At 71.8% G+C, this 461,373-nt stretch carries 350 protein-coding genes, 6 tRNA genes, 3 rRNA genes, 13 pseudogenes and 2 riboswitches (2 of these 374 running past the window's edge); of the genes and pseudogenes, 252 read left to right on the plus strand and 120 right to left on the minus strand.

Features of this window, described 5'->3' with window-relative positions:
* The 5 genes from AC0VYN_RS07085 to AC0VYN_RS07105 all read left to right on the plus strand — a co-directional run.
* On the plus strand, positions 1–117 hold the final stretch of the coding sequence (locus tag AC0VYN_RS07085; protein ID WP_475535241.1) for an urease subunit alpha. It extends 1,599 nt beyond the left edge of the window; only the last 117 of its 1,716 coding nucleotides appear in the window; its start codon lies beyond the left edge, outside the window; the stop codon is at positions 115–117.
* A gap of 50 nt (positions 118–167) precedes the next feature.
* Positions 168–1,175 carry an agmatine deiminase family protein gene (locus AC0VYN_RS07090; RefSeq protein ID WP_385471640.1) on the plus strand — a complete coding sequence of 336 codons (1,008 nt, stop codon included), beginning with the start codon at positions 168–170 and terminating at the stop codon, positions 1,173–1,175.
* A gap of 9 nt (positions 1,176–1,184) precedes the next feature.
* Entirely contained in the window at positions 1,185–1,793 is a 609-nt protein-coding gene (locus tag AC0VYN_RS07095) for a TetR/AcrR family transcriptional regulator (RefSeq protein WP_475535242.1), read from the plus strand.
* A gap of 309 nt (positions 1,794–2,102) precedes the next feature.
* Positions 2,103–3,707, plus strand: coding sequence for a citramalate synthase (cimA, locus tag AC0VYN_RS07100; protein ID WP_475535243.1), 1,605 nt, complete (start codon positions 2,103–2,105; stop codon positions 3,705–3,707).
* A gap of 60 nt (positions 3,708–3,767) precedes the next feature.
* A complete protein-coding gene (locus tag AC0VYN_RS07105) occupies positions 3,768–5,129 on the plus strand; it encodes a hypothetical protein (protein ID WP_475535244.1) in 1,362 nt (453 codons plus the stop codon).
* 40 nt (positions 5,130–5,169) lie between these two features.
* Here AC0VYN_RS07105 and AC0VYN_RS07110 read toward each other — a convergent pair whose 3' ends face one another.
* Together AC0VYN_RS07110 and AC0VYN_RS07115 are read right to left on the minus strand one after the other, a co-directional pair.
* Complete coding sequence (locus AC0VYN_RS07110) at positions 5,170–5,295, minus strand: hypothetical protein (protein WP_475535245.1); 126 nt, start codon at positions 5,293–5,295, stop codon at positions 5,170–5,172.
* A gap of 112 nt (positions 5,296–5,407) precedes the next feature.
* Positions 5,408–6,016, minus strand: coding sequence for a YceI family protein (locus tag AC0VYN_RS07115; protein WP_475536826.1), 609 nt, complete (start codon positions 6,014–6,016; stop codon positions 5,408–5,410).
* Positions 6,017–6,185: 169 nt separating this feature from the next.
* Between AC0VYN_RS07115 and AC0VYN_RS07120 the strand changes: the two genes are divergently transcribed.
* From AC0VYN_RS07120 to AC0VYN_RS07130, 3 genes are all read left to right on the plus strand, one after another.
* Entirely contained in the window at positions 6,186–8,537 is a 2,352-nt protein-coding gene (locus tag AC0VYN_RS07120; RefSeq protein ID WP_475536827.1) for a polysaccharide lyase 8 family protein, read from the plus strand.
* A gap of 154 nt (positions 8,538–8,691) precedes the next feature.
* Positions 8,692–10,275: an acyl-CoA carboxylase subunit beta gene (locus tag AC0VYN_RS07125; RefSeq protein WP_475535246.1), complete on the plus strand. Its 1,584-nt coding sequence runs from the start codon at positions 8,692–8,694 to the stop codon at positions 10,273–10,275.
* Between the two features lie 17 nt (positions 10,276–10,292).
* The gene (locus tag AC0VYN_RS07130) at positions 10,293–10,490 is read left to right on the plus strand and encodes an acyl-CoA carboxylase epsilon subunit (protein ID WP_386923067.1); all 198 of its coding nucleotides are present in this window, start codon (positions 10,293–10,295) and stop codon (positions 10,488–10,490) included.
* A 151-nt stretch (positions 10,491–10,641) separates the two neighbouring features.
* Here the strand turns inward: AC0VYN_RS07130 and AC0VYN_RS07135 are convergent, their stop codons facing one another.
* From AC0VYN_RS07135 to AC0VYN_RS07170, 8 genes are all read right to left on the minus strand, one after another.
* Positions 10,642–11,223, minus strand: coding sequence for a GTP-binding protein (locus tag AC0VYN_RS07135; RefSeq protein ID WP_043432136.1), 582 nt, complete (start codon positions 11,221–11,223; stop codon positions 10,642–10,644).
* Positions 11,204–11,776, minus strand: a complete 573-nt coding sequence (locus AC0VYN_RS07140) for a DUF742 domain-containing protein (RefSeq protein ID WP_475535247.1) — start codon at positions 11,774–11,776, stop codon at positions 11,204–11,206. Before AC0VYN_RS07140 ends, AC0VYN_RS07135 begins: the two co-directional genes overlap by 20 nt.
* 95 nt (positions 11,777–11,871) lie before the next feature.
* Positions 11,872–12,285 carry a roadblock/LC7 domain-containing protein gene (locus tag AC0VYN_RS07145; RefSeq protein WP_004983065.1) on the minus strand — a complete coding sequence of 138 codons (414 nt, stop codon included), beginning with the start codon at positions 12,283–12,285 and terminating at the stop codon, positions 11,872–11,874.
* Between the two features lie 10 nt (positions 12,286–12,295).
* On the minus strand, positions 12,296–15,577 hold the full coding sequence (locus AC0VYN_RS07150; RefSeq protein ID WP_475535248.1) for a sensor histidine kinase: 3,282 nt from the start codon (positions 15,575–15,577) through the stop codon (positions 12,296–12,298).
* 404 nt (positions 15,578–15,981) lie between these two features.
* Positions 15,982–16,557 carry a GTP-binding protein gene (locus AC0VYN_RS07155; RefSeq protein WP_161164401.1) on the minus strand — a complete coding sequence of 192 codons (576 nt, stop codon included), beginning with the start codon at positions 16,555–16,557 and terminating at the stop codon, positions 15,982–15,984.
* Positions 16,538–16,936, minus strand: a complete 399-nt coding sequence (locus tag AC0VYN_RS07160; protein WP_003997626.1) for a DUF742 domain-containing protein — start codon at positions 16,934–16,936, stop codon at positions 16,538–16,540. The genes AC0VYN_RS07155 and AC0VYN_RS07160 overlap by 20 nt, the downstream gene beginning before the upstream one ends.
* Before the next feature lie 111 nt (positions 16,937–17,047).
* Positions 17,048–17,461, minus strand: a complete 414-nt coding sequence (locus tag AC0VYN_RS07165) for a roadblock/LC7 domain-containing protein (RefSeq protein ID WP_003993189.1) — start codon at positions 17,459–17,461, stop codon at positions 17,048–17,050.
* A gap of 9 nt (positions 17,462–17,470) precedes the next feature.
* Positions 17,471–21,286 carry a nitrate- and nitrite sensing domain-containing protein gene (locus tag AC0VYN_RS07170; protein WP_475535249.1) on the minus strand — a complete coding sequence of 1,272 codons (3,816 nt, stop codon included), beginning with the start codon at positions 21,284–21,286 and terminating at the stop codon, positions 17,471–17,473.
* Between the two features lie 602 nt (positions 21,287–21,888).
* Here AC0VYN_RS07170 and AC0VYN_RS07175 point away from each other — a divergent pair.
* The 10 genes from AC0VYN_RS07175 to AC0VYN_RS07220 all read left to right on the plus strand — a co-directional run bounded on the left by AC0VYN_RS07175 (position 21,889) and on the right by AC0VYN_RS07220 (position 26,742).
* Complete coding sequence (locus tag AC0VYN_RS07175; protein ID WP_385458424.1) at positions 21,889–22,077, plus strand: hypothetical protein; 189 nt, start codon at positions 21,889–21,891, stop codon at positions 22,075–22,077.
* 174 nt (positions 22,078–22,251) lie between these two features.
* Complete coding sequence (locus AC0VYN_RS07180) at positions 22,252–23,028, plus strand: fumarylacetoacetate hydrolase family protein (RefSeq protein ID WP_475535250.1); 777 nt, start codon at positions 22,252–22,254, stop codon at positions 23,026–23,028.
* Complete coding sequence (gene gltX, locus AC0VYN_RS07185) at positions 23,021–24,505, plus strand: glutamate--tRNA ligase (protein ID WP_475535251.1); 1,485 nt, start codon at positions 23,021–23,023, stop codon at positions 24,503–24,505. Before AC0VYN_RS07180 ends, gltX begins: the two co-directional genes overlap by 8 nt.
* Positions 24,506–24,629: 124 nt before the next feature.
* Positions 24,630–25,304: a DUF4241 domain-containing protein gene (locus AC0VYN_RS07190; RefSeq protein ID WP_475535252.1), complete on the plus strand. Its 675-nt coding sequence runs from the start codon at positions 24,630–24,632 to the stop codon at positions 25,302–25,304.
* A 57-nt stretch (positions 25,305–25,361) separates the two neighbouring features.
* Positions 25,362–26,096, plus strand: coding sequence for an HAD family hydrolase (locus AC0VYN_RS07195; protein ID WP_475535253.1), 735 nt, complete (start codon positions 25,362–25,364; stop codon positions 26,094–26,096).
* Positions 26,097–26,188: 92 nt separating this feature from the next.
* Positions 26,189–26,260, plus strand: a tRNA-Gln gene (locus AC0VYN_RS07200).
* A gap of 39 nt (positions 26,261–26,299) precedes the next feature.
* Positions 26,300–26,372: transfer RNA gene (locus AC0VYN_RS07205), tRNA-Glu, on the plus strand.
* An 87-nt stretch (positions 26,373–26,459) separates the two neighbouring features.
* Positions 26,460–26,532, plus strand: a tRNA-Glu gene (locus AC0VYN_RS07210).
* Between the two features lie 21 nt (positions 26,533–26,553).
* Positions 26,554–26,625: transfer RNA gene (locus tag AC0VYN_RS07215), tRNA-Gln, on the plus strand.
* A gap of 44 nt (positions 26,626–26,669) precedes the next feature.
* Positions 26,670–26,742 (plus strand) — tRNA-Glu (locus AC0VYN_RS07220).
* A 46-nt stretch (positions 26,743–26,788) separates the two neighbouring features.
* Here the strand turns inward: AC0VYN_RS07220 and AC0VYN_RS07225 are convergent.
* Positions 26,789–27,433: a MerR family transcriptional regulator gene (locus AC0VYN_RS07225; protein WP_475535254.1), complete on the minus strand. Its 645-nt coding sequence runs from the start codon at positions 27,431–27,433 to the stop codon at positions 26,789–26,791.
* A gap of 81 nt (positions 27,434–27,514) precedes the next feature.
* Between AC0VYN_RS07225 and AC0VYN_RS07230 the strand changes: the two are divergent.
* A pseudogene (locus AC0VYN_RS07230) lies at positions 27,515–28,055 on the plus strand (DUF4188 domain-containing protein).
* Between the two features lie 82 nt (positions 28,056–28,137).
* On the opposite strand, the gene ndgR reads toward AC0VYN_RS07230, so the two are convergent.
* Positions 28,138–28,854: an IclR family transcriptional regulator NdgR gene (gene ndgR, locus AC0VYN_RS07235; RefSeq protein WP_010984119.1), complete on the minus strand. Its 717-nt coding sequence runs from the start codon at positions 28,852–28,854 to the stop codon at positions 28,138–28,140.
* Between the two features lie 196 nt (positions 28,855–29,050).
* Here ndgR and leuC point away from each other — a divergent pair, with 196 nt between their 5' ends.
* From leuC to AC0VYN_RS07255, 4 genes are all read left to right on the plus strand, one after another.
* The gene (gene leuC, locus AC0VYN_RS07240; protein WP_475535255.1) at positions 29,051–30,481 is read left to right on the plus strand and encodes a 3-isopropylmalate dehydratase large subunit; all 1,431 of its coding nucleotides are present in this window, start codon (positions 29,051–29,053) and stop codon (positions 30,479–30,481) included.
* 5 nt (positions 30,482–30,486) lie between these two features.
* Positions 30,487–31,080 (plus strand): 3-isopropylmalate dehydratase small subunit, encoded by a 594-nt coding sequence (leuD, locus tag AC0VYN_RS07245; protein ID WP_475535256.1) that lies wholly within the window; start codon positions 30,487–30,489, stop codon positions 31,078–31,080.
* Positions 31,081–31,354: 274 nt separating this feature from the next.
* Complete coding sequence (locus AC0VYN_RS07250; protein WP_475535257.1) at positions 31,355–31,585, plus strand: SCO5555 family protein; 231 nt, start codon at positions 31,355–31,357, stop codon at positions 31,583–31,585.
* A gap of 136 nt (positions 31,586–31,721) precedes the next feature.
* Positions 31,722–32,381 carry an HU family DNA-binding protein gene (locus AC0VYN_RS07255; protein ID WP_385464677.1) on the plus strand — a complete coding sequence of 220 codons (660 nt, stop codon included), beginning with the start codon at positions 31,722–31,724 and terminating at the stop codon, positions 32,379–32,381.
* A gap of 91 nt (positions 32,382–32,472) precedes the next feature.
* On the opposite strand, the gene AC0VYN_RS07260 is transcribed toward AC0VYN_RS07255, so the two are convergent.
* Both AC0VYN_RS07260 and cofC read right to left on the minus strand, forming a co-directional pair.
* Positions 32,473–32,676, minus strand: coding sequence for a hypothetical protein (locus AC0VYN_RS07260; protein ID WP_225638673.1), 204 nt, complete (start codon positions 32,674–32,676; stop codon positions 32,473–32,475).
* A gap of 9 nt (positions 32,677–32,685) precedes the next feature.
* Positions 32,686–33,324 (minus strand): 2-phospho-L-lactate guanylyltransferase, encoded by a 639-nt coding sequence (gene cofC / locus AC0VYN_RS07265; RefSeq protein ID WP_475535258.1) that lies wholly within the window; start codon positions 33,322–33,324, stop codon positions 32,686–32,688.
* 143 nt (positions 33,325–33,467) lie between these two features.
* On the opposite strand from cofC, the gene AC0VYN_RS07270 reads away from it, so the two are divergent.
* The 3 genes from AC0VYN_RS07270 to AC0VYN_RS07280 all read left to right on the plus strand — a co-directional run bounded on the left by AC0VYN_RS07270 (position 33,468) and on the right by AC0VYN_RS07280 (position 36,525).
* A complete protein-coding gene (locus AC0VYN_RS07270; protein WP_475535259.1) occupies positions 33,468–34,268 on the plus strand; it encodes a lysophospholipid acyltransferase family protein in 801 nt (266 codons plus the stop codon).
* Positions 34,265–35,275, plus strand: coding sequence for an NAD(P)H-dependent glycerol-3-phosphate dehydrogenase (locus tag AC0VYN_RS07275; RefSeq protein ID WP_451690404.1), 1,011 nt, complete (start codon positions 34,265–34,267; stop codon positions 35,273–35,275). The genes AC0VYN_RS07270 and AC0VYN_RS07275 overlap by 4 nt, the downstream gene beginning before the upstream one ends.
* A gap of 92 nt (positions 35,276–35,367) precedes the next feature.
* Positions 35,368–36,525 (plus strand): D-alanine--D-alanine ligase family protein, encoded by a 1,158-nt coding sequence (locus AC0VYN_RS07280; RefSeq protein ID WP_475535260.1) that lies wholly within the window; start codon positions 35,368–35,370, stop codon positions 36,523–36,525.
* 22 nt (positions 36,526–36,547) lie between these two features.
* On the opposite strand, the gene AC0VYN_RS07285 is transcribed toward AC0VYN_RS07280, so the two are convergent.
* Positions 36,548–37,030, minus strand: coding sequence for a DUF3515 domain-containing protein (locus AC0VYN_RS07285; protein ID WP_385464661.1), 483 nt, complete (start codon positions 37,028–37,030; stop codon positions 36,548–36,550).
* A gap of 20 nt (positions 37,031–37,050) precedes the next feature.
* Positions 37,051–37,284 carry an Lrp/AsnC family transcriptional regulator gene (locus tag AC0VYN_RS07290; RefSeq protein WP_003973433.1) on the minus strand — a complete coding sequence of 78 codons (234 nt, stop codon included), beginning with the start codon at positions 37,282–37,284 and terminating at the stop codon, positions 37,051–37,053.
* Between the two features lie 225 nt (positions 37,285–37,509).
* On the opposite strand from AC0VYN_RS07290, the gene AC0VYN_RS07295 reads away from it, so the two are divergent.
* Entirely contained in the window at positions 37,510–38,478 is a 969-nt protein-coding gene (locus AC0VYN_RS07295) for a thiamine-phosphate kinase (RefSeq protein ID WP_385464658.1), read from the plus strand.
* Positions 38,475–39,278 carry a bifunctional hydroxymethylpyrimidine kinase/phosphomethylpyrimidine kinase gene (thiD, locus tag AC0VYN_RS07300; RefSeq protein WP_475535261.1) on the plus strand — a complete coding sequence of 268 codons (804 nt, stop codon included), beginning with the start codon at positions 38,475–38,477 and terminating at the stop codon, positions 39,276–39,278. The genes AC0VYN_RS07295 and thiD overlap by 4 nt, the downstream gene beginning before the upstream one ends.
* A gap of 162 nt (positions 39,279–39,440) precedes the next feature.
* Here thiD and rpmB read toward each other — a convergent pair whose 3' ends face one another.
* Entirely contained in the window at positions 39,441–39,626 is a 186-nt protein-coding gene (gene rpmB / locus AC0VYN_RS07305) for a 50S ribosomal protein L28 (RefSeq protein WP_003993230.1), read from the minus strand.
* Between the two features lie 263 nt (positions 39,627–39,889).
* On the opposite strand from rpmB, the gene AC0VYN_RS07310 reads away from it, so the two are divergent.
* From AC0VYN_RS07310 to mutM, 9 genes and pseudogenes are all read left to right on the plus strand, one after another.
* Positions 39,890–41,626 carry a DAK2 domain-containing protein gene (locus AC0VYN_RS07310; protein WP_475535262.1) on the plus strand — a complete coding sequence of 579 codons (1,737 nt, stop codon included), beginning with the start codon at positions 39,890–39,892 and terminating at the stop codon, positions 41,624–41,626.
* Positions 41,627–41,676: 50 nt separating this feature from the next.
* Positions 41,677–44,898: a helicase-related protein gene (locus AC0VYN_RS07315; RefSeq protein WP_475535263.1), complete on the plus strand. Its 3,222-nt coding sequence runs from the start codon at positions 41,677–41,679 to the stop codon at positions 44,896–44,898.
* 102 nt (positions 44,899–45,000) lie between these two features.
* Complete coding sequence (gene rsmD, locus AC0VYN_RS07320) at positions 45,001–45,588, plus strand: 16S rRNA (guanine(966)-N(2))-methyltransferase RsmD (RefSeq protein WP_451690414.1); 588 nt, start codon at positions 45,001–45,003, stop codon at positions 45,586–45,588.
* A gap of 26 nt (positions 45,589–45,614) precedes the next feature.
* On the plus strand, positions 45,615–46,094 hold the full coding sequence (gene coaD, locus AC0VYN_RS07325) for a pantetheine-phosphate adenylyltransferase (protein ID WP_077798916.1): 480 nt from the start codon (positions 45,615–45,617) through the stop codon (positions 46,092–46,094).
* 142 nt (positions 46,095–46,236) lie between these two features.
* A complete protein-coding gene (locus AC0VYN_RS07330) occupies positions 46,237–47,382 on the plus strand; it encodes a cell division initiation protein (RefSeq protein WP_475535264.1) in 1,146 nt (381 codons plus the stop codon).
* 142 nt (positions 47,383–47,524) lie between these two features.
* Entirely contained in the window at positions 47,525–48,169 is a 645-nt protein-coding gene (locus AC0VYN_RS07335) for a YceD family protein (RefSeq protein WP_475535265.1), read from the plus strand.
* 2 nt (positions 48,170–48,171) lie between these two features.
* On the plus strand, positions 48,172–48,345 hold the full coding sequence (gene rpmF / locus AC0VYN_RS07340) for a 50S ribosomal protein L32 (RefSeq protein ID WP_003951102.1): 174 nt from the start codon (positions 48,172–48,174) through the stop codon (positions 48,343–48,345).
* 7 nt (positions 48,346–48,352) lie between these two features.
* The gene (gene rnc, locus AC0VYN_RS07345; protein ID WP_385464637.1) at positions 48,353–49,183 is read left to right on the plus strand and encodes a ribonuclease III; all 831 of its coding nucleotides are present in this window, start codon (positions 48,353–48,355) and stop codon (positions 49,181–49,183) included.
* A gap of 93 nt (positions 49,184–49,276) precedes the next feature.
* A pseudogene (gene mutM, locus AC0VYN_RS07350) lies at positions 49,277–50,138 on the plus strand (bifunctional DNA-formamidopyrimidine glycosylase/DNA-(apurinic or apyrimidinic site) lyase).
* Positions 50,139–50,141: 3 nt separating this feature from the next.
* On the opposite strand, the gene AC0VYN_RS07355 reads toward mutM, so the two are convergent.
* Positions 50,142–50,534, minus strand: coding sequence for a winged helix-turn-helix transcriptional regulator (locus AC0VYN_RS07355; RefSeq protein ID WP_475535266.1), 393 nt, complete (start codon positions 50,532–50,534; stop codon positions 50,142–50,144).
* A gap of 241 nt (positions 50,535–50,775) precedes the next feature.
* On the opposite strand from AC0VYN_RS07355, the gene AC0VYN_RS07360 reads away from it, so the two are divergent.
* Positions 50,776–51,141, plus strand: a complete 366-nt coding sequence (locus AC0VYN_RS07360; protein ID WP_475535267.1) for a hypothetical protein — start codon at positions 50,776–50,778, stop codon at positions 51,139–51,141.
* 96 nt (positions 51,142–51,237) lie between these two features.
* Here AC0VYN_RS07360 and AC0VYN_RS07365 read toward each other — a convergent pair whose 3' ends face one another.
* The gene (locus AC0VYN_RS07365) at positions 51,238–52,389 is read right to left on the minus strand and encodes a CAP domain-containing protein (RefSeq protein WP_475535268.1); all 1,152 of its coding nucleotides are present in this window, start codon (positions 52,387–52,389) and stop codon (positions 51,238–51,240) included.
* A gap of 144 nt (positions 52,390–52,533) precedes the next feature.
* On the opposite strand from AC0VYN_RS07365, the gene AC0VYN_RS07370 reads away from it, so the two are divergent.
* From AC0VYN_RS07370 to AC0VYN_RS07385, 4 genes are all read left to right on the plus strand, one after another.
* Positions 52,534–52,815 carry an acylphosphatase gene (locus AC0VYN_RS07370; protein ID WP_475535269.1) on the plus strand — a complete coding sequence of 94 codons (282 nt, stop codon included), beginning with the start codon at positions 52,534–52,536 and terminating at the stop codon, positions 52,813–52,815.
* A 387-nt stretch (positions 52,816–53,202) separates the two neighbouring features.
* Positions 53,203–53,406 carry a hypothetical protein gene (locus AC0VYN_RS07375; protein WP_228898360.1) on the plus strand — a complete coding sequence of 68 codons (204 nt, stop codon included), beginning with the start codon at positions 53,203–53,205 and terminating at the stop codon, positions 53,404–53,406.
* A 270-nt stretch (positions 53,407–53,676) separates the two neighbouring features.
* Positions 53,677–57,240, plus strand: a complete 3,564-nt coding sequence (gene smc, locus AC0VYN_RS07380) for a chromosome segregation protein SMC (RefSeq protein WP_475535270.1) — start codon at positions 53,677–53,679, stop codon at positions 57,238–57,240.
* A gap of 203 nt (positions 57,241–57,443) precedes the next feature.
* Positions 57,444–58,862, plus strand: a complete 1,419-nt coding sequence (locus tag AC0VYN_RS07385; RefSeq protein WP_475535271.1) for a sugar porter family MFS transporter — start codon at positions 57,444–57,446, stop codon at positions 58,860–58,862.
* A 731-nt stretch (positions 58,863–59,593) separates the two neighbouring features.
* Here the strand turns inward: AC0VYN_RS07385 and AC0VYN_RS07390 are convergent.
* Positions 59,594–61,063, minus strand: coding sequence for a cytosine permease (locus AC0VYN_RS07390; protein WP_475535272.1), 1,470 nt, complete (start codon positions 61,061–61,063; stop codon positions 59,594–59,596).
* A gap of 184 nt (positions 61,064–61,247) precedes the next feature.
* Here AC0VYN_RS07390 and ftsY point away from each other — a divergent pair, with 184 nt between their 5' ends.
* Complete coding sequence (gene ftsY / locus AC0VYN_RS07395; RefSeq protein WP_385464612.1) at positions 61,248–62,462, plus strand: signal recognition particle-docking protein FtsY; 1,215 nt, start codon at positions 61,248–61,250, stop codon at positions 62,460–62,462.
* 115 nt (positions 62,463–62,577) lie between these two features.
* Here ftsY and AC0VYN_RS07400 read toward each other — a convergent pair whose 3' ends face one another.
* Positions 62,578–63,249 carry a bifunctional DNA primase/polymerase gene (locus AC0VYN_RS07400; protein ID WP_475535273.1) on the minus strand — a complete coding sequence of 224 codons (672 nt, stop codon included), beginning with the start codon at positions 63,247–63,249 and terminating at the stop codon, positions 62,578–62,580.
* Positions 63,250–63,695: 446 nt separating this feature from the next.
* Between AC0VYN_RS07400 and nsdA the strand changes: the two are divergent.
* The 6 genes and pseudogenes from nsdA (at position 63,696) to ftsH (ending at position 73,459) form a co-directional block, all read left to right on the plus strand.
* A pseudogene (gene nsdA, locus AC0VYN_RS07405) lies at positions 63,696–65,190 on the plus strand (transcriptional repressor NsdA).
* Positions 65,191–65,577: 387 nt separating this feature from the next.
* Positions 65,578–66,921 (plus strand): ammonium transporter, encoded by a 1,344-nt coding sequence (locus AC0VYN_RS07410; RefSeq protein ID WP_475535274.1) that lies wholly within the window; start codon positions 65,578–65,580, stop codon positions 66,919–66,921.
* On the plus strand, positions 66,918–67,256 hold the full coding sequence (locus tag AC0VYN_RS07415; protein WP_376363186.1) for a P-II family nitrogen regulator: 339 nt from the start codon (positions 66,918–66,920) through the stop codon (positions 67,254–67,256). The genes AC0VYN_RS07410 and AC0VYN_RS07415 overlap by 4 nt, the downstream gene beginning before the upstream one ends.
* Positions 67,257–67,284: 28 nt before the next feature.
* Entirely contained in the window at positions 67,285–69,723 is a 2,439-nt protein-coding gene (locus AC0VYN_RS07420; RefSeq protein WP_475535275.1) for a [protein-PII] uridylyltransferase, read from the plus strand.
* Between the two features lie 120 nt (positions 69,724–69,843).
* Complete coding sequence (gene ffh / locus AC0VYN_RS07425) at positions 69,844–71,394, plus strand: signal recognition particle protein (protein WP_475535276.1); 1,551 nt, start codon at positions 69,844–69,846, stop codon at positions 71,392–71,394.
* Between the two features lie 121 nt (positions 71,395–71,515).
* Positions 71,516–73,459 carry an ATP-dependent zinc metalloprotease FtsH gene (gene ftsH / locus AC0VYN_RS07430; protein WP_475535277.1) on the plus strand — a complete coding sequence of 648 codons (1,944 nt, stop codon included), beginning with the start codon at positions 71,516–71,518 and terminating at the stop codon, positions 73,457–73,459.
* A gap of 61 nt (positions 73,460–73,520) precedes the next feature.
* Here ftsH and AC0VYN_RS07435 read toward each other — a convergent pair whose 3' ends face one another.
* Positions 73,521–74,387 carry a class I SAM-dependent methyltransferase gene (locus AC0VYN_RS07435; protein ID WP_475535278.1) on the minus strand — a complete coding sequence of 289 codons (867 nt, stop codon included), beginning with the start codon at positions 74,385–74,387 and terminating at the stop codon, positions 73,521–73,523.
* A 669-nt stretch (positions 74,388–75,056) separates the two neighbouring features.
* Here AC0VYN_RS07435 and AC0VYN_RS07440 point away from each other — a divergent pair.
* The 17 genes and pseudogenes from AC0VYN_RS07440 (at position 75,057) to AC0VYN_RS07520 (ending at position 88,128) form a co-directional block, all read left to right on the plus strand.
* On the plus strand, positions 75,057–75,653 hold the full coding sequence (locus AC0VYN_RS07440; protein WP_385458638.1) for a hypothetical protein: 597 nt from the start codon (positions 75,057–75,059) through the stop codon (positions 75,651–75,653).
* Between the two features lie 210 nt (positions 75,654–75,863).
* On the plus strand, positions 75,864–76,283 hold the full coding sequence (gene rpsP, locus AC0VYN_RS07445) for a 30S ribosomal protein S16 (protein WP_356200776.1): 420 nt from the start codon (positions 75,864–75,866) through the stop codon (positions 76,281–76,283).
* 2 nt (positions 76,284–76,285) lie between these two features.
* Positions 76,286–76,525 carry an RNA-binding protein gene (locus tag AC0VYN_RS07450; RefSeq protein WP_005479813.1) on the plus strand — a complete coding sequence of 80 codons (240 nt, stop codon included), beginning with the start codon at positions 76,286–76,288 and terminating at the stop codon, positions 76,523–76,525.
* 86 nt (positions 76,526–76,611) lie between these two features.
* Positions 76,612–77,163 carry a ribosome maturation factor RimM gene (rimM, locus tag AC0VYN_RS07455; RefSeq protein WP_385458636.1) on the plus strand — a complete coding sequence of 184 codons (552 nt, stop codon included), beginning with the start codon at positions 76,612–76,614 and terminating at the stop codon, positions 77,161–77,163.
* Positions 77,160–77,993: a tRNA (guanosine(37)-N1)-methyltransferase TrmD gene (gene trmD, locus AC0VYN_RS07460; protein ID WP_475535279.1), complete on the plus strand. Its 834-nt coding sequence runs from the start codon at positions 77,160–77,162 to the stop codon at positions 77,991–77,993. Before rimM ends, trmD begins: the two co-directional genes overlap by 4 nt.
* 136 nt (positions 77,994–78,129) lie before the next feature.
* On the plus strand, positions 78,130–78,480 hold the full coding sequence (rplS, locus tag AC0VYN_RS07465) for a 50S ribosomal protein L19 (RefSeq protein ID WP_475535280.1): 351 nt from the start codon (positions 78,130–78,132) through the stop codon (positions 78,478–78,480).
* A gap of 45 nt (positions 78,481–78,525) precedes the next feature.
* Positions 78,526–79,248, plus strand: coding sequence for a signal peptidase I (lepB, locus tag AC0VYN_RS07470; RefSeq protein WP_475535281.1), 723 nt, complete (start codon positions 78,526–78,528; stop codon positions 79,246–79,248).
* Positions 79,241–80,323: pseudogene (gene lepB / locus AC0VYN_RS07475) on the plus strand (signal peptidase I); the annotation flags it as partial. The gene lepB (AC0VYN_RS07470) and the pseudogene lepB (AC0VYN_RS07475), both read left to right, overlap by 8 nt.
* On the plus strand, positions 80,214–81,206 hold the full coding sequence (gene lepB / locus AC0VYN_RS07480; RefSeq protein WP_475535282.1) for a signal peptidase I: 993 nt from the start codon (positions 80,214–80,216) through the stop codon (positions 81,204–81,206). The pseudogene lepB (AC0VYN_RS07475) and the gene lepB (AC0VYN_RS07480), both read left to right, overlap by 110 nt.
* A 90-nt stretch (positions 81,207–81,296) precedes the next feature.
* Positions 81,297–82,073 (plus strand): signal peptidase I, encoded by a 777-nt coding sequence (lepB, locus tag AC0VYN_RS07485; protein ID WP_475535283.1) that lies wholly within the window; start codon positions 81,297–81,299, stop codon positions 82,071–82,073.
* Positions 82,063–82,584: an NUDIX hydrolase gene (locus tag AC0VYN_RS07490; RefSeq protein WP_475535284.1), complete on the plus strand. Its 522-nt coding sequence runs from the start codon at positions 82,063–82,065 to the stop codon at positions 82,582–82,584. Before lepB (AC0VYN_RS07485) ends, AC0VYN_RS07490 begins: the two co-directional genes overlap by 11 nt.
* A 56-nt stretch (positions 82,585–82,640) precedes the next feature.
* Positions 82,641–82,949, plus strand: a complete 309-nt coding sequence (locus AC0VYN_RS07495) for a DUF2469 domain-containing protein (RefSeq protein ID WP_003965949.1) — start codon at positions 82,641–82,643, stop codon at positions 82,947–82,949.
* A gap of 88 nt (positions 82,950–83,037) precedes the next feature.
* A complete protein-coding gene (locus tag AC0VYN_RS07500; protein WP_189233072.1) occupies positions 83,038–83,400 on the plus strand; it encodes a YraN family protein in 363 nt (120 codons plus the stop codon).
* Positions 83,400–85,025: a YifB family Mg chelatase-like AAA ATPase gene (locus AC0VYN_RS07505; protein ID WP_475535285.1), complete on the plus strand. Its 1,626-nt coding sequence runs from the start codon at positions 83,400–83,402 to the stop codon at positions 85,023–85,025. The genes AC0VYN_RS07500 and AC0VYN_RS07505 overlap by 1 nt, the downstream gene beginning before the upstream one ends.
* Positions 85,022–86,317 carry a DNA-processing protein DprA gene (gene dprA / locus AC0VYN_RS07510; protein WP_475535286.1) on the plus strand — a complete coding sequence of 432 codons (1,296 nt, stop codon included), beginning with the start codon at positions 85,022–85,024 and terminating at the stop codon, positions 86,315–86,317. The genes AC0VYN_RS07505 and dprA overlap by 4 nt, the downstream gene beginning before the upstream one ends.
* 281 nt (positions 86,318–86,598) lie before the next feature.
* Positions 86,599–87,441 carry an RNA polymerase sigma factor WhiG gene (whiG, locus tag AC0VYN_RS07515; RefSeq protein ID WP_351016594.1) on the plus strand — a complete coding sequence of 281 codons (843 nt, stop codon included), beginning with the start codon at positions 86,599–86,601 and terminating at the stop codon, positions 87,439–87,441.
* A 129-nt stretch (positions 87,442–87,570) separates the two neighbouring features.
* Positions 87,571–88,128 carry a TetR/AcrR family transcriptional regulator gene (locus tag AC0VYN_RS07520; protein WP_475536828.1) on the plus strand — a complete coding sequence of 186 codons (558 nt, stop codon included), beginning with the start codon at positions 87,571–87,573 and terminating at the stop codon, positions 88,126–88,128.
* 136 nt (positions 88,129–88,264) lie between these two features.
* On the opposite strand, the gene AC0VYN_RS07525 is transcribed toward AC0VYN_RS07520, so the two are convergent.
* Positions 88,265–88,912, minus strand: coding sequence for a peptidoglycan DD-metalloendopeptidase family protein (locus tag AC0VYN_RS07525; RefSeq protein WP_475535287.1), 648 nt, complete (start codon positions 88,910–88,912; stop codon positions 88,265–88,267).
* 273 nt (positions 88,913–89,185) lie between these two features.
* On the opposite strand from AC0VYN_RS07525, the gene rpsB reads away from it, so the two are divergent.
* The 11 genes from rpsB (at position 89,186) to AC0VYN_RS07580 (ending at position 100,136) form a co-directional block, all read left to right on the plus strand.
* Entirely contained in the window at positions 89,186–90,103 is a 918-nt protein-coding gene (gene rpsB / locus AC0VYN_RS07530; RefSeq protein WP_475535288.1) for a 30S ribosomal protein S2, read from the plus strand.
* A gap of 95 nt (positions 90,104–90,198) precedes the next feature.
* Positions 90,199–91,035 (plus strand): translation elongation factor Ts, encoded by an 837-nt coding sequence (tsf, locus tag AC0VYN_RS07535; protein WP_475535289.1) that lies wholly within the window; start codon positions 90,199–90,201, stop codon positions 91,033–91,035.
* 206 nt (positions 91,036–91,241) lie between these two features.
* Entirely contained in the window at positions 91,242–92,000 is a 759-nt protein-coding gene (pyrH, locus tag AC0VYN_RS07540; protein ID WP_352146735.1) for a UMP kinase, read from the plus strand.
* A gap of 181 nt (positions 92,001–92,181) precedes the next feature.
* On the plus strand, positions 92,182–92,739 hold the full coding sequence (gene frr, locus AC0VYN_RS07545; RefSeq protein ID WP_014675285.1) for a ribosome recycling factor: 558 nt from the start codon (positions 92,182–92,184) through the stop codon (positions 92,737–92,739).
* Complete coding sequence (locus AC0VYN_RS07550; protein ID WP_475535290.1) at positions 92,739–93,899, plus strand: phosphatidate cytidylyltransferase; 1,161 nt, start codon at positions 92,739–92,741, stop codon at positions 93,897–93,899. The genes frr and AC0VYN_RS07550 overlap by 1 nt, the downstream gene beginning before the upstream one ends.
* An 88-nt stretch (positions 93,900–93,987) precedes the next feature.
* On the plus strand, positions 93,988–94,164 hold the full coding sequence (locus AC0VYN_RS07555; RefSeq protein WP_475535291.1) for a hypothetical protein: 177 nt from the start codon (positions 93,988–93,990) through the stop codon (positions 94,162–94,164).
* 44 nt (positions 94,165–94,208) lie between these two features.
* Positions 94,209–95,315, plus strand: a complete 1,107-nt coding sequence (gene rlmN, locus AC0VYN_RS07560) for a dual-specificity RNA methyltransferase RlmN (RefSeq protein ID WP_475535292.1) — start codon at positions 94,209–94,211, stop codon at positions 95,313–95,315.
* Positions 95,316–95,351: 36 nt separating this feature from the next.
* A riboswitch (TPP riboswitch) is annotated at positions 95,352–95,457 on the plus strand.
* A 79-nt stretch (positions 95,458–95,536) separates the two neighbouring features.
* Complete coding sequence (locus AC0VYN_RS07565; RefSeq protein ID WP_475535293.1) at positions 95,537–96,625, plus strand: thiamine ABC transporter substrate-binding protein; 1,089 nt, start codon at positions 95,537–95,539, stop codon at positions 96,623–96,625.
* A 68-nt stretch (positions 96,626–96,693) separates the two neighbouring features.
* Positions 96,694–98,292 carry an ABC transporter permease gene (locus tag AC0VYN_RS07570; protein WP_475536829.1) on the plus strand — a complete coding sequence of 533 codons (1,599 nt, stop codon included), beginning with the start codon at positions 96,694–96,696 and terminating at the stop codon, positions 98,290–98,292.
* Positions 98,293–98,294: 2 nt separating this feature from the next.
* Positions 98,295–99,314, plus strand: a complete 1,020-nt coding sequence (locus AC0VYN_RS07575) for an ABC transporter ATP-binding protein (RefSeq protein ID WP_475535294.1) — start codon at positions 98,295–98,297, stop codon at positions 99,312–99,314.
* Between the two features lie 24 nt (positions 99,315–99,338).
* Positions 99,339–100,136: a maleylpyruvate isomerase family mycothiol-dependent enzyme gene (locus tag AC0VYN_RS07580; protein ID WP_475535295.1), complete on the plus strand. Its 798-nt coding sequence runs from the start codon at positions 99,339–99,341 to the stop codon at positions 100,134–100,136.
* A 62-nt stretch (positions 100,137–100,198) separates the two neighbouring features.
* On the opposite strand, the gene AC0VYN_RS07585 is transcribed toward AC0VYN_RS07580, so the two are convergent.
* The 6 genes from AC0VYN_RS07585 to AC0VYN_RS07610 all read right to left on the minus strand — a co-directional run bounded on the left by AC0VYN_RS07585 (position 100,199) and on the right by AC0VYN_RS07610 (position 105,912).
* A complete protein-coding gene (locus AC0VYN_RS07585) occupies positions 100,199–100,909 on the minus strand; it encodes an LAETG motif-containing sortase-dependent surface protein (protein ID WP_475535296.1) in 711 nt (236 codons plus the stop codon).
* A 205-nt stretch (positions 100,910–101,114) separates the two neighbouring features.
* On the minus strand, positions 101,115–101,522 hold the full coding sequence (locus AC0VYN_RS07590; RefSeq protein WP_475535297.1) for a VOC family protein: 408 nt from the start codon (positions 101,520–101,522) through the stop codon (positions 101,115–101,117).
* A 109-nt stretch (positions 101,523–101,631) separates the two neighbouring features.
* Positions 101,632–103,062 (minus strand): hypothetical protein, encoded by a 1,431-nt coding sequence (locus AC0VYN_RS07595; protein WP_475535298.1) that lies wholly within the window; start codon positions 103,060–103,062, stop codon positions 101,632–101,634.
* Positions 103,044–103,811 (minus strand): ABC transporter ATP-binding protein, encoded by a 768-nt coding sequence (locus AC0VYN_RS07600; protein WP_385458594.1) that lies wholly within the window; start codon positions 103,809–103,811, stop codon positions 103,044–103,046. Before AC0VYN_RS07600 ends, AC0VYN_RS07595 begins: the two co-directional genes overlap by 19 nt.
* Positions 103,812–104,020: 209 nt before the next feature.
* Positions 104,021–105,394 (minus strand): aspartate aminotransferase family protein, encoded by a 1,374-nt coding sequence (locus AC0VYN_RS07605; RefSeq protein ID WP_451690467.1) that lies wholly within the window; start codon positions 105,392–105,394, stop codon positions 104,021–104,023.
* A 2-nt stretch (positions 105,395–105,396) separates the two neighbouring features.
* Positions 105,397–105,912 carry an Lrp/AsnC family transcriptional regulator gene (locus AC0VYN_RS07610; protein ID WP_386922984.1) on the minus strand — a complete coding sequence of 172 codons (516 nt, stop codon included), beginning with the start codon at positions 105,910–105,912 and terminating at the stop codon, positions 105,397–105,399.
* Positions 105,913–106,096: 184 nt separating this feature from the next.
* On the opposite strand from AC0VYN_RS07610, the gene AC0VYN_RS07615 reads away from it, so the two are divergent.
* Both AC0VYN_RS07615 and AC0VYN_RS07620 read left to right on the plus strand, forming a co-directional pair.
* Positions 106,097–107,536, plus strand: coding sequence for a gamma-aminobutyraldehyde dehydrogenase (locus tag AC0VYN_RS07615; protein ID WP_475535299.1), 1,440 nt, complete (start codon positions 106,097–106,099; stop codon positions 107,534–107,536).
* 107 nt (positions 107,537–107,643) lie between these two features.
* Positions 107,644–108,165 carry a hypothetical protein gene (locus AC0VYN_RS07620; protein WP_475535300.1) on the plus strand — a complete coding sequence of 174 codons (522 nt, stop codon included), beginning with the start codon at positions 107,644–107,646 and terminating at the stop codon, positions 108,163–108,165.
* Here the strand turns inward: AC0VYN_RS07620 and AC0VYN_RS07625 are convergent.
* The 3 genes from AC0VYN_RS07625 to AC0VYN_RS07635 form a co-directional block, all read right to left on the minus strand.
* Positions 108,158–109,312 (minus strand): serine hydrolase domain-containing protein, encoded by a 1,155-nt coding sequence (locus tag AC0VYN_RS07625; protein ID WP_475535301.1) that lies wholly within the window; start codon positions 109,310–109,312, stop codon positions 108,158–108,160. The two genes, AC0VYN_RS07620 and AC0VYN_RS07625, sit on opposite strands and share 8 nt — an antisense overlap.
* A 147-nt stretch (positions 109,313–109,459) precedes the next feature.
* Positions 109,460–110,170 (minus strand): glycerophosphodiester phosphodiesterase, encoded by a 711-nt coding sequence (locus AC0VYN_RS07630; RefSeq protein ID WP_475536830.1) that lies wholly within the window; start codon positions 110,168–110,170, stop codon positions 109,460–109,462.
* A 23-nt stretch (positions 110,171–110,193) separates the two neighbouring features.
* The gene (locus AC0VYN_RS07635; protein ID WP_385458582.1) at positions 110,194–111,255 is read right to left on the minus strand and encodes an adenosine deaminase; all 1,062 of its coding nucleotides are present in this window, start codon (positions 111,253–111,255) and stop codon (positions 110,194–110,196) included.
* A gap of 166 nt (positions 111,256–111,421) precedes the next feature.
* On the opposite strand from AC0VYN_RS07635, the gene AC0VYN_RS07640 reads away from it, so the two are divergent.
* The gene (locus tag AC0VYN_RS07640; RefSeq protein WP_475535302.1) at positions 111,422–112,477 is read left to right on the plus strand and encodes a DUF4190 domain-containing protein; all 1,056 of its coding nucleotides are present in this window, start codon (positions 111,422–111,424) and stop codon (positions 112,475–112,477) included.
* A gap of 120 nt (positions 112,478–112,597) precedes the next feature.
* Here AC0VYN_RS07640 and AC0VYN_RS07645 read toward each other — a convergent pair whose 3' ends face one another.
* Positions 112,598–113,203, minus strand: coding sequence for an NADAR family protein (locus tag AC0VYN_RS07645; protein ID WP_475535303.1), 606 nt, complete (start codon positions 113,201–113,203; stop codon positions 112,598–112,600).
* Between the two features lie 220 nt (positions 113,204–113,423).
* Here AC0VYN_RS07645 and AC0VYN_RS07650 point away from each other — a divergent pair, with 220 nt between their 5' ends.
* The 7 genes and pseudogenes from AC0VYN_RS07650 to AC0VYN_RS07680 all read left to right on the plus strand — a co-directional run.
* Positions 113,424–114,959, plus strand: a complete 1,536-nt coding sequence (locus AC0VYN_RS07650; protein WP_475535304.1) for a gamma-aminobutyraldehyde dehydrogenase — start codon at positions 113,424–113,426, stop codon at positions 114,957–114,959.
* A gap of 55 nt (positions 114,960–115,014) precedes the next feature.
* Positions 115,015–116,262, plus strand: coding sequence for a polyamine ABC transporter substrate-binding protein (locus tag AC0VYN_RS07655; RefSeq protein WP_385458574.1), 1,248 nt, complete (start codon positions 115,015–115,017; stop codon positions 116,260–116,262).
* 5 nt (positions 116,263–116,267) lie between these two features.
* The gene (locus tag AC0VYN_RS07660) at positions 116,268–117,446 is read left to right on the plus strand and encodes an ABC transporter ATP-binding protein (RefSeq protein ID WP_451690477.1); all 1,179 of its coding nucleotides are present in this window, start codon (positions 116,268–116,270) and stop codon (positions 117,444–117,446) included.
* A complete protein-coding gene (locus tag AC0VYN_RS07665; protein WP_475535305.1) occupies positions 117,446–118,375 on the plus strand; it encodes an ABC transporter permease in 930 nt (309 codons plus the stop codon). The genes AC0VYN_RS07660 and AC0VYN_RS07665 overlap by 1 nt, the downstream gene beginning before the upstream one ends.
* Entirely contained in the window at positions 118,376–119,176 is an 801-nt protein-coding gene (locus AC0VYN_RS07670; RefSeq protein ID WP_475535306.1) for an ABC transporter permease, read from the plus strand.
* 35 nt (positions 119,177–119,211) lie between these two features.
* Complete coding sequence (locus AC0VYN_RS07675; RefSeq protein WP_475535307.1) at positions 119,212–120,639, plus strand: NAD(P)/FAD-dependent oxidoreductase; 1,428 nt, start codon at positions 119,212–119,214, stop codon at positions 120,637–120,639.
* Between the two features lie 113 nt (positions 120,640–120,752).
* A pseudogene (locus AC0VYN_RS07680) lies at positions 120,753–121,416 on the plus strand (chitinase); the annotation flags it as partial.
* On the opposite strand, the gene AC0VYN_RS07685 reads toward AC0VYN_RS07680, so the two are convergent.
* Together AC0VYN_RS07685 and gabT are read right to left on the minus strand one after the other, a co-directional pair.
* Entirely contained in the window at positions 121,355–122,029 is a 675-nt protein-coding gene (locus AC0VYN_RS07685) for a phosphatase PAP2 family protein (RefSeq protein WP_475535308.1), read from the minus strand. The pseudogene AC0VYN_RS07680 and the gene AC0VYN_RS07685 overlap by 62 nt on opposite strands.
* A 558-nt stretch (positions 122,030–122,587) precedes the next feature.
* Positions 122,588–123,922 (minus strand): 4-aminobutyrate--2-oxoglutarate transaminase, encoded by a 1,335-nt coding sequence (gabT, locus tag AC0VYN_RS07690; RefSeq protein ID WP_385458558.1) that lies wholly within the window; start codon positions 123,920–123,922, stop codon positions 122,588–122,590.
* Positions 123,923–124,172: 250 nt separating this feature from the next.
* Between gabT and AC0VYN_RS07695 the strand changes: the two genes are divergently transcribed.
* The 3 genes from AC0VYN_RS07695 to AC0VYN_RS07705 all read left to right on the plus strand — a co-directional run bounded on the left by AC0VYN_RS07695 (position 124,173) and on the right by AC0VYN_RS07705 (position 129,804).
* Positions 124,173–126,314 carry an ATP-binding protein gene (locus AC0VYN_RS07695; RefSeq protein WP_475535309.1) on the plus strand — a complete coding sequence of 714 codons (2,142 nt, stop codon included), beginning with the start codon at positions 124,173–124,175 and terminating at the stop codon, positions 126,312–126,314.
* Positions 126,315–126,445: 131 nt separating this feature from the next.
* Positions 126,446–128,125 carry a PucR family transcriptional regulator gene (locus AC0VYN_RS07700; protein WP_475535310.1) on the plus strand — a complete coding sequence of 560 codons (1,680 nt, stop codon included), beginning with the start codon at positions 126,446–126,448 and terminating at the stop codon, positions 128,123–128,125.
* A 233-nt stretch (positions 128,126–128,358) separates the two neighbouring features.
* Positions 128,359–129,804 carry an aldehyde dehydrogenase family protein gene (locus AC0VYN_RS07705; protein WP_451690491.1) on the plus strand — a complete coding sequence of 482 codons (1,446 nt, stop codon included), beginning with the start codon at positions 128,359–128,361 and terminating at the stop codon, positions 129,802–129,804.
* A gap of 526 nt (positions 129,805–130,330) precedes the next feature.
* Here the strand turns inward: AC0VYN_RS07705 and AC0VYN_RS07710 are convergent.
* Positions 130,331–130,924, minus strand: coding sequence for a TetR/AcrR family transcriptional regulator (locus tag AC0VYN_RS07710; protein WP_475535311.1), 594 nt, complete (start codon positions 130,922–130,924; stop codon positions 130,331–130,333).
* Between the two features lie 241 nt (positions 130,925–131,165).
* On the opposite strand from AC0VYN_RS07710, the gene AC0VYN_RS07715 reads away from it, so the two are divergent.
* Entirely contained in the window at positions 131,166–132,311 is a 1,146-nt protein-coding gene (locus AC0VYN_RS07715; protein WP_475535312.1) for an FAD-dependent oxidoreductase, read from the plus strand.
* Here the strand turns inward: AC0VYN_RS07715 and AC0VYN_RS07720 are convergent.
* Together AC0VYN_RS07720 and AC0VYN_RS07725 are read right to left on the minus strand one after the other, a co-directional pair.
* Positions 132,308–133,104, minus strand: a pseudogene (locus AC0VYN_RS07720) (IS5 family transposase). The gene AC0VYN_RS07715 and the pseudogene AC0VYN_RS07720 sit on opposite strands and share 4 nt — an antisense overlap.
* A 297-nt stretch (positions 133,105–133,401) precedes the next feature.
* A complete protein-coding gene (locus AC0VYN_RS07725) occupies positions 133,402–136,245 on the minus strand; it encodes a glycoside hydrolase family 3 C-terminal domain-containing protein (RefSeq protein ID WP_475535313.1) in 2,844 nt (947 codons plus the stop codon).
* A gap of 391 nt (positions 136,246–136,636) precedes the next feature.
* Between AC0VYN_RS07725 and AC0VYN_RS07730 the strand changes: the two genes are divergently transcribed.
* The 7 genes from AC0VYN_RS07730 (at position 136,637) to AC0VYN_RS07760 (ending at position 145,752) form a co-directional block, all read left to right on the plus strand.
* A complete protein-coding gene (locus tag AC0VYN_RS07730; RefSeq protein ID WP_475535314.1) occupies positions 136,637–138,322 on the plus strand; it encodes an extracellular solute-binding protein in 1,686 nt (561 codons plus the stop codon).
* 26 nt (positions 138,323–138,348) lie between these two features.
* Entirely contained in the window at positions 138,349–139,386 is a 1,038-nt protein-coding gene (locus AC0VYN_RS07735) for an ABC transporter permease (RefSeq protein ID WP_475535315.1), read from the plus strand.
* A gap of 23 nt (positions 139,387–139,409) precedes the next feature.
* Positions 139,410–140,336 (plus strand): carbohydrate ABC transporter permease, encoded by a 927-nt coding sequence (locus AC0VYN_RS07740; RefSeq protein ID WP_475535316.1) that lies wholly within the window; start codon positions 139,410–139,412, stop codon positions 140,334–140,336.
* Between the two features lie 124 nt (positions 140,337–140,460).
* Positions 140,461–140,757, plus strand: coding sequence for a hypothetical protein (locus AC0VYN_RS07745; RefSeq protein WP_475535317.1), 297 nt, complete (start codon positions 140,461–140,463; stop codon positions 140,755–140,757).
* Positions 140,754–142,733 carry a beta-galactosidase gene (locus tag AC0VYN_RS07750; RefSeq protein ID WP_475535318.1) on the plus strand — a complete coding sequence of 660 codons (1,980 nt, stop codon included), beginning with the start codon at positions 140,754–140,756 and terminating at the stop codon, positions 142,731–142,733. Before AC0VYN_RS07745 ends, AC0VYN_RS07750 begins: the two co-directional genes overlap by 4 nt.
* Complete coding sequence (locus AC0VYN_RS07755; RefSeq protein ID WP_475535319.1) at positions 142,730–145,069, plus strand: glycosyl hydrolase family 95 catalytic domain-containing protein; 2,340 nt, start codon at positions 142,730–142,732, stop codon at positions 145,067–145,069. The genes AC0VYN_RS07750 and AC0VYN_RS07755 overlap by 4 nt, the downstream gene beginning before the upstream one ends.
* The gene (locus AC0VYN_RS07760) at positions 145,045–145,752 is read left to right on the plus strand and encodes a glycoside hydrolase family 12 protein (protein WP_475535320.1); all 708 of its coding nucleotides are present in this window, start codon (positions 145,045–145,047) and stop codon (positions 145,750–145,752) included. Before AC0VYN_RS07755 ends, AC0VYN_RS07760 begins: the two co-directional genes overlap by 25 nt.
* A 94-nt stretch (positions 145,753–145,846) precedes the next feature.
* Here the strand turns inward: AC0VYN_RS07760 and AC0VYN_RS07765 are convergent, their stop codons facing one another.
* On the minus strand, positions 145,847–146,860 hold the full coding sequence (locus AC0VYN_RS07765) for a LacI family DNA-binding transcriptional regulator (protein WP_475535321.1): 1,014 nt from the start codon (positions 146,858–146,860) through the stop codon (positions 145,847–145,849).
* 334 nt (positions 146,861–147,194) lie between these two features.
* On the opposite strand from AC0VYN_RS07765, the gene AC0VYN_RS07770 reads away from it, so the two are divergent.
* From AC0VYN_RS07770 to AC0VYN_RS07800, 7 genes are all read left to right on the plus strand, one after another.
* Positions 147,195–149,141, plus strand: coding sequence for an acyl-CoA dehydrogenase family protein (locus tag AC0VYN_RS07770; protein ID WP_451690508.1), 1,947 nt, complete (start codon positions 147,195–147,197; stop codon positions 149,139–149,141).
* A gap of 130 nt (positions 149,142–149,271) precedes the next feature.
* The gene (gene dxr / locus AC0VYN_RS07775) at positions 149,272–150,528 is read left to right on the plus strand and encodes a 1-deoxy-D-xylulose-5-phosphate reductoisomerase (protein ID WP_475535322.1); all 1,257 of its coding nucleotides are present in this window, start codon (positions 149,272–149,274) and stop codon (positions 150,526–150,528) included.
* 8 nt (positions 150,529–150,536) lie between these two features.
* Positions 150,537–151,829, plus strand: a complete 1,293-nt coding sequence (locus tag AC0VYN_RS07780; RefSeq protein ID WP_475536831.1) for a M50 family metallopeptidase — start codon at positions 150,537–150,539, stop codon at positions 151,827–151,829.
* Between the two features lie 204 nt (positions 151,830–152,033).
* The gene (gene ispG / locus AC0VYN_RS07785) at positions 152,034–153,191 is read left to right on the plus strand and encodes a flavodoxin-dependent (E)-4-hydroxy-3-methylbut-2-enyl-diphosphate synthase (protein WP_475535323.1); all 1,158 of its coding nucleotides are present in this window, start codon (positions 152,034–152,036) and stop codon (positions 153,189–153,191) included.
* Between the two features lie 87 nt (positions 153,192–153,278).
* A complete protein-coding gene (locus AC0VYN_RS07790; protein WP_475535324.1) occupies positions 153,279–154,127 on the plus strand; it encodes a GNAT family N-acetyltransferase in 849 nt (282 codons plus the stop codon).
* A 54-nt stretch (positions 154,128–154,181) separates the two neighbouring features.
* The gene (locus tag AC0VYN_RS07795; RefSeq protein WP_386927332.1) at positions 154,182–154,715 is read left to right on the plus strand and encodes a GNAT family N-acetyltransferase; all 534 of its coding nucleotides are present in this window, start codon (positions 154,182–154,184) and stop codon (positions 154,713–154,715) included.
* 74 nt (positions 154,716–154,789) lie between these two features.
* The gene (locus AC0VYN_RS07800) at positions 154,790–156,493 is read left to right on the plus strand and encodes a proline--tRNA ligase (protein WP_475535325.1); all 1,704 of its coding nucleotides are present in this window, start codon (positions 154,790–154,792) and stop codon (positions 156,491–156,493) included.
* Between the two features lie 54 nt (positions 156,494–156,547).
* Here AC0VYN_RS07800 and AC0VYN_RS07805 read toward each other — a convergent pair whose 3' ends face one another.
* Genes AC0VYN_RS07805 through AC0VYN_RS07815 form a run of 3 tightly spaced genes read right to left on the minus strand, consistent with a single transcriptional unit; the run spans position 156,548 to position 158,480 of the window.
* The gene (locus tag AC0VYN_RS07805; protein ID WP_475535326.1) at positions 156,548–157,447 is read right to left on the minus strand and encodes an aminoglycoside phosphotransferase family protein; all 900 of its coding nucleotides are present in this window, start codon (positions 157,445–157,447) and stop codon (positions 156,548–156,550) included.
* Positions 157,448–157,487: 40 nt separating this feature from the next.
* Positions 157,488–157,952, minus strand: coding sequence for a DUF4439 domain-containing protein (locus AC0VYN_RS07810; protein WP_451692784.1), 465 nt, complete (start codon positions 157,950–157,952; stop codon positions 157,488–157,490).
* Positions 157,953–157,955: 3 nt separating this feature from the next.
* Positions 157,956–158,480: a hypothetical protein gene (locus AC0VYN_RS07815; RefSeq protein WP_475535327.1), complete on the minus strand. Its 525-nt coding sequence runs from the start codon at positions 158,478–158,480 to the stop codon at positions 157,956–157,958.
* A 236-nt stretch (positions 158,481–158,716) separates the two neighbouring features.
* Between AC0VYN_RS07815 and rimP the strand changes: the two genes are divergently transcribed.
* The 9 genes from rimP (at position 158,717) to AC0VYN_RS07860 (ending at position 171,073) form a co-directional block, all read left to right on the plus strand.
* Positions 158,717–159,244 carry a ribosome maturation factor RimP gene (gene rimP, locus AC0VYN_RS07820; RefSeq protein ID WP_451692788.1) on the plus strand — a complete coding sequence of 176 codons (528 nt, stop codon included), beginning with the start codon at positions 158,717–158,719 and terminating at the stop codon, positions 159,242–159,244.
* Between the two features lie 2 nt (positions 159,245–159,246).
* A complete protein-coding gene (gene nusA, locus AC0VYN_RS07825; protein ID WP_475535328.1) occupies positions 159,247–160,245 on the plus strand; it encodes a transcription termination factor NusA in 999 nt (332 codons plus the stop codon).
* Between the two features lie 129 nt (positions 160,246–160,374).
* Positions 160,375–160,656 carry a YlxR family protein gene (locus AC0VYN_RS07830; RefSeq protein ID WP_475535329.1) on the plus strand — a complete coding sequence of 94 codons (282 nt, stop codon included), beginning with the start codon at positions 160,375–160,377 and terminating at the stop codon, positions 160,654–160,656.
* Positions 160,657–160,830: 174 nt separating this feature from the next.
* Entirely contained in the window at positions 160,831–163,860 is a 3,030-nt protein-coding gene (gene infB, locus AC0VYN_RS07835; protein ID WP_475535330.1) for a translation initiation factor IF-2, read from the plus strand.
* 202 nt (positions 163,861–164,062) lie between these two features.
* Positions 164,063–164,356: a DUF503 domain-containing protein gene (locus tag AC0VYN_RS07840; protein WP_385465609.1), complete on the plus strand. Its 294-nt coding sequence runs from the start codon at positions 164,063–164,065 to the stop codon at positions 164,354–164,356.
* 47 nt (positions 164,357–164,403) lie between these two features.
* The gene (rbfA, locus tag AC0VYN_RS07845) at positions 164,404–164,859 is read left to right on the plus strand and encodes a 30S ribosome-binding factor RbfA (RefSeq protein WP_475535331.1); all 456 of its coding nucleotides are present in this window, start codon (positions 164,404–164,406) and stop codon (positions 164,857–164,859) included.
* Complete coding sequence (gene truB, locus AC0VYN_RS07850; protein WP_475535332.1) at positions 164,856–165,761, plus strand: tRNA pseudouridine(55) synthase TruB; 906 nt, start codon at positions 164,856–164,858, stop codon at positions 165,759–165,761. Before rbfA ends, truB begins: the two co-directional genes overlap by 4 nt.
* A 260-nt stretch (positions 165,762–166,021) precedes the next feature.
* Positions 166,022–169,984, plus strand: coding sequence for a hypothetical protein (locus AC0VYN_RS07855; RefSeq protein ID WP_475535333.1), 3,963 nt, complete (start codon positions 166,022–166,024; stop codon positions 169,982–169,984).
* A 132-nt stretch (positions 169,985–170,116) separates the two neighbouring features.
* Positions 170,117–171,073 (plus strand): bifunctional riboflavin kinase/FAD synthetase, encoded by a 957-nt coding sequence (locus AC0VYN_RS07860; RefSeq protein ID WP_475535334.1) that lies wholly within the window; start codon positions 170,117–170,119, stop codon positions 171,071–171,073.
* A gap of 34 nt (positions 171,074–171,107) precedes the next feature.
* Here AC0VYN_RS07860 and AC0VYN_RS07865 read toward each other — a convergent pair whose 3' ends face one another.
* The 8 genes from AC0VYN_RS07865 to eccE form a co-directional block, all read right to left on the minus strand.
* A complete protein-coding gene (locus AC0VYN_RS07865) occupies positions 171,108–172,154 on the minus strand; it encodes an ABC transporter ATP-binding protein (protein ID WP_475535335.1) in 1,047 nt (348 codons plus the stop codon).
* Positions 172,151–173,149: an ABC transporter ATP-binding protein gene (locus tag AC0VYN_RS07870; RefSeq protein WP_475535336.1), complete on the minus strand. Its 999-nt coding sequence runs from the start codon at positions 173,147–173,149 to the stop codon at positions 172,151–172,153. The genes AC0VYN_RS07865 and AC0VYN_RS07870 overlap by 4 nt, the downstream gene beginning before the upstream one ends.
* Positions 173,146–174,060: an ABC transporter permease gene (locus tag AC0VYN_RS07875; protein WP_475535337.1), complete on the minus strand. Its 915-nt coding sequence runs from the start codon at positions 174,058–174,060 to the stop codon at positions 173,146–173,148. The genes AC0VYN_RS07870 and AC0VYN_RS07875 overlap by 4 nt, the downstream gene beginning before the upstream one ends.
* The gene (locus AC0VYN_RS07880; RefSeq protein ID WP_475535338.1) at positions 174,057–175,136 is read right to left on the minus strand and encodes an ABC transporter permease; all 1,080 of its coding nucleotides are present in this window, start codon (positions 175,134–175,136) and stop codon (positions 174,057–174,059) included. Before AC0VYN_RS07880 ends, AC0VYN_RS07875 begins: the two co-directional genes overlap by 4 nt.
* Before the next feature lie 78 nt (positions 175,137–175,214).
* On the minus strand, positions 175,215–177,098 hold the full coding sequence (locus AC0VYN_RS07885) for an ABC transporter substrate-binding protein (protein ID WP_475535339.1): 1,884 nt from the start codon (positions 177,096–177,098) through the stop codon (positions 175,215–175,217).
* 358 nt (positions 177,099–177,456) lie between these two features.
* Positions 177,457–180,582, minus strand: coding sequence for an SCO5717 family growth-regulating ATPase (locus AC0VYN_RS07890; protein ID WP_475535340.1), 3,126 nt, complete (start codon positions 180,580–180,582; stop codon positions 177,457–177,459).
* 277 nt (positions 180,583–180,859) lie between these two features.
* Entirely contained in the window at positions 180,860–181,630 is a 771-nt protein-coding gene (locus tag AC0VYN_RS07895; protein WP_475536832.1) for a hypothetical protein, read from the minus strand.
* A 5-nt stretch (positions 181,631–181,635) separates the two neighbouring features.
* Positions 181,636–182,979 (minus strand): type VII secretion protein EccE, encoded by a 1,344-nt coding sequence (gene eccE, locus AC0VYN_RS07900; RefSeq protein ID WP_475535341.1) that lies wholly within the window; start codon positions 182,977–182,979, stop codon positions 181,636–181,638.
* Positions 182,980–183,200: 221 nt separating this feature from the next.
* On the opposite strand from eccE, the gene eccB reads away from it, so the two are divergent.
* Together eccB and mycP are read left to right on the plus strand one after the other, a co-directional pair.
* Entirely contained in the window at positions 183,201–184,727 is a 1,527-nt protein-coding gene (eccB, locus tag AC0VYN_RS07905) for a type VII secretion protein EccB (protein ID WP_475535342.1), read from the plus strand.
* 29 nt (positions 184,728–184,756) lie between these two features.
* Positions 184,757–186,013: a type VII secretion-associated serine protease mycosin gene (gene mycP / locus AC0VYN_RS07910; protein ID WP_475536833.1), complete on the plus strand. Its 1,257-nt coding sequence runs from the start codon at positions 184,757–184,759 to the stop codon at positions 186,011–186,013.
* Between the two features lie 48 nt (positions 186,014–186,061).
* Here mycP and AC0VYN_RS07915 read toward each other — a convergent pair whose 3' ends face one another.
* Positions 186,062–186,382, minus strand: coding sequence for a hypothetical protein (locus AC0VYN_RS07915; RefSeq protein ID WP_475535343.1), 321 nt, complete (start codon positions 186,380–186,382; stop codon positions 186,062–186,064).
* A 732-nt stretch (positions 186,383–187,114) separates the two neighbouring features.
* Here AC0VYN_RS07915 and AC0VYN_RS07920 point away from each other — a divergent pair.
* From AC0VYN_RS07920 to AC0VYN_RS07955, 8 genes are all read left to right on the plus strand, one after another.
* Positions 187,115–187,534 (plus strand): hypothetical protein, encoded by a 420-nt coding sequence (locus tag AC0VYN_RS07920; protein ID WP_475535344.1) that lies wholly within the window; start codon positions 187,115–187,117, stop codon positions 187,532–187,534.
* Positions 187,534–189,372 carry a WXG100 family type VII secretion target gene (locus AC0VYN_RS07925; RefSeq protein ID WP_475535345.1) on the plus strand — a complete coding sequence of 613 codons (1,839 nt, stop codon included), beginning with the start codon at positions 187,534–187,536 and terminating at the stop codon, positions 189,370–189,372. Before AC0VYN_RS07920 ends, AC0VYN_RS07925 begins: the two co-directional genes overlap by 1 nt.
* Before the next feature lie 92 nt (positions 189,373–189,464).
* Positions 189,465–190,727, plus strand: coding sequence for a S8 family serine peptidase (locus AC0VYN_RS07930; protein WP_475536834.1), 1,263 nt, complete (start codon positions 189,465–189,467; stop codon positions 190,725–190,727).
* Positions 190,728–190,843: 116 nt separating this feature from the next.
* Complete coding sequence (locus AC0VYN_RS07935) at positions 190,844–191,188, plus strand: WXG100 family type VII secretion target (protein ID WP_385465562.1); 345 nt, start codon at positions 190,844–190,846, stop codon at positions 191,186–191,188.
* Positions 191,189–191,243: 55 nt separating this feature from the next.
* Positions 191,244–191,543, plus strand: a complete 300-nt coding sequence (locus tag AC0VYN_RS07940) for a WXG100 family type VII secretion target (RefSeq protein WP_475535346.1) — start codon at positions 191,244–191,246, stop codon at positions 191,541–191,543.
* Between the two features lie 111 nt (positions 191,544–191,654).
* Positions 191,655–192,563 (plus strand): protein kinase family protein, encoded by a 909-nt coding sequence (locus AC0VYN_RS07945; protein WP_475535347.1) that lies wholly within the window; start codon positions 191,655–191,657, stop codon positions 192,561–192,563.
* Between the two features lie 57 nt (positions 192,564–192,620).
* The gene (locus AC0VYN_RS07950; RefSeq protein ID WP_475535348.1) at positions 192,621–194,804 is read left to right on the plus strand and encodes a protein kinase domain-containing protein; all 2,184 of its coding nucleotides are present in this window, start codon (positions 192,621–192,623) and stop codon (positions 194,802–194,804) included.
* Positions 194,805–194,852: 48 nt separating this feature from the next.
* The gene (locus tag AC0VYN_RS07955) at positions 194,853–196,979 is read left to right on the plus strand and encodes a serine/threonine-protein kinase (protein ID WP_475535349.1); all 2,127 of its coding nucleotides are present in this window, start codon (positions 194,853–194,855) and stop codon (positions 196,977–196,979) included.
* A gap of 10 nt (positions 196,980–196,989) precedes the next feature.
* On the opposite strand, the gene AC0VYN_RS07960 is transcribed toward AC0VYN_RS07955, so the two are convergent.
* Entirely contained in the window at positions 196,990–198,021 is a 1,032-nt protein-coding gene (locus AC0VYN_RS07960; protein ID WP_475535350.1) for a hypothetical protein, read from the minus strand.
* The gene (gene eccCa, locus AC0VYN_RS07965; RefSeq protein WP_475535351.1) at positions 198,018–201,992 is read right to left on the minus strand and encodes a type VII secretion protein EccCa; all 3,975 of its coding nucleotides are present in this window, start codon (positions 201,990–201,992) and stop codon (positions 198,018–198,020) included. Before eccCa ends, AC0VYN_RS07960 begins: the two co-directional genes overlap by 4 nt.
* A gap of 257 nt (positions 201,993–202,249) precedes the next feature.
* Between eccCa and eccD the strand changes: the two genes are divergently transcribed.
* Positions 202,250–203,761, plus strand: coding sequence for a type VII secretion integral membrane protein EccD (eccD, locus tag AC0VYN_RS07970; RefSeq protein ID WP_475536835.1), 1,512 nt, complete (start codon positions 202,250–202,252; stop codon positions 203,759–203,761).
* An 80-nt stretch (positions 203,762–203,841) separates the two neighbouring features.
* Here the strand turns inward: eccD and AC0VYN_RS07975 are convergent, their stop codons facing one another.
* Positions 203,842–204,147: a DUF397 domain-containing protein gene (locus tag AC0VYN_RS07975; RefSeq protein ID WP_475535352.1), complete on the minus strand. Its 306-nt coding sequence runs from the start codon at positions 204,145–204,147 to the stop codon at positions 203,842–203,844.
* 304 nt (positions 204,148–204,451) lie between these two features.
* Between AC0VYN_RS07975 and rpsO the strand changes: the two genes are divergently transcribed.
* From rpsO to AC0VYN_RS08000, 5 genes and pseudogenes are all read left to right on the plus strand, one after another.
* Positions 204,452–204,739, plus strand: a complete 288-nt coding sequence (gene rpsO, locus AC0VYN_RS07980) for a 30S ribosomal protein S15 (protein WP_006130415.1) — start codon at positions 204,452–204,454, stop codon at positions 204,737–204,739.
* Between the two features lie 330 nt (positions 204,740–205,069).
* Positions 205,070–207,290, plus strand: a pseudogene (locus AC0VYN_RS07985) (polyribonucleotide nucleotidyltransferase).
* Positions 207,287–208,666 carry a M16 family metallopeptidase gene (locus AC0VYN_RS07990; protein WP_475535353.1) on the plus strand — a complete coding sequence of 460 codons (1,380 nt, stop codon included), beginning with the start codon at positions 207,287–207,289 and terminating at the stop codon, positions 208,664–208,666. The pseudogene AC0VYN_RS07985 and the gene AC0VYN_RS07990 overlap by 4 nt, the downstream one beginning before the upstream one ends.
* 120 nt (positions 208,667–208,786) lie before the next feature.
* A complete protein-coding gene (dapB, locus tag AC0VYN_RS07995; RefSeq protein WP_385473570.1) occupies positions 208,787–209,539 on the plus strand; it encodes a 4-hydroxy-tetrahydrodipicolinate reductase in 753 nt (250 codons plus the stop codon).
* A gap of 3 nt (positions 209,540–209,542) precedes the next feature.
* Positions 209,543–209,998, plus strand: coding sequence for a hypothetical protein (locus tag AC0VYN_RS08000; protein ID WP_475535354.1), 456 nt, complete (start codon positions 209,543–209,545; stop codon positions 209,996–209,998).
* Positions 209,999–210,065: 67 nt separating this feature from the next.
* Here AC0VYN_RS08000 and AC0VYN_RS08005 read toward each other — a convergent pair whose 3' ends face one another.
* On the minus strand, positions 210,066–210,620 hold the full coding sequence (locus tag AC0VYN_RS08005; RefSeq protein ID WP_475535355.1) for a hypothetical protein: 555 nt from the start codon (positions 210,618–210,620) through the stop codon (positions 210,066–210,068).
* 112 nt (positions 210,621–210,732) lie between these two features.
* The gene (locus AC0VYN_RS08010; protein ID WP_385473339.1) at positions 210,733–210,972 is read right to left on the minus strand and encodes a hypothetical protein; all 240 of its coding nucleotides are present in this window, start codon (positions 210,970–210,972) and stop codon (positions 210,733–210,735) included.
* A gap of 174 nt (positions 210,973–211,146) precedes the next feature.
* Between AC0VYN_RS08010 and thyX the strand changes: the two genes are divergently transcribed.
* The 8 genes from thyX to AC0VYN_RS08050 all read left to right on the plus strand — a co-directional run bounded on the left by thyX (position 211,147) and on the right by AC0VYN_RS08050 (position 221,437).
* Complete coding sequence (thyX, locus tag AC0VYN_RS08015; protein ID WP_475535356.1) at positions 211,147–211,887, plus strand: FAD-dependent thymidylate synthase; 741 nt, start codon at positions 211,147–211,149, stop codon at positions 211,885–211,887.
* Positions 211,888–212,098: 211 nt separating this feature from the next.
* Complete coding sequence (gene dapA / locus AC0VYN_RS08020) at positions 212,099–212,998, plus strand: 4-hydroxy-tetrahydrodipicolinate synthase (protein ID WP_451629411.1); 900 nt, start codon at positions 212,099–212,101, stop codon at positions 212,996–212,998.
* Between the two features lie 162 nt (positions 212,999–213,160).
* Positions 213,161–214,846 (plus strand): ribonuclease J, encoded by a 1,686-nt coding sequence (locus AC0VYN_RS08025; protein WP_385473347.1) that lies wholly within the window; start codon positions 213,161–213,163, stop codon positions 214,844–214,846.
* A gap of 513 nt (positions 214,847–215,359) precedes the next feature.
* Positions 215,360–216,885: ribosomal RNA gene (locus AC0VYN_RS08030) — 16S ribosomal RNA — on the plus strand.
* Positions 216,886–217,180: 295 nt separating this feature from the next.
* Positions 217,181–220,302, plus strand: a 23S ribosomal RNA gene (locus AC0VYN_RS08035).
* An 87-nt stretch (positions 220,303–220,389) separates the two neighbouring features.
* Positions 220,390–220,506 (plus strand): 5S ribosomal RNA (gene rrf / locus AC0VYN_RS08040).
* Together the 16S, 23S and 5S rRNA genes form the textbook arrangement of a ribosomal RNA operon.
* Positions 220,507–220,621: 115 nt before the next feature.
* Positions 220,622–221,284 carry a DegT/DnrJ/EryC1/StrS family aminotransferase gene (locus AC0VYN_RS08045; protein WP_475536836.1) on the plus strand — a complete coding sequence of 221 codons (663 nt, stop codon included), beginning with the start codon at positions 220,622–220,624 and terminating at the stop codon, positions 221,282–221,284.
* Positions 221,285–221,361: 77 nt separating this feature from the next.
* Positions 221,362–221,437 (plus strand) — tRNA-Thr (locus AC0VYN_RS08050).
* Positions 221,438–221,492: 55 nt separating this feature from the next.
* Here the strand turns inward: AC0VYN_RS08050 and AC0VYN_RS08055 are convergent.
* A complete protein-coding gene (locus tag AC0VYN_RS08055; RefSeq protein WP_475535357.1) occupies positions 221,493–224,258 on the minus strand; it encodes a SpoIIE family protein phosphatase in 2,766 nt (921 codons plus the stop codon).
* 391 nt (positions 224,259–224,649) lie between these two features.
* On the opposite strand from AC0VYN_RS08055, the gene AC0VYN_RS08060 reads away from it, so the two are divergent.
* The 10 genes from AC0VYN_RS08060 (at position 224,650) to AC0VYN_RS08105 (ending at position 239,429) form a co-directional block, all read left to right on the plus strand.
* Positions 224,650–230,124, plus strand: coding sequence for a HAMP domain-containing protein (locus tag AC0VYN_RS08060; RefSeq protein ID WP_475535358.1), 5,475 nt, complete (start codon positions 224,650–224,652; stop codon positions 230,122–230,124).
* Positions 230,125–230,447: 323 nt separating this feature from the next.
* On the plus strand, positions 230,448–231,122 hold the full coding sequence (locus AC0VYN_RS08065) for a response regulator (RefSeq protein ID WP_385461876.1): 675 nt from the start codon (positions 230,448–230,450) through the stop codon (positions 231,120–231,122).
* Between the two features lie 141 nt (positions 231,123–231,263).
* On the plus strand, positions 231,264–234,008 hold the full coding sequence (locus AC0VYN_RS08070; protein ID WP_475535359.1) for a DNA translocase FtsK: 2,745 nt from the start codon (positions 231,264–231,266) through the stop codon (positions 234,006–234,008).
* 263 nt (positions 234,009–234,271) lie between these two features.
* A complete protein-coding gene (locus AC0VYN_RS08075) occupies positions 234,272–235,123 on the plus strand; it encodes a helix-turn-helix domain-containing protein (RefSeq protein ID WP_475535360.1) in 852 nt (283 codons plus the stop codon).
* Between the two features lie 91 nt (positions 235,124–235,214).
* Entirely contained in the window at positions 235,215–236,684 is a 1,470-nt protein-coding gene (gene rimO / locus AC0VYN_RS08080; protein ID WP_475535361.1) for a 30S ribosomal protein S12 methylthiotransferase RimO, read from the plus strand.
* Positions 236,681–237,454, plus strand: a complete 774-nt coding sequence (pgsA, locus tag AC0VYN_RS08085) for a CDP-diacylglycerol--glycerol-3-phosphate 3-phosphatidyltransferase (RefSeq protein ID WP_475535362.1) — start codon at positions 236,681–236,683, stop codon at positions 237,452–237,454. Before rimO ends, pgsA begins: the two co-directional genes overlap by 4 nt.
* Positions 237,451–237,996, plus strand: coding sequence for a CinA family protein (locus AC0VYN_RS08090; protein WP_475535363.1), 546 nt, complete (start codon positions 237,451–237,453; stop codon positions 237,994–237,996). Before pgsA ends, AC0VYN_RS08090 begins: the two co-directional genes overlap by 4 nt.
* Before the next feature lie 109 nt (positions 237,997–238,105).
* Positions 238,106–238,486, plus strand: a complete 381-nt coding sequence (locus AC0VYN_RS08095; protein ID WP_161164858.1) for a helix-turn-helix domain-containing protein — start codon at positions 238,106–238,108, stop codon at positions 238,484–238,486.
* Between the two features lie 182 nt (positions 238,487–238,668).
* Positions 238,669–239,139 (plus strand): Dps family protein, encoded by a 471-nt coding sequence (locus AC0VYN_RS08100; protein WP_475535364.1) that lies wholly within the window; start codon positions 238,669–238,671, stop codon positions 239,137–239,139.
* Complete coding sequence (locus AC0VYN_RS08105) at positions 239,136–239,429, plus strand: hypothetical protein (protein ID WP_475535365.1); 294 nt, start codon at positions 239,136–239,138, stop codon at positions 239,427–239,429. Before AC0VYN_RS08100 ends, AC0VYN_RS08105 begins: the two co-directional genes overlap by 4 nt.
* 96 nt (positions 239,430–239,525) lie before the next feature.
* On the opposite strand, the gene AC0VYN_RS08110 is transcribed toward AC0VYN_RS08105, so the two are convergent.
* Together AC0VYN_RS08110 and AC0VYN_RS08115 are read right to left on the minus strand one after the other, a co-directional pair.
* On the minus strand, positions 239,526–240,365 hold the full coding sequence (locus AC0VYN_RS08110; protein WP_475535366.1) for an Fpg/Nei family DNA glycosylase: 840 nt from the start codon (positions 240,363–240,365) through the stop codon (positions 239,526–239,528).
* An 18-nt stretch (positions 240,366–240,383) separates the two neighbouring features.
* A complete protein-coding gene (locus AC0VYN_RS08115) occupies positions 240,384–245,342 on the minus strand; it encodes an ATP-dependent helicase (protein WP_475535367.1) in 4,959 nt (1,652 codons plus the stop codon).
* A 123-nt stretch (positions 245,343–245,465) separates the two neighbouring features.
* On the opposite strand from AC0VYN_RS08115, the gene AC0VYN_RS08120 reads away from it, so the two are divergent.
* From AC0VYN_RS08120 to AC0VYN_RS08130, 3 genes are read left to right on the plus strand one after another with little or no spacing between them, the layout of a single operon-like run.
* Positions 245,466–246,332, plus strand: a complete 867-nt coding sequence (locus AC0VYN_RS08120; RefSeq protein WP_475535368.1) for an AraC family transcriptional regulator — start codon at positions 245,466–245,468, stop codon at positions 246,330–246,332.
* On the plus strand, positions 246,329–247,123 hold the full coding sequence (locus AC0VYN_RS08125; protein WP_475535369.1) for an AzlC family ABC transporter permease: 795 nt from the start codon (positions 246,329–246,331) through the stop codon (positions 247,121–247,123). The genes AC0VYN_RS08120 and AC0VYN_RS08125 overlap by 4 nt, the downstream gene beginning before the upstream one ends.
* Positions 247,120–247,428 carry an AzlD domain-containing protein gene (locus AC0VYN_RS08130; protein WP_385461837.1) on the plus strand — a complete coding sequence of 103 codons (309 nt, stop codon included), beginning with the start codon at positions 247,120–247,122 and terminating at the stop codon, positions 247,426–247,428. Before AC0VYN_RS08125 ends, AC0VYN_RS08130 begins: the two co-directional genes overlap by 4 nt.
* A gap of 16 nt (positions 247,429–247,444) precedes the next feature.
* Here the strand turns inward: AC0VYN_RS08130 and AC0VYN_RS08135 are convergent, their stop codons facing one another.
* On the minus strand, positions 247,445–248,389 hold the full coding sequence (locus tag AC0VYN_RS08135) for a hypothetical protein (RefSeq protein ID WP_451693123.1): 945 nt from the start codon (positions 248,387–248,389) through the stop codon (positions 247,445–247,447).
* Positions 248,390–248,470: 81 nt separating this feature from the next.
* Between AC0VYN_RS08135 and AC0VYN_RS08140 the strand changes: the two genes are divergently transcribed.
* Together AC0VYN_RS08140 and AC0VYN_RS08145 are read left to right on the plus strand one after the other, a co-directional pair.
* Positions 248,471–248,665 (plus strand): DUF3046 domain-containing protein, encoded by a 195-nt coding sequence (locus AC0VYN_RS08140; RefSeq protein ID WP_385461831.1) that lies wholly within the window; start codon positions 248,471–248,473, stop codon positions 248,663–248,665.
* A 60-nt stretch (positions 248,666–248,725) separates the two neighbouring features.
* Entirely contained in the window at positions 248,726–250,021 is a 1,296-nt protein-coding gene (locus AC0VYN_RS08145; protein ID WP_475535370.1) for an AI-2E family transporter, read from the plus strand.
* 33 nt (positions 250,022–250,054) lie between these two features.
* On the opposite strand, the gene AC0VYN_RS08150 is transcribed toward AC0VYN_RS08145, so the two are convergent.
* Together AC0VYN_RS08150 and AC0VYN_RS08155 are read right to left on the minus strand one after the other, a co-directional pair.
* Positions 250,055–250,876, minus strand: coding sequence for a hypothetical protein (locus AC0VYN_RS08150; protein WP_475535371.1), 822 nt, complete (start codon positions 250,874–250,876; stop codon positions 250,055–250,057).
* Between the two features lie 97 nt (positions 250,877–250,973).
* Entirely contained in the window at positions 250,974–251,174 is a 201-nt protein-coding gene (locus tag AC0VYN_RS08155) for a DUF2191 domain-containing protein (protein WP_475535372.1), read from the minus strand.
* Positions 251,175–251,452: 278 nt separating this feature from the next.
* Here AC0VYN_RS08155 and recA point away from each other — a divergent pair, with 278 nt between their 5' ends.
* Complete coding sequence (gene recA, locus AC0VYN_RS08160; RefSeq protein ID WP_475535373.1) at positions 251,453–252,580, plus strand: recombinase RecA; 1,128 nt, start codon at positions 251,453–251,455, stop codon at positions 252,578–252,580.
* A gap of 3 nt (positions 252,581–252,583) precedes the next feature.
* Complete coding sequence (gene recX / locus AC0VYN_RS08165; RefSeq protein WP_475535374.1) at positions 252,584–253,336, plus strand: recombination regulator RecX; 753 nt, start codon at positions 252,584–252,586, stop codon at positions 253,334–253,336.
* A 46-nt stretch (positions 253,337–253,382) separates the two neighbouring features.
* On the opposite strand, the gene AC0VYN_RS08170 is transcribed toward recX, so the two are convergent.
* The 8 genes and pseudogenes from AC0VYN_RS08170 to AC0VYN_RS08205 form a co-directional block, all read right to left on the minus strand.
* Complete coding sequence (locus AC0VYN_RS08170) at positions 253,383–253,775, minus strand: rhodanese-like domain-containing protein (protein ID WP_451693113.1); 393 nt, start codon at positions 253,773–253,775, stop codon at positions 253,383–253,385.
* Complete coding sequence (locus tag AC0VYN_RS08175; protein WP_475535375.1) at positions 253,772–254,311, minus strand: cupin domain-containing protein; 540 nt, start codon at positions 254,309–254,311, stop codon at positions 253,772–253,774. Before AC0VYN_RS08175 ends, AC0VYN_RS08170 begins: the two co-directional genes overlap by 4 nt.
* Positions 254,312–254,387: 76 nt before the next feature.
* Positions 254,388–254,642, minus strand: coding sequence for a putative leader peptide (locus AC0VYN_RS08180; RefSeq protein WP_475535376.1), 255 nt, complete (start codon positions 254,640–254,642; stop codon positions 254,388–254,390).
* 15 nt (positions 254,643–254,657) lie between these two features.
* Positions 254,658–256,254 (minus strand): annotated as a pseudogene (locus tag AC0VYN_RS08185) (FAD-dependent monooxygenase).
* Between the two features lie 176 nt (positions 256,255–256,430).
* Positions 256,431–257,330: an amino acid ABC transporter permease gene (locus AC0VYN_RS08190; RefSeq protein WP_475535377.1), complete on the minus strand. Its 900-nt coding sequence runs from the start codon at positions 257,328–257,330 to the stop codon at positions 256,431–256,433.
* A complete protein-coding gene (locus AC0VYN_RS08195) occupies positions 257,327–257,992 on the minus strand; it encodes an amino acid ABC transporter permease (protein WP_475535378.1) in 666 nt (221 codons plus the stop codon). Before AC0VYN_RS08195 ends, AC0VYN_RS08190 begins: the two co-directional genes overlap by 4 nt.
* A gap of 84 nt (positions 257,993–258,076) precedes the next feature.
* Positions 258,077–258,910, minus strand: a complete 834-nt coding sequence (locus AC0VYN_RS08200) for a glutamate ABC transporter substrate-binding protein (protein ID WP_385461800.1) — start codon at positions 258,908–258,910, stop codon at positions 258,077–258,079.
* 129 nt (positions 258,911–259,039) lie between these two features.
* Positions 259,040–259,816: an amino acid ABC transporter ATP-binding protein gene (locus tag AC0VYN_RS08205; RefSeq protein WP_385461797.1), complete on the minus strand. Its 777-nt coding sequence runs from the start codon at positions 259,814–259,816 to the stop codon at positions 259,040–259,042.
* 326 nt (positions 259,817–260,142) lie between these two features.
* On the opposite strand from AC0VYN_RS08205, the gene AC0VYN_RS08210 reads away from it, so the two are divergent.
* The 3 genes from AC0VYN_RS08210 to AC0VYN_RS08220 all read left to right on the plus strand — a co-directional run bounded on the left by AC0VYN_RS08210 (position 260,143) and on the right by AC0VYN_RS08220 (position 263,964).
* Entirely contained in the window at positions 260,143–260,829 is a 687-nt protein-coding gene (locus AC0VYN_RS08210; RefSeq protein ID WP_475535379.1) for a response regulator transcription factor, read from the plus strand.
* A 9-nt stretch (positions 260,830–260,838) separates the two neighbouring features.
* On the plus strand, positions 260,839–262,263 hold the full coding sequence (locus AC0VYN_RS08215; protein ID WP_475535380.1) for a HAMP domain-containing sensor histidine kinase: 1,425 nt from the start codon (positions 260,839–260,841) through the stop codon (positions 262,261–262,263).
* A gap of 120 nt (positions 262,264–262,383) precedes the next feature.
* Positions 262,384–263,964 (plus strand): IS1182 family transposase, encoded by a 1,581-nt coding sequence (locus tag AC0VYN_RS08220; protein ID WP_475536814.1) that lies wholly within the window; start codon positions 262,384–262,386, stop codon positions 263,962–263,964.
* A gap of 59 nt (positions 263,965–264,023) precedes the next feature.
* Here AC0VYN_RS08220 and AC0VYN_RS08225 read toward each other — a convergent pair whose 3' ends face one another.
* Positions 264,024–265,019 (minus strand): TAXI family TRAP transporter solute-binding subunit, encoded by a 996-nt coding sequence (locus AC0VYN_RS08225; RefSeq protein WP_475535381.1) that lies wholly within the window; start codon positions 265,017–265,019, stop codon positions 264,024–264,026.
* A gap of 106 nt (positions 265,020–265,125) precedes the next feature.
* Between AC0VYN_RS08225 and AC0VYN_RS08230 the strand changes: the two genes are divergently transcribed.
* Entirely contained in the window at positions 265,126–265,551 is a 426-nt protein-coding gene (locus AC0VYN_RS08230) for a pyrophosphohydrolase domain-containing protein (RefSeq protein ID WP_475535382.1), read from the plus strand.
* A gap of 11 nt (positions 265,552–265,562) precedes the next feature.
* Here the strand turns inward: AC0VYN_RS08230 and AC0VYN_RS08235 are convergent, their stop codons facing one another.
* Complete coding sequence (locus AC0VYN_RS08235; protein ID WP_475535383.1) at positions 265,563–266,795, minus strand: cation:proton antiporter; 1,233 nt, start codon at positions 266,793–266,795, stop codon at positions 265,563–265,565.
* 4 nt (positions 266,796–266,799) lie between these two features.
* Entirely contained in the window at positions 266,800–267,285 is a 486-nt protein-coding gene (locus AC0VYN_RS08240; protein ID WP_475535384.1) for a cation:proton antiporter regulatory subunit, read from the minus strand.
* A 103-nt stretch (positions 267,286–267,388) separates the two neighbouring features.
* On the opposite strand from AC0VYN_RS08240, the gene AC0VYN_RS08245 reads away from it, so the two are divergent.
* The 4 genes from AC0VYN_RS08245 (at position 267,389) to AC0VYN_RS08260 (ending at position 271,593) form a co-directional block, all read left to right on the plus strand.
* A complete protein-coding gene (locus tag AC0VYN_RS08245) occupies positions 267,389–268,564 on the plus strand; it encodes a HAMP domain-containing sensor histidine kinase (protein ID WP_475535385.1) in 1,176 nt (391 codons plus the stop codon).
* Positions 268,564–269,223 (plus strand): response regulator, encoded by a 660-nt coding sequence (locus AC0VYN_RS08250; RefSeq protein WP_239763629.1) that lies wholly within the window; start codon positions 268,564–268,566, stop codon positions 269,221–269,223. Before AC0VYN_RS08245 ends, AC0VYN_RS08250 begins: the two co-directional genes overlap by 1 nt.
* Before the next feature lie 77 nt (positions 269,224–269,300).
* Positions 269,301–270,818 carry a tRNA (N6-isopentenyl adenosine(37)-C2)-methylthiotransferase MiaB gene (gene miaB, locus AC0VYN_RS08255; protein WP_475535386.1) on the plus strand — a complete coding sequence of 506 codons (1,518 nt, stop codon included), beginning with the start codon at positions 269,301–269,303 and terminating at the stop codon, positions 270,816–270,818.
* A gap of 49 nt (positions 270,819–270,867) precedes the next feature.
* Positions 270,868–271,593 (plus strand): class III extradiol dioxygenase subunit B-like domain-containing protein, encoded by a 726-nt coding sequence (locus tag AC0VYN_RS08260; protein WP_475535387.1) that lies wholly within the window; start codon positions 270,868–270,870, stop codon positions 271,591–271,593.
* A 116-nt stretch (positions 271,594–271,709) separates the two neighbouring features.
* Here AC0VYN_RS08260 and AC0VYN_RS08265 read toward each other — a convergent pair whose 3' ends face one another.
* Both AC0VYN_RS08265 and AC0VYN_RS08270 read right to left on the minus strand, forming a co-directional pair.
* Complete coding sequence (locus AC0VYN_RS08265; protein ID WP_451692867.1) at positions 271,710–272,003, minus strand: antitoxin; 294 nt, start codon at positions 272,001–272,003, stop codon at positions 271,710–271,712.
* A 24-nt stretch (positions 272,004–272,027) separates the two neighbouring features.
* Positions 272,028–272,288, minus strand: coding sequence for a hypothetical protein (locus AC0VYN_RS08270; RefSeq protein WP_475535388.1), 261 nt, complete (start codon positions 272,286–272,288; stop codon positions 272,028–272,030).
* Between the two features lie 183 nt (positions 272,289–272,471).
* On the opposite strand from AC0VYN_RS08270, the gene miaA reads away from it, so the two are divergent.
* From miaA to hflX, 6 genes are all read left to right on the plus strand, one after another.
* Complete coding sequence (gene miaA / locus AC0VYN_RS08275; RefSeq protein ID WP_475535389.1) at positions 272,472–273,410, plus strand: tRNA (adenosine(37)-N6)-dimethylallyltransferase MiaA; 939 nt, start codon at positions 272,472–272,474, stop codon at positions 273,408–273,410.
* A gap of 107 nt (positions 273,411–273,517) precedes the next feature.
* Positions 273,518–274,018, plus strand: a complete 501-nt coding sequence (locus tag AC0VYN_RS08280; protein WP_475536837.1) for a hypothetical protein — start codon at positions 273,518–273,520, stop codon at positions 274,016–274,018.
* Between the two features lie 137 nt (positions 274,019–274,155).
* Complete coding sequence (gene dapF, locus AC0VYN_RS08285) at positions 274,156–275,025, plus strand: diaminopimelate epimerase (protein ID WP_475535390.1); 870 nt, start codon at positions 274,156–274,158, stop codon at positions 275,023–275,025.
* Positions 275,026–275,241: 216 nt separating this feature from the next.
* The gene (locus AC0VYN_RS08290; RefSeq protein ID WP_475535391.1) at positions 275,242–277,419 is read left to right on the plus strand and encodes a RelA/SpoT family protein; all 2,178 of its coding nucleotides are present in this window, start codon (positions 275,242–275,244) and stop codon (positions 277,417–277,419) included.
* A 103-nt stretch (positions 277,420–277,522) separates the two neighbouring features.
* Positions 277,523–279,061 (plus strand): M1 family metallopeptidase, encoded by a 1,539-nt coding sequence (locus AC0VYN_RS08295; protein WP_475535392.1) that lies wholly within the window; start codon positions 277,523–277,525, stop codon positions 279,059–279,061.
* A gap of 138 nt (positions 279,062–279,199) precedes the next feature.
* Positions 279,200–280,693, plus strand: coding sequence for a GTPase HflX (gene hflX / locus AC0VYN_RS08300; RefSeq protein WP_385471333.1), 1,494 nt, complete (start codon positions 279,200–279,202; stop codon positions 280,691–280,693).
* A 79-nt stretch (positions 280,694–280,772) separates the two neighbouring features.
* On the opposite strand, the gene AC0VYN_RS08305 is transcribed toward hflX, so the two are convergent.
* Positions 280,773–281,984 (minus strand): trypsin-like serine peptidase, encoded by a 1,212-nt coding sequence (locus AC0VYN_RS08305; protein ID WP_475535393.1) that lies wholly within the window; start codon positions 281,982–281,984, stop codon positions 280,773–280,775.
* A gap of 103 nt (positions 281,985–282,087) precedes the next feature.
* Complete coding sequence (locus AC0VYN_RS08310; protein WP_475535394.1) at positions 282,088–283,308, minus strand: trypsin-like serine peptidase; 1,221 nt, start codon at positions 283,306–283,308, stop codon at positions 282,088–282,090.
* A 309-nt stretch (positions 283,309–283,617) separates the two neighbouring features.
* Between AC0VYN_RS08310 and AC0VYN_RS08315 the strand changes: the two genes are divergently transcribed.
* From AC0VYN_RS08315 to AC0VYN_RS08330, 4 genes are all read left to right on the plus strand, one after another.
* Positions 283,618–285,069, plus strand: a complete 1,452-nt coding sequence (locus AC0VYN_RS08315) for an aminotransferase class III-fold pyridoxal phosphate-dependent enzyme (protein ID WP_475535395.1) — start codon at positions 283,618–283,620, stop codon at positions 285,067–285,069.
* A 53-nt stretch (positions 285,070–285,122) separates the two neighbouring features.
* Positions 285,123–286,943 (plus strand): IucA/IucC family protein, encoded by a 1,821-nt coding sequence (locus AC0VYN_RS08320; protein ID WP_475535396.1) that lies wholly within the window; start codon positions 285,123–285,125, stop codon positions 286,941–286,943.
* A 43-nt stretch (positions 286,944–286,986) separates the two neighbouring features.
* Positions 286,987–287,772, plus strand: a complete 786-nt coding sequence (locus tag AC0VYN_RS08325) for a GNAT family N-acetyltransferase (RefSeq protein WP_475535397.1) — start codon at positions 286,987–286,989, stop codon at positions 287,770–287,772.
* Between the two features lie 99 nt (positions 287,773–287,871).
* Entirely contained in the window at positions 287,872–289,872 is a 2,001-nt protein-coding gene (locus AC0VYN_RS08330) for an ATP-dependent DNA helicase (protein WP_475535398.1), read from the plus strand.
* A gap of 100 nt (positions 289,873–289,972) precedes the next feature.
* Here the strand turns inward: AC0VYN_RS08330 and lexA are convergent, their stop codons facing one another.
* A complete protein-coding gene (gene lexA / locus AC0VYN_RS08335) occupies positions 289,973–290,752 on the minus strand; it encodes a transcriptional repressor LexA (RefSeq protein WP_385469390.1) in 780 nt (259 codons plus the stop codon).
* A gap of 563 nt (positions 290,753–291,315) precedes the next feature.
* On the opposite strand from lexA, the gene nrdR reads away from it, so the two are divergent.
* Both nrdR and AC0VYN_RS08345 read left to right on the plus strand, forming a co-directional pair.
* Positions 291,316–291,867, plus strand: a complete 552-nt coding sequence (gene nrdR / locus AC0VYN_RS08340) for a transcriptional regulator NrdR (protein ID WP_475535399.1) — start codon at positions 291,316–291,318, stop codon at positions 291,865–291,867.
* A gap of 169 nt (positions 291,868–292,036) precedes the next feature.
* Complete coding sequence (locus tag AC0VYN_RS08345; protein WP_475535400.1) at positions 292,037–294,940, plus strand: vitamin B12-dependent ribonucleotide reductase; 2,904 nt, start codon at positions 292,037–292,039, stop codon at positions 294,938–294,940.
* 65 nt (positions 294,941–295,005) lie between these two features.
* Here the strand turns inward: AC0VYN_RS08345 and AC0VYN_RS08350 are convergent, their stop codons facing one another.
* Positions 295,006–295,539, minus strand: coding sequence for a TerD family protein (locus AC0VYN_RS08350; protein ID WP_475535401.1), 534 nt, complete (start codon positions 295,537–295,539; stop codon positions 295,006–295,008).
* A 155-nt stretch (positions 295,540–295,694) separates the two neighbouring features.
* On the opposite strand from AC0VYN_RS08350, the gene AC0VYN_RS08355 reads away from it, so the two are divergent.
* The 3 genes from AC0VYN_RS08355 to AC0VYN_RS08365 all read left to right on the plus strand — a co-directional run bounded on the left by AC0VYN_RS08355 (position 295,695) and on the right by AC0VYN_RS08365 (position 297,954).
* Positions 295,695–296,300, plus strand: a complete 606-nt coding sequence (locus AC0VYN_RS08355) for a DUF4937 domain-containing protein (RefSeq protein WP_161163182.1) — start codon at positions 295,695–295,697, stop codon at positions 296,298–296,300.
* A gap of 62 nt (positions 296,301–296,362) precedes the next feature.
* Positions 296,363–297,022 (plus strand): histidine phosphatase family protein, encoded by a 660-nt coding sequence (locus AC0VYN_RS08360; RefSeq protein WP_475535402.1) that lies wholly within the window; start codon positions 296,363–296,365, stop codon positions 297,020–297,022.
* A gap of 11 nt (positions 297,023–297,033) precedes the next feature.
* The gene (locus AC0VYN_RS08365) at positions 297,034–297,954 is read left to right on the plus strand and encodes an ADP-ribosylglycohydrolase family protein (RefSeq protein WP_475535403.1); all 921 of its coding nucleotides are present in this window, start codon (positions 297,034–297,036) and stop codon (positions 297,952–297,954) included.
* A 70-nt stretch (positions 297,955–298,024) separates the two neighbouring features.
* Here the strand turns inward: AC0VYN_RS08365 and AC0VYN_RS08370 are convergent, their stop codons facing one another.
* Positions 298,025–299,572, minus strand: a complete 1,548-nt coding sequence (locus AC0VYN_RS08370) for an MFS transporter (RefSeq protein ID WP_475535404.1) — start codon at positions 299,570–299,572, stop codon at positions 298,025–298,027.
* Between the two features lie 187 nt (positions 299,573–299,759).
* Here AC0VYN_RS08370 and AC0VYN_RS08375 point away from each other — a divergent pair, with 187 nt between their 5' ends.
* The 3 genes from AC0VYN_RS08375 (at position 299,760) to AC0VYN_RS08385 (ending at position 301,861) form a co-directional block, all read left to right on the plus strand.
* Positions 299,760–300,377, plus strand: coding sequence for a TetR/AcrR family transcriptional regulator (locus tag AC0VYN_RS08375; RefSeq protein ID WP_475535405.1), 618 nt, complete (start codon positions 299,760–299,762; stop codon positions 300,375–300,377).
* 81 nt (positions 300,378–300,458) lie between these two features.
* The gene (locus AC0VYN_RS08380; RefSeq protein ID WP_475535406.1) at positions 300,459–301,160 is read left to right on the plus strand and encodes a ribonuclease HII; all 702 of its coding nucleotides are present in this window, start codon (positions 300,459–300,461) and stop codon (positions 301,158–301,160) included.
* A 68-nt stretch (positions 301,161–301,228) separates the two neighbouring features.
* Positions 301,229–301,861: a hypothetical protein gene (locus AC0VYN_RS08385; protein WP_475535407.1), complete on the plus strand. Its 633-nt coding sequence runs from the start codon at positions 301,229–301,231 to the stop codon at positions 301,859–301,861.
* A gap of 320 nt (positions 301,862–302,181) precedes the next feature.
* Here AC0VYN_RS08385 and AC0VYN_RS08390 read toward each other — a convergent pair whose 3' ends face one another.
* Together AC0VYN_RS08390 and AC0VYN_RS08395 are read right to left on the minus strand one after the other, a co-directional pair.
* Entirely contained in the window at positions 302,182–302,796 is a 615-nt protein-coding gene (locus AC0VYN_RS08390; protein ID WP_475535408.1) for a hypothetical protein, read from the minus strand.
* Positions 302,797–303,079: 283 nt separating this feature from the next.
* Entirely contained in the window at positions 303,080–305,245 is a 2,166-nt protein-coding gene (locus AC0VYN_RS08395; protein WP_475535409.1) for a RecQ family ATP-dependent DNA helicase, read from the minus strand.
* Between the two features lie 143 nt (positions 305,246–305,388).
* On the opposite strand from AC0VYN_RS08395, the gene AC0VYN_RS08400 reads away from it, so the two are divergent.
* From AC0VYN_RS08400 to AC0VYN_RS08425, 6 genes are all read left to right on the plus strand, one after another.
* Positions 305,389–306,897, plus strand: a complete 1,509-nt coding sequence (locus tag AC0VYN_RS08400) for a DUF4192 domain-containing protein (RefSeq protein ID WP_475535410.1) — start codon at positions 305,389–305,391, stop codon at positions 306,895–306,897.
* 158 nt (positions 306,898–307,055) lie between these two features.
* Positions 307,056–307,814, plus strand: a complete 759-nt coding sequence (locus AC0VYN_RS08405; RefSeq protein ID WP_475535411.1) for an NUDIX hydrolase — start codon at positions 307,056–307,058, stop codon at positions 307,812–307,814.
* Between the two features lie 120 nt (positions 307,815–307,934).
* The gene (locus AC0VYN_RS08410) at positions 307,935–310,190 is read left to right on the plus strand and encodes an ABC transporter ATP-binding protein (RefSeq protein WP_475535412.1); all 2,256 of its coding nucleotides are present in this window, start codon (positions 307,935–307,937) and stop codon (positions 310,188–310,190) included.
* 162 nt (positions 310,191–310,352) lie between these two features.
* Positions 310,353–311,240 (plus strand): FadR/GntR family transcriptional regulator, encoded by an 888-nt coding sequence (locus AC0VYN_RS08415; RefSeq protein WP_475535413.1) that lies wholly within the window; start codon positions 310,353–310,355, stop codon positions 311,238–311,240.
* Between the two features lie 491 nt (positions 311,241–311,731).
* Positions 311,732–313,264, plus strand: coding sequence for an RNA polymerase sigma factor (locus AC0VYN_RS08420; RefSeq protein ID WP_385473270.1), 1,533 nt, complete (start codon positions 311,732–311,734; stop codon positions 313,262–313,264).
* 152 nt (positions 313,265–313,416) lie between these two features.
* Complete coding sequence (locus AC0VYN_RS08425; RefSeq protein WP_475535414.1) at positions 313,417–314,304, plus strand: S1 family peptidase; 888 nt, start codon at positions 313,417–313,419, stop codon at positions 314,302–314,304.
* 101 nt (positions 314,305–314,405) lie between these two features.
* Here AC0VYN_RS08425 and AC0VYN_RS08430 read toward each other — a convergent pair whose 3' ends face one another.
* Positions 314,406–314,636 carry a DUF7455 domain-containing protein gene (locus tag AC0VYN_RS08430; protein ID WP_475535415.1) on the minus strand — a complete coding sequence of 77 codons (231 nt, stop codon included), beginning with the start codon at positions 314,634–314,636 and terminating at the stop codon, positions 314,406–314,408.
* 444 nt (positions 314,637–315,080) lie between these two features.
* Between AC0VYN_RS08430 and AC0VYN_RS08435 the strand changes: the two genes are divergently transcribed.
* The 3 genes from AC0VYN_RS08435 (at position 315,081) to AC0VYN_RS08445 (ending at position 319,583) form a co-directional block, all read left to right on the plus strand.
* Complete coding sequence (locus tag AC0VYN_RS08435) at positions 315,081–317,204, plus strand: DNA gyrase/topoisomerase IV subunit B (protein ID WP_475535416.1); 2,124 nt, start codon at positions 315,081–315,083, stop codon at positions 317,202–317,204.
* 226 nt (positions 317,205–317,430) lie between these two features.
* Entirely contained in the window at positions 317,431–317,994 is a 564-nt protein-coding gene (locus AC0VYN_RS08440; protein WP_475535417.1) for a DUF485 domain-containing protein, read from the plus strand.
* On the plus strand, positions 317,991–319,583 hold the full coding sequence (locus AC0VYN_RS08445; RefSeq protein ID WP_475535418.1) for a solute symporter family protein: 1,593 nt from the start codon (positions 317,991–317,993) through the stop codon (positions 319,581–319,583). The genes AC0VYN_RS08440 and AC0VYN_RS08445 overlap by 4 nt, the downstream gene beginning before the upstream one ends.
* 40 nt (positions 319,584–319,623) lie before the next feature.
* Here the strand turns inward: AC0VYN_RS08445 and AC0VYN_RS08450 are convergent, their stop codons facing one another.
* The 4 genes from AC0VYN_RS08450 to AC0VYN_RS08465 all read right to left on the minus strand — a co-directional run bounded on the left by AC0VYN_RS08450 (position 319,624) and on the right by AC0VYN_RS08465 (position 324,370).
* The gene (locus AC0VYN_RS08450; protein ID WP_475535419.1) at positions 319,624–320,304 is read right to left on the minus strand and encodes a response regulator; all 681 of its coding nucleotides are present in this window, start codon (positions 320,302–320,304) and stop codon (positions 319,624–319,626) included.
* Complete coding sequence (locus AC0VYN_RS08455; protein WP_475535420.1) at positions 320,301–322,001, minus strand: ATP-binding protein; 1,701 nt, start codon at positions 321,999–322,001, stop codon at positions 320,301–320,303. The genes AC0VYN_RS08450 and AC0VYN_RS08455 overlap by 4 nt, the downstream gene beginning before the upstream one ends.
* A 113-nt stretch (positions 322,002–322,114) precedes the next feature.
* A complete protein-coding gene (locus AC0VYN_RS08460) occupies positions 322,115–323,056 on the minus strand; it encodes a sucrase ferredoxin (RefSeq protein ID WP_475535421.1) in 942 nt (313 codons plus the stop codon).
* Between the two features lie 54 nt (positions 323,057–323,110).
* Positions 323,111–324,370 carry a citrate synthase gene (locus AC0VYN_RS08465; protein ID WP_475535422.1) on the minus strand — a complete coding sequence of 420 codons (1,260 nt, stop codon included), beginning with the start codon at positions 324,368–324,370 and terminating at the stop codon, positions 323,111–323,113.
* Positions 324,371–324,482: 112 nt separating this feature from the next.
* Here AC0VYN_RS08465 and AC0VYN_RS08470 point away from each other — a divergent pair, with 112 nt between their 5' ends.
* Positions 324,483–325,625, plus strand: coding sequence for a citrate synthase/methylcitrate synthase (locus tag AC0VYN_RS08470; protein ID WP_475535423.1), 1,143 nt, complete (start codon positions 324,483–324,485; stop codon positions 325,623–325,625).
* A 128-nt stretch (positions 325,626–325,753) separates the two neighbouring features.
* Entirely contained in the window at positions 325,754–326,842 is a 1,089-nt protein-coding gene (locus AC0VYN_RS08475; protein ID WP_475535424.1) for a CobW family GTP-binding protein, read from the plus strand.
* Positions 326,843–326,864: 22 nt separating this feature from the next.
* Here AC0VYN_RS08475 and AC0VYN_RS08480 read toward each other — a convergent pair whose 3' ends face one another.
* On the minus strand, positions 326,865–329,321 hold the full coding sequence (locus tag AC0VYN_RS08480; RefSeq protein ID WP_475535425.1) for a DNA gyrase/topoisomerase IV subunit A: 2,457 nt from the start codon (positions 329,319–329,321) through the stop codon (positions 326,865–326,867).
* Between the two features lie 295 nt (positions 329,322–329,616).
* Between AC0VYN_RS08480 and AC0VYN_RS08485 the strand changes: the two genes are divergently transcribed.
* From AC0VYN_RS08485 to AC0VYN_RS08500, 4 genes are all read left to right on the plus strand, one after another.
* Positions 329,617–331,005, plus strand: coding sequence for a M16 family metallopeptidase (locus tag AC0VYN_RS08485; protein WP_475535426.1), 1,389 nt, complete (start codon positions 329,617–329,619; stop codon positions 331,003–331,005).
* On the plus strand, positions 331,002–332,390 hold the full coding sequence (locus AC0VYN_RS08490; RefSeq protein ID WP_475535427.1) for a M16 family metallopeptidase: 1,389 nt from the start codon (positions 331,002–331,004) through the stop codon (positions 332,388–332,390). Before AC0VYN_RS08485 ends, AC0VYN_RS08490 begins: the two co-directional genes overlap by 4 nt.
* 191 nt (positions 332,391–332,581) lie before the next feature.
* A riboswitch (cyclic di-AMP (ydaO/yuaA leader) is annotated at positions 332,582–332,745 on the plus strand.
* A 12-nt stretch (positions 332,746–332,757) separates the two neighbouring features.
* The gene (locus AC0VYN_RS08495; protein WP_386923171.1) at positions 332,758–333,522 is read left to right on the plus strand and encodes a M23 family metallopeptidase; all 765 of its coding nucleotides are present in this window, start codon (positions 332,758–332,760) and stop codon (positions 333,520–333,522) included.
* A 225-nt stretch (positions 333,523–333,747) separates the two neighbouring features.
* Positions 333,748–334,440, plus strand: a complete 693-nt coding sequence (locus AC0VYN_RS08500) for a GntR family transcriptional regulator (RefSeq protein ID WP_385469834.1) — start codon at positions 333,748–333,750, stop codon at positions 334,438–334,440.
* A gap of 116 nt (positions 334,441–334,556) precedes the next feature.
* Here AC0VYN_RS08500 and AC0VYN_RS08505 read toward each other — a convergent pair whose 3' ends face one another.
* Positions 334,557–334,838, minus strand: a complete 282-nt coding sequence (locus AC0VYN_RS08505) for an HPr family phosphocarrier protein (RefSeq protein ID WP_019755624.1) — start codon at positions 334,836–334,838, stop codon at positions 334,557–334,559.
* A 173-nt stretch (positions 334,839–335,011) separates the two neighbouring features.
* Here AC0VYN_RS08505 and AC0VYN_RS08510 point away from each other — a divergent pair, with 173 nt between their 5' ends.
* The 4 genes from AC0VYN_RS08510 (at position 335,012) to AC0VYN_RS08525 (ending at position 340,508) form a co-directional block, all read left to right on the plus strand.
* Positions 335,012–337,933: a bifunctional acetate--CoA ligase family protein/GNAT family N-acetyltransferase gene (locus AC0VYN_RS08510; protein ID WP_475535428.1), complete on the plus strand. Its 2,922-nt coding sequence runs from the start codon at positions 335,012–335,014 to the stop codon at positions 337,931–337,933.
* Between the two features lie 87 nt (positions 337,934–338,020).
* Positions 338,021–338,608 carry a DUF5998 family protein gene (locus AC0VYN_RS08515; protein ID WP_189231843.1) on the plus strand — a complete coding sequence of 196 codons (588 nt, stop codon included), beginning with the start codon at positions 338,021–338,023 and terminating at the stop codon, positions 338,606–338,608.
* Positions 338,608–339,801 carry an alkaline phosphatase family protein gene (locus AC0VYN_RS08520; RefSeq protein WP_475535429.1) on the plus strand — a complete coding sequence of 398 codons (1,194 nt, stop codon included), beginning with the start codon at positions 338,608–338,610 and terminating at the stop codon, positions 339,799–339,801. The genes AC0VYN_RS08515 and AC0VYN_RS08520 overlap by 1 nt, the downstream gene beginning before the upstream one ends.
* A 56-nt stretch (positions 339,802–339,857) precedes the next feature.
* On the plus strand, positions 339,858–340,508 hold the full coding sequence (locus AC0VYN_RS08525) for a thymidine kinase (protein ID WP_451691276.1): 651 nt from the start codon (positions 339,858–339,860) through the stop codon (positions 340,506–340,508).
* Between the two features lie 181 nt (positions 340,509–340,689).
* Here AC0VYN_RS08525 and AC0VYN_RS08530 read toward each other — a convergent pair whose 3' ends face one another.
* On the minus strand, positions 340,690–341,199 hold the full coding sequence (locus tag AC0VYN_RS08530) for a carboxymuconolactone decarboxylase family protein (RefSeq protein WP_475535430.1): 510 nt from the start codon (positions 341,197–341,199) through the stop codon (positions 340,690–340,692).
* 47 nt (positions 341,200–341,246) lie between these two features.
* Here AC0VYN_RS08530 and pdxR point away from each other — a divergent pair, with 47 nt between their 5' ends.
* The gene (pdxR, locus tag AC0VYN_RS08535) at positions 341,247–342,689 is read left to right on the plus strand and encodes a MocR-like pyridoxine biosynthesis transcription factor PdxR (protein WP_475535431.1); all 1,443 of its coding nucleotides are present in this window, start codon (positions 341,247–341,249) and stop codon (positions 342,687–342,689) included.
* An 85-nt stretch (positions 342,690–342,774) separates the two neighbouring features.
* A complete protein-coding gene (locus tag AC0VYN_RS08540; RefSeq protein ID WP_475535432.1) occupies positions 342,775–343,683 on the plus strand; it encodes an endonuclease/exonuclease/phosphatase family protein in 909 nt (302 codons plus the stop codon).
* Between the two features lie 363 nt (positions 343,684–344,046).
* Here the strand turns inward: AC0VYN_RS08540 and AC0VYN_RS08545 are convergent, their stop codons facing one another.
* Both AC0VYN_RS08545 and AC0VYN_RS08550 read right to left on the minus strand, forming a co-directional pair.
* Positions 344,047–344,538 carry an LGFP repeat-containing protein gene (locus AC0VYN_RS08545; RefSeq protein ID WP_475535433.1) on the minus strand — a complete coding sequence of 164 codons (492 nt, stop codon included), beginning with the start codon at positions 344,536–344,538 and terminating at the stop codon, positions 344,047–344,049.
* A gap of 240 nt (positions 344,539–344,778) precedes the next feature.
* Positions 344,779–345,102: a hypothetical protein gene (locus tag AC0VYN_RS08550; protein ID WP_475535434.1), complete on the minus strand. Its 324-nt coding sequence runs from the start codon at positions 345,100–345,102 to the stop codon at positions 344,779–344,781.
* 6 nt (positions 345,103–345,108) lie between these two features.
* On the opposite strand from AC0VYN_RS08550, the gene AC0VYN_RS08555 reads away from it, so the two are divergent.
* Positions 345,109–345,342, plus strand: coding sequence for a hypothetical protein (locus AC0VYN_RS08555; RefSeq protein ID WP_475535435.1), 234 nt, complete (start codon positions 345,109–345,111; stop codon positions 345,340–345,342).
* A 43-nt stretch (positions 345,343–345,385) separates the two neighbouring features.
* On the opposite strand, the gene AC0VYN_RS08560 is transcribed toward AC0VYN_RS08555, so the two are convergent.
* Positions 345,386–346,411 (minus strand): EcsC family protein, encoded by a 1,026-nt coding sequence (locus AC0VYN_RS08560; protein WP_475535436.1) that lies wholly within the window; start codon positions 346,409–346,411, stop codon positions 345,386–345,388.
* A 149-nt stretch (positions 346,412–346,560) separates the two neighbouring features.
* Entirely contained in the window at positions 346,561–347,127 is a 567-nt protein-coding gene (locus AC0VYN_RS08565) for a hypothetical protein (protein WP_475535437.1), read from the minus strand.
* Positions 347,128–347,250: 123 nt separating this feature from the next.
* On the opposite strand from AC0VYN_RS08565, the gene AC0VYN_RS08570 reads away from it, so the two are divergent.
* Complete coding sequence (locus AC0VYN_RS08570; RefSeq protein ID WP_475536838.1) at positions 347,251–348,069, plus strand: hypothetical protein; 819 nt, start codon at positions 347,251–347,253, stop codon at positions 348,067–348,069.
* Positions 348,070–348,130: 61 nt separating this feature from the next.
* Here AC0VYN_RS08570 and AC0VYN_RS08575 read toward each other — a convergent pair whose 3' ends face one another.
* Positions 348,131–348,346 carry a DUF397 domain-containing protein gene (locus AC0VYN_RS08575; protein ID WP_475535438.1) on the minus strand — a complete coding sequence of 72 codons (216 nt, stop codon included), beginning with the start codon at positions 348,344–348,346 and terminating at the stop codon, positions 348,131–348,133.
* Entirely contained in the window at positions 348,343–349,284 is a 942-nt protein-coding gene (locus AC0VYN_RS08580; protein ID WP_475536839.1) for a helix-turn-helix domain-containing protein, read from the minus strand. Before AC0VYN_RS08580 ends, AC0VYN_RS08575 begins: the two co-directional genes overlap by 4 nt.
* Positions 349,285–349,464: 180 nt before the next feature.
* On the opposite strand from AC0VYN_RS08580, the pseudogene AC0VYN_RS08585 reads away from it, so the two are divergent.
* Positions 349,465–349,893 (plus strand): annotated as a pseudogene (locus AC0VYN_RS08585) (ATP-binding protein); the annotation flags it as partial.
* Positions 349,894–350,112: 219 nt separating this feature from the next.
* Positions 350,113–350,448, plus strand: a pseudogene (locus AC0VYN_RS08590) (AAA family ATPase); the annotation flags it as partial.
* 1,712 nt (positions 350,449–352,160) lie between these two features.
* Here the strand turns inward: AC0VYN_RS08590 and AC0VYN_RS08595 are convergent.
* Positions 352,161–352,970, minus strand: a complete 810-nt coding sequence (locus tag AC0VYN_RS08595; protein WP_475535439.1) for a VOC family protein — start codon at positions 352,968–352,970, stop codon at positions 352,161–352,163.
* A 240-nt stretch (positions 352,971–353,210) separates the two neighbouring features.
* Here AC0VYN_RS08595 and AC0VYN_RS08600 point away from each other — a divergent pair, with 240 nt between their 5' ends.
* Positions 353,211–354,062, plus strand: a complete 852-nt coding sequence (locus AC0VYN_RS08600) for a sulfurtransferase (protein WP_475535440.1) — start codon at positions 353,211–353,213, stop codon at positions 354,060–354,062.
* 69 nt (positions 354,063–354,131) lie between these two features.
* On the opposite strand, the gene sepH is transcribed toward AC0VYN_RS08600, so the two are convergent.
* Positions 354,132–355,190 carry a septation protein SepH gene (gene sepH / locus AC0VYN_RS08605; protein ID WP_475535441.1) on the minus strand — a complete coding sequence of 353 codons (1,059 nt, stop codon included), beginning with the start codon at positions 355,188–355,190 and terminating at the stop codon, positions 354,132–354,134.
* Between the two features lie 472 nt (positions 355,191–355,662).
* Here sepH and AC0VYN_RS08610 point away from each other — a divergent pair, with 472 nt between their 5' ends.
* Entirely contained in the window at positions 355,663–356,502 is an 840-nt protein-coding gene (locus AC0VYN_RS08610) for a hypothetical protein (RefSeq protein ID WP_475535442.1), read from the plus strand.
* On the opposite strand, the gene AC0VYN_RS08615 is transcribed toward AC0VYN_RS08610, so the two are convergent.
* Together AC0VYN_RS08615 and AC0VYN_RS08620 are read right to left on the minus strand one after the other, a co-directional pair.
* Entirely contained in the window at positions 356,426–357,766 is a 1,341-nt protein-coding gene (locus AC0VYN_RS08615) for a D-arabinono-1,4-lactone oxidase (RefSeq protein WP_475535443.1), read from the minus strand. The genes AC0VYN_RS08610 and AC0VYN_RS08615 overlap by 77 nt on opposite strands.
* Positions 357,705–358,967 (minus strand): MFS transporter, encoded by a 1,263-nt coding sequence (locus AC0VYN_RS08620; protein ID WP_475535444.1) that lies wholly within the window; start codon positions 358,965–358,967, stop codon positions 357,705–357,707. Before AC0VYN_RS08620 ends, AC0VYN_RS08615 begins: the two co-directional genes overlap by 62 nt.
* Before the next feature lie 141 nt (positions 358,968–359,108).
* On the opposite strand from AC0VYN_RS08620, the gene AC0VYN_RS08625 reads away from it, so the two are divergent.
* Positions 359,109–360,236: a ferrochelatase gene (locus AC0VYN_RS08625; protein WP_475535445.1), complete on the plus strand. Its 1,128-nt coding sequence runs from the start codon at positions 359,109–359,111 to the stop codon at positions 360,234–360,236.
* 8 nt (positions 360,237–360,244) lie between these two features.
* Positions 360,245–361,063, plus strand: coding sequence for an inositol monophosphatase family protein (locus AC0VYN_RS08630; protein WP_475535446.1), 819 nt, complete (start codon positions 360,245–360,247; stop codon positions 361,061–361,063).
* 94 nt (positions 361,064–361,157) lie between these two features.
* Here AC0VYN_RS08630 and AC0VYN_RS08635 read toward each other — a convergent pair whose 3' ends face one another.
* Positions 361,158–361,331, minus strand: a complete 174-nt coding sequence (locus AC0VYN_RS08635; protein WP_362490793.1) for a hypothetical protein — start codon at positions 361,329–361,331, stop codon at positions 361,158–361,160.
* Between the two features lie 467 nt (positions 361,332–361,798).
* Between AC0VYN_RS08635 and AC0VYN_RS08640 the strand changes: the two genes are divergently transcribed.
* The 4 genes from AC0VYN_RS08640 (at position 361,799) to AC0VYN_RS08655 (ending at position 365,361) form a co-directional block, all read left to right on the plus strand.
* Positions 361,799–362,452: a response regulator transcription factor gene (locus AC0VYN_RS08640; RefSeq protein WP_007387794.1), complete on the plus strand. Its 654-nt coding sequence runs from the start codon at positions 361,799–361,801 to the stop codon at positions 362,450–362,452.
* A 6-nt stretch (positions 362,453–362,458) separates the two neighbouring features.
* A complete protein-coding gene (locus AC0VYN_RS08645) occupies positions 362,459–363,706 on the plus strand; it encodes a sensor histidine kinase (protein WP_475535447.1) in 1,248 nt (415 codons plus the stop codon).
* 406 nt (positions 363,707–364,112) lie between these two features.
* Positions 364,113–364,409 (plus strand): DUF4193 domain-containing protein, encoded by a 297-nt coding sequence (locus tag AC0VYN_RS08650; protein WP_003993510.1) that lies wholly within the window; start codon positions 364,113–364,115, stop codon positions 364,407–364,409.
* Positions 364,410–364,422: 13 nt separating this feature from the next.
* Complete coding sequence (locus AC0VYN_RS08655; protein WP_475535448.1) at positions 364,423–365,361, plus strand: hypothetical protein; 939 nt, start codon at positions 364,423–364,425, stop codon at positions 365,359–365,361.
* A gap of 13 nt (positions 365,362–365,374) precedes the next feature.
* On the opposite strand, the gene AC0VYN_RS08660 is transcribed toward AC0VYN_RS08655, so the two are convergent.
* Positions 365,375–365,836 carry a DUF3093 domain-containing protein gene (locus AC0VYN_RS08660; RefSeq protein ID WP_475535449.1) on the minus strand — a complete coding sequence of 154 codons (462 nt, stop codon included), beginning with the start codon at positions 365,834–365,836 and terminating at the stop codon, positions 365,375–365,377.
* Between the two features lie 57 nt (positions 365,837–365,893).
* Between AC0VYN_RS08660 and AC0VYN_RS08665 the strand changes: the two genes are divergently transcribed.
* From AC0VYN_RS08665 to AC0VYN_RS08700, 8 genes are all read left to right on the plus strand, one after another.
* Positions 365,894–366,478: a PaaI family thioesterase gene (locus AC0VYN_RS08665; RefSeq protein WP_385466974.1), complete on the plus strand. Its 585-nt coding sequence runs from the start codon at positions 365,894–365,896 to the stop codon at positions 366,476–366,478.
* The gene (gene dut, locus AC0VYN_RS08670; protein ID WP_386926138.1) at positions 366,475–367,026 is read left to right on the plus strand and encodes a dUTP diphosphatase; all 552 of its coding nucleotides are present in this window, start codon (positions 366,475–366,477) and stop codon (positions 367,024–367,026) included. Before AC0VYN_RS08665 ends, dut begins: the two co-directional genes overlap by 4 nt.
* A 1-nt stretch (position 367,027) precedes the next feature.
* Entirely contained in the window at positions 367,028–367,780 is a 753-nt protein-coding gene (locus AC0VYN_RS08675) for a DUF3710 domain-containing protein (protein WP_385466968.1), read from the plus strand.
* A 213-nt stretch (positions 367,781–367,993) separates the two neighbouring features.
* Positions 367,994–368,686 carry an ABC transporter ATP-binding protein gene (locus AC0VYN_RS08680; protein WP_475535450.1) on the plus strand — a complete coding sequence of 231 codons (693 nt, stop codon included), beginning with the start codon at positions 367,994–367,996 and terminating at the stop codon, positions 368,684–368,686.
* 123 nt (positions 368,687–368,809) lie between these two features.
* Entirely contained in the window at positions 368,810–371,359 is a 2,550-nt protein-coding gene (locus AC0VYN_RS08685) for an ATP-binding protein (protein ID WP_475535451.1), read from the plus strand.
* Positions 371,353–372,060, plus strand: coding sequence for a response regulator (locus tag AC0VYN_RS08690; RefSeq protein WP_386926136.1), 708 nt, complete (start codon positions 371,353–371,355; stop codon positions 372,058–372,060). Before AC0VYN_RS08685 ends, AC0VYN_RS08690 begins: the two co-directional genes overlap by 7 nt.
* Positions 372,061–372,132: 72 nt before the next feature.
* Positions 372,133–372,531, plus strand: coding sequence for an OB-fold nucleic acid binding domain-containing protein (locus tag AC0VYN_RS08695; RefSeq protein WP_475535452.1), 399 nt, complete (start codon positions 372,133–372,135; stop codon positions 372,529–372,531).
* Between the two features lie 3 nt (positions 372,532–372,534).
* A complete protein-coding gene (locus AC0VYN_RS08700) occupies positions 372,535–373,362 on the plus strand; it encodes a DUF3159 domain-containing protein (protein ID WP_451691321.1) in 828 nt (275 codons plus the stop codon).
* A 66-nt stretch (positions 373,363–373,428) separates the two neighbouring features.
* Here the strand turns inward: AC0VYN_RS08700 and AC0VYN_RS08705 are convergent, their stop codons facing one another.
* Positions 373,429–374,106 carry a potassium channel family protein gene (locus tag AC0VYN_RS08705; RefSeq protein ID WP_475535453.1) on the minus strand — a complete coding sequence of 226 codons (678 nt, stop codon included), beginning with the start codon at positions 374,104–374,106 and terminating at the stop codon, positions 373,429–373,431.
* On the minus strand, positions 374,106–374,777 hold the full coding sequence (locus tag AC0VYN_RS08710) for a potassium channel family protein (protein WP_475535454.1): 672 nt from the start codon (positions 374,775–374,777) through the stop codon (positions 374,106–374,108). The genes AC0VYN_RS08705 and AC0VYN_RS08710 overlap by 1 nt, the downstream gene beginning before the upstream one ends.
* A gap of 508 nt (positions 374,778–375,285) precedes the next feature.
* Between AC0VYN_RS08710 and AC0VYN_RS08715 the strand changes: the two genes are divergently transcribed.
* From AC0VYN_RS08715 to AC0VYN_RS08770, 12 genes and pseudogenes are all read left to right on the plus strand, one after another.
* A complete protein-coding gene (locus AC0VYN_RS08715) occupies positions 375,286–377,346 on the plus strand; it encodes an APC family permease (RefSeq protein ID WP_475535455.1) in 2,061 nt (686 codons plus the stop codon).
* Between the two features lie 67 nt (positions 377,347–377,413).
* Positions 377,414–378,766 (plus strand): class I SAM-dependent RNA methyltransferase, encoded by a 1,353-nt coding sequence (locus AC0VYN_RS08720; protein ID WP_475535456.1) that lies wholly within the window; start codon positions 377,414–377,416, stop codon positions 378,764–378,766.
* Positions 378,767–379,017: 251 nt separating this feature from the next.
* Positions 379,018–379,155 carry a hypothetical protein gene (locus tag AC0VYN_RS08725; protein ID WP_475535457.1) on the plus strand — a complete coding sequence of 46 codons (138 nt, stop codon included), beginning with the start codon at positions 379,018–379,020 and terminating at the stop codon, positions 379,153–379,155.
* A 1,333-nt stretch (positions 379,156–380,488) separates the two neighbouring features.
* Positions 380,489–386,803, plus strand: coding sequence for an amino acid adenylation domain-containing protein (locus AC0VYN_RS08730; RefSeq protein WP_475535458.1), 6,315 nt, complete (start codon positions 380,489–380,491; stop codon positions 386,801–386,803).
* Positions 386,800–402,942 carry an amino acid adenylation domain-containing protein gene (locus AC0VYN_RS08735; RefSeq protein ID WP_475535459.1) on the plus strand — a complete coding sequence of 5,381 codons (16,143 nt, stop codon included), beginning with the start codon at positions 386,800–386,802 and terminating at the stop codon, positions 402,940–402,942. The genes AC0VYN_RS08730 and AC0VYN_RS08735 overlap by 4 nt, the downstream gene beginning before the upstream one ends.
* On the plus strand, positions 402,935–403,810 hold the full coding sequence (locus tag AC0VYN_RS08740) for a proline iminopeptidase-family hydrolase (protein WP_475535460.1): 876 nt from the start codon (positions 402,935–402,937) through the stop codon (positions 403,808–403,810). The genes AC0VYN_RS08735 and AC0VYN_RS08740 overlap by 8 nt, the downstream gene beginning before the upstream one ends.
* Positions 403,811–404,152: 342 nt before the next feature.
* Entirely contained in the window at positions 404,153–405,361 is a 1,209-nt protein-coding gene (locus tag AC0VYN_RS08745) for an MFS transporter (protein WP_475535461.1), read from the plus strand.
* 122 nt (positions 405,362–405,483) lie between these two features.
* On the plus strand, positions 405,484–406,458 hold the full coding sequence (locus AC0VYN_RS08750; protein ID WP_475535462.1) for a diiron oxygenase: 975 nt from the start codon (positions 405,484–405,486) through the stop codon (positions 406,456–406,458).
* A 31-nt stretch (positions 406,459–406,489) separates the two neighbouring features.
* Positions 406,490–407,407: an SAM-dependent methyltransferase gene (locus tag AC0VYN_RS08755; protein ID WP_475535463.1), complete on the plus strand. Its 918-nt coding sequence runs from the start codon at positions 406,490–406,492 to the stop codon at positions 407,405–407,407.
* A 97-nt stretch (positions 407,408–407,504) separates the two neighbouring features.
* On the plus strand, positions 407,505–409,100 hold the full coding sequence (locus AC0VYN_RS08760) for an ABC-F family ATP-binding cassette domain-containing protein (protein ID WP_475535464.1): 1,596 nt from the start codon (positions 407,505–407,507) through the stop codon (positions 409,098–409,100).
* Positions 409,101–409,440: 340 nt separating this feature from the next.
* Positions 409,441–409,789 (plus strand): annotated as a pseudogene (locus tag AC0VYN_RS08765) (hypothetical protein); the annotation flags it as partial.
* Between the two features lie 965 nt (positions 409,790–410,754).
* Complete coding sequence (locus AC0VYN_RS08770; RefSeq protein ID WP_475535465.1) at positions 410,755–412,371, plus strand: MFS transporter; 1,617 nt, start codon at positions 410,755–410,757, stop codon at positions 412,369–412,371.
* Positions 412,372–412,684: 313 nt separating this feature from the next.
* Here the strand turns inward: AC0VYN_RS08770 and AC0VYN_RS08775 are convergent, their stop codons facing one another.
* Positions 412,685–412,990 carry a helix-turn-helix domain-containing protein gene (locus AC0VYN_RS08775; protein ID WP_475535466.1) on the minus strand — a complete coding sequence of 102 codons (306 nt, stop codon included), beginning with the start codon at positions 412,988–412,990 and terminating at the stop codon, positions 412,685–412,687.
* 64 nt (positions 412,991–413,054) lie between these two features.
* On the opposite strand from AC0VYN_RS08775, the gene map reads away from it, so the two are divergent.
* Entirely contained in the window at positions 413,055–413,837 is a 783-nt protein-coding gene (gene map, locus AC0VYN_RS08780) for a type I methionyl aminopeptidase (RefSeq protein ID WP_475535467.1), read from the plus strand.
* Positions 413,838–413,885: 48 nt separating this feature from the next.
* On the opposite strand, the gene AC0VYN_RS08785 is transcribed toward map, so the two are convergent.
* Positions 413,886–414,785 (minus strand): MBL fold metallo-hydrolase, encoded by a 900-nt coding sequence (locus tag AC0VYN_RS08785; RefSeq protein ID WP_475535468.1) that lies wholly within the window; start codon positions 414,783–414,785, stop codon positions 413,886–413,888.
* Positions 414,786–414,807: 22 nt separating this feature from the next.
* Positions 414,808–416,079 carry an MFS transporter gene (locus AC0VYN_RS08790; protein ID WP_475535469.1) on the minus strand — a complete coding sequence of 424 codons (1,272 nt, stop codon included), beginning with the start codon at positions 416,077–416,079 and terminating at the stop codon, positions 414,808–414,810.
* Between the two features lie 128 nt (positions 416,080–416,207).
* Between AC0VYN_RS08790 and AC0VYN_RS08795 the strand changes: the two genes are divergently transcribed.
* The 3 genes from AC0VYN_RS08795 to AC0VYN_RS08805 all read left to right on the plus strand — a co-directional run bounded on the left by AC0VYN_RS08795 (position 416,208) and on the right by AC0VYN_RS08805 (position 418,655).
* Positions 416,208–416,417 (plus strand): hypothetical protein, encoded by a 210-nt coding sequence (locus AC0VYN_RS08795; protein ID WP_475535470.1) that lies wholly within the window; start codon positions 416,208–416,210, stop codon positions 416,415–416,417.
* Positions 416,404–417,795, plus strand: a complete 1,392-nt coding sequence (locus AC0VYN_RS08800; protein ID WP_475535471.1) for an amidase — start codon at positions 416,404–416,406, stop codon at positions 417,793–417,795. Before AC0VYN_RS08795 ends, AC0VYN_RS08800 begins: the two co-directional genes overlap by 14 nt.
* Positions 417,796–418,076: 281 nt before the next feature.
* Positions 418,077–418,655 carry a TetR/AcrR family transcriptional regulator gene (locus AC0VYN_RS08805; RefSeq protein ID WP_475535472.1) on the plus strand — a complete coding sequence of 193 codons (579 nt, stop codon included), beginning with the start codon at positions 418,077–418,079 and terminating at the stop codon, positions 418,653–418,655.
* A 144-nt stretch (positions 418,656–418,799) separates the two neighbouring features.
* On the opposite strand, the pseudogene AC0VYN_RS08810 reads toward AC0VYN_RS08805, so the two are convergent.
* Positions 418,800–419,168, minus strand: a pseudogene (locus AC0VYN_RS08810) (nucleotidyl transferase AbiEii/AbiGii toxin family protein); the annotation flags it as partial.
* 390 nt (positions 419,169–419,558) lie between these two features.
* Between AC0VYN_RS08810 and AC0VYN_RS08815 the strand changes: the two are divergent.
* From AC0VYN_RS08815 to AC0VYN_RS08825, 3 genes and pseudogenes are all read left to right on the plus strand, one after another.
* Positions 419,559–419,753, plus strand: a complete 195-nt coding sequence (locus tag AC0VYN_RS08815) for a ribbon-helix-helix protein, CopG family (RefSeq protein ID WP_475535473.1) — start codon at positions 419,559–419,561, stop codon at positions 419,751–419,753.
* Positions 419,750–420,142: a type II toxin-antitoxin system death-on-curing family toxin gene (locus AC0VYN_RS08820; protein WP_475535474.1), complete on the plus strand. Its 393-nt coding sequence runs from the start codon at positions 419,750–419,752 to the stop codon at positions 420,140–420,142. The genes AC0VYN_RS08815 and AC0VYN_RS08820 overlap by 4 nt, the downstream gene beginning before the upstream one ends.
* A gap of 243 nt (positions 420,143–420,385) precedes the next feature.
* A pseudogene (locus AC0VYN_RS08825) lies at positions 420,386–420,767 on the plus strand (ATP-binding protein); the annotation flags it as partial.
* A 95-nt stretch (positions 420,768–420,862) separates the two neighbouring features.
* On the opposite strand, the gene AC0VYN_RS08830 reads toward AC0VYN_RS08825, so the two are convergent.
* Positions 420,863–421,099: a hypothetical protein gene (locus AC0VYN_RS08830; protein WP_475535475.1), complete on the minus strand. Its 237-nt coding sequence runs from the start codon at positions 421,097–421,099 to the stop codon at positions 420,863–420,865.
* Between the two features lie 418 nt (positions 421,100–421,517).
* Here AC0VYN_RS08830 and AC0VYN_RS08835 point away from each other — a divergent pair, with 418 nt between their 5' ends.
* Positions 421,518–427,007, plus strand: a complete 5,490-nt coding sequence (locus AC0VYN_RS08835) for an amino acid adenylation domain-containing protein (RefSeq protein ID WP_475535476.1) — start codon at positions 421,518–421,520, stop codon at positions 427,005–427,007.
* Positions 427,004–428,143 carry a saccharopine dehydrogenase NADP-binding domain-containing protein gene (locus AC0VYN_RS08840; protein WP_475535477.1) on the plus strand — a complete coding sequence of 380 codons (1,140 nt, stop codon included), beginning with the start codon at positions 427,004–427,006 and terminating at the stop codon, positions 428,141–428,143. The genes AC0VYN_RS08835 and AC0VYN_RS08840 overlap by 4 nt, the downstream gene beginning before the upstream one ends.
* Before the next feature lie 70 nt (positions 428,144–428,213).
* Here the strand turns inward: AC0VYN_RS08840 and AC0VYN_RS08845 are convergent, their stop codons facing one another.
* Positions 428,214–429,716: a B12-binding domain-containing radical SAM protein gene (locus AC0VYN_RS08845; protein ID WP_475535478.1), complete on the minus strand. Its 1,503-nt coding sequence runs from the start codon at positions 429,714–429,716 to the stop codon at positions 428,214–428,216.
* Positions 429,717–430,109: 393 nt separating this feature from the next.
* On the opposite strand from AC0VYN_RS08845, the gene AC0VYN_RS08850 reads away from it, so the two are divergent.
* From AC0VYN_RS08850 to AC0VYN_RS08870, 5 genes are read left to right on the plus strand one after another with little or no spacing between them, the layout of a single operon-like run.
* Positions 430,110–431,951, plus strand: a complete 1,842-nt coding sequence (locus AC0VYN_RS08850) for an ABC transporter ATP-binding protein (RefSeq protein WP_475535479.1) — start codon at positions 430,110–430,112, stop codon at positions 431,949–431,951.
* Positions 431,948–433,657, plus strand: coding sequence for an ABC transporter ATP-binding protein (locus tag AC0VYN_RS08855; RefSeq protein ID WP_475535480.1), 1,710 nt, complete (start codon positions 431,948–431,950; stop codon positions 433,655–433,657). Before AC0VYN_RS08850 ends, AC0VYN_RS08855 begins: the two co-directional genes overlap by 4 nt.
* 55 nt (positions 433,658–433,712) lie before the next feature.
* Entirely contained in the window at positions 433,713–438,239 is a 4,527-nt protein-coding gene (locus AC0VYN_RS08860) for an amino acid adenylation domain-containing protein (RefSeq protein ID WP_475535481.1), read from the plus strand.
* Positions 438,236–439,036: a thioesterase II family protein gene (locus tag AC0VYN_RS08865; RefSeq protein WP_475535482.1), complete on the plus strand. Its 801-nt coding sequence runs from the start codon at positions 438,236–438,238 to the stop codon at positions 439,034–439,036. Before AC0VYN_RS08860 ends, AC0VYN_RS08865 begins: the two co-directional genes overlap by 4 nt.
* Positions 439,037–439,095: 59 nt before the next feature.
* Positions 439,096–440,694, plus strand: a complete 1,599-nt coding sequence (locus tag AC0VYN_RS08870; protein WP_475535483.1) for a (2,3-dihydroxybenzoyl)adenylate synthase — start codon at positions 439,096–439,098, stop codon at positions 440,692–440,694.
* A 62-nt stretch (positions 440,695–440,756) separates the two neighbouring features.
* Here the strand turns inward: AC0VYN_RS08870 and AC0VYN_RS08875 are convergent, their stop codons facing one another.
* From AC0VYN_RS08875 to AC0VYN_RS08885, 3 genes are all read right to left on the minus strand, one after another.
* Positions 440,757–441,443, minus strand: coding sequence for a TetR/AcrR family transcriptional regulator (locus tag AC0VYN_RS08875; protein WP_475535484.1), 687 nt, complete (start codon positions 441,441–441,443; stop codon positions 440,757–440,759).
* A gap of 111 nt (positions 441,444–441,554) precedes the next feature.
* A complete protein-coding gene (locus AC0VYN_RS08880) occupies positions 441,555–442,727 on the minus strand; it encodes a saccharopine dehydrogenase NADP-binding domain-containing protein (RefSeq protein WP_475535485.1) in 1,173 nt (390 codons plus the stop codon).
* The gene (locus tag AC0VYN_RS08885; RefSeq protein WP_475535486.1) at positions 442,724–443,413 is read right to left on the minus strand and encodes a TetR/AcrR family transcriptional regulator; all 690 of its coding nucleotides are present in this window, start codon (positions 443,411–443,413) and stop codon (positions 442,724–442,726) included. The genes AC0VYN_RS08880 and AC0VYN_RS08885 overlap by 4 nt, the downstream gene beginning before the upstream one ends.
* Before the next feature lie 775 nt (positions 443,414–444,188).
* Here AC0VYN_RS08885 and AC0VYN_RS08890 point away from each other — a divergent pair.
* The 4 genes from AC0VYN_RS08890 to AC0VYN_RS08905 all read left to right on the plus strand — a co-directional run bounded on the left by AC0VYN_RS08890 (position 444,189) and on the right by AC0VYN_RS08905 (position 450,412).
* Positions 444,189–445,556 (plus strand): salicylate synthase, encoded by a 1,368-nt coding sequence (locus AC0VYN_RS08890; RefSeq protein ID WP_475535487.1) that lies wholly within the window; start codon positions 444,189–444,191, stop codon positions 445,554–445,556.
* 84 nt (positions 445,557–445,640) lie between these two features.
* Positions 445,641–447,560: an AfsR/SARP family transcriptional regulator gene (locus tag AC0VYN_RS08895; RefSeq protein ID WP_475535488.1), complete on the plus strand. Its 1,920-nt coding sequence runs from the start codon at positions 445,641–445,643 to the stop codon at positions 447,558–447,560.
* Positions 447,561–447,776: 216 nt separating this feature from the next.
* On the plus strand, positions 447,777–449,039 hold the full coding sequence (locus AC0VYN_RS08900; protein ID WP_475535489.1) for a cation:proton antiporter: 1,263 nt from the start codon (positions 447,777–447,779) through the stop codon (positions 449,037–449,039).
* A 35-nt stretch (positions 449,040–449,074) separates the two neighbouring features.
* A complete protein-coding gene (locus tag AC0VYN_RS08905) occupies positions 449,075–450,412 on the plus strand; it encodes an AMP-binding protein (protein ID WP_475535490.1) in 1,338 nt (445 codons plus the stop codon).
* Here the strand turns inward: AC0VYN_RS08905 and AC0VYN_RS08910 are convergent.
* The 7 genes from AC0VYN_RS08910 to AC0VYN_RS08940 form a co-directional block, all read right to left on the minus strand.
* Entirely contained in the window at positions 450,384–451,838 is a 1,455-nt protein-coding gene (locus tag AC0VYN_RS08910) for an aldehyde dehydrogenase family protein (RefSeq protein WP_475535491.1), read from the minus strand. The genes AC0VYN_RS08905 and AC0VYN_RS08910 overlap by 29 nt on opposite strands.
* Positions 451,839–451,895: 57 nt before the next feature.
* The gene (locus AC0VYN_RS08915) at positions 451,896–453,632 is read right to left on the minus strand and encodes a thiamine pyrophosphate-binding protein (protein ID WP_475535492.1); all 1,737 of its coding nucleotides are present in this window, start codon (positions 453,630–453,632) and stop codon (positions 451,896–451,898) included.
* Positions 453,629–454,996, minus strand: a complete 1,368-nt coding sequence (gene dpgC, locus AC0VYN_RS08920; RefSeq protein WP_475535493.1) for a (3,5-dihydroxyphenyl)acetyl-CoA 1,2-dioxygenase DpgC — start codon at positions 454,994–454,996, stop codon at positions 453,629–453,631. The genes AC0VYN_RS08915 and dpgC overlap by 4 nt, the downstream gene beginning before the upstream one ends.
* Positions 454,997–455,022: 26 nt before the next feature.
* Positions 455,023–455,721, minus strand: a complete 699-nt coding sequence (gene dpgB, locus AC0VYN_RS08925) for an enoyl-CoA-hydratase DpgB (RefSeq protein ID WP_475535494.1) — start codon at positions 455,719–455,721, stop codon at positions 455,023–455,025.
* A 96-nt stretch (positions 455,722–455,817) separates the two neighbouring features.
* A complete protein-coding gene (gene dpgA / locus AC0VYN_RS08930; RefSeq protein ID WP_475535495.1) occupies positions 455,818–456,903 on the minus strand; it encodes a 3,5-dihydroxyphenylacetyl-CoA synthase DpgA in 1,086 nt (361 codons plus the stop codon).
* A gap of 128 nt (positions 456,904–457,031) precedes the next feature.
* Positions 457,032–459,818 (minus strand): helix-turn-helix transcriptional regulator, encoded by a 2,787-nt coding sequence (locus tag AC0VYN_RS08935; protein WP_475535496.1) that lies wholly within the window; start codon positions 459,816–459,818, stop codon positions 457,032–457,034.
* A 191-nt stretch (positions 459,819–460,009) separates the two neighbouring features.
* Positions 460,010–461,373, minus strand: the 3' portion of a protein-coding gene (locus AC0VYN_RS08940) for an MFS transporter (protein ID WP_475535497.1). Its footprint extends 148 nt past the window's final position; only the last 1,364 of its 1,512 coding nucleotides appear in the window; its start codon lies off the right edge, out of view — the gene reads right to left on this strand; its stop codon occupies positions 460,010–460,012.

Raw genomic sequence — 461,373 nt, forward strand, 5'->3', positions numbered from 1 at the left:
TCCCGTACCGGACAGGTCGACGTGGACCGGCGCACCGGCCTGGTCACCCTGGACGGCGAACCGCTGCGCTCCGAACCGGCCGAGTCCGTCTCCCTCAACCGTCTCTACTTCCTGTGAAGGCTCCCGTGAAGGCACCCGCCACGACCCCCGCCGCCGACGGTTTCCGCATGCCCCCCGAGTGGGCCCCGCACGAGCGCACCTGGATGGCCTGGCCCGGCCCCAACCCCACCTTCGACACCCCGGACGACCTGGCCGCCGCCCGCACCGCCTGGGCGTCCGTCGCCCGCGCCGTGCGCCGCTTCGAACCGGTCACGGTGGTGTGCGGCCCGGGCCAGTCCGCCGAGGCGCGGACGCTGCTGGGCGACGGCGTCGAGACGGTGGAACGCGAGCTGGACGACGCCTGGATGCGCGACATCGGCCCCACCTTCCTCACCGACGGGAGCCGGCTGGCCGCCGTCGACTGGACCTTCAACGGCTGGGGCGCCCAGGACTGGGCCCGCTGGGAGCACGATGCGAAGATCGGGGCGTACGTCGCGGACCTCGCGGGCGCCCGGACGTACGGCTCGCCGCTCGTCAACGAGGGCGGCGGCATCCACGTCGACGGCGAGGGCACGGTGCTGCTCACCGAGACCGTCCAGCTCGGCCCCGAGCGCAACCCCCACCGGAGCCGCGAGGAGGTCGAGGCGGAGATCCACGCCCACCTCGGCACCAGCAGGGCGATCTGGCTGCCGCGCGGCCTGACCTCCGACTATCCGCCGTACGGCTACGGCACCCTCGGCCACGTCGACATCGTCGCCGCCTTCGCCGCCCCGGGCGTCGTCGTCGCCCACCATCAGCCCGACCCGGCCCACCCCGACCACGAGGTCACCAAGGAGGCCATCGGCGTCCTGCGCGCGGCCACCGACGCCCGCGGCCGCGCCCTGGAGGTCGTCGAGATCCCCGCCCCGACCGTCCTGGAGGCCGACGGCCACTGGGCCGACTACTCCTACATCAACCACTACCTCTGCAACGGCGGCGTCGTCCTGTGCGCCTTCGACGACCCGCGCGACGAGATCGCGGCCGGCATCCTCCGCCGCCTCCACCCGGGCCGCACGGTGACCCTCGTGGACGCGCGTACGATCTTCGCGGGCGGCGGAGGCATCCACTGCATCACGCAGCAGCAGCCGAGGATCTAGGAGCGCGACATGACCGGTGGTGGGCGCAGACAGGCCCCGCCGCGGGAGGACGTGCTCGCCGCCGCCATGGAGATGATCGCCGAGCGCGGTCTGGAGAAGCTCACCATGGCGGCGCTCGGCCGCGAGGTCGGCATGAGCAGCGGCCACCTCCTGTACTACTTCCACTCCAAGGACGAGCTGCTGCTGCGCACCCTGGAGTGGAGCGAGGGCCGCCTCGGCGCGGAGCGCGCCCGCCTGCTCACCCGGACCGGCCCGGCCCGCGAACGCCTCGCCGCCTACGTCGACCTGTACGTGCCCGACGGCCACCGCGACCCGCACTGGACACTGTGGCTGGAGGTGTGGAACCGCTCGCAGAGCGCTGCCGTCGAATCCGACGCCCGCGACCGGCAGGCCGCCATCGAGGGCGCCTGGCACCGCGACCTGGTCGCCCTGCTCGCCGAGGGCGTCTCGCGCGGCGAGTTCCGCCCCGTCGACCCGGACCGGTTCGCGGCCCGTCTGCGCGCCCTCCTCGACGGTTTCGCCATCCACGTGGCCATCGGTCTGCGCGGCACGGACCGGGCCCAGGTCCTCGCGCACGTGGGGGAGTTCGTCGCCGAGGGCCTCTACGCGGAGCCGTGACGCGGACGGGCCCCGCTCGCATCCTGAGACGGACGGTGAGAAGGCGGACGGACTGTGCCAGACTGCCGCCGTGCTCTCGTTCGCCATGATTATTGGCAGCAGGCGCGCCGGTCCGCAGTGACCACCACGTACGACCAGGTACGGGTGGACACCGTCGTCCTCGACCCGCGCGCAGACCTCTCGCACCCGCGAGGGGTTTTTCGTTTTCCTGGCCCACCCGAAGCCGGGAGGAGAGCGCGAGGGATCATAGACGGACGGTGGAGCCGGTCATTCCGGTAGACCGAGATCCCCAACAGGAGCCTTCAGATCATGACCGCAACCAGCGAACTCGACGATTCGTTCCACGTCTTCGACACCACCCTGCGCGACGGCGCGCAGCGGGAGGGCATCAACCTCACGGTCGCGGACAAGCTGGCCATCGCCCGGCACCTGGACGACTTCGGCGTGGGCTTCATCGAGGGCGGCTGGCCGGGCGCGAACCCGCGCGACACCGAGTTCTTCGCCCGCGCCCAGCAGGAGATCGACTTCCGGCACGCCCAGCTGGTCGCCTTCGGTTCCACCCGCCGCGCCGGAACGACCGCGGCAGAGGACCCGCAGGTCAGGGCGCTGCTCGAGTCCGGCGCCCAGGTGATCACGCTGGTCGCCAAGTCCCACGACCGGCACGTCGAACTGGCGCTGCGCACCACGCTCGACGAGAACCTGGCCATGGTCGCGGACACGGTCTCCCACCTGAAGGCCCAGGGCCGCCGGGTCTTCGTCGACTGCGAGCACTTCTTCGACGGCTACCGCGCCAACGCCGAGTACGCGAAGGCCGTCGTCCGCGCCGCCTCCGGAGCGGGCGCCGACGTCGTCGTCCTGTGCGACACCAACGGCGGCATGCTCCCCGCCCAGATTCAGGCCGTGGTCGCCACGGTGCTGGCCGACACCGGCGCCCGGCTCGGCATCCACGCCCAGGACGACACCGGGTGCGCGGTCGCCAACACCCTCGCGGCGGTCGACGCGGGCGCGACCCACGTCCAGTGCACGGCGAACGGCTACGGCGAGCGCGTCGGCAACGCCAACCTGTTCCCCGTCGTGGCCGCCCTCGAGCTGAAGTACGGCAAGCGGGTACTGCCCGAGGGACGGCTGCGCGAGATGACGCGGATCTCCCACGCCATCGCCGAGGTCGTCAACCTCACCCCCTCCACCCACCAGCCCTACGTCGGCGTCTCCGCCTTCGCGCACAAGGCCGGCCTGCACGCCTCGGCGATCAAGGTCGACCCGGACCTGTACCAGCACATCGACCCCGAGCTGGTCGGCAACACCATGCGCATGCTGGTCTCCGACATGGCCGGCCGCGCCTCCATCGAGCTCAAGGGCAAGGAACTCGGCATCGACCTCGGCGGCGACCGGGAACTGGTCGGCCGGGTCGTCGAGCGGGTGAAGGAGCGCGAGCTCAAGGGCTACACGTACGAGGCCGCGGACGCGAGCTTCGAACTGCTGCTGCGCGCGGAGGCCGAGGGCAGGCGGCTGGAGTACTTCGAGGTCGAGTCCTGGCGCGCGATCGTCGAGGACCGCCCCGACGGCACGCACGCCAACGAGGCCACCGTGAAGCTGTGGGCCAAGGGCGAGCGCATCGTCGCCACGGCCGAGGGCAACGGCCCGGTCAACGCCCTGGACCGCGCCCTGCGCGTCGCCCTGGAGAGGATCTACCCGGAGCTCGCCAAGCTCGGCCTCGTCGACTACAAGGTGCGCATCCTGGAGGGCGTGCAGGGGACCCAGTCCACGACCCGGGTCCTCATCTCCACGTCCGACGGGACGGGCGAGTGGTCCACGGTCGGCGTCGCGGAAAACGTCATCGCCGCCTCCTGGCAGGCACTGGAGGACGCGTACACGTACGGCCTGCTGCGGGCCGGCGTCGCACCGGCCCGGTGAGCGAGGCTTTCCTCCCCTCACCGGTGTCTCATTGATGAGGATTCGGGTACTTTCGAACGTATGAAGGGCGCCCGTACGCAAGTCCTCATACGCCTGCTGGTCGTGCCGGTCATCGCCGCCCTCGCGGTGCTGATGGCCGGCGCGCCCGGCGCCCACGCGGCCACGGACGTGTCCGAGATCGGCGCGGCCCTGCGCGAAAGTCCCGTGTACGTGGACCCGGCCGCCTCCGACCTGCTGTCCAAGGCGGACGCCGAGTCGCTCGCCGACAAGATCAAGAGCGCGGACGAGCCGGTCTTCGTGGCGGTCCTGCCCGCCGACTACCCGACGCAGAACCTCTTCCAGAACCTCCGCACGGAGACCGGCATCACCGGCCTGTACGGCATCCGTCTCGGCGACCGCTTCGACGCGCGCGCCGACAGCAGCGTGCTCAGCCGCCAGGGCGTGAACAACCTGGTGACGGCCGTACAGGGCGCCGGCGATCCCAAGGCCCAGCTCAACGACTTCGTCGACGACGCGCTGCGCAGCGTGCGCGGCTCCGCCCCGGCGTCCTGGGACTCGGGCGGCTCCACCGTCCCGACCGGCGCCCTGATCGGCGCCGGCGCGGTCGTGGTGGTCGGCGGCGCGGGCGCCTACGCGGTGGTGCGGCGCAACCGGCACCGCCGCGAGCAGGAGCAGCGGGCCGCGCTGGAGCGGCTGCGGGTGGTGGTCGACGAGGACATCACGGCGTTCGGCGAGGAACTCGACCGCCTGGACTTCCACCCCGCCGAGCCCGGTGCGGACGACGCGATGCGCGCCGACTACGAACGCTCCCTGGACGCCTACGACCAGGCGAAGACGTCCATGGCGGACGCCCGCCGGCCGGAGGACGTACGGGCCGTCACCGAAGCTCTGGAGGACGGCCGCTTCTCCCTCGCGCAGCTCTCCGCCCGCCGTGCCGGCAGGCCACTGCCGGAGCGCCGCCCGCCCTGCTTCTTCGACCCGCGCCACGGTCCGTCCGTGGCCGACGCGACCTGGACGCCGCCGGGCGGCGTCACCCGTGAGGTGCCGGTCTGCGCGGCCGACCGGACCCGCCTGACCGACGGCCGGGACCCCATGGTCCGCGAGGTGGACACCGACCACGGCCGCCGCCCGTACTGGGACGCGGGCCCGGCCTACGGCCCCTGGGCGGGCGGCTACTTCGGCGGCGGCATCCTGCCCGGCCTGCTGGTCGGCACGATGCTGGGCAGCATGATGGCCACCCCCACCTACGCGGCCGACTACGGGGCCGGGTACGGCGACTTCGGTGGGTACGGCGGAGGTGACGTGTCCGGCGGCGACTTCGACCCCGGCGACTTCGGCGGCGGCTTCGGGGGCGGTTTCGGCGGCGGTGACTTCGGCGGCGGTGACTTCGGCGGCGGAGGGGACTTCGGCGGGGGCTTCTGAGACAGCCGCCCCCGCCGCAGGCCGGCCGGCGGTGCTCCGGTCAGGCCCGCGTCGTGCGCCACGCCCGGGCCGCGCCCAGCAGACGCGGGCTGCGCAGGGCCCCCAGCTCGCCCCGCAGCGGGGGAGCGGCGGCCCCGGCCGGCACCGACCGGGCGACGGCGGCCACGGCGGGCACCGACAGCGGGGCCACCGCCCAGAAAGCCGGCCGGCCCGGCCGCCGTATCGGGTCCGGGCCGCCGCCGGCGTGCACTTCGCCGCCCCCGAGGGGGCGGGGAGGCTCACGCCTGCTTGATCGCCGAGATGTCGAAGTTCAGCTTGATCTTGTCGGACACCAGGACGCCACCCGTCTCCAGGGCCGCGTTCCAGGTCAGGCCCCACTCGGAGCGCAGGATCTCCGCCTTGCCCTCGAAGCCGACGCGCTCGTTGCCGAAGGGGTCCTTGGCGGCGCCGTTGAACTCCAGGTCGATGGTGATCGGCTTGGTGGTGCCCAGGATCGTCAGGTCGCCGGTGATGCGGTAGTCGTCCCCGCCGAGGGCCTCCGCCTTGGTGGAACGGAAGGTCATCGTGGGGAACTCGTCCGTCTTGAAGAAGTCCGCGCTCTTCAGGTGGCCGTCGCGGTCGGCGGACCCGGTGTCGATGCTGTCCATCGTGATGTCGAGGGTCGCCGTGGAGTCGGCCGGGGCGGAGCCGTCCAGGTGCAGCGTGCCGGTGAAGTCGAGGAACTTGCCCTTGACGTTCGTGACCATGGCGTGCCGGGCGACGAAACCGATCGTGGTGTGCGACGGGTCGATCGCGTAGTCGCCGGTGAGGGCGGCCAGGTCCGCGTTGACCGCGGCGGCGGGGGTGGCAGCGGCGGGGGCGGCGGACTTGTTGCCGAAGAGGCCCATGACGTTCTCCTTGGTGTTCGTCGTGTTCGTTGAATGTTCAAGCAGTTCCAACGAGAACGACCGTAGACCTATTCCGTTCAATGTTCAACATCATTTGGGAAGTTTCTCGGAGGGATCATCTGGACGGTGTGCTTCCGCCTCCGTCGCGGACGTGGTAGATGCCATGGACATGACTTCTCCGTGGCGTCATGCCCACCGGAACACCGCCGCTCCCACCCGCCGCACCGTCCTGCTCGCCGCGGCCCTCGCCGCCGGCCTCGCCCCGGCGCTCACCGCCCCCGCCGCAGCCGCCGACGACCCCTACGCCACCCTCCGACGGCGCTGGCTCGACATCGCCCTCGGCACCGGCTACGACCCGGCCGCCGAACCCTACGCCGCACGCCTCGCCGAGACCGGCGAACGCGCCCGCGCCTTCCGCGCCACCCTGGCCCCCACCCCCACGTCACTGTGGTCCGGCCACCCCTTCGACCCGCCCGCCGGCATCACCTTCAGCTACGGCCGGCTGTGGACCATGACGCAGGCGTACGTCCAGCAGGGCACCGGTTCCACCGGCGACGCGACGCTCCTCGCCGACATCCTGCGCGGCCTCGACCACCTCTCGACCACCGTCTACAGCCCCGCCACCACCCGCTACGGCAACTGGTGGGAGTGGCAGATCGGCAGCCCGCGCCTGCTCATGGACATCACGGCCGCCCTGTACGACCACCTCGGCACCGATCGCGTCGCCGCCGCCTGCGCCGCCGTCGACCACTTCGTCCCCGACGCGATGCTCGGCGACTACACCGGCACCTCCACCGGCGCCAACCGCGTCGACCTGTGCCGCTCCGTCGCCCTGCGCGGCATCCTGGGCCGCGCCCCCGCCAAGATCGCCCTCGCCCGCGACGCCCTCTCGCCCGTCTTCCCGTACGTCACCGAGGGCGACGGCCTCTACGCCGACGGGTCGTTCGTCCAGCACACCTGGGTCGCCTACTCGGGCACGTACGGCCAGGTCATGCTGGACGGACTCGGGCGGCTGTTCACCCTGCTCGCCGGGTCGGAGTGGGAGGTCACCGACCCGGGCCGGCAGACCGTACTCGACAGCGTCGAGCGCGCCTACGCACCGCTCGTCCACGACGGCCTGGTCATGGACGTGGTCAACGGGCGTGCCATCAGCCGCGGGCTCCTCGCGAGCGACGACCTGCACGTCATGCGCAGCGACCACTTCCACGGGCAGCAGCTCATCGCGGCCATGGCGGTCCTCGCGGGCGGGGCGAGCGAGGCCGAGCGCGACCGCTGGCACGCGCGGATCAAGGGCTGGATCGCACGCGACACCGTCACGCCCGTCCTCACCGCGCCTCAGTTCGGCGTGGCCGACCTGGCCCGGCTGCGGGCCGTCGCCGACTCGCCCGTCCCGGCGGCACCCGAGCCCACCGGCCACCACCTCTTCGCCGCCATGGACCGTGCCGTGCACCGCCGGCCCGCCTTCACCGCGGGCCTCGCCATGGCCGGCGACCGCATCGCCCACTACGAGTGCGGCAACGGCGAGAACCCCCGCGGCTGGCACACGGGCTCCGGGATGCTCACCTGGTGGGCCGACGGAAGCCGGTCCGACCAGTACACCGACTGGTTCTGGCCGACCGTCGACTGGTACCGCCTGCCCGGCACCACCGTTTCCACTCGACGGCTGCCCGACCGGGCGGGCGGCGAGTGGGGCGAGCCCAAGCCGGACGTGCGCTGGGTCGGCGGGGCGACGGACGGCGAGTACGCCGCCGTCGGCCAGCACCTCAAAGGGCTCGGCTCCACCCTGGAGGCCCGCAAGTCGTGGTACTTCCTGGCCGACGCCGTGGTCTGCCTGGGAGCCGGCATCACCTGCGCGGACGGCGTCCCCGTCGAGACGGTCGTCGACAACCGCAATCTGGGCGAGGGCGGCACCCAGGCCCTCACCCGCGGCCGGGACTGGGCCCACCTGGAGGGTCACGGCGGCTGGGTCGTGCCCGACGGCCCGCTGCACACCCTGTGCGAGGACCGCACCGGCGCCTGGTCCGACATCAACACCACCAGCACCACCGAGCGCCGCACCCGACGCTGGCAGACGCTCTGGCTGGACCACGGCACGGACCCGGACGACGCCGGGTACGTCTACGTCCTCATGCCGGGAGCCTCCCGCCGGGCGGTCGCCCGGCGCGCCGCCGACCGCGTGTGGATGACGGTCCTCGCCAACGACGACCGGTGCCAGGCCCTCGCCGTGCCCTCGCTCGGCGTGACGGCGGCGAACTTCTGGCGGTCCGGCACGGCCGGCCCCCTCACCGCGACGGCGGGGGCGAGCGTGCTGGTCCGCCGCCGGGGCCGTACCGCTACGCTCTGCGTGAGCGAACCGCCGCGCACCGGCGCGCCCCTGGAGATCGTCTGGGATCATCCGGTGCGGGGTGTCGAGAGGGCCGACGAGTCGGTCGAGATCCTCGCCACGGGCCACCGGCTGCGCCTCCGTGTCACTCCAGGGGTGGTATGTACCACCCACGAATGTGAGGTGACTCTCAGCTGACGGCTTTGTGTGACCCCTACAAGGCTCAGGGCCTCTGAACAGTCGAAACGGCTGCATGCCGTCAGGGTTCTGTTCAGGGGTACTAGGAAAACACGCCGGAGACTGTACGGAGTCGACGGCTCGCTTTCGCCGGTCGGCTTCGTAGAGTCGCTACATGACCGTTTTGGATGAGGCGCCGGGTGAGCCGACGGACGCGCGCGGGCGAGTAGCCGAACTGCACGAGATCCGTGCCCAGGCGCTGGCCGGGCCGAGCGAGAAGGCGACGGCGGCGCAGCACGCCAAGGGCAAGCTGACCGCGCGCGAGCGGATCGGGCTGCTGGTCGACCCCGGTTCCTTCCAGGAGGTCGAGCAGCTGCGCCGGCACCGGGCGACCGGCTTCGGCCTGGAGGCCAAGAAGCCCTACACCGACGGTGTGATCACCGGCTGGGGCACGGTGGAGGGCCGCACGGTCTTCGTCTACGCCCACGACTTCCGCATCTTCGGCGGCGCGCTCGGCGAGGCCCACGCCACGAAGATCCACAAGATCATGGACATGGCCATCGCGGCGGGTGCTCCACTGGTCTCCCTCAACGACGGTGCCGGCGCCCGCATCCAGGAGGGCGTCAGCGCCCTGGCGGGCTACGGCGGCATCTTCCAGCGCAACACCAGGGCCTCCGGGGTCATCCCGCAGATCTCGGTGATGCTCGGCCCGTGCGCGGGCGGCGCCGCCTACAGCCCGGCGCTGACGGACTTCGTGTTCATGGTCCGCGACACCTCGCAGATGTTCATCACCGGCCCCGACGTCGTCAAGGCCGTCACCGGTGAGGAGATCACCCAGAACGGCCTGGGCGGCGCCGACGTCCACGCCGAGACCTCCGGCGTGTGCCACTTCGCCTACGACGACGAGGAGACGTGCATCGCCGAAGTGCGCTACCTCCTGTCGCTGCTGCCCCAGAACAACCGCGAGAACCCGCCGCGCAGCGAGTCGTCGGACCCGGCGGACCGCCGCGGGGACACCCTCCTCGACCTCGTCCCGGCGGACGGCAACCGCCCGTACGACATGACGAAGGTGATCGAGGAGATCGTCGACGACGGCGAGTACCTCGAGGTCCACGAGCGCTGGGCCCGCAACATCATCTGCGCGCTCGCCCGCCTGGACGGGCAGGTCGTCGGCATCGTCGCCAACCAGCCGCAGGCCCTGGCCGGCGTCCTGGACATCGAGGCCTCCGAGAAGGCCGCCCGGTTCGTGCAGATGTGCGACGCCTTCAACATCCCGATCGTCACCCTCCTGGACGTCCCCGGCTTCCTGCCGGGCGTCGACCAGGAGCACGGGGGCATCATCCGCCACGGCGCCAAGCTCCTGTACGCCTACTGCAACGCCACCGTGCCGCGGATCTCGCTGATCCTGCGCAAGGCCTACGGCGGCGCCTACATCGTCATGGACTCCCAGTCCATCGGCGCCGACCTGACGTTCGCCTGGCCGACCAACGAGATCGCCGTGATGGGCGCCGAGGGCGCCGCCAACGTCATCTTCCGCCGTCAGATCGCCGACGCCGAGGACCCCGAGGCCATGCGCGCCCGCATGGTCAAGGAGTACAAGGCCGAGCTGATGCACCCCTACTACGCGGCCGAACGCGGCCTCGTCGACGACGTCATCGACCCCGCCGAGACCCGTGAGGTCCTCATCCGCTCCCTGGCGATGCTCCACACCAAGCACGCCGACCTGCCCTCCCGCAAGCACGGCAACCCGCCGCAGTGACCCGAGGAGCCACTCCCATGTCCATTTCCGACATCCGCGTCGAGAAGGGCCACGCCGAGCCCGAGGAAGTCGCCGCCATCACGGCCCTCCTGCTGGCCCGTGCCGCCGCCCGCCCCGCCGAGATCGCCCCGACCCACGGCGGCGGCCGCGTCCGCGCGGGCTGGCGCCGCCTGGAGCGCGAGCCCGGCTTCCGCGCCCCCCACAGCTGGCGCTGACCGCACCGAAGAGGCCCCCTCCACCAGGAGGGGGCCTCTTCGCGTTCCGGAGCAGGACCGGCAACCGCCCCCCGGGCACACAACAGCCCCCGGCAGCCAGTGGCCGCAGGGGGCGGTGCGCGACCCGGCGTGACGGGTGCGGGGTGCTCGTCTAGCGCAGGCGCGCCATCAGCGCGTGCTCCACGAGAGTGATGAGCGCCGACTTCGCGTCGGCCCGGTGCCGTGCGTCCGTCGTGATGATCGGGGTGTCGGGGCCGATCTGCAGCGCCTCCCGGACCTCGTCCGGGTTGTACGGCTGCTGCCCGTCGAACCCGTTCAGGGCGATGACGAACGGCAGGCCGCTGTTCTCGAAGTAGTCGACCGCCGGGAAGCAGTCGGCCAGACGCCTCGTGTCGACCAGCACGACCGCGCCGATGGCGCCGCGCACCAGGTCGTCCCACATGAACCAGAAGCGGTCCTGGCCGGGCGTGCCGAACAGGTAGAGGATCAGGTCCTGGTCGAGCGTGATACGGCCGAAGTCCATGGCGACCGTGGTGGTCGTCTTGTCCCCCGTGTGGGTGAGGTCGTCGATACCCGCGGACGCGGATGTCATCACGGCCTCTGTGCGCAGCGGGTTGATCTCCGAGACGGCGCCGACGAACGTGGTCTTGCCCACGCCGAAACCGCCCGCCACCACGATCTTCGCGGACGTGGTGGAGCGGGAAGGCCCTCCGCTAGAGCTTGCGAAGTCCACTGAGCACCCTTTCGAGCAGTGTCACGTCTGGCTGGCCGCCGGCGTTCTCGTCGCCGCCGGGCTGATGGATGGCGACCAGGCCCGCCTCCGCCAAGTCGGCGACGAGGATCCTGGCCACGCCGAGAGGGATCGTCAGCAGGGCCGAGATCTCGGCCACCGACTTGATCTCCCGGCAGAGGTTGCAGATCCGCTGATGCTCGGGCAGCTGGCCCTGCATCTGGTGCGGCTGCGCGGTGGTGTGCACCAGCGCCTCGATGGCGAGCTGGTAACGCGGCCTGGTGCGGCCGCCCGTCATGGCGTACGGACGCACCAGGGGGTTGTTCGACGCCCCCGCGGGCGACGGCTCGGGGGCGCGGCGCTGCGGCTGCACGGGCTGGATGCGCGGAGCGTGCGGCTGGTCGTACGGCGAAGGGCCGGGGCCCTGCGGCGCGTACGGCTGCCGGTGGCTCGGGGCGGAGGGGAAGCCGTACCCGTTCGCCGAGCCGTCGTTCTGGCCCTGCGCGGGGCCGTACGACCAGTTGCCCGAAGACGGACCGTCTGGGGGTGTTGCCACTTTTCTCCTCCTCCGACTGTGCCTGGCATCCAGCGCTGTGGAGCCGCGTCCCGAAACTTTACGGGCACGGGACGCCAAAACGCACCGTCTGTCCTTTAGTTGAGAAGGCTCCCCTGGAGCTCGGCTCGCAGATCCGGCGTCAGGACAGTGCCCGCACGGTCCACCAGAAGGGCCATCTCGTACCCAATGAGGCCGATGTCCGCCTCCGGGTGTGCGAGAACCGCGAGCGAGGAACCATCGGAAATGGACATGATGAAGAGGAATCCCCGCTCCATCTCCACAACCGTCTGGTTCACGCTGCCGCCCTCGAAGATGCGCGAGGCACCGGCGGTCAGCGAGGTCAGACCGGAGGCGACGGCCGCGAGCTGATCGGCGCGGTCGCGGGGGAACCCTTCGGACATCGCCAGAAGGAGTCCGTCGGCGGAGACCACCACCGTGTGGGACACCCCCGGGGTGTTGTCCACGAAGTTGGTGATCAACCAGTTCAGGTTCTGTGCCGCCTGGCTCATCGGGCTCACACTAACGCTCCTGGTTGTAGGTGCTGTCAGGACCACGGTGTTCATTCCTTGTGTCCTGGCCGTTCGTTTCACTGCCTGCGGTGCGGCCTCGTTGGACACCGCGTCGCAGGTTGCTCAGCCTGCCCCGGACGTCCTCCGGGGCGCGGGAGACCTGTGGGCCCCCCTGGGGAGTGGTTTCGGCGGCGCCCTCGACCAGGTTGGCCTTGGGAACCCGCCGCGGCAGGCCGGAGGAGGTCACCCCGCCCGCCTTCGGCTTGCGCAGCTGGGAGGCCTGCTGCCAGCGCTCGTCGTTGGCCGAGCGCCAGTCGTCGGGGCCGTCCGCCGCCGGAGCAGGTGCCGGTGCCTCGTGGTCCACGAGCCCCGCGTCGCCCTGACCGCCCGCGGGGGAACCGCGGCGCGGAAGGCCGGCGTCGGTGAGCTGCTGGGCGGCGGAGGGGGCCGGTCCCGGACGGTCGAAGCCTACGCGGTCCGCGTCGGCCACGTCAGCGGCCTGCGCGGAATCCGTCTCGGGCGTATCCGCAGGGTACTGGGCCTGGTAGCCGTTGTGGTAACCGTCCTGCTGGGGCCAGTCGTCCTGGTGGCGCCGCTGCTCGAAGGCCGAGTAGGGGTCCTGGGCGCCGGATTCGGCCGGCTGGTGCCCGCCCCGGCCCGGTTCGGCGTACGACGGGTCGGCGTAACCGCCGTTCGGCGCGTAGCCGTCACCCTGGGGCAGGCCGCCGTTCGGCGCGTAGTACTGCTCCTCGTACGACGTCTGCTGCGGATCCGCGTACGCCTGCTGCTGGTCGGCATAGGACGAGGGCCGGCCGTAGGAGCCGCTCTGCTGTTCCTGGTAGCCGTCCTGGCCCTGGCCGTAGACCGGCTGCTGCCCGGTGAACGGGTCTTGGTACCCGGCGGCCTCGCCGTTGCCGTGGCCGCCGGGGTCCGCCGGACCCGGCAGCTCGGGCTGCGACTGGGCCTCCAGGGCGGCGCGGCGCTCCTCGCGCATCAGCGAGCGGCCGACGGGGTCGAGCTCGCGGATGTCGTCGGGGACCTCGGTGTAGCGGCTGTCGTCGAAGCCCAGTTCCGCGGCGGTCCGCATGGGCTGGCCGACCTGGCCGAAACCGTCGCCCCGGAAGTCCTGCTCCGGGATGATCTGCGAGACGGTGAACTCGTCGCGCTGCATCTGCTGCTCTCCGCCGCCACCGCCGTGTGTGATGGCGTCCGGGAGCATGACCAGCGAGGTGGTGCCCGCCTGCTCGCCCGAGGGACGGAGCTGGACGCGGATGCCGTGCCGGTCGGACAGCCGGCCGACCACGAACAGGCCCATGCGCTGCGAGATCGCGGCGTCCACGGTCGGCGGGTTGGCCAGCTTGTGGTTGATGTCGGCGAAGTCCTCGGCGGTCAGGCCGATGCCCTTGTCGTGGATCTCGACCATCACACGGCCGTCGGGCAGCCGGGTCGCGGTGACGCGGACCTTGGTCTGCGGGGAGGAGAAGGTGGTCGCGTTCTCCAGGAGCTCGGCCAGCAGGTGCACGAGGTCGGTCACGGCCCGGCCGTGGATCTCGGCCTCCGGCACGCCGGACAGCTCGATGCGCTCGTACTGCTCCACCTCGGAGGAGGCCGCGCGCAGCACGTCGACCAGCGGGACCGGCTGGTCCCAGCGGCGGCCGGGCTCCTCGCCGGCGAGGACCAGCAGGTTCTCGCCGTTGCGGCGCATACGGGTGGCGAGGTGGTCCAGCCGGAAGAGGTTCTCCAGCTGGTCGGGGTCGGCCTCGTTGTTCTCCAGGTCGGTGATCAGGCTCAACTGGCCCTCGATCAGCGACTGGTTGCGGCGCGACAGGTTGGTGAAGATCGCGTTGATGTTGCCCCGCAGCAGGGCCTGCTCGGAGGCGAGCCGGACCGCCTCGCGGTGCACCTGGTCGAAGGCGCGGGCGACTTCGCCGATCTCGTCGGTGGAGCTGATCGGGATCGGGGCCACCCGGGTGTCGACCCGGCCGGGGTCCGTGCGGGAGAGCTGGTCGACCAGCGACGGCAGCCGCTGCTCGGCGATGCCGAAGGCGGCGTTGCGCAGCTGGCGCATGGAGCGGCTCATCTGGCGGGCCACCATGCCGGCCAGCACGAAGGCGGCGAGCAGGGCGAGGACGACCGCGGCACCCGTGATGTAGGCGTCCTGCTCGGCGTCGTCGGCGATGGCGGAGGCCTCCGCCACCGCCTTGTCGGCCATGTCCGACTCGATCTTGCCGTAGGCGTCGAACTTGAGGGTGTTGACCGCCCACCAGTTCTCCGGCGTGATGCCCTGCGCGGCCAGCGCGGCGCGGGCATCGGCGTCCGTGGAGTCCAGGCCGGCCAGCTCGGAGATCATGGTGGTCGGGTTGGCCGGCGGCGGTACGTAGTCCGGGTCCTTGGCCTTGGCCTCCTTGGCCATGGCCGCGCCGTCCTCCTTGAGCTTCGTCTCGGCGTCCTCGAGCTTCTGCGCGTCCGCCTCGGTGCCGCCGCCGATGTACTCCTCGACGGCGATGCGCTCGAGGTAGGCGTAGGACGAGAGGGCGACGCGCTGGCTGGCGAGGTGGCTCGGCTCCGGACCCGGCTTGACCAGCATGTGCATGCCGATGGAGCGCTCCAGCGAGAGCGCCGCCTTGGTCAGGGAGATCGCGTAGACGGTACGGCCGTAGGAGGTGATGTTGCCGGTGCCCAGACCGAGCTCGTTGGCGAACTCCATCAGCGGGTGGGCGATCCCGGTGTAGCCCTCTTCCGTCTCCACACCCTTGAGCTTGGAGGTGTAGGCGGTCGCGCGCAGGGTCTGGAGCTTGGGCTCCTGCTCGCGGAACACCTTGAGCCGGCGTTCCAGACCGGCCTTGGCCGGCATGTTCTGGGCGGCCTCGTCGAAGGTGTCGGCGGCGTCGTCCGTGGCCCCGCGGGCCTTGGCGACGGTCGCGTCCTTCTCGTCCTTGCCCTGCAGCAGCGGTGCGGCGGTGAGGTCGCGCTCGTTGTAGAGGGCACTGGCGTAACCGAGGGAGGCGCGCACCAGGCGTGCCGTGTTCTCGGCGTCCTTGGCGTCCTGCCAGGTGTCGATCGAGCTCTTCACCTGGAAGCCGCCCATGACGAGGCCGACCAGCACGGGTATGAGCAGGATCGCGTTCAGCCGGGTGGTCACCCGCCAGTTGCGCGGGGTGAAACGGCCGCCGCTCGGGGCGAGCGCGGCCGTAGGCTCCGAAGCGGGCACGGGGGCGGGTGCCGCTGCACGCGGCGGCGGGGTGAAGTTGCCCCGGGCCGATGGCTCGGGACTGCTCTTGCTTCGCCTCACTCGACCAACAACCTCTCGGCGGTCGGCACCTACGTCGTGCCGCTGTGTATCAGCGCCCAGTACGCCATCGAGTACGTGCTACTGCTGAGTACGTCTTTGACCATTGGGCAGTTCTCGCATTCCAGCACGACGACCTGCGCTCTTCCAAACAGTGGAACGAGCGGGTTACACGTGATGTAAGCCCCAGATAAAACGGTCAAAAAGAGCGAGGCCCGCCAAAAGACGGGGCCTTCGTGCGCACAGCGACACCGGTCGACCGCGAGCTGTGTCGGTACCACCCGATTCCTCTGCCGAAACGTTATGAACGCCGGAGCCGGCCGTGTCGAAGGACACAGCCGACTCCGGTACGTCTACGACAACTGCCGTAGTCCCTTGCCGAATTGGATCTTTCCGGCCGCGGGGGCCTACCGGAGACGCGCCATCAGCGCGTGTTCCACCAGCGTGATCAGCGCACTCTTGGCGTCGGCCCGGTGTCGCGCGTCGGTGGTGATGATCGGGGTGTCGGGGCCGATCTGCAGCGCCTCGCGCACCTCGTCCGGGGTGTACGGCTGCTGCCCGTCGAACCCGTTGAGCGCGACGACGAACGGCAGACCGCTGTTCTCGAAGTAGTCCACCGCCGGGAAGCAGTCGGCCAGCCGGCGGGTGTCGCACAGGACGACCGCGCCGATGGCGCCGCGCACCAGGTCGTCCCACATGAACCAGAAGCGGTCCTGGCCGGGCGTGCCGAACAGGTACAGGATCAGGTCCTGGTCGAGCGTGATGCGGCCGAAGTCCATGGCGACCGTGGTGGTCGTCTTGCCCCCGGCATGCGTGAGGTCGTCGATCCCCGCGCTGGCAGAGGTCATCACGGCCTCCGTACGCAGCGGGTTGATCTCGGAGACGGCGCCCACGAAGGTGGTCTTGCCGACACCGAAGCCACCGGCCACCACGATCTTCGCGGAGGTGGTCGCCCGGCCTCCGTCAGAGCTTGCGAAGTCCACTGAGCACCCTTTCGAGCAGTGTCACGTCCGGCGCACCGCCGTTGTTCTCGTCGCCGCCCGGCTGGTGGATCGCGACGAGCCCGGCCTCGGCGAGGTCCGCGACCAGGATCCTGGCCACACCCAGCGGCATGGACAGCAGCGCCGACACCTCCGCCACCGACTTCACCTCGCGGCAGAGGTGGCAGATGCGCTGGTGCTCGGGAAGCAGCCCCATGAGCGCTGCCGGGTCGGCCGTCGTGCTGATCAGCGCCTCGATGGCGAGCTGGTAGCGCGGCCTCGTCCGGCCGCCGGTCATCGCGTATGGACGTACCAGCGGCTGGTCGCCCTCGTCCTCGTACGGCTCCGCGTACGGATCATGAGAGGCGGTGGGCGGGGTCATGAATCCTCCGGGCGGGACAGCAGGTCGGTCAGTCGTGCCGTCTGACGAGGCCGGTGGGGGGATTGTGGCGGCCGGACGGTGATTTGGTGAGACGGGTGGTGCCGGGGCCGATCAGTGGAGCAGACTGCCTTGCAGTTCGGCGCGCAGATCCGGGGTGAGGACCGCGCCCGCGCGGTCGACCAGCAGCGCCATCTCGTAGCCGACGAGGCCGATGTCGCACTCCGGGTGCGCGAGAACGGCGAGGGACGAGCCGTCCGAGACGGACATGAGGAAGAGGAACCCGCGTTCCATCTCCACGACCGTCTGGGCGACGCTGCCGCCCTCGAAGATCCGGGACGCCCCGGCCGTCAGCGAGGTCAGCCCCGAGGCGACCGCCGCGAGCTGATCGGCGCGGTCGCGCGGGAAGCCTTCCGACATCGCCAGAAGGAGTCCGTCGGCGGACACGACGACGGTGTGGGACACCCCTGGGGTGTTGTCCACGAAATTCGTGATCAACCAGTTGAGGTTCTGTGCCGCCTGGCTCATCGGGCTCAACTAACGCTCCTGCTGGTGAGTGGGCCGCGGGTAGCTGCCGGTCTGGTTGGTACCGGCCTGACGGCCCTGTGCGATTCCCCGACGGAGATTGGTCAGCCGGCCGCGCACCTCGTCGGGCGCGCGCGAAACCTGCGGACCGTTCTGGTGCGACTGCTGCTGAGCCGTGCCCGGGACCAGGTTGGCCCGGGGTACGCGGCGCGGCAGACCGGAGGTGGTGACACCGCCGGCCGCGGGCTGCCGGACGCGTTCGGCCTGCCGGACGAGGTCGTCGTTCGGCGAGCTGCGCCAGGCGGAGTCGGCGGGCCGCTGGGGGGCCGCCGGGGTCTGGGGCTGGGCCTGCGGTTCCGCGGCGGGCGCGGGTGCGGGGGCGTTGTTCTCCGCCCGCTCCCTGCGGTCGCCGTGGAACCAGTTGGTCTCCAGCGTGTCGTACAGCGGGGTGCGTCCGTCGCCGGGACCGGCGGCCGGCGGCAGGGCCCAGCCGTCGGCCGGCCGCTGCTGGGCCGGGGCACCGTGGCCGGGCTCCTGCTGGGCGGGACGCTGCTGCGGGGCCGACGGGCGCGGGGCGCCGAAGTCGTTGCCCGCGGAGGCGCCGTTCACCTGAGGACGCTCGAACTGGCCGGTGACGGCGGGGTCCTGACGGCCCGGCAGGCGGTGCTGCCCGGTCGAGCCGTCGCCGTACGCCGGGGCGCCCGGGAACTGGCCGGTCAGGGAGGGGTCGCCGGGACCCTGCTGGGCCGGCTGCCCCCCGAAGACGTCCGAGCGGACGAACGGCCCGCCGTCGTGCTGCGGGGCGGCCGGCTCGGGCCGCGAGAACTGGTCGTTGTGCGGGGCGTTCGCGCCGCCGTGGCCGTACGGGTCCGCGGCCGGCTGGGCGAACTGGCCCGTGGTCAGCGGGTCGTCCCGGCGCGGCATCGGGGCGTCGAAGTCCGGACGGGCGAACTCCGCCGTGGCGCCGGGGCCCTGGCTCTCGTCGAACCCGGGGAACGCCGGCATCTCGGACGTCGCGCCCGGACCCTGCTGGTCGCCGAAGCGCGGCGCCCGGTCCGTCCGGGAGGAGTCCGGCTCCTCGTGGCCGCGCGGGGCGTCCAGCGAGGCACGCGGCACGGGCGGCTGCGCGTTCTCGTCGCTCCAGCTCGGCACGCGGGGCTGCTGGTCGCCGCCGGGCAGCTCGGCCCGCGGACCACCGCGCGGCGGGAGCTGCGGACGACGGCCCTGCTCGGCGTCGCCGTTGCCCTTGTTCTTGCGCTTGCCGCGCTGCGGCGGCACCGGGGCACGGCCGCCGAAGGCGTCCTGGCCCTGCGGGGCGTTCATGCCCGCGGCCTGCAGACCCTGCGGAGCACCGGGCGTCTGACCCGCGCCGGCCGGAGCCTGCCGGCCCTGCTGGCCCTGCTGGTTCGGTGCCGCGGGGGACTGGGGTCCGCGCGCGCCACCCGGCGCACCCGGACGGCCGCCGGCGTCCCGCCCGGGCAGCGCGGCCCGCGGGCCCTGACCGGCACCGAGCCGGCCACCGCCCTGGGGACCGGCGCCGAAGGCGCCGCCACCGCCGAGCGCGCCGCCGTTCTGGCCACCGCGCCGGGCCGCCGCGACACCCGCCGCTGCCTGGGCCGCGGCCGGACCGCCGCCGCCCGCGGGCTGCCCCGGCTTGGGCTGCGGCTTGCGGCCGCCCTGGGCGACGTCGACGGGCAGCATGACCAGCGCGGTCGTGCCGCCGGAGTCGGACGGACGGAGCTGGATGCGGATGCCGTGGCGCTGCGACAGGCGGCCGACCACGAACAGACCCATGCGCCGGGAGACCGAGACGTCCACGGTCGGCGGCGAGGCGAGCCGCTCGTTGATCGCGGCGAGGTCCTCGGGGGAGAGGCCGATGCCGGTGTCGTGGATCTCGATCAGCACGCGGCCGTCGGGCAGCGCGTGACCGGTGACCTTGACCTTGGTCTGCGGCGAGGAGAAGGACGTCGCGTTCTCGAGCAGCTCGGCGAGAAGGTGCACGAGGTCGTTGACCACGCGGCCGGCGACCTCGGTGCTCGGCACGGAGGCCAGCTCGATCCGCTCGTACTGCTCCACCTCGGAGGCGGCGGCGCGGAGCACGTCGACCAGCGGGACCGGACGGGTCCACCGGCGGCCGGGCTCCTCACCGGCGAGGACGAGGAGGTTCTCACCGTTACGGCGCATGCGGGTGGCGAGGTGGTCGAGCTTGAACAGCGAGGAGAGCTGGTCCGGGTCGGCCTCGCGCGACTCCAGTTCGGAGATCAGCGAGAGCTGACGCTGGATGAGGCCCTGGGAGCGGCGCGAGAGGTTGGTGAACATCGCGTTGACGTTGCCCCGCAGCAGGGCCTGCTCGGCGGCCAGGCGGACCGCCTCGCGGTGCACGTCGTCGAAGGCCGCGGCCACCCGGCCGATCTCGTCCCGGGAGTGCACACCGACGGACTCCACCGAGGTGTCGACGTCCTGCGGGTCGGTCTCGGAGAGCTGCTTGACCAGCTCGGGCAGACGGTCCTGGGCGACCCTGGTCGCGGTGTCCTCCAGGCGGCGCAGCGAGCGGATCATGGACCGGGCCACGACGAACGCGCCGACCAGCGAGACGCCGAGCACGAGCAGGATCAGCACACCGGAGACGATCGCCTCCTGCTCGGACTCGCTGCGCAGCTCGCGGGCCTTCTGCTCCATGTCCTCCAGCAGGCGGAGCTCGATGTTCTTCATCTGCTGGATCTTGGTGGAGCTGTCGTCCAGCCAGTCCTGGTACGAGCGTTCGTCGAGGTCGGCCAGGCCGTTGACCCGGCCGAGGGCACGGCCGGCGTACTGGTCGGAGGACTCGATGACCGGGTTGCCCTGGGAGATCGGCTTGAGGAGGTCCTCGGCGCCGTCGCCGTAGATGCTGGTGAAGCTGCGGATCTCGGACGTCTGGCTCTGCAGCGCGGACTGGGCGTAGAGCCGGTCGTTCTCGGAGAGCTCGCCCTTGGTGGTGTTGCTCGCCGGGAGCGCCGCCGCGAGGACCGCGCGCTGGATGGACGCGTACTCCTTGGCCGAGGAGAAGGCCGCCAGGGCACGCGTGCGCTGGATCATCTCGGGGTTGCTGGTGGCCTCCGCCATGTCCTGCGAGAGGTCGAGCAGGTTGGTGATCAGGCGGTGGTAGGCCTCGACGGTCTGGGTCGAGTTCTTCTTGGCCGTGTAGGCGGTGCTGCGGATCTTGTTCAGGTCGTTCAGATCGCTCGCGAGGCCGACGAGGCTGTCGCGGACACCGACGAGATTGCCGTCCTTGCTGGCGGCGTCGATCTCCTCGGACTGGTCGAGGAAGTTCTTCAGCGCCCGGTCGGTCTTCTCCCGGTCGCCCTTGACGGCGATCGCGCTGGACGTCGAGCCGTGCGCCAGGGGGCCGGCGGACTGGTCGCGCTCCTCCTGGAGCGCGGCGGCCAGCTCGGTGGCCTGCTTGGTCATCTCCGTCAGCAGCTTCATGTTGTCGAGCTGCTGGATGTTGTCCATCGACTCGTTGATGCGCAGCGCGCCCAGCGAGGTGGCCGCGACCACCGGGAGGGCGAGCAGCGACACGAGACGGGTGGAGATCCGCCAGTTGCGCAGGGCTATGCGCGGGCCCGGGCCGGTCGAGCCCGTGGCCGGCTTCGCGGGCTTCTTCTGGCCGGGAGCCGACGAGTCCGCTCCCTGACCGGGGCGCCCGGAACGGTCGCCGCTGTCGCCGGACTGGGCCTGACCCGGGTTCTGGGCGTGCTGGGGCGAGGAGCTGACGGCCCTGGGGCCATTCCCGCCGTGCGGCTCCGGCTCCGCCGAAGCGCTGCCATCCCTCTTGAAACGTCCCTGCACTAGCGTCGCAACCTCTGGACCAGGCACCCGGCCGCGTGAACGGCTGGGCACGGTGTCGGCGTCATGGGGGCGCCCTGAATACGTCCCCCTGGCGGTCGTGAGTGACCGGCGCTGGTTCCCCCTTACGTGCCGCCGCTCGGCGCTGTGGTGCGCCCCCTGCGCGCCGGCTCGATCCTGCGGCGGTCCGTGGAATTCCAGCACAGTGCCGGATCTCCAACAAGGCCCGCGGGGCAGGCCGCGACATACGTGACAGCACGTGAGGGGCGGCTCACGGGCGGTAGAAAACGATCACCCGCAAAACGGGCGTATGCGGGCGAACCGTCGACGGACGGGCGGTGTCCCAGTCGCCATGATCAGGAGCGGAATAGTGCCTTCAGGGGGACAATGTCGGTTTCGTCGCAGTGCGGCGTCAGTCGGAATTGACCGGTTTGACCCTTGATAAGTGAGCAAACTCACACGCTGTTCCCCGCCTCTCCCCGGATCGACGGGGAATCGCATGTTTAGCCTGACGCTTTACAGAGAAGGCAAAACCGACAACCCGCGCCCCCGCAGGGGTCACTTGCCCCCTCCAGGCGCCCGCACACGACAGGGTCTCGACAACCGTGAAGACGACGATGATGTTCCACAAGATCGCCAACCCGCGACGCACGACGCTGGCACACCTCGGTGGCGCCGACGAACTGCGGACGCCGGAACAGCCGGAGCACGCCGTCGAGCTCCCCACCCAGACCGCCAACCCCCGGCGCACGGTCCTCATGGACCTCCCCGTCGCGGCCGCCGCCGCAGAGTAGTACGCCCCCCGGCCGCGCGACGTTCAGCCGCCCGGCCCCCCACGGGCCCACGGGCGCCCGCGCACGCCGCTCCACGAGGAGCCACGGCGGGCCATGCGCAGGGCGCCCGCCCCTGTGCCGCGTTAGCCTGGAGCGTCAGACTCCCGCCAGCTCAGTCAAGGGGCCACACAACCCGTGCGCATCGCCAGGTTCTCCATCGACGGGAACGTCGCCTTCGGCGCGGTCGAGGGCGACCAGCCGGACGAGCTCGTCCTCGACATCATCAAGGGCATCCCCTTCGCGGACTTCGAGCTCTCCGGCACCAAGGTGCCGCTGAGCAAGGTGCGGCTGCTGCCGCCGGTGCTCCCCAACAAGGTCGTGGCCTTCGGCCGCAACTACGCGGAGCACGCCCGCGAACTCGGCAACGAGGTGCCCGACGCCCCGTTCGCCTTCTTCAAGCCGTCCACCTCGGTCATCGGCCCCGGCGACGCGATCCAGTACCCCCCCTTCTCCGAGGAACTGCACCACGAGGCCGAGCTCGCCGTCGTCATCGGGCGCATGTGCCGCGAGGTCCCGCGCGACCGCGTCAAGGACGTCGTCCTCGGCTACACCTGCGCCAACGACATCACCGCCCGCGACGTGCAGCGCCGCGAGAAGCAGTGGGCCCGCGCCAAGGGCTTCGACTCCTCCTGCCCGCTCGGCCCCTGGGTGGAGACGGACCTGGACCCGGACGACCTGACGATCCAGCTCACGGTCAACGGAGCCCAGCGCCAGCTCGGCCGCACCAGCGAGATGATCCACTCCGTCGCGGACCTGATCGTCAACATCTCCGAGGCCATGACGCTGCTCCCCGGCGACGTGATCCTCACGGGCACCCCGGCCGGAGTCGGCCCCCTCAACGTCGGCGACGAAGTCGCCGTCACCATCGAAGGCATCGGCACTCTCACCAACAAGGTTGTCAAGCGTGGCTAGCGCACCCGGCTCCCCCGTACGCGTCCGATTCTGTCCCTCCCCCACTGGCAACCCCCACGTGGGCCTGGTCCGCACCGCCCTGTTCAACTGGGCGTTCGCCAAGCACCACCAGGGCACGCTGGTCTTCCGCATCGAGGACACCGACGCGGCCCGCGACTCCGAGGAGTCGTACAACCAGCTGCTCGACTCGCTGCGCTGGCTGGGCTTCGACTGGGACGAGGGCCCCGAGGTCGGCGGCCCGCACGCGCCGTACCGCCAGTCCCAGCGCATGGACATCTACAAGGACGTCGCCCAGCAGCTCCTGCACGCCGGCCACGCCTACCACTGCTACTGCTCCCAGGAGGAGCTGGACACCCGCCGCGAGGCCGCCCGCGCCGCCGGCAAGCCCTCCGGCTACGACGGCCACTGCCGCGAGCTGAGCGCCGCGCAGGTCGAGGAGTACCGGGCCCAGGGCCGCGAGCCGATCGTCCGCTTCCGGATGCCCGACGAGACCATCACCTTCACCGACCTGGTCCGCGGCGAGATCACGTACCTCCCGGAGAACGTCCCGGACTACGGCATCGTCCGGGCCAACGGGGCGCCCCTCTACACGCTGGTCAACCCGGTCGACGACGCTCTGATGGAGATCACCCACGTCCTGCGCGGCGAGGACCTGCTCTCCTCGACACCCCGCCAGGTCGCCCTGTACAAGGCGCTGATCGAGATCGGCGTCGCCAAGGAGATCCCGGCCTTCGGCCACCTGCCGTACGTGATGGGCGAGGGCAACAAGAAGCTCTCCAAGCGCGACCCGCAGTCGAGCCTCAACCTCTACCGCGAGCGCGGCTTCCTCCCCGAGGGCCTGCTCAACTACCTCTCCCTGCTCGGCTGGTCGCTCTCCGCCGACCAGGACATCTTCTCGATCGACGAGATGATCGCCGCCTTCGACGTCTCCGACGTGCAGCCGAACCCGGCCCGCTTCGACCTGAAGAAGTGCGAGGCGATCAACGCCGACCACATCCGCATGCTCGAGGTGAAGGACTTCACCGAGCGCTGCCGCCCCTGGCTGAAGGCCCCCGTCGCCCCCTGGGCGGCCGAGGACTTCGACGAGGCCAAGTGGCAGGCGATCGCGCCCCACGCGCAGACCCGCCTGAAGGTCCTCTCCGAGATCACGGACAACGTCGACTTCCTGTTCCTGCCGGAGCCGGTCTTCGACGAGGCGTCCTGGACCAAGGCGATGAAGGAGGGCTCGGACGCCCTGCTCGGCACGGCGCGCGAGAAGCTGGACGCGGCCGACTGGTCGTCCCCGGAGTCCCTCAAGGAGGCCGTCCTGGCCGCCGGCGAGGCCCACGGCCTCAAGCTCGGCAAGGCCCAGGCCCCCGTCCGCGTCGCCGTCACCGGCCGCACGGTCGGCCTGCCCCTCTTCGAGTCCCTGGAGGTCCTCGGCAAGGAGAAGGCGCTGGCCCGCATCGACGCGGCGCTGGCGAGGCTCGCGGCGTAACACCCGTACCCGTGCGAAGGGGCGGCACCCGGCCGGGTGCCGCCCCTTCGCCGTCGGCGCCGGTGTCGGTGGGTCCGGCTACGGTTCGATCCACCGAGTTCCTTGATCAGGAAGGCGCGCCGTCATGCCGATGTCCCCTCGCGACTACACCTGGCTGTTCACGCCGGGCAGCACGTTCGGCCACCCCTCCGGGACCACCGGCGTGATCCACGTGGCCGACGGCGGCGAGCTGGAGCTGCCCACCGGCAGGGTCATCGCCTGCGACCCCTTCGTGTACCTCGGCACCGGGGACATCGAGCCCTTCACGGTCACGGTCGCCCCCGGCCGCTACCGCGTCGAGGCCGCCGTCGCCACCCTGTCCCGCCCCGGCGAGGCCCCGCCCGCCCGCCCCCACCGCCGGGTGGCGGCGGCACGCCTGGTCATCCGCGACGAACCCACCGTGTCCTGGGAGTTGGCCCTGTGCCCCGGCCAGGACCCGGCCGAACTCGGCGACGACGAGTTCTACGGCTACGGCGTCGACGCCGGCACCGGCTGCTTCTACGACGCCTCGGCCGACGGGGGCTTCCCCGAGGCGCAGGAGGACGAGGGGCCGCTGTGGGACGCCTTCGAGGACAGCGAGTGGTCGGAGGGGCCCCATCTCGTCACGTCCCCCGGCACCGGGCACACCCTGGCCGCCTTCACCTCGGGCTGGGGCGACGGGGCCTATCCCACCTGGACGGGCCGCCGCGCCGACGGCGAGGTCACCTGCTTCGTCACCGACTTCTTCGTGGCCCCGGACCCCTCCGACGCCGTGGTCTGACCGGCCCGCGCGGCGCGATCGCCCGACACGCCCGGTCCCGCGCGTTACCGTCGGACCATGAGCATTCGCGCCGTGGTCTGGGACGTCGACGACACCCTCTTCGACTACACCACCGCCGACCGCGAGGGCATGCGTGCCCACCTGGTGGCCGAGGGCCTGCTCGCCGGGTACGGGTCGCCGGAGGAAGCCCTCGTGCGCTGGCGGGAGATCACCGAACGGCAGTGGGCCCGCTTCGCCGCCGGCGAGGTGGACTTCGCCACACAGCGACGCGACCGCACCCGGGTCTTCCTGGGCCGCCCGGACCTGACGGACGCCGAGGCCGACGACTGGTTCCAGCGCTACGTCACGCACTACGAGGCAGCCTGGTCCCTCTTCCCCGACGTCGTGCCCGTCCTCGACGCCCTCGCGGCCAGCCACCGGCACGCCGTGCTGTCCAACTCCAGCCTCACCGTCCAGGACCGCAAGCTGCGGATCCTCGGCGTGCACGACCGCTTCGAGGCCATCCTGTGCGCCGCGGAGCTGGGCGTCTCCAAACCCGAGCCCGGTGCCTTCCTGGCGGCCTGCGAGGCCCTCTCGCTCGCCCCGCACGAGGTCGCGTACGTCGGCGACCATCCCGAGATCGACGGGCGGGGCGCCCACGAGGCCGGGCTGCTGGCGGTCTGGATCGACCGCGGCGGCGCCCGGGCGACCGTCGACCCGCCCGTCGGACCGTGCCGTATCGCGTCCCTCTCCGAACTCCCCGCGCAACTCGGCGCCGATACTCGTTTTGGAGCCCCGTCCACCTTCGGGTAATGTTCTTCCTGCGCCGCCGGGGAGCGGGCCGAAAGGCCGGGACCCGGAAGCGCAAAGCTAGAACAAGATCCCCGCAGGGGCTTGCGTTCCAGTGGCCTATGGTGTAATTGGCAGCACGACTGATTCTGGTTCAGTTAGTCTTGGTTCGAGTCCAGGTAGGCCAGCTCGCAGAGCTCATCTGCGCCGCGGAGACCATCCGCAAAGCCCCCGTTGTGTAGCGGCCTAGCACGCTGCCCTCTCAAGGCAGTAGCGCCGGTTCGAATCCGGTCGGGGGTACAGATCCTTCTCGCGAGGACGGTCAGGGTAGCTCCCGCCGACCTCACGGTGACAACATTCGGCTAGCGCCGGGTGAGGATCGCTAGGGCCCCCGTTGTGTAGCGGCCTAGCACGCCGCCCTCTCAAGGCGGTAGCGCCGGTTCGAATCCGGTCGGGGGTACTGACTGGTCTAAACCATCATTGGTCTATGGTGTAATTGGCAGCACGACTGATTCTGGTTCAGTTAGTCTTGGTTCGAGTCCAGGTAGACCAGCTCGGACCTGCGGCGGTGTAGTATTCAACGCTTGCAGCGTCCACGCCCCCGTTGTGTAGCGGCCTAGCACGCCGCCCTCTCAAGGCGGTAGCGCCGGTTCGAATCCGGTCGGGGGTACGAGTCCCAAGGGGGCTCCCGTTCAGGCGGGAGCCCCCTTCGGCGTTCATTCGATGCCGTACCGCCGCGCCGACTCCTCCTCCTGCGCCAGCCGGTGCAGCGCCCGCAGCACGGGCTGGAAGAGCACCGCCGCGGCGACCGCCAGCTCGACCCTCTCCTCCTCCGAGCCCCGGCTCTCCATGAAGTCCAGGTCCCGCCGGGCCACCTCGTGCATCAACTCCCCGTACGGCGCCATCAGTTCCGCGTCCCACGGATAGTCCAGCCGCCGCAGCGCGGCCACCGCCACCACCAGCGAGCGGTGCACGGGGGAGAGGGGGGCCAGTTCCCGGGCGGTCTCCCAGCCCAGCATCTCCAGCAGGCGGTCCACCTCGGCCCGCGCCGCCACCACGGCCGGTTCCTCCTCGTCCGGCTCCGCGTCCTGCGGCAGCGCCCACAGGGCCGCCCCCAGCCGGATCGTGCGGCCCAGGGAGTCGTCGTCGACGTGCCCGAGCACCTCCCGCGCGGTCGCCACCGGCACCTTGCCCACCTGGATCAGCGCCCGCACCAGACGCAGCCGGCGCAGATGCCGCTCGTCGTACTCGGCCGTGGTCGCGTTGACCTGCCGGCCCGGCGGCAACAGGCCCTCACGCAGGTAGTACTTGATCGTCGCGGTGGAGACCCCGCTGCGCTTGCTCAGATCGGCCAGTCGCATCCCTTGCGCCCTTTCCTGGATACCGGCACTATCCAAGCACGCGGCACTGGACAGTGCCGCTCACCAACACGGGGAGGCGCCATGCCCGGCCAGTCCGTCATCGCGGGTCGCACCACCGCCGGAGCCGAGGGAGAGGTCACCGTCCTGCTCATCGGCATGAGGATCAACCGGTTCTGGGCGGTCCACCACTGGCTGCCGGTCCTCCTCGCCATGCTCCGCATGCTCCGGGAAGCTCGCGAAGGCCCCGGACCGGGGACTGCTGGGGCACGTCCTGCTCACGGCCTCGCCGCGGACGTACTACGTCGTCCAGTACTGGGAGTCCAAGGAGAAGCTCTACCGGTACGCGCACTCGCCCGACATGTTCCACCACCGGGTCTGGGCGATCATCAACCGCAAGGAGCGGGCGGGCAGGGTGCGGCAGCACGTCGGTCTGTGGCACGAGGCGTACGTCGTGCCCGAGGGGTCGTACGAGTCGATCTACGCCGACATGCCGGCCTTCGGGCTCGCGGCGGCCCACGGACAGGTGCCGCTCGAGGAGCGGGGCAGGCGCGCGCGGGACCGGTACGCGTACCGGTCGCGGGAGAAGGCGGCCCCCGGGAAGGCCCCCTCGCGGGAGGCGTGAGGCCGGGGGCGTGAGACCGGGGGAGGGCCTGCCGCGGCGTTGAGGCGGGCCCGTTCCCGGTCGGGTGTCGGTGGGGGTGTGGTCAGCCGGTGCGGCGCAGGGCCTCGGAGAGGCGGCCGGCGGCGTCGATGACGGCCTGGGCGTGCATCCGGCCCGGGTGGCGGGTCAGGCGCTCGATGGGGCCGGAGACCGAGACGGCGGCCACCACGCGGTTGGAGGGGCCGCGCACCGGGGCGGAGACGGACGCGACGCCGGGCTCCCGCTCGCCGATGGACTGGGCCCAGCCCCGGCGGCGGACGCCGGACAGGGCGGTCGCCGTGAACCGGGCGCCCTGCAGACCGCGGTGCAGCCGCTCGGGCTCCTCCCAGGCCATGAGGATCTGCGCCGAGGAGCCGGCCTTCATGGTGAGCGTGGAGCCGACCGGGACGGTGTCCCGCAGGCCCGACAGACGCTCGGCCGCGGCCACGCAGATGCGCATGTCGCCCTGGCGGCGGTAGAGCTGGGCGCTCTCGCCCGTGACGTCGCGCAGGTGGGTGAGCACCGGGCCCGCCGTCGCCAGGAGGCGGTCCTCGCCGGCCGCCGCGGCCAGCTCGGCCAGGCGCGGGCCCAGGATGAAACGGCCCTGCATGTCGCGCGCCACCATACGGTGGTGTTCCAGCGCCACGGCCAGGCGGTGGGCCGTGGGTCGTGCCAGCCCGGTCGCCGCGACCAACCCCGCGAGGGTGGCCGGACCGGACTCCAGAGCGCTCAGGACGAGGGCCGCCTTGTCCAGAACGCCGACGCCGCTACTGTTGTCCATGCAACGATACTCCCGTCTCACTCTGTGAAACGCAAGTTCATTTTCCCGTGGAACCCGCCACTCTGGATGGCACGAAGTCACAAACGGCCCGTGACGAAAGGGCCTGGCGGCGGTTGCCCGGAATCAGGGGTGAGGGCGCTGCCTCCTCAAGATCTCTAGTTGGGTCGGCGCGTTGTCGCCGGCCGGAGGGAAAGCGATGGGTAGGACACTCGCGGAGAAGGTCTGGGACGACCACGTCGTCCGGCGCGCCGAGGGCGAGCCCGACCTCCTCTTCATCGATCTGCACCTGCTGCACGAGGTGACCAGCCCGCAGGCCTTCGACGGCCTCCGCAAGAGCGGCCGCCCGGTGCGCCGGCTCGACCTGACCATCGCCACCGAGGACCACAACACCCCGACGCTCGACATCGACAAGCCCATCGCGGACCCGGTCTCCCGGGCCCAACTGGAGACGCTGCGCAAGAACTGCGCCGAGTTCGGCGTCCGGCTGCACCCGCTGGGCGACGTGGAGCAGGGCGTCGTGCACGTCGTCGGCCCCCAGCTCGGTCTGACCCAGCCCGGCACCACCGTGGTCTGCGGCGACTCGCACACGTCCACGCACGGTGCCTTCGGCGCCCTCGCGTTCGGTATCGGCACCTCCCAGGTCGAGCACGTGCTGGCCACCCAGACGCTGCCGATGGCCCGTCCGAAGACCATGGCGATCACCGTCAACGGTGAGCTGCCCGACGGAGTCACGGCCAAGGACCTGATCCTCGCGATCATCGCGAGGATCGGCACCGGCGGCGGCCAGGGCTACATCCTGGAGTACCGCGGCGAGGCCATCGAGAAGCTCTCGATGGAGGCCCGCATGACCATCTGCAACATGTCGATCGAGGCAGGCGCCCGCGCGGGCATGATCGCCCCCGACGAGACCACCTTCGCCTACCTCCAGGGCCGTCCGCACGCCCCCGAGGGTGCGGACTGGGACGCGGCGGTCGAGTACTGGCGGACGCTGCGCACGGACGACGACGCCGAGTTCGACGCCGAGGTGGTCGTCGAGGCCGCCGAGCTGTCGCCGTTCGTCACCTGGGGCACCAACCCGGGCCAGGGCGCTCCGCTTTCCGCCGCCGTCCCCGACCCGGCTTCGTACGAGGACGCCTCGGAGCGCCTCGCCGCCGAAAAGGCCCTGGAGTACATGGCGTTGGAGGCCGGGCAGCCGCTGCGCTCCATCGAGGTGGACACCGTCTTCGTAGGTTCGTGCACCAACGGCCGCATCGAGGACCTGCGCGCCGCCGCCGAGATCGTCCGGGACCGCAAAGTCGCCGACGGCGTACGGATGCTGGTCGTCCCCGGCTCCGCTCGCGTGGGTCTGCAGGCCGTTTCCGAGGGCCTGGACGTCGTCTTCAAGGAGGCCGGCGCCGAGTGGCGGCACGCGGGCTGCTCGATGTGCCTCGGCATGAACCCGGACCAGCTGGCCCCGGGCGAGCGCTCCGCGTCCACGTCCAACCGCAACTTCGAGGGACGGCAGGGCAAGGGCGGCCGCACCCACCTGGTGTCGCCGCAGGTCGCCGCCGCGACGGCCGTACTGGGCCACCTGGCCTCCCCGGCCGACCTGTCCGCCGCCGACGCCCCCACGCCCGCTGGAGTCTGAGAGTCATGGAAGCATTCACCACGCACACCGGCCGGGCCGTCCCGCTGCGCCGCGGCAACGTCGACACCGACCAGATCATCCCCGCCCACTGGCTCAAGAAGGTGACGCGGGACGGGTTCGAGGACGGACTCTTCGAGGCCTGGCGCAAGGACCCGTCGTTCGTCCTCAACCAGCCCGAGCGGCAGGGTGCGACCGTCCTGGTCGCCGGCCCCGACTTCGGCACCGGCTCCTCGCGCGAGCACGCGGTGTGGGCGCTGCAGAACTACGGCTTCAAGACCGTGATCTCCTCCCGCTTCGCCGACATCTTCAGGGGCAACTCGCTGAAGAACGGCCTGCTCACGGTGGTCATCGACCAGAAGATCGTGGACGCGCTGTGGGCGCTCACGGAGAAGGACCCCGAGACGGAGATCACCGTCGACCTCGAGGCCCGCGAGGTGCGCGCCGAGGGCATCACCGCCTCCTTCGAGCTGGACGAGAACTCGCGCTGGCGGCTGCTGAACGGGCTGGACGACATCTCGATCACCCTCCGGAACGAGGCGGACATCGCCGCCTACGAGGCCAAGCGCCCGTCGTTCAAGCCGCAGACCCTCCAGGTCTGATCCGCGGCCGGTCCGGCCGCCCGCAAGGTCGAGTTTCGGCCACTCAACGCTCCCCTCCGTACCCCCGATCGGTTCGATCGGGGGTACGGCCGTGTCCGGGCCCGGTCAGGGCTCCGAGCCGTCGGCCGGACGCTCAACTTCCCACGTTACGGCTGTGATTGGTGGGGTACATGATGAGTGGAACCGCGTACTCCGCCGGTACTCGTAAGGCTGTTTGGGGCGGCAGTTGCCCCCTGCGCAGGCGACAACTCGCCCCAGATGGCACAATCTGTGCATGGAACACGACGGCCAACTCGAGCTCTATGCGGCGGTCGCGGTCCGGCTGAAAGAAGCGCACACAAGAGTGCGCGCACTGCAAGTCCCGGAGGGCGTACGGATGGCGCTGACCCGGAAGCTGCTGGTCATTACGGCCGCGGCCAAACACGATCTCGCCGGTGCGGCAAGGCGTCTGGACGGGTTCATCGCGGACCTCGACGAGGGTCGGATCCCCGAAGAGGAACGCTGAACAGGTCGGGGCTGCCGAGTCCGTTGCGGCACAAGGGTGATTAGCCCGTTTCGTGTTTGATTTGCGGTATATATCTGCCTAACGTGCGAAAAGGCTTGAACGGATTCGTTCTGGCGATGTCTCCGAAGGGGAAGACGTGAACAAGGCGCAGCTCGTAGAAGCGATTGCCGACAAGCTGGGCGGCAGGCAGCAGGCCGCCGACGCTGTCGACGCGGTCCTGGACGCCCTCGTCCGTGCGGTGGTCGCGGGGGACCGGGTCTCGGTCACCGGCTTCGGTTCCTTCGAGAAGGTCGACCGTCCGGCCCGCTACGCCCGTAACCCCCAGACGGGCGAGAGGGTTCGGGTCAAGAAGACCTCCGTGCCCCGCTTCCGCGCGGGCCAGGGCTTCAAGGACCTGGTGAGCGGCTCGAAGAAGCTCCCGAAGAACGACATCGCGGTCAAGAAGGCCCCCAAGGGCAGCCTGTCCGGCCCGCCGCCCACCATCTCCAAGGCCGCGGGCAAGAAGGCCGCCGCCAAGAAGGCGACCGGTGCGGCGAAGAAGGCCACGGGCGCGGCGAAGAAGACCACCGCGGCGGCGAAGAAGACCACCGCCAAGAAGACCACGGGCGCGGCGAAGACGACGGCGGCGAAGAAGGCCCCGGCCAAGAAGTCCGCCGCCAAGACCACCACGGCCGCGGCGAAGAAGACGACCGCCAAGAAGGCGCCCGCGAAGAAGGCGACGGCCACGAAGGCCCCCGCCAAGAAGTCGACCGCCCGCAAGACCACCGCCAAGAAGACCACCGCCCGCAAGAAGTAGCGGGCGACGGGGCACAGGGGCACACGCGCCGGGCCGGACTCCCTCGGGAGTCCGGCCCGCGGCCTGTCCGGGACCGCTCGGTCCCCGGGGATCAGAAGGTGTGGAGCGTCACCAGCGTGATCCGGCGGTCCGCGCCCGTCCCCTCGGTCTCGACGCGCACCCGCTGCCCGGGCCGCAGCAGCCTCAGGCCCCCCGCGTCGAACGCCGCGGCGTCGAAGGGCACCGGGGTGCCGTCGTCGAGCAGTACCTGCCCGCTGCGGCTGTCGGGGTCGTACGTGTACGCGGTCGCCTGCATGACCGCAGCCTACTGCCCGGCGATCAGCAACCGCGCCGCCACCGCGGCCGTACGCGGTCCCACGCCCAGGGACAGCGCGGCCCGCAGGTCGCCGCCCGTGTCGACGTCCTGCCGTACGGAATCCACCGCGTCGAGAGACAGTTCCACCGCCCCGGACGCGTGATGGCGAGCCCGGGAATCCGGGCCGAAAGCGGGGGCCAATTCGCGGCCCGGCGCGGCGGTCAGCAGGGTCGTGCCGATTCCCGCCGCATCCGGCAGAAAGGCCCGCCGGAATTGCGCGGCCGCACCCAGTACCCGCGCCAATTCCTCCGTTCGCAAAGCGGGAAGATCGGCATTCAGCGCGGCCACCGGACTTTCGGGACGTGCCGCCCGTACGACCGCCGCTCCGTGCGCCAGAGCGGCGTTCAGGCCGCCGCCCGGCTCGTCCGGAACGACCCGTGCGCCCAGCCCCGCGAGCTCGCGGCCCGCCCGGACGTCGTCCGTGACGACTGCCACATCCGCGACCGCCGGGCAGGCCAGCGCGGCCGCCACGGTGTCCTGCGCGAACGCCAGGGCGAGATCCGGCCGCACTCCGTCGTCCGCGGTGTCGGCCAGTCTGCTCTTGGCCCGGGCGAGGGTCTTCACGGGCACGACCAAGGTCCACTGCACGGGCGTTCCGTCCTTCTCTCGTCGCCGCCATTGTCACCCGGGGGATCTGGCGGTTCACTCGCCGGGGCGTACGGTGTTCTCGACAGACGGGCGGCCCGGAGCGACACTTGTGCGGCCCCAGGCCCTGGAGGAAAGGTGTCAGCGTGCCCCGCCGCAGAATCGGCTTCTGGTACCGCTTCGCCGCGGTGATCTGCAAACCGCCGCTGGTGGTTCTGATCAAGCGGGACTGGCGGGGAATGGAGAACATGCCGGCCGACGGTGGATTTATCACCGCCGTGAATCACAATTCGCACGTCGACCCCTTCGCGTACGCGCACTACCAGTACAACACCGGTCGGGTGCCGCGATTCCTCGCCAAGAGCGGCCTCTTCAGGAAGGGGTTCGTCGGCGCCGCGATGCGCGGCACCGGGCAGATCCCCGTCTACCGCGAGAGCACGGACGCGCTCAGCGCCTTCCGGGCCGCGATCGACGCCGTGGAGCGCGGCGAGTGCGTCGCCTTCTACCCCGAGGGCACCCTCACCCGCGACCCCGACGGCTGGCCGATGACCGCCAAGACCGGTGCCGCGCGCGTCGCCCTGCAGACCAAGTGCCCGGTGATCCCCGTCGCGCAGTGGGGCTGCAACGAACTCCTGCCTCCGTACGCGAAGAAGCCCCACCTGCTGCCGCGCAAGACCCACCGCGTGCTGGCGGGCCCCCCGGTCGACCTGTCGCGCTTCTACGACAAGGAGATGACCGCGGAGCTGCTGAAGGAGGCCACGGAGGTCATCATGGCCGCCGTCACCCGCCAGCTCGAGGAGATCCGCGGCGAGAAGGCGCCCGAGACGCCCTACGACCCGCACCGCGAGCGGATCGAGCAGCGGCGCCGGACGCAGGCACAGACGCAGGCGCCGCAGGAACCGACGCGGACGCCGCAGGGGAAGCAGGCAGAAGGGCAGGGAACGTGAGCAAGCCCGTCAAGGCGGCCGTCTTCGGCACCGGATCGTGGGGCACCGCCTTCGGCACGGTCCTCGCCGACGCCGGATGCGACGTGACCCTGTGGGGGCGCCGCGCCGCACTCGCCGACGCCGTCAACTCCACCCGGACCAACCCGGACTACCTGCCCGGTGTCGAGCTCCCCGAGAACCTGCGGGCCACCACCGACGCCGCCGAGGCCGCGCGCGACGCCGACTTCACCGTCCTCGCGGTCCCGTCCCAGACCCTGCGCGCCAACCTCGCCGACTGGTCGCCCCTGCTGGCGCCCGGCACCGTCCTGGTGTCGCTGATGAAGGGCGTCGAACTCGGCTCCGCGATGCGGATGAGCGAGGTCATCGAGGACGTCGCCAAGGTCGGCGCCGAGCGCATCGCCGTGGTCACCGGCCCCAACCTGGCCCGGGAGATCGCCGCCCGCATGCCGGCCGCCGCCGTGGTCGCCTGCCCGGACGAAGCCGTCGCCCAGCGGCTCCAGACCGCCTGCCACACCCCGTACTTCCGCCCGTACACCAACACCGACGTCGTCGGCTGCGAGCTCGGCGGCGCCGTGAAGAACGTGATCGGGCTGGCCGTCGGCATCGCGGACGGCATGGGCCTCGGCGACAACGCCAAGGGGTCGCTCATCACGCGCGGCCTCGCCGAGACCACGCGGCTCGGGGTCGCCCTCGGCGCCGACCCGCTGACCTTCTCCGGACTCGCCGGGCTCGGCGACCTGGTGGCGACCTGCTCCTCGCCGCTGTCCCGCAACCACACCTTCGGCACCAACCTCGGCAGGGGCATGACCCTGGAGGAGACGGTCGCCGTCACCAAGCAGACCGCCGAGGGCGTCAAGTCCTGCGAGTCGGTGCTGGATCTGGCCCGCCGGCACGGCGTCGACATGCCGATCACCGAGACGGTCGTCGCCATCGTGCACGAGGGCAAGTCCCCCGTGGTCGCGGTCAAGGAGCTGATGTCGCGCAGCGCGAAGCCCGAACGACGCTGAGCGACGCCGGACCGGCACCCGGGTGCACACCGCGCCACGCGGCCCCGCCGACGCTGACTCGCGGCCCCGGGGGCGGGTACTCTCAACGCGATATGAGCACCGAGAACCTCCCCCAGAGCCCCGAGCAGCCGTCTCGCAAACCGCGGGTGGCCGTCGTGTTCGGCGGGCGCAGCTCCGAACACGGGATCTCCGTGGTCACCGCCGGCGCCGTCCTCGCGGCCATCGACCGGACCAAGTACGACGTCCTGCCGATCGGCATCACCCAGGACGGTCGCTGGGCGCTCACCGCCGACGAGCCGGAGCGCATGGCGATCACCGAACGGCGCACCCCGAGCGTCGACCAGCTCGCCGAGTCGACCGAGGGCGCCGTGGTGCTCCCCGTCGACCCCGCCAACCGCGAAGTCGTCTACAGCGAACCCGGCTCCGTGCCCAAGGCGCTGGGCGAGGTCGACGTCGTCTTCCCGGTGCTGCACGGCCCCTACGGCGAGGACGGCACCCTGCAGGGCCTGCTGGAGCTGTCCGGCGTGCCGTACGTCGGCTCGGGCGTGCTCGCCTCGGCCGTCGGCCAGGACAAGGAGTACATGAAGGCGGTGTTCACCTCCTACGGGCTGAAGGTCGGCCCGTACGTGGTGATCCGGCCGCGCGAGTGGGAGCAGGACCGTTCCGGCGCCCGCCGGAAGATCGTGGACTTCGCCGACGAGCACGGCTGGCCGCTGTTCGTGAAGCCCGCCCGCGCCGGTTCCTCCATCGGCATCACCAAGGTCGACGACCTCGCCGGACTCGACGAGGCGATCGAGGAGGCCCGCCGCCACGACCCGAAGATCCTGGTCGAGGCGACCCTGCGCGGCCGCGAGATCGAGTGCGGGGTGCTGGAGTTCGAGGACGGCCCCCGGGCGTCCGTCCCCGCCGAGATCCCGCCGCCCTCGGCGCACGCGTACTACGACTTCGAGGCCAAGTACATCGACTCCACGCCCGGCGTCGTGCCCGCCCCGCTGACGCCCGAGGAGACCGCCGAGGTCCGGCGGCTGGCCGTCGAGGCGTTCGACGCGGCCTCCTGCGAGGGGCTGGTGCGCGCGGACTTCTTCCTCACCGAGGACGGCGAGTTCGTGATCAACGAGATCAACACGATGCCCGGCTTCACGCCGATCTCGATGTACCCGAAGATGTGGGAGGCCACCGGCGTCGGCTACGCGGAGCTGGTGGACCGGCTGGTCCAGGCGGCGCTGCGGCGGTCCACGGGCCTGCGCTGACCCGCGGCGGACCCGGATGTCCTCAGAAGGCGATCCCCTCCGGGATCGCCTTCTTCACTGCCGGGGCGAGATCGACCAGCGGCGCCATCCCGCTTCCCGCCCGGTCCTCGGGAATGGTCACCTCGACGTACGCCTCACGCAGCGTCGTGGTGAACCGGAAGCCTCCGTCGTCCCGCTTGGTCAACTGCCAGCCCACGCCGTCGACCTCGACGCCGTCGGCCTCCGGATCGCTCATCTCCGCGGGCCGTTCCACCCCGCAGCGCAGTATGATCAGCGGGTTTCCCCAGCCCGCCGTCAACGCGGAGGCGGGCTCGGGATCCTCACGGTTCAGGCCGTCCACCGTCGACGGCAGCGCCCTGTCCAGGTTCTGGCACAGCTCGGTGACCTTCGCGCCCGGGCTGGGAACCGCCGCCGGCACGCTGTCGTCTGCCGAGGAGCAGCCTGCGGCGGCGATCAGCAAGGCGAGAGCGGGCAGGCGGAGGCGCCGGTGACGGTAGAAGTTCACCGGCCCAGCGTAGACGGGGGCTAGAGATGGACGACCGGGCAGGTCAGGGTGCGGGTGATGCCGTCCACTTGCTGGACCTTGGCCACCACCATGCGGCCCAGTTCGTCGACGGTGTCGGACTGGGCGCGGACAATGACGTCGTAAGGTCCCGTCACGTCCTCGGCCTGGATGACTCCAGGGAGCTTACTGATCGTCTCGGCGACGGTCGACGCCTTGCCGACCTCCGTCTGGATCAGGATGTACGCCTGTACCACGAAACCTCCAGAGCGGCCACGAGGATCATGTGGGGAAAAGGAACGCCACGGTACCGCGTCGCCGCTCTCCGCGGGGAGACCCGCGGGACGCGAGCCCACGCGCCGGGGTGGTGTGATGACACACGTTGACGGCCACGCCGACCGTGACGACGGCCGTTCCGACCGTAACCAGGACCGGGACGGCGCGCGACCGGGCACGGACAGGGACAGAAGGGGACCAAGGCAATGAAGGGCACTGTTGGTGAGCTCGGCGAGTTCGGGCTCATCAGGGAGCTCACCTCCCGCCTCACCTCCACCCCGGCGGTGCGGGTCGGCCCGGGCGACGACGCCGCGGTGGTGGCCGCGCCCGACCGCCGGGTGGTGGCCAGCACCGACATCCTCGTCGAGGGGCGGCACTTCCGGCGCGACTGGTCCACCGCGTACGACGTGGGCCGCAAGGCGGCGGCGCAGAACCTCGCCGACATCGCCGCCATGGGCGCCGTGCCCACCGCGCTGCTGCTCGGCCTGGTCGTGCCGGCCGAACTCCCGGTGACCTGGCCGACCGAGCTGATGGACGGACTGCGCGACGAGTGCCAGGTCGCGGGCGCCTCCGTGGTCGGCGGCGACGTGGTGCGCGGCGACACCATCACCGTGTCCATCACCGCCCTCGGCGACCTGCGCAACCAGGAGCCCGTCACCCGGGGCGGCGCCCAGCCCGGAGACCTCGTCGCGGTGACCGGCTGGCTCGGCTGGTCCGCGGCCGGGTTCGCCGTGCTCTCCCGCGGCTTCCGCTCGCCGCGCGCCTTCGTCGAGGCCCACCGGCGCCCCGAGCCGCCGTACCACGCGGGCCCGGCCGCCGCGGGGCTCGGCGCCACCGCGATGTGCGACGTGAGCGACGGCCTGATCGCGGACCTGGGGCACATTGCGGAGGCCAGCAAGGTCAGGATCGACGTCCGCTCCGGGCAGATCGACATCCCGTCCCAGATGAACGACATCGGGCAGGCCGTCGGCGTCGACCCGATGCAGTGGGTGCTCACCGGGGGAGAGGACCACGCGATCGTGGCCACCTTCCCGCCCGACGTGAAGCTGCCCGCCCGCTGGAAGGTGATCGGCGAGGTCCTCAACCCCTCGGCGCTGCCCCAGGTGACCGTCGACGGGGCACCCTGGACCAGCCAGGGCGGCTGGGACCACTTCGGCGGGGAGACCGAGGCATGAGGCTCCCCCTGGTCCTCACCGTGGCCGGGTCCGACTCCGGCGGCGGTGCCGGCATCCAGGCCGACCTGAAGACGATGCTCGCCCTCGGCACGCACGGCATGAGCGTGCTCACCGCCGTCACCGCACAGAACTCCCTCGGCGTGCAGGGCGCCTGGGAACTGCCCGTGGAGGCGGTCCGGGCCCAGTACCGCAGCGTCGTGGACGACATCGGCGTGCAGGCGGTCAAGACCGGGATGCTCTCCTCCGCCGAACTCGTCGAGACCGTCGCCGAGTTGATCTCCGGCACCGACGCCCCGGCCGTCGTCGACCCGGTCGGCGTCTCCAAGCACGGCGACGCGCTGCTCGCCGCCTCCGCTCTGGAGTCCGTGCGCACCAGACTGCTGCCGGCGGCCACCGTCGCCACGCCCAATCTCGACGAGGTCGCGCAACTCACCGGGGTGCGCGTCGACTCCGACGCCGACCTGCGCCGGGCCGCCGCGGCCGTGCTGGAGTACGGCCCGCGATGGGTGCTGATCAAGGGCGGCCACCTGTCCGGCGACGCCGTGGACCTGCTCACGGACGGCTCCGAGGAGCACTGGCTGCGCGCCCCGCGCCTCGACAACCGGCACACGCACGGCACGGGCTGCACCCTCGCGTCGGCCGTCGCCTGCGGCCTGGCCAAGGGGCAGTCGGTGCCGGAGGCCGTGACGGCCGCGAAGTCCTACGTCACCGGCGCGATCGCGGCCGGATTCGCGCTCGGCGGCGGCATCGGCCCCGTGGACCACGGCTGGGAGCTCGGGCGGCCCACCGCCCCGGCGTGACGCCGGAGGCGGCCCGCCGGGCAGGCCGGCCTCCGGGAGGCGGGCCGTGCCAGCGGCCGGGCTTCCCGCACCGGAAACCCGGGCACGGCAAAAAGCCGGCCCACCGAAGTGGACCGGCTCAGTGCAGCGGACCGGACAGTGGCCGCGCGCTCAGCTGTAGCGTCAGCGCGAGACCTTGCCGGCCTTGATGCACGAGGTGCAAGCGTTCACGCGCTTCGGCGTCCCGCCGACCACGGTACGCACACGCTGGATGTTCGGGTTCCAGCGACGGGACGTACGGCGGTGCGAGTGCGAGATGTTGTTGCCGAAGCCCGGCCCCTTGCCGCAGACGTCGCAGTTGGCAGCCACGGGTCACTCCAAAGACTTCAGATGCACTTACGGTTGATCCCGGCATGCCGGGACAGGATCTCGAGCGCGAACGGTCCGTGATCTGAGTGGCGGTGCCAGGGGGAGAGCCCGATCGGATCGGGCAACCGGAGCAGCATACAACGGCTGCTCCAGCACAACGAAACTACCACGGCGGTGCAGCGGCCCGCCCCCGGCCCTCTTCCGGTGGGCACCCTCGCGGGGTCTACGCTGCCTGCCACGTCCAGCAGCTCAAGGAGGCGCAGGTGGCGCAGGTGCCGCAGAGGTTCTTCGACGCTCTGGCGGTGCGCACCTGGTGCGGCCTGTCGCTGCGCGCGCTGGGACGGGCGCGCGAGGAGATCGACGCGATCAACGTCTACCCGGTCGCGGACGGGGACACCGGAACGAACCTCTATCTGACCGTCGAGTCCGCCGTCGCCGCCGTGGAGGCCGTGTTCGCGGCGCACGAGGTCGGCCGGGTGCCGGCCGGACGGAACCCGGACCGGCCCGCGGACCCGGCGGGGACGGCCGGCGGACCCACGCTGGCGGACGCCGTCGGCGCCATGGCGCACGGGGCGCTGATCGGGGCCCGGGGCAACTCCGGGACCATCCTGGCCCAGCTGCTGCGCGGCCTGGCCCAGGTGCTCTGCGCGCACGGTGAGAACGCTCACACCGACGGCACGGGCCTGCGGCTGGCCCTGCGGCACGCGGCCGACTCCGCGCGGCAGGCCGTGGCCCACCCGGTCGAGGGCACCGTCCTCACGGTCGCCTCCGCCGCCGCCGACGCGGCCGGGAACGCCGAGGGCGACTGCGCGGCCGTGGCGCACGCCGCCTACGAGGGCGCCCGCACGGCCCTCGCCGCGACCCCCGGACAGCTTCCGGTCCTGGAGCGCGCCGGAGTGGTCGACGCCGGGGGCCACGGCCTGGTGACCGTCCTCGCGGCCCTGGTCGAGACGTTCACCGGGCGGACACCGGTGCCGGGAGCCGCGGCGGGAGCGGTGGCCGTGCCGCACGCGCGCGTGGAGCACACCGGCGGGGAGACCGCCGGGGAGTGCGCGGCGCCGGACGGCCCCGGGGACGGACCCGCCTTCGAGGTGATCTACCTCCTGGAGGCCGAGGACACCGCCGTGGCACGGCTGCGGCAGCGGCTCGACGCCCTCGGCGACTCGCTCGTCGTGGTCGGCGGCGACGGGCTGTGGAACGTTCACGTGCACGTCGACGACGCCGGCGCCGCCGTGGAGGCGGGCGTCGAGGCCGGACGGCCGTACCGGATCCGGATCACCCACTTCGGGGCCGGCGACGTGCACACCACCGGCACCGAGCGCCCGCCGCGGGAACGGGCCGAGCGCGCCGTGGTCGCCGTCGTGCCCGGCGAGGGCCTGGCCGGGCTGTACGCCGAGGCCGGCGCCACCACGGTGCTCGCGCGCCCCGGGGAGCCGCCCGCGAGCGGGGAGCTCGTCCAGGCCGTACGGCGGGCGCACGCGCGCGAGGTCGTGCTGCTGCCCAACGACGCCGAGCTGCGCCACACCGCGGCCGCGGCGGCCGAGCAGGCCCGCGCCGACGGCATCCGCGTCGCCCTGATCCCGACCCGCTCCGCGGTGCAGGGCATCGCCGCGCTCGCCGTGCACGAACCCGAGCGGCGCTTCGACGAGGACGTCGTGGCGATGACCTCGGCGGCCGGGGCCACCCGCTACGCCGAGGTCACCGTCGCCGAGCACCGGTCCTGGACGACGGCCGGCATCTGCCAGGCGGGCGACGTCCTCGGCCTCGTCGACGGGGACGTCGCCGTGATCGGTGCGGACGTCACGGCCGTCGCGAGTACCGTGCTGGACCGCATGCTCGCGGCCGGCGGCGAACTGGTCACCCTGGTCGTCGGCGACGACGCCCCCGAGCCCCTCGCCGGACTCCTGGAGGCCCGTGTCCGCGAGGCCTACCTCGCCGTCGACACGGTCGTCTACCGGGGCGGCCGGCAGGGCGCGCCGCTCCTGATCGGCGTGGAGTAGCGCACCTCGCTCCGGCGGGGTGGCCGGCGATGTCAGTGGAGTGGTGTGCAATGGATCTCGTGCCCGCACTGCAAGAACCCCTGAAGAAGGTGCTCGGCCCCGCCACCGCGAAGGTGATGGCCGAGCACCTCGGCCTGCACACCGTCGGCGACCTCCTCCACCACTACCCCCGCAGATACGAGGAGCGCGGCCAGCTCACCCACCTCGCCGACCTCCCCATGGACGAGCACGTCACGGTGGTCGCCCAGGTCGCGGACGCCCGCCTGCACACCTTCGCCTCCGCCAAGGCGCCGCGCGGCAAGGGACAGCGCCTCGAGGTGACCATCACGGACGGCAGCGGCCGCCTCCAGCTGGTCTTCTTCGGCAACGGCGTCCACAAGCCCCACAAGGAGCTCCTGCCGGGCACCCGGGCGATGTTCTCGGGCAAGGTCTCCGTGTTCAACCGCCGCCTTCAACTGGCCCACCCGGCATACGAGTTGCTGCGCGGCGACACCGACGGCGAGGAGACCGTCGAGTCCTGGGCGGGCGCGCTCATCCCGCTGTACCCGGCCACGGCCAAGCTGGAGTCCTGGAAGCTCGCCAAGGCCATCCAGACGGTCCTGCCCGGCGCGCAGGAGGCCGTCGACCCCCTGCCGGACTCCCTGCGCGAGGGACGCGGCCTGGTCTCCCTGCCCGAGGCCCTCCTGAAGATCCACCGCCCGCACACCAAGGCGGACATCGAGGACGCCCGCGCCCGCCTGAAGTGGGACGAGGCCTTCGTCCTCCAGGTCGCCCTGGCCCGCCGGCGGCACGCCGAGACCCAACTGCCCGCGGTCCCGCGGAGGCCGAAGCCGGACGGCCTGCTCAGCGCCTTCGACGACCGCCTCCCGTTCACCCTCACCGACGGCCAGCAGAAGGTCTCCCGGGAGATCTTCGACGACCTCGCCACCGACCACCCGATGCACCGGCTGCTCCAGGGCGAGGTGGGCTCGGGCAAGGCCCAGCCTCTCGATTCCCTGGTGCTGACCCCTGCAGGCTTCCGGCCCATGGGTGAGCTGCGAATCGGGGACGAGGTGGTGGTCCCGACCGGGGAGATCGCTCGGATCGACGGCGTCTTCCCTCAAGGGGAACGCGAGGTCTGGCGTCTCGTGCTGTCCGACGGCAGCTCTGTCGAATGCGACGACGAGCACCTGTGGATTGTCGGCACGAGTTGTGGCTGGCACCGAGGGCAGGCTCCTAAGGTCCTCACGACCGGGGAGATCCGACGGGACACGTACCAAGCCAACGGATCCTCCAAGTGGTATCTCCCGCCCGCGACGCCGGTGGATCTCGGCGGAGACCACGCCCTGCCCCTCGACCCGTACCTGTTCGGTCTTCTCCTGGGAGACGGTTCGTTCCGGCACAACCTCCGGCTCTCCACCGTTGACGACGAGATCCGGGACGCAGCAGCGGCGAACGTCGCACCCGAGTGCAAGCTGGTCCCGGTGCCAGGCTCCCGCTGCGACTACACGATCCAGCTCGCACAGCGTGCCGGGGGGGTGCGCAACCCTGTGATCCAGTCCCTTCGGGACATGGGCTTGTGGGGCGTGGCCTCGCACGGGAAGTTCATTCCCGGCATGTTCAAGAACACGACGATCAAGAATCGCCTGGCCCTGCTGCAAGGGCTTCTGGACACCGACGGGACCGTTCACGCGGACGGCATGAGCGTGTCGCTGTGCTCGGCGTCCCGACGACTTGCAGACGATGCCGCTTGGCTCGTGCGTTCTCTCGGCGGCCGGGCACGGGTCCTGCCCAAGAACGCGGCTTTCAACGTGTCGATCGCGTTGCCCAGCGAGTACCCGCCCTTCAGATTGTCCCGCAAGGCTGAGCGAATGGGTGCCCGGCCGAAGTACAACACCTTCCGGCGGGGGATCCGCGCGGTCGAGTACGTGGGGCGTAAGTCCGTCCAGTGCATCAGCGTCGCCCACCCGAGTCACGCCTACGTCACCGACCACTTCACGGTCACACACAACACCATGGTGGCCCTGCGCGCCATGCTCGCCGTCGTCGACGCGGGCGGTCAGGCCGTGATGCTGGCGCCCACCGAGGTGCTCGCCCAGCAGCACCACCGGTCGGTCGTCGAGATGATGGGCGAGCTGGCCGAGGGCGGCATGCTGGGCGGCGCCGAGCACGCCACCAAGGTCGTGCTGCTCACCGGCTCGATGGGCGCCGCCGCCCGCCGCCACGCCCTGCTCGACCTGGCCACCGGCGAGGCCGGCATCGTCATCGGCACCCACGCCCTGATCGAGGACAAGGTGCAGTTCCACGACCTCGGCCTGGTCGTCGTCGACGAACAGCACCGCTTCGGCGTCGAGCAGCGCGACGCCCTGCGCGGCAAGGGCAAGCAGCCTCCGCACCTGCTCGTCATGACGGCCACGCCCATCCCGCGCACCGTCGCCATGACCGTCTTCGGCGACCTCGAGACCTCCGTCCTGGACCAGCTCCCGGCCGGCCGCTCCCCGATCGCCAGCCACGTCGTCCCGGCCGCCGACAAGCCGCACTTCCTGGCCCGCGCCTGGGAGCGGGTCCGCGAGGAGGTGTCGAACGGCCACCAGGCGTACGTCGTCTGCCCGCGCATCGGCGACGAGGAGGACGGCGCCGGGAAGAAGCAGGGGCCGCCGGAGGGCGACGCCGACAGGCGCCCGCCGCTCGCCGTCCTCGACATCGCCGAGCAGCTCGCGAAGGGACCGCTGCAGGGACTCAGGGTCGAGGTGCTGCACGGCCGCATGCAGCCCGACGACAAGGACGCCGTCATGCGCCGCTTCGCCGCCGGCGAGACCGACGTCCTGGTCGCCACGACCGTCATCGAGGTCGGCGTCAACGTCCCGAACGCCACCGCGATGGTGATCATGGACGCCGACCGCTTCGGTGTCTCCCAGCTCCATCAGCTGCGCGGCCGCGTCGGCCGCGGCTCCGCCCCCGGCCTGTGCCTGCTGGTCACCGAGATGCCCGAGGCGAGCACGGCCCGCCAGCGGCTGGGCGCCGTCGCCGGCACCCTCGACGGCTTCGAGCTCTCCCGCATCGACCTCGAACAGCGCCGCGAGGGCGACGTCCTCGGCCAGGCCCAGTCCGGCGCCCGCACCTCCCTGCGCGTCCTCGCCGTCATCGAGGACGAGGAGATCATCGCCGAGGCGAGGCAGGAGGCGGCGGCGGTGGTGGCCGCCGATCCGGAGCTCACCGGCCTGCCCGGCCTCCGAACGGCCCTCGACGCCCTCCTCGACGAGGAGCGGGAGCGGTACCTGGAAAAGGGATGAACATCACCGGCCCGGGGCGCGGGGCCGTGCCGGCACACGGCTCCGCTGCCCGGCGCGACCAGCCACACTGAACACAACGCCGTCTACGACCAAGGACCCCAGATGACCCGCGTGATCGCCGGCAAGGCCGGCGGACGTCGCCTAGCCGTCCCGCCGGGAACGGGCACCCGTCCCACCTCCGACCGCGCGCGCGAAGGCCTCTTCTCCACCTGGCAGTCCCTGCTCGGCGGCCCCCTGGACGGCGAACGGGTCCTCGACCTGTACGCCGGATCGGGCGCCGTCGGCCTGGAGGCGCTGTCCCGTGGCGCGGGCCACGTCCTGCTCGTCGAGGCCGACGCCCGCGCGGCCCGCACCGTCCGGGACAACGCCAAGTCCCTCGGTCTGCCCGGCGCCGAGGTCAGGGCGGGCAGAGCGGAACAGATCATCCGCACCCCGGCCCCGGCCGAGCCGTACGACATCGTCTTCCTGGACCCGCCGTACGCCGTATCGGACGACGATCTTCGGGAGATCCTGCTCACACTCCGCACGGAGGGGTGGCTCACCGCGGAAGCGCTCGTCACCGTGGAGCGCAGCACCAGAGGCGGCCCCTTCGGGTGGCCCGACGGCTTCGAGGCGATCCGGGCCCGTCGCTACGGCGAGGGAACGTTTTGGTACGGTCGCGCCGCCTCTACGTGCGAAGACGCACGATGACCGGACCGGAGAGCGAGGGAACTCTAGTGCGCCGCGCCGTCTGTCCCGGGTCGTTCGACCCCATCACCAACGGACATCTCGACATCATCGCCCGGGCCTCCAGCCTCTACGACGAGGTCTACGTCGCGGTGATGATCAACCAGGCCAAGAAGGGCCTGTTCGAGATCGAGGAGCGGATCGACCTCATCGGCCAGGTCACCGCCGAGTACGGGAACGTCCGTGTGGAGGCCTTCCACGGCCTCCTCGTCGACTTCTGCAAGCAGCGCGAGATCCCCGCCATCGTGAAGGGCCTGCGCGCGGTCAGCGACTTCGACTACGAGCTGCAGATGGCCCAGATGAACAACGGCCTCTCGGGCGTGGAGACCCTCTTCATCCCCACCAACCCCACCTACAGCTTCCTGTCGTCCTCCCTGGTCAAGGAGGTCGCGACCTGGGGCGGCGACGTCTCCCACCTGGTGCCGCCGCTGGTCCTCGAGGCCCTCTCGGAGCGCCTGAGGAAGGACTGAGCGCGCCCCCGCACGCCTCCCGCACGCCCCCGCGCAGCTCCCGGAGACCGACATCCCGTCACCCGGTGTCCCCGCGACACCCCAGGGTCGTACAGTCGTCCCGTCCGTCTCCAACACAGCTGTAGAGAGTGGCGAGCACACGGTGGACGTGCAGAAGAAGCTCGACGAGATCACCGCGATGGTCTCCGGCGCCCGCGCCATGCCCATGTCGGCCTCGTGCGTGATCAACCGCGCCGAGCTGCTCTCGATGCTGGAGGAGCTGCGCGCCGAGCTCCCCGGTTCGCTCGCCCAGGCCCAGGAGCTGATCGGCGACCGCGAGCAGATGGTCGCGCAGGCCCGCGAGGAGGCGGACCGGATCATCGAGAGCGCGCACGCGGAGCGCGGCTCCCTGATCTCCGGCACGGAGGTGGCCCGCCGCTCCCAGGCGGAGGCCGACCGGATCCTCGCCGAGGCCCGCCAGGAGGCCGAGGAGGTCCGCGCCGAGGCCGACGACTACGTCGACTCCAAGCTCGCCAACTTCGAGGTCGTCCTCACCAAGACCCTCGGCTCCGTCGGCCGTGGGCGGGAGAAGCTCCTCGGCACCGGCCCGGGCCTCGACGAGAACGGCTACGAGGACGAGGACGCCCCCGAGCGCAGCCACGACCCCGAGACCCTGCGCCGCGACGCCGACACCTACGTCGACACCAAGCTCGGCGCCTTCGAGGCGGTCCTGGCCAAGACCCTGGAGGCCGTCGGCCGCGGCCGCCAGAAACTGCACGGCCGGATCGCCACCGACGACCTCGGCGCCCTCGCCGACGACCTCACCACCGTCCAGCACTCCAGCGACGCCGACTACCTCGCCGACCTCGCGGCGCTCTCGGACGCCCCCGCCGCGCCGCCCCGGCAGCAGGAGTACGGCGAGCAGCAGCCGGCGGCGGCGCAGGCGCCGGCCGTACCGGAGATGCCGCCGCAGCAGCCGGCGTACGGCTACGCGCAGCAGCAGCCCGATCCGTACGCCGGTTACCAGCAGCCCTACGGCGGCCAGCAGGACGCCTACGGCTACCAGCAGCGGAACCCCGACCCGTACGCGTACCAGGGCTACGACGCCCAGCAGCCGGGCTACGACGCCCAGCAGCCGGGCTACGACGCCCAGCAGCAGACCTACGACGCCCAGGGCTACGCCCAGCCCCAGCAGCCCCCGCAGCTGCCGCCGGCCCAGCCGGGGACCCTCGAAGAGACCAGCCTCTTCGACACCGGCATGATCAGCGCCGAACAGCTCCGGGCCTACGAACAGGGCCGCGGGCTGTAGCCCGGCGCCGGCCCGGGGGCCGGATTGGGCCGAGAGCGAAAGGTCCAGTATCCTGGCTCTTCGGTCGCGCGTACGTCCGTGATCAACGCTGCCCGGGACACCGCAGGGCGGCGTCCCCCCACTCAGAAGATCGAAAGCAGGAATGGCCCTGAACGCCCGCCTCGACCACCGAAACCCTCTCGTGTTCGACACGCACGAGCTGGGACGGCGTCCTGGTGCGCTGCAGCGCCTGAACCGCACGGTCGACGCTCCCCGGGAACTCGGTGTCACGGGAGTCATCGGAGTGCCGGAAGGCGCCCCGTTGGAGCTCGAGGTCCGGCTCGAGTCGGTCATGGAAGGGGTGCTCGTCACAGGCACCGCCCGTGCCAAGGCCGAGGGGGAGTGCGTAAGGTGTCTGGAGCCGCTGGAGCAGCAGCTCGAAGCGGACTTCCAGGAGATGTTCTCGTACCCTGACGCCGACGACCGGGGCCGCGTGAAGGCGGAACCGGCCGACGACGCCGAGGAAGACGAGGACAGGCTCTTCGTCGAGGACGGTCTGATCGACCTCGAACCCGTGCTGCGTGATGCGGTGGTGCTCGCACTGCCGATGCAGCCGGTGTGCCAGGAAGACTGCCAGGGTCTGTGCTCCGAGTGCGGAGTACGCCTGTCGGACGACCCGGACCACCACCACGACGCCGTCGACATCCGTTGGGCGGCTTTGCAGGGACTCGCCGGTTCACTCGAAGACGGCGAGAAGGACGAGATGAGCGGCGCCGAACCGGGCGTCGACGAGAAGCAGGAGAAGTAGCCGTGGCTGTTCCGAAGCGGAAGATGTCGCGCAGCAACACGCGCCACCGCCGGTCGCAGTGGAAGGCTGCGGTCCCCACCCTGGTTGCGTGCGAGCGCTGCCACGAGCCCAAGCAGCAGCACATCGCGTGCCCGTCTTGCGGCACTTACAACAAGCGCCAGGTCCTCGAGGTCTGAGCGGCTGGTGAGAGGCACTGTGTCAGTCCCCAAAAAGGCGGAAGACGCCAAGAAGAAGGCGGACACCCAGGCCTCGTCCCACACGCTTCTGGAAGGGCGGCTCGGCTATCAGCTCGAGTCCGCCCTTCTGGTGCGTGCGCTGACCCACCGTTCCTACGCGTACGAGAACGGCGGCCTGCCGACGAACGAGCGGCTGGAGTTCCTCGGTGACTCCGTCCTCGGCCTCGTCGTCACGGACACGCTGTACCGCACCCACCCCGACCTGCCCGAAGGCCAGCTGGCCAAGTTGCGGGCCGCGGTGGTCAACTCGCGTGCGCTGGCGGAGGTGGGCCGCGGGCTCGACCTCGGCTCCTTCATCCGGCTCGGCCGTGGTGAAGAGGGAACGGGCGGCCGGGACAAGGCGTCCATCCTCGCCGACACCCTCGAAGCGGTGATCGGCGCGGTCTATCTCGACCAGGGCCTCGACGCGGCCTCCGAACTGGTGCACCGCCTGTTCGACCCGCTGATCGAGAAGTCCTCCAACCTCGGTGCCGGCCTGGACTGGAAGACCAGCCTCCAGGAACTCACCGCGACCGAAGGACTCGGCGTCCCCGAGTACCTGGTCACGGAGACCGGCCCGGACCACGAGAAGACCTTCACTGCTGCCGCCCGCGTCGGAGGCGTCTCGTACGGCACCGGCACCGGCCGCAGCAAGAAGGAGGCGGAGCAGCAGGCGGCGGAATCCGCGTGGCGGTCCATCCGTGCCGCGGCGGACGAGCGCGCCAGGACCGGGGCGGCCCCGTCGGCCGCCGGCGTCGTCGCCGAACCGGACGCCGACGCACCGTCGGCCTCCGCCTGACCACAGCACAGCACAGCACAGCACGGCCCGAGCGCCCGCCCCAGCCCCGGGGCGGGCGCTCGGGCCGTCCAACGGACCGTCCGAGGGGAAGCCATGCCCGAGTTGCCCGAGGTCGAGGTCGTACGGCGCGGCCTGGAACGCTGGGTCGCCCACCGGACCGTCGCCGACGCCGAGGTGCTCCACCCGCGCGCGGTACGCCGGCACATCGCCGGCGGCGACGACTTCGCCCAGCGTCTGAAGGACCACCGCATCGGCACACCCAGCCGCCGCGGCAAGTACCTGTGGCTGCCCCTGGAGGACACCGGTCAGGCGGTCCTCGCGCATCTCGGCATGAGCGGCCAGCTGCTGGTCCAGCCGCACGAGGCGCCGGCCGAGAAGCACCTGCGCATCCGCGTCCGCTTCGCCGACGCCCTGGGCACGGAGCTTCCGCTTCGTCGACCAGCGCACCTTCGGCGGCCTGTCACTGCACGACACCACCCCCGACGGACTGCCGGACGTCATCGGGCACATCGCCCGCGACCCCCTCGACCCGCTGTTCGACGACGAGGCGTTCCACCAGGCCCTGCGCCGCAAGCGCACCACCGTCAAACGGGCCCTGCTCGACCAGTCGCTGATCAGCGGCGTCGGCAACATCTACGCGGACGAGGCCCTGTGGCGCTCCCGCCTGCACTACGAACGTCCGACCGCCACCCTCACCCGGCCCCGCACCGCCGAACTCCTCGGCCACGTCCGGGACGTGATGAACGCGGCCCTCGCCGTGGGCGGCACCAGCTTCGACAGTCTGTACGTCAACGTCAACGGGGAGTCGGGCTACTTCGACCGCTCGCTCGACGCGTACGGCCGCGAGGGACTGCCCTGCCGCCGCTGCGCGACGCCGATGCGCCGCAGGCCGTGGATGAACCGGTCCAGCTACTACTGCCCGAAGTGCCAGCGACCGCCGCGCGCGGTGTCCTGAGGCCTAGCCCCGGGCGTCGTAGCGTTCACGCGAGGCGAGCACCTCGTCCATGTGCCCCTCCAGGCACTGGATGAGCGTGATCAGCCGCCCGGCCACCTCGCGTCCGAGCGGGGTGAGTTCGTAGTCCACCCGGGGCGGGTTGGTGGGCTGCGCCTCGCGGTGCACCAGACCGTCGCGCTCCAGCGCGTGCAGGGTCTGGGACAACATCTTCTCGCTCACGCCGTCGACCCGGCGGCGCAGCTCGTTGAAGCGGAGGGAACCCTCGGACAGCGCGCCCAGCGTGAGCGCGCCCCAGCGTCCCGTGACGTGCTCCAGGGTGCCGCGCGAGGGGCAGGCCCGGGAGAACACGTCGTACGGCAGGTCCTGCTCCTCCGTGTGCTCCTGCGTGGTCGACATGTCTCCAGCGTACGTGAGCACAGCGCTGCCCCGCGGAGAGCGCCGAGCGCACGACAGCGGTCCCGGCGGCTCGCTCAGTAGCCGAAAAGTGCCGGGCCGGGTCCCTGACCTGCGGCCACGTAATCGATCAACGCTGCGAGCTGCGACTTAGCTGTCAGTGGTTGTCAGCGTTGGTTGTCGTTGAGCACCCCCGCACGGCCCAGAGACGGCCCGGCCAGGCGGCAGCTGCAATGATCTCTGAATGAGGTATCCCGCCACAGGCGAGCTGTCGCCCGCAGAGCGCGCATTCATGATCAATGCGGCCGAGATCGACATCCTTCCCGGTGTCCGAGGCGATCTGGACGAGCCGCTCGCGTCCGGGGACCCCTCAGACCTTGCTGAGATCCTCCTGCCGCTTGTCGACGAAGGTTGGGTCGAGGTGTGTCGCCTCGCTCCCTGGGTCGCCCCTGATGGGGCCCGCGGTCTTCAACCCGGTCCTTCCATCCTGCGACAGGACCTTCCTGCCCTGCTGGCAGACGCCGAGAACTGGGAGTACCCAAACGACGGTGAATGGCTCGGTCGCCTGACACTCGTCCTCACCGAAGCGGGACGACGGATTCCCCGGTGACCTGCAGTCGAACACGCGGTCGGTGGAGCGGCTTTGGGCTGGAGCTGCTTTGGGGCGAGTGATCATGGCCCCGTAAGCTTCCGGCGCGTCGGGCCGTCAGTAGCCGAAGTCCTGCGTCCACCAGGGGCCGCCGGCGCCGAAGTGGACGCCGACGCCGAGGGTCCGGAAGTCGCAGTTCAGGATGTTGGCCCGGTGCCCGGAGCTGTTCATCCAGGCGTCCATCACGGCCTGGGCGTCCGCCTGCCCGCGGGCTATGTTCTCGCCCCCGAGGTCGCTTATCCCGGCCGCCTCGGCCCGGTCCCACGGGGTGGCGCCGCCGGGGTCGGTGTGGTCGAAGAAGCCCTGCGCCGCCATGGCCTCGCTGAAGTCCTCGGCCAGTTCGCGCAGCGCGCTGTTCGCGGCGACCGGGCTGCAGCCCGCCTTGGCCCGCTCGTCGTTGACCAGCTTCAGCACCTGGGCCTCGGCGGCGGACTGCTCGGAGACGGCACCCGCGGGAGCGCCGGTCTTCCGCTCCGGCGCAGCCGTGGCAGCGCGCGACGCGCTGGGCGGGCGCTCCCGGCCGGGCGTGGACGCCTCGGGCTCCTTCGTCACGGACGGCGTCCCGGCCGGTGCGGCCGACGTCGTCGACGCCGAGGGCGAAGGGGAGGCGGACGCCGAGGACGAGGAGGGGGACGCGGGGGAGGAGGGCGGAGCGGAGCGGCCCGTGCCGCGGCCGGCGGACGACGCGCCGCCGTCCGGGCCGGCCTCCGCACTGCCGGAGGTGCCGCCCAGCTCTGCCGGGTTGTTCGTCGGGACGTCCGCGGACTCGACCCGGTCACCGCCGCCGGCGCCGCCGACGCGGTAGTTGTCCAGGCCGGGCACCGCACCCGTGGCCACCGCGATCGTGCCGAGGGCGACGGCGGCGGAGACGCCGAGCAGTCCGGTGCGGACCGGCGTGACGGCCTTCTTCCGGCGGCGCCGCGGTGCCGTGCGCCGCGGGCCGTCGTCGGGAGTGAAGCCCTCGCTGGGGAAGGGCACCGTACGGCCGGCCCCCGGGTCCTCGCCGGTCCGGTCGTCCGGCCCGAACAGGTAGGCGTCGCTCCGCGCGCGGGCCTCGGCGTACGTCTCGGGGTTCAGATAGGGCGCGATGCCCTTCGTGGGGCGGTCACCCGCGCCCGGGGCCTGCGGGTGCCGGCCCTGTCCCGCCGATCCGTCCGGGCGGTGGCCCCCCGCGGCGCGGCCGGCGGCGGAGCGTCGGTGGCGTCCCATGTCCTGGCCTTCCTCGTCCTCGCGTTCACCACAGAACTCACACGATCGGGTGAGTTTGAGGCGCGATTCATTGGGTGGGGACGGTACCGCATGGTGCCAGGGGGCGAAGTGTCCGGAGAGACATTGACTGGTTAGGTTGCACTCATGAGCGAGGATGTACGGCTGGTCGCGTGGGTTCGCGGGCAGGTCCAGGGTGTGGGTTTCCGCTGGTTCACGCGGGCCAGGGCACTGGAACTCGGCGAACTGAGTGGTTTTGCTCTCAATCTGGCCGATGGGCGCGTCCAGGTGGTGGCGGAGGGCCCGCGGGAGCGGTGCGAGGGACTCCTCGACTGGCTGCGGGGCGACGACACGCCCGGACGTGTGGACGGAGTCACCGAGATCTGGGACACACCCCGCGGCGGCTACGACGGCTTCGCCATCCGCTGACGGAACACCGCGCGGAGCCCGCCCGGCACCCGGGGCGGGGGAGCGCCGAGGGTCTGCCGGACCGAAAACGAGCAGGTGGTTGCCAAGAAGGCCGGTCCCGTGGCAGGCTCCCCACCCAGAATGATCGCCACGCCCCTCGGGGCCCGCAGGATTCGCAGCGCCGCCGTTTCCCGGCCGCGCGCCCCGGGCACCCGTCAATACGGGGCGTGATCGTGTTGACCGTCAAACTTTTTGGTGAGACGCTGAAAGCCCCGCGCACCTTAGCTGTTTGGCATGGTTGAACGGCAGTGAAAACTCAAGAATGCCAAGCACCGCGGGTGCGAATCCCTCACGACCCAACGACCCGCACCGCTCAGGTCGGTCACTCATTGTGGAGGACCATCCATCATGGCAAAGGCGCTTCTCGGTTACGTCGGCGGCTCCGACCCTCGACTCCTCGCCGAGATGCGACGGCTCCAGCAGCGCGTCCAGGACCTGGAATCCGAACTCGGACGAATCCAGGCGGAGAACGACGCGCTGGCGGCTGCCGCTTCTCACGACAGGATCATGGAGAGCGTTGACGCACACCAGGCGGAGCCTGCGCTCACCTGATCACTGCATCGCTCCACCGACGGCACAGCAGTGGTTGGGCCCGCCCGTACAGCCGCTCAGTTGTCAGAGTTGCAAGGGACGCTTCGGCGTCCCTTCTTTCTTTCCCCGCCCCATCCGTCTCGTGCGCTGCTCCGGCGCGCCGTCCGAACCTTCCCCCGTGCATCCTTTCACCCTCTTCAACGTCTGATGTGCCCTGCATGTTCACCGGCGAAACCGCGCCGGTTCACCGGTTCATGAAGTGAGACACCCCGAAAGGTAGAGTCCGGCGGCGTGCACCTGAAGGCCCTCACCCTCCGCGGATTCAAGTCGTTCGCCTCGGCGACCACGCTCCGGTTCGAACCCGGCATCACCTGCGTCGTCGGTCCGAACGGGTCGGGCAAGTCCAACGTCGTGGACGCGCTCAGCTGGGTCATGGGCGAACAGGGCGCCAAATCGCTGCGCGGCGGCAAGATGGAGGACGTCATCTTCGCCGGCACCACCGGCCGCCCGCCGCTGGGCCGGGCCGAGGTGTCCCTCACCATCGACAACTCCGACGGGGCCCTGCCCATCGAGTACGCCGAGGTCACCATCACGCGGATCATGTTCCGCAACGGCGGCAGCGAGTACCAGATCAACGGCGACACCTGCCGGCTGCTCGACATCCAGGAACTGCTCTCCGACTCCGGCATCGGCCGCGAGATGCACGTCATCGTCGGCCAGGGCCAGCTCGACTCCGTCCTGCACGCCGACCCCACGGGCCGCCGCGCCTTCATCGAGGAGGCCGCCGGCGTCCTCAAGCACCGCAAGCGCAAGGAGAAGGCGCTCAGGAAACTGGACGCTATGCAGGCCAACCTCGCGCGCGTGCAGGACCTCACCGACGAACTGCGGCGCCAGCTCAAGCCACTCGGCCGGCAGGCGGCGGTGGCGAGAAGGGCCGCCGTCATCCAGGCCGACCTGCGGGACGCCCGGCTCAGGCTCCTCGCCGACGATCTCGTACGGATGCGCGAGGCGCTCCAGGCCGAGATCGCCGACGAGGCCGCCCTGAAAGAGCGCAGGGAGAGCGCCGAACGCGAGCTGGGCAAGGCGCTGCGGCGCGAGGCGGACCTGGAGGACGAGGTGCGCCGCCTCACCCCGCGCCTGCAACGCGCGCAGCAGACCTGGTACGAGCTGTCCCAGCTCGCCGAGCGGGTGCGCGGCACGGTCTCCCTGGCCGACGCCCGCGTGAAGAGCGCCACCTCCTCGCCCCCCGAGGAGCGGCGCGGCCGGGACCCGGAGGACCTGGAGCGCGAGGCCGCCCGGGTGCGCGAGCAGGAGGCCGAACTGGAAGCGGCCCTGGAGGCGGCCGAGCGCGCCCTGGAGGACACGGTCGCCCACCGCGCCGACCTCGAACGCGAACTGGCCCTGGAGGAGCGCCGCCTCAAGGACGTGGCCCGCGTCATCGCCGACCGCCGCGAGGGGCTCGCCCGGCTCAGCGGGCAGGTCGGGGCCGCCCGTTCCCGCGCGGCCTCCGCGCAGGCGGAGATCGAGCGGCTGGCCGCCGCCCGGGACGAGTCCCGGGAGCGGGCCGCCGCCGCCCAGGAGGAGTACGAGGCGCTCCGGGCCGAGGTCGACGGACTCGACGCCGGCGACCAGGAACTCGCCGAGCGGCACGAGGATGCCAGGCGCCGGCTGGCCGAGGCGGAGGCCGCCCAGAGTGTCGCCCGGGAGGCGGCCACCGCGGCGGAGCGCGAGCGCGCGGCGACGCAGGCCCGCCACGACGCCCTCGCCCTGGGCCTGCGCCGCAAGGACGGCACCGGGGCGCTGCTCGCCGCGCGGGACGGGCTCGGCGGACTGCTCGGCCCCGCCGCCGGCCTGCTCACCGTGACACCGGGCCACGAGGTTGCTCTGGCCGCCGCCTTCGCGGCCGCCGCCGGCGCCCTCGCCGTCTCGTCCCCGGCGGCCGCCGCCGACGCCATCCGGCACCTGCGCAAACAGGACGCCGGCCGCGCCGCGCTGCTGCTCGCCGGCGCCCCCGACGACGTACCGCACGAGCCGCGGAGCGACGGGCCGCCGTACGCCGCCGACCTCGTCCGGGGGCCAGCCGACCTGATGCCCGCGGTGCGGCGGCTGCTGCGCGGCATCGTCGTCGTCGGCACCCTGGAGGACGCCGAGGACCTCGTCTACGCCCACCCGGGGCTGACCGCGGTCACCGCCGAGGGCGACCTGCTGGGCGCCCACTTCGCGCACGGCGGGTCCGCCGGGGCGCCCAGCCTGCTGGAGGTGCAGGCGTCCGTGGACGAGGCCGCAACGGAGCTGACGGAGCTGGGCGTGCGGTGCGCGGAGCTGGCCGAGGCGCAGGAGGCGGCCGTCGAGCGGCGCCGCGAGTGTGCCGCGCTCGTGGAGGAGCTGGGGGAGCGGCGCCGGGCCGCCGACCGGGAGAAGTCGTCCGTCGCCCAGCAGCTCGGGCGGCTCGCCGGGCAGGCACGGGGCGCGGCCGGGGAGGCCGAGCGGTCCGCCGCGGCGGCCGAGCGGGCGCAGGAGGCGCTGGACAAGGCGCTCATGGACGTCGAGGAGCTGGCCGAGCGGCTCGCGGTCGCCGAGGAGATGCCGGTCGAGGAGGAACCCGACACCTCCGTGCGCGACCGCCTCGCCGCCGACGGCGCCAACGCACGGCAGACCGAGATGGAGGCCCGTCTCCAGGCGCGTACGCACGAGGAGCGGGTCAAGGGACTGGCCGGACGGGCCGATTCCCTCGACCGGGCCGCCCGCGCGGAACGCGAGGCACGCGCGCGTGCCGAACAGCGCCGGGCCCGGCTGCGGCACGAGGCGGCCGTGGCCGAAGCCGTCGCCGCGGGCGCCCGGCAACTGCTGGCGCACGTCGAGGTCTCCCTGACCCGCGCCGACGAGGAGCGCACCGCCGCCGAGGCCGCCAAGGCCCGGCGCGAGCAGGAACTGGCCGCCGCGCGCACCGCCGGGCGCGACCTCAAGGCGGAGCTCGACAAGTTGACGGATTCAGTCCACCGGGGCGAGGTACTCGGCGCCGAGAAGCGGCTGCGCATCGAGCAGCTGGAGACCAAGGCGCTGGAGGAACTCGGTGTGGAACCGGCGGGGCTCGAGGCCGAGTACGGGCCGCATCAACTGGTGCCGCCCTCGCCCCCCGCCGAGGGCGAGGAGCTCCCGGAGGATCCGGAGCACCCTCGCAACCGCCCCCGGCCCTTCGTACGGGCCGAGCAGGAGAAGCGGCTGAAGGCGGCCGAACGGGCGTACCAGCAGCTCGGCAAGGTCAATCCGCTGGCCCTCGAGGAGTTCGCGGCGCTGGAGGAGCGGCACCAGTTCCTCAGCGAGCAGCTCGAGGACCTGAAGAAGACCCGCGCCGACCTGCTCCAGGTCGTCAAGGAGGTCGACGAGCGCGTCGAACAGGTCTTCACGGAGGCCTACCGGGACACGGCCCGGGAGTTCGAGGGCGTGTTCGGCCGGCTCTTCCCCGGCGGCGAGGGACGCCTGGTGCTGACCGACCCCGACAACATGCTCACCACGGGCGTGGACGTCGAGGCGCGGCCGCCGGGCAAGAAGGTCAAGAGGCTCTCGCTGCTCTCGGGCGGGGAGCGTTCGCTGACCGCCGTGGCGCTGCTCGTGTCGATCTTCAAGGCGCGGCCCAGCCCGTTCTACGTGATGGACGAGGTCGAGGCGGCGCTCGACGACACCAACCTGCAGCGGCTGATCCGGATCATGCAGGAGCTCCAGGAGGCCTCGCAGCTGATCGTCATCACGCACCAGAAGCGGACGATGGAGGTCGCCGACGCGCTGTACGGCGTCTCCATGCAGGGCGACGGCGTGTCGAAGGTCATCAGCCAGCGTCTGCGGCAGCCGGTGTAGGACGTCGAAAGCCGGGCATGTGAGCTTCAACTCTTGAACGCATCGACGTCAGGTGCATCGCCTAACTCACAGTTCCTGCACTATTGACTTCGAAACTTGAAGGCATAGTCTCTGCAACGTTGCTTTTACCTTCAGGTACCTACTAGTGGCACCTCGAAGGGCGAACCACCCCGGCAGCGTTGCCGGAAGCCCGAGGAGTACACGTGGCCAGCACAGCGCAGGCACCCAATCCAGGAGCCGGAACGGCTCACCCCGATCATCTCGGGCACGTCATCTTCATCGCGGCGGCGGCCGCGATGGGCGGTTTCCTGTTCGGCTACGACAGCTCCGTGATCAATGGCGCCGTCGAGGCCATCCGGGACCGCTACGACGTCGGCTCCGCGGTGCTGGCCCAGGTCATCGCCGTCGCGCTGATCGGCTGTGCCATCGGTGCCGCGACCGCCGGCCGCATCGCCGACCGCATCGGCCGCATCCGCTGCATGCAGATCGCGTCGGTCCTGTTCACCGTGAGCGCCATCGGATCGGCCCTGCCGTTCGCGCTGTGGGACCTCGCCATGTGGCGCGTCATCGGCGGTTTCGCCATCGGCATGGCCTCGGTGATCGGCCCGGCCTACATCGCCGAGGTCTCCCCGCCCGCCTACCGCGGCCGGCTCGGCTCCTTCCAGCAGGCCGCGATCGTCATCGGCATCGCCGTGTCGCAGCTGGTCAACTGGGGCCTGCTGAACGCGGCGGGCGGCGACCAGCGCGGTGAGCTGATGGGCCTGGAGGCCTGGCAGGTCATGCTCGGCGTCATGGTCATCCCGGCCGTCCTCTACGGCCTGCTGTCCTTCGCCATCCCGGAGTCCCCGCGCTTCCTGATCTCCGTCGGCAAGCGCGAGCGCGCCAAGCAGATCCTCAAGGAGGTCGAGGGCAAGGACGTCGACTTCGACGCCCGCGTCACCGAGATCGAGCACGCGATGCACCGCGAGGAGAAGTCGTCCTTCAAGGACCTGCTCGGCGGCAGCTTCTTCTTCAAGCCGATCGTCTGGATCGGTATCGGCCTCTCGGTCTTCCAGCAGTTCGTCGGCATCAACGTCGCGTTCTACTACTCCTCGACGCTGTGGCAGTCGGTCGGCGTCGACCCGACGGACTCGTTCTTCTACTCGTTCACGACGTCGATCATCAACATCGTCGGCACCGTGATCGCGATGATCTTCGTGGACCGGGTCGGCCGCAAGCCGCTCGCCCTCATCGGCTCGGTCGGCATGGTGATCGGTCTGGCGCTCGAGGCCTGGGCGTTCTCCTTCGACCTGGTCGACGGCAAGCTCCCGGCCACCCAGGGCTGGGTCGCCCTGATCGCCGCCCACGTGTTCGTCCTGTTCTTCGCCCTGTCCTGGGGTGTGGTCGTCTGGGTGTTCCTCGGCGAGATGTTCCCGAACCGGATCCGTGCCGCCGCGCTGGGTGTGGCCGCGTCCGCCCAGTGGATCGCCAACTGGGCGATCACCGCGAGCTTCCCGTCGCTGGCCGACTGGAACCTCTCCGGCACGTACGTGATCTACACGATCTTCGCCGCGCTCTCCATCCCGTTCGTGCTGAAGTACGTCAAGGAGACGAAGGGCAAGGCCCTGGAGGAGATGGGCTGACCGCCCTCCCCGAGCTCGGGGAGAAGGGCCTCATCCCCGCTGCCCCTCTCCCCGTACCGTGCCGCCGCCCCCGGTCCACTGCCTGGACCGGGGGCGGCGGTGTTGTGCGCGGTCGGGGGGACGGTTCCGCGGGGGACCGAGGGCCCGCGCCGGGCTCGGCACGGGGTGCGCGGCGGGACCTACCGGGTCCGCGGCGGCGGGGGAGTGCGCGCGGAAGCGCCCGGCCGTCCGTGGGCGGGGGTGCGGGCGCAGGCGCGGTCGCAGTCCGTCGGTGGAGGCCATGGGCATGGGCCCCACCCGGCGGGTAGGGGCGGGACGGTGGTGTCGCACGGTCGCGCCGGTCGGTGGTGCCGATGGTGGGACCCGCCGGGCCCGTGCCGTGGCGCGGCGGTGCCGACCTGCCGGGCAGACCGATGGGGACGGCGCTGCCGACTTGCCGGGCAGACCGGTGGGGACGGCGCTGCGACCCGCCTCTGTGAGGGAGGCTATGACCCGCCAGGTCGCTCTACGGGGGCTGCGATGCCGACCCGTCGGGCACGCGGGACGACGACGGCGCGACGAGCCCGGATGCCCGACCGTGACGGGGGCGGGGGCGGGGGCGCCGCTCGCCGGGTCCGGGCGGCCCTGCGGTACCCGGCCCCGCGGACCGGCGCGGGCCCCTGCGGTGGCCCGCGACGCGAACGTCCCCCTCCGCCGGGCCGGGCGAAGAGGGACGCGGGTGGTGCGCGGTGTCAGACGCTCAGCGTCTGCGGCTGCTCGGGCTGCTCGGGCTGCTCGGGCTGCTCGGCGGACGCCGCGGGGACGACCACCGGAGGCTTCGGCAGCACCGCGTACAGCAGGCCGGAGATCACCACCGTGGCGACCCAGCCGAGCCCGTACTCGCCGATGACGTTGTTCGCGGCGAGCGGCCCCGTGAACCAGTCGGACGTCGTGAACATCAGCCCCGCGGCCAGACCCACCGCCCAGGCGGCGACGGCGGCGGGGGAGAAACCGCCCCGGTACCAGTACGCGCTGGTGCGTCCGGTGTCGGCCAGGGCCTCGCCGTCGTACTCCTTGCGGCGCAGCATGTCCGCGCCGAAGACGCCGACCCAGGCGGAGAAGGCGACCGCGAGCAGCGACAGGAAGGCGATGAAGGAACCCATGAAGCTGGTCGCCACCAGCATCAGCACGCCGCCGAAGACCAGCGAGATCACGGCGTTCACCGAGACCGCCCAGTGCCGCGGGATCCTGAAGCCGAGGGTCTGCGCGGTGAAGCCGGCCGAGTACATCGACATGGAGTTGATCAGCAGCATGCCGATCAGCGCGATCAGCAGGTACGGCACCGCGATCCAGGTCGGCAGGATCTCGCCGAGGAAGGAGACCGGGTCGCTGGCGGAGGCCAGGTCCGGCGTGGAGACCGCCATGACCATCCCCATCAGCACCATGGGCAGCACGACGATGCCGGCGCCGCCGATCGTCACGCCCACGATGCCCTTGGAGGAGGCGGTGCGCGGCAGGTACCGGGTGAAGTCCGGCGCGGACGGGATCCAGCTCACGCCGCCCGCCGCGATCAGCCCCACGCCGGTGATCATCGCGGCCACCGAGCCGGCGGACCGGTCGAAGACCGCGGACCAGTCGGTGTCGACGATCAGGTAGCCCAGCACCAGCACCGAGAAGACGCCGAAGAGGTACGCCGCGTACTTGTTGCACTTCTGCACGGCGTTGATGCCCAGCCCGGAGATCGCGAACGTCGCGACGACGAAGACGAGCAGCGTCACGATGTCCAGCACGCTGTTGGCCCGGATGCCGAACACGATGTGCAGCACGGTCAGCACGGCATAGGCGCCGGTCACCGCGTTGATCGTCTCCCAGCCCCAGCGGGCTATCCAGATCAGCGCCCCGGGCAGCAGATTGCCCCGCTGGCCGAAGACCGCCCGGGACAGCGCCATGCCGGGGGCGCCGCCGCGCTTGCCGGCGATGCCGATCAGGCCCACCAGGCCGTACGACACCAGGGGCGCGGCGGCCGCGACGACCAGCGCCTGCCAGAAGTTGAGGTGGTAGGCGACGACCAGGCTCGCGCCCATCGTGAGCAGCAGCACGCTGATGTTGGCGCCGACCCAGGTCGGGAAGAGCTCGCGGGTCCGGGCGGTGCGCTCGTGGTCGGGCACCTGCTCGATGCCCCGGGTCTCCAGGGCGCCTTCTGTCTCGGCGGTCTTGCTCATGTGGGGGGTCCGTGCCTCGATCGTGGGGAAATCGCGGGAAGGGGATGCGCTCGGGACTCTACGCGCGTTGACGCGTCCTCTTCCATCGTACTTTGATCCGACTCCTTCCTTCCAGGGCCCTTTGTCCCTTGGAGGAAGACACAAGCGGGTGTCCCGGGAGCCCATGGCCGATACTGGACGGGTTATGGAAATCCTCATCCTTGCTGTAGTCATCGCCGTGGTCGTGATCGGCGCACTCGGCGGGCTGGTCGTGGGCAGTCGCCGCAAGAAGCAGCTGCCTCCGCCGCCTCCGTCGACGCCCGACATCACCGCCCCTCCGGCCGAGCCGCACGTCGGCGACGAGGCCGAGACGCCGCGCGACGAAACGCGCCGGACGATAGAGGAGGTCGATCTCCCCGACGGCGGCACCGCTCCCGTCGGTGTCGAGGAGCCGCCCGTCGTCGAAGAGCTCGAGATCCCGCAGATCGAGGTTCCCGAGCCCACCGCCGGCCGTCTGGTCCGGCTCCGTACCCGACTCTCCCGCTCGCAGAACGCCCTCGGAAAGGGCCTGCTCACCCTGCTCTCCCGCGAACACCTCGACGAGGACACCTGGGAGGAGATCGAGGACACGCTGCTCACCGCCGACGTCGGCGTGCAGCCCACGCAGGAACTCGTCGAGCGGCTGCGCGAGCGTGTGAAGGTGCTCGGCACCCGCACGCCCGAGGAGCTGCGCGGACTGCTGCGCGAGGAGCTGATCACGCTGGTCGGCCCCGACATGGACCGCGAGGTCAAGACCGAGCCCGCCACCGGCAAGCCCGGCATCGTCATGGTCGTCGGCGTCAACGGCACCGGCAAGACCACCACCACCGGCAAGCTCGCCCGGGTCCTGGTCGCCGACGGCCGCAGCGTCGTCCTCGGTGCCGCCGACACCTTCCGTGCCGCCGCCGCCGACCAGCTGCAGACCTGGGGCGAGCGGGTCGGCGCCCACACCGTGCGCGGCCCGGAGGCCGGCGACCCCGCCTCCGTCGCCTTCGACGCGGTCAAGGAGGGCAAGGACGTCGGCGCCGACGTGGTGCTCATCGACACCGCCGGGCGTCTCCACACCAAGACCGGTCTCATGGACGAGCTCGGCAAGGTGAAGCGCGTGGTGGAGAAGCAGGCCCCGCTGGACGAGGTGCTGCTGGTGCTCGACGCCACCACCGGCCAGAACGGCCTGATCCAGGCCCGCGTCTTCGCCGAGGTGGTCAACATCACCGGCATCGTCCTCACCAAGCTGGACGGCACGGCCAAGGGCGGCATCGTCGTCGCCGTGCAGCGCGAGCTGGGCGTGCCGGTCAAGCTGATCGGGCTCGGCGAGGGCGCCGACGACCTGGCGCCGTTCGAGCCGGCGGCGTTCGTGGACGCGCTCATCGGCGAGTGACCTCCCACCGGCCAGGCGCCGGTACGCGCACGAAGAAGCGCCCGCCCCCGAGGTGCAGTCGGGGACGGGCGCTTCACCGTGCCGGGCGGGTGCCGGGGCCGGGTGGCCCGCCGGTCTACGCCCGGGAGCGGTGGGCCACGTACGCCAGCGTCCCCAGCACCAGCCGTGCCGCGGGCGGCTTCGTCGCCGAGTCGAGGGCCGGCGGCCGCAGCCAGCGCACCGGACCCAGGCCACCGCGGTCCGAGGGCGGGGCCGTGACGTGCGTACCGGGGCCGAGGCCGCGCAGGTCGAGGGCGGTCGGGTCGTCCCAGCCCATCCGGTAGAGGAGCCGGGGCAGCTCGGCGGCGGCACCGGGGGCGACGAAGAAGTGGGCGCGGCCCTCGGGGGTCGCGGCGACCGGGCCGAGCGGCAGGCCCATGCGCTCCAGCCGCGCCAGTGCCCGGCGCCCGGCGGCCTCGGCCGCCTCGATCACGTCGAACGTCCGCCCCACCGGCAGCATCACCGCGGCGCCCGGGAACTCGGCCCAGGCCGTGCTCGCCTCGTCCAGCGTCGCTCCGGCCGGTACCTCCGGCGCGAAGTCCAGCGGATGCGCGCCCGGCGCCGGGCAGCCGCGCCGCCCGCAGGAGCAGTCGCCCCCGGCGGCCCGCGCGCCCGGAACCACGTCCCAGCCCCACAGTCCCGTGAACTCGGCCACCGCGGTGGCCTCGGACGCGCGGCCGCGGCGGCGCGTGCCGGGCCGGAGGTCGCGCGTGCCCCGACTGGTCCCGATGCCGATCGTGAAGCCCATGCCCCCTCCAACGGGTCCGACGCAGCGGCGGTTACGCAGCGGACGTGATGCGTGACTCTCTGTTTCCAACTCCCCGTTCCGGCGCGGTTCAGACAGCGCCCGGAAGCACTCCGGGTGGTGCGCACGGAGGGGCGCGCTCCGGCGGGCACCGGTTGCACCGTCCTCCGATCGGCCCCTGTCAAGTGAATCGTGCTCAGGCCATCGGGAGTTCATTCGAAGGGGTGGCGAATGGTGGCGATTCCCGAATCACCGTGGCAGGCCCAGTGACCGTGGGATTACTTTGTGTGCATGGCGCCTTGTGGCACATGCACACGTGGGTATGCCGGAGGCAACTCGGCTTTCCGTTCGAAGGGTGGCGTACGCCGGACGGAGGGCCCGGGTCACCGGCATGCTGATAACGCTTGGCGCACTCGGCGACAGGTGGTCTCAGGGATGGGGGCGTTCCAGTGAGCGGCAACGGCGGAGGCGGCACGAGCGCGGACAGCGCGACGCACGCCGACAAGCGCCCCAACGAGCTGCTCACCTCGTGGTTCGCGCGCAGCGGCTGGTCCAAGGGCGAGCTCGCCCGGCAGGTCAACCGCCGCGCCCGCCAGCTCGGCGCCGGCCACATCTCCACGGACACCTCGCGCGTACGCCGCTGGCTCGACGGCGAGAACCCGCGCGAACCGATCCCGCGGATCCTGTCCGAGCTGTTCTCCGAACGCTTCGGCGTCGTCGTCTCCGTCGAGGACCTGGGTCTGCGCTCCACCCGCCCGTCGCCCTCCGCGACCGGCGTCGACCTGCCCTGGACGGGCCCGCAGACCGTGGCCCTGCTCAGCGAGTTCTCGCGCAGCGACCTGATGCTGGCGCGGCGCGGCTTCCTCGGGAAGCTCGCTGGCCCTCTCCGCGGGCCCGTCCCTCATCGAACCGATGCAGCGCTGGCTCGTCCCCTCGCCCCCGGCGGCGCCCACCGGACACGAGACCGCGCCCGCCACGCGTGCGCGCGGCCGGCTGTCCCGGCCGGAGCTGGAGCTGCTGGAGTCCACCGCCGTGATGTTCCGCCGCTGGGACGCCCAGTGCGGCGGCGGCCTGCGCCGCAAGGCGGTCGTCGGCCAGCTGCACGAGGTGACCGACCTCCTCCAGGAGCCCCAGACGGAGACCACCCGCGCCAAGCTGTTCAAGGTCGCCGCCGAGCTCGCCGAGCTGGCGGGCTGGATGTCGTACGACGTCGGACTCCAGCCGACCGCACAGAAGTACTTCGTCCTCGCCCTGCACGCCGCCAAGGAGGCCGGCGACCGGCCGCTCGGCTCGTACATCCTCTCCAGCATGAGCCGCCAGATGATCCACCTCGGCCGGCCCGACGACGCCCTCGAGCTCATCCACCTCGCCCAGTACGGCAGCCGGGACTGCGCCGGCCCGCGCACCCAGTCGATGCTGTACGCGATGGAGGCCCGCGCCTACGCCAACATGGGACAGCCGGGCCGCACCAAGCGCGCGGTGCGCATGGCCGAGGACACCTTCACCGAGGCCGACGAGTGGGACGAGCCGGACCCCGACTGGATCCGCTTCTTCTCCGAGGCCGAACTGCACGGCGAGAACAGCCACTCCTTCCGCGACCTCGCCTACGTCGCCGGCCGCAGCCCCGCCTACGCCTCCCTGGCCGAGCCGCTGATGGCACGGGCCGTGGAGCTCTTCGCCAAGGACGAGGAACACCACCGCTCCTACGCGCTGAACCTGATCGGCATGGCCACCGTCCACCTGCTCCGGCGCGAGCCCGAGGAGAGCGCCGCCCTCGCCACCGAGGCCATGGCCGTCGCCAAGAAGGTCCGCTCCGAACGCGTCAACACGCGCATCCGCAAGACCGTCGACACGGCCGTACGCGATTTCGGCGACCTGGCCGAGGTCACCGACCTCACCGCACGGCTCGCCGCCGAGCTTCCCGAGACCGCGGAAGCGGTCTGACCGCCACAGACCCCGGCCGCGGCCGGCCCTCCCGAACTGCCCGACTCGGCTCCCCCGTGCCAGGTCACTCGGAAGGCCGCCGCGGCCGGGCCCTTTTTGCGCCTGAACCGGCGCCGCTCTCGCGGACCTGGTTGCTCGCCGTGGGGGTCGCTCAATTGATGGTTGCGGCGATCGTCGGGGAGGCCGCGTCACGATATCGGCGATCCGGTCCGCGAACACGCTGTTCACTCACGCGTAACACGCACGGCGCCTTCGTCACGGCGGCGAAACAGCGAGGGGCACCCACCGAAACGGCGCTGCGCCAATCTCATGGCGCATAACCGGCCCACCCCTCACTGCCGCTCAGGCTTCGCCCGCACGGGGCCGCACAACGACGAGGAGACGCCGATGGCTCCAGCCATCACGCTCGCCGCGGAGACACAGCTCTCCGCCGCCAACACGGGCTTCATGCTCATCTGCTCCGCCCTGGTGATGCTCATGACCCCGGCCCTGGCCTTCTTCTACGGAGGCATGGTCCGCGTCAAGAGCACCCTGAACATGCTGATGATGAGCTTCATCAGCCTCGGCATCGTCACCGTGCTGTGGGTGCTCTACGGCTTCTCCATGGCCTTCGGTACGGACTCCGGCAGCCTCATCGGCTGGAACTCCGACTGGGTCGGCCTCAGTGACATCGGCCTGACCGAGCTGTGGGACGGATACACCATCCCGGTCTTCGTCTTCCTGGTCTTCCAGATGATGTTCGCCGTCCTCACCCCCGCGCTCATCAGCGGCGCCCTCGCCGACCGCGTGAAGTTCACGGCCTGGGCGCTGTTCGTCGCCCTGTGGGCCACCGTGGTCTACTTCCCGGTCGCCCACTGGGTCTGGGGCGCGGGCGGCTGGGCCTACGAACTCGGCGTGATCGACTTCGCCGGCGGCACGGCCGTGCACATCAACGCCGGTGCCGCGGCGCTCGGCGTGATCCTGGTCATCGGCAAGCGGGTCGGCTTCAAGAAGGACCCGATGCGCCCGCACAGCCTGCCGCTGGTCATGCTCGGCGCGGGCCTGCTGTGGTTCGGCTGGTTCGGGTTCAACGCCGGCTCCTGGCTCGGCAACGACGACGGCGTCGGCGCGCTGATGTTCGTCAACACCCAGGTCGCCACCGGCGCGGCCATGCTGGCCTGGCTCGCCTACGAGAAGATCCGCCACGGCGCCTTCACCACGCTGGGTGCCGCCTCCGGCGCCGTCGCGGGCCTGGTCGCCATCACCCCGGCCGGCGGCGCCGTCTCCCCGCTCGGCGCGATCGCCGTCGGCGCCATCGCCGGTGTGCTGTGCGCCATGGCCGTCGGCCTGAAGTACCGGTTCGGCTACGACGACTCCCTCGACGTCGTCGGCGTCCACCTCGTCGGCGGCATCGCCGGCTCCCTGCTCGTCGGCCTCTTCGCCAGCGGCAAGGGCCAGTCCGACGTCCAGGGCCTGTTCTACGGGGGCGGACTGGACCAGTTCTGGAAGCAGTGCGCCGGTGTCTTCGCCGTCCTCGCCTACTCTCTGGTCGTCTCCGCCGTCCTGGCCTTCGCCCTGGACAGGACGATCGGCATGCGGGTCCCCGAGGACGACGAGGTGAGCGGCATCGACCGGGCCGAGCACGCCGAGACCGCATACGACTTCAGCGGCGCCGGCGGCGGCTCCGCCCGGACCGCCGCACCGGCCGGCACCGCGGCCGCGCAGGCCCAGAGCAAGAAGGTGGACGCATGAAGCTCATCACCGCCGTCGTCAAGCCGCACCGGCTCGACGAGATCAAGGAGGCCCTCCAGGCCTTCGGAGTCCACGGCCTCACCGTCACCGAGGCCAGCGGCTACGGCCGCCAGCGCGGTCACACCGAGGTCTACCGCGGCGCCGAGTACACCGTCGACCTGGTGCCCAAGATCCGCATCGAGGTGCTGGTCGAGGACGACGACGCCGACCAGCTGATCGAGGTCGTCGTGAAGGCGGCCCGGACCGGCAAGATCGGCGACGGGAAGGTCTGGTCGGTCCCGGTCGACACGGCCGTACGGGTCCGCACCGGCGAGCGCGGCCCCGACGCGCTCTGAGCCGGGACGAGGGAACAGGAGCCGCCGGGTGACGCACACGGAGCTGACGAACGAAGCAGAGGACTCGGGACCCGGCGGTTACGCGGCGGCCCGGCTGCGCCTCCTCACCGAGGGGGCGCGGTCCGGGCCGCCGCGCCGTGCGGCCCTCGCCGGGCTGACCGACACGTGGCTGGCGGGCCTCTTCGGCGCCGGCACCGGGGGACTCGCGAAGGTGTCGCTCGTCGCGGTCGGCGGCTACGGACGCGGGGAGCTGTCCCCGCGCAGCGACCTGGACCTGCTCCTGCTGCACGACGGCGGCGACGACAAGGCGGTCGCCGCCCTCGCCGACCGCCTCTGGTACCCCGTCTGGGACCTGGGCCTCGCCCTCGACCACTCCGTGCGCACGCCCCAGGAGGCCCGGAGGACGGCGGGCGAGGACCTGAAGGTCCACCTCGGCCTCCTGGACGCCCGTCACCTCGCGGGCGATCCGGCGCTGACCGCGGCCCTGCGCACCACCGTCCTCGCCGACTGGCGCAACCAGGCCCCCAGGCGCCTCCCCGAACTCCGGGACCTGTGCGCCGAGCGCGCCGACCGCCACGGCGAGCTGCAGTACCTGCTGGAACCCGACCTCAAGGAGGCCCGCGGCGGGCTGCGCGACGCCACCGCCCTGCGCGCCGTCGCCGCCTCCTGGCTCGCCGACGCCCCGCGCGAGGGTCTCGCCGAGGCCCGGCGCCGCCTGCTCGACGTACGTGACGCACTCCACCTGGCGACGGGCCGGGCGACCGACCGGCTGGCCCTCCAGGAGCAGGACCAGGTGGCGGCCGGACTCGGCCTGCTGGACGCCGACGCGCTGCTGCGGCAGGTCTACGAGGCGGCGCGCGTCGTCTCGTACGCGGGCGACGTCACCTGGCGGGAGGTGGGGCGCGTGCTGCGGGCGCGCTCCGTACGGCCCCGCCTGCGCGCCATCCTGGGCGGTGGCAGGCAGGCGGCCGCGGAGCGTTCCCCGCTCGCCGAGGGCGTCGTCGAGCAGGACGGCGAGGCGGTGCTCGCCCGCACCGCCCGCCCCGAACGCGACCCCGTCCTGCCGCTGCGGGCCGCGGCCGCCGCCGCCCAGGCCGGACTCCCGCTCTCCCTGCACGCCGTACGGCGCCTGGCCGCCACCGCACGCCCGCTGCCCGCGCCCTGGCCCGCGGAGGCGCGCGAACAGCTGGTGACCCTGCTGGGCTCGGGCCGGCCCACCGTGGAGGTCTGGGAGGCCCTGGAGGCCGAGGGGCTGGTCACCCGGCTGCTGCCCGACTGGGAGCGGGTCCGCTGCCGCCCGCAGCGCAACGCCGTGCACCTGTGGACCGTCGACCGGCACCTCATCGAGACCGCCGTCCGCGCCTCCGCGCTCACCCGCCGCGTGCACCGGCCCGACCTGCTCCTGGTCGCCGCGCTGCTGCACGACATCGGCAAGGGCTGGCCCGGCGACCACTCGGTGGCCGGCGAGACCATCGCCCGGGACGTGGCCGCCCGCATCGGCTTCGACCACGCGGACGCCGCCGTCCTCGCCCGCCTCGTCCGCCACCACCTGCTGCTCGTCGAGACGGCCACCCGGCGCGACCTGGACGACCCGGCCACCGTCCGCGTGGTCGCCGAGGCGGTCGGCACCGAGGGCACCCTGGAACTGCTGCACGCCCTGACCGAGGCGGACGCCCTGGCCACCGGACCGGCCGCCTGGTCGGCCTGGCGCGCGTCGCTCGTCGCCGACCTGGTCAAACGCGTCTCGGCGGTGCTCGCCGGGGACCCGCTGGAGGAACCCGACGCCCCCGCGCCCACCGCCCAGCAGGAACGGCTCGCCGTCGAGGCCGTCCGCACGGGCGGGCCGGTGCTGTCCCTGCGGGCACAGGCCGAGCCGCCGGCCGAGGAGCAGGAGCCCCTCGGCGTGGAGCTGCTCGTCGCCGTGCCCGACCAGGCGGGCGTGCTCCCCGCCGTCGCCGGTGTCCTGGCCGTGCACCGCCTGACCGTCCGCACGGCCGAGCTGCGCTCCCTCGCGCTGCCGGACGGCGTCGAGGGCGGCTCCGTGCTGCTGCTGGCCTGGCGGGTCGCCGCCGAGTACGGCTCCCTGCCCCAGGCCGCCCGTCTCCGCGCCGATCTGGTCCGCGCCCTCGACGGCACCCTGGACGTCGCGGGCCGCCTCGCCGAGCGGGACGCCGCCTACCCGCGCCGCCGGGGCGTGGTCCCGCCCCCGCCCCGGGTGACCGTCGAGCCGGCCGCGTCCCGCCACGCCACGGTGATCGAGGTCCGCGCCCAGGACGCGCCCGGCCTGCTGTTCCGCATCGGGCGGGCGCTGGAGGGCGCGGGCGTGCGGGTGCGCAGCGCACACGCGTCGACGCTGGGCTCCAACGCCGTGGACGCCTTCTACGTCACCGGCCCCGACGGGGAGCGGCTGCCCCTGGAGGAGGCGGCGGACGTGGCGCGCGCGCTGGAGGACGCGCTGAGGGGGTGACACGGCCCCCGCCGCACGCCTCGCGCACACCGAATGCGGCGGGCGGGGACGAATGCCTTGCGTGGCCGGATACCCTGGAAGACGCTCAGACTGCCCCCGACTCCGAGGACCGACGCCGCCGTGTTCGACACTCTTTCCGATCGCCTCTCAGCGACCTTCAAGAACCTGCGCGGCAAGGGACGCCTGAGCGAGGCGGACATCGACGCCACGGCACGCGAAATCCGCATCGCGCTCCTCGAGGCGGATGTGGCCCTGCCGGTCGTGCGTGCCTTCATCAAGCAGGTCAAGGAGCGCTCGCTCGGCTCCGAGGTCTCCAAGGCGCTCAACCCCGCCCAGCAGGTCCTCAAGATCGTCAACGAGGAACTGGTCACCATCCTGGGTGGCGAGACCCGCCGCCTGCGCTTCGCCAAGCAGCCGCCGACCGTGATCATGCTCGCGGGTCTGCAGGGTGCCGGTAAGACCACCCTCGCGGGCAAGCTCGGCAAGTGGCTCAAGGACCAGGGGCACTCCCCGCTCCTCGTCGCCTGTGACCTTCAGCGCCCCAACGCCGTCAACCAGCTCAGCGTCGTCGCCGAGCGCGCCGGCGTCGCGGTGTACGCGCCCGAGCCGGGCAACGGCGTCGGCGACCCGGTCAAGGTCGCGCAGGACTCCGTCGAGTTCGCCAAGGCCAAGGTCCACGACATCGTGATCGTGGACACCGCCGGCCGCCTCGGCATCGACCAGGAGCTGATGCGGCAGGCCGCGGACATCCGCGACGCCGTCTCGCCCGACGAGATCCTGTTCGTCGTCGACGCGATGATCGGCCAGGACGCCGTCAACACCGCCGAGGCCTTCCGCGACGGCGTCGGCTTCGACGGCGTGGTGCTGTCCAAGCTCGACGGCGACGCCCGCGGTGGCGCGGCCCTGTCGATCGCCTCGGTGACCGGCAAGCCGATCATGTTCGCCTCGAACGGCGAGAAGCTCGAGGACTTCGACGCCTTCCACCCGGACCGGATGGCCTCCCGCATCCTCGACATGGGTGACCTGCTCACCCTGATCGAGCAGGCGGAGAAGACGTTCAGCCAGGAAGAGGCCGAGAAGATGGCCTCCAAGCTGGCGTCCAAGAAGGGCCAGGACTTCACCCTGGACGACTTCCTGGCCCAGATGGAGCAGGTCCGGAAGATGGGCAGCATCTCCAAGCTGCTCGGCATGCTGCCCGGCATGGGCCAGATCAAGGACCAGATCAACAACCTCGACGAGCGGGACGTCGACCGCACGGCCGCCATCATCAAGTCGATGACCCCGGCCGAGCGCCAGGAGCCGACGATCATCAACGGCTCGCGCCGCGCCCGTATCGCCAAGGGCTCCGGCGTCGACGTCAGCGCGGTGAAGGGCCTGGTCGAGCGGTTCTTCGAGGCCCGCAAGATGATGTCCCGCATGGCCCAGGGCGGCGGCATGCCCGGTATGCCGGGGATGCCCGGCATGGGCGGCGGCCCGGGCCGGCAGAAGAAGCAGCAGAAGAAGGCCAAGGGCAAGCAGCGCTCCGGCAACCCGATGAAGCGCAAGCAGCAGGAGCAGGAGGAGGCCGCCCGCCGCGCCGCCGCGGCCGAGGGCGGCAACGCGTTCGGGCTGCCGCAGCAGGGCGGCAAGGACTTCGAGCTCCCGGACGAGTTCAAGAAGTTCATGGGCTGACGCCGGCTCCGCCCGGCACACCCGCTCCGTCGTACGTCACCGGGGGCACCCTGCCGCAGGGGGTGCCCCCGGTGACGTTCACGCACATGCCCGCGTGGCCTTCCTGTCGTAACGTCCCGGTATGACCAACCCGTCCCCGCCGCGCAAGGCCCCCGAGCCGCCCTGGCGCACCGAGGGCACGCCCGACGAGCCGCCGAAGCCGCCGTCCGGCGGACGCAGGCTGCGCGGCGGCTGGTGGAACCTGGTCCTCGCCGCCCTGGTCGTCTACCTCATCGCCAACCTGGTGCTGTCGTTCTTCAACGAGGGCGACGAGCCGACGATCTCGTACACCGAGTTCAGCAAGCAGGTCGACGAGGGCAACGTCAGCAAGATCTACGCCAAGGGCGACGCGATCCAGGGCCAGCTCAAGAAGGCCCGGGGCAACCCCCAGGGCGACGGGACGTACACCAAGTTCACGACCGAGCGGCCGACGTTCGCGGACGACCGGCTCTGGGCCGCCCTGACCGAGCACGACGTCACCGTCACCGCCGAACCGGTCGTCCAGCACCGCAGCCTCCTGGCCAACCTGCTGATCGCGCTCGCCCCGATGCTGATCCTCGTCGTCCTGTGGGTCGTCATCGCGCGGCGGATGCGCGGGGCGATGGGCGGTCCCGGCGGCATGCTCGGCCGCAAACCGCCGCCCAAGCCGGTCGAGCTGGAGGCGGGCAGGCCGCGCACCACCTTCGCGGACGTGGCCGGCATCGACGAGGTGGCGGGCGAGCTCAGCGACGTCGTCGACTTCCTGAAGAACCCCGGCGCCTACCGCCGGATGGGCGCCAAGATGCCCCGGGGCGTCCTGCTGACCGGCCCGCCGGGCACCGGGAAGACGCTGCTCGCGCGGGCGGTGGCCGGTGAGGCGGGGGTGCCGTTCTTCTCCGCGTCCGCGTCCGAGTTCATCGAGATGATCGTGGGCGTGGGCGCCTCCCGGGTGCGTGAGCTGTTCGCCGAGGCCCGGAAGGTGGCGCCGTCGATCATCTTCATCGACGAGATCGACACCATCGGCCGGGCCCGGGGCGGAGGCTCCGGCATGGGCGGCCACGACGAGCGCGAGCAGACCCTGAACCAGATCCTCACGGAGATGGACGGCTTCTCGGGCGCGGAGGGCGTCGTCGTCATCGCCGCAACCAACCGCGCCGACATCCTCGACCCGGCCCTGACCCGCCCCGGCCGCTTCGACCGGGTGGTGAGCGTCTCGCCCCCCGACCGGGGCGGCAGGAAGGCCATCCTGGAGATCCACACCCGCGAGATCCCGCTCGCCCCCGACGTCGACCTCGCCCAGGTCGCCCGTACGACGCCGGGGATGACGGGTGCCGAACTGGCCAACCTCGCCAACGAGGCGGCCCTGCTCGCGGTCAAGCGGAAGCAGGACCGGGTGACGCAGGCGAACCTGTCCGAGGCCCTGGAAAAGGTCCAGCTCGGCGCCGAACGCCCGCTGGTGATGCCCGAGGAGGAACGCCGGCGCACCGCCTACCACGAGAGCGGACACGCCCTGCTGGGCATGCTGCAGCCCGGCGCCGACCCCGTTCGCAAGATCACCATCGTGCCGCGCGGGCGGGCGCTCGGCGTGACGCTGTCCACGCCGGACTCCGACAAGTACGCGTACACGGAGGAGTACCTCCGCGGCCGGATCATCGGGGCGCTCGGCGGGATGGCCGCCGAGCACGTCGTGTACGACGTGATCACGACCGGCTCGGAGAGCGACCTCGAACAGGTCACCCGGATCGCGCGCGGCATGGTCGGCCGCTGGGGCATGAGCGAACAGGTCGGCCGCCTCTCCGCCCTGCCCGGCGACGCCCAGCAGGCCTACGGGCTGGCCGCCGCCCCGGGCACCCTGGACGCCATCGACGACGAGATGCGGCGCGTCGTCGACGAGTGCTACGACGAGGCCGTCCGCAAACTGCGCGACCACCGCCGGCAACTCGACGCCCTGGCCGAGGCGCTGCTGGCCCGCGAGACACTGGACGAGGCGGAGGCCTACCGGATCGCCGGGATCACCCGGCTGACGAAGGACGACCCGGAGGCCTGAGGGCCGACGTCCCCGCCCCCGCCCGCGGACGCCCGGGGCGGGGACGGACGCCGGTGTGCCGTCAGCGCGTGCGGGCGACGAGGTACCGGAACACGTTCGGCATCCACACCGTTCCGTCCGGCCGCCGGTGGGGGTGCAGCGCCTCGGCCAGTTCCTTCTCCACCTGTTCCCGGCCGGCGGCGGTGATCGCCGCGTCGAACAGCCCCGTCGACAGCAGCCCGCGCACCGCGCTGCCTTCGTCGGCGTATCCGAAGGGGCACGCCACGCGGCCGGACCCGTCCGGTGCGAGTCCGGCCCGGTGGGCGACCTCCTCCAGGTCGTCGCGCAGGGCCGGGCGCCGGCTTCCCGCGCTGCGCAGCGGATCCGCCAGCTTGGTCGCCACGCGCAGCACCGATGTCGTGGCGCACCGCTCCGGTGGCCCCCAGCCGGCCAGCACCACGGCCGTGCCCCGGGCGGCGAGCGGCGTCGCCTCCGCGAGCAGCGCGGCCAGGCCGTCCGAGTCGCCCGCGAGGCATCCGACGGGCTCGAAGGCGGTCACGAGGGTGAACGCGGGCGCCGACGGGTCCCGCGCGTCGCGGGGGAGACCCTCGACGATCCGGGCGTCCGCACGCGCGGGTGCGTCCGGTGCCGCGGGCGCCCCGGACAGCAGCCGCTGCCGTGCGAGGGCCAGCCGCTCCGGGGAGCCGGAGTCGACGCCGGTGACGGCGGCTCCCCGTGCGGCGGCCATGAGCAGGGCCAGCCCGGAACCGCAGCCCAGCCCCAGCATCCGGGTGCCACCGCCGACGTCCAGCCGCTCGTAGACGGCCTCGTGGAGCGGCACGAGCATCCGCTCCTGTATCTCGGACCAGTCACGCGCACGTGCATCCAGGTCCACGCCGGGCGTCGCCCTCGCGTGGGGTGAGTGCTGCCGCACGAGCGTAGGTGTCATAGGAAAGTGCCCCAATCGCCGACCGTTGCCGATGTGCCCGATTCCATGGCCCCCGTGCAGTGCGCTCGCACTCCCCCCGTATGTCAGGTAACTCCGGGCTCGCCGTGGCGTCCAGTGGTAGCGAGGGCCGGGTTGCCCGATCCCCGCCCGAGTGGCGAGATTTCACTTCCCGGCAACGTGCGCCTGGCCGTGCGGTGGGCTCGGCGGCCCTCCCCGGGCTCTCCGGCGGATGGCCTGATCGTGCCGGTCGGCGATGACAGTGGGTGGCGGCGGCGCCGGACGGGCCGTTTCGGCCATGCCCGGCGGGCCGCCCGGGCACTCCACGGTGCCCGAAGGGCCCCGGGGGCGGGGCGGCGCCGCACGCCGGCGGCCGACCGGGTAACGTCACGCACGTCGCTACGCCCGCCGAGGCGGCGCCCCCTCGCCCGGACGGCGGCCGAAACGTCCCTTGCGCGTCCGCGAGCCCCCGCACCCCGGCGCGTGGACGGGGCCTACGCGCCGGCGCGTACGCCGTACTACGCACCAGCTTGGTACGAGCTGTGAGGCTTCTCCGCAGATCAGCGCACCCGCCCTCGTCACGACGCATCAGCGGCAACTGACGGGTACGTGCAAATTATTTGGGATGCCCCGGAATAGGAACACAGCGGCACCCCGGCTCGTTGTCATTACGTGAGCACGACACCACCTGTTCTCGCCGCAGAGCTGGCGCAGGCGTGGGCCGACATTCAGCGGCACCACCCCGAGCTGCCCGATCTTGCCGCGCCCGAGTCCCTGATCGGAGAGTCGTCGTCCGCCTGCGGGCACGAACTCTCCTTCGAACGACTGCTTCACGAGGCAGTCCACGGCATCGCCGCCGCGCGTGGAGTGCGCGACACCTCGCGCGCCGGCCGCTACCACAACCGACGATTCCTCGCGATCGCCGAGGAGCTGGGCCTGGACCACCCCGAGGAGCCGCATCCCAGCAGCGGCTTCTCCCTGGTCACGCTCACTCCCGAGGCGAAGCGCCGCTACCGGCCGACGGTCGAGCGCCTCCAGCGCGCGCTGAAGGCCCACACCGCCGCGACCGCGACCGACTCGGCCCGCAGCTTCCGCGGTCCGGCCGCCCGCCACGGTTCCTCCGGCGGCGGGGTGCGCGTGAAGGCGGTGTGCGACTGCGGCCGCAATGTGCGCGTCGTCCCGTCGGTCCTGGCGCAGGCCCCCATCGTGTGCGGCGGCTGCGGCAAGCCGTTCCGCATCCCGGAGGTGGTCGGTGCGGCGGCGGGCTGACGGTCCGGCTGCTCGTGGCGGCCGGACCGTGAGCCAGTGCCCCCGGTCGGGAGGGGTCGGGAGCGTGTGGCAGAATGGACAGCTGTACTCGACAGCCGCACAGGACCCCTCTCTCCTCCGGCTGACGCGTCCGTCGGGCACTCGGGTACCGCAACCCCACGCGGCTCTCCCGCCGTGCCCAACCACGTCAATCCAGGAGAATCCACTCCCGTGGCAGTCAAGATCAAGCTGAAGCGTCTGGGCAAGATCCGTTCGCCTCACTACCGCATCGTCGTCGCCGACTCCCGTACCCGCCGTGACGGCCGGGCCATCGAGGAGATCGGCAAGTACCACCCGACGTACAACCCGTCGGTGATGGAGGTCGACGCCGAGCGCGTGGCCTACTGGCTCGGTGTCGGCGCCCAGCCGACCGAGCCCGTGCTCGCCATCCTGAAGAAGACCGGCGACTGGCAGAAGTTCAAGGGCGAGCCCGCCCCGGCGCCGCTGCTGCAGCCGGCCGAGAAGTCGGCCCGTCCGTCCTTCGAGGCGCTCGGCGGCGACGACGAGGGCAAGGGTGAGGCCATCACCCAGAAGAAGAAGGCCGAGAAGAAGGACGAGGCCGCCGCCGAGTCCGAGTCGACCGAGGCCTGAGCATGCTCGAGGAGGCTCTCGAGCACCTCGTGAAGGGCATCGTCGACAACCCTGACGATGTGCAGGTGGCCTCGCGCGACCTGCGCCGCGGGCGTGTGCTCGAGGTCCGGGTCCACCCGGACGACCTCGGCAAGGTGATCGGCCGCAACGGCCGCACCGCGCGCGCTCTGCGCACCGTCGTGGGCGCCATCGGCGGCCGCGGTGTCCGCGTCGACCTCGTCGACGTGGACCACGTCCGCTGACGCTTCGCAACGCAGCACCGGCTCGGGCCGGGGAAGGCCACAGGGCCGTCCCCGGCCCGCAGTCGTATGACAGGAGATCAAGCACAGTGCAGCTGGTAGTCGCGCGCATCGGCCGCGCCCACGGGATCAAGGGCGAGGTCACCGTCGAGGTCCGCACCGACGAGCCGGAACTGCGGCTCGGACCCGGTGCCGTACTGACCACCGACCCCGCCTCCGTCGGTCCGCTCACCATCGAGACCGGCCGGGTCCACAGCGGCCGCCTCCTGCTGCGGTTCGCCGGCGTGAGCGACCGCACCGCCGCCGAGGCGCTGCGCAACACCCTCCTCATCGCCGACGTCGACCCCGACGAACGGCCCGAGGAGGAGGACGAGTACTACGACCACCAGCTGATCGACCTCGACGTGGTGACCGTGGACGGCACCGAGGTCGGCCGCATCACCGAGATCTCCCACCTGCCCACCCAGGACCTGTTCGTCGTGGAGCGCCCCGACGGCACCGAGGTCTACGTGCCGTTCGTGTCCGAGATCGTCACGGAGGTCGACCTGGAGGAGCAGCGCGCCGTCATCGACCCGCCGCCGGGGCTGATCGACGACCGCGTGGAGATCGCCTCCTCCCGGGACGAGGACGCCGGCGCATGAGGCTCGACGTCGTCACGATCTTCCCCGAGTACCTGGAACCGCTGAACGTCTCCCTCGTCGGCAAGGCCCGCGCGCGCGGACAGCTCGACGTCCGGGTGCACGACCTGCGCGACTGGACCTACGACCGGCACAACACCGTCGACGACACCCCGTACGGGGGTGGCCCCGGCATGGTGATGAAGACCGGGCCGTGGGGCGACGCGCTGGACTCCGTGCTGGCCGACGGCTACGAGGCGGGCCACGGCGAGCCCGCCCTCATCGTGCCGACGCCCAGCGGCCGGCCCTTCACCCAGGAACTCGCCGTCCACTTCTCCGAGCGCCCCTGGCTGATCTTCACGCCCGCCCGCTACGAGGGCATCGACCGCCGCGTCATCGACGAGTACGCGACCCGGATGCCCGTGTACGAGGTGTCCATCGGCGACTACGTCCTCGCCGGCGGCGAGGCGGCCGTGCTCGTCGTCACCGAGGCCGTGGCACGGCTGCTGCCGGGCGTCCTGGGCAACGCCGAGTCCCACCGGGACGACTCCTTCGCCCCCGGCGCCATGGCCGGCCTCCTGGAGGGCCCCGTCCACACCAAGCCGCCCCTGTGGCGCGGGCGCGGCATCCCGGACGTGCTGCTCAGCGGCCACCACGGCAGGATCGCCCGCTGGCGCCGCGACGAGGCCCTGCGGCGCACCACGGCCAACCGGCCCGACCTGATCGAGCGGTGCGAGCCCGCGGCCTTCGACAAGAAGGACCGCGAGATGCTCTCCATCCTGGGCTGGGAACCCGACCCGGACGGGGAGCCGTACGGCCGATTTTGGCGCAGGACGCCGGGCGTGGAAGAATAGGCCGCTGTTGTGCGTCCGTCCGGAGCGCGCCCCTGCCACAGGGGGACACGACGCCCGTCCCGACCCGCACGGCCCAGAATCCGAAACACCTAGTTTCCGTTGATGACCTGTGGCATCAGCGAGGAAAGCAGACGAAATGTCTCACCTGCTCGACACCGTCGACGCCGCGTCGCTGCGCAGCGACGTCCCGGCCTTCCGCCCCGGCGACACCGTCAACGTCCACGTGCGCGTCATCGAGGGCAACCGCTCCCGTGTGCAGCAGTTCAAGGGCGTAGTCGTCCGCCGCCAGGGTGCCGGCGTGCGCGAGACCTTCACGGTCCGCAAGGTCTCCTTCTCCGTCGGCGTCGAGCGCACCTTCCCGGTGCACACCCCGATCGTGGAGAAGATCGAGCTCGTCACCCGCGGTGACGTCCGCCGCGCCAAGCTGTACTACCTGCGCGAGCTGCGCGGCAAGGCCGCGAAGATCAAGGAGAAGCGCGAGAGCTGAGCGCACTCCGAGGTCCACGGCGGAGCCGGATAACATCTGGCTCCGATGGACACCGAAGCACAGCCCACGGAGCGCGACCGCTCCTCCCGCCCTTCCGGCACCGAGCAGACCTCGGACCCGGAAGGCCCGGAGGGACGGTCGCGTTCCGCGTTCTCGGCGTGGCTCGCCGACTGGGTGCCGGGCGGGCGGATCACCCTGGCCCTGCTCGTCCTCCTGACCCTCCTGCTGCTGGTCAGCACCTTCGTGCTGCGGCCGTTCCAGATCCCGAGCGGATCCATGGAGCGCGGATTGAGGATCGGCGACCGGGTTCTCGTAAACAAGTTGGCGTACCGTTTCGACGGCCGGCCGCAGCGGGGCGACATCGTCGTGTTCGACGGCACCGGGTTCTTCGGGCACGGCGACTACATCAAACGCGTTGTCGGTGTGGGCGGGGACCACGTGGTGTGCTGCAGCAAGGAGGGGAGGGTCCAGGTGAACGACCGTGCGGTCGACGAGTCGGGATTCCTGTACCCGGGCGACAGTCCCTCCGTCGTGCCCTTCGACGTCGTCGTGCCCGACGGCACCCTGTTCGTCCTCGGTGACCACCGCGACGACTCCAGCGACTCCCGCGACCACCTCGGGTCGCCGGGCGGCGGAATGGTCCCGGTGGACAAGGTGATCGGCCGCGCCGACTGGATCGTCTGGCCCTTCGGCCACGCCACCCACCTCGACCGCCCGGACGCCTACGCGCGCGTGCCGGCGCCGGCCGCCAAGGGCGCCGATGGGTAGCCGGGGCAAGCCGCGCGGGGCGCCCAGCAGTCCCGCCGAGGACCTGCTGCCCACCGGGTCACGGCGCGCCGCCGCCCCGTCCGGCGGCCGGTCCCGTGCCGAACGGCGCAAGCTCCAGCGCAAGGTCAAGCGCCGCCGCAGGCGCGGTGCCGTCAAGGAGGTGCCGCTGCTCATCGGCGTCGCCGTCCTCATCGCGCTGGTCCTGAAGACCTTCCTCGTCCAGGCCTTCGTCATCCCGTCGGGCTCCATGGAGCAGACCATCCGGATCGGCGACCGGGTCCTGGTCGACAAGCTCACGCCCTGGTTCGGCTCCCGGCCGCAGCGCGGGGACGTCGTCGTCTTCCGCGATCCCGGCGGCTGGCTCCAGGGCGAGCAGACCACCAAGAAGGACGACCCCGTCGTCGTCAAGCAGGTCAAGGAGGGCCTCGCCTTCATCGGCCTGCTGCCGTCCGACGACGAGAAGGACCTCATCAAGCGGGTCGTCGGCGTCGGCGGGGACCACGTCAAGTGCTGCGACGTCCAGGGGCGGATCACCGTCAACGGCGTTCCCCTGAACGAGGACTACCTGTACCCCGGCGACACGCCCTCCACGACGCCGTTCGACGTCACCGTCCCCGACGGGCGGCTGTGGGTGATGGGCGACCACCGGTCCAACTCCGCCGACTCCCGGGCCCACCAGGACACCGACCACGGAACGGTCTCCGAGGACGAGGTGGTCGGGCGGGCCATGGTGATCGCCTGGCCGTTCGGTCACTGGACCACTCTGGACGAACCGAGAACGTACGCGTCCGTGTCCGACTCGGCCTCCGGTTCGGCCGCTGTCTCCGCGCCGTCGCATAGGGTTGCCCCCGACGAACCGAACGCAAAGATTCAACTCCCGATCCCTGCGGAACTCCCGCTCGTTATGGGAGTGGTGGGCCTGCGCCGTGCACGGGGCAGGCGGTGGCAGAGAGTAAGGAGTTGGCGTGGGGGATGTGGCGGTAGGCGCACGGTCCGGTCACGACGGCGAGGAGCACCCGGGACGCCCCACGGAAGCGGACGGCCCCTCCACGGGCGGCGCCCAGGCCTTCGCGAGCGACTCCGGGACGGCCGAGGACGGCAGGGTGACGGACGAACAGAACGGGACCGAGGACGAGGGAGTGGGCGGGACTCCGCCCCCCAAGCGTGCCCCGGGCAAGAAGCAGCGTTCCTTCTGGAAGGAACTGCCGATCCTCATCGGCATCGCGCTGGTGCTGGCGCTGCTGATCAAGACCTTCCTGGTGCAGGCGTTCTCGATCCCGTCCGCATCGATGCAGAACACCCTCACGGAGGGTGACCGCGTCCTGGTCGACAAGCTCACCCCGTGGTTCGGCTCGGAGCCGGAGCGCGGCGAGGTCGTCGTCTTCCACGACCCCGACCAGTGGCTGGCCGGCGAGCCGACCCCCGAGCCGAACGCGCTGCAGACGGTCCTGAGCTGGATCGGCCTAATGCCGTCCGCGGACGAGAAGGACCTGATCAAGCGCGTCATCGGCGTCGGCGGCGACACGGTCGAGTGCAACGGCACGGGCCCGCTCAAGGTCAACGGCATGGCGCTGAACGAGCCGTACGTCTACCCCGGCAACACGCCGTGCAGCGACGACGACCAGGGCGGCCGGTTCAAGGTGACCGTTCCCGAGGGCTCCATCTGGGTCATGGGCGACCACCGGCAGAACTCCGCGGACTCCCGCTACAACCAGTCGGACAAGCACGGTGGCATGGTCCCCGTGAAGGAGGTCGTCGGCCGCGCCATCGTGGTCGCCTGGCCGATCAACCACTGGGACACCCTGCCGGTCCCCGACACCTTCGACCAGGCCGGCCTGAAGAACCCGCCGTCGGCCGCCGCGGCGCTCACGGTCGCACCCCAGGGCCTCGCGCTCGCCGGTGTCGTCCCGGTCGTCTGGTGGCGCCGCAGGAGGACCGCCCCCGTCGAGACCCGCTGACGCACCGCGGAGCCCGTCCGTCCGGTCCGGCCGATCCCCGAGCCGGAAGGGGCTGCCCCCTGCGGGTACTGCCCGGTAGGGTGCGGATCCATGGGTGGCGAGAGCACGACACGTACGGCCCCGCACGGCGGCGGCACGAGCAAGGCCCCGACGGGCGGCAGGACCGGTCAGCGGCTGTCGAACGTCGCCGTGGCGCTGGGCCTGGTGCTGTTCCTCGGCGGGTTCGCCTGGGGAGCGGTGGTCTACCGGCCCTACACCGTGCCGACCAGCTCCATGACGCCGACGATCCACGCCGGTGACCGGGTGCTCGCGCAGCGGATCGACGGCACGGACGTCCGCCGCGGCGACGTCGTCGTCTTCGAGGACGCGACCTGGGCCAACGCCCCCATGGTCAAGCGCGTCGTGGCGATCGGCGGGGACACCGTCGCCTGCTGCCAGAAGGGCAAGCTCACGGTCAACGGCAAGGTGATCGACGAGCCCTATCTGCCCTCCGGTACGCCGGCCGAGATCACCGACTTCCCGACCGTGACCGTCCCCGAGGGGCGCCTGTTCCTGCTCGGCGACGAGCGCGACAACTCCGTGGACTCCACCGCCCACCTCACCGACGCGGCGGGCGGCACCGTGTCGCGCGGCGCCGTGAACGCCCGCGTGGACGCCGTGGCCTGGCCCATGAACGGCATGCTCCCGCGGCCGTCGGGTTTCGAGACGCTGGGCGGCCTCTCCTCGCCGGGTCCGCTGCGCACGGTCGTCGCGATGGTGATCGCCGGAGCCGTGCTGATCCTCGGCGGCGCCGCGTACGGCCCGATCGCCAAGCGGGCCGCCGCCTCCCGTGCCCGGGCCGGGACGGAGCCCGCCGGTGGCCGCTGAGCCGACGGGGGGCCAGGACACCTACGAGGGCGGGCTGCGCAAGGTCGCCCGTGTGGTGCTGCTCGACCCCGAGGACCGCATCCTGCTGCTGCACGGCCACGAGCCGGACGACCCGGCCGACGACTGGTGGTTCACCCCCGGTGGCGGCGTGGAGGGCGACGAGACCCGCGAGGAGGCCGCCCGGCGGGAGCTCGAGGAGGAGACCGGCATCACCGACGTCGAACTCGGCCCCGTGCTGTGGCGGCGCCGGTGCTCCTTCCCGTTCGCGGGCCGCCGCTGGGACCAGGACGAGTGGTACTACCTGGCCCGCACCACCCAGACCGCCACCCAGGCCGTGGGCCTGACCGAACTGGAGCGGCGCAGTGTCGCCGGAGCACGCTGGTGGACGTGCCGGGAACTGAGCCGCGCCCATGAGACGGTGTATCCGACCAGACTCGCCGAGCTGCTGCGCACGCTGCTCGACGAGGGTCCCCCGGCCGGTCCGGTGACCCTGGACACCGAAATCGTCTGAGGGCACGCGGGACTGGCGCACAATGGGGGGATCGCACGGCTGAAGGGGAACATGCCATGAGCGCCGAGGACCTCGAGAAGTACGAGACCGAGATGGAGCTCAAGCTCTACCGGGAGTACCGCGACGTCGTCGGTCTGTTCAAATACGTGATCGAGACCGAGCGGCGGTTCTACCTCACCAACGACTACGAGATGCAGGTGCACTCGGTCCAGGGCGAGGTGTTCTTCGAGGTCTCCATGGCCGACGCCTGGGTGTGGGACATGTACCGGCCGGCCCGATTCGTGAAGCAGGTGAGGGTACTGACGTTCAAGGACGTGAACATCGAGGAGCTCAACAAGAGCGACCTGGAGCTCCCCGGCGGGTGACGGAGTTATCCACAACCGGTGAGTAGTTCACCGTGAGCGACGGGATCGGTCCCGCTGCGTGATCGTTGGCGCCGGAGGTGGTGCCGACATGAACGCACGAGGTGCGCTGGGCAAGTACGGCGAGACGCTCGCCGCCCGCCGGCTGGGCGAGGCCGGACTGACGGTCCTGGAGCGGAACTGGCGCTGCGGCCGGGCCGGCGAGATCGACATCGTCGCCCGGGACGGGGACGTCCTGGTCGTCTGCGAGGTCAAGACCCGCAGGGGCGGCGCGTTCGAGCACCCGATGGCCGCCGTGACCCCCGACAAGGCGGAACGGCTGCGTCGTCTCGCCGAGCGCTGGATCCAGACCCACGGGGGAGCCCCGCCCGGAGGCGTCCGCATCGACCTGGTGGGCGTGCTCCTGCCGCGACGCGGCGCACCCGTCGTCGAGCACGCCCGGGGGGTGGCGTGATGGGGTTCGCGCGTACGTGCTCCGTGGCGCTGGTCGGCGTCGAAGGCGTGGTGGTCGAGGTCCAGGCCGACCTCGAACCGGGTGTGGCGGCGTTCACGCTGGTGGGGCTGCCGGACAAGAGCCTGACCGAGAGCCGGGACCGGGTCCGGGCGGCGGTGGTGAACTCGGGCGCGGAGTGGCCGCAGAAGAAGCTGACGGTGGGGCTCAGCCCGGCGTCGGTGCCCAAGAGCGGCAGCGGATTCGACCTCGCTGTCGCCGCGGCCGTGCTCGGCGCCGCCGAGCGGATCGACCCGCGGGTGCTGGCCGACATCCTCATGATCGGGGAACTGGGCCTCGACGGACGGGTGCGGCCGGTCCGCGGCATCCTGCCCGCGGTGCTGGCCGCGGCCGAGGCCGGGTACGAGCAGGTCGTCGTGCCCGAGTGCGCCGCCGCCGAGGCGTCCCTGGTGCCCGGCGTGTCCGTCCTCGGCGTGCGCAGCCTGCGCCAGCTGATCGCCGTCCTCGCCGACGAACCCGTACCGGAGGAGGAGCAGGACCGGCAGGGCGGGCCCGACCCGCTCATGGCCGGCCTGCGCATGCCCGGCACGGGCGCGGCCACGGGGATGCACAGCATGGGCGCGGCCCAGTACGGCCACGACAACGACCTCGCCGACGTCGTCGGCCAGACCTCGGCGCGTACGGCGGTGGAGGTCGCCGCCGCGGGCGGGCACCACCTGTTCCTCGAGGGCCCGCCCGGCGCCGGCAAGACCATGCTCGCCGAGCGGCTGCCGGCCGTCCTGCCCCGCCTCGGCCGGACGGAGTCGCTGGAGGTCACCGCGGTGCACTCGGTGGCGGGGCTCCTGCCGCCGGGCAAACCCCTCATCGACGTCGCCCCCTACTGCGCGCCGCACCACTCCGCCACGATGCAGGCCCTCGTCGGCGGCGGGCCCGGCGTGGCACGGCCCGGAGCCGTGTCCCTCGCACACCGGGGTGTGCTCTTCCTGGACGAGACCCCCGAATTCAGCAGCCACGCCCTCGACGCGCTGCGCCAGCCGCTGGAGGCCGGGCACGTCGTCATCGCCCGCAGCGCGGGCGTGGTGCGGTTCCCGGCACGCTTCCTGATGGTGCTGGCCGCCAACCCCTGTCCGTGCGGGCGGTTTTCGCGGAGGGACGACCTGTGCGAGTGCTCGCCCGCGTCGATCCGCCGCTACCAGGCCAGGCTGTCCGGACCGCTGCTCGACCGGGTCGACCTCCGCGTCGAGGTGGACCGGGTCACACGCAGGGAGCTCGCGGGGGACGGCGTCCGGGGCGACTCCACCGCCACCGTCGCCGACCGGGTGCGGGGCGCGCGTGAACGGGCCGCCACCCGCCTCGCCGGCACCCCGTGGCACTCGAACAGCGAAGTGCCCGGACGCGAGCTGCGCAGCCGCTGGCCCGCGGCGCCCGGCGCCCTGGACGACGCGGAGCGCTGCCTGGAGCGGGGCGTGCTCACGGCACGGGGCCTGGACCGGGTCCTGCGCGTCGCCTGGACCGTCGCGGACCTCGTCGGACACGACCGGCCCGACGCGGGGGACGTCGCCCTGGCACTCCAGCTCCGCACGGGGGTGCCGCGCGGCGTTCCCATGGCACTGAGGGCGCTGACATGAACGGGGACGAGGAGACGCCCGGGGGCGACCGGGCCGGCCAGGAGGGTGAGGGCGCGGGCGGCAGCGGGGGCGACGGTGCCGCTCAGGGGGCCTGCCGGGCCCGGTACGACGGCGGGGGCCCGCGTTGCGACGGGGCGGACGACGGGCCGGCGGAGGGCGAGCTGTTGGGCCGGGTCTTCCTCACCCGGGTCGTCGAGCCCGGCGACGAGACCGGCGGACGGTGGGTGCGGGAGCTCGGGGCCCCGGAGGTGGTCCGGCGACTCCGGGAGGGCGGACGTGCCCTGCCGGGGGTGTCCGGGAAGCGGTGGGCCGGGCTCTGCTCCAGGGCCGCCCTGGCCGACCCGCACGGGGACCTCGCCGTGGCACGGGCGGCCGGGGTGCGGTTCGTGGTGCCCGGCGACGCCGAGTGGCCCCGTCAGCTCGACGACCTGGGAGACGCCCGGCCCCTCGGACTGTGGGTGCGCGGCCGGCCCAGCCTGCGGATGTGGGCCCTGCGGTCGGTGGCGGTGGTGGGCGCCCGCGCCTGCACCGAGTACGGCGCGCACATGGCGACCACCCTCGCGGCCGGTCTGGCCGAACTCGGCTGGGTCGTGGTGTCCGGCGGAGCCTACGGCGTCGACGGCGCCGCCCACCGCGGTGCCCTCGGCGCCGGCGGAGCCACCGCGGCAGTCCTGGCCTGCGGCGTCGACCGCCCCTACCCGCCCGGCCACACCGGGCTGATCACCAGGATCGCGGACCAGGGACTGGTCGTCGGGGAACTGCCGCCGGGCGACCACCCGACACCCAGCAGGTTCGTCCTGCGCAACCGCGTGATCGCCGCGCTCACCCGGGGCACCGTCGTCGTCGAGGCCGCCCTGCGCAGCGGCTCCCTGGTCACCGCGCGGGCGGCGCAGCGTCTGGGCCGGCACACCATGGGGGTGCCCGGACCGGCCACCAGCGGGCTGTCCGCGGGAGTGCACGAGCTGCTGCGCGGCGAGGCCGTGCTCGTCACCGACGCCGCGGAGGTCGTCGAACTCGTCGGCGACATGGGGGAACTGGCCCCGGACCGGCGGGGCCCGGTGCTGCCCACCGACCTGCTGGAACCCCGGACCCGGCAGGTGCTGGCCGGGCTCCCCGCGCGCGGAACGGCGGCGGCGTCCGACGTCGCGCGCCGCGCACAGACCACGCAGGACGACGCGGTCGCGAGGCTGTACGAGCTTCGAGCACTCGGTTACGTCGAACGACACGGCGACGGCTGGAAGTTGACACGCCAGGCGATGATCCCGGTCCGTGGCGGCCGGAGCCCCTGTTGACCGAGCGTGTTCGGCCGTCCGGGGGAAGCCCGATGCCCTTGGGGATTCCCGCAGTTGGGGGATCGCGGTGATCACGCTGAGCGATCCCCGTTCCCCCTGCGGGGCGTTCCGCGGAGCGTATCCGTGCGCGACCCCCAGTCGTTCTTCGCACACCGCGACAGGCCAGTCACGCTACGCTCACGAGGGCCCCGCGCAGACCGGCGACAACAGGCGACAACCAGACAACGGACCGACGGCCTCCCAGGCCCACCACATGACGGCAGAACGGCACAAGGCGACGAATGCCCCAGCACACCTCCGGGTCCGACCGGGCGGCGCTCCCCCCAGCCGCCCGCGACGGTGGCAGCGTGCGACCGCCCGCCCCCTCGACGCTCGACGAGCTGTGGCGGTCGTACAAGGCGACGGGGGACGAGCGGCTGCGGGAACAGCTGATCCTGCACTACTCGCCCCTGGTGAAGTACGTGGCGGGCCGGGTGAGCGTGGGGCTCCCGCCCAACGTCGAGCAGGCGGACTTCGTCTCCTCCGGGGTGTTCGGGCTGATCGACGCGATCGAGAAGTTCGACGTGGACCGGGAGATCAAGTTCGAGACCTACGCGATCACCCGGATCCGGGGCGCGATGATCGACGAACTGCGGGCACTGGACTGGATCCCGCGGTCCGTGCGGCAGAAGGCGCGGAGCGTGGAGCGGGCCTACGCGACCCTGGAGGCCCGGCTGCGGCGGACCCCGTCGGAGGGTGAGGTGGCCGGCGAGATGGGGATCGCGGTGGAGGACCTGCACGCGGTCTTCAGCCAGCTGTCGCTGGCCAATGTCGTGGCCCTGGAGGAGCTGCTGCACGCCGGGGGCGAGGGCGGGGGCCGGCTCAGCCTCATGGACACCCTGGAGGACACCGCCGCCGACAACCCGGTGGAGGTCGCCGAGGACCGCGAACTGCGGAGGTTCCTGGCGCGGGCGATCAACACCCTGCCGGAACGGGAGAAGACCGTCGTCACCCTGTACTACTACGAGGGACTCACCCTCGCCGAGATCGGCAACGTGCTGGGCGTGACCGAGAGCCGGGTCAGCCAGATCCACACCAAGTCCGTACTGCAGCTGCGGGCGAAACTGGCCGCATTCGGTCGCTGACCCGGCCCTACGTCCCCCGGCCGGACGTGTCGGCGGCCGGGGCGGGCGACTCCGGGACCGGGCGGTCGACTCCCGAACGGGGGAACGCCTCCGTAAAGTGGTGACGTGCCAAGGATTCGAGCGGCCTCCGTGGCCGAGCACCGGTCGATGCAGCGTGCCGCCCTGCTGGACGCGGCACGCTCCCTGCTGTCCGACGGCGGGACGGAGGCGCTGACCTTCCCCGCCCTCGCAGAGCGGACGGGTCTCGCCCGTTCGTCCGTCTACGAGTACTTCCGGTCGCGGGCGGCGGTGGTCGAGGAGCTGTGCGCCGTCGACTTCCCCGTCTGGGCCGCGGAGGTCGAGGCGGCGATGGAGCGCGAGGCGACACCCGAGGGGAAGGTCGAGGCGTATGTGCGCAGGCAGCTCGACCTGGTCGGCGACCGGCGGCACCGGGCCGTGGTGGCCATCTCCGCGAGCGAACTGGACGCCGGCGCCCGCGAGAAGATCCGGGCGGCGCACGGTGGCCTGATCGCGATGATCATCGAGGCGCTGGGCCGGATGGGGCACGAGCAGCCGCGGCTGGCGGCGATGCTGCTCCAGGGTGTCGTGGACGCGGCCGTGCGGCGGATCGAGCTCGGGGCGGCCGAGGAGCCGGCGGTGATCACCGAGGCGGCGGTCGCCATGGCGCTGCGGGGCGTCCGGGGCTGACCGCCCGTTCGCCCGTCGAGGCCCCGGTGCAGCGGATGTCCGGCGTCCCGTCCCCGGAACGGGTGCACGGCCGGATGTCGGTTCAACGGCCGGACGCCGATTCATCGGAGCGTGCCGGCCGTGCCTCCCGGGCCGGTCAGGCACCGGGCGGCGACGGGGCTCGCGGCCCGGCGGGCAGGGGGACTCCCAGCACCGGCAGGAGTCTCGACGGGCCCGCGCCGAGCAGCCACGGCGGCAGCAGCGCCAGCGGGTTCAGATAGACCTCCCCCCTCAGCACCCCCCAGTGCAGGCACGCCGAACAGTGGGAGCCCGCCGGCTCCGCCCTGCCCAGCAGGCCGCCCGCGGCGACCTCGTCGCCCTCGCGCACCGACGCCCGTACCGGCTCGTACGTCGTCCGCAGCGGCGGGTCGCCCGTCCCCGTCAGCTCCAGCGACACGACGCCCCTCCCGGCGACCCGCCCCGCGAAGGACACCCGTCCGGCGGCCACCGCCCGCACGGCGGTCCCGGCCGGCGCCGCGAGGTCCACGCCGCGGTGCCCCGGCCCGTACGGCGTCGCCGGAGGCTCCCAGCCCCGCAGGACCGCGGGCCGGGTGCCGACCGGCCAGAACCGGGCCACGGCCGGCACCACCGGGCCCGGCTCCCGCCCGGGCCCCGCGACGGCGGCCGTCACCGGCGTCGCCGCCGCCCCCTTCGGTCGTGGCGGTCCCGGGGTCATGACGGCCGCCACCGCCACCCACAGCACCGTCACCCACGTGCACACACCCGCACACCGCCTCGCTCGCATGCGAGAACCGTCCCGCACCGGGGCCGGCCGCCGTCCGGCCCTGTGGAGAACCCGCCGGTTGTGGACAGCCGCGTCACCCGGCGCCCCTCCGGTCCCGTACACTTCTGGTGGCGATCCGGGTGACCGGGTCGACTTCGCACGCCCCGACACGAGGCCGTCAAAAATCTCGTGTCAGCGCCCCTCGGTCCCTTGTGGCACGGCGCATCGCGGGCGTCAGGCGCGGGAGCCGTCCGGCTTCCGCGGCACAACCGAGAAACTCAAGGAGATACGGCCATGGCCGTCGTCACGATGCGGGAGCTGCTGGAGAGCGGCGTCCACTTCGGTCACCAGACCCGTCGCTGGAACCCGAAGATGAAGCGCTTCATCTTCACCGAGCGCAACGGCATCTACATCATCGACCTGCTCCAGTCGCTGTCGTACATCGACCGCGCCTACGAGTTCGTCAAGGAGACCGTCGCCCACGGCGGCACGGTCATGTTCGTCGGCACGAAGAAGCAGGCGCAGGAGGCCATCGCCGAGCAGGCCACCCGCGTCGGCATGCCCTACGTCAACCAGCGCTGGCTGGGCGGCATGCTCACCAACTTCTCGACCGTCTACAAGCGCCTGCAGCGCCTGAAGGAGCTCGAGCAGATCGACTTCGAGGACGTGGCCGCCTCCGGCCTCACCAAGAAGGAGCTGCTGGTCCTCTCCCGCGAGAAGGCCAAGCTGGAGAAGACCCTCGGCGGTATCCGCGAGATGTCCAAGGTGCCCAGCGCCGTCTGGATCGTGGACACCAAGAAGGAGCACATCGCGGTCGGCGAGGCCCGGAAGCTCAACATCCCGGTCGTCGCCATCCTCGACACCAACTGCGACCCCGACGAGGTCGACTACAAGATCCCGGGCAACGACGACGCGATCCGCTCCGTCACCCTGCTCACCCGTGTGATCGCCGACGCCGTCGCCGAGGGCCTCATCGCCCGCTCCGGTGTCGCCACCGAGGGCAAGGGCGACAAGGCCGCCGGCGAGCCGCTGGCCGCGTGGGAGCGCGACCTGCTCGAGGGCGAGAAGAAGGCCGACGAGGCGGAGAAGCCGGCCGAGGCCGCTGCCGAGGCTCCGGCTGAGGCCCCCGCCGAGGCTGCTGCCGAGGCCCCCGCCGAGGCCGCTGCCGAGACCCCGGCCGAGGCCCCTGCCGCGGACGCCGAGCAGGCCTGACCCCTCACCACCTTCGGGTGCTGGACGGCGGGGACCACACCAGTCCCCGCCGTCCGGCCCGTAGATCTTCAGACTTCGAGAGAGATTCCGGAATCATGGCGAACTACACCGCCGCCGACGTCAAGAAGCTTCGTGAGCTCACGGGCGCCGGCATGATGGACTGCAAGAAGGCGCTGGACGAGGCCGAGGGCAACGTGGAGAAGGCCGTCGAGGCGCTCCGCATCAAGGGCCAGAAGGGCGTCGCCAAGCGCGAGGGCCGCTCCGCCGAGAACGGCGCCGTCGTCTCGATCCTCGCCGACGACAACACCTCGGGTGTCCTCGTCGAGCTGAAGTGCGAGACGGACTTCGTCGCCAAGGGCGAGAAGTTCCAGGCCGTCGCCACGGCCATCGCCGAGCACGTCGCGAAGGCCGCCCCGGCCGACCTCGAGGCCCTGCTCGCCTCCGAGATCGAGCCCGGCAAGACCGTCCAGGCGTTCGTGGACGAGGCCAACGCCAACCTGGGCGAGAAGATCGTCCTGGACCGCTTCGCGCAGTTCTCCGGCGGCTTCGTGACCGCGTACATGCACCGCACGATGCCCGACCTGCCCCCGCAGATCGGTGTCCTCGTCGAGCTGGACAAGTCGAACGCCGAGATCGCCAAGGGCGTCGCCCAGCACATCGCCGCCTTCGCGCCGAAGTACCTCTCCAAGGAGGACGTCCCGGCCGAGGTCGTCGAGTCCGAGCGTCGCGTCGCCGAGGAGACCACCCGCGCCGAGGGCAAGCCCGAGGCCGCCCTGCCGAAGATCGTCGAGGGTCGCCTCAACGGCTTCTTCAAGGACGCCACGCTGCTGGGCCAGCCCTACGCGCTCGACAACAAGAAGTCCGTCCAGAAGGTGCTGGACGAGGCCGGTGTCACCCTGAAGCGCTTCACGCGCATCAAGGTCGGCATCTGAGTCCGTACCGCGACGGACGCCCGACCCCGGTAGGGTCGACAGCAGTCGTCCGCGCCGTTGCCGTCTGCCGCTGCGCACATGCGCGTGGCGGCGGACGACAGCAGATCTGACGAGGAGGCCATTGCCGCGTATGGGATGCGAAACACGCCCCCACCGGCAATGGCCTTCTTCGTGTGTGTGACCCACGTAAAAGAGGCGAGATCTCCATGACCACCAAGGCCGAGAAGAGCGACGACGGCAAAGTACGCGGCCGCTTCATGCTGAAGCTGTCCGGAGAGGCCTTCTCCGGCGGTGGGGGCCTGGGCGTCGACCCCGACGTGGTGCACGCCATCGCCCGCGAGATCGCGGCCGTCGTCCGCGACGGTGCGCAGATCGCCATCGTCATCGGCGGCGGCAACTTCTTCCGCGGCGCCGAACTGCAGGTGCGCGGCATGGACCGCGCCCGCTCCGACTACATGGGCATGCTCGGCACCGTCATGAACTGCCTGGCCCTCCAGGACTTCCTGGAGAAGGAAGGCGTCGACTGCCGCGTGCAGACCGCCATCACCATGGGCCAGGTCGCCGAGCCCTACATCCCGCTGCGCGCCGTGCGCCACCTGGAGAAGGGCCGCGTGGTCATCTTCGGTGCCGGTATGGGCATGCCGTACTTCTCCACCGACACCACCGCCGCGCAGCGCGCCCTCGAGATCGACGCCGAGGCCCTGCTCATGGGCAAGAACGGCGTGGACGGGGTCTACGACTCCGACCCGAAGACCAACCCGGACGCCGTGAAGTTCGACGCCCTCGGCTACGGCGAGGTCATCACCCGCGACCTGAAGGTCGCCGACGCCACGGCCGTCACGCTCTGCCGCGACAACAGCCTCCCGATCGTGGTCTTCGAGCTCCTGAAAGAGGGCAATATCGCCCGCGCCGTCAAGGGTGAGAAGATCGGCACGCTTGTGGGTGACCAAGACAGCCGGGACTGACCGGAGCACCACCCCCTGTCCGCGGACGCCACCTGTCCGGGGGACGGACGGGACGGGGCCGGGCCGGGGGATGGACAATGTCCCACCGGTCGGGAACCGTGCAGGAAGAAGACGCGACGCAGCCGGCCGCGGCCCCGACGGGACCGCAGCCGGGCCTACTCAAGACACGCAGGAGCAAGTGGTGATCGAAGAGACCCTCCTCGAGGCCGAGGAGAAGATGGAGAAGGCCGTCGTGGTCGCCAAGGAGGACTTCGCCGCGATCCGCACCGGTCGTGCGCACCCGGCGATGTTCAACAAGATCGTGGCCGACTACTACGGCGCGCCGACGCCGATCAACCAGCTGGCCTCGTTCTCCGTGCCCGAGCCGCGCATGGCCGTGGTGACGCCGTTCGACAAGAGCGCCCTGCGCAACATCGAGCAGGCGATCCGCGACTCCGACCTGGGCGTCAACCCGAGCAACGACGGCAACATCATCCGGGTGGTGTTCCCCGAGCTCACCGAGGAGCGCCGCCGCGAGTACATCAAGGTGGCCAAGGGCAAGGGCGAGGACGCCAAGGTGTCCATCCGTTCCGTGCGCCGCAAGGCCAAGGACGCCATCGACAAGCTGATCAAGGACGGCGAGGTCGGCGAGGACGAGGGCCGCCGTGCGGAGAAGGAGCTCGACGACACCACCGCCAAGTACGTCGCCCAGGTGGACGAGCTCCTGAAGCACAAGGAAGCCGAACTGCTCGAGGTCTGATGAACGACTCTTCCTGGGGAGCGCCGCCACAAGCCGGGTACTGGGGGCCGTCCGACCAGGGGGTTGCCCCGGCGGGCCCCCCGTACGCGCACAGCGCGCAGCAGACTCGCCCCATGCCGATCGTGCCCGGCGTACCCGAACACGGCGGAGACCAGGACGACGACCAGGGGGCCGCTCGGCTGAGCGGCCCCCTGGTCCGAGACGAGCCGTTCCGAGACGAGCCGTTCCGCGACGACATGTACCGCGGTGAGACCCCGTCGGCGCAACCCAGTGCGGTGGTGCCGCAGAATCCGGAGCCCATGCCCGACGCCCAGCAGCCGCCGCAGCAGCCGCAGCCGCAGAAGAAGAACGCGGGGCGTGACCTGGGCGCCGCGATAGGGGTCGGTGTCGGACTCGGCGTGGTGATCATCGCGTCGTTGTTCGTCGTCAAGGCCGTCTTCGTCGCTGTCGTCGCGGCAGCCGTCGTGGTGGGCCTGTGGGAACTGACCACGCGGCTCCAGGAGCGCAAGGGCATCAAGGCGCCCCTCGTGCCGCTCGCGGTCGGCGGCGCGGCGATGGTGGTCGCCGGGTACGTGCGCGGCGCCGAGGGCGCGTGGGTCGCCATGGCGCTCACGGCGCTCGCGGTCCTCGTCTGGCGGATGACCGAACCGCCGGAGGGATACCTCAAGGACGTCACGGCGGGCCTGTTCGCCGCCTTCTACGTGCCTTTCCTGGCGACGTTCGTCACCATGATGCTGGCCGCGGACGACGGCCCGTGGCGGGTCCTCACCTTCCTGCTGCTGACGGTCGTCAGCGACACCGGCGCGTACGCGGTCGGCTGGCGCTTCGGCAGGACCAAGCTCGCCCCGCGCATCAGCCCCGGCAAGACCCGCGAGGGACTGTTCGGCGCGATCGCCTTCGCGATGGTGGCGGGCGCGCTGTGCATGCAGTTCCTGATCGACGACGGCTCCTGGTGGCAGGGCCTGCTGCTCGGCCTCGCGGTCGCGGCCAGCGCCACGCTGGGCGACCTCGGCGAGTCCATGATCAAGCGGGACCTCGGCATCAAGGACATGGGCACGCTGCTGCCGGGCCACGGCGGCATCATGGACCGCCTGGACTCGCTCCTGCCCACGGCACCGGTGGTGTGGCTGCTGCTGGTGATCTTCGTCGGCTCGGGGTGACCGGCCTCGCCTCGGTGAACGGCCCCCGCCCGAACAGGGCGGGGGCCTTCTCCTGTGCGGCTGTCCGATGATCAACTAGGGTTCCGCCATGGCGCAGGCGAGGCGGGGAGAGGACGGCAGGTACCACGGCGACCTGCCGTGCGTGTGGTGCAAGGCTCTTCTCGACCAGAAGGGCCGGGGCGGAGTGCGCCGCTACTGCGGCCCGTGGCACCGCACGAAGCAGTACGCCACCACGGTCGTCGCCGTGGCCGCGGGCCTGTTCTGAGCCCGACAGGGCCACCCCGGTGGATCTGCGACACTGGTTGAGTCATGCCTAAGCCCGGAGAACTCACATTCGTCGCCCCGCGCGGAGCCAAGAAGCCGCCGCGGCATCTCGCCGATCTCACGCCTGCCGAGCGCAAGGAGGCCGTCGCCGCGATCGGTGAGAAGCCGTTCCGTGCGAAGCAGCTCTCGCAGCACTACTTCGCGCGGTACGCGCACGCCCCCGAGCAGTGGACGGACATCCCGGCCGGGTCCCGCGCGCCGCTCCAGGAGGCGCTGTTGCCCGAGCTGATGTCGGTCGTCCGGCACCTGTCGACCGACCAGGGCACCACCCGCAAGACGCTGTGGAAGCTGTTCGACGGGACCCTCGTCGAGTCCGTCCTCATGCGCTACCCGGACCGGGTGACCATGTGCATCAGCTCCCAGGCGGGCTGCGGCATGAACTGCCCCTTCTGCGCCACCGGACAGGCCGGACTCGACAGGAACCTGTCCACCGCCGAGATCGTGCACCAGATCGTGGACGGCATGCGGGCGCTCAGGGACGGAGAGGTTCCCGGCGGCCCGGCGCGGCTGAGCAACATCGTGTTCATGGGCATGGGCGAACCCCTCGCCAACTACAAGCGGGTCGTCGGGGCCATCCGCCGTCTCACCGACCCCGAGCCCGACGGGCTGGGACTCTCCCAGCGCGGCATCACCGTCTCCACGGTCGGCCTGGTCCCGGCGATCCACCGGTTCGCCGACGAGGGCTTCAAGTGCCGCCTCGCCATCTCCCTGCACGCCCCCGACGACGAACTGCGCGACACCCTCGTCCCCGTCAACACGCGGTGGAAGGTGCGCGAGGTCCTCGACGCCGGTTTCGAGTACGCGGCCAAGTCCGGGCGCCGGCTGTCCATCGAGTACGCGCTGATCCGGGACATCAACGATCAGGCGTGGCGCGGCGACCGGCTCGGACGCGTGCTCAAGGGCAAGCCGGTGCACGTCAACCTCATCCCGCTCAACCCCACGCCGGGCTCGAAGTGGACCGCCTCGCGGCCCGAGGACGAGAAGGCGTTCGTCGCGGCGATCGAGGCGCATGGTGTGCCGGTGACCGTCCGGGACACCCGTGGGCAGGAGATCGACGGGGCGTGTGGTCAGCTCGCCGCGAGCGAGCGGTAATCTGACCGGCGTACAACTTCATATTCAGACATCTTCATATTCCGACAGGGGAGCGCCACAGCGCTGAGAGTGCGGCACCGGCCGCAGACCCTCCGAACCTGGCCCAGGTCATTCTGGGTAGGGAGATCGGTCATCACTCGAGCTGTTGCGCCCTGTCCGGGTCCCTCGCCAGGGGTCCCGGGCGGGGCCGCGTCTTCTCCTGGTAACCCAGGAGGAATTTCGTGAGCATCACCAAGAAGGCCGGAGTCCTGGCCGTCGGGCTCGGCCTGGTCGGCGGCCTGGCCGCCTGTGGATCGTCGTCCGGCGGCGACGACCAGGCGTCCGGCGGTTCCAAAACCGTGACCCTCGTCAGCCACGACTCGTGGGCCGCGTCCAAGGACGTCATCGCCGACTTCGAGAAGAGGTCCGGCTACAAGGTCCGGGTCCTCGAGGACGGCGACGCCGGACAGGCCGTCAACAAGGCCATCCTCACCAAGGACAACCCGCAGGGCGACGTCTTCTTCGGCGTCGACAACACGCTGCTGTCCCGCGCGCTCGACAACGGCCTGTTCCAGTCGTACGAGCCCAAGGGCTCCGACATGATCCTTCCCGAGTACCGGGTCGACCAGGACAAGCACCGCGTCACGCCCATCGACACCGGTGACATCTGCGTCAACTACGACAAGGCGTACTTCGGCAAGCACAAGCTGACCCCGCCCGACTCCCTCGACGACCTCGTCAAGCCCGCGTACAAGAACCTCCTCGTCACCGAGGACGCCGGCAGCTCCTCGCCCGGTCTCGGCTTCCTGCTGGGCACCGCGGCCAAGTACGGCGACGACGGCTGGCAGGACTACTGGAAGAAGCTGAAGTCCAACGGCGTCAAGGTCGTGGACAGCTGGGAGCAGGCCTACAACGAGGAGTTCTCCGGGTCGTCCGGCGGCAGGAAGGCGAAGGGCGACCGCCCGCTCGTCGTCTCCTACGCCTCCTCGCCGCCCGCCGAGGTGATCTACGCCGACCCGAAGCCGGACACCGCGCCGACGGGCGTCGCCACCGGCACCTGCTTCCGCCAGGTCGAGTACGCCGGCCTGCTGAGCAACGCGAGGAACACCGAGGGTGGCAAGGCGCTGCTCGACTTCCTGGTCGGAAAGGAGTTCCAGGACGACATGCCGCTGAACATGTTCGTCTACCCGGTGCGGAAGGCCGCGCAGGTGCCGCCGGAGTTCGTGAAGTACGGCCCCCAGGCCAAGAACCCGCTGACCCTGGACCCGAAGAAGATCGCCGACAACCGTGACCAGTGGGTCAAGTCGTGGACCTCGCTCCTCCTGAAGTGACCGAAGGGACCGAGGCCGCCCGGTCCGCCGGTACCCGGCGGCGCGGGAACGCGGCGCGGCTGGCCCTGATGGCCGGCCCCGTCGCGTTCTTCGCGGTCTTCTTCGCCTACCCCGTCGCCGCGATCGTCGCGCGCGGACTGCGGGTCGACGGGGTCTGGCGGTTCGGGCGGATCGGGGACGTCCTGGCCCAGCCCGACATCCGGCACGTGCTGTGGTTCACCACCTGGCAGGCGCTCGCCTCGACCGCGCTCACGCTGCTGGTCGCCCTGCCCGGCGCGTACGTCTTCGCCCGCCTCGACTTCCCCGGCAAGCAGCTGCTGAGGGCGGTGGTGACCGTGCCGTTCGTGCTGCCCACGGTCGTGGTGGGCACCGCCTTCCTGGCGCTCGTCGGGCGGGGCGGGCTGCTCGACGAGCTGTGGGGCGTACGGCTGGACACCACGGTGTGGGCCATCCTGCTCGCGCACGTCTTCTTCAACTACGCCGTCGTCGTACGCACCGTCGGCGGTCTGTGGGCACAGCTCGACCCGCGTCAGGAGGAGGCGGCGCGGATGCTCGGCGCGTCGCCCCTGCGGGCCTGGCGGCGGGTCACCCTGCCGGCGCTCGGGCCCGCCGTGGCCGCCGCCGCGCTGATGGTGTTCCTGTTCACCTTCACCTCCTTCGGCGTCGTCCAGATCCTCGGCGGCCCCGCCTTCTCCACCCTGGAGGTGGAGATCTACCGCCAGACCTCGCACGTCTTCGACCTGTCCACGGCCGCCGTGCTGACGCTGATCCAGTTCGCGGCGGTCGGCGCCGTCCTCGCCGTGCACGCCTGGACGGCGCGGCGGCGCGAGACGGCCCTGCGGCTGGTGGACGCCTCCCGCACCGCCCGCCGGCCGCGCGGAGCCGGGCAATGGAGCCTGCTGGCCGGGGTGCTCGGCACCGTCGCCGGCCTAGTGGTGCTGCCGCTCGCCGTGCTGGTCCAGCGGTCCCTCGGCAGCGGCCTCGGGTACTACCGGGCGCTGACCCACGAGGACGGCGGCACCTTCCTCGTCCCGCCCATCGAGGCGGTCGGCAACTCCCTTGAGTACGCCGTCGCCGCCACCGCCGTCGCCGTGGCCGTCGGCGGTCTGGCGGCGGCCGCGCTCGCCCGGAGGGACGCGGGCCGTCTGGTGCGCGGCTTCGACGCGCTGCTGATGCTGCCGCTCGGGGTGTCCGCCGTGACGGTCGGCTTCGGGTTCCTGATCGCGCTGGACGAGCCCCCGCTGGACCTCAGGTCCTCCTGGATCCTGGTGCCGCTCGCCCAGGCGCTGGTCGGCGTCCCCTTCGTCGTACGGACCATGCTGCCGGTGCTGCGGGCGGTGGACGTGCGGCTGCGGGAGGCGGCGGCGGTGCTCGGGGCGTCGCCGTGGCGGGTGTGGCGGGAGGTCGACCTGCCGATGGTGCGGCGGGCGCTGCTGATCGCGGCCGGGTTCGCCTTCGCGGTGTCGCTGGGCGAGTTCGGGGCGACCGTGTTCATCGCGCGGCCCGACAACCCGACGCTGCCGGTCGCCGTGGCGCGGCTGCTCGGGCGGCCCGGGGACATGAACTACGGGCAGGCGATGGCCCTGTCGACGATTCTGATGGTGGTGTGCGCCGTGGCCCTCGTGGTGCTGGAGCGGCTGCGGACCGACCGGAGCGGGGAGTTCTAGCGATGCTGCTGAGTCTGCGGGACGCGACCGTCCGCTTCGGCGGGCGGGCCGTGCTCGACGCCGTCGGCCTGGATGTCGCCGAGCACGAGGTCGTGTGCGTGCTGGGACCCAGCGGCAGCGGCAAGTCGACGCTGCTGCGCGCGGTCGCCGGGCTGCAGCGGCTGGACGCCGGGCGGGTGGTGCTGGACGGGCGCGACCAGTCGGGAGTGCCCGCGCACAAGCGCGAGGTCGGGCTCATGTTCCAGGACCACCAGTTGTTCCCGCAGCGGGACGTGGCCGGCAACATCGCCTTCGGGCCGCGGATGCGCGGGGCGTCGCGGTCCCGGCAGGAGCAGGACGTACGGGAGTTGCTGGAGCTGGTCGGGCTGCCGGGGGCCGGCCGCCGGTCCGTCGCCGCGCTCTCCGGCGGTGAGCAGCAGCGGGTCGCGCTGGCCCGCGCGCTCGCGCCCCGGCCCCGGCTGCTGATGCTGGACGAGCCGCTCGGCCAGCTCGACCGCTCGCTGCGGGAGCGGCTGGTGGTGGAACTGCGGGAGCTGTTCGGCCTGTTGGGCACCACCGTGCTCGCCGTCACCCACGACCAGTCGGAGGCCTTCGCGCTCGCCGACCGGGTGGTGGTGATGAGGGACGGGCGGATCGCCCAGGAGGGGACGCCGCTGGAGGTGTGGCAGCGTCCGGCGGACGCCTTCGTGGCCCGGTTCCTCGGCTTCGACAACGTGGTGGAGGCGACCGTCGCCGGGCAGGTCGCGGCCACGGCCTGGGGCAAGGTGCCGGTCCCCGAGGACGCTCCCCAGGGGACGCGCACCGTGCTGGTGCGGCCCGCCGGGGTCAGGATCGTGTCCGCCGACGCCGGCCTGCGCTGCGCGGTCGCCGCCCGCACCTTCCGCGGCACCCACGTCGCCGTCCACCTGCAGCCCGAGGACGCGCCGCGCCTGGAGGCGGCGTGCGCGCTGCGGGCGGCTCCGGAGGTCGGGGACGTGGTGGGCGTGGAGTTCGACGGGGCGGAAATCGTGGTGCTCGGGTGATCGTCCGCTCCTAGGATGCGGACCATGACGCCACTGGCACACGAGCGCTACTGCGACGAGATAGCCCACCAGGTAGCTCAGTTGAGGGACCTGGTGACCTCCGGCACCGATCTCTCCGCCACCGTACCGACCTGCCCGGACTGGTCCCTCGAGGAGCTGGTCCGGCACACCGGCGGCGCCCTGCGCTGGGCCGGGTTGCTGGTGCGCACCCGGGCCCGGGAGAACGTGCCCGACGAGCAGGTGCCCGGCGGCGCCGGTCCCGAGGCCCGGGGCGACGCCGCCGCGCTGGACGCCTGGCTGGCGGAGTCGGGCGAGGCGGCGGTCGGCGCGCTGCGCGAGGCCGGGCCGGACGCCAAGGTGTGGTCGTGGGGCGAGCGGCACGACGCGGGCTTCTGGGCACGCCGGATGACGCACGAGATCATCGTCCACCGCGCGGACGCCGTACTCACCGCCGGCCTGCCCTACCGGGTCGCGCCGGACGTGGCCGCCGACGCGATCGACGAGTGGCTGGAGATCCTGGAGTTCGTGCAGCGGACCGGCACGGACCCCGAGGCGAACGAACTGCGCGGCGCCGGCCGGAGCATCCACCTGCACGCCACCGACACAGCCTCCGGACTGGACGCCGAATGGCTGATCGGGCTGGGCGAGGACGGTCTCACCTGGCGTCGCGGCCACGAAAAGGCGACCGTCGCCCTGCGGGGGCCGCTCACGGACGTCCTGCTCGCGTTCTACCGGAGGCTGCCGCTGGACGCTCCCGGTCTCGAGGTGCTCGGTGAGCGGGAGTTGCTGGAGTTCTGGCTGGAACGGGCGTCGTTCGGCTGACACGGCGGAGGCCCGCCCCCGGCCGGGGACGGGCCACCGTCTGCACGGGTACCTGCGAGGCGTCAGCGGGTGCCGTTCGCCCCGCGACGGCGCAGGCCGAAGAAGACCGCGCCGCCACCGACGACGACGAGGGCCGCGGCGATGCCGACGATCATGCCGGTGTTGGAGTTGGCGCCGGTCTCGGCGAGGTTGGACTCACCGGCCGCCGGGGACGGGGCGTTGCTCGGCACGGCCGCCGGGGCGCTGCTGCCGCTCTGCGAGGGGGCGGGGGCCGACGTCGACGGGACCGGGGCCGGCGTCTCCGTCTCCTCGGCCGGGGTGGACGAGCTCTGCGACGGGGTCGGGGACGGCGTGTCCTCGGTCTTGCAGGCGGTCGCCGGGGTGACGAGGTTGGGCTTGATGTCCTCGTCGACGTAGCCGCCGGCCTTGACGTGGATGCGGTACTCGGCGTTGGGCTTCCAGTCCGCGGCGAAGGTGATGGTGCTGCCCTCGCGGGTGCCCTTGACCACCTGCTCGTCGATCTTCTGCGCGTCCGCGCCGTTGTTCTGCAGGTACACGGTGACGGTGGCGGGGATGCCGGCGGGGTCCACGTCGGTGACGGTGATGATCCCCTTGTCGCCGTCGCACTTGGCGGCGGCGGAGAACTCGCCGATGTTGCAGGCGAAGGCGTTGCCGGCGGCGCCGAGCGCGAGGGCCGCCGTGGCCGAGGCGACGCCGAGGGCACGGACGCTACGGCGGGACGCCGTGCGGCTGAGTATGGACAGGACTGCCACGTTGTTCCTTTACGGGAAGCGCGGATGCGGGGGGTGAAGAGGGTGCTGACGACGTCAGCACACCCAGGAGCCTCACTGGTCTATAAGCGGTGCGTAAGAAGTGTCAACGCATATGCCTGTCAAGGGCGTTGCCTTTGCCCTCTTATTAACCGCCGAGACGTTTCAGCGCTTCCGATCCCCCGCGCGCACCCGGTCCGCGTCCGGGTCAGCCCTCGATCACCGCCGGGTCCATCCACGCGACTTCCCAGGTGTGACCGTCGAGGTCGTCGAAGGCCCGGCCGTACATGAAGCCGTGGTCCTGGGTCTCGCCGGTGGCCGAACCGCCCGCGGCGATCGCCCGGTCCACCAGCTCGTCCACCTTCTCGCGGCTCTCCGCGCTCAGCGCGATCAGCACCTCGCTGGACTTGGTGGAGTCCACGATCTCCTTCTTCGTGAAGCCGGCGTACTTCTCCTTGGTCATCAGCATCGCGATGATCGTGTCGCTGATCACGACCGAGGCGCAGGTCTCGTCGCTGAACTGTGCGTTGATCGTGTAGCCGAGCTCCGTGAAGAACTTCTTCGAGGCGTCGAGGTCGTTCGTCGCCAGGTTCACGAAGATCATCTGCTGGTACATGGGGCCTCTTCCGTCGGTGCTGTGCTGTTGCCGTGCCGTTCGCAGGGGTAGACGGGACGGTGGTGCGGAACTCATCGGCGGTCCGGGAAGAATTTCCGGGGGATGTCGTTCAGCGGGTCAGGGGCGCTGCGGCCAGGGCCGCGACGAGGAGGGTCAGGGGGCCGAAGAGGACCAGCAGCGCGGCGGCGCGCACGGTGGCGGCGGCCCGCAGCGTCGACTTGGGGGCGCCCAGCCGCAGCAGGGCGGTGATGGTGTCGGCGCGGATCTGCCTGGCCTCGACGGCCGCGGTGAGCAGCGTGGCCACCGTGCAGCCCGCCACGACCAGGGCGCCGAGGGTCCCCAGGGGGTGGGCCGCCGGACCGTCCGCGCCGTACAGCGTGAACGCCGCGTAGACCGCGGAGGCCACGGCGCAGACGATGCCCAGGGGGCGGCCGACGCGGCTCGACTCCTCCATGAGGACGCGGCCGGCGAGCAGGCGCAGGGCGCCGGGGCGGACGGCCTGGACGAGACGGCCGCAGAGCTGGGTGAGGCCGGGGCCGGCCAGGGAGAGGCCCAGCGCGGTCAGGGTCCAGCCGATGAGGACGCCGGCGGACAGAGGGCCGCCGGCGTCCGCCGCGTCGCCGGCGTAGGTCTCGACGGTGAGGCCCGCGGTAAGGACGGCGATGCCCCAGGGGAGGGCGTTGGGGTTCTGGTGGCGGGGGGAGTCCGCGGTGCGGAGCCGGCCGGCCGTCGGGGCCGCGTGCCGGGGATCGCTCGCCGGAGCGCCCGGGGCGGAGTCGGCGTCGCGGTCGGCGGGCTCCGCGGTGAGGACGCCGGCGTGGGCACCGGCGGGGGCGGCACCGGCATCGGCGGGGCCGGCAGTGGCCGCGGCGGCGGGAGAGGACCCGGCGGTGGCGTCGGCCGTGGCCGGCCGGGCGGCCCAGCGGGCGCCGAAGCGGCCGTAGGTGCCGAAGGTCTCGCGGGCCGCGCCCCAGCCGTAGGCGCCGAAACGGCCGTAGCCACGTGTGCCGGCGGCGCGGGCGGGCCGCGCTTCGCGGGGGCGCAGGGACAGGGCCGCCGCGGCGGACGCGGTCGCCGGGAGCAGCGTCAGGAGGGTGACGGTCGCCGGATAGGGGAGGGGCAGGCCGACGGCGAGGGAGTCGGCCGCGGCGCCGTCGAAGGGCGCGGCCGCCAGATCGCCGCGCAGGAGGAGGAAGAGGAGCAGGGCCACCAGCGAGCCGAGCGCTCCGGACAGGGCCGTGGTCGCCGCGGAGACGGCCGTCAGCCGGGCGGGGCCGAGGCCGATCGCCGCCAGGCCGAAGCGGGGGCGGGTGCCCGGGTCGGTACGGGCCACGGCGACGGCGAAGTACACGGTGGCGGCGAGGGGGGCCGCGCACCAGGCGAGGCGGAGCGCGGAGGCTCCGGGCGTGCCCGGGTGGCCGATCGCGTGGCCGAGGGCGCACAGCAGCAGGAAGCCCGTGCCCGCCGAGAACACCGCGACCAGCAGGCGGCGCAGCTGGACGGCGAACCGGGCGCGGCCGGTCAGACGGAGAGCGAGCACGCTGCCCGGCCTTCCGTCGCGGGGCCCCCGGGGGCCGCCGTGGGTTCGGCCACCGGCGGCAGGTGCACGGTCCTGACCCGCCGGCCGTCCAGCAGCGAGACCGTGCGGTCCGCGAGTGCCGCGGTCTGCGCGTCGTGCGTGGCGAGGACGACGGTGATGCCGTGCGAGCGGGCCGCCGTGGTCAGGGTCCGCAGCACATGGGCGCGGTCGGCACGGTGCAGGGGGGCCGTCGGTTCGTCGGCGAACAGCACCGAGGGGGTGACGGCGAGCGCGCGGGCGATGCAGACACGCTGCCGTTCGGCCTGCTGGAGTTCGTGCGGGCGCCGGCGGGACGCGCCGCCGACGTCGAGACGTTCCAGCCACTCCAGGGCGGCCGTCTTCGCCCGGCCCCGGCCGGTGCCGCGCAGCATCAGGGGGAGGGCGGTGTTCTCCCAGACCGTGAGCTCCGGGACGAGCACGGGGGAGGGGTCGATCCAGGCGAAGCGTTCACGGCGCAGCCGCTCCCGGCCGATCGGGCCCATGGTGTGCATCGGCACGCTGTTGAACCAGACCTCGCCGTCCTGCACCCGCGACAGCCCGGACAGACACCGCAGCAGGGTCGTCTTGCCGCTCCCGCGCGGGCCGCCGACGGCGAGGATCTCGCCCTCCCGGACGCCGAGCGAGACGCCCTGCAGCGCGGGCGAGCCGTCATGGTGCTGGAAGTGCAGGGCGCGGGCCCAGAGCACGTCGTTGTCCGGCGGAGCCTCCATCGGCGTACACCTCGGTTCTGATCCGTTGTTCCCCGGTCGCGTCCCCCGTCCGGGGGAACGAAGGCGGGGCCGATCGGTCACGAGGCACCGTAGGCAGTCGCCGGGGCGCGGCCGGACAGCACGCGGCCCCGGACCGCCGTTTCTCACTCGAACGGGCGGCACCGGGGCCGGTGATGATCATCCGGAAGGATGACCGGGGCGCGCGGGGATCAGAGCTTCGTCCACGCCTCCGTCAGCGTGGCGCGCAGGATCTGCTCGATCTCGTCGAAGGTCTCCTGGTTGGAGATCAGCGGCGGGGCGAGCTGGATGACCGGGTCGCCGCGGTCGTCGGCACGGCAGTACAGGCCGTTGTCGAAGAGCGCCTTCGACAGGAAGCCGTACAGGATCCGCTCGGTCTCCTCCTCGTCGAACGACTCCTTGGTGTTCTTGTCCTTGACCAGCTCGATGCCGTAGAAGAAGCCGTTGCCGCGGACGTCGCCGACGATCGGCAGGTCGAGCAGCTTCTCCAGGGTGGCGCGGAAGTTGCCCTCGTTGTCGAGGACGTGCTGGTTGAGGCCCTCGCGCTCGAACAGGTCGAGGTTGGCGATGCCGACCGCGGCGGAGACCGGGTGGCCGCCGAAGGTGTAGCCGTGCAGGAAGGTGTTGTCGCCCTTGTAGAACGGCTCGGCCAGGCGGTCGGAGACGATGCAGGCGCCGATCGGGGAGTAGCCCGAGGTCATGCCCTTGGCGCAGGTGATCATGTCCGGGACGTAGCCGAACTTGTCGCAGGCGAAGGTGGTGCCGAGGCGGCCGAAGGCGCAGATGACCTCGTCCGAGACGAGCAGCACGTCGTACTGGTCGCAGATCTCGCGCACGCGCTGGAAGTAGCCGGGCGGGGGCGGGAAGCAGCCGCCGGCGTTCTGCACCGGCTCGAGGAAGACGGCCGCGACCGTCTCCGGGCCCTCGAAGAGGATCTGCTGCTCGATCTGGTCGGCGGCCCAGCGGCCGAAGGCCTCGGGGTCGTCGCCGAAGAGCGGGGCGCGGTAGATGTTGGTGTTCGGCACCTTGTGCGCGCCGGGCACGAGCGGCTCGAAGGGGGCCTTCAGGGCGGGCAGACCGGTGATCGACAGGGCGCCCTGCGGAGTGCCGTGGTAGGCGACCGCGCGGGATATGACCTTGTACTTGGTCGGCTTGCCGGTGAGCTTGAAGTACTGCTTGGCGAGCTTCCAGGCGGTCTCGACCGCCTCGCCGCCACCGGTGGTGAAGAAGACCTTGTTGAGGTCGCCGGGGGCCTCGTTCGCCAGGCGCTCGGCCAGCTCGACGGCCTTGGGGTGGGCGTAGGACCACACGGGGAAGAAGGCGAGCTCCTGCGCCTGCTTCATGGCGGTCTCGGCCAGCTCCTGGCGGCCGTGCCCGGCCTGGACGACGAACAGCCCGGCGAGGCCGTCGAGGTAGCGCCTGCCCTTGTCGTCGTAGATGTGGGTGCCCTCACCGCGGACGATGGTGGGGACGGGGGCGTTCTCGTACGACGACATGCGGGTGAAGTGCATCCACAGGTGGTCGTAGGCGGTCCTGCTGAGGTCCTTGGGGCTGTCGGTGCTCACGATTATCGGGTTCCCCACATATAGGTCTGCTTCTTGAGCTTGAGGTAGACGAAGCTCTCGGTGGAGCGCACTCCGGGGACGGCCCGGATGCGGCGGTTGATGACCTCCAGGAGGTGGTCGTCGTCCTCGCAGACGACCTCCACCATCAGGTCGAAGGAGCCCGCGGTCATCACCACGTACTCGCACTCGGGCATGGCCGCCAGCGCGTCGGCGACGGACTCCACGTCGCCCTCGACGTTGACTCCGACCATCGCCTGCCGGCGGAAGCCCACGGTGAGCGGGTCCGTGACGGCGACGATCTGCATCACGCCCTGGTCGAGCAGCTTCTGGACGCGCTGGCGCACTGCCGCCTCGGACAGGCCGACGGCCTTGCCGATCGCGGCGTACGGCCTGCGGCCGTCCTCCTGGAGCTGCTCGATGATGGCGAGGGAGACGGCGTCCAACTGGGGTCCGCCGTTCCGGGACTCGCGGGAGTCCTTCGGGTCTGCGCTTCGACTGGCCACGGCCTCACTGTGCACGACGTATCGACAGTTTCGCAAGGATGGATCGATGAAATTCGTTGTTTGGGTGGTTCAAGCCTGCGGATTTCGCACTCGAAAGGGGAGTGGGGGTGTTGAGAACGTCGGGTCTGCGTCTAGGGTGGGTGTCTCAGTCTCTGGACAGCTGAGAGAACCGAAGTCACCCGAACTTGGAGGGCCGGCAGTGAGCACCGAGCTGCGTCGTCTGCGCAACTACATCGACGGTGAGTTCCGGGACGCCGCCGACGGACGGACCACCGAGGTGGTCAACCCCGCGACCGGCGAGGCCTACGCGACCGCCCCCCTCTCCGGGCAGGCGGACGTGGACGCCGCCATGGCGGCCGCCGCCGCGGCCTTCCCGGCCTGGCGCGACACCACCCCGGCCGAGCGGCAGAAGGCCCTCCTCAAGATCGCGGACGCGTTCGAGGAGCGGGCCGAGGAACTGATCGCGGCGGAGGTGGAGAACACGGGCAAGCCCATCGGGCTGACCCGCTCCGAGGAGATCCCGCCGATGGTCGACCAGATCCGCTTCTTCGCGGGAGCGGCCCGGATGCTGGAGGGCCGCAGCGCCGGCGAGTACATGGAGGGCCTGACCTCCATGGTCCGCCGCGAGCCGATCGGCGTCTGCGCGCAGGTCGCCCCGTGGAACTACCCGATGATGATGGCCGTCTGGAAGTTCGCCCCGGCGCTCGCCGCGGGCAACACGGTCGTCCTGAAGCCCTCGGACACCACCCCCGCCTCCACGGCGCTGATGGCCGACATCATCGGCTCGATCGTGCCCAAGGGCGTCTTCAACGTCGTCTGCGGCGACCGCGACACCGGCCGCCTGATGGTCGAGCACGAGACCCCGGCGATGGCCTCCATCACCGGTTCCGTGCGGGCCGGCATGTCGGTCGCCGAGTCCGCCTCCAAGGACCTCAAGCGCGTCCACCTGGAGCTCGGCGGCAAGGCGCCGGTCGTGGTCTTCGAGGACACCGACATCCCCAAGGCCGTCGAGGACATCTCGGTCGCGGGCTTCTTCAACGCCGGCCAGGACTGCACGGCGGCCACGCGCGTGCTCGTCCACGAGTCGATCCACGACGAGTTCGTGAGCGCCCTCGCGAAGGCGGCGGCCGAGACGAAGACCGGGCAGCCCGACGACGAGGACGTCCTCTACGGCCCGCTCAACAACCCCAACCAGCTCAAGCAGGTCTCCGGGTTCATCGAGCGCCTGCCCGCCCACGCCAAGGTCGAGGCCGGCGGTCACCAGGTCGGCGACAAGGGCTACTTCTACGCCCCGACCGTCGTCTCGGGCCTCAAGCAGGACGACGAGATCGTTCAGAACGAGGTCTTCGGCCCGGTCATCACCGTCCAGGCCTTCCGCGACGAGGACCAGGCCGTGGAGTGGGCCAACGGCGTCGACTACGCGCTGGCCTCCTCCGTGTGGACCAAGGACCACGGCCGCGCCATGCGGATGTCCAAGAAGCTCGACTTCGGCTGCGTGTGGATCAACACCCACATCCCGCTGGTGGCCGAGATGCCGCACGGCGGCTTCAAGAAGTCCGGCTACGGCAAGGACCTGTCGTCGTACGGCTTCGACGACTACACGCGCGTCAAGCACGTGATGACGTCCCTCGACGGATAGGTGCCGAAGCCTCGGCCCCGGACGGTGGACCACCGTCCGGGGCCGACGTGTCTCCAAAGGCGAACCCTGTTTTTGAACATGTTCAACTATCGGCGTACGGTGCTGCCATGAGCGACAGAGCCGCCCTGCTCAAGGGCATTCGCGCCTGGCTGGTCTTCTTCGTCGTCTGCCTGGTGCTCAGCGGCGCCACGGCCTTTCCGCTGGTGCACGAACTGCGCTGGACCGAGGACCTGCTCCGGTCCCTGTCGGCGCCGGAGCACCATCCCGCCCTCATGGACTGGATCGAGCGCGTACGCCAGGGGCTCGACACCGCCGACGCCGAGTACCCCTTCCTCCTCTACGGCACCGACTGGCTCGCCTTCGCGCACCTCGTGATCGCGGTCGCCTTCTACGGCCCCTACCGCGACCCCGTCCGCAACGTCTGGGTCATCGAGTTCGGCATGATCGCCTGCGCAGGCATCGTCCCGCTCGCGCTGATCTGCGGCCCGGTCCGCGGCATCCCCTTCTGGTGGAGCGTCATCGACATGGCGTTCGGCGTGTTCGGCGTGATCCCGCTGTACGCCGTACGCCGGAAGATCAAGCGGCTGGAGGCGCTCACGCCGAACACGGCGCCGGCGCTCTCTACTTGAGGGCGGCCTCCCGGATCCGGTCGGCGACCGGGTTCGGTGTCGTGTCCTTCGCGTCGGTGTCGGCGAGCGAGTACACGAGGGTGAAACTCAGGTCCTCGGTCGCGGCGACCGCCGTGTTGTAGCCGGGGCGGCCGCCGGTCTTGAGCCAGTAGACCGTCCCCTGGTGCTCCCAGCGGGTCAGGCCCGCGCTGTAGGAGGCGCCCTTGATGCCCGCCGGGACCGTGAACATCTCCCGCAATTGCGGTTCGGGCACGATCCGGCCGCTGAAGAGGGCCGTGATGAGCCGTTCCAGGTCGGCGGTGGTCGAGATCATGTCCCCGGCCGCCCAGCCGTCGGCCACGTTCCACTCGGTGACGTCGACGAGCCTGGTCGTCCCGTCCGGCTGGGACACCGCCTGATAGCCGCGGTTGAGCGGCCCCCGGATCCGCGGGTCGGTGCCGGGGAAGTACGTGTGCCGCATCCCGGCGGGCCGCAGTACGAGCCGGGCGGCCTCGGAGGCGTACGACCGGCCGGTCACCTTCTCGATCAGCATGCCGAGGATCGTGTAGTTGATGTTCAGGTACTGCTGCCGCTCACCGGCGGTGAACGCCGGCCCCTTCGCGACCGCCGACGTCACGACCCGGCGCGGGGTGAGCGTGTCGAAGCGTTGCGCGTACTGCTCCTCCCAGGTGTCCCCCCGGCTGTCGCCCGGCTGGATGCCGCTGGTGTGGTTCAGCAGGTTCCGTACGGTGACGGGCGTGGTGAACTCGGGGCCGAGCAGCCCGGGGAGATAACGCTCGACCGGCGCGTCGAGATCGACCTTGCCCTGGGCCGCGAGCCGGAGGACGGCGGCGGCCGTCACCACCTTGGTCGTCGAACCGGCCCTGAACCGCGCGTCCGGGTCGGCCGCCCGGCCGCTCACCAGGTCCCGCACCCCCGAACTGCCCTGCCAGAAACCCCCGGTGCCGCCCAGCCGGACGAGCGCGGCGGTCGCGTCTTTGTCGGGCAGCCCTTCGATCGCCTCGCACAACGCCTGGTGAGACGGGGTGGTACTGCACACGGGCGCCGCCGGAGCGGGCGAGGCGAACGCGGGCGCGGCGAGCGGGCCCGCGCCCAGGGCGAGGACGAGGGAGGCGGCGAGAAGAGTGGTACGGCGGCGGGCGTGCATCGGTTGCTCCTCGGGGGAGTTCGGCGGAAGGACGTGATCATCCTCCGGCCGTGCGGGCCGCCTCCGGATCGTCGTCAGGGAGGTCCCCTGCCCTGACGCATCCCCGACCGACTTCCTGGGTTGCAGGGGAGTTGCCAGGGATCGCCCCTAGGGTGCCTGCCGCCCCGACCGGCCCCCGGCCGCGCGCAGCGCGCACAGCACGTCGATGCGGTTGGTGGTGATCGAGTCGACGCCCAGGGCCAGCAGGCGGCGCATGGAGCGGCGGGTGTCGGGGGTCCAGACGGACAGCAGGAAGCCGTAGTCGTGGACGCGGTCGGCCAGGGCCCGGTCCACCAGTCCGAAGCGGTAGTTGAGCCACCGCGGCCGCACCGCCGCCAGCAGCGCGGGGCGGGGCGGCGCGGCCGTCGTCCAGGTCAGGGCGATCTCGGCGGCGGGGTCGACGGCGCGTACGGCGAGCATGGCGGCGGCGCCCGCCGTGTAGTACACGCGGTCCGCCGCCCCGCACGCGCGGACCACGTCCACGATGCGCCCCACCGCCCGCTCGTCCGGCGCGCCCGGCAGGTCGAGCATCAGCCTGCTGCCCTCCGTCGCGGCCAGCGCGTCCGCCAGCGTGGGCACCCCGCTCGCCGTCAGCCCTCGTACCTCCTCGGCCGACAGCGAGCGCAGCGGCCGGTCGTGCTCCCACAGCCGTTTCAGGGTCTCGTCGTGCAGAAGTACCGGCACGCCGTCCCGGGTGAGGCGGACGTCGGCCTCCACCGCGTCCGCGCCGCGGGCCAGGGCGGAGCGCAGGGAGGCGATCGTGTTCTCGCGGAAGCGGTAGGGGTCGCCGCGGTGGGCCACGGCGGTCGTGTCGCGCAGGGGATTCACGGTGAGCGGCCGTCTCAGGAGGCGAGCCAGGCGGCGGTGTACGTCTCGATCTCGTCCCGCAGCCGGGCCTTGCCGGGCCCGTCCAGGAAGGAGGCCTCGACGCCGTTCTTCGCCAGGCCGGCGAGCCCGCGTTCGTCGAGGCCGAGGAGCCGGGCCGCGACGGCGTACTCGTTGTTGAGGTCGGTGCCGAACATCGGCGGGTCGTCGGAGTTGATCGTCACCAGGACGCCGGCGCTCACGAACTCCTTGATCGGGTGCTCGTCCAGGGTGCGCACCGCACGCGTGGCGATGTTCGAGGTCGGGCACACCTCGAGCGGGATCCGGTGCTCGGCGAGGTGGGCGAGCAGCTTCGGGTCCTGCGCTGAGCTGGTGCCGTGCCCGATGCGTTCGGCGCGCAGGTCGGTGAGCGCGTCCCACACCGTCTGCGGGCCGGTCGTCTCGCCCGCGTGCGGCACCGAGCGCAGCCCGGCGGCGATGGCCCGGTCGAAGTACGGCTTGAACTGCGGCCGCCCCACGCCGATCTCGGGACCGCCGAGCCCGAAGGAGATCAGCCCCTCGGGGCGCAGCCGGTCGTCGGTGGCGAGCCGCGTCGTCTCCTCGGCCGACTCCAGACCGGCCTCGCCGGGGATGTCGAAGCACCAGCGGAGCACGGTCCCGAACTCCGCCTCGGCGGCCTTGCGGGCGTCCTCGATCGCGTCCATGAACGCGCCCTCGTCGATACCGCGCCGGGTGGAGGAGAACGGGGTGACGGTCAACTCGGCGTAGCGCACCTGCTGACGGGCCATGTCCCGGGCCACCTCGTACGTCAGCAGCCGCACGTCCTCCGGGGTGCGGATCAGGTCGACGACGGACAGGTACACCTCGATGAAGTGCGCGAAGTCCGTGAACGTGAAGTAGTCGGCCAGCGCCTCGGGGTCGGTGGGGACCTTGGAGTCGGGGTGGCGGGCGGCGAGTTCCGACACGATGCGCGGGGAGGCGGAGCCGACGTGGTGGACGTGCAGTTCGGCCTTGGGCAGTCCGGCGATGAAGGCGTGCAGGTCGCGCGGGACGTCGGGCTCGACGAGGTGCTCGGTCAAGGGTTCCTCCCCGGAACGGCGTCCCGGTGCCGCCCGGGGGCGGGCGGGTCCTGCGGGACGCGGGTGATCGGCTGATCGGTGACTCGGGATCATCGTAGGCCGGGGCCGTGCCGGGCGGGGCGGGGCCGTAGCATGACGGGACGTTCGAACAGAGGGGATCCCGCGCATGTCCGACGACGCGCAGCCGCCGCGAGCCGACGCGCAGGCGCCGGACGCCGCGGGCGACGGTTCCACGCCCCGGCCGAATCCGCCGGGTGCCGGGCGATCCGGCGGTACGTGGGCCGCGCCGGCCGGCCGGGGCGACGGCGGCCCCGCGGACGCGGTGCCCGGAGTCGGCCTCGGCAAGGCGGACGGTCAGGCGGGGAGCCCAGCGTGGCCGAGGGCGGCGGGGCAGGACGCCGGCGCGGACACTTCGGCCGACCCGTGGGCGCCGCCGGCGGACGACGTCGCGCCCGGCGGCCCCGGCGGCACCCTGGCGTCCGACGGATCGGCGCCGTGGTCGGCCCCGTCCGTCCACGACCGGCAGACGGTCACCTCCCTGCCGGCCACGGGCATGCAGCCCCCGCCGTGGGCGACCCCCGGAGCCGCGGCACCGGCGGACGGCACGCCGAGCCCCTACGCACCGCCCGGCGCGGTGGCCCCGCCGAGTGGCGGCGATCCCTTCGCACCGCCCGGCGCGGCGGCCCCCTCGAGCGGCGGCGATCCCTTCGCGCCTCCCGGTGCGGCGGCTCCTCGGCACGCCGACCCCTTCGCGCCCCCGGGCGCGGCGGCCCCTCCGAGCGGCGCCAACCCCTTCGCGTCGCCGGTCCCGGCACCGCCGTACGCCGGCCAGGACTCGGCCGTCCCCCCGCCGCCCATCGCCCCCGACGGTCCCGGGCAGGTCCCCTACGGCTATCCCGGTGGTCCCGGACTCCCCGGCCAGGGCGGTTACGCCGTCCCCCAGTCGCAGGGCTACCACGGCTGGCCCGGCATGGCGCCGATGCCGAGCAACGGGATGGGCACGGCCGGTCTCGTCCTCGGCATCGTCGCCGCCGTCGTCTTCTGCCTGTGGCCGCTCGCGATCGTCCTGGGCATCCTGGGCATCGTCTTCGGCGCGCTCGGCCGCGGCAAGGCCGGCCGGGGCGAGGCCACCAACCCGGGGCAGGCCCTGGCCGGCGTCATCTGCGGAGTCGCCGGCATCGTGCTCGGCGTCGGCTTCGGCGCGCTGGTGATCTTCACCTAGCGGCCGGGCCGGCCCTGCCGGTCGTCACGGTGACCGGCCGGACGGTCGCGGGCCGGCCTCCTCGGCCCGGGGCCCGCCCGGAGGAGGTGACCCCCGTTCAGCGCCCTTCGGCGCGCCCCCTCACCGCATCCCGCGCAGTCGTCCCCGCGCGGCCATCAGCGCGAACCCCAGCAGATTCGCGCCCCGCCACCGCTCCGGGTCCGTCGCCGCATCGTCGTCCGCCGCGAGCCCGATGCCCCACACCCGGTCCACCGGGCTCGCCTCCACCAGCACCCGCTCGCCGGTGCCCAGCAGGAAGGCGCGCAGAGCGGGGTCCGAGGCGAACTTGTGGACGCTGCCCTCGACGACGATCCGGAACCGCTCCCGCTCCCACACCGCCTCGTCGAAGCCGCGCACCAGCCGCCCCGCCTTCTTGGCCTCCGCCGGGTGGCCCGCGGCCAGTACCCGCCGCTCCGCCACCGGGTCCTCGAAGAGCCGCGCCTTGCCCGCCATCATCCAGTGCTCGGCGGTCGCGTACTCCACGCCGTCCACGGTGAAGGGCGACGGCCACCACTGGCTCAGGCAGCTCGGCCCGACGCGGCCGTCCGGAAGCGGCCGGTGCCCCCAGAAGCAGAGGTACTTGACCCTGGCCCCCGCCCGGACCTCTCCGAGCAGCGCTTCCCTGCTGTCGATCATGTCCCCCGCCCCCGTGGTCCTCTCCATGCACGCGAGTCTGGCACGCGCCACGGACACTCCGTCCGTCCTTTTCCGTGGCGACTCGACACCTGGTCGACAGATTCCGTCGCGTAATCAAATGGCAACAACGGAATCACTTGTTGGGGGTCAGGTGCTCTGCCAGGATCGGCACTCACATCGAGTCTGAGCCACGCCGGCCCCGCCAGGGGGACTCCCGTCGCGGGCCCTCCGGTCCCGGAGACCCGCCGCGGGGACATCGAGGAGAGCCGTCATGCACAACCCGGGCCATGCCACCCCGGACCGATTCCCGGCCCAGCAGCGCTTCGCGGACGGCGCGCAGTACATCGCCGGCCGCCTGACCAAGGGCACCTCCGGCCGCACCCACACGGTCGTCGACCCGGCCACCGGGGAGGACGTCCTCACCTACGAGCTCGCCGGTGCGGACGACGTCGACGCGGCCGTCGCCGCCGCGCGGGCCGCGTTCCCCGGCTGGGCCGGCGCCACCCCGGGCGAGCGCTCCGACGCCCTGCACCGGTTCGCCGCCGTCCTCGCCGAGCGCGCCGAGGACTTCGCGCGCGCCGAGTCCCTGCAGTGCGGCAAGCCGCTGAAGCTGACCCGAGAGTTCGACGTGCCGGGCACGGTCGACAACGCGGCCTTCTTCGCCGGCGCCGCCCGTCACCTCCAGGGGCAGTCGGCCGGCGAGTACTCCGGCGACCACACCTCGTACGTCCGCCGCGAGCCGATCGGCGTCGTCGGCTCCATCGCGCCCTGGAACTACCCCCTCCAGATGGCCGCCTGGAAGATCCTCCCGGCGATCGCCGCGGGCAACACCGTCGTGCTGAAGCCCGCCGAGATCACCCCGCTCACCTCGCTGATGTTCGCCCAGGTGGCCACCGAGGCCGGCCTCCCCGACGGCGTGATCAACATCGTCACCGGCACCGGGCGGGAGGCCGGTGAGCACCTGGTCGGCCACCCCGACGTCGCCATGACCTCCTTCACCGGCTCCACCGCCGTCGGCAAGCGCGTCGCCGAGGTCGCCACGGTCACCGTCAAGCGCATCCACCTGGAGCTGGGCGGCAAGGCGCCCTTCCTCGTCTTCGACGATGCCGACCTCGACGCCGCCGTCCACGGCGCGGTCGCGGGCTCGCTCATCAACACCGGCCAGGACTGCACGGCCGCCACGCGCGCGTATGTGCAGCGGCCCCTGTACGACGCCTTCGTGGAGCGGACCGCGGCCCTGATGGACACCGTCCGCGTCGGCGACCCCTTCGCCCCGGACACCGACCTCGGCCCGCTGGTCAGCCACGTCCAGCGGGACCGCGTCGCCGGTTTCGTCGACCGGGCGCGCTCCTACGCGCGCGTGGTGACCGGCGGCGAGGCCCCGCGGGGCGAGCTGAAGGACGGCGCCTACTACCGGCCGACCCTGATCGCCGACGCGGCCCAGGACAGCGAGGCCGTCCAGGCCGAGATCTTCGGACCGGTCCTCGTCGTCCTCCCCTTCGACGGCGACGACGAGGGCATCCGGCTGGCCAACGACACCCCCTACGGGCTCGCCGCCTCCGCCTGGAGCCGGGACGTGTACCGCGCGAACCGCGCCACCCGCGAGATCAAGGCGGGCTGCGTGTGGGTCAACGACCACATCCCGATCATCAGCGAGATGCCCCACGGCGGATACAAGGCGTCCGGCTTCGGCAAAGACATGTCCGCCTACTCCTTCGAGGAGTACACGCAGGTCAAGCACGTCATGTTCGACAACACCGCGGTGGTCCGCAAGGACTGGCACCGCACCGTCTTCGGGGACCGATAGCCATCACGCCAGGCCGCCGACCACGGCCGACCCACCCGAAAGGGCAACCACGCGCATGGAGCAGTACGAGCCCGACCGCCTTTCCCCGGCCCAAGTGGCCGCCATGCGGCGCAGTCTCACCAACGGCAGGGCCGCCCTCACCCGCCGGTCGCTGCTGCGCGCCTCCACCGGCGGCGCGCTCGCGGTCGGCGGCCTCGGGACGCTGAGCGCCTGCGGAATCCCCGCGGCCGGCAAGACCGAGGGCGGCGTCTCCTCGGAGGACCGCTCGGCCGAGGAGAGGAAAGTCGTCTTCTCCAACTGGACCGAGTACATGGACGTCGACGAGAGCGGGCGGCGGCACCCGACGCTCCAGGCGTTCACGAAGCGGACCGGCATCCAGGTCACGTACACGGAGGACATCAACGACAACAGCGAGTTCTTCGGCAAGATCCAGCCGCAGCTCGCCGCGGGCCAGGAGAGCGGCCGCGACATCATCGTGCTCACCGACTGGCTGGCCGCGCGGCTGATCCGGCTCGGCTGGGTCCAGAAGCTGGACCCGTCCCACCTGCCGCACGCCTACGCCAACCTGTCGCCCCAGTTCCGCAGTCCGGACTGGGACCCCGGCCGCGCCTACTCCTATCCCTGGCAGGGCATCTCGACCGTCATCGCCTACAACAAGAAGGCGCTGGACGGCATCGAGGTCGGATCGGTCTCCGACCTGCTCGACAACCCCGGGCTCAAAGGCCGCGTCGGCTTCCTCACCGAGATGCGCGACACCATCGGCATGGTGCTGCTCGACATGGGCAAGGACCCGGCCCGCTTCTCCGACGACGACTACGACGCGGCGATCGCCCGCCTCCAGAAGGGCGTCGACAGCGGCCAGATACGCCGCTTCACCGGCAACGACTACACCTCCGACCTCACCAAGGGCGACTTCGCGGCCTGTCTGGCCTGGGCCGGCGACGTGGTCCAGCTGAAGGCGGACAACCCCGACGTCGAGTTCGTCATCCCGGACAGCGGCTACATCACGTCGAGCGACAACATGCTGGTCCCCAACAAGGCCCGCCACAAGACGAACGCCGAACGGCTCATCGACTACTACTACGAGCCCGGCCCGGCCGCGGAGCTCGCCGCGTACATCAACTTCGTCTGCCCCGTCGACGGCGTGAAGGACGAGCTGGCGAAGATCGACGAGGACGCGGCGAACAACCCGCTGATCATTCCCGACAAGGCCATGCAGGCCCGGTCCCGTTCCTTCCGCTCCCTGAGCGCGAAGGAAGAGACGGCCTACGAAGAGAAGTTCGCGAAGCTCACTGGGGCGTGACGACGATGAAGACGACGACAGACGCGACGGATCGCGGCGGGGACGTCCGCCTCTCCGGCATCAGCAAGACCTACGGCTCCTTCACCGCCGTGCACCCGCTCGACCTGACCGTGCCACAGGGCTCCTTCTTCGCCCTGCTCGGCGCGTCCGGCTGCGGCAAGACCACGACCCTGCGCATGATCGCCGGACTGGAGGAGCCCAGCACCGGCACCGTCCACCTCGGCGACCAGGACGTGACCGCGCTCCCGCCCTACAAACGGCCGGTCAACACGGTCTTCCAGTCCTACGCCCTCTTCCCGCACCTCGACATCTTCGAGAACGTCGCCTTCGGCCTGCGCCGGCGCGGCATCAAGAGCGTGAAGAAGCAGGTCCAGGAGATGCTCGACCTCGTCCAGCTCGGCGAACAGGCCCGCAAGAAGCCGCACCAGCTCTCCGGCGGCCAGCAGCAGCGCGTCGCGGTCGCCCGCGCCCTGATCAACCACCCCAGGGTGCTGCTCCTCGACGAGCCGCTCGGCGCCCTCGACCTCAAGCTGCGCCGCCAGATGCAGCTGGAGCTCAAGCGCATCCAGACCGAGGTCGGGATCACCTTCGTGCACGTCACGCACGACCAGGAGGAGGCCATGACGATGGCCGACCAGGTCGCCGTGATGAACGCGGGCCGCGTCGAGCAACTGGGCGCGCCCGCCGACCTGTACGAGAACCCGCGGACCACCTTCGTGGCCAACTTCCTCGGCACCTCCAACCTCATCGAGGCGGAGGTGGACACCCGCAGCGGCGACGACGTCGTGGTGCGGGCGGCCGGCGACAAGCTGGTCCTGCCCGGCGCCCGCTGTTCCGCGCCGGCGCGGGCCGGCGGCAAGGTGCTGGTCGGCGTGCGCCCGGAGAAGATCAGCCTCACCCACGCGGACGAGGCCGGATCCATACCCGAGGGCCGCAACCGCATCACCGGGAGGATCAGCGGCACCAGCTTCATCGGCGTCTCCACGCAGTACGTCGTGGACTGCGTGGCCTGCCCCGAGTTCGAGGTCTACGCCCAGAACATCGACCGCGACCCCCGCCTGGTGGCCGGCGCCGACGTCGTCCTGCACTGGAACCCGGAGCACACCTTCGGCCTGGACGCGGCGCAGTCCCTGCATGCCGGGACGACGGGCGACGCGGGCCCGGCCGAGGAGGAGGCGGCCTGATGCCGACGCTCACCGAGGCGCCCCCGCCGCTCGCCCCGGCCGCACCGGAGAAGAAGCACCCGCGCAGGCGGGGCCGCCTCACCCCGTACTGGCTGCTGCTGCCCGGCATCCTGTGGCTGATCGTGTTCTTCGCCGCGCCGATGATCTACCAGGCCTCCACGTCCGTGCAGACGGGCTCGCTGGAGGAGGGCTACAAGGTCACCTGGCACTTCGCCACTTACTGGGACGCCCTGTCCGAGTACTGGCCGCAGTTCCTGCGCTCGGTCGCCTACGCCGCCTCCGCGACCGTGCTGTGCCTGCTGCTCGGCTATCCGCTCGCCTACCTGATCGCGTTCCGGGCCGGCCGCTGGCGGAACCTGATCATGATCCTGGTGATCGCGCCGTTCTTCACCAGCTTCCTGATCCGCACCCTGGCCTGGAAGACGATCCTCGCGGACGGCGGGCCCGTCGTCGGCGCCCTGAACACCCTGCACGTCCTGGACGTCACCAGCTGGCTCGGCTGGACCTCCGGCGACCGTGTGCTCGCCACCCCGCTCGCGGTGGTGTGCGGTCTGACGTACAACTTCCTGCCGTTCATGATCCTTCCGCTGTACACGTCGCTCGAGCGGATCGACGGGCGGCTGCACGAGGCGGCGGGCGATCTGTACGCGAAGCCGTCCACGGTGTTCCGCAAGGTCACCTTCCCGCTGTCGATGCCGGGCGTGGTCTCCGGCACCCTGCTGACCTTCATCCCGGCCACCGGCGACTACGTCAACGCCTCCCTGCTGGGCTCGGCCGACACCGGAATGATCGGCAACGTGATCCAGTCCCAGTTCCTGCGGGTGCTGGACTATCCGACGGCCGCGGCGCTGTCCTTCATCCTCATGGCCGCGATCCTCGCCATGGTCACCGTCTACATCCGCAAGTCCGGCACGGAGGATCTGGTTTAAATGACCTTCGTCAACTGGCTGAAGCGCCACCTGGTCGTCATCGCGGGCCTGTTCACGCTCGCCTATCTCCTGCTGCCCAACGTCGTCGTCACGGTGTTCTCGTTCAACAAGCCGAACGGGCGCTTCAACTACGCGTGGCAGCAGTTCTCCACGGACGCCTGGAAGGACCCGTGCGGGGTCGCCGGGCTCTGCGGCTCCCTGTCGCTCAGTCTCCAGATCGCCTTCTGGGCGACGCTGGGCGCCACCGCCCTCGGTACGGCGATCGCCTTCGCCCTGGTCCGCTACCGCTTCCGGGCGCGCGGCGCGATCAACTCGCTGATCTTCCTGCCGATGGCGATGCCCGAGGTCGTGATGGCCGCCTCGCTGCTCACCCTGTTCCTCAACATGGGGGCGCGGCTGGGCTTCTGGACGGTCCTCATCGCCCACGTCATGTTCTGCCTCAGCTTCGTGGTGACGGCCGTCAAGGCGCGCGTCATGTCGATGGACCCGCGGCTGGAGCAGGCCGCGCAGGACCTGTACGCCGGGCCCTTCCAGACCTTCGTCCGGGTCACGCTGCCCATCGCGGCCCCCGGGATCGCCGCCGGCGCGCTGCTCGCCTTCGCGCTCTCCTTCGACGATTTCATCATCACCAACTTCAACGCGGGATCCACCGTCACCTTCCCCATGTTCGTGTGGGGATCGGCCCAGCGCGGGACGCCCGTCCAGATCAACGTCGTCGGCACGGCCATGTTCGTCGTCGCCGTGCTGTTCGTCCTGGCCTCCATGGTCATCGGCAACCGCCGCAATCGCCGCAAGGCGTGACGCACCGCCTCACGCATTCGTAGGGAGTTGAAATCATGGCCCCGAGCGCCATGAGCCGCAGCAACGACTGGACGAGATCCCTCTCCGACGCCCAGCCGGTCCCGTACTGGCTGGACGACCCCGGCCGCCCCCGCCCCGAGCCCGCCCTCACCGGTCCCACCACCTGCGACCTGCTGGTCGTCGGCGGCGGCTACAGCGGACTGTGGACCGCGCTGATCGCCAAGGAGCGCGACCCGGGCCGGGACGTGGTGCTGCTGGAGGGCCGCGAGGTGGGCTGGGCCGCCTCCGGCCGCAACGGCGGTTTCTGCGCGGCCTCCCTCACGCACGGGCTGTCCAACGGCCTCACCCGGTGGCCCGGCGAGATCCACCGGCTTCAGGAGCTGGGCGCCCGCAACCTCGACGCGATCGAGGCCGCGGTGGCCCGGTACTCCCTCGACTGCGAGTTCGAACGCACCGGCGAGATCGACGTCGCGACCGAGCCGTACCAGGCCCGGGAACTGGCGGACTGGTACGAGGAGATCCGGACGAAGGGCCTCGCCGACGGCATCGAGTACCTGGACGCCGACGCCGTCCGGGAACAGGTCGACTCACCCACCTTCCGGGCCGGCCTGTACGACCGCCGGGGCGTGGCCATGGTCAACCCCGCCAAGCTCGTCTGGGGCCTCAAGCGGGCCTGCCTCGACCTCGGCGTGCGCATCCACGAGCACACCCCGGCGCTCACCCTGCGGCCGTACGGCGCCGGCATGTCCGTGCGCACCCCGTACGGCGGTGTCCGCGCCCGCACCGTCGCGCTCGGCACCAACGTCTTCCCGAACCTGGTCAGGCGGGTGCGCTCCTACACCGTCCCGGTCTACGACTACGCCCTGATGACCGAGCCGCTCACCGAGGGGCAACTCGCCTCGATCGGCTGGAAGAACCGGCAGGGCCTCGGCGACAGCGCCAACCAGTTCCACTACTTCCGGCTGTCCGCCGACAACCGGATCCTGTGGGGCGGTTACGACGCGGTCTATCCGTACGGCGGACGGGTGCGCGCCGAGTACGACGAGCGTCCGGAGACGTACGCCAGGCTGGCCGGGCACTTCTTCACCTGCTTCCCGCAGCTGGAGGGCGTCCGCTTCACGCACGCCTGGGGCGGCGCCATCGACACCTGCTCGCGCTTCTCGGCGTTCTTCGGCACCGCGCACGGGGGCCGGGTCGCCTACGCGGCCGGGTACACCGGCCTCGGCGTGGGCGCGACCCGGTTCGGCGCCGAGGTGATGCTCGACCTGCTGGCGGGGGAGCGCACCGAGCGCACCGCCCTGGAGATGGTGCGCAGGAAGCCGCTGCCGTTCCCGCCCGAGCCCTTCGCCTGGACCGGCATCGCGCTCACCAAGTGGTCCCTGGCCCGGGCGGACGCGCGGGACGGCCGGCGCAACCTGTGGCTGCGGACGATGGACAGGCTGGGCCTCGGCTTCGACAGCTGACCGGCCCGGACCCGGGGTGTGACGCGGTTCACCCCAATGAGTCGCACCGACCCGCGTAATGCCCGCCCGGACGGCCGGACCCGGCAGCTGGATCGTCGTGCCGTACCCGGGGCGGCCTCGACATCGACTTCGAGGGCCACTCCCTCTCCCTGAACGCCGACGACACGGACTTCCGGAACCCGAGGACCCCGGTGATCGTCAACCTGATCTCGGCCGTCAGGACCCTGAAGGCCCGGTACGGCGACGACTTCGTGCTGACCATGGCCCCGGAGACCTTCTTCGTGCAGAACGGCTACCAGTTCTACGGCACCGGCAAGTGGGGCGGCCAGGACCCGCGGCTGCGGCGCCTATCTCCCGGTCATCCACGCCCTGCGCGACGACCTGACCCTGCTGCACGTCCAGGACTACGACTCCGGCCCGGTCATGGGGCTCGACAACCAGTACCACTCCATGGGCGGCGCCGACTTCCACATCGCCATGACGGACATGCTGCTCACCGGCTTCCCGGTCGCGGGCGACGCGAACAACGTCTTCCCGCCGCTGCGCCCCGACCAGGTCGCGATCGGCATGCCCGCCTTCACCAACGCGGGCAACGGCCACGTCTCACCGGCCGAGGTCACCAAGGCCCTCGACTGCCTGACCAGGAAGACCGACTGCGGCTCGTACACCACCCACGGCACCTGGCCGGGCCTGCGCGGCCTGATGACCTGGTCGATCAACTGGGACCGGTACGCGAACTGGGAGTTCCAGCGGAACTTCGACGCCTACTTCGGCTGAGCGGCAGCGACACACCCGTCAGCAGGACCGCCCCCAGGCACCAGCTGGCCACCACGTCCAGCGGCCAGTGGTAGCCCCGGCGGACCAGCCCGTAGGAGACGCCGAGGACGAGGACGGCGCAGAGCACGACGAGCAGGCGGCGCACGGCCGGCGCACGCAGCAGCGGAAGGAGCAGCAGCGTCGCCGCGCCGTACGCGACGACCGCCGTGGCGGTGTGGCCGGACGGGTAGTAGCCGACGGCCGGGGGCACCGCCGGGGTGCCGGGGCGGTCGGTCCACTCCTTCAGCGGGGCGACCAGCGCCGGCACCAGGACCATGGCCGCGACCCCGGCGAGGGGCGGCAGCCACCAGCGGTCCACACCTCTGGCACGTCCGAGCCACGCGACACCGGCCAGTGCGAGGGCGAGGACGGGCACCGCCACCTGCACGTCGCCCAGGTCGGCCAGCAGCTCGGAGAAGCGGTCCGGGTGGACGAACGCCCGGCTCACCCGCTCGTCCATCCCCACCAGCGGCCCGTCGGCGACGACCTGCCAGGTGATCAGGACGAAGAGCAGCACGGGCACGGCGAGCAGCCCGAGCGGGCCGCGGAGCGGGCGGGGTGAGGAGACCGGCATGGCACCAGCCTGCCAGGCTCCGGCTCTCGCGTGCGCTCACCGCCCGTGCGGAGCGTACGAGTGCCGCGGAAACGTGGGCGGGCCGGGTGATAGCCCCGAGCGAACACCGAGGGGCCGGCACAAGGGGGGGAGTGTGCCGGCCCCTCGGTGAACCACCGTCCCGGGTGCCGAGGCGGCGTCCTGACCGGAACGTCGCGCGCCCCGGGGGGTTTGGGGCGAGCGACCGTCCGATCGGTGAGGAGACCCGGAACCCTCGGGTCCCGGTTGTGTGCGCGAGGCACGACCAGGTCGAAGCTGGGGAGGCTCCGGCCTGAGCTTCCGCCCACGGTCCCCCGTGGGCGGGGTGCATCTCTCATCTGCGTAGAACCTACGGCAGGGGGTGGGCTCAGGACAGGGCCATCGGCGACCTGACATCCACCCCCCACACCTTCTTCACACGCTCTGCGGTTCGCCGTGCCAGGCGTGCGAACCACGGCTCAGATGCGCGTTCGGCCGGTCGCGCACACGCGCGAGCCCGCACCTGCGGGTGCGGGCTCGCGGCGGGCTCGGGAGCGCGGTTCAGACGCGGGCGAAGCCCTGCTCGATGATGTCGAGGCCCTCGTTCAGCAGGTCCTCGCCGATGACCAGCGGCGGCAGGAAACGCAGCACGTTGCCGTAGGTGCCACAGGTCAGGACCAGCAGGCCCTCGGCGTGGCAGGCCTTGGCGAGCGCGGCGGTCGCCTCCGGGTTCGGCTCCTTGGTGGCGCGGTCCTTGACCAGCTCCACGGCGATCATCGCGCCGCGGCCCCGGACGTCGCCGATGATGTCGAACTTCTCGGCCATGGCGGTGAGGCGGGCCTTCATGACCTCCTCGATCCGCTTCGCCCTCGCGTTGAGGTCGAGCTCCTTCATCGTCTCGATCGCGCCGAGCGCACCCGCGCAGGCGACCGGGTTGCCGCCGTAGGTGCCGCCGAGGCCGCCGGCGTGCGCGGAGTCCATGATCTCGGCGCGGCCGGTGACGGCGGCCAGCGGCAGACCGCCGGCGATGCCCTTGGCGGTGGTGATCAGGTCCGGCACGATGCCCTCGTCCTCGCACGCGAACCACTGGCCGGTGCGGCAGAAGCCGGACTGGATCTCGTCCGCGACGAAGACGATGCCGTGGTCGGCGGCGAACTGGCGGATCGCCGGCAGGAAGCCCTTGGCCGGCTCGATGAAGCCGCCCTCGCCGAGCACCGGCTCGATGATGATCGCGGCCACGTTCTCGGCGCCGACCTGCTTGGCGATCTGGTCGATCGCCTGGGCGGCGGCCTCCGGGCCGGCGTTCTCCGGGCCGGTCGGCCAGCGGTAGCCGTAGGCGACCGGCACGCGGTACACCTCGGGCGCGAACGGACCGAAGCCCTGCTTGTACGGCATGTTCTTCGCCGTCAGCGCCATGGTGAGGTTGGTCCGGCCGTGGTAGCCGTGGTCGAAGACGACGACCGCCTGGCGCTTGGTGTACGCACGGGCGATCTTGACGGCGTTCTCGACGGCCTCGGCGCCGCTGTTGAACAGCGCCGACTTCTTGGCGTGGTCGCCCGGGGTCAGCTCGGCCAGCGCCTCCGCGACGGCGACGTAGCCCTCGTACGGCGTGACCATGAAGCAGGTGTGGGTGAAGTCGGCGAGCTGGGCGGACGCCTTGCGGACGACGGCCTCGGCGGAGGCGCCGACGGAGGTCACGGCGATGCCGGAGCCGAAGTCGATCAGGCTGTTGCCGTCGACGTCCTCGATGACACCGCCGCCGGCGCGCGTGACGAAGACGGGCAGCGTGGAGCCCACGCCCTGCGCGACCGCGGCGGTCCGGCGGGCCTGCAGCTCCTGCGACTTCGGGCCGGGAATGGCGGTGACGACGCGGCGCTCCTGCGGAAGTGCGGTCATGGGGGCTCCTGTGGCTCTTTTCGGACGCTTGCCTTCTTTTCTCGCAGGCTAGGACCGGGAGCGGGGGGTGGGCATGCTCCATGTGGGCGTTGTCCGCGCCGCCGGTTGTCCGCGGTGGACAGGTGGCGGACGGGGAGACATGTGGACACGTCGGCGCGGGCCCGGCCGCGTAAGCGGTGAACTCGCCCTGGGAGGGCGTTAGATTGGCTCGCGGACGGTGGACGGAGCGGCTGGTCAGGGGGCAACGGCGATGGACAGCGACGGCATGCGGGACACGCGGGGTACGCACGCGAATCCTGTGCCGCGTCCGGCGGGGCCCCCCGAGGTGCCCGCGGCGCCGCCGCGGCCGACCCGGCAGCCCGGGACGCCCCCGGCACCGGCGGTGCCCCCGCTGCCGGACGGCTCGGCGTTCCTGGCCTGGCTGCGCACCCCGCGCCCCGAGGCGCTGCCCGGTGTGTGGCGCTTCGGGCACCGGCCGCGACCGGAGGAGGAGCCCGAGCTGATCCCGGCGCGGCAACTGCTGAGCGGGGCGCTGATCGCCTTCCTGGTCGGCTGGCTGATCTGGTCGCTGCTGTGGAACGGCTACCTCGGCGGCTGGTGGCTGCTGCCCCTCTACGCCATGATCCCGGACTCCTGGGCCGAGCCCCACAGCTTCGGCGCGGTCGTGGCCGTCTACGCCTACTACGTCCTGATCGCCGCGATCATCATGGTCGGCGTCGGCCGGCTCGGCCGCTGGAGTGAGATCTGGCGCCGCTACGGCCCGCCCGCCTGGCGCCGATCCACCCCGGGCGGCGGCCCGCCGCCCGCCCCCGAGGAGGACCCCGCCGCCTGGCCCGCCCTGCGCGCCGCCGGTGCCGCCGACGCCGCCGAACGGCTCGCCGCAGACGCGCGCTCCGGGCTGATGCGGGACGTCGACCACGCCCGCATCGCCCGCGCCTGGCAGGGCGTGGTGCGCGGCCGGCACAGCCTCGCCACGTTCACCGGTGCCGTGCTCAGCCACGGCGCCGGCGCCTGCCCGCACCCCTCAGGCGCCCGCGACCTGCCCTCCCGGCAGGCCCGGCACGACCTGGTCACCGGGCAGGTACGGCTCGGCACGGCCGCCGACGACACCCGCAACCCCTACGCCTACCGCGGCGCGGGCCTCGCCCTCGGACCGGACCTGCTCGGCACCTCCCTGCTCGCCGTCGGACCGGCGGGGTCGGGCAAGACCGGCGCCGTCGTCCGGCCGGTCGCCGAGTCGCTGTGCCTGCACGCCCTGGCCGGCCGGGCCGCGGTCGTCGTGGTCGGCGCGGCCGGCGCCGGACTCGGCGCGGCCGACGCCTACGACGTCGTCGTGCGGATCGGGAACCCGGACTCCGTGTACGACCTCGACCTGTACGGCGGCACGACCGACCCCGACGAGGCCGCCGCCGTCCTCGCCGAGGCCCTGGTCGGCGACCTCGCCGACCCCCACCCCGGCAGCGACACCCGCCGCTCCACCACCGTCCTCGCCCAGCTCCTCGGCCCGTTCCGGGCGGTGCACGGACGCTTCCCCGGTGTACCGGAGCTGCGGCAGCTCCTCGACGGGACGCCCGGGCCGCTGGCCGAGCTGCGCCAGGGCCTGCAGGAGACCGGGCAGGAGTCGCTGCTGCGCGAACTGGACGCCCGTGAGCGGCAGATGGGGCACCCCGGCGACGTGGGCGGCATCCTGGCCGACCGGGTGGCGCTCCTCGACCGGCCCGCCTTCGCCTCCTTCTTCGACACCTCGGGACAGACCCGGCCGTTCTCGCTCAAGGCCCTCGACCATCCGGTGCGGGTCCGCATCGACCTGCCCGAGCGCGGCCACGCGGACGCCTCGCGCATCCTGGCCCGGCTGGTGCTCGCCCAGTTCACGGCGAGCGTGTCGGTGCGGGAGGACCGGTCGCTGTTCGCCTGCCTGGTGCTGGACGACGCGAGCGGTGTCGTCACGCCGGAGGCCGTCCGGGGCGTCCAGCGGCTGCGCTCCGCCGGCGCCGGGGTCCTCCTGACCCTGCGCACCCTGGACGACGTACCGCGTCCGCTGCGGGGGCCGCTGCTCGGGTCCATCGGGTGCCGGATGGCACTGTCCGGGCTCACGCCCTGGGACGGACAGGACTTCGCCGAGGTGTGGGGCAAGGAGTGGACCGAGGCCCGGGACGTCACCGACCGGCAGATCATCGCCGAGACCCCGGCCGGCAAGGCCGTGCACATGCTGCGCCGCGTGATCACCGGCAAGGCGCCCACCGCGCGGGCGGTCACGGTACGGCAGGTCGAGCGCGAGCGGTGGTCGGCGTCCGAGCTGGCGCACGCGGTGCCGGCGGGGCACGCGGTGCTGTCGCTGACGACCGTGGGCGGTGTGCACGCGCCGCCGCTGCTGGTGGATCTGCGCGGCTGAGGTCTCCGGCCGGGAATCCGCCGGGACCGTACGGTGAGGCAGAATCGACACAGGCCGTTCATACGCGGCGGCCAAAAGATCACAGAGATTCCACACCGCCCTCGCACACCTGTCGCAGACCTGAAGGCCCCATGCCCCCGACGCTCGCCTCGCTCGTCCACCACTCCGCGCTCAAGCTGACCGTGCGCGCGGGCGAGGACCGCCTCGACGTGCCGGTCCGCTGGGCGCACTCCAGCGAGCTCGCCGACCCCGTGCCCTACATGGAGGGCGGGGAGCTCCTGCTGATCACCGCGCTCACGCTGGACGCGCAGGACCCGGCGGCGATGCGCCGGTACGTGCGGCGGCTGGCCGGGGCCGGAGTGGTGGGGCTCGGGTTCGCCGTCGGGGTCCACTACGAGGACATACCGGAGGCGCTGGTCGAGGCCGCGCGGGAAGAGGGCCTGCCGCTGCTGGAGGTCCCGCGCCGCACGCCCTTCCTCGCCATCAGCAAGGCCGTGTCCGCGGCCATCGCCGCCGACCAGTACCGGGCGGTCACGGCGGGCTTCGCGGCTCAGCGGGAGCTGACCAGACAGGCACTGACCGACGGTCCGGAGGGGCTGCTGGGCTCGCTGGCCGCGCAGGTCGACGGCTGGGCGGCGCTCTACGACACCGCGGGCGCCGTCGTCGCCGCGGCGCCCGAGTGGGCGGGCCGCAGGGCCGCGCGGCTCACGGCGGACGTGCAGCGGCTGCGTGAGCGGCCCGCACCGGCCTCCTCGGTGGTCGGCGGAACCGGTGACTCGGACCACCCCGGGAACGCGGACCGCGTCGAGTTGCACTCCCTCGGCACCTCCCGCAAGGCCCGCGCGGCACTCGCGGTCGGTACGGCCGCGCCCCTCGGCACGGCCGAGCGGTACGCCGTCCACGCGGCCATCGCCCTGCTGACGCTCACCACGGAACGCTCCCGCTCCCTGCACGCGGCGGAGCAGCGCCTCGGCGCGGCCGTGCTGCGCATGCTCCTCGCCGGCGAGCCGGACCACGCCCGCGCGGTCGCCGGGGACCTGTACGGCGACCTGCTCGACGCGCCCTTCCGGATGATCGTCGCCGAGCCGGCGTCGGCCTCGGCCGCCCGAGCGCACGCCGGGCCGCAGCCGGGCGTGCCCGCCGGCAAGCCCTCCGCGGCCGCCCTGGCGGCGGCGGACACCGGCGGCGACCCGCTCGGCGCCCTCGCCGAGGTCGTCGAATCGGCGGCGGCACGGGCCGGCGAGGCGGTGCTCGTGGTGCCCGAGGGGGAGCGGCTGGTCGTCCTGGCCACCGACGAGGGCGCGGCCGTCGCCGCCTGCGCCGAGTACGCCGCGGCCCTGGAGGCCTCCCGGCCGACGCCGGAGCCGATCACGGGCGGCGACGGGGGAGGGCTGGTCGTCGGCCTGTCGGCGCCGTCCGGACCCATCGCCGCGTCCGCCGCCTACAAGCAGGCCGAGCAGGCGCTGTCGGTGGCCCGGCGCCGCGGCCGTGTCTGCGTGGAGCACGAACACCTGGCGGCCGGCTCGGTGCTGCCGCTGCTCGCCGACGACGCTGTGCGCGCCTTCGCCGACGGACTGCTGCGGGCGCTGCGCGACCACGACGCCACCGGCCGGGGCGACCTGGTGGCCTCCCTGCGCGCCTGGCTGTCCCGGCACGGCCAGTGGGACGCGGCGGCGGCCGACCTCGGCGTCCACCGCCACACCCTGCGCTACCGGATGCGCCGCGTGGAGGAGATCCTCGGCCGCTCCCTGGACGACCCGGACGTACGGATGGAGCTGTGGCTGGCGCTGAAGGCGACGGCGCCCGAATGACCGGTGCGGACCACCGGCCCGTCGCCAGCCCCGGTGGACGGGACGGGAAGGGGCGGCGGGGGCGACGAAGAATCCTGAACCCGGGCCCCGCCCCACCCAAGTCCGCCAATCCGTCGAACCCCCGCCCCCCACCACTCCGACTCGGACAAACACGACTCGCCGCGCCCCGCCCTACCGTGGACCCCGCACACCCCGTACACACACCCCCAACGCGGAAGGGCCGGGACTCCCCTATGACTTCCACCCACGCCTTCTGGCTCGCCGGCCGCCAGGCCACCGGTGAGGACACCTTCGACGTCACGTCCCCCTGGGACGGCCGCACCGTCGCCACGGTGAGCCTGCCGACCGACGCCCAGGTCGAGGAGGCCGTGGCCGCCGCGTACGCCGTACGGGACGAGTTCGCCGCCACCCCCGCCCACGTCCGCGCCGCCGCCCTGGACCACGTCAGCCGCCGCCTGGCCGAGCGCACCGAGGAGCTCGCCCGGCTGATCTCCGCCGAGAACGGCAAGCCGGTCAAGTGGGCCCGCGGCGAGGTCGGCCGCGCCGTGTCAGTCTTCCGCTTCGCGGCCGAGGAGGCCCGCCGCTTCAACGGCGGCGAGGCGCAGCGCCTGGACACCGACGCCGGCGGCCAGGGCCGGCTCGCGCTCACCCGCCGCTTCCCCAAGGGTGTCGTCCTCGGCATCGCGCCGTTCAACTTCCCGCTGAACCTGTGCGCCCACAAGGTCGCCCCGGCGATCGCGGCCGGTGCGCCGATCATCCTCAAGCCGGCCCCCGCCACCCCCCTGTCCGGCCTGATCCTCGGCGACCTGCTCGCCGAGACCGAGCTGCCCGCCGGCTCCTGGAGCATCCTGCCGGTCTCCAACGACCGCATGCCCGCCCTGGTCCAGGACGAGCGGCTGCCCGTCATCTCCTTCACCGGCTCCGAGGCCGTCGGTTACGCGATCATGGACTCGGTGCCGCGCAAGCACTGCACCCTGGAACTGGGCGGCAACGGCGCGGCCGTTGTCCTCGGGGACTGGGCGAGCGACCAGGACCTGGACTGGGCCGCGGCCCGCATCGCGACCTTCTCCAACTACCAGGGCGGCCAGTCCTGCATCTCGGTGCAGCGCGTGATCGCCGACGCCGCCGTGTACGACCGCCTGCTGCCGCGCATCGTCGCCGCCGTCGAGGCGCAGGTCACCGGTGACCCGAACGACGACGCCACCGACGTCGGCCCGCTGGTCAGCGAAGCCGCCGCCGAGCGCGTGGAGTCCTGGGTCGACGAGGCCGTCGCCGCGGGCGCGAAGCTCCTCACCGGCGGCAAGCGGGACGGCGCCTCCTACGCGCCGACCGTCCTGACCGACCTGCCGGCCGATGTCACCCTCGCGAGCGAGGAGGTCTTCGGTCCGGTGCTGAGCGTGCGGAAGGTGAACGGCGAGGACGAGGCGTTCGCCGCCGTCAACGACTCCAAGTACGGCCTCCAGGCAGGCGTGTTCACGCACGACCTGCAGGCCGCCTTCCGCGCCCACCGCGCCCTGGAGGTCGGTGGCGTGGTCATCGGCGACGTGCCCTCCTACCGCGCCGACCAGATGCCGTACGGCGGCGCCAAGCAGTCCGGCGTGGGCCGCGAGGGCGTCAGGTTCGCGATGGACGACTACACCTACGAGCGGGTCCTGGTCCTGACGGGCCTCGCCCTCTGACCCACCCCTGAAGGACCGACGGCCCGAACCCGCTGTGCGGGGGTTCGGGCCGTCGGTCGTTCCCCCCGTTCTCACCTGCGAGAACGGGGGGATTTCGACTTGTTCTCGCGAACTCGACCGGCATACTGGGCGTCATCCAACGGCTGGAACGGTTTGGTGCGTCGTCGACTGACGCCCAGTGGGCGCGCATCGAGCCGTCGCCGCCGGACGGGACTCCGAAGCGGGTGGGCGGTGCCGCGCGATCCGGTCGCACCTGCGCAAGCAGTGGCGCGGCCTGGCCACCCGCTACGACAAGATCGCCACCATCTACCTCACCGGACTCAGGTGCAAGTCCCGGCCGGCGCTCCAGAAGGCCATCGCCTCCGCGGCGGGGGCCTTAGGACTGGGATCAGAATGAGGTGCTTGCCGTTTTGGAATGACGGGGTGTCAGGTCTGGTTTGGCAGGCAGGGGGTGAGTGTGACCGATAGGCGTAGGGGGGGGCAAGCCGAGGCTGGTCGAGGACGGGCCCGGGAAACGGTTCAGGTGCTACGGCGCGGGCGGCTTGCTTGGCGGCTCCCAGCCGTGGGTGAGGATGTCGAAGATTGCCTCGATGGCGGCCCGGCGGTCCTGCCGGCCGCGAGCGAGAACCGGGACCTCGAGTACGAATCGGGCAAGAGCCACACATGCGAGGTTGTCGTGCCCCACGCCGAACTCGTCGGCGATGACTGCGCTGAGGCTGTCGGTGTACCGGGTCCACATGTGTTCGGCGTAGGCGCGCAGCACCGGCGTCGAGTTCACCAGGTTGGTGAACTCGGCCGCCTGAGGATGTGCCTCGATCGACGGCCAGGTGTCCAGGACGTGCTGTCGAAGGGCGTCGAGGATGCTCTGATCGGAGCGGCGCTGCCGCACCGCGGCGATCAGCTGTGACTCCCGGTCTTCGTCCTGGTCGAATACCAGTGCTTCCTTGCCGCTGAAGTGCTTGAACACCGTAGCGGTCGACACGTCGGCGGCGTCGGCGATGTCACGGATGCTCACCTGGTCGTAGCCGCGCTCCAGGAAGAGTCGCAGTGCGGCGTCGGCGATCGCCTGCCGGGTGGCCGCCTTCTTGCGGTCGCGGCGGCTGACAGAGGGCACGGTCATGACTACAGCATACTCGATAGTCGAATCAGTCGCTAAGTAGAGTCGTTGCACTTTTCGACTTGCTCTGATTCTATGGATGTGCGCGGGCACCTGAGCGGCACATCCTCGTCGGCCTGGTCATCGTCTGCACCGCGCCGACCTGTTCACCTGAGAGGCCCTCCGCGGGGCACATCCGGCGTTGGTGCCGAGGTCGACAATGCCCGGCCCGCTCGCCTCTCTTCGCCGACTGAAAGGGACAACCATGAACTCCCCAGAACCCGCCCGGGCACGCATCAGCGTCATCGGTGCCGGCCCCGGCGGACTGACCTGCGCCCGCATCCTCCAGCAGCACGGCATAGCGGTCACCGTCTACGACCGCGACCGGGGCCCCGACGCCCGCAACCAGGGTGGCACCCTCGACCTGCACGCCGACAACGGCCAGGTCGCCCTGCGCGAAGCCGGTCTGCTCGACGAGTTCTTCAAGCTCGCCCGCCCCGAAGGGCAGGAAATGCGCCAGATGGACCCGACCGGCACGATCACGTCCCATGAAGTCCCGGCGCCCGACGAACTCTTCAAGCCGGAAATCGACCGTGGCCAGCTGCGCAACCTGCTGCTCGACTCCCTGCAACCGGGAACCGTGTGCTGGGGCCGCGCCATCGACACGATCAGTGGACCCGACGACGGTCCGCGGCAATTGCACTTCACCGACGGCACGACCATCCAGACCGATCTGGTCATCGGCGCCGACGGCGCCTCCTCCCGCGTCCGCCCGGCCGTGTCCCCCGCCGTCCCCGAATACACCGGGGTGAGCTTCCTGGAAGCATGGTTCTCAGACGTCGAGAACCGGCACCCGGACCTGGCCGAGCTGGTCGGCCAGGGCAGCGCCCACGCAGCCGACGGCGAGCGCGGCCTGTTCGCCCAGCGCAACAGCGGAAACCACATCCGCGTCTACATCATCCAACGCGTCCCGGTCGACTGGATCAGCACGAGCGGCCTGACAGTCGAGGACACCGACGGCATCCGCGCCCTGCTCCTGGGCGAGTACGCCCACTGGTCGCCCCGCATACGCCGGATGATCACCGAGAACGACGGCCCCTACGTCGACCGTCCGATCTTTGCCCTCCCGGTCCCGCACACGTGGGAACACAACCCGACGGTGACCCTGCTCGGAGATGCCGCCCACCTCATGCCCCCGCTCGGCGTCGGCGTCAACCTCGCCATGCTCGACGCCAGCGAAATCGCCCTCGCTCTCGCGAACGCCACCACCGTCGCCGACGCGATCCGCACCTACGAGAAGACCATGCTCCCCCGCTCCACCGAGACGGCCAAGGCCCTCGAAGGCGGCGCCGAACACCTGCTGTCCACCGACGCACCCGACTTCGGCAGCAACAACGACGCCCAGCACTAGGGACTGACCGAGGTCTTCAGCCGTCGCCAGCAGATGATGGCGCAGCCGAGGGTGATGAAGGCTTGGTGGATGTCGTCGCGGATCTCCCAGCGGATGCGCAGGCGCCGCGAACCAGTGCAGCAGCGCGATGGCGCCCTAACGACCCAGCGGTGGACTCCGATACAGGAGCCGTGTTCGGCCGCGTCGGGCGATGACCGGGGTGATCTCGAGCCGGCGGACCTTGTCGCGGTAGACATCGTGGTCATAGCCGCGGTCGGCGTGGACCCGGCGGGGCGGCGCAGGGGTCGGCCGCTCCTGCCGCGGATCGGCGGAACGGGCTGGATCAGCGGGATCAGCTGGGTGACGTCGTTGCGGTTTCCACCGGCCAAGGTCACCGCCGGAGGGATGCCGTGCGCCTCGACAATCACGTGGTGCTTGCTGCCGGACTTGCCCCGGTCCACCGGGGAGCGCCCGGTGGCTGGTCCGCCCTTCATCGCGCGCACGTGCGAAGAGTCGACGGCGGCCTTGGAGAAGTCCAGCATCCCGGCCGCCCGCAGCTCGCCGGCAGCAGCTCGTGCAGGCGCTGCCACACCCCGGCCTCGTTCCAGTCCCGCAGCCGCCGCCAGCAGGTCATCCCCGATCCGAAGCCGAGCTCCTGCGGCAGGTGCCGCCACGGGATGCCGGTGTACAGCACGAGCAGGATCCCGCGCAGCACCCGACGGTCGTCGATCCGCCGAGGTCCCGGATACCGGAAACGCCGCTCGACCACCGGCAGCAGCGGCTCGATCCGCTCCCACAGACCGTCCTCGACCAGCCACGGCTTGCTCCCACCACGTGTCTCGGCCGGACACCCCCCTGTCTGGCAGGTGCCGACATGCACTGACGGCCCGTCATTCCCGAGCGAAGAAGCCCTCACTCTGATCCCAGTCCTCAGTCGGGCCTGGTCCGGGTGGGACGTGACGACCAAGCCGGTGACGCGCGCGTCCCCTGGTGACCCGGGAGAGCGGTGCTCCTGCCGTTCGGCGCACCGGGCGCACGCACCGGACGGGTCGGGGCCCGGCGCCGGTCGTACCGGTGCCGGGCCCCTTCTCGTGCCGGCTTCTCCGGACCCTCAGCCGGAGAAGCCGACGTGCGCGAGCCGCAGTGAGCCGCGCAGCCTGATGCGGAGGTCGTGCACGCCCTCGGCGGTCAGGGCGGCGCCGAGCTCCACGTAGTCGTACGGACCCGGCGTCGGCGTCTGCGGCGACAGCACCGCCGACGCGGGTTGCCCGTCGAGGGCGATCTCCACGGTGCCCCCGCCCGCCACCGCGACGGTCACCCGCGTGACGCCCGGTCCGAAGTCGCAGGCGCGGTAGAGCAGTTCGCCGGAGCCCTCCGCGACCGGCGTCACCGCGTCGCCCGACACCTTCGTGCGGTCCACGATCTCCGTGCCGCTCTGCTCGTCGAAGTCGGCCGCCTCCAGGCCGCGTTCGCGCACCGGGCGCGGTGCGGCGGGCTCGCCGTCGAGCGCGACCGTCGTCTCCAGGCGCACGTCCTCGCTGGAGGCGCCGGCCAGCAGGGCGTACGGGCCCGGCTCCAGCCGCCACCGGCCGTGGGCGACGTCCCAGAACGCGAAGGCGGACAGCGGCACGTCGAAGGACACCTCCGCCCGCTCGCCCGGGGCCAGGGCGAGCCGCCGGTGCGCCACCAGTTCCCGGCGCGGACGCGGCACCGAGGGCGCCTCGGCCCGGGTGTAGAGCTGGGCCACCTCGTCGGCGCGGACGTCGCCCGTGTTGGTGACCGTGAAGGACACCGACACCGCGTCGTCCGTCACCCGGGCCGAGAGGTCCGCGTACGCGAAGGACGCGTACGACAGGCCGTGCCCGAAGGGGAACAACGGGGTCCCCTCGAAGTACAGGTAGGTCTGCCGGCCGCCGATCACGTCGTAGTCGAGCAGAGCGGGCAGGTCGGCGTCGTCGGCGTACCAGGTCTGCGGGAGCCGCCCGGCGGGGGAGACGTCACCGGCCAGGACCCGGGCCAGCGCGGTGCCGGCCGCCTGACCGCCGTGCGCGGTCCACAGCACCGCCGGGAGGGCCTCGGCGTCGACCGCGTACGGGTAGGCGGAGACCAGCGCCAGCACCGTGCGCGGGTTGGCGGCCCGGGCCGCGCGCAGCAGCCGCTCCTGGTGGTCCGGCAGCCGCAGGGTCGTACGGTCCTCCGTCTCCCGGCCGTTGATGTGCGGGTCGTTGCCCGCCACCACCACGACCACGTCGGCCGCGGCCGCGGCCCGCGCCACCGCCTCCTCGCCGCGCTCGGCGACGACCAGCTCGAAGACCTCGCCCTCCACGCCGTCCGCGGCAACCCGCACGCCGTCGGCGGCGACACAGACGGGACGACCCGTTCCCGAGTGCCGGAGGAGGTGCCCGTTGCCGTGGGGTTCCAGGCGGAACGTCTCCTGTACGACCCAGCCGCCGGGCTGGTCGGCGGAGGCGCGGACGTACCCGTCCTCGGCGACCGACAGGTACCGGCCGTCGTGGGCGCGCAGGGTGAGCACGCCCTCGCCCCAGTCGACGAGCGCGAGTTCGCTGCCGGTGGCGTCGGTGGTGAGCGGCGGCAGGTCGGTGCGGCCGGCGACCAGGGCGGGGTCGAGGGCGCCCTCGGCGCCGGGCGCCCCGCCGGGGGTGTCCTCCGCGGGGAGCACGTGCAGGAACGTGCCGGCGGCCGTCCGCAGCCGGACCCGGTCCACGCCCTCCGCGAAGCCGACGGCCTGCGCGCCGAACCGCTCGTACAGGCCCTCCAGCGGGGTGGAGCGGTGGATGAGCGTGCCGCTGTACCAGTCGAGCTTGCACTCGTCGGCGAGCAGTCCGACCACGGCGACGCGGGTGTCCGGGGCCAGCGGCAGCACGCCGTCGTTCCGGAGCAGGACCACCGCCTGCTCGGCGGCCTCCAGGGCCAGCGCGCGGTGCTCCGGGGTGTCGAAGTCGGCGGTGACGGCGTACGGGTCCCGCGCCGGGTCGAACTCGCCGAGGCGGAAGCGGACCGAGAGCTGGCGGCGCACGGCCGCGTCGACGTCGGCCTCGGTGAGGAGCCCCCGCCCGAGGGCGCCGCGGACGCGCGCGACGATCTTCGAGGAGTCCGTGCCGTGGTCGGTGAAGCTGTCCACCCCGGCGCGCAGCGCGGCCGCGGTCGCCTCCTCGTGGGTGTCGAAGTAGTGCTCGGAGTCGACGAGGTTGGACGGGGCGCCGGCGTCCGAACAGACCAGCAGCTCCTCCTCCGTCCAGGTGCGCAGCTGCTCCCGCAGGTACGGGGAGAGGTGGTTCGGGCGGCCGTTGACCAGGTTGTACGCCGGCATCACGCCGGCCACCGCGCCCGCCTCGACCGTCTCGCGGAAGGCGCGCAGGTCGTACTCGTGCAGGACGCGCGGGCGGACGGAGGACGAGGCGGTGTCCCGGTCGGTCTCGTTGTTGTGGGCGAGCCAGTGCTTGAGCACCGGCGCCGTGCGCCAGTACGCCGGATGACCGCCGCGCAGTCCGCGCGTGTAGGCGGTGGCGATGGCCGAGGTGAGCCGCGGGTCCTCGGAGTAGCCCTCCTCGTTGCGGCCCCACAGGGGGTGGCGCAGCAGGTTGACGGTCGGGGACCACACGTTGAGGCCGACGCGTTCGTCGCGGGCGCGCATCGCCCGGGCCTCCTTGGACACCGCCTCGCCGACGCGGTGCACCAGTTCCTCGTTCCAGGTGGCGCCGAGGCCCACGGCCTGCGGGAACACGGTCGCCGGACCCATCCAGGCCACCCCGTGCAGCGCCTCCTGGCCGGTGCGGAACGCGGCGATGCCGAGCCGCTCGACGGCCGGGGCGAACTGGTGCAGGAAGGCGGTCTTCTCGTCGAGCGTCAGCCGCGACACCAGGTCGTCGACGCGCTTCCCGAGCGGCAGCTGCGGATCACGGAAAGGCGGCGTGGGCGGCGTGGGTGCGGTCACGTGGAGATCCCCTTGCGATGGAGCGGCGAGACGCTTTCGAAGCGCTTCGATGCTCATTCGGCACCGGGGCGGGTGTCAAGGCGTATCCGCACACTGACTCCGACTTCTCGTCACTGTCCAAGCGCTGCATGAATACGGTGAGTCGCCCAGGACCACGTACACATCGGAGGAATCTTGGGAGCGACCCTTGTGCGCCCTCAGACGTTCACTTAACCTCGCTGCAACATCGAAGCGCTTCGACTCGGGAAGCGGTGAACCGGGGCGTGCCGCAGGTGCGTCCGGAAAACCGCACATTCCTCCGACGACCGCTTCAGCTCAGCCAGTTCCACTGAAGACACCGCAGCCGACGGCCACCGCCGGGTGTCCTGGTGCGCCATGAAGGGTTGACGCAATGACGCCGAACGCCGCCTCCGGCCCCAGCCGGAGAAAGTTCCTCGCCTCCACGGTGGTCGCCACCGCAGCGGTGGCGGGAGGAATGCCGCTGCTGTCCGCCTGCGGCGGATCCGACGGCGGCTCGCGCGACGGCACCACGTCGGGCAAGGACGCGAAGAAGCTGCTGCCGGCGTACGTGGCCGGCAACGTCGTCACCCCCGACATCCCCAGCAAGAACGGCTCCGCGGTCGGCTTCACCGGCAAGCTCGACCTCGCGGACCTGAAGGTCTCGGTGCCGAAGAGGCTCGGCAAGGGCGGCCGGGTCACCGTCATGTCGCCCTTCTGGGGCTCCCCGCCGAAGGAGGACAACGCCTACTACAAGGCGATGAACGACCTCATCGGCGTCGACGTGGTCTGGCAGAACCAGGACGGCAACACCTACGACCAGAAGCTCGGCGCGGTCCTCGCCTCCAGCGAGGTGCCGGACGTCGTGGTCGTCCCCGGCTGGAACATGACCGGCAGGATCCCCAGCGCCATCATCGGCAAGTTCGCCGACCTCGGCCCGTACCTCTCCGGCGACGCCGTCAAGCAGTACCCCAACCTCGCGGCGATCCCGACCGACGCCTGGCAGCGCTCGATCTTCGGCGGCAAGCTGCGCGGCCTGCCGATGCCGTCCTCGTACGTGTCCGGCATCCTGCCGCTGTACCGTCAGGACGTCTTCGAGAAGGAGGGCTACGAGGTCCCCCGGTCCTGCGACGAGTTCATGGCGCTGGCCAAGGACGCCACCAACGCGAAGGCCAAGCGCTGGGCCTGCCTGGACATGAAGTGGACCGCCTTCAACGCCTTCGGCGTGCTCTCCGGCAACGAGAAGTCCCTCGGCTGGAACCAGGCCGACGGCAAGCTGGTCTACCGCGCCGAGACCGACGAGTACCTCGAGGCCCTGGAGTGGACGCGCAAGCTCTTCGCCGCCGGCGTCGTGCACCCCGACGCCATGCTCGGCAAGAGCAACGCCACCGACCCCGGTCCCAAGTTCGCCGCCGGCGAGTTCATCGTCTACAACCAGGACATCTCCCAGTGGTGGAGCCGAACCGCCGAACAGGCCACCCAGAACCCGGAGTTCAAGGTCTGGGGCATGGACTTCTTCGGGCACGACGGCGGTGAACCCACACTGTGGGCGCAGAACCCGGCGAGCATCTTCGCCTTCGTCAACAAGAAGGCGTCCAAGTCCGTGATCCGCGACGTGCTGGCCGTCGCCAACGTCACCGCCGCGCCGTACGGCACCAAGGAGTACATGGCCACCAACTACGGTGTGGAGGGAACCCACTACACGGTCAAGGACGGCGTGCCCACCAAGACGGACCAGGGCAACATCGACGTGATGAACGCCTACGTGATGGTGGCGAGCCCCGCCGCGACCATCGCCCACCCCGACTTCCCCGAGGTCGCCAAGGGACAGGTCGAGTGGCAGCAGCGGATGGGCGCCTTCACCAGGAAGCCGACCTTCTACGGCATGCAGATCACCGAACCCGCCCGTTACACCAACCTCGCCAACGACTTCGAGCAGCTCGAGGACGACATCGTCCGCGGCCGCAAGAAGATCAGCGACATGCAGCAGGCCGTCTCCGACTGGCGGAGCAAGGGCGGCGACGAACTGCGCGACTGGTACAAGAAGCTGCTCGACGACAACGGCACGGCGGCGGGCTGACCGGTACCGAGGCAAGGAGAACGGCCGTGTCCCACAGCACGGTGCCCCGGACCAGGGCCGAGGCCGATGCGACGAAGAAGACCCCGGTGGCGTCCGGCGACGCCACCGGCTCCCGGAAGGGGAAGCCGAGCACGGGGAGGCTCAGCCTGCGGCTGAGGTTCCGCCGCGACCGCGTACTGCTGCTGATGACACTGCCGGCCGTCCTGCTGGTGCTGCTCTTCAACTACGTACCGATCCTCGGCAACGTCGTCGCCTTCCAGGAGTACGACCCCTACATCAGCGACAACGGGATCGTCTCCATCCTGCACAGCCCCTGGGTGGGCCTGGAGAACTTCCAGCGGATCTTCGAGGACTCCGCCTTCTGGAACTCCGTACGGAACACGCTGGTGCTGTTCCTCCTCCAGCTCGTGCTGTACTTCCCGATCCCCATCCTGCTCGCCCTGCTCATCAACAGCGTGGTCCGGCCCCGGGTGCGGGCGATCTCGCAGGCCATCCTCTACCTGCCGCACTTCTTCTCCTGGGTGCTGGTCATCGCCGTCTTCCAGCAGCTCTTCGGCGGTGCGGGACTCCTCTCCCAGTTGCTGCGCGACCACGGGTACGACGGACTCAGCCTCATGACCGACCCGGACACCTTCAAGTTCCTGGTCACCGCGCAGAGCGTCTGGAAGGACGCCGGCTGGGGCATCATCGTCTTCCTCGCCGCGCTCGCCTCGGTCAGCCCCGACCTGTACGAGGCCGCCGCGATGGACGGCGCGAACCGCTGGCGCCGCATGTGGCACGTCACCCTGCCCGCGCTGCGCCCGGTGATCGCCCTGCTGCTGGTGCTGCGCGTCGGCGACGCCCTGACGGTCGGCTTCGAGCAGATCCTGCTGCAACGCGACGCCGTCGGACCGGGAGCCGCGGAGGTCCTCGACACCTTCGTGTGGTGGAACGGCGTGCGCAACCAGGACTTCGGATACGCGGCCGCCGCCGGGCTCGTCAAGGGCGTCATCAGCCTCGGCCTGGTCCTGATCGCGAACAAGGTGGCCCACCTCATGGGCGAACAGGGGGTGTACAAGAAGTGACCGCCGTCCACGAAGCGACCGCCGTGACCGACAAGCCCGTACGCGGGCCCGGCCGCTGGGCGGCCCCGCCCAGGCCGGTGTGGGAGGAGAAGCCCAGCCCGGCCGGACTCGCCGGCAAGGGACTGGTGCTGCTCCTGGCCTGCCTGGGAATCCTGTTCCCGCTGTGGATCGTCGTCGTCACCAGCCTCTCCTCGCGCAAGGCCATCGACGAGGCCGGCGGGCTGGTGATGATCCCCAAGGACATCACCTTCGTCGCCTACCAGGAACTGCTCAGCGGCGGCCAGGTCACCCGCGCCGCGCTCGTCAGCATCGGCATCACCCTGGTCGGCACCCTGTTCTCGATGGCGGTGTCGGTGCTGTGCGCCTACGGACTCTCCCGCAGCGGCTCGCTGGGCCACCGCTGGATCCTCATGGTGCTGCTGGCCACGATGTTCTTCAGCGCCGGCCTGATCCCCACCTACCTGCTGGTGCAGTCCCTCGGCCTGACGGACACCTACCTCGCGCTGATCCTGCCCAGCGCGATCAGCGTCTTCAACATCCTGGTGCTGCGCGGCTTCTTCATGGGCATCTCGCAGGAGCTGGTCGACAGCGCCCGCATCGACGGCGCCGGCGACCTGCGCATCCTGTGGCAGATCGTCCTGCCGCTGTCCCGCGCGGTCGTCGCGGTGATCACCCTGTTCTACGCCGTCGGCTACTGGAGCGCCTGGTTCAACGCCTCCCTCTACCTCAACGACCAGGACATGCTGCCGCTGCAGAACGTCATGATCCAGCTCGTGCAGAAGCAGGAGGCGCCGGTCGGCCTCGGCCAGGCGATCAAGACCGGTGAGCTCTCCGGTCTGGCCGTGCAGATGGCGGTCATGGTCATGGCCCTGCTGCCCGTCGCCGTCCTGTCGCCCTTCGTCCAGCGTCACTTCAGGAAGGGGATGCTGACCGGCGCCGTGAAGGGCTGACGCCCCGAGCGGCGGAGCGGCCCGCGCGACGTCCGGGCCGCGGCGCCGTCGCGGCCGGCCGCGCGGTTCCCCGCGCCCCCCCCGAAGCATCCCCAGTCCCCGCCCCCGCACCACGAGGAGTGCCATGCGCGCGTTCCCCCTGAGCCGGCGTGCCGTTCCCGCCGGGAGCACGGCCGCCGTCGCGGCCACCTCCGTCCCGTCGCTCGCCGGGCGCGCGACGGCCGCGGAGCACACGTCCGAGCCGGTCACGGCGCCCGGCCGGTCCGCTGACCTCTGGCCGAGCGCCAAGGAGAGCGGCCCGTACCGCTCGGCCGGCGGCGGCGTCGCCTTCACCGGGGCCGGCAACTGCCGGGCCTCCCGCGCCCTCGGCTTCGGCAGGGCCGCCGACGGACGCGGCATCCGGTACGGGGAGCCCCGATGACGCCCGGCCTCGCGGACACCACCCGCGGCCGCATCCTCTTCGGAGGCGACTACAACCCCGAGCAGTGGCCCGAGGAGACCTGGCCCGAGGACGTCCGCCTGATGAAGGTCGCCGGCGTCAACTCCGTCACCCTCGGCGTCTTCTCCTGGTCGAGGCTCGAACCCCGGCCCGGCGTACACGACTTCGCCTGGCTGGACCGCCTGATGGACCTCATGCACGCGCACGGCATCGGCGTCGTCCTCGCCACCCCCACGTCCTCGCCCCCGCCCTGGCTCGGCCGCCTCCACCCGGACACCCTGCCCCGTGACGAGTACGGCCGCACCGAGTGGTGGGGCGGCCGCCAGCACTTCTCGCACTCCAGCGGCACCTACCGCCGGCACGCCGCGGCCATCACCGAGGCCCTGGCCGCCCGCTACGCCGGCCACCCCGCCCTCACGATGTGGCACATCAACAACGAGTACTGCACCTTCGACCACGGCGACGAGGCCGCCGTCCGCTTCCGCCGCTGGCTCCGCGACCGGTACGGCACCCTCGACGGCTTGAACACCGCCTGGGGCACCGCCTTCTGGAGCCAGGGCTACGCCGACTGGGAGGAGATCCTCCCCGCCCGCCGGACCCACTACCTGAAGAACCCGACCCAGGTCCTCGACTTCCGCCGCTTCACCTCCGACATGCTCCTGGAGTGCTTCACCGCCGAACGCGACATCGTCCGCCGCCACACCCCGCACATCCCGGTCACCACCAACTTCATGCCGCTGTGGTCCGGTCAGGACGCCTGGCGCTGGGCCGAGGAGGAGGACGTCGTCTCCGTCGACCTCTACCCCGACCCGCGCGACCCCCTCGGCGCGCAGCACGGCGCCCTGGTCCAGGACATGACCCGCTCGCAGGCGCGCGGCCCGTGGATGCTCATGGAGCAGGCGGCCGGACCGGTGAACTGGCGCGGCGCGAACCGGCCCAAGCCGCGCGGCATGAACCGCCTGTGGACTCTCCAGGCCGTGGCCCGCGGCGCGGACGCCGTCTGCTACTTCCAATGGCGCCAGTCGCGGCAGGGCGCGGAGAAGTTCCACTCCGGCATGGTCGGCCACGCGGGGGAGCAGGGCCGTGCGTACCAGGAGATCAGGCAGCTCGGCGCCGACCTCGCCAGGCTCGGCCCGCACGTGGCGGGCACCCGGATCACGGCCGACGTCGCCGTGCTGCACGACTGGCACTCCTGGTGGGCCGGCGCCCAGGACGGCCGCCCCTCGACCCGCTTCGACTACCCGGACGTCCTGCACGCCTGGCACCGGGCCCTGTGGGAGGCCGGCCTCACCACCGACTTCGCCCACCCCGAGCACGACCTGACCCCGTACCGGATGGTCGTCGTGCCGCAGCTCTACGCGCTCACGGACGCCGCGATCGACAACCTCCTCGCCCACGTCCGCCGCGGCGGCACCCTCGTCTGCGGCTTCCTCACCGGCGTCGCCGACCAGGACGACCGGGTCAGGGACGGAGGCATGGACGCCCGGCTGCGCGACCTGTTCGGCATCCGCACCCTGCACGAGTGGTGGCCCCTGGAGACGGACGAGAGGGCCGCCTGCGCGGGCTTCCGGGGCATGCTGTGGTCGGAGGAGATCGAGCCCGACGGCACCGCCACCGAGACGCTCCCGTACCGGGGCGGCGAGCTGGCGGGGCTCCCGGCCGTCCTGCGCAAGGACCGCGCCTGGTACGTGTCGACCCTGCCGGAGCCGGACGCGCTGCGCGCCCTGCTCGCCCGCGCCGCCGCCGACGCGGGCGCCCGCCCGGTGCTCGACGGCCTGCCGGCCGGAGTCGAGGCGGTCCGCCGCGGCGACCTGCTGTTCCTCCTCAACCACGGCCGCGAACAGGTCACCGTGGACGTCCCGGGCACCCACCGCGACCTGCTGACCGAGGCGGCCGTCACCGGCCGCGTCACCCTCGGCCGCCACGGCGTGGCGGTGCTGACGGAGCCGGCCCCGTGACCGGCGGACCCGTGCACGGCACCTGGGAGCCCGAACCCGCCCGCCGCTGGGAGGACGGCTTCCTCAGCGGCAACGGCCACCACGGCGCCCTGGTGTTCGGCGACCCCGGGGCCGATCGCGTCGTCGTCACCCACCACACCCTGGTCCGCCCGGACGGCGACGACGCGCACCGCCGGCCGCCCCGGCTGGCCGCCGCGCTCCCCGCGCTCCAGGACCGTCTGCTGGCCGGGGAGACGGCCGCCGCCGAGGAGTTCACCGACGGCCGCCCGCTGCGATGGGTGCGGCCCTTCCACCCGGCGTTCCAGATCCGGCTGACCGGCCCCTCCGGCGACACCGGCCACCGCTACCGGCGCTCCGTCGACTTCACCACCGGCGAGACGACCGCGGCCCGCTCCACCTGGAGCAGCCGGGTCTTCGTCTCCCGCGCCGACGACGTGATCGTCCAGCGCGTCGCCGCCCCGCACCTCACCCTCGACATCTCCCTGGACCCCCGTCTCCCGGGAGCGCCCGCCGGTCTGGGCGTCGGCCACCGCGCCGTCCTCACGCCCGGGGGCGCCCTGCTCAGCCTGCGCGCCCGCTACCCCGGCAGCGACCTGGCGTACACCGGTGTCACCCTGGTCACCGTCACCGGCGGCGCCACCAGGCTGGTCCCGCCGGGTGTGCTCGTCGAGGGCGCCACGGAGGTCCTGCTCCTCACCCGGGTGCGCCGGCACACCGGCGAACTGGACGTGGCCGCCGAGGGACGCGCCCTGCGCGGCCTGGCGGACGGAAACAGCCACGACGGACGACCGGAGGGGTCACCGGACGACGGGCCGGCCGGGGGCGCGGACGACGGGCCGGACGGCACGCCGTACGACGCCCTCCTGCGCCGCCACCTCGCCCTGCACCGCACCGCCTACGACCGCGTCACCCTCGACCTCGCCGCCGACCCCGCCGAACGCGCCCTGCCGGGCTCGGCCCTGCTGGCACGGCCCCGCAGCGCGGCCCTGCTGGAGCGCCTGTTCGCCGCCGGCCGCTACCACCTCCTGTCGGCCGGAGGCCTGCTCCCGCCCCGTCTGACCGGCCTGTGGACCGCCGACTGGAACACCGCCTGGTCCGGCGCGTTCACCACCAACGCCAACCTCAACCTCCAGACCTCCTCCGCCGCGGCGGCCGCCCTGCCCGAGGTCACCGAGGCCCACGCGGCCCTGGTCCACCGCCAGCTGCCGGACTGGCGCGACAACGCCCGCGCGATCTTCGGCACCCGCGGTGTCGTCGCCCCCTCGCACACCGACGGCGAGTCGGGCCACACCTACCACTTCAGCCGCGAGTACCCCCTCCACTTGTGGACGGCCGGCGCCGACTGGCTGCTCAAGCCCCTCGTCGACCACGACGAGACCTACGGCACGCACGATCCCCGCACCACCGCCGCACTCGCCGAAGTCGCCCTGTTCTACGAGGACTTCCTCACCCGGACCGACGGCGACGGCCAGGTCGCGGTCGTCCCGTCGTACTCGCCCGAGAACCGGCCCGCGAACGCGAGCTGGGGAACGGTCGACGCGGCCATGGACCTCTCCGCCGCCCGGCACGCCCTGCTGACCGCCGCCGACCGCCACCCCGAGCACGCCGGCCGCTGGCGCGCCCTCGCCGGCCGGATCCCGCCGCACCGGATCAACGCCGACGGCGCCCTCGCCGAGTGGGCCCGGCCCGGCCTGACGGACACCTACGACCACCGCCACCTCAGCCACCTCTACGGTGTCTGGCCGCTCGACGAGATCACCCCCTACGACACCCCCGGCCTCGCCGAGGCCGCCCACCGTGCCCTCGAACTGCGGGGCGCCGAGAACGACTCTGCCCACGGCCACCTCCACCACGCCCTGGTCGCCGCCCGCCTCCGGGACGGCGACCGGGTCGCCCACGCACTCGGCCGGGTGCTCGACGGCGACTACTTCCACGCGTCCCTGATGAGCGCGCACTACCCCCACCGCGACGTCTACAACGCCGACGCCGCGCACACCCTCCCGGCCGTGCTCCTCGAGATGCTCGTCCAGTCCACGCCCGGCCGACTGGTGCTGCTCCCCGCCCTCCCGGCGAGCTGCCCCGCAGGTGAGCTCAAGGGCGTACGCACCCGGTTCGGGGCCGGACTCGACCTCACCTGGACGTCCGACGGCGATGCGACGGCCGTCCTGCGCCCGGGCCGCACCCACCGCATCGATCTCAGGACCCCCTCCGGCGCCGAACCGCTCGACCTCGTCGCCGGCGAGGACCGCGTCATCAGCTTCAAGGCGCGGCAGCGACAGCGCACCTCCCCCCACCCATGGAAGGAAACGCCATGGCACCACGCAAGCGCACCCTGACCGCCCTCCTGGCCCCGGCCCTCGCGCTCGGCGCCACCGTCGGACTGGCCTCCGCCCCCGCCCAGGCCGCCGTCTGGAACTCCTGCGACCAGTGGGGCAACACGAGCCTCAACGGCTACACCCTCTACAACAACATCTGGGGCTCCGGCGCCGGCAGCCAGTGCGTCTGGGCCAACTCCGGCACCAACTGGGGCGTCTGGGCCGACCACCCGAACACCGGCGGCATCAAGTCGTACCCGAACGCCAAGAAGGTGATCAACAAGCCGATCACCTCACTGGGCTCGCTCAGCAGCAGCTACAACGTCACGGTCCCGGCGTCCGGCGCGTACAACACGTCGTACGACATCTGGGACACGGACTACGACTACGAGATCATGCTCTGGGTCAACCACAACGGCGCCGTCGGCCCCCTCGGCACCTCACAGGGCTCGGTCACCCTCGGCGGCCACTCCTGGAGCGTCTACAAGGGGAACAACGGCGCCAACGAGGTCTTCTCGTTCCTGCGCACCTCGGACTCCAGCTCCGGCACGGTCGACATCCTGCCGATCCTGAAGTGGATCAAGGACACCAAGCGCTGGATGGGCAACGAGACCATCGGCGACGTGCAGTTCGGCTACGAGATCACCTCGTCGTCCGGCGGCCTGGACTTCCGGACCAACAGTCTGACGGTCAGCGGCGGCTGACCGGAGCGCACCACGGCCGAGGGGCCGGTCCCACCGGGACCGGCCCCTCGGCCGAGTGGCGAGGCGGGCCGGCGGCCCGCGCGGGGCCTGCCGACTACGGCCGGACCGGCGCGGCCCCCGAGCTCGCCCGCACCGTCAGCTCCGGCGCGAGCAGCACGACCTCCTCGCTGCCGCGCCCCTCGAGCTTGGCGACGAGCTGTTCCACGGCACGCCGGCCCATCTCCTGCGCGGGCAGGGCGACCGAGGTCAGCCGCACCGAGGCCTGCGTGGCGACCTGCTCGGGGCAGACCGCGACCACCGACACGTCCTCGGGCACGGCCCGGCCCTGCTGGCGCAGCAGCGCGAGCAGCGGTTCGATCGCGGCTTCGTTCTGGACGACGAACCCGGTGGTGTCCGGACGTTCGTCGAAGACGCGGGCCAGCGTCGCGGACATCGCGTCGTAGCCGCCCTCGCAGGGGCGGTGCAGCAGCCGCAGCCCCAGCTCCCGCGCGCGGGTGCGCAGGCCGTCGAGGGTGCGCTCGGCGAAGCCCGTGTGCCGTTCGTAGACGGCGGGCGCCTCACCGATGACAGCGATGTCGCGGTGTCCCAGCGACGCCAGATGCTCCACACACAGCGCACCGGTCGCCCGGAAGTCGAGGTCGACGCAGGTCAGGCCGGTGGTGTCGGCGGGCAGGCCGACCAGTACGGAGGGCTGGTCGGTGCCGCGCAGCAGCGGCAGCCGGGCGTCGTCGAGCTCGACGTCCATCAGGATCATCGCGTCGGCGAGGCCGCTGCCGGTGACGCGGCGCACCGCGTCGGGCCCCTCCTCGCCCGTGAGCAGCAGCACGTCGTAGCCGTGGGCGCGTGCGGAGGTGGCGACCGCGATGGCGATCTCCATCATCACCGGCACGTACATGTCGGTGCGCAGCGGGATCATCAGCGCGACGATGTTCGACCTGCTGCTGGCCAGGGCGCGGGCGCCGGCGTTCGGGTGGTAGCCGAGCTTCCGGATGCTCTCCTCGACCCGTTGGCGGGTGGTGGTGGAGATGGACCGCTTGCCGCTGAGGACATAGCTCACCGTGCTGGCCGAGACTCCGGCGTGCTGGGCGACCTCGGCGAGGGTGACCATCCAGCTCTCCAAGCTTTGTGAAGCGCTTCGACAGCGCGCGGGGCGTGCAAGGGCGGGTGAGGGTGGTTCGACAGTAGCTTCAGCGACAGTGGGTGTCCATAGGTTGTCGAAGCGCTTCGACAGCTTTCTTTCCCGGCATCTCCCCGCCCACTCGTCCATCCTCTCGTGCCGGCGGCCATCGGCCGAACGGCCGCACGAAGGGTGGTGGGCCGGCCCCGGAGCGGGTACACACGATCGAGTAGCACCGACTAGTAACGTACGCCCGCGAGTTCGCGCATGAGGGACTTCGTGGCCGTACCTCCCTTCGATGCCGATCCGCGGCGAGGTGAGCCTCATGTCCGCTCCATCCACCCCTTCCTCCCGACCCACCGTCACCGAACGTGAGGCCCGTCAGGTGGCGGAGGCTGCCCGGGAACAGGACTGGCGCAAGCCCAGCTTCGCCAAGGAGCTGTTCCTCGGCCGCTTCCGCCTCGACCTCATCCACCCCCATCCGGTCCCCGCCGACGAGGCCGTCCAGCGCGGCGAGGAGTTCCTCGCCAAGCTCCGCGACTTCTGCGAGACGAAGATCGACGGCGCCGTCGTCGAACGCGACGCCCGGATCCCCGACGAGGTGATCACGGGGCTGAAGGAGCTGGGCGCCTTCGGCATGAAGATCGACACCAAGTACGGCGGGCTCGGCCTCACCCAGGTCTACTACAACAAGGCCCTCTCCCTGGTCGGATCCGCGAATCCGGCGATCGGCGCGCTGCTCTCCGCCCACCAGTCGATCGGTGTGCCGCAGCCGCTGAAGATGTTCGGCACCCAGGAACAGAAGGACACGTTCCTGCCCCGCTGCGCCCGCACCGACATCTCGGCGTTCCTGCTCACCGAACCGGACGTCGGGTCCGACCCCGCCCGCCTCGCCACGACCGCCGTGCGGGACGGGGACGACTACGTGCTCGACGGCGTGAAGCTCTGGACGACCAACGGCGTCGTCGCCGACCTGCTCGTCGTCATGGCCCGCGTACCGAAGAGCGAGGAGGGCAGGGGCGGCATCACGGCCTTCGTCGTGGAGGCCGCCTCCGAGGGCATCACCGTCGAGAACCGCAACGCCTTCATGGGCCTGCGCGGCCTGGAGAACGGCGTCACCCGCTTCCACCGGGTCCGCGTACCCGCCGCCAACCGCATCGGTCCCGAGGGCGCCGGCCTCAAGATCGCCCTGACCACCCTGAACACCGGCCGCCTCTCGCTCCCCGCCATGTGCGTCGGGGCCGGCAAGTGGTGCCTGAAGATCGCCCGGGAGTGGTCGGCGGCGCGCGAGCAGTGGGGCCGGCCGGTCGCGCTGCACGAGGCGGTCGGTTCGAAGATCTCGTTCATCGCGGCGACCACCTTCGCCCTCGAGGCGGTGGTGGACCTCGCCTCCCAGATGGCCGACGAGGACCGCAACGACATCCGCATCGAGGCCGCCCTCGCCAAGCTCTACGGCTCAGAGATGGCCTGCCTCATGGCCGACGAGCTGGTCCAGATCCGCGGCGGCCGGGGCTTCGAGACGGCCGCCTCCCTCGAAGCCCGCGGCGAGCGCGCGGTCCCCGCCGAGCAGCTCCTGCGCGACCTGCGGATCAACCGCATCTTCGAGGGCTCCACGGAGATCATGCACCTGCTGATCGCCCGCGAGGCCGTCGACGCCCACCTCTCGGTCGCCGGGGACCTGATCGACCCGGACAAGTCCCTGTCCGACAAGGCGAGGGCGGGCGCGCAGGCGGGCGTCTTCTACGCCAAGTGGCTGCCGAAGCTGGTCGCCGGCCCGGGCCAGCTCCCGCGCTCCTACGCCGACTTCCACCCCTCGGGCCACGTGGACCTCTCGGGGCACCTGCGGTACGTCGAACGCACCGCCCGCAAGCTCGCCCGCTCCACCTTCTACGCCATGTCCCGCTGGCAGGGCCGGATGGAGACCAAGCAGGGCTTCCTGGGCCGCGTCGTCGACATCGGCGCCGAGCTGTTCGCCATCAGCGCCGCCTGCGTCCGCGCCGAGCACCTGCGCGGGCGGGGCGACCACGGCCGCGAGGCCTACCAGCTGGCCGACGCCTTCTGCCGCCAGTCCCGCATCCGCGTCGAGGAGCTCTTCGGCCGGCTGTGGACCAACACGGACGAACTCGACCGCAAGGTCGTCAAGGGCGTGCTCGGCGGCGCCTACGAGTGGCTGGAGCAGGGCGTCGTCGACCCGTCGGGCCAGGGACCCTGGATCGCGGACGCGACGCCCGGGCCGAGCACCAGGCAGAACGTCCACCGCCCCATCCCGTGACACCCGGCCCCCGTCGTCGCCCGCCCGGCGGCGACGGGGCCCGGCCGCGACCGGGCAGCGCCGGGCCGCGCGACACCCGCCCGGGGGACGCGCTGTCCTCCCGGAGGGCGGTTGCGGCCACAATGGGGGAATGAGCGACAGTCCAGCACCCCTCGCCGACCCGCACCTCGTCTACGACCCGGTGGCGGGCGACGGCCCGAAGGACGTGGTGATCCTCGGGTCCACCGGGTCGATCGGGACCCAGGCCATCGACCTCGTGCTGCGCAACCCGGACCGCTTCCGGGTCACCGGCCTGTCCGCCAACGGCGGCCGGGTCGCCCTCCTCGCCGAGCAGGCGTACCGGCTGAAGGCACGGACCGTCGCCGTGGCCCGCGAGGACGTCGTACCGGCCCTGCGGGAGGCGCTCGGTGCCCAGTACGGCACCGGTGAGCCCCTTCCCGAGATCCTCGCGGGACCGGAGGCGGCGACGCGGCTCGCCGCCTCCGACTGCCACACCGTCCTCAACGGCATCACCGGCTCCATCGGACTCGCGCCGACCCTGGCCGCCCTGGAGGCGGGGCGCACCCTCGCGCTCGCCAACAAGGAGTCGCTCATCGTCGGCGGGCCGCTGGTCAAGGCCCTCGCCAAGCCCGGGCAGATCATCCCGGTCGACTCCGAGCACGCCGCCCTCTTCCAGGCACTCACCGCCGGCACCCGCGCCGACGTGCGCAAACTGGTCGTCACCGCGTCCGGCGGGCCCTTCCGCGGCCGGACGAAGGAGCAGCTCGCGAGCGTCACCGTCGAGGACGCCCTCGCTCACCCCACCTGGGCCATGGGCCCGGTGATCACCATCAACTCCGCGACCCTCGTCAACAAGGGCCTCGAGGTCATCGAGGCGCACCTGCTCTACGACATCCCCTTCGACCGCATCGAGGTCGTCGTCCACCCGCAGTCCTACGTCCACTCGATGGTCGAGTTCACCGACGGGTCGACCCTGGCCCAGGCGACGCCCCCCGACATGCGCGGGCCCATCGCCATCGGCCTCGGCTGGCCCGAACGCGTCCCCGACGCCGCCCCCGCCTTCGACTGGAGCAAGGCCTCGTCCTGGGAGTTCTTCCCGCTCGACAACGAGGCCTTCCCCTCGGTGAACCTGGCCCGGCACGTCGGGGAACTCGCGGGCACGGCCCCCGCGGTGTTCAATGCCGCCAACGAGGAGTGCGTCGAGGCGTTCCGCTCCGGCGCGCTGCCGTATCTCGGGATCATGGAGACCGTCACACGGGTGGTCGAGGAGCACGGCACCCCCCGTACGGGAACCTCGCTCACCGTGTCGGACGTCCTCGAAGCGGAGGCCTGGGCGCGCGCCCGGGCCCGGGAACTGGCGGCACAGACGGCGGAGGCCCGTGCATGACGACCCTGATGTTCATCCTCGGCATAGTCCTCTTCGCGGTCGGCCTGCTGTTCTCCATCGCCTGGCACGAGCTGGGCCACCTGTCCACGGCCAAGATGTTCGGCATCCGCGTGCCGCAGTACATGGTGGGCTTCGGACCGACGCTCTTCTCGAAGAAGAGGGGCGACACCGAGTACGGGGTCAAGGCCATCCCGTTCGGCGGCTACATCCGCATGATCGGCATGTTCCCGCCCGGCCCCGACGGCCGCCTGGAGGCCCGCTCCACCTCGCCCTGGCGCGGCATGATCGAGGACGCCCGGTCGGCGGCCTTCGAGGAGCTCCAGCCCGGTGACGACAAGCGCCTGTTCTACACGCGCAAGCCGTGGAAACGGGTCATCGTCATGTTCGCCGGCCCGTTCATGAACCTCGTCCTCGCGGTCGTGCTGTTCCTCACGGTCCTGATGGGCTTCGGCATCTCGCAGCAGACCACCACCGTCGGCTCCGTCTCCCAGTGCGTCATCTCGCAGAGCGAGAACCGCGACAAGTGCGCCGGCACCGACAAGCCGTCCCCGGCCGCGGCGGCCGGCCTGAAGCCGGGCGACAAGATCGTCTCCTTCGACGGTGTCCGCACCGACGACTGGGACCGGCTGTCCAACCTGATCCGCGCCACGCCCGGCGAGACCGTGCCGATCGTCGTCGAGCGGGACGGCCGGGAGGTCACGCTCCACGCCGCGATCGCCACCAACCAGGTCGCCAAGAAGGACTCCCACGGCCAGATCGTCCAGGGCGAGTACGTCACCGCGGGCTTCCTCGGCTTCAGCGCGGCCACCGGCGTGGTGAAACAGGACTTCGGCCAGTCCGTGACCTGGATGGGCGACCGCATCGGCGACGCCGTCGACTCCCTCGCCGCCCTGCCCGGCAAGATCCCCGCCCTGTGGGACGCCGCCTTCGGCGACGGGCCCCGCGAGGCCGACAGCCCGATGGGCGTCGTCGGCGCCGCCCGGGTGGGCGGCGAGATCGCCACGCTGGACATACCGCCCACTCAGCAGCTCGCCATGTTCGTCATGCTCGTCGCCGGCTTCAACCTCTCCCTGTTCCTCTTCAACATGCTCCCGCTGCTGCCGCTCGACGGCGGCCACATCGCGGGCGCGCTGTGGGAGTCGCTGCGCCGGAGCTTCGCCAAGGTGCTGCGCCGGCCCGACCCGGGCCCCTTCGACGTGGCGAAGCTGATGCCGGTGGCGTACGTGGTGGCGGGCGTGTTCGTCTGCTTCACCCTGCTCGTCCTGGTCGCGGACGTCGTCAATCCGGTACGGATCAGCTGAAGCCGCCCCGGCCGCCGGGGAGCCCGGCCCCGGGAACACGCCCCCGGGCCGGGCTCCCCGCGCGTCACGCGCGGATGGATGCCATCGGGTGGTTTCGCCGTACGCTGTGTGCCGGGGGTTCAGGTCCGTGACGTAATCTCGAGGGCCGGAGCCCGCCGCTGACCGGGGCCGGATCTTGATCCAAGACTTGGGGTTGCACAGCAGATGACTGCGATTTCTCTCGGCATGCCGTCCGTTCCGACCACGCTCGCCGTGCGCCGGAAGAGCCGGCAGATCCAGGTCGGCCCCGTGGCGGTCGGCGGTGACGCCCCCGTGTCGGTGCAGTCCATGACGACGACCCGTACGTCCGACATCGGTGCGACGCTGCAGCAGATCGCCGAGCTGACGGCGGCCGGCTGCCAGATCGTGCGTGTGGCGTGTCCCACGCAGGACGACGCCGACGCCCTGCCGGTGATCGCGAAGAAGTCGCAGATCCCGGTGATCGCCGACATCCACTTCCAGCCGAAGTACGTCTTCGCCGCCATCGAGGCGGGCTGTGCCGCGGTCCGTGTGAACCCGGGCAACATCAAGCAGTTCGACGACAAGGTCAAGGAGATCGCCCGGGCGGCGAAGGACCACGGCACCCCGATCCGCATCGGCGTGAACGCGGGCTCCCTGGACCGGCGCCTGCTGCAGAAGTACGGCAGGGCGACCCCCGAGGCGCTCGCCGAGTCCGCCCTGTGGGAGGCGTCCCTCTTCGAGGAGCACGACTTCCGCGACATCAAGATCTCGGTCAAGCACAACGACCCGGTCGTCATGGTCGAGGCCTACCGGCAGCTCGCCGCCCAGTGCGACTACCCGCTGCACCTCGGCGTCACCGAGGCAGGCCCCGCCTTCCAGGGCACCATCAAGTCCGCCGTCGCCTTCGGCGCCCTGCTCTCCCAGGGCATCGGCGACACCATCCGCGTCTCCCTGTCCGCGCCGCCGGTCGAGGAGATCAAGGTCGGCATCCAGATCCTGGAGTCGCTGAACCTGCGACAGCGCGGCCTGGAGATCGTCTCCTGCCCCTCCTGCGGCCGCGCCCAGGTCGACGTCTACAAGCTCGCCGAGGAGGTCACCGCCGGCCTGACCGGCATGGACGTCCCGCTGCGCGTCGCCGTCATGGGCTGCGTGGTCAACGGGCCCGGCGAGGCCCGCGAGGCCGACCTCGGCGTCGCCTCCGGCAACGGCAAGGGCCAGATCTTCGTCAAGGGCGAGGTCATCAAGACCGTCCCCGAGTCCAGGATCGTGGAGACCCTCATCGAAGAGGCCATGAAGCTCGCCGAGCAGATGGAGAAGGACGGCGTCACCTCCGGCGAGCCCTCCGTCTCCGTCGCGGGCTGACGCCGGCGGCCGGCAGGCGGGGCGACGCCGCTCGGCTTGCGCGGGTACAGTGCGCAGATCAGCAGATCTTAGGGTGAGGCCCCGCACGTGTTGACGCAGACCACCTCCCGCGTGCTCGAACCGAGCGACCTGGACGCCGCGCTCGCCGTCCTCGACCGCGAGCCGGTCGCCAACGCCTTCGTGGCCGCCCGCGTGCAGATCGCCGGACTCGACCCGTGGCGGCTCGGCGGCGAGATGTGGGGCTGGTACGAGGACGGCATGCTCACCTCCCTGTGCTACGCGGGCGCCAACCTCGTCCCCATATGCGCCACCCCGCGGGCCGTGCGCGCCTTCGCCGACCGGGCCCGGCGGGCCGGCCGCCGCTGCTCCTCCATCGTCGGCCCCGCCGAGTCCACCGCCCGGCTCTGGCAGCTCCTCGAACCCGGCTGGGGCCCGGCCCGCGAGGTCCGCGGCCGGCAGCCCCTCATGGTCACCGACCGCACGAGCGCGGACGTCGCCCCCGATCCGCACGTCCGCCGGGTCCGCAAGGACGAGATGGCGCGGATCATGCCGGCCTGCGTGGCGATGTTCACCGAGGAGGTCGGCGTCTCCCCGCTGGCCGGCGACGGCGGCCTGCTCTACCAGGCCCGGGTCGCCGAACTCGTCGGCTCCGGCCGCTCCTTCGCCCGCTTCGACAGCGACGGCCGGGTCGTCTTCAAGGCCGAGATCGGCGCCGCCACCGACCGCGCCTGCCAGATCCAGGGCGTGTGGGTCGCCCCCGAGTACCGGGGACGGGGACTCGCCGCCCCGGGGATGGCGGCCGTACTGCGCCACGCCCTGGCCGACGTGGCCCCGGTCGTGAGCCTGTACGTGAACGACTTCAACACGGCGGCCCGGCGGACGTACCGGCGCGTGGGCTTCCAGGAGGTCGGTTCCTTCATGAGCGTGCTGTTCTGACCCCGGCCGATCGCGCCCGGCACACAGCCGCGCCACCCCTGTAGGCTCCCCGCCATGGACCTCGTCATCGGCCCCTTGGACCTGTCAGCCCACGTCGACGAGGCCCTCGCCGTCCAGGCCGCCGCCTTCGGGCTCAGCCCCGACGAGGTCGCGGTCCGCCGCCAGATCGTCCTGCGCCACATGACCCACCCCGGCGCCCGCGCCCTCGGCGCCACCACCCCCGCGGGAGACCTCGCCGGCTTCGTCTACGGCATGCCCAACGACCGCACCCACTGGTGGTCCACCGTCGTCGAGCCCTACCTTCGCGCCCAGCACAACGAGGCCTGGCTAGACGACTCCTTCGTCATCACCGAACTCCACGTCCACCCGGCCCACCAGAACCGCGGCGCGGGCCGCTCACTGATCACCACGATCACCGACACCGCCGCCGAGCCCCGCTCGATCCTCTCCGCGATCGACACCGAGAGCCCCGCCCGCGGCCTCTACCGCTCCCTCGGCTACGTCGACCTCGCCCGGCAGGTCCTGTTCCCCAGCGCGCCCCGGCCGTACGCCGTGATGGGCGCACACCTTCCGCTGCGCAGGACGTAAACGGATTTCCGCCGGGCTGGGACCCCCGGCTAACCTCCTAGCACCACCCTTACGCAGCAGGAGATACGAGAACCATGGCCAACGCACCGGTCCAGCGCATGTCGAAGTTGATGGCGAAGACGCTGCGCGACGACCCGGCGGACGCCGAGGTCCTCAGCCACAAGCTGCTGGTCCGCGCCGGTTACGTACGCCGCACCGCCGCCGGCCTGTGGAGCTGGCTGCCGCTCGGCAAGAAGGTCCTCGGGAACATCGAGCGCATCGTGCGCGAGGAGATGGACGCCATCGGCGCCCAGGAGGTGCAGCTCCCCGCCCTGCTGCCGCGCGAGCCGTACGAGGCGACCGGCCGCTGGCAGGAGTACGGCCCCGAGCTGTTCCGCCTCCAGGACCGCAAGGGCGGCGACTACCTCCTCGGCCCCACCCACGAGGAGATCTTCACGCTGCTGGTGAAGGACCAGGCGTCCTCCTACAAGGACCTGCCGGTCATCCTCTACCAGATCCAGAACAAGTACCGCGACGAGGCCCGCCCCCGGGCCGGCATCCTGCGCGGCCGCGAGTTCCTGATGAAGGACTCCTACTCCTTCGACGTCGCCGACGAGGGCCTCGACGAGTCCTACGCCCTGCACCGCGCCGCCTACCAGCGCATCTTCGAGCGCCTCGGCCTCGACTACCGCATCTGCGCGGCCACCGCCGGCGCCATGGGCGGCTCGAAGTCCGAGGAGTTCCTCGCGCCCGCCGAGGCCGGCGAGGACACCTTCGCGGACTGCCCGAACTGCGACTTCGCCGCCAACACCGAGGCGATCACCTACGCGCTCCAGCCGGTCGACGCGGCCGGCGTGCCCGCCGCCGAGGAGATCCCGACCCCCGACACCCCGACCATCGAGACCCTCGCCGCCTCCCTCGGCGTCCCGGCCTCCGCCACCCTGAAGAACCTGCTGGTCAAGGTGGACGGCCAGATCGTCGCCGTGGGCGTCCCCGGCGACCGCGAGGTCGACATGGACAAGGTCGAGGCGCACTTCGCCCCGGCCGCCGTCGAGCTGGTCACCGCCGAGGACTTCGTCGGCCGCCCCGACCTGGTCCGCGGCTACGTGGGCCCGCAGGGCCTGGGCGAGAAGGTGACGTACATCGCCGACCCGCGCGTGGCGCCGGGCACGGCGTGGATCACGGGCGCCAACAAGGAGCACACGCACGCCAGGAACGTCGTGGCGGGCCGTGACTTCGAGGTCGACGCGTACGTCGACGCCGTCGTGGTCCGGGAGGGTGACCCCTGCCCGAAGTGCGGCACTGGCCTGAAGCTGGACCGCGCCATCGAGATCGGCCACATCTTCCAGCTCGGCCGCAAGTACGCCGACGCCCTGAAGCTCGACGTCCTCGGCCAGAACGGCAAGCCGGCCCGCGTGACCATGGGCTCCTACGGCATCGGCGTCTCCCGCGCCGTCGCCGCCCTCGCCGAGCAGCACGCCGACGACAAGGGCCTCGTCTGGTCCAAGGAGGTCGCCCCGGCCGACGTGCACGTCGTCGCCGCCGGCAAGGCCGTCCAGACCGAGCTGGCCCTCGAAATCTCCGACAAGCTGGCCGCCGCCGGCGTCCGCGTCCTGGTGGACGACCGGGCCGGCGTCTCCCCGGGCGTCAAGTTCACGGACGCCGAGCTGATCGGCGTCCCGCAGATCCTGGTCGCCGGCCGCCGCTCCGCCGAGGGCGTCGTCGAACTGAAGGACCGCCGTACCGGCGAGCGCGAGGAACTGACGGTCGACGAGGCCGTGGCCCGCCTGACGGCCTGAACTTGGCACTCCAGGGGCGCCCGTCACCGACGGGCGCCCCCGCGGTGTTCCGCCCTACAGCCAGGTCGCGAACTCCAGCAGCAGTTCCGCGTCCCGCTCACGGCCGACCCGGTGGGCCCGTACGCCCGACTCGACCGCGCGGAACAGCGTCCAGCCGCGCAGCCGCTCCTGGTCGACCTCCAGCGACTCGGCGAGCCGCTTCACCCGCCGCCGGGTCGTCGAGGCGCCCGACGGCTGGGCGATCAGGTCCTCCACCCGGTCCCGCACCAGCCGCGCCAGATCGAAGGCGTTCTCGCCGACCACCGGGTCGGGCCCCACGGCCAGCCACGGCATCCGGTCCCCGGCGAGCACCTTGCTCTGCCGGAACGTGCCGTGCAGCAACCGCGGTCCGGGCGGCGCGGCCAGCAGTTCCTCGCGGGCCGTGAGCGCCGCGTCCACCAGTGCGGCCACCTCCGGGTCGGCCACGGCGCCCGCCCGCATGGCCTCCGCCTGCCGCCCGGTCCGCTCGGCCACCGTCTCGAAGGAGTGACCGGCGGGCGGCTCCACCCACAGCCGCCGCAGGGTGCCCGCGGCCTCCAGCAGCGCCTTCGACTCGGGCAGGGACCGCACCGACACGTCCGGATGCAGCCGCTCCAGCAGCAGCACGCCCTCCGGCGCGTCCCCGTCGAGCAGCTGCACGGCACCGAACCCGCCCCAGTGGGCGAGGGCCGCCCGCTCGCTCTCCGGCCGGGCCCGGCGGGGAGCCAGCTTGAGCACGGCCGGCGTCCCGTCGGCCCGCCGCACCAGGATCACCAGGCTGCTGCGTCCGCCGGGCACCTGCACCCGCTCCACGGTCGTCCCGGACGCCGCCACGGCCTCCCGCGCCGTCTCCGGCAGCTTCTCCAGCCAGTCGTCACCGGCCGGTGCCGTCTCACCGAGCGCCCTCACCAGACGCCGCGGCGGTTCGAAAGCCATGCGCGAGCCGTTCCCTTCCCGTACGGGACCGCCGTACGTGTTACGCAGTCGGTGTCGCGGAAGCCGACGGTGTGCCGGCCCGCTCGGCGAGCCCAGGGAAGGCTACGCTCCCGCCCCGCCAGCGCACGGCCCGGACCGCCGCCTCCCGAAGCGCCCCGGCGGCCGTGGCCCGCAGGCCGCCCTCGGCCGCCCGCACCAGGTCGGAGTAGACCCCGGCCGTCCGGCTCTCCAGCTCGGCCGCCAGCCGCACCGCGGCCGCGGCGTCCGGCACCGCGAAGGGCAGCGCGTACCCGGCCGCCGCGGCCACCGGCCGGCCGCCCAGGTCGCCCACCTCGCGCGCCAGCGCGTCCCGCCGCGCCCGGTGCGCGTCGTACGCCGTACGTGCCTCGGCGCGCCGGTCCTCGCCGACCCGCCCGCCGACGACTCCGTAGCCGTACACCGCGGCATGCTCGGCCGCCAGCGCCGCCTGGAGGGCGTCCAGCACCCGGTCCTTCGCCTCGCTCACCCGTCAGCCCTCCGTCAGCAGGAACACGTGCGCCGCCCCGGCCGCCGCCACCGAGGCCAGCAGCCGCGCCGACTCGCCGGACAGCCCGAGCAGCGTCTCGGACCGCCGGTCGGCCAGCGCACGCTCGGCGGCGGCCAGCCCGGCCAGCGCGTCCTTCTCGGTCACCGGCACGCCCGAGCCGTCCCCCGGCCCGGCGGCCCGGGCCGAGCCCGACGGCGACGCCTTCGGGGAGGCGGTCCGCGCGCCGCCGAACGCGTCGGCGTGCCGTACGACCTCGTCCCGCAGCGGCCGCAGCCGCGCGGCCAGCGCCGGATGCGCGGCGATCACCGCGTCGTACCGCGCGGCCAGCGCCCCGCTGTCCCGCGCCGCACGCGCGCGTGCCCGCTCGTCGGCGGACGGCGCGTCGCCCCCGGTGTCCGGGCCGGCGCCACCGGAACAGCCGGCGAGCAGGGCGGCCCCGGCGGCCGAGGCGAGCAGACTCCTGCGGCGCGGCCCCGACGGCACGCGCGGAGATGGGGGGAACGACACGGCAGACGTCCTCGGCAGACTCGTACGGAACCGACGGGTGAGCGAGGGCGCGCGGCGGGAAGAGCGGGGACCAGCGGCGCGGCACGCCCGTGATCACGGTACCCGGGCCTCGCCCGGGCACCACTCAGCGGCACCGCCGGTCCGGGGTGGACGGCAACACCCCCCGCGACCGGATACCCTTTGACCGGACACGCGCCCCATCCCACAACAGCAAACGCGGCCGAGGAGTCACCCGGATGAGCACCACCCAGAGCGAGAGGCTGCGAGAGCTGCTCGAGCCGCTCGTCACCTCCCAGGGGCTGGATCTCGAAGAGATCGCCGTCGACTCGGTGGGGCGCAAGCGTGTGCTGCGGGTGGTCGTCGACTCCGACACCGGCGCGGACCTCGACCGGATCGCCGATGTGAGCCGCGCGCTCTCGGCGAAGCTGGACGAGACGGACGCGATGGGCGAGGCGGAGTACACCCTCGAGGTCGGCACCCCGGGAGCCGAGCGCTCCCTCACCGAACACCGCCACTACACGCGGGCCGTGGACCGCCTGGTGCGGTTCCAGCTCCACGAGGGCGGCGAGCTGGTCGCCCGGATCCTCGGCGTGGACGACGACGGACTCGACCTCGAAGTGCCCGGCGTGAAGGGCCGCAAGGCCACCACCCGCAGACTCGCCTTCGGTGACATCGACAAGGCACGCGTCCAGGTCGAGTTCAACCGCAAGGACAAGCAGGACCAGAAGGATCGGACGGACATGACGGAAGAGGAGGAGGCGTAGCCGTGGACATCGACATGAGCGCCCTGCGGGGCTTGGTACGGGAGAAGGAGATCTCCTTCGACCTGCTGGTCGGAGCGATCGAGTCGGCCCTCCTCATCGCGTACCACCGCACCGAGGGAAGCCGCCGGCACGCGCGCGTGGAGCTCGACCGGGAGACCGGGCACGTGACCGTGTGGGCGAAGGAGGACCTCGACGACCTCGAAGGGGGCCAGCAGGCCCGGGAGTTCGACGACACCCCGTCCGACTTCGGGCGCATCGCGGCCACCACCGCCAAGCAGGTCATCCTGCAGCGGCTGCGCGACGCCGAGGACGACGCGACGCTCGGCGAGTACGCCGGCCGCGAGGGCGACATCGTCACCGGAGTGGTCCAGCAGGGCCGCGACCCGAAGAACGTGCTCGTGGACATCGGCAAGCTGGAGGCCATCCTGCCGGTGCAGGAGCAGGTCCCCGGCGAGACCTACCCGCACGGCACCCGGCTGCGCAGCTACGTCGTCCGGGTGGCGAAGGGCGTGCGCGGCCCGTCCGTGACCCTGTCCCGCACGCACCCCAATCTGGTGAAGAAGCTCTTCGCCCTGGAGGTACCGGAGATCGCCGACGGCTCCGTCGAGATCGCCGCGATCGCCCGCGAGGCCGGCCACCGCACGAAGATCGCCGTCCACTCCACGCGCTCGGGCCTGAACGCCAAGGGTGCCTGCATCGGCCCCATGGGCGGCCGGGTCCGCAACGTGATGGGCGAGCTGAACGGCGAGAAGATCGACATCGTCGACTGGTCGGACGACCCGGCCGAGATGGTGGCGAACGCCCTCTCCCCGGCACGCGTCTCCAAGGTCGAGGTCGTGGACCTGGCGGCCCGCTCCGCGCGGGTGATCGTGCCGGACTACCAGCTGTCGCTGGCGATCGGCAAGGAGGGCCAGAACGCCCGGCTCGCGGCCCGGCTGACCGGCTGGCGGATCGACATCCGGCCGGACACCGAGCAGCCGTCCGAGCGGCCCGCGGAGTAGGACGGCCCGGCGGCCGGCCGGGAATAGATCCAGGCCGCCCGCCGCTGAGATCACGACAGGTTGGCGCACGGCACGTGCTCGATTCTTGCCCCAAAGGGGTGAGGTCGGTCCGGGGAGGTAGACTTAGCGGTGTCTGGCCGGACAGCTGGCCGCGTATGCCCTGAGCGCACCTGCGTGGGGTGCCGGGAGCGAGCGGTCAAGAGCGAGCTGCTGCGGACCGTGGTGATCGAGGACGAGTGCGTCCCCGATGCACGCGGTACGCTGCCCGGCCGGGGTGCGTACGTGCACCCGGCCACGGTCTGTGTCGACCAGGCAGTGCGCCGCAAGGCGTTCCCGCGGGCGCTCCGCGTCCCGGGTCCGCTCGACGTAAAGGCGTTGCGCCGCTACGTCGAGCAGGCACAAGGTTGCTGAAAGCACCATGTGAGCAACCTGGTAAGGAAGACGAGCCGCACGGAACCCCGTGCGGCCTGGTACCTCGCGAGTCGAAAGCAGGTCGAGATTGCGATGAGCACTCGATGAGTACGCGATGAGTACGCCCATGAACTAGCGACGGTCCGGACGCAACCCGGACCTCAGAGGAGCGAAGTGGCTAAGGTCCGGGTCTACGAACTCGCCAAGGAGTTCGGTGTCGAGAGCAAGGTCGTCATGGCCAAGCTCCAGGAACTCGGTGAATTCGTCCGTTCGGCGTCTTCGACCATCGAAGCGCCCGTTGTACGCAAGCTGACAGACGCCTTGCAGCAGGGCGGTGGCAACGGCAAGTCCGCCAAGCCCGCCCCCCGCAAGGCAGCCCCCAGGCCCGCCGCGCCCTCTCCGGCGCAGGCGGCACGTCCGGCCGCGCCGCGGCCGGCCGCACCCAAGCCCCCGGCCGCGGAGCAGCCCGAGACTCCGTCGGCGCCCGCGCCGGCAGCCTCGGGTCCGCGTCCGACGCCGGGCCCCAAGCCGGCCCCGCGTCCGGCTCCGGCCGCACCGGAGTTCACCGCGCCTCCGGCGGCTCCCGCCGCCCCGGCGCCGTCCGGCCCCCGGCCCGGCGCGCGTCCCGGCGCCCCGAAGCCCGGCGGTCGTCCCGCCGGTCCCGGTCAGGACCGCGGTCAGCAGGGCGGCCAGGGCCGTCCCGGTGGCCAGCGTCCCGGTGCCCCGGCACAGCGTCCCGGCGGCCGCCCCGGCGGTCCGCGTCCGGGCAACAATCCCTTCACCTCCGGCGGCAACGCCGGCATGGCACGCCCGCAGGCGCCCCGTCCCCAGGGCGGCGCGCGTCCCGGCGGCCCCGGTGCCCCCGGCGCCGGTCCCCGTCCGCAGGCTCCCGGCCAGGGCGGCGGTCCGCGTCCCCAGGCTCCGGGCGGCAACCGCCCGAGCCCGGGCTCGATGCCGCGTCCGCAGGGCGGCGCGGCCGGTCCCCGTCCCGGCGGCGGTCCGCGTCCGAACCCCGGCATGATGCCGCAGCGTCCCGCTGCGGGACCGCGTCCCGGCGGTGGCCCCGGCGGCCGCGGCCCGGCCGGTGCCGGTCGTCCCGGTGGCGGCGGTCGTCCGGGCGGCGGCGGCTTCGCCGGTCGTCCCGGTGGCGGCGGCGGTGCCGGTCGTCCCGGTGGTGGCGGCGGCTTCGCCGGTCGTCCCGGTGGCGGCGGCTTCGGTGGCGGCGGTGGCCGTCCCGGCTTCGGCGGCCGTCCCGGCGGTCCCGGTGGCCGTGGTGGCACGCAGGGCGCCTTCGGCCGTCCCGGCGGTCCCGCGCGTCGCGGTCGCAAGTCGAAGCGGCAGAGGCGCCAGGAGTACGAGGCCATGCAGGCCCCGTCGGTCGGCGGCGTGATGCTGCCTCGCGGCAACGGCGAGACCATTCGCCTGTCGCGCGGTGCGTCGCTCACCGACTTCGCGGAGAAGATCAACGCCAACCCGGCGTCGCTCGTCGCGGTCATGATGAACCTCGGCGAGATGGTCACCGCGACCCAGTCCGTCTCCGACGAGACGCTCCACCTCCTCGCGGGCGAGATGAACTACAACGTTCAGATCGTCAGCCCGGAGGAGGAGGACCGCGAGCTGCTCGAGTCCTTCGACCTGGAGTTCGGCGAGGACGAGGGCTCCGAGGAGGACCTGGTCGTCCGTCCGCCGGTCGTGACCGTCATGGGTCACGTCGACCACGGCAAGACCCGACTGCTCGACGCCATCCGCAAGACGAACGTCATCGCGGGCGAGGCCGGCGGCATCACCCAGCACATCGGTGCCTACCAGGTCGCGACCGAGGTCAACGAAGAAGAGCGCAAGATCACCTTCATCGACACCCCGGGTCACGAGGCGTTCACCGCCATGCGTGCCCGTGGTGCTCGCTCGACCGACATCGCGATCCTGGTCGTCGCGGCCAACGACGGCGTCATGCCGCAGACGGTCGAGGCGCTCAACCACGCGAAGGCGGCCGACGTGCCGATCGTCGTCGCGGTCAACAAGATCGACGTCGAGGGTGCCGACCCGACCAAGGTGCGCGGTCAGCTGACCGAGTACGGCCTGGTGGCCGAGGAGTACGGCGGCGACACCATGTTCGTCGACATCTCCGCCAAGCAGGGTCTGCACATCGACTCGCTGCTGGAGGCCGTGGTCCTCACGGCCGACGCCTCGCTCGACCTGCGGGCCAACCCGAACCAGGACGCGCAGGGCATCTCGATCGAGTCCCGTCTCGACCGCGGCCGCGGTGCCGTGGCGACGGTCCTCGTCCAGCGAGGCACGCTGCGGGTCGGCGACACGATGGTGGTGGGCGACGCCTACGGCCGCGTGCGCGCCATGCTCGACGACAACGGCAACAACGTCGCCGAGGCGGGTCCGTCGACGCCGGTCCAGGTCCTGGGCCTGACCAACGTCCCGGGTGCCGGTGACAACTTCATCGTGGTCGAGGAGGACCGTACGGCCCGCCAGATCGCGGAGAAGCGCGCCGCCCGCGAGCGGAACGCCGCGTTCGCCAAGCGCACGCGCCGCGTGTCGCTGGAGGACCTGGACAAGGTGCTCAAGGCCGGCGAGGTCCAGCAGCTGAACCTGATCATCAAGGGTGACGCTTCCGGTTCGGTCGAGGCCCTCGAGTCCTCGCTGCTCCAGCTGGACGTCGGCGAAGAGGTCGACATCCGCGTCCTGCACCGTGGTGTCGGTGCGGTCACGGAGTCCGACATCGACCTGGCGATGGGTTCCGACGCCATCGTGATCGGCTTCAACGTGCGCGCCGCCGGGCGTGCCGCGCAGATGGCCGAGCGCGAGGGTGTGGACGTCCGGTACTACTCGGTCATCTACCAGGCGATCGAGGAGATCGAGGCGGCCCTCAAGGGCATGCTCAAGCCGGAGTACGAAGAGGTCGAGCTCGGTACGGCGGAGATCCGCGAGGTCTTCCGCTCGTCCAAGCTGGGCAACATCGCGGGTGTTCTCATCCGCTCCGGCGAGGTCAAGCGCAACACCAAGGCGCGCCTGCTGCGCGATGGCAAGGTCATCGCGGAGAACCTCAACATCGAGGGTCTGCGTCGCTTCAAGGACGACGTCACCGAGATCCGCGAAGGCTTCGAGGGCGGTATCAACCTCGGAAACTTCAACGACATCAAGGTCGACGACGTCATCGCGACGTACGAGATGCGCGAGAAGCCGCGGGTGTGACACCCGGCTGCTCCGGCCGGCCGACGGGACCTGTCCCGTCGGCCGGCCGGCCGCTGTCTGCGGCACCCCGCCGCGGCGCCGGGCGGCCGGCGGGGAAACCCCGTCGAGCCTCCGGCCGGATCGGGGTACCGTTCTTGATGTCCCCGCCCACACCAGTGGCGGGGCCATCGATCCCGTGCCGGCGGGTCATCCGGATACACACATGTACGTGGGGACGCTGTCCTTCGACCTCCTCCTCGGCGACGTACGGTCGCTGAAGGAGAAGCGGTCCGTCGTCCGCCCGATCGTCGCCGAGCTCCAGCGGAAGTACGCCGTGAGCGCGGCCGAGGTGGAGAACATGGACCTGCACCGGCGAGCCGGTATCGGTCTCGCCATGGTCTCCGCGGACGCGGGGCACCTGACCGACGTGCTCGACCGGTGCGAACGGCTGGTCGCCGCCCGTCCCGAGGTGGAACTGCTGTCGGTCAGACGGCGCTTCCACGGCGAGGACGACTGACTTACCCAGCCCAGGAACAGAGACAGGAAAGAACGGGAGACGGACCAGTGGCCGACAACGCGCGGGCGAAAAGGCTGGCGGACCTCATCCGAGAGGTGGTGGCCCAGAAGCTGCAGCGCGGGATCAAGGACCCGCGGCTCGGCTCGCACGTCACCATCACGGACACCCGGGTCACGGGTGACCTGCGGGAGGCGACCGTCTTCTACACGGTGTACGGGGACGACGAGGAGCGCAAGGCCGCTTCCGCCGGGCTGGAGAGCGCCAAGGGCATCCTGCGCTCCGAGGTCGGCAAGGCGGCCGGTGTGAAGTTCACGCCCACCCTGACCTTCGTCATGGACGCCCTCCCGGACACCGCCCGGAACATCGAGGACCTCCTCGACAAGGCGCGCCAGTCCGACGCGAAGGTGCGCGAGGTGTCCTCGGGCGCCGCGTACGCCGGCGAGGCGGACCCGTACAAGAAGCCGGGCGCCGAGGACGACGAGACGGACGACACCGCGGAATGACCGACAAGCACACCACGCCCGACGGCCTTGTCATCGTCGACAAGCCGTCGGGCTTCACGTCGCACGACGTCGTCGCGAAGATGCGGGGCATCGCCCGGACGCGGCGCGTCGGGCACGCCGGCACGCTCGACCCGATGGCGACGGGCGTCCTGGTCCTCGGCGTGGAGCGGGCCACCAAGCTCCTCGGGCACCTCGCCCTCACCGAGAAGGAGTACCTGGGCACCATCAGGCTCGGGCAGACGACGCTGACGGACGACGCCGAGGGCGAGATCACGAGGTCGCAGGACGCCTCGAAGGTCACCCGGGAGGCCGTCGACGCCGCCGTCGCCAAGCTGACCGGCGACATCATGCAGGTGCCGTCCAAGGTCAGCGCCATCAAGATCAACGGCGTGCGCTCCTACAAGCGGGCGCGCGAGGGCGAGGAGTTCGAGATCCCCGCCCGTCCCGTCACCGTCTCCTCCTTCACGGTGCACGACGTCCGGGACGCCGTGGCCGAGAACGGCACCCCGGCACTGGACCTGGTGGTCTCGGTGGTCTGCTCCTCCGGCACCTACATCCGCGCCCTGGCCCGCGACCTCGGCACCGACCTCGGTGTGGGCGGCCACCTCACGGCGCTGCGCCGCACCCGCGTCGGCCCGTACAAGCTGGACGGCGCGAGGACGCTGGACCAGCTTCAGCAGGACCTCACGGTCATGCCGGTCGCCGAGGCGGCGGCCGCGGCCTTCCCGCGCTGGGACGTGGACGCCAAGCGAACCCGGCTGCTCCTCAACGGGGTCCGGCTGGAGATGCCCGACACCTACGCGGGCGCCGGTGCCGTGGCCGTCTTCGACCCCGAGGGCCGCTTCGTCGCGCTCGTGGAGGAGCACCGGGGCAAGGCGAAGAGCCTGGCCGTCTTCGGCTGAGCCGACATCCTGTCAACTCCCGTCCGTGGAGCGGCGGTCACGAGGACTGCCACGTCCGCCGCTCCACGGTCCCCCTCGGTTCCCCCACCCCTAGGTGTATCCAGCCGCTCCCTTCTGTTCACCCGTCCGGGCAGGCGCTCGGAGTGAACCGGGGGAGCGGAAGGGGGCGCGTTCGCGAGGCGATCTGTCCCGCCGATCTTCACGTGCCTACCGTCGAAACGGAGCACGGGTGTACGGCGGTACGGCGGGGAGGTGCGGCGATGGCGTCGCGGAACCGGTTCCGGGAGGCGGGCGGCAGCGCACGGCGGCTGTCGCGGGACGACCTTCCGGGCGCGCAGGACGGTGCCCGGCCGTCGCCCGACGGAGCGGACGGCCCCCTGGTCCGCATCCACGACCTGGCCGGCCGCCCCCGGGGCACGGGATTCGCCGCCGACCACCACGGCACGGTGATCACCAGCCACGAAGCGGTCGACGGACTGACCCGGCTCGTCCTGCGCACCGCCGGCGACCGCCGCCTGGTCGTGGCCGCCGCGGACGTCACCCCCCTGCCCGGCCTCGGCCTGGCCCTCGTGCGCGCCGAGGGACTCGGCACCGAACCGCTGCCGGTCACCGTGCGGGACCGGGTGGAGGCGGGGACCTACGTCCGGATCGCCGCAGGCTGCTGGCGCGAGGCCCGGGTCCTCGGCACCACCGGCGTCACCTACACGGCCACCGACCGCTTCCACCACGTCGGCGGCGCCCTGGAGCTGGCGGTCGGCACGGCCGGGCGGGACGCGCTGCGGCTGGGCGGCGGCGCGGCCGGCGGTCCCGTGCTCGACGTCGGGACCGGTGCCGTCCTCGGGGTCCTCGGCACCGCCCTCACCTCCGGGCACCGCGACGTCGGCTTCGCCGTGCCGCTGCGCGCCGCCTCCGGCCCCCTCGCCGACCTGCTCGCCGAGAACGCGCGGACGGTTCCGGCGTACGGCGCCGACCTCAATCCGGCCGGCACGCTCGAGCTCACGACGACGTCGGTGCGGTGGGACGGTCCGGAGGGAGCGCGACCGGTACGGCCACCGGATCCGGCGGACCGGTCGGACGCACAGGGGCTCGCCGAGCCGGTCGGACGGGCCGTGCCCGCCCGAGAGTTCGCCGCGTTCACCGCCCCCGGCGGGGGGCCGGCCCAGGTCCTCGGTCTCGTCGGCGCGCCCGGGAGCGGCCGGACGACCGAGCTGGCGGCCCTCGCCGCCCGCCGTTCCCGGGGCCCGGCGGCCGCGCCCACGCTGTGGCTGCGGGGCGCCGGACTGTGCGACGACGACACGTCGGTGGCCGACGCCGCGCGCAGGACACTGGCCCGCGCCGCGCGCGTCGTGGCCGGCGCCGGGGACATCTCCCCGGAACGCCTCGCCCGCGTCGCCGGCGCCGCCGGCCGTCCCCTGCTGATCCTCCTCGACGGCCCCGAGGAGATGCCGCCGGTCCTGGCCCACCGCCTCGCCGAGTGGACCGAGGGCACGACGGCATGGCTCCGGGAGACGGGAGCACGGCTGGTCGTGGCGTGCCGGGCCGAGTACTGGGAGCGGGCGGGGGCGGAGTTCCCACGGGAGGTGCTGCACGGGACGGTCGGGGCGACGGCGGGGGAGCTGCCCGGCACGGAGCGGACTGGGGATGCCCGGTTGCGGGGGAGGGGGCGGGACGCCCTGGGCGCGCGACGGGGGAGGGACGGCGCGGTCGCGGTGACGCACGCGCCGGGCGACGGAGGCCGGCCCGGTACGGGGCCGGCGGCAGGGGGCGACACCGTGAGGTTGGGTGCGGGTGCGGGTGCGGGTGCGGCGAGGCACGGGGCGGAGGCCGGCGGCGGGCTCGGGGCTGACTCGGCGGGTGGTGCCGGGCGGATCGAGGCGGGTCGCGGGCCGGAGGCCGGTTCCGGGGGACCGGGTGCCGGGGCTGTTCCGGTGGGTGCCCGTGTCGAAGACGGTGCCGACGGGACCGGGAGGGGCCCGGCGGTCCGCGGCAGGGCGTCCGGGCGGCCCGGGGCCGTCCTCGGGGCGCCCCGGCCGGCCGCGGACGCCGAGCGCCCCGCACCACCCGCCGGCGTCGGAACCGTCGGACTGCCGCCCTGTGTGCACCTCGGTGACCTGCGGGACGACGAGGCGCGGGAAGCGCGGGCGCGGTACCGGATCGCGGAGGGCGCCCTGTCGGACGGCGACGGCCGCCACCCCCTCACCCTGCGCCTGCTCTCCGAGGTCCAGGCGGCCCTCCCGGACCCTCCGCCGACCGTCCGCACCGACCGCGACGCGGTCTTCGGGGCCTACCTGGACCTGATGTGCCTGCGCGTCGCGACCCGGCTGGCCGCGGCGAACGGCCTGCGCGGCACCGCCGTGCGCCGGCTCGCGGCCCGGGTCTCCGGCCAGGTCCACGAGGCCGCCCGGCGCAGTCTCGGCCCCGGGCAGGGCGAGCTGGACCCGGAATCCTTCGGGGCGGTGTTCCCCTGGGGCCCGGCACCGGCCCGGCTCGGCGGCGGCACCGGCTGGGCGTACGCCGTACTCGCCGAGGGCCTCCTCGTGTCCGCGGGCAGCGGCTACCGCTTCGCGCACGAGGAGCTCGCCGACTGGATCCAGGGCACCCACCTCGACCTGGACGAGGCCCTGCGCGTCCTCGTCCACGACCGCCACGGCCCGCACGACCCCCACACCCTCCCCGTCCCGCACCACCGCATCGGCCCCGTCGTCGAGGCCCTGCTGCACCTCGGCCGCCAGCACGGCGTTCCCCAGCTCGCCCTGACCCTGGAGGAGCTCGCGCACGCCCTGGACGCCGACCCGCACTCCTGGTGGGCCGGCCGGCTCCTCGCCGGGACACTGACCCGCGTACCGGACGCGGCGCCGTACACGGAGGTGCTGTGCCTCCTCGCCGACGGCATCGCGGAGCGGCGGGGCGAAGGGCACCCCGTGCCCGCGGAGTTCGGGCCCGCCTTCTGGACGGGGCTGCGGCTGCCGGACACCACGCGTCTCGACCTGCTGCGCCGCCTCGTCCTCGCCGACGGCGCCCCGCACGAACCCGGCCCCCGCCACCTCGACACCGCCGCCCGGATGCTCGCCGCCGAGCCCGCGACCGTGCAGCCGCTCCTCGTCCGCTGGTTCGACGACGAGAGGCCGCTGCCCGCCACCCCGCACGCCACCGTGGCGACCGCCGCCCAGGCGCTGCTCCACACCCACCGCCACCGGGGCCTGGACGGCCTCACCGAGGTGCTCGCCGACAGCATCCACCGGCGGGCCGACGAACTGCTCGCCGTACTGGCCGAGGAGGAGCCGTCCGCCGTCTGCCGGGCCGTCGACCGGTGGGCCCGCGACGACCGGCCGGCCCGGCACACGACCGCCGTGGTCCAAGGGTTGCGCGTCGCGCCCCACGTACGCACCGCCGCCGACCGCACCCTGCTGCGCCACGCCGCCCTCGTCCTGCTCACCCGCCCCGCCGACGGACTGCTGCACGGCGGTGCCCTCGCCCTGCTCGTCCAGGACCCGGGCAGCCGCGACCGGCACCTGCCGCGCACCCTGGAGCAGTTCGCCGCGGGCGACCCGTATCTGCCGCCGAGCGCGGTGGCCGCCGCCCTGCCGACCCACCCCGACCCGGTGCTCCGCGCCTTCCGGGCCCGGCTGCGCGGGCCGGACGCCGGGGAGGCGCTGCGCAGACTCGTCGACGCCACCACCCCCCGGCTGGCCCGCCGGGTCGCCGCACTGATCGCCCAGGCCGTGACGGACCGGCCGGAGACCGCCGGACACGTGGCCGCCTACACCGACCGGCGCCTCGACCGGGGCCCCGCCGCCCGGGGCGTACTCCTCCCGCTGGTCACCGGACTGCTGGACGGCGGACCGGAGCCGGTGCGGTCCGCGCTGGCCGGCGTCCTCGCCACCGACGGCGGGCCCGCCTCCGGTTCCCTCCGCGGGGAGCTGCGGGAACACCTCCTGGCCCACGAGGACGACCCCGCCGTCCTGGACGCGCTCCTGCGCGCCGCGTCCCGGTGCGGCGACCGGCGGGCCCTCGTCCACCGCACCGCCCTGCTCCTCGTCCGCACCCCCGACGGCACCACCCGCCTCGACCGCGCCCTGGTCGACCTGGCCCGCCACCTCCCCGGGTTCGCCGAACGCCTGACCGGCTGGCTGGCGGACGCCCCCCAGGAGTGGGTGGCCCTGGTCGGCCCGAGCGCACGCCGCACGATCGAGGGCCTCGCGGGCACCCGGATCCCCGCCTGACCGCCCCCGCGGCGCGGCGTGCGGCCGGTCACAGCACCCATGCCGATGCGGGCGGGAGGCCCCCGGCATGGCACCCTTAGACCTGCATCGAAGGCTTCGACTCCGACGAGTGTGCGACAAGGAGCAGACACAGTGCAGCGCTGGCGTGGCTTGGAGGACATCCCCGAGGACTGGGGGCGCAGCGTCGTCACCATCGGCTCCTACGACGGAGTCCACCGCGGACACCAGCTGATCATCAAGCACGCCGTGGACCGTGCCCGTGAGCTGGGCGTCCCCGCCGTCCTCGTCACCTTCGACCCGCACCCCAGCGAGGTCGTCCGCCCCGGCAGCCACCCGCCGCTGCTCGCCCCGCACCACCGCCGCGCCGAACTCTGCGCCGAGCTGGGCGTGGACGCGGTGCTGATCCTCCCGTTCACGAAGGAGTTCTCGAAGCTGTCCGCGGCCGACTTCGTGGTCAAGGTCCTCGTCGACAAGCTGCACGCCAGGGCCGTCGTCGAGGGCCCCAACTTCCGCTTCGGCCACAAGGCCGCCGGCACCGTGGACTTCCTCGCCGAGCAGGGCCGGATCTACGACTACGAGGTCGAGGTCGTCGATCTGTACGTGTCCGGCGAGGCGGGCGGCGGCGAACCGTTCTCCTCCACCCTGACCCGCCGCCTGGTCGCCGAGGGCGACGTCCGGGGCGCCGCCGAGATCCTGGGCCGCCCGCACCGGGTGGAGGGCGTGGTCGTGCGCGGCGCCCAGCGCGGCCGTGAGCTGGGCTTCCCCACGGCCAACGTCGAGACCCTGCCGCACACCGCGATCCCCGCCGACGGCGTCTACGCCGGCCGGCTGCACGCCCAGGGCGAGGCGATGCCCGCCGCGATCTCCGTCGGCACCAACCCGCAGTTCGAGGGCACCGAACGCACGGTGGAGGCCTACGCCATCGATCGCGTCGGCCTCGACCTGTACGGGCTGCACGTCGCCGTGGACTTCCTCGCCTTCGTCCGGGGCCAGGCCAAGTTCGAGACGCTGGACGCGCTCCTCGAGCGGATGGCCGAGGACGTCCAGGAGTGCCGCGAGCTCATCGCGGCGGACGACAAGCGGGCCTGACCCCGCTCCGCACCGCCCGGCGCCCCCCGCCCGGTCAGTCCACCACGGGGGCGACGGCGTCCCCGGACGGCGCGGTCCCGGCCTCCGCCGTACCGGCCTCCTCCCGCGCCCGCGCCCAGTGGCAGGCCACCTGCGCCGCACCGCCGCCCCGGAGGATCCCCGGGTCCCGGGTCCGGCACGCGTCGGCGACGCCCGCGCGGGACGCCTCGCCGCTCGCCAGGACCTGGCAGCGGGCGTGGAAGCGGCAGCCGGCGGGCACCCGGGACGGGTCCGGCGGCTCGCCCGTGAGGACCACCGGAGCCCCCGGGGCTTCGGGCAGGACGGACAGCAGGGCCCGGGTGTACGGGTGGCGCGGCGCCGTCAGCACCCGCTCGACCTCGCCCGTCTCCACGATCCGGCCGAGGTACATCACCGCGACCCGGTCGGCGATGTTCCAGGCCAGCCCGAGGTCATGCGTCACCACCAGCGCGGACAGCCCGAGCTCGGTGCGCAGCCGCAGCAGCAGCGCGAGGATCTCGCCGCGCACCGAGGCGTCCAGGGAGGCCACCGGCTCGTCGGCGACGAGCAGTTCGGGCTCCAGGACCAGCGCGCCCGCGATGACGACCCGCTGGCGCTGGCCGCCCGACAGCTCGTGCGGATAGCGCAGGAAGAAGCGCTCGGGCGGCCGCAGCCCGGCCCGGGCCAGCGCGTCGGCGACCGCCGCCCGTTCGTCACCGCCGTACCCGTGGATGCGCAGTCCCTCGGCGACGGCGTCGTAGACCGTGTGCCGCGGGTTGAGGGAGCCGCTCGGATCCTGGAGGATCAGTTGGGCGCGCTTGCGGTAGGCCTTCAGGGCGCGCGAGGAGTAGTCGAGCGGCGCCCCGTCGAAGGTGACGCGGCCCGAGGTCGGCGGGACCAGGCCCAGCAGGGAACGGGCCAGCGTCGTCTTGCCGCAGCCGGACTCGCCGACCAGCGCCACGATCTCGCCCGGCCGGATGTCGAGGTCCACCCCGTCCACGGCCCGGGCGGGCGGTGCGCCGTGCCGGCCGGGGAAGGTCACGTGCAGGCCCTCGACGCTCAGCAGCGATGGCGTGGTCGTCATGCGGTACCGCTCCTCACTTCCGGCTCGTCCGTGGCCGCCGGTGTTCCCCCGGCCACGTGCACGCACGCCGCCCGCCGGTCCGCCCCCGCCCCGCGCAGCACCTGGTCGTCGGTGGCACAGACGTCCAGGGCGACGGAGCAGCGGGGGTGGAAGGCGCAGCCGGACGGCACGGCGGCGGGATCGGGCGGGTCGCCGGGCAGCCCGCGCGGCGCGAACCGCGAACGCGGGTCGCCGATCCTCGGGAACGCCTCCGACAGCGCCCTGCCGTAGGGATGGCGGGCATCGTCGTAGACCAGTCGCGCCGGGCCCTCCTCGACCACCCGGCCCGCGTACATCACCGCGAGCCGGTCGCAGGTGTCGGCGAGGACGGCCAGGTCGTGACTGATCATGACCAGTCCCACGTCCTGCTCGCTCACCAGCTCCTCGATCAGCCGGAGTATCTGGGCCTGGACCATCACGTCGAGCGCCGTGGTGGGCTCGTCGGCGACGATCAGACGCGGGTCGCAGGCCAGCGCCATCGCGATCATCACGCGCTGCCGCTGCCCTCCGGACAGCTCGTGCGGGTAGGCGGACGCCCGCGCCGCCGGCAGACCCACCTGCTCCAGCAGCTCACCGGCCCTTCTCCGGGCCTTCGCCGGGGCCGCCCCGCGGTGCAGCAGGATCGGTTCGGCGATCTGGTCGCCGACGCGGTGCACGGCGTTCAGGGAGTGCATCGCGCCCTGGAAGACGATCGACGCCCCGGCCCAGCGCACCGCCCGCACCCGGCCCCACTTCATGGTCAGCACGTCCTCCCCGTCGAGGAGGATCTCGCCGCCGACCCGGGTGCCGGCGGGCAGCAGCCGCAGCAGCGCCAGCGCGAGCGTCGACTTGCCGCAGCCGGACTCGCCCGCGATGCCGAGCTTCTCGCCCGCGGCGAGGCTCAGGTCGGCCCCGCGTACGGCGGCCGCGCCGCCCGGGTACGTCACTTCCAGGTTCCGGACGTCGAGCAGAGTCAACGGGACACCCCCAGCCTGGGGTTGAGAACGGACTCGACCGCACGCCCGCACAGCGTGAACGCCAGCGCGACGACCGCGATCGCGATGCCCGGCGGCACCAGGTACCACCAGTCGCCGGAACTGACCGCGCCCGCCTCCCGCGCGTCCTGCAGCAGCCCGCCCCACGACACGACCGAGGGATCGCCGAGCCCCAGGAACGCCAGGGTGGCCTCGGCGAGGATCGCCGAGGAGATGATCAGGGTGGTCTGGGCGAGGATGAGCGGCATGACGTTCGGCAGCACGTGCCGGGACATGATGTGCCCGTGCCCGCCGCCGAGCGCCTTCGCGCGCTCGATGTAGGGCCGGGACTCCACCGCCAGCGTCTGGGCCCGCACCAGCCGTGCGGTCGTCGGCCAGGTGGTGACGCCGATCGCCAGGACGATCGTGCCCAGCGAACGGGACATGACGGTCGCGAGCACGATGGCGAGCACCAGCGTCGGCATCACCAGGAACCAGTCCGTGACCCGCATGATCACCGTGGCGTACCAGCCGCGGAAGTGCCCGGCGGTGATGCCGATCAGCGCCCCGATGGCCACCGACAGCACGGCCGCGAGCAGTCCCACCAGCAGTGAGACGCGCGAGCCCCAGATCAGCAGCCCCAGCAGGCTCCGCCCGAACTGGTCGGTGCCCAGCGGGAACCGGCCGCTGGGCCCCTCCAGCGGCTGCCCGGGGGCGTCGGTCACGCTCTGCACGTCCGCCCCGACGGTCAGCGGCGCGGTCAGCGCGATCAGTCCGAACAGCACCAGCGCGGCGAGCCCGAACAGGCCCGCGCGGTGCCGCCGGTACTCCTTCCAGAAGCGTGCGGCGGAGGCCCGGCGGCGCTGCCACGCGAGCGTGCGCGGGCCGAGCGGCGGAGCGGTCTCGGCGGTCATCGGCCCACCCTCGGGTCGAGCAGCGGATACAGGAGGTCGGCCAGGGTGTTCATCAGGATCACCGCCGAGGCGAAGACGAAGAACAGCCCCTGCACCAGCGGCAGGTCGGGCACGCTCAGCGCCTGGTAGAACAGCCCGCCGAGCCCCGGCCAGGAGAACACCGTCTCGACGAGGATGACACCCGCGACGGTCCGGCCGAGGTTGACGAAGATCAGGGTCACGGTGGGCAGCAGCGCGTTCGGCACGGCGTGCCGGCGCCGTACGAGGTCGTCCCGGAGGCCCTTGGCGCGAGCCGTGGTCAGGTAGTCGCCGCCCATCTCGTCGAGCAGCGCCGACCGGGTGACCAGCAGCGTCTGCCCGTACTCCACCGCGACCAGCGTCACCACCGGCAGGACGAGGTGGTGGGCGACGTCGACGACGTACGCGAAGCCCTCCTCGCCGCCGGACTCCATGCCTCCGGTGGGGAACATCCCCGGGATCGGGCCCACGCCGACCGACAGCACGATGATGAGCAGCAGCCCCAGCCAGAAGGACGGGATGGAGTAGAGGGTCAGCGCCAGCCCGGTGTTGACCCGGTCGCCGAGCCGGCCGTGCCGCCACGCGGAGCGGGTGCCGAGGAAGATGCCCAGGGCCGTGTAGAGCAGGAAGGCCGTGCCGGTGAGCAGCAGCGTGTTCGGCAGCGCCTCGGTGATCCTGTCGACGACGGGACCGTGGAACTGGTAGGAGGTCCCCAGGTCTCCCGTCAGCGCCTTGCCGCAGTACTGCGTGAACTGCCGCCACATCGGCAGGTCGAGTCCGAACTCCCGCCGGTAGGCGGCGATCTGCTCCGCGGACACCGGGCGGCCGCCGGTCATGAACTTGACCGGGTCGCCCGGGATCAGCCGGAACAGGAAGAAGCTGGTGACGAGGACGGCGAACAGCGAGACGGCCGCACCGGCCAGCTTGGCGGCCACGTACCGCAGATACGCGGTCCCGCCGCCGGCTCGCGAGGCGCGCCCCGCCCCGGCCGGCCCGGACTTCACCGGACCGGCCGCGGCCGCACCCCCGAGCGGGGAGGATGTCGCTTCCGTGGTCATGGGCACCCGAGCCTGGTCGTGGACGTTCGGCCGGTCGTGGACGTTCGGCCGGTCGTGGACGCGCCCCGCACGGCCCGCCTACTCACGCTCTTCCGCCGTGGCGCGGCGACGCACCGCGACCAGCGCCCCGAGGCCGACGAGAACGACGACGCCCGCGACGATCCCGATCACCACGCCGGTCGACGAGGAGCCGCCGGAGGAGTCCCCGGAGTCCGCGGGGACGGCGGACCACCAGCTCCAGTAGCCGTCCTGGCCGTAGATGTTGCCCGCCCCGGACGGCATCGTGGTGATCGACGCGATCTGGTCCGTGCGGTAGGCCTCGACGGCGTTCGGGTAGGCCATGACGTTCATGTAGCCGAGGTCGTACAGCCGCGACTGCATCTGCCGGACGAGGTCGGCCCGCTTGGCCGGGTCGTACTCGGCGAGCTGCTTGGCGTACAGGCCGTCGTACGTCGGGTCGCAGATGAAGTTGTCCGTGGCGCCCGTGTCCTTGGGCGTCTGCGGACGGGCGGCGCAGGTGTGGATGGACAGCACGAAGTCGGGGTCCGGGTTGACGGACCAGCCGTCGAAGGCGAGGTCGTACGTGCCGGCGAGCCACGGGTCGGTCACGTTGTCGAGGCAGTTGAGGGTGGTGCCGATGCCGAGCTCGCCCCACCACTCCTGGAGGTACTTGCCGACCGCCTTGTCGTTCGGGTCGGTGGCGTGGCACAGCACCCGGTAGTTGAGCGGCTTGCCGTCCTTGCCGACGCGCTTGCCGTCGGCGTTCTTCCGGTAACCCGCCTCGTCGAGCAGCTTGCCCGCCGCGTCCGGATCGTGGGCGAGCTCCTGGTCCGCCGCGGGCTTCCAGAAGTACGAGGAGAAGCGCGGGGGTATGTAGCCCTCGCCCTGGACCGCGTGGCCCCGGAAGACCCTGTCGACGATCGTCTTGCGGTCCACCGCCATGAACAGCGCGTGCCGCACCCGCTGGTCGAGCAGCGACGGGTGGCCGTCACCGATCTTCGTGCCGTCCTTGGCCTGCGCGCCGGGATTGGTGGCGAGGGCGTAGAAGCGGCGGCCGGGCGCGTCGTTGACGTGGATGTTCTTGTCGCCCTTGAGCGAGTCGGCCTGGGCGGGCGTCAGTGACGGGGACCCGGCCACGAAGGACACCTCGCCCTTGCGCAGCGCGGCGACGGCGGCGTCCTGGTCCTTGTAGTACCGGAAGACGAGCTCGTCGAACTTCGGCGCGCCCCGCCAGAAGTCCTTGTTGGCCTTCAGCCGCACATAGCTGTCCGGCTTGTAGTCGGTGAGGACGAACGGCCCGTCGCCCACCAGGGGGAAGGCCTTGTCGTTGTTGAACTCGGAGAAGTCCCCGACCTTCTCCCACACGTGCTTGGGCACGATCGGCACGTCGAGCGCGGTCATCGTGGCCTGCGGCTTCTTCAGCCGGATCACCAGCTGGGTGGGGCTGGGCGCGGTGACCTTTTCGAAGTTGGTGACGAAGCTGCCGTTGGCGGTGGCGGCGCCGTCGTCGGTCATCATCTTGTTGAACGTCCACGCCGCGTCCTCGGCGGTGACCTTCCGGCCGTCCGACCACTTCGAGTCGGAGCGGATCGTGTAGGTCCAGGTCAGCTTGTCCGGGGAGGACTGCCACTGCGTGGCCAGGCCCGGGGTGACGTGGTTGTCCTTGGGGTCGTAGCCGGTCAGGTACTCGTACGTCAGCCGGAGAATGCTCGTGCTGACCAGCCGCACCGCGAGGAAGGGGCTGAGCGAGTCGACGCTCTGCGCGACCGCGACGGTGAGGACCTTGTCGCCCTGCTCGCCCTCCTTGGCCTGCACCGGGCCGCTCCGCGGTCCGGCCGAGGCGGACGGGGCGGCGACGCCGGACGCGAGGACGAGGGCCGCGGCACCCGCGGCGGCCAGCAGCCGCGTCCTCCTCAGGCGGGAGCCGATACGTCCTCTGCCGTGCTGATCCTGTGTGTTCATGGTTCGGAGACCTCGCGTCATCACTCGCGCGGGACGCTCGCTCGGCGTACCGCACGGGGCGGGCTTGAACAGATGCGAACAGACTTGAACGGGTTTGAGCAGCCTTGCATGAAGCTTGATCGGTTGGCGCCGACGCAATGAAGTGTGTGTCTATCAGCGGCAGTCTGCGCCCGTCAACGGTGTGTCAAACCCCATGTGGCCTGCGGAAACGGTGAGTTCACCGCGGCTTCGCCCACATTGGTGGAGACCACTGACGCCTTGCAGGTGAGAGTGTGGCGGCGCGTTCCCGCCGGTTCGGACCGCGAACGCGCGAAGGCCCGCGCCGTCGGGTGACGACGCGGGCCCGGGGACCGCCGGCTCACTGCTGCGGTGGAGGCGGGGGCGGGGTCTGGCCCTGCGGGGGCTGCGGCTGGTGGGGGTGGCCGGGCTGCTGCGGGTACGGCTGCCCGGGCTGCTGCGGGTACGGCTGCGGCTGCCCCGGCTGGTGCGCGGGCTGCCCGTACTGGGGATGTCCCTGCTGGGGCATACCGGGCTGAGGCGCGTACTGCCCCGCGCCCGGCTGCCCGTAGGGCTGTCCCGGGTACGGCTGCTGCTGCCCGGGCACGCCCTGCCCCGGTGCGGGGTGGCCGGGCATCGGCTGACCGGGCATCGGCTGGCCGGGGGACTCGTGGCCCGGCATGGGCGGCGCGGCGACCGGCGGCGGGTTGCCGTCGGACGTCCACAGGCCGTGGGACTGCTGGTGGCGGACGAAGTCCTCGGCGACCATGGCCGCGAGGTTGAAGTACGCCTCCCGCACCTTCGGCCGCATCATGTCGAGGTCGACCTCGGCGCCGGCCGCCAGGTGCTCGTCGAACGGCACCACCACGACGCCCCGGCACCGCGTCCGGAAGTGGCCGACGATGTCCTCCACCTTGATCATCTTGCCGGTCTCGCGGACCCCGGAGATGACGGTGATGGAACGGGACACCAGGTCGGCGTACCCGTGCGCGGACAGCCAGTCCAGCGTCGTGCTGGCGCTGCTGGCACCGTCCACGGACGGCGTCGAGATGATGATGAGCTGGTCGGCGAGGTCGAGCACCCCGCGCATGGCGCTGTACAGCAGACCGGTGCCCGAGTCGGTCAGGATGACCGGGTACTGCCTGCCCAGGACGTCGATCGCGCGCCGGTAGTCCTCGTCGTTGAAGGTCGTGGACACGGCCGGGTCGACGTCGTTGGCGATGATCTCCAGCCCGGACGGTGCCTGGGAGGTGAACCGCCGGATGTCCATGTACGAGTTGAGGTACGGGATCGCCTGGACGAGGTCACGGATGGTGGCCCCGGTCTCGCGGCGCACCCGGCGGCCGAGCGTGCCGGCGTCCGGGTTGGCGTCGATCGCGAGGATCTTGTCCTGCCGCTCGGTGGCGAGCGTGGAACCCAGCGCGGTGGTCGTGGTGGTCTTGCCGACACCGCCCTTGAGGCTGATGACGGCGATGCGGTAGCAGGACAGCACCGGTGTGCGGATCAGCTCGAGCTTCCGCTGCCGCTCGGCCTCCTCCTTCTTGCCGCCCAGCTTGAACCGTGAGCCGCCGGCCGCCGGACGGCTGCTCTTCGCCTTCTGCCGCTTGTTGTTGAGCAGCCGGTCCGACGACAGCTCCACGGCCGCCGTGTAACCGAGCGGCGCGGCGCCCGGGTTGGTGGGCTGCCGCTGGTCGTGCTGTATGGGCTGCGGCCACGCGGTACCGAGCCGGGGATCGGCCGGCTGCTGTGGGTGGGGCTGGGCCTGCTGCGGCTGGTGCTGCTGCTCGGGCTGTGCCGGCTGCGGCGGCTGCGGGACCTGGCCGGGTTGAGCCTGGGGCGGCAACTGCTGCGCCTGGTGGGGCTGGTGCGCATGGTGTGCCTGGTGCGGCACGCCGGGCTGCGGCTGCTGTGCGTGCGGTGCGGTCGGCTGCGGGAAGCCGTAACCGGCGGCGGGTGGGGTGCCCGGGGCACCCTGCTGCGGGAAGCCGTAGCCGCCGGGCTGCGGCTGCTGTCCGTGCGGGGCACCCTGCTGCGGGAAGCCGTAGCCGCCGGGCTGCGGCTGCTGTCCGTGCGGGGCGGGCTGCTGGGGGAAGCCGTAGCCGGCCGCGGCGGGCATGGCGCCCGGGTGGCCCGGCTGCGGTGCGGCGCCGCCAGGCTGCGGTGCCGGGGGCTGGGCCGTCGCCGGGGGAGTGGCGCCCTGCGGCGGGAAGCCGTAACCCGCCGGCGCCGCGGGCTGCCCGGGTCCCTGACCGGGAGGCATCGGCGCACCGGTCTGCGGGTGCCACGCGGCGGGCGCCGGCTGGGGGGCCTGGGGCTGGAAGGAGGGCTGCTGCGCCGGGGCGTCCGGCTGCCCGGGCGCGGCGGGCGCCGGCTGCGGCTGCGCGGGCCAGTGATTCGCCGCGGCGGGCGCGGCCGGAGGGTACGACGGAGGCAGCGGCGGCACACCGTGCGGCGCCGCGGGGGGTCCGCCGACGGGAGCGATGTCCTGCGGTGCCGTGTCCTGCGGAGCGCTGCTGTCCTGCGGCGCGCTGTCCTGCGGCGCGCTGTCCTGCGACGCCGGGTCGGCCGAAGCCGCCGGGTCGGCCGGAACCGCCGGGCCGGGCTCGGCGACCGGGGCCGGACCGGGCTCCGCGTCGGGTTCGACGCCACCGGCCGCGTCCGCGGCGTCGGAGGTATCGGCGGAGGGGGCGTCGTCGCCGACCTCACCGTCCCCGTCCGGCAGTTCGTCCGCACCGTCGGCGGTGTGCTCGGGCTCCACCGCGTCGTCGTCCACGGCGGCGGGCTCCGGCGTCGCGTCGTCCGCGGCGGCGCCGTAGGCCTCGTCGGTCGCTTCGGTGTCGGACGCGTCGGAGGCGACCGGCTCTGCGCCGGTCGCTTCCCCGGCCGCGGTCTCGCCGGCGGCGGTCTCCCGCTCCGCCTGCTGCCGCGCCTGCTCCTGCCGCGCCTCGTCGGCGGCGGCGAGTTCCGCGAACTCCCGCTTCAGGGCGGAGGCGGAGAACCGCATGGTGGCGCCGCTCTCGAGGTCACCGTTGCCGGGCTCGGGCTCGACCCGCGGCTCCGGCCGCACCGGTTGCCGGACCTCCGGCTCCGGATCCGGCTCGGGGCCGGACGCGGCCTGGGCCGGCTGCTGCTGAGGCTCGAAACCACTCCCGACCGGAAGACCCGGCACCCCGGCCGACCCGGCGACGGGAGGAGCGGTCGGGGCGGGCGGTGCGTACGGCGTGCTCGTCGCCGGCGGAGGCGGCGGCGTGAAGGCCCCCTGGGACGGGGGCTGGGGAGCAGGCGGAGGGGGAGGGGAGGCGGCGCCGCCCGGCGAACCGGCCCCCTGGCCCTGCCCGGTGTCACCGGACGCGTTCTGCGTGTACCAGGCAGGCGGCGCGTAGTCGATGGTGAACTCGCCCGTCGTCTCGATCGCGGACTCCGCGTCGGGCTGGTCGTCGCCGGGTGTCGCCCAGCCCCCGCGGTTCCCGTCCCGGTCGCTGCTCACAGTTCCTCCTGGTGTGGTCGAGCACCCTCACGCCGTGCTGGGGCGACCCTTGCTTGTCATTCGCAGTTGTCCGAGGCCGTTCGAGGTCGTCCGATCCACCGGCTCTCCCCCTGGGACGCCGACGCCCCGTCCACGGGTTCTGGCGCAGCGCCGGGACCCAGCCTAATCACCACGGGCACGACCCCGGCAGCCCCGCCCGCCAATCTCGCCGCACCCCCCGGCGAGGACGGGCACGCACAGGTGACGTGAGGCCTCAAAACGGTCGAAAGACGGTCGGTCAGTCCATCCGGCGAGGGGTGCCCAGCAGGCCGACCTCGGCATCCGTCGGCTGCGTCATCACGTACTGCCGGTCGCGTTCCGTGCACCACAGGGTGACGCCGTCGGCGAGCGTGGGCAGGGCCTCGTACTCGGCACGAGGCAGCCGCGCCCCGCGCCCGATCTCCACGGCCTCGTCCGGCGAGACCCGCTGGACGCCCACCAGACGCGCCTGACGCATCAGACGCGGCGCCACCGGGCTCAGATACGGCAGCAGCGTGAGCACCGACTGCCAGGGTGCCGACGCCACCCGCCCCCGCGGCGGCCGCATGCCGCAGTCCCGGATCACCAGGACCGGCCCCATCGCCGACGCGCCCTGCGGCGGCACCCGGCCCACGTCGTGCACCGTCATCCCCGACTGGCCGCCGCCGACCGCCTGGACGACCTGTGCCCAGTGTCCGGGTCTGCCGGTCTCCACCGTGACCCGCGCGCCGGTCGCCGCCGCACGCAGCGCCAGCACCTGAGCCGTCCACAGACCGCCGATGAACAGGATGTCGAACGGCGTCGGGCGGTTCACCCCGAGAACGGCGGGCTGCCCCTCGGCGTCCACACCGACGACGACGCCGTCGTCCCCGACGGGCAGGGCCAGTGCGTCGATCTGGGAGAGGGACAGCGTGTGCCGCGGATGCCGGGGCCCCAGCAGTCCGAACCCGGTGCGCAGCCGCTCCCGCAGACCACCCTCCGGTCCGCCGGCGGCGGCGGGGCGGGCGGGTGTCGTCGATGTGGTGGTCATGGCCATCAGCGGGCACCTCCGAGCGGCAACGTGGCGAGCACACCGGGCAGTTGCTCACGGTCGAGACGGACGATCCCGGTCCGTTCCTGGCGTGCCGCACGCTCCAGGGCCCGCCGCGCGTCGGACAGTTCGGTGCTGCTGCGGCCGGTGACCCGCACGTGCCCGGTGACCGCGACGTCCTGCCGCCCGCTGCGGGCCAGCGTCAGACTGAACGTCGTCGCCAGCGCGGGAACCGCCGTCAACCGGGCCACCAGCTGCGGCAGCGCGACACCGGAGCCGCCGAGCTGCGGCCAGCGCCGCACCCAGTAGGTGGTGTGCCGCCGGTTGTCGCAGCGCCAGCTGCGGCTGGACTCCTCGGTCCGGCGCCGGGGCGCGTCCCCCCGGTCGGCCTGGGAGGTCACCATCGGGTTGGCGCACGCCGAGGTGGCGATCGCGGCCGACAGCTCCTCCTCCGTCAGCACGTTCGCCCGGAACCCGGCGCCGGTCAGCCGGCTCGCCAGGTGCCCGGCCGCACGCACCAGGCACTTCTGCGCCCCGAGGAGCCCGCCGCCGCGTGCGGCCACCGCCTCCGGGCACAGCTCGGGGTCGAGCTTCAGCGCGATCCACATGATCCGCACCGCGGGGGAGGCCGTCTCCGCCTGGAGCTGCGCGTAGTTCGTCACCACGACCGACTGCTGCGGCAGATGAGGAGCGGGCGCGGGCTGGGTGTGCACCACGACCTGGGCCGACTCCAGACGTATGCCGTCCACGTCGAGCACGTCCCGCACCAGGGCGAGAGGGAGCGGCGTGCGTCCCCGCTCGGCGCGCAGGGCGCCGGCGTCGGCCTCCACCTGGAGCACGGCGGTGAGGAAGCCCCCGTCGCCCACCATGCCCACCGGGCGCCGGTCGTGGTCGTCCCGGTGGCTGTACTGGTAGGTCCGCAGGTTCGGCTCGCACTCCACGGCGGGAGCCAGGCTGGAGTCCACCCCGGCGGGCAGCGCGGTGCCCGCCGCTTTGCGCAGCCGGGCACGCAGGGCCAGCTGACTGCCCAGCCACTCCGGCAGGGAGCGCCCCCGCCGGCGTACGACGGCGAGCAGCGCGAGGATGCCGGCGACCACCCCCGCCGGCACCAGCGCGGCGGGGCCGACGAGCCAGCCGCACACCACCAGCGCGGCGGCCAGCTCCAGCATCACCAGCCGTTGCAGCGCGAAGGAGCCACCACGCCCCGAACGCGCCTGAAGGTGCGGCGTGACGGATCCGCGAGCGGACGAGGAGCCGCGTGCGGGCGCGGCACCACCGGTGGTCGGCGCCGCGTCGGCCCGCCGCGCCGCGGATTGCGATCGCGACCGGGTTCGCGGTGCGGAAGCCATCACTGCAAAACCCCCGAACTATCCCGAAAATCACCGCACTCGGCAGGCGGCGAGGCTTCAGCACCCTACCCGTGCCGCGCGCACCACCGTGCAACAGGCATAGTAGGGGCCGGGTCAGACAGCCGAGGTTCCAGAGGCGACCGGGACGGGGCGGACGTCAGTGGTCCGCACTGCCGCTCCTTCGGTCTCCATGGCTTCGTACGGGGAGAGAACGAACACAGATGGCATCACGGCGCGATGAACTGAACGCCTACACCTTCGCGAAGCGCCGCACTCTCGCGTCCTTCCTCCAACCCTCTCCCACGGGTTCGGAGGAGGGAGCGCCCAAGCCGCTCAGAGCGGTCGTGCCGAGCCTCATCGTCGGGGTGGTCGTCCTCGCCGTCTTCGGCGCGATCGGCATGTTCAGCCCGACGGCCCCGAAGGGCTGGGACGAGCCGGGGGCGCACGTGATCGTGGCCAGCAAGTCCACGACCCGGTACGTCGTTCTGAAGACGGGCGGGGAGACGCAGCTGCACCCGGTCCTCAACATGGCGTCCGCCAAGCTCCTGCTGGACCCCGACAAGGACAGCGTCATCACCGTCGCCGAGGACGTACTGGACAGCGGCGACCCGCCGCACGGGGCCACCATCGGCATCCCCTACGCGCCCGACCGCCTGCCCTCGCCCGAAGAGGCCGAGAAGGCCATGCGGTGGGCGGTCTGCGAACGCCCCGGACCGGGCGGCCGGGCCATCCAGAAGGCGGCGTTCGTCCTCGCCGGGAAGGAGTGGTCCCGGACCGAGGGCGCGGACCGGGTCACCGGTGGCGAGCTGATGTACGTCGTCGGCCCGGACGGCAAGAAGCAGTACGTGGTCGACTCGCGCGGGTACGCCTACCCGCTGGCGAACCCGGCCGACAAGGAGGTCCTCAAGGCCCTCGACACCCAGGGCCGCGCCCCGCAGCGCGTGTCCCAGGACTGGCTCGACACCCTCCACAAGGGTGATCCGATCGCCATCCCCGACATCGAGGGCACGCCGGGCGCGGCCGCGGGAGCCTCCGACATGCTCCGGCAGTACGACAAGGTCGGCATGGTCATCAAGGCCTACGACGGCCGGCGCATGCAGTACTACGTGGTCCTGCGGGGCGCCGTGGCACGCATCTCGGAGTTCACCGCCACCCTGCTCCTCAACAGCGGCGACCTCGTCGGCGTGGGACAGGCCGGTGAGGCGCAGCAGGTCAGCCCCGGCGCGGTCGTCGACAGCACCGACTTCGAGGGACAGCGCAACTGGCCGCTCTACCGGCCCCAGACGGTCAACGACGGCTCCTCCGCCACCGCCGGCCGCAACACCGTCTGCAACGTCCTGCGCTCGGTGGACGCGGGGAACGGCACGACGACCCTGTCCACCTGGGCGGGCAAGGACTTCCCCGCCCAGCTGCCCACCGGTTCCTCCAGCGCCTACGTCACGCCGGGCTCCGGGCAGCTCTACCGGCAGTTCCAGGGCACCGAGACCAAAGCGGGCGGGGTCTTCCTCGTCACCGACACGGGACTGCGCTACGCCCTGCAGTCCAACAACGACAGCGCCACCGACGACAAGGGCATCGGAACCTCCGAGAAGCAGCGCGAGCAGCAGCTCAACGAGGCCCGCATCGCCCAGACCCGCCTCGGCTACGAGAAGGTGGAGCCGTCCCCCGTTCCGGTGAACTGGTCGACGTTCCTGCCCACCGGCCCCCGCCTGTCGGAAGCGGCGGCCCGGCAGCCGCAGGGCTCGTAGCGGTGGCACCCCAGGAGAACGGCGAGGACATGCTGCGCGACAGCCGCTTCCACAGGATCCCCCGTACGGCGAGGACCGTCCTCGCGGCGACGGTCCTCGCCGGTACGGCGGTGTGCGCCCTCCCGGCGCCCGAGGCCAGGGCCGACGACGGCGGACAGTGCACGTTCCCGTCGAAGAAGTACGAGGGCCGGCCGTGGTCCCTGCAACGCGTCAACCTCGACGAGCTGTGGGAGCAGTCGAAGGGCGCCGGCGTACAGGTCGCGGTGATCGACACGGGCGTCGACGTCAAGAACCCGCAGCTCACCGCCGCCGTCGACGCGTCCAGGGGCAAGAACTACCTCCCCGCCAAGAATTCCAAGGGCGAGGAGATCGACCGGGGCAACGCGCAGGGCACCACGGACGCCGTCGGCCACGGCACCCGCGTGGCCGGCATCATCGCCGCCCGCCCGGCCAAGGGCACCGGCTTCGTCGGCCTGGCCCCCGAGGCCACGATCATCCCCGTCAAGCAGAACGACGCGGAGGGCAACGGCACCGCGAAGACCCTCGCCCAGTCGATCCGGTACGCCGTCGACGCGGGCGCCGACGTCATCAACATCTCCCAGGACACGGCCAACGCCGTCGAGCCCGGCGAGTCTCTGAAGACGGCGGTGGACTACGCCCTGGCCAAACAGGTCGTGGTCGTCGCCTCGGCCGGCAACGACGGCCTCGGCGGCAACGTCAAGGTCACCTACCCGGCCTCCTACGAGGGCGTCCTGGCCGTGGCGTCCTCCGACCGCAACAACGAACGCGCGTCCTTCTCCCAGTCGAACGAGTTCATCGGCGTGGCGGCCCCCGGCGTCGACATGATCTCCACGGTCCCCGGCGGCGGCCACTGCTCGGACAACGGCACGAGCTTCTCCGCCCCGTACGTGGCCGGTGTGGCAGCCCTCCTGAAGGCCAAGTACCCCAAGTGGACGGCCGCCCGGATCGTCGCCCAGATCGAGCAGACGGCCGAACGCTCCATCCCCGGCCACGACCGCCTCGTCGGCTGGGGCGTCATCGACCCGGTCAAGGCCCTCACGGACGTCGACCCGGCCCACCCCGTGGAGTCCCCGGCCCCCGACCGGGGCGTACTCCCGGCCGAAGCCCCCTCGGTACCCCCGCTGCACTTCGGCGAGACGGCCGAGGAACGCAACACCCGCGTGGGTACCTACGTGGTCGTGGGCGGCCTGGTCCTGGTAGCAGGCCTGGGCGGCACAGCAGTCGCCCTCAGAGACGCCCGCCGCCGACGGCGGGGGGAGCGGTGAGGGCACGAGTCACGCGGTCTTCGTACGTTCGCGATTGACGTAGCGAACTCAGGGATCAGCCACACCACGGCATGCCGTCGAGTTCTCAACTGAGGGCGTGTACACGGTAGTCATTCGCTCTATCGCGGCCGCGTCGTCAATCCCGTCCGCGTACACCTGAACTGTGACGAACAGGTTGTGTTCAGGATGTTCGGCGCTGGAGCAATGCGCTCTTTTCGCGGCACCCGTGCCCGTCTGCAGGTAGCTGTCGTCGTTCGTCAACTTTGCTGACTTCAGCTGAGGGACGGCCCGAGCCACGTCGGTGATGCCCGCATCTTCACCCCACCACTCCTGGCTTGCCGTCAACGCCGCCTTCTGGTCGACGTTCACTTGGCAACGCACCCGGCTGGCGGAAGCAGCTGAGAGAGTGCGCCCTGATCACCCCCAAGGCCGCATAGCGAACCGGGGACGCTGTACTCCCGTGTCTGGTTCGCCTCACTGCAACTGGCGAGGCAGCCCGCGACCACGAGACACTCGTCATCTCACGCGGGTCTGCGCCGCTCGCCGGGTGTACGCCATATTGGCGTCCTGGCCGTTCTCCCAGTTCTCGCACATCGTGGGGTGATTGCGGAGGTGAAGTTTCGGGGAGATTCGCCGGCCGATGAAGGGCAGAGCAGTGGACGGCCTGAAGCACGACGCCTCGGGCCTCCTGCCCGCAGTGCGTACCGAAGGAGGGCACCAGGCAACTCCGTCCCGGTGCACTCCTTCGAGTGATGCGACGGTCCGCGCCCGCGTGGGCGTCTAACGGGACAGCACATCGTTGACGCTTTAACCACATGGCTACGACCGTGGCGCGCCAGTCCGCTGCCGGACGGCTGGGTCACCGAGCGTCGCCCCGCCCCCGATCGCCGTATCGGTCCAAGTGTCATGTCCGAGGCATCTTTGTAACTGGACTAGCACACTTCCCGGTTGGCCCTGTCGTACCCGTTGACTACAGTGGTGATCGCAAAACGCGCGCGACCCGCTTTGCGATCGCGGGGGCGAGTGGCCGACCGGCCACAGCGATGAAGCTACGGGGAACGGGGAGGGAGCGGCGTGCTTCCAGCGGACATGGTGGGGGGCGTGTCGGCAGCCAGGGCGGCGAACCTGGAGGTCACCGGCGAGGCACTGAGCACGTTCGTCAGACGGGTGGACGGGGTCCTGACCGGTCTGGAGGGCTCGCCCGGCAACCCGGCACGAGTCGGTGCGCAGACGATCAAACCCGGGTCGCTGGCGGGGAACCCGTCCGCCTTCCCCGAGGCGCATGCCCTGTACCTGCAGTACAACCAGGTGCACGAGAAGCTCACCTCTCTGTCCAGGACCCTGCACCTGCAGATCGAGGCGATCGGTATCGCCGTCCGGGGTGCGCACGTGGGCTTCGACAACCTCGAAGAGGAGCAGCGCCGTCGCTTCTGGGCGATCCAGACGCAGATCAAGGGCATCCAGGACGCAGGGGACGGCAAGCAGCGCGCTCAGGGCGACAACACCACCGGGGGCCTGTGATGACCGACAAGCAGCACGAGCAGGATCTGGAGCGGGTCTCCGGGCAGAACACCTTCACGGACCTCACGCGCCACGCCGAGGAGCACCCGGGCGGGGGCTTCATCAGCGGCGTCATCGACAACCTGGTGCGTTCGGCGGCGAAGGGCACGCCGTACGCACGAGGGGTCCACGGCCGTACGGACTTCGACAACCACCGTCTGAACGACATGATCGACCTGGTCGAGCAGGCCAACCCGGAGGACCTCGAGTCCTCGGGCAAGGCGCTGTGGGACGCGCGGGACGCCATCACGGAGGCCGCCAAGGAACTGGACGGCCACATCGAGAAGGTGCACTGGGTCGGAGAGTCGGGCGAGGCCTTCCGCAAGTGGGGTCGTTCCCTTGTCACCAGCACGTACGGGCTGAGCGACTTCGCCGGCGGGGCCGGGGACCAGATCACCGCCGCCGCCGTGGGCCTGGCTGCGGTGCGCAAGGCCATGCCGCCCCGCGACACAAGGCCGGCGAGCGAGGCGCTGAAGCCGGAGAAGCTCCCGACGCCCAAGCAGGTCGAGGGCAACGCCGAGTACGCCGAAGCGGTCCGCGTGGAGAAGAACCGTCAGGAGGCGATCAACCAGATGAACCGGTTGTCGTCCTACTACGCGGTGGCCAACGAGCAACTCATGGCGCTGCCGCAACCGGACTTCAAGACCATGCCGGACGTGGGCGTCCCGAAGCCCGCCGGTGGCTACGAGACCTGGCCCCAGGGCACGCCCACGTCTTCTGCTCAGAGGGCGGAATCGGGAAGTGGCTCGGGTTCGCATGCAGCCGGCTTCTCCTCCGGGCACACAAGCACACATGGCGCCCCGGACACGCCGCTGCCTCCCACGCAGGCTTCCGGAAAGATCTCCTACCCGGATGCCCCCACGATCCCGAGCGTGGGTACGAGCATCGACAGTGTCGGCACTTTGCCTCCCTCCACCACGCCACCGGTGACTGGTCACACCCCCCCTGTGCCCACCACTCCGGTGGCGAACGGAAACACCAACTTCCCGGGTCAGGGCTACGGGCTTCCGTTGCCCCAGACTGCGGCACCGAAGACCGGGCGGACACCCGGCGGTCTGCGGGCTCCCGTGTCGGCTGAGAGGCTGACCGGTAAACCCGCGACGGGCAACTCGCTCCCCGGTCGTACCACCGGGCCGGGCAACTCGCTCCCCGGTCGTGCCACCGGGCCGGGGCAGGGGCCGCTCCGACAGTTCGGCCAGTCGGCGCCGACGGGGCAGTCGGCTGCCAGGGGCACCACGGGCGGACCCAGGTCGCTCCCGATGGGACGCGGGGTGACCGGTGGTACCCCCCGGGCCGGTGGCACAGGCGTACCACGGCCGGCTGGAGGACCGGCGACCGGCGCAGGCCGCTCCAACGGCGTGGTCGGAGGACGGCCCACGACAGCCCCAGCCACGGGCGCGGGCGCCGGACGGCAGATTCCCCGCGGCACGGTCGTCGGAGGCGGCAAGTCGGCGACTCCTCAGAGTTCGGCAGGTCGCCCGCCGCAGAGGGGCGTCGTGGGGGCACCCCAGTCCCCGGTGCGGCAGGGCGCCGGTGCGAACGGCTCCCGTGTCGTCCCGGGCAAGTCGGCTCCGGTGACAAGCAAGCCCGCCGCGCGTACTTCCGTCACCGGCGCCGAGCGCAACGGCATGACCCGTGGGGGTGCCGGTCTTCGACGCGGTCCTGGTGGCCGGGGAGAGCCGGGCGACCGGCGGGAGACCGACCGGGCAGGGCGCCCGGACCGAGAGGTCGAAGAGGAAGAGTCGGGGACCGACCTGCCCACCGAGCCGCGGCGTGACACGTCGTCGGGCTCCCACTGACCGTGAACGAGGACGACGAAGCGATGAAGTCAGCAGCAACCAGCCGCCGAACCGAGCGCGCCGGTCTCATCAACCCGGACCGCAGAAGGCGAGTGCGTGCCGCGGGTGCGTTGGCCGGCGCCATGGTTGCTGTGGGTGTCGGGTTCGCACCCAGCGCCGCTGCCGACGACATCAGGTCGAAGCAGTGGTACCTGGAGCCGATGCAGGCCGAGCAGATGTGGAAGGTCAGCACCGGAGAAGGGGTGAAGGTCGCTGTGATCGACAGCGGCGTGAATGCGAACACCCCCGCCCTCAAGGGGCAGGTCCTCGCCGACGAAGTGCCGGACAGCTTCTCCTCCCACGCGACGCGTGACGAAGTCGGTCACGGAACGAGCATGGCGGAGCTGATCGCCGGGACCGGGGCTGGCGGTGGATTGCAGGGACTGGCTCCCGGGGCGAAGATCGTCCCCTTCTACGTCAGCGTCGACCCGGCGAAGGCGGGCGGAAAGCAGGAGACGCCTGATGTGGCGGAGGTGATCAGGGCGGCGGCCGACACCGACGCGAAGATCATCAACATGTCGTTCGGCAACCCGGCGTTCGACGCGGAAGAACAAGCGGCCGTGGAGTACGCCGTCTCGAAGGGCAAGTTGCTGGTCGCTTCCGCCGGTAACGATGGCCTGGAGAACGGGTTCGCGGGCTACCCGGTCTCCTACAACTACGTCCTCGGCGTCTCCTCGATGAACGAGGCCGGCACGGTCTCGCGGTTCGCCACCCACGGGAACTATGTCGATCTCGTCGCACCGGGTGAGGAAGTCCCGACCTGGTGCGACGCCTCGTTCCAGTCCTATTGCAGCAACAGCGCGGGAACGAGTATCTCGAGTGCGCTGGTGTCGGCCTCCGCGGCCCTCATCTGGTCCGCTCACCCCGACTGGACCGCGAACCAGGTCACCCGGGCGCTCATCGACACCGCTAGCCGCAAGTGGCCGAAGAACGACCCGACCCAGTACGCCGGTTACGGCACCATCCGGCCCCGCATGGTCCTTGAGAACCCCAACTACGACGCCGGCCCCGCCTACTCCGACCCCCTCGCCAAGTGGAACAAGGAGAAGGGCAAGAAGCTGGTGACGGAGATCCCGCCCGCTTCCGCGGCCTCCCCTTCCGCAACAGGCTCGTCACAAGCCCCCGAGACCTCTTCTGATGGCGGGAAAGCCGCAGCAGGATCGAAGGCGGAGGGCACGGAGAAGACGGAGAAGGCGGCAGCGGAGTCCTCGAGCGACGACAACAGCACGCTGTGGATCGTGCTCGGCGTCGCCGCCGCCGTGGTCGTCGTCGGAGGCGGAGCCGCAGTCGTCCTTCGATCGCGTCGCACCGCGTGACGCCGGCGGCCCGCGCCCCGCGCCGATAGGCCCGGGCATGGAGAACGTGCTCACCGCCGCGAGGCGTTGAGCCGCACAGTTGGACCCCAAACGGAAAGAGGGAGGGCAGGCGGAACATGGCCGTCGACCAGAAGCTCGAAGATGCAGCGGTAGTCAAGCTGCAGAAGGACATGTACGAGAAGTTCGACAGCATCCGCTCGCGGGTGCACAGCCTGCAGGGTGTCATCGACAGCCTCGAGGGTCAGTGGCAGGGCATCGGCCGCGCCGCGTTCGACACCAAGCAGTACGAGATCAACACGTCGCTGAAGAACATGGGTGGCATCCTCGCCGAGGTCATCGAGGCGATGACCGCGACGCGCAACATCAAGGACACCAAGGAAGACGAAGTCCGCGCGGCCGTAAACAAGATCAACGTGAAGGACGGCGCCCCCACGGTGTCGCCGTTCAGCTCGATGTCGTAACGACATCCGAGGCGCGGACAACAATCACCGGCGGAAAGAGACGAGGTAGACGGATATGGGCGCTAACGGGGACGGCCTGCAGGTAACGTACGACGGGCTCGACATCGCGGCGACGACCATCGCCGACCAGGCGAAGCTGCTCGAGGAGGACATCCAGCAGCTTCGGAAGATGGTGGAGAACAGCAGGCAGTACTGGGTGGGTAAGGCCCAGGACACCTACAACACCAAGCTGGAGCGCTGGGACAGGGAGACCAGGGACATCCACCGGGCCCTGATGGGCATCGGCCACGTCGTCGGCCAGTCGGGCGGTACGTACATGGAGGGTGACCTGGCGGCGTCCAGGTACCTGCAGTAGTCACCGCCGGCCGAGGCCGCGGCAGGAACGAGGGTGGGCGTGCGCGGGAGACGCCCACCCTGCTGCTGTGCGCCACCTGACACAACGACGGACGATGCGAGGAAGAAGCACATGACGGGGGCCAGGAGCGGCACACGGCCACCCGACTGCCCCTACACGGCGCTCACCCGACTTGACGCGCCCGTGGCCGACGCCTCCGCCTCATCCGCTCCGATGACGCGCTTCATCGCCCGCAGCTCCGACGGCGAACGAACCGTCTTCCTGAACACGCCCCTGGCGGCGGTCCCGCCGGAGAGGTTTCTGGCCGAGGCCGAAGCCTCCCGCCACCTGCTGGGTCCCTGGATCCTGCCGGTCGTCGACGTGGCCGCTCCCGGAACCGCCGCATGGGCCGCCCATGCCTACGTACCGGCTCTCCCTCTTCCCGCGGCGCTGGCCCTCCACGGCGGCCCTCTGCCCGAGCGCACCGTCAGGGCCCTCGCCGTCGCCCTGGCCGAGACCCTCGCCGTGCTGCACGGGCAGAACGTCACGCACGCGGGAGTGTGCCCCTCGGCGGTGCTGATCGCCGCCGACGGCCCCCGGCTCACCTGCTTCGGCGCCGTGCGTGCCGTGGCGCAGGACGGTGTCCCGCGCCACGGCGCACCGGGGCTGGACGCCGGGAGTCTGCCGCCCGAGCAGGCGGCGGGCGGCCGGCCCCGGCCGTTGGGCGACGTCTACGCCCTGGGCGCGACACTGGCCTACGCGGCCACGGGGTACACGGCGCCCGAGCGGGACGAACTGCCGCCGTTCCTGCGGTCACTCGTCGGCCGGAGCCTGTCGAGGGACCCGGCGCGCCGCCCCTCGGTCGCCGAGATGATCCGCGAGCCGGCCGACGCCCCCGGACCTTCGAGCCCCGACGGGTTCGGTCCCGTCACGCGCGCCGAGGCCCTGCTCGGCCCGGGGTGGCTGCCCCCTCGGGTCCTCGCCGCCATCGCGCACCAGTCGGCGTCGGTCCTGCTGGCGGACGTCGCGGCGGTCACGTAGGAGCACGAGCCGACACTACCGCCCAGCGTTCCGCACACCCTCGACCACGAGAAACCCATGCCGATACCCCTCGCACACGACGACCCCGTCGCCCTCGGCCCCTACCGGCTCGTCGCCCGGCTGGGTAGCGGAGGCATGGGCACGGTGTACGTGGCCCGATCGGCCGGCGGCCGTACCGTCGCGCTCAAGACCATGCACGCGGCCATCGCCGCGGACCCCGCCGCCCGCACGCGTTTCCGGCTGGAGGTCGATGCCGCCCGGATCATCGGCGACCGGTTCGGGGCCCGGGTGATGGACGCGGACCCGCTCGCGGAAATCCCCTGGATGGCCACCGAGTACGTGCTGGGTCCTGCTCTCGACGAGGCCGTCGGGATCGCCGGACCCCTGCCAGAGTCCACCGTGCGGGCTCTGGGCGCCGCGCTGTGCGGCGCGCTCGGCCAGTTGCACCGCAGCGACGTGGTCCACCGCGACCTCAAGCCGTCCAACATCCTGGTCGCCGGGTACGGGCCGAAGCTCATCGACTTCGGCATCGCGCGGGCCATCGGGGACGACCGCCTGACGCGTGCCGGTGCTGCCGTGGGCACGCCGGCGTTCATGTCGCCGGAACAGGCCACGGGACAGGACCACGGAGCCGCCGGCGACGTGTTCGCGCTCGCGGGGGTGCTGGTGTTCGCGGCCACCGGCCGTGCCCCGTTCGGGCAGGGTCAGGCCGCGGATCTCCTGTACCGGGTCCGGTACGCGGAGGCGGACCTCGACGGAGTGCCGGCCGGGCTCGCGCAGGTGCTCGCCCGGTGCCTGTCGAAGAACCCGACGGAGCGTCCCCGGACCGAGGAACTGGCTGCCGAACTCCATGACGGAGCAGGGGAGTTCGCCGACCACCTGCCGGACGCGCTGCTCGCGGACATCGGGCGGCGGGTGGCCGACGTGTGGCGGCCGATGCCGCCGCGTTCGGCGCCGCCGGCGGTCCCGGAGCCGGACGAGGCGGATCCCGTGGAAGCACGGCGCGCACCGTCCCGCCGCCGATTCCTGCTGTGGGGCGGGGCCGTGATGGTCAGCGGCGCCGCCGCGGCCGCCGGACTGTGGTGGAGCCGGGACACCGACAGCGCCCTGGGCGCGATCACCCCCGCGCCGACCCGCAACCTCGATCCGCTGTGGCAGTACGAGAGCTCGGGCCTGATGACGACGCCGGACTGGGGCCTGATCATCCCCCAGTCCGCCAACGGGCACATCGACCTCGCCATGCACGCCCAGACCGTGCGCGTCGGCTCCTCCACCGGCCGGCGGCAGGAAACGATCGTGGCCTCGGGGGAGTGGTGGCAGGTGTCCGCCGTCGGTGACACGGTCTACCGGCTCTCGGGCGACTTCGACCACCGCGAGGGACAGAACCTGCCGGTCGAGGTGGCCACCTACGACGAAGAGCAGCAGTACGTGAAACCGACCGGCACCTACTTCCCGGACACCCGCTTCGAGCTGCGCGGCCATCAGCTCCTCGGTGTCAGAGGGACCGTCGCGTACGTGGTGGTGGGGCAGGGACCCTCCGACGAGCAGGGGAACTTCTCCGCCTCGCAGACCTGGACGGTGCGCGCCGCGGACCTCACCACCGGCCGGACCCTGTGGAAGCAGCCCCTGCCGAAGCGGCGGGACCACAGCACCCGCCTGTACGTCCTCGCCGCGACGGTCGTCGGCACACGCCTCGTGACCTTCCAGGAGGCGGAGGACAAGAAGGTGCGCGTCGTGGTCCGCGACACCCGTACCGGAGCCGTCCTCTGGGACGAGCCCCACGACGCCGACGACCCCGAGCCCCTGCGCAGTCCCGTGGCCGCCGACGACCAGCACGTCTACGTCGGAGGCGCGGGGCTCAGGGCGCTCCGGCTGACCGACGGGGCGCAGGCCTGGGCGAGCGGCCAGGGGCGTCGGTACAGCCCGCCGACCCTGAAGGGAGGCGTGCTGTACGCGGTCGCCGAGGACGGCGGGGTCGAAGCGGTGGACCCGGCCGGCGGCAGGAAGCTCTGGGCCGAGAAGACGGACCAGGCGCAAGGGGTGTACACCGCCTGGCGTCCCGTCGTCGGCGACCGCCGGGCGTACTACCGCAACGGCGTCCACCTGCGGGCCGTGGGCCTGTCGTCCCGCACCACGGAGCGCACCTACAGAACGAGCGGAGAGCAGTTCCACGAGGACGTGCGCCGCGGACTGATCCTCGCAGTGGACTCCGACCGCCTGGCCGCCTACCGGCTCGTCTAACCGCTCCGGCCCCCGCAGCCCCCGCCCCTCGCAGCAGAAAGACGTCCCATGGATCCCCTCGGTACCGGAGACCTCGTCCGTCTCGGTCCCTACCGCCTCCTCGGTGTCCTTGGAGCGGGCGGTATGGGCAAGGTGTACGTGGGACAGGACACTGCCGGGGGCCTGGCCGCCGTCAAGGTCCTGCGCCCCGAACTCGCGCACGACACAGGCCTCGCCCAGCGCTTCGTCCGTGAGGCCCTTGCCGCGCAGGCGGTGCGCAGCCCGGGCGTCGCGGCGGTGCTCGGGGCCCGGACCGAGGCGGCACGGCCGTGGATCGCCACCGAGTTCCTCGCGGGCCTCACGCTCGACCACGCGGTGGACACCTACGGCCCCCTCGACGAACCCGTCCTGAGAGCCCTGGCGGTGTCCCTCGCCCGTACCCTCGGCGACATCCACGCGGCGGGTTTCATCCACCGTGACCTGAAGCCCCCGAACATCGTCCTGACGTCGGACGGACCGCGCGTCATCGACTTCGGCATCGCCCGGCCCGAACACGGACTCACCCTCACCAGCACCGGCCAGGTGCCCGTCACCCCCGGGTACGGAGCTCCGGAGCAGGTGCTCGGACAACGCGTCGCTCCGTCGGCCGACGTGTTCTCGCTGGGCGCGGTGCTCGTGTACGCGGCCACCGGGCGACGGGCCTTCGACGGCGGGCACGTGGCGGAACTCCAGTACCGCGTCGTCCACGGCGAGCCCCTGCTCGACGGCATCGAACCACGGCTGCGGGAGCTGATCGCCCCCTGCCTGGCCAAGGATCCGGCCGCGCGCCCCACCCCTGCCCAGATCGCGCAGGCCATGGCCGCGCCCAAGCGTGCCGACCGGGTGTGGCGCCAGGGGAAACTCGCCGACGCCATCAAGCAGCGCGAGGCCGACACGCGCGCGCTGACCACCCACGCGGCCACGGCGGGCGGGGACCCGACGCCCTCCGTCACCCGGCGGCGCCTGCTCACCGGGCTCGTCGCGTCGGGCGCGGTGCTGGCCGCGGGAGGCGGCGCGACCGCCTGGTGGCTCGGCAGCCGGGAGGAAGAAGTGCCTCCCCCGGTCGAGAGGACCGACCCGTTCGACATCCCGCCCGCCGCCCAGACCCCCGAGGCACCGCTCACCACGGTCGACCTGGAGTCGGTGACGAGGAGCCGCCCCGCGACGATCTGGTCGCTGACGGACGAAGCCGACCCCTTCTCACCGAAGCTCCTTCCGGTGCGGGACGTCATCGTCTTCGGCGCCGCCGGCGGCGGCATCGCCGCGTACGACGTCAAGGACGGCACCCGACGCTGGAGCGCGCCGGACATCCGGCCGAAGTACGGGTACCTGTCCCTGTCGGACCGGCTGGTCGTGGGCGCCGACGACAAAGGCGCCCTGCGCACCTACGTGCCCTCCACCGGGGAAGCACGGTGGACCTGCCCAGGGGCCGAGGCGAAATCGCTGCTCGCCGCCGACGACGAGGCGGTCTACGTCGTCACGGCGGACGACAGGCTGCGCAGTGTGCGGCGCAGGGACGGAAAGGTCGCGTGGACGGTCACCCTGCCCGGCGACTTCCGCAAGAAGCTGAACGAGTACGCCGTCACCGGGCAGGGCCGGCTGGTCCTCCCGACGACGGACGGCAATGTTCTGGTCGTGGCCACGAGTGACGGCCGCCCGGTGTGGCGACGTCTCGACCGTGTCGGCGTCTCGGTGCGACCCGCCGTCGAGAACGGCATCGTCCATCTCAACGGCAGAACCCTGGACGCGCGCCGCATCGACGACGGGGAGGCGGTCTGGAGCACAGAACTCGACGCGGGCGAGGCCGCCGCGGACCAGTGGGGGCCGCCGGTGGTCACCGGTGAGGCCGTGTACGCCGTCGGCGGCATCTACCCGAGACGGCTGGACAGGAGCAGCGGCGAAGAGGTCTGGCGGGGATACCACGACGCCTACACCGCGAGCCCCCTGCTGGTGCAGGGGCACGGCGTCTGGTCGGCCGTGACGGACGACATCAGGGAGGACCAGCTGGTCATCGCCACCGTCACGACCGCCGACGGCGAATGGGCGTGGAGGTACACGTCGTTGCCCCTGTTCGAGTACCGCCTGCGCATGGCGGCCGACGGCAACCGCGTCTTCTACCTGAGCGACAGCTCGGTCGTCGCCCTCGCCTGCTTCTGAACGACACCGATCAGCCCGGCAGCCGCAGCCCCGTGCACCCGTGCCGCTTCGCCGACCGCTCGGCGAAGGTGCGCAGGGCCGACGCGAGGAACTGCCGCGTCGGAGCGGCGTAGACCGTCGCGCCGATGCTGAACACGGCCGGCACGGTGCTGCCCGGGCAGGTCGCCGTCGCCATCGCGCTGTCGCGTGTCAGGCGCGGCCGCGGCCAGTCCTCGTCGTCTCCGGCATCCGGCCGCAGCCGTTGGGCGTACGGGCCGAACGACGCGTTCAGGGAGTAGAGGACCTCGTCGCGTCCCCCCGTCTCGCCCAGGAGACACCGCTCCAGCGGTGCGCCGTCCGACGCCTCGGTCTCCTCGATCCAGTCGATCCAGTCGTCCGGCGCGGAATCCGGTATCCGGATGCCGGCGCACGTGCCCGACGCGCTCAGCAGGGCCGTCTTCCCCTTCGGGAGCGAGAGTTCCGGTATGGCGCCGCCGAAAGTCGTCTCGCACGACTCCGTTTCGGCCGCCTCGCGGGCGACGGCCGCGGCGAGCCGTCCCACCGCCCGGCCCTCCTCGGCGTTCTCGTGGGACGCGTCGCCGGCGACGCTCACCACCAGGGACGCGTCCTTGCCGGCGCAGGGCAGCACGACGCCCGTGTTCCGCAGGTCCGTGTAACCGCGCCAACCGCCGCCCAGCGCCACGGGGAGCCTGTCCGGGGAACCACCGCCCAGCATGCTCAGCATGCCGTCACGCGTGCCCGAGACAGCCGCGTCGGCGGGGATCAGCCCGATGGACACGGTCAGGTCCGCCACTTGGCACGAGCGGAAGCGGTCCGCGCCGTACCCGAACTCCCCGTCCCGGGAGAGGCCGGCCTCGGTGTCGAGGCCGGTGAAGACCGCCGACTCGTCGTACGGGATCAGGCCGCCGCAGTAGGACGCGAGCTTGTCCTCGTAGCGCCATCCCCGGCCCGTGTCGCTCTGCCGGTACCAGATGTAGGCGGCGGTCAGGGCGAGCACCAGGGGAAGCACGGAGTAGAGCCCGACCCTGCGGACGACCGTCACCGTCCGTCGCCGTCCTGCACCAGACCCACCTGCACCAGCGGCTTGCCCCGGCGCCGCGACACGAACACGCCCCGCCCCGGCGGCATCTGTCGCGGCCGTACTCCGCCGAGCAGATCGCCCTCGGCCGGGTCGCCGCTGAGAACGACGCCCTGGGCGCCGAGTTCCTTGATGCGCTGCATGAAGGCCTCGTAACCGGCGCGGCCCGCGCCCGCGGTGGAACGGGCGATGATGAAGCGGACGCCGACGTCCCGGGCGAAGGGCAGCATCTCGGTCAGGCCCGCCAGCGGGTTGCCGCTCGACGTGGCCACCAGGTCGTAGTCGTCGACGATGACGTAGATCGTCGGGCCGTTCCACCAACTGCGGTCACGCAACTGCTCCGACGTGACGTCGGCGGTCGGGGTGCGGCGCTGCATCAGCTCGGCGAGCGCGTCCATGTGGTGCTGCATCTGGTTCGACATCGGGACGTACTCGGCCAGGTGCGAGGACGGGGTCACGCCCAGCAGGGAGCGCCGGTTGTCGACGACGAACAGCTTGCACCTGTCCCCGTCGTAGCGCTCGGTGATCCGCTGGATGAGAAGCCTCAGCAGGTTCGACTTGCCGGACTCGCTCTCGCCGAACACCAGGAGGAACGGGTCCTGCTCGAAGTCCACGAACACCGGCTCGAGGTTCTCCTCGTCGAGCGCGAAGGAGACACCGCGGCGGGGGAACCGGTCGCCGGGCGGAAGCTGGTGCGCCGGGAACTCCCGCGGCAGCAGCCGCACCGCCGGGGCACCGGGCTGCTGCCAGTGCCGGGAGACCTCCGTGCCGAGCGCCTGCGTCGCCTCCGCCAGGTCCGTGTCGGAGGACAGGCCGTCGATGCGCGGCACCGCCGCCATGAAGTGCTGCTTCTGCGGGGTCTGGCCACGGCCCGGCACGCCCGTCGGTACGTTGGCCGCGACCTTGCGGTCGAACTCGGAGTCCATGGGGTCGCCGAGCCGCAGCTCCAGCCGGTTCATCAGCTGGTCCTTGAGGTTGCTGCGGACCTCCATGGAACGGGACGCCGTGAGGATCAGGTGGATGCCGTAGCCGAGACCGCGCGCCGCGATGTCCAGGACGTACGGCTCCAGCGCCTCGTAGTCCGTGCGGAAGTTGCCCCAGCCGTCGATGACCAGGAAGACGTCGCCCCAGGGCTGATCCGTCACGGAGATGTCGCCCCGCGCGCGGCGGCTGCGGAACTCCGCGATCGAGGAGATGCCGGCGCTGCGGAAGTACTCCTCGCGGCGGGTCATGACGCCGTACACCTCGGCCGCCGTCCGCCGCACCTGCTCGGGGTCCAGACGTGAGGCCACCCCGCCCACGTGCGGCAGGCCCGACACGGCGGACAGGCCGCCGCCACCGAAGTCCAGCGCGTAGAACTGCACTTCGTACGGGGTGTGGGTGAGACCGAAGGACGCGATGATCGAGCGGAGCAGCGTCGACTTGCCGGACTGCGGACCGCCGAGGATCTGCATGTGGCCGGCCGCGCCGCCGAAGTCCACCCACAGCGGGTCACGGCGCTGCTCGTACGGCTTGTCGACGAGACCGACGGGCACCACCAGGCGGCCCGCCCCCTCGTAACCGGGCTGGGTCAGGCCACGGCCCGGCACCTCCGCGAGACCCGGCAGCAGCGTGTCGAGCGACGGCGGGCTGTCCAGCGGCGGCAGCCACACCTGGTGGGCGGCCGGCCCCTGCGCCTCCAGGCGCCGCACGATGACGTCGAGGACCGTGTCGGCGAGCGCCTCGTCCGTCTCCTCCCGCGTCTCCTCGCGCTGCGCGGGAACCGCCAGGTACCGCACCGGCACCTGGGCGGCGGTGAACAGCACCGGCTGCCGGTCGACGGGGAGCGGCCCCCCGAAGGACGCCGTCTGCTGAGCACTCGTGCGGTACACACCCGACACGTACGCGGCCTTGAAGCGGACCATCTCGTCCGTGCCGAACTTCAGGAAACCGGAACCGGGGACGTTCGGCAGTTCGTAGGCGTCGGGGACGCCGAGCGCGGCGCGCGACTCGGCCGCCGAGAAGGTGCGCAGACCGATCCGGTACGACAAATACGTCTCCAGCCCGCGCAGACGGCCCTCCTCCAGCCGCTGCGAGGCCAGCAGCAGATGCACGCCCAGCGACCGGCCGATGCGGCCGATCTGCACGAACATCTCGATGAAGTCCGGCTTGGCGGTCAGCAGTTCGCTGAACTCGTCGATCACCAGGACGAGGGACGGGATCGGCTGGAGCGCGGCACCGGCGGCGCGGGCCTTCTCGTACGCGTGGATGTTGGCGTAGTTGCCCGCGTCGCGGAGCATCTCCTGCCGGCGGTTGAGCTCACCGCGGATCGAGTCGCCCATCCGGTCGACGAGCGTCAGGTCGTCCGCGAGGTTGGTGATGACGGCCGCCACGTGGGGCATCTGCGCCATGCCCGCGAAGGTGGCACCGCCCTTGAAGTCCGCCAGCACGAAGTTGAGCGTCTCGGAGGAGTGCGTGACGGCCAGGCCCAGGACCAGCGTGCGCAGCAGCTCGGACTTTCCGGAGCCGGTCGCGCCGACGCACAGGCCGTGCGGGCCCATGCCCTCCTGCGCCGCCTCCTTCAGGTCGAGCATCACGGGCCGGCCGTCCTCGCCGACGCCGATCGGCACCCGCAGCCGCTCCGACTGCGAACGGGGCCGCCAGGTGCGCCGGGTGTCGACGGAGGCCGCGTCACCGAGGTTCAGCAGGTCGGTGAACTCCAGGTTGGCGAGCAGCGGTTCGTCGTCGTCCCCGCCCGACGCCATGCGCAGCGGCGCGAGCTGCCGCGCCAGGGCCTCGGCGGCCTCGTACGACAGGCCGTCGGGCGTGCCCTCGTAGACCATGCCGTGCGCCGACTCCAGGCGCAGCTCCTTCGGGTGGACGACGATCGAGAGGTCGCCTCGGCCGCTGGTGAGGCTTCCGGGCATGACCTCCAGCACCGTGACGCCCTGCATGCCCTCCGGGCTGGCGAGCAGGGAAGTCGGCGGCAGCGAGACCCCGTCGAGCACGACGACCAGGTGCGGCTGGTCGGGCACGGGCTGCCCGTCCGGGTGGAAGCGGGGGCGCCCCTGGAGCCGGTCGGCGAGCAGGTCCTCCAACTCCACCGGGTCGGTCGTGACCAGGCGGATGCTTCCCGCGCCGTCCGCGGCGCCCCGGGACTGCACGTGCGGGAGCCACTTGCTCCACTCCCACTCCCCGGTGGACTCCCGGCCGGTGGCCACGGCGATGACCAGGTCGTCGGGGGAGTGCAACGAGGCGAGCGAGGCGGTGACGGCGCGGGCGGTGGCGCGCACGGTGCCCGGCTCGCCGCTGACCGTCACGTGGTAGAAGGCGCGCAGCGAGACCGCCATCGGCAGGGCGTCGAGGGTGCTGTGCGTGACCAGGAAGCGCTGCATGGCGCCCGTGGTCAGCGGCTCCAACTGGTCGACCGGGGCCGTCTCCGGGGCGATCAGGGGAGTGGCCAGGGCCTGCGGGCCGAGGCCCACCCGCACCTGGCCGAAGTCCTCGTCACCGGCGCGGCGTTCCCACACCCGGCTGCCCTCGGCGACCAGCGCCCACAGTTGCTCCGGTGAAGGATGCAGGTAGTACTGGGCGTCGCGCTGGACCCGCGCCGTCGTCTGGGCGGACTGCCGGGCCTGGGACAGGTAACGCAGGTAGTCCCGGCGCATGTCGGCCATCTGCCCCTGGTTGCCCCGGCGGTAGCGGACCAGCATCGCGACGCCCATGGCGATCGTGGAGGCCACCATCACCATGCCCATGATCTTCATGAACGGCTGGGCCTGGGGATTGAAGAAGAAGACCACGGACCCGCCCATGCCGAGCATGGGCAGGAGTTGCATCAGGGCGCCCTCCGTCTGCCCGCGCGGGAGCTCGGGCGGTGGCTGGAGCACGACCTCCTGCGTGGGCACGTCCTTCGGCAGTGCCCGTGGTGGGCGCTTGACGACGATGTGGCTCACTTCGCACCAATTCCCTTGCCCGGCCGATCCGTTCCGCCCGCCGCCCCGTGTCCGGCGCACGTCGATCGCGAAGGGCGATCCTACTGACTCCCGCCGGCGACGGCGGACGATAGGGTGCCCGTGAGACGTGTGAACAGTTGCGAATCGGCCGGGGTCGCGGGCGGCACGGAACGGCCCGGCGCGACGGCCGACGGTGGGCGAGGCGCAACGGTACCGCGCCGTCCCGTATTACCGACGAGGGGGAACAGCAGGTGAGCATGACGGCCTCCGCGCCGGCCGGCGCGGCCGGCGGACCGGGCAGCACAGTCCCAGCGGGGTCAGGTACGGGACTCGGCTTCTGCCGGGTCACCATCGTGGCTCCCGACAGTCGCATCGACGTGGCACTGCCCGACGACGTACCGGTCGCCGACCTCTACCCGGAGATTTTGAGGTTCTCCCAGCAGAGCCCCGCCGAGGGCGGGCCCGTCGGCTACCACCTCGTGCGCCGCGACGGCACCGTCCTCGACAGCGCCCGGTCGTTCGCGGCCCAGCGCATCCTGGACGGGGAACTGCTCACGCTGCGGCCCTTCGCCGAGTCCCTGCCCCCCGCCGTCATCGACGACGTCTCGGAGGCGGTCGCCTCGGCCGTCACCCGCGACCGCGCCCTCTGGGACGGCGAGCTGACGCGTACCGCCGGCCTGACCGGGGCGGGAGTGCTCCCGGTGCTGCTCGCCTTCGTGGCGTGGAGTTCGCAGGTCCACCACGACATGCACAGCCTCCAGGGCATCATCGCCGGGGTCACCGGTGTCCTGCTGGTCACCTTCGCGTGCGTGCGCGCCCGGGTGTACGACGACCGCGGCTCCGCGGTCGCGCTGGGGCTGGGCGCCCTACCGAACATCGCCGTGGCGGGCTCGGGACTGCTGCCGCTCGCCGACGGGCAGGGCATCGGGCGGCTCCAGTTCCTGCTGGCCTGTGCGGCGGTCCTGGTCGCCTCCGTCGTGCTGACACTCGTGTCGCCGGGCGGCGACAGCCCCTTCGTGGCGTTCGTCTTCTCCGCCACGGTCGGACTCCTCGTGACCTTCGTCGCGATGCTGACCCGCCTCGAGCCCAGGGAGACGGCCGCGATCTGCGCCCCCCTGTCGGTGTGCGCCCTGGCCTTCCTGCCCGGTCTGTCCATGCGCTTCGCCCGGCTGCCCATCGGCTTCGAACTGCCCAACGGCTCGCGCGGCTCCTACACGACGGACGAGACGGTCTCCCCGGAACCCGTCGACGTCGAACGCGTGGCCGCGCAGGCCCGCCGCGGCCACGAACTCCTCGCGGGACTGGTCGGCGGCTGTGCGCTCCTCGCGGTCGGCGCGGCGATCGTCCTCAGCTTCTCCGCCGACGTGTGGGCCCAGCTCCTCGCCCTGGCCACGGGCATCGCGATGCTGATGCGCGCCCACCTGTTCCGCTACACCACGCAGGTCGCCGCCACGCTGGCCGCCGGACTCGGCTCGCTCGTCTTCCTCGGGCTCGGCCTCGCGATGAATCCGCCGGTGCGGTACTGGCGCGACGCCCTCCAGGGCGACAGCGCCGCCCTCGACATCCGCAGCGTGTGGCTCGCGGCGGCCGTCGCCGCGGCCGTCGCCCTGGTGACGGCCATCGGCCTGATCACCTCCCGCCGCGGTGTCACCCCCTTCTGGGGCCGTTTCACGGAGATCGCGGAGGCCTTCGTCCTCCTGACGCTGATCCCCCTCGCGCTCGCGGTGTTCGACGTGTACGCCGCGGCGCGGTCGATGACCAGCGACTGAGCCGCCGTCCCCCGGCGGCACGGGGCGCGCAGCCGCCGCCCCGGTCCGCGGCGCGGTGCACACCGTGCCGCCCGCCCGCCTCAGCCGGCGCCGTTCCCCGGCGCCGGCTCCAGGTCGAATTCCCCGTCCCGCGCGCCGAGCACGAACGCGCGCCACTCCGCCTCCGTGTACCGCAGCACGGTGTCCGGGTCGAGCGACGACCGCATGGCGACGGCACCGGCCGGAAGATAGGCGATCTCGACCCGCTCCTCGTGCTCCTCGGTACCGGGCGCGCTGTGCCACTCGACACCGGAGATGTCGAGGGAGTACAGCTCGTCCCTCTCCCGCTCCTTGCGCGCCTTCGCTTCGGCGTTCCCGGTGCTCTCGGTGTTCTCGGCGTCGGTCATCGGGGCTCGGTCCTTCCTGCGGTGCCAACGGGATGCGCGGCCACCCTACTTCCCGGGGTTCTCCCAGCTCAGCGGTTTGCCGATGTCCGTACCGGCACGAGTGACGACCCGGCCCCGAGCCCACGGACAGCGGCGTCCGCACAGGCTGGTACGCTGTGTGACGGCCGTTTGTGTACGCGCCCCCGGAGCCCGGTGCCCTGGAGGCCGCGCCCAGCGGATCCCCGCCTTCCGAGTCACGGAAGATCCCCCGAGACGCAGACCGGGGGCACTCGAAGGCCAGTCACAGACCCAAAGAGGAGTACGCGTGTCGCTCGACGCCGCCGTCAAGAAGCAGATCATCTCCGAGTTCGGTACCAAGGAGGGCGACACCGGTTCCCCCGAGGTCCAGGTCGCGCTGCTGTCCCGTCGGATCTCCGACCTGACCGAGCACCTCAAGACCCACAAGCACGACCACCACTCCCGCCGTGGCCTGCTGATCCTCGTGGGTCAGCGCCGCCGGCTGCTGCAGTACCTCGCCAAGAAGGACATCCAGCGCTTCCGTGCGCTGGTCGAGCGCCTCGGCATCCGCCGCGGTGCGGCGGGCGCCAAGTAGGACGCCGTGGAGGGAGCGGTTCCCATCGTTCGGGGGCCGCTCCCTTTGCTGTACGTGCGAGGTGTCACCGCCGCTTTGTAGTGTGGTAGCACAACACAGGACGTACGACACAGCGTGATGGGTACCCGCCGTATCGGGCGGGGCACACCACACACACCGAACGAAACGAGGAGAAGCGCGCCTCGCCGCCGCCGGTCCTCGGTAGTGGCCCCCGGGGAATGTGCCCCGGGTGCTTCGATCGAAGACCGGCCCGCACAGGACGGAGCGCTTCTCCGCAGACGTCCCCCCGCCACACGGGCGAGGAGGGACGAAGACGAGGAGAAAACACTAGTGGAGAACGAGACCCACTACGCCGAAGCCGTGATCGACAACGGCGCTTTCGGCACCCGCACCATCCGCTTCGAGACGGGCCGCCTGGCCAAGCAGGCCGCCGGTTCCGCCGTGGCGTACCTGGACGACGACACCATGGTGCTGTCGGCCACCAGCGCCTCCAAGAACCCCAAGGACCAGCTCGACTTCTTCCCGCTCACGGTGGACGTCGAGGAGCGGATGTACGCCGCCGGCAAGATCCCCGGCAGCTTCTTCCGCCGCGAGGGCCGGCCGTCCGAGGACGCCGTCCTCACCTGCCGCCTCATCGACCGCCCGCTGCGCCCGTCCTTCAAGAAGGGCCTGCGCAACGAGATCCAGGTCGTCGCCACGATCATGGCGCTCAACCCCGACCACCTGTACGACGTCGTGGCGATCAACGCCGCGTCCGCGTCGACGCAGCTGGCCGGCCTGCCGTTCTCCGGCCCGATCGGCGGCGTCCGCGTCGCGCTGATCCGCGGCCAGTGGGTGGCCTTCCCGACGCACACCGAGCTCGAGGACGCCGTCTTCGACATGGTCGTCGCGGGCCGCGCCCTGGAGGACGGCGACGTCGCGATCATGATGGTCGAGGCCGAGGCCACCGAGAAGACCATCAAGCTCGTCGAGGGCGGTGCCGAGGCCCCCACCGAGGAGGTCGTCGCCGCCGGTCTCGAGGCCGCGAAGCCCTTCATCAAGGTGCTGTGCCGCGCCCAGGCCGACCTCGCCGCGAAGGCCGCCAAGCCGACCGGCGAGTTCCCGATCTTCCTGGACTACCAGGACGACGTCCTGGAGGCCCTGACCGCCGCCGTCCGCCCCGAGCTTCGCCCAGGCGCTCACCATCGCCGGCAAGCAGGACCGCGAGGCCGAGCTGGACCGCGTCAAGGCGCTCGCCGCCGAGAAGCTCCTGCCGGAGTTCGAGGGCCGCGAGAAGGAGATCTCCGCCGCGTACCGCGCGCTGACCAAGTCCCTGGTCCGCGAGCGCGTCATCAAGGAGAAGACCCGCATCGACGGCCGCGGTGTCACCGACATCCGCACCCTGGCCGCCGAGGTCGAGGCCATCCCGCGGGTCCACGGCTCCGCCCTGTTCGAGCGTGGCGAGACCCAGATCCTGGGCGTCACCACCCTGAACATGCTCCGCATGGAGCAGCAGCTGGACACCCTCTCCCCGGTGACCCGCAAGCGCTACATGCACAACTACAACTTCCCGCCCTACTCCGTCGGCGAGACCGGCCGCGTCGGCTCCCCGAAGCGCCGCGAGATCGGCCACGGCGCCCTCGCCGAGCGCGCCATCGTGCCGGTGCTGCCGACGCGCGAGGAGTTCCCCTACGCGATCCGCCAGGTGTCCGAGGCCCTCGGCTCCAACGGCTCGACGTCCATGGGCTCGGTCTGCGCCTCCACCATGTCGCTGCTGAACGCCGGTGTGCCGCTGAAGGCCCCCGTCGCCGGTATCGCCATGGGCCTGATCTCCCAGGAGATCAACGGCGAGACGCACTACGTCGCCCTCACCGACATCCTCGGTGCGGAGGACGCCTTCGGCGACATGGACTTCAAGGTCGCCGGCACCAAGGAGTTCGTGACCGCCCTCCAGCTCGACACCAAGCTGGACGGCATCCCCGCCTCCGTCCTGGCCGCCGCCCTCAAGCAGGCCCGTGACGCCCGCCTCCACATCCTCGACGTGATGATGGAAGCGATCGACACGCCGGACGAGATGTCCCCGAACGCGCCGCGGATCATCACCGTGAAGATCCCCGTCGACAAGATCGGTGAGGTCATCGGCCCCAAGGGCAAGATGATCAACCAGATCCAGGAGGACACGGGCGCCGACATCACGATCGAGGACGACGGCACGATCTACATCGGTGCCGCCCAGGGCTCGCAGGCCGAGGCCGCCCGCGCCACGATCAACGGCATCGCGAACCCGACCATGCCCGAGGTCGGCGAGCGCTACCTGGGCACCGTCGTGAAGACGACGACCTTCGGCGCGTTTGTCTCCCTGCTGCCGGGCAAGGACGGTCTGCTGCACATCTCGCAGATCCGCAAGCTCGCCGGCGGCAAGCGCGTGGAGAACGTCGAGGACGTGCTCGGCGTGGGCGCCAAGGTCCAGGTCGAGATCGCCGAGATCGACTCCCGCGGCAAGCTCTCCCTGATCCCCGTGATCGAGGGCGAATCGGGCGACGACGACAAGAAGGACGACGCCGACCAGTGACGTCCCGTGGCTCCAAGGCGACGGCCCGCACCTCCTCGGAGGCGCGGGCCGTCGCCCGTACCCAAACCCTCATCAAGGGCGAGAACGGCACCGGCACGGTCCGCAAGACCACCCTCCCGGGCGGCCTGCGCATCGTCACCGAGACCCTGCCCTCGGTCCGCTCGGCGACCTTCGGCATCTGGGCACACGTCGGCTCGCGCGACGAGACCCCGGCCCTGAACGGCGCCACCCACTACCTGGAGCACCTGCTCTTCAAGGGCACGCGAAGGCGCAGCGCCCTGGACATCTCCTCCGCCGTCGACGCGGTCGGCGGCGAGATGAACGCGTTCACGGCCAAGGAGTACACGTGCTACTACGCGCGCGTGCTCGACACCGACCTGCCGCTCGCCATCGACGTCGTCTGCGACATGCTGACCGGCTCCCTGATCCGCGAGGAGGACGTCGACGTCGAGCGCGGCGCCATCCTCGAAGAGATCGCGATGACCGAGGACGACCCGGGCGACTGCGTGCACGACCTGTTCGCGCACACCATGTTCGGCGACAGCGCCCTCGGCCGCCCCGTCCTCGGCACGGTCGACACGGTCAACGCCCTGACCGCCGACCGCATCCGCCGCTTCTACAGGAAGCACTACGACCCGACCCACCTTGTGGTCGCCGCGGCCGGCAACGTCGACCACAACAAGGTCGTACGCCAGGTCCGCGCCGCCTTCGAGAAGGCCGGCGCCTTCAAGGACCCCGTGGCCGAGCCGATCACCCCGCGCGACGGCCGGCGCAGCCTGCGCACCGCGGGCCGCGTCGAGCTGATCGGCCGCAAGACCGAGCAGGCGCACGTCATCCTGGGCATGCCGGGCCTGGCCCGCACCGACGAACGCCGCTGGGCCCTGGGCGTCCTCAACACCGCCCTCGGCGGCGGCATGTCCTCCCGCCTCTTCCAGGAGGTCCGCGAGAAGCGCGGCCTGGCCTACAGCGTGTACTCGTACACCTCGGGCTTCGCCGACTGCGGTCTCTTCGGGGTGTACGCGGGCTGCCGGCCCTCCCAGGTCCACGACGTGCTGAAGATCTGCCGCGACGAACTGGACCACGTCGCCGAGAACGGGCTGTCCGACGACGAGATCGGCCGCGCCGTCGGCCAGCTCCAGGGCTCCACCGTCCTCGGCCTGGAGGACACCGGCGCGCTGATGAACCGCATCGGCAAGAGCGAGTTGTGCTGGGGCGAGCAGATGTCCGTCGACGACATGCTGGCCCGGATAGCCTCGGTCACGCCGGACGACGTCCGCGCCGTCGCCCGCGACGTCCTGGGACGGCGGCCCTCGCTGTCGGTCATCGGCCCGCTGAAGGACAAGCAGGCGTCCAGGCTGCACGACGCCGTCGCCTAGGCGTGTCGTTTGGATCAGGCCGACTCCCGACGACAACGCCGCAGATGCGCGTGCCAGACCCCGCGACCCCGGCAAGATCCGAACGACACCCCTGCCCCCTCCGGTAAGGAAGCAACAGACATGAGCAAGCTGCGCGTGGCCGTCCTCGGCGCCAAGGGCCGTATCGGCTCCGAGGCGGTGCGGGCGGTCGAGGCCGCCGAGGACATGGAACTGGTCGCCGCCCTGGGCCGCGGCGACTCCCTGGAGACGCTGACCGGCAGCGGCGCACAGGTCGCGGTCGAGCTGACCACCCCGGCGTCCGTCATGGACAACCTCGAGTTCTGCGTGGGCCACGGCATCCACGCCGTCGTCGGCACCACGGGCTGGACCGACGAGCGCCTCGCGCGGCTGAGGGGCTGGCTCGACGGCTCCCCGGAGACGGGCGTGCTCATCGCGCCCAACTTCTCCATCGGGGCCGTGCTCACCATGAAGTTCGCGCAGATCGCCGCCCCGTACTTCGAGTCCGTCGAGGTCGTCGAGCTGCACCACCCGAACAAGGTGGACGCCCCCAGCGGCACCGCCACGCGCACCGCCCAGCTCATCGCCGAGGCACGGCAGAAGGCAGGCGTCGCTCCGGCGCCCGACGCCACTGCCACCGCCCTCGACGGCGCCCGCGGCGCGGACGTGGACGGCGTCCCGGTGCACGCGGTCCGCCTGCGCGGCCTGCTCGCGCACCAGGAGGTCCTGCTCGGCGGCGAGGGCGAGACCCTCACCGTCCGGCACGACTCCCTGCACCACAGCAGCTTCATGCCGGGCATCCTGCTCGGCGCCCGGCGCGTGGTGAGCACTCCGGGCCTCACCTTCGGCCTGGAACACTTCCTGGACCTGGGCTGAACCATGCGCGCGAAGATCTCCTACCTCATCACGGCCGCCGTCCTGGTCTTCTACTTCGTCCTGGTAGGCAGCCGCGGTGTGATGCTCATCGACGCCGGCACCCCCGTCACCGTGACCCTCGGTGTGGCGGTGCTGGTGCTGCCGGTGATCGGCGTGTGGTTCCTGTGGAAGAACACCCAGTTCGTCCGCCGCGCCAACCAGCTCGCCGCTGAACTGGAGGCCGAGGGCGGACTGCCGGTCGACGAGCTGAAGCGCACTCCCAGCGGCCGCATCGACCGCGACTCGGCCGACGAGGTCTTCGCCCGACGCAAGGCCGAGACGGAGGCGGCTCCGGACGACTGGCGCAGCTGGTTCCGGCTCGCCGTCGCCTACCAGGACGCCCGCGACACCCCGCGCGCCCGCAAGGCGATGCAGCGGGCGATCGCCCTGCACGACCACAAGCAGGTCGAGGCGGCCTGAGAGACCCGTCATGCCGGTGGCCCGGTCCGCGTCCGCGGACCGGGCCACCGGCATGACGGGTTCCGGCTCAGCCTGGCCGGTACTCGTCGGCCCAGGCCTCCACGGTGTCGGCGGCCCGGTCGAAGGCCTCCGGCCGCGCGAGGAAGTCCGCGTTGTGGCTGGTCATCAGCACGGGCACGGTGTCCGCGGCCCGGCCCTTCCGGACGAGGAGCAGCGCCTGGCCCTGCACCGTGCGCGGCAGACCCAGCCACCGGACCGGCTGCTGCACGGTCCGCACGCTGGCGACCTGCTGCCAGGCAACCGTGCGGGTGGTGAAGAACCCCACCTGGCGCACGCCCCGCGCGCTCACCCACGCACCCATGCGCAGCAGCCGCAGGGCGCAGACGATCATGACGAGGGCGACGGGGAAGACCACGCCGGCCGAGGACGGCGAGTCCGTCACCGCGATGATGACCGCCGCGAACAGCACGAACGAGGCGAGCAGCAGCGTCAGCGCCGCCACCCCCACCCGCCAGGGCCCCGGCCGGTAGGGCCGACGCCACTGGTCGCGGTCGTCGTGCGGCAGTGCGACGTCCTCGACCGCGTCGAAGGCGCGGTCGGCCGTCAGGAAGGGCAGGGGCACGGCTGGTCCTCACTCGTTCCATGGCGTGTGCTGTGCCCGGTGAGGCTACCGACCTGTGTGTCCGGTCACCACCTTCGGGGCCCGGATGGAGTCAGGACCGGCCGGTGCCGTCTCAGCGCCCGTCGGACGCCTGTGACTGCTGATGCTGTGACGAGGGCTGGTCGGCCGACAACGCGGGCATCCCGATCAGCAGGGACCCCGCGATCCCGGCGACCACGGTGAGACCGAGGAGCCAGCGCCCGGCCAACTGGCCGAAGGACGCCCGCTCGCGGGGCGGGGGAGTGACATTGCTGCGGAACCTGTCGGCTTCGGCGACGAAGGCGAACGGCACGGGTTCACGCCGGCGGATCATCGGAGGTGCGTCTCCCTTCAGGGATCAAGCGAATCGCTGTTACTCATACAGACGAACGAACGCCCCCGCGGGTGCCCTGTTTCACCGACTTCATCGCGGCACGGCACCGAACGCCCCGTTTGGCGGGACGTAGAGTGGCCTCGCCAAGCGACAAGATGGGAAGGCCCTCCACCCGTGACCGACACCCCCGCCGACGATCTCAAGATCGACCTCCGCAGCGACATCAACGTCGAGCTGGTCAAGAGCAGCGCGACCGACTCCGACGTGCTGTTCGCAGCCCGCGTCTCGACCGTCGGGGAGCAGTCCCTGGACGAGCTGAACAAGGACCCGGAGCGCTCGAAGGGCCTGATCAACTACCTGATGCGGGACCGGCACGGCAGCCCGTTCGAGCACAACTCGATGACCTTCTTCATCAGCGCCCCGATCTTCGTGTTCCGCGAGTTCATGCGGCACCGCGTCGGCTGGTCCTACAACGAGGAGTCCGGCCGCTACCGGGAGCTCCAGCCGGTCTTCTACGTGCCGGGCGCCGAGCGCAAGCTGGTGCAGCAGGGCCGCCCGGGCAAGTACGTCTTCGTCGAGGGCACCGCCGAGCAGCACGAGCTGGTGAGCCGGTCGATGGAGGACTCCTACCGCCAGGCCTACCGGACGTACCAGGAGATGCTCGCCGCCGGCGTCGCCCGCGAGGTGGCCCGCTCGGTGCTCCCCGTCGGCCTGTACTCCTCGATGTACGCCACCTGCAACGCCCGCTCGCTGATGCACTTCCTCGGCCTGCGCACCCAGCACGAGCTGGCGAAGGTGCCCTCCTTCCCGCAGCGGGAGATCGAGATGGTGGGGGAGAAGATGGAGCAGGAGTGGGCGCGGCTCATGCCGCTCACCTACGCCGCCTTCAACGCGAACGGGCGCGTGGCTCCGTAACGCCTCCCGAGCGCCCGACCGGGGACGGATGTGCGCATCAGCCGCCTGAAGTGTCCCGATTGCGGCATTTGGAGAAGTTCATCTAGCCTGATCAAAGGGACCCGGCACTGCTTGAACCCCCGAGCAGGCAGTGCCGGGCTCCACCTCCCTGCCGACCTGCCGCCTCCCCCGAGGGCAGACCCCGCCCTGAGCAACGAGTAGCGTGTAACCCATGGCTCCGACCTCCACTCCGCAGACCCCCTTCGGGCGGGTCCTCACCGCCATGGTCACGCCCTTCGCGGCGGACGGCGCACTCGACCTCGACGGCGCGCAGCGGCTCGCCGCCCACCTGGTGGACGCAGGCAACGACGGCCTGATCATCAACGGCACCACCGGCGAGTCCCCCACCACCAGCGACGCGGAGAAAACGGACCTCGTACGAGCCGTCCTGGAGGCTGTCGGCGACCGTGCCCACGTCGTCGCCGGAGTCGGTACGAACAACACCCAGCACAGCATCGAGCTGGCCCGCGCCGCCGAGCGCGCCGGCGCCCACGGCCTGCTGCTGGTCACGCCGTACTACAACAAGCCCCCGCAGGAGGGCCTGTACCGTCACTTCACGGCCATCGCCGATGCCACCGAGCTGCCCGTCATGCTCTACGACATCCCCGGCCGCAGCGGCGTCCCGATCAACACGGAGACGCTCGTCCGCCTCGCGCAGCACCCGCGGATCATCGCCAACAAGGACGCCAAGGGCGACCTCGGCCGCGCGAGCTGGGCCATCGCGCGCTCCGGCCTCGCCTGGTACTCCGGCGACGACATGCTCAACCTCCCGCTGCTCTCGGTCGGCGCGGTCGGCTTCGTCTCGGTCGTCGGCCACGTCGTCACCCCCGAGCTGCGCGCCATGGTGGACGCCTTCGTCACGGGGGACGTGCAGAAGGCGCTGGAGATCCACCAGAAGCTGCTCCCGGTCTTCACCGGCATGTTCCGCACCCAGGGCGTCATGACCACCAAGGCCGCGCTCACCCTCCAGGGCCTGCCCGCGGGCCCCCTGCGCGCGCCCATGGTCGAGCTCACGGCGGAGGAGACGGAGCAGCTCAAGATCGATCTTGCTGCCGGCGGGGTACAGCTCTGACAACCGACTTCGCACCACCGCACCGCCAGGTGCCACAACGGCTTCACAACTGAATACGCAGGCCACCGGTGCCTGCACCCCACTACGACAACTGCTTCTGCACGAACGTCACGCGCGCCACGTGCCCACCGGTACGTGGCGCGCGTGGTTGAGGAGAGTCTTTTGAGTCATCCGCATCCTGAACTGGGCCGGCCCCCGGCGCTCCCCGCAGGCGGCCTCCGGGTCACTCCGCTGGGAGGCCTCGGCGAGATCGGCCGCAACATGACGGTCTTCGAGTACGGCGGCCGCCTGCTGATCGTCGACTGCGGAGTGCTCTTCCCCGAGGAGGAGCAGCCCGGAATCGATCTGATCCTGCCGGACTTCACGTCCATCCGGGACCGCCTCGACGACATCGAGGGCATCGTCCTGACCCACGGCCACGAGGACCACATCGGCGGCGTCCCCTTCCTCCTCCGCGAGAAGCCGGACATCCCGCTGATCGGCTCCAAGCTGACCCTCGCCCTCATCGAGGCCAAGCTCCAGGAGCACCGCATCCGCCCGTACACCCTGGAGGTGGCGGAGGGGAACCGCGAGCGCATCGGCCCGTTCGACTGCGAGTTCGTCGCGGTGAACCACTCGATCCCGGACGCGCTGGCCGTCGCCATCCGCACCCCCGCGGGCATGGCGGTCCACACCGGCGACTTCAAGATGGACCAGCTTCCGCTGGACGGGCGCCTCACGGACCTGCACGCGTTCGCCCGGCTGAGCGAGGAGGGCATCGACCTCCTCCTCGCCGACTCGACGAACGCCGAGGTCCCGGGCTTCGTCCCGCCCGAGCGCGACATCTCCAACGTCCTGCGGCAGGTCTTCGCCGGAGCGCGCAAGCGCATCATCGTGGCGAGTTTCGCCAGCCACGTCCACCGCATCCAGCAGATCCTGGACGCCGCGTACGAGTACGGCCGCCGGGTCGCGTTCGTCGGCCGCTCCATGGTCCGCAACATGGGCATCGCCCGTGACCTCGGCTACCTGAAGGTCCCGCCGGGCCTGGTCGTGGACGTCAAAACCCTCGACGACCTGCCGGACAGCGAGGTCGTGCTGGTCTGCACGGGCTCCCAGGGCGAACCGATGGCGGCCCTGTCCCGCATGGCCAACCGGGACCACCAGATCCGCATCGTCGAGGGCGACACGGTGATCCTGGCGTCGTCCCTCATCCCGGGCAACGAGAACGCGGTCTACCGCGTGATCAACGGCCTGACCCGCTGGGGCGCCAGCGTCGTCCACAAGGGCAATGCCAAGGTGCACGTCTCGGGCCACGCGTCGGCGGGCGAGCTCCTGTACTTCTACAACATCTGCCGCCCGAAGAACCTGATGCCGGTCCACGGCGAATGGCGCCACCTGCGGGCCAACGCGGAACTGGGCGCCCTGACCGGCGTCCCGCACGACCGCATCGTCATCGCCGAGGACGGAGTCGTCGTCGACCTCGTCGAGGGCAAGGCGAAGATCGCCGGCAAGGTCCAGGCGGGATACGTGTACGTCGACGGACTCTCCGTCGGCGACGTCGGCGAGCCGGCCCTCAAGGACCGCAAGATCCTCGGTGACGAGGGCATCATCTCGGTCTTCGTCGTCGTCGACTCGTCCACCGGGAAGATCACCGGTGGCCCGCACGTCCAGGCACGCGGTTCGGGTATCGAGGACTCGGCGTTCGCCGACGTCCTGCCCCGGATCACGGAGGCCCTGGAGCGTTCGGCCCAGGACGGGGTCGTCGAACCGCACCAGCTCCAGCAGCTGGTGCGCAGGACCCTCGGCAAGTGGGTCTCGGACAAGTACCGGCGCCGGCCGATGATCCTCCCTGTGGTCGTGGAGGTCTGACGGACCGTCGGCCCAGGAGCCGTCCGAACGAGGAGCGGGGCGCCACGATTTGCATCGGGGCGCCCCGCTCCAGTACGTTTACAACTCCGCTCGGGCGGGCACCCGACCACCTCGTGGTTCGGAGCGGCCCCGGAGGGCGGGAAATCCGACTCAGAATCTCTGATAAAGTCGGAACCGCCGGAAAGGGAAACGCGAAAGCGGGAACCTGGAAAGCACCGAGGAAATCGGATCGGAAAAGGATCTGATAGAGTCGGAAACGCAAGATCGAAGGGAAGCGCCCGGAGGAAAGCCCGAGAGGGTGAGTACAAAGGAAGCGTCCGTTCCTTGAGAACTCAACAGCGTGCCAAAAGTCAACGCCAGATATGTTGATACCCCGTCTCCGGCCGTCAGGCTGGGACGAGGTTCCTTTGAAAAAACACAGCGAGGACGCTGTGAACGGTCGGATCATTCCTCCGACTGTTCCGCTCCCGTGTGTGTCGCACCGGCGGTGTTAATTCACTGGCCGAGTAAACATTCACGGAGAGTTTGATCCTGGCTCAGGACGAACGCTGGCGGCGTGCTTAACACATGCAAGTCGAACGATGAACCACTTCGGTGGGGATTAGTGGCGAACGGGTGAGTAACACGTGGGCAATCTGCCCTGCACTCTGGGACAAGCCCTGGAAACGGGGTCTAATACCGGATACTGACCGTCACAGGCATCTGTGACGTTCGAAAGCTCCGGCGGTGCAGGATGAGCCCGCGGCCTATCAGCTTGTTGGTGAGGTAATGGCTCACCAAGGCGACGACGGGTAGCCGGCCTGAGAGGGCGACCGGCCACACTGGGACTGAGACACGGCCCAGACTCCTACGGGAGGCAGCAGTGGGGAATATTGCACAATGGGCGAAAGCCTGATGCAGCGACGCCGCGTGAGGGATGACGGCCTTCGGGTTGTAAACCTCTTTCAGCAGGGAAGAAGCGAAAGTGACGGTACCTGCAGAAGAAGCGCCGGCTAACTACGTGCCAGCAGCCGCGGTAATACGTAGGGCGCAAGCGTTGTCCGGAATTATTGGGCGTAAAGAGCTCGTAGGCGGCTTGTCACGTCGGTTGTGAAAGCCCGGGGCTTAACCCCGGGTCTGCAGTCGATACGGGCAGGCTAGAGTTCGGTAGGGGAGATCGGAATTCCTGGTGTAGCGGTGAAATGCGCAGATATCAGGAGGAACACCGGTGGCGAAGGCGGATCTCTGGGCCGATACTGACGCTGAGGAGCGAAAGCGTGGGGAGCGAACAGGATTAGATACCCTGGTAGTCCACGCCGTAAACGGTGGGCACTAGGTGTGGGCAACATTCCACGTTGTCCGTGCCGCAGCTAACGCATTAAGTGCCCCGCCTGGGGAGTACGGCCGCAAGGCTAAAACTCAAAGGAATTGACGGGGGCCCGCACAAGCGGCGGAGCATGTGGCTTAATTCGACGCAACGCGAAGAACCTTACCAAGGCTTGACATACACCGGAAAGCATTAGAGATAGTGCCCCCCTTGTGGTCGGTGTACAGGTGGTGCATGGCTGTCGTCAGCTCGTGTCGTGAGATGTTGGGTTAAGTCCCGCAACGAGCGCAACCCTTGTCCCGTGTTGCCAGCAGGCCCTTGTGGTGCTGGGGACTCACGGGAGACCGCCGGGGTCAACTCGGAGGAAGGTGGGGACGACGTCAAGTCATCATGCCCCTTATGTCTTGGGCTGCACACGTGCTACAATGGCCGGTACAATGAGCTGCGATACCGCGAGGTGGAGCGAATCTCAAAAAGCCGGTCTCAGTTCGGATTGGGGTCTGCAACTCGACCCCATGAAGTCGGAGTCGCTAGTAATCGCAGATCAGCATTGCTGCGGTGAATACGTTCCCGGGCCTTGTACACACCGCCCGTCACGTCACGAAAGTCGGTAACACCCGAAGCCGGTGGCCCAACCCCTTGTGGGAGGGAGCTGTCGAAGGTGGGACTGGCGATTGGGACGAAGTCGTAACAAGGTAGCCGTACCGGAAGGTGCGGCTGGATCACCTCCTTTCTAAGGAGCACTTCTTAACCGGGCTTGCCTGGTTCAGAGGCCAGTACATCAGCGAATGTCTGATGCTGGTTGCTCATGGGTGGAACGTTGACTACTCGGCACGATCGACTTGATGGATCACTAGTACTGCTTCGGCGTGGAACGTGAATCCGGAGAGGGATTGTGTCGGGCACGCTGTTGGGTGTCTGAGGGAACGAACCCTCAGTTGCCGGCCCCAGTGCACTCGGGATGTTGTCCCGGGGTGATGGGTGGTTGGTCGTTGTTTGAGAACTGCACAGTGGACGCGAGCATCTGTGGCCAAGTTTTTAAGGGCGCACGGTGGATGCCTTGGCACCAGGAACCGATGAAGGACGTGGGAGGCCACGATAGTCCCCGGGGAGTCGTCAACCAGGCTTTGATCCGGGGGTTTCCGAATGGGGAAACCCGGCAGTCGTCATGGGCTGTCACCCGCTGCTGAACACATAGGCAGTGTGGAGGGAACGCGGGGAAGTGAAACATCTCAGTACCCGCAGGAAGAGAAAACAACCGTGATTCCGGGAGTAGTGGCGAGCGAAACCGGATGAGGCCAAACCTACGACGTGTGAGACCCGGCAGGGGTTGCGTCGTGGGGGTTGTGGGATCTCTCTTCTGTCGTCTGCCGGCGACAGGACGAGTCAGAAACCGTTGATGTAGGCGAAGGACATGCGAAAGGTCCGGCGTAGAGGGTAAGACCCCCGTAGTCGAAACATCAGCGGCTCGTTTGAGAGACACCCAAGTAGCACGGGGCCCGAGAAATCCCGTGTGAATCTGGCGGGACCACCCGCTAAGCCTAAATATTCCCTGGTGACCGATAGCGGATAGTACCGTGAGGGAATGGTGAAAAGTACCGCGGGAGCGGAGTGAAATAGTACCTGAAACCGTGTGCCTACAAGCCGTGGGAGCGTCGCGCAAGGACTTGTCCTTGCGTCGTGACTGCGTGCCTTTTGAAGAATGAGCCTGCGAGTTTGCGGTGTGTTGCGAGGTTAACCCGAGTGGGGAAGCCGTAGCGAAAGCGAGTCCGAACAGGGCGTTTCAGTAGCACGCTCAAGACCCGAAGCGGAGTGATCTAGCCATGGGCAGGTTGAAGCGGAGGTAAGACTTCGTGGAGGACCGAACCCACCAGGGTTGAAAACCTGGGGGATGACCTGTGGTTAGGGGTGAAAGGCCAATCAAACTCCGTGATAGCTGGTTCTCCCCGAAATGCATTTAGGTGCAGCGTCGTGTGTTTCTTGCCGGAGGTAGAGCACTGGATAGGCGATGGGCCCTACCGGGTTACTGACCTTAGCCAAACTCCGAATGCCGGTAAGTGAGAGCACGGCAGTGAGACTGTGGGGGATAAGCTCCATGGTCGAGAGGGAAACAGCCCAGAGCATCGACTAAGGCCCCTAAGCGTACGCTAAGTGGGAAAGGATGTGGAGTCGCACAGACAACCAGGAGGTTGGCTTAGAAGCAGCCACCCTTGAAAGAGTGCGTAATAGCTCACTGGTCTAGTGATTCCGCGCCGACAATGTAGCGGGGCTCAAGCGTACCGCCGAAGTCGTGTCATTGCAGCATGTAGCCCCAACGGGCGCTGTGATGGGTAGGGGAGCGTCGTCTGCCGGGTGAAGCAGCACCGGAAGGTAGTTGTGGACGGTTGACGAGTGAGAATGCAGGCATGAGTAGCGATACAAACGTGAGAAACGTTTGCGCCGATTGACTAAGGGTTCCTGGGTCAAGCTGATCTGCCCAGGGTAAGTCGGGACCTAAGGCGAGGCCGACAGGCGTAGTCGATGGATAACCGGTTGATATTCCGGTACCCGCTGTGAAGCGTCAAACATCGAGCATCGTGATGCTAAGGCCGTGAAGCCGCCCTGATCTCTTCGGAGTTGAGGGGAGTGGTGGAGCCGCTGAACCAAGCGGTTAGTAGGTGAGTGATGGGGTGACGCAGGAAGGTAGTCCATCCCGGGCGGTGGTTGTCCCGGGGTAAGGGTGTAGGCCGTGCGATAGGCAAATCCGTCGCACTTGTGGCTGAGACCTGATGCCGAGCCGATTGTGGTGAAGTGGATGATCCTATGCTGTCGAGAAAAGCCTCTAGCGAGTTTCATGGCGGCCCGTACCCTAAACCGACTCAGGTGGTCAGGTAGAGAATACCGAGGCGTTCGGGTGAACTATGGTTAAGGAACTCGGCAAAATGCCCCCGTAACTTCGGGAGAAGGGGGGCCACGTCTGGTGACGAGTCTTGCACTCTGAGCTGGGTGTGGCCGCAGAGACCAGCGAGAAGCGACTGTTTACTAAAAACACAGGTCCGTGCGAAGCCGTAAGGCGATGTATACGGACTGACGCCTGCCCGGTGCTGGAACGTTAAGGGGACCGGTTAGCTCCATTTCGGTGGGGCGAAGCTGAGAACTTAAGCGCCAGTAAACGGCGGTGGTAACTATAACCATCCTAAGGTAGCGAAATTCCTTGTCGGGTAAGTTCCGACCTGCACGAATGGCGTAACGACTTCTCGACTGTCTCAACCATAGGCCCGGTGAAATTGCACTACGAGTAAAGATGCTCGTTTCGCGCAGCAGGACGGAAAGACCCCGGGACCTTTACTACAGTTTGATATTGGTGTTCGGTTCGGCTTGTGTAGGATAGCTGGGAGACTTTGAAGTCCATACGCCAGTATGGGTGGAGTCGTCGTTGAAATACCAGTCTGGTCGTGCTGGATGTCTAACCTGGGTCCGTGATCCGGATCAGGGACAGTGTCTGATGGGTAGTTTAACTGGGGCGGTTGCCTCCTAAAGAGTAACGGAGGCGCCCAAAGGTTCCCTCAGCCTGGTTGGCAATCAGGTGTTGAGTGTAAGTGCACAAGGGAGCTTGACTGTGAGACCGACGGGTCGAGCAGGGACGAAAGTCGGGACTAGTGATCCGGCGGTGGCTTGTGGAAGCGCCGTCGCTCAACGGATAAAAGGTACCCCGGGGATAACAGGCTGATCTTCCCCAAGAGTCCATATCGACGGGATGGTTTGGCACCTCGATGTCGGCTCGTCGCATCCTGGGGCTGGAGTCGGTCCCAAGGGTTGGGCTGTTCGCCCATTAAAGCGGTACGCGAGCTGGGTTTAGAACGTCGTGAGACAGTTCGGTCCCTATCCGCTGTGCGCGTAGGAGTCTTGAGAAGGGCTGTCCCTAGTACGAGAGGACCGGGACGGACGAACCTCTGGTGTGCCAGTTGTCCTGCCAAGGGCATGGCTGGTTGGCTACGTTCGGGAGGGATAACCGCTGAAAGCATCTAAGCGGGAAGCCTGCTTCGAGATGAGGACTCCCACCCACTTGATGGGGTAAGGCTCCCAGTAGACGACTGGGTTGATAGGCCGGATCTGGAAGCACCGTGAGGTGTGGAGGTGACCGGTACTAATAGGCCGAGGGCTTGTCCTCAGTTGCTCGCGTCCACTGTGTTGGTTCTGAAACCACGAACAACCCGTCCCCGGTCACAGGGGCGGCTGGTTGTCTGTTTCATAGTGTTTCGGTGGTCATAGCGTTAGGGAAACGCCCGGTTACATTCCGAACCCGGAAGCTAAGCCTTTCAGCGCCGATGGTACTGCAGGGGGGACCCTGTGGGAGAGTAGGACGCCGCCGAACAATCATTCAAAAGGGTTGGACCCCGAACTTCGGTTCCGGGTCCAACCCTTTTTTGTTTGCCGTCACTTGACGTTCACATGGCGCAACCAGCATCGTCGGCATGAGTACTGCTGCCATGCTCAGGGCCGCCGGCGTAGGCATCAGCGACGAGGTCGTCGTGCCCGCCTTCGGGAACGCAGAGGTCGCCGAAAGTGTGGTCCAGATCGGTGCGTTGCCGGTGTTCGCCGACATAGATCCGGCGACGTACTGCCTCGACACGTCCGCCGTGGAGGCGGCGCTGACCCCCCGCACCGCGGCCGTCGTCGCCGTGCACCGGTTCGGGCGGCCGGCGGACATGGCCCGGCTGCACGGGATCGGGGAGCGGCACGGACTGCTCGTCCTGGCGCACCGGGAGGCCGACAGCCCTTACGACGAGACAGCGCAGCGCAGGGAGCGCGCGGCTTACCTCGACGCGAAGTTGAAGGGCGTGCACATCCCCGACGGGGGCGACGGGCACACCTATCAGCAGTACGTTGTCCGCGTGCCGGGCAACGGCCGCCCCGACCGGGACGCCTTCGCAAGAGCCGTACGCGGCAGGGGAGTCCACTGCCGGGTGCCGGTGAAGACACCGGTACACCGCATGGCCGCGTTCCGGAGTTGTGTGTCCTTGCCGGTGACGGAGCGGGCCGCCGACGAGACGCTCGCGTTGCCGGTGGACGCCTCGCTGACGAAACGCGACATGCAGCGCATCGTGTCCGCGTGCAACGCGCTCGGAGGGCTGCTGCAACCCGCCCGGTAAAGCCGTGTTGGGAGCACCCGCATGTTCGGGGTATGATCTATTCCGTTGCCGCGAGGGAAACCTCGAAAATGCGACAGGCCCCTATAGCTCAGTCGGTAGAGCGTCTCCATGGTAAGGAGAAGGTCAACGGTTCGATTCCGTTTGGGGGCTCCACCACGAAAGGCCCCGCCCATCGGGCGGGGCCTTTCGCATGCCCTGAACCAGGGTGTCAGTCGGTGTGCGGCTCCGGCACGCGCATCGCCAGGATCGCCATGTCGTCGGACGGCGCGTCCGACGCGAAACGCTCCACCGCACGCATGATGCGAGCCGCCACCGCGCCCGCCGTCAGTCCCGTGCACGTGGTCAGCACATCGGCGAGGCCGTCGTCTCCCAGCATGCGGGTGCCCTCGCGGCGTTCCGTGACGCCGTCCGTGACACAGAGCAGGACGTCGCCCGGGTCCAGGGTGACCGTCTCCTCGTAGAGCTCCAGGTCCTCGATGACGCCGAGGAGCGGCTGCGGTTCGGCCGCCGGTTCCACCGTGCCGTCCTGGCGCAGGCGCAGAGGCAGGGGATGGCCGGCGCACACGACCCTCAGCTCCGCGCTGCCGTCCTCCTGCGGACGCATCTCGCCGTACAGGAGCGTGAGGAAGCGGCTGCGGGCGCCCTCGTCCAGGATCGCGGAGTTGAGGCGCTCAAGGACCGCGGGCCCGCTCAGACCCTCCCGGGCCAGCAGACGCAGGGCATGCCGGGCCAGGCCCGTGACGGCCGCCGCGTTCGGGCCCGTACCGCAGACGTCGCCGATGGCGAAACCGTAGGCGCCGTCGCTGATCGGGAAAAGGTCGTAGAAGTCACCGCCGACCTCGTTGCCCTCGCCGGCCGCGCGGTAGATGACCTCGACCTCGACGCCGTCGATCAGGGGGAGCTCGGGCGGCAGGAGGCTGCGCTGGAGGGACTGGCTGATGGCCGTGCGCTCCGAGTACAGACGGGCGTTGTCCAGGGCCAGGGCGGCTCGGCGGGACAGGTCCTCGGCGAGCTCCAGGATCTCCTGGCGGAAGTGCTCGTCGGTGGGCTTGCCGAGGGTCAGCATGCCGATGACGCGGTTGCGGGCGACCAGGGGCAGGACCACCGTCTCGCCGCCGACGGCGGAGGCCGTGGCCAGCGTCGGGCCGATGCCGGAGCCGACCTGCTGGGTGGAGCCGGCGCTCAGGCCGAGGCTGCGCATGGAACTGCGCAGCGCCGCCTGGTGGGCGACCTCGGCGGGGGCCGTCCAGACGCGGGCGCCCGGCGTCGGCACCGGCTCGGGCGGGTCGATCTTCGAGAGGAGGGACTTGATGCCGTCGATCAGTTCCTCGTCCTCGTGCAGGACGTACGACAGATACGGGTCCGAGGCCTGGTCGGCGATGGTGTAGACGGCGCACCAGGTGGCCAGCGTCGGGACCGTCATCTGCGCCATGAGCGCCAGGGTCTGGTCCCGGTCCAGGGTGCCGGCGAGAAGGTCGGAGGCCTCGACGAGGAAGCTGAGCGAACCGCGGCGCAGCCGCTCCAGCTCGCCCAGCCGGGCCGACTCCACGGCCAGGGCGATGCGATCCGCGGCGAACTGGAGGCGCAGCGCCTCCTCGTTGGAGTACCGGCCGGCGGCCTCGGCCGCGACGCCGAGGGAACCGGTGAGGCGGCCCTCGACCTTGAGGGGAACGGTGACGACGGAGCGCATCCCCGTGCCGTTCAACAGGGGGACGGCACCGGGGACCGCGGCGAGGTCGTCGTGGACGGCGGGCATGCGCGCGGAGCCGTAGCGGCCGGGGCCCGCCTCGACGGGGACACGGGCGAAGCGCTGGCGGGCGGAGGGCAGGCCGGTCGAGGCGCGGACCTCCAACTCCGTTTCGTCGTCGGTGGCGAGCAGCAGGAAGGCGGCGTCGGCGTCCAGCATGTCGCGGGCCCGTTCGACGGTGCGCTGGAGGAGGCCGTCGAGGTCGTCCGGGGCGGGAGAGCCGATGAACACCTCGAAGGGGTCGGTGCTCGTGCCCTCGGAGGAGCTGCCGGAGTCGGAGGAGGGGACCCGCAGCGGGGTCTGCAGCACGGCACGCTCGTGGTCGCGCACGAGGAGACAGACCGTGGACGGCTCCCCGCCCGCGTCACGGACACGCAGGTGGGAGGCGTAGACCGGCGCGACGCGTCCGTCGGCGCCCCTTATGCCGTAGCTCCCCTCCCAGCGGGAGAGCTGGAGCGCCTCGACGATGCCCGTACTGGTGCCCGGGGTGTGCGGCCAGGCGGCGAGGTCGGCCAGCGGCTTGCCGGTGACCTGCTCGGCCGGGTAGCCGAAGAGTTCCTCGGCGTCCTCGTTCCAGGCGGTGATGGCGCCGGTGCGGTCGATCTGGACGACGGCGACACGCACGCGGCCGTCGGCGACGGGCAGCAGCTCGGCCGGGAGGGCCGGACCGGCGCTGCGGGTGCCGACCGCGCGCGCGGGCAGGTCCAGCTGGAACCAGACGTTCTTGTGCGTGGGCGTGTACTCGACGCCCCAGTGGCCGGCCAGGGCCGCGCAGAGCTGGAGGCCGCGCCCGCCCTCGCGGTCGGGGCTGCCCATGTTGACGGCCGCGCCCTGGATGGGGACCTCGCGCTCGGGGTAGCGGTCGGCCACCTCGATCCGCACGCCGTCGTCACTGCGCAGACACACCACGTCGGCCGCGGTACCGGCGTGCACGACGGCATTGGTCACCAGCTCGCTGGTGAGCACCACGGCATCGTCGACGATGTCGGCGTGGCCCCAGCCCTGGAGGGTGTCGCGGACGAAGGAACGTGCACTCGCCACCGATCGTCCGACGGGCTCGAAACTGGCGGCCGCGCGCGCGGTGATCACAGAACTCCTCGACCCTCTCTCCACGTCCACATGCACCTGCACGGCCTCGCGACCGCCCCGGTCGTGCCGCTGCTGCCGCGGGCCGTCCGTCGGCCCGGGATCCGGGGGCTGCTCCCCCGGGATCAGTCCGGTGGTCATGTGTCCGGCCGCCCCTCCGATGCCCGCTCCGTCTCGTGCCACCGCCCAGGCCGGACAGAACCGGCACGGCTGGACAGCCGCATGCAAGGTTACTTACCTTCGCCGCCCCCGCGGATGCCGGTCTGCAGTGTTTCCGCCCAGAGGGTGTGCGGACGATGTGCGAAGCTGCCGAACTGTTATGGCCTGGTTCGGCCGGGGTGAAACACTGGGCAGGCTTCCTGTGTGCGTCCGCGCAGGCCGAATGCCGAGCGGGCTCATTGGGCAGCAGCCCTGGCAGCGGCCCGGTGGGCCGGGCCGGGCACATGGCGGCACAGAAGCACCTGGCAGTAACCGGTCACCGTGAGGCGCACCGGGCACAGCAGTAACGGTCGACCCCTGCGGGAGGGACACAGTGGAGTCTGGCGCAGCGACGCGGGCCACGAAGACGCGCGCGAAAGGCGGACAGCCCCTGAGTAAGCAGGGCACGGCACGAGGCGGGACGACGACGGTCGACACGGCCGCGCTCAACCGGCTGCTCGCGGCCCTCGTGGCCATGCGGCAGGGAAACTTCCGCAAACGGCTCACGGTGTCCGGCGACGGCGTGATGTCGGAGATCGCGGCCGTCTTCAACGAGGTGGCCGACCGCAATCTGCACCTCACGGGCGAGCTGGCGCGGGTGCGGCGCATGGTCGGGCGGGAAGGCAAGCTCACGGAGCGGCTGGAGACGGGGGCCTGCGAAGGGTCCTGGGCCACCGCGATCGACAACTCAAACGCGCTCGTCGACGACCTCGTGCGGCCCGTCTCCGAGGTCAGCCGGGTGCTGTCGGCGGTGGCGGACGGTGACCTGTCGCCCCGCATGGAACTGCGGACGCAGACGGCGGAGGGCACCGGGCATCCGCTGCGCGGGGAGTTCCTGAAGGTCGGACGGACCGTGAACAACCTGGTCGACCAGTTGTCGACGTTCACGGACGAGGTCACGCGGGTGGCCAGTGAGGTCGGTACCGAGGGCAAGCTGGGCGGGCAGGCCCAGGTGCGCGGCATGTCCGGTTCCTGGAAGGACCTCACGGACTCCGTCAACACGATGGCGTACCGGCTGACCGCGCAGGTGCGGGACATCGCGCTGGTGACGACGGCCGTGGCCAAGGGAGACCTGTCCCGGAAGGTCACGGTGCACGTGGCCGGCGAGATGCTGGAGCTGAAGAACACCGTCAACACGATGGTGGACCAGCTCTCCGCGTTCTCCTCCGAGGTGACACGCGTCGCCCGCGAGGTGGGCACCGAGGGCGCGCTGGGCGGCCAGGCCCAGGTGCCCGGGGTGGCGGGCGTGTGGAAGGAGCTGACCGACTCCGTCAACACCATGGCCGGAAACCTGACGGCCCAGGTGCGCGGGATCTCCGAGGTGACGACCGCGGTCGCCAACGGTGACCTGTCGCTGAAGGTCACCGTGCCGGCCCGCGGCGAGGTGGCGCAGCTCGCCGAGACGGTCAACCAGATGACCGAGACGCTGCGGATCTTCGCGGACGAGGTCACGAGGGTGGCCAACGAGGTCGGCGGCGAGGGACAGCTGGGCGGCCAGGCGAACGTGCCGGGGGCGGCGGGGATCTGGAAGGACCTGACCGACTCCGTCAACACCGTATTCCGGAACCTGACCACTCAGGTGCGGGACATCGCCGCGGTGACGACGGCGGTGGCCAACGGCGACCTGTCGCAGAAGGTCACCGTCGACGTGGCCGGCGAGATGCTGGAGCTGAAGAACACCGTCAACACGATGGTGGACCAGCTGTCCGCCTTCGGTGCCGAGGTCACCCGGGTGGCCCGGGAGGTCGGTGTCGAGGGTGAGCTGGGCGGCCAGGCGCAGGTGCCGGGCGCGGCGGGTACGTGGAAGGACCTCACGGACTCGGTCAACACGGCGTTCCGCAACCTCACCGGTCAGGTCAGGAACATCGCGCAGGTGACGACGGCCGTGGCCAACGGCGACCTGTCGCAGAAGGTCACCGTGGACGTCTCCGGCGAGATGCTCCAGCTGAAGAACACCGTCAACACGATGGTGGACCAGCTCTCCAGCTTCGCCGACCAGGTGACCCGGATGGCGCGGGACGTGGGCACCGAGGGCCGCCTCGGCGGTCAGGCCCGCGTCGACGGGGTGTCGGGCACCTGGAAGGAGCTGACGGACTCCGTCAACTCGATGGCGGGGAACCTGACCTCCCAGGTGCGCAACATCGCGCAGGTGACGACGGCCGTGGCCCGCGGCGACCTCTCCCAGAAGATCGACGTCGACGCGCGCGGGGAGATCCTGGAGCTGAAGAACACCATCAACACGATGGTGGACCAGCTGTCGTCGTTCGCCGAGCAGGTCACGCGGGTGGCCCGCGAGGTGGGCACGGAGGGCCGTCTCGGCGGTCAGGCGCAGGTGCCCGGGGTCGCCGGGGTGTGGCGCGACCTGACCGACTCGGTGAACGGCATGGCCGGCAACCTCACCGCGCAGGTCCGCAACATCGCGCAGGTCGCGACGGCGGTGGCCCGCGGTGACCTGTCCCAGAAGATCACCGTGGACGCGCGCGGGGAGATCCTGGAGCTCAAGAACACGCTGAACACGATGGTGGACCAGCTGTCGTCGTTCGCGCAGGAGGTCACGCGCGTCGCGCGGGAGGTCGGTACCGAGGGCATCCTGGGCGGCCAGGCCGAGGTGCAGGGCGTCTCCGGCACCTGGAAGGACCTCACGCAGTCCGTGAACGGCATGGCCAACAACCTGACCATGCAGGTCCGCAACATCGCCGAGGTCACCACCGCCGTGGCCAAGGGCGACCTGTCGAAGAAGATCACCGTCGACGCCAAGGGCGAGATCCTCGAGCTCGTCACCACCGTCAACACCATGGTCGACCAGCTGTCGTCGTTCGCCGAGCAGGTCACGCGGGTGGCGCGCGAGGTGGGTACCGAGGGCATCCTCGGCGGGCAGGCGCACGTGCCCGGTGTGGTGGGCATCTGGAAGGACCTCAGCGACAACGTCAACCTGATGGCGAAGAACCTCACCGTGCAGGTGCGGAACATCTCCCAGGTGGCCGCCGCCGTCGCCAACGGCGACCTGACGCGGACGGTGACCATCGAGGCGCGCGGCGAGGTCGCGCAGCTCGCCGAGACCTTCAACACCATGGTGAAGACGCTGAGTTCGTTCGCGGACCAGGTCACCAAGGTGGCCCGTGAGGTGGGTACGGACGGCATCCTCGGCGGGCAGGCGCACGTGCCGGGCGTGTCCGGCACGTGGAAGGACCTCACCGAGTCGGTGAACCAGATGGCGTCCAACCTGACCGGTCAGGTGCGCAACATCGCCATGGTCACGACCGCCATCGCCAAGGGCGACCTGACCAAGAAGATCGACATCGACGCGCGGGGCGAGATCCTCGAGCTGAAGACCACGATCAACACGATGGTCGACCAGCTGTCCTCCTTCGCCGAGGAGGTGACCCGCGTGGCCCGCGAGGTGGGCACGGAGGGCCAGCTCGGCGGACAGGCGCGGGTGCGGGACGTGGACGGCACCTGGCGGGACCTGACCGAATCCGTGAACGAGATGGCCGGGAATCTGACCCGGCAGGTGCGCGCGATCGCGCGGGTGGCGACCGCGGTGACCCGCGGCGACCTGAACCTGAAGATCGACGTGGACGCGTCCGGGGAGATCTCCGAGCTCCAGGACTACATCAACAAGATGATCGCCAACCTGCGCGACACCACGATCGCCAACAAGGAGCAGGACTGGCTCAAGGGCAATCTCGCCCGCATCTCCGCTCTGATGCAGGGGCGCCGGGACCTCCAGGACGTGGCCTCGCTGATCATGAGCGAGCTGACCCCGGTGGTGTCCGCGCAGCACGGCGCGTTCTTCCTGGCCATGCCGCTGGTCGACGGCCAGGAGCTCGCCGCCGCCCACGACGACCAGTACGAGCTGCGGATGCTCGGCTCGTACGGCTACTCGATGGGCTCCATGCCGACCTCCTTCCGGCCGGGGGAGGCCCTGGTCGGTACGGCCGCCCAGGAGAAGCGCACCATCCTCGTGGAGAACGCGCCGACCGGCTACCTGAAGATCTCCTCCGGGCTCGGGGAGGCCCCGCCGGCCCAGGTGATCGTCCTGCCGGTGCTGTTCGAGGGGAAGGTGCTCGGCGTCATCGAGCTGGCGTCCTTCACGCCGTTCACGCAGATCCAGAAGGACTTCCTCAACCAGATCGCCGAGATGATCGCGACGAGCGTCAACACCATCTCCGTCAACACCAAGACGGAGGTGCTGCTGAAGCAGTCGCAGGAGCTGACCGAGCAGCTGCGCGAGCGTTCCGCGGAGTTGGAGCAGCGGCAGAAGGCGCTGCAGTCGTCCAACGCCGAACTGGAGGAGAAGGCCGAGCTGCTGGCCCAGCAGAACCGCGACATCGAGGTGAAGAACACCGAGATCGAGGAGGCCCGGCAGGTCCTGGAGGAGCGGGCCGAGCAGCTCGCCGTCTCCATGCGCTACAAGAGCGAGTTCCTGGCCAACATGTCGCACGAGCTGCGTACGCCGCTCAACTCCCTGCTGATCCTGGCCAAGCTGCTCGCCGACAACGCCGACGCGAATCTGTCCCCGAAGCAGGTCGAGTTCGCCGAGACCATTCACGGCGCCGGCTCCGACCTGCTCCAGCTCATCAACGACATCCTCGACCTGTCGAAGGTCGAGGCGGGCAAGATGGACGTCTCCCCGACGCGCATCGCGCTCGTCCAGCTCGTGGACTACGTGGAGGCCACGTTCCGGCCGCTGACCGCGGAAAAGGGCCTCGACCTGTCGGTGCGGGTGTCGCCCGAGCTGCCCGCCACCCTGCACACCGACGAGCAGCGGCTGCTCCAGGTGCTGCGCAACCTGCTGTCCAACGCGGTGAAGTTCACCGACTCGGGAGCGGTCGAGCTGGTCATCCGGCCCGCCCGGGACGACGTGCCGCAGGCCATCCGGGAGCAGTTGCTGGAGGCCGGCTCGATGACCGACCCGGACGGGCAGCTGATCGCGTTCTCCGTGAGCGACACGGGCATCGGGATCGCGGCCAGCAAGATGCGGGTGATCTTCGAGGCGTTCAAGCAGGCCGACGGCACCACCAGCCGCAAGTACGGCGGTACGGGCCTCGGGCTGTCCATCTCCCGGGAGATCGCGCAGCTGCTGGGCGGCGAGATCCACGCCCAGAGCGAGCCGGGCAGGGGCTCGACGTTCACCCTCTACCTGCCGCTGCACCCGAGCGAGCTGCCGGCGCACGGCTACCAGCAGGCGGATCCGGCCCTCGAGGCGGGCGAGTTGCTGGCCTCCGCGAGCGCCCCGGCCAAGACGCCGGAGCCGCAGGCCGAGACGCCGGCCGAGGTGAAGTCGTACCAGGACTCGCAGAACGGTGCCGCCGCGCTGTTCCGGCGCCGCCGCAGGGCGGTGCCGGAGCCCCGGGAGCAGGCCGCTCCGCGGGAGCAGCGGCCGGCCGGTGACCAGGACGCGGCGCCGCAGTCGCACCGGGGCATCCGGTTCGGCGGCCAGAAGGTGCTGATCGTCGACGACGACATCCGCAACGTCTTCGCCCTCACCAGCGTCCTGGAGCAGCACGGCCTGTCCGTGCTGTACGCCGAGAACGGCCGGGAGGGCATCGAGGTACTGGAGCAGCACGAGGACGTCGCGGTCGTCCTGATGGACATCATGATGCCCGAGATGGACGGGTACGCGACGACGACGGCGATCCGCCGGATGCCGCAGTTCGCCGGGCTCCCGATCATCGCGCTGACCGCCAAGGCGATGAAGGGTGACCGGGAGAAGGCGATCGAGTCGGGTGCCTCCGACTACGTCACCAAGCCGGTCGACCCCGACCACCTGCTGACGGTGATGGAGCAGTGGATGCGGGAGGAGTGAGCGGCACGTCCCGGCGGCGGTGTGCGAACGTGGTGGATGTGAGCGCGGCGGGGCCCCGGTGAACGCGCCGGGCCGCTGACTCGGTGTGGCCGGCCTCGTGTAGAAGTACGGGATTCGGGGAACCTTCTGGTCTCCCGTCGCGTTCCTGCTACGTACACAGTGACATCGCGGTGACAGGGTGTGGCGACAGGCGGGGTGCGGCTACGATGACCGGCACAAGGACGGGCGACGCAAGGGAGTCGCCCCCTGGGGCGGCACCCGCCGGTGCTGCCCCAAGTCCTGCGGACAGGGGAGGCCCCACGCCGGGGCGAGGAGGGCGGGCCATGGTGCAGAAGGCCAAGATCCTCCTGGTCGATGACCGGCCGGAGAATCTGCTGGCGCTGGAGGCGATCCTCTCGGCGCTCGATCAGACGCTGGTGCGGGCATCGTCCGGGGAGGAAGCACTCAAAGCACTGCTCACGGACGACTTCGCGGTCATTCTGCTGGACGTCCAGATGCCGGGCATGGACGGTTTCGAGACAGCCGCCCACATCAAGCGGCGGGAGCGGACCCGGGACATCCCGATCATCTTCCTCACCGCGATCAACCACGGCCCGCATCACACCTTCCGCGGGTACGCGGCAGGCGCGGTGGACTACATCTCGAAGCCGTTCGACCCGTGGGTGCTGCGCGCCAAGGTCTCCGTCTTCGTCGAGCTGTACATGAAGAACTGCCAGCTGCGCGAGCAGGCGGCCCTGCTGCGCCTGCAGTTGGAGGGCGGCGGCAAGGCCGCGGGCGTGGAGACCAAGGAGTCGGCGGGACTGCTCGCCGAGCTGTCGGCGCGGCTGGCGGCCGTCGAGGAGCAGGCCGAAGCGCTCTCCAAGCAGCTGGGCGACGAGTCGACCGACGCGGCGGCGGTGGCGACCGCGGCCCATTTGGAGCGCAAGCTCACGGGCCTGCGCCGCGCGCTGGACGCCCTCGAACCGGGCTCGTCCGGAGGCCAGCCCGCGGTGAACTGAGGCTGTCGGTGGGGCGGTCCGTGAAAACACGTCAGCGTCCGCGTCCACCGCGTCAGTTCCGGACACGCCCGCGGACGACACGAACGGGTGAAGCGGTAGGCACACGTGTCGACCGCCGTCTCCACCGGTAACCTCACACCTATGGCCTCACGTCCCTCCGCAGCCAAGAAGCAGCCCGCCAAGAAGGCGGCGGCTCCGGCGAGGAAGGCCGCCGCGAAAAAGGCACCCGCGAAAAAGGCACCCGCGAAGAGGGCGCCCGCCAAGAAGGCCGCGGCGAGGAAGCCCGCGCCGGTACCGGTGTCGAGCCCGACCGGCGGCGTCTACCGGCTCGTGCGCGCCCTCTGGCTGGGCATCGCGCACGCCGTCGGCGCCGTCTTCCGCGGCATAGGCCAGGGCGCGAAGAACCTCGACCCGGCGCACCGCAAGGACGGCGTCGCGCTGCTGCTGCTCGGCATGTCGCTGATCGTCGCGGCCGGCACCTGGGCCGACCTCAAGGGCCCGGTCGGCGAACTCGTCGAGATCCTGGTGACCGGAGCCTTCGGCCGGCTCGACCTCCTCGCGCCGATCCTGCTCGGCGCCGTCGCCGTGCGCCTGATCCGGCACCCGGAGAAACCCGAGGCCAACGGCCGGATCGTGATCGGCCTGTCCGCCCTCGTCGTGGGTGTCCTCGGCCAGGTGCACATCGCCTGCGGCTCGCCCGCGCGCAGCGCCGGCATGCAGGCCATAAGGGACGCCGGCGGCCTGATCGGCTGGGGGGCGGCGACCCCGCTGTCGTACACGATGACCGACGTACTCGCCGTGCCGCTGCTCGTGCTGCTCACGGTCTTCGGGCTGCTGGTCGTCACGGCCACCCCGGTCAACGCCATCCCGCAGCGCCTGCGGCTGCTCGGCGTGCGCCTCGGACTCGTCAGCGACCCGGAGGCGGAGGAGTTCACCGACGACGAGCGGTACGACGAGCAGTGGCGCGAGTCGCTGCCCGCCCGCCCCCGCAGGCGCGGGGGGCCACCCGCCGGGGAGCCGTACGACACCGACGGCGACGAGCAGGAGGCGCCCGGCCGCCGCCGCGGCCGGCCCCGCCGGTCCGCCGTGCCGCAGCCCGACGCGAACCGGCCGATGGACGCCGTGGACGTCGCCGCCGCGGCCGCCGCCGCGCTCGACGGCGCCGTCCTGCACGGGATGCCGCCGTCCCCGCTCGTCGCCGACCTCACCCAGGGCGTGAGCACGGGGGAGCGCGAGTCGACGACACCGACCCCCACGCCCGTACCGGCCGCGCGCCCGCAGCCCGGCAAGCCCAGGAAGGAGCCGTCCGGGCAGGGACCGGCCAAGGTGGAGGTCCCCGACCTCACCAAGACCCCGCTGCCCCAGGAGCGGGAACTGCCGCCGCGTGCCGAGCAGCTCCAGCTCTCCGGCGACATCACCTACTCCCTGCCGGCCCTCGACCTCCTCACGCGTGGCGGCCCCGGCAAGTCCCGCAGCGCCGCCAACGACGCCGTCGTGGCCTCGCTCACCACGGTCTTCACCGAGTTCAAGGTCGACGCGGCCGTCACCGGCTTCACCCGCGGCCCGACGGTCACGCGGTACGAGGTCGAGCTCGGGCCCGCCGTGAAGGTGGAGCGGATCACCGCGCTGACCAAGAACATCGCCTACGCCGTCGCCAGCCCCGACGTGCGGATCATCAGTCCGATCCCCGGCAAGTCCGCGGTCGGCATCGAGATCCCCAACACCGACCGCGAGATGGTCAACCTCGGCGACGTGCTGCGGCTCGCGGAGTCCGCCGAGGACGACGACCCGATGCTGGTCGCCTTCGGCAAGGACGTCGAGGGCGGCTACGTCATGCACTCCCTGGCGAAGATGCCGCACATGCTGGTCGCCGGCGCCACCGGGTCCGGCAAGTCGTCCTGCATCAACTGCCTGATCACCTCGATCATGATGCGGGCGACCCCGGAGGACGTCCGGATGATCCTGGTCGACCCCAAGCGCGTCGAGCTGACCGCCTACGAGGGCATCCCGCACCTGATCACGCCGATCATCACCAACCCCAAGCGGGCCGCCGAGGCGCTCCAGTGGGTCGTGCGCGAGATGGACCTGCGCTACGACGACCTCGCGGCCTACGGCTACCGGCACATCGACGACTTCAACCGCGCGGTGCGCGAGGGCAAGGTCAAGCCGCCCGAGGGCAGCGAGCGCGAGCTCCAGCCCTACCCGTACCTGCTGGTGATCGTGGACGAGCTGGCCGACCTCATGATGGTCGCGCCGCGGGACGTCGAGGACGCGATCGTGCGGATCACGCAGCTCGCGCGCGCGGCCGGCATCCACCTGGTGCTCGCCACGCAGCGGCCGTCGGTCGACGTCGTCACCGGCCTGATCAAGGCGAACGTGCCCTCCCGGCTGGCCTTCGCCACCTCCTCGCTCGCCGACTCGCGGGTCATCCTCGACCAGCCCGGCGCGGAGAAGCTGATCGGCAAGGGCGACGGCCTCTTCCTGCCGATGGGCGCGAACAAGCCGACCCGCATGCAGGGCGCGTTCGTGACCGAGGAGGAGGTCGCGGCCGTCGTCCAGCACTGCAAGGATCAGATGGCGCCCGTCTTCCGGGACGACGTCACCGTCGGCACCAAGCAGAAGAAGGAGATCGACGAGGACATCGGCGACGACCTCGACCTGCTGTGCCAGGCGGCCGAGCTGGTCGTCTCCACGCAGTTCGGGTCGACCTCGATGCTCCAGCGCAAGCTGCGCGTCGGCTTCGCCAAGGCCGGACGCCTGATGGACCTGATGGAGTCGCGCAACATCGTCGGACCGAGCGAGGGCTCCAAGGCACGTGACGTTCTTGTGAAGGCCGACGAGCTGGACGGCGTGCTCGCGGTGATCCGGGGGGAGTCTGAGGGGTAGGGAACGGTACGCGCGAATCCCCTCGCGTGGCGGATCGGGACGGCCGGCCGGCCGATCGTGACTCACCCGTTAGGGATCATCGGGCAACCGTTCCCCCATGGTGCACGTCAAGTTGAGGGAAGCGACGAAGAGGTGCACCACCGTCGGGACACGAAGCCATACCGATGGCGTACAAGTCCCGCCGTCCGGTTGCCCCACCCGTTTGTACCCCCCATAGACTGAACGTCCAGCACAGGCGGCTAAAACGCTCGAAAGGCGCCCCCGTGTCCATCGGCAACTCCCCTGAAGACGAGCGTCCGATCGAAGGCGTGTCCGAAGACGTTTCTGAGGAAGCCCGCCCCTCTGTCGGCCGTGCCCTGCAACAGGCGCGCATCGCCGCCGGGTTGACCGTCGACGACATCAGCAGCGCCACCCGTGTCCGCATCGCCATCGTGCACGCCATCGAGGCCGACGACTTCGGTCCGTGCGGCGGCGACGTCTACGCCCGCGGCCACATCAGGACCCTGGCCAAGGCCGTCCGCCTCGACCCCGCCGAGCTGCTCGCCCGGTACGAGGCCGATCACGGCGGACGCCCGGCCCCGACCCCCGCCGCGCCCCTGTTCGAGGCGGAGCGCATCCGTCCGGAGCGGCGCGGACCCAACTGGACCGCGGCGATGGTCGCCGCGATCGTCGCCGTCATCGGCTTCGTCGGTTTCACGTTCGTCAAGGGCGGCGACGACGGCGGCTCCGAGGCGAGCGTCGCCGAGGGCGCCCAGCCGACGGCCGGGCAGTCCGCCTCGGCGACCGCCTCGCCCAAGAAGCCGGCCGACCCCGGGCCGGACCCCAGCGACAGCGCCATCGCCGCCGCGCCGCGGGACAAGGTGACCGTCAAGGTCAGCGCCACCGACGGCCGCAGTTGGATCTCGGCCAAGGACCACAGCGGCCGGCTGCTCTTCGACGGCCTGCTCAAGCAGGGCGACTCCAAGACCTTCCAGGACAACGAGAAGGTCAACCTCGTCCTCGGCGACGCCGGCGCCATCCAGCTCTACGTCAACGGCAAGAAGATCGAGGACGACTTCCAGCCGGGAGCCGTGGAGCGGCTGACGTACACGAAGGGTGACCCGCAGGTCGGCTGAGCGACCCGGGGTACGCGTCGTCAAGGGGTTGGCCGGGATCGGCCAACCCCTTCGACATGGGCCGTCGGCGGGACGAAGTAGTCTTGAGCCCATGCCTGAAAGCCGTACCGTCGCACTGGTCACCCTTGGCTGCGCCCGTAACGAGGTGGACTCGGAGGAGCTCGCAGGCCGTCTGGAGGCGGACGGCTGGAAGCTCGTCGAGGACGCCGAGGAAGCGGACGTCGCCGTCGTGAACACGTGCGGCTTCGTCGAGGCCGCCAAGAAGGACTCCGTGGACGCCCTCCTGGAGGCCAACGACCTCAAGGGTCACGGCAGAACCCAGGCCGTGGTGGCCGTGGGCTGCATGGCCGAGCGGTACGGCAAGGAGCTCGCCGAGGCCCTTCCCGAGGCCGACGGCGTCCTGGGCTTCGACGACTACGCCGACATCTCCGACCGGCTCCAGACCATCCTCAGCGGCGGCGTGCACGCCGCCCACACCCCGCGCGACCGGCGCAAGCTGCTGCCGATCAGCCCCGCCGAGCGCCAGGAGGCCGGCGCGGCCGTCGCCCTGCCGGGGCACGGCCCCGCCGACCTGCCCGAGGGCGTCGCCCCCGCCTCCGGCCCGCGCGCGCCCCTGCGCCGCCGCCTGGACGGCTCCCCGGTCGCCTCGGTGAAGCTGGCCTCCGGCTGCGACCGGCGCTGCTCCTTCTGCGCCATCCCCTCCTTCCGGGGCTCCTTCATCTCGCGCCGTCCGAGCGACGTGCTGAACGAGACGCGGTGGCTGGCCGAGCAGGGCGTGAAGGAGATCATGCTGGTCTCCGAGAACAACACCTCCTACGGCAAGGACCTCGGCGACATCCGCCTGCTGGAGTCCCTGCTGCCCGAGCTCGCCGAGGTCGACGGCCTCGAGCGGGTGCGCGTCAGCTACCTCCAGCCGGCCGAGATGCGCCCGGGCCTGATCGACGTGCTGACCTCGACGCCGAAGGTCATGCCCTACTTCGACCTGTCCTTCCAGCACTCCGCGCCGAACGTGCTGCGGGCGATGCGCCGCTTCGGTGACACCGACCGCTTCCTGGAGCTGCTGGACACCATCCGGACCAAGGCCCCCGAGGCGGGCGTGCGCTCCAACTTCATCGTCGGCTTCCCCGGCGAGACCGAGGCCGACCTCGCCGAGCTGGAGCGCTTCCTGAACCACGCGCGACTGGACGCCATCGGCGTCTTCGGCTACTCCGACGAGGAGGGCACCGAGGCGGCCACGTACGAGGACAAGGTCGACGAGTACGTCGTCGCCGAGCGGCTGGCACGCGTGTCCCGGCTGGCCGAGGAACTCGTCTCGCAGCGGGCCGAGGAGCGGGTCGGCTCGACCGTGCGGGTACTCGTGGAGTCGGTGGACGAGGACGGCGTGTACGGGCGTGCGGCCCACCAGGCGCCGGAGACGGACGGCCAGGTGCTGCTCACGGGCGGCGAAGGTCTGAGTGCCGGTCGTATGGTCGACGCGAAGGTGGTCGGTACGGAGGGCGTCGACCTGGTGGCCGAGCCGCTGCCGGGCTCGCCCGCGTGGAGCGAGGAGGCGGCCAGATGACCGGAGTCCCGGCGTCCGCGGCGGGCGGCTCCTCGAGCGCGCGCGCGACCGGGCCGCGCGGCGCCCCGGGCGGGGCGCAGGAACCGGCCGGGCGGACGACTTCGGGGGGTGCCGTGGAGCGGGGTGCGACCGAGGGCGGTGCCGCCGCGCGCGGTGGCAAGATCGCGGCCGCCGCCGTCAACCAGGCGAGCGTCTGGAACGTGGCGAATCTCCTGACGATGCTCCGGCTGTTCCTGGTGCCGGCGTTCGTCGCACTGATGCTGGGCAACGGCGGATACGACCCGGCCTGGCGCTCGTTCGCCTGGGCGTCCTTCGCCATCGCCATGATCACCGACCTCTTCGACGGTCACCTCGCCCGCACCTACAACCTCGTCACGGACTTCGGGAAGATCGCCGACCCCATCGCCGACAAGGCGATCATGGGGGCGGCGCTGATCTGTCTGTCGGCGCTGGGCGACCTGCCGTGGTGGGTCACGGCCGTCATCCTGGGCCGGGAACTCGGGATCACCCTGCTGCGTTTCCTGGTCATCCGGTACGGCGTCATCCCCGCGAGCCGCGGCGGAAAGCTGAAGACCCTCACCCAGGGGGTGGCTGTCGGCATGTACGTCCTGGCCCTGACGGGGCCCCTGGCCACCCTGAGGTTCTGGGTGATGGCCGCGGCGGTCGTGCTGACCGTGGTGACCGGACTGGACTATGTGAAGCAGGCCATCGTCCTGCGCCGGCAGGGAATCGCCGAGCGCAGAGCGGCGTTGAAGGGGACGGAAGGTTGAGCTCCACGGCTGCCGAAGTCGTGCGACTACTCACGGTGAGGGGCGAGACCCTCGCGATCGCCGAGTCACTGACCGGTGGTCTGGTGGCGGCCGGGATCACGGAGGTCCCGGGGGCGTCGAAGGTCTTCCGGGGTTCGGTGACCGCGTACGCCACGGAACTGAAGCGGGATCTGCTCGGAGTCGAGGCCGGCTTGCTGGCGGCTCGAGGAGCGGTGGATCCACAGGTCGCCGCGGAGATGGCGGCCGGAGTGCGCAAGGCACTGCGAGCCGACTGGGGCATCGCGACGACCGGCGTCGCGGGCCCCGATCCCCAGGACGGACAGCCGGTGGGAACGGTCTACGTGGCCGTGCACGGACCTGTCGCATCGTGTGAGGGTTCCGCCCCTGGCGGAAATGTGGAGGCGCTGCGGTTGAACGGCGACCGCGCGGAAATTCGTATGGAGAGTGTACGGAGCGTGCTCGCACTCCTTCTGAGGGAGCTTGCGGGCGAACAGACCGGGAATGAGCGGGCACAGGATACGGAACGGAACGGGGGGTTCTGATGTTTGCAGCCCTGAGTGAACACGACATCGCTCCCCGCACGGCCGCGGCGCGAGGCGGTACGGTGGGGCGTGAAGGATGCGGCTACGCGGTCCGAGGAGGGAGCCACCGATGATTCTGCTCCGTCGCCTGCTGGGTGACGTGCTGCGTCGGCAGCGCCAGCGCCAGGGCCGTACTCTGCGCGAAGTCTCCTCGTCCGCCCGAGTCTCACTCGGCTATCTCTCCGAGGTGGAGCGGGGGCAGAAGGAGGCGTCCTCCGAGCTGCTGTCCGCCATCTGCGACGCGCTGGACGTACGGATGTCCGAACTCATGCGGGAAGTGAGCGACGAGCTCGCCCTCGCGGAGCTGGCCCAGTCCGCCGCGGCCACGTCGAGCGAGTCCGTGCCCGCGCCGGTTCGTCCGATGCTGGGTTCCGTGTCGGTGGCCGGTGTGCCACCGGAACGAGTGACGATCAAGGCGCCTGCGGAAGCGGTGGACGTCGTCGCCGCCTGAGCGTTCGCACGTCGGCGTACGAGGCCCCGGCCAGGGCTTCTCCGGGAGACCGGAGGGGTGCGGTCGGGGTTTTGCGTGTCCGGGCGCGAGCCGGCCGCAAGCGCGTGTCCGCCGGTTGCCGGTCCGTGGGCTTGCGGTCATCGTGGAAGGACATGCCCGGGGGAGAACCGACGGAGGTGCGGATGTACATCGTCAAGAGCCCCTTGTCCGACGCGAATCTCAAGATCGTGTCCGACGCGCTGCAGGGCGCCCTCGTCGACCTGGTGGACCTGGCGCTCGTCGCCAAGCAGATCCACTGGAACGTCGTCGGACCGCGTTTCCGCTCCGTGCATCTCCAGCTGGACGAGGTCGTCGACACCGCGCGCACGCACTCCGACACCGTGGCCGAACGCGCCTCGGCGCTCGGCGTGTCACCGGACGGGCGGGCCGCGACCGTCGCGGTCGGCAGCGGCATCGGCGTGACGCCGGAGGGCTGGGTGGACGACACCGCCGCGGTGGGGGCGATGGTCGACGCGCTGGGCGCGGTGATCACCCGGATGCGGGAACGGATCACCAACACCGGGGACCCGGACCCCGTGAGCCAGGACATCTTCATCCGGATCACGGGTGATCTCGAGAAGCAGCATTGGATGTTCCAAGCCGAAAACGGATGACATCGGCGGCCGTGCGCCGGGCGGTCGCGCTCGGGCTCGGCGTGCTGTGGTGGTGGGCCGTGCTGCGTCTGGTGATGGTGCCCGGCGCCGGTGTGGTCGAGGGAGCGGTCGCGGTCGGCGGATGGGGGCTGAGCGTGCTGCCCGTGCACTGTGTGCCGCACAGTCGGGCGGCGGGGGCCGTCGACGCGGGGCGCTGGCGCCGGGCCCTGCGGATGATGCTGCGGAGCCCGGACTCCCCATGTCCCGCGCGGGAGCCGCGGAGTGGTGCGCCGGGCCCCGGCGAGGAGTAGTGCGGGGCTGCCGTGGCCGTCGCGTCACAGCGTCGGCCCGGCCGGCTTGGAGCCTCGGGACGCGCTGCCGGTCGGCCGGGTCACCGAGCCGGCGGGTCACCTCTCCGAGCGCCGCCTCCCGGCACCGGTGAAGCCGCCCGGCCGCGGCGCGGGGCCCGCCTGGCAGACGGGGCACCAGTACGTCGGGCGCTCACGGGAGCCGTCGCCCTGGTCGGCCAGACGGATGGACGTACCGCAGCGCAGGCACGGGCGGGGCGCGCGGCCGTAGACGAACAGGTCCTGGCCGCGCAGGCCGGTCGTGCGACGGACCGGACGCTCGCGGTTGACCTCCAGGAGCCTCTTGGCGAGCTCGGGCAGCTTCGCGGCCCGGTCGGCCGGCAGCTCGCCCGCCGGCAGCCACGGGGTGACGCCGAGCAGGAAACAGAGCTCGCACTTGTAGACGTTGCCGATCCCGGCGAGATTGCGCTGGTCGAGCAGGGCCTCACCGAGGGAGCGGGCGGGGTCCGCGCGGAGGTTGTCCAGGGCCCTCTCCGGGTCCCAGTCAGGGCCCAGCAGATCGGGGCCGAGATGACCGACGGCACGCTCCTCGTCGGCGGTGCGCAGCAGCTCCACCACCCGGAGGCGGTAGCCGACGGCCGTACGCTCAGTGTTCTCGAGGACGACACGGATCTGGTACGCCGGGCCGCCGCTCCAGCGCTGGCCGGCGGCGAACACCTTCCAGGAGCCGTCCATCCTGAGGTGCGAGTGCAGCGTCAGGCCGCCCTCGATGCGGGTGAGCAGGTGCTTGCCGCGCGGGGTGACGTCCAGAACGGCACGGCCGGAGAGGTCGACCGTCGCGTACCGGGGCACGCGGAAGTCGCTGCGGGTCAGCGTCCTGCCCGCCAGTGCGCCGTGCAGCCTGCGTGCGGCCTGCCAGACCGTGTCTCCCTCGGGCATGGGTCAAGGGTGACAGGCTCACGCCCGGATGCGCAGGCCGCGCGGGGTGGCGATGAAACCCGCCTCCTCCAGGAGGGCACCGAAGGGGGACGTCAGGGCCGTGGCGCCGTTGATGCGTTCCACCGTGACCGTGCCGAGGGAACCCGCGCGGGCCGCGGCGGCGAGAGCCTCCGTGGCGGCGCCCAGAGCGGCGTCCTCGGCCGGCCGACCGTCCGGATCGGACGGCCAGAGCAGCAGGGTCTTGCCACCGCGCTCCATGTAGAGCGCCGGCTCGCCCTCCACCAGCACCACCAGGGACCCCGCCTTGCGTCCCGGTTTGTGCGTGGCTCCGGCCGGGGGCTCGGGCCAGCTCAGGGCCGCGCCGTAGGCGTTCGCCGGATCGGCGGCGGCCAGGACGACGGCCCGGGAAGCGGGGGACGGGCGGGGGCGACGGCCGGGAGAACCGGCCTCGTAGGAGTCGCGCGGAAGACCGTAGCCGCCCTGCGAGCCACCGCCTCGCGGGCCCCCGGCACCCGGTTCGGCGTAGTCGCGCGGGGAGGCGTGGTCGCCCCGGGCACGGGGAAGCGACCGGGCGGGCGAGAAGGCGTCCGCGGAACCGTCCGGGGCGTCACCGCCGGCCGCGAAGTCGTCGAAGGGGGCACGGCCGAAGTCCCAGTCGTCGGGGGCGGGGCCGTCGGGTGACGTGCGCTCGCCGGGGCCGCCGCCGAGGTCCGCCCGGCCGGGCGGGCCCTCGCCGCGCTCCCGGGCGTTGGCGACCGCGCGCAACCGGTCCACGGCGCCCTCCACGGCGAACTGTGCCGCGCCGAGCCCCTCCACGACATAGCCGCGCCGCGCCTGGCCGCTCTCCTCGAAGGCGGCCAGGATGCGGTACACCGCTGAGAAACCCCCTTCGACGCCCTCGGCGGCGACGGCGCCCCGGGTCACCACGCCGTGCCGGTCCAGGAGCGTGCGGGACAGGGCGTGGGCGCGCACCGTGGTGTCGGCCTCCCGGGCCGGGAGCAGCGACCAGCGGCCCGCGACCGTCGGCGGACCGGTGCGGGACGTGGCGCGGGCGGCGGCCGTCAGCGAGCCGTAGCGTCCCCGCGGCACCGCGCGTTTGGCACGGTGGGCGGTCGCTCCCGCGGTGCGGCCCGAGCCCAGCAGGGAGCGCAGGGGTGCCAGCGTGTCGTTCGTCAGCCGCCCGGACCAGGCCAGGTCCCACAGGGCGTCGGCGAGCTGCGGGTCCGTGACGTCCGGGTGCGTGGTGGCACGGACCTGGTCGGCGATCTGCCGGAAGAACAGGCCGTAGCCGCCGGACAGGCTGTCCAGGACGGACTGGTGCAGCGCGGTCGGCTCCAGCGGGTGCGGCGGGGGCAGGAGGACCGGTGCCGCGTCCGCGAGGTAGAGCGATACCCAGCCGTCCTTGCCGGGGAGGGAGCCCGCTCCCGCCCACACCACCTCGCCGGCGGCCGTGAGCTCGTCCAGCATCGCCGGCGTGTAGTTCGCCACCCGGGACGGCAGGACGAGCTTCTCCAGGGCGGACGCCGGCACGGAGGCACCCTGCAACTGCTCGACCGCCCGCACCAGCCCGTCGATGCCGCGCAGCGTGTGTCCCTTGCCGATGTGCTGCCACTGGGGCAGGAACTGGCCGAGCGCGGCCGGCGGCACCGGCTCCAGCTCGTGCCGCAGCGCGGCCAGGGAGCGGCGCCGCAGCCGGCGCAGCACCGTCGCGTCGCACCACTCCTGGCCGATCCCGGCCGGATGGAACTCGCCCTGCACGACCCGCCCCGCCGCGGCGAGCCGCTGCAGGGCGCCCTCGGTGACCGCCACGCCCAGACCGAAACGGGCGGCGGCGGCGACCGACGTGAAGGGCCCGTGGGTGCGGGCGTACCGGGCGAGGAGGTCGCCGAGCGGGTCCTTGACCGGCTCGGTGAACGCCTCGGGCACACCGACGGGCAGCGCCGTGCCCAGTGCGTCGCGCAGCCGGCCCGCGTCCTCGATCGCCGCCCAGTGGTCGGCCCCCGCGATCCGCACCTTGATCGCCCGCCGGGCGGCGGCCAGCTCGGGGGCCCACTGCGGCTCCGCGCCCCGCTCCGCCAGCTCGGCGTCCGTGAGCGGGCCGAGCACGCGCAGCAGGTCCGCGACGCCCTCCGGGTCCTTGATGCGCCGGTCCTCGGTGAGCCACTGCAGCTCGCGCTCCAGCTCGCCCAGCACGTCGGCGTCGAGCAGTTCGCGCAGTTCCGCCTGGCCGAGCAGCTCGGCCAGCAGCCGTGAGTCCAGCGACAGGGCGGCGGCCCGGCGCTCCGCGAGCGGCGAGTCGCCCTCGTACAGGAACTGGGCGACGTACCCGAAGAGCAGGGAGCGGGCGAACGGGGAGGGCTCCGGGGTGGTGACCTCGACCAGGCGCACCTTGCGGGACTCCACGTCGCCCATCAGCTCGACCAGGCCGGGCACGTCGAAGACGTCCTGGAGGCACTCGCGGACCGCCTCCAGGACGATCGGGAACGAGCCGTACTCGCTCGCCACCTCGAGCAGCTGCGCGGCGCGCTGGCGCTGCTGCCACAGCGGGGTGCGCTTGCCGGGACTGCGGCGCGGCAGCAGCAGCGCACGGGCGGCGCACTCCCGGAACCGGGACGCGAACAGGGCCGATCCGCCCACCTGGTCGGTGACGACCCGGTCGACGTCACCCTTGTCGAAGACGACGTCGGCCGCGCCCACGGGGGCCTGCTCGGTGTCGTACTCGCGCCCCGGCCGCGAGGGCTCCTGGTCGAGCAGGTCAAGGCCCATCAGATCGGCGTCCGGCAGACGCAGGACGATGCCGTCGTCGGCGTGCATGACCTGGGCGTCCATGCCGTACCGCTCGGACAGGCGGGCGCCGAGCGCGAGCGCCCACGGGGCGTGGACCTGGGCGCCGAAGGGCGAGTGCACCACGACGCGCCAGTCGCCCAGCTCGTCCCGGAAGCGCTCCACGACGATCGTGCGGTCGTCGGGCACATGGCCGCAGGCCTCGCGCTGCTCGTCGAGGTACGCCAGCACGTTGTCCGCCGCCCAGGCGTCCAGGCCCGCGGTGAGCAGGCGCAGCCGGGCGTCCTCCTTCGTGAGGGCACCGACCTCGCGCAGGAACGCGCCCAGCGCGCGGCCCAGCTCGAGGGGGCGGCCCAGCTGGTCGCCCTTCCAGAACGGCAGCCGGCCCGGTACGCCGGGAGCGGGGGAGACCAGCACCCGGTCGCGCGTGATGTCCTCGATGCGCCAGGAGCTCGTGCCGAGCGTGAAGACGTCCCCGACCCGGGACTCGTACACCATCTCCTCGTCGAGCTCGCCGACCCGGCCGCCGCCCTTCTTGGGGTCGGCGCCGGCGAGGAACACCCCGAAGAGCCCGCGGTCGGGGATCGTTCCGCCGGAGGTGACGGCGAGGCGCTGTGCGCCCGGACGGCCGGTGACGGTCCCGGTGACCCGGTCCCACACCACGCGCGGGCGCAGCTCGGCGAAGGCGTCGGAGGGGTAACGGCCCGCGAGCATGTCCAGGACGGCCGTGAAGGCCGATTCCGGCAGGGAGGCGAAGGGGGCGGCGCGGCGGACGGTCGTGAGCAGGTCGTCGACCTGCCAGGTGTCCAGCGCGGTCATCGCGACCAGCTGCTGGGCCAGGACGTCCAGCGGGTTGGCGGGGATCCTCAGGGCCTCGATGGCGCCGCTGCGCATTCGCTCGGTGACCACGGCGGCCTGCACCAGGTCACCGCGGTACTTGGGGAAGACCACGCCCGTGGAGACCGCCCCGACCTGGTGGCCCGCGCGGCCGACGCGCTGGAGGCCGGAGGCGACGGAGGGCGGTGACTCGACCTGGACGACGAGGTCGACGGCGCCCATGTCGATGCCCAGCTCCAGGCTGGAGGTGGCGACGACGGCGGGCAGGCGGCCGGCCTTGAGGTCCTCCTCGACGAGGGCGCGCTGCTCCTTGGAGACCGAGCCGTGGTGGGCGCGGGCGATCACGGCCGGGGCGCCCTGGGCGGCCCCCGAGCCGCCCATGAGTTCCGCGGGGGAGTGGTGTTCGTCGAGGGGCTCGCCGGTCGCCCGCTCGTAGGCGATCTCGTTGAGCCTGTTGCACAGGCGCTCGGCCAGCCGGCGGGAGTTGGCGAAGACGATGGTGGAGCGGTGCGACTGGACGAGGTCGGTGATCCGCTCCTCGACGTGCGGCCAGATCGACGGGCGCTCGGCGCCCTCGTTGCCGTCCGCGACCGGGGAGCCGGCGAGCTCGCCCAGGTCCTCGACCGGGACGACGACGGAGAGGTCGAACTCCTTGCCCGAGTCGGGCTGGACGATCTCCACCTTGCCGCGGGGGGCGAGGAACCGGGCGACCTCGTCCACCGGGCGGACCGTCGCCGACAGGCCGATGCGGCGGGCCGGCTTCGGCAGCAGCTCGTCCAGCCGCTCCAGGGTGAGCGCCAGATGGGCGCCGCGCTTGGTGCCCGCCACCGCGTGCACCTCGTCCAGGATCACCGTCTCCACGCCGGTCAGCGCCTCGCGCGTGGCCGACGTGAGCATCAGGAACAGGGACTCCGGCGTCGTGATCAGGATGTCCGGCGGGCGGGTGGCCAGGGCCCGGCGCTCGGCGGCCGGGGTGTCGCCCGACCGGATGCCGACCTTCACCTCGGGCTCGGGCAGACCGAGCCGGACGGACTCCTGGCGGATGCCGGTCAGCGGGCTGCGCAGGTTGCGCTCGACGTCGACGGCCAGGGCCTTGAGCGGAGAGACGTACAGGACCCGGCAGCGCTTCTTCGGGTCGGCCGGCACAGGCGTGGAGGCCAGCTGGTCCAGCGCGGCGAGAAAGGCGGCCAGCGTCTTGCCGGAACCGGTGGGGGCGACCACCAGCACGTCCGAGCCCTCCGAGATGGCCTGCCACGCACCCGCCTGGGCGGCGGTGGGCGCGGAGAAGGCACCCGTGAACCAGCCGCGGGTCGCGGGGGAGAAGCCGTCCAGGGCCCGGTGTGCGGAGCTGACCATGGATCCATCCTGCACCCGGGCACTGACAAACGGCCCGGGCCGGGCGACGGGGCGCCCGGCCGCCCAGCTCGGCCGGGGGCACGCCGGCCGGGCAGGACCGCCCGGGTGGCGGAGAATGGACCCATGGCGGGATCGGGCGAACGGGCGAGGCACTGGCGGTACGCCGCGCTGCCCGGCGTCGACCTGCTGCGCGCCCAGTACATACGGAAGACCTTCGTACGGCACACCCACGAGCACTTCGTCATCGCGGCCATCGCCGACGGCGTGGAGGTCTTCCACCACGGCGGAAGCGACCAGTACGCCGGTGCCGGATCACTCGCGCTGGTCAATCCCGACACCCCGCACACGGGCCGGGCCGGCGTGCCGGAGGGCTGGCGGTACGGGGCGGTCTACCCGTCGCCCGCCCTGGTGGCCGGGATCGCCGCGGAGACGACCGCACTGCGCGGTACGCCGGGGTTCCTCCGGCCGGTGCTCGACGACCCGTACAGCGTCGAGCTGGTGCACCGGGTGCTGCGGGCGGCCGACGAGGGCAACGCGCTCACCGCCGACACCCTGCTGCGGGTGGTCGTGACCCGGCTGCTGCGGCTGAACGGCGGCCCGCTGCCACGGCGGGAGGTGCGGACCGCCGGGGCCCGGATCGCGGCACGCGCGCGTGCCGTGCTCGAGGAGCGGATGGCCGACCCGCCGAGCCTGGAGACGCTGGCCGCGGAGTTCGGGAGCAGCCCGTTCGCGTTGCTGCGCGCCTTCCGGGACACGTACGGGATGCCGCCCCACACCTGGCTGACGGACGCCCGGGTGCGCCGGGCGCGGCGGATGCTGGACGCCGGTACGGCACCGGCCGAGGCCGCCGTCGCCGTGGGCTTCACCGACCAGCCGCACCTGAACCGGCACTTCGCGCGCATCGTGGGCGTACCGCCCGGCGCGTACCAGCGGGAGCGCAAGAACGTACAAGACGCGCGACGGCGACCGCTCCTACCGTTCGAGGCGTGACAGAACAGACAGTCGTTCCCCGAACGGACGTCGCCGACGGCACACCGGACGCCGCCGTCGTGCGCGACGCCCTCGGGGTCGGAATCGCCGTCGGCCTGTCGGGGTTCGCCTTCGGAGTGACCTCGGCGGGCAGCGGCCTCACCGTGCTCCAGACCTGCGCGCTCAGCCTCCTGGTCTTCACCGGGGCGTCCCAGTTCGCGCTCGTGGGGGCGCTCGCGGCCGGCGGCAATCCGCTCACGGCCGCGGCCGGGGCCTTCTTCCTGGGAGTGCGCAACGCCTTCTACGGGCTGCGGCTGTCGCAGTTGCTGGCCCTCCCGCGCGCGGTGCGGCCGTTCGCGGCCCAGTGGGTCATCGACGAGACGACGGCCGTGGCCCTCGCGCAGCCGACGCGACGCAGCGTCAGGATCGGGTTCACCGTCACCGGTCTCACCCTGTACGTGCTGTGGAACCTCACGACCCTGCTCGGCGCCCTGGGAGCGGAGGCCATCGGGGACACGAACGCCTGGGGCCTCGACGCGGCCGGACCCGCGGTCTTCCTGGCACTGCTCGCGCCGATGCTGAGGACCACCACCGAGCGCACGGTCGCCGCGCTGGCCGTCCTGCTGGGGCTCGGCCTGCTGCCCGTCCTGCCCGCCGGTGTGCCCGTCCTGGTGGCCGCGCTGGCGGCGCCGGCCGTCCTGTGGGCGCGGGGACGCCGCGGGGGAGGGGCCGCACAGGCCCTCCCGCGGGACGGCGTACGGGACGGTGCGCGGGACACCGCGCCGGGTTCCGTTCGGGAGGAAGAGCGTTGACCATCTGGATCGCGATCGGCGTGACCGCACTCGGCTGCTACGCCGTCAAACTCGCCGGGCTGCTCGTGCCCGCGGGCGCCCTGGAGCGGCCGCTGGTCAGGCGTCTCGCCGCCCTGCTGCCCGTCGCCCTCCTCGCCGCGCTCACGGCCCAGCAGACCTTCGCGGACGGGCGGGCCCTCGTCCTGGACGCACGGGCCGCGGGCGTCGCCGCGGCCGCCGTGGCCCTGGTGCTGCGGGCGCCGTTCCTGCTGGTCGTCGGGGCGGCGGTGGTCGTCACCGCGGGTGTGCGGGCCCTGGGCGGATGAGACCGGGCGGGGCCGGTCAGCCGATGGGGCGGCCGTGCGCCCGCAGGGTGCGCAGGGCGTCGAGCGTCACCAGGGGGCGTGCCTCCAGGGCCGGGGCGGGTGCCCAGTGGCGCCAGCGGACGGGCCAGCCGCCGTCCTCGTCCTGTTCCGCCGAGAGGAAGTCGAGGGAGCGGGCCATCTCCTCGTCCGTGAACCACGCGCGCGCGAGGGAGTGCGGGGTCCTCGCGTAGTCGTGGGGGAAGTGGTGCTCGCCCGGTGCGTAACCGGGGGAGACCGGGTAGCCGTCGCGGGCGTCCGGATCGAGCACCGCGAGGCGCTGCTCGCGCACCAGGCGGCCCAGTCTCTCGGCCGCCGCCTGTGCGCGCGGACGGTCGGGGGCGGCGTCCAGGAAGGCCACGGCGGCCTCCACCTCGTACGGGTGGGAGGTCCGCACCGACTCGACCGCCCGCCAGCAGAAGTCCGTGGCACGGAACAGCCAGGCGTGCCAGACCTCGTTGCGGTGCAGCAGGCCTACCACCGGCCCGGTGGCGAGCAGCTCCCCGGGAGGGTCGTCCACCACCGGCACGAAGGGGGCGGCCGGGTATCCGCGCTGGCTGGGATGGATCGCGGGCAGGGCCCCGTCGGCGGTGGAGACGGAGGTCAGGTAGCGGCACATCCGTTCCACGCGCTGCCCGCCGCAGCGCCCGACGGCGTCCAGGACGCGCAGGGCGTGCGCGGTGTGCAGCGGCTGGCTGACGGGGCCGCGCAGGTCGGGCTCCAGGGCGTGACCGTACCCGCCGTCGGCGTTGCGGTAGGCGTCCAGCGCGGTCTCCACCGGCCCGGCGTCGCCGTCGCGGAAGTGGTACGCGAACAGGCGTTGCTCCAGCACGCGCGCGGTGAGCCAGACGAAGCGCTCCGCGCGCGCGAGCGGGGAGCGTGCGGCGGACGTCGGGGGGAGTGGGGAAGCTCCGTTCTCGGACATGCGTCAGACCGTAGGACGGAAAGCGGTCCCAGTACGTGGTCCCGGCACAGGGCCCACTCTCAGGGGCGGGATACTGGAGTCATGCGGTTGACGGTCTTCTGGGAGCGGATGACGGAGCACTTCGGTCCGGGCTACGCCGACACCTTCGCGCACGATCACGTGATGACGGAGCTCGGCGGTCTCACGGTGCACGGGGCGCTGGAGGCGGGCTGGGACGCCAAGGACGTGTGGCGGGTCGTCTGCACCGTCATGAACGTGCCACAGGAGCAGCGCTGATCCGTCACGAAGATCGCGGACCGTGCGTCCGCTGTCGGTGGCGTGGGCGAGACTTGGTCCGTGGCATCCACTGACGAGACCGGGCAGACGGCCCGGCACACCCCTCCGTCCGGCACGACGCCGCCCGCCCCGCCCCCGCCCGGCGGCGGCGCGGGGCCGGGCGCCCGTATGCCGCGCTGGCTGCCGCGGGCCATGGTGCTGGCCCTTTCGCTGATCGCCGTCTTCCAGCTGGGCAGCTGGGCCTTCCACCAGCTCACCGGCCTGCTGATCAACATCCTCATCGCGTTCTTCCTGGCGCTCGCCATGGAGCCCGCGGTGAGCTGGATGTCCGCGCGCGGCATGCGCCGCGGACTGGCCACCTTCCTCGTCTTCCTCGTCGTACTGGTCGCGGCCGCGGGCTTCGTGACGCTGCTCGGCTCCATGCTCGCCGGCCAGATCGTCAAGATGGTCGAGGACTTCCCCGACTACCTGGACTCCGTGATCGCCTGGGTCAACGGCCACTTCCACACCGAGCTGCGACGGGTGGACGTCCAGGAGGGCCTGCTCCGCTCCGACTGGCTGCGCAACTACGTGCAGAACAGCGCCAGCGGCGTCCTGGACGTGTCCGCCCAGGTCCTCGGCGGCCTCTTCCAGCTGCTGACCATCCTGCTGTTCTCGTTCTACTTCGCCGCCGACGGCCCCCGGCTGCGGCGCGGCCTCTGTTCCGTCCTGCCGCCCGCCCGGCAGGCCGAGGTCCTGCGCGCGTGGGAGATCGCCGTGGACAAGACCGGCGGCTACCTCTACTCGCGCGGTCTGATGGCGCTGATCTCCGGCATCGCGCACTACGTCCTGCTGGAGATCCTGGAGGTGCCCTACGCGCCCGCGCTCGCCGTGTGGGTGGGCCTGGTGTCGCAGTTCATCCCGACCATCGGCACCTATCTCGCGGGTGCCCTGCCCATGTTGATCGCCTTCACGGTCAACCCCTGGTACGCGCTGTGGGTCCTGGGCTTCGTGGTTGTCTACCAGCAGTTCGAGAACTACATGCTGCAGCCCAAGCTGACGTCGAAGACGGTGGACATCCACCCCGCGGTCGCCTTCGGCTCGGTCATCGCGGGCACCGCCCTCCTGGGCGCCGTCGGCGCGCTGATCGCCATCCCGGCGGTCGCCACGCTGCAGGCGTTCCTCGGGGCGTACGTCAAGCGGTACGACGTCACGGACGATCCGCGCGTCCACGGGCACCGCGACCGCCGCGGGGCGGGGGCCGGGGCGTTCACGCGCATACGCAAGCTCTGGGCCCGGCGCCCGGACGCCGCGCCTCCCTCGGGCGGCTCCGGGGAAGGCGGGTCCGGTGGCTCCGGGGGCAGCGGCTCCGCCTGAGCCGCCACCGGCGCCGTACGACGAGCCCCCGGGTCAGTACGTCAGGCCGGCCCACACCCCGGCGGCGGCGACGGCGGCCGCGTAGCAGCCCACCGCCACGGCCACGATCCGCCGCCGTACCGTCGCGTCCCACGACGTCGAGGCGAGCAGCCGGGCCAGGGCCGGCAGCACCAGGACGGCGTGCAGACCCATCCCGTGCAGCGGCTTGAGCGGCGCCGTCGAGTGGTAGGCCGCCTCCTGGTGGCCGGTCCGGGTGAGGACCACGCCGCGCGCGATCATCGCGGCCCCCGAAGCCAGTCCGACGAGCAGCACCGCGAACCCGGACCGCACGGCGAGGGCCATGCCCGCCGGTCCCGCGGGCCGGTGGCGGAACGACACGACCGCGAACACGGTCAGCAGCACCACCAGGACACCGCCGCCCACCGCGAGGGACATCGACACGGCCGTGTCGAACGGCGTCTCCATGTCGAGGTGCGAGGGCACTCCGCGCCACGCCTGAAGGGTGATGCCGGCGACCTCGAGGACGCAGTCGGCGGCGAAAACGGCGAGCAGCGCGGCGCGCGTCCCCGGCCGGACGCGCAGGTACGAGGTGATCCAGGAGACCGCGATCAGCGTGACTCCGAAGGACAGCCCGAACGTCACCGGCTTGCGCCAGGAGACCGGCCCGTCCCAGGGGCCGCCGTCCACGGCGAACACCACCAGGTGCACGAGGCCGGAGAGGCTCAGGAGAAGACCGGTCGCGTGGCACGCGCGTATCACGGCGGACCGCTCGGGCTGGGCGGGCGGCGTTTCCGCCGCGGCCCCGGTGCCGGTGCCGGTGGCTGCTGGGGCTCGGGTGGTCCCTTCGTCGCGCATGGGACGAGCCTGGCCCGGGACCCGCCGCCCGGTCGTCGTCCGCGCGGAGACACCCGCCGTACGCCCCGGGGAGCAGGAGCCCCGGCCGCGGCCGGGATCAGCCCTGGGGTTCCTGCGGGTTGGCGTCTACCTCGCGCAGGTTCCGGTCCTTGGTCTCCGTACGGGTCTCCGTGCGGTGGCCACGGGCGATGTAGTCCCGGACCACCGCCTCGACGGCGTCCTGGGGCGAGCCGATGCCCGCCAGGACCATCACCTCCACCACCAGTTCGGCGTCGAGACTGATGCTGACCTTGGCCATGGGTCCCCTCCTCGCGCGGCGTGCGCGCACTCTAGCCGCCGGTACCGCGGACGCGGAGACGTACGCTCGGAGGTGCCGCGTGGTGCGCTTGACACGAAAATCGAACATCCATTCTCATGGAGGCTTCGGCGGGGCTCGTGACGGGCGATTCGACTGGGTTTGGACGGAGAAGTGCCCAAGTTATCCACAGGCCGGAGCCGCATCGAGGCCCATTGTCAGTGGCAGGCATTAGCGTCTTTGACGTGAAGCGATCGAATCAAGCAAACCGGGTGGAACCCATGGCAGGAACCGACCGCGAGAAGGCCCTGGACGCCGCGCTCGCACAGATTGAACGGCAGTTCGGCAAGGGCGCGGTCATGCGCATGGGCGAGCGGCCGAACGAGCCCATCGAGGTCATCCCGACCGGGTCGACCGCGCTCGACGTGGCCCTCGGCGTCGGCGGCCTCCCGCGCGGCCGTGTCGTGGAGGTCTACGGCCCCGAGTCCTCGGGCAAGACGACCCTGACCCTGCACGCGGTGGCGAACGCCCAGAAGGCCGGCGGCCAGGTCGCGTTCGTGGACGCCGAGCACGCCCTCGACCCCGAGTACGCCAAGAAGCTCGGCGTCGACATCGACAACCTGATCCTCTCCCAGCCGGACAACGGCGAGCAGGCCCTGGAGATCGTGGACATGCTGGTCCGCTCCGGCGCCCTCGACCTCATCGTCATCGACTCCGTCGCCGCGCTCGTCCCGCGCGCGGAGATCGAGGGCGAGATGGGCGACAGCCACGTCGGTCTGCAGGCCCGGCTGATGAGCCAGGCCCTGCGGAAGATCACCAGCGCGCTCAACCAGTCCAAGACCACCGCGATCTTCATCAACCAGCTCCGCGAGAAGATCGGCGTGATGTTCGGCTCCCCGGAGACCACGACCGGTGGCCGGGCGCTGAAGTTCTACGCCTCCGTGCGCATCGACATCCGCCGCATCGAGACGCTGAAGGACGGCACGGACGCGGTCGGCAACCGCACCCGCTGCAAGGTCGTCAAGAACAAGGTCGCGCCGCCCTTCAAGCAGGCCGAGTTCGATATCCTGTACGGCCACGGCATCAGCCGCGAGGGCGGTCTGATCGACATGGGCGTGGAGCACGGCTTCGTCCGCAAGGCCGGCGCCTGGTACACGTACGAGGGCGACCAGCTCGGCCAGGGCAAGGAGAACGCGCGCAACTTCCTGAAGGACAACCCCGACCTGGCCAACGAGATCGAGAAGAAGATCAAGGTCAAGCTGGGCGTCGGCGTGCGTCCCGAGGAGCCGGCCACCGAGCCGGGTACGGACGCCGCGGTCTCCGCCGTCCCGGCCGACGCCGCAGCGGCGGTCCCCGCCCCCGCGACGGCCAAGGTCACCAAGTCCAAGGCCGCGGCAGCCAAGAGCTGACCCGTGACACGACGAACCGACTGGGCCGAGTACGCCTCCCAGGACACTGTCGCGCCGGAGCGTGAACGGCGGAGACCGGGTGACGCGGACTCCGCCGGGGCGGACGGCGGCGGACACGGGGCGGACACACGCGCCGCCGGCCGGACCCGTGGGGCGGGCGGTCCCCGCGGGCGCCGTCGGCGCGAGGGCGCGGAGCCGTTCGCCGAGGACGGAGGTGCCACTTCCTCGTCGAGGGCCGAGAAGGGGGAGCCTCCGCGGGACCCGGTGGAGCAGGCACGGGCGATCTGCCTGCGCCTGCTCACCGGGACCCCGCGCACACGCAAGCAACTGGCCGACGCCCTGCGTAAACGGGAGATCCCGGACGAGGCCGCGGAGGAGGTGCTGTCCAGGTTCGAGGAGGTCGGCCTGATCAACGACAGTGCCTTCGCCGACGCCTGGGTGGAGTCCCGGCACCACGGCCGCGGACTGGCCCGGCGCGCTCTCGCCCGGGAACTGCGGACCAAGGGCGTCGACTCCACCCTCATCGACGCGGCGGTGTCCCAGCTGGACTCCGAGCAGGAGGAGGAGACCGCACGGGAGCTCGTCGCCCGCAAACTGCGCTCCACCCGCGGCCTCGACCGCGACAAGAGGCTGCGCCGCCTCGCCGGCATGCTGGCCCGCAAGGGCTACCCCGAGGGCATGGCCCTGCGGGTGGTCCGCCAGGCGCTGGAAGAGGAGGGCGAGGACACGGAGTTCCTCGGCGGCGAGGGCTTCTGACCGCGCGCGCCGCCGTCCGCGCACCGTCCCGGCCGCCCCAGGTGGGCTACGGCACGGCGACGGGAAGCCCCGCCGTCCGCCACGCCTGGAACCCGCCGACCAGATCGGTGGCCCGGTGCAGCCCCAGCCGGTGCAGGGACTCCGCGGCGAGGCTGGAGGCGTAACCCTCGTTGCACACCACCACGACACGCAGATCGTGGTCCGTCGCCTCGGGAACGCGATGGCTGCCCCGCGGGTCCATGCGCCACTCGAGTTCGTTGCGCTCGATCACCAGGGCGTCCGGAATCAGGCCGTCCGCGTCGCGCAGGGCGGCGTACCGGATGTCGACCAGCAGCGCCTCACCGGCCTTCGCGGCCTCGTACGCCGCGTGCGGTTCGATGCGGGTGTAGCCCCGGCGCACCCGCTCCAGCACCGTGTCGATCCCGATCTGTTCGCTCACTGCCAATCCTCCGGACGCTCGACCTCCTCCAGGCGCAGGACCTGGCCGCTGCGACTGTACCGACGGATCCGCGGCAGGGGCGGGAAGTACACGTGGACGGAGACCGCGTGCCGGTCGGGAGACTCGTTGAGCACCTCGTGCACGTGGTGCCGTCCGAAGGCGCGCCCCTTCCCGGCGGGCAGGCGACGCTCCCGGTCCACGCCGTCGGTGAGTTCCAGGGTCCTCCAGCCGTCGGTGGGCAGCCGGGCGGCCAGCGCGTTCTCCTTGAGCTCGCCGGCCGCGGTCACGAAGGCACCCACCGACTCCGCATGGTCGTGCCAGCCCGTCCCCGTGCCGGGCGGCCAGCCGATCAGCCAGGCCTCGCTGCCGCCGGGCCCCGCCAGCCGCACCCAGGTGCGGCCCTCGGGGTCGAGGGGGAGCGAGGCGATCAGCTCGTCGTCGGCGGCGACGCGCCGCACGAAGTCGAGGAGCTCGGCCTGGGTCGGCGCGGGCGCGCCGGGGGCCGTCGAGGCAGGGGCAGGGGAGGACACAGACACGGGTACCGTCCTGGGTGTTCGCGAGGAGCGCGCGGCGGCATGGCGAAGCGGGGCGCGCGAAGGAAGTGATGCGAAGTCAGCAGGACGGGCGACACACGCAGCCCGCGTAGCGGACGAGGTCCATGTGGACCCTCCGCCACAGGCGCACATCGGTGTCGGTCACGCTCCGGAGTAGACCATGACGGCGTGGGCCGGTCAACTCACCCCCACCATGCGGACGGCGGCCGACGACCACGGACGCCCCGACGGGCGACCGCCCGCCCCGGCCGCAACTCGACCGGCCGGCCGTCAGCGTGCCGGCGGCCGACCGCCGGCAACGGGCCGCCGACACCTCACGGGCGCCCGCTCAGCGGGCGCCGGCCGCGGCTCCCGCCTTCCTCGCCCCGCCCAGCGCCGCCTCGGCCGCCGTGTAGAGGTCGGCGGGACGCACCCCGTTCAGTGCCGTGACCAGGACTCCGTCGGGACGCACCAGCAGCACCGTGTGCGCCGCGGCCCCGGGGTAACGCTCCGCGACCAGCAGCTCGGCATGGTGCGGCAGCGCCGTCACGGCCGCCGCCAGCCGGGGCATGACGCCGGCGGTCACCCAGTGCTTGCGGTCCCACACCCCCGTGCCCGGCGCGATCAGCACCACCAGCAGCGCACCGCGCCCCAGCCGGTCCCGCAGCCGCACGAACGTGCCGTCCTCGGCCGTGACCCGCACGTCGGTGACGGGAGAACCCGGCGTCGTGCCGACGGCCACCTCGCCGTCGAGGGGAGCCGGCATGAGCGGCGAACCGGCGTACGTCCCCGGCGCCCCGAGCGCGCCGCGCCCCAGGTGACCGTCGGCGAGCAGCGCGTCGTGACCCCGGGCCGAGCCGGGGACGTACGACCGCAGGCCCCCGCCGCCGCGCAGCAACGGCAGTACCTGGTCGGCGGCGCGCAACCGGACCGCGACGGCCGTGCGCCGCTCCTTCTGGTAGCTGTCGAGCAGCGCCTCCTGGGGTCCGTGGTGCCAGGCCAGGGCGAGCTTCCAGGCCAGGTTCTCGGTGTCCCGCAGCCCCTCGTCGAGGCCCTGAGTGCCCAGCGCGCCGAGCAGGTGCGCCGCGTCCCCGGCGAGGAACACGCGCCCCACCCGCCAGCGGCGGGCGAGCCGGTGGTGGACCGTGTGGACGCCGGTGTCGAGGAGTTCGTACGACGGAGTGGCCCCGGCCCGCCAGCCGGTGAGGGTCTCCCGGATGCGGTTCACCAGCAGCTCGGGCGTGACCAGGTCCGTGCCGGGCGGCAGCAGCCAGTCCAGGCGCCACACGCCGTCCGGCAGGGGGCGGCCGACGATCTCGCCGCCCGACGGACCGGACGTCCGCCAGGGCGGTGCGCGGTGCAGCAGTGCCTCGTCGGTCCAGGGGAAGCTCGGTGCGCAGCGCGGCGACGGCGTATCGTTCCACCGCCGTACGGCCGGGGAAGCGGATGTCCTGGAGCTTGCGCACGGTCGAGCGGGGGCCGTCGCAGCCGACCAGGTAACTGCCGCGCCACCAGGTGCCCTTGGGGCCGCGGGTGTGTGCGGTGATGCCGGACGTCTCCTGCTCGATGCCGTCCAGACGGCTGTCCGCCGCGACCTTCACGAGGGGCTCGCGGTCCAGGGCGGCGCGCAGGATCCCGGTCAGCACGTGCTGGGCGATGTGCAGCGGTGCCGGGTCGGTGTCGTCGAAGGAGACCTCGCGCGTCACCTGCCTGCGCCGCATCGCCCGCCATCCGGCCCAACGGAAACCGGCCTCGTCCAGAAAGGTCCCGGTGAGCCTCTCGACGAGGGCGACGACGTCATCGCTCAGGACGACGGTGCGCGCGGGACGCGGTTCGTCCTTGCCCGGACCCTCGTCGAGGACGACGCAGGGCACTTCCTGACGTGCCAGCGCCAGGGCGAGCGCGAGCCCGACGGGCCCCGCTCCGGCGATGATCACCGGATCCACGGTGCAGTGCCCCCTGCCTGTGACGGCGTCCCGGGGGACGTGGGTGAACAGGAAGTTGGAGCAGGGTGCACGGTCACAGAACGTATGCAACCCATTGCCACTGCTTGCGTCAAGCGAACGGAGGCAGTGGCGATCTTGCCACTGCCTCCGTCATGGTCGCACATTCTGACCAGGGGTCAGGTCTTGGCCACGCCGCCCCCGGCCGCCGGCGTTCCGGGCGTGCCGGCGTCGTCCACCCTGAGCACCGCCCCGGTCGACTTCTTCGCCCGCCGCAGCCGCCGCTCCAGCCAGCTGGCGAAGCTGGTGAGCGCGAAGTTGAGCGCGATGTAGATGAGGGCCACCACGGTGAAGCTCGCGATGGTGTTGGCGCCGTAGTAGGCACTCATCGTGTTGGCGGAGGACAGCAGCTCGGAGAAGGTCAGGACGGCGCCACCGAGGGCGGTGTCCTTCACGATCACGACCAGCTGGCTGACGATGGCCGGCAGCATCGCGGTGACCGCCTGCGGCAGCAGGATCAGCCGCATCACCTGGCCCTTGCGCAGGCCGATCGCCATCGCGCCCTCGGCCTGGCCCTTGGGCAGGGCCAGGATGCCCGACCGGACGATCTCGGCGAGGACGGAGGCGTTGTACAGCACGAGACCCGTGACGACCGCGTACAGCGGACGGTCGTCCGCGCTGACGCTGGTGTACTCGGCGAACAGGGCGAGGCCGAAGATCATCAGGACCAGCACGGGGATGGAACGGAAGAACTCGACCACGACGGCGGCCGGAACCCGCACCCAGGCGTGGTCGGACAGCCGGGCGATGCCGAGGACCGCACCGAGCGGCAGCGCGATCACCACCGCGAGCGCGGCGGCCTTCAGCGTGTTCTCCAGACCGGGCCAGATGTAGGTGGACCAGGCCTCGGTGCCCGAGAAGAACGGCTTCCACTTCTCCCCGTCGAGCTGGCCCTTGTCGGAGAGTGTGCTGAACACCCACCAGATCAGCGCCCCGAAGACGACGAGGAAGAGGACGTTGAACAGGATGTTGCGCCGCTTGGCGCGGGGGCCCTGGGCGTCGTAGAGAACGGAGCTCATCGCTTCACCGCCACCTTCTTGCCCACCCAGCCCAGGATCAGGCCGGTCGGCAGCGTCAGAATCACGAACCCGACGGCGATGACCGCGGAGATCAGCAGCAGCTGCGCCTCGTTCTCGATCATCTCCTTCATCAGCAGCGCCGCCTCGGCGACACCGATGGCGGCGGCCACCGTGGTGTTCTTGATGAGGGCGATCAGGACGTTCGCCAGGGGAACGACGGACGAGCGGAACGCCTGCGGCAGCACCACGAGCCGGAGCACCTGGCCGAAGCTCAGACCGATCGCCCGCGCCGCCTCCGCCTGCCCCACCGGCACCGTGTTGATGCCGGAGCGCAGCGCCTCGCACACGAAGGACGAGGTGTAGAGGGTCAGGCCGAGGACCGCGAGCCGGAAGTTGATCGTCTCGATGTCGTCGGAGCCGAGGCTGATGCCCAGGGTCTGGTTCAGGCCCAGTGACGCGAACAGGATGATGACGGTCAGGGGAATGTTCCGCACGATGTTCACGTACGCGGTCCCGAAGCCGCGCATCAGCGGCACCGGGCCCACCCGCATGGCGGCCAGTACGGTGCCCCAGATCAGGGAGCCGACGGCCGAGAGCGCAGCGAGCTGCACCGTCGTCCAGAAGGCTCCCAGCAGGTCGTAATCCTCAAGAAAGTCGAACACGATCTCCCGCGCTTTCGCGTGTAGGGAAGCCCGCCCCGGTGCGCCGCCCCTTCCGGAGGGCGGCGCACCCTGTCAGGCGCTGCTTCAGCTCTTGATGTCGCCGATCTTCGGCGCGGGCTCGTTCTTGTAGTTGGCCGGGCCGAGGTTGGTGTCCACGGCCTTCTGCCAGGACTTGTCGGCGACCATCTCCTCGAGGGCCTTGTTGATCTTGTCCTTGAGGTCGCTGCCCTTCTTGACGCCGATGCCGTAGTTCTCGTTGGTCATCTTGAAGGCGCCGAGCTTGAACTTGCCCTTGAACTGCGACTGGGAGGCGTAGCCGGCGAGGATCGAGTCGTCCGTGGTCAGCGCGTCGAGGGCGCCGGTCTGGAGACCGTTCAGGCAGGCGGAGTACGTCGGGAGGTTCTGCAGCTGGGCGTCGGGGGCCAGCTTCTTCTTGACGTTCTGGGCCGAGGTCGAGCCGGTGACCGAGCAGAGCTTGGCGTCGTTGAGGTCCTGCGGCGCCTTGATCTTGTCGTCGTCGGCGCGGAGCAGCACGTCCTGGTGGGCGAGCAGGTAGGGGCCGGCGAAGTCGACCTTCTCCTGGCGCTCCGGCGTGATCGAGTAGGTGGCGGCGATGAAGTCGACGTCACCGCGCTGCAGCATGGTCTCGCGGTCGGCGCTCTTCGACTCCTTCCACTCGATCTGGTCCTCGGTGTAGCCGAGCTTCTTCGCGACGTACGTGGCGACGTCGACGTCGAAGCCGGCGTAGCCGTCCGGGGTCTTCTGGCCGAGGCCCGGCTGGTCGAACTTGATGCCGATGGTGATCTTCTTGCCACCACCGGAACCGTTGTCGTCGCTGTCGTCGCCGCCGCACGCGGTGGCGGACAGGGCGAGGGCGAGGACGGCGGCCGAGGCGGCGGTGACCTTGCGGAGCTTCATGGTGAACATCCTTTGGCTGTGATCGAACTGCGATCGGACGATCAGAGGATCAAACGATCAGATGCGGGCCATCAGGGGCAGGTGGCGAGACGAACGGCGACGCGGTTCGCCGACGCCCGGCCAGGAGCGTCAGTGATGGAGGATCTTCGACAGGAAGTCCTTGGCACGGTCGCTGCGCGGGTTGCTGAAGAACTGCTCCGGCGCGGCCTCTTCGACGATGCGGCCGTCCGCCATGAACACCACGCGGTTGGCGGCGGACCGGGCGAACCCCATCTCGTGCGTGACCACGATCATGGTCATGCCGTCCTGGGCGAGCTGCCGCATGACCTCCAGGACCTCGTTGATCATCTCGGGGTCGAGAGCCGACGTCGGCTCGTCGAAGAGCATGACCTTCGGGTCCATGGCCAGGGCGCGCGCGATGGCGACACGCTGCTGCTGACCGCCGGAGAGCTGGGCCGGGTACTTGTCCGCCTGGGCGCCCACGCCGACCCGGTCGAGCAGGGCCCGGGCCTTCTCCTCGGCCTTCTTGGCGTCGACCTTGCGGACCTTGACCTGGCCCAGCGTGACGTTCTCGAGCACGGTCTTGTGCGCGAACAGGTTGAACGACTGGAAGACCATGCCGACGTCGGCGCGCAGCCGGGCCAGCTCCCTGCCCTCGGCGGGCAGCGGCTTGCCGTCGATCGTGATCGCGCCCGAGTCGATGGTCTCCAGGCGGTTGATGGTGCGGCACAGTGTGGACTTACCGGACCCGGAGGGCCCGATGACCACGACGACCTCGCCGCGGGTGATCGTCAGGTCGATGTCCTGGAGCACGTGCAGCGCGCCGAAGTGCTTGTTGACATTGCTCAGCACGACCAGTTCGCCGGTCGCGGCCACGTCTTCCTTGGCCACCGATACTTCGGTCATCGCTTTCGGGCTCCGTCCTCCTCGGTTTCGGAGGACAGTAGTAACGCCGAACGACCTGCGTCTCTACATCTGAGGGGAATCTGAGCATCACGATCCGATAGCAATCGGACACCCGTCGTAGCTCGGACGACCAGGGCACATATCGGCCGGATAACTTCGGGCGACTGCGGCCGGAAGCCTCTTGACGCCGCAGCCCTCCATCGGCGTCACTGCACTGGGCACGCGCGCGCGTGCACACGTCGCGCACACGCCGTCCACCCGTTCCGACGTACCCGCCCTGTTGTACCCGCCCCGATCGTACGGCCGATGAACCGAAGGAGGCCCGGATGAGACTGCTGCTCGTCGAGGACGACAACCACGTCGCGGCCGCGCTGTCCGCGGTCCTTGCCCGGCACGGCTTCGACGTCACCCACGCGCGCAACGGCGAGGAGGCGCTCCAGGCGCTCGTCCCCGAGGGCGACTGCTTCGGCGTCGTCCTGCTCGACCTCGGCCTGCCCGACCAGGACGGCTACGAGGTCTGCGGCAAGATCCGCAAGCGCACCGCCACCCCGGTGATCATGGTCACCGCCCGCTCCGACGTCCGCTCCCGCATCCACGGCCTCAATCTCGGCGCCGACGACTACGTGGTCAAGCCGTACGACACCGGCGAGCTGCTCGCCCGCATCCACGCCGTCAGCCGGCGCACCGCCCACGAGGACGTTCCGGGCACCGCCGAGGCCGTGGTGCGCCTGGGCGCCGTGCACATCGAACTGCCGACCCGCCAGGTCAGCGTCGGCGGGGCGGCCGTCCAGCTCACCCGCAAGGAGTTCGACCTCCTCGCCCTGCTCGCGCAGCGTCCCGGCGTGGTCTTCCGCCGGGAGCAGATCATCAGCGAGGTCTGGCGTACCAGCTGGGAGGGGACCGGGCGCACCCTGGAGGTGCACGTCGCCTCCCTGCGGTCCAAGCTGCGCATGCCGGCACTCATCGAGACCGTGCGCGGCGTCGGTTACCGCCTCGTCGCCCCCACCGCGTAGCGGGGCCGGGTGCGCACACGCCTGCTTCCGCTGCTCATCGTCCTGATGGCGGCCGTGCTGCTCGCCCTCGGCGTCCCGCTCGCCGTCAGCGTCGCCCGCGCCGAACAGCAGCGCGTCGTCGTCGACCGCATCGACGACACGGCACGCTTCGCGGCGCTCGCCCAGTTCGTCACCGAGTCCGCCCCGGGCGGCTCCCGCCCGACCACGACGGACGAGCGCCAGGAGACCCTGCAGACCGAGCTCACCAGCTACTACGAGGTCTACGACATCCGGGCGGGCGTCTTCTACCGCAACCAGATCCCCATGGCCAACGCGCCGACGACCTGGTTCCTCCCGCAGGCCGGCGAGGTGCGCGACGCCTTCGACGAGGCGCTGCTCAGCCGCCGCAGCCACGATCCGCAGCAGGTGTGGCCCTGGGAGGACGGCCGGCTCGTGGTGGCCTCGCCGGTCATCCGCGACGGGGACGTCGTCGCCGTCGTGGTCACCGACTCGCCCACCGACGCGATGCGGTCCCGGACCCTGCGCGGCTGGCTCGTCATCGGGGCCGGCGAGATCGCCGCCATGCTGCTCGCCGTGGGCGCCGCGCTCCGGCTGACCGGCTGGGTGCTCAGGCCGGTGCGCGTCCTCGACGCCACCACCCACGACATCGCCACCGGACGGCTGAAGTCCCGGGTCGCGCCCTCCGGGGGACCACCCGAGCTCAGGCGCCTGGCCAGGTCCTTCAACGAGATGGCCGACCACGTCGAGGACGTGCTGGAGCAGCAGCGCGCCTTCGTCGCGGACGCCTCGCACCAGCTGCGCAACCCCCTGTCCGCGCTGCTGCTGCGCATCGAACTGCTCGCACTCGAACTGCCCGAGGGCAACGAGGAGATCGCCTCCGTCCAGGCCGAGGGCAAGCGCCTCGCCCGGGTCCTGGACGACCTGCTCGACCTGGCGTTGGCCGAGCACAGCGAGGCCGACCTCAAGGTCACCGACATCGGCGCGCTGACGGCCGAGCGGCTGGCCGCCTGGTCACCGACAGCCGCGGCCAAGGGCGTACGGCTGGAGGGGGACTGCCCGCCGACCACGGGCTGGGCCGACCCGGTGACGCTGTCCAGCGCACTGGACGCGGTCATCGACAACGCGGTGAAGTTCACGCCGACCGGCGAGACCGTCGGCGTCACGGTCACCTCCACCGGCGGCACCACCACCGTCGAGGTCACCGACAACGGGCCCGGTCTGACCGACGAGGAGCTCGCCCGCGTCGGCGACCGCTTCTGGCGCAGCGGCCGGCACCAGAACATCAAGGGCTCGGGCCTCGGCCTGTCCATCTGCCGGGCACTGCTCGCGGCGGGCGACGGCTCGATCTCCTTCGCCCCCCACGAACCGCACGGACTGACCGTGACGGTCACGGTGCCGAGGTCGGGAGCGCGCAAGGGGCCCGGCCGGCCCTAGGGGGTGTCTGCCACATGCCCGCGGCGTCGCGGCGTGGCAGACACCCCCTAGAAGGCTCATGAAGATCTTGGGGTTCTGGCCCCGCCGCGTGAGCGGCGGGGCCAGACTCGTTTCGTGGTGATGGGGGAATGGGCCGGGGAGACGGTCGGGCCGGATGTGTGGGAGACCTGCCGGGAGTTGATCCCGGCCGGGAGTGTGTTCGCGTTCCTGGCCGAGCACCGTGGTGCGCTGTTCCCGGCGGAGATGTTCGCGGACATGTACCCCTCGGCGAACGGGCGGCCGAGTATGCCGCCGCAGATCCTCGCCTCGGCGATCACACTGCAGGCCCTGCACGGGCTGTCGGACTTCGAGACGGTCCAGGAGCTGCGGTGTGACCTGCGGTGGAAGGCCGCTTGCGGGCTCGGTCTGCATGACATGGCGTTCGACCCCTCGCTGCTGGCCTACTTCCGGCGCCGCCTTTCCCGCTCCGCCCGGCCCGACCGCGTCTTCGAGGCGGTGCGGGAGGTGGTCAAGGCCACCGGGGTCCTCAAGGGCAAGCACCGGCGGGCTCTGGACTCCACCGTGCTGGACGACGCGGTCGCCACCCAGGACACCGTCACCCAGCTGATCGCCGCCGTCCGCGCGGTGATCCGCGAAGTCCCCGGCGCCGACCGGGTCGCGGCCGTGCAGTGCACCGCCCATGACTACACCGATCCCGGCAAACCCCGCATCGCCTGGAATGACGAACAGGCCCGCGCCGCTCTCGTCGACGCCCTCGTCGGCGACGCGCTCAGGCTGCTGGGCCACCTTCCCGAGCAGGAACTGGGCGAGAGGGCCGCGAACGCGGTCGGCCTGCTGGCCCTGGTCGCCGGGCAGGACGTGGAGCCGGCCGAGGACTCCGACGGCCGCGACGGCCGCTGGCGCATCACCCGCGGCACCGCCTACGACCGGACCGTCTCCACCGTCGATCCTCAGTCCCGGCACGTCCACAAGAGCCGCACCCGCCGGCAGGACGGATACAAAGCCCACCTCGCGATCGAGCCGGAGACGGGGTTATACACCGCCGTCGCCCTCACACCCGGGGCCGGGCCCGAGCACCACGAGGCCAAGGTGGGCCTGGACCTGCTCGCCGACGAGGACACTGCCCTCGATCTCTTCGGCGACACCGCCTACTCCACCAGCGACGTCCGCCACACCCTTCAGCAGCAAGGTCACCGGCTGTTCCTCAAACCGGCCCCGCTGCGGCCGGCCGTCCCCGGCGGCTTCACCCCCGACGACTTCGCTATCGACACCACCGCCGCCACCGTGACCTGCCCGGCCGGACACACCGTTCCCCTCTCCGAGTCCGGAGGACAGCACCAGCAGCGCAAGGCCGCTTTCAAGGACCTGTGCTCCGGATGTCCCCTGCGCGAGCGGTGCACCAAGGCCAAGGCCGGACGCATCCTGACCATCCGCCCGCACCACGACCTCCAGGCAGCCGCCCGCGACCAGGCCGCCACCGACCCCGACTGGCAAGCCCACTACAGGCGCTGGAGACCCCCGGTCGAACGCGCCGTCGCCTGGCTCGTCCAGCACGGTAACCGCCGCCTGCGCTATCGCGGCACCATCGCCAACAACACCTGGCTACACACCCGAGCAGCAGCCCTCAACCTCCGCCGACTGATCAACCTCGGACTCACCCGAACAGGCAGCACCTGGACGATCAACCCAGCAACCGCATAGACCAAGGGGCCGCCCGGCCTACGGCCGGACAGCCCCTCACCAAGATCTTCATGAGTCTTCTAGGGCTTCACCGACCGGTAGTACCGCCGGGCGCCCTCGTGCAGCTCCAGCGGGTCCGTGTAGATCGCCGTCCGCAGGTCCACCAGCTGGGCGGAGTGCACGTGCGCCCCGATGCCGTCACGGCTGTCGAGCACCGCCCTGGTCAGCCATTCGGTGAGCCGCGGATCCATGTCCGCGCGCGTGATCAGCAGGTTGGACACCGCCATCGTCGGCACCACGGCACCGTTCTGGACCGTGGGGTACGCCGACTCCGGGATGTTGGTGGAGCGGTAGTAGCGGGTCGCGCCGCCGGACGCGTGCAGCTTGGCGACGAGATCGTCACCTATCGGTACGAAGCGGAAGGCGGACGTCTCGGCTATCTGCTTGAGGCCGTCCGTCGGCAGCCCGCCCGACCAGAAGAACGCGTCGATCTCGTGACCCAGCCGGCCCGGACCGGTGTCGATGCCGTCCGGCCGGGGCGTGATGTCCCGCTCCGGATCGATGCCGACGGCCCGCAGCAGCCGGGTGGCGATCAGGCGCACACCCGAGTTCAACGGGCCGACGGCCACCCGCTTGCCCCGCAGATCGGCGACGGACCGGATGTCCGAGCCGTTCGGGACGACGAGCTGCACGTAGTCGTCGTAGAGCCGGGTGACACCGCGCAGCCGCTCGGCGCCGGCCCGGTCGGCGATCTTGTAGGTCTCCACCGCGTCGGCCGCGGCGATGGTGAAGTCGGCCTCCCCGGAAGCGACCCGCTCGACGTTCTCCTGGGAGCCCGCACTGGTCATCAGCCGCACCTTCAGACCCGGCATGTCCTTGCGCAGCTCGGTGCGCAGCAGCTCGCCGTACTTCTGGTAGACCCCGGCGCGCGTGCCCGTGCTGAACGTGATCGTCCCGCTCGGCGGCTTCTCGCCCAGGGGCAGCAGCCACCAGAGCAGCAGCCCCAGGGCGACGACACCGGCGGCCGCGCCGGTGAGGGCCCGGCGACCGCCGGCACGGGAGAACATCGTGGACATGCGCGCGATCCTGCCAGTCCGCATCCTTGCTGACCAGGGCCGGGCTCACACCCGGGGCCGCACGGGCGTGGGCGCGGTGCCGGCGCCGCTCGCTACAGTCGTCGGCATGAGCAGCTCCACGCCCGCCGACCTGGTCCGCGCGTTCCACCTGGCCCTCGGCCTGGACACCCGCAGCACGCCGACGGAGGTCGAGCCCGCCCTGGCCGCCCAGCGGGGCGCCCTGCTCGCCGAGGAGGCCGCGGAGGTCGCCGAGGTGTCGGTGACCGGCCCGCTCGACCGGCTTGCGCACGAGCTGGCCGACGTGGTCTACGTCGCCTACGGCACGGCCCTGGTCCACGGCATCGACCTCGACGCGGTGATCGCTGAGGTCCACCGCTCCAACATGACCAAGCGGGGCCCCGACGGCCTGGTGAGCCGCAGAGCCGACGGCAAGGTACTCAAGGGCGACCACTACGAGGCCCCGGACGTGGCGGGCGTACTGCGCCGGCAGGGGTGGCGGCCCGGGGCGCCGGACGTAACGCAGGACGCCTGACGCCGGCCGGGTCAGTCGCCGACCGACGCCTCGGCCTCCCTGGCCCGCGGCGTCCCCCCGGTCACCTCCGCGGGCCGGTCGGGATCGTTCCGGCGGCGGAACAGGCGCGACGCGAGCGGCTCGGTGAAGCGGGCGGTGAGGGGACCGAGGACGACCAGGATGAGGACGTACGCCGTGGCCAGCGGGCCCAGGGACGGCTCGATCCCGGCGGACACCGCCAGTCCGGCGATGACGATGGAGAACTCGCCGCGGGCCACCAGCGCGCCGCCCGTGCGCCATCGGCCCTTGACGGATATTCCGGCGCGCCGCGCCGCCCAGTACCCGGTCGCGATCTTCGTCACGGCGGTCAGCAGCGCCAGCGCCAGCGCCGGCAGCAGTACCGGCGGGATGCTGGCGGGGTCGGTGTGCAGTCCGAAGAAGACGAAGAAGACGGCGGCGAACAGATCCCGCAGCGGGCTCAGCAGCGTGTGCGCGCCCTCCGCGACCTCGCCGGACAGCGCGATGCCCACCAGGAAGGCCCCGACCGCGGCCGACACCTGGAGCTGCTGGGCGACGCCGGCGACCAGGATCGTCAGGCCCAGCACCACCAGCAGCAGCTTCTCCGGGTCGTCGCTGGAGACGAACCGGGAGATCAGCCGGCCGTAGCGGACCGCGACGAACAGGACCAGCCCGGCGGCGGCGAGCGCGACGGCCAGCGTGATGCTGCCCGTCATCAGCCCGGCGCCGGCCACCAGCGCGGTGACGATCGGCAGGTACACCGCCATCGCCAGGTCCTCCAGGACCAGCACGCTCAGGATCACCGGCGTCTCGCGGTTGCCGACCCGGCCCAGGTCGCCGAGGACCTTCGCGATGACGCCGGACGACGAGATCCAGGTGACGCCGGCCAGGACCACTGCGGCCACCGGACCCCAGCCCAGCAGCAGCGCGGCCACCGCACCGGGCACCGCGTTGAACGCGCAGTCGACGAGTCCGGCGGGATAGTGCGACTTCAGGTTGGTGACCAGGTCACCGGCCGTGTACTCCAGGCCGAGCATCAGCAGCAGCAGGATGACGCCGATCTCGGCGCCGGTCGCCACGAACTCCTCGCTCGCGCCGAGGGGCAGCAGCCCGCCCTCGCCGAAGGCCAGGCCGGCCAGCAGGTACAGCGGGATGGGGGACAGGCGGTAGCGGCCGGCGAACCGGCCGAGCAGCCCGAGCCCCAGGATGATGGAACCGAACTCGATCAGCAGAACCGCGGAGTGCACAGGCTCACTCCTGCCCGAGTATCGCCGCGGCGGTGTCGACGCCCTCACGGGTGCCGATGACGATCAGGATGTCACCACCAGACAGCCGGAAGTCCGGTGCCGGCGACGGAATCGCCTCGGCCCGCCGCAGCACGGCCACGATCGACGCTCCTGTGTCGGTGCGCATCCGGGTGTCGCCCAGGACCCGCCCGTTCCAGCGGGACGTCGCGGACACCTCGATCCGCTCGGCGACCAGCCCCAGATCGGTCGTGTACAGCAGGCTCGCGCTGTGGTGGGACGGCTTCAGCGTGTCGATCAGCGCGCCCGCCTCCTGCCCGGTGAGCCGGAGCGAGTGGGCGCAGGAGTCGGGGTCGTCGGCCCGGTACACGTTCACCGTGCGGGCGCCGTCGCGGTGCGCCACCACCGACAGATGGCGGTGTTCACGGGTCACCAGGTCGTACTGCACCCCGATACCCGGTAGCGGCGTCGCCCTCAGGCGTGGAGCGGACACGAGTCTTCCCCTCATTCGTCCTGCATGTCTTGCTGCGCTTTTCCGCACGTACCCGACGTGCTCGCGACCTCGCCATGCTGTCACCCGCACGTACGGTGGCGGTATGGGTGTCGTGACGGATATACGCGGCCGGTCCCGGACGGCGAGACTGGTTCCGGCCGTGTTGCGTGCGAGGGCCGGGAGGAGCGGAAAGCGGACCGTGTCGCTGTTCTGGCGGATCTTCTCTCTCAATGCGGCGGGCCTGGTCGCGGCCACCGCGCTGCTGCTGGGACCGGTCACCGTCTCGACGCCCGTCCTGCCGCACGAGGCCCTGATCCTGCTCGGCGGCCTCACCGCCCTGCTGGCCGGCAACGCCGTCGTCCTGCGGCTGGGACTCACCCCGCTGCACCGGCTGGGCCGCGCCATGAGCACCGCCGACCTGCTCGTGCCAGGCACCCGCCCGGAGGTCGCCGGACCGGCCGAGGCCGCCGAGCTGATCGCCACGTACAACACGATGCTCGACCGGCTCCAGGCCGAACGCGCCGCCGGCGCCGGGCGCGCCCTGCAGGCCCAGGAACGCGAGCGCCACCGCATCGCCCGGGAACTGCACGACGAGGTCGGCCAGACCCTCACCGCCGTCCTCCTCCAGCTCAAGCGCGTCGCCGACCGGGTGCCGGGCGAGCTGCGTGAGGAGGTGTCCCTCGCCCAGGAGGCCACCCGCGCCGGTCTGGACGAGATCCGCCGCATCGCGCGCCGGCTGCGCCCCGGCGTCCTGGAGGAGCTCGGCCTGGCCAGCGCCCTGCGCGCGCTCGCCGCCGAGTTCACCCACCACGGGCTCACCGTCGCCCACCACGTCCCCGGTGACCTGCCCCCGCTCACCCCGGAGGCGGAACTCGTGATCTACCGGGTCGCCCAGGAGGGCCTCACCAACACCGCCCGTCACGCCGCCGCCGACCGCGCCGGCCTCACCCTGCGCCCGCTGCCCGGCGGCATCGAACTGCTCGTCCGCGACAACGGCACCGGCCTCGGCACGGCCGCCGAGGGCGCCGGCATCCGGGGCATGCGCGAACGGGCCCTGCTGATCGGAGCCGAGATCCACTTCGAACCCGCCCCCGGAGGGGGCACCGACGTATGTCTGCGCGTCCCGGCGCCGGCCGGGGACCCGCCCGCTCCGGCCGCCGGCCGGCCCGGGGACCCGCCCGCGGACCCGGTCGCGGACCGCGCCGAAGACCCCACCGCGGACCCGGGCCCGGACCGCGCCGAAGACCGCGCCGAAGACCGCACCGGAGACCGCACCTGATGTCCGCACGGCCCCCCATCCGCGTCCTGCTCGCCGACGACCACACCCTCGTCCGCCGCGGAGTGCGCCTCATCCTCGACGGCGAACCGGACCTCACGGTCGTCGCGGAGGCCGGGGACGGCGCCGAGGCCGTCGCGGCGGCGCGGGCCACCGAGGTCGACCTCGCCGTCCTGGACGTCGCCATGCCCCGCATGACCGGCCTCCAGGCGGCCCGCGAACTCTCCCGCCGCCTGCCGCGGCTGCGCATCCTCATTCTGACCATGTACGACAACGAGCAGTATTTCTTCGAGGCCCTCAAGGCCGGTGCCTGCGGATACGTCCTCAAGTCCGTCGCCGACCGCGATCTGGTCGAGGCGTGCCGGGCGGCCGTGCGCGACGAGCCGTTCATCTACCCGGGCGCGGAGCGGGCCCTCGTCCGCTCCTACCTCGACCGCCTGCACAGCGGCGGCGGCCTGCCCGAGCGGCCCATCACCGAACGCGAGGAGGAGATCCTCAAGCTCGTCGCCGAGGGCCATACCTCCAAGGAGATCGGCGAGCTGCTGTTCATCAGCGCCAAGACCGTCGAACGCCACCGCGCGAACCTGCTGCAGAAACTGGGCGTCCGCGACCGTCTGGAACTCACCCGCTACGCGATCCGCGCGGGCCTCATCGAGCCCTGACCAGCCCTGACCAGCCGTGACCCCGGTTGTCCACAGGCGGCCCGGGCCACCGTCGCGGACCGCCTACCCTTAGTGCCATGAGCAGCATCGACCGGAGCCAGTCAGTGGGCGGCACGCGCACCTATGAAGTACGCACCTACGGGTGCCAGATGAACGTCCACGACTCCGAGCGATTGTCCGGGCTGCTGGAGGACGCGGGCTACGTCCGCGCCCCCGAGGGTTCCGACGGCGAGGCGGACGTCGTCGTCTTCAACACCTGCGCCGTGCGGGAGAACGCCGACAACAAGCTGTACGGCAACCTGGGACACCTCGCCCCGAAGAAGGCGAGCCGGCCCGGGATGCAGATCGCGGTCGGCGGCTGCCTGGCGCAGAAGGACCGCGACACCATCGTGAAGCGCGCCCCCTGGGTGGACGTCGTCTTCGGCACGCACAACATCGGCAAGCTGCCCGTCCTGCTCGAGCGCGCCCGCGTGCAGGAGGAGGCGCAGGTCGAGATCGCCGAGTCCCTGGAGGCGTTCCCGTCCACGCTGCCCACCCGGCGCGAGAGCGCCTACGCGGCCTGGGTCTCCATCTCCGTCGGCTGCAACAACACCTGCACCTTCTGCATCGTCCCGGCGCTGCGCGGCAAGGAGAAGGACCGCCGTCCCGGCGACATCCTCGCCGAGGTCGAGGCCCTGGTCGCCGAGGGCGTCTCCGAGATCACCCTGCTCGGCCAGAACGTGAACGCGTACGGCTCCGACATCGGCGACCGCGAGGCCTTCAGCAAGCTGCTGCGCGCCTGCGGGAACATCGAGGGCCTGGAGCGCGTCCGCTTCACCTCGCCGCACCCGCGCGACTTCACCGACGACGTCATCGCCGCCATGGCCGAGACGCCGAACGCGATGCCGCAGCTGCACATGCCGCTCCAGTCCGGCTCGGACCCGGTGCTGAAGGCGATGCGCCGCTCCTACCGGCAGGAGCGCTACCTGGGGATCATCGAGAAGGTGCGGGCCGCCATCCCGCACGCGGCGATCACCACCGACATCATCGTGGGCTTCCCCGGCGAGACCGAGGAGGACTTCCAGCAGACCCTGCACGTGGTCCGCGTGGCCCGGTTCGCCCAGGCGTACACCTTCCAGTACTCCAAGCGCCCCGGCACGCCGGCCGCCGAGATGGACGCCCAGATCCCCAAGGAGGTCGTGCAGGAGCGGTACGAGCGCCTCGTCGCCCTCCAGGAGGAGATCTCCTGGGAGGAGAACAAGAAGCAGGTCGGCCGCACGCTGGAGCTGATGGTCGCCGAGGGCGAGGGCCGCAAGGACGGCACCACCCACCGCCTCTCCGGCCGTGCCCCCGACAACCGCCTCGTGCACTTCACGAAGCCCGAGCAGGAGGTCCGCCCCGGCGACGTGGTGACCGTCGAGATCACCTACGCCGCCCCGCACCACCTCCTCGCCGAGGGCGCGGTGCTCGGCGTGCGCCGCACGCGTGCGGGGGACGCCTGGGAGAAGCGCAACGCCGCCGAGCAGGCCAAGCCCGTCGGCGTCATGCTGGGCCTGCCCGGGATCGGCGTGCCCGAGCCCCAGCCCGTCGTGGCGAGCGGCTGCGGCTGCGACTGACCGCAGGGCGCGGTGCCCCGCGCAGGGGCGCGGGGTTACGCTGCCGATCATGCTTGTCGCCGCCGCAGTCTGCCCCTGCCCGCCGCTCCTCGTGCCGGAGGTCGCCGCGGGTGCCGCACCCGAGCTGCACGCCGCGCGCGCCGCGTGCACGGACGCGCTGGGCGTGCTCGCCGCCGCCCGGCCCGACCGGCTCGTGGTCGTCGGCCCCACGCGGGATGCCGGGCCCGAGACCTATCCGGCGGGCACGCGCGGCTCGTTCCGGGGCTTCGGCGTGGACCTGGACGTGTGCCTCGGCGCGGACGAGGCTCCGGACGCCGGTCGGCTTCCCGCGCCCGAGCTGCCGTACGGCCTCGCCGTGGGCGCCTGGCTGCTGCGCCGGACCGGGTGGGCCGACGCCCCCGTCGAGGGACTCGGCGTCGGCGAGCACCTTCCCCCGGAGCGGTGCGCGGCCGTCGGCCGGGATGTCGCCGCGCGGTCGGCGCGGGTGGCGCTGCTGGTGCTCGGCGACGCCAGTGCCTGCCGCACCCTCAAGGCCCCCGGGTACCTGGACGAGCGGGCGGCCCCCTTCGACGCGGCGGCCGGGCGTGCCCTGGGGACGGCGGACGTGGCCGCCCTCGCGGCCCTGGACGCCGCACTGGCCCGCGAGCTGAAGGTGTCCGGGCGGGCGCCCTGGCAGGTCCTCGCGGGCGCGGCCGAGGGCACCGCCCTCACCGGCGCGCTGCTGTACGAGGACGCGCCGTACGGAGTGGGATACGTGGCGGCCGCCTGGTCCTAGGCCGCGTGGCGGGTGCGGGCCCGCCGGGAACGCGACGGCGGACGGCCGCGGAGCCGATCGGTTCCGCGGCCGTCCGTGTGCCGGCCGGCATGCCGCCGGTCCGCCCGCGCGGACGGTCAGGAGGCCGGCGGCGGCCCCGCGGGCGGTGGCCCGGCCGGAGGCGTGCTCCCGGGCGGAGTGCCGCCCGTGTCCGCGTCACCGTCCTTGCGGGCGAGTCGGTCCATGGCGCCCTTGGCCTTGCCCGTGCCCGAATGGATCCGGTCGCTGTACTTGCCCTTGGTCTTCTCGTCGACGGTCTTCGCCATCTTGTCGAGACCGCGGTCGATCTTGCCCCCGTGCTGCTGCGCGAGATCGGAGACCTTGCCCTTCGCCGGTCCCAGCTTGGCCTTCATGTTGTCCAGCAGACCCATGGTTCGCCTTCCCTCACGGGGCGGTCAGGTGCGGGCGCCCTTGTCGGCCTCGTTGTCGACGGCCTCCTCCGCGGACTGCTGCTTGGGAATGCCGACGCTCTCGGAGTCGGCGGCCTCCGCGGTGTCCGTGTCCGCCGCCTTTTCCCCGGTGGCGGCCGGAACGTTCGCGTCGTCCGCCTTCCCGTCCGTCGCGCTCCCGGAAGCCGGAGCCTCGGCCGGCCTCTCGGCGGCCGATGCCTCTTCCGTGATCTTCGACCTCCGAAAAATCCGTGCAAAAACGCCCATATCAACTCCATACGTTACTCGTGCGGGCGGCATCCCGCGGCATCCGGTGCGTCCGTTCGCGCGGTCGGGACCGACGGCCCCGGTGCACCGGGGGTGAGAACCCCGCAACGGGCAACGAGCCCGGCTGCGCACTGTCACGTAACTCGTTCGAGGGCCGGCCGCGAGGTTTGGGAGACTGGGGCGGTGAGCAGCGCACCCCCCGCACCCCGCGTCATCGCCGTCGTCGGTCCCACCGCGGCCGGAAAGTCCGATCTGGGCGTCTTCCTGGCCCAGCGGCTCGGCGGCGAGGTCGTCAACGCCGACTCCATGCAGCTCTACCGAGGGATGGACATCGGCACCGCCAAGCTGACGCCCGAGGAGCGGGGCGGCGTCCCGCACCACCTGCTCGACATCTGGGACGTGACCGTCACGGCCTCGGTCGCCGAGTACCAGCGCCTCGCCCGGGAGCGGATCGACGCGCTGCTGGCCGAGGGACGCTGGCCCGTCCTGGTCGGCGGCTCGGGGCTGTACGTCCGTGGCGCCGTCGACAACCTGAAGTTCCCCGGCACCGACCCCGAGGTCAGGACCCGGCTGGAGGAGGAACTCGCGCTGCGCGGCCCCGGGGCGCTGCACGCCCGTCTCGCGGCCGCCGACCCCGGGGCCGCGCAGGCGATCCTGCCCAGCAACGGGCGCCGCATCGTGCGGGCCCTGGAAGTGATCGAGATCACCGGCAAGCCGTTCACCGCCAACCTCCCCGGCCACGACTCGGTCTACGACACCGTGCAGATCGGCGTCGACGTGGCCCGCCCCGAACTGGACGAGCGCATCGCGCGCCGCGTCGACCGGATGTGGGAGGCCGGTCTGGTGGACGAGGTGCGGGCGCTGGAGGCCCGAGGGCTGCGCGAAGGGCGTACGGCGTCGCGCGCCCTGGGCTACCAGCAGGTGCTCGCCGCGCTCGCCGGCGAGTGCACGGCGGACGAGGCACGGGCCGAGACCGTCCGTGCCACCAAGCGCTTCGCGCGCCGTCAGGATTCGTGGTTCAGGCGCGACCCGCGGGTGCACTGGCTGAGTGGGGCCGTGGCGGACCGCGGGGAACTTCCGCGGCTCGCGCTGTCGTTGGTCGAACGACCGGTTACAGCCTGATCACGTGATGGCATCGGGACGCCCCGGCCGTCATCGCGGCCATCGGCGCCGTGCCATCATCGAGCTTCGATCGACCGAGTGAGTCCTAGTTGGGAGGGCGCGTGGCGATGGAGGCCGGCCCTCGTGACACCGCACCGAGCACCGAGCACGGCAGCGCCGACCACGGCGACGCGGAGCCGGACGGAGCGCGCCTGAGCCCCGACGGCCCCGACGAGACGCCGGACGGCGTGGCCGAGGACGGCCCCCTGCCCGAAGAGATGTACGGGGACGAGGTCGAGGTCGAACTGCGTCCGCAGCGCCGGCTGCGGATCTGGCAGCTCGCCCCCATCGTGTGCCTGGCCGCCCTCGGCTCCCTGATGTTCGCCTTCCCGCTCGCCTTCGACTTCGGCGACAGCGGGGCCGTGATCGCCATGCTGGGGCTGCTGATCTGCTCCTGCGCGGCCGGCTGGGGCATGATGGCCGCCCGCCGGGTCGGCCACACCTGGCCGGGCCTGCCGCAGCGCGGCTCGGGACGCCGCGCCGACTGGCGGGTGATCCTCGGGTACGTCCTGACGGTCGCCGCCGTCGTCGTCCTGGCCGTGTGGCGGGTCGCCCGCCTGCGCGGCTGACACCACCTGACTCAGGGCCCGGGCCGCACGCCGGCGGACGGCCGCCGGAGCGCGCACGGACTCATGAGCGCGGGCGCAGCCGTCTCGGACACCGGAGCGCCCGTCGTCGTGCCGCGGGTAAGCCGTACGATCGAGGGATGAGCACGCGGATCGCCTTCCTCAAGGGTCACGGCACCGAGAACGACTTCGTGATCGTCCCGGACCCGGAGAACGCCGTCGACCTGCCGCCCGCCGCCGTCGCCGCCCTGTGCGACCGCCGCGCGGGCATCGGCGGTGACGGACTGCTGCACGTGGTGCGGTCCGCGGAGCACCCCGAGGCCAAGGACATGGCGGCCGAGGCCGAGTGGTTCATGGACTACCGCAACGGCGACGGTTCCGTCGCCGAGATGTGCGGCAACGGCGTGCGGGTCTTCGCGCGCTACCTCCAGCACGCCGGCCACGTCACCGAGGGCGACCTCGCCGTCGCCACCCGAGGGGGCGTGAAGCGGGTGCACCTGGCCAAGAACGGTGACGTCACCGTCGGCATGGGCCGGGCGCTGCTGCCCGGCGGCGACGTCGAGGTGAGTGTCGGGGAGCGCAGCTGGCCCGCGCGGAACGTGAACATGGGCAATCCGCACGCCGTGGCCTTCGTCGCCGACCTGGCGCACGCGGGCACCCTGTACGACCCGCCGCCGTACCGGCCGGCCGAGGCCTACCCGGACGGGGTGAACGTCGAGTTCGTGGTCGACCGGGCGCCCCGTCACGTGGCGATGCGCGTGCACGAGCGCGGCTCCGGGGAGACCCGTTCCTGCGGCACCGGGGCCTGTGCCGTCGCCGTCGCCACCGCCCGCAGGGACGGTGCCGACCCGGCGGTCACCGGCACCCCGGTGACGTACACCGTCGACGTGCCCGGCGGCACCCTGGTGATCACCGAACGGCCCGACGGCGAGATCGAGATGACCGGCCCCGCGGTGATCGTGGCCGAGGGCGGCATCGACGCGACGTGGCTGGAGGAGGTCCTGACCTGAACCACAGCCCGGTCCAAGACACTCAGTGCGAAAACGTAAACCCTCGGGCCTTCGCTCGAATGGGTGATCCGTTTCACGCTCGGCGAGAGGCGGTCGGCGGTACGTGATCGGCTCGATAGCATCAAGCACCGGCCCGGACGGGGGAGCGATGCCATCCCCTGAGCCGTGTCCGCCCTGGGGCACCCCGTCCGCCGGTCCGTGCAGCCGGAGGTGCCCATGAATGCGGAGGCCGTGAATCCCGCGAGCCCAGGCCCTGTGACGCCGCCGGCCACCGGCGCCGGCACCCCGGCGGCGCCCCGCAGGAAGGCCAGGCCCCGGATCGACCTGCGCCGCCTCGGCCGCGCCGCGCTCCTCGGCTCCGCCTCGCGCGGCCGGCTGCCCGACGCGATCGGCCACGTCGTCGAGGCCCACCGCGCCCACCATCCCGACGCCGACCTGGACCCCCTGCGCCGCGCCTACCTGCTGGCCGAGTCCTCGCACCGCGGCCAGATGCGCAAGAGCGGCGAGCCGTACATCACCCACCCGCTCGCCGTGACCCTGATCCTCGCCGAACTCGGCGCGGAGACCACGACCCTGACCGCCTCCCTGCTCCACGACACCGTCGAGGACACGGACGTGACCCTGGACCAGGTCGGCGCACAGTTCGGGGCCGAGGTCCGCTACCTCGTCGACGGCGTCACCAAACTGGAGAAGGTCGACTACGGCGCCGCCGCCGAGCCCGAGACCTTCCGCAAGATGCTCGTCGCCACCGGCAACGACGTCCGCGTGATGTCGATCAAACTCGCCGACCGCCTGCACAACATGCGCACCCTCGGCGTCATGCGCCAGGAGAAACAGGAGCGCATCGCCAGGGTCACCCGGGACGTCCTCATCCCGCTCGCCGAACGGCTCGGCGTCCAGGCGCTCAAGTCGGAGCTCGAGGACCTCGTCTTCGCGGTGCTGCATCCCGAGGAGCACGCGCACACGCGTGAGCTGATCGCCGAGAACGCGGCCCGCGCGGACGACCCGCTCGCCGCCGTCGCCGACGAGGTGCGCAGGGTGCTCCGCGACGCCGGCATCACCGCCGAGGTCCTCATCCGGCCCCGGCACTTCGTCTCCGTGCACCGCGTCTCCCGCAAGCGCGGCCCGCTCTCCGGCGCCGACTTCGGCCGCCTGCTGGTCCTCGTCCAGGAGGACGCCGACTGTTACGCCGTCCTCGGCGAACTGCACACGTGCATGACGCCCGTCGTCTCCGAGTTCAAGGACTTCATCGCCGTACCCAAGTTCAACCTGTACCAGTCGCTGCACACCGCCGTGGCCCGCGCACAGGACGGACAGGTCATCGAGGTCCTCATCCGCACCCACCAGATGCACAAGGTCGCCGAGGCCGGTGTCGTCGCGCTCGGCAACCCCTACGCCACACCGCCGGAGGAACAGGGCGCGGGCGACGGCGAGCGCGCCGACCCCACCCGGCCCGGCTGGCTGTCCCGGCTGCTCGACTGGCAGCGGGGCGCCCCCGACCCGGACACCTTCTGGTCCACCCTGCGCGAGGACCTCGCCCAGGACCGCGAGATCACCGTCTTCCGCCCGGACGGCGGCACCCTCGGCCTGCCCGAGGGCGCGACCTGCGTGGACGCCGCGTACGCCCAGTACGGCGAGGACGCGCACGCGGCCATGGGGGCCTACGTCAACGGCCGCCTCGCGACCATGAGCACCGTGCTCCGCGACGGCGACACCGTGCAGCTCCTGATGGGGCAGGACCCCGCCTCCGAGCCCTCCCGGGAATGGCTGGAGCACGCCCACACCCCCGCCGCCCGGATCGCCATCCAGCGCCGGCTCGCGGCCCGGCCGGCGCTCGCCGACACCGATGACGCCGCCCACGGCCGGGCGGCCGCCCCGGCGCCGGTGGCGGACGAGCCCGCCCCCCGCCCGACGGCCGGCGGACCGGCGACCCGCCCCGAGCCCGCCGACGTGCTCGTCGACCGGCCCGGCGCGACCGTACGGCTGGCCCGCTGCTGCACCCCCGTACCGCCCGACGAGATTACCGGCTTCGCCGTGCGCGGGGGAGTGGTGACCGTGCACCGCGCTGAGTGCGCCGTGGTGGCGCGCATGAAGAGCGGGGGACGCCCGGAGGTCGGCGTGCGCTGGGGCGAGTCCAGCGAGTGCCGGGTCACGCTGCTCGCCGAATCGTTCGGCAGGCCGCACCTCCTGGCCGACCTCACCGAGGCCATGGCCCTCGAGGGCGCCGAGATCGTCTCCGCCACCGTCGAGCCCCCCGACCGTCAGCGCGTCCGCCACACCTACACCGTGCTGCTGCCCGACGCCGCCCGGCTGCCCTCCCTGATGCGCGCGATGCGCGACGTGGCCGGTGTCTACGACGTGAGCAGGGCCCAGCCGCAGCCGACGGGCGCCTGAGGCCGGAGCGGCCCGGGCGGACGCACCGGAGCGGTGTGCCCATTCGGGTGCTCCGGGCGCGCGCCGTCGCCGCGGCGCACACGCGCGCTGATAGCCGTGGGGGATGCCGCACACCCCTCACTTCCCGGCTGCCCCTCCCCGCACCCGCACGCGAAACCGCCGCCGGCTCCGGGCCGCGGCGCTGCTCGCCTCGGCCGTCTCCGTCTGCCTGGTCGCCGCGAGCGCCCCGCCGGCCCCGCTCGGCGTCGGCGACCGCCTCTTCCCGCACCTGGGCAACCCCGGGTACGACGTGACCGCGTACGACCTGTCCTTCACGTACGCCGGAAGCAACAGCGAGCCCCTGCGGGCCGTCACCACCATCGACGCCCGGACGACCGCCGACCTGGACCGGGTCAACCTCGACTTCGCCCACGGGAAGGTCGAGTCGGTCGAGGTCGACGGCGAACCCGCCGGCTTCGCCACGGCCGGCGAGGACCTCGTCGTCACCCCCGAGGAGCCGCTCGACCGGGGCGAGCGGACGCGGATCACCGTGCGGCACACCAGCGACCCCAAGGACCCCGAGGACCGGCCGGGCGGCTGGGTGCGCACCGCGGACGGGCTCGCCATGGCCAACCAGGCCGATGTCGCCCACCTGGTGTTCCCCTGCAACGACCACCCCTCCGACAAGGCCCGCTTCACCATCCGGGTCACCGCCCCCGACGGGCTCACGGCGGTGGCCAACGGACTGCCGGCCGCCGTGCACCGGTCCGGCGCGACGACCACCTGGACGTACCGGACCGCTCACCCCATGGCGACCGAACTGGCCCAGGTCTCCATCGGCCGCTCCACCGTGCTGCACCGCGCCGGCCCGCACGGACTGCCCGTCCGCGACGTCGTCCCCACGGAGCACCGCGCGGCACTCGAACCCTGGCTGAGGAAGACCCCCGGCCAGATCGCCTGGATGGAGAGCAAGGCCGGGCGCTACCCGTTCGAGACCTACGGCGTACTCATGGCCGACGCCACCACCGGCTTCGAACTCGAGACCCAGACGCTGTCCCTCTTCGAGCGGGAGCTGTTCGGCGACTCCGCCTACCCCCGCTGGTACGTCGAGTCGATCATGGTGCACGAGCTGTCCCACCAGTGGTTCGGCGACAGCGTCAGTCCGCACTCCTGGTCCGACCTCTGGCTCAACGAAGGGCACGCCACCTGGTACGAGGCCCTGTACGCCGAGGAGAAGGCGGACCGGCCCCTCGAGGCCAGGATGAAGGCCGCCTACGGCGCCTCCGACCGCTGGCGCGCGGCGGGCGGCCCGCCGGCCGCGCCCGAACCGCCGAAGAAGGGCAGCAAGATCGGCATCTTCCGGGCCAACGTCTACGACGGCGCCGCGCTCGTGCTCTACGCCCTGCGCCAGGAGATCGGCACCCCGGCCTTCGAACGCCTCGAACGGGAGTGGGTCGTCCGGTACCGGGACCGCTCGGCGACGACCGGGGACTTCGTGCGCCTCGCCTCCGAGATCGCCGGCCGTGACCTGGGCGGCTTCCTGAAGGGCTGGCTGTACGGCGCGAAGACCCCACCGATGCCCGGCCACCCCGACTGGCGGCCGACGGCGTCCGGCAAGGCACCGGCGGGCCCCACCGGCAAGGCGCGGGGAATAAGCCGGTGACGAGACGTCCCGTGCCGTGCGACCATCTTCGGGACGGCGCGGCACGGGCCGCGGGAATCTCCCCGGCGGCTCGCGCGTTGTGCAGAGTGCGGCGGTATCAGCGCCGCACGACAGGTTTCCCAGCTACGTAAGGATCCAATGACCTCCTCTTCTTCCCCCTCCCAGGACACCAAGCGTCTCGCGCAGACCTACCCCGAGGGCCTTCGGGCCGATGCCCTGATGGAAGAGGACGTCGCCTGGAGCCACGAGATCGACTCGGAATGGGACGGCGAGCAGTTCGACCGCTCCGACCGCGCGGCTCTGCGCCGGGTGGCAGGCCTGTCCACCGAGCTCGAGGACGTCACCGAGGTCGAGTACCGCCAGCTCCGCCTGGAGCGGGTCGTCCTCGTCGGCGTCTGGACCACGGGGACCGTGCAGGACGCGGAGAACTCCCTCGCGGAGCTCGCCGCCCTCGCCGAGACCGCGGGCGCGCTCGTGCTCGACGGCGTGATCCAGCGCCGGGACAAGCCCGACGCGGCCACCTACATCGGCTCCGGCAAGGCCCAGGAGCTGCGGGACGTCGTCCTCGAAACGGGCGCGGACACCGTCATCTGCGACGGTGAGCTCAGCCCGGGCCAGCTGATCCACCTCGAGGACGTCGTCAAGGTCAAGGTCATCGACCGCACGGCCCTGATCCTGGACATCTTCGCCCAGCACGCCAAGTCCCGTGAGGGCAAGGCGCAGGTCGCGCTCGCGCAGATGCAGTACATGCTGCCGCGGCTGCGCGGCTGGGGTCAGTCGCTGTCCCGGCAGATGGGCGGCGGCAAGGGCGGCGGCCTCGCCACCCGCGGCCCCGGTGAGACCAAGATCGAGACGGACCGGCGCCGGATCCGCGAGAAGATGGCGAAGATGCGCCGGGAGATCGCGGAGATGAAGACCGGCCGCGAGATCAAGCGCCAGGAACGCCGGCGCAACAAGGTGCCGTCCGTGGCCATCGCGGGCTACACCAACGCCGGCAAGTCCTCGCTGCTCAACCGCCTCACCGGCGCGGGCGTGCTGGTGGAGAACGCGCTGTTCGCCACCCTCGACCCGACCGTGCGCCGCGCGGAGACCCCGAGCGGCCGTCTCTACACCCTGGCGGACACCGTCGGATTCGTCCGGCACCTGCCGCACCACCTGGTCGAGGCGTTCCGCTCCACGATGGAGGAGGTCGGCGACTCCGACCTGATCCTGCACGTGGTGGACGGTTCGCACCCGACCCCGGAGGAGCAGCTGGCCGCCGTGCGCGAGGTGATCAGGGACGTCGGCGCCACCGACGTGCCCGAGATCGTCGTGATCAACAAGGCCGACATGGCCGACCCGCTGACGCTCCAGCGGCTGATGCGGATCGAGAAGCGGTCCATCGCCGTCTCGGCCCGAACCGGGCAGAACATCGACGAGCTGCTCGCGCTGATCGACAGCGAGCTGCCGCGCCCGTCGGTCGAGATCGAGGCGCTGGTGCCCTACACCCGCGGCAAGCTGGTGGCCCGCGCCCACGACGAGGGCGAGGTGATCTCCGAGGAGCACACCCCGGAGGGCACCCTGCTCAAGGTCCGGGTGCACGAGGAGCTGGCGGCGGAACTCACGCCGTACGCTCCGGCGCCGCTCGCCTGAGAGCCGTGACGACCGAGGGCCCGTCTCCCGCACCGGCGGGAGACGGGCCCTCGGTCCGTGCGGATCGGGTCCGTGAGGATCACTGACCGCCGTAGGCCCTGCTCATCTTCTGGTACATCGCCTCGGCCTGCGGACCCAGCCGCGGTCCCGCGAGCCAGGTGTTGTCCAGCGGGCCGATCGAGGTGTTCGAGACCAGTCTGGTCTCGCCGTCCACCACCCGGAACCACCCGCCGCCGGACGAACCGCCGGTCATGGTGCACCCGATGCGGTACATCGCCGGCAGCGACGGGCTCAGCGACAGCCGGCCGGGCCGGTCGACGCACTTGAACATCTCCAGGCCGTTGTACGGCGGTGCGGCCGGGTAGCCCCAGGCCCCCATGCTGCCGGCCTCGTCCGCGGACGGGGCGGAGAAGTCCACGTCCAGCGCGGCTCCCACCGTCTCCTCCAGCGACTTGCCGCCCTGCTCCGGCGTCACGTGCAGCACCGAGTAGTCGTACGCGGCCCCGTCACCGCCCGTCTCCGAACCGCCCTGGATCCACTGGTGCGTGGTCGAGGCCCAGTCGGCCCACCAAGTGCCGTACGGGGCCATCTCGACGGACGACGCGTCGGCCAGTTCCGCCTCCGACTTGCCGAGGTCGTTGTACGACGGCACGAAGGCGATGTTGCGGTACCAGCCGCCGCTGCCGCCCGCGTGCACGCAGTGGCCGGCCGTCCACACGAGGTTGGACTTCCCCGGGTGGTGCACGTCCGTGACGACGGTGCCGGAGCAGACCATCGGGCCCTCGGGCGAGTCGAAGAACACCTTGCCGACCGGTGCGGCGTTCTCGTGGTACGGCCGCTTCTCGGCCTGGGCCTCGACGGGCGCCGGCTCGGGATCGCTGACGCCCTGCCCGGCGACCGCGTCCTTGGTGGTGACCGTCTTGTCGGCCTCCTTGGCGGACTTCATCCGGTCCGGTTTCCACAGGCCTTCGATCATCGGGTTGACGAAGTCCTCGGCCGCACTGAGCCACTTGTCCCGGTCCCAGTCCTTCCAGCCCCCGTCCTCCCAGTCGTCGATGTCGATGCCGTGCTTCCTGAGCCGGTCCGCGAGGCCGGCCGGAATCCCGGTCCGGCCGTCGCCGCCGGTGCCGGCCGCCCGGGAAGTGCCGCCGCCCGGCCGGGCGTCGGCGTCCTGGCCGGAACCGCCGCAGGCGGTCGCGGTGAGCGCCAGAGCGGCGACCAGCCCGGCGGCGGCGAGTGCGGGGCGCCGCCGCCCGCCTCGTGGCGCGGCGGGCACAGGTGCGGAACGCATGGTTGAGATGACCCCCGTCGGAACGTACGAACCGCATGGAAGACGCGGCGGGGTGCCGGCGTCCGCCCGGCGCACCCCACCGCGCCGTGTGCTCAGCGTCCGGTCACTGACCGGCGAACTTGCCGCTGACCGCGTCGTACACGCCCTTGGCCTCCTGGCCCAGCCGCGGACCGGCCAGCCAGCCGGCCGTCACCGGGCCGATCGAGGTGTTGGACACGAGCGCGGGCTTGCCGTCGGAGCCCGTCGCGACCCAGCCGCCGCCGGACGAACCGCCGGTCATGGTGCAGCCGATGCGGTACATCGTCGGATCCGTGGCGGTCAGCGACAGCCGGCCCGGCTTGTCCGCGCACTGGAACAGCTTCTGCCCGTCGTACGGCGGCGCGGCCGGGTAACCGGTCGCGGTGATGCTCTCGACCTCCGGCACGGCGGGCGCCTTGAAGTCCACCGGCAGCGCGGCTCCGACCGTCTCCTCCAGCGACTTGCCGTCGCCCTTCTCGGGCGTCACGTGGATGACCGCGAAGTCGTACGAGGCGCCGTCGCCGCCCGTCGCACCGCCCTGCTCGATCCACTGGTCCGAGGTCTGCGCCCAGTCACCCCACCAGACGCCGTAGGGAGCGACCTCCTCCTTCGTCGCGCCCTCCAGATCGGCGTTCGACTTGCCGGCGTCGTTGTACGACGGCACGAAGGCGATGTTGCGGTACCAGCCGCCCTTCTTGCCCGCGTGCACGCAGTGGCCCGCCGTCCACACCAAATTCGACTTGCCGGGATGGGCCGGGTCCTTCACGACCGTCGCCGAGCAGACCATGGTGCCCCCGGGGGCGTCGAAGAGCACCTTGCCGGCCGTGGCGGCGTTCTCGTGGTACGACGGCGGCACGGCCACGGCCTGGACCGGCTGCGGCTCCGGGTCGGTGACTCCCTGGTCACCGGAGAGGTCGCTGTCGTCGACCTCCTGGTCCGGCTCCTCGGCCTCCCGCATGCGGTCCGGGTCCCAGAGGTCCTCGATGATCGGATTGACGAAGTCCTGCGCCTCGCGCAGCCAGTCGTCCTTGTTCCAGTTCTTCCAGGCGCCGTTCTTCCACTCGTCGACGTCGATCCCGTGTTCCTTGAGCTTGTCCTTGATGTGGTCCGGGATCCGGATCTCGCCGTTGCCGCCGTCCGCCACGGACGCGGAGGCGTCGCCGCCCGCCTCGTCGTCCCCCGACTCGCAGGCGGTGGCGGTGAGCACGAGTGCGGAGACGAGCGCCACGGCGGCCGGCAGGGAGGAGGTTCTGCGCCGCCCGCCTCTGTGCCCGCGCGTGCTGAACGACGGCCGTATGGATCGCATGGTGTTGACTCCCCCAGCTGTGAACGAGTGGTGCTGCGGCCGTACTTGCCGCCGGACCCGGGCAGGGCCCGCGCGGTCCGCACGGCGTCCTGGAACGGCACCACACACTATGCGGTCGCTGTGGGGGAGTTCCGACGGAACGGCAACGGTTACGTCACGGCAAGGATCTTGGGACAACCCGTAACCCGGTGAACGGCCCGGGGTTGGTAGCGGTGAGGGGCCTGCTGTCCGGACGCGGACCCCGTGACCAGGGCGGCGACGAGGCGACGGGACGCGACTCGCCTCCGGACAGCGGGAGGACGGAAAGCCGTGGCGGAGACCGCGTACGGGGAGTCGGCGGCCGACTGCGGGGACGCCGGACGGCGCCCCGAGAGCGAGGGGGCCGCTCGGGCGCCCGCCGTGTCCGGGGGCGCCCCGAAGCGACAGCCGGCGCGCGAGTCCGCCGCCCGTACCTACGCGCGTGCCCTGCCGATCGTGCCGGTCCGGGCCCGGGGCCTCACCATCGAGGGCGCGGACGGCCGGCGTTACCTGGACTGCGTCTCGGGCGCCGGGACGCTGGCCCTGGGACACAACCACCCCGTCGTGCTGGAGGCCGTCCGCAAGGTGCTCGACTCCGGGGCCCCGTTGCAGGTCATGAACCTCACCACCCCGGTGGAGGACGCCTTCGTCACCGAGCTGCTCCACACGCTGCCGCCCGGCCTGGCCGACCACGCGCGCGTGCGGTTCTGCGGCCCGGCCGGAACGGACGCGGTCGCCGCCGCCGTCGGACTCGTCCGCGCCGCCACCGGGCGGAGCCGGGTCCTCGCCTTCACCGGCACCCACCACGCCCCGGGCGGCGACGAGTTCGCGTCACCCCGCGGCACCGGCGGCGCGCGGATCGTGCGCCTGCCCTATCCGCGGGACCACCACCGCCCGCCCGGCACCGACGGCGGGCGCGGCGCCGGACCCGCCGCACGCCACGCCGAGTCGGTGCTCGACGACCGGCCGGCGGAGCAGGTACCGCCCGCCGGGCTGATCCTCGAACCGGTGCACGTCGGGGACGGGGTGGAGCCCGCCCCCGACGCCTGGATGCGGTGCATGCGGCGGATCACGGCCGAGCGGTCCGTGCCGCTGATCGCCGACGAGACCGAGACGGGAGTCGGACGGACCGGAGCCCTCTGGGCCGTGGAGCACAGCGGGATCACCCCCGACGTCCTCGTCCTGTCCAAGGCGATCGGCGGCGGCCTGCCGCTGGCCGCCGTCGTCCACCACGAGGACCTGCTCGCGGGGGACTCCGGCGCCGGCACCTTCCGCGGCAACCAACTCGCCCTGGCCGCGGGCACGGCCACCCTCGCCCACGTCCGCACCCAGCGGCTCGCCGACCACGCCGCCGCGCTCGGTGCCCGGATGCTGGCCCGGCTGCGGAAGCTCGCCGAAGAGGTCCCCTGCGTCGGTGACGTGCGCGGGCGGGGACTGATGATCGGGATCGGGCTGGTGGCGGCGGACGGCGAGCGCGGCCCCGCCGCCGACGCGACCGAGGCCCGCCCCGCCGCCCCGGAAACGGCCGCCGCCGTGCAGCGGGAGTGCCTGCGACGCGGGCTCGTCGTGGACCGCACGGGCCCGTTCGCGAGCGTCGTACGGCTGCTGCCGCCGCTGACCATCACCGATGAGCAGGCGACGGCGGTGCTGGACCGGCTGGCCGACGCGGTCCAGGCGGTGGCCGCGGCCCCGCCACCCGGTACGGGCCACGGCCCGTCCCACGGGCCGGGCGCTCCGCGCTGAACCCGACCGCCCACGACGCCGCCCCCGACACAGCACCTCAGCGAGGACCCGCGTTGCACACCACCCCCACCCCCGCCCCCGCGCCCGCCACCGCCGCCGTCCCGGCGCCCCCGCGCCACTCGGACCCGGACCGTCCCGACCCGCACGACGCCGCCCAGGCCGCCGCCGTGGGGAACCTGCTGCGCTGCTGGATCCGTGAGGCCGGCCTGCCGGAGCCGGCCGACGGGCCCCTGCGCATTCCGCTGCCCGCCAGCGGCACCGCCCTGCTCGTCCCCGTCCGCTACTGGTCCCCGACCGGCCGGCACCGCTTCGGCCCCCCGTGCCTGACCGGCGCGCCCGCGTCCGCGCCCCCGGTGGACGCGGTGACGGTCGCCGCGCTCCTCGCGAGGGAGACGGCCGGGGGAGCGGGCACCCACGGCACCGACCTCGTCGCGCGCGTGGCCGACTCCGCCCGCCGCACCGCCCACTTCCTCCGCGACCGCAGCGAGCGCCCCGGCGACGGCCCCGACCTCTTCCTCGCCGCCGAACAGGCCCTCCTCCTCGGGCACCCCCTCCACCCCACCCCGAAGAGCCGCGAGGGGCTCACCGACGCCGAGGCCCGGCTCTACTCACCCGAACTGCGCGGCTCCTTCCCGCTGCACTGGCTGGCCGTCGCGCCCTCCGTGCTCGCCACCGACTCGGCCTGGACCGAGCAGGGCCGCCCGGTCGCCGCGCCCCGGCTCACCGCACGCCTCGCCGGAACGGGCCTGGCCCTGCCCGACGGCTACGCGGCCCTGCCCCTGCACCCCTGGCAGTTCCGCGAGGTCAGGCACCGGCCCGGGACACAGGCCCTGCTGGACGCCGGACTGCTGCGTGACCTCGGGCCCCACGGCGACCGCTGGTACCCCACGTCGTCCCTGCGGACCGTCCACCGAAGCGGTGCGCCGGCCATGCTCAAGCTGTCCCTGGCGCTGCACATCACCAACTCCCGCCGGGAGAACCTCCGCAAGGAACTCCACCGCGGCGTCGAGGTCCACCGTCTGCTGCGCGCCGGCCTGTCCCGGCGGTGGCAGGCCGCGCACCCGGACTTCGACATCGTCCGCGACCCCGCGTGGATCGCCGTCGACGGACCGGCCGGCACGCCCGTGCAGGGGCTCGACGCCGTCATCCGGCACAACCCCTTCCGGCCCTCGGACGACGTCTCCTGCGTCGCCGCACTGGCCGCCCCCGGCCCGCCCCGGCCGGCCGACGCGGCCGGTGGCGGCGGCCCCGCCCCGGTCTCCCGGCTCGGCGAGGTCGTCACCCGCCTCGCCTGGGGTACCGGCCGCCCGCGCGGCGCGGTCGCCGCCGAGTGGTTCCTGCGGTACCTCGAACACGTCGTCCACCCCGTGCTGTGGCTGGACGCGGAGGCCGGCATCGCCCTGGAGGCCCACCAGCAGAACACGCTGCTCCTGCTGGACGGCGACGGCTGGCCCGCCGGCGGCCGCTACCGCGACAACCAGGGCTACTACTTCCGCGAGTCCCGCCGCGCGGAGCTCGACGCACGGCTGCCCGGCATCGGCACCCGCAGCGACACCTTCGTCCCCGACGAGGTCACCGACGAACGCTTCGCCTACTACCTCGCCATCAACAACGTGTTCGGTCTCATCGGCGCCCTCGGCTCCCAGCACCTCGCCGACGAACGGCTGCTGCTCGCCGCCTTCCGCCGCTTCCTCACCCGGCTCGCCTCGGGCCCGGCCCCGCTGCGCGGCACGCTGCCCGCCCGCCTGCTCGACTCACCCGTCCTGCGCTGCAAGGCCAACCTGCTGACCCGCCTGCACGGCCTCGACGAACTCGTCGGCCCGGTCGACACCCAGTCCGTCTACGTCACGATCACCAACCCCCTGCACCCCTGAGCACCGACGACGCCCGACCCCGCCCCCCGAAAGGAGCGACACCGTGGCCTCCACCGACGCGAGCGCCGACGGCGGTACCGCTTCCGCCCCCCTCGGTACCGACCCGGAGCCCGGCACGGACACGGACGAGGACGAGGACGACACCCTCGACCTGCCCCTGCCCGAGGAGTTCGTCACGCTCTTCCGGGGCCGGCCGGCCGGCCCCGGCCCGGACGCGCGCGCCGGCGACGACCTGCTCGACCAGGTCGCCGGCTGGGGTCCGACCGCCACCGCCGAGGGCCTGTTCCAGCTGGTGCCCGTCCGGCTCGAACAGGACGCCGCGCTCATCAGCCGCTGGATGAACGACCCCACCGTCGCCGCCTACTGGGAGCTGACCGGGCCGCGGAGCGTGGCCGAGGCGCACCTGCGGGCCCAGCTCGAGGGCGACGGACGCAGCGTTCCGTGCCTCGGCCTGCTGGAGGGGGCACCGGTGAGCTACTGGGAGATCTACCGGGCCGACCTCGACCCGCTGGCCCGGTACTGTCCCGTCCGGCCGCACGACACGGGCGTCCACCTCCTCATCGGCGAGGACGCCGACCGCGGGCGGGGCCTCGGCACCACCCTGATCAGAGCCGTCGCCGGCCTCGTCCTCGCCAGGCGGCCCGGCTGCACACGCGTCCTCGCCGAGCCCGACCTGCGCAACACGCCCTCGGTCGCGGCCTTCCGGAGCGCCGGCTTCCAGCTCGCCGCCGAGGTCGACCTGCCCGGCAAGCGAGCCGCCCTCATGGTCCGGGACCGCGGTGCGCGAGCAGCGCCCCCGGGCCCGCCCGACCCGCCCCCGCCCGCCTAGGAGCCCACTCTTGCCCCCTTCGCCACCCCGGCCGCTTCCGTCCCCGCTCCATGCCGCCGTCACCCGTGTGTCAGTCCCGGGCCGTAGGGTGGTCGCGCTATGACGAAGCCCTCACTCCCCGAACTCCTGCACGCCGCCGTCGCCGCCGTCGGCGGCACGGAGCGTCCCGGCCAGGTGGCCATGGCCGAAGCCGTCGCGGAAGCGATCGACGACGGCTCCCATCTGCTGGTCCAGGCCGGCACCGGCACCGGCAAGTCGCTCGGCTACCTGGTGCCCGCGCTGGCGCACGGGGAGCGCGTCGTCGTGGCCACCGCGACGCTGGCCCTGCAGCGCCAGCTCGTGGAGCGGGACCTGCCGCGCACGGTCGACGCCCTGCACCCCCAGCTCCGCCGCCGTCCGGAGTTCGCGATGCTCAAGGGCCGGTCGAACTACCTGTGCCTGCACCGCCTCCACGAGGGCGTTCCGCAGGACGAGGAGGAGGGCCTGTTCGACCAGTTCGAGGCCGCCGCGCCCACCAGCAAGCTGGGCCAGGACCTGCTGCGGATGCGGGACTGGGCGGACGAGACGGAGACCGGCGACCGCGACGACCTCACGCCCGGCGTCTCCGACCGCGCCTGGTCGCAGGTGTCGGTGTCCTCGCGGGAGTGCCTGGGCGCCTCGAAGTGCGCCTACGGCGCGGAGTGCTTCGCGGAGACGGCCCGGGAGCGCGCCAAGCTCTCCGACGTCGTCGTCACCAACCACGCGCTGCTCGCGATCGACGCCATCGAGGGCGCGCCGGTCCTGCCGCAGCACGAGGTGCTGATCGTCGATGAGGCGCACGAGCTGGTGTCCCGGGTCACCGGCGTGGCCACCGGCGAACTCACTCCCGGCCAGGTCAACCGGGCGGTCAGGCGGGCCGCGAAGCTCGTCAACGAGAAGGCCGCCGACCAGCTCCAGACGGCCGCGGAGGGCTTCGAGCGTCTGATGGAGCTGGCCCTGCCCGGCCGGCTCGAGGAGATCCCGGAGGACCTCGGCTACGCCCTGATGGCACTGCGCGACGCCTGCCGCACGGTCATCTCCGCGATCGGCACCACCCGGGACAAGTCCGTGCAGGACGAGGACGCGGTCCGCAAGCAGGCGCTGGCCTCGGTGGAGTCCGTCCATGACGTGGCGGAGCGCATCACGCACGGCTCCGAGTGGGACGTCGTCTGGTACGAGCGGCACGAGCCCCGCGGCGGAGCCGCATATCGGCCCAGCGGCGCCTCTCTGCGCGTCGCCCCCATGTCCGTGTCGGGGCTGCTGCGCGAGAAGCTCTTCACCGACCGCTCCGTCGTGCTGACCTCGGCGACGCTCAAGCTGGGCGGCGATTTCAACGGTGTCGGCGCCTCGCTCGGTCTCGCTCCCGAGGGCACGGAGGGCGACGACGTGCCCCAGTGGAAGGGCGTCGACGTCGGCTCGCCCTTCGACTACCCCCGGCAGGGCATCCTGTACGTCGCCAAGCATCTGGCGCGGCCCGCGCGGGACGGCGACCGCGGCGACATGCTCGACGAGCTGACGGAACTCATCCAGGCGGCCGGCGGCCGCACGCTGGGCCTGTTCTCCTCGATGCGGGCGGCCCAGCTCGCCGCCGAGGAACTGCGGTCCCGCATCCCCGAGTACCCGATCCTTCTCCAGGGCGAGGAGACGCTCGGCGAGCTGATCAAGAACTTCGCCGCCGATCCGAAGACCTGTCTGTTCGGCACGCTGTCCCTGTGGCAGGGCGTGGACGTGCCCGGCCCCAGCTGCCAGCTGGTCGTCATGGACAAGATCCCGTTCCCGCGGCCCGACGATCCGCTGATGAGCGCACGCCAGAAGGCGGTCGAGGAGGCCGGCGGCAACGGCTTCATGGCGGTCGCCGCCACGCATGCCGCGCTGCTCATGGCGCAGGGCGCGGGGCGCCTCGTCCGGGCGTCGGGCGACCGGGGGGTGGTCGCGGTCCTGGACCAGCGGCTGGCCACGGCCCGGTACGGGAGCTATCTGAAGGCGTCCCTGCCCGACTTCTGGTTCACCACGGACCGTAACCAGGTGCGCAAGTCGCTGGCCGCCATCGACGCGGCGGCGCGGCAGGCGGAAGGCGGCTGACCGAGCCCGGACAGCGCAGGACCCCGGAACCGGCGCAGAGGTTCCGGGGCCCGGTCGGGGCGGCGGGCCGCAGTCGTGCGGGATCCGCCGGGCGTGGCGCTCAGACGCGACGCAGTACGGCCACCACCTTGCCGAGGATGGTCGCGTCGTCACCGGGGATGGGCTCGTACGCCGAGTTGTGCGGGAGGAGCCAGACGTGGCCGTCCTCGCGCTTGAAGCGCTTGACGGTGGCCTCGCCGTCGAGCATCGCGGCCACGATGTCGCCGTTCTCGGCGACCGGCTGGCGGCGGACCGTGACCCAGTCGCCGTCGCAGATGGCGGCCTCGATCATGGAGTCGCCGACGACTTTCAGGACGAAGAGCTCACCGTCACCGACCAGCTGGCGGGGCAGGGGGAAGACGTCCTCCACGGACTCCTCGGCGAGGATCGGGCCACCGGCCGCGATGCGTCCGACGAGAGGGACGTACGACGCGGCGGGCTTGCCGGCGGTGTCCGTGGGCTGCACGGAGGCGGCCTGGTCGGAACCGCGCACCTCGTAGGCGCGCGGGCGGTGCGGGTCACGGCGCAGGAATCCCTTGCGCTCCAGCGCCATCAGCTGGTGCGCGACGGAGGAGGTGCTGGAGAGGCCGACGGCCTGGCCGATCTCCCGCATCGACGGCGGGTAGCCACGTCGCTGCACGGAGTCCCTGATGACCTCGATCACCCGGCGCTGGCGGTCGGTGAGTCCCGAGCTGTCGGCCCGGATGCCGGGAGGTCGCCCCGGCAGGGAGCGCTTGGGCCCCTCGGGATTCATGGCGTCGCTCGTCGCGTGCACCGGCTCAGGTCGGCCCTGGGGGCGGTCCTGGGCAGTGATGGTGGCACTGTCGGCGGTGGTGGTCACGTCGGCCCCTCTCGATGGTCTCCCTGCTGCACAACGGTAGTAGCTTTCGAAAGGTTGCGCCAAACACACGTTCGAGTGAAAAAACGCGAATCGCCCGCCCGGAGCTGAAGTCTGGGTGTATGGCTCTCAGGTGCCCGGCGGACATAAGGGCCCATTGCTGTACTCTTCACCGCCGGGCGGTGACCTCGCCGGTGGTGCCCCAGTCTGCCATCAGGCATCCCGTTCGACGGGGACCGGCACTCATCTGTGCGGTAGTCCCACCGCCCCTCCTCGCGGCGCCCACCGTATCTCCGCATGCGCCGGGGCGGTACGGGCGCGCTCGGGGCGTACTCGCGCGCCCTGGGGGAAGTCGCTCTCCTGTGCGTACGGGCGCGACACGCGTGCAGAGCGTGAATACAGGGGCCAAGCCCCACATCTAGTGGTTGGATTGCGACAGCAGCCCACAAGTTGTGGTCCCCCCGGTCTTCGAGCCCGCCGCGATCGCCTATGCTTGGGGCTGCTTCGAGGGGCCTGAAGGGCCTCGTGAGGCTATTCGAGTCTGCTGTGAGGAGGGTTGGGATCTCATGCACTGCCCCTTCTGCAGGCACCCCGACAGCCGCGTCGTCGACAGTCGTACGACCGACGACGGAACGTCGATCCGCAGGCGCCGTCAGTGCCCCGACTGCTCCCGTCGCTTCACGACCGTGGAGACGTGCTCGCTCATGGTGGTGAAGCGGTCCGGTGTCACCGAGCCGTTCAGCCGCCTCAAGATCATCAGCGGTGTGCGCAAGGCCTGCCAGGGCCGGCCCGTCACCGAGGACGCGCTCGCCCAGCTCGGCCAGCGGGTCGAGGAGGCGGTGCGGGCCACCGGAAGCGCCGAGCTGACCACCCACGACGTGGGGCTGGCCATACTCGGCCCGCTGCAGGAGCTCGACCTCGTCGCCTATCTGCGGTTCGCCTCGGTCTACCGGGCGTTCGACTCGCTCGAGGACTTCGAGGCCGCGATCTCGGAGCTGAGGGAGGCGACGGGGCGTCCCGGCGAGGACGGCGACGGGGCCGGCGCGGGAAGCCGGGAAGACGACCGCGGGAACACGGGGACGGCACAGGTCCCCGAGCCCGCAGGCGCCGCCGACTGACAGGCGGGCCGGATCCGGACCCCGGTGGTCCGGGCCCGGCCGGTCGGCGGCGAGTGGAAGAAGACCTGCTGCGGGCGGAGTCACCGGTGCCCGCAGCACCAGACAGAACACCGTGCCACGGGAACAATCGGGGCACTTCAGGGCGTTTTCGCCCGTACAGGGAGGCGGCATGACAGAGACGGCGAGCGGTCCGGCACGGAGCTCCCGCGCCAAGGGCACCAAGGCGGGCAAGGGACTCCGTGTCGAGCGCGTCCACACCACTCCCGGGGTCCACCCCTACGACGAGGTGGCCTGGGAGCGCCGTGACGTCGTCATGACCAACTGGCGCGACGGCTCGGTCAACTTCGAGCAGCGCGGCGTCGAGTTCCCCGACTTCTGGTCGGTGAACGCGGTCAACATCGTCACCAGCAAGTACTTCCGGGGCGCCGTCGGCACCCCGCAGCGCGAGACCGGCCTCAAGCAGCTGATCGACCGCATCGTGAAGACGTACCGGAAGGCCGGTGAGGACCACAGGTACTTCGCCTCGCCCGCCGACGCCGAGATCTTCGAGCACGAGCTGGCCTACGCCCTCCTGCACCAGATCTTCAGCTTCAACAGCCCGGTCTGGTTCAACGTCGGCACGCCCCAGCCGCAGCAGGTCTCCGCCTGCTTCATCCTGTCCGTCGACGACTCCATGGAGTCGATCCTCGACTGGTACAAGGAAGAGGGCATGATCTTCAAGGGCGGCTCCGGTGCCGGCCTGAACCTCTCCCGCATCCGCTCCTCCAAGGAGCTGCTCTCCTCCGGCGGCAACGCCTCCGGCCCGGTCTCCTTCATGCGCGGTGCCGACGCCTCCGCCGGCACCATCAAGTCCGGTGGCGCCACCCGCCGCGCAGCCAAGATGGTCATCCTCGACGTCGACCACCCCGACGTGGAGGACTTCATCGAGACCAAGGTCAAGGAGGAGGAGAAGATCCGCGCCCTGCGCGACGCGGGCTTCGACATGGACCTGGGCGGGGACGACATCACCTCCGTCCAGTACCAGAACGCCAACAACTCGGTCCGTGTGAACGACGAGTTCATGAAGGCGGTCGAGCAGGGCGGGAAGTTCGGTCTGCGCGCGCGGATGACCGGTGAGGTTATCGAGGAGATCGAGGCCAAGTCCCTCTTCCGCAAGATGGCCGAGGCCGCCTGGGCCTGCGCCGACCCGGGCATCCAGTACGACGACACCATCAACCACTGGCACACCTGCCCGGAGTCCGGCCGGATCAACGGCTCGAACCCCTGCAGCGAGTACATGCACCTGGACAACACGTCCTGCAACCTGGCCTCGCTGAACCTGATGAAGTTCCTCAAGGACGACGGCCTGGGCAACCAGTCCTTCGAGACCGAGCGCTTCCAGAAGGTCGTCGAGCTGGTCATCACCGCGATGGACATCTCGATCTGCTTCGCGGACTTCCCGACCCAGAAGATCGGCGAGAACACCCGCGCCTTCCGCCAGCTGGGCATCGGCTACGCCAACCTCGGCGCCCTGCTGATGGCCACCGGCCATGCCTACGACTCCGACGGCGGCCGCGCCCTCGCCGGTGCCATCACCTCCCTGATGACCGGCACGGCCTACCGCCGATCCGCCGAGCTCGCCGCGGTCGTCGGCACGTACGACGGCTACGCCCGCAACGCGGACGCCCACCAGCGCGTCATGAAGCAGCACTCCGACGCCAACGGCACCGCCGTGCGCATGGACGACCTCGACACCCCGGTGTGGGCCGCCGCCACCGAGGCCTGGCAGGACGTGCTGCGCCTCGGCGAGAAGAACGGTTTCCGTAACTCGCAGGCGTCCGTGCTCGCCCCGACCGGCACCATCGGTCTGGCCATGTCCTGCGACACCACCGGTGTCGAGCCCGACCTCGCCCTGGTCAAGTTCAAGAAGCTGGTCGGCGGCGGCTCGATGCAGATCGTCAACGGCACCGTGCCGCAGGCCCTGCGCCGCCTGGGCTACCAGGAGGAGCAGATCGAGGCGGTCGTCGCCCACATCGCCGAGAACGGCAACGTGATCGACGCCCCCGGCCTCAAGCCCGAGCACTACGAGGTCTTCGACTGCGCCATGGGCGAGCGCGCCATCTCCCCGATGGGCCACGTCCGCATGATGGCCGCGATCCAGCCGTGGATCTCCGGCGCCATCTCCAAGACGGTCAACATGCCGGAGACGGCGACCGTCGAGGAGGTCGAGGAGATCTACTACGAGGCCTGGAAGCTCGGCGTCAAGGCGCTCGCGATCTACCGGGACAACTGCAAGGTCGGCCAGCCGCTCTCCGCGAAGACCAAGTCGGCCAAGGACACGGAGAAGGCCGAGGTCACCGAGAAGGCCGAGGAGACGATCCGCGCCGCGGTCGAGAAGGTGGTCGAGTACCGCCCGGTCCGCAAGCGCCTCCCGAAGGGCCGCCCCGGCATCACCACCTCGTTCACGGTCGGTGGCGCCGAGGGCTACATGACCGCCAACTCCTACCCGGACGACGGTCTCGGCGAGGTCTTCCTGAAGATGTCCAAGCAGGGCTCGACTCTCGCGGGCATGATGGACGCCTTCTCCATCGCGGTCTCCGTCGGCCTCCAGTACGGCGTGCCGCTGGAGACGTACGTCTCGAAGTTCACCAACATGCGCTTCGAGCCGGCCGGCATGACGGACGACCCGGACGTGCGGATGGCGCAGTCGATCGTCGACTACATCTTCCGCCGCCTGGCGCTGGACTTCCTGCCCTTCGAGACCCGCTCCGCGCTCGGCATCCACTCGGCCGAGGAGCGCCAGCGGCACCTGGAGACGGGTTCGTACGAGCCGTCCGACGACGAGGTCGACGTCGAGGGCCTGGCCCAGTCGGCCCCGCTCGCCCAGGAGCTGAAGGCCGTCGCCACGCCGAAGGCCGAGGTCGAGGCGGCCAAGCCCGCCCCGAAGCAGGCGCACACCAGTGCCGAGCTGGTGGAGATGCAGCTGGGCATCCAGGCCGACGCCCCGCTGTGCTTCTCCTGCGGCACGAAGATGCAGCGGGCCGGTTCCTGCTACATCTGCGAGGGCTGCGGCTCGACCAGCGGCTGCAGCTGACCGGTAGGACCACATGAGTGAGGGGCGTCGGCCACGGCCGGCGCCCCTCACTCGTGCCCTCGCGGTCAGGGCCGGCGCGACGCGCCCATCGTGCCGGTGAAGGCCGCCGGGTCGCCCTCGAAGCCGTGGACACCGGGGCGGAACTCCCACGCCCCCGTCTCGTCCCGGACGAACTCCGCGACCGTGGCCGCCGTCGCCGCCGGAACGCCGGCGAAGTCGTCCTCGGCCAGCACGGTGTAGCCCTCCCGAATGCGCAGGCCCGGGCTGGTCACACCGCCGAAGGTCCGGTCTCCGGAGCGCTGCTGTATGACGACCCCGACGACCACGCGCGCGTACCGGGCGTCGAGCCGCTCCAGCTCCAGCCTCATGACCTCGTCGTAGCCGAAGCCCTTGCCGTCCCTGCTGTCCCGGTCGAGATGGATCGTGCCGTCGGGGGAGCGGCTGTCGAAGTGCACCACGTAGGAGGGATCACCGTACGGATCGTCCGCCGGATACGTCCCGGCGACGACGTCCAGGTCCGCGGGTGGCTCTCCCGCCGGACTCGGATCCCAACGCAGCGCGACCTCGACCTTGCGGATCCCCTTGCTGAGGCCGTTCACAGACTTCCCCTTCCCCGGTTCTGTTTGCCCCGCCACCTCAACTGCCGAGCGGTGTCGGCCGGTTGTCCATCCTGCCATGTGCCGGTGGACGGCAGTGGGGGAGCGGTCCGCCCAAGAGTGACCGGTGCCACGTTCCCTGGCCTTACCATGGCGCGGTGCTGGTCAAGTGGATTCGCTGCACCGTGGTCGACCGCCGCGGTTTCGAGCGGGGGCAGCGGAAGTGGGCGGGGCTTCCGGGTGAGCCGGGTTTCCGGGGGCAGGGGGGCGGCTGGAGCCGGGGACGGCCGGACGTGGCGCACGTCTTCGCCTTCTGGGAGAGCAGGGCCTTCTACGACTCCTTCATGGCGCGCTCGCACGACCGGCTCGCCTCGGCGCAGGCCGGCACCTTCAAGGACGCCCAGGTCCGGCTCTTCGATCACCGGTTCGACGTGAAGACCGGGTTCGAACCCCGTTTCACGGACGCCGACCTGCTGCGGGTGGCACTCTGCCGCGCCCACGAGGACCGGGCCGAGCACTACGTGCTGATGCAGGAGAAGGTCTGGAACCCCGCGATGGCCGGCTCGCCCGGCATGATCCGCGGCCTGTTCGGGGAGGCGCCCGGCCACGAGTACCTGGTGCTGTCGATGTGGCGGTCGGCCGCCGAGCACGGCAAGTACCGCGCCGAGCGGGTGGAGCGGCTCGCGCTGCGTGCCCAGACGGAGGCCGACGTGGCGGCCCTCACGGGGGACATCGTCCAGCTGGAACCCTCCTGGACCGTGTGACCTCTGTCGTACTGGGCAGGTGGGAGTCCTCGGTTCCGCGTTTCACGATCTAGGGTTCTGGCATGGCACGACCACGGCGCATCGTCCTTGTCCGGCACGGCGAGTCGGTCGGCAACCACGACGACTCCGTGTACGAGCGCGAGCCCGACCACGCGCTGGCCCTGACCGAGCAGGGCCGGGCGGAGGCCGAGGAGACGGGCAAGAAGCTGCGCGAGGTGTTCGGCCGCGAGCGCGTCAGCGTGTACGTCTCCCCGTACCGCCGCACGCACGAGACCTTGCGCGCCTTCCACCTCGACCCGGGGCTCATACGGATCCGGGAGGAGCCCCGGCTGCGCGAGCAGGACTGGGGGAACTGGCAGGACCGCGCCGACGTGCGCCTGCAGAAGGCCTACCGCGACGCCTACGGCCACTTCTTCTACCGCTTCGCGCAGGGCGAGTCCGGTGCCGACGTCTACGACCGGGTCGGCGGCTTCCTGGAGAGCCTGTTCCGCAGCTTCGAGGACCCCGACCATCCGCCGAACGTCCTCCTGGTCACCCACGGCCTGGCGATGCGCCTGTTCTGCATGCGGTGGTTCCACTGGACGGTCGCCGAGTTCGAGTCGCTGTCCAACCCCGGGAACGGAGAGTTCCGGATGCTCGTCCTCGGCGAGGACGGCAAGTACACCCTGGATCGTCCCTTCGAACGCTGGCGGGAACCGGAGCCGTACGGGATCACGGGATAGGGTGCTGGGCGATGACCGCTCATTCATCTCCTGACGGGCGCCTGGACCGGGCCCTGGCCAGCCTGCGCGGACTGTCGGTGGGGGACGCGCTGGGCTCACAGTTCTTCGTGCCCGCGAACTACCCGCTGCTCAAGCGCCGCGAGCTGCCGCCCGGAATCTGGCAGTGGACCGACGACACCGAGATGGCCGCCTCCGTGGTCGCCGTCCTGGCCGCCCACCACCGCATCGACCAGGACGCCCTGGCCCACTCCTTCGCCGAACACCACGACTTCGACCGCGGCTACGGGCCGGCGGTCAACCGGCTGCTGCGGCTGGTCCGGGAGGGCGGCGACTGGCGCGAACTCGCCGCCGCGCTCTTCAACGGCCAGGGCTCCTGGGGCAACGGTGCCGCGATGCGCATCGCGCCCCTGGGCGCCTGGTACGCGGACGATCCGGAGCAGGGGACGCACCAGGCCGAGATCTCGGCCTACCCCACGCATCAGCACCGCGAGGCGGTGGTCGGTGCCATGGCGGTCGCCGCCGCCGCCGCGCTGGCCGCGTCGGCCGACGGGCCGCCCGACGGGCACGCGCTCCTCGACGGGGTGATCGCCCTGGTACCGAAGAGCGCTGTCGGCGCCGGGCTGCGCCGCGCCCGGGACATGCTCGACTACGCCGACGCGGCCACCGTCGCCGCCGTGCTGGGCTGCGGCAGGCGTACGACCGCCCACGACACGGTGCCCTTCGCGCTCTGGTCCGCCGCGCGCTCCCTCGACGACTACGAGCGGGCCTTCTGGACGACCGCCCAGGTCGGCGGGGACGTGGACACGACCTGCGCGATCGTGGGCGGGGTGATCGCCGGTTCCGGGCGGGCGGGCGCGCCGCCGGCCGAGTGGGTGGACCGGACCGAGGCGCTGCCGAGCTGGATGGCCGTGGCCGGCGGACCGGCCGGGTGACTCGCCGGCCGCCGCCCCGCCGTACGGGGAGGCGGCGGCCGCCGCGTGTGAGGGCCGTCCGGCCCGGCCGTCACCCCGTCCCGGCCCCTGCCTTCCCGGCGAGAGCCTCCAGGTCGCTCCTGCGGACCCGGATCATCAGCCAGGCGGTGACCAGGGCGAGGACGGCCATGGCCGCGGCGGGGATGAAGGCCGCCGAGATGCCCTCGGCCAGTATCTGGTGCGCCCAGGGAGCGGGCAGCTGGTGCGTCCGGGCGAACTCCGCCTTCTGCTCGGGCGTGCTGTTGGCGAGGAAGTCCGGCACCAGTCTGGCCGCCTCGTCCTTGCTGGCCGTGCCGAACACGGTCGTCAGGATGGCCAGGCCGATCGAGCCGCCGACCTGCTGCGTCGCGTTGAGCAGCCCGGACGCCGCGCCGGCTTCGTGCGGCGCGACTCCGGAGACCGCGGTGAGCGTCAGAGTCACGAAGTTCAGGCCCATGCCGAAGCCGAAGATCAGCATCGGGCCGAGGATGCCGCCCACGTAGGAGCTGTTGGAGCTGATCAGGGCCTGCCAGCCGAGTCCGATCGCCGCGAGCGCCGAGCCCACGAGCATGAACGGCTTCGGGCCGAACAGGGGCAGGAAGCGCTGGGACAGACCCGCACCGATCGCGATGACGACCGTGACCGGCAGGAAGGCGAGGCCGGCCTGGATCGGGGTGTAGCCCAGTACGTTCTGGACGAACAGCACGATGTAGAAGAACATGCCGAACATCGCCGCGGCGAGGCACAGCATGATCACGTAGGTGCCGGAGCGGTTGCGGTCGGCGAACATCTTCAACGGGGTGATCGGTTCCCTGGCCCGCGACTCGATGAGCGTGAAGGCCAGCAGCAGCACCGCCGCCGCAGCGAAGGACCCGATGGTGAGGGTGTCCCGCCAGCCCTGGTCCGCGGCACGGATGAAGCCGTAGACGAGGGATGCCATGCCTGCCGTCGAGGTCACCGCCCCGGCGATGTCGAAGCGTCCGGTGTGCCGCTCGGACTCGCTGATGTAGACCGGCGTCAGCACGGCGATCAGCAGGCCGATCGGCACGTTGACGAAGAGCACCCAGCGCCAGTCGAGCCACTCGGTGAGCATGCCGCCCGCGAGCAGACCGATGGCGCCGCCGCCCGCGGAGACGGCCGCGAAGACTCCGAAGGCCCGGTTCCGCTCCGGGCCCTCCGGAAAGGTGGTCGTGATGAGCGCCAGCGACGTGGGCGAGGCGATGGCGCCTCCCATGCCCTGCAGGACGCGTGCGGCCAGCAACTGCCAGGGCTCCTGGGCGAAGCCGCCGAGCAGCGAGGCGAAGGTGAAGAGCAGGATGCCGGTCATGAAGACGCGGCGCCGGCCGAGGATGTCACCGGCCCGGCCGCCGAGCAGCAGCAGCCCGCCGAAGGTGAGCGTGTAGGCACTGACGACCCATGTGAGGTCGGTGGTGCTGAACGCGAGTGCCTCTTGAATGTGCGGGAGCGCGATGTTCACAATCGTCGCGTCCAGTACCACCATGAGTTGGCAGGCCGCGATGACCGTCAGCGCGATGCCGGGCCGTCCCTCCCTGCGGGCGGCTCCCGGCTTCCGGTCTTTGATCAGGGAAGAGGTCGTCACTATGTGTCCCCCACGAATGACTTAGTGAACGCTCGCGTTCACTGTTGAGTCAACGGTAGTGACTCCCTGACAGTGAACGCAAGCGTTCACTCCCGCAGTTGCCGCGCGTTGTCCCCGTCCCCCGTTGTGGGCGCGCGTCGCGCACCCGTCCCCGAACACCCGCTCTCTGCTTCCAGGAGACCCCCGAATGGTTCCCTCGCCCTGGGCCGCCCCCGCCCCGACGCCCTCCCGCCGGCGTGGTGCGGTCCTCGAACGCGCGATCCTCGATGCCGCGCTGGAGCAGCTCGGCACCGTCGGCTGGAACGGCCTGACGATGGAGGGTGTGGCCGCCGGTGCCCAGACGGGCAAGGCGGCGGTCTACCGCCGCTGGTCGTCCAAGGAGGAACTCGTCGCGGACGCCCTGCGGTCCGGGCTGCCGGGCTTCGATGCCGTGCCTGACCTCGGGAGCGTGCGCGACGACCTCCTGGCGCTCTGCCGGCGGGCTCGCGACGCGATGTTCTCGCGCCCCGGGTTCGCCCTGCGGGCGGTCATTCACGAATGCGACACGATGCAGGCGGAGCGCTTCCATGCGGTGATCCTCGAAGGGGTCGTCGAGCCGACCATCACGATGCTCCGGGAAGTCATTACCCGTGGAATAGAGCGTGGAGAGGTGCGTGAGGCGGCGGCCAACGGCTATGTCTTCGACGCTGTGCCGGCGATGATGATGTACCGATCGAAGATTCGCGGCAGTGAATGGTCGGATCGGGAGATCGAGGAGATGGTCGACTGCATGATGGTCCCGCTGCTGCGCCCCGCAGGCGCCTGATCCCCGGCTTCGAGAGGTACGGCGCCGTTCCGGGAACCGGGGTGTCACGGGACGCCCGGGGCGGCGTAGGCTAAGGACGCCATGCCGTACGAACCACCTACTCACACCGTCGAGCGCTCACTCCGCGCCACGACCGGAGCCAAGGTCATCGCCGGTGTCGACGAGGTGGGGCGCGGCGCGTGGGCGGGTCCCGTCACCGTCTGCGCTGCGGTCACCGGACTGCGTCGGCCCCCGGTGGGCCTCACCGACTCCAAGCTGCTCACCGTCAAGCGACGGACCCAGCTCGCCACGGAGCTGCGGGGCTGGGTGACTTCCTATGCCCTGGGGCACGCCTCTCCGGAGGAGATCGACGCACTGGGGATGACCGCGGCGCTGCGACTGGCCGCGGTGCGTGCCCTGGAGACCCTGCCCGTCCGCCCCGACGCCGTCATCCTCGACGGCAAGCACGACTATCTCGGGGCGCCCTGGCGGGTCCGTACGGTGATCAAGGGCGACCAGTCCTGTGTGGCTGTCGCGGCGGCTTCGGTGCTCGCCAAGGTCCAACGCGACAAAATGATGGCCGAACTGGGTATCGACCATGCAGACTTCGGTTTCGCGGACAACGCCGGGTATCCGTCGCCCGTGCACAAGGCCGCACTGGCGGAGCGGGGTCCCACCCCGTACCACCGGTTGTCGTGGGCGTATCTTGATGCGCTGCCCCGGTGGCGGCACCTCAAGAAGGTCCGCACCTGGGTGGACGGAAACGTTCCGGAGATCGATGGCCAGCTCGGCTTCGACTTCTGACGGTTCCGCTCGCAGGCATGCGCCACCCGCCGACGCGAGCCGCACCAACGTTTGATAAAAATCAGCTCATGCCTCTCATTCCCGAGGAGCCTCAGATTCACGAGAAGGCCCAGGGTCCCCGCGCCACTCCGGCCAGCGGCCGCACCGCGCCGACCCCCCGCCCCGTACCCGGCCCCCGTCCCGCGGCCCCGCCGCGCCCCGGTCGCCCCGGCCCCCTGCGGCCGGCGCCGCCGGCGCAACGCACCTCGCGCGACGCGGTCCCGGCCAAGACCGGACCCTCGGGTCCGGCCACTCCCGCCGCCACCGCGGCCGGCCCGCAGATCCAGCTGATCCCGGCTTCTCCCGAGGGCGCGCTCGACGCGGCCGAGGAGGCCGTGGACCTGCTCCTGGACTCGGGTCGCACCCCCGGTGACGTGCTGGTGGTGACCACCGGCGATCCGCACCCGTGGGCCGCCCACGAACTGTCCTTCGGCGACGCCGCCTACTGGGCGCAGCACGACGCGGGCGACGACGTCTTCTACGCGGACGCCGCCGTCGCCGACCGTGCCGCGTCACGTCCCGTGGTCGTCGTCGCGCTCAACGGAGGCCCTGAAGACGCTGCCGTCACCGCCCTGTCGGCGGCCCACTCCCGGGCGGACACCCTGTTGATCGTCTGCGGTGACCCGCAGCGGACCAACTCGGTGCTGGGCGCGAGCGCCTGAGCCCTGCGCGTCACGGGTGCCGGACGCCGGCCGCGGAGGCCGGGCAGGACGCCGGCACCGCCGCGCCGGCGACGGACGGCGGCGGCATCGGCGGGTCCCGCCGGCCGACGTCGGCCGGGCGCACCGCCGCCCGTGCCGCTGCCCGCCCGCGGTGGGAGCCGGTACGCCGAAGTGCGGCCGCCCGCAGTCCTGTTACGGGGCACGTGGGCGTACGGACGGCGCCGGGCGCACCGGTCGTGTCCGGCGGGGACGGGTGGCGCCGACGGTCCCGCCGAGCCCCACTCCGGTGGTGCGGGCCGGCGTACCGGCGGCACCGTCGCTCAGCGGGCCGCCGCGCGGCGCAGTACCTCCGAGGCGACACCGCCGGTACGCGGCGGCTGGGGCGGTGCCTCCGACAGGGCGAACGGCTCCGGTGCCGACGTCGCGTTGGGCCGGCGGCCGCCACGGCCCTCGCCGAGGACCTGCCATCCGTCGCGGGTCAGCGTGATGTACGCCCCGCAGCGCAGCCCGTGCAGTGTGCAGGCGTCGCGCAGTCCCCACATCCACGCGCCGTCCTCCTCCGTCCAGCGCGCGTCGCCCTCCCGGCAGTAGAGCAGTACGGCGGTGCGCACCGGAGTGCGGCGCCGCAGGTCGTGCGGGATGACCCGGCGGAGCTGGGCGAGCAGCGCGTTGCGGAACATCCATCCGTCGGCCGGTGCGGGGCGGCTGGTGAACGAGGCGCTCGCGCGCACCCGTTCGTCCGGATCGAGCACGGCCACGATCGCGGTGGCCGGCCCGGGACGGTGCCGCGAGTGCAGACCGCTGACGACCTCCCGCGGATTGCGCAGCAGCGGGATCCCGGCCGAGGCCCACTCCGCGGGTTCGAGCAGGCGGGTGGCGGAGGCGTTGGACGGCGACAAAGACGCCGCCGAGGACGAGGCGAATCCGAAGGTCACGTTCCTCCCTTCGGCTACGCGCCCACACTGCGGGCGGGGTCGGATTCGGGGGAGCGCGCACCGCAGTGAAGCCCTGCCGGGACACGGACGAGCCGTGCGGGGAGCGGACTTCAATTCTTCCTGTCGAACTGGGATGCGGCAACGAGCAATTGGGGCCGTCGACCGTTATCGGATGATGCGCGTCCTATATCCCTACCCAGACGGACCCCGGGCGACGCATGGGGCGCACCGCCCCGACGGGCGGTGAGCGCCCCCGTCCGGCCGTGCGCGCACCGGCGGCCGGTCAGCCCTGCACGGCCAGGACCAGGGGCAACACCCCCGGCGCGCCCGCGCGACGGAGCAGCCGGGCGGCGACCGCGAGAGTCCAGCCGGTCTCCATGTAGTCGTCCACGAGGAGCACCGGACCGTCCTGACCGCTGAGCGCGGCGGCAAGGGCGGGCGGCACCGCGAGCATCCCGTCGAGCGCCTTGAGGCGCTGAGCGCTGTTGCTGCGGGACATCGGAGGCGTGTCACCCGTGTACTCGACCGAACCGAGCAGGGGCAGCCGGCCCACCTCGGCGATGCGCGCACCGAGCGAGTGGATCAGCCGCGGGCGCGAGCGTGAGGCGACCGTCACGACTCCGGCGGGACGCGGCGGGGCGTCGGCGGCGCCGGAGGCCCAGCCGCCCGGCCCCTTTGCCCAGTCGGCCAGCACCGTTACGACGGCCTTCGCGACGTCGTCCGGCACCGGGCCGTCCGGAGCGTGGGCCGTCAGCATCGGGCGCAGCCGGTTGCCCCAGCCGATGTCGGAGAGACGGCCCAACGCCCGCCCCGACGCCGCCTGTTCCCCGGCGGGGATACGGCCCTTCAGCTCGACGCCGATCGCCGGGAGGCCGGTCGGCCACATCCGGCGCGGTTCCACCTCGACACCGGCCCGGCCCAGGTCGACCCGCGCTGCGTCCAGGGCGGCGGTGGAGGTGTCCGCCGTGAAGCGCGGGCCGGCGCAGTTGTCGCAGTGGCCACAGGGTTTGGCGCCCTCGTCGTCCAACTGGCGCTGGAGGAACTCCATCCGGCAGTCCGTCGTCGACGCGTAGTCGCGCATCGCCTGCTGCTCGGCCCTGCGCTGCCGGGCGACCCAGTCGTACCGCTCGGCGTCGTACGTCCACGGCCGGCCGGTCGCGGTCCAGCCGCCCTTGACCCGCTTCACCGCCCCGTCCACGTCGAGGACCTTGAGCATGGTCTCCAGGCGGGAGCGGCGCAGCTCCACCAAAGGTTCCAGCGCGGGCAGCGACAGGGGCCGCTCGGCGCGTGCGAGGACGTCGAGGGTGCGGCGCACCAGGTCCTCGGCGGGGAAGGCCAGCGAGGCGAAGTACGCCCAGATCGCCTCGTCCTCCTTGCCGGGCAGCAGGAGCACCTCGGCGTGATCGACACCGCGTCCGGCGCGGCCGACCTGCTGGTAGTACGCGATGGGGGAGGACGGCGAGCCGAGGTGCACCACGAAGCCCAGGTCCGGCTTGTCGAACCCCATCCCCAGCGCCGAGGTGGCGACCAGGGCCTTGACCCGGTTGGCGAGCAGGTCGTCCTCGGCCTGCTGCCGGTCGGCGTTCTCGGTCCGGCCCGTGTAGGAGGCGACGGTGTGGCCACGCTGCCGGAGGAAGGCGGTGACCTCTTCGGCGGCGGCCACCGTGAGTGTGTAGATGATGCCGGAGCCCGGCAGCTCGTGGAGGTGGTCGGCGAGCCAGGCCATTCGGTGTGCGGCGTCGGACAGCCGCAGCACGTTCAGACTGAGGCTCTCCCGGTCCAGCGGTCCGCGCAGCACCAGGGCGTCCGACGTGCCCCCGGTGCCCAGCTGCTCCGCGACGTCGGCGGTCACGCGGGCGTTGGCGGTGGCGGTCGTCGCCAGGACCGGCACGCCGGGCGGGAGATCACTGAGCATCGTGCGCAGCCGGCGGTAGTCCGGGCGGAAGTCGTGGCCCCAGTCGGAGATGCAGTGTGCCTCGTCCACCACCAGCAGTCCGGTGGCGGCGGCGAGCTCGGGCAGCACCTGGTCGCGGAAGTCGGGGTTGTTTAGCCGCTCCGGACTCACCAGCAGGACGTCCACCTCGCCGGCAGCGATCTCGTCCTGGACGGCGCCCCACTCCTCGGTGTTGGAGGAGTTGATGGTCCGGGCACGGATACCGGCGCGGGCCGCTGCCTCGACCTGGTTGCGCATCAGCGCGAGCAGCGGGGAGACGATCACCGTGGGGCCGCTGCCGCGGTCCCGCAGCAGCGCGGTCGCCACGAAATAGACCGCGGACTTGCCCCACCCCGTGCGCTGGACGACCAGGGCCCGGCGCCGGTCCGCGACCAGCGCCTCGATCGCCCGCCACTGGTCCTCCCGCAGGCGGGCCGCGCCGGAGGAGTCCCCGACGAGGCGGGCGAGGACCGTGTCGGCCGATGTCCGGAGATCCGCGTTGTTCGTGTGCTCCATGCGTTCCATACAACAGGACGGGACCGACACCCGGCGCGAGGGGCGGGAGGAGTGGGGACCACCGATGACTGGTGTGACGTGTCCGTGATTGAAGTTATCCACAGGGCAAAGCGGAACATTCCGATCCGCGAGATCGTCGGGCCATGACGAACCACAGCGAAGCGACCGGATCCGCGGAGAACGGCGACATCACCGGACCCGCCCCGGACCGGGCGTCACGGGCCTCGTACGACGGCGCCGGTGACGAGCCGCAGGTCACCCTGCGCACCCCGGCCGAACTGGCGGACGCCCTGCCCTACCTGCTCGGATACCGCCCCGAGGACAGCATCGTCCTGGTCGCCCTGCGCGACAGGGACGGACGGGGCCGGTTCGGCGGCCGGGCCCGGCTGGGCATTCCCGCGAACAGGGAGGACTGGCCGAGCGCGGCCGGACAGCTGGTCCACGGCCTGGTGACCGGCAGCGAGCGCCGCGGTGCCCGGCCCGAGCAGATGGTCGCCTACCTCTGCCAGGAACCGCCCCGGGGCGAGTCCGGCCGGCAGGTGATGGAGCGCCTGCGGCCACTGGCCCAGAAGCTGCGTGTCGAGTGCGGTGCCCTCGACGTCCCGGTGGTCGAGGCGCTGTGCATCTCGGACGGGCGCTTCTGGTCGTACTGCTGCGACGACGAGACCTGCTGCCCGTCCGAGGGCGTCCCGATGGGACTGCCCGGCACGTCCGTGCTGGCCGCGGCGGCCACCTACGCCGGGATCCAGGTGCGCGGCTCGCTGCGCGAGCTGCGCGCCAGGCTGCTCCCGTGGGAGCACTCCGCGGCCCGCGAGCAGGAGGCCGCCCTGGACTCGGCCGGCATGACGATCGTCTCCCGGCTCCTCGACGACGCGAGGCGCGCGGACGTCGCCGAGGAGACGCTCGCCCTGGCCGAACGGGTCATGGGCCGCCTGGCCGGCGCTCCCGCGGTGTCCGGCATGCCCGCGGAAGACCTGCGGGACGACCGGCTGCTCGGACACGACGAGGCCGCGGCGCTGATCCTCGGCCTCCAGGACCGCACGACCCGCGATCGCGCGGCGGCCTGGATGGAGGGTGAGGAAGCGGGCCCCGCGCTGCGGCTGTGGCGCGCCCTGGCCCGCCGCTGCGTCGGGCCGTACGGCGAACACGCCGCGGCGCCGCTCACCCTCGCGGGATGGGTCGCCTGGTCGGCCGGCGACGAGCTCGAGGCCCGGGAGGCCCTGGCCATGGCACTCGGTGCGGACCCGGACTACCTCTTCGCCCGGCTCCTGCACCAGGCCTGCAACGAGGGTCTGGACCCCGAGTCGGTCCGCCGCTGCCTGCGCGCCGAGCGTGCCGGCACGGGGCGGGCCGAGGCCGCCGCGCCGGACGGCGGAGCGCCCTCCGGAGATGAGCCGGCTGCCGGGCCGGTGCGGTGCGCGACGGCCGGAGCCCCGGCGGCGGAGAGGGCTTCCGTCCGTCGGCGCCGGACGCGTTCGGGCGCGGTCGCCGAAGGTGCCGTCCGTCGCCCCGGCCCGGGGACGAACGTGACAGGGGCGCGCGATGCCGCGGGCGCCGCACGTCCCGGCGGCGCGCGGCAGGCCCGTACGTGCCCACGGGGACCGGGCAAGGAGGGCACGGGCAAGGGGGCCACGGGCGAGCGGCGCACCTGATGCGCGAGGGACGGTGGCCGACGGCGTGACCTGGTGCTACGCCGCCCGCGCGATGCCGGGCCGCGGGCGACGGGGCGGAGGGCGCATGGCGTGGACCGGTCACCGAAGCGGCCCGGGAAGGGAGTGTTTATCGTCAGGCAGACGACTATGATCGCCGCATGCCCTACGACCCGTCAGCCTTTCCGCCCTTCGCCGTCACCGTGGACCTGGTCGTGCTGACCGTGCGCCGCCACTCCCTGTGCGCGCTGGCGGTGCGCCGGGGCGAGTCGCCGTTCCAGGGGTGCTGGGCCCTGCCGGGCGGTTTCGTGCGGGCCGACGAGGACCTGGCGCAGGCGGCGGCGAGGGAGCTGGCCGAGGAGACGGGGCTGCGCGTCCACGACCCCGCCGCGCCCGCCCAGGACAACGGTGCCCATCTGGAGCAGCTCGCGACGTACGGCGACCCGAAGCGCGACCCCCGGATGCGCGTGGTCAGTGTCGCGCATCTCGCGCTCGCCCCCGACCTGCCCGCGCCCCGGGCGGGCGGCGACGCCAGCAACGCGCGCTGGGCACCGGTCGAGGAACTGCTGGAACAGGGCGGTTACGGCAGCGACGGTGAGCCGCTGGCACCACTCGCCTTCGACCACGCCCAGATCCTGGCGGACGGGGTGGAACGGGCGCGTTCCAAGATCGAGTACTCGTCGCTGGCCACCGCGTTCTGTCCGCCCGAGTTCACCGTCGGCGAATTGCGGCGCGTCTACGAGGCGGTGTGGAGCGTGTCCCTCGACCCGCGCAACTTCCACCGCAAGGTGACGGGCACGCCCGGCTTCCTCGTCCCCACCGGCGGGACGACCACCCGCCAGGGCGGCCGCCCGGCCCAGCTCTTCCGAGCCGGCGGCGCGACACTCCTCAACCCCCCGATGCTGCGCCCCGAGGTGTGACGCCGAGCCGGCCGGGCCCCGGTGCGAAGGCGAGCGACGGACCGGCACAATCGATCCATTTACACCCAGAAAGCCGCATGATGCCCGAAATATAAGGTTTTACACGCTATCTTGCTGCGGGTGATCCAGGCCTTCGGATTGACCAGCATCCCCCGCAAGGAGCATCCGCCCGCCGTCGACGACGTCTCCTTCGAGGCCGGCGCGGGCCGCGTCACCGCACTGCTCGGAGCCCCGGGCGCGGGTGGGGCGACGGTGCTCAGACTCATGCTCGAACTGCAACGCGGCCGTGGCATCACCTACTTCAGAGGCCGCCCCCTGCACCGCATCGCCCACCCCTCGCGCGAGGTCGGTGTGCTGCTGGGCGATGTACCCGGACACCCGGCCCGTACCGTCCGCGGCCATCTGCGGATGCTCTGCGCGGCTGCCGGTGTTCCCGTCCGGCGTGGTGACGAGGTCCTGGAGTCGGTGGGCCTCGTGAATCTGCGCGACGAGCGCCTGGGCACCCTGGCGCGCGGTATGGACCGGCGCCTCGGCCTGGCCTGTGCGCTGCTGGCCGATCCGCACACCCTGGTGCTTGACGATCCGGCCGGCGCGCTCTCCGCCCGTGAGGCCCGCTGGCTGCACGGCGCCCTGCGCGCCCACGCGGCGCAGGGTGGCACCGTCCTGTTCAGCACTTCCGACCCCAAGGAGGCGGCGCGCGACGCCGACCACGTCGTCACGCTGGAGCAGGGCAGAGTCGTCGCCGACCAGGCGGCCGCGGACTTCTCCCGTACCCGGCTCCGCCCCCGCGTCGTCGTGCGCAGCCCGCACGCGGCCCGTCTCGCCGCCCTCCTGGCCAAGGAGGCGCGCATAGGACGTCGTTCGGTCGAGGTCGTGCAGGAGAGCGGCAACCGCCTCGCCGTGTACGGCAGTACGTGCGCCGACATCGGCGAGGCCGCCTTCCGTCACGGCATCCTCGTCCACCAACTGGCCGACGAGGTGGGGGACATGGGGCCGGGAGCCGGTACGGCGCCTGCCGAACGGTCACGTCCGGTCCACTTGCACCGGTCCGCCGGAGGCAGTGCGGCCCCGGCCGCTCGCCAACCGGCCGGCACGGGCGCTTCGGCCACGGGTGCCGATCCGTCGGCCACCCACGGGGCCACCGCCGAGGATCCCCCAGCCACCGGCGCCGTCCCCTCGACCCCCGCCGCCGGTCCGTCGTCCGACGGGCCACGGCATGGGCGTGCCGACGCGGCGGGACCGGCCGGTCCCTACCGGATTCCCGGCCCCGCCGGTGCTCCGTGGTCCGACCGGCCCAGATCCGCCGCCACCGCCGACGAGCCCGGGCAGCCGGTGCCGCACAAGGTGTCGTCCCCGGGAGGCCGCGCGGCCGCTTCGGCCTCCGGAGCGTCCGCGCCGGGGGGCGCCACCCAAACCGAAGGGGGAGCCGGACCCGACGCCGGAGAGGACTCCCCGAACCCGGCGTCGGACGACTCCCGCCCCGCGTCCCCTCCCACCGCTCCAGCCTCCCGGGGGACACCGCGTGCGCGCGCCGCGCTCACCCCCGTCGCAGCGGCTTCCGGCCGAGCCCTGTCCCCGCTCCCGCCCCCCATCTCCGTCCGCTCCGCCCCGAGCCCCCTGCGGCCGCTCAGGTACGAACTGCGCCGTGCGACCGGCGTCGGCACCGGGTTCCTCGTCGGGGCGGCCGTCCTGCTCGTGTCCGCGGTCACCGCCGTGCTCCTCGCCCGCATCGGGCACACCCCGCAGCCGCGCCTGCTGGCCGCCTGGCCGCGGGAGCTGCCGCTGCCGCCCGCCGCGCTCGGCGCGGGACTGCTCGGCGCGCTGTCCTTCGGTGACGAGTTCCGTCACCCCGCCCTGGCGGCCGACCGGGGCACCGTGCCCCGCCGGCTCGGGCTGCTGACCGCCAAACTCGTCGTCTCCGCCGCCACCGCGATCGTGCTGGCCGTTCTCACGGCGGGCTGCGACGCCGAGGTGCTGCACCTGTTCTACGGCCGCGAGTTCTCCCGCGTCCCCGCCGACTGGCCCGCCCTGAGCGCCGGTTGGCTCGGGCTCTGCGTCGGCTGCGCCTGGTCCGGTGTGCTGGCCGCGGGGGTCTTCCGGTCCACGACGGCCGGGCTCGCCGCGGTGGTCGCCGTTCCGGTCCTCGTCGTGCCCCTCGTACAGAGGGCCTGGCAGGGCCCGTCCGTACGGACCGCCGTCGGCCTTCCGATGAGGCTGCGGGAGGTGCTCCTGACGCAGTGGCCCTTCGGCGGACAGCGCTACCTCGGCGAGATCCTGCGCGTGGTCGCCCAACCCGTGGGCAGCGCCATGGCGTTGTCGCTGACCGCTCTGCTCTGCGCCTACCTGCTCACGTCCCTGCGCGGCAGGACCCGATGAAGGGTGCTCGTTCCCTTCCCGTTCGACCGTGTGCGCAACTCCCCGGGGAAAGCCCATTTCTTTCCGATAAGGCGTCAATTGCGACGGGGTGAGCGATCACCCTTTCGTGTGCTTTTCACCAAAGACCTCAAGGGAGTTGGGAACGCCGCCGACAAAGGATGCGTGACTACCCTTGCGCACACCATGATGACCGCCGCCCGTTCCGCCGACTCCGGCCTGGCGAACCAGGGCGGAATCGACCGCTACCCGTACGCCGAGGCGCCTGCCGCCGACCGGGTCGGGGTGCCCGCCTGGGAAGGCGTGGAGCCCGAGCTGGGACGGGTGGGCCGGCGTACCGCGGGCAGCCGGGGGCGCGGACTGCACGGGCAACTCGTCCAGCAGCTCGGACAGATGATCGTTTCGGGTGATCTGGGTGCCGACCGCCCCCTGGTGCCCGAGGAGATCGGCCAGCGTTTCGAGGTTTCCCGCACCGTCGTCCGTGAGTCCCTCCGCGTCCTGGAGGCCAAGGGCCTGGTCAGTGCCCGCCCGAACGTCGGTACGCGGGTGCGTCCCGTCAGCGACTGGAACCTGCTCGACCCCGACATCATCGAATGGCGCGCCTTCGGCCCGCAGCGCGACGACCAGCGCCGCGAGCTCAGCGAGCTGCGCTGGACGATGGAGCCGCTCGCGGCCCGCCTGGCCGCCGGGCACGGGCGCGAGGACGTCCAGCAGCGGCTGGGCGACATGGTCGGGATCATGGGCCACGCCATGGGGCAGGGCGACGCGCTCACCTTCGCCCGCGCCGATGCCGAGTTCCACACCCTGCTCATCCAGGTCGCCGGCAATCGCATGCTGGGCCACCTCTCGGGGATCGTCTCCGCCGCGCTCCACGTCTCCGGCGGACCGGTCACGGGTTGTGACCGGCCGAGCGACGCCTCGCTGGCGCAGCACGGCCGGATCGTCGACGCCCTGGCTGCCGGGGACGGCGCCGCGGCCGAGTCGGCCATGCGGCAGCTCCTGGCCGTCCACCCCGAGGTGGACCGTGTGGTGCCCGCCCCGCGCGAGCACTGACCGCGCTCCACCGACACGGCGCGCGCCGGCCGCTCCGGCACCCTCCTCCGGCAGTGGCCGGCCGGCCCGCCGCCGCGGACCTCGCGGGATCTCCGGGATCCCGCGAGGTCCGATGGTGTCCCGGCGGTGTTCCGGCCGTGGCCCCGCGGTGTTTGATGGCGCTCCCGCGGTGTTCCGACGGTGTGATGAACCGCTTGAGGCTCCCCGTGTGGTCGAATCGGACGTTCGGCTGCCCCTTCTTGTTTACAGATGGCAGGTTTTGAGCGCTTACGGGGTGTGACTCGGGCCACGCGGATTGGGCGTAACGCTCGCGGGAACAACACGATGACCTAAGAGGTGACAGCCGCGGAGGGAATACGGACGCCGTTCACGGCGCTGTGCATCTCCCCGGCGCCCGCCCGCGCCGTCGGCCCATCCCCAAGCCGGTGGTCGGCTCCTGTCCGCCCTGGACGGTGCCGGAAGCCGTTTTCCAACGTTCCGAGAGGTTGTTCGTGTCGGCCAGCACATCCCGTACGCTCCCGCCGGAGATCGCCGAATCCGTCTCTGTCATGGCGCTCATCGAGCGGGGAAAGGCTGAGGGGCAGATCGCCGGCGATGACGTGCGTCGGGCCTTCGAAGCTGACCAGATTCCGGCCACTCAGTGGAAGAACGTACTGCGCAGCCTCAACCAGATCCTCGAGGAAGAGGGTGTGACGCTGATGGTCAGTGCCGCAGAGCCCAAGCGCACCCGAAAGAGCGTCGCAGCGAAGAGTCCCGCCAAGCGCACCGCCACCAAGACGGTCGCGGCGAAGACGGTGACCAGCAGGAAGGCCACCGCCCCCACCGCCCCGGCGGCGCCCGCCACCGACTCCGCGGTCGAGGAGGAGGCGCCGGCCAAGAAGGCGGCTGCCAAGAAGACCACCGCCAAGAAGGCGGCGACGAAGAAGACGACCGCCAAGAAGACGGCGGCCAAGAAGACCACCGCCAAGAAGGACGACGGCGAGCTTCTCGAGGACGAGGCGATCGAGGAGCCGAAGGGCGCGACCGAGGAGCCCGAGGGCACCGAGAACGCGGGCTTCGTGCTGTCCGACGAGGACGAGGACGACGCCCCGGCCCAGCAGGTCGCGGCGGCCGGCGCCACCGCCGACCCGGTCAAGGACTACCTCAAGCAGATCGGCAAGGTCCCCCTGCTCAACGCCGAGCAGGAGGTCGAGCTCGCCAAGCGCATCGAGGCCGGTCTGTTCGCCGAGGACAAGCTGGCGAACTCCGACAAGCTCGCACCCAAGCTCAAGCGTGAGCTGGAGATCATCGCCGAGGACGGCCGCCGCGCCAAGAACCACCTCCTGGAGGCCAACCTCCGCCTGGTGGTCTCCCTGGCCAAGCGCTACACCGGCCGCGGCATGCTCTTCCTGGACCTGATCCAGGAGGGCAACCTCGGTCTGATCCGCGCGGTCGAGAAGTTCGACTACACCAAGGGCTACAAGTTCTCCACGTATGCCACCTGGTGGATCCGTCAGGCGATCACCCGCGCGATGGCCGACCAGGCCCGTACCATCCGTATCCCGGTGCACATGGTCGAGGTCATCAACAAGCTCGCGCGCGTCCAGCGCCAGATGCTCCAGGACCTGGGCCGCGAGCCCACCCCGGAGGAGCTGGCCAAGGAACTCGACATGACCCCGGAGAAGGTCATCGAGGTCCAGAAGTACGGCCGCGAGCCCATCTCCCTGCACACCCCGCTGGGCGAGGACGGCGACAGCGAGTTCGGTGACCTGATCGAGGACTCCGAGGCCGTCGTCCCGGCCGACGCCGTCAGCTTCACGCTCCTCCAGGAGCAGCTGCACTCGGTTCTGGACACCCTGTCCGAGCGCGAGGCGGGTGTCGTCTCCATGCGGTTCGGTCTCACCGATGGTCAGCCGAAGACCCTCGACGAGATCGGCAAGGTCTACGGCGTCACGCGCGAGCGCATCCGCCAGATCGAGTCGAAGACCATGTCGAAGCTGCGTCACCCGTCGCGTTCGCAGGTGCTGCGCGACTACCTCGACTAGGAGCGGTCGTACGGCCCGCCGAGGCGGGCGTGGAGAACGAAGGCCCGGTTCCCCGATGGGGGACCGGGCCTTCGTGCTGACCAGCGGGTGCGAGGGGCGACGGGGTGAATCACCCTGGGTGTCCACTGTCCACCCCTCCGTGAGGAGTCTGCATGCGTCGCCTCTTTGCCCGGGCACTGGCCCGGCCGCTCGTCCTGGCGGCCGCGGCGACAGCGATACCACTGGCCTCCGCGACTTCGGCACCCGCCTCGGTCTCCACCGGCGGCATCGTCGTCGGGGGGTTCCCGGTCGACGTGTCCGACAGTCCGTGGACCGTGGCGCTCTCCAGCCGTGACCGGTTCGGAGGTACGCGGTCGGGACAGTTCTGCGGCGGAGTCGCCGTCGGACCGACCACCGTGCTCACGGCGGCCCACTGCATGGGTGAGGAGGTCCTGGGATCCCCGCCGGAACAGGTGCGTGACCTGAAGGTCGTCGCGGGCCGCACGGACCTGCTCTCGGACGACGGGGAGGAGATCCCCGTACGGGACGTCTGGGTGAATCCGGCCCACGACGACGCCAGCAACGTCGGCGACTTCGCCGTGCTCACCCTCTCCCGGGCCCTGCCCGCCGGCTCGGCCCTGGCCATGGCGGCCGACGGGGACCCCGCGTACGCACCGGGGACGGCAGCGCTGGTCTACGGGTGGGGGGACGCCACGGGCGCCGGGGACTACGCCAACGGTCTGCGGGCGTCACGCGTGCGCGTTCTGCCCGACACCCTGTGTCAGAGGGCCTATCCGGGGGGTGGTGACGGCAGGTACCGGTCCGACACCATGCTGTGTGCCGGGATGGAGGCCGGCGGTCGCGACGCATGCCAGGGCGACAGCGGGGGGCCGCTGGTCGCCGGGGGGAGACTCATCGGGCTCGTGTCCTGGGGGAACGGGTGCGGGCGACCCGGCAGCCCCGGGGTGTACACGCGGATCTCCGCCGCTCTGCGGACGTTGGGCTGGGACAGGGCCCGGACCGAGCCCAGCGGCAGTGCCAGGGCGTCTGACGCGTCCTGAGGAGTTTCCGGACACGAGCACGGGCGGCTACCTCCGTGTCGGAGGCAGCCGCCCGTCATCCGGCCTCTGCCGGTTCGCTCGTCGTCGGGGCGCGCAGTGTGTCAGCGGTCTTCCTCGGAGGAAGACGCGGGAACGGTCGTGAGCCGCTCCGTCTCGTCCTGTATCTCAGCGGCGATCTTCTTGAGTTCCGGCTCGAACTTGCGACCGTGGTGGGCGCAGAAGAGCAGTTCTCCGCCGCTCAGCAGGACGACGCGCAGGTATGCCTGGGCGCCGCAGCGGTCGCAGCGATCAGCGGCCGTCAACGGGCTCGCGGAAGTCAGAACAGTAGTCACGTCGCCTCTTCTCTAGCTCGACGAGCTGTCGTACCAGGGTCAACATCCAACCAGCCCCAAAACGTTCCCGCTCGTGGCTTTTCCTCGAAAAAATTTCTTCCGAGTGGCCGGCTGTTGCCGGTTGGCGGCGAATGTGCCGTATTGCGTGTCTCTGTGTCGTACGGGTTCGCGCGGTCGGTCAGTGGGTCGGTCCCGCCGGCTGGGTTGCCGGTTTGTTCATGAGGACGTGCCCGGAGCCTAAATGGTTCATGCCTCGAAGGGAACGTGATGTGTACTTCACTCCATCGAGGGATCGAACAAGTATACGACCGTGGTCTAGGGTGGGATTTCCGCGAGGGTGGCGTTACACCGGCTCTACCAGGCATCGGTACCCTCTGACCGGTGAACCGAGCCGCGCCGTTACCCAGCGGGGCCCCATCTGAAATTCAGCGAGGAGCGAACCGCGTGACCGCCGAGACGTCCGTGCCGTCCACTGCGCTGCTGGCAGGAGCAGACCGGGACGGATCCAACTACACCGCGCGGCACCTGCTCGTCCTCGAGGGGCTCGAGGCCGTACGCAAGCGTCCGGGCATGTACATCGGGTCGACCGACAGCCGTGGACTGATGCACTGCCTCTGGGAGATCATCGACAACTCCGTCGACGAGGCCCTCGGGGGTTACTGCGACCACATCGAGGTGATCCTCCACGACGACGCGTCGGTGGAGGTCCGGGACAACGGCCGGGGCATCCCGGTCGACGTCGAGCCCAAGACCGGCCTGTCCGGCGTCGAGGTCGTCATGACCAAGCTGCACGCCGGAGGCAAGTTCGGCGGTGGCTCGTACGCCGCCTCGGGCGGCCTGCACGGCGTCGGCGCCTCCGTGGTGAACGCCCTGTCCGCCCGTCTCGACATCGAGGTGGACCGCAGCGGGAACACGCACGCCATCAGCTTCCGGCGCGGAGTCCCGGGCGCGTTCGCCGGTGCGGGCCCGGACGGCAGGTTCGAGGCCGGGAGCGGGCTGCGCAAGGCCAGGAAGATCCCCAAGAGCCGCACCGGCACGCGCGTGCGCTACTGGGCCGACCGGCAGATCTTCCTCAAGGACGCCAAGCTCTCCCTCGACACGCTGCACCAGCGCGCCCGCCAGACCGCCTTCCTGGTGCCCGGACTCACCATCGTGGTCCGTGACGAGTTCGGCCTCGGCGACGGCGGCAGCAAGGGCGAGGAATCCTTCCGCTTCGACGGCGGCATCAGCGAGTTCTGCGAGTTCCTGGCCACGGACCGGCCCGTCTGCGACGTCCTCCGCTTCAGCGGGCAGGGCAGCTTCAAGGAGACCGTCCCCGTCCTCGATGAGTACGGGCAGATGACGCCCACCGAGGTCACCCGCGACCTGGGCGTCGACGTCGCCATGCGCTGGGGCACCGGGTACGACACCACGCTCAGGTCGTTCGTCAACATCATCGCCACGCCCAAGGGCGGCACCCACGTCGCCGGCTTCGAGCAGGCGGTCGCCAAGACGATGAACGAGGTGCTGCGGGCCAAGAAGCTCCTGCGCGTCGCCGAGGACGACATCGTCAAGGACGACGCCCTCGAGGGACTGACGGCGGTCGTCACGGTCCGTCTCGCCGAGCCGCAGTTCGAGGGGCAGACCAAGGAGGTCCTCGGCACCTCGGCGGCCCGGCGCATCGTGAACAACGTGATCAGCAAGGAACTCAAGGCGTTCCTGACCTCCACCAAGCGCGACGCCGCCCAGCAGGCCCGCGTGGTCATGGAGAAGGCCGTCGCCGCGGCCCGCACCCGCATCGCGGCCCGGCAGCACAAGGACGCCCAGCGCCGCAAGACGGCCCTGGAGTCCTCCTCGCTGCCCGCGAAGCTCGCCGACTGCCGCAGCGACGACGTCGACCGCAGCGAGTTGTTCATCGTCGAGGGCGACTCCGCGCTGGGTACGGCGAAGCTCGCCCGGAACTCCGAGTTCCAGGCGCTGCTGCCGATCCGCGGCAAGATCCTCAACGTCCAGAAGTCGTCCGTGTCGGACATGCTGAAGAACGCCGAGTGCGGCGCGATCATCCAGGTCATAGGAGCCGGGTCGGGCCGTACCTTCGACATCGACACGGCCCGCTACGGCAAGATCATCATGATGACCGACGCCGATGTGGACGGCTCCCACATCCGGACGCTGCTCCTGACGCTGTTCCACCGCTACATGCGGCCCATGGTCGAGGCCGGCCGGGTGTTCGCCGCGGTGCCGCCCCTGCACCGCATCGAGCTCACCCAGCCGAAGAAGGGCCAGGACAAGTACGTCTACACGTACTCGGACCGCGAGCTGCGCGACAAGCTCATGGAGTTCCAGACCAAGGGCATCCGGTACAAGGACTCCATCCAGCGTTACAAGGGCCTCGGCGAGATGGACGCCGACCAGCTGGCCGAGACCACCATGGACCCGCGCCGCCGCACGCTGCGCCGGATCAACCTCACCGATCTGGAGTCCGCCGAGCAGGTCTTCGACCTGCTGATGGGCAACGACGTCGCTCCCCGCAAGGAGTTCATCTCCAACTCGGCGGCGACGCTGGACCGGTCGCGCATCGACGCCTAGCCGCAGCTCCCCGGCCCGGCTCCGGGCCCTGTCCCTCTCCGGGCAGGGCCCGGAGCCGGGCCGCGTGCTGTCCCGGTGGAGGGCGGGGATCAAGGACCGCGCCCGGGCGGTGCGTTGCGCGTAGAGGGAGGGGCCGGTGCGGCCACCGGTGGGGTGAGTCACCTGATGGGGTGAAGTACAGGGGGAAGAGAAGTCGGGGATCTTCCCGTTCTGTCCATCCTTGGGCATGGAGTCAAGCAACGATCGCCCGCGCGGTGCCGGGGCCGGTCCCGACGTCGCGGTCGACCACCGCGACGGCCGGGACCAGGCCCTCGCCGAGGCGTCCGCGGACCCGAGGTACGACGACCCCTGGTACGACGCCCTCGCCTCCGGTTGGGGCGAGTCGGCGGGCGCGGAGGCTCCCGCGGCGGCGGTGCCCCCGGCCCGCGGGGGAGCGACGGGGCGGACTCCTCCGGGCGCGGCCGAGGTCTACCTGGAGGTGCAGCGCAGTGCGGCCTTCCAGGAAGTCCGCAGCCGGTACCGGAGGTTCGTGGTCCCGGCCGTCGCCGCCTTCTTCGCCTGGTACGTCGCCTATGTGGTGACCGCCACCACGGCGCCCGGCCTGATGGCCCGTCCGGTGGCCGGTGCGGTGAACGTGGCGATGCTGGCGGGACTCGGTCAGTTCCTCACGACGTTCGTACTCACCTGGGCGTACGCCCGGCACGCCCGGCTGCGCAGGGACCGCGCCGCGCTCGAACTGCGCTGGGACACCCAGGAACTGACCCGTGGCGTCCGGGGCGGTGCCTCATGACGGGCGACCACCAGACACCGGCCCTGTTGCTGTTCAGCACGTTCGTCGCCGTCACCCTGGGCATCACGACGTGGGTGAGCCGTCACCGGCAGGGATCGGCGGAGGAGTTCTACGCGGGGGGCCGTCTCTTCTCGCCGATGGAAAACGGCTTCGCCATCGCGGGCGACTACATGTCCGCCGCATCGTTCCTGGGCATCTCCGGCCTCATCGCGCTCTACGGCTACGACGGCATGCTGTACTCGGTCGGCTTCCTGGTCGCCTGGCTCGTCGTGCTGTTCCTGGTCGCCGAACTCGTGCGCAACTGCGGCAGGTTCACCCTCGCGGACGTCGTGGCCGCCCGCATGAGGGAACGGCCGGTGCGGATCGCGGCGGGCACCTCCTCGGTCACCGTGTCCGTGCTGTACCTGGTGGCGCAGATGGTGGGCGCGGGCAGCCTGGTCGCGCTGCTGCTCGGCGGCACGGGTGACGCGGCGCGGACCTGGACCGTCATCGGCGTCGGCGCGCTGATGGTGATCTACGTGTCGCTGGGCGGGATGCGGGCCACCACCTGGATCCAGATCGTGAAGGCGGTGCTGCTGCTCGGCGGCACCGTCGCGCTGACCGCGCTCGTCCTGGTCCGCTTCCACGGCGACGTGGACCGGCTGCTGCGCACGGCGGCCGAGCGCAGTGGGCACGGCGACGCGTTCCTGGCGCCGGGACTGGCGTACGGCGGGGACTGGACGTCCCGCTTCGACTTCATCAGCCTCGGACTCGCCCTGGTCCTGGGCACGGCCGGGCTGCCGCACATCCTGTCCCGCTTCTACACCGTGCCCACCGCCCGCGCGGCGCGGCGCTCGGTGGTCTGGTCGATCGGCCTCATCGGGGGTTTCTACCTGATGACGATCGTCCTCGGTTTCGGTGCCGCCGCCGTCGTCGGACCGGACGCCGTACGGGCGTCGAACGGGGCGGGCAACACGGCGGTGCCCTTGCTGGCGCTCGACCTCGGCGGCGGCGCCGGCTCCACCGGTGGCACGGTCCTGTTCGCGGTCGTGGCCGCCGTCGCGTTCGCCACCATCCTCGCTGTGGTCGCGGGCATCACGCTGGCCTCCTCGGCGTCCGTGGCCCACGACCTGTACGCGTCCCTGCGCCGCCGTGACGCCGAGCCGCGCAGCGAGGTCACCGTGGCGCGCGTCGCCGCCGTCGGGATCGGCGCCGTCGCGATCGCCCTCGGCCTGCTCGCCCGCGACCTCAACGTCGCCTTCCTGGTGGGGCTCGCCTTCGCCGTCGCCGCGTCGGCCAACCTGCCGGTGCTGCTCTTCTCGCTGTTCTGGCGCCGCTTCACCACACGCGGTGCGGTGTGTGCGGTCTACGGCGGACTTGTCCCGGCCGTGGTGCTCGTGCTGCTGTCGCCGGTGGTGTCGGGCAGCCCGCAGTCGCTGTTCCCGGGCGCCGACTTCCAGTACTTCCCGTTGCAGAACCCCGGCCTGGTCTCGATCCCGCTGGGCTTCGTCGCCGGCTGGCTCGGCACGGTCACTTCCACGGAGAGGGCCGACGAGGCCAGGCACGCCGAGACGGAGGTGCGGTCGCTGACGGGGGCGGGTGCCGTCTAGTCCGGAGTCGGCCCCGTCCGCCGGCGGCGCGCCCGGCGTCTCAGGCGCGGGCGGCCCACTCGTAACGGTGCTCCGGACGGCCCGCGTCGCCGTACTTGAGGGTCAGCCGCGTCCGTCCCGTGCGTTCCAGGAGCTTCAGGTAGCGCTGGGCGGTCTGGCGGCTCACCCCGGTCCGCTCCGCGATCTCCTGGGCGGACAGCGGCCCATCGGCGCTCATCAGGCACTGGCGTACCAGCTCGGCGGTGGTGGGGGAGTGCCCCTTGGGCAGTCCCGGTTCCGAAGGCGCCGACAGGGCGCCGAAGATGCGGTCCACCTCCGCCTGCTCGGCCTCACCCCCGCCGTCGAGGGTGCGGCGCAGCTCCGCGTAGGCCTCGAGCTTGGCGCGCAGGCCCGCGAAGGCGAACGGTTTGACGAGGTACTGCAGGGCCCCCTGTCGCATCGCCGCCTGGACGGTCGACACGTCCCGCGCGGCCGTCACCATGATCACGTCGGTCTGGTGACCACGCCGCCGCATCTCCCGGACGACCTCCAGACCGGTCCGGTCGGGCAGATAGTGGTCCAGCAGGATCAGGTCCAGGCGGGGCAGGGTCTCCACGCGGTGCAGCGCCTCCGCCGCGCTGTGCGCCTCGCCGGCCACGTGGAAGCCCGGCACCTTCTCGACGTAGGCGGCGTTGACCCGCGCGACCCTCGTGTCGTCGTCCACGACCAGGACCTCGATCATCGGGACTCCTCCTCCGCGACGGTGTGCACGCGGCCGGTGCTGTCGGGACCGGGGCGCACGGGGACGGTGAGGGCGGGCCGCGGGTCCGCCTCGGTCAGCGCCTCGGGCAGGACGACGACGAACTCCGCGCCCCCGCCGTGCGCGGCGCGGACGGTGGCACTGCCTCCCTGTCGCTCCGCGAGCCTGCGCACCAGGGACAGTCCGATGCCGCGCCGGCGGTGCGCGGGCGGTTCCTTGGTGGACCATCCCTCCGTGAACACCAGCTCGCGGTGCTCACGCGGGACTCCCGGACCCGTGTCGCGCACCGTGAGCGTCACCCCGCGGCCCTCCGCGCGCAGTCCAACCTCCACGCGCGCGTGCGCCGCGCCCGCGACGGCGTCCAGCGCGTTGTCGACCAGGTTGCCTACGACCGTGACGAGCCCCCTGGGGTCCACCAAGCGGTCCGGCAGCCGTGTCCGGTCCGACACCCACAGGGCGACCTGGCGCTCGGCCGCGACGGTCGCCTTGCCGACCAGTAGCGCGGCGAGCAGCGGGTCCCGGATCCGCTCGGTGATCTGCTCCGCGGTGGCCCGGTGGTCGCCGACCACCTCGCCGACGAAATCCACGGCGTCGTCGTACATCTCCAGTTCGAGCAGCCCCAGCAGCGTGTGCATGCGGTTGGCGTGCTCGTGGTCCTGAGCGCGCAGGGCGTCGATCAGACCGCGCGTCGAGTCCAGCTCACGGCCGAGCTGCTCGAGCTCGGTGCGGTCGCGCAGGGTGGCGACGGCGCCGCCGTCGTCGGTGGGCATCCGGTTGGCGACCAGGACCCGCTGTCCGCGCACGGTCAGCAGGTCGGTGCCGGCCACCCGCCCGGCCAGGACGTCGGCGGTGCGGCCCGCGCCGAGCGCCTCGTCGGGGGTGCGGCCGACGGCCTCCGAGCCGATGCCCAGCAGGCGCTGCGCCTCGTCGTTGAGGAGCCGGACCCGGCCGCCGCGGTCCAGGGCGACGACGCCCTCCCGGATGCCGTGCAGCATGGCCTCGCGCTCCGCGAGCAGCCCCGCGATGTCCGAGAAGGCCAGGTCGCGGGTCTGCCGCTGGACCCGGCGCGCGATGAGCCAGGCGGCCAGCGCGCCGACGGCCAGGGCACCTCCGGCGTAGGCGAGCAGCCCGGGAATGGCGTGGATCAGCCGGGCCCGGACGCTGTCGTACGCGATGCCCACCGAGACCGCCCCGACGATGTCGCCGTCACTGTCGCGCAGGGGCACCTTGCCGCGCGCGGAACGGCCCAGGGTGCCGTTGTCGATCTCCATGACCTCACGGCCGGCCAGGGCCTGTCCGGGGTCGGTGGACACGACCGAGCCGATCCGTGCCGGGTCGGTGTGCGACCAGCGCACTCCCTGCCGGTCCATCACGACGACGTACTCCGCGCTGGTCGCCTCGCGGACCCGTTCCGCCTCCCGCTGCACCGGGCCGCCCGCTGTCGGCGGACTGCTGCGCAGGTCCCGGGCGATCTGCGGATTCTGCGCGGTGGTCTGCGCGATCGCCAGGGCCCGGCGCATCGCCTGGTCGTCCAGCTGATCGCCGAGGGGAGCCAGGAACAGCCCGGTCGCGAGCACCGCGACCCCCGCGGCGATCGCCACCTGCATCAGCAGCACCTGGGAGAACACCCGCCGCGGCAGGCCGAGGCGCAGACGGCGAACGGGGGGAGTGGAGCTCATACCCATGACGGTACGTGGGGGCCGCGGCGTGCCGGAGACGGGTGTGGCGCGGATCTCGCGCGCGGAGTGGCCGGGGGCGGCGAGCGGACGCCTCCGGTGTTCCCGCCGCGGTCTCAGCTCGCCAGTGCCGTCACCGTCAGTTCGCGGACCGTCGTGACCTCCATCCGGGCCGGCGAGCCGAGCACCGACGTCGCACAGCTCTCCGGGCGGGCCGGCTGCGACGCGCCCTGGGCGACGGTGACCCGCCAGTGCCGTCCGTCGGTGTGGGCGACGGTCACCTCCCAGAGCGGGGCGTGGCCGTCGGTGCGGACGATGCTCAGCACCTGCGCGGCGTCCTCGCCCAGCGCCGAGCGGACGGCCAGTTCCGCCGCCTGGCCGGGCCGGTCCCACGCGGAGTTCCCGCGGCAGTGGTCCACCACGATCCGGTCGTCCCGGACGCCGTGCACGATGTCCTCGACGTCGTCGGCACGGACCCTGCCGTAGGCGTAGCCGTGCGGCAGGACGAGCATCGTCGGGGAGAAGCGGTGCCCTCCGAGGTGGGTGACCTCCCAGACCCCCTCGAACCCGGAGGCGGCGAGCTCGGCCGCCAGGGGACGGCCGAGGAGGGCGCAGCAGCGGTCGCGCTTCCCGTTGGTGCACACGAGGACGAGCGGATCGCCGGTGTGCGGACGGCCGGTGAGCGCGGCGTCGAACGAACGGCTGTCGCCCCCGCCGAGCGCGGCGAAGTCGAGGTCGAGCAGCCGGCGGGGGTCCGAGAGGGTGGCGCCGTGCAGCCAGGCGTTCCCCGGCGTGGTGTGGGCCGCGTACACCCGGCGGTCGGCGGGGGTGCGGCTGTCGGCGTGGCGGCCGGGGCGGCGGATGAGCGCGATGCGTACGCCCGTCCCCTTCGCGGCCGCCTCCAGGGCGCGGCCCAGCGCGGGATCCAGGTGGCTCGACGTGAGCGCCTTGGCGCCCCAGGGGCCGGGCTGTTCGAGCAGCAGCCAGGTCCTCGCGACCGGTGCCGTCCCCGAAACGGGCTCGCCGAGGTCCCGGGAGACGGTTGAGCACGTACTCACCTTGGTGAGCCTAACCTGAGTTGGCCGGAGATGACTTCCGGCCGCGCTCGGGAGCTACTCCGGCAGGGGCTGCGGGGGCCTCGGCCCCGAGTACAGACCGCTCGGTCGCATGCGCAGGGGGCGCTCCCCGTACTCCTCGAGCGCGTGCGCGATCCAGCCCGCCGTACGGGCCACCGCGAAGATCGTCTCGCTGGCCGAGGCGGGCATGGCGGACGAGGCGGTGAACACGGCGAGTGCCAGGTCGACATTGGCGTGCAGGGGCGTGTGGCGGGCGGTGGTGGCCACTACGTCACGGGCCGCCGCGAGGGCGGGCGCGGCCCCGGGGATGTCCTCCAGGAGGGCGAACAGGGCACGCGCGCGCGGGTCCTCCCCGGGGTAGAGCCGGTGACCCAGCCCCGGGATCCGGCGGCCGGCCCGCAACTCCTCCGCGACCACCGGCGCCGCGCTGCCCTGGTCGAGCACCTCCAGCAGCATCCGGTGGGCGAGCCCGCCGGCCGCGCCGTGCAACGGCCCCTCGATCACGCCGAGCCCGGCGGACACCGCCGCGTACGCGTGCGCCCGCGCCGACGCGGCGACCCGCACCGCGAGCGTGGAGGCGGCCAGGTCGTGGTCGACGAGCAGGGAGAGCGCGGTGTCGAGGACGTGCAGCGACGCCTCGTCGGCGGCGTGTCCGCTCAGCCGGGTCCACAGCCGGTGGGCGATCGGTCCGCGGTCGGCGTGGCCGCACCGCACGGGCGGCAGCGCGTCGACCAGGGTGGGGATGAGGACGCGGGCGGTGCCCAGCACGGCGTCCTCGGACAGGTCGAAGCGCAGCGGGTCCGCGGCCGCGGCGGCGATGGCCGCGACGCGCAGCCGGTCGGTGGGGCCGGCGTGTTCGGGCAGGGCGGCGACGGCCCGGCGGGCGACCGCCACCGAGGCCTCCGGTGCCGTGAAGGAGACGCCGGGGCGCGACCGGCCCGTCCACAGCCACTCGGCGACCTCCTCGTAGCTGTGCCGCGTGGCGAGGTCCACCGCGTCGACGCCCCGGTAGTAGTACCGGTCCTTCTCGATGAGCGTGATGCGGGTCCGCACGGCCAGTTCCTGTCCGGAGGCCTGGGCGGGACCGCTCTCGCGCCGGTTGCGGCGGGCGAGCGTCCGCACCTCCTCGGCGTCGAAGGTGCTGCCCCGGCCGCCCGGTGCGCGCCGGCTGCCGAGCTGACCGCGGCTGACGTACGCGTACACGGTCTCGGGCTTCACGCCCAGCAGCTCGGCGGCCTCCCGGGTGGTCAGGCGCCGCTCGGTGCCGGCGGAGTGTCCGGGGTCTTGATCGCGCATGGGGGTCACCGTATCGATGCTCGGGGCCGGGTCCTGCGGCATATTGACTCAATCAATATTGACAGGTGGATAGTCAACTATAGACAGTTGTATTGAGTTCAGGGAGGCGAACATGTCCGTCAACGTGCCGCGAGGACTCGCGGGAGTCGTGGTCACCGACACCGAGGTCGGTGACGTCAGGGGCCTCGAGGGCTTCTACCACTACCGGCAGTACTCCGCCGTCGAGCTGGCGAGGACCCGGAACTTCGAGGACGTCTGGTACCTCCTCGTCAACGGCGAACTGCCCGACGCGCGGAGCGGCGCCGCCTTCGCTGCCGCGACCGCGGCACTGCGGCGGCTGCCCGACGAGGTGAGGACCGCACTGCCCGCCATAGCGGCGGCCGGCGGACGCTCCGGGCCGCTCGCCGGGATGCGCACCGCGCTGTCGCTGCTGGGCGCGGCCAAGGGGTTCACGCCGGTGTACGACCTGGACGCCGGCCGGCGCCGCCAGGACACCCTCGAGGCCGCCGCGGCCGTGCCGACACTGCTCACCGCGCTGCACCGGCTCGGGCGGGGACTCGACCCCGTGGAACCGCGCGAGGATCTCCCGTACGCCGCGAACTACCTGTACATGCTGACCGGCACGGAGCCGGACGAGCGGCGCACGCGGGCGGTCGAGCAGTACCTGATCTCCACCATCGACCACGGTTTCAACGCGTCGACGTTCACCGCGCGGGTCATCGCCTCGACGGGGGCGGACGTGGCTGCCTGCCTCGCCGGAGCGGTCGCGGCGCTGTCCGGTCCGCTGCACGGCGGGGCACCCAGCCGGGCGCTGGACACCCTGGACGCCATCGGCACGCCCGACCGCATCGACCCGTGGATCCGTGAACGGGTGCTCGCCGGCGACCGCATCATGGGATTCGGCCACGCGGTCTACCGCACGGAGGACCCCCGTTCCCGGCTGCTCCGCGAGGTGGCCCAGGGGTTCGGAGGGCCGCGCGTGGAGTTCGCGGTCGAGGTGGAGCGGCAGGTGGAGGCGATCCTCGCGGAACTGAAGCCCGGGCGCGAACTGCACACGAACGTCGAGTTCTACGCGGGCGTGGTCATGGAGCTGTGCGGTCTGCCGCGCGAGATGTTCACGCCGACGTTCGCGGCGGCACGGGTGGTGGGCTGGAGCGCGAACATCCTGGAACAGGCGGGGGACAGGAAGATCATCCGGCCGGCGGCGCGGTACGTGGGCCCGCGGGCGCCGGTCGGCGTGCCCGCGGCGGGCTGAGAAGGGGCGGGCGGGCCGGGAGGTCCACTCCTCGGCGACCTCGTCCGCTCGTATCCTGAGCAGTAGTTCCGTCCCCGTGGGTACACGCTGCCGCGGGACGGAGTACGCGCAGGTGAGAGAGAGGTCGCATGACGGGGCAGCGCCCGACTTCCCGGCAGATCCCGGTCGTCGTACTCGCCGGATTCCTGGGCTCCGGGAAGACCACCCTGCTCAATCACCTCCTGCACCGCAGCGGAGGCAGCCGCATCGGAGCCGTCGTCAACGACTTCGGCTCCATCGAGATCGACGCGATGGCCGTGGCCGGCGCCCTCGGCGACTCCACCGTCTCGCTCGGCAACGGGTGCCTGTGCTGCGCAGTCGACGCGAGTGAACTCGACGGGTACCTGGAGCGGCTGGCCCGGCCCGACGCCGGCATCGACGTCATCGTCATCGAGGCCAGCGGCCTCGCCGAGCCGCAGGAGCTCGTGCGCATGCTGCTCGCCAGCGAACAGCGGGAGATCGTGTACGGCGGTCTCGTCGAGGTCGTCGACGCCGCCGAGTTCGACGCCACGCGTGCGAGGCACCCGGAGATCGACCGGCACCTGGCGCTGGCCGACCTCGTGGTGGTGAACAAGACCGACCGGGTCCCGGACGCCGAGCGGACCCTCGCTCTCGTCCGTTCCCTCGCCGACCGCGCGGCCGTACTCCCCGCGGCCTACGGACGGGTCGACCCCGAGTTCCTCTTCGACTGCCGGCCCGGCGAGGAGCGTGTCGGGCAGCTGTCCTTCGACGACCTGTACGACCACTCGCCGGACGACGCGCACCCCGGCCATCTGCACACCGCCTACGACAGCGTGTCCTTCGTCTCCGAGACGCCCCTCGACCCGCGCCGGCTGATGGGGTTCCTCGACAGCCGGCCCGAGGGCCTGTACCGGATCAAGGGCTACGTCGACTTCGGGCCGCACGACCCGCGCAACCGGTACGCCGTCCACGCCGTCGGGCGTTTCCTGCGCTTCCGCCCCGAGCCCTGGCCGGCCGCAGGCCCGCGCCTCACCCAGCTCGTCCTGATCGGCGCCGGCATCGACGCGTCCGCGCTCGGCAAGGAACTGGACGCGTGCCGCAGCGACACCCCGCACGCCGACGAACACGGCATGTGGGGTGTCCTGCGCTACGTACCGGACCCCGAGGACGGCGATCCGGCGGAGCCGGACGGCGAGGAGTCACCGCCCGGCTCCTAGGGACCGATCCGAACGGCAGACCCTAGGCGGGGCCCGCCACCACCGCCACCGTCTTCGGCAGCGACACGCCGGAGCCGTCACGGCGCGGATCGACGTCCGGCAACTGGGCCGGGGTGCCGTTCTTCTGCGCGGCCCGGGCCGGCCGGGGACCCGCCCAGGCCAGGGCCAGGCAGTCCTCGCCCTTCAGGAACCGCTGGCAGCGCACACCACCCGTGGCCCGGCCCTTGCGCGGGTACTGGTCGAACGGCGTCAGCTTGGCCGTGGTCTGGACGGAGTCGTCCAGCGTGCCGCGCGAACCGGCGACCGTGAAGACGACCGCGTCCGCAGCCGGGTCCACCGCCGTGAAGGAGATGACCTTCGCGCCCTCGGTGAGCTTGATGCCCGCCACACCGCCCGCCGGCCGGCCCTGGGGACGCACCTGCGAGGCCCGGTAGCGCAGCAGTTGCGCGTCGTCGGTGATGAAGACCAGGTCCTCCTCGCCCGTGCGCAGCTCGGCCGCGCCGACGATCCGGTCCCCGTCCTTGAGCGTGATGACCTCCAACTCGTCCTTGTTGGAGGGGTAGTCGGGCACCACACGCTTGACGACGCCCTGCTCCGTGCCGAGGGCCAGACCCGGCGAGGACTCGTCCAGCGTGGTCAGGCAGACGACCGTCTCGTCGTCCTCCAGGGACACGAACTCCGCCAGCGGCGCGCCGCCCGACAGGTTCGGCGTCGGCAGCGGTTCCGGGAGCTGGGGCAGGTCGACCACGTTCACCCGCAGCAGCCGCCCGCCGGACGTCACCACGCCGATCTCGCCGCGGGCCGTGGCGGGCACGGACGACACGATCAGGTCGTGCTTGACGCGCTTGGCGCCGGCGTCCGTGACGAGGGGCGCGTCGTCCGCGGTGCGGGCCAGCAGGCCCGTCGAGGACAGCAGCACCCGGCACGGGTCGTCCGCCACCTGGAGCGGAACGGCGGCCACCGGGGTGCCGGCCGACTCCAGCAGGAGCGTGCGCCGGTCGGTGCCGAACTTCTTGGCCACCGCAGCCAGTTCGGCCGAGACCAGCTTGCGCAGCTCCGCGTCCGAGTCGAGGATCCGGGTCAGCTCCTCGATCTCCGAGTTGAGCCGGTCCTTCTCCGCCTCGAGCTCGATGCGGTCGTACTTGGTCAGCCGGCGCAGCGGCGTGTCCAGGATGTACTGGGTCTGGACGTCGCTCAGCGAGAAGCGGTCCATCAGGCGCTGCTTGGCCTGCGCGGAGTTCTCGCTGGAGCGGATGAGGCGGATGACCTCGTCGATGTCGACCAGCGCGGTGAGCAGGCCCTCGACGAGGTGGAGACGGTCGCGGCGCTTGGTGCGCCGGAACTCGCTGCGGCGCCGTACGACATTGAAGCGGTGGTCGAGGTAGACCTCCAGCAGCTCCTTGAGGCCCAGGGTGAGGGGCTGGCCGTCGACGAGGGCGACGTTGTTGATGCCGAAGGACTCCTCCATCGGCGTCAGCTTGTAGAGCTGCTCCAGGACGGCCTCGGGCACGAAGCCGTTCTTGATCTCGATGACCAGGCGCAGTCCGTGCTCGCGGTCGGTGAGGTCCTTGACGTCCGCGATGCCCTGGAGCTTCTTCGAGCCGACCAGGTCCTTGATCTTCGCGATGACCTTCTCGGGTCCGACCGCGAAGGGCAGCTCGGTGACGACCAGGCCCTTGCGGCGGGCCGTCACGGTCTCCACGGACACCGTCGCGCGGATCTTGAACGTGCCGCGGCCCGTCTCGTAGGCGTCCCGGATGCCCGGCAGGCCGACGATCCGGCCGCCGGTGGGCAGGTCGGGGCCCGGCACGTGCTTCATCAGGGCTTCGAGGTCGGCGTTCGGGTGCCGGATCAGGTGCCGGGCGGCCGCGATCACCTCGCGCAGGTTGTGCGGCGGCATGTTCGTGGCCATGCCGACCGCGATGCCGGAGGCGCCGTTGACCAGCAGGTTCGGGAAGGCGGCGGGCAGGGCCACCGGCTCCTGCTCCTGGCCGTCGTAGTTGGGGCCGAAGTCGACGGTGTCCTCGTCGATCGACTCCGTCATCAGGCTGGTCGCCTCGGCCATCCGGCACTCGGTGTACCGCATGGCGGCCGGCGGGTCGTCGTTGCCCAGCGAGCCGAAGTTGCCGTGGCCGTCCACCAGGGGCACGCGCATGGAGAAGGGCTGGGCCATGCGGACCAGGGCGTCGTAGATCGACGCGTCACCGTGCGGGTGCAGCTTGCCCATGACCTCGCCGACGACGCGGGCGCACTTCACGTAGCCCCGCTCGGGCCGCAGGCCCATCTCGTTCATCTGGTAGACGATGCGGCGGTGCACCGGCTTGAGGCCGTCGCGGGCGTCCGGGAGCGCACGGGAGTAGATGACCGAGTACGCGTACTCGAGGAAGGAGCCCTGCATCTCGTCGACGACGTCGATGTCGAGGATCTTCTCCTCGTACGAGTCGTCGGGCGGCGGGGTCTTCGTACTACGGCGGGCCATCGCTGCCGGCTCCTTGCTGAAGCGTGAACGGTGATCTGACGCGGTCCATTGTGGACCGCGGCACTGACAGCGGCCGACCAGGCCCGTCACGCCCGGCCCGGCGCTGCCCGCAGGGTACGCCCTCGCCCCGTCGTCCCGTCCCCGGCGGCCCGCCGGTCGCGTGCTCGCTCTCGGCGTACGGGGACCGGGAACTCCACCGGCGGCCCGCACGCTTGCATACAGTGGCAGGACCGGCGGAAACTCCGCGGTTCCGCCCGATGATGCCACCGAGATTTCCGCGATCGAAGGGACGTACATGCCCATGGGTCACACGGCCACAGCCCAGGCAGGCTCCGGCGGCCTGACAGCGACCGAGCACCGCCTGGCCAACGGCCTGCGCGTGGTGCTCTCCGAGGACCACCTGACCCCGGTCGCGGCGGTGTGCCTCTGGTACGACGTCGGCTCGCGACACGAAGTCAAGGGGCGCACCGGCCTGGCTCACCTCTTCGAGCACCTGATGTTCCAGGGCTCCGGCCAGGTCAAGGGCAACGGGCACTTCGAGCTGGTGCAGGGAGCCGGGGGCTCGCTCAACGGCACCACCAGCTTCGAGCGCACCAACTACTTCGAGACGATGCCCGCCCACCAGCTGGAGCTCGCCCTCTGGCTGGAGGCGGACCGCATGGGCTCCCTGCTCGCCGCCCTGGACGAGGAGTCCATGGAGAACCAGCGGGACGTCGTCAAGAACGAGCGCCGCCAGCGCTACGACAACGTGCCCTACGGCACCGCGTTCGAGAGGCTGACCGCCCTCGCGTACCCGGAGGGCCACCCCTACCACCACACGCCGATCGGCTCGATGGCGGACCTGGACGCGGCGACGCTGGAGGACGCGCGCGCGTTCTTCCGCACCTACTACGCGCCGAACAACGCGGTGCTGTCGGTCGTCGGCGACATCGACCCGGAGCGGACGCTCGCCTGGATCGAGAAGTACTTCGGCTCCATCGCCTCCCACGACGGCAAGCCCGCCCCCCGGGACGGTTCGCTGCCGGACGTCATGGGCGAGGAGCTGCGGGAGGTCGTCGAGGAGGAGGTGCCGGCGCGCGCCCTGATGGCCGCCTACCGGCTGCCCGAGGACGGCACGCGCGCGTGCGACGCGGCCGACCTGGCGCTGACCGTGCTGGGCGGCGGCGAGTCCTCCCGCCTGTACAACCGGCTGGTGCGCCGCGACCGCACCGCCGTCGGGGCGGGCTTCGGGCTGCTGCGCCTGGCCGGGGCGCCCTCTCTGGGCTGGCTCGACGTGAAGACCTCCGGCGACGTCGAGGTGCCCGTCGTCGAGGCCGCCATCGACGAGGAGCTGGCCCGGTTCGCCGAGGAGGGGCCCACGGCCGAGGAGATGGAGCGCGCGCAGGCCCAGTTGGAGCGCGAGTGGCTGGACCGGCTCGGCACGGTCGCCGGCCGCGCCGACGAACTGTGCCGGTACGCCGTCCTGTTCGGCGACCCGCAGCTCGCCCTCACCGCCGTGGGGCGGGTGCTGGAGGTGACGGCCGAGGAGGTCCAGGAGGTCGCGAAGGCCCGTCTGCGCCCCGACAACCGCGCGGTGCTCGTCTACGAGCCCACCGCCCCCGCCGACGAGACCGACGCCGACGAGACCACCGTCACCGTCACCGTGACCGACGCCACCGACGAGAACGAGGAGGCGGCCAAGTGACCGAGCTCGCCACGATGGAATTCCACTCCCAGCCGCAGGCCGGCGAGCCCAAGCCGTGGGCGTTCCCGGCACCCGAGCGCGGCAGCCTCGACAACGGCCTCACCGTGCTGCGCTGCCACCGTCCCGGCCAGCAGGTCGTCGCCGTCGAGGTGTCGCTCGACGCCCCCCTGGACGCCGAGCCCGCCGGCCTGGACGGCGTGGCCACGATCATGGCGCGGGCGTTCTCGGAGGGCACCGACAAGCACTCCGCCGAGGAGTTCGCCGCCGAGCTCGAGCGCTGCGGCGCCACCCTCGACGCGCACGCGGACCACCCCGGTGTCCGGCTGAGCCTGGAGGTGCCCGCCTCGCGCCTCGCCAAGGCCCTCGGTCTGGTCGCCGACGCCCTCAGGGCGCCCGCGTTCGCCGACAGCGAGGTCGAGCGGCTGGTGCGCAACCGGCTCGACGAGATCCCGCACGAGCTGGCCAACCCCTCCCGCCGCGCCGCCAAGGAGCTCTCCAAGGAGCTGTTCCCGGCGGACTCGCGCATGTCGCGCCCGCGCCAGGGCAGCGAGGAGACGGTCGCGGACATCGACGCGGCGGCCGTCCGCGCCTTCTACGAGAAGCACGTCCGCCCCGCCACCGCCACCGCGGTCATCGTCGGCGACCTCACCGGCATCGACCTCGACGAGCTGCTCGGCGACACCCTCGGCGCATGGACCGGCTCCGCCGCCGAGCCGCGCCCGGTGCCGCCGGTGACCGCCGACGACACCGGACGGGTCGTCATCGTGGACCGCCCCGGCGCCGTGCAGACGCAACTGCTGATCGGCCGCACCGGAGCCGACCGGCACGACCGCGTGTGGCCCGCCCAGGTACTCGGCACGTACTGCCTCGGCGGCACCCTCACCTCACGCCTGGACCGCGTCCTGCGCGAGGAGAAGGGCTACACCTACGGCGTGCGGGCGTTCGGGCAGGTCCTGCGGTCCGCCCCCGACGGCACGGGCGCCGCGATGCTCGCCATCAGCGGCTCCGTCGACACGCCCAACACGGGTCCGGCGCTCCAGGACCTGTGGACGGTGCTGCGCACGCTCGCCGAGGGCGGACTCACCGACGCCGAGCGCGACGTCGCCGTGCAGAACCTGGTGGGCGTGGCGCCGCTGAAGTACGAGACGGCGGCCGCCGTCGCGAGCACGCTGGCCGACCAGGTCGAGCAGCACCTGCCCGACGACTATCAGGCCACGCTGTACCGCCAACTGGCCGCCACTGGCACCGTGGAGGCCACCGCTGCGGTCGTCAACGCCTTCCCGGTGGACCGTCTGGTGACGGTCCTCGTCGGCGACGCGGCGCGGATCAGGGAGCCCGTCGAGGCCCTCGGCATCGGTGAAGTCACCGTCGTGGCCGCCGAGTAGCGGCACGGGTGCGCGACGGCCCTGGTGACCCGAATGTCACCAGGGCCGTCCGATGTCCGAATTGGGGGAGAGGCTGCCCGTCTGCCCTGTGGCGTGCGCTACAAAAACCGTGTTGCGTTTGAGAATTGAAGACAGCCGCGTCTAGCGTCGTCCGGGCTGTTCGTCAGGCAGTGCGCCGCACCCGCGGCACCGGACAGTCATCGCCGAGTCCCCGTACGGCGCGAGCCAGGGGAGCCGGGGACCCATCGCAGTCCCTGGGGTGAATCGGACGCCCGCGCTCCGGCGAGGGGGTCCGTAGGAGACCTTCCTGCTCCGAACCCGTCAGCTAACCCGGTAGGCGAGAGGGAAGGAAAGGACCAGCCTCTACATGGCGTTCACGCGCGCCACCGGGAAGCACCGCCGTCCCAGCCGCATGCACCGCACCACCGCCCGCGCGGCGGGCGTCGCGGCCCTCGCCACCACCGGCGTCGTCGGCACCCTCGCGGCCCCGGCCCTCGCCGCCGAGCCCGAGGTCGAGCAGAGCGGACTCACCCCGGTCGTCACCATCGGCGACTCCATCGCCCACGAGATCGACGCCCAGGCCACCGCGCAGAAGCAGGCCGCCCTGGACGCCGCCGCCCGCGAGGCGGCCATGGAGGCCGCGCGCGAGCGGGCCGCCGAGGCCGCCGAGGAGGCGCGCGAGGCCAAGGAGCGTGCCGCGCGCGAGGCGGAGCGCGAGCGCCTCAACACCTTCGTGGCGCCGATCGCCGGCTCCTACGTGTCCACGGCCTACCAGGCCGGCAGCTCCCTGTGGTCCTCCGGCAGCCACACCGGCATCGACTTCCACGCCTCGACCGGCGCCTCGGTGCACGCGGTCGGCGTCGGCACCGTCGTCGAGGCCGGCTGGGGCGGCGCCTACGGCAACCAGGTCGTGATCAGGATGCACGACGGCACGTACACCCAGTACGGCCACCTGTCGTCCATCGGCGTCTCGGTCGGCCAGTCGGTCGGCGCCGGCCAGCAGATCGGTCTCTCCGGTGCCACCGGCAACGTCACCGGCCCGCACCTGCACTTCGAGGCCCGCACGAGCCCGGAGTACGGCTCGGACATGGACCCCGTCGCCTATCTCCGTTCCCACGGCGTGAACGTCTGACGACGGACGGTACGGCACGCGCAGGGCCCCGGCTCCCCGAGCCGGGGCCCTGCTGTATTTCCGTGCGGGCCCGCACCACCCTGCCGGATTCGTTTCCGGCCCGGGAAAGTTCAAAAAATATCCCTGAATTCCCTCGGCCCCTCCGAAAGTGCGGTTCATTGGCCTAGAGTCACGGAACACGCGTCCATTGTCGACGTTTCACGGGGATCAGGGCGGAGGTCGGACATGCGCATTCCGGCGCACTCGGTGTGCACGGCGATCCGGGACGACATCGTCGCCGGCGTCCACGGGCGCGGCAGCCGGCTCACCGAGGAACTGCTCGCGCGCCGCTACGGCGTCTCCCGCGTCCCGGTCCGCGAGGCGCTGCGCACCCTGGAGGCCGAGGGCTTCGTGGTGACCCGGCGGCACGCGGGCGCGTGCGTCGCCGAACCCACCGAACAGGAGGCCGCCGACCTGCTCGAGACCCGCACGCTCCTGGAGCCCCTCGGTGCCTCCCGCGCGGCCCGGCGCCGCACCGAGGCCCATCTCAAGGTGCTGCGCGGCCTGGTCAGGCTGGGTCAGGAACGCTCCAGGCAGGGCCACGGCGAGGACCTGCGCGCGCTGGGCGGCTGGTTCCACGAGACCCTCGCACAGGCCGCCGGCAGTCCTTCCCTCACGGCGATGCTGATCCAGCTGCGCCGCAAGATCGACTGGATGTACCTCGTGGACACGGTGCCCGGCGCGGCGGAGCAGTGGGCGGAGCGCGGCGCGGTCGTCGACGCGGTGGCACGGGGCGACGGCGACCGGGCGCGAGCGCTCATGGCGCTGCACGCCGAGCGGTCGGCGGCGGCGCACCGGTTGCGCTTCACGTCCGGCGACCGCCCCGACGGCGTGAGAAATGCGCAACGTCCCGTAAATACGCCGGTGCTCCGGCATTGACACGGGTGCCGTATACAAAAGCGGGGTAATTCACGGGGCTTATTCGTGCTGTCCGGAATCAGGGGCGGCAAAAGGCCCGCCCGGTGGTCCGGGCGGGCCTTTCGTGTGCCGTCACATCAGACGGTCTCGGGAAGCTCCTCGAGCCCCTCGGAGACCAGCTTCGCCAGCCGGTCCAGGGCGGCGTCCGCGCCCTCGGCGTCCGAAGCGAGGACGATCTCCTCGCCGCCCTGGGCGCCCAGGCCCAGGACGGCCAGCATGGAGGCCGCGTTGACGGGGTTGCCGTCGGCCTTGGCGATCGTCACCGGGACGCCTGTGGCCGTGGCGGCCCGGACGAAGATGGAGGCGGGGCGGGCGTGGAGGCCCTCGGCCCAGCCGACGTTGACGCGGCGCTCAGCCATGTGTTGCTGCCCTTCAGGTGTTCAGGTTGTCTAGACCAGTTTCCCACATCGTGAAGCATGGCCGGACGGCCGTGCGCCGCCCCGGGTGGCCGTCGGGCCGCGGCCTCGGCCCGGGCTCCCGTTCCACAGACTGCCCCGCGCCGTTGTCGTACGCGAGCCGTACTCTGGGGCCCATGCAGACCTCGTCGGACCGGCACGAGTACCCCGCCCACTGGGAGGCCGACGTGGTGCTGCGCGACGGCGGCACCGCGCGCGTCCGCCCCATCACCGTTGATGACGCCGAGCGCCTGGTCAGCTTCTACGAGCAGGTCTCCGACGAGTCGAAGTACTACCGCTTCTTCGCGCCGTACCCTCGCCTGTCCGCCAAGGACGTCCACCGCTTCACGCACCACGACTTTGTGGACCGGGTGGGACTCGCGGCCACCATCGGCGGCGAGTTCATCGCCACCGTACGCTACGACCGGATCGGCGCCGGCGGTGCGCCCGCGTCGTCCCCCGCCGACGAGGCCGAGGTCGCCTTCCTCGTCCAGGACGCCCACCAGGGCCGGGGTGTCGCCTCCGCGCTCCTCGAGCACATCGCCGCCGTCGCCCGGGAGCGCGGCATCCGCCGCTTCGCCGCCGAGGTGCTGCCCGCGAACACCAAGATGATCAAGGTGTTCATGGACGCCGGGTACACCCAGAAGCGGAGCTTCGAGGAGGGTGTGGTCCGCCTCGAGTTCGGTCTCGAGCCCACCGACCGCTCCCTGGCCGTGCAGTACGCGCGCGAACACCGCGCGGAGGCCCGGTCGGTGCAGCGCCTGCTCCAGCCCGGCTCCGTAGCCGTCATCGGAGCCGGCCGCACCCCCGGTGGCGTCGGCCGCAGCATCCTCGGCAACATCCGGGACGCGGGCTACACCGGCAGGCTGCACGCGGTGAACGCGGCCCTCCCCGAAGAGGTGAAGGAGCTCGACGGGGTGCCCGCCCGACGCTCGGTGCGCGACGTCGACGGGCCCGTCGACCTCGCGGTCGTCGCCGTGCCCGCCGAGCGCGTCCCCGAGGTGGTCACCGAGTGCGGCGAACACGGTGTGCAGGGCCTCGTCGTGATCTCCGCCGGGTACGCCGACAGCGGCCCCGAGGGACGCGAACGCCAGCGCGCCCTCGTGCGCCAGGCGCGCTCGTACGGCATGCGGATCATCGGACCCAACGCCTTCGGCGTCATCAACACCGCTCCCGGGGTGCGGCTCAACGCCTCCCTCGCCCCGGAGATGCCGCGCCCCGGCCGGATCGGTCTGTTCGCCCAGTCCGGCGCCATCGGCATCGCCCTGCTCTCCCGGCTGCACCGGCGCGGCGGCGGGGTGACCGGCGTCACCGGCGTGTCCAGCTTCATCTCCTCCGGCAACCGGGCCGACGTGTCCGGCAACGACGTCCTCCAGTACTGGTACGACGACCCGGAGACCGACGTCGCGCTGATGTACCTGGAGTCCATCGGCAACCCCCGCAAGTTCACCCGCCTGGCCCGGCGCACGGCGGCGGCCAAGCCGCTGGTCGTGGTGCAGGGCGCCCGGCACGGAGGCGTCGCGCCGCAGGGCCACGCGGTACGGGCGACGCGGCTGCCGCACGCGACGGTCTCCGCGCTGCTGCGGCAGGCCGGGGTGATCCGCGTCGACACGATCACCGACCTCGTCGACGCGGGCCTGCTGCTCGCCCGCCAGCCGCTGCCCGCCGGACCACGGGTGGCGATCCTCGGGAACTCCGAGTCACTGGGGCTGCTCACCTACGACGCGTGCCTGTCGGAGAGCCTGCGGCCGCAGCCTCCGCTGGACCTGACCACGGCGGCCTCCCCGCAGGACTTCCACGCGGCCCTGTCCCGGGCGCTGGCCGACGACACCTGCGACGCGGTGGTGGTGACCGCCATCCCGACGGTGGGGGAGGGGGCGGCCGGGGACGCGGCGCTGGCCGAGGCGCTGCGCTCGGCGGCGGCCGCGGTGCCCGACAAGCCCGTCCTCGTGGTCCACGTGGAGCTGGGTGGCCTCGCCCAGGCCCTGTCCGCCGCGGCGAGCACCGCACCGCAGGCCGCCCCGGGCACCTCGGCAGCAGTGGCCGCCCCGGAGGCACCAGGCACCCCGGATGCCCCCGAAGCCCCGGAAGCCCCGGACACCCCGAACGCATCGGAAGCACCGACCGCCCCGCGCACCCCGGGCGGCACCCTCGCGCCGGAGCCGTCCGCCGGCGCCCCGGCGGCCCCCGAGGGAGCCCGCCTCATCCCCGCCTACCCGGCCGCCGAGCGCGCCGTCCGCGCCCTCGCCCAGGCCGTGGCCTACGCGCAGTGGCGCCGCGACGCCGCCGAGCCCGGCAGGGTCCCGGAGTACGACGACATCGACGAGAAGGGCGCCGCCGGGCTGATCGGCGGACACCTCGCGCGCGGACAGGGACTCACCCTCGGTGCCGAGGAGACCTGCGAGCTGCTCGGCCGGTACGGCGTCCACGTGCACCGCGCCCTGCCCGCCCCCACCCCCGACGACGCCGTCGCCGCCGCCGGGACCCTCGGCCACCCCGTCGCCCTCAAGGCCACCGCCCCGCACCTGCGCCACCGTGCCGACCTGGGCGGCGTACGCCTCGACCTCGCGGACGAGGAGCAACTGCGCAGGGCGTACGCCGAGTTGACCGAGCTCTTCGGCAAGCCCGAGGAACTGCGGCCGGTGGTGCAGGGCATGGCGCCGCGCGGCGTCGACACGGTCGTGCGGGCGGTCATCGACCCGGCCGCCGGAGCGGTGCTCTCCTTCGGCCTCGCGGGGGCGGCAACCCAGCTCCTCGGCGACATGGCGCACCGGCTGATCCCGGTGACGGACCGGGAGGCCGCCTCCCTGATCCGCTCGGTCCGTACCGCGCCCCTCCTCTTCGGCTGGCGCGGCTCGGCCCCGGTCGACGCCTCCGCCCTGGAGGAGCTGCTGCTGCGGGTGTCCCGGCTGGTCCACGACCACCCGGAGGTCGTCGCGGTCACACTCGAACCGGTCGTCGTCGCCCCGGACGGACTGAGCGTCCTCGGCGCCTCCGTCCGCCTCGCGCCCCCGCCCGCCCGGGACGACCTCGGCCCGCGGACGCTGCCCACGTACTGACCGCGCGCGGCCCCACCCGGGGCGGGGACCCGGCGGCCGTCGCACGGGCGTCCCGGGCAGTCAGTGGGCCCCCGTAGGATGGACGGCATGGCCAAGACCAGTACGACGACCCAGGGGCTGCGAGCGGCGATCGAGCGCAGCGGCTACTACCCGGCCCTCGTGGCCGAGGCGGTGGAGGCCGCCGTGGGCGGCGAGCCCATCCGGTCGTACCTGGTCCACCAGGAGACCACGTTCGACCAGAACGAGGTGCGCCGGCACGTGACCGTGCTGGTGCTCACGGGCAACCGCTTCATCGTCAGCCACACCGACGAGCAGGCCGCCGACGACACCTCCCCGACGCCCTACGCCACGACGTCCACGGAGTCGGTCAAGCTCGGCCGGATCTCGTCCATCGTCGTCAGCCGCGTGGTCGCCAACCCCGAGCAGTACAAGCCGGGCACCCTGCCCCGCGAGATCGTGCTGACCATCGGCTGGGGCGCCGTCTCCCGGCTCGACCTGGAGCCGGCCGCCTGCGGCGACCCGAACTGCGAGGCCGACCACGGCTACACCGGCAGCTCGACGGCCGACGACCTGAGCCTGCGCGTCAGCGAGGCCGGGGACGGCCCGGAGACGGTGCGCCAGGCGCTCGCCTTCGCCCAGGCCCTCTCCGAGGCGACCGCGGACTCCCCCCGCTGATGGCGCAGCACGCCACCTGGGACACCCACCCGGAACCGCTGCCCCTCGACTCCGCCCCCGTGCCCGAGTACGGGAGCGGTTCCCTCGCCGACCTGCTGCCCACGCTGGCCGCCGGCCTCGGCGTCCCCGGCATGACCGCGGGGATCACGGAGCTGACCCCCGCCGACCGGAACTGTGTGTTCCTGATCGACGGCCTCGGCTGGGAGCAGCTGCGCGCCCACCCGGACGAGGCCCCCTTCCTGAGCTCCCTGCTCGGCAGCTCGCGCGGTGGCACCGGCCGCCCGATCACCGCCGGCTATCCGGCGACCACCGCCACCTCCCTCGCCTCCGTCGGCACCGGCTTGCCGCCCGGCGCCCACGGCCTGCCCGGGTACACCGTGCTCAATCCGGACACCGGCGCGCTGATGAACCAGCTGCGCTGGCAGCCCTGGACCCCGCCGGCCGCCTGGCAGCCGTACCCGACCGTCTTCGGCCTCGCCCAGCAGGCGGGCGTGCACGCCGCCCAGGTCTCCTCCCCGACCTTCGCCAACACCCCGCTGACCAAGATCGCCCTCAGCGGCGGCGCCTTCCACGGCCGGCTCTCCGGCGAGGACCGCATGGACCTCGCGGCCGAGCAGCTGGCCGGGGCCGACCGCGCCCTCGTCTACACCTACTACGCCGAGGTCGACGGCGCCGGCCACCGCTACGGCGTGGACTCCGACACCTGGCGCGGCCAGCTGATGCACGTGGACCGGCTGGCCCAGCGCCTGGCCGAGCAGCTGCCGCCGCGCAGCGCCCTCTACGTCACCGCCGACCACGGCATGATCGACGTCCCCTTCGACGAGGACCACCGCATCGACTTCGACGAGGACTGGGAGCTGAAGGCGGGCGTCGCCCTCCTCGGCGGCGAGGGCCGCGCCCGGCACGTGTACGCCGTCCCCGGCGCCCACAACGACGTGCTGACCTGCTGGCGCGAGGTGCTCGGGGAGCAGTTCTGGGTGGCCTCGCGCGACGAGGCCGTCGAGGCCGGCTGGTTCGGCCCGCGCGTCGACGACCGGGTGTACGGCCGCATCGGCGACGTGGTGGCCGCCGCGCGCGACGACGTCCTGCTCATCGCCTCCGAGCGGGAGCCCAGGGAGTCGGCGATGGTCGGCAACCACGGCTCGATGACTCCCGCCGAGCAGCTCGTCCCCCTGCTCGAAGTACGCTCCTGACTCCCCGCCCGCACGTCCGGACCCCTCCCCCCTCGCCGAAAGGTGCTCGACCTCCCATGCCCGAGCTGGTGTTCTTCTCCGGAACGATGGACTGCGGGAAGTCCACGTTGGCGCTGCAGATCGCGCACAATCGTTCCGCCCGCGGGCTGGAAGGGCTGATCTTCACCCGTGACGACCGGGCCGGTGAGGGCAAGCTGTCGTCGCGCCTGGGGCTGGTGACCGACGCGGTGGAGGCGGGCCCCGGGTTCGACCTGTACGGCCACGTGGTGGACCGGCTCCAGCGGGGCGGCCGGATCGACTACGTCATCGCGGACGAGGCGCAGTTCCTGGCTCCCGAGCAGGCCGACCAGCTGGCCCGCGTCGTGGACGACCTGGAAATGGACGTCTACGCCTTCGGCATCACCACCGACTTCCGCACCCGGCTCTTCCCCGGCTCCCAGCGGCTGATCGAACTCGCCGACCGGGTCGAGACGCTGCAGGTCGAGGCGCTGTGCTGGTGCGGCGCCCGGGCCACGCACAACGCGCGCACGGTCGGCGGCGTGATGGTGGTCGAGGGCGAGCAGGTCATGGTGGGCGATGTCGCCCACCAGCCCGACGAGATCGGCTACGAGGTGCTGTGCCGGCGCCACCACCGCAAGCGGATGACCAGCGCGACGGCCCGGGCAGGGGCGCTGTCGCCGGACGTGCTGCCGGTGGGCTCCGCCTGAACGGCCCCGGCGGGTCGGCGGGCGGGCCCGCGGGGGAAGCGGGGAGCCACCGACGCCGTCGGGACGACGCCCGCCGTGGGGGCGCCGGACTTCAGGGTGAGGGTCGCAGTGCCCGTCCCCGCGCCTCGCTCGCGGGTCGCGGCGGCCGGACGCGCGCCGGCCGCCGTCTCCGGCGTGGCCATCAGCGGGCCGCCCGCTCGTCCTCGCCCGCGATCTTGCCGGTGCTCAGGGCGATGCGGTTCCAGGTGTTGATGGTGAAGATCAGGGCGAGGACGCGGGCCAGCTCCGTCTCGTCGAAGTGACGGGCGGCCCGCGCGTACACGTCGTCGGGGACGCCCCCCTGGGAGACGAGCGTGACGGCCTCGGTCAGGGCGAGGGCGGCCTGCTCCCTCTCCGTGAAGAAGTTCCGGGCCTCGCGCCACACGCCGATCATGTGCAGCCGGGCCTCGTCCTCGCCGGCCTTGCGGGCGTCGGAGGTGTGCATGTGGAGGCAGTAGGCACAGCCGTTGAGGAGCGAGGCACGGATCTGGATCAGCTCGACCAGGGCCGGGTCGATGCCCTCCCGGGCGGCGGCGTCGAAGCCGATGAGGGCCCTGAACGCCCGGGGGGCGGCCTTGGCGAAGTCCAGGCGCGGGACGGGGCCCCGAGTGGTCGTGGGGGCGGCGGCCCGGAGGGGCGTGCTGTTCGTCATGACCACGAACCTACGGTCGGGAAAGACCTCGATTAAGGTGCATTCCCATGGCGGAATCATGGGTCAATTCGGCGGAGCGCATCGGCAGCGACCTGCACCTGGACCTGTCCGGTCCGGGCGGTCGCCGTGCCGTGCTCATCCGCGCCCTGCGGGACGCGGTGCGTGAGGGACGGCTGGCGCCGGGCACCCGGCTGCCGCCCTACCGCTCGCTCGCCGCGGACCTGGGCCTGGCCCGCAACACCGTCGCCGACGCCTACGCCGAACTGGTCGCCGAGGGCTGGCTGACCGCACGGCAGGGCTCCGGGACCCGGGTGGCGGACCGCGCCGCGCCGCCCGCGCGCCCCCGGACACCGAAGCCCGCCCCAGGACGGCCCGCCGCCCCCGCGCACGACCTGCGCCAGGGCACCCCGGAGGCCGCCTCCTTCCCCCGCACGGCGTGGCTCGCCGCTGCCCGGCGGGCGCTGGGCGCCGCACCCGACGAGGCCTTCGGGCCCGGCGATCCGCGCGGCCGCGTCGAGCTGCGCCGCGCGCTCGCCGGCTATCTGGCGCGGGCCCGAGGGGTGCGCGCCGACCCGGAGCGGATCGTGGTGTGCTCCGGCTTCGCCCACGCGCTGCGGCTGCTGTTCGCGGGCTCGCGCGGCGCGGGCGGCGGGGTGCTGCGGGGTCCCTTCGCCGTGGAGTCGTACGGACTCGGCTTCCACCGCGAGATCCTGGAGGGTTCGGGCGTGCGCACGGTGCCGCTGGCCCTGGACGGCGGAGGGGCCCGGGTCGGCGAACTGGCCGCGCGGCCACGGCTGCGCGGCGTGCTGCTCACCCCCGCGCACCAGTTCCCGACGGGCGGCCCGCTGCACCCGGCCCGGCGTGCGGCGGTCGTCGACTGGGCCCGCACCAGCGGCGGCCTGGTCCTCGAGGACGACTACGACGGGGAGTTCCGCTACGACCGCGAGCCCGTCGGCGCCCTGCAGGGCCTGGATCCCGAACGGGTCGTCCACCTCGGCTCGGTCAGCAAGAGCCTGTCCCCGGCCGTGCGGATCGGCTGGATGGTCCTGCCCGAGCACCTCGTCGACGGCGTGCTCGCCGCCAAGGGCGAGCGGGAGGCGTGGGCGAGCGTCCTCGACCAGCTGACGCTCGCCGACCTCATCGACTCCGGACAGTACGACCGTCACATCCGCCGCATGCGGCAGCGTTACCGGCGTCGCCGCGACCTGCTCGTCACCGCCCTCGCCGAACGGGCCCCGCACATCACGGTCACCGGCATCGCGGCGGGCCTGCACGCAGTGCTCCGGCTGCCGCCCGGCACGGAGGCGTCCGCGGTCAAGGCCGCCTCCTGGCAGGGGGTCGCGCTGGACGGCCTCGCCGGGTTCCGCCATCCGAGGGCCGCCGTGCCGGCCGGTGACGGTCTGGTCGTCGGCTACGCCACGCCGGCGGAACACGCCTACCGGGCGGCGCTCGAAGCGCTGCTCCGGGCCCTGCCGCCGTCCGACGCCTGAACCGCCCTGCGGTGGGTGGGGTTGACGAGTCGTCAGGCGGTGGGCGTCACTGTTCCCGTCCCGCTTCCACGTGATCGGAGAAGGCATGAAGTCCCGCTCCCGACGTCCCGCCCGCGCCCCCCGCGCCCTCCGTGCACTCCGCGCCCACCGGGTCCGCACCGCCGTCCTCGCCACCGCCCTGCTGGCCGTGGCGGCACCGGCGTCCGCCCTGGACGGGGGCGCCCCCGGGTCCCGGGCCCCGGCGGTGCCGTTGCGGGTGGCCACCTACAACATCCACGCCGGAGCCGGCACCGACCAGGTCTTCGACCTGGACCGCACCGCCGAGGCCGTACGCGCGCTGCGGGCCGACGTGATCGGCCTCCAGGAGGTCGACGTGCACTGGGGAGCGCGCAGCGACTTCGTCGACGAGGCCCGCGCCCTGGCCGGGAAGCTGGGCATGCGGGTGTACTTCGCGCCGATCTACGACCTGGACCCGGCCGGCCCCGAAGGCGAACGCCGGCAGTACGGCGTCGCCGTCCTGAGCCGTCATCCGATCCTCGCGGCGGAGAACCACGAGATCACCCGGCTCTCCACCCAGACCTCCAAACCGGTGCCGGCCCCGGGGCCCGGCTTCGCCGAGGTGACGGTCGACGTGAAGGGCTCGCACGCGCACGTCTACGTCACGCACCTCGACTACCGGGCCGACCCCACGGTCCGGGCGGCCCAGGTGTCGGACATGCTGAAGGTGCTGGCCGCCGACCGCGGACCGAAGATCCTCGTCGGCGACTTCAACGCCGAGCCCACGGCCCCGGAACTGGCGCCGCTGTGGGAGAAGTTGCGGGACGCGGCCCCCGGCGGCGGGGCGACCTACCCGGCCGTCGACCCGGTCAAGCGCATCGACCTGGTCACCGTCTCGCCCGACGTCACCGTGGTGGGCGCCCGGGAGGTGGCCACCGACGCCTCGGACCACCGTCCCGTGGTCACCGACCTGAGGCTGCACCGGCGCGGCCGCTGAACCACCCGCCGGACACGCCGACGTGGCGACGGGTCACGGCCCGGCCGCCCTACCGAACGGGTTAGCCCCCCGCACGGCCACGTCCCTCGTCGCACGGCCCGCACCACGGGCGCCCGGAGCCGGCCGGATCGGTGTCGCCCCGAGTCCGGGCCGGCGCCAGGCGGTGCGGCCACCGGACCGGGCTCCTGCCGGAGAAGCGGCCGTCCGACAAGAGTTTCGCCGGGGTGACGGCCTCCTTGGAGCCCCGGGAGGGGCCGATCCGGCCACCGTCGGCTCTTCCCCGCGAGCGCGGGCGAGCTCGTCGACCGGCAGGGCTGGCCGTGGACGAGAAGCCGCACAGCGGGGACGCCCGGCTTCAGGACGTCACACGCACGTGTTCTTGCTCCAGGTCTTGGCGGCGCGGCCCGGTAGGGCCTGCCAATGGACCACGGCACACTGGAAGTTCTGCCGTGTCTCGTCACCGGCGGTGTACTCGTAGGACGTCGGGTAGCCCATCCACCCCGCCTCACATCCCTGACCGCACCAGTAGTCACCGATGGCTCCCCATACGGGCCATGCCCCGCTGCGAGGGGACCAGTAGATGGTCCCGTTCTGGAACTGCGTTCGGCGGCCGATCCCGTCGGGGTTGACCAACTCCTCCGTGAGCGGACAGCCGAGCGATCCTCTGGGGCCGTCCATCGCGATGTACCGCTTCTCGATGTCGCCCACCACCTTGAAACCGCAGTAGTTGTCGTCGGCCTGCGCGGCCGACGAGGCCGACACGACGAGCGTGCCGGCCAGCATGGCGAGCAGGCCCACGGCCGAAGCCGCCTTTCCCGGCTTCCTGGTCCGGCCGACTACCCGAATACGCGTCATACGCCCTCCCTCGTGGTGATCCAAACAGGTGCCGTACCTCGTGGAAGACGGCACCTGATCAGGTCAACGACGCACCCAGGCAAGGGAAACGGGACTCGACCAGCCACCCGGGGCCCACTGTGCGGCCGATCTCCGAGCCGGGACACAGGAGCCGTCACGGCGGACGACTTCGGCCGCCGGCCCGTCTCGCCCGCCATGCCGGAGCGCTCCCTCGACGAGGCCGGACCGCCCCGGCCGGGTTCAGTCCGCCCGGCCGTGCCTGCGCCGCAGTCCCTCCGCGAGCGGGGCCTTGGCGAACGCGCCCGCCGCCAGCCGGGACGCGACGGCGCGCCGCACGACGCGGTCGGTCAGCGCCGGCACGTGCCGGGCCGGCGCCATCTCCGCGCGGCCCCGGCGGGTCGTCGCCACGTCGCGCGGTGCCTGCCGGGCCGTGACCGCGGAGACCACGGCGGACACCACCCCTTCCAGCGGCTCGGGCCGGGACACCCCGTCCAGCGAGAGACCGGCCTGGCGCGTGCTGTCGTGGATCGGGCTGCGCACCATGCTCGGATACACGGTCGTCACCCCGACGTGCGTGCCGACCTCCAGCCTCGGGGTGTCCGCGTACGCGGCGGCTACGCCGCCGCGCGGGCCGGCGAGGAGGCCGTCCAGACCGGCGGCGCCCACACGGCCATCCTCCTGGGCTTCACGGTCCTGCCCGCCCTTCTGATGACCGCCGCCCTCGCGGTCCAGTCCCGGTACCGCCTCGACGCCCGCATCACGCGGGGCAAGGCCTCACCGGACAAGCCGGTCACCGAAGCCTGACCCGCTCGGACCGCGCCGTCCCGCACCACCGTGCGTGAAGGAGTCAGAGGTCCTCGCACATGGCATCGCTCTCGGCGCCGCCGTACCCGTCGGTCGCCAGTGCGGCGGGCAGTGACAACCCGTACTTGTCACACAGGAAACGGGTCTGGCAGTACCGCCGGGCGTCGGCGGCCACGCTGCCGAGGACCGCGCTGTTCATGCTGGCTCCGATGAGGACACCTACGAACGGAACGGCTTTGGCGACGTTTCCAACCGGCACCCTGGAGCCGGCCGGGCCCAGCTGCTGCATCAACTTCTCCAGGGCGGCCAGGAGACGGTGGTCGTTGCGGAGCTTCTCCGACCACCTCACCCGCCCCTTGACCGCATTCGCCGCCCGCGCGGTGTCACGCAACGGCTTGGCCTTCGCCGCCTGTGCCATGAAGGACCGCTGTACCAGGCGTTGGATGAAGTCTCGCTCGCCGGGGTCCTTGGCGTCGTAGCCGTAGGAGTACGCGATGCGCGCTGCGATCGACGTGCTCAGGACCTGGACGACGAGGATGTCCGCTGTCATCGCGGTGAGGGGACCGACGACGGGGACCGTGGCCAGCATGCCCGTGGTACCGCCCTCCACCGCCCCGACGGCCCGCCACGTGAGGGTGTCGCGGGTCAGCAGCCGGTCGCAGACTTTGAGATCTTGCTGCCGCAGTTCCGTGAAACTGTCGATGTCGAAGCCTCGCTTGCGAGCGCGCTCCTCGACGTTCTTCGGGTTGTTGAGCTCCAGGGTCAAGTCGTTGGCCAACTCGAGCAGCGCTGTCGCACCTGCGAGCACCGGTCGCACGGCTGTGCCGACGACCGCGTCGCCCGCTCGACGGACTGGTTTCGCGACTGCCTCCGGCACGGCGTCCTTGACCCGTCGCGCGGCGTTTCCCGCGAGCTCACCGGTGCGGCCGAGCGCGGGGCCCGCCCAGGTCGACCGACCACGGCGGTCGTTGCGACGCTGCCAGTGTCTGTTGACCGTGTCCCATACGTGACTCTCGTACGCGCTCATCGGGGGCACACCGTCGACGAGTGGACCGGTGTACGTGCTCATGGAGGTTCTCCCTTTCGCTGTGATCGCCGGGGCCACGGTGCCCCATCAGCCGACACGTGGGTGAGGTACATCGTTTAGTGACACATTCCGAAAGAAGTGGGGATGAGCCGGGGGTGGAACTGAGCAGTGTTCCTGGGCTGTTTGGCCGTTCAGTTGCCGAGGGTGAACGCGAGGCCGCCCGAGCGCAGTTCGTCCTCGGTCTGGGTGAGGCCGCCGCGGTGGGAGACCTCCACCGTGTAGAACTTCGAGCCCGGCGTGATGTCGTCGACCGTGAACGGGAACTCGCAGCCCGAGGCCGTCTTCTGACCGAGCCCCAGACCGCCGTTGGCGACGAGGGTCCCGGCGGCGTCGGTGACACTGACCTGGGCACCGAAGTCGATGTCGGAGTAGCCGTCCGTTCCGGTGCACAGGTCGCCGGAGTCGAGACCCACGCCGATCCCGGTGACGGTGAGCGTCCCGTCGGTGCTGAACGTCTCTTCCGAACCGTCGGCCAGCGACACCCCCACCCAGCATGCTCCCACCACGGCGGCCCCCAGGCCGGCGCCGATCGCGAGGACGGCGCCGCGCGACAGCCGCGACCAGCGGGAGGCGGACGCGGCCGGCGGGTGGTCGGGCAGGGCGGGGAGCGGCCCGGTGGACGCGGGGGCCGACTCCTCGGCCGTGTCCTGGTCCGTTTCGGGGGCCGTGGCCGGGGGCCAGATGGAGCACTTCGCCAACGAGTGGTCCACCAACGGAGAGACCGACGGCTGAGCTGTTCTCACCTACTCACCGGAACTCTGGAAACATACGGGGAGGTAGTCCTCCCGGAAGGTCAGGTTTATTTCATGGCGGGTAAAGAGATGGAAGACCCGGGGTCGCATTTCTCCACGGTGCTGGTCACTGCGGCGAAACTTCCCGGCGTGCGTATCAACAGAGAGACGTACCTGCGGAAGGCGCTGTCCCGCCACTGCTCCGAAGAGCAGATCAAGCAAGCGCTCGAAGAGACCCCGGCGGCGGCGGGTATCCCCCTCGACATCCTGGAGAAGGCGGCCAACGACTCCATCAAGTACGAGACCGCCAAGGTCAGCGCGGCCTCCGCGGCAGCCGGACTGCCCGGCCTGGTATTCCTTCCCGCCACCGTCCCCGCCGACCTGGCTCAGTACATGGGTCACATGCTGCGCGTCGCGCAGAAGCTCGCCTACCTCTACAGTTGGCCCGACCTGTTCTCCGGCGACGACATGGACGACGCGACCGAGGGAGTGCTCACACTCTTCGTCGGCGTGATGTTCGGCACCCATACGGCGACCACTGCGATCGGGAAGGTCGCGGAGGAGATGTCGAAGCACGTTGCCAAGAGCCTTCCCAAGAAGGCACTCACGAAGGGGATCATCTACCCCCTCGTGAAGAAGATCGCGCGTCGCCTCGGCCAGGAGATCACGAAGCAGACCTTCGCAAGGACCCTCTCCAAGGCAGTCCCCGTCGTCGGAGCCGTTGTTTCCGGTGGGCTCACGTTTGCGACCTTCCGACCCATGGCGAAGAAGCTGAAGAACCACCTCGCCGAGCTGGACATGACGAAGCCCACGGTGCGGGTCGAGGACGTCGAGGTCGTTCTGGAGCGCGAGCCCTCCGCCACGGACTACGTCGAACAGTCCGACGGGGACGACGCCGCCTCCAAGTAGAGAGCCCCCAGCTGATGCATCCGGGCCAAGTGCGCCCGGATGCATCAGCTGAGGTTCAACGTCAGACGGGCCGTTCCGACGAAGTCAACTCGATGAGGCCTGCCCATGCCTCACGGGAGACGGTGAGTAGGGGACCGGCGTCAGCCTTCGAGTCACGGACGTGCACAACTACCGCAGCAGTCGCGACCTCTACACACTGGCCGCCCTCGGTTCCGCTGTAGCTGCTCTTGAACCAGGCGAGGTCCGAGGCGATGGTCGAGGACTCAGCGTTGTTCATAGCGCTCCCAGCAACCCTTCGATGAACTTCGTTGACTCTCGCGGACTGAGAGCCTGTGATCGGATAATCCCATAGCGTGCAGCCGCGAGAGCGGTCTGTTCCGGGTTGGTCTCAAGAGAGCTGGTCGTGTGCGTCTCCGTATAGACGAACTTCTTGCCGTCCTTCCTGGTGACAACCGTGAACGGGCCGTTCACGCCTGCGTTCTCCTCACACTCGGTCGGCATGACCTGGATCTCGACGTTCTGCTTCTGACCGGCGAGGAGAATGAACTCCAACTGTCCCCGCAGCACGTCCGTGCCACCGTACCGATGACGCAGCACCGCCTCGTTCACTACGAAGCTCAGCAGCGGGGCCGACTTGCGGTCGAAGATGTCTTGTCGGGCCAGCCGAGCTGTCACCCGCTGCTCGACCGTTTCCGAGTCCAGGGGCGGACGCCGCATCGCGAGCAGCGCCCTCATGTACTCCTCGGTCTGGAGCAGCCCGTTGACGACATGAGTGTCGTACACAAGTAGCTCAAGGCACTCCTTCTCCAGCACCGCCATCCCCTGAAAGAACCCCGGGTACTGAGCCCGCTCCACCTGCTCCTTCCACAGGCACAGCAACCCACCCGCCCCCAGCACCTCGTCCGCCCGCTCGATCGTCCTCGGCGTCGGAATCCTTCGCCCCTGCTCGAACGACGCGATGGTGGACGCCGAGTACCCGAGCCGTCGCCCGAACTCCTCGCGCTCCAGCCCCTCCCGCACCCGCAGCGTCTTCATGGTCTGTCCGAACGCGACCACGACACCCCGCCCGGCCTCGTCCTCCGGCCGGCGTCCGGCCCCGCCGTCGTTCTCCCACCCGTCCCCGAGACTCACGACCGCCTCCCCCGCGCCGTCGCCGTTCCCGCACTCCCCGGTAACCGCCTCGGCCCCGGCCTCCGCACCCGTGCGCTCCGCCATGTCCACCACCGCCTTCTCTCGCTCAACGCCCCCGCAAGGGACGCCGTCACGGCGCGCAGCGCCGACACGCGCGTACAACACGTGTACAGCCGCTCCCTGTCGCTGCGTCACCACTGGTCACGCTACGCGACCGACGGGACCGTGAGAGGCGTGACGACGAAACCCATCAATCCCACCGACTACGGCACCGACCCGCACGACGCGATCGTGCTGATCGTCGCCGAGCTGACCGCGAACGCCGTGAGCCACGGCCACGTCCCCGGCCGGGACTTCCACCTCCGCCTCCACACCACCCCCGACGGCCGCACCGTGCGCGTCGAGGTCACCGACACCCGCACCGAACGTCACCCGCGCCGCCCCACCGCCCTGGAGGAGACCGACGCCACCGACGAGGCCGGCCGCGGACTGCTCCTCGTGTCGCAGCTCGCCACCCGTTGGGACTGGCACCCGCGCCCGGACGGCCCGGGCAAGACCGTGTGGGCGGAGTACGAGCAGGTACGCGCCGCTCTGCGGGAGTGGAGCGGCTATGACCCCGGTGTGCGCGAGCAGGCCGCGCTGGACGCCGAGTTGGACAGACGGATCGGTGAGGCGAGGGGGCAAACCAACTGATCATCGAGGCGGGCGAACCGGCACTCTCCCCGCCTCGAATGATCACTTCGCTGTCGTCAACTGCCCTGATAACCGTCGTTATCAGAAAGAAGAAGCCGCACAGTTTCCCCCCACGCCTACGGTTCCGTCCGTCGACAGGCACCCCGGTGGTTCGGCCGCTCCCGGTGCCTGTCGGTGCTCGCCCCTTTCCCTCGTCGTACGGAAATCACGGGAGACACCATGGACGACACGACGGACCGGACCCCCGACAACGCACTGCCCCTGCCCGAACTCGTCGAGGCCCGCCTGGCCGGCGACCGCAAGCTGTCCGCCCCGGCGAAGGCCCTCGTCCGCGAGGCACTCGGCGATCCCGAGGACGCCGAGGACGGCGCCCGCGCCTCCGCGGGCCCCGTGTACCTGGGGAACATCGCGGTCACCGGCTTCCGCGGCGTCGGCTCCAAGGCACTGCTCAAGCTGAAGCCCAAGCCCGGTGTGACCCTCGTCGTCGGACGCAACGGCTCCGGCAAGTCGAGCATCGCCGAGGCGATCGAGACCTTGTTCACCGGCACCAACGCCCACTGCACCGGACAGCATCCGAGCCACGCCGTCCGCTGGCGCAACCTGCACCAGGGCGAGCGGACCGTTGTCGAGGCCAGGCTGACCGTCGAGGGCGACCCGTCGCCGAGCACCCTCACCCGCACCTGGAACGGCGACGCCTTCACCGACTCCGAGGCCGTGCTCAGGCGGCCGGGACACGGCACCGTGCCGCTGGAGCGGGCCGGCTGGGAGCGGGCGACCCGCGCCCACCGCCCCTTCCTGTCCTACGCCGACCTGGACAACCTGCTCAACGGCAAGCCGTCCGAGATGTACGACAACATCGCCGCGATCCTCGGCCTCGACGATCTCAACGCCGCCGCGCGACGGCTGGCTGCCGCGAAGAAGGAACTCGACGCAGCCGTCAACGCCGCGAAGGACAGGAAGCCGCACCTGCACGCGGCCCTGGAGGAGGTCGGGCACGACGACCGGGCGCTCAAGGCGCTGGTGGCGATGGAGGAGAAGGGCGGGCCCGACCACGCCGTGCTCGACGCGCTGATCGCCGGCGCGCCCACGGCCGACGAGGGTCGGCTGTGCCAGGCCCGCCTGGAGGCCGCCGCCGAGACCGAGAGCCCCGACCTGGACCAGGTCGGCGCCGCCGTCGACGCGCTGCGGAACGCCGTTGCCGACGTCGACGACCTGAAGGGCACCGCCGCCGACGCCCACAGCAGGGCCGCGCTGCTCCAGGCCGCCCTCCGGCACAGCGACCGCCACGCCGACGACACCGGCTGCCCGGTCTGCGGTACGGAACAGGTCCTGGACCGGGAGTGGGCCGCGCGCGCCGAGGCGCAGATCGCCGCGCTCCTGCGCGAGGCCGAGGCCGTACGCGAGGCCGAGGCCCGCCTGCGGACCGCGACGCGCGCCCTGCACGACCTGGTCCTCCCGCCGCGGGACATCCCGGCCGCGCTCGCCGAACCGTGGCAGGCCTGGGGCGACTGCCGGCGGATCACCGACCCCGTCGAACTCGCCGAGCGCGCGCTGAAAGCGGCGGTGACGCTGACGGACGCGTGCGCGATCGTGGCCGGAGCGGCGCGCGAGGAACTGGCGGCCATGGACGAACGCTGGCACGCGGTCGTCGGCCTGCTCGCCGCCCTAACCGTCCCAACCGCACGAGCAGCCCCGGCAGAACGCGCCGAAGGAGCCCGACACCATGACCCCCACCACCTCGCAGACAGTCGATCCGGCCACGGCCCTGCTACGGCACCTGGAAGCGACTGTCGCCGCCGACCGCACCTGCAAGACGCACGAAGCCGTACGGTTCGAACTGATGGCGGCGCTCCTGCGCGCGGACCGGCAGCCCGAGAAACTCCGCGGTCGTCGACGTCAGCTGCGTCACCGACACGGGCCTGCACCTCTACGAGGTCCTGGGCGCCGGCCGGACGTCCCACTCCGACCTCCGCGCGGGGGCGGCCCGGCTCCTGGAGATCGACCACGCCCTGCCGAGCAAGGCCGACCGTCTGTACCTCGTCCTCTGCGAACCGCCCGCCGAGCCATGGTCCGCCGGCTCCATCCGTGACGTCTTCACGGTCGAAGTCATCTGGCGCACCCGCGACGGCTGGGAGGGAGGTGACGGCCGGACGGTCCTGGCGACGGGCTGAGGGACCCTCTCCCGGCCGGACGGCACGGGGGGCGGAGAGACGGCTGGTCTCACCCTCGCCGAACGCGCCGCCCCGCCCGACGGCCCCGGCCCGTCGTCACGGGCTCCGCACCAGCGAGAACCGCGCCCCCTCCGGGTCCGCCACCCGCGCCACGCGGCCGTGGAGCGTGTCGCGGGCCGGCTCGAGGACGTGCCCGCCCAGGCCGGTCAGCCGTTCCAGGGACCGCTCGATGTCGGCCACCTCGAAGTACGTCGTCCAGTGCGGCCCCCGCTCGCGGGCCAGGGCGTCGCCGAGGCCGTGGATGCCGGCGACCGGGCGGCCGTCGAGGCGGAGGGTCACGTGGTCGAGGCCGGCGGTGGCCGACGGCTCCAGCTCGAAGCCGAACACCGTCCCGTAGAACTTGGCGACGCCCGCCGTGTCGTAGGTCGTGAGCTCGTTCCACGCGGGCATGCCGGGCGTGCCCGGTTCGCCGGTGATCTCCGTGCCGAGGTGCGCCGCGGCCTGCCAGATGCCGAAGACGGCGCCCGCCGGGTCGGAACCGATGGCCAGACGCCCGGCCTCGCCCGCGTCCAGCGGGCCCACGCCGATCGTGCCGCCGCACGAACGCACCGCGTCGGCCGTCTCGTTCACGTCGTCGGAGGCGAGGTACGGGGTCCAGGCGATGGGCAGTTGCCGGTCCGCGGGAAGCCGGCCGATGCCCGCCACCTCACGGCCGTCGAGCAGGGCCCGCGCGTACGGGCCCAGTTGCTGCGGTCCGGGCCGGAACTCCCAGCCGAACAGCGCTCCGTAGAACTCCTGGGTCGCGGCCGGCCCGTGCACCATCAGGCTCACCCAGCAGGGCGTGCCGGGTGTGCGCCGGCCGTGCGTCTCGCCGCCGCGGCCGGCCGGGCCCCGTGCCTCGGTCATCGTCACTCTCTTCTCGGCCCTCCGCGGGCCGTGCGTCCGCTTGCGCTCCGTCGGCCCCTCGTGCGGCCCCTCGTGCCGATGCCGCCCCGGACCCGGTGCCCCGTCCGCCCCGGGATGCGCCCCGGCGGCCCGGGCAGTACAGCATGTGCCCGAATCCGTACGCCTCGTGATCGGTACTGTCCGGCGGGCAGAGTAGCGGGACATCGACGCGTCGGCCACTCGGTACGCCAGGATGGAGCCATGAACGCCATCATCTCCGCATCCGACCTCACGAACGAGCTCGCGGGCGCGAACCCGCCCGTCCTGCTCGACGTCCGCTGGCAGTTGAGCACGGCGAAGGCGGCCGGTGCGCCGCCCTTCGACGGCCGGGCCGAGCACGCGGCGGGGCACATCCCCGGTGCCGTCTTCGTCGACCTCGACCGGGAACTCGCCTCCGCACCCGGTGCGCACGGCCGGCATCCCCTGCCGGACGTGGCGGAGTTCGGTGCCGCGATGCGCCGGGCGGGCGTGTCGTCGGGCCGGCCGGTCGTCGTGTACGACGGCGGGCAGGGCTGGGCGGCCGCCCGCGCCTGGTGGCTGCTGCGGTGGACGGGTCACCCGGACGTGCGGGTCCTCGACGGGGGGCTGGGCGCCTGGCAGGGGCCGCTGTCCGCGGACGTCCCGGAGCCCGAGGAGGGCGACTTCACGCCGGCGCCGGGCGCGGTGGGGCTGCTGGACGCGGACGGAGCCGCCGCCCTGGCCCGGTCCGGGGTGCTGTTCGACGCCCGGGCGGGGGAGCGGTACCGGGGCGAGGTCGAGCCGATCGACCCGGTCGGCGGCCACATCCCGGGCGCGGTGTCGGCGCCGACGGCGGACAACGTGCTGGCGGACGGCAGGTTCCGGCCGGCCGAGGAACTCCGTTCCCGCTTCAAGGACTTGGGGGCGGCCGACGGCGGCGAGGTCGGCGTGTACTGCGGCTCGGGCGTCTCCGCCGCCCACGAGGTGCTGGCGCTGGCGGTGGCCGGCATCCCGGCGGCGCTGTACGTGGGATCGTGGTCGGAGTGGTCGTCGGACCCGGAGCGGCCCGTGGCCGTGGGACCGGACCCCCAGTAGGGCACACGGACGAGGTCCGGGCCGCACCCCGCGGGGCGCGACCCGGACCTCCGACGGGGAACGGCCCGCCTACTCCTGCTTCTTGCGCCGGGTCCCGAACACGATCTCGTCCCAGCTCGGCACCGCCGCACGGCGCCCCGGGCGGACACCGTCCGCCTCGGCCTGACGGTCGGTGGAGCCGGTGAGGCGGTCCCGGTGACTGCCCACGGAGCGCGGCATGAGCACGTCGGCGTAGGCGGAACCGGCGGACGCCGCCGGGGCGGGGGGCTCCTCCACCTCGGCCTCCTCGGCGGCTTCCTCAACCGGCTCCGGCACGCGCTCGGGCACCACCAGGTCGCCCCGGAAGCTCGGCACCGCCTCCAGCAGGCTGGTCAGCGAGTCCCGTTCGCGCTCGCCCGAGGCGGTGACCGTGGTCTCCTCGGCCGGCTCGGACGGCTGCGCCGGCAGGCTCGGCCGCTCGCGGTGCTCCCGGTCGAGGGTGCGGTCCAGCGGCCGGTCGCGCGGCAGTCGTGCGATGCGGGGGACGAACGGGAAGCTGGGCTCGTTCGCCGCGAGGTCGTCGGTCTCGCCGATCAGCGCGCGCGCCTCTTCGTCGACGGCCTGGACGAGCCGCCTGGGCGGGTCGTACGTCCAGCTCGCCGAGTGCGGTTCGCCCGCGACCAGGTAGACCAGCAGGACCTCCCAGGTGCCGTCGTCACGACGCCACGAGTCCCACTGCACGGTGTCCTTCTCGGCGCCGCGCAGCAGCAGCCGTTCCGACACGGCCTCGCCGAGGGGCGGTCCGGAGTTCTCGCCGGGGCGGCGGACGGGGGTCTTGCGGGCCCGCTCCGCCATGAAGGCGCGTTCGGCCAGGACGGGTCCCTCGAAGCGGCGTACCCGGTCGACGGGGATGCCGGCCATCTGGGCGACCTCTTCCGCGGTCGCACCGGCACGTATACGCGCCTGGATGTCGCGGGGGCGGAGATGGCTCTCCACCTCGATCTCGATCTGGCCGAGGCGGGGACGGTCGCCGCGTACGGCGGCCCGGAGCCGCTCGTCGATCGGAAGCGTGTACTCCGTGCTGTCCGCAGCCTTCAGCACCAGCCGTGTGCCGTCATTCGAGACGGCCACGACACGCAGTTCGGGCATGGGGACCTCCCGGGTGGTGCCTGCCGACGTCACGTGCGTCGCTGCTTCCGCTCTGTCGAGTGTGGCCTGCCCGGGTGCAGCCTGCCACAACCTTGCCGAGTTGCCCGGCGTGTCGGGCGCGGGCCCTGAATCGCCGTTATGGCACGGTTACCTAAATTGCAACGCTGAGTGACCGACTGGGTCACCCTGTGCAATCAGCCCCCTCCCGGCGGTCCTTCGAGGTCCTGAACTCCCTGCCGGGAGACCGTACCCAGGGCTCGCCACAGTACTCCATTCGGGCCACCTGCGTGGATTGGCGCGCCGCCGGACTTCCGGCAAGGCCGGGCACTCGGCCGCCCCGGCGCGATTCCTCCGGTGCCGCGCGTGGCGTACTTCACGGAATCACCAGAAACGGAACTAAAGGTTTCGATCGCACGTCCCCTTCTCGTGCAGTTGATCGAGCACGTACGGGAAAGGCAGGCAAGGTCCGGGGATGCGTGAAAAGCCCGAAGCCGTCGGCGATACGGACATGCGTACGGAGGCGGAACCCAGGCGGATCGACTTGAGCGTGCCCCAGGTCGCCGGCAGCGCCCTGGCGGCCGTGGTCGCCGCCAAGCTCGCCTCCTCCTTCGGCGTCTACGGCACGATCCTCGGCGCCGGCCTGATCAGCGTCATCGCCACCTGCGGTGGCTCGGTGTTCCAGCACTTCTTCCGGCGCACCGCGGATCGGATGCGGACCAGACGCGCCGCCGAGGCGGGCGCCGCGACGGGTGCCGGACGCCCCGCCGGGCACACCGTGCCCGCCCCAGGTGAGTTCACCGAGGGCACCGTCTACCGCGCGCGGGTCACGAGCTGGAAGCGGCCGCTGGTCGCGGCGGCCCTCGTCTTCGGCGTCACCATGGGCGGGATCACCGCCTACGAAGCCGCCTCCGGCCACAACCTGAGCGGCGGGCACAGCACGACCGTCGGCAGCGCCTTCTCCGGCCACGGCAGGTCCGCGCCGCACCCGGAGGAGCCGGGCGGCTCCGGCGACCGGGACGAATCCCCGGCCCCGGCGGACTCCCAGGACCTCGGCACCGGCGACGACGCCCCGGCGGCGACGCCGTCGGGGACCCCGAGCGGCTCCGCGGACGGTGCGCCGTCCGACGGCGCCTCCCCGGACGACGGCGGTGCCGGCCCGGTCCCGGCACCCACCTCGAGCGCCACCGGCGGCGACGGTTCCGGGGCGGCCACGACGCCGGCCCCCGACGCCTCGGCTACGACCCCAGAACCCGGCGCAAGTAGTCGTTCTGGAACCGGCGGTCAGGGTCAAGACGGTCCCGCAGCGCCGTGAACTCACCGAAGCGCGGGTACACCCCGGAGAGGTACGCGGCGTCCCGGGTGTGCACCTTGCCCCAGTGCGGGCGGCCCTCGTGCGCGGTGAAGATGCGCTCGGCTGCGGTGAAGTACGCCCGGTAGGGCGTGCCCCGGAACATGTGGACGGCGATGTACGCGGTGTCGCGGCCCGAGGCGGTGGACAGCGTGATGTCGTCGGCCGGAGCGGTCCGCACCTCGACCGGGAAGCTGATCCTGAGCCCCGACCGGTCGACCATCGCCTTCAGCTCGCGCAGCGTGTCGACGACGGCCTCGCGCGGCACGGCGTACTCCATCTCCACGAACCGCACCCGGCGCGGGGAGGTGAAGACCTCGTAGGGGATGTCGGTGTACGTCCGCGCGGACAGGGCCCTGCTGGAGACCCGCGCGATCGCCGGGACGGCGGCGGGAACCGCGCGGCCGACCCAGTTGGCCGCCTGGAAGACGCCGTTGGAGAGGAACTCGTCGTCGAACCAGCCCTGGAGCCGGCCCACCGGCCGGGCCGGGCCCGCGCTGCGGTTGTTGCGCTTGGTGTTGGTGCTGCCGGTGTGCGGGAACCAGTAGAACTCGAAGTGCTCGTTCTCGGCCCACAACGCGTCGAAGTCGGCGAGGACCCGTTCGAACGGCATCGGTTCCTCGCGGGCCGTGAGCAGGAAGACCGGCTCCACGGCGAAGGTGATCGCGGTGACCACGCCGAGGGCGCCGAGGCCGATCCGGGCGGCGGCGAAGACCTCGGGGTTCTCCTTCTCGGAGCACGTGAGCACCGAGCCGTCCGCCGTGACCAGTTCCAGCCCCTTGATCTGGGCGGCGATCGAGGCCGAGTCGCGGCCCGTGCCGTGCGTGCCGGTGCTGGTGGCCCCGGACACCGTCTGCTCCATGATGTCGCCCATGTTCGTGAGCGACAGACCCTCCCGCGCGAGGGCCACGTTGAGCCTCTTGAGCGGAGTGCCGGCCTCGACCGTGACGGTCATGGCGTCGCGGTCGACACGGCGGATGCCGGTCAGCAGATGAGGACGGATCAACACCCCGTCCGTCGCGGCTATGGACGTGAAGGAATGCCCGGTGCCGACGGCCTTGACCCGCAGCCCGTCCTCGGCGGCCCTGCGTACGGCGTCCGCCAGTTCCTCGACGGACGCGGGGGCGACCTCCCGCGCGGGACGCGCGGAGACGTTGCCGCCCCAGTTACGCCATGTGCGGTTCTTCCCGCTCGTCTTCCCGCTCGCCGTGCGGTGTGTGCTGCTCAACGGTCCCTCCCCGACGCGGAGCCGGCCGCTTGAGCCGGCGGTACCCGAGGAAACCGACCGCGACCGCGACGGCCCCGGCCGCCGCCGGAACCCAGTACCCGGCACGCGCCCCGGCCGCGTCGATCACCCAGCCGCCCGCGGACGAACCGAGCGCGACCCCGACCGCGAGCCCGGTACTCACCCAGGTCATGCCCTCGGTGAGCTGCGCGCGTGGTACGTGCTCTTCGATGAGGGACATGGTCGTGATCATCGTGGGAGCGATGGACAGACCCGCAACGAACAGCGCCGCGGCCAGAAACGGCAAGTTTCCGACCAGTAGGAGGGGGATCATACTCACGGCCATCGCACAGACGCCCAGCAGCCAGCGGCGCTCGGGCGGCCCGGCGAAGCGCAGCAGACCGAAGACCATGGCCGCCGTGCAGGAGCCCGCCGCGTACAGGGCCAGCACGAGACTGGCGGCGGCCTTGTGCCCCTCCTCCTCGGCGAAGGCCACCGTGACCACGTCGACGGCCCCGAAGATCGTGCCCGTCGCCACGAACGTCGCGACCAGGACCTGCAGCCCCCGGGAGCTCAGCGCGGTGCCGCGGCCGGCCTTGCGGTCGTGCGGATGCGGCACGGGCTCGGTGGCGCGCTGGGCGGTCAGCCAGAAGACGCCGGCCGCCAGGAAGCAGGCCGCCAGCAGCGGACCGGCCTCCGGGAACCACGCCGTGGACAGGCCGATGGAGATGATCGGCCCGAAGATGAAGCAGACCTCGTCCACCACGGACTCGAAGGAGTACGCGGTGTGCAGCTGCGGAGTGCCCCGGTAGATCGCCGCCCAGCGGGCCCGGACCATCGCGCCGAGGCTCGGCACGCAGCCGATGCCCACACAGGCCGCGAACAGCACCCAGTCAGGCCATCCGTAGTGCGCGGCCGGCAGCAGCACGGCCGCCGCGGTGAGCGAGACCAGCGTCGCCGGACGCAGCACGCGCCGCTGGCCGTACCGGTCCACCAGCCGCGAGACCTGGGGCCCGGCCACGGCGGCGGCCAGCGCGATGGTGGCCGACAGCCCGCCCGCCAGTCCGTAACGGCCGGTGAGCTGCGAGATCATCGTCACCACGCCGATGCCCATCATCGACAGCGGCATCCGGCCGAGGAAGCCCGCGAAGGAGAAGCCCCTGCTGCCGGGGGCGGCGAACAGGGCGCGGTAGGGGCTGGGCAACGAGGTCTCCGATGAGGGGTCGGTAAGGTGCGATCGCAGTCGGTACAGATTACGCGCCGGGGTGCCCCGAAAGCACCCCCTCGGACGCACCCCGGCCACCCGGCGATGTCCTGTGTCCGTCCCTGGTGGCAGGATCGACACATGCCTGACGTGCTCGATGCCAGCCCCTACGACGCCCTGCTGCTGCTCTCGTTCGGCGGCCCGGAGGGCCCGGACGACGTGGTCCCGTTCCTGGAGAACGTGACCCGCGGGCGCGGCATCCCCAAGGAACGCCTCAAGGAAGTCGGACAGCACTACTTCCTCTTCGGCGGGGTCAGCCCCATCAACGACCAGAACCGCGCCCTGCTGGACGCGCTGCGCGAGGACTTCGCCGGGCACGGCCTGGACCTGCCGGTCTACTGGGGCAACCGCAACTGGGCGCCGTACCTGACGGACACCCTGCGCGAGATGGTGCGCGACGGCCGCCGCCGCATCCTCGTCCTCGCCACCAGCGCCTACGCCTCGTACTCGGGCTGCCGTCAGTACCGCGAGAACCTCGCGGACGCGCTCGCCGCCCTGGAGGCGGAGGGCCTCGAGCTGCCGGAGATCGACAAACTGCGGCACTACTTCAACCACCCGGGCTTCGTCGAGCCCATGGTCGACGGAGTCGTCCGGTCCCTCGCCGACCTGCCCGAGGAGGTCCGGGACGGCGCGCACATCGCGTTCTCCACCCACTCGATCCCCACCTCCGCCGCCGACACCTCCGGCCCCGTGGAGGAACACGGCGACGGCGGGGCCTACGTCCGGCAGCACCTGGACGTGGCGCGGCTGATCGCCGACGCCGTCCGGGAGCGCACCGGCGTCGACCACCCCTGGCAGCTCGTGTACCAGTCGCGCTCCGGCGCCCCGCACATCCCGTGGCTGGAACCCGACATCTGCGACCACCTCGAGGAGCGCCACGCGGCCGGCGTCCCCGCCGTGGTGATGGCGCCCATCGGCTTCGTCTCCGACCACATGGAGGTCCTCTACGACCTCGACACGGAGGCCACGGCCAAGGCCGGGGAGCTGGGCCTGCCGGTGCGCCGTTCGGCCACCGTCGGCGCCGACCCGCGGTTCGCCGCCGCGGTCCGCGACCTCGTCCTGGAGCGGGCCTCCGCCGAGCGGGGCCAGGAGGTCGCGCCGTGCGCCCTGGGCGCGCTCGGCGCCGGCCACGACCTGTGCCCCGTCGGCTGCTGCCCCGCCCGCGCCCCCCGGCCCGCAGCCGCGGGCGCCGACAGCCCCTACGCCTGAGGAACCCCGTGAGCGACGTGACGACCGACCCCCTCCACACGGAGCTGCTGAAGACCGCCCAGGAGGCCGCCCACCGCGCGGGCGAACTGCTGCGCGACGGCCGCCCGGCCGACCTCGGGGTCGCGGCGACCAAGTCCAGCCCGATCGACGTGGTGACCGAGATGGACATCGCCGCCGAGGAGCTGATCACCGGCCTGATCTCCGACCGGCGCCCCGACGACGGCTTCCTCGGCGAGGAGGGGGCCGCCGTCGAGGGCACCAGCGGCGTCCGCTGGGTGATCGACCCGCTCGACGGCACGGTCAACTACCTCTACGGGCTGCCCACCTGGGCGGTCTCCATCGCCGCCGAACAGGACGGCGAGCGGGTCGCCGGAGTGGTCGTGGCCCCGATGCGGGGCGAGACGTACTGGGCGGTCCGGGGCGGCGGCGCCTGGGCGACGGGAGCCTGGACCGGCGAACGGCGGCTCGCCTGCCGGGCGGCGGCGCCGCTGGACCAGGCGCTGGTCTCCACCGGCTTCAACTACGTCGCCGAGGTCCGCGCCGAGCAGGCCGAGATCGCGCGGCAGCTGATCCCGCTCGTGCGGGACATCCGGCGCGGCGGTTCGGCGGCGATCGACCTGTGCGACGTCGCCGCGGGCCGCCTCGACGGCTACTACGAACGTGGACTGCACCCCTGGGACCTCGCCGCGGGCGACCTCATCGCCCGGGAGGCGGGCGCCGTGACCGGTGGGCGCCCGGGTGAGCGCCCGTCAGGCGATCTGACGATCGCGGCCACCCCCGACGTCTTCCAGCCCCTCCAGCGGCTCCTGGTGGACTTCGGCGCCTGACCGGCCCCGACGCCCCGCGGCGTCGCCCGACGACCCGAAACGGCGGGGCCCCGGCGCTGGATCCCGCCGGGGCCGGTCGTTCTCAGGGTCTCGGTCAGACGCCGGTCGCCCGTACCTCCACACCGTGCTCGGCAGCGAGGCGGCGCAGGTCGTCGAGCTCGCCGAGCTCGACCTCGACGAGGAACTCGTCACCCTCGTCGCGGGCACGGGACAGGTCGGACTCGGTCGTCTGTATGCGCTGCAGAAGTCCTGCGGTGAAAGCGTCCATGCTGCGCCCCCTCGTCCTGGGTCGTGGGTCGGTGGCACGGGGGTGTGCCGATTCGGAAGGGGCGATCACGTCTCCGGTGGAGTGCCCAGCGCTGCCCCGCTGGGCGGCGACGGTGCCGGACACCCACGCCCGCTCTGCGGAAGCGGACCGCGTCGCACCGCGTGGCGTGCGGTACAGGCAGAGCGTGATCGCGGGATGTACAGCCGTCCTCCCCCTGCTCCCTCCCGCGGAAACCTCAACGGCACCGGAAAATCTCGCATTCCCGGTCCGGCGCTCCTTCCGGACGACCGCACCGCGTCCGGCCGCCGCGCCCCCACCCGCACCCGGCCGGCCTCACCGGCCGCTCACCTGCCTTACCGCCGACTTATGACCGAAAAGGGCAGGATGGAGGCCAACACACCCACGAGCCCCCTGCCCGCGTGCGCCCGAACGGCGCCGCGCGGGCGGACACAGGAAGGACAAGCGACGTGCGCGTACTCGTCGTCGAGGACGAGCAGCTGCTCGCCGATGCGGTGGCCACCGGACTGCGCCGGGAGGCCATGGCCGTCGACGTCGTGTACGACGGTGCGGCCGCCCTCGAGCGCATCGGCGTCAACGACTACGACGTGGTCGTCCTCGACCGGGACCTCCCCCTCGTGCACGGCGACGACGTCTGCCGCCGGATCGTCGAGCTCGGCATGCCCACCCGCGTGCTGATGCTCACGGCCTCGGGCGACGTCAGCGACCGGGTCGAGGGCCTGGAAATCGGCGCCGACGACTACCTGCCCAAGCCCTTCGCCTTCAGCGAGCTCATCGCGCGCGTGCGCGCGCTCGGCCGGCGCACCAGCGTGCCGCTGCCGCCCGTCCTGGAGCGCGCCGGGATCAAGCTCGACCCCAACCGCCGCGAGGTCTTCCGCGACGGCAAGGAGGTCCAGCTCGCCCCCAAGGAGTTCGCCGTGCTGGAGGTGCTCATGCGCAGCGAGGGCGCGGTCGTCTCGGCCGAGCAGCTGCTGGAGAAGGCCTGGGACGAGAACACCGACCCGTTCACCAACGTCGTGCGCGTGACCGTGATGACCCTGCGCCGCAAGCTCGGCGAGCCGCCCGTCATCGTCACCGTACCCGGCTCCGGCTACCGGATCTGATCCACCGTGGCAACGACACCCGCGCCCCCCGGGACGCCTCCGAAGCCCACCTGGGACCCCCGCCAGGCGACCCCCCTGCCGTGGCTGCGCCCCACCATCCGGATAAGGCTCACGCTGCTCTACGGCGGCATGTTCCTGATCGCGGGCATCCTGCTGCTGTCGATCATCTACCTGCTGGCGGCGCAGGCCCTGACCACGGGCAACGAACCGCTGTTCAAGATCGTCGGCGGCACCGACATCAAGGTCTCCAGCGACAAGTGCCCGGTCGTGAACAACGCGAGCAACCTCTCGCTGTCCACCTTCAACGCGGCGATCAGCGAGTGCATCGACCACCAGCGCCAGGTCGCCCTGGACAACCTGCTCAGCCGCTCCCTGCTGGCGCTGCTCGGCCTCGCCGTGATCGCGTTCGCCTTCGGCTACGCCATGGCCGGCCGGGTCCTGTCGCCGCTGGGCCGGATCACCCGCACCGCGCGCGCCGTGGCCGGTTCCGACCTGTCCCGGCGCATCGAGCTGGACGGCCCGGACGACGAGCTCAAGGAGCTGGCGGACACCTTCGACGAGATGCTGGAGCGATTGCAACGGGCCTTCACGGCCCAGCAGCGCTTCGTCGGCAACGCCTCGCACGAGCTGCGCACGCCGCTCGCGATCAACCGCACCCTCCTCGAGGTGCACCTGTCCGATCCGGGCGCCCCGGTGGAGCTCCAGCAGCTCGGCAAGACCCTGCTGGCCACCAACGAGCGCAGCGAGCAGCTCGTCGAGGGCCTGCTGCTGCTCGCCCGCAGCGACAACCAGATCGTCGAGCGCAAGCCCGTGGACCTCGCCGAGGTCGCCGGGCAGGCCGTCGACCAGGTGCACGCCGAGGCGGAGACCAGGGACGTGCGGATCGAGAGCGACTGCGAGCCCGCGGTGGTCCAGGGCAACGGCGTGCTGCTGGAGCGGATCGCCCTGAACCTGGTGCAGAACGCCGTGCGCTACAACGTGGCCGAAGAGGGCTGGGTGGAGGTCACCACGAGGGTCGAGAGCGGACAGGCGGTGCTGGTCGTAACCAACACCGGCCCGGTCGTGCCGGCGTACGAGATCGACAACCTCTTCGAGCCGTTCCGGCGGCTGCGCACCGAGCGCACGGGCAGCGACAAGGGCGTCGGGCTCGGCCTGTCCATCGCGCGGTCGGTGGCCAGGGCGCACGGCGGGCACATCTACGCGCAGCCGCGCGAGGGCGGAGGGCTCGTGATGCGTGTCACGCTTCCGATCTGAGATCATGACCCCGACATCCGGCCGTGGACCGGGGATGTTCGCTTTGAGCGGAATTTCCAGGTCGGCGTCCAGGGTTTGGCATGTGTGATCGATCACAACGACGGCTTTCCTATTTTGCACTCTCCGTGATCATGCACCCTGTCGGAAGGCCGGGAAAATCCCGGTTTTCAGGGGTCCTGATCACGGGAAGTACAGGGTGGGACGCCTTTGAAGTGCGGCGTTCGGACCGTGTACGGTCCCCATCGCCATCCAAGCCGATCACTCTTGAGGAGTCCGGTTGGGTGTCGATTGAGTAACAGACCTTGATGTGAGGCAAAATCTCCGCTTCGGGTCGGGCACAAGTCCGGCCTCTCATGCGTTACGTGCGCTGGAGACACCCGCAGACACCCAGAGGGGGAGAGCGACCATGGCCACCGATTACGACACCCCACGCAAGACCGACGACGACGTCGACTCGGACAGTCTTGAAGAACTGAAGGCCCGGCGGAACGACAAGTCCGCCTCGGCCGTCGACGTCGACGAGTTCGAGGCCGCAGAGGGCCTCGAGCTTCCCGGCGCCGACCTGTCCAACGAGGAACTGGCAGTCCGCGTACTGCCGAAGCAGCAGGACGAGTTCACCTGCATGAGCTGTTTCCTGGTGCACCACCGCAGCCAGCTGGCCCGGGAGAAGAACGGCCAGCCGATCTGCCGCGACTGCGACTGAGGCGGGGTCGGCCGTGACCGGCTCGACCCCTCCCTGGAAGCGCCGCTTCTCTTGGCGAGGAGCGGACCAAGGGCCGTCCGACGGCCCGTATCGCGCGCGTGACGACGAGCGAGGCCCTACCGATGAGGGAACGGCCTCGCTCGAACCGGAGACCGGCCGGGGTGACCTCCCGGCGACCCTCCCCCCGCCGGCGCCCGCTGCCCGGCGCCGGGCAGCGGAGTTCCGGGACAGGGCGGAGCAGGGCGTCCGCAAGGGCGGCGACCGCGCCAGGGCAGCCCTGGCGCATCTCGCGGACCGGGTCGTCGACCTGGCTCCGCGCGTTCCCGTACGAGACCTGGCGACCCTGCGCGAGCAGTTCCCCGGGCTCGGCCCCGAGCAGCTCGCCGACCGGCTCGTGACCGGCGCCACCCGGGGCACCGCCACCGTCGGCGCGGGAATCGGCGCCGCGGCGATGCTCCCCGTGCCCCCCGCGATCCCCACCGAACTGGCCGCCGAGATCACCGGCGTGGCGGCGATCGAGCTGAAGCTGATCGCCGAACTGCACGAGGTCTACGGCGTACGCCCGCCGGGCGCGCTGGCGCAGCGCAGCACCGCGTACCTGAACTCCTGGTCCGACGAGCGCGGCGTCGAGGTGACCAGGCCGGCGACCCTCACCACGGCGATGAACAGCCACATGAAGCGCCAGCTGCGCCAGCAGATCATGAAGCGCATGGTGCGCAACCTGCCCAACCTGATGCCGTTCATGGTGGGTGCGGCCGTGGGCGCCGTCATGAACCGGCGCGACACCAGGAAGCTGGCCGACCGCATCCGTGCCGACCTGCGCAGACGGCAGGTGCCGTGGCAATCCCTCGAGGACCTTCCCGCCCTGGAGAGCCCCGACGACGCCCTGGACATGGACGCCCTCGGCAGGGACCTCGGGCGCCCGCCCCGGCCCGGCAGGGACCGGCGCTGACGCACCGCGTGCGCTACGCCGCGGCCTTCGCCGTCCGCAGCGCCTCGACCAGCCGCTCCGGCTCGCGGGTCGACAGGTACAGGTAGGGAGTCGGGTCCTCGGGGTCCGTGACCTCGACGCGCACGGCCGTCGGGATGTAGGCGCGCAGCAGCAGGAACGCGCGGGTGTCGGCCTTGTACGTGCGCCAGGCGCGGGCCTCCTCCGCATCGAGGATCTCCGCCTCGCCCAGGGCCGTCAGCGGCACCTTGGCCTCGCCGGCGATCAGCGAGTCACCCACGATCCGGATGCGGACCGCGCCGTACGAACTCGCCACGACCGCCGCCGCGGCCGTGCCGCCCGCCAGACCGCCCAGCATCGGCAGTGTGCCGAACGGCAGCAGGATCAGGGCGAACGAGAGGCCCACCAGGAAGGAGATCAGCCACCAGGAACGGGGCGCGGTGAGACGTTCTTCGTACGGGGTGGCGGAGAGCTGCATGAAGCAAGCTTGGCACGGTATCGGTGATCGGCCGACGCGCGGGTAAGGTCTGCGCCTGTGAGTGGTACTTCCCCGGCTCTTCAGCCCCCCGCCGACGCCGTGACACCGGTACGGCACCCCGACGCGCCCGCCCCCGGCCGGCTGCTCGGCGCGCACTACGAGCAGTGCTTCGGCTGCGGCGGCGACCAGCCGCACGGACTGCACCTCCAGGCGCGGGCCGGTGAAGGGGTCGCGATCACCGCCGAGTTCACCGTGCAGCCCGCCCACCAGGGCGCCCCCGGGCTGGCGCACGGCGGCGTGCTGACCGCCGCCCTGGACGAGGCCCTCGGCTCGCTGAACTGGCTGCTGCGGACCATCGCGGTGACCGGCCGGCTGGAGACCGACTTCCTGCGTCCGGTGCCCGTGGACACGACGCTGTACCTGGAGGCCGAGGTGACCGCGGTGGCCGGCCGGAAGATCTACTCCAGCGCCACCGGCCGGATCGGCGGCCCCGACGGCCCCGTGGCCGTCCGCGCCGACGCGGTGTTCATCGAGGTCAAGATCGACCACTTCGTCGACCACGGCCGCGAGCAGGAGATCCGCGCCGCCATGGACGACCCGGACCAGCTCCGCCGGGCCCGCGCCTTCGAGGTGAACCCGTGAGCCGCGAGCCCCTGGACGTCCTGATCCGCCGCGTCGACCCCGACGTACCGCTGCCGGAATACGCGCAGCCCGGGGACGCGGGAGCGGATCTGCGCACCACCGTGGACTGCGAACTGGCGCCCGGTGAACGGGCCGTTCTGCCCACCGGGGTGTCTGTGGCGCTCCCCGAGGGGTACGCGGCCTTCGTGCACCCGCGATCCGGTCTGGCAGCCCGCTGCGGTGTCGCCCTCGTGAATGCCCCGGGGACGATCGATGCCGGGTACCGTGGAGAGATCAAGGTGATCGTGGTGAATCTCGACCCGCGCGAGAGCGTGCGGTTCGAGCGCTTCGACCGGATTGCCCAACTGGTCGTCCAGCAGGTCGAGAGGGTCCGTTTCCGCCAGGTCGCGGAGCTTCCCGACTCGGCGCGGGCCGAGGGGGGCTTCGGGTCCACCGGCGGCCACGCCGGGACGGACCGTGCAAGCGGCACAAGCGGTCAGGCCGCCGAGGGCGGCCCGACGGGTGGGAATCGATACGCTTCGGTCGTATCCGACCGGGAAGGACAGTGACGTGTTCGGACGTCGCAAGAAGAGGGATGCCGCCGAGGACGCGGCCGGCGAGACCGAGCAGGTCGTCGACAGCGTCGACACCGAGGCGGACGGAGAGCGCGAGCGCGTGCGGCTCGAGCCCGAACCGCGGCCCGACGGGCCCTGGGACAGCACCGAGGTCAGCGACCCGGGCGAGGGCCGGGTGGACCTGGGAGGCCTGTTCGTACCCGGCGTCGACGGCATGGAACTGCGCGTGGAGGTCGCCGGTGACGCGATCGTCGCCGCGACGGTCGTGCTGCGCGACAGCGCCATCCAGCTCCAGGGTTTCGCCGCGCCCAAGCGCGAGGGCATCTGGGGCGAGGTGCGTGAGGAGATCGGCTCCGGCATCACCCAGCAGGGTGGCATCGTCGACGAGGTCGAGGGTCCGCTGGGCTGGGAGCTGCGGGCCCAGGTGCCGGTGCAGCTGCCGGACGGCACGGGCGGCTTCCAGGTCGTGCGGTTCGTCGGCGTGGACGGCCCCCGCTGGTTCCTGCGCGGAGTGATCTCCGGCCAGGGCGCGGTGCAGCCGCAGGCCGCCGGTCTGCTCGAGCAGATCTTCCGGGACACGGTCGTGGTCCGCGGCGACGGCCCGATGGCCCCCCGCGACCCGATCGTCCTCAAGCTGCCGAACGACGCGCAGATGGTCCCCGAGGGCGTCCAGCAGGAGGAGGGCTCCCGCTTCTCCGGCGGCATGGGCCAGCTCCAGCGCGGACCGGAGATCACCGAGGTCCGGTAGGCATTCCCTACGGCTCTTCGTATTCGCACCGAGAGGGCCGCGCCCCGCACGGGACGCGGCCCTTCACCGTGTCCGGGGCCGCGCGGGCGCCGGACACGGCGGGCGCGTCCGGGCGGCCCCCGAGGGCTCACGGCGGCGATCCCGGCCGCGACGGTTGAAGCGGCGGGCGTCCGCTGGCGATACTGACGCCCGGTTTCCGGCGGGGGAGGACCCATGAACCAGGTGGTCACCGAGACCATGGTGCGCGTCGAGGACGTGCACAAGTCGTACGGCCACGGCAGCGCCGCCGTCCACGCGCTGCGCGGCGTCTCCTTCGAGGTGCCGCGCGGCGAACTGGTGGCCCTCAAGGGGCGGTCCGGCTCCGGCAAGACCACGCTGCTCAACATCGTGGGCGGTCTCGACACACCGGACGCCGGACGCGTCGCGGTCGACGGCCGGGACCTCGCGGAGCTCGACGAGGACGGGCTGCTGGCGCTGCGCCGGGACCGGGTCGGCTTCGTCTTCCAGTCCTTCGGACTCGTCCCGATTCTCACCGCGGCCGAGAACGTGGGCGTGCCGATGCGGCTGCGCCGGACCGCGCCGCGCGAGCGCGACGAGCGCGTGGCGCTGCTGCTCTCCCTGGTCGGCCTCGCCGACCACGCCGCCCAGCGGCCCGGCGAACTGTCCGGCGGCCAGCAGCAGCGGGTCGCCATCGCCCGCGCCCTCGCCAACAACCCGGCGCTGCTGATCGCCGACGAGCCCACCGGCCAGCTGGACGCCGAGACCGGCCACGACGTGATGGAGCTGCTGCGGGCCGTCGTGCGCAGCGAGCGGGTGACCGCACTGGTCGCCACCCACGACGCCGCGCTCCTCGACCTCGCCGACCGGGTGCTGGAACTGCGGGACGGGGAGATCGCCGAGCACTGACGCCGCGGGCGTCAGGGTTCCGTCAAGGACGGACCGCCTCCTGCACCCGGACCCGTTCCTCCGCGACAGCTGGCCGTAGGGTCGACGCTGCGCAGTCAGCAGTGACCGGAAGACAATGGGGCCATGGGACGCGGCAAGCTTCGGATCTACCTCGGCGCGGCGCCGGGCGTCGGCAAGACGTACGCGATGCTGTGCGAGGCCCACCGGCGCGTGGAGCGGGGCACCGACTGCGTGGTGGCCTTCGTGGAGCACCACGGCAGGGCGCGCACCGAGGTGCTGCTGCACGGGCTGGAGCAGGTGCCGCGCAGGGAGCTGGAGCACCGTGGCGCGCTCTTCACGGAGCTCGACCTGGACGCGGTCCTCGCCCGCGCCCCCCGGGTGGCGCTGGTGGACGAGCTCGCCCACACCAACGTCCCCGGGGCACGCAACGCCAAGCGCTGGCAGGACGTGCAGGAGCTGCTGGCCGCCGGGATCGACGTGATCTCGACCGTCAACATCCAGCACCTGGAGTCCCTCGGCGACGTCGTCGAGGGAATCACCGGCGTGCGGCAGCAGGAGACGGTGCCGGACGAGGTGGTGCGGCGCGCGGACCAGATAGAACTGGTGGACATGTCGCCGCAGGCGCTGCGCCGGCGCATGGCGCACGGCAACATCTACCAGCCGGACAGGGTCGACGCGGCCCTGTCCAACTACTTCCGCCCCGGCAACCTCACCGCCCTGCGCGAGCTCGCGCTGCTGTGGGTGGCCGACCGCGCCGACGAGTACCTCCAGCAGTACCGCAGCGAGCACCGGGTCTCGAAGATCTGGGGATCGCGCGAGCGCATCGTGGTCGGCCTGACCGGCGGCCCCGAGGGCCGGACGCTGATACGGCGGGCCGCACGACTCGCCGAGAAGGGCGCCGGCGGCGAGGTGCTCGCCGCGTACATAGCCCGCAGCGACGGGCTGACGTCCGCATCCCCGAAGGAGCTGGCGGTGCAGCGCACCCTGGTGGAGGACCTCGGCGGCACCTTCCACCACGTGCTCGGCGACGACATACCGGCCGCCCTGCTGGACTTCGCGCGCGGCGTCAACGCCACCCAGATCGTCCTGGGCTCCTCGCGCCGCAAGGCCTGGCAGTACGTCTTCGGCCCCGGCGTCGGCGCCACGGTCGCCCGCGAGTCCGGCCCCGACCTCGACGTGCACATCGTCACCCACGAGGAGGTCGCCAAGGGACGGGGGCTCCCGGTCGCCAGGGGCGCGCGCCTCGGGCGCCTGCGGCTCGTGTCGGGCTGGCTCGCGGGCCTCGGCGGCCCGGTGCTGCTCACGCTGATCCTGAACACCGTCCACCTCGGACTCGCCAACGACGTCCTGCTGTACCTGGCGCTGACCGTCGCCGCCGCCCTGCTCGGCGGGCTGTACCCGGCGCTCGCCTCGGCCGCGGTCGGCTCCCTGCTGCTGAACTGGTTCTTCACACCGCCGGTCAACCGGATCACCATCGCCGACCCCAGGAACATCCTTGCGCTCGCCATCTTCGTGGGCGTCGCGGTCTCCGTGGCCTCGGTCGTCGACGTCGCCGCCCGCCGCACCCACCAGGCCGCCCGGCTGCGCGCCGAGGCGGAGATCCTCTCCTTCCTGGCGGGGGACGTGCTGCGCGGCGAGACCAGCCTGGAGACCCTGCTGGAACGGGTCCGCGAGACCTTCGTCATGGAGTCCGCCGTCCTGCTGGAGCGGGAGAGCGACGTGACGCCCTGGGTCTGCGCCGGCCGGGCCGGCCTCGGCCCACCGGTGGAGCGCCCGGAGGACGCGGACGTGGACATGCCGGTGGGGGACCACATGGCGCTGGCGCTGACCGGCCGGGTCCTGCCCGCGGAGGACCGCCGGGTGCTGGCCGCCTTCGCCGCCCAGGCCGCCGTCGTCCTGGACCGGCGCCGGCTGCGCGAGGAGGCCGACCGGGCCCGCGCCCTGGCCGAGGGCAACCGCATCCGCACGGCCCTGCTGGCCGCCGTGAGCCACGACCTGCGGACGCCGCTGGCCGGCATCAAGGCCGCGGTCACGGGTCTGCGCTCCGACGACGTGGCGTGGTCCGAGGAGGACCGGGCCGCCCTCCTGGAGGGCATCGAAGACGGCGCCGACCGCCTCGACCACCTCGTGGGCAACCTGCTCGACATGTCCCGCCTCCAGACCGGCACGGTCGCGCCGCTGATCCGCGAGATCGACGTCGACGAGGTGGTGCCGATGGCGCTCGGCGGGGTGCCCGAGGCGAGCGTCGAGCTGGATGTCCCCGAGACGCTGCCGATGGTCGCCGTGGACGCGGGGCTCCTGGAGCGGGCGATGGCCAACCTGGTCGAGAACGCCGTCAAGTACAGCCCGCCCGGCCGGACCGTCGTGGTGGCGGGCAGCGCCCTCGCGGACCGCGTCGAGGTACGGGTCGTCGACCGGGGTCCGGGAGTGCCGGACGACGCCAAGGAGCGCATCTTCGAACCTTTCCAGCGCCTCGGCGACGCCCCGCGCGGGGCCGGCGTGGGGCTGGGCCTCGCCGTGGCCCGCGGCTTCGCCGAGGCGATGGGCGGCACCCTGAACGCCGAGGACACCCCCGGTGGGGGCCTCACCATGGTCCTCACCCTCCGCGCGGCCGCCCCGGACACCGGCGCCCTCCCCACCGTGACAGCAGAAAGCCGGACCGCCCGATGCTGAGCTCGACCCCCCGTACCCCCACGAGGGTGCTCGTGATCGACGACGAGCCGCAGATCGTGCGGGCACTCGTGATCAACCTCAAGGCACGCCACTACGAGGTCGACACCGCGTACGACGGCGCCACCGCCCTGCGGACGGCCGCCGCCCGCCACCCCGACGTGGTGGTGCTGGACCTCGGCCTGCCCGACATGGACGGCGTCGAGGTGATCAGGGGCCTGCGCGGCTGGACCCGGGTACCGATCCTGGTGCTCTCCGCCCGCCACTCCTCCGACGAGAAGGTCGAGGCCCTGGACGCCGGCGCCGACGACTACGTCACCAAACCCTTCGGCATGGACGAGCTGCTGGCCCGGCTGCGCGCCGCCGTCCGCCGGGCCGAGCCCGTCCCGGGCGGAGAGGACGACGTGATCGTGGAGACCGCCGGCTTCACCGTCGACCTGGCCGCGAAGAAGGTCAACCGGGACGGCAGGGACGTGCGGCTGACGCCCACGGAGTGGCACCTGCTGGAGGTGCTGGTGCGCAGCACCGGCCGCCTGGTCGGCCAGAAGCAGCTGCTGCGGGAGGTGTGGGGCCCGTCGTACGGGACGGAGACGAACTACCTGCGGGTCTACATGGCGCAGCTGCGCCGCAAGCTGGAGGCGGACCCCGCGCACCCCCGGCACTTCATCACCGAGCCGGGGATGGGCTACCGCTTCGAGAAGTGACCCAGGGGGCCCGTTCCGGGGCGGGTCCCGAGGGGGTGCGTCGCTCCCGCCGTGCCCCGGTACGCTTCAGGTATGAGTGCTGCTCCTCGTTCCGACAAGCCGGTGGGCCGGTTCCGGCGCATGTTCGACCGGCTCTCCTCTTCGCAGGAGGACCTGGAGTCGGAGGAGCTCCGGGAGGACGCCGACACCACCGGCTGCACACGCATCGGCGACTGCCAGGACCGGCAGATCGTCACGGTAACTGGTACCTTGCGCACGGTCACCCTGCGTCCGCGTGCCGGCGTCCCGGCCCTGGAGGCCGAGCTGTTCGACGGCTCCGCCGCCTTGGACGTCGTGTGGCTGGGCAGACGCTCCATCGTGGGCATAGAGCCGGGGCGCAAGCTCATCGCATCGGGCCGGATCTCCATGAGCCGAGGCCGCCGGGTGCTCTTCAACCCGAAATACGAACTGAGACCCCTCGGACGGGAGTAGCCGGTGACGTCGCTCGACAAGCCGACCGAAGACAGGGAAGCGGACGACGCCCGGGCGGTGACGGAGGCCGCGCTGTTCGAGGCGTTCGGCGGCGTTCGGGGCATGGTCGAGACGGTGCTGCCGGGGCTTCTCTTCGTCACCATCTTCACGATCAACAACGACCTCCACCTGTCGGCGATCGCGGCGCTGGCCGTGTCGCTGGTGCTGGTCGTGGTCCGGCTGGTGATGAAGGACACCGTCAAGCACGCCTTCAGCGGCGTCTTCGGGGTGGCCTTCGGCGTGGTCTTCGCGATGATGACCGACAACGCCAAGAACTTCTATCTGCCCGGCATGCTCTACACGCTGGGCCTGGCCCTGGCGTACATCGTCACGACGCTGGCCGGGGTACCCCTGATCGGCCTGATCCTCGGCCCGGTCTTCAAGGAGAACCTCTCCTGGCGCACCCGCAACCCGGGCCGCAAGAAGGCGTACGCGAAGGCGAGCTACGCCTGGGGCCTGATCCTGCTCGCCAAGTGCGCGATTCTCTTCCCCCTGTACTGGTGGGCGGACACCGAACAGCTCGGCTGGGTCCTGGTCACCCTGAAGATCCCGCCCTTCCTGCTCGCCGTCTGGCTGACCTGGGTCTTCTTGGCCAAGGCGCCGGCCCCCATCGACGTGTTCGCGGAGATGGAGGCGGCGGAGAGGGCCGAGAAGGAGGAGAAGGCCGGGCGCGAGGCTCCGGACCGGGGGCACCCGGCCGAGCTGGTCGGCGAAGGCGCCGACGCAGGCTCCGTGCCGGACGGCGACGGCGGCTCCGCGGACTCGCGCGGCGGCAGACACCGCCGGGCCTGACGCGAACGACGGTGGGGGCGCCCGGATCTCTCCGGGCGCCCCCACCGTCGTACCGCGGTGCGGCCGTCAGTCGTCGGCGTCGGTGCGCCGCGCCGACAGCAGGTCCTCCAGCTGCTCCTCGCGGGCCTGGGCCGCCACGAACAGCAGCTCGTCGCCCGCCTCCAGCGAGTCGTCCCGGGACGGGGTGAGCACCCGGGTGCCGCGGATGATCGTGACCAGGGAGGTGTCCTGGGGCCACTCGACGTCGCCGACCTGGGTGCCGGCCAGGGCCGACTCCTCCGGCAGCGTCAGCTCCACGAGGTTGGCGTCGCCGTGGCTGAAGCGCAGCAGCCGGACCAGGTCGCCGACGCTCACCGCCTCCTCGACCAGGGCGGACATCAGGCGCGGGGTGGAGACGGCGACGTCCACGCCCCAGGACTCGTTGAAGAGCCACTCGTTCTTCGGGTTGTTCACCCGGGCGACGACGCGCGGGACGCCGTACTCCGTCTTGGCCAGCAGGGACACGACCAGGTTGACCTTGTCGTCGCCCGTCGCGGCGATGACGACGTTGCAGCGCTGGAGCGCCGCCTCGTCCAGGGACGTGATCTCGCACGCGTCGGCGAGCAGCCACTCCGCCATCGGCACGCGCTCGACCGAGATGGCGGTCGGCGCCTTGTCGATGAGCAGGATCTCGTGGCCGTTCTCCAGCAGCTCGCCCGCGATCGAACGGCCGACCGCGCCGGCTCCGGCAATGGCGACCCTCATCAGTGACCGCTCTCCTCTTCGGGACCCCGGGCGAACGCCGCCTCGACCTTGTCGACCTCGTCGGTGCGCATCATCACGTGCACCAGGTCACCCTCCTGCAGGACGGTCTGCGAGGAGGGCAGGATCGCCTCCCCGAGCCGGGTGACGAACGCCACCCGCACACCGGTCTCCTCCTGGAGCCGGCTGATCTTGTGACCGACCCAGGACGCCGAGGTGTGCACCTCGGCGAGCTGGACGCCGCCCGTGGGGTCGCGCCACAGCGGCTCGGCGCCCGAGGGGAGCAGCCGGCGCAGCATCTGGTCGGCCGTCCAGCGGACGGTCGCGACCGTGGGGATGCCGAGGCGCTGGTAGACCTCCGCGCGGCGGGGGTCGTAGATACGGGCGGCGACGTTCTCCACGCCGAACATCTCGCGGGCCACGCGGGCGGCGATGATGTTCGAGTTGTCACCGCTGGAGACGGCGGCGAAGGCACCGGCGTCCTCGATGCCCGCCTCGCGCAGGGTGTCCTGGTCGAAGCCGACGCCGGTGACCCGGCGGCCGCCGAACGAGGAGCCCAGACGGCGGAAGGCGGTGGGGTCCTGGTCGATCACGGCGACCGTGTGCCCCTGCTGCTCCAGGGTCTGGGCGAGAGCGGAACCCACACGCCCGCAGCCCATGATGACAATATGCATCGCGTCACACCGCGCTTCCTGCGGGCACTGCCACCTTAGTGGATGTCGTGCTCATGTCTCTCTTTCGGCTCGCCTGGCGACATGTCGCGGCCAGCGTGCGGGCCGCAGGAGAACATCATGCCGGTGACCACCGGGGGTGACGCCCCAGGGGCCCGTGGAGCCACCCCCCCTCGCCCCCCGCCCAACGTATCGGCACGCCCGTGCGCGCCGCCTCACCCCTCGGCGGACGACCCCCGGCGGCCGATGCTGCGGATGCTGGCGACGGTGAGGAATCCGAGGCCGACGAGCGCGACGGCGCCGCCGACGAGCTCTGCGGTCAGATGCATGAAGCCTCCAGGGCGGTCAACGGCCGGGAATCGCAGGGTGTTCGTCATATAGGCATGCCGGGCCCCCAGCCTGCGGAATCCGCAGCCGCGGCACCACCCGAATTCACCCGTAGAGCAGACGGCGGACGGATCGGGGGTGGCGGGTGGGCGGTCGCCCGTTCGAACGCCTACGATCCTCTGTTGTGTCCAAACTGACCGACGTGCCCAAGCGGATTCTGATCGGGCGCGCACTGCGCAGTGACCGGCTGGGGGAAACGCTCCTGCCGAAGCGCATCGCCCTACCCGTCTTCGCCTCCGACCCGCTGTCCTCCGTGGCCTACGCCCCCGGCGAGGTGCTGCTGGTCCTGTCGATCGCGGGCGTGTCGGCGTACCACTTCAGCCCGTGGATCGCCGTCGCGGTCGTCGTGCTGATGTTCACCGTGGTCGCCTCCTACCGGCAGAACGTGCACGCCTATCCGAGCGGCGGCGGCGACTACGAGGTGGCGACCACCAACCTCGGGCCCAGGGCCGGCCTGACCGTGGCGAGCGCGCTGCTGGTCGACTACGTCCTGACCGTCGCCGTGTCCATCTCCTCCGGCATCGAGAACCTCGGCTCCGCGATCCCGTTCGTCGTCGAGCACAAGGTCTTCTGCGCCGTCGCCGTGATCGTGCTGCTGACCCTGATGAACCTGCGGGGCGTGAAGGAGTCGGGCAAGCTGTTCGCGATCCCGACGTACGTCTTCGTCGGGGGCGTCTTCATCATGATCGCGTGGGGGGCGTTCCGGGGACTGGTCCTCGGGGACAGCATGCGAGCACCCACGGCCGACTACGAGATCAAACCGGAGCACCAGGGCCTGGCGGGCTTCGCGCTGGTCTTCCTGCTGCTGCGGGCCTTCTCCTCCGGCTGTGCCGCGCTCACCGGCGTCGAGGCCATCTCCAACGGCGTCCCGGCCTTCCGCAAGCCCAAGTCGAAGAACGCGGCCACGACGCTCGCGATGATGGGCCTGCTCGCCGTCACCATGTTCTGCGGCATCATCGCGCTGGCCGCCGCGACCAAGGTCCGGATGGCCGAGAACCCGGCCGTCGACCTGTTCCACAACGGCATCGCCGTCGGCGCGGACTACGTCCAGCACCCGGTGATCTCGCAGGTCGCCGAGGCCGTGTTCGGCGAGGGCAGCTTCCTCTTCGTCGTGCTCGCCGCGGCCACCGCGCTGGTCCTCTTCCTCGCCGCGAACACCGCGTACAACGGCTTCCCGCTGCTCGGCTCGATCCTCGCCCAGGACCGCTACCTGCCGCGCCAGCTGCACACCCGCGGCGACCGGCTGGCCTTCTCCAACGGCATCGTGCTGCTGGCCGGGGCGGCCGTCCTCCTCGTCGTCGTCTACGGCGCCGACTCGACCCGCCTGATCCAGCTCTACATCGTCGGCGTGTTCGTGTCCTTCACGCTCAGCCAGATCGGCATGGTCCGCCACTGGAACCGCCACCTGGCCACGGAGAGGGAACAGGCCAAGCGGCGCCACATGATCCGCTCGCGGGCCATCAACACCTTCGGCGCCTTCTTCACCGGACTGGTGCTGGTCGTCGTCCTCGCCACGAAGTTCACGCACGGCGCGTGGGTCGCCCTGCTCGGTATGTGCATCTTCTTCGCGACGATGACGGCGATCCGCAAGCACTACGACCGCGTCGCCGAGGAGATCGCCGCCCCGGAGGCCGAGGAGCCCCCGAGCGACGACCTGGTCCGGCCGTCCCGCGTCCACTCCGTCGTGCTGATCTCCAAGATCCACCGCCCGACCCTGCGCGCCCTCGCCTACGCCAAGCTGCTGCGCTCGGACTCCCTGGAGGCGCTCAGCGTCAACGTCGACCCGGCGGAGACCAAGGCGCTGCGCGAGGAGTGGGAGCGGCGCGGCATCGACGTGCCGCTGAAGGTGCTGGACTCGCCCTACCGCGAGATCACCCGGCCGGTCATCGAGTACGTCAAGAGCCTCCGCAAGGAGTCGCCGCGCGACGCCGTCTCCGTGATCATCCCCGAGTACGTCGTCGGCCACTGGTACGAGCACCTGCTGCACAACCAGAGCGCCCTGCGCCTCAAGGGCCGGCTCCTGTTCACCCCCGGGGTCATGGTCACCTCCGTCCCGTACCAGCTGGAGTCCTCCGAGGCGGCCAAGCGGCGCGCCCGCAGGCGGCAGGACTGGAGCGCGCCCGGCGCGGTCCGGCGCGGTCCTGCGCACCACGACCGGTCGAAGGAGTCCTCGACGTCGACGTAGACTGGTCGGCTGTTGTCCTCCGACGTCGTCCGCTGTTCGTCGTCCCGTTCTCTGGAGTCACCCCGCCATGCAGGCAGAACCGAAGAAGTCTCAGGCGGAGCCCCGGGCGGTCTCGCTGGTGGGGCAGGAGTACGAGGTCGAGATCGGCCCCGTCGCCCACGGCGGCCACTGCATCGCCCGCACCGCCGAGGGACAGGTGCTGTTCGTGCGGCACACGCTGCCCGGCGAGCGGGTCGTGGCCCGGGTGACGGAGGGCGAGGAGGGCGCACGCTTCCTGCGCGCGGACGCCGTCGAGATCCTGGACGCCTCCAAGGACCGCATCGAGGCGCCCTGCCCCTTCGCCGGCCCCGGCCGCTGCGGCGGCTGCGACTGGCAGCACGCCAAGCCGGGCGCCCAGCGCCGGCTGAAGGGCGAGGTCGTCGCCGAGCAGCTCCAGCGCCTCGCGGGCCTCACGCCCGAGGAGGCCGGCTGGGACGGCACGGTGATGCCGGCCGAGGGCGACAAGGTGCCCGCCGGGCAGGTCCCGTCGTGGCGCACGCGCGTGCAGTACGCCGTGGACGACGAGGGCCGTGCGGGCCTGCGCAAGCACCGCTCGCACGAGGTGCAGCCGATCGACCACTGCATGATCGCCGCCGAGGGCGTCAGCGAGCTGGGCATCGAGCGGCGTGACTGGACGGGCATGGAGTCCGTCGAGGCGATCGCGGCCAGCGGCTCCCAGGACCGGCAGGTCATCCTGACCCCGAAGCCGGGCGCACGGCTGCCCATCGTCGAACTGGACCGCCCGGTGTCCGTCATGCGGGTCGGCGAGAAGGACGGCGGCGTCCACCGCGTCCACGGCCGCCCCTTCGTCCGCGAGCGCGCCGACGACCGTACCTACCGCGTCGGCAGCGGCGGTTTCTGGCAGGTCCACACGAAGGCCGCCGACACGCTGGTCACGGCGGTCATGCAGGGCCTGCTGCCCCGCAAGGGCGAGACGGCCCTCGACCTGTACTGCGGCGTCGGCCTCTTCGCGGGTGCCCTCGCCGACCGCCTCGGCGACGAGGGCGCGGTCCTCGGCATCGAGTCCGGCAAGCGCGCCGTCGAGGACGCCCGGCACAACCTCGCCGGCTTCGACCGGGTCCGCGTCGAGCAGGGCAAGGTCGAGGCGGTGCTCCCGCGCACGGGCATCACCGAGGTCGACCTGATCGTCCTGGACCCGCCGCGCGCGGGCGCGGGACGCAAGACGGTCGCGCACCTCGCGTCCCTGGGCGCCCGCAGGATCGCGTACGTGGCCTGCGACCCGGCCGCGCTGGCGCGGGACCTGGCGTACTTCCGGGACGGCGGGTACCGGGTGCGGACGCTGCGGGTGTTCGACCTGTTCCCGATGACGTCGCACGTGGAGTGCGTGGCGATTTTGGAACCCGCTGCAAAGCAGCCCTGACCTGTAGTTTTCTCGGGTTTCTCAGGCGTGGCCGGGTGTCTCGACCTGTTTCACATGCAGGTCAGATGAGGTCTGGCTCCGCGGAGCCAGACCTCTTGATTTTTGCCGTGCTGGACAGGTGCTGGATTTTCTGACCTTTCGTCACCTGTCATCACCTTTCATCACTCGTACCGTGCTGGATCCGTGCGGGGAGGGGTAAGAGTTCCCGTACTGGACGGTGCTGTGCGGAGCCTCGTGGCAGGAGCGCACGGTTGAGACGTCACTCGCGGCCGCTGGAGCCGCTGTTCAGGGTCGCGAAGTTGGCCACCTATTGCCCCATGGCCGGCGACCTGCCCCGCCCCGTGGGTGGGAGTGTGCCGCAGTCCCGCACGATCTTCGCCATGGTCTGACTGCCGCTACCCGGAGGTGCTACCGCTCGATCTGTGGACCGGACGACCGGTCCCGAGGGCTCGATCAGGACAGCGGAGCAGCTCACATCGGCCAGCCGAGACGCCCCGGTGGGCCCGCCATTTCCGCACTCGGGCCGCCGAAACATCGGCTCACCCGCCCCTCTCACGGTGACGCAAAAGCCACCCATACCCGGTAGGGGCCCTTATGGGAACACCAAGAAGGACTTATGCGCCCTCTTCCGAGTCGTGTGGCCGAGATGTTTTCTTGACGTGTCGTGTTTGCAAGTGACAGCCTTTCTGTGGCTACTGCGTGTATCGCGCCGACTGGAGTTGGCTGGGTAAGTCGCTACCCGTTCCGGTCGCCGGGGAAGGTGCGTAGCATTCACTGGAAGGCGCACGGGGGTACGAAATCCGGGCCTCTGCGTGCTCCTGTAATCGAGGCAGGGACAGGGCCAAGGTGAAAATTCTTCACGTGCTGGTCGGATCGGAGCTCGGCCGGTTCGGGCGGGAAATAGCGGAATACTTGGCGGACGCAGGGCATTTCGTCTGGATGCTGGACGGCGACCCGGTCGGGCCGGCTGAATGGCGGGCCCGAATGACGCACAACGTGAGCTTCGTCAGCGAGGACACGCTTGCGGACCGGCGCCTCGAATACGTCGTGGGTTCCGTCATCGGTTCCGGCCGTCTCCCGGATGTGCCGGTGCTGATACCTCGGCTACGGGTCTCCGTGACCGGCTCGGAGGCGTGCTGCACTGTGCGGCTGGCCGGGGAAGAGGCACTCGTATGCGGTACGCCTGTCATGGGTGATGCGCACACGGCAGTTCTCGACGCGTGCGTCGACGCCCTGATCCGCCTCTCCCGGGAGGGGCATGCGTCTCTGGCGGCCGAGCCGGTGGACGACCGCCGAGACGCCCTGCCCGAGTTGCTCTGGATGGAGCGCGCGGCTCAGGAACTGGCCGTCCGGGCGCGCGTCGCCGAACATTCCGAGGACCGCTTCGATCTCGCAGAGGTCATCGAGTCCGACATCGCGGAGGCCGCCGGGAAGAGGGAGTGCCTGGACTTCTCTTCAGCCTCTCCCGTCCCGCTCACAGTTCACCGCCTGGAGTTACTCTCCCTGGCCCTACAGATGGTGCTGAATTCCCGCAAGGCGGGGATCTACGCGCACGATGTCCACACGTCATCCGGTCGAATACGTAAATACCTGAGTGTCGATCGAGGAATGCGTCACGCTGACTTCGCCGGTCAGCTGAACGACCCGTTGTACCGGGCTCCGCAGAACGCATTCTATGAATTCGATGACATCTACGCGGCGACGCGTCCGTCGCGGGTTTGCGTGGTCGCCGACGGTGCCGGGCCGTCCGAGGACGAGGACGGCCTCCTGGTGCTTCGGTGCTCCGGTGACGGCCGTGGCCGGCTGGAGGTCGAGGCTCCCGCCGGGCTGCCTTTCCTCACCGTGCTGCGGGAGCACGTGGACGCCTTCCTCGCCCGGCTCGAGCGGTTCGAGCAGGGCAATGCCACTCTCGGCGACGTGCTGTGCCTACCCGGCGCGTTGCAGGACGCGTGGGCGGCGCAGGCAGGCCGGACCCGTACGCCGTACGACGCCCGACCCCTGCACCGCGTATTCGAGGAGCAGTGTGCGCGTCAGCCCGACGCGGCCGCCGTCGTCCACGGCGGCACCACCCTGACCTACCGGGAGCTCAACGAGGCGGCGAATCGTTTCGCCAGGCTTCTTCAGGAGCGTCACGGGCCCCGACCAGGGGACCTGATCGCGCTCTACCTGGACCGCACCGAGCACCTGCTGGTCTCCGCGCTGGCCGTGCTCAAACTGGGTTGTGCCTACGTCCCTCTCGACCTCGGCTCGCCCGCGCGCCGCACCGCCGCGATCCTCGACGACAGTCGACCCGCCCTGATCATCGGCGACAGCGCGCACCACACCCGTCTGGGCGACGTCGCCCCCGGCGTTCCCGTGGTCGTCGCCGACGCCGACGACGTACGAGCTGCGGCCGCCACATGCGGCCGGACCGACCTGGACGTGCGGGTGACCGGCTCCGACCTCGCCTACGTCATCTACACCTCCGGAACCACCGGCCGGCCCAAGGGGGTCGCCGTGGAGCACCACAGCTACCTCAACATCGCCCAGGACATTGGGCAGACCGTCGGCTTCCGGCGGGGCGAGCGCATGCTGGCCGTGACCACCGTCGCCTTTGACATCTCCACTTTGGAGCTGTACATGCCGCTCCTGTATGGCGGCACTGTGGTCCTGGCCGGCCGTAACGACCTGCTGGACGTGGCCCGTCTCCTCGAACTGATCGAGGACGGCGTGTCCGTCGTCCAGGCGACACCGTCCCTGTGGCATCTGATCATCCGCAATCTCGGCGGCGAACGGCTGCCCGTGCGTGCCCTGTGCGGCGGCGAAGCCCTGTCGCCGCAACTCGCCGCCGAGCTCGCCGCCGCCGTGGACCGGTGCTGGAACGTGTACGGGCCGACGGAGACCACGGTCTGGTCCACGCGACGCCTCCTCACCCCCGACGACTCCCGGCCGCTGATCGGCACACCCGTCGCCAACACCCGCTGCTACGTCCTGGACGACGAGCTGCAACCGCTGCCCCCGGGCGTCGTGGGCGAGCTGTGCATCGCCGGAACCGGTCTGGCCCGCGGGTACCTGAACGCGCCGGAACTGACCGCGAGCCGCTTCATCACCCTGCCGCCGGCGACCGATGGCACCGGGCCGTCCGTACCCGAGGATCGCCTCTACCGCACCGGTGATCTGGTGCGCGCCCTCCCTGACGGGGCCCTGGAGTTCGTCGGCCGCAACGACTTCCAGATCAAACTGCGCGGACACCGTATCGAACTCAGCGAGATCGAGAGCGCGCTGGCCTCCCACCCCGCCGTCGAGCAGAGCATGGTTCTCGTCCACGAACCGCCCCGGACCGCCGGCGGCACCGGCTCCCCGGCCGACGAGGCCCGCTATCTCGTCGCCTACTACGTGGCTCCCGTACCGCCCGACCGGGAGGAGCTGCGACGTCACCTGGCCGGGCTGCTGCCCGAGTACATGATGCCGACGGTGTTCATCCCGCTGAAGAGCATGCCGCTGAACGCCAACGGCAAGATCGACCGCAGCGCCCTGCCGGATCCCGGGGAGTTCCTCACCGAGGGGTATGTCGCCCCCACCGGGGAGCTGGAGAGCCGCCTGTGCGAACTGTGGTCCGAGGTGCTGGGCGGCACCGGCCGGACCGTCGGCGTCACCGACGACTTCTTCCAGTCCGGCGGCAACAGCATTCTGGGTATCAAGCTCGTCAACCGCATCAACAGCGAGCTGGGCTGCGACATCCGCATCCGCGACGTCTTCCGCGAGAAGACCGTCCGGCGGCTCGCCCCGCTCGTCGCCGCGAGCCTCGGCGGCTTCGCCTACCGCGACCACGTCCTCGACGGCACCGACACCGAGCACCTCTACGAGCCGTTCCCGCTCACCAACGTCCAGCAGACCTACTACCTGGGCCGTTTCCACAACTTCGAGCTCAGCAACGTCTCGACCCACGTCTACAGCGAGTTCCGCTACGGGGCCCTCGACCACGAACGGCTGGAGAACGCGTTCAACCGGCTTATCGAACGCCACCTCGCCCTGCGCACGGTCTTCACCGATGGCCGGCAGCGCTTCCTGCGCGAGGCTCCCCGCTACCGCATCCCGTTCCACGAACTGCGCGACGAGACCGAGCTGGACGAGCTGCGCGGCCGCTACGCCCACAAGCTGTACGACCCGGAGCGGTACCCCCTGTTCGACATCGTGCTCAGCCGTCTGGACGACGTCTTCCGGCTGCACATCAGTTTCGACGCCCTCGTCATCGACATGGCGAGCTTCGACATCCTCTTCACCGAGTGGGCGCAGCTCTACGCCGAGCCGGAGCGCTGCCTGCCGGACCTCGGCGTCAGCTACCGCGACTACGTCCTGCAGTACGAGAAGGTGCGCGACAGTGATCTGCTGCTCCAGGCCCAGCAGTACTGGGAGGACAAGGCCGACGACTACCAGCTCGACCTCCGGCTGCCGCTGCGGGCCCACCCGTCGAGCGTCGGCACCCCCGTCTTCCGGCGCAAGAGCCGGGTCGTCCCCGCCGCCGCCTGGAACAAACTCGCCGACCGGTGTCGCCGCCACGGCGTCAGCCCGACCGCACTCATCGTGGAAGTCTTCGGAAGGGTGCTCGGCCACTGGAGCGGCCAGGACCGGTTGTGCGTCAACCTCACCCTGTTCAACCGGCTCCCCCTGCATCCGGACATCAACGGCGTCATCGGCGACTTCACCGTCCTGGAACTCTTCGACCACCGCACCGAGCACGGCACGGTCATCGCCGACACCCTGCGGGGGGTCCATGGCGACCTGCTCCGCGACATCGAGCACAACCTGTTCGACGGGGTCGACTTCCAGCGGCTGCTGAAGACCCGCCACTCCATGCCCATCAACAAGATCGTCGCCCCGGTCGTCCTCACCAGCACCTTGGGAGCCCCGGCCGACGCCCGCATGTTCGAACTCGTGCTGAACGACACGTACCAGGGAGTCGACCACGCCATCTCCCAGACCCCCCAGGTGTGGCTCGACAACAAGGCGTACGAGACGCGGGAAGGCTTCGTCGCCGAATGGGACTACGTCGAGCAGCTCTTCGACCCGGCCGTCCTCGACGCCATGCACGACAGCTACTGCCGGCTCATCGAGAACCTGGCTGAACTCGATTGGGAGACTGCCGTGTTCCCGTCCCTGCCGGTCCCCGAGGCCGACTTGGCCCTGATCGAGGCGGCGAACGCCACCGGGGAGGCCCTCGATTCCGGTGAGACCCTCTTCGGCCTGTACGAGTCCGGGCTGGACGAGGGCCGTCGCGCAGCGGTGGCCGTCATCGACGCCGGTACCGGCCACAGCCATACCTACGGTGAACTGTACGACGACTCCGGGCGACTCGCCCGCGCCCTGTCGACGCCCGGCACCGCCCCGGACGAGCCCCGCGTCGTGGGTCTCTTGGTGGAGAAGGGCTACCCCCAGGTCGTCGGCACACTCGCCGTGATGAAGGCCGGTGCCGCCTACGTCCCGTTGAACGTCGACTGGCCCGGCGGACGACTCGCCGAGGTCCTCGCGCAGGCGGGTGCGGGGGTGGTGTTGGTGTCGCGGGCGCAGGCGGGGCGGCCGGAGGTGGCTGCTTTGGCGCCTGGTGTGCGGGTGCTGGTGGTGGAGGATCTGCTGGCGGGTGAGGTGCCGGAGGCGGAGCTGCCGCTGGTGGGTGCTGACGATGTGGCGTATGTGATCTTCACGTCGGGTTCGACGGGCCGGCCGAAGGGGGTGACGATCAGTCACCGGGGGGCGGTGAACACGCTGCGGGCGGTCAACGAGCGTTTCGGGATCGGGCCGGACGATCGGGTGCTGGCTTTGTCGGAGCTGAGTTTCGATCTGTCGGTGTACGACCTGTTCGGTGTCCTCGCGGCCGGTGGGGTGATCGTGTTCCCGGCGCAGGGGGAGACGAAGAACCCGGCGCACTGGCTGGAGCTGGTACGTGAGCACCGGGTGACGGTGTGGAACAGCGTGCCGCAGCTGGCGGGTCTGCTGGTGGACGAGGCCGGGGAGATGCCGCTGGAGAGTCTGCGTGTGGTGTTGATGTCGGGTGACTGGATTCCCATCCAGCTCCCGGACCGGTTGGAGGCGTTGGCTCCTGAGGCGACCGTGATGAGTCTGGGGGGTGCCACGGAGGGCAGTATCTGGTCGATCTGGTATGAGATCGGCCGGGTGGATCCCGGGTGGGCGAGCATCCCGTACGGCACGGCGATGCCGGGTCAGCGGATGTTTGTGCTGAACGGCCGGGGTGAGCACTGTCCGGTCGGGGTGGCGGGGGAGATCCACATCGGCGGTGCCGGTGTGGCGCTCGGTTACTGGCGGGACGAGGAGCGCACGGCGGAGCGGTTCTTCGAGCATCCGGAGTGGGGGAGGCTGTACCGCACGGGTGATCTGGGCAGGTGGACGCGGCGGGGATGGATCGAGTTCCTCGGCCGGGACGACTTTCAGGTCAAACTCAACGGCTACCGCGTCGAACTCGAGGAGATAGCCGCCAAGTTGGGCCAACTGCCCGGTGTGGACAAGGCCGTGGCCCGGGTACAACAGGACGACGCCCAGGACCGGCTGGTCGCCTATCTGGTGCCGGCCCCAGGTGCTGGAGACGCTGCGAAGGGCGTGGACCGGCAGGAGTACGTGCTGAGCGCGCCGGGGCTGCTCGGCAGTGCCGAGCCGCGGTTCGCCCTGGAACTGCGCCAAGATTCGGAGACGTACACCCGCGCCAAGAGTTACCGGCATTTCCTGGACGCGCCCGTCGATCCGCGCCTGCTCCACAAGCGGTTCGCCGAGGCGCTCGGAGAAGGCGGCACGGTCCTTCACGAGGGGGCGTCCGCCACCGCAGACCTCGGCGAAGAGGACCTGGCCGCCGTCCTCGGCGTCCTGTCCGCCACACACCTGCCCCACCGCGCGTTGCCCAAATACCGCTATCCGTCGGCGGGCAGCACCTACCCGGTGCGCACGTTCCTGCACACTCCCCGGGAGAACCTGTACTTCCACCCGCTGACCGGGGAACTGGCCGCGCACGACCTGGAGACGGTTGCCGCCCGGCCGCCCGGCCACGGCAGGGAGCTGCATCTCGTCGTGCACTGGCCCGCCATCACCCCGCTGTACGAGGACCGTGCGAGGCGGCTGGCGCTGCTGGAGGCGGGGCACATGCTGGCCCTGCTCACCGCGGAGCTGGACGCGCGCGGCATACCGTACCGGGCGGTGCCCGAGGAGCGATTGCTGGACGCGGAGAACACCCGAGTGTGCCGAGTGCTGCTCGGCGCCTGCGGCGGATTCCGCCCCGCACCCCTGGAGCCGGTCTGCCGGATCCGGGAGGCCGGTGGCACCGAGTTCGCCGAACCCGGCGGAGGCGACCCCTACGACCTGGCCGCGGTGCCCGTTTTCCAACGGGCCGGCGACGCCCACGCGGTTCTCAGCCGGGCACGCTGCCTGTTCACACTGGAGGGCGAGGCGACGGCCGCGCACCTGCTGTCGGCCGGGTTCCTCTTCCAGCGGCTCTCGGAGCGGCTGCACGCCGACGGACTGGGCACCTGCCCGCTGGGTGTGACGCCCACCGACCGTACCGTGTACGCCCTCGCCGTCGGCGCGGTGGACGAGGAGGTCCTGTGGTCCGCTGAGAGCCCCGCCGAGCCACCCACCCTCGCGGAGGTGGTGACCGCAGAGCTGGCGCGTGTCCTGCCGGAGTACATGCTGCCGACCGGCTACCGGGTCCTGGACGCACTGCCGCTCAGTCCCAACGGCAAGCTCGCCGCCGACCGCCTGCCTCCGGTGGAGTTCCAGGGCACCTACGTGGCGCCCGCGACCGACACCGAGCGGACCCTGGCCGAGGTCTGGGCCCAGGTTCTGGACCGCCCGGCCGAAGCGGTCGGCACGACCGACAGTTTCTTCGCCATCGGCGGCAACTCGCTGGCCGCCATGAAGCTGGTGCGTCTGCTCCAGCGGGACCTGGGGTGCGAGCTGAAACTCCGGGACCTGTACGCCAACGACACGATCCTCAAGCTTGCCGAGCACCTGAGTGCGGCCCCGGCAGCCGCCGTGCGCGAAGAGGGAGAGCTGTGAACCCCGAGCTGCAACTTCTGAACGACCTCCGCTCCGCCGGAGTCCTGCTGTGGAACAAGGGCGAGGACCGCCTCGGCTTCTCCTTCCCGCAGAACGCCGGCTTCCCGCAGCCGCTCAAGGACCGGGTGAGCCGCAGCAAGCGGGAGCTGCTGCACATCCTGGAACTCAACCGCGTCGACAGCGAGGAGCGGGCCCGCCGGACCACCCACTGGAAGCTGCCCGACACGGCACACGAGCGGACGCTGCTGTCCGTCCAGCGGGGCATGTACCTGCAGAGCCGGATCGACGCACTCGGCCACACCTACACCATCCCCCTCTTCGTCGAACTCACCGGCACCGACGCAAACGCGGCCGAACGCGCCGTGCGCACCCTGCTGGCGGCGGAGCCGATTCTGCGGATGCGGGTGGGGGAGGACCTGTCGTACGAGGAGCTGCCCGCCGACGCGGTCACGGTGGCGCGCACCAGCGTCGCCGTGGACCGCCTCGAAGCGCTCCGCGAGGACCGCGCCCGCACCGCCTTCCCGCTTCCCGACGGCCAGCTGATCCGCCCCGAGGTCATCGAGGTGACAGGCACCGGGACGGTCGTGGTCGGGCTGACCCACCACCACATGCTGACCGACGCCCACTCGGCGGAACTGCTCGTGCACCGCCTGCTCGCCCTGCACGACACCCCTGACGCCGGCACACCCGGCGACGACGGGCCCGCACTCGACTACTTCGATCTCGTCGCCCAGCAGCGGATCGAGCTGGCCGGCTCCGAGTGCGCCGCCGCCCGCGACCGGCTCGCTCGCAGCCTCGCCGCCGCCCGCAAGCCGCGGCTCGGACGCAGCGCCGCACGGTGCGCCGACAACCGGGCGGCCACCCTCCGCCGCACTCTTGACCCGGACACCCACCGGGCGCTCACCGACCTGGCTGCCCGGCACCGGGTGAGCCGGTACGCTTTGCTGTTCACCGGCCTCTACCACACACTCAGCAGCTTCACCGGCGGCCAGGACGACTTCGCCGTCGCCCTCACCGTCGCCAACCGGCCGCCCGCCTTCCAGTCCGCGATCGGCCCGTTCGTCAACACACTCCCGTTGCTTCCGGAGTACCGCGGTGGCGACACGTTCCTCGAGAACGCACGACGCGTCAACGACGCCGTCATCGACCTGAACCAGCACCACCAGCTCAACATCGACATGCTGGTCGACGCCCTACCGGGCGGCGCCGCGGATCTTGCCGACACTCTCCAGGTGCTGTTCACCCTGCACAACTACACGCCGGTCCAAGCACCCCCCACCACCCTCGGTCACCGCGTCCTGCCGTACGAAGACCTGGCGGAGAAGTTCGGGATCTCCGTCATCGCCAAGGAGAGCGACAACGGCGTCGACTTCACCGTCACCTACGCCGAGGCCCGCTACGACCGGGAGCGGATCGAGGCGCTCTGCGACACCTACCTCACGGTGCTGCGCTCGGCGGCTGCCACGCCGGACACCGCCATCGACCGGCTGGAGTTGGTGCCGCCCGCGACGCTGCGCCGGATGGCCGAGTGGAACGCCACCGAACGGGACCACGGGCCGGTGCGCACCGCCGTCGAGATGTTCGAACTCCAGGCACGCCGCACGCCGGACGCCACCGCAGTCGTCCACGCCGGTCGCAGGCTGACGTACCAGCAGCTCGACGAGCGCGCGAACCGCCTGGCCCACCTGCTGCTGCACCGGCACAACGTGACGCCGGGCAGCCTCATCTGCCTGCGGCTGGACCGCGGTGTGCACATGCTGGTCACCGTACTCGGCGTGCTGAAGGCGGGATGTGCCTACGTCCCCGTCGACACGGATGCCCCGCACGAGCGGCTGCGCTTCATCCTCGCGGACACCCGGAGCCCCCTGCTGCTCACCGACGTCCGCAACCGGCCGAACTGCGTGGCGGCGGATCCGGGCGTGCCCGTCGTCACCGTCGACGAGGACCCCGACGCGGCCGAGCTGCCCTGCCACGCCCCCGGCCTGGAACTCACCGGCTCCGACCTCGCCTACGTCATCTACACGTCCGGTACCACCGGCCGGCCGAAGGGCGTGCTGTGCGAGCACGGTGGGCTGGTCAACCGCATTCAGTGGATGAACCGCATGTTCCCGCTCGGCCCCGAGGACCGGGTCCTGCAGAAGACACCGTATGTCTTCGACGTTTCCGTGTGGGAGCTCCTGTGGGCCGTCTGGTACGGCGCGGCCGTGGTCTTCGCCGAGCCGGGTGCGCACAAGGACCCGTACGCCCTGACCGAACTCATCGAGCGTGAACGCGTCACCGTCGTCCACTTCGTGCCGTCGATGTTCGCCGTCTTCCTGGAGGCGGCCGACGGCGCGGACGGGGCACCGGCCGCGTTGTCCGGCCTGCGCCTGGTCTTCTGCAGTGGTGAGGAGCTGAAACCCGCCCAGGTCCGCGACGCCCACCGGCTGCTGCCGGGTGCCGACCTGCACAACCTGTACGGGCCCACCGAGGCGTCCATCGACGTCCTGCACCATCCCTGCACCGAGCCCGACCCGGACACCGTGCCGATCGGCACCCCCGTCGACAACACGCAGGTCTACGTGCTGAACACGGCCCGCACACCACTGCCCGTCCACGCCGTCGGCGAGTTGTACATCGGCGGCGTCCAGCTCGCCCGCGGCTACCTGAATCGCCCCGAACTCACCGCCGAGCGCTTCGTGCCGAACCCCTTCGGTGAAGGTCGCCTCTACCGAACCGGTGACCTGGTGCGGCAGCGCGGCGACGGCTCCATCGAGTACCTCGGACGCGAGGACTTCCAGGTCAAGATCCGCGGCTACCGGATCGAACTCGGCGAGATCGAGGCCGCGCTCACCCGCTGCCCTGGCGTCCGGCAGGCCGTCGCCCTGGTGCGGCACACCGACCCCCGGCACCCGTACCTGGTGGGCTACTACGTCGCCGACCACCCCCTCGACGAGACCGCGCTCACTCGGGCCCTGCACCAGACGCTGCCGCCGTACATGGTGCCCGCCGCCCTGGTCCACCTGGACGAGCTGCCCGTCACCGTCAACGGCAAGCTCGACCGGCGGGCGCTGCCCGACCCGGGACTTTCCCACACCACGGAGGAGCGGCTCAGCCCGCGCACCCCGATGGAGGAGCGGGTACGCGACCTGTGGGCCGACTGTCTGGGCCTGCGCCCCGAGGACCTCGGCGTCCGGGACGACGTCAGGCGGCTGGGCATGGACAGCATCGTCGCCATCCGGGTGGCGGGTCGGCTGCGAAAGGAACTGGGCATCACGGTCGCCGTCCGTGACATTTTCTCCCTGCCGACGGTCGAACAGGTCGCCGCCCTCGCGACGAGGAGCGTGGCCGAGGCCGGCGCCGATGTGGTGGTGGCGGAGCAGGGTGTGTTGTCGGGTGAGGTGCCGTTGCTGCCGGTGCAGGAGTGGTTCTTCGGCCGGGGGTTCGTGCGGCCGGGGCACTGGAACCAGGCGTTCTTGGTGCGGGTGCCGGAGCTGGACCCTGAGCGTCTTGAGGGTGCCCTGCGCAGGCTGGTGGAGCGGCACGACGCGTTGCGGCTGCGGTTCCGTGACGGGATGCAGTTCTACGACGTGCAGGCGTCGTTCCCTGGGCTGCGGGTGCTGGATGTGCGTGAGCTGGCGGGTGGGGAAGGGTCACCCGGGCTTCAGGAGCGGCTGACCGGCTGGCAGAGCGGCTTCGACCTGGAGCACGGTCCTGTGGCGGCGTTCGGGTATCTGTACGGGTACGCGGACGGTAGTGCGCGGGTGTTCTTCGCGTTGCACCATCTGGTCACGGACACGGTCAGCTGGCGGATTCTGGCGGAGGATCTGCACGCGCTCTATGAGGGGCGTGAGCTGGGCGCCAAGGGCACCAGTTACCGTCAGTGGTCGCAGGCGGTGGCCGAGTACGCCCGTCGCCGGCCGGAGGAGAGGGCGTACTGGGAGAACCTCCTCGCCGACCACGACCCCGCCGCCGTCCTGCTCCAGGACACCGGCGTCGGCCGCAGCGAGGAGTTCACCCTCACCGAGGACAGCACCCGCGACCTGCTCGGCCCCGCCCACCGCGCCTACCACACCCGCGTCGACGACCTGCTGCTCACCGCGCTCGCCCGCGCCCTGGAAGGTGTCGCGGGCGGCCGCGTGCAGCATGTGGTACGCGAGGGCCACGGCCGCGAGGACATCGCGCCCGGCCTCGACGTCAGTGGCACGCTGGGCTGGTTCACCACCTTCCACCCGGTGCGGCTGCCGCTCACGGACGACCTCGGGGAGACCATCCGCGCCGTCAAGGAGAGCCTGCGTGAGATTCCCGCGGGAGGCATCGGCCACGGCGCACTGCTGGGCGACCGCCCGTTGCCGGCGGTGTGGTTCAACTACCTCGGTCGGCTCGACGTGGAGCAGGCAGGCTCCGACGACTGGCGGCTCGTCCTCGAGGATCCCGGCGAGACCATGCCCGCCTGTAACACGACGGGCGCCCTGCTGACCGTCCTCGCGCACGTGGGCCGGGGAAGGCTGCACGTCCGTCTGGACAGCAGGCTGGACGCCGTCACCACCCGGGCACTGGCCGACGCGCTCGAAGCCGCGCTCATGGAGGTCATCGGACACTGCGTCTCCCGGACCACCGTCCAGTACACGCCCGGTGACTTCCGGGACGTCCGGGGCGAGGCCGACCTGCGGGCCCTGCCGCCGTCTGCCGGCGCCGACCCCGGAGCCTGGTTCGACATGACCGAGATTCAGAAGGCTTACCTGGTGGGCCGGCTCGGCAACTACGAGATCGGCAACGTCGCCAACCACGTCTACAGCGAGTACCACTACCGTGACCTGGACACCGGCCGCCTGGAGGAGTCCGTCAACCGGCTCGTCGCCGAATGCGACGCGCTGCGCACGGTGTTCTCCCACGAGCGGCTCCAGCAACGGGTGCTCGCGCCCGCCGAAGTACCCCAGTACCGCATACCGGTCCACGACCACACCGACCACGACTACGACCCCGCCCGGCCGAACCGGGTGCGGGAGCGGTTGTCCCACCACCTGTACGATCCGGAGCGCTTCCCGCTGTTCACCTTCGAGGTGAGCCGGTTCCGCGACCGCAGCGTGCTGCACATCAGCTGGGACCTGATCGCCCTCGACGTGCGCAGCAGGCTCGCCGTCATGCGACGCCTCGACGCCCTCCACCGGGGCACCGACCGGTGTCCGCCGCTGACCGGGACCGGCTTCAAGGACTACCAGGACTACGTTGCCCTGCTGAAGCACTCCCGGTGGTACGAGGACGACCGCGCCTACTGGCAGGAACGGCTCCCCACCCTGCCCCTGCGCTGCACCCTGCCCTTCGCCACCTCGCCCGACACCGTGAGCCACCCGCGATTCGCCGAGCACACCCTGCGCATCGGACCCGACGTGTGGGACCGGTTCAAGGAGCAGGCACGACGGCACGGCGTGTCCACGTCCTCGGCGCTGCTCGCCCTGTTCGGCAGCGTCCTCTCCTACTTCTCCGGCGCGCACGACCTGCCCATCACCCTGACCCTGTCCCAGCGCCTGCCGGTGTTCGAGGGCAGCGACGAGCTGCTCGGCAACTTCACCTCCACGGTCCTCCACCACCACAGCGACCACGCCACCGACGCCGAAACCCTCGTCCGGCGCACCCACGACCTGCTGTGGGAGAGCATCGGCCACGCCCTGTACTCGGGCGTGGAGGTGCAGCGAGACCTGAGCCGTCTGCACGGCCTGGACCCGACCCGCGCCGTGTCGCCGATCGTGTTCACCGGTGTGATGGGCCAGGAGACCCGCGACGCCGACCGCGGCGCGTTCCTCGACGACAGCGAACTGACCGACGAGCGTCACTGGAGCGCCCAGACCTCCCAGGCGTGGATCGACCTGCAAGCTGTCGAGGTCGCCGAGGGCTTCATGAGCAAGTGGCTGTACGTCGACCAGCTCTTCGACCGCGGCGTCATCGACCACCTCAACCAGCTGTACTGCGCCCTCATCGAGCACCTCGCGAACGCCGACTGGGCGACCGCACTGCCCCGGGACCGCTATCTCCCCGAGGGCGACCTGGCCCTGATCGAGGCGGCGAACGCCACCGGGGAGGCCCTCGATTCCGGTGAGACCCTCTTCGGCCTGTACGAGTCCGGGCTGGACGAGGGCCGTCGCGCAGCGGTGGCCGTCATCGACGCCGGTACCGGCCACAGCCATACCTACGGTGAACTGTACGGGGATTCCCAGCGGCTCGCCCGGCGCCTGCGCGGTGCGCTCGGCGACCCCGCCGACAGCCGACTCGTCGCGGTACTCGCCGAGAAGGGCTACACCCAGGTGCTGGCGACCGCGGCGGTCATGAAGGCCGGCCTCGCCTATCTGCCTCTGCACGTCGACTGGCCCACGGGCCGCATCCAGGACGTCCTCGCGCAGGCGGGTGCGGGGGTGGTGTTGGTGTCGCGGGCGCAGGCGGGGCGGCCGGAGGTGGCTGCTTTGGCGCCTGGTGTGCGGGTGCTGGTGGTGGAGGATCTGCTGGCGGGTGAGGTGCCGGAGGCGGAGCTGCCGCTGGTGGGTGCTGACGATGTGGCGTATGTGATCTTCACGTCGGGTTCGACGGGCCGGCCGAAGGGGGTGACGATCAGTCACCGGGGGGCGGTGAACACGCTGCGGGCGGTCAACGAGCGTTTCGGGATCGGGCCGGACGATCGGGTGCTGGCTTTGTCGGAGCTGAGTTTCGATCTGTCGGTGTACGACCTGTTCGGTGTCCTCGCGGCCGGTGGGGTGATCGTGTTCCCGGCGCAGGGGGAGACGAAGAACCCGGCGCACTGGCTGGAGCTGGTACGTGAGCACCGGGTGACGGTGTGGAACAGCGTGCCGCAGCTGGCGGGTCTGCTGGTGGACGAGGCCGGGGAGATGCCGCTGGAGAGTCTGCGTGTGGTGTTGATGTCGGGTGACTGGATTCCCATCCAGCTCCCGGACCGGTTGGAGGCGTTGGCTCCTGAGGCGACCGTGATGAGTCTGGGGGGTGCCACGGAGGGCAGTATCTGGTCGATCTGGTATGAGATCGGCCGGGTGGATCCCGGGTGGGCGAGCATCCCGTACGGCACGGCGATGCCGGGTCAGCGGATGTTTGTGCTGAACGGCCGGGGTGAGCACTGTCCGGTCGGGGTGGCGGGGGAGATCCACATCGGCGGTGCCGGTGTGGCGCTCGGTTACTGGCGGGACGAGGAGCGCACGGCGGAGCGGTTCTTCGAGCATCCGGAGTGGGGGAGGCTGTACCGCACGGGTGATCTGGGCAGGTGGACGCGGCGGGGATGGATCGAGTTCCTCGGCCGGGACGACTTTCAGGTCAAACTCAACGGCTACCGCGTCGAACTTGGCGAGATCGAGAGCGCGTTGACCCAGGTCCCGGAGATCACCCAGAGCGTTGCCCTGGTCAAGGAACATCAGGCGGAGAGCGGCCCAGCCCGGCAACTCCTCGTCGCCTACTACGCAGCCCCGGCGCCACTGGACTCCGAGCGCCTTGGCGAACGGCTCGCCGCCGCCCTGCCGGCGTACATGGTCCCCGAGACTTTCGTACACCTGCCGGAACTGCCGCTCAGCCCGAACGGCAAGCTCGACCGGGGCGCTCTGCCCGAGCCCGCCGCGGCCGTCGAGGAGGTCGTCCCCCCGCGCGGCGAACGGGAGCGGCGGCTGCGTGACCTCTGGGCCGACGTTCTCGGCATGCCCGCCGAGCGGCTCGGCATCACCATGGACCTGATGCGGCTGGGCATGGACAGCATCGTCGCCATCCGGCTGGTCAGCCGCATCCGACGGGAGTTCGGCGTCCGGGTCGCCGTGCGGGACATCTTCGAGCACCGCACGGTCGAGCGGTTCCACGACCGAGTCCTCGCCGTGGCCGAGGCCGGCGCCGATGTGGTGGTGGCGGAGCAGGGTGTGTTGTCGGGTGAGGTGCCGTTGCTGCCGGTGCAGGAGTGGTTCTTCGGCCGGGGGTTCGTGCGGCCGGGGCACTGGAACCAGGCGTTCTTGGTGCGGGTGCCGGAGCTGGACCCTGAGCGTCTTGAGGGTGCCCTGCGCAGGCTGGTGGAGCGGCACGACGCGTTGCGGCTGCGGTTCCGTGACGGGATGCAGTTCTACGACGTGCAGGCGTCGTTCCCTGGGCTGCGGGTGCTGGATGTGCGTGAGCTGGCGGGTGGGGAAGGGTCACCCGGGCTTCAGGAGCGGCTGACCGGCTGGCAGAGCGGCTTCGACCTGGAGCACGGTCCTGTGGCGGCGTTCGGGTATCTGTACGGGTACGCGGACGGTAGTGCGCGGGTGTTCTTCGCGTTGCACCATCTGGTCACGGACACGGTCAGCTGGCGGATTCTGGCGGAGGATCTGCACGCGCTCTATGAGGGGCGTGAGCTGGGCGCCAAGGGCACCAGTTACCGTCAGTGGTCGCAGGCGGTGGCCGAGTACGCCCGTCGCCGGCCGGAGGAGAGGGCGTACTGGGAGAACCTCCTCGCCGACCACGACCCCGCCGCCGTCCTGCTCCAGGACACCGGTGTGCCGCTGGACATCGACGTCACGCTCGACACCGCCCGCACCACACAGCTCCTCGGCGACTGCCGGCGTGCATACGGCACGCGGGTTGACGAGTTCCTGCTCGCCGCGTTCACGCTGGCCCTGACCGACGTGACCGGCCGGTCGATGCAGCATCTGATGGTCGAGGGCCACGGCCGCGAGGACATCGCGCCCGGCCTCGACGTCAGCCGCACGCTGGGCTGGTTCACCACCCTCCACCCGGTGCGCGTCGAGACGTACGACGATGTCCGGCGCACACTCGCGTCCATCAAGGATGGGGTGCGCGCGATACCCGGCAAGGGCCTCGGCCACGGAGCCCTGTGCGGCTACGACCGGCCCTTGCCCCGGGTGTGCTTCAACTACCTCGGGCGCCAGGACTCGGCCACCGGTCCCTGGCAGGTCACCTCCGAACCCGCCGGTGACTGGAGCCGCCCGGACAACTTGCTGCCGTACGCGGTCACAGCCACCGGTATGGTGAGCGAGGGGAAGCTGCGGTTCACGCTCTCCTGCCGGCTGCCCGAGTCCGACACCCGGCGGCTCGCCCGGGCCTTCGAGGACCGGCTGACCGAGCTGGTCGACACCACGGCCCGCAGCACCCGCACCCACCTCACGGTGAGCGACATCGACGGACTGCTGCCCCAAGAACACCTCGACCGGCTCCAGGCCGACCGTGAACTGGACGGCGTCTTCGCCGCCACCAGCCTCCAGCAGGGATTTATCCAGCACGCGGTCGCCCAGGGCGACATCGATGACGCCTACCGGGTGCAGGCGGTCTGGGATTACGACACCGCCCTTGATCCGGACCTGTACCGCACGGCTTGGGAGCACGTGCAGCGCGGGTTCGCCGCGCTGCGGCTGCGGTTCGACTGGCAGTACGAGATGGTTCAGGTCCTCGACCGTGAGGCCCCGCTGACCTGGCAGTACCTGGACCTCAGCGGTCACCCGGACACCGCCGCCCGCGACGCCGCTTTCCAGGCGTTGCTGGAGAGCGACCGCGCCACACCGTACGACCTGCGGGTGAGTGGTCTGTTCCGGGTGTACCTCGTCAAGCAGGACGCGGAGCGCTTCACCTGTGTGCTCAACACGCACCACGCGATCCTGGACGGCTGGAGCAGTCCGCTGCTGCTGCGCGCCCTGCACGAGACCTACCTGGCACTGCGCGACGACCGCCCGCTGCCACTGCTGGGCGACGATTACGCTGCGGTCCAGCGCGGCCTGCGCCGGCACGCCCACGGGCACGACGCGTTCTGGCGCGCCTATGCCGCGGACGCGGGCGACGGCTATGACATCAGCGGACTGCTGCGGCCGGAGGCCCGGGGCACGGACCTCGCCACCCAACGGCGCGTCCTGCGCCAGGAGCAGCAGACGCTTCCGCTGCCCGCGGAACTGCTCTCGCAGCTGCGCTCCGTCGCCCAGGACCATGGAGTCACCCTCAACGCGCTGCTCCAGTACGCCTGGCACAAGGTGCTCGCCTGCTACGGCCGGGCCGACACCACCGTGGTCGGGACCGTGCTCGCCGGGCGTGATCTGCCCGTCGACGGCCTCGAGACCTCTGTCGGCCTGTATCTGAGCACCGTCCCGCTGATCGCCCGCCACGGCACCGCCGCCGACAGCGTGATCGAGGAGGTCCAGCGGCTCCAGGACGACCTGCACGAGATCAGCCGTCGCGGCGATGCCGACCTCGCCGCGCTCCAGACCGGCGGACGGCGGCTGTTCGACAGCCTGTTCATCTACGAGAACTATCCGGCCGTCACCGACGAGCGGCACGAGCGGGAGCTGCGGCCTCGCTTCCGCTTCCGGCACCAGAAGCGCGATTACCCGCTGGTCGTGTCGGTGACCGAACAAGACGGGCACGTCACGCTCGTCCTGGACCACGCCGGGGAACTCTTCACCTCGATGACCGCTCGTCGCCTGCTGGCCGACGTGGAGACGGTGCTGCGTACGCTTTCCGACGATCCCGGTGCCGCCCCGTCCGACCTGGTGCTCACCGCGCCGCGCGCGGCACTGCGGGACGAGGCCGAGTGGAACGACAGCGGCACCGCGGAGCCCGCGGAACCGGTCATCCACCGCGCCTTCGAGGCACAGGCTGCCCGCACTCCTACCGCACCCGCTGTCACCCACGGCGGCACCACCCTGACGTACGCCGAACTGAACGCGGCGGCCAACCGGCTGGCCCGCGTGGCCCGGCAGCGGGTCCCGCTCACCCCCGAGGAACCGGTCCTGCTGATGCTCGACCGCGGCGCCGACACCGTCACCGGCCTGCTCGCCGTCCTCAAGGCGGGCTGCGCCTACGTGCCGCTCGACCCCGGCTATCCGGACGAGCGCATCGCCCGGATAGCCAAGGGCAGCGGCGCCCGCCTGCTGTTCACCCACGCCCGCCACCGCGAGCGGCTGACCGCGCGGTTCCCCGGCCTGACGGTGCTTGCTGTCGACGCCTCCGAGACCCGGGCGGCGTGCGTCGCCGAACGCCCCGACGACCTGGGCCTGCCCGTCACCGGGGATGCGCTCGCCTACGTCCTCTACACATCCGGCACCACCGGGCAGCCCAAGGGTGTGATGGTGGAGCACAGGGCCTTCACCACCACCATGGCCGCTCTGCGCCAACGGCACTTCCCGGGGGCCGGCCCGCTGCACACGTACAGCGTGACCAACTACGTCTTCGACATCTTCGGGCTGGAGTACGGCCTGACCCTGCTCGGCGGCGGCAGCATGACCGTCGGCGACCATCCGGTGGCGGAACTTGACTGCACTGGCTACGACTTTGTCCAGATGACGCCCAGCCTGCTGGAGATGACGCTGCCCGCGCTGCGGGGCCTGCACGACACCCGCCTGCTGGTCGGCGGGGAACGGCTGGAACGGCATCTGCTGCGCGCGGCGCTGCGCCGCTGCCCGAGGGTGGTCAACGTCTACGGCCCGACCGAGACCACCATCTGGTCCACCTCCCGCGCCTACACCGCCGCGGACGCCGACGGTCCCCTTCTGGTCACGATCGGCCGGCCCCTGCCGAACGAGACGGCGCACGTCCTTGATGCCCGGCTGCGACCGCTGCCCCCGGGCGCGATCGGGGAACTGTACCTGGGGGGTGCGGCCCTCGCTCGCGGTTACCTCGGTGACCCTGAACTGACCCAGGAGCGCTTCGTAGATGCCCACGCCGCCGAGCTCGGCCACCTGTACCGCACCGGTGACCTGGCACGCCGACTGGACGACGGGGAGATCGAGTTCGTCGGCCGCGCCGACGACCAGGTCAAGCTGCGCGGCCACCGCATCGAACTCGGCGAGGTGGAGAGCGCACTGGCGTCGTTCCCCGGCGTGCGGCAGAGCGCCGTCGTCGTCGGCTCCCTCGACGGCTCCGCCGACACCCCGGACAACGCCCGCAGCCTCATCGGCTACTACGTCGCGCGCGAGGCCCTCGACGATGAGGCGCTGCGCGACTACCTGGCCGCCCTGCTGCCGGAGTACATGCGGCCCGCCGCGCTCGTGCACCTGACCGAACTGCCGCTGACCTACAGTGGGAAACTCGACGTCAAAGCGCTGCCCGCCGCCCGCCGCCGGACCGCCCGCAGGACACCGGCGGCCCCGTCCGACGACACCGAACGACTGCTCGTCCGGCTGTGGCAGGACGTCCTCGGCCTGTCCGAGGTCGGCGTGCACGACCGCTTCTTCGACCTGGGCGGAAACTCGATCCTGCTGACCAAGGTCCACGCCCGTCTGCCGGAAGAGATCCGGCGCACGGTCACCCTCACCGACCTGTTCCGTCTTCCGACCATCGCCTCCCTGGCCGCACACCTCACCGGACGGCGCGCCGACGAGCGGCCGCGACCTGAGCCCGCCGGCCACCCGGCCGGCCCCGGTCACCTGGACGGCGGCGGCAGGGACATCGCCGTCATCGGCATGGCCGGCCGCTTTCCCGACGCCGATGACCTGGAGGAGTTCTGGCACAACCTGGTCACCGGACACCACAGCGTCGTCCGCCCCACGCGTTCCGAACTGCTCGCCGCGGGTGTGCCGGAGCGGGAGATCGACCAGCCCGGGTACGTACGGGCCCGGAGCGGGCTGCGCGACATCCGCTCCTTCGACGCCGAGTTCTTCGGCTACTCTCCCCGGGAGGCGCGCACCATGGACCCGCAGCACCGGGTGTTCCTGGAGTGCGCCTGGCACGCCCTGGAGAACGCGCACTGCGACCCGGCCGCGTACGACGGGGACATCGGAGTCTACGCGGGCGCGGGCCAGAACGACTACGCGCAGGAGCACGTGCTGCCCTCACTCGGTGAGGCCGACCTGGCCACGCGCTACCAGGTCATGATCAACAACCAGGCCAACTTCCTGTGCACCAAGGTCGCCTACAAGCTCGGCCTGACCGGCCCCGCCGTCACCGTGCAGACCGCCTGCTCCACCTCGCTGGTAGCGGTGCACCAGGCGTGCACGGCGCTGCTGGCGGGCGACTGCGACGTGGCGCTGGCGGGCGGCGTGTCCATCGGCAAGGTCCGTGCCGAGGGCTACGTCCACCAGGAGGGCATGGTGTTCTCCCCGGACGGCACCTGCCGCGCCTTCGACGCGGACGCACAGGGCACCATCGAGGGCCAGGGCGTCGGCATCGTCGTCCTCAAGCTGCTCGACCGCGCCCTCGCCGACGGCGACCGCGTGCGGGCTGTTATCAAGGCCACGGCGATCAACAACGACGGCCGCGACAAGGTCGGCTACACCGCCCCCAGCCAGGAGCGGCAGGCCGCTGTGATCCGCCGCGCCCACGAACGCGCCCGGATCGACCCCGCGACCGTCGGCTACGTCGAGGCCCACGGCACCGGCACGCCGCTCGGCGACCCCATCGAGGTGGCCGCTCTGCGCGAGGCGTTCGCCTCCGGCGGCACCATGCCGCACCGGGTCGCCCTGGGCTCGGTGAAGACCAACATAGGCCACCTCGACGTGGCTTCCGGCATCGCCGGACTGATCAAGACCGTGCTCTGCCTGGAGCATCGCACCCTGGTGCCGACCCTCCACCACACCCGGCCCAACCCCCGGCTGGAGCTGGAGACGACCCCCTTCCACGTCGTCACCGAGACGACCCCGTGGACCGACGGCCGCCCGGTCCGCCGGGCCGGCGTCAGCTCCTTCGGCATCGGCGGCACCAACGCCCACGTCGTCCTGGAGGAGGCGCCCCCGGCCTCCTCCGACCTGGCCGGACGGCGGCACGAACGGCGCGCCCATTCCCTGTTCGTCATCTCGGCGCCCACACCGGACGCCCTGGACCGGCAGTCACGAGCCCTGGCCCGCCACGCGGCCGCTCACCCGGACGTCCCGCTGGAGCGGCTGGCGTACACCCTCAACACGGCACGGCACCGCTTTCCGCACCGCCGCGTCGTCGTGGCCACCGGGCACCAGGAACTGGTGGAGCGGCTGACCGAGCCGCCCCGTGACATCGTCACCCACCGCCCCGGCCGGCCGGTCGTGTTCCTGTTCCCCGGCCAGGGCGCCCAGTACCGCGACATGGGCCGGGCCCTGTACGCGAGCGAGCCGGGATTCCGGGCCCACGTGGACCACTGCCGGGAGCTGCTGCGCGGCGCGGCGGAAGCGGACGCCACCGAGGCCGACCTGCTCGGCCGCACCGACAGGGTGGGGGACACCCGGTTCACCCACGTGGCCCTGTTCGTCGTCGAGTACGCGCTGGCGCGCTGGTTCACGGACCTCGGCGTGCGACCCGACGCGGTGATCGGCCACAGCCTCGGGGCATACCCGGCCGCCTGCCTGGCGGGCGTCCTCTCGCTGGAGGACGCGCTCACGCTGGTCGCCGAGCGCGGCCGGCTGCTCGCGGGCACGGCCGCCGGCGCGATGCTCGCCGTACCGCTGCCCGAGGACCGGGTACGGGACCGGCTGTGCCGCCACGGGCTGGATCTGGCCACCGTCAACGACGCCACCAGCTGCGTCGTGTCCGGCCCGGCCGAGGCCGTCGACGCGTTCACGGCGGAACTGGCCGCCGAGGGCGTCACCGGGCGTCAGCTCGCGGTCTCGCATGCCTTCCACTCCCGGCTCCTGGACCCGGTCCTCGACCGGTTCACCACGGCCGCGGAGGGTGTCCGGCTGAGGGAGCCCGAGCTGCCGTTCGTGTCCGACTTGACCGGCGACTGGGCCGATCCCGAGGAGGTGCGCAGCCCCGCGTACTGGCGCGGACACCTCCGACGGACCGTCCGGTTCCACGACGGGCTGAGCACGCTGTACCGCGACCCGCGGCTGCGCGACGCCGTCCTGCTGGAGATGGGACCGGGCCGGGCACTGGGCCGCGCGGCCCGGCGTCACCCGGACCGCGCCGGCCGTCTCGTGGTCGCGGCCATGCCGCCCGCGGGCCATGCCGCGCACGAGGAGCCTGCCACCGCGCTGCACGCCCTGGGCACGGCTTGGGCCGCCGGCGCCGACGTCGACGCGGACGTCTTCCACGGCCTGACCGCCCTGGACCGGGTGCCGCTGCCCGGCTACGCCTTCGCCCGGCAGGAGCACTGGATCGACCGGGCCGCGCCGACCGGACCGTCTCGCGTCGCGCGGACGGAGGCCGCACGCCCCGCGCCGCAGGACCCCGCAGCGACGGACATCCCTCCGGACGCGGCGGCGACTACGGTGACGGAGGCGTGGCGCACGGTCCTCGGCATCGACGGGGTCCGTCCCGACGACGACTTCTTCGCCCAGGGCGGCGACTCCCTGGCCGCCGTCCAGCTCGTCGCCCGTATCCGGGAACGGACCGGCGTCGACGTCGAGTTCATGGCACTGGAACGGCACACCCCGCAGGCCCTCACCGAGGCGCTGGCCCAGCGGCTCGCCGGAGGCCGGCCCGAGCGGGACGCCCCCCGCGGCCTGGTGGTGATCCGGGCGGGCGACCCGCAGGCCCGCCCGCCCCTGGTGCTGGTCCACCCCATCGGAGGCGACGTCTTCTTCTACCGGGAGCTGGCCGGCTGCCTGCCGGAGGACCAGGCCGTGTACGCGATCCGCTCCCCCTTGCTGGACGGCCCCGCCGACCTCGACACCATCGAGGAGATAGCGGCCTCCTACCTGGACCGGCTGGAGGAGTTCGGGCTCAAGCCGCCCTACCGCCTGGGCGGGTCGTCCTTCGGCGGCCTCGTCGCCTACGAGATGGCACAGCAACTCGACACCCGCTACGCGCACCGGCCCGACGTGGTGCTGATCGACAGCCCCGCCCCCGGCAACCTGCCCCCCGAGATGACCGACGACGACATCCTCGACTACCTCATGCGCTACGGCCTCGCCCGGCTGAAACTGCCCCGCCGGGAACTGGCGGCGCTGCCCACCACCGAGGACCGCATCCGCCTGATCGCGGAAAGGGCCCGCGCCACCGAGTTCGAGGACCTGCTGTCCGCCGACTTCCTGCCCCGCTATCTGCGCGCCTGGCAGCGCCACAGCAGGGCCATGCACGCCTACACCGCCCGCCCCTACGCCGGGGACGTGCTCTTCTTCTCCCACCAGGAGGAGATCCCGGAATTCCCGGCCGGCCAGGCACCGCACTGGCGGCGGCTGGTGCGCGGCACCTTCCGGGAGGTCCCCGTACCCGGTAACCACCTCAGCATGAACGGGATGCCGCACGTCGCCACGATCGGCGCCCACCTCGCACAGGGAGACAACGGTGAGTGACCTGACCAGCGGCGCGCTGTGCACCGTGCCCGGCAGCCGCATCTGGTACGACGTACTCAACCCCGACGCCCCGGGGACCCCGGTGGTCACCGTCCACGGCGGTCCCGGCACCCCCCACGACTACCTGCGGCCCCTCGCCGATGCGTTGCCGGGCCACCCGGTCGTCGTCTACGACCAGTCCGGCTGCGGCCGCTCCGCGCAGCGGCCGGCAGACGGGCGGCCCTGGCGGCTGGAGCACTTCGTCGACGAACTGGACACCCTCGTCGGCTCCCTGGGCCTGGAGCGCTTCCACCTGCTCGGACACTCCTTCGGCACCATGATCGCCTCCGACTTCGCCCTGCGCGGCACGTACCGGCCCGATTGGCTGATCCTCGTCTCGCCCGTGCTGAACGTCCGCAAGTACGAGGAGGACATGCGGCAGCTACTGTTCCGGCTGCCCCCGGCCACGGCCCAGGCCATCAGCGACGCCCTGCGCATCGGTCGGTACGACACCGCCGCCTACCGCGAGGCGTCCCTTGTGTTCGCCGAGCGGCACATGTGCCGCACTGACTGGCCCGACGCATTGCTCGACGCCACCCTCGGCACCTCCGAGCAGGTCCGCGATGCCCTGTGGGGCCCCACCGAGTTCCGCGTGACCGGCAGCCTGCACTCCTACACGCGCACCGACCGACTGCCCGAATTGAGCATGCCGACCCTCTTCGTGAGCGGAGAGCACGACTTCGTCCCGCCCCGGGCCTGCCAGGCGTACGCCCGGGCGGTCCCCCACGGGCAGACGGTGGTCGTCCCGGACGCCTCCCACATGCCGCACCTGGAGCAACCCGCGCTGTTCGCCCGGGAGTTGCTGGCGCGGTTCGGTGGCGCGGCGTGAGAAAACGAGGTGTTACCACCGGCGGTCCTGTGCCTATGATGAGCGGCGGCAACCTCGTTCCAGGGATCGCTTCAGAAGGGCTCACGTTGAAGTCGGCGTCACGTGCCACAGGTGGCGAGCGGGCGGGCCGCAGGCCGCGCAACGCTCAGGCCGCCTGGTGGCCGCTGATTCGAAGACTCACCACGCACCGCTGAGCCTTGCCGAGAGCACTGCCGCTCCGGCACGGCGCGGTACAACGTGCCCACTTCATCTCATCCGGCCGGTCTCCGGCGTGCCCCCCGTCCGTCGCGCCCTTGCGCGGACGTGTGGCCGTCCGCCGCCCGGCCCTTCCCTCACGAGGCCATGAACAAGAAAAGATTCCTGCCCACGCTGCTCGTCGTGGCGCTGATCGGCACCATCATCGAGCTGGACATGTCCGTGCCCAGCTTCCCCGACATCGCCCGAACGCTGGACGCGTCCGAGTCGTCGGTCCAGCTGACCATCACCTACAACTTCTTCGGCTACTGCCTGGGCGCCCTCGCATACGGACCGCTGTCCGACCGGTTCGGCCGACGCGGCGTCATGCTGGCCGGCAACGCCGTCATGCTGGCCGGCGCCCTGGGCTGCACGGTGGCGCCCACCATCGAGTTCCTGCTGGCATCCCGGTTCGTGCAGGGCATCGGCGCCAGCACCTCCGTCGTGCTCGTCTTCGTGATCATCGCGGACGTCTACGAGGGGACCCAGCTGCTGAAGATGTTCGGCCTGACCAACGCCGCCATGTCCACCTTCATGACGGCGGCCCCGGCCCTCGGCGGGCTGGTCAACCGCACTCTCGGCTGGCGCGGCAACTATGCGGTGGTCTTTGCTGTCACCCTGGTGTCGCTGCTGCTCATGGCGCTGTTCCTGCCCGAGACCAAGGCCGAGCGGGTCAAGGTGAGCGCCCGGCAGGTGGCCGGCGACTACCGGCGTCTGCTGGGCAGCAGGGAGTTCCTCGCCGCGTCGCTCGTTCCCAGCCTGCTGTTCGCCGCCTATATGGTCTTCATCGCCGCCAGCTCCTTCCTGTACACGGACACCTTCGGCCTGTCCACGCTGGCGTTCGCGGGCAACCTCCTGGTCATCGTCGCGTCGTTCGCGATCACCAGCCTCTTCGCCACCAAGATCATGGAGCTCCTCGGCGGTCCCGTGCGCACCGTGGCGTGCGCCATCACCGCCACGCTGGCCGGAGTCGCCCTGTTCCTCGTCTTCGGTGACGACCCGGTGTCCACCACCGTGTCCCTCGCCGTCTTCTGCGCGGGCTTCGCCGCCGTCTACCCCGTCGTCTTCGGCCGTTCCCTGCAGGTGTTTCCCGAGCTCCAGGGAGCAGCGTCCTCGCTGAACATGAGCGGCCGGGCACTGCTGGTGACCCTGTTCACCGGCGTGGCCAGCAGCCTGTTCACCGGCGACGCCGTCGTCACGGCCGGGGTGATGGCGGTGGCCACCGCCGTCGCCGCGCCGCTGGCCTTCCTCAGGCTCCGCACTCCCGCCGGCGAGCAGACCTCGCACCCGTCGGACGCGATGACCGGGGCCAGCTGACCCGGCCCGCCTTCGGCTTCCCTTGCCACCCCGTGGGTGCGGGCGGCACTGTCCGCCGCCCGCTCCCCCGACCATCGTCATAGGGCACGCCGGCCGTCCGCGTGCCCGGGAAGAGGCACGCCATGTCCACCCTTCACCAGGAGAACGCCCCGTCCGAGCGGACGCTGTCCAGCCTGACCGCGCAGTACGCGGACCGCTGGGATGCCCGCTCGTCCGTCCGCACCCGCCCCCGCAAGACCATCGACTTCACGCAGAGCGGCTTCTTCTTCCCCGAGGACAAGCAGCCCCTGCTGCTCGCCGAGGAGGTGCGGGGCCTCGGACGGTCCGCCAAGGACGAGATCCTCGTGCAGTCCTTCTACAAGTACCTGCACGACATCGTGAACCTGGAGATCAAGGAGATCGTCTCGGCCTGCTCCAAGCTCCTGCACGGGAACCTGCCCGTGACCTTCTCCGAGGAGACCAGGCTCAACACGTACTCGATCATGATCGACGAGTACTATCACGTGTACATCGCCCAGGACATGATCCTCCAGCTGCGGCAGCACTACCCGCACCTGAGCGACATCGACTACGCGCTCCCGGACTCCCGGCGCGCGGTGAGCGAGATCCGCGCGAAGCTGGCCCTCCGCTACCACGACGTCTTCGAGATACTCGCCAACTGCTGCTTCGAGACGACCCTCGTGCGCGAACTCGTCGAGTTCTTCAACAGCCCGGGCGTGCATCCCTCGATCAAGTACTACGTCAACGACCACATGAACGACGAGTCCCGCCACTACGCGTTCTTCTTCGACCTGATGACCTACCTGTGGCGAGAGATCCCCGAGGACTACCGCGAGGCCATCGGAACCCACCTGGCGGAGTTCGTCACCCTCTATCTGTCCGTGGAGTCGGAAAAGCAGTTCAACGTCGAACTGCTCGCCACTCTCATCGGCGACCGGGAGCAGGCCCGCGCCTCCGTGGAGTCGCTCTACACGGGGTTCGAGATCACCCCCGACGTGCCCATCGTCAAGAACGTGCTACGAGCCCTCGGCAACGCCGGAATGCTCGCCCACCCGGCCGTACGCGACAGCTTCGCCCGTATCGGCTGGACCGTCTGACGCCCCGCCTCGACTCCGGAGAGACCTGACCATGGCATCCACCGTTTCGCACCGCACCGGCACCAGGATCACCGACGTGGCCTCCACCGACCGGATCGCGGCGGACATCCAACGCCGGCTGCACGCCGCCGACCGCCTCGTCCTGCCCCTGGAGGACACCCTCGAACTTCTCCGCCAGCTGCAGCAGTTCGAGCTGGGCCGCTTCCTGCTGCACAACCGCGGCCTCAACGGCTACTGGACGTCCTACATCTTCCGCAACCGGCCCGAAGGGCCCGTCACCCCGCTCGAACACTGGCTCCTCAACAACTCCCTGCTGTGCCGCGCCCGCGAGCGCTACCACCGTTTCAAGGAACTGATCGCCGAGCACGTCACCGACGGCACCACCCTCGCGTCCGTCCCCTGCGGCGTGATGGACGACCTGCTCGAACAGGACTACCGGGACGTGGCCGGCATCCGGCTGGTGGGCGTCGACCTCGACACCGAGTCCCTGCGCTACGCCGAGGAGAACGCCCGGCAGAACGGCCTCGCCGAGCACACTTCCTTCCGCCACGAGGACGCCTGGCACCTAAGTGCCGATGCGGAGTTCGATCTCCTGGTCAGCAACGGACTGAACATGTACGAGTCCGACCCGGCGCGGCTGACGAACCTGTACCGCTCCTTCCACAGGGCGCTGCGGCCCGGCGGCCGCCTGCTGATCAGCTTTCTCACCCCGCCGCCCCCGCCGCCGTGGGAGGCCCCGGAGCATGCCGCCGCCTGGGCGAAGTACCGCATGAGCGAGGACGACCTGCGCCGCGAGCTGTCCATCATGGGCGACATCGTCCAGGCGACCTATCTCAACTTCTCCAGCGAGAGCGACACTCGCGCCCAGCTGGAGGCGGCCGGCTTCACCCTCCGGGAGGTCCGCTACAACGCCGATGGCGTCCTGCCCATCGCGATCGCGGCCAAGTAGTCCGCCACCGGGGGAGCCGGGGCCCGACATCACCGGGACCGGCTTCCCCCGGGTCGCAGCACCCCTCACCGAACCACTCCCCGGAGCCCTGCTTCCCGTGATCACCGCCACCGAACTCGAACTGCGCGTCGGCGCCCGCGTCCTGCTCCAGCCGTCGTCCTTCCGCATCGCCAAGGGCGACCGCATCGGCCTCGTCGGCCGCAACGGCGCGGGCAAGACCACCCTCACCAAGTGCCTGGCCGGCGAAGGCACTCCGGCCGGCGGCACCGTCACCCGCTCCGGGGCGATCGGCTATCTGCCGCAGGACCCGCGAACCGGCGATCCGGACGTCCTGACGCTGGACCGCATGCTGTCCACACGCGGCCTGGACACCGTGATGCGTGCCATGCGCGACTGCCAGCACCGCCTCGCGGACGGACCCGACACCGCCCGGGACAAGACGCTGCGTACCTACGAGCGGCTGGAGAGTGAGTTCCTCGCCGCGGGCGGCTACGCCGCCGAGGCCGAGGCCGCCACCATCGCCGCCAGCCTCGGTCTGCCCGACCGCATCCTGGATCAGCCGCTGAGTACGCTGTCCGGCGGCCAGCGCAGGCGCGTGGAACTGGCGCGCATCTTGTTCTCCGACGCCGACGTACTGCTGCTCGACGAGCCCACCAACCACCTCGACGCCGACTCGATCGTGTGGCTGCGCGACTTCCTGGGGCGCTACCAAGGCGGGTTCGTCGTCATCTCGCACGACCTCGATCTGATCGAGACGGTGGTCAACAAGGTTTTCCACCTGGACGCCAACCGCTGCGCCCTGGACGTCTACAACATGGGCTGGGCGCGCTACCAGGCCCAGCGAAGCGCCGACGAACGCCGCCGCAGGCGCGAACGCAGCAACGCCGAGCGGAAGGCGGCGGCCCTGACCTATCAGGCGAACCGGCTGCGTGCGGGCACCAAGGCCGTCGCCGCACAGAACATGGCCCGGCGCGCGGAACGGCTCCTGGCGGGCCTGGAGGAAGAGCGGCGCGCCGACAAGGTGGCCAAACTCCGCTTTCCCGAACCGGCGCCCTGCGGCAGGACCCCACTGTCCGCGGAGGGCCTGTCGAAGGCATACGGCTCACTGGAGGTGTTCGCCGGCGTCGATCTGGCCGTGGACCGCGGCTCGCGCGTGGTGATCCTCGGCCTCAACGGCGCCGGAAAGACCACTTTGCTGCGGCTGCTGGCCGGCGTGGAGGGACCCGACACAGGCCAGGTGATCGCGGGCCATGGCCTGAAGCTGGGCTACTACGCCCAGGAGCACGAGACCTTGGACCCCGACCGCACGGTGCTCGAGAACATGCGCGCATCGGCGCCCGGCACCGACCTCATGGAGCTCCGCAAGGTCCTCGGGTCGTTCCTGTTCTCCGGCGACGACGTCGACAAGCCGGCTGGCGTCCTTTCCGGCGGCGAGAAGACCCGGCTCGCGCTCGCCACGCTGGTGGTGTCCTCGGCCAACGTGCTGTTGCTGGACGAGCCGACCAACAACCTCGACCCGGCCAGCCGTGAAGAGATCCTCGGTGCACTACGCACCTACCAGGGTGCTGTCGTCCTCGTCACCCACGACGAGGGGGCCGTCGAGGCACTCCAGCCGGAACGCGTCATCCTGCTGCCCGACGGCGTGGAGGACCTGTGGAACGACACGTACACCGACCTCGTGGCACTGGCCTGAGTCCCATGCCAGGAATCACCATGCATGCTGCTCCGGACCCTGGTCGGCAAGCCCGTGCTGCTTCCTGCACCGAAGCGGCATTCCTCCGTAGGCGAGGTGTTCCAGGTGCTGCGCAGGACCGCCACCGCGATGCTCACGGGCGTCCGCCGCAGCGCGCCGCCCGCCCGTGGGTGGGCGGCGGGACCGCGCAGAAGCCACTGCCCGAGGCAGCGGGACCGCCTCGACCGGTGGCCGCGCCCGGCCCAAAGAGGATTAATCATCAGATGGTGCCCCTTCCTTGCCTCAAGCCGGCTGGAGGGCCGGTCGAGAGGGAAGGCTGGAGAGGCATCGTCCCCCGTATGGCGTGGTCACGGTGGTGGCGATCGTCGACGCGGACACCGGCGCCCTCTCCGATGCCCCCCGACTTCCTGGCTTGCTCCTCGCGGGTGAGGCGATCTTTGAGGGACGCCTGGGTGGCGCCTCCGACCTCCATGCCATCGGCAGGCGAAACCTCTCCGAAGCCGGGTGCCCGCGGCTTCGTCCACGACGACACCGCCTTCGAGCCGGTCATCCCCGTCATCGAGAAGGCCCTGGCCACCGCAGCCGAGGAAGGCGTCGGAGAGGCGCGCCAACTCGAACAGCTCCCCGCCCGCGCCGTGGCGAACTGGGCGTTCCGCACCCACTGCCGCAAGCCCCTCATCATTCCCGTCAGGGCAGGCGCTCCGGGGGCGGACGCCGATGCGCACGGGGGTGGAACTAGACGGGTCGTCGCAGATGTCCTGCCTTGTCACCGGCCCACCGGGTCGGCCCGTACGGATAGCGCCCTGGTCGGCTCGGTGGCGGGAGCGCTGCGCCGGGCATTCCGCGGCGCCTCCAGCAGCTGACCTGCCGCCCGAGCAGCAACATGACGGCCATGGGATCAGAGACGTGGATAGTCTGGTGCACCGGCCAACGGAGGAGAGAAAGTGCGTCAGACATGACGCTCATTTGACGCTCCGGCCGCCTCACAGCCCGTGCCGAAGGCAGGAAAAGCCCATGTCACCTGCGGATTCTCCCTTCCGCGCACCTTGTGACGTGTTTCCGATGACGCATCACGTGGAGTGCGTGGCGATTCTGGAGCCCGCTGCAAAGGGCATCTGACCTGCTGCTCTTCTGATTTGCCAGACCGCGGGCGGGTCGTGCCGACACGTTTTTGTCAGTCCACCGCGTGGAACCTGATGCAGGTCCCGCCAGATGTCTCACCTACGACGGCCTCGGGGGATGTCTTGACGCTCGTTCGACGCTGATTCCGACGGAGCGACGCGGTTGTCCAGGGTCGGACGGCGATGCCGGTCGCCGCCGACGCCGGGCTGGTCTCCCGGCTCGACGGCGTGGTCGCAGGAGCGACAACGCACATGCGGCGAAGACCGGCCAGCCGCTCCCGGCGCCGGTGCTCCCCGCATTCCGTGCCGTCTCACCCGAGCGGGTCGCACTCAGCACAAACGCGCCCCCGCGCGTGCGCGTTCGGCCGGCCAAGCTACTTCCTCTCTCCTCCCACGAAGCCCTTCCTCATCTCAGGCGTCCGGCCGGCAGTGCTCGGCGAGCAGCTCACGGCCCGCCTGCGAGCCTCCGCCAATCGGTCGACCTCCGGGGTGGGGCGGGGTCCGCTCCACAGGGCGGCTGGGACGATGCGCGCATGGCACCCAGGACAAACACTGGCGAAAGCCCTGCAAAGGCGCGAACCGTTCTGCTGACACTCGCGGCCGGTCAGTTCCTCATGGCGCTGGACAGTTCGGTCATGAACGTCTCGATCGCGACGGTGGCCGACGACGTGGGCACCACGGTGACAGGTATCCAGGGCGCCATCACGGCCTACACCCTCGTGATGGCGATGTTCATGATCCCCGGCGGCAAGGTGGGGGCGCTGGTCGGCCGCAGACGCGCGTTTCTGATCGGCTGCGTCGTCTACGGCTGCGGCTCTCTCACCACGGCACTCGCACCGAGCCTGATCGTGCTGCTGCTCGGCTGGTCGTTCCTCGAGGGGATCGGGGCGGCGCTCATCATGCCCGCGATCGTGGCGCTCGTGGCCGGCAACTTCGCCCCCGAGCGCCGTCCCGCCGCCTACGGTCTCGTCGCGGCCGCGGGGGCCGTGGCGATCGCGGTCGGGCCGCTCATCGGGGGTGTCGCGACGACGTACTTCTCCTGGCGGTGGGTCTTCGCCGGTGAGGTCCTGGTGGTGCTCGGCATCCTGGTGCTCGCCCGCCGGATCACCGACGCGCCCGTCGGCGAACGCGCTCGCATCGATCTCCTCGGCGCCGTGCTGTCCGCGCTCGGGCTCGGGGTCTTCGTCTACGGCGTGCTCCGCTCCGACGAATGGGGCTGGTTCCAGCCGAAGCCCGACGCGCCCTCATGGCTCGGGGTCTCGCTGGTCGTGTGGCTGATGCTGGCCGGTCTTCTGCTGATCTGGCTCTTCCTCCGCTGGGAGGCCCGCAGGGTGAAGCGGCACAGGGAGCCACTCGTCGACCCGGCCCTGCTGCAGAACAGGCAGCTCACCGGCGGCCTGACGATGTTCTTCTTCCAGTACCTCGTGCAGATGGGCGTCTTCTTCGTCGTACCGCTCTATCTGTCGGTCGCCCTGGGACTGTCCGCGCTCAAGACCGGTGCCCGCCTCCTGCCTCTCTCCGTGACCCTGCTGGCGGCCGCCGTCCTGATCCCCCGCTACCTTCCGGACGTCTCGCCCCGGCGGGTGGTGCGGCTCGGCGTTTCCGCGCTGTTCGCGGGAGCGGTGGTCCTGATGGCCGCGCTCGACGTGGATGCCGGTGCGGAGATCGTCACCATCCCCCTGCTGTTGATCGGGCTGGGCATGGGCGCGCTGGCGTCCCAGCTCGGGTCGGTCACCGTGTCCGCGGTGCCGGAAGCCCAGAGCGCGGAAGTCGGCGGCGTCCAGAACTCCGTCACCAACCTGGGCGCCTCGATCGGTACGGCGCTCGCCGGGTCGATCCTGATCGCCTCGATGACAACCTCCTTCCTCACCAGCGTGGAACAGAATTCAGCCATCCCGGCCGAGGTCAAGAGCCGGGCGACCGTCGAACTCGAAAGCGGCGTACCGTTCTTGTCGGACGCCGACCTCGAGTCCGCGCTCGACGAAGCGGGCACCAGCGAGAAGGTGACTCAGGCGGCACTCGACGCGAACGAAGACGCCAGGATCGACGGTCTGCGCGCCGCACTGGCCATCCTCGCCTTCGCCGCGCTCCTCGCGATGTTCTTCACCTCACGAATCCCGAAGACCCAGCCCGGTTCTACGAAGCCGTAGCAGCAGGACGACTGAATTCGAGCCGTCGTCGTTTCACCGCTCCAGCGGACCGGGGTCGGCGCGGAGCGCCATCCAAGAGCGCGGAGGCTTGTCCCGTTGCCTCCAGCGCTCCCTTGTTTCGGGCCAGTCTCCGCTCCAGCCGTTCCACCTGGCGGCGCAGCTTCTCCAGGGCCTCGGCATCCCGCGCGGTCCGCCGCCCTTCCCATGCCGGCGGCACAGGAACTCGCGGCGCGCGATCGCGCCCCTTCTCGTTCTTCGGTGCGGCGTCCTGCTCGACCACGATCATCCGTGAGCACTTGCTGTGGAGTGGATGTTACGAAACCAGCGACGGGCGCCGCCCGACGGGCGGGGCCCACTGATCCCCGGCGGTTCGCTCCGTGCGATTGACCTCGGCCCAAACGGCGTCGAGTGACAGGCCGAGGGTGTCGGCGATCGCCGCGATGGTGGGGAAGGCGGGGGTGGCCACACGGCCGGACTCGATCTTCCGCAGGGTTTCCGGCGAGATGTGCGAAGCGAGCGCCACGTCCAGCATCGAGCGGCTGCCCCGGGCTCGGCGGAGCAGGGCGCCAAGACGCTGTCCGCGTTCTACCTCGGCTGGGGTGAGCGGCGACCTGACCATGCCACCATTCTAATACCGGTATAGTTAGACCGGGATAGTTATTGGACGTACGCGAGAGGTTCCCATGATCGAGATCCTGAACTCCGCGCGGCTCGAGCGGGCGAGGGGCACCGGCGCTCTGGTCGGAGACATCCTGCACACACTGAAGCAGCGCAGCACGGTCGGGACGAACCTGCTGGACATCGACCAGTGGGCCAAAGAGATGATCACCGAGGCGGGAGCGCAGTCGTGCTATGTCGATTACGCACCTTCCTTCGGGCGCGGCCCGTTCGGGCACTACATCTGCACGGCCGTCAACGACGGAGTGCTCCACGGGCTGCCTCACAACTACACGCTGGCAGACGGGGATTTGCTGACCCTGGACCTCGCAGTAGTCAGAGGCGGGGTGGCCGCAGACGCCGCGATCAGCTTCCTGGTGGGCGGAGCCAGGCCGGCGGAGAGCGTCGCGATGATCCAGGCGACCGAACGCGCGCTGGCCGCCGGCATCGCCGCCGCCAAGCCCGGGGCGCGCATCGGCGATCTCTCTCACGCCATCGGCACGGTCCTCAGTGCGGCGGGCTACCCGATCAACACCGAGTTCGGAGGCCATGGCATCGGCTCGACCATGCACCAGGACCCCCACATCGCGAACACCGGACGGCCAGGCCGTGGATACAAGCTGCGTCCCGGACTGCTGCTGGCCCTGGAGCCCTGGGTCATGGCCGACACGGCCACGCTTCTCACCGACGCCGACGGCTGGACGCTGCGCAGCGCGACGGGCTGCCGGACCGCGCACAGCGAGCACACCATCGCCATCACCGACAACGGAGCCGAAATTCTTACCCTGCCCACGCAGGCACGACCATAGGAGGACGCTGCCACGAACAGCTCCCCGGCGGCCGGGTCGGCTTGCAGGTCAGGTCGCCGGAACGGGCCGCAGCCGGTAGGCGCCCCCGTGCGCGACGACACGGCCGGCTGTGGGCGGGGCGAAGTGGGTGCCGAGGAGGAGGGTGTCCGTGCCCGCGAGGGAAGCGAGCAGTGCTCCGCGGGTGGTCTCGGACTGCTGTGGGTCGATGTCCACGCAGGCGCCGATGGCGGGGTGGGCGAGTTGGACCGGGTGGTGAATGCAGTCACCGGTGATCAGCGCCGTTTCACCCTGACTGTTCAGTTCGACCGCGACATGGCCGGGGGTGTGGCCGGGGGTGGGGACCAGGCGCAGGCCCGGGGTGATCTGCACACCCTCGGCCGGGACGTCGACCAGGTCGAGCAGACCGGCCTGCTCGACCGGGATCACCGAGTCGCGGAACATCTGGCGGCGCGCCTCCTCCATGTCGTACGCGGCCCAGAAATCCCTTTCGGTGCGTGCGGTGAGGTAGCGCGCTGCGGGGAACGTGGGGACCCACTCGCCGTCCGCCTTCCGGGTGTTCCAGCCGACGTGGTCGGCGTGCAGGTGGGTGAGGACCACCAGGTCGACGGAGCCGGGCGGGAAGCCGGCGGCGGCCAGGCGCTCGGGGAAGTCGGTGCGCAGGTCGTGCCAGGCCGGGTTGGCCCGTTCCTTGCCGTTGCCGATGCCGGTGTCGACGAGTACGCGCAGCCCGTCCACGACGAACGCGAAACTGTGGCTGTCGATGTGGAGGATGCCGTCGTCGCCGGCGAAGTGGGGGCGCAGCCAGTCCTGGCCGGCCACCACCTGAGGAGTGGCGTCGGGCAGCAGCCAGGGTCCGGTCGCGGGCGGCAGCGGTATTTCGTCGATGCGGTGGACGGTGATGTCGCCCACGGCCCAGGAGGGGATGGAGGTGTCCGAGGGAGTCTGCATGATGTGTTTTTTCCTTTGTTCTTCAGCGGAGAGGCCGGTTGCGCGGGCTGCTGCGGGGCCCTGTCCGGGTTCGTGACACGGCGAGCGCTGTGAGGGCCGCCGCAGCGAGGAGTGCGGCGATGACGGCGTAGGCGTGCGAGGTGGTCCTGAGCCCGTAGTGCTGGGTGGCGGCCCCCGCTGCGATGGCGGGCAGGCTCATGGAGAGGTAGCTCAGCACGTAGTAGGCGGCCAGCGTCGCGGTGCGGTGCTGCTCGTCGAGCGAGGCGAGGAGCATGCGAAGTACCCCTTGGGAGACGGCCCCGAAGGCTGCTCCGGCCAGGACCGCGCCGCCGTGGACGGCCGGCAGTCCGACGCCGTGCAGACCGCTCAGGGTCAGGACCGCGGCGGGCAGGACGACCGTGCATCCGCCGATCGCGGTGGTGAGGGGGTCGGTGCGGCGCAGAACCCACATGGTGAGTGCGGCTGCGGCGCTGAGGGTGAAGAAGACCGTGCCGAGGGCCGCCTGCGGGGCGTCGGGGGCCACCAGGCGCACGAGGGCCGACCCGAGGGAGGAGTAGAAGCCGCCCAGTGCCCAGATCGCGACGGTCGCGGTGCCGGTGGTCAGCAGGGTGCGGCGCACCGCGGGCGGTACACCGAGCTGCGGGCGCAGCGATCGGAGCGCGCCTGCCCGGCGGTCGACTGTCTCCGTGGTGTAGGTGACGGCGATCGCCTGGGCGGCGAACAGCGCTGCCATCAGTGCGTAGACGGTGACGGTGGGGGCTGGGGCGAAGCGGACGAGGAGGGTGGAGGTGAGGACGCCCGCGGCCATGCCGGCGACCGGGGCGATGGTGTTGGTCAGGGCGGACCGACCGGGACGCCGCGGGTTCTCCAGGTCGAGGAGAGCCGCGCCCGCGGCGCTGGTGGCCACGCCGGTGGCCACTCCTTGCAGGATGCGGCCCGCTGTCAGGGTGCCTGCGCCGTCCGCCGAGGCGAGGAGAACCATGGCGACGGCCTGCGCACCCAGGGCGCCTGCCAGGACGGGACGCCGTCCCAGATGGTCGGAGAGCGTGCCGGTGGTGAGAAGGGCCGACAGCAGCGCCAGGGAGTAGGCGCTGAAGACCACCGTGACGGCGAGCGCCGAAAGGCCCCACTGGTCCTGATAGAGGGGGTACAGCGGTGTCGGGGCACTGGATGCCGCCAGGAGGGCCACGAGTACGGACGCGTCCAGACCGAAGGAGGCGGTGCGGTTCTTCCCGTGGGCGCGGCTGTCCCCGACAGGGCAGTGCGCAACTGAGCCGGACACGACGTCGGACATGGAACTCCTCGCTTAAAGCAACTCGTTTGCCTTAAGTGAGGGTAGGTTCTACAGTCGAGCTAAAGCAAATCATTAGCTTTTGGCGTGGTGCGACGCCTCGTCGCTCCACCCCGACCAGGGGAGAATCCGTGTCCTCCGCCGAACTCACACCGCCCGAGGCCGCCCGCTGGGCCGCCCGTGCCGGGCTTCCGCTGCCCGATGACCGCCACTCGGCGGTTGCGGCCACCGCCAACCACATCCACTCCGTCGTCGCGGCCCTGCGCGAGCTGAACTTCGGTGACGCCCCGCCCGCCGGTGCCTTCCGTGCGCAAAAGGAGAAGCACGATGCAGCCGTATGAGTTGTCCCTCGCCGCCGCCGCGCAGGAGATCCGGGAGCGACGGCTGTCGCCCGTCGAGCTGGTCGACTCGGTCCTCGACCGCATCGAGCAGGTGGAGCCGCACGTTGCGGCCTACGTCGCGGTTTCCGCTGACCAGGCCCGCCGGACCGCCCGCGAGGCCGAGCGCGAAGCCGCCCAGGGCTCCTACCGGGGCCCCCTGCACGGAATCCCGGTAGGACTCAAGGACTTGATCGATGTCGTCGGCGTGCCCACCACGGCAAGCTCCAGGACCCGGGCCGGTCACCGCGCGGCCTCCGACAGCACGGTCGCCGCGAGTCTGCGTGCGGCCGGCGCGATCCTGATCGGCAAGACGCACACCCACGAGTTCGCCTACGGGCTGACCACCCCGCAGACCAACAACGCCTGGGATCAAGGGAGGATCGCCGGTGGCTCCAGCGGCGGCTCTGCCGTCGCCGTGGCCTCCGGTGCGGCGACATCCGCCCTCGGCACCGACACCGGCGGATCGATCCGGGTGCCCGCCGCCCTGAACGGGGTGGTCGGACTCAAGCCGACGTACGGACTCGTGCCCCGTCACGGCGTCACGTCGCTGTCGTGGTCGCTCGACCACGTCGGCCCGATCACCCGCACCGTCGAGGACACGGCACTGGTCCTGACCGCCATCGCCGGGCACGATCCCCGCGACCCCGCCTCGGTGGCCGTCCCCGGCGTCGACTACCGGCCGAGCGCCGAACCGGACCTGACGGGAGTGCGCGTCGGCGTGCCTCGCACCTACTACTTCGAACACGTCGACGCGGAAGTCGCGGCCGCAGTCCGCCGCGCCATCGCGGAGCTGGAGGCGCTCGGCGCCCGGCTCATCGATATCGACATACCGATGACCCGCTACATCCAGGCCATCCAGTGGGGCCTGATGGTGCCGGAAGCCACCGCCTACCACCAAGCCACCCTGCGTGCCGTCCCCGAGCTGTATCAGGCGGATGTCCGGATCCTCCTGGAGGCCGGCGAGCTGATGGGCGCGGGCGACTACCTGCGGGCGCAGCGCGCCCGGACGCTGATGCGCGACGAATGGGCCCGCATCCTGGAGGACGTCGACGTGATCGCCGCTCCTGCGGTGCCGATGGCCGCGGTCCCGTCCGGTCAGGAGACCGTCACCTGGCCCGACGGCACGGTCGAGAGCGTCTCCGACGCCTACGTGCGCCTCTCCTCCCCGGCCAACATCACAGGAGTGCCCGCACTCTCCGTCCCGGTCGGCCGGGACACGGCAGGCATGCCCATCGGAATGCAGTTGCTCGGGCGGCCCTTCGCCGAGCGGACGCTGCTGCTGGTGGGCCACGCGTACGAGCGGACGCAGTCCGCCCGATCGCTCGCACCCGTCACCTGAGGGCGGTGCGTGGGCCGGGCCGGAAATCTCGGCCCGGCCCCCACCGCTCGGCTCCGGCGGGATCAGGACCGGATGCCCGCCACGCTGAGATCGGCGAGGACCCCGGCACAGCCGTCGGGCAGGCGCTCGCCCTTCGCCGCGAAGCCGGTGCCGGCGACACCCGCGGGCGCCGGAGCGCGTGGAGGGCCGGCAGCGACAGGGCCACGGCGCCACCGAAGAGCATGCGCTGCCCGGGGTAGAGGGAACCGCTAAACGCAAGGACTGTGCTTTAGGCTGGCGGGATGAGCACCAGACAAAGGGGGGTTCGCCCCGGCGGGCGCAGCGCACGCGTCCAGGCGTCGGTGCACACCGCCGTACGGGAACTCATGGAGGAAACGGGCCGCGAGGCACTGACCGTCCCCCTGGTCGCCCAGCGCGCCGGGGTCACCCCGTCGACCATCTACCGACGTTGGGGCAACCTGCAGGAACTGCTCTCGGACGTCGCGGTGGAGCGGCTGCGACCAGACACCGCACCGGAGGACCACGGCGACCTGCGGTCCGACCTCACGGCCTGGGCCGAACAGTTCCTCGACGAAATGACGTCCGCCTCGGGCCGCGCCTACATCCGCGACGCCCTGCTCGGTGACCCGGACGGCGACAACGCCGGCCAGTGCTCGGCCTACGCTGCCGAACAGATCAACGTCATACTCGCCCGGGCCGCCGACCGCCAGGAGCACGGTCCCGACGTCGAGACGGCCATGGACCGCATCGTCGCCCCCATGATGTATCGCATCCTCTTCCGTCCGGCCGGGCTCGACGCCGCGTACGCCCGCCGGCTGGTGACTGAGTTCTTCGGCGGACGGGGGAAGGGCGAGCAGTGACCGGGCGGCTGTCTCCGTCGTCCCGGTGAGCACCCGCGCGGCGCACGTCCTGCCGGACGCTCCGGGGACTTCGCCCGGCGCCCCGTGAGGCGGGGACGGGGGCTGCGGGGGCTGGCAGGGGGTGGACGCGCCGGCGGCGCCCACGGTCCCGATCACGTCCTCCTCCGCGAGAACGGGCCCGTAGGGGCTTTGGGCAACGGGCCGCCGGAAGATCTCGTTGAGAACGTCGACTTCGCAGTCCTGCCCGGTGGCTGGGTCAGTCACGGTGAAGCGGGCAGACAGCGGAGCGGTCTCCAGCGTGTGCACCTTCCAGCTGCGGGCTTGCAGGCCGGCCCGGAGCGTGGCGGCGATGTCGGCCATGGGCGACGGGTTCTCGGTGGCGACGTCGAGGTCCTGGCTGGGGCGGTTCACCAGGCGGTGTGCCCGCACGGCATATCCGCCAGTGAGGACCAGGGGGTACGGCGAGCCGAGGGCGATCACATCCGCCAGGAGCCGCGTGTGCAGCTCCGGCATGTCCGTCACGCGGCCGTCCGGGTGCGGGAGGCGAGCTGGGGGAGGCGTCTCCCCACACGGTGCGCACGGTCCGGCCGACGGGGGTGCGCAGCAGCGGCCACGGCTGGAGGAGCAGGTCCTGGTTGAGGTAGCGGGGCAGGTCGTCGCGCAGGCCCTCGTGCAGGACGGTGCGGTACGGGCCCATGCGCTGGCGGGACGTGCCTAGGTCGTACGAGGTCATCCCGGACCACGCCATGTGCAGCGGTAGCTCCACGACCCCCTGGGTCGGGCCGCGCAACTCGTCCAGTGACTCCGGCAGACGCTTCTGGAACTTCTCCTGGTAAGGCCCCGCTTTTTCTGGGAACGCGGCTCGACCGGGCCACCTTGATACCGGTCAGGTATCATGCCTGTATGGCCATGACACTCCGACTCCCCGACGACCTTGACGCGAAGCTCACCGAGCGGGCTCGTCGGGAGGGTCGCAGCAAGCAAGAACTTGCCATTGAGGCCATCCGTGAAGCCCAGAACCGGGCCGAGCTGAAGGTCGAGGACGTCCTGGCCGAGCTGATGGACAGCGATGCGGAGATCCTGGACTACCTGAAGTGACGAACGTGCGCTACATCCAGATCGACGAAATCCTGGCCATCGCCCGCGCGGTCAACGGTTCCGAGCACAGCGTGCGTGACATGGGCCTTCTGGTGTCGGCGATCGAGCGGCCCCGGACGAACGTGTTCGGAGCCGAGTTGTATCCCACGCTGCACGAGAAGGCCGCAGCACTGCTGCACTCCGTCGCCCGCAATCACGCGCTGATCGACGGCAACAAGCGCACCGCTTGGCTGGCCATGCGTGTCTTCCTGCGGTTCAACGGTGTCAGTGCCAGTGCTGCCCCGCCGCCTGTCTCCGTCGCCGGTCCTTTCGTCGAGGAAGTCGCGCAGGACAACGTCGATGTACCGGCTGTCGCCAAGCGCCTCTCGACCTGGTTCCCCGTTTCCTGACGCCCGAGCGCATCATGTGCGGTGCGTGGCAATACTGGAGCTTGCCGCAAAGGGATCTGACTTGCGGCTTCGCGAGTCAAACAGGACGCGACCAGGGGCAACCGGCCCTCCTCGGCTGGCGCGCTTGCGAGAATAAGCGGCCGAGGTCCCGGTGAGCTCGGCGAGGGTCAGACGGGGGTCGTCTCTTTCGATGGTGCTGGGAAGCCCCCGACGCACCTGCCATCGGATACGGACCCTAGTACCTTCACCCGCCGCTACGCCCATACCCTCCTTCCCGGCGGCCTGCCGGGCCCCGTCGGCACCACTGAGGTCGCTGACCCGGTGGCCCGAACCAAGCACGAGGTCGACGTTGCTCGCCCTCGCCCTGGGTGTGCGTCCGCAGGCGCCGAGCGCCCGGATCGCCCTGATCGGTGAGGCCAAGGCCACCGCCGCCCGCCGCGGCACCGGCGACCTGCAACGCCTCGAGCACATCCGGGGCTTGCTCACCGGCCAGGGCTACGACACCACAGGAGCCACGCTGGCCCTGTTCTCCCTGCACGGCTTCTACCCGGACCTGGTCGAATTGGCGGCCAGACTTGATGATCTCCTCCTGGTCGACCTGCCGGGTCTCCACGGGGGCGGTTGACCTCAGCAGGGATTGCGCCCGTCAAGCCGATGAACGGCGTAAAGGGGACCCAGTGGCGGCGATGACCGTGTCGGGGCGCAGTCGGGTGCCATCGGTCAGTACCACGTCGGCGCCTCGAACGCGTGAACGGCCGCGACCGGCTCGACCAGGCCGGACCGGACGGCGTGCACGAAGCTGTGGTCAAGCACCGGGTTGACCCCTTCTCGGGCGTTGCGCGTGTACAGACCGGTGCGGGGCCGAGGCAGCGCCCGGGAGGTCAGGTCGGGCACCGCGAGACGTTGCGTGAGCAGGGAGGCGCGGTCGCGCCAGGCGAGGGGAAGGGCCTCCGTCACGCGGCCGGCCGCATGCCGTCGTACCCGGACTCGAGGGGTCCCGGCCGGGGCTGTCCCGCTTCTCCCTCAGGGGCCCGGCCTGGACGACCGGCCCCCTCCTGGAGAGCGCGTGCCGGCCGCCTGGGGCGGGCTCCACACGTTCGCTGCCGGCCGGACCGTCGCGCTCGACGGCAGCGACCACGAAGACCCGTCCGTCGTGTGGCCGGGCGGACATCCAGAACTTCGCCAGTGCCGATGCACCAAGCTGACGTCCTCGCGTGGCTGTTTCAGCGGAGTGCGCGCTCCAGGGGTGTCCGACACATGAGCGTGGGAGAAGGAGCGGCGTCCGGTGCGGCAACGCGGCGAGCGTGCGTACCGGGCGTCGCTACGCCGCGGGCATTTGTCGGACGCCCCGCGGGGCCAGGAAGGGCGACGGATCATGAATGTCGGGGAGTTCGCGGCCGAACTGGAAGCGGCCGGAGTGGTGATGTACGAGGAGGGAGGGAAGCTCCGCTATCGCGCGCCGCAGGGGGTGATGACGCCGGAGCGGCTGGAGACGCTTCGCACGCACCGCGACGCCGTCCTCGCCCTGCTGCGCGTCCAGGAGTACGGGCCCGCCGTCGTCGCCGATCCTGCGGCGGCGCACGAACCCTTCCCGCTCACGGACGTTCAGGCAGCCTATCTGCTCGGACGGAGCGAGGCGTTCGACTACGGCGGTGTGGCCTGCCACGGTTACCTGGAGATCGCCCTCCCGCACTGGGGGGCCGAGCGGGTCGAAGAGGCCTGGAACCACCTGATCCGGCGTCACCCCATGCTGCGGGCCGTGGTCGCCGCAGAGGGGTACCAGCGTGTGCTGCCGGATGTTCCGCACTACCAGGTGCGAAGCGAGAGCCTGCGCGGCGCCCCCGCCGAGGCCCGTGAGCGTGCGCTGGAGGCGACTCGGAGCGAGATGTCGCACCAGGTGCGGCCGACCGATCGGTGGCCCCTGTTCGACCTGCGTGCCACCGAGACCGACGAGGCCCTGGTCCTGCACGTGGCCGTCGACCTGCTCATCTGCGACTACAGCAGTATCCGGCTGCTGCTCGCCGAGCTGGCGGACCTGTGCCTGAGCGCCTCGCGGCCCGAGCCCCGGGGCGGTACCTTCCGCGACTACGTGCTCGCCGCGGGGGCGGCACGTGAGGGCACCCGCTACCGGCGCGACCGCGACTACTGGTGGTCCCGGATCGACGACCTGCCGGCCGCCCCCGATCTGCCGCTGCGCACCGACTCGCTCAGCGCCCCGCCGCGCTTCACCCGGCACGGGCTGCGGTTGACGGCGGCGCAGTGGGAGGTCCTGACCCGATGCTCAACCGAGGCGGGAGTGACCGCTTCCACCGTCCTCCTGCAGGCCTTCGCCGAGACGGTCGGCCGCTGGAGCCGCCACCCTCGCTTCACCCTCAGCCTCACCGTGCAGAACCGGCTTCCGCTGCTGCCCGATGTCGACCGCGTCGTCGGCGACTTCAGCTCCACGAGCCTGCTCGCCGCGGACCTCACCGAAGGCACGACGCTGGTCGACCGGATGCGGAACGTGCAGGGCCGCCTCTGGGAGGACCTGGACCACCGGCTCTGCTCGGGCGTCGAGGTGCTGCGCGAGCTGGCCCGCCGCCGCGGCCGCACCGAAGCACTCCTGCCGGTCACCTTCACCAGTACCCTCAGCGGCTCCGCCGGAGACGAGTCCGCCACCTCGCTGATGCCCGGAGGCGAGCTGGTCCACGGCATCACCCAGACTCCTCAGGTGTGGATCGACTGCCAGGTCATGAACGACGCCGGTGGCCTCCTCGCCCACTGGGACGTCCGCGAGGGCGTCTTTCCCGAGGGCATGGCCGACGACATGTTCGCCGCCTTCGCCGATCTCGTGACGCGGCTCATCGACAGCGCCGCCGTCTGGGAGGACGCCGACCCGCTGGCCCTCCCCGCCCGACAGGCGCGGCGCGTGGCCGAGGCCAACGACACCGCCGCCGCGCGCCGCCACCAGCTCCTGCACACCGCGGTCGTGGACCAGGCGGGACGCACCCCCGACCGGACCGCCGTGGTGACCTCCTCGCGCGTTCTCAGCTACGCCGAACTCCACGGCAGGGCACAGGCCGTGGCCGACGCCGTGCTCGGCGCCGGCGTGCGGCCGGGCCAACGCGTGGGCATCGTGATGGAGAAGGGCTGGGAACAGGTCGTCGCCGTCCTCGGCGTGCTGCTCGCCGACTGCGCCTACCTGCCCGTGGACACCACACAGCCGGCCTTGCGCCGCAACGCCGTACTGACCGACGCCGAGGCACACCTCGTGCTCACGCAGTCCGCGCTGCTGCCCTCGCTGGACCTCCCCGCGGGCGCGCGAGAGGTCGCCGTCGACACTCTGGCTCCCGTCGACCCGCGGGACCAGGCGGCCCGCGGGCATCGGGCGGCGCCCGACGACCTCGCGTACGTCATCTACACCTCGGGTTCCACCGGAACCCCCAAGGGCGTGATGATCAGTCACGCCGCGGCGCTCAACACCGTCGACGACATCAACGGCCGCTTCTCGGTGACGGCCGACGACCGCGTGCTCGGACTGGCCCAGCTCGGTTTCGACCTGTCGGTCTACGACATCTTCGGCCCCCTGTCGACCGGTGGTGCGCTGGTCCTGCCCGACGCCGGGCGCCGTGGCGATCCCGGACACTGGGCCGAGCTGCTCGCGGAGCACGCCGTCACCGTGTGGAACTCCGTGCCCGCGCAGATGCAGATGCTGGAGGAGTACCTCCGCACCGAGCCCGGTGCGGACGTCTCCCGGCTGCGGCTGGCCATGCTGTCGGGCGACTGGATACCCATCACCCTCCCCGACGCCGTGCGACGCCGTGTGCCCGGACTGAACGTGGTGAGCCTCGGTGGGGCCACGGAGGCGGCCATCTGGTCGATCTGCCATCCGGTCACCACCGTCGACCCCGCAGCGCGCAGCATCCCGTACGGCAAGCCCCTCGCCAACCAGCGCTTCCACGTCCTCGACGAACTGCTGCGCGAATGCCCCACCCACGTCACCGGCGAGCTGTACATCGCCGGGACCGGCCTCGCCCTCGGTTACCTCGGTGACCCCGAGCGCACCGCCCAACGATTCGTGACGCACCCCGTCACCGGCGAACGGCTCTACCGCACGGGTGACATGGGCCGGCGCCTGGACGACGGCACGATCGAATTCCTCGGCCGTGTGGACCGCCAGGTGAAGCTGAACGGTCACCGTGTGGAGCTCGCCGAGGTCGAGGCCGCGCTCCAGACCTTCCCCGCCGTGGAGACCGCCGCGGCCATCGTCCAGGGCGAGGGCACCGCCCGCCGGCTCGTCGCCTTCGCCGAGCCCGTGCGGACCGACGTGCCCGAGCTGCCCGCCGCACTCCGGGACAAGGCGGTCACGAGCGTCACCGAGACCGTCCGCGCCGTGGAGGCGGACAAGGTGGCCGAGATGGTCGAACTGCTCGATCTCTCCGCGCTCCAGTCGATGGCGGTCCTGTTCCGGTCCTGCGGGCTGTTCCCCGACGCGACGGCCGACCACACCGCCGAGGAGATCATCGAGGCCGTCGGCGCGGCCCCCGAGAACCACTACCTCGTACGGCGCTGGCTGACCGCCCTGGAGAGGGAGGGCCGGGTGCTCCAGGACCCCGAGACCGGACGCTACCGAGCACTGAGGAAGGACGCACCGGGGGAGCACGAGGCCGTCCTGGACCGGATCGACGCGCTCGAACCCCGGATCCGCTGGGGCGCCGGGCTCGTCCGCTATCACCGGGTATCCGAGCGAAACCTCGCCCCGCTCGTGCGCAACGAGATCGACCTCAAGGCGCTGCTCTTCCCGGAGGGGCGTCTGGAGACCGCCGAGGCGGCGTACCGCGACAACCTGATCAGCCGCCACAACAACGCGGTCGTGGTGGCCGCGATGCGCGAGATCGCCCGGCGGCACAACGGCCCCGACCCGCTCCGGCTCCTGGAGATCGGCGCCGGGGTGGGGGGCACGAGCACGGTCCTGGTGCCCGAGCTCGACGGACTGAACGTCGACTACCTGTTCACCGACCTGTCCCACTTCTTCCTCACCGCCGCCCAGGAGAAGTTCCGGGACCACCCCTGGGTCCGTTACGGGCTGTTCGACCTCAACCGCGACTACCGCGCCCAGGGTCTCGCGCCGAACTCGTTCGACGTGATCCTGCTGGCCAACGTCCTGCACAACTCCGTGCACGCCGAACACGTCCTCGCCCGGTTGCGTGAACTCCTCGCGCCCGGCGGCTGGCTGGTCTTCATCGAGGCGACCCGCGACGCGTACCACGTCATGACCTCCATGGAGTTCAACGCGGGTCTCCACGGCTTCGCGGACGAGCGCCGGGAGACGGGGCAGACCTTCTTCGGACGCGAACAGTGGCTGCGGATGCTCCGCGAGGCCGACGCAGAGGTCGCCTTCTGCCTGCCCGAGGAGGACAGCCCGCTGTCCCGCATCGGTCAGCACGTCTTCGTGTCCCGCTTCAAGGCCGACCGCACCCGGCTCCGGCCCGAGGCGCTCGTCCGGCATCTGCGCGACCGGCTTCCCTCGTACATGGTTCCGGCGGAGCTCCAGGTCGTGGACCGCATACCCCTCACCGGCAACGGCAAGGTCGACCGGGCACGCCTCGACGCGTGGACCGCCTCCGCGGCACAGGGCCGGGTCGACGAGGGCGGCGACGCGCCGCGGGCCGGCACGGAGCAGGCCCTGGCCGCGCTCTGGACGGACGTGCTGCCGGTCACCTTCGTCGGCCGCGATGCCAACTTCTTCGACCTCGGCGGCGACTCGCTCCTCGTGGCGCGGCTCGTCACGAAGATGCGCGAACGGCTCCCCGAGGCCGCCGACCTGGAATGGGACGACTTGCTGCGCCTGGTGATGAACCGGCCGACCGTGGCGGCGCTGGCCGGGCACCTCGGCGCCACCCGCGGCGGCGTCCCGGGCCTCGCCGGGGCGGCCCCCGCCTCCCCGTTGGTCCGGATCAGCGACGGTGCCGTCGGCGCGGCGGACACCACCACCCGGGTCCTGGTGCACGACGGGACGGGCACCCTCGTCCCCTACCGCGCGGTGATCGGCGCACTGGGGGATCGGCTCCCCCTGGCCGGTCTCGTCGTCGACGACATCGAGGCGTTCCTGAAGGCCGATCCGCGCACCCAGGTGGCGGAGCTGGCCGACCGGCACGCCGGGGCCCTGCTCGCCGAAGGGCTCGGGCGGATCCACCTCGTCGGCTACTGCATGGGCGGTCTGCTGGTGCCCGAACTCGCCCGGCGGCTGACCGCCGCCGGCGCCGAGGTGAGCGGCCTGACCGTCATCAGCAGCTACCGGGTGCCGTACCTGGTGGAGGACGACCTGCTGGCCGAGTACATCTTCGCCCGGCTGATGCGGGCGGACCTGGTCGGGCTCGGTTACCCCCGGGACGAGTCGGCGACGCGCGAGCTGGTGCGGGCCACCACCGAGCACTTCGCGAACACCGTCCCGCAGGGCAGCCTCGTCGACCGGCCGGAGTCGGCCCTGACCGGACCCGGACGGGAGGCTCTGCGGGCCTTCCGGACGCTCGCCGAGCGGTCACAGGAGGAGCGGCTGCGTGCCATCGGCGCGTCGATGCCGACGGGTGACGCGGACCTGCGTTCCGCGGAACGGTTGTCGAGGCTGTACCGCATCGTCAAGCACAGCCTCGTGTCCGTCGCCTCGCACGAGGCGACGCCCTGCGAGCTGCCCGCGACGTTCGTCCGTCAGACGGGAGAGGCGGAGATCTTCCCCGGCATGCACCGTGACATGACGGACTACTGGCAGCGGGTGTGCGGTGCGGGACTGCGGGTCGTGGACGTGCCCGGTGACCACTTCACGTGCGTGCAGCCCCCGAACGCCGAGGCCGTGGCGCGCGCACTGCTCACGGAGGACGGCCGGTGAGCGGCGCGGCGCCGCTGATCGGGATCCTCGGCGGGTACGGAGCGGTCGGCGCGGCCGCCGCCCGGGTGCTCGCGGCCGAGGGGGAGTTCCGGCTGAGGATCGGAGGCCGGGACTCCAGGGCGGCGGCGCACTGCGCCGCGGCTCTCGGCGGGTCCGCCGAGGCGAGGGAGGCCGACGCCCGGTCGGACGCGAGCCTCGAACGGTTCGTCCAGGGCTGTGACGTGGTGCTCCACTGCGCGGGACCCGCCTACGAGCTGGCCGACCGTCCACGCCGGGCGGCGGCGGCCGCGGGGGCCGACTACGTGGACGTGATGGACGGCTGCGGCCCCGCTCCCGCCCCGGCGGGCGAGCGTACGGCAATCCTGTCGGCCGGTCTCTCGCCGGGCATGTCCGGGCTGCTGCCCCGGCTGCTGACGGACGGGCGGGCTCCGTTGGGTGCCGCCCGGTTCACCGGATACTACGTGTCGCTCGGCGCCTTCACCCGGACCGGCGCCATGGACTACCTGCTGAGCCTGGACCGCGGTTACGGCACACCGCGCGCCCAGTGGCGCGACGGGCACGTGGTGCCCGGCGCGCTGGGCGGTGCCGAGGAGCGCGTAGTGGCGGGGGTGCCGCATCCGGTGACCGTGTACCCCTACCTCACCCAGGAGCTGGTGGGCCAGGCCCGCGCCCTCGGCTTCACCGAGGCCCGCTGGTACAACGGCTTCGACGGGCACCACCTGCTCGACGCGCTCAACCGCTGTCGGTCCGGCGACGTCCGGGCCGGCGGCCTGGAGGCGCGGGCGGCCGGCGTGGTGCGGGCCAGCACGCTGGACGCCCTGGGGCGATCGCCGTACCACGTGCTGTGCGGCGTCCTGGAACGGTCCGGCCCCGACGGCGCCCTGGTGCGCCGAGTGGTGATCCGCGGCGTGGACGGCTCGGCGATGACCGGCGTGGTGGGTGCGGTCGCGGCCCGGGAGGTGGCCCGGGGACGTGTGCCACGGGGTGTGCACCGGGCCGCGCAGGTGCTGTCCGCCCGAGGCGTCCTGGACGCGCTGCGACGGTATCTGCCCGACACGGTCGTCACCTTTTCCGACGACGTACCCGCCGCGGGCGTGATCGCCGCGGATCTGGACATGGAGGAGGGCGTGCTCTGACGCGCCCTGGGGGAGACACGAGGCGCGGCGGGCCGGGAGCCCGCCGCGCCTCGTGTCCGGGGTGCCGGTGTCAGGCCGGGTCGCCGGCCAGCAGCCGTCCCGCCGGAGCGAGTTCCACCCCGAACTCCGTCAGCCGGTGGACGTTGTCACGGATGACGGCGGCCCCCTCGTCCAGGTCGCTGTAGTCCAGGGGCGCCATGGCCATCCGCTCCAGGCACTTCTCCACGGCGATGTTGACGGCGTGGTCGTGACGGGGCATCAGCCAGTGCTGGTAGTCGTGCTGCCAGAGACTGAGCACGGTTCTGTCGTTGGTCAGCCGCACCTTGTCGAGGGTCTCCTTCTGCAGCCGGGCCGCCTGCGCGCTGTCCATGCCGATGTGGGACCAGGGCGAGGCGGGATCGGTGGGGTCGTCCGCCACGATCCGCAGTTCCTCCCGGTCCTGCCACAGCGGCATGGTCTCGTCGGTGATGGAGAACTTGGAGAGCGCGTAGTGCCCGGAGTACTCCCGCAGGAGGTAGTCCTGGGTGTCCTGGAACATCTCCGGGTCCTCGCCCGGGTACCCGACGATGAAGAGGCCGTAGTACGACATGCCGCTCCGGCTGAGCAGCTCGACGGCCCGGCGGTTCTGCTTGACCGAGACCCGTTTGCTCATCCGCTTCAGCGTGCCGTCGTTCATCGACTCGAAGCCGATGTGCAGTTGGAAGCAGTGCGAGGCCACGAGTCCGGCCACCACCTCCGCCGAATTGAGCGTGTTGGCGCGGCTGAACCCCTCCCACCTCGGCACTCCGGAATCGGGGAGGATCTCCAGGAGACGACGCAGCCGGGTCGGCGGAATGGTGAAGGTCGAATCCATCGCCGAAATGACGTCCGCGCCGTTACGGTCGGCATAGGAGATCCAGTCGTCACGTATCTTCTCGGCGGACTTGTATCGCCATTTGGGTGAAGCTGCGGGGAACGAACAGAATTTGCAGTCGAACGGACAGCCCCGCATGGACTCGTAGGGGACGATCGCCTGATCGCCGAGGACCTGCGGTGAGGGGAAGTCGTCGATGTCGACGTACTCGACCGGATTGATGCGGATGGTGTCACCGTCGCGCCACACCAGATTGGGCACGGCGCTCAGCCCGCCCCGGCCCGCCAGCGCGTCCAGGGTCTTGGGCAGGGCGATCTCGCCGTCGCCACGGACCACCGCGAGGATCTCCGGGAAGTCCCGCATGGCCGCCATGAACTTGAGGTTGGTGAACTGCCCGCCGGCCACGATCGGCGTGCCGGGGAGGTTTTCCTGGACCCACCGTACGGCCGAGCCCAGGATCGGGCCGTTCCAGATGTACGTGGTCGACAGGAGCACCACGTCGACGTCGCCCGCCGGCGCCTTCGCGCGACCCTCCCAGACGTCTCCCAGGTCCAGGCGCTCGAAACTGTGGCCGCTGTTCTCCAGGATCGACAGGAGGGTGACCGTCGTCAGATGGGGGGTCGTGGCCGCACGGGGCCTCAGCAGGGCGTACTCGCGCCCGTGCTGGACGAAGGCGAACCGCCGCAGATCGAGGTCCGGGCTCCCGGCCCTCCGGAGCATCTCCCGGGCCGCGTCGGAGGGATTAGCCGTGAAAAGCGATCCCTCCAGATACGGCGAATTGAGGTTCGCGGGCCCGAGCCCGCTCAGCAGTAGAAAGCGCACGCGCCCAGCTCTCCCTGTAGTGAGGGTGGTGGTCGCCCCGGGCAGGGGTTCACGCGATCGTTTCAGGCCACATCTGGGCATCGTCTGGACGGAATCCCCGCGCCACGGTCCGCCGGCCCACGCGGGCGTCCCAGGCCGCGGGAAGCGGCCCGGCGGCGGTTCTCGGTCCGCTTGCGAAAGAGGTTCTTATACGTGTAAAGTTATTGCTGTCTTCATGGATCTTGCCGCCCGGTCGCGACAGCGTTGCCCGCTTCCGGACCGGACGGCCGCGCCCGAAAGGTGGGGAATCCCATGGCCACGGCAGAGGGCCTGCACAGCCGTGCCGATGGTGGGGATGCGGTGGACGCCGGTGGTCCGGGGGACCACCCGGGAGGCCCGGCCGCGACCTCCCGTCAGGTACTCCTGCGCTTACTCCGCCCCTACCGCACCAGCCTCGTCGCCGTCTTCGTCCTCCAGGTCATCAGCTCCCTCGCCGGTCTCGCACCGCTGATCGCGGTGGTCGAGCTCGGCCGTGTGCTGCTTGCCCCCGGGCCGGCGGACCACGGCGCCGCCTGGCTCGCCGTCTGGCTCGGCGTCGGCGGCCTGCTCCTCCGCGTCGTACTCGCCGCCGCGTCCGGCGGCATCGCCCATCTCGTCGACGGCCGCCTCCAGCTCTCGTTGCGGCGGCTGCTCGCCCGGCGCCTGGGCAAGGTACCGCTCGGCTGGTACTCCCGCCGCAGCTCGGGCGAGATCAACGGCGTGGTGCAGGGCGACGTCGATCAACTGCACCACCTCATCGCCCACGCCCCCGTCGAGGCCACCTCCGCCGTCGTCGTCCCGCTTGCGTCGTTCGGCTATCTCGCATGGGTGGACTGGCGGCTGACGCTCGTCGCCCTCGTGCCGGTGCTCCTCGGCCTCGCTCTGCAGCGCCTGCTGCAGAGCGAGGACCGGCAGCGCGAGGGGCGTCGGATGGGGGAGGCGATGGGACGCATCGGCGCCGCCTCCGTCGAATTCGTCGAGGGCATCCCGGTCGTCAAGACCTTCGGCGGCGGCGGGCAGGCCCACGGGCGCTACCGCAAGGCCGCGGACGACTTCGCCGACTTCTTCCTCACCTATGTGGCGGGCGCCGCGGGCCTCGCCTCGCTGGCGGCCCTGGTGCTCTCCCCGCCGTTCGTCCTGCTGCTCGTCCTCGCCGGCGGTACGGGACTGATCGCTGCCGACGCCATGCCCCCCGCCGACCTGCTGCCGTTCCCGCTGCTCGCCGTCGCGCTGACCGCGCCCATCGCCGCGCTCGGCCACGGCCTGGACAACGTGCACGCCGCCGAACGGTCCGCTGAGCGAATCCGCGACATGCTGAACGTACCGCCGCTGTCCGAGCCGGTGACGCCGGCCGAACCGCACGGCGACCGCGTGGAGTTCCGCGGCGTCGGCTTCGCCTACGACTCCGGCCGCCCGGTGCTCCGGGGGATCGACCTGGTCCTCGAACCGGGCACCACCACCGCGCTCGTCGGCCCCTCGGGTGCCGGAAAGTCCACGCTGGCCCAGCTGGTGCCGCGGTTCTCCGACCCGACCAGCGGGTCCGTGCTCCTGGGCGGTGTCGACCTTCGAGACATCCCCAGCGAGCGGCTCTACCGCCACGTCTCGTTCGTCCTCCAGGACGTCCGGCTGCTGCGCGCCGGCATCGCCGAGAACATCGCCCTCGCCGTCCCGGAGGCCGACCGCGCCGCCGTCGAGCGGGTGGCACGCGCGGCGGGCATCCACGAGCGCGTCCAGGCGATGCCCCGCGGATACGACTCCGTGATCGGCGAGGACGTGGGCCTCTCCGGCGGCGAGGCGCAGCGCCTCTCCATCGCCCGGGCGCTGCTCGTCGATGCCCCGGTGCTGGTCCTGGACGAGGCGATGTCCTTCGCCGACGCCAGGACCGAGGCCGAGATCCGCGCCGCCCTCGAGAACCTCGTCCACGGCCGTACGCAACTGGTGATCGCGCACCGGCTGGAGACCGTCGCCCGGGCCGACCGGATCGTCGTCATGGAGGAAGGGCGGATCGTGGAGAGCGGTACCCACCACGAACTACTGGCGCTGAACGGGAAGTTCGCCGCGATGTGGCATGCCCGGCGCGCGCGTGCCGGGCAGAAGAGGGAGATCCACCGATGATCAGGCTGCTGCTGAGGGTCCTGGGAGAGCGGCACTCGGGCCCCCTGCGCCGCACCGTGGCGCTCATGTCCGTCTGCGCCGTCGTGGAGGGCCTGTCCTACGCGCTGCTCATCCCGCTCCTCCGGGCCCTGCTCGACGACGACGCGCGGGGCGCCTGGCCGTGGCTGGCCGCCTTCGCCGTGGCCGTCCTCGTGACCTCCGTGCTCGGCTACCTCAGTGACAAGTCCGGGTTCCGCACCGGCGGTGAGCTCTCACGGGGTCTGCACCACCGTCTCGGCGACCACCTCGCCAGGCTGCCGCTCGGCTGGTTCACTCCCGGCCGGATCGGGGACGTCTCCGGGCTCACCAGCCGTAGTGTGATGGAGGTCATGTCGGTACCGGCCCACCGGCTGCGGCCCCTGATCAACGCCACCCTGGTCCCACTGTCCGTGGTCGTGGTGCTCTTCTTCTTCGACTGGCGCCTCGCCGTCGCCGGCCTCGCCGCGGCCCCGCTGATCGCCGGAGTGCAGCGCTGGACATCGAAGGCGACCGCCCGCCAGGACGCCGAGCGAGCACGCAACAGCGACGAGGCCGCCGGCCGGGTCGTCGAGTTCGTCCGCGCCCAGCCGGTGCTGCGCGCCGGCGGCCGGACGGGCGAGCGCTTCGGCCTCCTGGACGACGCACTGCACGAGCAGTGGCGCAGCGGCCGGCGCGCGGCCCTCAGCGGCGTGCCCGGCATGCTCGGCCTGACCTTCTCCGTCCAGGCCGTCTTCACCGCTGTCCTCGCGTTGGGCGTGTATCTCACGCTGAACGGCGATCTCGGCGCCCCGGAGCTGCTGGCGATCATGATCCTGGCGGCGCGCTGTGTCGAACCCCTGCTGTCCCTCGCCGACCTCGGCGGCATCATGCGGGTCTCCCGGGGCGAACTGGAGCGTATCGACGCGGTCCTGACCGAGCCCCCGTTGCCGGGCGCCGAGCGGCCGGCGGTTCCGGCGCACGACGGCGTACAGCTGGAGTCGGTCAGCTTCCGGCGCGGTGACCGCCAGGTGCTGGACGGGCTCTCCCTGACCGTGGAACCGGGCCGGCGGGTAGCCGTCGTCGGGGCCTCGGGCGCCGGCAAGACCACCCTGCTCCAGCTCGTCGCCCGGTTCCACGACGTCGACTCGGGCATGGTGCGCCTCGGCGGGGTGGACGTACGCGACATCGACAGCGAGGAGCTGATGTCGCGGCTCTCCATGGTCTTCCAGGAGGTCTACCTCTTCGAGGGCACCATCGAGGACAACGTTCGGATCGGCCGGCCCGACGCCACCTCCGAGGAAGTGCGGGCGGCGGCCGCGGCGGCGTCCCTGGGCGAGGTGGTGGACCGGCTCCCCGACGGGTGGGCCACCCAGGTCGGCGAGGGCGGCGCCGCGCTGTCCGGAGGCGAGCGGCAGCGGGTGTCGATCGCACGCGCCCTGCTGAAGAACGCCCCCGTGCTGCTCCTCGACGAGGCCACCTCGGCCCTCGACCCGGAGAACGAGGCGGCCGTCCAGGAGGGTTTCGGCCAGCTCATGGCGGGCCGCACGACCATCATGGTCGCCCACCGCCTGAGCACCGTCGAGAGTGCCGATCTGATCGTCTTCCTGGAGGACGGCCGGATCGCGGAGCAGGGCACGCACGAGGAGCTCGTCCGGCGCGGCGGCCGGTACGCCGACTTCTGGCGAATCGCCGCGCACGTGGCGGCCTGAGGGCACGATGGCGAGCGCTCGTCCGTCACACACCGACCGCCACACGGGGGTAGAGATGTCACGCAGAACGGCAGGGCAGCCGGTGGATCTCCGCAAGGAGGTCGCCGCGCTCCTCGGGACCGAGCTGGGCCCCGAGGACGACGACGCGAACCTCTTCGGACTGGGCTTGCAGTCCCTCCAGTTGATGTACCTGGTCAACTTGATGAACCGGTCCGGCGCGGGCGTCGACTTCACCGAGATGGCCCAGGACCCGCGGCTCCGGGCCTGGTACGGACTGCTCGCCTCGCGCGGGGCGGCGGCGGGCGGACCGGAGCTCGGGGAGGAGCCGGGGCCCGGCCCGGTCGCTCCCGTCGACGAGGGCGCGCCGTTCCCGCTGACCGCCGTGCAGCAGGCCTACTGGATCGGCCGCGGCGCCGACCGGCCGCTCGGCGGCGTCGGGTGCCACGCGTACCTGGAGATCGACACCCAGGGCGCGGTGGCGGACCGCCTCGAGCGGGCCGTCGTCGCTCTCGTCCGCCGGCACCCCATGCTGCGCGCCTCGTTCGCGGACGACGGAACACAGCGGATCGCCGAGAACGTCACCTGGCCGGGCCTGACGGTCCACGACCTCACGGAGCTCCCGGCCGGGGCCGCCGAAGACGCGCTGCTGAATCTGCGGGAACGTCTCTCCCACCGGGTGCTCGACGTCGCCGCGGGCGAGGTGCTCGACGTCCGGCTGAGCCTCCGCCCCGGCGGGGCGCAGCGCATCCACGTCAACGCCGACCTGTTGGTCGCCGACGTGCACAGCATCCGAGTGCTGCTCTCCGAACTGGCGGCGCTCTACGCCGATCCCGCGAGCACCACGGAACCGCGGTACACCTTCCCGCAGTATCTCGCCGACACCGCCGCGTCCCGGGCGGCCGGACGTGAGCGGGCGCGCGAGTACTGGCAGCGGCGCCTGCCGGAGCTCCCCGGCGGGCCCGCCCTCCCGCTGGCGGTGGACCCCGGCGAGATCGGCGTGCCGCGTTTCGTCCGGCGGGCCCACACTCTGACTCCCGGGGAGTGGCGGGCCCTTCAGCGTCGGGCCGCCGAACACGGCATGACCCCGGCCGTGTTACTGGTCACCGCCTTCTCCGAGGTCCTCGCGCGATGGAGCGGACAGCAGAGGTTCCTGCTCAACATCCCGCTGTTCGACCGCGATCAGGACCTCCATCCCGACATCGAGCGCATCGTGGCCGACTTCACCAGCCTGCTGCTCCTCGAGGTCGACCTGCCCGCGGACGCCGGCTTCGCCGACCGGGCCCGCGCGATCCAAACACGTCTGCACGACGACGTCGGCCACGCCGCGTACACGGGCGTCGACGTGCTGCGCGACTTCGTCCGCACCGACACCGGAACCCCGCGCACGGCGCCGGTGGTCTTCGCCTGCAACCTCGACGCCCCGCTGGTGCCCGACGACTTCGCCGCCCGCTTCGGCGAGCTGTCCTGGATGGTCTCCCAGACCCCCCAGGTCTGGCTCGACCACCAGGTGTACGGCACCCGCGAAGGTGGTCTGCTGCTGGCCTGGGACGTCGTCGAGGCGCTCTTCCCGGAGGGCGTGACCGCCACCATGTTCGCGGCGTACACCGGCCTTCTGCGGCGCCTGGCGACCACCGACTGGAGCTTCCCGCCGGACATACCCCTGCCCGAGTCCCAGCTGCGATGTCGCACCGAGGTGAACTCCGCTACCCGGCGGGAGAGCGGTCGTCTGCTGCACCAGGCGTTCTTCGAGCGGGCGGCCGACCGGGCCGAAGCCCTCGCGCTGCTGTGGGGAGAGGACGGCGGGCTCACTCACGGCGAACTGGCGGACCGCGCGCTGCGCGTGGCCGGCGCGCTCGCCGCACGGGGAGTCGGACCGGGCAGCCCGGTCGTCGTCACCGCGCCCAAGGGCCCCGACCAGATCGCGGCGGTGCTCGGCGTCCTGGCCGCGGGCGGCACATACGTACCCGTCGGCGTCGACCAGCCCACCGAGCGCCGGGACCGCATCCACGCACTGAGCCGCTGCGTGCTCGTCCTGGACGGCACCGGGGCGCCGGCCCCGGCGGGTGCCGCGGCCCCCCGCCTGCCCCTCGACGAGGCCCTCCGGGCGGCGCCGCTGGACGCCCCCGTGGAGGTGTCCGTCGACGAGACCGCGTACGTCGTCTTCACCTCCGGTTCCACCGGCACGCCCAAGGGCGTCGAGGTCAGCCACCGTGCCGCGGTGAACACTGTCGAGGACATCGACGAGCGGTACGGTCTGGGACCGGCGGACCGTGTCCTGGCGGTCTCCGCACTGGACTTCGACCTCTCCGTGTGGGACGTCTTCGGCCCACTCGCCGAGGGCGGCGCCCTGGTGCTGGTCGACGAGGCCGACCGACGCGACGCCCACCGCTGGCTCGCGCTCTGCGAGCGCCACGCCGTCACCGTGTGGAACTCCGTTCCCGCGTTGATGGACATGCTCCTCACCGCGGCCGACGGGGCGCCTCTTCCGGCGCCCCTGCGCCTCGCGCTGCTCTCCGGCGACTGGATCGGCCTCGACCTGCCCGGGCGGCTGGACCGCGCGACGGACGGCCGGTGCCGGCTGGTCGCCCTCGGCGGCGCCACGGAGGCCGCTATCTGGTCCAACGCGCACGAGGTGACCGCCGTGCCCGCGCACTGGCGCTCCATCCCGTACGGCAGGCCGCTGGCCAACCAGCGGTTCCGGGTCGTCGACCCGTACGGTCGGGACTGCCCGGACTGGGTGCCCGGAGAACTGTGGATCGGCGGAACGGGCGTGGCGCGGGGATACCGAGGCGACCCCGAGCTGACGAGGGAACGTTTCCCCCGGACATCGCACGGTCGCTGGTACCGCACCGGCGACCAGGGACGCTACTGGCCTGACGGCACGCTCGAGTTCCTGGGCCGCATCGACCACCAGGTCAAGATTCATGGCTTCCGGGTGGAGCTGGGCGAGATCGAGGCGGTGCTGCGGGCCCACTCCGGGGTCTCGCACGCCCTCGCCGTCGTCGTCGGTGACCGTACGCGGGAGATCACGGCGGCCTTCCTGCCCGCCCCGGCGTCCGCACCCGCCTCGGGCAGGCCCCGGACGCCGGGAGGTGCCGACGTCCGGGGGCGGGAAGCCCGGGAGCAGGAGGCGGAGCTGACCGAGACGCTTCTCGCCGCGCTGCTGAACCCTCTGCTCGGCCCCGGTGAGCGGCCCGTCGAGGTGAGCGCGCTGCCCGTGGCGGAGACAGGCCGCCGACTGTTCGCCGGCTGGCTGGAATTCCTCCGGGAACGGCAGGTCCTGACCCGCTCGGCCGGGGCTGTGGCCCGCGGCCCCCGCTGGGCCGTGGTCCGCGACGGGGCACGGGCCGGCGCGCTGCGCGACCGGATCGCCGGTAGCCGTCTCCAGCAGGTCGTGGACGGCTGGGCCGGGGCCATGCCCCTGCTGTCGGCGGTGCTCGCCGGCACCGCCGGCACCGACGCCCTGGCCGATGACCCCGTTCTGTCCCCCGACGGGCTCGCGCTCCTGCTGCCGGGCGTCGGCGCATGTCTGGACGCCCTGGCGCAGGAGGTGCAGGCCCTGTACGACGAGGGCGGCCGGCCGCTCGACGTCGCCGAGTGGGCGGGCGCGGGCGGCCGGAGCGCGGCGGCACTGCTGGAGCGGCTGAAGCCCGGCACGGTCGACTACGTACTGCTCGACGAGCGGGAGGACCGGATCGCCGCCGCCGAGGCCCGGCTCGCCGGTTCCGGGCACCGGGTACGGACGGCCCGGCAGGACACCTTCGCCGTACCCGAGCCGAGACTCGCCGCGTTCGACGTTCTCGTGGCGAACGACGCACTGGGCCGGGAGCGGGATCCGGACTCCGCGGCGCGGGTGCTGGCCCTACTGGGCAGGCCTGGCAGCCGGGTGTTCCTCGTCGCGAGGGAGACGGCCTCCCCCCTGGCGGTCCCCACGGTGCCCGCCGCGTCCCCGGCCGCCGACGCGCACCTGTGGCTGACAGCCCTGGAACGGGCCGGGTTCACCCACGTCGAGCCGGCCAGGCGCGAGCCCGACGGCGTGGCACTGATTACCGCCCGGCGCCCGGCCGCGGACGACGCCGGGCGTGCCGCCGAGCCGTCGGCGCTGCGTTCCTGGCTCGCCGACCGGCTCCCGGCCCACATGATCCCCGGCTCCCTCGTCGGGCTCGCCGAACTGCCGTTGAGCGTTAACGGAAAGGTGGACCGGAAACGGGTGGAGCGGGCCCTCAGGCACGCCACCGTCCTGGCCGAGGGCGTCGACGACCCCCCACGAGGTCCCGTGGAGGAGGTCGTGGCTGAGCTCTGGGGAGGTGTGCTCGGCACGCCCGTCACCGCGCGAGGCGCGGGCTTCCTCGCCCTCGGCGGGGACAGCGTGACGGCGACCCGTCTGGTGGCCGCCGTCCGCGGCCGGCTGGGCGTGGAGCTGCCGATGCGCGACGTCCTGCGGGCCCCGACCGTGGCGGGAATGGCCGCGCTGGTGAACGAGCTGAGGGCACGGCGCGGCCTGGACCAGGATGTGGGCGACGACGCTCCCGCAGGAGCGTCGGGCGGCCCGTCCGAGACGTTCGAGGAGGGTGAGCTGTGATCCCGGCGGACCACCGCGCGTCCTCCGCGCCACGGGTCTTCTCCCGGCGCGCGCACGCGCGCTTCCGGCTCGTCTGCTTCCCCCACGCCGGTGGCGCCGCGGGCGCTTACCGCGGCTGGTCCCTCGACGCCCCCTGGGACGTCGAGGTGCGCGCGGTGCAGTACCCCGGTCACGGCGACCGCTTCGACGAGCGGGCCGCCACCGACATGGAGAGCCTTCTGGACGATCTCGTCCCCGGACTGATCACGGGGTTCACCGACGAAGAGTTCGCCTCCTGCGTTCTCTTCGGGCACAGCATGGGCGCGTCCGTGGCCTACGAGGCCGCGCGCAGGCTCGCCCTGACCGGCCGCCCGCCGGCGGCGCTCGTCGTCTCCGGCCAACCCGCCCCGCAGCGGTCCCGGGGCGGCGATCTCCACCGCGCCACCGACGCCGAACTCCTCGCGGACCTGCGAAGACTCGGGGGCACCGCCCGGGACGTCATGGACGACGACGCGCTGCTGGAGGCCCTGCTGCCCGCCATCCGCAGCGACTACCGGGTCATCGAGACCTACCGGCCGTCGCCCGGAAAGGAGCTGGCCATCCCGGTGACCGTGCTGTACGCCGCCGACGACCCGGAGGTCACCGCGGAGGAGGCCGCCGCCTGGGGCGAGGCCACTGCCGGACCCTGCGAGGTGGAGGTCTTCACGGGCGGCCACTTCTATCTGGAGGGCCGGCGCGCGACCGTGCTTCCGCGCGTCTTCGAGGCGGTACGGGCGGCACTGCCCGGGACCGCCACCGCCTGGCCGTCCACACCGTGACGCGCCGTCGGACGACGGCGGCCGCACACCACTTCCATCAACGGACAGAGAGGATCCCCATGCTGGAGGGCTGCGTGCCCTGGCCCGAATCGGTGGCCCGCACGTACAGGGAGCAGGGGTACTGGACCACGGACGTTCTCGGTACCTGGACCGCGCCCGCACCGGAACAGCGGTCCGCGACAGCGCTGGTGACGGCGTCCGGCGCCGTGACCCACGAGGAACTCGACCGGGCGGCCGACCGCATGGCCGCGGGTCTGTTGCACGCGGGCCTGGTGCCCGGCGACCGGGTCGTCGTGCAACTCCCCAACGACGTGGACCTCGTGGTGCTGAGCCTGGCACTCTTCCGGACCGGCATCCTGCCGGTGTACGCCCTGCCCGCACACCGCTCGACCGAGATCACCCACCTCGCCGAGACGTCCGGGGCCGTGGCCTACGTCTGCCCGGAACGCGTCCTCGACTGCGACTTCCGGCTCGTCGCCCGGGAGGTGCTCGACCGCGCGGAGAGTCTCGAGCACGTCTTCGTATCCGGTGACCCGGGCAAGTACACCGCTCTGTCCTCCCTCGACGCCGATCCCGTCGCCCTGCCCGCGCCGGATCCCGAGGACGTCGCCCTGTTCCTCCTGTCCGGCGGCACCTCCGGACCGCCGAAGCTGATACCTCGGACGCACGCGGACTACGCGTACCAGCTGCGGGAGACAGCGAGGCTGTGCGGAGTCGGGCCGGACAGCGTCTATCTCGCGGCGCTGCCCGTGGAGCACAACTTCGCGCTCGGCTGCCCCGGCGTCCTGGGTACGCTCCGTGCCGGAGGAACGGCCGTGCTCGCCCCGGCGCCCACTGCTGACGTGTGTTTCCCGCTCATCGAACGCGCCGGAGTGACGATCACCTCGCTGGTGCCCCCGTTGGTGCCGCTGTGGCTCGACGCGGCGGAGTGGACGGACCACGGCCTGTCCTCGCTGCGGATCGTCCAGGTGGGCGGTGCCCGGCTCGCCCCGGAGACGGCCCGGCAGGTGCCGGAAGCCCTCGGCTGCACCCTTCAGCAGGTGTACGGGATGGCGGAGGGACTGCTCAACTACACACGGCTGGACGACCCCCAGGACGTGATCGTCCACACGCAGGGGCGACCGCTGTCCCCGGCCGACGAGGTGCGCGTGGTCCGGGAGGACGGGACCGAGGCCGGACCGGGGGAGACGGGCGAGCTGTTCACCCGCGGGCCCTACACCCTGCGCGGTTACTACCGCGCGGGGCGACGCAACCTCACCCGGTTCACCGAGGAGGGCTTCTACCGCACGGGCGACCTGGTGCGCCGCACCGCGGAGGGCTACTTCGAGGTCGTCGGCAGGACCAACGACGTCGTGAACCGGGGCGGGGAGAAGGTACCGACGCTGGAGGTGGAGGAGCACCTGCTCGCCGCCTTCCCGCTGCTGGGAGCCGCCGTGCTCGCCCTGCCCGACCCCCTGATGGGGGAGCGGACCTGCGCCTGCGTGGTTCCGAAGGACAGCGCGCACCCGCCGGCTCTGCGCGACGTGCAGGCCGCGTTCAAGGGCCGAGGAGTCGCCGCCTTCAAGGTGCCGGACCAGCTGGTGGTCCTGGAGCGGCTGCCGATGACCGGCGTCGGCAAGGTCGACAAGCGGGCCCTCCGCGCGCGCCTGGAGGCCTGAGGGAACCGCTGCCGCGGGTCCGGATCACCGGCCGTGCCAAGGCCGGCGATCCGGACCCGCGGTCATGTCGCCTTCCGGGCCCCGCCCGCCCGCGACAGCAGTCCGTCGACGATGGCCACCAGACCCTCGCGGTGGGTGTCCCGGGTGGTGATCTCGTCCCACCGGTCGGCGAGCGAGGCGAGCCGGGGGAACTCCTCCGGCGCCAGGGCGGCGAACGCCTTGTCCCGGTGCGGCGGCCGTTCCAGCCCCGCGTGGCGCCGTTCACGGTTCACCCGGATGGTGAGTTCGCCCGCCGTGTAGTACCAGATGACGCGGTAGGCGTAGACGGCCTCCTCCGGGCCGAGTCCGCACTGGACGCCGGCGTCGATCATGTTCTCCACGATCCACAGCGCGGACACGGCCATCAGGTCGTCGGAGGCGAGGATCTCCACGATCCATGGGCACTCGGCGAGGATGTCGTGCAGCGCCTGGCTCGCCGCGAGCAGCCGTTCACGCGGATCGGCGGGCAGCGGGGGGCGCGGGAACCGCTGGGCGTGGCGTTCGAGCAGCAGGAGCAGCAACTCGTCCTTGTCACGCACGTAGTGGTAGAGCGCCATCGCCGTGCTCGACAGCTCCTGCGCCAGCCGGCGCATCGACAGGCTCTCCGGCCCTTCCTCGTCCAGGATGTGCTGGGCGGCCGTGAGGATGGCCTCCTGGGACAGGCGGGGCGGACGGCCGGTCCGGCCGGTGCGTCGGGGCTGAGACGTCATCCGTGTGTCTTCCTGTTGCTCGTGCCGGGTGCGGAACGGGGCGTCGGTCGTGGGGCGGTGGCGGCCCGGCCCGCGTACGTGGTCGCCCGGCCATGCCGTCGGCCGGCGGCCTCAACGGGGGTGCCGGGCGGCCGGCGGCGACGTCGTGCCCGGCTCGCCGGTCGGAACCTCCGTCGTCCGCGCCGTCGCCTGCGGGAGGTGACGCACGATCCAGTCGGCGGTGTCCCTGGGGGGCAGCGTAGCCGCCATGACGTGGACGCCGGACGGGGCCCGGCCCCTCGTGACCTCGTGCGCCGTGATCGAGGCGATCACCCCCACCAGTCCGGTCACGTCGGTGCAGTGCAGGAGCGCGCTCCTGCGTACGGGGGTGCCGTCGGCCGCCAGTCCCTCGAGTGTGCCGTACAGGACCTGGTAGGGGAAGCTCCCGGCGGCGTCCCGCAGACTCGCCCTGGCCAGTTCCCGGGCGGCGGCCATGAGCGCCCCGCCGTCGCCCGCCGCCGGACCGCGCAGGGCGAACCGGTCCAGGAAGGCGGGCACACCGGGCCCCTTCAGCACCTCGTGCCAGCTGGCTTCCTCGAGTCGCAGGAGGTAGGCCTGTTGCCGGAGTTCCTCGGGGAGGCTCCGGCGGACGGCGACGGCATGGGCCGGCGGTGCCGCCGGCGGCGCGGACACCTGGGGCACGGGAGGGGCCGCCTCGTCCCGCGGGCCTTCGCCGGCCCGCGTACCGCAGTCCTGCGGATGCTCGTCGCTGGGGAGGTCGATCGCCCGGCGCTTGCCGAGCAGACAGGAGACCGCCGTATGGGGCGGGATGGCGCCGAGACCGCCCCACCAGCCGCTGAAGCGGGTCGCGGAGTCGAGCCCGTCGGCCAGCCAGCGCGGCACCCAGCCGGCCAGGGTGCCCGAAAGACCGGTGAAGAGTACGGCCGAGCACGGCCCCGCCGGAGTGCGCGAGCCGCCGTCGTCCGTCATGCCGACGTAGTGGACGCCGGCCGCGAGGACCGCGGCGCGGACCCGGCCGCGGAGCGAGAACGCGGTACCGGAGCAGTCGAGCACGGTGGCACAGCCGCGGGTGAAGTGCAGCATGCTCTGGCTGTCGTGGGTGTCGACCACTGCGGCCTCCGCGCGGTCTCCGAGCGTCCGGGCGAACCGCCAGGCCCGGTCGGCGGAGCGCCCGCCGATCCGCAGCCGGTAGCCGCCCTGGGCGGCGAGGAAACGGGCCGCGGTCGCGCCGACGCGCCCGTACCCGCCGAGGATCCCGATCAGGGGTGCCGTGTCGATGCTCATGCGTGTTCTCCGGGGTGTGTCGGACGCCCGCCGAGCAGTCCCTCGACGATGTCCTCCAGGGCCTTCCGATGGGTGTCCCGCGCGGTGAGCGAGGGCCAGCGGTCGGCGAGCGAGGTCAGACGGGGGAAGGCGTCGGGGGGCAGGGTGGCGAAGACCTGTTCGCGCTGAGGGGGGCGGGTCAGTTCGGCGTGGTGCCGGCGGCTGGTCGTGCGGATCAGGAGGACGCCGACCGTGAAGTGCCAGATGGCCTGATGTGCCTGAGCCGCCTCTTCCGGGGTGAGACCGCACTCGACGGCCGCGTCGAGGAGCGCTTCCATGACCCACAGCGCCGACACGGCCAAGAGGTCGGGAGAGGCCAGGATCTCGTTGAGCAGGGGGTACTGGGCGAGGGTGTCGTGGAGCAGCTGGGCGGCCGCGAGAAGTCTCTCGCGCGGGTCCTCGGGCAGGACCGGCCGGGCACGGCCCCGGGACCGGGTGGCGACCAGCAGGAGCAGCAGCTCGTGCCGGTCGCGCACATGGTGGTAGAGGGCCATCGGAGTGATGGACAGCTCCTTGGCGAGCCGTCGCATCGACAGTCTCTGGGGGCCCTCGCTGTCGAGGATGTGCAGCGCGGCCCTGACGATCGTCTCCTGCGAGAGGGGTGCGGACCGGCGCGCTCCGCCTCTGCGCCCGTTCCGGGGCTTCATCCCTGTTTCTCCCGTTCGAGTCGTGGAGCTGCCCGCTCACCGTTCCGGCCGCGGCCGGATCACTGCGTTGTGCTGGGCTCCTCGGGGCGGGGGTGACAACGACGAGAGCCCGGGCTACAGTTATTGTACGCGTATGACTTACAAGTATAAAAACTCTGGAGGTGCCATGAGGGAGTCGAGACGGAACCAGGGGCCGGGGCGGCCCGCGGTGGTGCCGGCCCGGGCGGCGGGGGGCACCGCCCCTGGATGAGACGGGCTCTGCCGAGCGCCGCCACGCGGTGCGGCGGACAGGGCCTGGGCGGCCCGGCCGACCCCCGTGCAAAAGCGCCGGGCCGCCTCGTATCGGCCGTCGTGGAGGCAATTGAATTCGGCCAGGAATCGCGTCGTGAAAAAGATTATCAGGTCAAGCCAAGGTAAAGACCCAACGATGCAATGAAATACTGTTGATGGGAGGAAGGGTCATAGGTAGAGTCCACCTCGGTTCGGCCGCTCTTGGGATTTCACGGGAGTCGCAGGGGTATTGAAGCCACCCGGGGAACGGTTAGTTTCGGGGGGTTACATCCTGTTGGAGGAAGGCTTCACAGGTATTCGCATGCCCGGATATCGCTCGGGCCTGCGCCTGGTAAAGCTGGTCGCCGCGTACGGTGTCGTCTTGTGGGGCTCTTCCGTGACGCGGGGTTGATATTCTCCTGTAATTATCCTCCGGGGGAACGGCCGAGTGTTTTCCGCCCTTGTAGTGGTCAATTTCGGTCAGTACCTCCGAGGAGGATGAACCGTGGTTTCCCTGTATCGGACAAGATTCGTGCGCACGAGTGTCGAGCCATTGGTCGCGGCAACTGCTCTCGCCGCCTCCGGCCTGTTCTCCACGTATGTCGTCTACGAAGCCGCGGACGGTTGGTCGGTGGCCGGCGGAGTGGCGGCGGAGATCATACTCAAACCGGACACCGTCCGCTGTACGAAGGACGGCACCACCGTCGAGCGTCCCTGGCGGGGCGACCCGTTGGCCCAGGTCCGTGAGTTCCTCGACGGCCTGGTCCTGGCCGACTGGCGAGCGTACGGCTGGAGCGCCTTCGAGCTCGCCTACGCCGTCGCCGGCCGCCCGGTCGACAACGACGTTCTGCTGCATCTCGTCGTTCCGCGTACGGAGACGCGTCTGTCGGGGAACCACGCCGTCGTGCGCGGTCTGGACCCCCGGGAGCTGAGCCTCACCGAGAAGACCCTGGCCAGCCTGGAACCGGTGGCGGACACCAGGGGCCGACCGGTCCGCGTGGACATCGAGGCCGGCGCTGACGCCTACCGCGACTCCGTGTCCACCGTCCTGGAACGCATACGCGCCGGTGGACTGCAGAAGGCCGTGGTCTCCCGGATCGTGCCCGTCACCTCCGACATCGACCTCCCGGCGAGCTACCTCGCCGGACGCCGCGCCAACACCCCGGCCCGCTCCTACCTGCTGAACATGGCAGGCGTCCAGGCCCTGGGCTTCAGTCCGGAGACCGTCGTGGAGGTCGAACCCGACGGCACCGTCTCCAGCCAGCCGCTGGCCGGCACCAGGGCCCTGACCGACGACGCGGACGAGAACCGGCGGCTGCGCGAGAACCTCCTCGCGGACCCGAAGGAACTCCACGAGCACGCCATCTCGGTCAAGGTCGCGGTCGACGAACTCGCCGGGCCCTGCAAGCCGGAGACGGTAGTCGTCCAGGAGTACATGGTGATCAAGGAGCGGGGCTCCGTGCAGCACCTGGCCTCCCGGGTGGTGGGCCGGATGCCGCGGCAGGCCGGTCCCTGGGACGCCTTCGCCGCCGTCTTCCCCGCCGTCACCGCCTCGGGCGTGCCCAAGCACTCCGCGTACGACGCCATCTCGGCCGTCGAACCACGCGAACGCGGCCTCTACGCGGGCACGGTGATGACGCTGGCCCAGGACGGCTCCATGGACGCCGCGCTCGCCCTGCGCAGCGTCTTCCGCAGCAACGGCGAGACCTGGCTGCAGGCAGGCGCCGGCATCGTCGAACAGTCCGAACCCGAGCGGGAACTGGAGGAGACCAGGGAGAAGCTGAGGTGTGTGGCCGACTGTCTGGTGGCGCCCGCGACCGAGCGCGGAGCACAGGCGCCGGACACCGCGCCCGACGAGCGTCTGTACGTCTGAATCACTGGCAGACACGGTCCGGTGACCGTGACCACGATCTCAGGAGGCGACAGGGCAATGCCGATAGCGGGGGAGCCCTTGAAAGTGCAACTGCTCGGACCGGTCCGTGCCTGGCGGCACGGCGGAGAAGTCGTCCTCGGGCCGCCCAAGCAGCGAGCCGTGTTCGCGCTGCTCGCCGGCCGGGCGAACGACGTCGTGAGTGTGGATCACATCATCGACGCGGTGTGGGGCGGAGACATCCCGCAGACGGCGGCCAACGGCGTCCACACCTACGTGGCGGGGCTCCGCCGGATCCTCGAGCCGGAGCGCAGCAGACGGGAGAGCGGCGATCTGCTGATCTCGACCGCCGGCGGCTACGCCCTGCAGACCGATCCCGGGGCGGTCGACGCCACGCTCTTCGCCCGCCGCCACGCCCAGGCGCGGCGCGCACGCGCGGAAGGCAGGCTCCAGGAAGCGCTGGACACCGCCGAATCCGCACTGTCCCTGTGGCACGGGGAGGCGCACTCCGGCGTTCCCGGACCGTTCGCGGCGATGGAGCGGACGCGGCTCCAGGACCTCCGGCTCACGGCCGTCGAGGAGTGGGCCGCCGACATGCTGGCGGCGGATCGCCCCGTGGAGGCGGTCACCGTGCTGCTCGGTGCCGTGGCCGAGGAGCCGCTGCGTGAGAAACTGCGCTGCCTGCTGATGACGGCGCTGTACCGCTGCGGACGTCAGGCACACGCCCTGGAGGTCTACGCCGAGACCCGGCGGTTGCTGCGGCACGAACTCGGCATCGACCCCAGTGCCGAACTGCGCACGCTGCACCAGCAGATCCTGACCGGCGGCCCGGTCACCTCGAGCCGGGCCGCCCGCACGGGCACCGTCGCCACCGCGAGCGACCCGGCGTCCGCCCCGGAGCCGGCCACGCCCCGTATGGTGCTCGCTGAGACGCCCAGACCCGCACAGCTTCCCCCGGTGGCAAGGGGGTTCGTCGGGCGCACCCAGGAGCTGGTGCAGCTGGCACGGCTGCTCACCGAGAACGACAGGTGGGGGGCATCCACCCCCATCGTCGTCATCGACGGCCCGGCCGGAGCGGGCAAGAGCGCCTTCGCGCTCGAACTGGCCCACCGGCTGGCGAAACACTTCCCGGACGGGCAGCTCTACGTCGACCTGTGCGGGACGAGCATGGAGGGCCGTTCGCTGAGCGCCTCCGAGGCCCTGCTCCAGGTGCTGCGCAGCCTCGGGGTGGACGACGCCCGCATTCCCGCGGACGCGGCGAGCCGCGCGACGCTGTACCGGAGTCTGCTATACGGCAAGCGCGTCCTCGTCATGCTCGACGACGTGCTCAGCGCCGACCAGTTGCGGCCGCTGATCCCGGGCGGCTCCTCCTGTGTGCTCAGCACCGGCCGGCAGCGCCTGGGCGGCCTCGCCGTCCGTGACGGTGCGCATCTGCTGCGGCTCGACCCGCTCGGCACCCAGGATGCCCTGGCACTGCTCCGCTGTCTCAGCGGGGACCGGCTGCGACGTCAGGAGACCGTGGCCAGGCGGCTGGTGGGGCTCTCCGGCGGGCGGCCCCTGGCACTGCGCATGATGGCCGAGACGCTCGCGGCCAACCCGGACGTGCCCCTTGCGGCACTGGTCGAATACTTCGCCGAGGAACACGGCCGGCTCGACCGGCTGGCGTCCGGAGGTGACGCCTCCACCAGCCTGCACGCCCTGTTCGAGACGTCGTACCAGGCGCTGCCCGTTGAAGCGGCGCGGATGTTCCGGCTCCTCGGGCTCCTCAGCGACGAGTCGATCACCGTGTCGGCGGCGGCCGAACTGACCGGCACGACCAGGTCGGAGGCGGCCGGGACGCTGATGCTGCTCGCGCGCCGCCATCTGCTCGTCGAGACCGGCCGGGGCACGTACCGGTTCCACGAGCTGATGCGGCTCTACGCGGCCGAGTGCGCCGAACGGGAGCCGCTGACCCACCGCAGCGCCGCTGTCGCACGTCTGCTGCAGGCGACCGCCTCGGTCGCCTGACGGTCGTCCCGCCGGGACGACGGCGGAACGTCCGCACCCGTCCGGTGTGCGGACGTTCCGGCACCGCGCGGCGCACCACGTCCGAGGCAGCGCGCCGGCCGCCGTGGGTCCGGGGCACACGCGTGCCCGGGGCCGGCGGGCCGGTCCCCGACGGGACGCCGCGGGCGTTAGAGACCGTTCAGAGCATCTGTAGGCGGCTGGAGCAGAGTGGTCGCCATGGACGGTAATCAGGTGGCATTACTCCTCTTCGACCTCGCGTTCATCCTCGTCCTGGCCCAGGGACTCGGGCACATGGCCACTCGGATCGGACAACCACCCGTGGTGGGCGAGATCCTCGCCGGCGTGCTCCTCGGGCCGACCCTCCTCGACGGGGCGGTCTCCGACATCCTGTTCCCGCGCGAGATACGGCCGCTGCTGAGCGCGATGGCCGACGTCGGCGTCACCCTGTTCATGTTCGGAGTAGGACTGGAGATCGAACGCCAGGCGCTGCGCGGCCGAAGGCGGATGGCCGCGGTCGTCAGCCTCGGATCGACGGCGGTGCCGTTCGTCCTCGGCACCGGACTCGGCTACCTCCTGCTGCGGAACCACGAGACCGACCAGAAGGCCGCGTTCATCGTCTTCATAGGCCTGGCCGTGTCCGTGACGGCCTTCCCCGTACTGGCGAGGATCCTCTCCGACCGCCGGCTCGCCGTCACCACGCTCGGCGGCATCGCACTGGCCTCCGCGGCCCTCGTGGACATCGTCGCCTGGGCCGCCCTGGCCGGAGTGCAGGCCGCGATCGGAGGCGGGGGCGCCCACTGGCGGGTGGCCCTCATGATCCCGTTCGTCCTGGTGCTGGCCCTGGTCGTACGCCCCTGGCTGCGCCGCCGCACGCTCCCGGGCGACGGCCGCGCGCCCGGGGCGTCCTGGTGGTACGCGCTGGTGCTGATCGGCGCCCTGCTCTGCGGCGCGGCCACCGAGGCCATGGGCATGCACTACATCTTCGGTGCCTTCCTCTTCGGCCTGATCATGCCGCGCGAGGGCGCGGACCGGCTGCGTGCCGACCTCATGCAGCGCACCCGCACCGTGACCTCCGTGCTCCTTCCCGTCTACTTCGTCGTCGCCGGACTCAAGGTCGACCTCAGGGGGTTCGGCTGGGCGCAGTCCGCCGAACTGGCCGCCGTCCTGCTGGTCGCCGTGCTCGGCAAGTTCGGCGGGACGTACCTGGGTGCCCGGAGCACGGGGCTGCCCGCCAGGGCCGCCACGGCGCTCGCCGCGCTGATGAACACCCGCGGCCTCACCGAGTTGGTCATCCTCGGCGTCGGACTCCAGGCCGGGCTGCTCGACGGCGGGCTGTACTCCCTGCTGGTCGTCATGGCACTGGTGACCACGGCGATGACCGGTCCTCTGCTGACCCGGACGTACGCGAAGCCCGTTATCGTGCCGGACACCACGCCCGGACCGCCGGCCCGCTCCGCCTCCGTCACCCCCGCCGCATAGCGGAAGCGGGGCAAGGACAAGAAGGAGACGCAGACATGCTCTCGGCCGAACTCCGGGAATCAGTCCGCCCCGACAGCCGCCGTCGGGACCGCCCGGCCGGGTCGGACCGGACACTCGACGGACTCTTCACCCGGGCCGCCCGGCGCCACACACGGGCCGTCGCGGTACGCGAGGGGCCGTACACCCTCTCGTACGGCAAGGCCGACCTCCTCTCCGCCCAGCTCGCCACGGCGCTGCTGAGCGCCGAGGTGCAGCTGGGGGACCCGGTCGTCGTGCACTGCGCCGACCACCGGCAGGCGCTCGTGGCCCACTTGGCGGTCATCAAGGCGGGCGGGGTCTGCGTCCCCGTGCCCCGCGACCTGCCCGCCGGACAGACCCGGCGAATCGCCGTCGTCAGCGGCGCCGGCACGGTGCTGTGCGGCCGCGCGACCCAGAAGGCGTGGCAGCACGACAACTGCCGGCGACGGCTCGTCCTGGACGACCCCGAGCTGTGGAAGCGGCTCGGGGCGCGCCCCGTCGACCGGGCGCTGCCGCGCTCCGCACCCGCCGAGCCCGCTTATCTGCTGGCGGCCGGGGAGAACGGGGCCTGGAACTCGGGACACCTCGTGGACCACCGGGCGTGGCTCCTGGCGATGGCCGCCAGGGCCGCGCAGATCGGCCCCGGCGGCCGGTCGGTCGCCGTCGCCGAACCCCCCACCGGGCCGGCCACCCTGTCCGCGATGTGGTGGGCCTTCGGATCGGGCGTCACCCTGCACGCGCGGACCGGTGGACCCGTCGCGGGCCTCGACGGGGGCGTCGCGGTGTACGACTCGGAGGAGTACGCGCGGGCGCTCGACGGCCTGGCGCGGGAACCCCGCCCACCGCGGCCCGGGCTGGTCCTCCTCGTGGGCGCCCCCTGCGTGCCCGAACTCGTGGCCCGGCACGTCGAGATCCTGCCCACCACGGCCCTGCGCGCCGAATTCGCGCCCGGCGGGAGCGTGCTGCCGTGGGGGGTGAGCACGTACCCGGCGGGACAGGGCACGCCCCCCGGCGGCAGCCCGGTGATCGGGGCGGCCCCCGGTGTGCGGCTGAGCGTGCGCGGCACCCTCGGGGAGCACCTCCGCACCGGGCAGGCGGGAGAGGTGTGCGCCCGGGGGCGGGCTCTGCCCTTCGACCTCATCGGCTCCGGCTCCGACCCCGTCCCCGGCCGCGGAGGAGCCTTCCTCCGTTCCGGCTTCGCCGGACGGCGGAACCCGGACGGGGGCGTGGTGCTCACGGGCCTCAGCGGCGCGGGCACTCGCCAGGACCGCACGGGCGGAGAGGACGAGGAGGCCGCGGCCCGGCGGGCCGCGGCCTCCGTGTTCTTCAGGCCGGCGCGCCGGGCCGGGCCGTGATCCACTGCCACTGGGTGTACGAGTCCCAGCCGAACTGCGCCCCGTGCCGGGCGCCGTTGCCCGAGGCGCCGAAGCCGCCGAAGGGCACCACCGCCTGGTGGTTGACGGTCTGATCGTTGATGTGGATCATGCCCGTCCGCAACCGGTCGGCCAGCCGGAGCCCTCGCTCGAGCGAACCCGTCCGAACAGCCGCCACCAGGCCGTACTCGGTGTCGTTGGCGACGGCCACCGCCTCCTCCTCGTCCCGGACGACGACGACCGGCGCCACCGGGCCGAAGATCTCCTCGGTGAAGGCGGGCATGTCGCGCGTGATCCGGGTGAGCACGGTCGGCGGGTAGAACGGCCCGTCCGGGACGCCTCCGCACCGCACTTCGGCACCGCCCGCGACGCTGTCGCGGACGATCGCGTGGGTGCGCCGCAGTTGACGGGCGTCGATCACCGGGCCGAGGTCGACCGGGCCGGTCCACGGATCGCCGACGGTGAGCCGCCGGGCCTCCTCCACCAGCCGGCGTACGTACTCCTCGGCGACCGACGTGTGCACGACGTGCCGTCCGGCCGCCATGCAGATCTGGCCCTGGTGGAAGAAGGACGCGAAGGCGCCCGCCGCGGCGGCCGTTTCCAGATCGGCGTCGTCGAGCACGATCAGCGCGTTGTTGCCCCCGAGTTCCAGTGAAACCCGCTTGAGGGCCCGCCCCGCCGCGGCTCCCACCTCCCGGCCGACCGCGGTGGAGCCGGTGAAGGACACCATCGCCACGGCCGGGTCGGACGTCAGCGCGCCGCCCGGGACCGCGTCGCCCGGCAGCACGTGCAGAACACCCTCCGGGAGCCCCGCCTCCTCGAACAGACGCGCCACGACAAGGCCGCCGGAGACCGGTGTACGGACATCCGGCTTGAGGACCACGGCGTTGCCCAGGGCGATCGCCGGGGCCACCGAACGCAGGGCGAGCAGCAGCGGTACGTTCCACGGGCTGATCACCCCGACCACGCCGAGCGGCACCCGGCGGGCCACGCTCGACCGGTCCGGTCCGCAGGGCAGGACCTGGCCGTGCGGCTGGGTCGGCAGCGCCGCCGCCTGCAGGAGTTCCTCCGCCGCGTCCGCGATCTCGGTCTCCGCCTTCGCCCGTACCGCACCACCCTCGCGGACCAGCCACTGGACGACCTCCGCACGGTGTTCCTCCAGCACGGACGCCGCACGCCGCAGGACGGCCGCGCGGGTGGCGGCGGGCAGGGCGCCCCACGCCCGCTGGGCCCGTGCCGCGCCGACCGCGGCACGGGCGACGTCCGCCGCGTCGGCGACACCGACCTGGGCGAGCGTTCTCCCGGTCGCCGGTTCGACCACCTCGGCGACGGCGTCGCCGGACGCGGGCCGCCAGCCGTCGCTGAACACCGTCCCGGCCAGCCCCGCCGTGTCGACCAGGGTCGTCATGGTTTCCTCCTGACGTTCGGATGGGTTCTCACCTGCCTCCGCGCCTCCGCGCGCCGATCAGGGGCTGTCGGCGTGGCTCGTGACGGGGGCGTCGATGAGGACGGGTTCCGTTCCCGCGGCGGCACGCGCCACCGCCTCCGCGAGGTGGCCGGTCGAGCGGGCCCGCACCGCGGTGATGCCGAAGAACTCGGCGACGCGGGTGAAGTCGAGTTCCGGCGGTGTGAGATCCAGGCCGTCGGGACCGCCCGGTGCCGCGCCCCCGAGGCCCAGCAGGTCCGTGGCGGGCGTCAGATCGAGCCGTGGTGGTGTGAGCTCCAGGCCGCCGTCGCCGCGGCGCGCGGCCCGGCTCCGCCGCCACCGGGCGGCCGTCTCCTTCAGGGTGCGGTACTCGCCGTTGTTCATCACCACGAAGGTGACCGGGACGCGGTAGTGAGCGGCGCTCCACAGCCCCTGGAGCCCGAAAAGGGTGCAGCCGTCGCCGAGCACGGCGACCACCGGGCGGCTGGGGTCCCCCATCCGGGAGCCGATCGCCGCGCCGATGCCGGAGCCGAGCCCGCCGCCCACCGTGTGGACATAGGAACGGGGACGTTCCAGCGGCAGGAGACTGCGCAGCAGCAGCCCGCTGGTGATCGCCTCCTCCACCACGACGGAGTCCGCCGGGAGCCCCGAGACGACGGCGTGCGCGGCGGCCAGCGGGTCCATCGGGGCGTCACCGAGACCCGCCAGCGCGCGCTCGCGCACCCGTGCACGGGCGGCCTCGTGGGCAGGGCCGATCGCCTCGATGCGCGACCGGGCCTCCGGCACCTTCCCGGCGAGCTGCGAGGCGAGCGCCGCGAGCGTGGCCCGGACCCCACCGACCAGGCCGAGCGCGACGGGGAAGGTCCGCCCCGGCTCGCCCGGGTCGCTGTCGAGCTGGATGACGTCCGTGCCGGCCGGAATCGGCGATCCGGGTTCGTAGTGGTGCGCCATGAACGCCCGGGTGCCGGCGATGAGCACCACGTCATGGCCTTCGAGGGCGGCCCGGATCGCCGAGTAGCGGGCGTCGAGCATGCCCGCGTAGAGCGGATGCACGGTGGGGAAGTCCACACCGTCGTGCATCGGCTGGTGGAAGACGGCCGCCCCGGACGCCTCGGCGAGTGCCACCAGCTCGGCCACGGCGCCGTCGCGTCCGACCCCGTCACCGGCGACGATGGCCGGCCGCTTCGCGGCGGCGAGCCGTTCGGCGGCCTCCGGCCATCCGGCGGCGGGGCCGAGGCCGCCGAGCCGGGACCTCGGCGCGGGCGGGGCGACCGGTGTCTCCTCCTCCAGCAGGTCCATCGGGATGGAGAGGAAGACCGGGCCCGCGGGCGGCTGGACGGCCAGCGCGAAGGCCCGGCGGAGCATGGCGGTGAGGTCATGGGCGTGCTGGACGTCGAAGGTGTGCTTGACCGCCGCCCGGGCGATCCCCACCAGGTCACCGGAGAGCATGGGGTCCTGTGCCAGGTGACGGCGGTCCTGCTGTCCCGCGGTCACCACCAGCGGCGTACGCGACCGGCCGGCGTTGAGGAGCCCGACCATGCCGTTGGCGAGTCCGGCGGCGATGTGCAGGCTGACGAAGGCGGGGCGGCCGGTGGCCCGGGCGTACCCGTCGGCCATCGCGACCACGGATGCCTCCTGCACCCCCAGGACGTACTGGAGGTCGGGGGCCGCCGTGACCGCCTCGACGAAGGGGAGTTCCGTCGTGCCCGGATTGCCGAAGACCCGGGTCACGCCTTCGTCGCGCAGCACCTCCAGCATCGCGTCGACGGGCTTCACGAGCCGCTTCCCGTCCGCCGCTCCGGGGACGTGCCGGCGCTGAACCGGTCCACCTTGTCGATGACATCGGCGCTGTACAGCCGTAGTGCCTGTTCCAGCGCGAACTCGGCGGCATAGGCGCGGAGGTGGTCCATCGGCTCCTCGGCGACATTGATCATGTGCCGGTTCGGGATCACGGCCGGGCTCGCCAGGCGCGCGACCGCCGCCTCGATGCTCGCGTCCATCAGCTTGGGGTCGACCACCTCGTCGCAGACGGCCCCCGCCTCCGGCTCACGCGCCCAGAGTTTGCGACCGGACAGGATCACCTGCCGCGACAGCCGCCCGCCCGCGAGCGAGGTCAGCCGGAGGTTGGCCATGCCCGGCACGATGCCCTCCTGGGCCGCCGGAAGGCTGAAGTAGGAGTCGGCGGCGGCGACGACGTGATCGACGGCGAACAGCATCTGCATGCCGCCGCCGATCGCGAAGCCGTCGACCGCGGCCACCCACGGCTTCTCCACCAGGGGCCGCGGCCACGCGCCGTCGACCCGGACACCGCGGATCAGCTTGTGCAGATGGCCGAGTTCGCGGCGGAGCAGGAAGTCCACGAACGAGATCCGCCCCTGATGCAGGTCGACCAGGTTGATCCCGGCGCAGAAGACCCGGCGACCCTGGTAGCGCGGGTGGGTCATCTTTCCGCCGCGCAACACCCCGACCTTGACGCGGTCGTCGAGCAGGGCGAGGTCGACGGCCGTCTCCAGGTCGTCCACGAGCCGGTTGTCCTCGGCGTTGAGGAAACGGCCGTTGCAGAGGGTGATGTGAGCCGCCCGGTCGACGCGTTCCAGCCGTACGGTGCCCAGGTCGAGGCTCCCCGCCCGGTCGAACTCGCCCAGCAGCGAGCGGGCGCGCTGGGTGGGCCGCAGCAGGGCGCGCATCAGATGAGGGCCGGCCTGCGGCGACCGCAGCACCCAGTGGAAGAAGATGCCCTGGTCGATCTCCCGTCCGTCCTTGTCGGCCTGCGTCGCGCACTCGCGTTCCGCCGCCATCTGTGCCTCGGTCGGGGTGAGGCCGGGAAAGGCCTCGGACGCGGCCATCACCAGCTCCGACAGCGAGTGTTGCTCCCGCAGGCCCCCGGTCAGCTCCTGGTAGACCCGCTCGGCGTGCAGTTCCAGGAACGCGCTGCGCACCCGCCGCTGGTCGTCCATGACCTCGGCGGCGAGCTGCTGCCGGCCCGGGTCCCGCCCGGCCTTGGCCGGGAGTTCCGCGAGCAGCTTCTCGGCCTCGGCCGTGTACGTCATCAGGGCGTTGGCGTCGGCCAGCAGCGACCCGCTGAGGACCGGTGTCCGCGCGGACCACTGCGCCGGACCCACCACGGGATGCGCCGTCATGTTCCCCACTCCCTTCGTGCCGCTCATCACGCGTTGCCCCGGGCGCCCGCGAACTCGCCCCTCGTCCGGCGCAACGTCCGTTCGCAGGCGGCGAGATGCTTGCCCAGCGCCTCGTCGAAGACGGTCGCACCGGCCTCGTTGACGAGCTGTCGGCGGATCGCGAGCTCGGCGGGGTCCAGCCGTGCAAAGCGGCCGGCCAGCCGTGCGGCGACCGCGGCCGGGTTCTTGGCGGTCTGGTCGATCAGGCCGACGGCCAGTGCCCGCTGCTCGGAGAGCTCGGCGCCGAACAGCGCGAGCCGGCGGGCGTGGAGGCCGCCGAGCTGGTTGGTGAGGCGGTGCAGAACCATGCCCGCCCAGACGCCGTCGTGGGTCACCGGCACGGCAATACGCAGCCCGGGCGCGCCGATTCGGTGGTCGGCGGTGAGGAGCACGTCGAGGGCGGGGCCGCTGCAGACGCCCTCGACGGTGGCGATCTTGGCGAACCGCCCCTGTTCGAGCCGCCGCAGGGCCTTCTCCCAGCGGCTCACCACGTCGATGCCGACGTCGCCGGGCCAGTTCTCCGCCGGGCCCGTGCCGTGCAGCCGGATCACGGCGCTCGTCGTGCCACCCGCGTCCTCCAGGCGGTCGCAGAGCGCGTTGACGTCGGCTACCAGCAGGGGGCACAACGGGCGCGTGCTGTCGATGTCGAGGGTGTGGGGGGCCGGGGCGAGGTCCGAGGAAGACATGTCCGAGTCCTGATCGTCGGTGGTGGGAATGGCCAGGAAGAGCCGAAGGCGAGAACACCCGAGGCGGGTCGTGGAGGAGATGCGGCACGGGGCCGGTCAGTAGCGGACGAGCGCCGTCTCGAGCGTCGAGCCGGGGCCCATCGTCATGAGGACGCCGTAGTCGCCGGAGCGCGCCAGGCCCTCCCGCAGCTGCCGCTCGTACGAGAACAGGAAGGAGCCGCTTGAGAGGTTGCCGTAGTCGCGCAGCACGCCGGTCGTGTGCCGTACGTCGTGCCGGGTGAGACCGAGATTGACGGACACCGAGTCGATGACCTTCTTGCCCCCGGAGTGCACCAGCCAGTGCGCGATCCGGCTGCGCCGGAGTCCGGTCCCGCTGAGCAGGGCCGAGACGACGCGCTCGGCGTGCGCGCCCACCACGTAGGGCACGTCGCGGTCCAGGTAGAAGCTGAACTTGCCCTGCTCGTCGTCCCAGTCGTACCGCATGGCGTCGACGGCGTCGGGAACGATGCAGCTGGCGTACTTCAGTACCTGCGGACCGGCCTTCTCAGGGTCGTGCGAGACGGCGATCGCCGCGGAGCCGTCACCGAAGAGGCTGTTGACCACGGAAGTGCGCATCGTGCCGTCGAAGACGTACGCGGCCGAGCACACCTCGATGCACACCATCATGGCGATCCTCCCCGGGTTGGCCGAGGCCCAGCCGGTGGTCGCGTTCAGGGCATTGAGGCCGGCGTTGCAGCCCATGCCCACGATGTCGAGACGGCTGCAGTCGGTGGGAATGCCCAGTTCCCGGATGAGCAGGGCACTGAAACCGGGTGTCAGCAGACCGGTCGAGGTCACACAGACCAGATACCCGATGTCGCTGACCGCGGCTCCGGTCTGCTTCAGGCACGACTGAAGTGCGCGGGCGCCCATCTCGATGCCCCGGGCCTTGTGCTTGGCGAGCAGTTCGCCCTGCGCCTCCGTCCGCGGTCGGCCGTCCTCACCATGCGGTGGAACGGTCAGGAACCGCCGGTCTATCGCACTGTTGAGGAAGACTGAACGAATTCGTTCGTCCTGGATCCCGTACATTTCCAGGAGGTCTTGCTGGGAATAGGCGGAATCCGGGGTCGCGGTTCCGACGCCCAGAATGGCCGGGCCGCTCCGCGTTGCCGCCCAGGTGGCCGTGTCTTCACTGAGGATCATTATCGTGCCCCTCGCTCATGTCGGTGGACAGGCCTTCGATACTCTGTGAAAGAGTCACGGCCTCAGCGTAGTTGAACAATTCGGAGCTGCGGACACCCCTCCTTGTGTGAAGAGGGTCACCGTGCCCGCTAGGGGTAATAGGGGGCTGAATCCGAAAAGGCTTCGGCGAGTAAGGGTTCGGGTCCTGATGTGTTCTGCGGCGTCTCCAGGAATACCGGGAGATCGGTGCGATTCCGTACCCGGAGTTTTCGGTAGACCTGGGTCAGATGCTGTTCGACCGTGCTCACGGTGATGCACAGCCGCTGCGCTATGTGCCGGTTGCTGTGGCCCTGTGCGGCCAGCGCCCCGACCCGCCGCTCGGCCGCGCTGAGGTCCGCCGCGCGGTCGCCTCCGAGGCGGGGGCCCCCGGAGACGGCGCCGGCCGACGTGGTGTCCGCGAGACCCGGCTGCAGGGATCGGGCGAGGCGCTCCGCGTGGCACTCCCGGGCCGTCCGCCACGCGCGGCGCAGGGCCGGCCTGGCCCGCCGCGAATCGCCGGTGGCGGCGTAGGCGCTGCCGAGGTCGGCCAGGATGTGGGCGAACTCGACCCGGTCACCGGCCGCCTGCGACGCCTCTGCGGCGTCGGTGAGCAGTGGTGGCCGCTCGTGCGGCTCCAGTGTCGCGGCCAGCTGCCGCAGCGCCCGGCCGAGGGCGCGCTCGTCGTCGGCGGGCAGGCCGTCGAGCTGTTCCTCCAGGAGCGATCGCGCCTCGTCCCGGCGGTCGAGCCGCACGAGGGCCTGGGCGGCGTCGATTCGCCACGGCACCTGGCGGGGTCCGTCGGCGCGCCAGTCGCGCAGGAGCCGGCCGCAGGTCCTGAAGTCGCTCAGCGCCGCGTAGGGCCGGCCGACCGCCAGGTGGTACTGCCCGCGCGCCCGCAGGTACCGAAGGCCGAACGGCGTCTCGAGCAGCGTGGCCGGTGCCGGCATGTCCAGACACACGGCGGCGTCCTCCAGGCGCCCGGTCTCCACCGCGGTGGTGAGCAGACAAGCGAGTGGCGCACCGGCCAGCACACCCCAATGCGCCCTGGAACTCTCGTCCAGCGCCGCGGACGCGAACTCGCCCGCCGCCCGCAGGTCACCCCGGAGCAGCGCGGCGTCGGCGCGCGCCGCCGTGAACAGACCCTGCCAGTCCGGTCCGCCATGGCCCGCCGCGTCCGCGAGCATCGGCAGGCACCACGGTGCCACCGTCGCCAGGCGTTCGGGCCTGGCCAGCGCGAGCAGGCCCAAGGAGATCCTGGACAACGGCTCGTCGGTGCGCAGGCCCTGCCACAGGTGATCGCCCGGCACCGCCTGATCGTCCCGTACGGCCGTGAGCACGGTGCCGACGAGGGAGGCGCCGACTGGAGGGTCGTCGGGCGCGGAGGCCGGGGCACCGGTGGCCGTGCGGCGGCGCCGGGCGGGGTAGCACAGTTCCAGACAGGCGCGCGCCGCACCGAGTTCCGCGGCCACCGGTCCGGTCCCCGTCGCGGCGAGCCGGTCGAGCGTCGTGCCCGCCTCGTCCACCCGGCCGTGCCACAGGAGGTACTCGAGCACGGCCAGGGACTGACGTTCCGTCAGCAATCCCTGGTGCACGGCGTCCGTGAGCGGGCCGAGGTGGCGCACGGCGCGTGCGGGTTCGACGCGCCATTCGGCCTCGGCGAGCACCGCACGGCTCACGGCGCGCTGCTGCTCGTCGTCCGCGAGGGAGTGGGCCAGTTCGAGGCAGTCGAGGGCGAAGCCGACCTGGCCGCTGGCGGTCGCGCTGGCGGCGGACTCGCGGAGCACGGCCGGCGCCCACGGCTCACGGGTCTCCCCGGCGGCGATGAGCTGGTGGGCGATCGAGGTGCAACGGCCACCCTCATCGTGCAGCATCGCGGCGGCGCGCCGGTGCCACGCGATGCGCCCGGGCGCTCCGAAGTCCCTGAGGACGGCTTCCTGGGCGGCCCGGTGCCGGTAGCGGCCCCGGTGCAGCAGACCCGACTCGTCGAGCAGCTCGACGAGCGCGCGGGCCTCGATCGTGCCGACCCCGGCGAGCCGGGCGACGAACTCCGTACGGTGCGTCTCCCCGACCACGGCCACGGCCCGGGCCACCGCGAGTACGTCCGGTTCGAGGCGGTGCAGGCAGCTCACGACTCGTTCGGCGAAGCGATCGCCCACCACCAGACCGGTGGGCGGATCCGTGCGCGTCGACCGGGTGGACGCCTCCCAGTCCTCGGCCAGCGCCCTGACGAGCAGTGGGTTGCCGCCGGTGACGGCGAACGCGCCCGCGGCGAGACTGTGCGCCACATGGGCGTCGAGGTCGTGAGCGAGCAGGGCCGCGACGCCGTCGCAGGTGAGCGGGGCGAGCCGGATCTGAGTGCAGTACGGATGGCGGGACAGCTCGGTGCGCAGGTCCGCCTGCCGGGACCCGGAGCGGTCCTGGTCGCCGAGGACCAGCATGATGCGCGACCGCCGCAGCCGCCGGGCGAGGAAGAGCAGGCACTGCAGGGAATCGGTGTCGGCGTGGCAGACGTCGTCGACTCCGATGAGCAGCGGCTCCTCGCCGCTCATGTCGAGGAAGATCCGGGAGACGCCCTCCAGGACCTCGGGCCCGACCGTGCCGTCCGCACGGACCCCGCCGCCGATGACGGCCTCGGCCCGTTGGGCGTACCCGGCGTCGGCGCCGTGCAGGAGCTGGCTGAGCAGGCCGAAGGGCAGGTGCCGTTCGGTCGGCGAGGCGGCGGCGCCGAGGAAGCGCACCCGGGCACCCGCCACCCGTTCCGCGAAGGTGTGCAGCAGTTCCGTCTTGCCGACCGCCACCGGGCCCCGGAGGACGACGACGCTGCCGGATCCGTGCAGACAGTTCTCCAACAGGTCGGACAGCTGCGTGAGGTGGGTTTCCCGCTCGACCAGCACCATCCGTGTGCACCTCCTCGGGCCGTGACGGCTCCAGTCTGCGTGGAGCCCTCTGAAGGAGTGCTGGACGTTTCCTCCCCGAGGCCGGCGCGGTGTGCGCAGGGGGGTGCGCGAGTCCGCGCACATGACGGACCGGCCGCGCGGAAGCCGCCCCGCGTGGCCGGTCGGGTGGTGGATGAGGTGGAGGGCGGGCGTCAGCTCCGCTCCGCCGGAGTCACGTCCTCCCTCCGCGTACCCGGCCGGTGCCCGGATCCGCCGTCCTCGCGGGCCGCCGGGCCCGGCAGGGGGCTCGGGCTCGTACGGGGGAGGAGGAACACGGCGACGAGGACGGCGAAGACCAGCAGGCCGCTGTTGGACGCGAAGACCCTGCCGTACCCCTCGGTGAGCCGTAGGGCCGCGGAGTCCGATACGGGGGCGTTCGACGTGGCGGCGGCCGCGACCGTGCTCATGGCGGCCAGTCCGATGCTGCCGCCGAGCTGGCGGGCGCTGTTGAGCAGGCCCGACGCCATTCCGGCCTCGTTCGGGGCGACCCCGGCGGTCGCCGCGTTGGCGATCGGGACGAGGAGCGGCCCGATGCCGAAGCTGGTTACCAGGGACGGACCGAGGACGTCGACGGGGAAGGTGCCGGTGGGCCTGATCAGGCTGAACCAGTACATCCCGGCGGCACCGATGATCCCGCCCACGATGAGCAGCTGCCGGGGCGAGAACCGGGCGAGCAGTTTCACGGCGTACAGCGATCCCACGACGAGGCCCAGGCAGAACGGCAGGAATGCGAGGCCGGCACTCAGCGCGCCGAACCCGAGGACCTGCTGGAGGTAGAGGGAGACGAAGTAGAAGGAGGTGAAGATAGTGATGGAGACCATCATCATGTAGAGGTTCGCACCGGCCACCGACCGGTTGGTCAGCATCCGCAGCCGCAGCAGCGGTTCCTTGGCGGCGGTGCCCTCGTAGACGAAGAAGCCGGTCAGCAGGACCGCCGCGACGGCCAGACCGCCGATCGTGCTCGCCGAACCCCACGACTCGGTCTCGGTCCTGACGAGCGCGAAGACCAGCAGCGACGTGCCCAGGGTGGCCAGGATCGCACCGACCACGTCGAGCCTGCGGGCGGTGTCGCCCGCACCGGCCGCCGCCACGTGGCGGCGCGCGAGCCACATGCCGACCAGCGCCATCGGGACGTTCACCAGCATGACCCAGCGCCAGTCGAGGTATTCCGTGAGCAGACCGCCCACCACGACGCCGACGGCGGCGCCGCCGGCCGTGACGGCGCTGTACACGCCGAGGGCCCGGCCGCGTTGCGGCCCGGCCGGGAAGCTCGTCGTCAGGACCGCGAGCGCCGCTGGGGCGATCAGTGCAGCGCCCACCCCCTGCACGGCACGCGCGGCGATCAGCTGGCCCGGATCCTGCGCGAGGCCGCCCAGGAGCGAGGTGATGCCGAAGAGCGCGAGACCGATCAGGAGAAGCGGCCTGCGGCCGAACCGGTCGGCGGCCCGTCCGCCCAGGAGCAGCAGTCCGCCGAAGGTGAGCGTGTAGGCGTTGACCACCCAGGACAGCCCCGACT

The organism is Streptomyces sp. 63XJN7_1_ISO-PGPR-S23-121, assembly GCF_056173025.1.

Excerpts from the sequence above, each read along its gene's own strand:
- AC0VYN_RS07130 (WP_386923067.1), top strand. The coding sequence starts at position 10,293 with ATGTCCATTTCCGACATCCGCGTCGAGAAGGGCCACGCCGAGCCCGAG.
- AC0VYN_RS08310 (WP_475535394.1), bottom strand. The coding sequence starts at position 283,308 with ATGCGATCCATACGGCCGTCGTTCAGCACGCGCGGGCACAGAGGCGGG.
- AC0VYN_RS08400 (WP_475535410.1), top strand. The coding sequence starts at position 305,389 with ATGACGAACCACAGCGAAGCGACCGGATCCGCGGAGAACGGCGACATC.
- ftsY (WP_385464612.1), top strand. The coding sequence starts at position 61,248 with ATGGAAATCCTCATCCTTGCTGTAGTCATCGCCGTGGTCGTGATCGGC.
- AC0VYN_RS07600 (WP_385458594.1), bottom strand. The coding sequence starts at position 103,811 with ATGGAGGCTCCGCCGGACAACGACGTGCTCTGGGCCCGCGCCCTGCAC.
- eccB (WP_475535342.1), top strand. The coding sequence starts at position 183,201 with ATGGCATCACGGCGCGATGAACTGAACGCCTACACCTTCGCGAAGCGC.
- AC0VYN_RS07370 (WP_475535269.1), top strand. The coding sequence starts at position 52,534 with ATGAGCGAGGATGTACGGCTGGTCGCGTGGGTTCGCGGGCAGGTCCAG.
- AC0VYN_RS08815 (WP_475535473.1), top strand. The coding sequence starts at position 419,559 with ATGGCCATGACACTCCGACTCCCCGACGACCTTGACGCGAAGCTCACC.
- AC0VYN_RS08270 (WP_475535388.1), bottom strand. The coding sequence starts at position 272,288 with ATGGGCGTTTTTGCACGGATTTTTCGGAGGTCGAAGATCACGGAAGAG.
- AC0VYN_RS07935 (WP_385465562.1), top strand. The coding sequence starts at position 190,844 with ATGGCCGTCGACCAGAAGCTCGAAGATGCAGCGGTAGTCAAGCTGCAG.
- AC0VYN_RS07165 (WP_003993189.1), bottom strand. The coding sequence starts at position 17,461 with ATGAGCCAGGCGGCACAGAACCTCAACTGGTTGATCACGAATTTCGTG.
- AC0VYN_RS08560 (WP_475535436.1), bottom strand. The coding sequence starts at position 346,411 with ATGAGCACGTACACCGGTCCACTCGTCGACGGTGTGCCCCCGATGAGC.
- AC0VYN_RS07160 (WP_003997626.1), bottom strand. The coding sequence starts at position 16,936 with ATGACCCCGCCCACCGCCTCTCATGATCCGTACGCGGAGCCGTACGAG.
- dapA (WP_451629411.1), top strand. The coding sequence starts at position 212,099 with ATGGCTCCGACCTCCACTCCGCAGACCCCCTTCGGGCGGGTCCTCACC.
- AC0VYN_RS07650 (WP_475535304.1), top strand. The coding sequence starts at position 113,424 with ATGCACAACCCGGGCCATGCCACCCCGGACCGATTCCCGGCCCAGCAG.
- rimO (WP_475535361.1), top strand. The coding sequence starts at position 235,215 with ATGCCTGAAAGCCGTACCGTCGCACTGGTCACCCTTGGCTGCGCCCGT.
- AC0VYN_RS07840 (WP_385465609.1), top strand. The coding sequence starts at position 164,063 with ATGTACGTGGGGACGCTGTCCTTCGACCTCCTCCTCGGCGACGTACGG.
- AC0VYN_RS08150 (WP_475535371.1), bottom strand. The coding sequence starts at position 250,876 with ATGCGCGACGAAGGGACCACCCGAGCCCCAGCAGCCACCGGCACCGGC.
- mycP (WP_475536833.1), top strand. The coding sequence starts at position 184,757 with ATGCTGCGCGACAGCCGCTTCCACAGGATCCCCCGTACGGCGAGGACC.
- rsmD (WP_451690414.1), top strand. The coding sequence starts at position 45,001 with ATGACCCGCGTGATCGCCGGCAAGGCCGGCGGACGTCGCCTAGCCGTC.
- AC0VYN_RS07945 (WP_475535347.1), top strand. The coding sequence starts at position 191,655 with ATGACGGGGGCCAGGAGCGGCACACGGCCACCCGACTGCCCCTACACG.
- AC0VYN_RS08425 (WP_475535414.1), top strand. The coding sequence starts at position 313,417 with ATGCGTCGCCTCTTTGCCCGGGCACTGGCCCGGCCGCTCGTCCTGGCG.
- AC0VYN_RS08385 (WP_475535407.1), top strand. The coding sequence starts at position 301,229 with ATGCCTCTCATTCCCGAGGAGCCTCAGATTCACGAGAAGGCCCAGGGT.
- AC0VYN_RS08225 (WP_475535381.1), bottom strand. The coding sequence starts at position 265,019 with ATGTCCACGATGTTCTCCCGTGCCGGCGGTCGCCGGGCCCTCACCGGC.
- AC0VYN_RS07895 (WP_475536832.1), bottom strand. The coding sequence starts at position 181,630 with ATGACCACCACATCGACGACACCCGCCCGCCCCGCCGCCGCCGGCGGA.
- AC0VYN_RS07250 (WP_475535257.1), top strand. The coding sequence starts at position 31,355 with ATGGAACACGACGGCCAACTCGAGCTCTATGCGGCGGTCGCGGTCCGG.
- AC0VYN_RS07705 (WP_451690491.1), top strand. The coding sequence starts at position 128,359 with ATGACTTCCACCCACGCCTTCTGGCTCGCCGGCCGCCAGGCCACCGGT.
- eccD (WP_475536835.1), top strand. The coding sequence starts at position 202,250 with ATGACGGCCTCCGCGCCGGCCGGCGCGGCCGGCGGACCGGGCAGCACA.
- AC0VYN_RS08845 (WP_475535478.1), bottom strand. The coding sequence starts at position 429,716 with ATGCTCCGGAGGGCCGGGAGCCCGGACCTCGATCTGCGGCGGTTCGCC.
- AC0VYN_RS08395 (WP_475535409.1), bottom strand. The coding sequence starts at position 305,245 with ATGGAGCACACGAACAACGCGGATCTCCGGACATCGGCCGACACGGTC.
- AC0VYN_RS08155 (WP_475535372.1), bottom strand. The coding sequence starts at position 251,174 with ATGGCCAAGGTCAGCATCAGTCTCGACGCCGAACTGGTGGTGGAGGTG.
- AC0VYN_RS07575 (WP_475535294.1), top strand. The coding sequence starts at position 98,295 with ATGCTGCTGAGTCTGCGGGACGCGACCGTCCGCTTCGGCGGGCGGGCC.
- AC0VYN_RS07780 (WP_475536831.1), top strand. The coding sequence starts at position 150,537 with ATGTTCATCCTCGGCATAGTCCTCTTCGCGGTCGGCCTGCTGTTCTCC.
- AC0VYN_RS07590 (WP_475535297.1), bottom strand. The coding sequence starts at position 101,522 with ATGTACCAGCAGATGATCTTCGTGAACCTGGCGACGAACGACCTCGAC.
- rpsB (WP_475535288.1), top strand. The coding sequence starts at position 89,186 with ATGGCCGTCGTCACGATGCGGGAGCTGCTGGAGAGCGGCGTCCACTTC.
- AC0VYN_RS08440 (WP_475535417.1), top strand. The coding sequence starts at position 317,431 with ATGGAGTCAAGCAACGATCGCCCGCGCGGTGCCGGGGCCGGTCCCGAC.
- dpgA (WP_475535495.1), bottom strand. The coding sequence starts at position 456,903 with ATGATCCTCAGTGAAGACACGGCCACCTGGGCGGCAACGCGGAGCGGC.
- AC0VYN_RS08545 (WP_475535433.1), bottom strand. The coding sequence starts at position 344,538 with ATGACGCGTATTCGGGTAGTCGGCCGGACCAGGAAGCCGGGAAAGGCG.
- dxr (WP_475535322.1), top strand. The coding sequence starts at position 149,272 with ATGAGCGACAGTCCAGCACCCCTCGCCGACCCGCACCTCGTCTACGAC.
- trmD (WP_475535279.1), top strand. The coding sequence starts at position 77,160 with ATGAGGCTCGACGTCGTCACGATCTTCCCCGAGTACCTGGAACCGCTG.
- AC0VYN_RS07145 (WP_004983065.1), bottom strand. The coding sequence starts at position 12,285 with ATGAGCCAGGCGGCACAGAACCTGAACTGGTTGATCACCAACTTCGTG.
- dprA (WP_475535286.1), top strand. The coding sequence starts at position 85,022 with ATGAACGGGGACGAGGAGACGCCCGGGGGCGACCGGGCCGGCCAGGAG.
- AC0VYN_RS08485 (WP_475535426.1), top strand. The coding sequence starts at position 329,617 with ATGCCCATGGGTCACACGGCCACAGCCCAGGCAGGCTCCGGCGGCCTG.
- AC0VYN_RS08875 (WP_475535484.1), bottom strand. The coding sequence starts at position 441,443 with ATGACGTCTCAGCCCCGACGCACCGGCCGGACCGGCCGTCCGCCCCGC.
- AC0VYN_RS07550 (WP_475535290.1), top strand. The coding sequence starts at position 92,739 with ATGAACGACTCTTCCTGGGGAGCGCCGCCACAAGCCGGGTACTGGGGG.
- AC0VYN_RS08695 (WP_475535452.1), top strand. The coding sequence starts at position 372,133 with ATGAGTGCTGCTCCTCGTTCCGACAAGCCGGTGGGCCGGTTCCGGCGC.
- AC0VYN_RS08660 (WP_475535449.1), bottom strand. The coding sequence starts at position 365,836 with ATGCAGCTCTCCGCCACCCCGTACGAAGAACGTCTCACCGCGCCCCGT.
- AC0VYN_RS07095 (WP_475535242.1), top strand. The coding sequence starts at position 1,185 with ATGACCGGTGGTGGGCGCAGACAGGCCCCGCCGCGGGAGGACGTGCTC.
- lepB (WP_475535283.1), top strand. The coding sequence starts at position 81,297 with ATGGGTGGCGAGAGCACGACACGTACGGCCCCGCACGGCGGCGGCACG.
- AC0VYN_RS07710 (WP_475535311.1), bottom strand. The coding sequence starts at position 130,924 with ATGACCGTGCCCTCTGTCAGCCGCCGCGACCGCAAGAAGGCGGCCACC.
- AC0VYN_RS07355 (WP_475535266.1), bottom strand. The coding sequence starts at position 50,534 with ATGTCGACCACGCAGGAGCACACGGAGGAGCAGGACCTGCCGTACGAC.
- AC0VYN_RS08480 (WP_475535425.1), bottom strand. The coding sequence starts at position 329,321 with ATGGCCCGCCGTAGTACGAAGACCCCGCCGCCCGACGACTCGTACGAG.
- leuC (WP_475535255.1), top strand. The coding sequence starts at position 29,051 with ATGGGTAGGACACTCGCGGAGAAGGTCTGGGACGACCACGTCGTCCGG.
- AC0VYN_RS08595 (WP_475535439.1), bottom strand. The coding sequence starts at position 352,970 with ATGACCGAGGCACGGGGCCCGGCCGGCCGCGGCGGCGAGACGCACGGC.
- rimP (WP_451692788.1), top strand. The coding sequence starts at position 158,717 with ATGAGCACCACCCAGAGCGAGAGGCTGCGAGAGCTGCTCGAGCCGCTC.
- AC0VYN_RS07580 (WP_475535295.1), top strand. The coding sequence starts at position 99,339 with ATGACGCCACTGGCACACGAGCGCTACTGCGACGAGATAGCCCACCAG.
- AC0VYN_RS08685 (WP_475535451.1), top strand. The coding sequence starts at position 368,810 with ATGGGACGCGGCAAGCTTCGGATCTACCTCGGCGCGGCGCCGGGCGTC.
- AC0VYN_RS08835 (WP_475535476.1), top strand. The coding sequence starts at position 421,518 with ATGAATGTCGGGGAGTTCGCGGCCGAACTGGAAGCGGCCGGAGTGGTG.
- thiD (WP_475535261.1), top strand. The coding sequence starts at position 38,475 with ATGAGGCTCCCCCTGGTCCTCACCGTGGCCGGGTCCGACTCCGGCGGC.
- AC0VYN_RS07505 (WP_475535285.1), top strand. The coding sequence starts at position 83,400 with ATGGGGTTCGCGCGTACGTGCTCCGTGGCGCTGGTCGGCGTCGAAGGC.
- AC0VYN_RS08140 (WP_385461831.1), top strand. The coding sequence starts at position 248,471 with ATGCGGTTGACGGTCTTCTGGGAGCGGATGACGGAGCACTTCGGTCCG.
- AC0VYN_RS07120 (WP_475536827.1), top strand. The coding sequence starts at position 6,186 with ATGACTTCTCCGTGGCGTCATGCCCACCGGAACACCGCCGCTCCCACC.
- AC0VYN_RS08375 (WP_475535405.1), top strand. The coding sequence starts at position 299,760 with ATGGTTCCCTCGCCCTGGGCCGCCCCCGCCCCGACGCCCTCCCGCCGG.
- AC0VYN_RS07760 (WP_475535320.1), top strand. The coding sequence starts at position 145,045 with ATGGCACCACGCAAGCGCACCCTGACCGCCCTCCTGGCCCCGGCCCTC.
- AC0VYN_RS07745 (WP_475535317.1), top strand. The coding sequence starts at position 140,461 with ATGCGCGCGTTCCCCCTGAGCCGGCGTGCCGTTCCCGCCGGGAGCACG.
- AC0VYN_RS08205 (WP_385461797.1), bottom strand. The coding sequence starts at position 259,816 with ATGACCGAAGTATCGGTGGCCAAGGAAGACGTGGCCGCGACCGGCGAA.
- AC0VYN_RS08380 (WP_475535406.1), top strand. The coding sequence starts at position 300,459 with ATGCCGTACGAACCACCTACTCACACCGTCGAGCGCTCACTCCGCGCC.
- AC0VYN_RS07360 (WP_475535267.1), top strand. The coding sequence starts at position 50,776 with ATGAGGTATCCCGCCACAGGCGAGCTGTCGCCCGCAGAGCGCGCATTC.
- AC0VYN_RS07805 (WP_475535326.1), bottom strand. The coding sequence starts at position 157,447 with ATGGCTTTCGAACCGCCGCGGCGTCTGGTGAGGGCGCTCGGTGAGACG.
- AC0VYN_RS08750 (WP_475535462.1), top strand. The coding sequence starts at position 405,484 with ATGTCCACCCTTCACCAGGAGAACGCCCCGTCCGAGCGGACGCTGTCC.
- AC0VYN_RS08065 (WP_385461876.1), top strand. The coding sequence starts at position 230,448 with ATGGTGCAGAAGGCCAAGATCCTCCTGGTCGATGACCGGCCGGAGAAT.
- AC0VYN_RS08580 (WP_475536839.1), bottom strand. The coding sequence starts at position 349,284 with ATGGCGGAGCGCACGGGTGCGGAGGCCGGGGCCGAGGCGGTTACCGGG.
- AC0VYN_RS07500 (WP_189233072.1), top strand. The coding sequence starts at position 83,038 with ATGAACGCACGAGGTGCGCTGGGCAAGTACGGCGAGACGCTCGCCGCC.
- AC0VYN_RS07115 (WP_475536826.1), bottom strand. The coding sequence starts at position 6,016 with ATGGGCCTCTTCGGCAACAAGTCCGCCGCCCCCGCCGCTGCCACCCCC.
- AC0VYN_RS08805 (WP_475535472.1), top strand. The coding sequence starts at position 418,077 with ATGAGCACCAGACAAAGGGGGGTTCGCCCCGGCGGGCGCAGCGCACGC.
- AC0VYN_RS08690 (WP_386926136.1), top strand. The coding sequence starts at position 371,353 with ATGCTGAGCTCGACCCCCCGTACCCCCACGAGGGTGCTCGTGATCGAC.
- AC0VYN_RS07315 (WP_475535263.1), top strand. The coding sequence starts at position 41,677 with ATGGATCTCGTGCCCGCACTGCAAGAACCCCTGAAGAAGGTGCTCGGC.
- AC0VYN_RS08365 (WP_475535403.1), top strand. The coding sequence starts at position 297,034 with ATGACCGCTCATTCATCTCCTGACGGGCGCCTGGACCGGGCCCTGGCC.
- AC0VYN_RS07525 (WP_475535287.1), bottom strand. The coding sequence starts at position 88,912 with ATGCGAGCGAGGCGGTGTGCGGGTGTGTGCACGTGGGTGACGGTGCTG.
- recA (WP_475535373.1), top strand. The coding sequence starts at position 251,453 with ATGGCAGGAACCGACCGCGAGAAGGCCCTGGACGCCGCGCTCGCACAG.
- AC0VYN_RS08755 (WP_475535463.1), top strand. The coding sequence starts at position 406,490 with ATGGCATCCACCGTTTCGCACCGCACCGGCACCAGGATCACCGACGTG.
- AC0VYN_RS08850 (WP_475535479.1), top strand. The coding sequence starts at position 430,110 with ATGGCCACGGCAGAGGGCCTGCACAGCCGTGCCGATGGTGGGGATGCG.
- AC0VYN_RS08625 (WP_475535445.1), top strand. The coding sequence starts at position 359,109 with ATGCCTGACGTGCTCGATGCCAGCCCCTACGACGCCCTGCTGCTGCTC.
- AC0VYN_RS08770 (WP_475535465.1), top strand. The coding sequence starts at position 410,755 with ATGGCACCCAGGACAAACACTGGCGAAAGCCCTGCAAAGGCGCGAACC.
- AC0VYN_RS07555 (WP_475535291.1), top strand. The coding sequence starts at position 93,988 with ATGGCGCAGGCGAGGCGGGGAGAGGACGGCAGGTACCACGGCGACCTG.
- AC0VYN_RS08115 (WP_475535367.1), bottom strand. The coding sequence starts at position 245,342 with ATGGTCAGCTCCGCACACCGGGCCCTGGACGGCTTCTCCCCCGCGACC.
- AC0VYN_RS08210 (WP_475535379.1), top strand. The coding sequence starts at position 260,143 with ATGAGACTGCTGCTCGTCGAGGACGACAACCACGTCGCGGCCGCGCTG.
- AC0VYN_RS08705 (WP_475535453.1), bottom strand. The coding sequence starts at position 374,106 with ATGAGGGTCGCCATTGCCGGAGCCGGCGCGGTCGGCCGTTCGATCGCG.
- AC0VYN_RS08465 (WP_475535422.1), bottom strand. The coding sequence starts at position 324,370 with ATGCGCGATCAAGACCCCGGACACTCCGCCGGCACCGAGCGGCGCCTG.
- AC0VYN_RS08855 (WP_475535480.1), top strand. The coding sequence starts at position 431,948 with ATGATCAGGCTGCTGCTGAGGGTCCTGGGAGAGCGGCACTCGGGCCCC.
- AC0VYN_RS08105 (WP_475535365.1), top strand. The coding sequence starts at position 239,136 with ATGACATCGGCGGCCGTGCGCCGGGCGGTCGCGCTCGGGCTCGGCGTG.
- AC0VYN_RS07415 (WP_376363186.1), top strand. The coding sequence starts at position 66,918 with ATGAAGCTCATCACCGCCGTCGTCAAGCCGCACCGGCTCGACGAGATC.
- AC0VYN_RS08190 (WP_475535377.1), bottom strand. The coding sequence starts at position 257,330 with ATGAGCTCCGTTCTCTACGACGCCCAGGGCCCCCGCGCCAAGCGGCGC.
- AC0VYN_RS07335 (WP_475535265.1), top strand. The coding sequence starts at position 47,525 with ATGGCCCTGAACGCCCGCCTCGACCACCGAAACCCTCTCGTGTTCGAC.
- nrdR (WP_475535399.1), top strand. The coding sequence starts at position 291,316 with ATGCACTGCCCCTTCTGCAGGCACCCCGACAGCCGCGTCGTCGACAGT.
- AC0VYN_RS08800 (WP_475535471.1), top strand. The coding sequence starts at position 416,404 with ATGCAGCCGTATGAGTTGTCCCTCGCCGCCGCCGCGCAGGAGATCCGG.
- AC0VYN_RS08505 (WP_019755624.1), bottom strand. The coding sequence starts at position 334,838 with ATGGCTGAGCGCCGCGTCAACGTCGGCTGGGCCGAGGGCCTCCACGCC.
- AC0VYN_RS08055 (WP_475535357.1), bottom strand. The coding sequence starts at position 224,258 with ATGACCACCGGACTGATCCCGGGGGAGCAGCCCCCGGATCCCGGGCCG.
- AC0VYN_RS08305 (WP_475535393.1), bottom strand. The coding sequence starts at position 281,984 with ATGCGTTCCGCACCTGTGCCCGCCGCGCCACGAGGCGGGCGGCGGCGC.
- AC0VYN_RS08530 (WP_475535430.1), bottom strand. The coding sequence starts at position 341,199 with ATGACGAACAGCACGCCCCTCCGGGCCGCCGCCCCCACGACCACTCGG.
- pgsA (WP_475535362.1), top strand. The coding sequence starts at position 236,681 with ATGACCGGAGTCCCGGCGTCCGCGGCGGGCGGCTCCTCGAGCGCGCGC.
- AC0VYN_RS07450 (WP_005479813.1), top strand. The coding sequence starts at position 76,286 with ATGCTCGAGGAGGCTCTCGAGCACCTCGTGAAGGGCATCGTCGACAAC.
- dpgC (WP_475535493.1), bottom strand. The coding sequence starts at position 454,996 with ATGACGGCGCATCCCGTGGTGGGTCCGGCGCAGTGGTCCGCGCGGACA.
- AC0VYN_RS07885 (WP_475535339.1), bottom strand. The coding sequence starts at position 177,098 with ATGAACACACAGGATCAGCACGGCAGAGGACGTATCGGCTCCCGCCTG.
- map (WP_475535467.1), top strand. The coding sequence starts at position 413,055 with ATGATCGAGATCCTGAACTCCGCGCGGCTCGAGCGGGCGAGGGGCACC.
- AC0VYN_RS07655 (WP_385458574.1), top strand. The coding sequence starts at position 115,015 with ATGGAGCAGTACGAGCCCGACCGCCTTTCCCCGGCCCAAGTGGCCGCC.
- AC0VYN_RS08100 (WP_475535364.1), top strand. The coding sequence starts at position 238,669 with ATGTACATCGTCAAGAGCCCCTTGTCCGACGCGAATCTCAAGATCGTG.
- AC0VYN_RS07620 (WP_475535300.1), top strand. The coding sequence starts at position 107,644 with ATGAGCGACAGAGCCGCCCTGCTCAAGGGCATTCGCGCCTGGCTGGTC.
- dapB (WP_385473570.1), top strand. The coding sequence starts at position 208,787 with ATGAGCAAGCTGCGCGTGGCCGTCCTCGGCGCCAAGGGCCGTATCGGC.
- eccE (WP_475535341.1), bottom strand. The coding sequence starts at position 182,979 with ATGGCTTCCGCACCGCGAACCCGGTCGCGATCGCAATCCGCGGCGCGG.
- AC0VYN_RS08635 (WP_362490793.1), bottom strand. The coding sequence starts at position 361,331 with ATGGACGCTTTCACCGCAGGACTTCTGCAGCGCATACAGACGACCGAG.
- AC0VYN_RS08445 (WP_475535418.1), top strand. The coding sequence starts at position 317,991 with ATGACGGGCGACCACCAGACACCGGCCCTGTTGCTGTTCAGCACGTTC.
- AC0VYN_RS08910 (WP_475535491.1), bottom strand. The coding sequence starts at position 451,838 with ATGACGACCCTGGTCGACACGGCGGGGCTGGCCGGGACGGTGTTCAGC.
- AC0VYN_RS07225 (WP_475535254.1), bottom strand. The coding sequence starts at position 27,433 with ATGCGACTGGCCGATCTGAGCAAGCGCAGCGGGGTCTCCACCGCGACG.
- AC0VYN_RS08120 (WP_475535368.1), top strand. The coding sequence starts at position 245,466 with ATGGCGGGATCGGGCGAACGGGCGAGGCACTGGCGGTACGCCGCGCTG.
- miaB (WP_475535386.1), top strand. The coding sequence starts at position 269,301 with ATGAGCAGCATCGACCGGAGCCAGTCAGTGGGCGGCACGCGCACCTAT.
- AC0VYN_RS08095 (WP_161164858.1), top strand. The coding sequence starts at position 238,106 with ATGATTCTGCTCCGTCGCCTGCTGGGTGACGTGCTGCGTCGGCAGCGC.
- truB (WP_475535332.1), top strand. The coding sequence starts at position 164,856 with ATGACCGACAAGCACACCACGCCCGACGGCCTTGTCATCGTCGACAAG.
- AC0VYN_RS07390 (WP_475535272.1), bottom strand. The coding sequence starts at position 61,063 with ATGAGCAAGACCGCCGAGACAGAAGGCGCCCTGGAGACCCGGGGCATC.
- ispG (WP_475535323.1), top strand. The coding sequence starts at position 152,034 with ATGACTGCGATTTCTCTCGGCATGCCGTCCGTTCCGACCACGCTCGCC.
- AC0VYN_RS07570 (WP_475536829.1), top strand. The coding sequence starts at position 96,694 with ATGGCCGGCCCCGTCGCGTTCTTCGCGGTCTTCTTCGCCTACCCCGTC.
- pyrH (WP_352146735.1), top strand. The coding sequence starts at position 91,242 with ATGACCACCAAGGCCGAGAAGAGCGACGACGGCAAAGTACGCGGCCGC.
- AC0VYN_RS08720 (WP_475535456.1), top strand. The coding sequence starts at position 377,414 with ATGCAGGCAGAACCGAAGAAGTCTCAGGCGGAGCCCCGGGCGGTCTCG.
- AC0VYN_RS07750 (WP_475535318.1), top strand. The coding sequence starts at position 140,754 with ATGACGCCCGGCCTCGCGGACACCACCCGCGGCCGCATCCTCTTCGGA.
- AC0VYN_RS08650 (WP_003993510.1), top strand. The coding sequence starts at position 364,113 with ATGGCCACCGATTACGACACCCCACGCAAGACCGACGACGACGTCGAC.
- AC0VYN_RS07855 (WP_475535333.1), top strand. The coding sequence starts at position 166,022 with ATGGCGTCGCGGAACCGGTTCCGGGAGGCGGGCGGCAGCGCACGGCGG.
- AC0VYN_RS08265 (WP_451692867.1), bottom strand. The coding sequence starts at position 272,003 with ATGGGTCTGCTGGACAACATGAAGGCCAAGCTGGGACCGGCGAAGGGC.
- AC0VYN_RS08520 (WP_475535429.1), top strand. The coding sequence starts at position 338,608 with ATGGCGCAGCACGCCACCTGGGACACCCACCCGGAACCGCTGCCCCTC.
- AC0VYN_RS08515 (WP_189231843.1), top strand. The coding sequence starts at position 338,021 with ATGGCCAAGACCAGTACGACGACCCAGGGGCTGCGAGCGGCGATCGAG.
- AC0VYN_RS08500 (WP_385469834.1), top strand. The coding sequence starts at position 333,748 with ATGCGCATTCCGGCGCACTCGGTGTGCACGGCGATCCGGGACGACATC.
- AC0VYN_RS08045 (WP_475536836.1), top strand. The coding sequence starts at position 220,622 with ATGCTCAGGGCCGCCGGCGTAGGCATCAGCGACGAGGTCGTCGTGCCC.
- AC0VYN_RS08245 (WP_475535385.1), top strand. The coding sequence starts at position 267,389 with ATGGGTGTCGTGACGGATATACGCGGCCGGTCCCGGACGGCGAGACTG.
- AC0VYN_RS07875 (WP_475535337.1), bottom strand. The coding sequence starts at position 174,060 with ATGACCGCCGAGACCGCTCCGCCGCTCGGCCCGCGCACGCTCGCGTGG.
- AC0VYN_RS07625 (WP_475535301.1), bottom strand. The coding sequence starts at position 109,312 with ATGCACGCCCGCCGCCGTACCACTCTTCTCGCCGCCTCCCTCGTCCTC.
- AC0VYN_RS07685 (WP_475535308.1), bottom strand. The coding sequence starts at position 122,029 with ATGCCGGTCTCCTCACCCCGCCCGCTCCGCGGCCCGCTCGGGCTGCTC.
- AC0VYN_RS07950 (WP_475535348.1), top strand. The coding sequence starts at position 192,621 with ATGCCGATACCCCTCGCACACGACGACCCCGTCGCCCTCGGCCCCTAC.
- AC0VYN_RS08200 (WP_385461800.1), bottom strand. The coding sequence starts at position 258,910 with ATGAAGCTCCGCAAGGTCACCGCCGCCTCGGCCGCCGTCCTCGCCCTC.
- AC0VYN_RS07975 (WP_475535352.1), bottom strand. The coding sequence starts at position 204,147 with ATGACCGACGCCGAGAACACCGAGAGCACCGGGAACGCCGAAGCGAAG.
- AC0VYN_RS08010 (WP_385473339.1), bottom strand. The coding sequence starts at position 210,972 with ATGATCCGCCGGCGTGAACCCGTGCCGTTCGCCTTCGTCGCCGAAGCC.
- AC0VYN_RS07280 (WP_475535260.1), top strand. The coding sequence starts at position 35,368 with ATGAGCACCGAGAACCTCCCCCAGAGCCCCGAGCAGCCGTCTCGCAAA.
- dapF (WP_475535390.1), top strand. The coding sequence starts at position 274,156 with ATGAGCACGCGGATCGCCTTCCTCAAGGGTCACGGCACCGAGAACGAC.
- AC0VYN_RS07495 (WP_003965949.1), top strand. The coding sequence starts at position 82,641 with ATGAGCGCCGAGGACCTCGAGAAGTACGAGACCGAGATGGAGCTCAAG.
- AC0VYN_RS07410 (WP_475535274.1), top strand. The coding sequence starts at position 65,578 with ATGGCTCCAGCCATCACGCTCGCCGCGGAGACACAGCTCTCCGCCGCC.
- AC0VYN_RS08260 (WP_475535387.1), top strand. The coding sequence starts at position 270,868 with ATGCTTGTCGCCGCCGCAGTCTGCCCCTGCCCGCCGCTCCTCGTGCCG.
- AC0VYN_RS08880 (WP_475535485.1), bottom strand. The coding sequence starts at position 442,727 with ATGAGCATCGACACGGCACCCCTGATCGGGATCCTCGGCGGGTACGGG.
- AC0VYN_RS07730 (WP_475535314.1), top strand. The coding sequence starts at position 136,637 with ATGACGCCGAACGCCGCCTCCGGCCCCAGCCGGAGAAAGTTCCTCGCC.
- AC0VYN_RS07435 (WP_475535278.1), bottom strand. The coding sequence starts at position 74,387 with ATGACACCTACGCTCGTGCGGCAGCACTCACCCCACGCGAGGGCGACG.
- AC0VYN_RS08745 (WP_475535461.1), top strand. The coding sequence starts at position 404,153 with ATGAACAAGAAAAGATTCCTGCCCACGCTGCTCGTCGTGGCGCTGATC.
- AC0VYN_RS08330 (WP_475535398.1), top strand. The coding sequence starts at position 287,872 with ATGACGAAGCCCTCACTCCCCGAACTCCTGCACGCCGCCGTCGCCGCC.
- AC0VYN_RS07105 (WP_475535244.1), top strand. The coding sequence starts at position 3,768 with ATGAAGGGCGCCCGTACGCAAGTCCTCATACGCCTGCTGGTCGTGCCG.
- AC0VYN_RS07925 (WP_475535345.1), top strand. The coding sequence starts at position 187,534 with ATGACCGACAAGCAGCACGAGCAGGATCTGGAGCGGGTCTCCGGGCAG.
- AC0VYN_RS07090 (WP_385471640.1), top strand. The coding sequence starts at position 168 with ATGCCCCCCGAGTGGGCCCCGCACGAGCGCACCTGGATGGCCTGGCCC.
- AC0VYN_RS08610 (WP_475535442.1), top strand. The coding sequence starts at position 355,663 with ATGCGTGAAAAGCCCGAAGCCGTCGGCGATACGGACATGCGTACGGAG.
- AC0VYN_RS08280 (WP_475536837.1), top strand. The coding sequence starts at position 273,518 with ATGGAGGCCGGCCCTCGTGACACCGCACCGAGCACCGAGCACGGCAGC.
- AC0VYN_RS07260 (WP_225638673.1), bottom strand. The coding sequence starts at position 32,676 with ATGCAGGCGACCGCGTACACGTACGACCCCGACAGCCGCAGCGGGCAG.
- AC0VYN_RS08470 (WP_475535423.1), top strand. The coding sequence starts at position 324,483 with ATGTCCGTCAACGTGCCGCGAGGACTCGCGGGAGTCGTGGTCACCGAC.
- AC0VYN_RS07400 (WP_475535273.1), bottom strand. The coding sequence starts at position 63,249 with ATGGGCTTCACGATCGGCATCGGGACCAGTCGGGGCACGCGCGACCTC.
- AC0VYN_RS08900 (WP_475535489.1), top strand. The coding sequence starts at position 447,777 with ATGGACGGTAATCAGGTGGCATTACTCCTCTTCGACCTCGCGTTCATC.
- lepB (WP_475535281.1), top strand. The coding sequence starts at position 78,526 with ATGGACACCGAAGCACAGCCCACGGAGCGCGACCGCTCCTCCCGCCCT.
- AC0VYN_RS08905 (WP_475535490.1), top strand. The coding sequence starts at position 449,075 with ATGCTCTCGGCCGAACTCCGGGAATCAGTCCGCCCCGACAGCCGCCGT.
- ndgR (WP_010984119.1), bottom strand. The coding sequence starts at position 28,854 with ATGGACAACAGTAGCGGCGTCGGCGTTCTGGACAAGGCGGCCCTCGTC.
- AC0VYN_RS08405 (WP_475535411.1), top strand. The coding sequence starts at position 307,056 with ATGCCCTACGACCCGTCAGCCTTTCCGCCCTTCGCCGTCACCGTGGAC.
- leuD (WP_475535256.1), top strand. The coding sequence starts at position 30,487 with ATGGAAGCATTCACCACGCACACCGGCCGGGCCGTCCCGCTGCGCCGC.
- AC0VYN_RS07795 (WP_386927332.1), top strand. The coding sequence starts at position 154,182 with ATGGACCTCGTCATCGGCCCCTTGGACCTGTCAGCCCACGTCGACGAG.
- rplS (WP_475535280.1), top strand. The coding sequence starts at position 78,130 with ATGTCTCACCTGCTCGACACCGTCGACGCCGCGTCGCTGCGCAGCGAC.
- dpgB (WP_475535494.1), bottom strand. The coding sequence starts at position 455,721 with ATGTCTTCCTCGGACCTCGCCCCGGCCCCCCACACCCTCGACATCGAC.
- AC0VYN_RS07195 (WP_475535253.1), top strand. The coding sequence starts at position 25,362 with ATGAGCATTCGCGCCGTGGTCTGGGACGTCGACGACACCCTCTTCGAC.
- whiG (WP_351016594.1), top strand. The coding sequence starts at position 86,599 with ATGCCCCAGCACACCTCCGGGTCCGACCGGGCGGCGCTCCCCCCAGCC.
- gabT (WP_385458558.1), bottom strand. The coding sequence starts at position 123,922 with ATGACCGCACTTCCGCAGGAGCGCCGCGTCGTCACCGCCATTCCCGGC.
- AC0VYN_RS07190 (WP_475535252.1), top strand. The coding sequence starts at position 24,630 with ATGCCGATGTCCCCTCGCGACTACACCTGGCTGTTCACGCCGGGCAGC.
- AC0VYN_RS08475 (WP_475535424.1), top strand. The coding sequence starts at position 325,754 with ATGACGGGGCAGCGCCCGACTTCCCGGCAGATCCCGGTCGTCGTACTC.
- AC0VYN_RS08885 (WP_475535486.1), bottom strand. The coding sequence starts at position 443,413 with ATGAAGCCCCGGAACGGGCGCAGAGGCGGAGCGCGCCGGTCCGCACCC.
- AC0VYN_RS07670 (WP_475535306.1), top strand. The coding sequence starts at position 118,376 with ATGACCTTCGTCAACTGGCTGAAGCGCCACCTGGTCGTCATCGCGGGC.
- AC0VYN_RS07365 (WP_475535268.1), bottom strand. The coding sequence starts at position 52,389 with ATGGGACGCCACCGACGCTCCGCCGCCGGCCGCGCCGCGGGGGGCCAC.
- pdxR (WP_475535431.1), top strand. The coding sequence starts at position 341,247 with ATGGCGGAATCATGGGTCAATTCGGCGGAGCGCATCGGCAGCGACCTG.
- AC0VYN_RS07880 (WP_475535338.1), bottom strand. The coding sequence starts at position 175,136 with ATGACCACGGAAGCGACATCCTCCCCGCTCGGGGGTGCGGCCGCGGCC.
- AC0VYN_RS08935 (WP_475535496.1), bottom strand. The coding sequence starts at position 459,818 with ATGGTGCTGGTCGAGCGGGAAACCCACCTCACGCAGCTGTCCGACCTG.
- AC0VYN_RS07715 (WP_475535312.1), top strand. The coding sequence starts at position 131,166 with ATGAACTCCCCAGAACCCGCCCGGGCACGCATCAGCGTCATCGGTGCC.
- AC0VYN_RS07765 (WP_475535321.1), bottom strand. The coding sequence starts at position 146,860 with ATGGTCACCCTCGCCGAGGTCGCCCAGCACGCCGGAGTCTCGGCCAGC.
- AC0VYN_RS08250 (WP_239763629.1), top strand. The coding sequence starts at position 268,564 with ATGTCCGCACGGCCCCCCATCCGCGTCCTGCTCGCCGACGACCACACC.
- AC0VYN_RS08110 (WP_475535366.1), bottom strand. The coding sequence starts at position 240,365 with ATGCCCGAGGGAGACACGGTCTGGCAGGCCGCACGCAGGCTGCACGGC.
- sepH (WP_475535441.1), bottom strand. The coding sequence starts at position 355,190 with ATGCCCGAACTGCGTGTCGTGGCCGTCTCGAATGACGGCACACGGCTG.
- AC0VYN_RS07125 (WP_475535246.1), top strand. The coding sequence starts at position 8,692 with ATGACCGTTTTGGATGAGGCGCCGGGTGAGCCGACGGACGCGCGCGGG.
- tsf (WP_475535289.1), top strand. The coding sequence starts at position 90,199 with ATGGCGAACTACACCGCCGCCGACGTCAAGAAGCTTCGTGAGCTCACG.
- AC0VYN_RS08570 (WP_475536838.1), top strand. The coding sequence starts at position 347,251 with ATGGAAGACCCGGGGTCGCATTTCTCCACGGTGCTGGTCACTGCGGCG.
- AC0VYN_RS07675 (WP_475535307.1), top strand. The coding sequence starts at position 119,212 with ATGGCCCCGAGCGCCATGAGCCGCAGCAACGACTGGACGAGATCCCTC.
- AC0VYN_RS08220 (WP_475536814.1), top strand. The coding sequence starts at position 262,384 with ATGGGGGAATGGGCCGGGGAGACGGTCGGGCCGGATGTGTGGGAGACC.
- AC0VYN_RS07695 (WP_475535309.1), top strand. The coding sequence starts at position 124,173 with ATGGACAGCGACGGCATGCGGGACACGCGGGGTACGCACGCGAATCCT.
- AC0VYN_RS08000 (WP_475535354.1), top strand. The coding sequence starts at position 209,543 with ATGCGCGCGAAGATCTCCTACCTCATCACGGCCGCCGTCCTGGTCTTC.
- AC0VYN_RS07955 (WP_475535349.1), top strand. The coding sequence starts at position 194,853 with ATGGATCCCCTCGGTACCGGAGACCTCGTCCGTCTCGGTCCCTACCGC.
- AC0VYN_RS08345 (WP_475535400.1), top strand. The coding sequence starts at position 292,037 with ATGACAGAGACGGCGAGCGGTCCGGCACGGAGCTCCCGCGCCAAGGGC.
- AC0VYN_RS08510 (WP_475535428.1), top strand. The coding sequence starts at position 335,012 with ATGCAGACCTCGTCGGACCGGCACGAGTACCCCGCCCACTGGGAGGCC.
- AC0VYN_RS08790 (WP_475535469.1), bottom strand. The coding sequence starts at position 416,079 with ATGTCCGACGTCGTGTCCGGCTCAGTTGCGCACTGCCCTGTCGGGGAC.
- AC0VYN_RS08870 (WP_475535483.1), top strand. The coding sequence starts at position 439,096 with ATGCTGGAGGGCTGCGTGCCCTGGCCCGAATCGGTGGCCCGCACGTAC.
- AC0VYN_RS08525 (WP_451691276.1), top strand. The coding sequence starts at position 339,858 with ATGCCCGAGCTGGTGTTCTTCTCCGGAACGATGGACTGCGGGAAGTCC.
- AC0VYN_RS08450 (WP_475535419.1), bottom strand. The coding sequence starts at position 320,304 with ATGATCGAGGTCCTGGTCGTGGACGACGACACGAGGGTCGCGCGGGTC.
- hflX (WP_385471333.1), top strand. The coding sequence starts at position 279,200 with ATGACCTCCTCTTCTTCCCCCTCCCAGGACACCAAGCGTCTCGCGCAG.
- AC0VYN_RS08455 (WP_475535420.1), bottom strand. The coding sequence starts at position 322,001 with ATGAGCTCCACTCCCCCCGTTCGCCGTCTGCGCCTCGGCCTGCCGCGG.
- AC0VYN_RS07660 (WP_451690477.1), top strand. The coding sequence starts at position 116,268 with ATGAAGACGACGACAGACGCGACGGATCGCGGCGGGGACGTCCGCCTC.
- AC0VYN_RS07800 (WP_475535325.1), top strand. The coding sequence starts at position 154,790 with ATGGCCAACGCACCGGTCCAGCGCATGTCGAAGTTGATGGCGAAGACG.
- AC0VYN_RS08600 (WP_475535440.1), top strand. The coding sequence starts at position 353,211 with ATGAACGCCATCATCTCCGCATCCGACCTCACGAACGAGCTCGCGGGC.
- rlmN (WP_475535292.1), top strand. The coding sequence starts at position 94,209 with ATGCCTAAGCCCGGAGAACTCACATTCGTCGCCCCGCGCGGAGCCAAG.
- AC0VYN_RS07865 (WP_475535335.1), bottom strand. The coding sequence starts at position 172,154 with ATGACGACCACGCCATCGCTGCTGAGCGTCGAGGGCCTGCACGTGACC.
- AC0VYN_RS07940 (WP_475535346.1), top strand. The coding sequence starts at position 191,244 with ATGGGCGCTAACGGGGACGGCCTGCAGGTAACGTACGACGGGCTCGAC.
- AC0VYN_RS08860 (WP_475535481.1), top strand. The coding sequence starts at position 433,713 with ATGTCACGCAGAACGGCAGGGCAGCCGGTGGATCTCCGCAAGGAGGTC.
- ftsH (WP_475535277.1), top strand. The coding sequence starts at position 71,516 with ATGACCAACCCGTCCCCGCCGCGCAAGGCCCCCGAGCCGCCCTGGCGC.
- cimA (WP_475535243.1), top strand. The coding sequence starts at position 2,103 with ATGACCGCAACCAGCGAACTCGACGATTCGTTCCACGTCTTCGACACC.
- AC0VYN_RS08540 (WP_475535432.1), top strand. The coding sequence starts at position 342,775 with ATGAAGTCCCGCTCCCGACGTCCCGCCCGCGCCCCCCGCGCCCTCCGT.
- AC0VYN_RS07665 (WP_475535305.1), top strand. The coding sequence starts at position 117,446 with ATGCCGACGCTCACCGAGGCGCCCCCGCCGCTCGCCCCGGCCGCACCG.
- AC0VYN_RS08230 (WP_475535382.1), top strand. The coding sequence starts at position 265,126 with ATGAGCAGCTCCACGCCCGCCGACCTGGTCCGCGCGTTCCACCTGGCC.
- AC0VYN_RS07770 (WP_451690508.1), top strand. The coding sequence starts at position 147,195 with ATGTCCGCTCCATCCACCCCTTCCTCCCGACCCACCGTCACCGAACGT.
- AC0VYN_RS08295 (WP_475535392.1), top strand. The coding sequence starts at position 277,523 with ATGCCGCACACCCCTCACTTCCCGGCTGCCCCTCCCCGCACCCGCACG.
- AC0VYN_RS07295 (WP_385464658.1), top strand. The coding sequence starts at position 37,510 with ATGAAGGGCACTGTTGGTGAGCTCGGCGAGTTCGGGCTCATCAGGGAG.
- AC0VYN_RS08135 (WP_451693123.1), bottom strand. The coding sequence starts at position 248,389 with ATGTCCGAGAACGGAGCTTCCCCACTCCCCCCGACGTCCGCCGCACGC.
- AC0VYN_RS08070 (WP_475535359.1), top strand. The coding sequence starts at position 231,264 with ATGGCCTCACGTCCCTCCGCAGCCAAGAAGCAGCCCGCCAAGAAGGCG.
- AC0VYN_RS08680 (WP_475535450.1), top strand. The coding sequence starts at position 367,994 with ATGAACCAGGTGGTCACCGAGACCATGGTGCGCGTCGAGGACGTGCAC.
- AC0VYN_RS08575 (WP_475535438.1), bottom strand. The coding sequence starts at position 348,346 with ATGAACAACGCTGAGTCCTCGACCATCGCCTCGGACCTCGCCTGGTTC.
- AC0VYN_RS08360 (WP_475535402.1), top strand. The coding sequence starts at position 296,363 with ATGGCACGACCACGGCGCATCGTCCTTGTCCGGCACGGCGAGTCGGTC.
- AC0VYN_RS08495 (WP_386923171.1), top strand. The coding sequence starts at position 332,758 with ATGGCGTTCACGCGCGCCACCGGGAAGCACCGCCGTCCCAGCCGCATG.
- AC0VYN_RS08785 (WP_475535468.1), bottom strand. The coding sequence starts at position 414,785 with ATGCAGACTCCCTCGGACACCTCCATCCCCTCCTGGGCCGTGGGCGAC.
- AC0VYN_RS07640 (WP_475535302.1), top strand. The coding sequence starts at position 111,422 with ATGTCCGACGACGCGCAGCCGCCGCGAGCCGACGCGCAGGCGCCGGAC.
- AC0VYN_RS08775 (WP_475535466.1), bottom strand. The coding sequence starts at position 412,990 with ATGGTCAGGTCGCCGCTCACCCCAGCCGAGGTAGAACGCGGACAGCGT.
- AC0VYN_RS07375 (WP_228898360.1), top strand. The coding sequence starts at position 53,203 with ATGGCAAAGGCGCTTCTCGGTTACGTCGGCGGCTCCGACCCTCGACTC.
- AC0VYN_RS08290 (WP_475535391.1), top strand. The coding sequence starts at position 275,242 with ATGAATGCGGAGGCCGTGAATCCCGCGAGCCCAGGCCCTGTGACGCCG.
- AC0VYN_RS08710 (WP_475535454.1), bottom strand. The coding sequence starts at position 374,777 with ATGCATATTGTCATCATGGGCTGCGGGCGTGTGGGTTCCGCTCTCGCC.
- AC0VYN_RS07700 (WP_475535310.1), top strand. The coding sequence starts at position 126,446 with ATGCCCCCGACGCTCGCCTCGCTCGTCCACCACTCCGCGCTCAAGCTG.